General features: G+C 67.3%; 423 protein-coding genes, 1 tRNA gene, 2 pseudogenes and 2 riboswitches (2 of these 428 running past the window's edge). Of the genes and pseudogenes, 200 read left to right on the top strand and 226 right to left on the bottom strand.

Translation table 11 applies throughout. The features are described 5' to 3' along the window. From ACLIVD_RS05925 to ACLIVD_RS05900, 6 genes are all read left to right on the top strand, one after another. Positions 1 to 189 carry the end of a VOC family protein gene (locus tag ACLIVD_RS05925; RefSeq protein ID WP_283330646.1) on the top strand. The gene continues 240 nt to the left of window position 1, outside the view, so the window shows 189 of its 429 coding nt (coding positions 241–429); the start codon falls outside the window, past its left edge; the stop codon is at positions 187 to 189. A 33-nt stretch (positions 190 to 222) separates the two neighbouring features. Further along, positions 223 to 1,767, top strand: coding sequence for a long-chain-fatty-acid--CoA ligase (locus ACLIVD_RS05920; protein WP_283330645.1), 1,545 nt, complete (start codon positions 223 to 225; stop codon positions 1,765 to 1,767). A gap of 32 nt (positions 1,768 to 1,799) precedes the next feature. Further along, positions 1,800 to 3,149, top strand: coding sequence for an MFS transporter (locus ACLIVD_RS05915; protein WP_491932116.1), 1,350 nt, complete (start codon positions 1,800 to 1,802; stop codon positions 3,147 to 3,149). Between the two features lie 39 nt (positions 3,150 to 3,188). Continuing rightward, entirely contained in the window at positions 3,189 to 4,637 is a 1,449-nt protein-coding gene (locus ACLIVD_RS05910) for an aldehyde dehydrogenase family protein (protein ID WP_283330643.1), read from the top strand. A gap of 74 nt (positions 4,638 to 4,711) precedes the next feature. Then, the gene (locus ACLIVD_RS05905; RefSeq protein WP_283330642.1) at positions 4,712 to 5,242 is read left to right on the top strand and encodes a flavin reductase family protein; all 531 of its coding nucleotides are present in this window, start codon (positions 4,712 to 4,714) and stop codon (positions 5,240 to 5,242) included. Beyond that, entirely contained in the window at positions 5,239 to 6,465 is a 1,227-nt protein-coding gene (locus ACLIVD_RS05900) for a bifunctional 3,4-dihydroxy-2-butanone-4-phosphate synthase/GTP cyclohydrolase II (RefSeq protein WP_491932115.1), read from the top strand. Before ACLIVD_RS05905 ends, ACLIVD_RS05900 begins: the two co-directional genes overlap by 4 nt. On the opposite strand, the gene ACLIVD_RS05895 is transcribed toward ACLIVD_RS05900, so the two are convergent. Genes ACLIVD_RS05895 through ACLIVD_RS05885 form a run of 3 tightly spaced genes read right to left on the bottom strand, consistent with a single transcriptional unit; the run spans position 6,370 to position 10,017 of the window. Continuing rightward, the gene (locus tag ACLIVD_RS05895; protein WP_283330640.1) at positions 6,370 to 7,881 is read right to left on the bottom strand and encodes an amidase; all 1,512 of its coding nucleotides are present in this window, start codon (positions 7,879 to 7,881) and stop codon (positions 6,370 to 6,372) included. The genes ACLIVD_RS05900 and ACLIVD_RS05895 overlap by 96 nt on opposite strands. A gap of 28 nt (positions 7,882 to 7,909) precedes the next feature. Next, on the bottom strand, positions 7,910 to 8,704 hold the full coding sequence (locus ACLIVD_RS05890; protein ID WP_283330639.1) for a hypothetical protein: 795 nt from the start codon (positions 8,702 to 8,704) through the stop codon (positions 7,910 to 7,912). Further along, positions 8,701 to 10,017 carry a YlbE family protein gene (locus ACLIVD_RS05885; RefSeq protein ID WP_491932114.1) on the bottom strand — a complete coding sequence of 439 codons (1,317 nt, stop codon included), beginning with the start codon at positions 10,015 to 10,017 and terminating at the stop codon, positions 8,701 to 8,703. Before ACLIVD_RS05885 ends, ACLIVD_RS05890 begins: the two co-directional genes overlap by 4 nt. Positions 10,018 to 10,190: 173 nt before the next feature. Between ACLIVD_RS05885 and ACLIVD_RS05880 the strand changes: the two genes are divergently transcribed. Beyond that, complete coding sequence (locus tag ACLIVD_RS05880) at positions 10,191 to 11,105, top strand: LysR family transcriptional regulator (RefSeq protein WP_283330637.1); 915 nt, start codon at positions 10,191 to 10,193, stop codon at positions 11,103 to 11,105. A gap of 4 nt (positions 11,106 to 11,109) precedes the next feature. Here the strand turns inward: ACLIVD_RS05880 and ACLIVD_RS05875 are convergent, their stop codons facing one another. Next, on the bottom strand, positions 11,110 to 11,784 hold the full coding sequence (locus ACLIVD_RS05875) for a FadR/GntR family transcriptional regulator (RefSeq protein WP_283330636.1): 675 nt from the start codon (positions 11,782 to 11,784) through the stop codon (positions 11,110 to 11,112). Between the two features lie 165 nt (positions 11,785 to 11,949). Between ACLIVD_RS05875 and ACLIVD_RS05870 the strand changes: the two genes are divergently transcribed. Next, on the top strand, positions 11,950 to 12,693 hold the full coding sequence (locus tag ACLIVD_RS05870; protein ID WP_491932113.1) for an IclR family transcriptional regulator: 744 nt from the start codon (positions 11,950 to 11,952) through the stop codon (positions 12,691 to 12,693). Between the two features lie 42 nt (positions 12,694 to 12,735). On the opposite strand, the gene ACLIVD_RS05865 is transcribed toward ACLIVD_RS05870, so the two are convergent. From ACLIVD_RS05865 to ACLIVD_RS05820, 10 genes are all read right to left on the bottom strand, one after another. Further along, entirely contained in the window at positions 12,736 to 13,131 is a 396-nt protein-coding gene (locus tag ACLIVD_RS05865; RefSeq protein WP_283330634.1) for a RidA family protein, read from the bottom strand. A gap of 3 nt (positions 13,132 to 13,134) precedes the next feature. After that, positions 13,135 to 13,902, bottom strand: coding sequence for a cyclase family protein (locus ACLIVD_RS05860; RefSeq protein WP_283330633.1), 768 nt, complete (start codon positions 13,900 to 13,902; stop codon positions 13,135 to 13,137). A gap of 77 nt (positions 13,903 to 13,979) precedes the next feature. Continuing rightward, the gene (locus tag ACLIVD_RS05855) at positions 13,980 to 15,215 is read right to left on the bottom strand and encodes an MFS transporter (RefSeq protein ID WP_283330632.1); all 1,236 of its coding nucleotides are present in this window, start codon (positions 15,213 to 15,215) and stop codon (positions 13,980 to 13,982) included. A gap of 200 nt (positions 15,216 to 15,415) precedes the next feature. Then, positions 15,416 to 16,651 (bottom strand): NAD(P)/FAD-dependent oxidoreductase, encoded by a 1,236-nt coding sequence (locus ACLIVD_RS05850; RefSeq protein ID WP_283330631.1) that lies wholly within the window; start codon positions 16,649 to 16,651, stop codon positions 15,416 to 15,418. Next, on the bottom strand, positions 16,644 to 16,841 hold the full coding sequence (locus ACLIVD_RS05845) for a ferredoxin (protein ID WP_061040642.1): 198 nt from the start codon (positions 16,839 to 16,841) through the stop codon (positions 16,644 to 16,646). Before ACLIVD_RS05845 ends, ACLIVD_RS05850 begins: the two co-directional genes overlap by 8 nt. Before the next feature lie 110 nt (positions 16,842 to 16,951). Further along, a complete protein-coding gene (locus ACLIVD_RS05840) occupies positions 16,952 to 17,740 on the bottom strand; it encodes an SDR family NAD(P)-dependent oxidoreductase (protein ID WP_491932112.1) in 789 nt (262 codons plus the stop codon). Beyond that, complete coding sequence (locus ACLIVD_RS05835; RefSeq protein WP_491932111.1) at positions 17,737 to 18,720, bottom strand: ornithine cyclodeaminase family protein; 984 nt, start codon at positions 18,718 to 18,720, stop codon at positions 17,737 to 17,739. Before ACLIVD_RS05835 ends, ACLIVD_RS05840 begins: the two co-directional genes overlap by 4 nt. After that, positions 18,720 to 19,022: a dihydrodiol dehydrogenase gene (locus tag ACLIVD_RS05830; protein WP_283330628.1), complete on the bottom strand. Its 303-nt coding sequence runs from the start codon at positions 19,020 to 19,022 to the stop codon at positions 18,720 to 18,722. The genes ACLIVD_RS05835 and ACLIVD_RS05830 overlap by 1 nt, the downstream gene beginning before the upstream one ends. Beyond that, positions 19,022 to 19,564: an aromatic-ring-hydroxylating dioxygenase subunit beta gene (locus ACLIVD_RS05825; RefSeq protein ID WP_491932110.1), complete on the bottom strand. Its 543-nt coding sequence runs from the start codon at positions 19,562 to 19,564 to the stop codon at positions 19,022 to 19,024. Before ACLIVD_RS05825 ends, ACLIVD_RS05830 begins: the two co-directional genes overlap by 1 nt. Then, a complete protein-coding gene (locus ACLIVD_RS05820) occupies positions 19,558 to 20,901 on the bottom strand; it encodes an aromatic ring-hydroxylating oxygenase subunit alpha (RefSeq protein ID WP_491932109.1) in 1,344 nt (447 codons plus the stop codon). The genes ACLIVD_RS05825 and ACLIVD_RS05820 overlap by 7 nt, the downstream gene beginning before the upstream one ends. 554 nt (positions 20,902 to 21,455) lie before the next feature. Here ACLIVD_RS05820 and ACLIVD_RS05815 point away from each other — a divergent pair. The 3 genes from ACLIVD_RS05815 (at position 21,456) to ACLIVD_RS05805 (ending at position 24,956) form a co-directional block, all read left to right on the top strand. Continuing rightward, positions 21,456 to 22,472: a dihydrodipicolinate synthase family protein gene (locus ACLIVD_RS05815; protein ID WP_491932108.1), complete on the top strand. Its 1,017-nt coding sequence runs from the start codon at positions 21,456 to 21,458 to the stop codon at positions 22,470 to 22,472. 66 nt (positions 22,473 to 22,538) lie between these two features. Next, on the top strand, positions 22,539 to 23,984 hold the full coding sequence (locus tag ACLIVD_RS05810) for an NAD-dependent succinate-semialdehyde dehydrogenase (protein WP_491932107.1): 1,446 nt from the start codon (positions 22,539 to 22,541) through the stop codon (positions 23,982 to 23,984). A gap of 39 nt (positions 23,985 to 24,023) precedes the next feature. Next, positions 24,024 to 24,956 carry a VOC family protein gene (locus tag ACLIVD_RS05805; protein ID WP_491932106.1) on the top strand — a complete coding sequence of 311 codons (933 nt, stop codon included), beginning with the start codon at positions 24,024 to 24,026 and terminating at the stop codon, positions 24,954 to 24,956. 16 nt (positions 24,957 to 24,972) lie between these two features. Here ACLIVD_RS05805 and ACLIVD_RS05800 read toward each other — a convergent pair whose 3' ends face one another. Beyond that, a complete protein-coding gene (locus ACLIVD_RS05800) occupies positions 24,973 to 28,404 on the bottom strand; it encodes a protein kinase domain-containing protein (protein WP_491932105.1) in 3,432 nt (1,143 codons plus the stop codon). Positions 28,405 to 28,719: 315 nt separating this feature from the next. On the opposite strand from ACLIVD_RS05800, the gene ACLIVD_RS05795 reads away from it, so the two are divergent. Then, positions 28,720 to 30,945, top strand: a complete 2,226-nt coding sequence (locus ACLIVD_RS05795) for an ATP-binding protein (RefSeq protein ID WP_491932104.1) — start codon at positions 28,720 to 28,722, stop codon at positions 30,943 to 30,945. Here the strand turns inward: ACLIVD_RS05795 and ACLIVD_RS05790 are convergent, their stop codons facing one another. From ACLIVD_RS05790 to ACLIVD_RS05775, 4 genes are read right to left on the bottom strand one after another with little or no spacing between them, the layout of a single operon-like run. Further along, entirely contained in the window at positions 30,946 to 33,078 is a 2,133-nt protein-coding gene (locus tag ACLIVD_RS05790; protein ID WP_491932103.1) for a S9 family peptidase, read from the bottom strand. Between the two features lie 3 nt (positions 33,079 to 33,081). Next, the gene (locus tag ACLIVD_RS05785) at positions 33,082 to 33,966 is read right to left on the bottom strand and encodes a phosphoribosylaminoimidazolesuccinocarboxamide synthase (protein ID WP_009477882.1); all 885 of its coding nucleotides are present in this window, start codon (positions 33,964 to 33,966) and stop codon (positions 33,082 to 33,084) included. Between the two features lie 11 nt (positions 33,967 to 33,977). Beyond that, the gene (locus ACLIVD_RS05780) at positions 33,978 to 34,286 is read right to left on the bottom strand and encodes a hypothetical protein (RefSeq protein ID WP_491932102.1); all 309 of its coding nucleotides are present in this window, start codon (positions 34,284 to 34,286) and stop codon (positions 33,978 to 33,980) included. Between the two features lie 11 nt (positions 34,287 to 34,297). Then, on the bottom strand, positions 34,298 to 34,951 hold the full coding sequence (locus tag ACLIVD_RS05775) for a DJ-1/PfpI family protein (RefSeq protein ID WP_283353364.1): 654 nt from the start codon (positions 34,949 to 34,951) through the stop codon (positions 34,298 to 34,300). Positions 34,952 to 35,158: 207 nt separating this feature from the next. Between ACLIVD_RS05775 and ACLIVD_RS05770 the strand changes: the two genes are divergently transcribed. The 5 genes from ACLIVD_RS05770 to ACLIVD_RS05750 all read left to right on the top strand — a co-directional run bounded on the left by ACLIVD_RS05770 (position 35,159) and on the right by ACLIVD_RS05750 (position 40,144). Then, the gene (locus ACLIVD_RS05770) at positions 35,159 to 36,115 is read left to right on the top strand and encodes a GlxA family transcriptional regulator (protein ID WP_280778747.1); all 957 of its coding nucleotides are present in this window, start codon (positions 35,159 to 35,161) and stop codon (positions 36,113 to 36,115) included. Positions 36,116 to 36,212: 97 nt separating this feature from the next. After that, entirely contained in the window at positions 36,213 to 37,670 is a 1,458-nt protein-coding gene (locus ACLIVD_RS05765) for an MDR family MFS transporter (RefSeq protein ID WP_283330618.1), read from the top strand. Continuing rightward, on the top strand, positions 37,667 to 38,707 hold the full coding sequence (locus ACLIVD_RS05760; protein ID WP_491932101.1) for a D-2-hydroxyacid dehydrogenase: 1,041 nt from the start codon (positions 37,667 to 37,669) through the stop codon (positions 38,705 to 38,707). The genes ACLIVD_RS05765 and ACLIVD_RS05760 overlap by 4 nt, the downstream gene beginning before the upstream one ends. 40 nt (positions 38,708 to 38,747) lie before the next feature. Then, complete coding sequence (locus ACLIVD_RS05755; protein WP_283353362.1) at positions 38,748 to 39,491, top strand: hypothetical protein; 744 nt, start codon at positions 38,748 to 38,750, stop codon at positions 39,489 to 39,491. 56 nt (positions 39,492 to 39,547) lie between these two features. Next, positions 39,548 to 40,144: a hypothetical protein gene (locus tag ACLIVD_RS05750; protein ID WP_491932100.1), complete on the top strand. Its 597-nt coding sequence runs from the start codon at positions 39,548 to 39,550 to the stop codon at positions 40,142 to 40,144. A gap of 47 nt (positions 40,145 to 40,191) precedes the next feature. Here ACLIVD_RS05750 and ACLIVD_RS05745 read toward each other — a convergent pair whose 3' ends face one another. Further along, complete coding sequence (locus ACLIVD_RS05745; RefSeq protein ID WP_491932099.1) at positions 40,192 to 41,610, bottom strand: DUF2252 domain-containing protein; 1,419 nt, start codon at positions 41,608 to 41,610, stop codon at positions 40,192 to 40,194. Positions 41,611 to 41,789: 179 nt separating this feature from the next. On the opposite strand from ACLIVD_RS05745, the gene ACLIVD_RS05740 reads away from it, so the two are divergent. Continuing rightward, positions 41,790 to 42,611 carry a class II glutamine amidotransferase gene (locus tag ACLIVD_RS05740; protein WP_491932098.1) on the top strand — a complete coding sequence of 274 codons (822 nt, stop codon included), beginning with the start codon at positions 41,790 to 41,792 and terminating at the stop codon, positions 42,609 to 42,611. Positions 42,612 to 42,622: 11 nt separating this feature from the next. Here ACLIVD_RS05740 and ACLIVD_RS05735 read toward each other — a convergent pair whose 3' ends face one another. After that, on the bottom strand, positions 42,623 to 42,967 hold the full coding sequence (locus tag ACLIVD_RS05735; protein WP_280778754.1) for an amphi-Trp domain-containing protein: 345 nt from the start codon (positions 42,965 to 42,967) through the stop codon (positions 42,623 to 42,625). A 153-nt stretch (positions 42,968 to 43,120) separates the two neighbouring features. On the opposite strand from ACLIVD_RS05735, the gene ACLIVD_RS05730 reads away from it, so the two are divergent. Further along, a complete protein-coding gene (locus ACLIVD_RS05730) occupies positions 43,121 to 44,722 on the top strand; it encodes an MFS transporter (protein ID WP_491932097.1) in 1,602 nt (533 codons plus the stop codon). 46 nt (positions 44,723 to 44,768) lie between these two features. On the opposite strand, the gene ACLIVD_RS05725 is transcribed toward ACLIVD_RS05730, so the two are convergent. Beyond that, positions 44,769 to 45,701, bottom strand: coding sequence for a LysR family transcriptional regulator (locus ACLIVD_RS05725; RefSeq protein WP_491932096.1), 933 nt, complete (start codon positions 45,699 to 45,701; stop codon positions 44,769 to 44,771). Between the two features lie 202 nt (positions 45,702 to 45,903). On the opposite strand from ACLIVD_RS05725, the gene ACLIVD_RS05720 reads away from it, so the two are divergent. From ACLIVD_RS05720 to pyk, 4 genes are all read left to right on the top strand, one after another. After that, positions 45,904 to 46,998: a tartrate dehydrogenase gene (locus ACLIVD_RS05720; protein WP_491932095.1), complete on the top strand. Its 1,095-nt coding sequence runs from the start codon at positions 45,904 to 45,906 to the stop codon at positions 46,996 to 46,998. 129 nt (positions 46,999 to 47,127) lie between these two features. Further along, on the top strand, positions 47,128 to 48,591 hold the full coding sequence (dctA, locus tag ACLIVD_RS05715) for a C4-dicarboxylate transporter DctA (RefSeq protein WP_491932094.1): 1,464 nt from the start codon (positions 47,128 to 47,130) through the stop codon (positions 48,589 to 48,591). Positions 48,592 to 48,626: 35 nt separating this feature from the next. Continuing rightward, positions 48,627 to 49,757 carry a glycerate kinase gene (locus ACLIVD_RS05710; protein WP_491932093.1) on the top strand — a complete coding sequence of 377 codons (1,131 nt, stop codon included), beginning with the start codon at positions 48,627 to 48,629 and terminating at the stop codon, positions 49,755 to 49,757. Further along, on the top strand, positions 49,754 to 51,238 hold the full coding sequence (gene pyk, locus ACLIVD_RS05705; RefSeq protein ID WP_283330609.1) for a pyruvate kinase: 1,485 nt from the start codon (positions 49,754 to 49,756) through the stop codon (positions 51,236 to 51,238). Before ACLIVD_RS05710 ends, pyk begins: the two co-directional genes overlap by 4 nt. Here the strand turns inward: pyk and ACLIVD_RS05700 are convergent. The 4 genes from ACLIVD_RS05700 to ACLIVD_RS05685 form a co-directional block, all read right to left on the bottom strand. After that, positions 51,228 to 52,661 carry an amidase family protein gene (locus ACLIVD_RS05700; RefSeq protein WP_005254857.1) on the bottom strand — a complete coding sequence of 478 codons (1,434 nt, stop codon included), beginning with the start codon at positions 52,659 to 52,661 and terminating at the stop codon, positions 51,228 to 51,230. The genes pyk and ACLIVD_RS05700 overlap by 11 nt on opposite strands. After that, on the bottom strand, positions 52,661 to 54,130 hold the full coding sequence (locus ACLIVD_RS05695; protein WP_491932092.1) for a sodium:solute symporter family protein: 1,470 nt from the start codon (positions 54,128 to 54,130) through the stop codon (positions 52,661 to 52,663). The genes ACLIVD_RS05700 and ACLIVD_RS05695 overlap by 1 nt, the downstream gene beginning before the upstream one ends. Continuing rightward, positions 54,127 to 54,402: a hypothetical protein gene (locus ACLIVD_RS05690; RefSeq protein WP_491932091.1), complete on the bottom strand. Its 276-nt coding sequence runs from the start codon at positions 54,400 to 54,402 to the stop codon at positions 54,127 to 54,129. Before ACLIVD_RS05690 ends, ACLIVD_RS05695 begins: the two co-directional genes overlap by 4 nt. A 151-nt stretch (positions 54,403 to 54,553) precedes the next feature. After that, a complete protein-coding gene (locus tag ACLIVD_RS05685) occupies positions 54,554 to 55,504 on the bottom strand; it encodes an Lrp/AsnC family transcriptional regulator (protein ID WP_280778764.1) in 951 nt (316 codons plus the stop codon). Positions 55,505 to 55,766: 262 nt separating this feature from the next. On the opposite strand from ACLIVD_RS05685, the gene ACLIVD_RS05680 reads away from it, so the two are divergent. The 3 genes from ACLIVD_RS05680 to ACLIVD_RS05670 are packed head-to-tail and all read left to right on the top strand — an operon-like array spanning position 55,767 to position 59,365. Further along, the gene (locus ACLIVD_RS05680; protein WP_477952921.1) at positions 55,767 to 56,909 is read left to right on the top strand and encodes an isochorismate synthase; all 1,143 of its coding nucleotides are present in this window, start codon (positions 55,767 to 55,769) and stop codon (positions 56,907 to 56,909) included. After that, the gene (locus ACLIVD_RS05675; protein WP_280778767.1) at positions 56,906 to 57,676 is read left to right on the top strand and encodes an SDR family oxidoreductase; all 771 of its coding nucleotides are present in this window, start codon (positions 56,906 to 56,908) and stop codon (positions 57,674 to 57,676) included. The genes ACLIVD_RS05680 and ACLIVD_RS05675 overlap by 4 nt, the downstream gene beginning before the upstream one ends. A gap of 36 nt (positions 57,677 to 57,712) precedes the next feature. Further along, entirely contained in the window at positions 57,713 to 59,365 is a 1,653-nt protein-coding gene (locus ACLIVD_RS05670) for a (2,3-dihydroxybenzoyl)adenylate synthase (protein ID WP_491932090.1), read from the top strand. A 10-nt stretch (positions 59,366 to 59,375) separates the two neighbouring features. Here the strand turns inward: ACLIVD_RS05670 and ACLIVD_RS05665 are convergent, their stop codons facing one another. From ACLIVD_RS05665 to ACLIVD_RS05655, 3 genes are read right to left on the bottom strand one after another with little or no spacing between them, the layout of a single operon-like run. Next, positions 59,376 to 60,194, bottom strand: coding sequence for an ABC transporter permease (locus tag ACLIVD_RS05665; RefSeq protein WP_491932089.1), 819 nt, complete (start codon positions 60,192 to 60,194; stop codon positions 59,376 to 59,378). After that, on the bottom strand, positions 60,154 to 60,999 hold the full coding sequence (locus ACLIVD_RS05660) for an ABC transporter ATP-binding protein (protein WP_317569882.1): 846 nt from the start codon (positions 60,997 to 60,999) through the stop codon (positions 60,154 to 60,156). Before ACLIVD_RS05660 ends, ACLIVD_RS05665 begins: the two co-directional genes overlap by 41 nt. Further along, positions 60,996 to 61,475: a MarR family winged helix-turn-helix transcriptional regulator gene (locus ACLIVD_RS05655; protein WP_491932088.1), complete on the bottom strand. Its 480-nt coding sequence runs from the start codon at positions 61,473 to 61,475 to the stop codon at positions 60,996 to 60,998. Before ACLIVD_RS05655 ends, ACLIVD_RS05660 begins: the two co-directional genes overlap by 4 nt. A gap of 99 nt (positions 61,476 to 61,574) precedes the next feature. On the opposite strand from ACLIVD_RS05655, the gene ACLIVD_RS05650 reads away from it, so the two are divergent. Further along, positions 61,575 to 62,339 carry an NRDE family protein gene (locus ACLIVD_RS05650; RefSeq protein WP_283330600.1) on the top strand — a complete coding sequence of 255 codons (765 nt, stop codon included), beginning with the start codon at positions 61,575 to 61,577 and terminating at the stop codon, positions 62,337 to 62,339. Between the two features lie 33 nt (positions 62,340 to 62,372). Here ACLIVD_RS05650 and ACLIVD_RS05645 read toward each other — a convergent pair whose 3' ends face one another. From ACLIVD_RS05645 to ACLIVD_RS05605, 9 genes are all read right to left on the bottom strand, one after another. After that, positions 62,373 to 62,786: an HIT family protein gene (locus tag ACLIVD_RS05645; protein WP_280778775.1), complete on the bottom strand. Its 414-nt coding sequence runs from the start codon at positions 62,784 to 62,786 to the stop codon at positions 62,373 to 62,375. A 74-nt stretch (positions 62,787 to 62,860) separates the two neighbouring features. Further along, entirely contained in the window at positions 62,861 to 64,282 is a 1,422-nt protein-coding gene (gene purB / locus ACLIVD_RS05640) for an adenylosuccinate lyase (protein ID WP_283330598.1), read from the bottom strand. 22 nt (positions 64,283 to 64,304) lie between these two features. Further along, positions 64,305 to 64,934, bottom strand: a complete 630-nt coding sequence (locus tag ACLIVD_RS05635; RefSeq protein ID WP_283330597.1) for a TetR/AcrR family transcriptional regulator — start codon at positions 64,932 to 64,934, stop codon at positions 64,305 to 64,307. A gap of 296 nt (positions 64,935 to 65,230) precedes the next feature. Next, positions 65,231 to 65,911, bottom strand: coding sequence for a DUF998 domain-containing protein (locus tag ACLIVD_RS05630; RefSeq protein WP_491932087.1), 681 nt, complete (start codon positions 65,909 to 65,911; stop codon positions 65,231 to 65,233). Between the two features lie 92 nt (positions 65,912 to 66,003). Beyond that, on the bottom strand, positions 66,004 to 66,600 hold the full coding sequence (locus tag ACLIVD_RS05625; protein ID WP_280778780.1) for a PepSY domain-containing protein: 597 nt from the start codon (positions 66,598 to 66,600) through the stop codon (positions 66,004 to 66,006). 107 nt (positions 66,601 to 66,707) lie between these two features. Continuing rightward, positions 66,708 to 67,121, bottom strand: coding sequence for a DUF1707 SHOCT-like domain-containing protein (locus ACLIVD_RS05620; protein ID WP_280778781.1), 414 nt, complete (start codon positions 67,119 to 67,121; stop codon positions 66,708 to 66,710). A gap of 56 nt (positions 67,122 to 67,177) precedes the next feature. Beyond that, positions 67,178 to 67,465, bottom strand: a complete 288-nt coding sequence (locus ACLIVD_RS05615; protein ID WP_491932086.1) for a PLDc N-terminal domain-containing protein — start codon at positions 67,463 to 67,465, stop codon at positions 67,178 to 67,180. Between the two features lie 101 nt (positions 67,466 to 67,566). After that, on the bottom strand, positions 67,567 to 68,733 hold the full coding sequence (locus ACLIVD_RS05610) for a pyridoxal phosphate-dependent aminotransferase (protein ID WP_491932085.1): 1,167 nt from the start codon (positions 68,731 to 68,733) through the stop codon (positions 67,567 to 67,569). Positions 68,734 to 68,756: 23 nt separating this feature from the next. Continuing rightward, on the bottom strand, positions 68,757 to 69,683 hold the full coding sequence (locus ACLIVD_RS05605) for a LysR family transcriptional regulator (protein ID WP_491932852.1): 927 nt from the start codon (positions 69,681 to 69,683) through the stop codon (positions 68,757 to 68,759). 113 nt (positions 69,684 to 69,796) lie between these two features. On the opposite strand from ACLIVD_RS05605, the gene ACLIVD_RS05600 reads away from it, so the two are divergent. Next, positions 69,797 to 71,185: an MFS transporter gene (locus ACLIVD_RS05600; RefSeq protein WP_477952907.1), complete on the top strand. Its 1,389-nt coding sequence runs from the start codon at positions 69,797 to 69,799 to the stop codon at positions 71,183 to 71,185. Continuing rightward, positions 71,182 to 71,934: a 3-hydroxybutyrate dehydrogenase gene (locus ACLIVD_RS05595; RefSeq protein ID WP_283353352.1), complete on the top strand. Its 753-nt coding sequence runs from the start codon at positions 71,182 to 71,184 to the stop codon at positions 71,932 to 71,934. The genes ACLIVD_RS05600 and ACLIVD_RS05595 overlap by 4 nt, the downstream gene beginning before the upstream one ends. A gap of 71 nt (positions 71,935 to 72,005) precedes the next feature. Here ACLIVD_RS05595 and purD read toward each other — a convergent pair whose 3' ends face one another. Beyond that, on the bottom strand, positions 72,006 to 73,259 hold the full coding sequence (gene purD, locus ACLIVD_RS05590) for a phosphoribosylamine--glycine ligase (protein ID WP_491932084.1): 1,254 nt from the start codon (positions 73,257 to 73,259) through the stop codon (positions 72,006 to 72,008). Between the two features lie 138 nt (positions 73,260 to 73,397). Between purD and ACLIVD_RS05585 the strand changes: the two genes are divergently transcribed. Together ACLIVD_RS05585 and ACLIVD_RS05580 are read left to right on the top strand one after the other, a co-directional pair. Then, on the top strand, positions 73,398 to 73,916 hold the full coding sequence (locus tag ACLIVD_RS05585; protein ID WP_491932083.1) for a serine hydrolase: 519 nt from the start codon (positions 73,398 to 73,400) through the stop codon (positions 73,914 to 73,916). A 35-nt stretch (positions 73,917 to 73,951) separates the two neighbouring features. Continuing rightward, positions 73,952 to 74,425 carry an ArsR/SmtB family transcription factor gene (locus ACLIVD_RS05580; protein WP_283353348.1) on the top strand — a complete coding sequence of 158 codons (474 nt, stop codon included), beginning with the start codon at positions 73,952 to 73,954 and terminating at the stop codon, positions 74,423 to 74,425. A gap of 7 nt (positions 74,426 to 74,432) precedes the next feature. Here ACLIVD_RS05580 and ACLIVD_RS05575 read toward each other — a convergent pair whose 3' ends face one another. Next, positions 74,433 to 76,367, bottom strand: coding sequence for an oxidoreductase (locus tag ACLIVD_RS05575; RefSeq protein WP_491932082.1), 1,935 nt, complete (start codon positions 76,365 to 76,367; stop codon positions 74,433 to 74,435). A gap of 109 nt (positions 76,368 to 76,476) precedes the next feature. On the opposite strand from ACLIVD_RS05575, the gene ACLIVD_RS05570 reads away from it, so the two are divergent. From ACLIVD_RS05570 to ACLIVD_RS05545, 6 genes are all read left to right on the top strand, one after another. Beyond that, positions 76,477 to 77,172, top strand: coding sequence for an alpha/beta fold hydrolase (locus ACLIVD_RS05570; protein WP_283330586.1), 696 nt, complete (start codon positions 76,477 to 76,479; stop codon positions 77,170 to 77,172). A gap of 79 nt (positions 77,173 to 77,251) precedes the next feature. Beyond that, positions 77,252 to 78,289: an ABC transporter substrate-binding protein gene (locus ACLIVD_RS05565; RefSeq protein ID WP_280778796.1), complete on the top strand. Its 1,038-nt coding sequence runs from the start codon at positions 77,252 to 77,254 to the stop codon at positions 78,287 to 78,289. After that, entirely contained in the window at positions 78,286 to 79,065 is a 780-nt protein-coding gene (locus ACLIVD_RS05560) for an SDR family NAD(P)-dependent oxidoreductase (protein ID WP_280778798.1), read from the top strand. Before ACLIVD_RS05565 ends, ACLIVD_RS05560 begins: the two co-directional genes overlap by 4 nt. A gap of 61 nt (positions 79,066 to 79,126) precedes the next feature. Continuing rightward, complete coding sequence (locus ACLIVD_RS05555) at positions 79,127 to 80,290, top strand: ABC transporter ATP-binding protein (RefSeq protein WP_283330585.1); 1,164 nt, start codon at positions 79,127 to 79,129, stop codon at positions 80,288 to 80,290. Next, on the top strand, positions 80,290 to 81,990 hold the full coding sequence (locus ACLIVD_RS05550; protein ID WP_105412882.1) for an ABC transporter permease: 1,701 nt from the start codon (positions 80,290 to 80,292) through the stop codon (positions 81,988 to 81,990). The genes ACLIVD_RS05555 and ACLIVD_RS05550 overlap by 1 nt, the downstream gene beginning before the upstream one ends. Positions 81,991 to 82,035: 45 nt before the next feature. Next, positions 82,036 to 82,800, top strand: a complete 765-nt coding sequence (locus tag ACLIVD_RS05545) for an SDR family NAD(P)-dependent oxidoreductase (protein ID WP_280778801.1) — start codon at positions 82,036 to 82,038, stop codon at positions 82,798 to 82,800. A 67-nt stretch (positions 82,801 to 82,867) separates the two neighbouring features. Here ACLIVD_RS05545 and ACLIVD_RS05540 read toward each other — a convergent pair whose 3' ends face one another. From ACLIVD_RS05540 to ACLIVD_RS05470, 15 genes are all read right to left on the bottom strand, one after another. Next, on the bottom strand, positions 82,868 to 83,899 hold the full coding sequence (locus ACLIVD_RS05540; protein ID WP_283330584.1) for an NADP-dependent oxidoreductase: 1,032 nt from the start codon (positions 83,897 to 83,899) through the stop codon (positions 82,868 to 82,870). Positions 83,900 to 83,915: 16 nt separating this feature from the next. Beyond that, positions 83,916 to 84,917, bottom strand: a complete 1,002-nt coding sequence (locus tag ACLIVD_RS05535) for an MBL fold metallo-hydrolase (RefSeq protein WP_491932851.1) — start codon at positions 84,915 to 84,917, stop codon at positions 83,916 to 83,918. 11 nt (positions 84,918 to 84,928) lie between these two features. Further along, positions 84,929 to 85,264, bottom strand: a complete 336-nt coding sequence (locus ACLIVD_RS05530; RefSeq protein WP_280778804.1) for an EthD family reductase — start codon at positions 85,262 to 85,264, stop codon at positions 84,929 to 84,931. 75 nt (positions 85,265 to 85,339) lie between these two features. After that, a complete protein-coding gene (locus ACLIVD_RS05525) occupies positions 85,340 to 85,948 on the bottom strand; it encodes a TetR/AcrR family transcriptional regulator (RefSeq protein ID WP_280779172.1) in 609 nt (202 codons plus the stop codon). Between the two features lie 83 nt (positions 85,949 to 86,031). Continuing rightward, the gene (locus tag ACLIVD_RS05520; RefSeq protein WP_280778805.1) at positions 86,032 to 87,540 is read right to left on the bottom strand and encodes a class I adenylate-forming enzyme family protein; all 1,509 of its coding nucleotides are present in this window, start codon (positions 87,538 to 87,540) and stop codon (positions 86,032 to 86,034) included. Between the two features lie 74 nt (positions 87,541 to 87,614). Then, positions 87,615 to 88,682 (bottom strand): NAD(P)-dependent alcohol dehydrogenase, encoded by a 1,068-nt coding sequence (locus tag ACLIVD_RS05515; RefSeq protein ID WP_283330583.1) that lies wholly within the window; start codon positions 88,680 to 88,682, stop codon positions 87,615 to 87,617. A 15-nt stretch (positions 88,683 to 88,697) separates the two neighbouring features. Continuing rightward, the gene (locus ACLIVD_RS05510; RefSeq protein ID WP_280778807.1) at positions 88,698 to 89,459 is read right to left on the bottom strand and encodes an SDR family NAD(P)-dependent oxidoreductase; all 762 of its coding nucleotides are present in this window, start codon (positions 89,457 to 89,459) and stop codon (positions 88,698 to 88,700) included. A gap of 37 nt (positions 89,460 to 89,496) precedes the next feature. Beyond that, positions 89,497 to 90,258: an SDR family NAD(P)-dependent oxidoreductase gene (locus ACLIVD_RS05505; protein WP_280778808.1), complete on the bottom strand. Its 762-nt coding sequence runs from the start codon at positions 90,256 to 90,258 to the stop codon at positions 89,497 to 89,499. Further along, the gene (locus ACLIVD_RS05500) at positions 90,255 to 91,457 is read right to left on the bottom strand and encodes an acyl-CoA dehydrogenase family protein (protein ID WP_280778810.1); all 1,203 of its coding nucleotides are present in this window, start codon (positions 91,455 to 91,457) and stop codon (positions 90,255 to 90,257) included. Before ACLIVD_RS05500 ends, ACLIVD_RS05505 begins: the two co-directional genes overlap by 4 nt. 50 nt (positions 91,458 to 91,507) lie before the next feature. Next, positions 91,508 to 92,470 (bottom strand): phosphotransferase family protein, encoded by a 963-nt coding sequence (locus tag ACLIVD_RS05495; RefSeq protein WP_280778811.1) that lies wholly within the window; start codon positions 92,468 to 92,470, stop codon positions 91,508 to 91,510. Then, entirely contained in the window at positions 92,467 to 93,672 is a 1,206-nt protein-coding gene (locus ACLIVD_RS05490) for an acyl-CoA dehydrogenase family protein (protein WP_283330579.1), read from the bottom strand. Before ACLIVD_RS05490 ends, ACLIVD_RS05495 begins: the two co-directional genes overlap by 4 nt. 9 nt (positions 93,673 to 93,681) lie before the next feature. Then, positions 93,682 to 94,830 (bottom strand): thiolase family protein, encoded by a 1,149-nt coding sequence (locus ACLIVD_RS05485; protein ID WP_418339401.1) that lies wholly within the window; start codon positions 94,828 to 94,830, stop codon positions 93,682 to 93,684. After that, positions 94,830 to 95,207 carry a Zn-ribbon domain-containing OB-fold protein gene (locus tag ACLIVD_RS05480; protein WP_280778814.1) on the bottom strand — a complete coding sequence of 126 codons (378 nt, stop codon included), beginning with the start codon at positions 95,205 to 95,207 and terminating at the stop codon, positions 94,830 to 94,832. The genes ACLIVD_RS05485 and ACLIVD_RS05480 overlap by 1 nt, the downstream gene beginning before the upstream one ends. A 37-nt stretch (positions 95,208 to 95,244) precedes the next feature. Beyond that, the gene (locus tag ACLIVD_RS05475; protein ID WP_105412871.1) at positions 95,245 to 96,033 is read right to left on the bottom strand and encodes an enoyl-CoA hydratase/isomerase family protein; all 789 of its coding nucleotides are present in this window, start codon (positions 96,031 to 96,033) and stop codon (positions 95,245 to 95,247) included. Between the two features lie 121 nt (positions 96,034 to 96,154). Then, positions 96,155 to 97,294: an acyl-CoA dehydrogenase family protein gene (locus ACLIVD_RS05470; protein WP_491932081.1), complete on the bottom strand. Its 1,140-nt coding sequence runs from the start codon at positions 97,292 to 97,294 to the stop codon at positions 96,155 to 96,157. Between the two features lie 100 nt (positions 97,295 to 97,394). Here ACLIVD_RS05470 and ACLIVD_RS05465 point away from each other — a divergent pair, with 100 nt between their 5' ends. After that, a complete protein-coding gene (locus ACLIVD_RS05465) occupies positions 97,395 to 97,781 on the top strand; it encodes a hypothetical protein (RefSeq protein WP_280778816.1) in 387 nt (128 codons plus the stop codon). Then, on the top strand, positions 97,765 to 98,163 hold the full coding sequence (locus ACLIVD_RS05460) for a hypothetical protein (protein ID WP_280778817.1): 399 nt from the start codon (positions 97,765 to 97,767) through the stop codon (positions 98,161 to 98,163). The genes ACLIVD_RS05465 and ACLIVD_RS05460 overlap by 17 nt, the downstream gene beginning before the upstream one ends. Before the next feature lie 59 nt (positions 98,164 to 98,222). Here ACLIVD_RS05460 and ACLIVD_RS05455 read toward each other — a convergent pair whose 3' ends face one another. Next, positions 98,223 to 100,313 carry an ArnT family glycosyltransferase gene (locus tag ACLIVD_RS05455; RefSeq protein ID WP_491932080.1) on the bottom strand — a complete coding sequence of 697 codons (2,091 nt, stop codon included), beginning with the start codon at positions 100,311 to 100,313 and terminating at the stop codon, positions 98,223 to 98,225. Further along, the gene (locus tag ACLIVD_RS05450; RefSeq protein ID WP_477952287.1) at positions 100,310 to 101,563 is read right to left on the bottom strand and encodes a bifunctional glycosyltransferase family 2/GtrA family protein; all 1,254 of its coding nucleotides are present in this window, start codon (positions 101,561 to 101,563) and stop codon (positions 100,310 to 100,312) included. Before ACLIVD_RS05450 ends, ACLIVD_RS05455 begins: the two co-directional genes overlap by 4 nt. A gap of 140 nt (positions 101,564 to 101,703) precedes the next feature. Between ACLIVD_RS05450 and ACLIVD_RS05445 the strand changes: the two genes are divergently transcribed. Beyond that, positions 101,704 to 102,129: an HIT family protein gene (locus ACLIVD_RS05445; RefSeq protein ID WP_280778820.1), complete on the top strand. Its 426-nt coding sequence runs from the start codon at positions 101,704 to 101,706 to the stop codon at positions 102,127 to 102,129. Positions 102,130 to 102,132: 3 nt separating this feature from the next. Here ACLIVD_RS05445 and ACLIVD_RS05440 read toward each other — a convergent pair whose 3' ends face one another. Next, complete coding sequence (locus tag ACLIVD_RS05440; protein ID WP_491932850.1) at positions 102,133 to 103,515, bottom strand: sensor histidine kinase; 1,383 nt, start codon at positions 103,513 to 103,515, stop codon at positions 102,133 to 102,135. Positions 103,516 to 103,595: 80 nt separating this feature from the next. After that, on the bottom strand, positions 103,596 to 104,312 hold the full coding sequence (locus ACLIVD_RS05435; protein ID WP_491932079.1) for a response regulator transcription factor: 717 nt from the start codon (positions 104,310 to 104,312) through the stop codon (positions 103,596 to 103,598). A gap of 772 nt (positions 104,313 to 105,084) precedes the next feature. Continuing rightward, positions 105,085 to 105,146: riboswitch (guanidine-III (ykkC-III) riboswitch) on the top strand. A 10-nt stretch (positions 105,147 to 105,156) separates the two neighbouring features. On the opposite strand from ACLIVD_RS05435, the gene ACLIVD_RS05430 reads away from it, so the two are divergent. Genes ACLIVD_RS05430 through ACLIVD_RS05410 form a run of 5 tightly spaced genes read left to right on the top strand, consistent with a single transcriptional unit; the run spans position 105,157 to position 108,810 of the window. After that, positions 105,157 to 105,471, top strand: a complete 315-nt coding sequence (locus tag ACLIVD_RS05430; RefSeq protein WP_280778821.1) for a DMT family transporter — start codon at positions 105,157 to 105,159, stop codon at positions 105,469 to 105,471. A gap of 48 nt (positions 105,472 to 105,519) precedes the next feature. Continuing rightward, entirely contained in the window at positions 105,520 to 106,323 is an 804-nt protein-coding gene (locus tag ACLIVD_RS05425; protein ID WP_280778822.1) for an ABC transporter, read from the top strand. A 40-nt stretch (positions 106,324 to 106,363) separates the two neighbouring features. Next, positions 106,364 to 107,191, top strand: coding sequence for a TIGR03620 family F420-dependent LLM class oxidoreductase (locus tag ACLIVD_RS05420; protein ID WP_491932078.1), 828 nt, complete (start codon positions 106,364 to 106,366; stop codon positions 107,189 to 107,191). Between the two features lie 48 nt (positions 107,192 to 107,239). Beyond that, positions 107,240 to 107,590 carry a hypothetical protein gene (locus tag ACLIVD_RS05415; protein WP_283330573.1) on the top strand — a complete coding sequence of 117 codons (351 nt, stop codon included), beginning with the start codon at positions 107,240 to 107,242 and terminating at the stop codon, positions 107,588 to 107,590. Between the two features lie 56 nt (positions 107,591 to 107,646). Next, on the top strand, positions 107,647 to 108,810 hold the full coding sequence (locus tag ACLIVD_RS05410) for an epoxide hydrolase family protein (protein WP_491932077.1): 1,164 nt from the start codon (positions 107,647 to 107,649) through the stop codon (positions 108,808 to 108,810). Between the two features lie 61 nt (positions 108,811 to 108,871). Here ACLIVD_RS05410 and ACLIVD_RS05405 read toward each other — a convergent pair whose 3' ends face one another. The 3 genes from ACLIVD_RS05405 to ACLIVD_RS05395 form a co-directional block, all read right to left on the bottom strand. Further along, positions 108,872 to 109,828 (bottom strand): DUF8129 domain-containing protein, encoded by a 957-nt coding sequence (locus ACLIVD_RS05405; protein ID WP_283353334.1) that lies wholly within the window; start codon positions 109,826 to 109,828, stop codon positions 108,872 to 108,874. Positions 109,829 to 109,874: 46 nt separating this feature from the next. After that, the gene (locus ACLIVD_RS05400; RefSeq protein ID WP_283330570.1) at positions 109,875 to 110,102 is read right to left on the bottom strand and encodes a hypothetical protein; all 228 of its coding nucleotides are present in this window, start codon (positions 110,100 to 110,102) and stop codon (positions 109,875 to 109,877) included. 444 nt (positions 110,103 to 110,546) lie between these two features. Further along, positions 110,547 to 110,855 carry a MerR family transcriptional regulator gene (locus ACLIVD_RS05395; RefSeq protein ID WP_105412857.1) on the bottom strand — a complete coding sequence of 103 codons (309 nt, stop codon included), beginning with the start codon at positions 110,853 to 110,855 and terminating at the stop codon, positions 110,547 to 110,549. A gap of 240 nt (positions 110,856 to 111,095) precedes the next feature. Between ACLIVD_RS05395 and ACLIVD_RS05390 the strand changes: the two genes are divergently transcribed. Then, the gene (locus tag ACLIVD_RS05390; RefSeq protein WP_283353332.1) at positions 111,096 to 111,479 is read left to right on the top strand and encodes a hypothetical protein; all 384 of its coding nucleotides are present in this window, start codon (positions 111,096 to 111,098) and stop codon (positions 111,477 to 111,479) included. Positions 111,480 to 111,494: 15 nt separating this feature from the next. Here the strand turns inward: ACLIVD_RS05390 and ACLIVD_RS05385 are convergent, their stop codons facing one another. Then, positions 111,495 to 111,848 (bottom strand): MerR family transcriptional regulator, encoded by a 354-nt coding sequence (locus tag ACLIVD_RS05385; RefSeq protein ID WP_016883982.1) that lies wholly within the window; start codon positions 111,846 to 111,848, stop codon positions 111,495 to 111,497. Between the two features lie 285 nt (positions 111,849 to 112,133). On the opposite strand from ACLIVD_RS05385, the gene ACLIVD_RS05380 reads away from it, so the two are divergent. The 3 genes from ACLIVD_RS05380 to ACLIVD_RS05370 are packed head-to-tail and all read left to right on the top strand — an operon-like array spanning position 112,134 to position 113,442. Continuing rightward, positions 112,134 to 112,277, top strand: coding sequence for a hypothetical protein (locus tag ACLIVD_RS05380; protein WP_280778831.1), 144 nt, complete (start codon positions 112,134 to 112,136; stop codon positions 112,275 to 112,277). 60 nt (positions 112,278 to 112,337) lie between these two features. After that, entirely contained in the window at positions 112,338 to 112,484 is a 147-nt protein-coding gene (locus tag ACLIVD_RS05375; protein ID WP_167344068.1) for a hypothetical protein, read from the top strand. Between the two features lie 43 nt (positions 112,485 to 112,527). Continuing rightward, positions 112,528 to 113,442, top strand: a complete 915-nt coding sequence (locus ACLIVD_RS05370) for a SigB/SigF/SigG family RNA polymerase sigma factor (protein WP_317569851.1) — start codon at positions 112,528 to 112,530, stop codon at positions 113,440 to 113,442. Here the strand turns inward: ACLIVD_RS05370 and ACLIVD_RS05365 are convergent. Then, positions 113,427 to 114,191 carry an SDR family oxidoreductase gene (locus ACLIVD_RS05365; protein WP_491932076.1) on the bottom strand — a complete coding sequence of 255 codons (765 nt, stop codon included), beginning with the start codon at positions 114,189 to 114,191 and terminating at the stop codon, positions 113,427 to 113,429. The two genes, ACLIVD_RS05370 and ACLIVD_RS05365, sit on opposite strands and share 16 nt — an antisense overlap. 105 nt (positions 114,192 to 114,296) lie before the next feature. Between ACLIVD_RS05365 and ACLIVD_RS05360 the strand changes: the two genes are divergently transcribed. The 4 genes from ACLIVD_RS05360 (at position 114,297) to ACLIVD_RS05345 (ending at position 119,360) form a co-directional block, all read left to right on the top strand. Continuing rightward, a complete protein-coding gene (locus ACLIVD_RS05360) occupies positions 114,297 to 115,184 on the top strand; it encodes a sigma-70 family RNA polymerase sigma factor (RefSeq protein WP_283353328.1) in 888 nt (295 codons plus the stop codon). A gap of 92 nt (positions 115,185 to 115,276) precedes the next feature. After that, positions 115,277 to 117,169 (top strand): glycoside hydrolase family 15 protein, encoded by a 1,893-nt coding sequence (locus tag ACLIVD_RS05355; RefSeq protein ID WP_280778836.1) that lies wholly within the window; start codon positions 115,277 to 115,279, stop codon positions 117,167 to 117,169. A 42-nt stretch (positions 117,170 to 117,211) separates the two neighbouring features. After that, entirely contained in the window at positions 117,212 to 117,847 is a 636-nt protein-coding gene (locus ACLIVD_RS05350) for a TetR/AcrR family transcriptional regulator (RefSeq protein WP_283330564.1), read from the top strand. 100 nt (positions 117,848 to 117,947) lie between these two features. Continuing rightward, a complete protein-coding gene (locus ACLIVD_RS05345; RefSeq protein ID WP_491932075.1) occupies positions 117,948 to 119,360 on the top strand; it encodes a lipase family protein in 1,413 nt (470 codons plus the stop codon). 111 nt (positions 119,361 to 119,471) lie between these two features. Here the strand turns inward: ACLIVD_RS05345 and ACLIVD_RS05340 are convergent. Beyond that, positions 119,472 to 119,546, bottom strand: a tRNA-Thr gene (locus tag ACLIVD_RS05340). A 72-nt stretch (positions 119,547 to 119,618) separates the two neighbouring features. On the opposite strand from ACLIVD_RS05340, the gene ACLIVD_RS05335 reads away from it, so the two are divergent. Next, positions 119,619 to 119,996 (top strand): nuclear transport factor 2 family protein, encoded by a 378-nt coding sequence (locus ACLIVD_RS05335; RefSeq protein WP_009477786.1) that lies wholly within the window; start codon positions 119,619 to 119,621, stop codon positions 119,994 to 119,996. 1 nt (position 119,997) lies between these two features. Further along, positions 119,998 to 121,437: a threonine/serine exporter family protein gene (locus tag ACLIVD_RS05330; protein ID WP_280778839.1), complete on the top strand. Its 1,440-nt coding sequence runs from the start codon at positions 119,998 to 120,000 to the stop codon at positions 121,435 to 121,437. Between the two features lie 106 nt (positions 121,438 to 121,543). Here the strand turns inward: ACLIVD_RS05330 and ACLIVD_RS05325 are convergent, their stop codons facing one another. From ACLIVD_RS05325 to ACLIVD_RS05305, 5 genes are all read right to left on the bottom strand, one after another. After that, positions 121,544 to 121,795 (bottom strand): MbtH family protein, encoded by a 252-nt coding sequence (locus tag ACLIVD_RS05325; RefSeq protein WP_005244517.1) that lies wholly within the window; start codon positions 121,793 to 121,795, stop codon positions 121,544 to 121,546. Then, positions 121,792 to 123,138: a lysine N(6)-hydroxylase/L-ornithine N(5)-oxygenase family protein gene (locus ACLIVD_RS05320; protein WP_491932074.1), complete on the bottom strand. Its 1,347-nt coding sequence runs from the start codon at positions 123,136 to 123,138 to the stop codon at positions 121,792 to 121,794. Before ACLIVD_RS05320 ends, ACLIVD_RS05325 begins: the two co-directional genes overlap by 4 nt. Positions 123,139 to 123,300: 162 nt before the next feature. Then, complete coding sequence (locus tag ACLIVD_RS05315; RefSeq protein WP_491932073.1) at positions 123,301 to 140,076, bottom strand: amino acid adenylation domain-containing protein; 16,776 nt, start codon at positions 140,074 to 140,076, stop codon at positions 123,301 to 123,303. A 289-nt stretch (positions 140,077 to 140,365) separates the two neighbouring features. Beyond that, positions 140,366 to 141,565 carry a diguanylate cyclase domain-containing protein gene (locus ACLIVD_RS05310; RefSeq protein ID WP_491932072.1) on the bottom strand — a complete coding sequence of 400 codons (1,200 nt, stop codon included), beginning with the start codon at positions 141,563 to 141,565 and terminating at the stop codon, positions 140,366 to 140,368. 44 nt (positions 141,566 to 141,609) lie between these two features. Next, positions 141,610 to 142,413, bottom strand: coding sequence for an alpha/beta fold hydrolase (locus tag ACLIVD_RS05305; protein ID WP_105412845.1), 804 nt, complete (start codon positions 142,411 to 142,413; stop codon positions 141,610 to 141,612). Positions 142,414 to 142,523: 110 nt separating this feature from the next. Between ACLIVD_RS05305 and ACLIVD_RS05300 the strand changes: the two genes are divergently transcribed. Then, positions 142,524 to 143,459, top strand: coding sequence for a methionyl-tRNA formyltransferase (locus ACLIVD_RS05300; RefSeq protein WP_105412844.1), 936 nt, complete (start codon positions 142,524 to 142,526; stop codon positions 143,457 to 143,459). A gap of 58 nt (positions 143,460 to 143,517) precedes the next feature. On the opposite strand, the gene ACLIVD_RS05295 is transcribed toward ACLIVD_RS05300, so the two are convergent. Next, entirely contained in the window at positions 143,518 to 145,266 is a 1,749-nt protein-coding gene (locus tag ACLIVD_RS05295; RefSeq protein WP_491932071.1) for an ABC transporter ATP-binding protein, read from the bottom strand. Beyond that, the gene (locus ACLIVD_RS05290) at positions 145,263 to 146,966 is read right to left on the bottom strand and encodes an ABC transporter ATP-binding protein (protein ID WP_491932070.1); all 1,704 of its coding nucleotides are present in this window, start codon (positions 146,964 to 146,966) and stop codon (positions 145,263 to 145,265) included. Before ACLIVD_RS05290 ends, ACLIVD_RS05295 begins: the two co-directional genes overlap by 4 nt. Positions 146,967 to 147,133: 167 nt before the next feature. On the opposite strand from ACLIVD_RS05290, the gene ACLIVD_RS05285 reads away from it, so the two are divergent. Next, complete coding sequence (locus ACLIVD_RS05285; protein ID WP_005262874.1) at positions 147,134 to 147,307, top strand: hypothetical protein; 174 nt, start codon at positions 147,134 to 147,136, stop codon at positions 147,305 to 147,307. Between the two features lie 33 nt (positions 147,308 to 147,340). Continuing rightward, entirely contained in the window at positions 147,341 to 148,888 is a 1,548-nt protein-coding gene (locus ACLIVD_RS05280) for an alpha,alpha-trehalose-phosphate synthase (UDP-forming) (RefSeq protein ID WP_105412841.1), read from the top strand. Here the strand turns inward: ACLIVD_RS05280 and ACLIVD_RS05275 are convergent. The 14 genes from ACLIVD_RS05275 to ACLIVD_RS05210 form a co-directional block, all read right to left on the bottom strand. Beyond that, a complete protein-coding gene (locus ACLIVD_RS05275) occupies positions 148,858 to 149,868 on the bottom strand; it encodes an NAD-dependent epimerase/dehydratase family protein (protein ID WP_283330558.1) in 1,011 nt (336 codons plus the stop codon). The two genes, ACLIVD_RS05280 and ACLIVD_RS05275, sit on opposite strands and share 31 nt — an antisense overlap. A gap of 88 nt (positions 149,869 to 149,956) precedes the next feature. Beyond that, positions 149,957 to 150,781 carry a nuclear transport factor 2 family protein gene (locus ACLIVD_RS05270; protein ID WP_283330557.1) on the bottom strand — a complete coding sequence of 275 codons (825 nt, stop codon included), beginning with the start codon at positions 150,779 to 150,781 and terminating at the stop codon, positions 149,957 to 149,959. Between the two features lie 2 nt (positions 150,782 to 150,783). Then, positions 150,784 to 151,302, bottom strand: a complete 519-nt coding sequence (locus ACLIVD_RS05265) for an Rv1363c family protein (protein WP_491932069.1) — start codon at positions 151,300 to 151,302, stop codon at positions 150,784 to 150,786. Beyond that, positions 151,299 to 152,042, bottom strand: a complete 744-nt coding sequence (locus tag ACLIVD_RS05260) for an Rv1363c family protein (RefSeq protein WP_283292835.1) — start codon at positions 152,040 to 152,042, stop codon at positions 151,299 to 151,301. The genes ACLIVD_RS05265 and ACLIVD_RS05260 overlap by 4 nt, the downstream gene beginning before the upstream one ends. Beyond that, entirely contained in the window at positions 152,039 to 153,454 is a 1,416-nt protein-coding gene (locus ACLIVD_RS05255; protein WP_418339414.1) for an MCE family protein, read from the bottom strand. Before ACLIVD_RS05255 ends, ACLIVD_RS05260 begins: the two co-directional genes overlap by 4 nt. Further along, positions 153,451 to 154,680: an MCE family protein gene (locus ACLIVD_RS05250; protein WP_491932068.1), complete on the bottom strand. Its 1,230-nt coding sequence runs from the start codon at positions 154,678 to 154,680 to the stop codon at positions 153,451 to 153,453. Before ACLIVD_RS05250 ends, ACLIVD_RS05255 begins: the two co-directional genes overlap by 4 nt. Further along, a complete protein-coding gene (locus tag ACLIVD_RS05245; protein ID WP_280778855.1) occupies positions 154,677 to 155,969 on the bottom strand; it encodes an MCE family protein in 1,293 nt (430 codons plus the stop codon). Before ACLIVD_RS05245 ends, ACLIVD_RS05250 begins: the two co-directional genes overlap by 4 nt. Then, entirely contained in the window at positions 155,966 to 157,021 is a 1,056-nt protein-coding gene (locus tag ACLIVD_RS05240) for an MCE family protein (protein WP_283330553.1), read from the bottom strand. Before ACLIVD_RS05240 ends, ACLIVD_RS05245 begins: the two co-directional genes overlap by 4 nt. A 2-nt stretch (positions 157,022 to 157,023) precedes the next feature. Beyond that, positions 157,024 to 158,040, bottom strand: a complete 1,017-nt coding sequence (locus ACLIVD_RS05235; protein ID WP_491932849.1) for an MCE family protein — start codon at positions 158,038 to 158,040, stop codon at positions 157,024 to 157,026. A gap of 2 nt (positions 158,041 to 158,042) precedes the next feature. Then, positions 158,043 to 159,218, bottom strand: a complete 1,176-nt coding sequence (locus ACLIVD_RS05230) for an MCE family protein (RefSeq protein ID WP_009477765.1) — start codon at positions 159,216 to 159,218, stop codon at positions 158,043 to 158,045. 12 nt (positions 159,219 to 159,230) lie between these two features. Then, complete coding sequence (locus ACLIVD_RS05225; protein WP_005244538.1) at positions 159,231 to 160,082, bottom strand: MlaE family ABC transporter permease; 852 nt, start codon at positions 160,080 to 160,082, stop codon at positions 159,231 to 159,233. A 20-nt stretch (positions 160,083 to 160,102) separates the two neighbouring features. Further along, positions 160,103 to 160,867, bottom strand: coding sequence for an MlaE family ABC transporter permease (locus ACLIVD_RS05220; protein ID WP_016884001.1), 765 nt, complete (start codon positions 160,865 to 160,867; stop codon positions 160,103 to 160,105). 578 nt (positions 160,868 to 161,445) lie between these two features. Then, the gene (locus tag ACLIVD_RS05215) at positions 161,446 to 162,363 is read right to left on the bottom strand and encodes a 3-oxoacyl-ACP reductase (RefSeq protein ID WP_280778860.1); all 918 of its coding nucleotides are present in this window, start codon (positions 162,361 to 162,363) and stop codon (positions 161,446 to 161,448) included. A gap of 104 nt (positions 162,364 to 162,467) precedes the next feature. Continuing rightward, positions 162,468 to 162,659, bottom strand: a complete 192-nt coding sequence (locus tag ACLIVD_RS05210) for a ferredoxin (protein ID WP_005262894.1) — start codon at positions 162,657 to 162,659, stop codon at positions 162,468 to 162,470. A gap of 247 nt (positions 162,660 to 162,906) precedes the next feature. Between ACLIVD_RS05210 and ACLIVD_RS05205 the strand changes: the two genes are divergently transcribed. The 3 genes from ACLIVD_RS05205 to ACLIVD_RS05195 are packed head-to-tail and all read left to right on the top strand — an operon-like array spanning position 162,907 to position 166,788. Further along, entirely contained in the window at positions 162,907 to 164,088 is a 1,182-nt protein-coding gene (locus tag ACLIVD_RS05205; protein ID WP_054245864.1) for an acyl-CoA dehydrogenase family protein, read from the top strand. 10 nt (positions 164,089 to 164,098) lie between these two features. Further along, positions 164,099 to 165,220 carry an acyl-CoA dehydrogenase family protein gene (locus tag ACLIVD_RS05200; RefSeq protein ID WP_283330550.1) on the top strand — a complete coding sequence of 374 codons (1,122 nt, stop codon included), beginning with the start codon at positions 164,099 to 164,101 and terminating at the stop codon, positions 165,218 to 165,220. Continuing rightward, entirely contained in the window at positions 165,217 to 166,788 is a 1,572-nt protein-coding gene (locus ACLIVD_RS05195; RefSeq protein WP_491932067.1) for a long-chain-fatty-acid--CoA ligase, read from the top strand. The genes ACLIVD_RS05200 and ACLIVD_RS05195 overlap by 4 nt, the downstream gene beginning before the upstream one ends. Before the next feature lie 41 nt (positions 166,789 to 166,829). On the opposite strand, the gene ACLIVD_RS05190 is transcribed toward ACLIVD_RS05195, so the two are convergent. Both ACLIVD_RS05190 and ACLIVD_RS05185 read right to left on the bottom strand, forming a co-directional pair. Further along, positions 166,830 to 167,945 (bottom strand): NAD(P)H-dependent flavin oxidoreductase, encoded by a 1,116-nt coding sequence (locus ACLIVD_RS05190; RefSeq protein WP_005262901.1) that lies wholly within the window; start codon positions 167,943 to 167,945, stop codon positions 166,830 to 166,832. Then, positions 167,946 to 169,598, bottom strand: a complete 1,653-nt coding sequence (locus ACLIVD_RS05185; protein WP_280778865.1) for an acyl-CoA synthetase — start codon at positions 169,596 to 169,598, stop codon at positions 167,946 to 167,948. A 79-nt stretch (positions 169,599 to 169,677) separates the two neighbouring features. On the opposite strand from ACLIVD_RS05185, the gene ACLIVD_RS05180 reads away from it, so the two are divergent. After that, positions 169,678 to 170,502: a crotonase/enoyl-CoA hydratase family protein gene (locus ACLIVD_RS05180; RefSeq protein ID WP_009477755.1), complete on the top strand. Its 825-nt coding sequence runs from the start codon at positions 169,678 to 169,680 to the stop codon at positions 170,500 to 170,502. Positions 170,503 to 170,585: 83 nt separating this feature from the next. On the opposite strand, the gene ACLIVD_RS05175 is transcribed toward ACLIVD_RS05180, so the two are convergent. Both ACLIVD_RS05175 and ACLIVD_RS05170 read right to left on the bottom strand, forming a co-directional pair. Beyond that, positions 170,586 to 171,533 (bottom strand): hypothetical protein, encoded by a 948-nt coding sequence (locus ACLIVD_RS05175; protein ID WP_491932066.1) that lies wholly within the window; start codon positions 171,531 to 171,533, stop codon positions 170,586 to 170,588. A 181-nt stretch (positions 171,534 to 171,714) separates the two neighbouring features. Then, positions 171,715 to 172,752, bottom strand: a complete 1,038-nt coding sequence (locus ACLIVD_RS05170) for an LLM class F420-dependent oxidoreductase (RefSeq protein ID WP_280778867.1) — start codon at positions 172,750 to 172,752, stop codon at positions 171,715 to 171,717. 79 nt (positions 172,753 to 172,831) lie between these two features. Here ACLIVD_RS05170 and ACLIVD_RS05165 point away from each other — a divergent pair, with 79 nt between their 5' ends. Genes ACLIVD_RS05165 through ACLIVD_RS05145 form a run of 5 tightly spaced genes read left to right on the top strand, consistent with a single transcriptional unit; the run spans position 172,832 to position 177,367 of the window. Then, complete coding sequence (locus ACLIVD_RS05165) at positions 172,832 to 173,812, top strand: Zn-ribbon domain-containing OB-fold protein (RefSeq protein WP_491932065.1); 981 nt, start codon at positions 172,832 to 172,834, stop codon at positions 173,810 to 173,812. A 12-nt stretch (positions 173,813 to 173,824) separates the two neighbouring features. Continuing rightward, complete coding sequence (locus tag ACLIVD_RS05160; RefSeq protein ID WP_280778869.1) at positions 173,825 to 174,889, top strand: thiolase family protein; 1,065 nt, start codon at positions 173,825 to 173,827, stop codon at positions 174,887 to 174,889. Beyond that, complete coding sequence (locus ACLIVD_RS05155) at positions 174,889 to 176,064, top strand: thiolase family protein (protein WP_009477750.1); 1,176 nt, start codon at positions 174,889 to 174,891, stop codon at positions 176,062 to 176,064. Before ACLIVD_RS05160 ends, ACLIVD_RS05155 begins: the two co-directional genes overlap by 1 nt. A 15-nt stretch (positions 176,065 to 176,079) precedes the next feature. Then, positions 176,080 to 176,943 (top strand): TIGR03619 family F420-dependent LLM class oxidoreductase, encoded by an 864-nt coding sequence (locus tag ACLIVD_RS05150; protein ID WP_283330544.1) that lies wholly within the window; start codon positions 176,080 to 176,082, stop codon positions 176,941 to 176,943. A 10-nt stretch (positions 176,944 to 176,953) separates the two neighbouring features. Continuing rightward, complete coding sequence (locus ACLIVD_RS05145) at positions 176,954 to 177,367, top strand: nuclear transport factor 2 family protein (RefSeq protein WP_283330543.1); 414 nt, start codon at positions 176,954 to 176,956, stop codon at positions 177,365 to 177,367. Between the two features lie 10 nt (positions 177,368 to 177,377). Here the strand turns inward: ACLIVD_RS05145 and ACLIVD_RS05140 are convergent, their stop codons facing one another. Together ACLIVD_RS05140 and ACLIVD_RS05135 are read right to left on the bottom strand one after the other, a co-directional pair. After that, positions 177,378 to 178,634, bottom strand: a complete 1,257-nt coding sequence (locus ACLIVD_RS05140; protein ID WP_491932064.1) for an erythromycin esterase family protein — start codon at positions 178,632 to 178,634, stop codon at positions 177,378 to 177,380. A 96-nt stretch (positions 178,635 to 178,730) separates the two neighbouring features. Next, positions 178,731 to 179,987: a cytochrome P450 gene (locus tag ACLIVD_RS05135; protein WP_105412819.1), complete on the bottom strand. Its 1,257-nt coding sequence runs from the start codon at positions 179,985 to 179,987 to the stop codon at positions 178,731 to 178,733. A 160-nt stretch (positions 179,988 to 180,147) separates the two neighbouring features. On the opposite strand from ACLIVD_RS05135, the gene ACLIVD_RS05130 reads away from it, so the two are divergent. From ACLIVD_RS05130 to ACLIVD_RS05120, 3 genes are all read left to right on the top strand, one after another. Continuing rightward, complete coding sequence (locus tag ACLIVD_RS05130) at positions 180,148 to 181,311, top strand: steroid 3-ketoacyl-CoA thiolase (protein WP_491932063.1); 1,164 nt, start codon at positions 180,148 to 180,150, stop codon at positions 181,309 to 181,311. 9 nt (positions 181,312 to 181,320) lie between these two features. After that, positions 181,321 to 181,806 carry a nitroreductase family deazaflavin-dependent oxidoreductase gene (locus tag ACLIVD_RS05125; RefSeq protein ID WP_491932062.1) on the top strand — a complete coding sequence of 162 codons (486 nt, stop codon included), beginning with the start codon at positions 181,321 to 181,323 and terminating at the stop codon, positions 181,804 to 181,806. A gap of 102 nt (positions 181,807 to 181,908) precedes the next feature. Next, positions 181,909 to 182,574, top strand: a complete 666-nt coding sequence (locus ACLIVD_RS05120; RefSeq protein ID WP_317569827.1) for a GNAT family N-acetyltransferase — start codon at positions 181,909 to 181,911, stop codon at positions 182,572 to 182,574. Between the two features lie 43 nt (positions 182,575 to 182,617). Here the strand turns inward: ACLIVD_RS05120 and ACLIVD_RS05115 are convergent, their stop codons facing one another. The 9 genes from ACLIVD_RS05115 to ACLIVD_RS05075 all read right to left on the bottom strand — a co-directional run bounded on the left by ACLIVD_RS05115 (position 182,618) and on the right by ACLIVD_RS05075 (position 191,486). Continuing rightward, complete coding sequence (locus tag ACLIVD_RS05115) at positions 182,618 to 184,228, bottom strand: acyl-CoA synthetase (protein WP_491932061.1); 1,611 nt, start codon at positions 184,226 to 184,228, stop codon at positions 182,618 to 182,620. Positions 184,229 to 184,242: 14 nt separating this feature from the next. Further along, positions 184,243 to 185,499: a hypothetical protein gene (locus ACLIVD_RS05110; protein WP_491932060.1), complete on the bottom strand. Its 1,257-nt coding sequence runs from the start codon at positions 185,497 to 185,499 to the stop codon at positions 184,243 to 184,245. Next, positions 185,493 to 186,071 (bottom strand): nuclear transport factor 2 family protein, encoded by a 579-nt coding sequence (locus ACLIVD_RS05105; protein WP_280778880.1) that lies wholly within the window; start codon positions 186,069 to 186,071, stop codon positions 185,493 to 185,495. The genes ACLIVD_RS05110 and ACLIVD_RS05105 overlap by 7 nt, the downstream gene beginning before the upstream one ends. Further along, positions 186,071 to 186,286: a ferredoxin gene (locus ACLIVD_RS05100; RefSeq protein ID WP_005244574.1), complete on the bottom strand. Its 216-nt coding sequence runs from the start codon at positions 186,284 to 186,286 to the stop codon at positions 186,071 to 186,073. The genes ACLIVD_RS05105 and ACLIVD_RS05100 overlap by 1 nt, the downstream gene beginning before the upstream one ends. After that, a complete protein-coding gene (locus tag ACLIVD_RS05095; RefSeq protein ID WP_491932059.1) occupies positions 186,286 to 187,638 on the bottom strand; it encodes a cytochrome P450 in 1,353 nt (450 codons plus the stop codon). The genes ACLIVD_RS05100 and ACLIVD_RS05095 overlap by 1 nt, the downstream gene beginning before the upstream one ends. After that, on the bottom strand, positions 187,635 to 188,420 hold the full coding sequence (locus tag ACLIVD_RS05090) for an SDR family oxidoreductase (RefSeq protein ID WP_491932058.1): 786 nt from the start codon (positions 188,418 to 188,420) through the stop codon (positions 187,635 to 187,637). The genes ACLIVD_RS05095 and ACLIVD_RS05090 overlap by 4 nt, the downstream gene beginning before the upstream one ends. Beyond that, a complete protein-coding gene (locus ACLIVD_RS05085; protein WP_491932057.1) occupies positions 188,413 to 189,639 on the bottom strand; it encodes a cytochrome P450 in 1,227 nt (408 codons plus the stop codon). Before ACLIVD_RS05085 ends, ACLIVD_RS05090 begins: the two co-directional genes overlap by 8 nt. 5 nt (positions 189,640 to 189,644) lie before the next feature. Continuing rightward, positions 189,645 to 190,205: a TetR/AcrR family transcriptional regulator gene (locus tag ACLIVD_RS05080; protein ID WP_317569929.1), complete on the bottom strand. Its 561-nt coding sequence runs from the start codon at positions 190,203 to 190,205 to the stop codon at positions 189,645 to 189,647. A 63-nt stretch (positions 190,206 to 190,268) separates the two neighbouring features. After that, on the bottom strand, positions 190,269 to 191,486 hold the full coding sequence (locus ACLIVD_RS05075; RefSeq protein ID WP_491932056.1) for a cytochrome P450: 1,218 nt from the start codon (positions 191,484 to 191,486) through the stop codon (positions 190,269 to 190,271). Between the two features lie 84 nt (positions 191,487 to 191,570). On the opposite strand from ACLIVD_RS05075, the gene ACLIVD_RS05070 reads away from it, so the two are divergent. Beyond that, positions 191,571 to 192,173, top strand: coding sequence for a TetR/AcrR family transcriptional regulator (locus tag ACLIVD_RS05070; RefSeq protein ID WP_283330534.1), 603 nt, complete (start codon positions 191,571 to 191,573; stop codon positions 192,171 to 192,173). Positions 192,174 to 192,201: 28 nt separating this feature from the next. On the opposite strand, the gene ACLIVD_RS05065 is transcribed toward ACLIVD_RS05070, so the two are convergent. From ACLIVD_RS05065 to ACLIVD_RS05055, 3 genes are all read right to left on the bottom strand, one after another. After that, entirely contained in the window at positions 192,202 to 192,612 is a 411-nt protein-coding gene (locus tag ACLIVD_RS05065) for a DUF7144 family membrane protein (protein ID WP_283330533.1), read from the bottom strand. 341 nt (positions 192,613 to 192,953) lie between these two features. Beyond that, complete coding sequence (locus ACLIVD_RS05060) at positions 192,954 to 193,418, bottom strand: PAS domain-containing protein (protein ID WP_283353002.1); 465 nt, start codon at positions 193,416 to 193,418, stop codon at positions 192,954 to 192,956. Positions 193,419 to 193,957: 539 nt separating this feature from the next. Then, complete coding sequence (locus ACLIVD_RS05055; protein WP_491932055.1) at positions 193,958 to 194,854, bottom strand: SDR family NAD(P)-dependent oxidoreductase; 897 nt, start codon at positions 194,852 to 194,854, stop codon at positions 193,958 to 193,960. A 114-nt stretch (positions 194,855 to 194,968) separates the two neighbouring features. Here ACLIVD_RS05055 and ACLIVD_RS05050 point away from each other — a divergent pair, with 114 nt between their 5' ends. From ACLIVD_RS05050 to ACLIVD_RS05030, 5 genes are read left to right on the top strand one after another with little or no spacing between them, the layout of a single operon-like run. Beyond that, positions 194,969 to 196,438: an aldehyde dehydrogenase gene (locus ACLIVD_RS05050; protein WP_491932054.1), complete on the top strand. Its 1,470-nt coding sequence runs from the start codon at positions 194,969 to 194,971 to the stop codon at positions 196,436 to 196,438. Between the two features lie 41 nt (positions 196,439 to 196,479). Beyond that, complete coding sequence (locus tag ACLIVD_RS05045; RefSeq protein WP_283352984.1) at positions 196,480 to 197,232, top strand: SDR family oxidoreductase; 753 nt, start codon at positions 196,480 to 196,482, stop codon at positions 197,230 to 197,232. Then, on the top strand, positions 197,229 to 198,104 hold the full coding sequence (locus ACLIVD_RS05040) for an NAD(P)-dependent oxidoreductase (protein ID WP_005563754.1): 876 nt from the start codon (positions 197,229 to 197,231) through the stop codon (positions 198,102 to 198,104). Before ACLIVD_RS05045 ends, ACLIVD_RS05040 begins: the two co-directional genes overlap by 4 nt. After that, positions 198,101 to 198,493 (top strand): carboxymuconolactone decarboxylase family protein, encoded by a 393-nt coding sequence (locus ACLIVD_RS05035; protein ID WP_005244588.1) that lies wholly within the window; start codon positions 198,101 to 198,103, stop codon positions 198,491 to 198,493. Before ACLIVD_RS05040 ends, ACLIVD_RS05035 begins: the two co-directional genes overlap by 4 nt. After that, complete coding sequence (locus ACLIVD_RS05030; protein ID WP_283352982.1) at positions 198,490 to 199,152, top strand: class I SAM-dependent methyltransferase; 663 nt, start codon at positions 198,490 to 198,492, stop codon at positions 199,150 to 199,152. Before ACLIVD_RS05035 ends, ACLIVD_RS05030 begins: the two co-directional genes overlap by 4 nt. On the opposite strand, the gene ACLIVD_RS05025 is transcribed toward ACLIVD_RS05030, so the two are convergent. The 6 genes from ACLIVD_RS05025 to ACLIVD_RS05000 form a co-directional block, all read right to left on the bottom strand. Beyond that, complete coding sequence (locus tag ACLIVD_RS05025; RefSeq protein WP_283330527.1) at positions 199,128 to 200,216, bottom strand: prenyltransferase; 1,089 nt, start codon at positions 200,214 to 200,216, stop codon at positions 199,128 to 199,130. The genes ACLIVD_RS05030 and ACLIVD_RS05025 overlap by 25 nt on opposite strands. Then, positions 200,213 to 200,953: a class I SAM-dependent methyltransferase gene (locus ACLIVD_RS05020; protein WP_491932053.1), complete on the bottom strand. Its 741-nt coding sequence runs from the start codon at positions 200,951 to 200,953 to the stop codon at positions 200,213 to 200,215. The genes ACLIVD_RS05025 and ACLIVD_RS05020 overlap by 4 nt, the downstream gene beginning before the upstream one ends. Then, positions 200,947 to 202,194 (bottom strand): glycosyltransferase family 4 protein, encoded by a 1,248-nt coding sequence (locus ACLIVD_RS05015; RefSeq protein WP_283330525.1) that lies wholly within the window; start codon positions 202,192 to 202,194, stop codon positions 200,947 to 200,949. The genes ACLIVD_RS05020 and ACLIVD_RS05015 overlap by 7 nt, the downstream gene beginning before the upstream one ends. Positions 202,195 to 202,283: 89 nt before the next feature. Then, on the bottom strand, positions 202,284 to 203,147 hold the full coding sequence (locus ACLIVD_RS05010) for an LLM class F420-dependent oxidoreductase (protein WP_283330524.1): 864 nt from the start codon (positions 203,145 to 203,147) through the stop codon (positions 202,284 to 202,286). A gap of 201 nt (positions 203,148 to 203,348) precedes the next feature. After that, positions 203,349 to 204,263: an SDR family oxidoreductase gene (locus ACLIVD_RS05005; RefSeq protein WP_491932052.1), complete on the bottom strand. Its 915-nt coding sequence runs from the start codon at positions 204,261 to 204,263 to the stop codon at positions 203,349 to 203,351. After that, positions 204,260 to 205,045, bottom strand: coding sequence for an SDR family oxidoreductase (locus tag ACLIVD_RS05000; RefSeq protein ID WP_491931483.1), 786 nt, complete (start codon positions 205,043 to 205,045; stop codon positions 204,260 to 204,262). Before ACLIVD_RS05000 ends, ACLIVD_RS05005 begins: the two co-directional genes overlap by 4 nt. A 79-nt stretch (positions 205,046 to 205,124) precedes the next feature. Here ACLIVD_RS05000 and echA20 point away from each other — a divergent pair, with 79 nt between their 5' ends. From echA20 to ipdC, 4 genes are read left to right on the top strand one after another with little or no spacing between them, the layout of a single operon-like run. Then, positions 205,125 to 205,901, top strand: coding sequence for a (7aS)-7a-methyl-1,5-dioxo-2,3,5,6,7,7a-hexahydro-1H-indene-carboxyl-CoA hydrolase (echA20, locus tag ACLIVD_RS04995; RefSeq protein WP_491931484.1), 777 nt, complete (start codon positions 205,125 to 205,127; stop codon positions 205,899 to 205,901). Positions 205,902 to 205,906: 5 nt separating this feature from the next. Then, entirely contained in the window at positions 205,907 to 206,797 is an 891-nt protein-coding gene (ipdA, locus tag ACLIVD_RS04990; protein ID WP_491932051.1) for a cholesterol ring-cleaving hydrolase subunit IpdA, read from the top strand. Then, the gene (gene ipdB / locus ACLIVD_RS04985; protein WP_491932050.1) at positions 206,794 to 207,555 is read left to right on the top strand and encodes a cholesterol ring-cleaving hydrolase subunit IpdB; all 762 of its coding nucleotides are present in this window, start codon (positions 206,794 to 206,796) and stop codon (positions 207,553 to 207,555) included. The genes ipdA and ipdB overlap by 4 nt, the downstream gene beginning before the upstream one ends. Continuing rightward, complete coding sequence (gene ipdC / locus ACLIVD_RS04980) at positions 207,552 to 208,613, top strand: (3aS,4S,5R,7aS)-5-hydroxy-7a-methyl-1-oxo-octahydro-1H-indene-4-carboxyl-CoA dehydrogenase (protein ID WP_491932049.1); 1,062 nt, start codon at positions 207,552 to 207,554, stop codon at positions 208,611 to 208,613. Before ipdB ends, ipdC begins: the two co-directional genes overlap by 4 nt. Before the next feature lie 77 nt (positions 208,614 to 208,690). On the opposite strand, the gene ACLIVD_RS04975 is transcribed toward ipdC, so the two are convergent. Next, complete coding sequence (locus ACLIVD_RS04975; protein WP_005258716.1) at positions 208,691 to 208,972, bottom strand: DUF2277 domain-containing protein; 282 nt, start codon at positions 208,970 to 208,972, stop codon at positions 208,691 to 208,693. 115 nt (positions 208,973 to 209,087) lie between these two features. Continuing rightward, complete coding sequence (locus ACLIVD_RS04970) at positions 209,088 to 210,314, bottom strand: glycosyltransferase family 87 protein (protein ID WP_283330517.1); 1,227 nt, start codon at positions 210,312 to 210,314, stop codon at positions 209,088 to 209,090. 137 nt (positions 210,315 to 210,451) lie between these two features. Here ACLIVD_RS04970 and ACLIVD_RS04965 point away from each other — a divergent pair, with 137 nt between their 5' ends. Next, positions 210,452 to 211,045: a PadR family transcriptional regulator gene (locus ACLIVD_RS04965; protein WP_283330516.1), complete on the top strand. Its 594-nt coding sequence runs from the start codon at positions 210,452 to 210,454 to the stop codon at positions 211,043 to 211,045. A gap of 25 nt (positions 211,046 to 211,070) precedes the next feature. On the opposite strand, the gene hutC is transcribed toward ACLIVD_RS04965, so the two are convergent. Together hutC and ACLIVD_RS04955 are read right to left on the bottom strand one after the other, a co-directional pair. Further along, complete coding sequence (gene hutC / locus ACLIVD_RS04960; protein WP_283330515.1) at positions 211,071 to 211,835, bottom strand: histidine utilization transcriptional repressor HutC; 765 nt, start codon at positions 211,833 to 211,835, stop codon at positions 211,071 to 211,073. Between the two features lie 105 nt (positions 211,836 to 211,940). Then, the gene (locus ACLIVD_RS04955; protein WP_283330514.1) at positions 211,941 to 216,635 is read right to left on the bottom strand and encodes an NAD-glutamate dehydrogenase; all 4,695 of its coding nucleotides are present in this window, start codon (positions 216,633 to 216,635) and stop codon (positions 211,941 to 211,943) included. A 224-nt stretch (positions 216,636 to 216,859) separates the two neighbouring features. On the opposite strand from ACLIVD_RS04955, the gene ACLIVD_RS04950 reads away from it, so the two are divergent. The 4 genes from ACLIVD_RS04950 to hutG are packed head-to-tail and all read left to right on the top strand — an operon-like array spanning position 216,860 to position 222,262. Continuing rightward, positions 216,860 to 218,296 carry a purine-cytosine permease family protein gene (locus ACLIVD_RS04950; protein ID WP_283330513.1) on the top strand — a complete coding sequence of 479 codons (1,437 nt, stop codon included), beginning with the start codon at positions 216,860 to 216,862 and terminating at the stop codon, positions 218,294 to 218,296. A 59-nt stretch (positions 218,297 to 218,355) separates the two neighbouring features. Next, entirely contained in the window at positions 218,356 to 220,032 is a 1,677-nt protein-coding gene (gene hutU, locus ACLIVD_RS04945; RefSeq protein ID WP_283330512.1) for a urocanate hydratase, read from the top strand. Positions 220,033 to 220,079: 47 nt separating this feature from the next. Continuing rightward, on the top strand, positions 220,080 to 221,303 hold the full coding sequence (gene hutI, locus ACLIVD_RS04940; protein ID WP_283330511.1) for an imidazolonepropionase: 1,224 nt from the start codon (positions 220,080 to 220,082) through the stop codon (positions 221,301 to 221,303). Next, positions 221,300 to 222,262: a formimidoylglutamase gene (gene hutG, locus ACLIVD_RS04935; RefSeq protein WP_280778910.1), complete on the top strand. Its 963-nt coding sequence runs from the start codon at positions 221,300 to 221,302 to the stop codon at positions 222,260 to 222,262. Before hutI ends, hutG begins: the two co-directional genes overlap by 4 nt. Before the next feature lie 20 nt (positions 222,263 to 222,282). On the opposite strand, the gene ACLIVD_RS04930 is transcribed toward hutG, so the two are convergent. Next, positions 222,283 to 223,116, bottom strand: coding sequence for an alpha/beta fold hydrolase (locus tag ACLIVD_RS04930; RefSeq protein ID WP_283330510.1), 834 nt, complete (start codon positions 223,114 to 223,116; stop codon positions 222,283 to 222,285). A gap of 232 nt (positions 223,117 to 223,348) precedes the next feature. Between ACLIVD_RS04930 and cspE the strand changes: the two genes are divergently transcribed. Then, positions 223,349 to 223,552, top strand: a complete 204-nt coding sequence (gene cspE / locus ACLIVD_RS04925; protein ID WP_005244612.1) for a transcription antiterminator/RNA stability regulator CspE — start codon at positions 223,349 to 223,351, stop codon at positions 223,550 to 223,552. Between the two features lie 82 nt (positions 223,553 to 223,634). Here the strand turns inward: cspE and ACLIVD_RS04920 are convergent, their stop codons facing one another. Then, positions 223,635 to 224,009, bottom strand: a complete 375-nt coding sequence (locus ACLIVD_RS04920) for a hypothetical protein (protein ID WP_283330509.1) — start codon at positions 224,007 to 224,009, stop codon at positions 223,635 to 223,637. 184 nt (positions 224,010 to 224,193) lie between these two features. Here ACLIVD_RS04920 and ACLIVD_RS04915 point away from each other — a divergent pair, with 184 nt between their 5' ends. Genes ACLIVD_RS04915 through ACLIVD_RS04905 form a run of 3 tightly spaced genes read left to right on the top strand, consistent with a single transcriptional unit; the run spans position 224,194 to position 227,205 of the window. Continuing rightward, positions 224,194 to 225,345, top strand: coding sequence for an acyl-CoA dehydrogenase family protein (locus ACLIVD_RS04915; protein ID WP_491932048.1), 1,152 nt, complete (start codon positions 224,194 to 224,196; stop codon positions 225,343 to 225,345). A gap of 11 nt (positions 225,346 to 225,356) precedes the next feature. Further along, on the top strand, positions 225,357 to 226,505 hold the full coding sequence (locus ACLIVD_RS04910; RefSeq protein ID WP_491932047.1) for a CaiB/BaiF CoA transferase family protein: 1,149 nt from the start codon (positions 225,357 to 225,359) through the stop codon (positions 226,503 to 226,505). A 37-nt stretch (positions 226,506 to 226,542) separates the two neighbouring features. Then, entirely contained in the window at positions 226,543 to 227,205 is a 663-nt protein-coding gene (locus ACLIVD_RS04905; RefSeq protein ID WP_283330507.1) for an IclR family transcriptional regulator, read from the top strand. 7 nt (positions 227,206 to 227,212) lie between these two features. Here the strand turns inward: ACLIVD_RS04905 and ACLIVD_RS04900 are convergent, their stop codons facing one another. Next, on the bottom strand, positions 227,213 to 228,103 hold the full coding sequence (locus ACLIVD_RS04900; RefSeq protein WP_005244617.1) for a LysR family transcriptional regulator: 891 nt from the start codon (positions 228,101 to 228,103) through the stop codon (positions 227,213 to 227,215). A 205-nt stretch (positions 228,104 to 228,308) separates the two neighbouring features. Between ACLIVD_RS04900 and ACLIVD_RS04895 the strand changes: the two genes are divergently transcribed. The 3 genes from ACLIVD_RS04895 to ACLIVD_RS04885 are packed head-to-tail and all read left to right on the top strand — an operon-like array spanning position 228,309 to position 231,418. Further along, on the top strand, positions 228,309 to 229,784 hold the full coding sequence (locus ACLIVD_RS04895; protein ID WP_491932046.1) for a sodium:solute symporter family protein: 1,476 nt from the start codon (positions 228,309 to 228,311) through the stop codon (positions 229,782 to 229,784). 42 nt (positions 229,785 to 229,826) lie between these two features. Then, positions 229,827 to 230,462: a TetR/AcrR family transcriptional regulator gene (locus ACLIVD_RS04890; protein WP_280778920.1), complete on the top strand. Its 636-nt coding sequence runs from the start codon at positions 229,827 to 229,829 to the stop codon at positions 230,460 to 230,462. Next, complete coding sequence (locus ACLIVD_RS04885; protein ID WP_491932045.1) at positions 230,459 to 231,418, top strand: C-terminal binding protein; 960 nt, start codon at positions 230,459 to 230,461, stop codon at positions 231,416 to 231,418. Before ACLIVD_RS04890 ends, ACLIVD_RS04885 begins: the two co-directional genes overlap by 4 nt. A 28-nt stretch (positions 231,419 to 231,446) precedes the next feature. Here ACLIVD_RS04885 and ACLIVD_RS04880 read toward each other — a convergent pair whose 3' ends face one another. Together ACLIVD_RS04880 and ACLIVD_RS04875 are read right to left on the bottom strand one after the other, a co-directional pair. Further along, positions 231,447 to 232,229 carry a class II aldolase/adducin family protein gene (locus ACLIVD_RS04880; protein ID WP_283352965.1) on the bottom strand — a complete coding sequence of 261 codons (783 nt, stop codon included), beginning with the start codon at positions 232,227 to 232,229 and terminating at the stop codon, positions 231,447 to 231,449. A 75-nt stretch (positions 232,230 to 232,304) separates the two neighbouring features. After that, positions 232,305 to 232,889, bottom strand: coding sequence for a TetR/AcrR family transcriptional regulator (locus tag ACLIVD_RS04875; protein ID WP_283352964.1), 585 nt, complete (start codon positions 232,887 to 232,889; stop codon positions 232,305 to 232,307). Positions 232,890 to 232,986: 97 nt separating this feature from the next. On the opposite strand from ACLIVD_RS04875, the gene ACLIVD_RS04870 reads away from it, so the two are divergent. Beyond that, a complete protein-coding gene (locus ACLIVD_RS04870) occupies positions 232,987 to 234,384 on the top strand; it encodes a cytochrome P450 (protein ID WP_283352963.1) in 1,398 nt (465 codons plus the stop codon). On the opposite strand, the gene lhgO is transcribed toward ACLIVD_RS04870, so the two are convergent. Continuing rightward, a complete protein-coding gene (gene lhgO / locus ACLIVD_RS04865) occupies positions 234,381 to 235,583 on the bottom strand; it encodes an L-2-hydroxyglutarate oxidase (RefSeq protein ID WP_491932044.1) in 1,203 nt (400 codons plus the stop codon). The genes ACLIVD_RS04870 and lhgO overlap by 4 nt on opposite strands. 44 nt (positions 235,584 to 235,627) lie before the next feature. On the opposite strand from lhgO, the gene ACLIVD_RS04860 reads away from it, so the two are divergent. The 12 genes from ACLIVD_RS04860 to ACLIVD_RS04805 all read left to right on the top strand — a co-directional run bounded on the left by ACLIVD_RS04860 (position 235,628) and on the right by ACLIVD_RS04805 (position 246,038). Further along, entirely contained in the window at positions 235,628 to 235,900 is a 273-nt protein-coding gene (locus tag ACLIVD_RS04860; protein WP_061042299.1) for a helix-turn-helix domain-containing protein, read from the top strand. An 80-nt stretch (positions 235,901 to 235,980) separates the two neighbouring features. Then, on the top strand, positions 235,981 to 236,556 hold the full coding sequence (locus ACLIVD_RS04855; protein WP_280779176.1) for an ATP-dependent Clp protease proteolytic subunit: 576 nt from the start codon (positions 235,981 to 235,983) through the stop codon (positions 236,554 to 236,556). A gap of 146 nt (positions 236,557 to 236,702) precedes the next feature. Continuing rightward, positions 236,703 to 239,009 (top strand): carbamoyltransferase HypF, encoded by a 2,307-nt coding sequence (gene hypF, locus ACLIVD_RS04850; RefSeq protein ID WP_491932043.1) that lies wholly within the window; start codon positions 236,703 to 236,705, stop codon positions 239,007 to 239,009. A 44-nt stretch (positions 239,010 to 239,053) separates the two neighbouring features. After that, complete coding sequence (locus ACLIVD_RS04845) at positions 239,054 to 239,803, top strand: HypC/HybG/HupF family hydrogenase formation chaperone (protein WP_016884043.1); 750 nt, start codon at positions 239,054 to 239,056, stop codon at positions 239,801 to 239,803. Next, positions 239,800 to 240,492, top strand: coding sequence for a D-sedoheptulose-7-phosphate isomerase (locus tag ACLIVD_RS04840; RefSeq protein ID WP_005258645.1), 693 nt, complete (start codon positions 239,800 to 239,802; stop codon positions 240,490 to 240,492). Before ACLIVD_RS04845 ends, ACLIVD_RS04840 begins: the two co-directional genes overlap by 4 nt. Further along, positions 240,489 to 241,589, top strand: a complete 1,101-nt coding sequence (hypE, locus tag ACLIVD_RS04835; protein WP_105416728.1) for a hydrogenase expression/formation protein HypE — start codon at positions 240,489 to 240,491, stop codon at positions 241,587 to 241,589. Before ACLIVD_RS04840 ends, hypE begins: the two co-directional genes overlap by 4 nt. Before the next feature lie 26 nt (positions 241,590 to 241,615). Further along, the gene (locus ACLIVD_RS04830; RefSeq protein WP_005244643.1) at positions 241,616 to 241,888 is read left to right on the top strand and encodes a HypC/HybG/HupF family hydrogenase formation chaperone; all 273 of its coding nucleotides are present in this window, start codon (positions 241,616 to 241,618) and stop codon (positions 241,886 to 241,888) included. Positions 241,889 to 241,913: 25 nt separating this feature from the next. Next, a complete protein-coding gene (gene hypD, locus ACLIVD_RS04825) occupies positions 241,914 to 243,041 on the top strand; it encodes a hydrogenase formation protein HypD (protein ID WP_005258643.1) in 1,128 nt (375 codons plus the stop codon). Between the two features lie 24 nt (positions 243,042 to 243,065). Further along, complete coding sequence (locus ACLIVD_RS04820) at positions 243,066 to 243,857, top strand: DUF6390 family protein (protein ID WP_491932848.1); 792 nt, start codon at positions 243,066 to 243,068, stop codon at positions 243,855 to 243,857. Between the two features lie 36 nt (positions 243,858 to 243,893). Then, positions 243,894 to 244,394: a hypothetical protein gene (locus tag ACLIVD_RS04815; protein WP_283330499.1), complete on the top strand. Its 501-nt coding sequence runs from the start codon at positions 243,894 to 243,896 to the stop codon at positions 244,392 to 244,394. 27 nt (positions 244,395 to 244,421) lie between these two features. Continuing rightward, a complete protein-coding gene (locus ACLIVD_RS04810) occupies positions 244,422 to 244,994 on the top strand; it encodes a hemerythrin domain-containing protein (protein ID WP_491932042.1) in 573 nt (190 codons plus the stop codon). A 96-nt stretch (positions 244,995 to 245,090) separates the two neighbouring features. Further along, positions 245,091 to 246,038 carry a ScbA/BarX family gamma-butyrolactone biosynthesis protein gene (locus tag ACLIVD_RS04805; RefSeq protein ID WP_491932041.1) on the top strand — a complete coding sequence of 316 codons (948 nt, stop codon included), beginning with the start codon at positions 245,091 to 245,093 and terminating at the stop codon, positions 246,036 to 246,038. Here the strand turns inward: ACLIVD_RS04805 and ACLIVD_RS04800 are convergent. Continuing rightward, positions 246,035 to 246,682 carry a ScbR family autoregulator-binding transcription factor gene (locus tag ACLIVD_RS04800; RefSeq protein ID WP_005244660.1) on the bottom strand — a complete coding sequence of 216 codons (648 nt, stop codon included), beginning with the start codon at positions 246,680 to 246,682 and terminating at the stop codon, positions 246,035 to 246,037. The genes ACLIVD_RS04805 and ACLIVD_RS04800 overlap by 4 nt on opposite strands. Before the next feature lie 35 nt (positions 246,683 to 246,717). Between ACLIVD_RS04800 and ACLIVD_RS04795 the strand changes: the two genes are divergently transcribed. Continuing rightward, the gene (locus tag ACLIVD_RS04795; protein WP_491932040.1) at positions 246,718 to 247,695 is read left to right on the top strand and encodes an NAD-dependent epimerase/dehydratase family protein; all 978 of its coding nucleotides are present in this window, start codon (positions 246,718 to 246,720) and stop codon (positions 247,693 to 247,695) included. Between the two features lie 107 nt (positions 247,696 to 247,802). Then, entirely contained in the window at positions 247,803 to 248,594 is a 792-nt protein-coding gene (locus tag ACLIVD_RS04790; protein WP_283330483.1) for a hypothetical protein, read from the top strand. A 9-nt stretch (positions 248,595 to 248,603) separates the two neighbouring features. On the opposite strand, the gene ACLIVD_RS04785 is transcribed toward ACLIVD_RS04790, so the two are convergent. From ACLIVD_RS04785 to hypA, 11 genes are all read right to left on the bottom strand, one after another. After that, positions 248,604 to 248,858, bottom strand: coding sequence for a HypC/HybG/HupF family hydrogenase formation chaperone (locus ACLIVD_RS04785; RefSeq protein WP_061697679.1), 255 nt, complete (start codon positions 248,856 to 248,858; stop codon positions 248,604 to 248,606). A 3-nt stretch (positions 248,859 to 248,861) separates the two neighbouring features. After that, entirely contained in the window at positions 248,862 to 249,374 is a 513-nt protein-coding gene (locus ACLIVD_RS04780; RefSeq protein WP_491932039.1) for a hydrogenase maturation protease, read from the bottom strand. 7 nt (positions 249,375 to 249,381) lie between these two features. Beyond that, positions 249,382 to 249,501 (bottom strand): DUF6893 family small protein, encoded by a 120-nt coding sequence (locus ACLIVD_RS04775; RefSeq protein ID WP_397517833.1) that lies wholly within the window; start codon positions 249,499 to 249,501, stop codon positions 249,382 to 249,384. After that, positions 249,498 to 250,910 (bottom strand): hypothetical protein, encoded by a 1,413-nt coding sequence (locus ACLIVD_RS04770; RefSeq protein WP_491932038.1) that lies wholly within the window; start codon positions 250,908 to 250,910, stop codon positions 249,498 to 249,500. Before ACLIVD_RS04770 ends, ACLIVD_RS04775 begins: the two co-directional genes overlap by 4 nt. Further along, positions 250,907 to 251,554 (bottom strand): DUF6084 family protein, encoded by a 648-nt coding sequence (locus tag ACLIVD_RS04765; protein WP_283352946.1) that lies wholly within the window; start codon positions 251,552 to 251,554, stop codon positions 250,907 to 250,909. Before ACLIVD_RS04765 ends, ACLIVD_RS04770 begins: the two co-directional genes overlap by 4 nt. Beyond that, positions 251,551 to 252,195, bottom strand: coding sequence for a DUF5947 family protein (locus ACLIVD_RS04760; RefSeq protein ID WP_280778938.1), 645 nt, complete (start codon positions 252,193 to 252,195; stop codon positions 251,551 to 251,553). The genes ACLIVD_RS04765 and ACLIVD_RS04760 overlap by 4 nt, the downstream gene beginning before the upstream one ends. Continuing rightward, a complete protein-coding gene (locus tag ACLIVD_RS04755) occupies positions 252,195 to 253,151 on the bottom strand; it encodes a NifU-related iron-sulfur-binding protein (RefSeq protein WP_491932037.1) in 957 nt (318 codons plus the stop codon). Before ACLIVD_RS04755 ends, ACLIVD_RS04760 begins: the two co-directional genes overlap by 1 nt. A 10-nt stretch (positions 253,152 to 253,161) precedes the next feature. Beyond that, a complete protein-coding gene (locus ACLIVD_RS04750; RefSeq protein ID WP_005258616.1) occupies positions 253,162 to 254,955 on the bottom strand; it encodes a nickel-dependent hydrogenase large subunit in 1,794 nt (597 codons plus the stop codon). A gap of 57 nt (positions 254,956 to 255,012) precedes the next feature. Further along, positions 255,013 to 256,068 (bottom strand): NADH-quinone oxidoreductase subunit B family protein, encoded by a 1,056-nt coding sequence (locus tag ACLIVD_RS04745; protein WP_005244678.1) that lies wholly within the window; start codon positions 256,066 to 256,068, stop codon positions 255,013 to 255,015. 160 nt (positions 256,069 to 256,228) lie between these two features. After that, positions 256,229 to 257,038, bottom strand: coding sequence for a hydrogenase nickel incorporation protein HypB (gene hypB / locus ACLIVD_RS04740; RefSeq protein ID WP_491932036.1), 810 nt, complete (start codon positions 257,036 to 257,038; stop codon positions 256,229 to 256,231). A 5-nt stretch (positions 257,039 to 257,043) separates the two neighbouring features. Beyond that, on the bottom strand, positions 257,044 to 257,373 hold the full coding sequence (hypA, locus tag ACLIVD_RS04735; RefSeq protein ID WP_005244680.1) for a hydrogenase maturation nickel metallochaperone HypA: 330 nt from the start codon (positions 257,371 to 257,373) through the stop codon (positions 257,044 to 257,046). 140 nt (positions 257,374 to 257,513) lie between these two features. On the opposite strand from hypA, the gene ACLIVD_RS04730 reads away from it, so the two are divergent. Then, positions 257,514 to 258,776, top strand: coding sequence for an ATP-binding protein (locus ACLIVD_RS04730; RefSeq protein ID WP_283330477.1), 1,263 nt, complete (start codon positions 257,514 to 257,516; stop codon positions 258,774 to 258,776). A gap of 39 nt (positions 258,777 to 258,815) precedes the next feature. Here ACLIVD_RS04730 and ACLIVD_RS04725 read toward each other — a convergent pair whose 3' ends face one another. The 4 genes from ACLIVD_RS04725 to ACLIVD_RS04710 all read right to left on the bottom strand — a co-directional run bounded on the left by ACLIVD_RS04725 (position 258,816) and on the right by ACLIVD_RS04710 (position 262,701). Next, complete coding sequence (locus tag ACLIVD_RS04725; RefSeq protein WP_280778942.1) at positions 258,816 to 259,964, bottom strand: acetyl-CoA C-acetyltransferase; 1,149 nt, start codon at positions 259,962 to 259,964, stop codon at positions 258,816 to 258,818. A 13-nt stretch (positions 259,965 to 259,977) separates the two neighbouring features. Then, positions 259,978 to 260,592: a TetR/AcrR family transcriptional regulator gene (locus ACLIVD_RS04720; protein WP_283330476.1), complete on the bottom strand. Its 615-nt coding sequence runs from the start codon at positions 260,590 to 260,592 to the stop codon at positions 259,978 to 259,980. A gap of 91 nt (positions 260,593 to 260,683) precedes the next feature. After that, positions 260,684 to 261,484, bottom strand: a complete 801-nt coding sequence (locus tag ACLIVD_RS04715; RefSeq protein ID WP_283330475.1) for an SDR family oxidoreductase — start codon at positions 261,482 to 261,484, stop codon at positions 260,684 to 260,686. Beyond that, a complete protein-coding gene (locus tag ACLIVD_RS04710; protein WP_317570231.1) occupies positions 261,481 to 262,701 on the bottom strand; it encodes an acyl-CoA dehydrogenase family protein in 1,221 nt (406 codons plus the stop codon). Before ACLIVD_RS04710 ends, ACLIVD_RS04715 begins: the two co-directional genes overlap by 4 nt. A gap of 48 nt (positions 262,702 to 262,749) precedes the next feature. On the opposite strand from ACLIVD_RS04710, the gene fadD3 reads away from it, so the two are divergent. Genes fadD3 through ACLIVD_RS04685 form a run of 5 tightly spaced genes read left to right on the top strand, consistent with a single transcriptional unit; the run spans position 262,750 to position 268,338 of the window. Continuing rightward, on the top strand, positions 262,750 to 264,297 hold the full coding sequence (gene fadD3, locus ACLIVD_RS04705) for a 3-[(3aS,4S,7aS)-7a-methyl-1,5-dioxo-octahydro-1H-inden-4-yl]propanoyl:CoA ligase (protein WP_491932035.1): 1,548 nt from the start codon (positions 262,750 to 262,752) through the stop codon (positions 264,295 to 264,297). After that, positions 264,294 to 265,166 carry an enoyl-CoA hydratase gene (locus ACLIVD_RS04700; protein ID WP_491932034.1) on the top strand — a complete coding sequence of 291 codons (873 nt, stop codon included), beginning with the start codon at positions 264,294 to 264,296 and terminating at the stop codon, positions 265,164 to 265,166. The genes fadD3 and ACLIVD_RS04700 overlap by 4 nt, the downstream gene beginning before the upstream one ends. Next, entirely contained in the window at positions 265,167 to 266,327 is a 1,161-nt protein-coding gene (locus ACLIVD_RS04695) for an acyl-CoA dehydrogenase family protein (RefSeq protein ID WP_491932033.1), read from the top strand. It abuts the gene before it with no gap. Beyond that, positions 266,324 to 267,292 (top strand): acyl-CoA dehydrogenase family protein, encoded by a 969-nt coding sequence (locus ACLIVD_RS04690; RefSeq protein ID WP_491932032.1) that lies wholly within the window; start codon positions 266,324 to 266,326, stop codon positions 267,290 to 267,292. The genes ACLIVD_RS04695 and ACLIVD_RS04690 overlap by 4 nt, the downstream gene beginning before the upstream one ends. Continuing rightward, positions 267,289 to 268,338 carry an acyl-CoA dehydrogenase family protein gene (locus ACLIVD_RS04685; RefSeq protein ID WP_491932031.1) on the top strand — a complete coding sequence of 350 codons (1,050 nt, stop codon included), beginning with the start codon at positions 267,289 to 267,291 and terminating at the stop codon, positions 268,336 to 268,338. Before ACLIVD_RS04690 ends, ACLIVD_RS04685 begins: the two co-directional genes overlap by 4 nt. Before the next feature lie 51 nt (positions 268,339 to 268,389). On the opposite strand, the gene ACLIVD_RS04680 is transcribed toward ACLIVD_RS04685, so the two are convergent. Then, complete coding sequence (locus ACLIVD_RS04680) at positions 268,390 to 269,202, bottom strand: HAD family hydrolase (protein WP_247252249.1); 813 nt, start codon at positions 269,200 to 269,202, stop codon at positions 268,390 to 268,392. 66 nt (positions 269,203 to 269,268) lie between these two features. On the opposite strand from ACLIVD_RS04680, the gene ACLIVD_RS04675 reads away from it, so the two are divergent. Further along, positions 269,269 to 270,150 carry an aldo/keto reductase gene (locus ACLIVD_RS04675; RefSeq protein WP_491932030.1) on the top strand — a complete coding sequence of 294 codons (882 nt, stop codon included), beginning with the start codon at positions 269,269 to 269,271 and terminating at the stop codon, positions 270,148 to 270,150. 68 nt (positions 270,151 to 270,218) lie between these two features. Here ACLIVD_RS04675 and ACLIVD_RS04670 read toward each other — a convergent pair whose 3' ends face one another. Next, positions 270,219 to 271,394, bottom strand: coding sequence for a cytochrome P450 (locus ACLIVD_RS04670; protein WP_283334847.1), 1,176 nt, complete (start codon positions 271,392 to 271,394; stop codon positions 270,219 to 270,221). A gap of 141 nt (positions 271,395 to 271,535) precedes the next feature. On the opposite strand from ACLIVD_RS04670, the gene ACLIVD_RS04665 reads away from it, so the two are divergent. The 5 genes from ACLIVD_RS04665 to ACLIVD_RS04645 all read left to right on the top strand — a co-directional run bounded on the left by ACLIVD_RS04665 (position 271,536) and on the right by ACLIVD_RS04645 (position 277,318). Further along, entirely contained in the window at positions 271,536 to 272,387 is an 852-nt protein-coding gene (locus ACLIVD_RS04665) for an SDR family oxidoreductase (protein WP_491932029.1), read from the top strand. Continuing rightward, a complete protein-coding gene (locus ACLIVD_RS04660; RefSeq protein ID WP_283352936.1) occupies positions 272,384 to 273,112 on the top strand; it encodes an acetoacetate decarboxylase family protein in 729 nt (242 codons plus the stop codon). The genes ACLIVD_RS04665 and ACLIVD_RS04660 overlap by 4 nt, the downstream gene beginning before the upstream one ends. A gap of 155 nt (positions 273,113 to 273,267) precedes the next feature. Next, positions 273,268 to 275,298, top strand: coding sequence for a neutral/alkaline ceramidase (locus ACLIVD_RS04655; RefSeq protein WP_491932028.1), 2,031 nt, complete (start codon positions 273,268 to 273,270; stop codon positions 275,296 to 275,298). Between the two features lie 147 nt (positions 275,299 to 275,445). Continuing rightward, complete coding sequence (locus ACLIVD_RS04650) at positions 275,446 to 276,294, top strand: ACT domain-containing protein (RefSeq protein ID WP_491932027.1); 849 nt, start codon at positions 275,446 to 275,448, stop codon at positions 276,292 to 276,294. Positions 276,295 to 276,346: 52 nt separating this feature from the next. Then, the gene (locus ACLIVD_RS04645) at positions 276,347 to 277,318 is read left to right on the top strand and encodes a YVTN family beta-propeller repeat protein (protein WP_491932026.1); all 972 of its coding nucleotides are present in this window, start codon (positions 276,347 to 276,349) and stop codon (positions 277,316 to 277,318) included. Between the two features lie 2 nt (positions 277,319 to 277,320). Here ACLIVD_RS04645 and ACLIVD_RS04640 read toward each other — a convergent pair whose 3' ends face one another. After that, positions 277,321 to 278,520 (bottom strand): MFS transporter, encoded by a 1,200-nt coding sequence (locus tag ACLIVD_RS04640; protein WP_491932025.1) that lies wholly within the window; start codon positions 278,518 to 278,520, stop codon positions 277,321 to 277,323. Between the two features lie 155 nt (positions 278,521 to 278,675). Between ACLIVD_RS04640 and ACLIVD_RS04635 the strand changes: the two genes are divergently transcribed. Then, positions 278,676 to 279,119 carry a MarR family winged helix-turn-helix transcriptional regulator gene (locus ACLIVD_RS04635; protein ID WP_009477657.1) on the top strand — a complete coding sequence of 148 codons (444 nt, stop codon included), beginning with the start codon at positions 278,676 to 278,678 and terminating at the stop codon, positions 279,117 to 279,119. Between the two features lie 41 nt (positions 279,120 to 279,160). On the opposite strand, the gene thpD is transcribed toward ACLIVD_RS04635, so the two are convergent. From thpD to ACLIVD_RS04615, 4 genes are read right to left on the bottom strand one after another with little or no spacing between them, the layout of a single operon-like run. Further along, positions 279,161 to 280,075, bottom strand: a complete 915-nt coding sequence (thpD, locus tag ACLIVD_RS04630; protein ID WP_491932024.1) for an ectoine hydroxylase — start codon at positions 280,073 to 280,075, stop codon at positions 279,161 to 279,163. Positions 280,076 to 280,111: 36 nt separating this feature from the next. Next, the gene (locus ACLIVD_RS04625) at positions 280,112 to 280,789 is read right to left on the bottom strand and encodes a GntR family transcriptional regulator (protein WP_283334856.1); all 678 of its coding nucleotides are present in this window, start codon (positions 280,787 to 280,789) and stop codon (positions 280,112 to 280,114) included. Further along, positions 280,776 to 281,516: a maleate cis-trans isomerase family protein gene (locus tag ACLIVD_RS04620; protein WP_011596947.1), complete on the bottom strand. Its 741-nt coding sequence runs from the start codon at positions 281,514 to 281,516 to the stop codon at positions 280,776 to 280,778. Before ACLIVD_RS04620 ends, ACLIVD_RS04625 begins: the two co-directional genes overlap by 14 nt. A gap of 34 nt (positions 281,517 to 281,550) precedes the next feature. Beyond that, positions 281,551 to 282,291, bottom strand: coding sequence for a maleate cis-trans isomerase family protein (locus tag ACLIVD_RS04615; protein ID WP_037242482.1), 741 nt, complete (start codon positions 282,289 to 282,291; stop codon positions 281,551 to 281,553). A gap of 83 nt (positions 282,292 to 282,374) precedes the next feature. Here ACLIVD_RS04615 and ACLIVD_RS04610 point away from each other — a divergent pair, with 83 nt between their 5' ends. The 4 genes from ACLIVD_RS04610 to ACLIVD_RS04595 all read left to right on the top strand — a co-directional run bounded on the left by ACLIVD_RS04610 (position 282,375) and on the right by ACLIVD_RS04595 (position 286,732). Continuing rightward, the gene (locus ACLIVD_RS04610; RefSeq protein ID WP_317570238.1) at positions 282,375 to 283,349 is read left to right on the top strand and encodes a D-2-hydroxyacid dehydrogenase; all 975 of its coding nucleotides are present in this window, start codon (positions 282,375 to 282,377) and stop codon (positions 283,347 to 283,349) included. Positions 283,350 to 283,385: 36 nt separating this feature from the next. Continuing rightward, positions 283,386 to 284,756, top strand: coding sequence for an amidase (locus ACLIVD_RS04605; RefSeq protein WP_491932023.1), 1,371 nt, complete (start codon positions 283,386 to 283,388; stop codon positions 284,754 to 284,756). 141 nt (positions 284,757 to 284,897) lie between these two features. Beyond that, the gene (locus ACLIVD_RS04600; RefSeq protein WP_283334858.1) at positions 284,898 to 286,388 is read left to right on the top strand and encodes a protein kinase family protein; all 1,491 of its coding nucleotides are present in this window, start codon (positions 284,898 to 284,900) and stop codon (positions 286,386 to 286,388) included. Beyond that, positions 286,385 to 286,732, top strand: a complete 348-nt coding sequence (locus tag ACLIVD_RS04595; RefSeq protein ID WP_105416798.1) for a YidH family protein — start codon at positions 286,385 to 286,387, stop codon at positions 286,730 to 286,732. Before ACLIVD_RS04600 ends, ACLIVD_RS04595 begins: the two co-directional genes overlap by 4 nt. Here ACLIVD_RS04595 and ACLIVD_RS04590 read toward each other — a convergent pair. From ACLIVD_RS04590 to ACLIVD_RS04565, 6 genes are all read right to left on the bottom strand, one after another. Next, on the bottom strand, positions 286,724 to 287,608 hold the full coding sequence (locus tag ACLIVD_RS04590) for a formylglycine-generating enzyme family protein (protein WP_477951337.1): 885 nt from the start codon (positions 287,606 to 287,608) through the stop codon (positions 286,724 to 286,726). The genes ACLIVD_RS04595 and ACLIVD_RS04590 overlap by 9 nt on opposite strands. 74 nt (positions 287,609 to 287,682) lie before the next feature. Then, a complete protein-coding gene (locus ACLIVD_RS04585) occupies positions 287,683 to 288,624 on the bottom strand; it encodes an HAD family hydrolase (protein ID WP_491932022.1) in 942 nt (313 codons plus the stop codon). A 5-nt stretch (positions 288,625 to 288,629) separates the two neighbouring features. Then, positions 288,630 to 290,168 (bottom strand): arylsulfatase, encoded by a 1,539-nt coding sequence (locus ACLIVD_RS04580; protein WP_283334860.1) that lies wholly within the window; start codon positions 290,166 to 290,168, stop codon positions 288,630 to 288,632. 108 nt (positions 290,169 to 290,276) lie between these two features. Continuing rightward, the gene (locus ACLIVD_RS04575) at positions 290,277 to 290,930 is read right to left on the bottom strand and encodes a hypothetical protein (protein WP_283334861.1); all 654 of its coding nucleotides are present in this window, start codon (positions 290,928 to 290,930) and stop codon (positions 290,277 to 290,279) included. Positions 290,931 to 290,991: 61 nt separating this feature from the next. Then, positions 290,992 to 293,193 carry a maltose alpha-D-glucosyltransferase gene (gene treS, locus ACLIVD_RS04570; RefSeq protein ID WP_491932021.1) on the bottom strand — a complete coding sequence of 734 codons (2,202 nt, stop codon included), beginning with the start codon at positions 293,191 to 293,193 and terminating at the stop codon, positions 290,992 to 290,994. A gap of 396 nt (positions 293,194 to 293,589) precedes the next feature. Next, positions 293,590 to 295,302, bottom strand: coding sequence for a GAF domain-containing sensor histidine kinase (locus tag ACLIVD_RS04565; protein WP_491932020.1), 1,713 nt, complete (start codon positions 295,300 to 295,302; stop codon positions 293,590 to 293,592). A gap of 260 nt (positions 295,303 to 295,562) precedes the next feature. Between ACLIVD_RS04565 and ACLIVD_RS04560 the strand changes: the two genes are divergently transcribed. The 3 genes from ACLIVD_RS04560 to ACLIVD_RS04550 all read left to right on the top strand — a co-directional run bounded on the left by ACLIVD_RS04560 (position 295,563) and on the right by ACLIVD_RS04550 (position 297,161). Further along, positions 295,563 to 295,988, top strand: a complete 426-nt coding sequence (locus tag ACLIVD_RS04560) for a pyridoxamine 5'-phosphate oxidase family protein (protein ID WP_283350978.1) — start codon at positions 295,563 to 295,565, stop codon at positions 295,986 to 295,988. A gap of 166 nt (positions 295,989 to 296,154) precedes the next feature. After that, positions 296,155 to 296,409, top strand: coding sequence for a hypothetical protein (locus ACLIVD_RS04555; RefSeq protein WP_491932019.1), 255 nt, complete (start codon positions 296,155 to 296,157; stop codon positions 296,407 to 296,409). Positions 296,410 to 296,522: 113 nt separating this feature from the next. After that, positions 296,523 to 297,161, top strand: coding sequence for a hypothetical protein (locus ACLIVD_RS04550; RefSeq protein WP_491932018.1), 639 nt, complete (start codon positions 296,523 to 296,525; stop codon positions 297,159 to 297,161). Positions 297,162 to 297,194: 33 nt separating this feature from the next. Here the strand turns inward: ACLIVD_RS04550 and ACLIVD_RS04545 are convergent, their stop codons facing one another. Together ACLIVD_RS04545 and ACLIVD_RS04540 are read right to left on the bottom strand one after the other, a co-directional pair. Then, positions 297,195 to 297,491, bottom strand: a complete 297-nt coding sequence (locus ACLIVD_RS04545) for an LLM class flavin-dependent oxidoreductase (RefSeq protein ID WP_491932017.1) — start codon at positions 297,489 to 297,491, stop codon at positions 297,195 to 297,197. Between the two features lie 46 nt (positions 297,492 to 297,537). After that, the gene (locus ACLIVD_RS04540; protein ID WP_349307430.1) at positions 297,538 to 298,620 is read right to left on the bottom strand and encodes a LacI family DNA-binding transcriptional regulator; all 1,083 of its coding nucleotides are present in this window, start codon (positions 298,618 to 298,620) and stop codon (positions 297,538 to 297,540) included. A gap of 209 nt (positions 298,621 to 298,829) precedes the next feature. Between ACLIVD_RS04540 and ACLIVD_RS04535 the strand changes: the two genes are divergently transcribed. The 3 genes from ACLIVD_RS04535 to ACLIVD_RS04525 are packed head-to-tail and all read left to right on the top strand — an operon-like array spanning position 298,830 to position 302,886. Continuing rightward, the gene (locus ACLIVD_RS04535) at positions 298,830 to 299,495 is read left to right on the top strand and encodes a ThuA domain-containing protein (RefSeq protein WP_005244749.1); all 666 of its coding nucleotides are present in this window, start codon (positions 298,830 to 298,832) and stop codon (positions 299,493 to 299,495) included. A 20-nt stretch (positions 299,496 to 299,515) separates the two neighbouring features. After that, entirely contained in the window at positions 299,516 to 301,303 is a 1,788-nt protein-coding gene (locus tag ACLIVD_RS04530; protein WP_283334878.1) for a thiamine pyrophosphate-binding protein, read from the top strand. Continuing rightward, positions 301,300 to 302,886 (top strand): GMC oxidoreductase, encoded by a 1,587-nt coding sequence (locus tag ACLIVD_RS04525; RefSeq protein ID WP_283352913.1) that lies wholly within the window; start codon positions 301,300 to 301,302, stop codon positions 302,884 to 302,886. Before ACLIVD_RS04530 ends, ACLIVD_RS04525 begins: the two co-directional genes overlap by 4 nt. 72 nt (positions 302,887 to 302,958) lie before the next feature. Here ACLIVD_RS04525 and ACLIVD_RS04520 read toward each other — a convergent pair whose 3' ends face one another. The 3 genes and pseudogenes from ACLIVD_RS04520 to ACLIVD_RS04510 all read right to left on the bottom strand — a co-directional run bounded on the left by ACLIVD_RS04520 (position 302,959) and on the right by ACLIVD_RS04510 (position 307,344). After that, positions 302,959 to 304,182, bottom strand: coding sequence for an MFS transporter (locus tag ACLIVD_RS04520; RefSeq protein WP_491932016.1), 1,224 nt, complete (start codon positions 304,180 to 304,182; stop codon positions 302,959 to 302,961). Positions 304,183 to 304,299: 117 nt separating this feature from the next. Then, a pseudogene (locus ACLIVD_RS04515) lies at positions 304,300 to 305,616 on the bottom strand (MFS transporter); the annotation flags it as partial. Positions 305,617 to 305,802: 186 nt separating this feature from the next. Further along, positions 305,803 to 307,344, bottom strand: a complete 1,542-nt coding sequence (locus ACLIVD_RS04510; protein ID WP_283352911.1) for a PucR family transcriptional regulator — start codon at positions 307,342 to 307,344, stop codon at positions 305,803 to 305,805. A gap of 132 nt (positions 307,345 to 307,476) precedes the next feature. On the opposite strand from ACLIVD_RS04510, the gene hisD reads away from it, so the two are divergent. The 7 genes from hisD to ACLIVD_RS04475 all read left to right on the top strand — a co-directional run bounded on the left by hisD (position 307,477) and on the right by ACLIVD_RS04475 (position 317,329). Next, positions 307,477 to 308,802, top strand: coding sequence for a histidinol dehydrogenase (gene hisD, locus ACLIVD_RS04505; protein ID WP_317570264.1), 1,326 nt, complete (start codon positions 307,477 to 307,479; stop codon positions 308,800 to 308,802). Then, positions 308,799 to 310,193, top strand: coding sequence for an aspartate ammonia-lyase (locus ACLIVD_RS04500; protein ID WP_491932015.1), 1,395 nt, complete (start codon positions 308,799 to 308,801; stop codon positions 310,191 to 310,193). The genes hisD and ACLIVD_RS04500 overlap by 4 nt, the downstream gene beginning before the upstream one ends. Positions 310,194 to 310,363: 170 nt before the next feature. Continuing rightward, positions 310,364 to 311,950, top strand: a complete 1,587-nt coding sequence (locus ACLIVD_RS04495; RefSeq protein WP_491932014.1) for a GMC family oxidoreductase — start codon at positions 310,364 to 310,366, stop codon at positions 311,948 to 311,950. A gap of 35 nt (positions 311,951 to 311,985) precedes the next feature. Then, positions 311,986 to 313,785, top strand: coding sequence for a thiamine pyrophosphate-binding protein (locus ACLIVD_RS04490; protein WP_477951331.1), 1,800 nt, complete (start codon positions 311,986 to 311,988; stop codon positions 313,783 to 313,785). 12 nt (positions 313,786 to 313,797) lie between these two features. Then, on the top strand, positions 313,798 to 314,637 hold the full coding sequence (locus ACLIVD_RS04485; RefSeq protein WP_491932013.1) for a sugar phosphate isomerase/epimerase family protein: 840 nt from the start codon (positions 313,798 to 313,800) through the stop codon (positions 314,635 to 314,637). A 173-nt stretch (positions 314,638 to 314,810) separates the two neighbouring features. Beyond that, positions 314,811 to 316,193 (top strand): NAD(P)/FAD-dependent oxidoreductase, encoded by a 1,383-nt coding sequence (locus ACLIVD_RS04480; protein ID WP_477951333.1) that lies wholly within the window; start codon positions 314,811 to 314,813, stop codon positions 316,191 to 316,193. 71 nt (positions 316,194 to 316,264) lie between these two features. Then, positions 316,265 to 317,329, top strand: coding sequence for a LacI family DNA-binding transcriptional regulator (locus ACLIVD_RS04475; RefSeq protein ID WP_317570270.1), 1,065 nt, complete (start codon positions 316,265 to 316,267; stop codon positions 317,327 to 317,329). Between the two features lies 1 nt (position 317,330). On the opposite strand, the gene ACLIVD_RS04470 is transcribed toward ACLIVD_RS04475, so the two are convergent. Next, positions 317,331 to 318,224 (bottom strand): LysR family transcriptional regulator, encoded by an 894-nt coding sequence (locus ACLIVD_RS04470; RefSeq protein WP_317570271.1) that lies wholly within the window; start codon positions 318,222 to 318,224, stop codon positions 317,331 to 317,333. A 111-nt stretch (positions 318,225 to 318,335) separates the two neighbouring features. Here ACLIVD_RS04470 and ACLIVD_RS04465 point away from each other — a divergent pair, with 111 nt between their 5' ends. Both ACLIVD_RS04465 and ACLIVD_RS04460 read left to right on the top strand, forming a co-directional pair. Next, the gene (locus tag ACLIVD_RS04465) at positions 318,336 to 319,826 is read left to right on the top strand and encodes a CoA-acylating methylmalonate-semialdehyde dehydrogenase (protein ID WP_491932012.1); all 1,491 of its coding nucleotides are present in this window, start codon (positions 318,336 to 318,338) and stop codon (positions 319,824 to 319,826) included. A gap of 12 nt (positions 319,827 to 319,838) precedes the next feature. Then, complete coding sequence (locus tag ACLIVD_RS04460; protein WP_283334890.1) at positions 319,839 to 321,005, top strand: iron-containing alcohol dehydrogenase; 1,167 nt, start codon at positions 319,839 to 319,841, stop codon at positions 321,003 to 321,005. On the opposite strand, the gene ACLIVD_RS04455 is transcribed toward ACLIVD_RS04460, so the two are convergent. The 3 genes from ACLIVD_RS04455 to ACLIVD_RS04445 all read right to left on the bottom strand — a co-directional run bounded on the left by ACLIVD_RS04455 (position 321,002) and on the right by ACLIVD_RS04445 (position 323,705). After that, complete coding sequence (locus ACLIVD_RS04455; protein WP_477951988.1) at positions 321,002 to 321,826, bottom strand: PhzF family phenazine biosynthesis protein; 825 nt, start codon at positions 321,824 to 321,826, stop codon at positions 321,002 to 321,004. The genes ACLIVD_RS04460 and ACLIVD_RS04455 overlap by 4 nt on opposite strands. A gap of 74 nt (positions 321,827 to 321,900) precedes the next feature. Beyond that, a complete protein-coding gene (locus ACLIVD_RS04450; protein WP_009477605.1) occupies positions 321,901 to 322,395 on the bottom strand; it encodes a DUF3830 family protein in 495 nt (164 codons plus the stop codon). A gap of 68 nt (positions 322,396 to 322,463) precedes the next feature. Then, positions 322,464 to 323,705, bottom strand: a complete 1,242-nt coding sequence (locus ACLIVD_RS04445) for an aspartate aminotransferase family protein (RefSeq protein ID WP_491932011.1) — start codon at positions 323,703 to 323,705, stop codon at positions 322,464 to 322,466. A gap of 114 nt (positions 323,706 to 323,819) precedes the next feature. Here ACLIVD_RS04445 and ACLIVD_RS04440 point away from each other — a divergent pair, with 114 nt between their 5' ends. Then, on the top strand, positions 323,820 to 325,268 hold the full coding sequence (locus ACLIVD_RS04440) for an NAD-dependent succinate-semialdehyde dehydrogenase (RefSeq protein ID WP_283334893.1): 1,449 nt from the start codon (positions 323,820 to 323,822) through the stop codon (positions 325,266 to 325,268). A 3-nt stretch (positions 325,269 to 325,271) separates the two neighbouring features. Here ACLIVD_RS04440 and hsaB read toward each other — a convergent pair whose 3' ends face one another. The 4 genes from hsaB to hsaA are packed head-to-tail and all read right to left on the bottom strand — an operon-like array spanning position 325,272 to position 328,820. Beyond that, positions 325,272 to 325,859: a 3-hydroxy-9,10-secoandrosta-1,3,5(10)-triene-9,17-dione monooxygenase reductase subunit gene (gene hsaB, locus ACLIVD_RS04435; RefSeq protein WP_005244804.1), complete on the bottom strand. Its 588-nt coding sequence runs from the start codon at positions 325,857 to 325,859 to the stop codon at positions 325,272 to 325,274. After that, a complete protein-coding gene (gene hsaC / locus ACLIVD_RS04430) occupies positions 325,856 to 326,758 on the bottom strand; it encodes an iron-dependent extradiol dioxygenase HsaC (RefSeq protein ID WP_491932010.1) in 903 nt (300 codons plus the stop codon). The genes hsaB and hsaC overlap by 4 nt, the downstream gene beginning before the upstream one ends. Next, positions 326,758 to 327,636, bottom strand: a complete 879-nt coding sequence (hsaD, locus tag ACLIVD_RS04425) for a 4,5:9,10-diseco-3-hydroxy-5,9,17-trioxoandrosta-1(10),2-diene-4-oate hydrolase (RefSeq protein WP_283354810.1) — start codon at positions 327,634 to 327,636, stop codon at positions 326,758 to 326,760. The genes hsaC and hsaD overlap by 1 nt, the downstream gene beginning before the upstream one ends. Positions 327,637 to 327,644: 8 nt before the next feature. Further along, complete coding sequence (hsaA, locus tag ACLIVD_RS04420; RefSeq protein WP_005244809.1) at positions 327,645 to 328,820, bottom strand: 3-hydroxy-9,10-secoandrosta-1,3,5(10)-triene-9,17-dione monooxygenase oxygenase subunit; 1,176 nt, start codon at positions 328,818 to 328,820, stop codon at positions 327,645 to 327,647. Between the two features lie 190 nt (positions 328,821 to 329,010). On the opposite strand from hsaA, the gene ACLIVD_RS04415 reads away from it, so the two are divergent. The 3 genes from ACLIVD_RS04415 to ACLIVD_RS04405 all read left to right on the top strand — a co-directional run bounded on the left by ACLIVD_RS04415 (position 329,011) and on the right by ACLIVD_RS04405 (position 331,032). Then, the gene (locus tag ACLIVD_RS04415) at positions 329,011 to 330,171 is read left to right on the top strand and encodes a 3-ketosteroid-9-alpha-monooxygenase, oxygenase component (protein ID WP_280779026.1); all 1,161 of its coding nucleotides are present in this window, start codon (positions 329,011 to 329,013) and stop codon (positions 330,169 to 330,171) included. 2 nt (positions 330,172 to 330,173) lie between these two features. Next, on the top strand, positions 330,174 to 330,521 hold the full coding sequence (locus ACLIVD_RS04410) for a hypothetical protein (protein ID WP_037242045.1): 348 nt from the start codon (positions 330,174 to 330,176) through the stop codon (positions 330,519 to 330,521). A gap of 133 nt (positions 330,522 to 330,654) precedes the next feature. Then, the gene (locus ACLIVD_RS04405) at positions 330,655 to 331,032 is read left to right on the top strand and encodes a VOC family protein (RefSeq protein WP_009477597.1); all 378 of its coding nucleotides are present in this window, start codon (positions 330,655 to 330,657) and stop codon (positions 331,030 to 331,032) included. Between the two features lie 28 nt (positions 331,033 to 331,060). Here ACLIVD_RS04405 and dmpG read toward each other — a convergent pair whose 3' ends face one another. Genes dmpG through ACLIVD_RS04390 form a run of 3 tightly spaced genes read right to left on the bottom strand, consistent with a single transcriptional unit; the run spans position 331,061 to position 333,850 of the window. Then, positions 331,061 to 332,107, bottom strand: a complete 1,047-nt coding sequence (gene dmpG, locus ACLIVD_RS04400) for a 4-hydroxy-2-oxovalerate aldolase (RefSeq protein WP_283334966.1) — start codon at positions 332,105 to 332,107, stop codon at positions 331,061 to 331,063. Between the two features lie 44 nt (positions 332,108 to 332,151). Beyond that, a complete protein-coding gene (locus ACLIVD_RS04395; protein ID WP_491932009.1) occupies positions 332,152 to 333,054 on the bottom strand; it encodes an acetaldehyde dehydrogenase (acetylating) in 903 nt (300 codons plus the stop codon). 10 nt (positions 333,055 to 333,064) lie between these two features. Further along, positions 333,065 to 333,850, bottom strand: a complete 786-nt coding sequence (locus tag ACLIVD_RS04390) for a 2-keto-4-pentenoate hydratase (RefSeq protein ID WP_009477594.1) — start codon at positions 333,848 to 333,850, stop codon at positions 333,065 to 333,067. Between the two features lie 147 nt (positions 333,851 to 333,997). Between ACLIVD_RS04390 and kstD the strand changes: the two genes are divergently transcribed. The 3 genes from kstD to ACLIVD_RS04375 all read left to right on the top strand — a co-directional run bounded on the left by kstD (position 333,998) and on the right by ACLIVD_RS04375 (position 337,272). Then, on the top strand, positions 333,998 to 335,716 hold the full coding sequence (kstD, locus tag ACLIVD_RS04385) for a 3-oxosteroid 1-dehydrogenase (RefSeq protein ID WP_491932008.1): 1,719 nt from the start codon (positions 333,998 to 334,000) through the stop codon (positions 335,714 to 335,716). After that, positions 335,706 to 336,572, top strand: a complete 867-nt coding sequence (locus ACLIVD_RS04380; protein ID WP_477951973.1) for a MaoC/PaaZ C-terminal domain-containing protein — start codon at positions 335,706 to 335,708, stop codon at positions 336,570 to 336,572. The genes kstD and ACLIVD_RS04380 overlap by 11 nt, the downstream gene beginning before the upstream one ends. A 172-nt stretch (positions 336,573 to 336,744) precedes the next feature. Next, positions 336,745 to 337,272 (top strand): NlpC/P60 family protein, encoded by a 528-nt coding sequence (locus ACLIVD_RS04375; RefSeq protein ID WP_491932007.1) that lies wholly within the window; start codon positions 336,745 to 336,747, stop codon positions 337,270 to 337,272. Here the strand turns inward: ACLIVD_RS04375 and ACLIVD_RS04370 are convergent. The 5 genes from ACLIVD_RS04370 to ACLIVD_RS04350 are packed head-to-tail and all read right to left on the bottom strand — an operon-like array spanning position 337,251 to position 341,197. Continuing rightward, positions 337,251 to 337,583 (bottom strand): hypothetical protein, encoded by a 333-nt coding sequence (locus ACLIVD_RS04370; RefSeq protein ID WP_491932006.1) that lies wholly within the window; start codon positions 337,581 to 337,583, stop codon positions 337,251 to 337,253. The two genes, ACLIVD_RS04375 and ACLIVD_RS04370, sit on opposite strands and share 22 nt — an antisense overlap. Continuing rightward, positions 337,580 to 338,809 (bottom strand): DUF58 domain-containing protein, encoded by a 1,230-nt coding sequence (locus ACLIVD_RS04365; RefSeq protein WP_491932005.1) that lies wholly within the window; start codon positions 338,807 to 338,809, stop codon positions 337,580 to 337,582. The genes ACLIVD_RS04370 and ACLIVD_RS04365 overlap by 4 nt, the downstream gene beginning before the upstream one ends. Continuing rightward, a complete protein-coding gene (locus tag ACLIVD_RS04360; RefSeq protein ID WP_005263839.1) occupies positions 338,806 to 339,762 on the bottom strand; it encodes an AAA family ATPase in 957 nt (318 codons plus the stop codon). Before ACLIVD_RS04360 ends, ACLIVD_RS04365 begins: the two co-directional genes overlap by 4 nt. Next, entirely contained in the window at positions 339,759 to 340,241 is a 483-nt protein-coding gene (locus ACLIVD_RS04355) for a hypothetical protein (RefSeq protein ID WP_491932004.1), read from the bottom strand. The genes ACLIVD_RS04360 and ACLIVD_RS04355 overlap by 4 nt, the downstream gene beginning before the upstream one ends. After that, the gene (locus ACLIVD_RS04350; RefSeq protein ID WP_491932003.1) at positions 340,223 to 341,197 is read right to left on the bottom strand and encodes a DUF4129 domain-containing protein; all 975 of its coding nucleotides are present in this window, start codon (positions 341,195 to 341,197) and stop codon (positions 340,223 to 340,225) included. Before ACLIVD_RS04350 ends, ACLIVD_RS04355 begins: the two co-directional genes overlap by 19 nt. Before the next feature lie 115 nt (positions 341,198 to 341,312). On the opposite strand from ACLIVD_RS04350, the gene ACLIVD_RS04345 reads away from it, so the two are divergent. Beyond that, on the top strand, positions 341,313 to 342,629 hold the full coding sequence (locus tag ACLIVD_RS04345; RefSeq protein WP_491932002.1) for a TrpB-like pyridoxal phosphate-dependent enzyme: 1,317 nt from the start codon (positions 341,313 to 341,315) through the stop codon (positions 342,627 to 342,629). Positions 342,630 to 342,672: 43 nt separating this feature from the next. On the opposite strand, the gene zapE is transcribed toward ACLIVD_RS04345, so the two are convergent. Next, entirely contained in the window at positions 342,673 to 343,590 is a 918-nt protein-coding gene (gene zapE, locus ACLIVD_RS04340; RefSeq protein ID WP_491932847.1) for a cell division protein ZapE, read from the bottom strand. A 78-nt stretch (positions 343,591 to 343,668) separates the two neighbouring features. Here zapE and ACLIVD_RS04335 point away from each other — a divergent pair, with 78 nt between their 5' ends. From ACLIVD_RS04335 to ACLIVD_RS04310, 6 genes are all read left to right on the top strand, one after another. After that, positions 343,669 to 344,247, top strand: a complete 579-nt coding sequence (locus tag ACLIVD_RS04335) for a TetR/AcrR family transcriptional regulator (protein ID WP_491932001.1) — start codon at positions 343,669 to 343,671, stop codon at positions 344,245 to 344,247. A gap of 61 nt (positions 344,248 to 344,308) precedes the next feature. After that, on the top strand, positions 344,309 to 345,556 hold the full coding sequence (locus ACLIVD_RS04330) for a DUF6986 family protein (RefSeq protein WP_105420938.1): 1,248 nt from the start codon (positions 344,309 to 344,311) through the stop codon (positions 345,554 to 345,556). A gap of 227 nt (positions 345,557 to 345,783) precedes the next feature. After that, positions 345,784 to 346,716, top strand: coding sequence for an allantoinase PuuE (gene puuE / locus ACLIVD_RS04325; protein ID WP_105420936.1), 933 nt, complete (start codon positions 345,784 to 345,786; stop codon positions 346,714 to 346,716). Between the two features lie 10 nt (positions 346,717 to 346,726). Beyond that, the gene (locus tag ACLIVD_RS04320) at positions 346,727 to 347,440 is read left to right on the top strand and encodes a GntR family transcriptional regulator (RefSeq protein WP_283354697.1); all 714 of its coding nucleotides are present in this window, start codon (positions 346,727 to 346,729) and stop codon (positions 347,438 to 347,440) included. A 178-nt stretch (positions 347,441 to 347,618) separates the two neighbouring features. Further along, positions 347,619 to 349,157 carry an NCS1 family nucleobase:cation symporter-1 gene (locus ACLIVD_RS04315; RefSeq protein WP_283334906.1) on the top strand — a complete coding sequence of 513 codons (1,539 nt, stop codon included), beginning with the start codon at positions 347,619 to 347,621 and terminating at the stop codon, positions 349,155 to 349,157. A 10-nt stretch (positions 349,158 to 349,167) separates the two neighbouring features. Further along, positions 349,168 to 349,896, top strand: a complete 729-nt coding sequence (locus tag ACLIVD_RS04310) for an aspartate/glutamate racemase family protein (RefSeq protein WP_105420930.1) — start codon at positions 349,168 to 349,170, stop codon at positions 349,894 to 349,896. Between the two features lie 3 nt (positions 349,897 to 349,899). Here ACLIVD_RS04310 and ACLIVD_RS04305 read toward each other — a convergent pair whose 3' ends face one another. After that, entirely contained in the window at positions 349,900 to 350,463 is a 564-nt protein-coding gene (locus ACLIVD_RS04305; RefSeq protein WP_280779044.1) for a helix-turn-helix domain-containing protein, read from the bottom strand. Positions 350,464 to 350,604: 141 nt separating this feature from the next. On the opposite strand from ACLIVD_RS04305, the pseudogene ACLIVD_RS04300 reads away from it, so the two are divergent. The 10 genes and pseudogenes from ACLIVD_RS04300 to ACLIVD_RS04255 all read left to right on the top strand — a co-directional run bounded on the left by ACLIVD_RS04300 (position 350,605) and on the right by ACLIVD_RS04255 (position 361,925). Next, positions 350,605 to 351,986: pseudogene (locus ACLIVD_RS04300) on the top strand (uracil-xanthine permease family protein). Further along, the gene (locus ACLIVD_RS04295) at positions 351,967 to 353,031 is read left to right on the top strand and encodes an isopenicillin N synthase family dioxygenase (RefSeq protein ID WP_491932000.1); all 1,065 of its coding nucleotides are present in this window, start codon (positions 351,967 to 351,969) and stop codon (positions 353,029 to 353,031) included. The pseudogene ACLIVD_RS04300 and the gene ACLIVD_RS04295 overlap by 20 nt, the downstream one beginning before the upstream one ends. Continuing rightward, positions 353,028 to 353,795 (top strand): alpha/beta fold hydrolase, encoded by a 768-nt coding sequence (locus ACLIVD_RS04290; RefSeq protein ID WP_477951956.1) that lies wholly within the window; start codon positions 353,028 to 353,030, stop codon positions 353,793 to 353,795. Before ACLIVD_RS04295 ends, ACLIVD_RS04290 begins: the two co-directional genes overlap by 4 nt. A gap of 120 nt (positions 353,796 to 353,915) precedes the next feature. Continuing rightward, positions 353,916 to 355,235, top strand: a complete 1,320-nt coding sequence (locus ACLIVD_RS04285) for an amidohydrolase family protein (protein WP_283334910.1) — start codon at positions 353,916 to 353,918, stop codon at positions 355,233 to 355,235. 44 nt (positions 355,236 to 355,279) lie between these two features. After that, positions 355,280 to 355,792, top strand: a complete 513-nt coding sequence (uraD, locus tag ACLIVD_RS04280) for a 2-oxo-4-hydroxy-4-carboxy-5-ureidoimidazoline decarboxylase (RefSeq protein WP_491931999.1) — start codon at positions 355,280 to 355,282, stop codon at positions 355,790 to 355,792. Continuing rightward, positions 355,792 to 356,121 (top strand): hydroxyisourate hydrolase, encoded by a 330-nt coding sequence (gene uraH / locus ACLIVD_RS04275; protein WP_005568751.1) that lies wholly within the window; start codon positions 355,792 to 355,794, stop codon positions 356,119 to 356,121. The genes uraD and uraH overlap by 1 nt, the downstream gene beginning before the upstream one ends. A gap of 3 nt (positions 356,122 to 356,124) precedes the next feature. Continuing rightward, positions 356,125 to 357,036 carry a factor-independent urate hydroxylase gene (pucL, locus tag ACLIVD_RS04270; protein WP_037242142.1) on the top strand — a complete coding sequence of 304 codons (912 nt, stop codon included), beginning with the start codon at positions 356,125 to 356,127 and terminating at the stop codon, positions 357,034 to 357,036. Further along, the gene (locus tag ACLIVD_RS04265; RefSeq protein WP_491932846.1) at positions 357,036 to 358,403 is read left to right on the top strand and encodes an 8-oxoguanine deaminase; all 1,368 of its coding nucleotides are present in this window, start codon (positions 357,036 to 357,038) and stop codon (positions 358,401 to 358,403) included. Before pucL ends, ACLIVD_RS04265 begins: the two co-directional genes overlap by 1 nt. A gap of 4 nt (positions 358,404 to 358,407) precedes the next feature. Beyond that, entirely contained in the window at positions 358,408 to 359,217 is an 810-nt protein-coding gene (locus ACLIVD_RS04260) for an FAD binding domain-containing protein (RefSeq protein ID WP_491931998.1), read from the top strand. After that, the gene (locus tag ACLIVD_RS04255; protein WP_491931997.1) at positions 359,214 to 361,925 is read left to right on the top strand and encodes a molybdopterin-dependent oxidoreductase; all 2,712 of its coding nucleotides are present in this window, start codon (positions 359,214 to 359,216) and stop codon (positions 361,923 to 361,925) included. The genes ACLIVD_RS04260 and ACLIVD_RS04255 overlap by 4 nt, the downstream gene beginning before the upstream one ends. Before the next feature lie 32 nt (positions 361,926 to 361,957). On the opposite strand, the gene ACLIVD_RS04250 is transcribed toward ACLIVD_RS04255, so the two are convergent. Both ACLIVD_RS04250 and ACLIVD_RS04245 read right to left on the bottom strand, forming a co-directional pair. Further along, a complete protein-coding gene (locus tag ACLIVD_RS04250; protein ID WP_317570801.1) occupies positions 361,958 to 362,428 on the bottom strand; it encodes an NUDIX hydrolase in 471 nt (156 codons plus the stop codon). A 9-nt stretch (positions 362,429 to 362,437) separates the two neighbouring features. Then, a complete protein-coding gene (locus tag ACLIVD_RS04245) occupies positions 362,438 to 363,742 on the bottom strand; it encodes an NAD(P)/FAD-dependent oxidoreductase (protein ID WP_283334915.1) in 1,305 nt (434 codons plus the stop codon). 154 nt (positions 363,743 to 363,896) lie between these two features. Here ACLIVD_RS04245 and ACLIVD_RS04240 point away from each other — a divergent pair, with 154 nt between their 5' ends. Further along, the gene (locus tag ACLIVD_RS04240; protein WP_491931996.1) at positions 363,897 to 364,796 is read left to right on the top strand and encodes a LysR family transcriptional regulator; all 900 of its coding nucleotides are present in this window, start codon (positions 363,897 to 363,899) and stop codon (positions 364,794 to 364,796) included. On the opposite strand, the gene ACLIVD_RS04235 is transcribed toward ACLIVD_RS04240, so the two are convergent. Continuing rightward, positions 364,793 to 365,737: an alpha/beta fold hydrolase gene (locus ACLIVD_RS04235; RefSeq protein WP_280779057.1), complete on the bottom strand. Its 945-nt coding sequence runs from the start codon at positions 365,735 to 365,737 to the stop codon at positions 364,793 to 364,795. The genes ACLIVD_RS04240 and ACLIVD_RS04235 overlap by 4 nt on opposite strands. 225 nt (positions 365,738 to 365,962) lie before the next feature. Here ACLIVD_RS04235 and ACLIVD_RS04230 point away from each other — a divergent pair, with 225 nt between their 5' ends. Both ACLIVD_RS04230 and ACLIVD_RS04225 read left to right on the top strand, forming a co-directional pair. Then, positions 365,963 to 366,544: a nucleotidyltransferase family protein gene (locus ACLIVD_RS04230; RefSeq protein WP_491931995.1), complete on the top strand. Its 582-nt coding sequence runs from the start codon at positions 365,963 to 365,965 to the stop codon at positions 366,542 to 366,544. Positions 366,545 to 366,648: 104 nt separating this feature from the next. Then, positions 366,649 to 367,077, top strand: coding sequence for an ester cyclase (locus ACLIVD_RS04225; protein ID WP_280779060.1), 429 nt, complete (start codon positions 366,649 to 366,651; stop codon positions 367,075 to 367,077). 9 nt (positions 367,078 to 367,086) lie between these two features. On the opposite strand, the gene ACLIVD_RS04220 is transcribed toward ACLIVD_RS04225, so the two are convergent. Both ACLIVD_RS04220 and ACLIVD_RS04215 read right to left on the bottom strand, forming a co-directional pair. Beyond that, positions 367,087 to 367,905, bottom strand: a complete 819-nt coding sequence (locus ACLIVD_RS04220) for an ABC transporter permease (RefSeq protein WP_105420896.1) — start codon at positions 367,903 to 367,905, stop codon at positions 367,087 to 367,089. Continuing rightward, positions 367,902 to 368,858 carry an ATP-binding cassette domain-containing protein gene (locus tag ACLIVD_RS04215; RefSeq protein WP_491931994.1) on the bottom strand — a complete coding sequence of 319 codons (957 nt, stop codon included), beginning with the start codon at positions 368,856 to 368,858 and terminating at the stop codon, positions 367,902 to 367,904. The genes ACLIVD_RS04220 and ACLIVD_RS04215 overlap by 4 nt, the downstream gene beginning before the upstream one ends. Before the next feature lie 150 nt (positions 368,859 to 369,008). Here ACLIVD_RS04215 and ACLIVD_RS04210 point away from each other — a divergent pair, with 150 nt between their 5' ends. After that, positions 369,009 to 370,649 carry a helix-turn-helix transcriptional regulator gene (locus tag ACLIVD_RS04210; protein WP_491931993.1) on the top strand — a complete coding sequence of 547 codons (1,641 nt, stop codon included), beginning with the start codon at positions 369,009 to 369,011 and terminating at the stop codon, positions 370,647 to 370,649. Positions 370,650 to 370,758: 109 nt separating this feature from the next. Next, complete coding sequence (locus ACLIVD_RS04205; protein WP_491931992.1) at positions 370,759 to 371,868, top strand: flavin-containing monooxygenase; 1,110 nt, start codon at positions 370,759 to 370,761, stop codon at positions 371,866 to 371,868. Here ACLIVD_RS04205 and ACLIVD_RS04200 read toward each other — a convergent pair. The 6 genes from ACLIVD_RS04200 to ACLIVD_RS04175 all read right to left on the bottom strand — a co-directional run bounded on the left by ACLIVD_RS04200 (position 371,840) and on the right by ACLIVD_RS04175 (position 378,874). Continuing rightward, entirely contained in the window at positions 371,840 to 373,009 is a 1,170-nt protein-coding gene (locus tag ACLIVD_RS04200; protein ID WP_491931991.1) for a lipid-transfer protein, read from the bottom strand. The two genes, ACLIVD_RS04205 and ACLIVD_RS04200, sit on opposite strands and share 29 nt — an antisense overlap. Beyond that, positions 373,006 to 373,428 carry a MaoC family dehydratase gene (locus ACLIVD_RS04195; protein WP_280779064.1) on the bottom strand — a complete coding sequence of 141 codons (423 nt, stop codon included), beginning with the start codon at positions 373,426 to 373,428 and terminating at the stop codon, positions 373,006 to 373,008. The genes ACLIVD_RS04200 and ACLIVD_RS04195 overlap by 4 nt, the downstream gene beginning before the upstream one ends. After that, entirely contained in the window at positions 373,425 to 374,435 is a 1,011-nt protein-coding gene (locus ACLIVD_RS04190) for a bifunctional MaoC family dehydratase N-terminal/OB-fold nucleic acid binding domain-containing protein (protein ID WP_491931990.1), read from the bottom strand. The genes ACLIVD_RS04195 and ACLIVD_RS04190 overlap by 4 nt, the downstream gene beginning before the upstream one ends. Before the next feature lie 14 nt (positions 374,436 to 374,449). After that, a complete protein-coding gene (locus tag ACLIVD_RS04185) occupies positions 374,450 to 375,601 on the bottom strand; it encodes an acyl-CoA dehydrogenase family protein (RefSeq protein WP_280779066.1) in 1,152 nt (383 codons plus the stop codon). Next, positions 375,586 to 376,626, bottom strand: coding sequence for an acyl-CoA dehydrogenase family protein (locus ACLIVD_RS04180; RefSeq protein ID WP_491931989.1), 1,041 nt, complete (start codon positions 376,624 to 376,626; stop codon positions 375,586 to 375,588). Before ACLIVD_RS04180 ends, ACLIVD_RS04185 begins: the two co-directional genes overlap by 16 nt. 82 nt (positions 376,627 to 376,708) lie before the next feature. After that, positions 376,709 to 378,874: an acyl-CoA dehydrogenase family protein gene (locus ACLIVD_RS04175; RefSeq protein ID WP_491931988.1), complete on the bottom strand. Its 2,166-nt coding sequence runs from the start codon at positions 378,872 to 378,874 to the stop codon at positions 376,709 to 376,711. Between the two features lie 94 nt (positions 378,875 to 378,968). Between ACLIVD_RS04175 and kstR the strand changes: the two genes are divergently transcribed. Both kstR and otsB read left to right on the top strand, forming a co-directional pair. Then, positions 378,969 to 379,607, top strand: coding sequence for a cholesterol catabolism transcriptional regulator KstR (gene kstR / locus ACLIVD_RS04170; protein WP_005566090.1), 639 nt, complete (start codon positions 378,969 to 378,971; stop codon positions 379,605 to 379,607). Positions 379,608 to 379,675: 68 nt separating this feature from the next. Next, the gene (otsB, locus tag ACLIVD_RS04165) at positions 379,676 to 382,216 is read left to right on the top strand and encodes a trehalose-phosphatase (RefSeq protein ID WP_317570792.1); all 2,541 of its coding nucleotides are present in this window, start codon (positions 379,676 to 379,678) and stop codon (positions 382,214 to 382,216) included. A 19-nt stretch (positions 382,217 to 382,235) separates the two neighbouring features. On the opposite strand, the gene ACLIVD_RS04160 is transcribed toward otsB, so the two are convergent. Beyond that, positions 382,236 to 383,324: a LacI family DNA-binding transcriptional regulator gene (locus tag ACLIVD_RS04160; protein WP_283334926.1), complete on the bottom strand. Its 1,089-nt coding sequence runs from the start codon at positions 383,322 to 383,324 to the stop codon at positions 382,236 to 382,238. Positions 383,325 to 383,462: 138 nt separating this feature from the next. Between ACLIVD_RS04160 and ACLIVD_RS04155 the strand changes: the two genes are divergently transcribed. Genes ACLIVD_RS04155 through ACLIVD_RS04145 form a run of 3 tightly spaced genes read left to right on the top strand, consistent with a single transcriptional unit; the run spans position 383,463 to position 386,201 of the window. Next, a complete protein-coding gene (locus ACLIVD_RS04155; protein ID WP_491931987.1) occupies positions 383,463 to 384,419 on the top strand; it encodes a metal ABC transporter solute-binding protein, Zn/Mn family in 957 nt (318 codons plus the stop codon). 13 nt (positions 384,420 to 384,432) lie between these two features. After that, positions 384,433 to 385,311, top strand: a complete 879-nt coding sequence (locus ACLIVD_RS04150; protein WP_061043582.1) for a metal ABC transporter ATP-binding protein — start codon at positions 384,433 to 384,435, stop codon at positions 385,309 to 385,311. After that, positions 385,308 to 386,201: a metal ABC transporter permease gene (locus ACLIVD_RS04145; RefSeq protein ID WP_005566094.1), complete on the top strand. Its 894-nt coding sequence runs from the start codon at positions 385,308 to 385,310 to the stop codon at positions 386,199 to 386,201. Before ACLIVD_RS04150 ends, ACLIVD_RS04145 begins: the two co-directional genes overlap by 4 nt. A gap of 6 nt (positions 386,202 to 386,207) precedes the next feature. On the opposite strand, the gene ACLIVD_RS04140 is transcribed toward ACLIVD_RS04145, so the two are convergent. The 4 genes from ACLIVD_RS04140 to ACLIVD_RS04125 form a co-directional block, all read right to left on the bottom strand. Then, positions 386,208 to 386,744, bottom strand: a complete 537-nt coding sequence (locus ACLIVD_RS04140; protein ID WP_317570789.1) for a DUF3558 domain-containing protein — start codon at positions 386,742 to 386,744, stop codon at positions 386,208 to 386,210. Then, positions 386,741 to 387,154, bottom strand: coding sequence for a hypothetical protein (locus ACLIVD_RS04135; protein WP_317570788.1), 414 nt, complete (start codon positions 387,152 to 387,154; stop codon positions 386,741 to 386,743). Before ACLIVD_RS04135 ends, ACLIVD_RS04140 begins: the two co-directional genes overlap by 4 nt. A gap of 63 nt (positions 387,155 to 387,217) precedes the next feature. Next, complete coding sequence (locus tag ACLIVD_RS04130; protein ID WP_491931986.1) at positions 387,218 to 387,979, bottom strand: ESX secretion-associated protein EspG; 762 nt, start codon at positions 387,977 to 387,979, stop codon at positions 387,218 to 387,220. Beyond that, entirely contained in the window at positions 387,976 to 389,133 is a 1,158-nt protein-coding gene (locus tag ACLIVD_RS04125; RefSeq protein ID WP_491931985.1) for a hypothetical protein, read from the bottom strand. The genes ACLIVD_RS04130 and ACLIVD_RS04125 overlap by 4 nt, the downstream gene beginning before the upstream one ends. A 131-nt stretch (positions 389,134 to 389,264) precedes the next feature. Here ACLIVD_RS04125 and ACLIVD_RS04120 point away from each other — a divergent pair, with 131 nt between their 5' ends. Together ACLIVD_RS04120 and pxpB are read left to right on the top strand one after the other, a co-directional pair. Further along, on the top strand, positions 389,265 to 390,023 hold the full coding sequence (locus tag ACLIVD_RS04120) for a LamB/YcsF family protein (RefSeq protein ID WP_491931984.1): 759 nt from the start codon (positions 389,265 to 389,267) through the stop codon (positions 390,021 to 390,023). After that, complete coding sequence (gene pxpB / locus ACLIVD_RS04115) at positions 390,023 to 390,643, top strand: 5-oxoprolinase subunit PxpB (protein WP_491931983.1); 621 nt, start codon at positions 390,023 to 390,025, stop codon at positions 390,641 to 390,643. The genes ACLIVD_RS04120 and pxpB overlap by 1 nt, the downstream gene beginning before the upstream one ends. 95 nt (positions 390,644 to 390,738) lie before the next feature. On the opposite strand, the gene ACLIVD_RS04110 is transcribed toward pxpB, so the two are convergent. From ACLIVD_RS04110 to ACLIVD_RS04095, 4 genes are all read right to left on the bottom strand, one after another. Continuing rightward, on the bottom strand, positions 390,739 to 392,370 hold the full coding sequence (locus ACLIVD_RS04110) for a transposase (RefSeq protein WP_491932845.1): 1,632 nt from the start codon (positions 392,368 to 392,370) through the stop codon (positions 390,739 to 390,741). Further along, on the bottom strand, positions 392,340 to 395,729 hold the full coding sequence (locus ACLIVD_RS04105) for an NAD-glutamate dehydrogenase domain-containing protein (RefSeq protein WP_491931982.1): 3,390 nt from the start codon (positions 395,727 to 395,729) through the stop codon (positions 392,340 to 392,342). The genes ACLIVD_RS04110 and ACLIVD_RS04105 overlap by 31 nt, the downstream gene beginning before the upstream one ends. A 124-nt stretch (positions 395,730 to 395,853) precedes the next feature. Then, complete coding sequence (locus ACLIVD_RS04100) at positions 395,854 to 397,242, bottom strand: aspartate aminotransferase family protein (RefSeq protein WP_491931981.1); 1,389 nt, start codon at positions 397,240 to 397,242, stop codon at positions 395,854 to 395,856. A gap of 20 nt (positions 397,243 to 397,262) precedes the next feature. After that, a complete protein-coding gene (locus tag ACLIVD_RS04095) occupies positions 397,263 to 398,780 on the bottom strand; it encodes a CoA-acylating methylmalonate-semialdehyde dehydrogenase (RefSeq protein ID WP_491931980.1) in 1,518 nt (505 codons plus the stop codon). Between the two features lie 132 nt (positions 398,781 to 398,912). Here ACLIVD_RS04095 and ACLIVD_RS04090 point away from each other — a divergent pair, with 132 nt between their 5' ends. The 3 genes from ACLIVD_RS04090 to ACLIVD_RS04080 all read left to right on the top strand — a co-directional run bounded on the left by ACLIVD_RS04090 (position 398,913) and on the right by ACLIVD_RS04080 (position 402,770). After that, positions 398,913 to 400,520, top strand: coding sequence for a PucR family transcriptional regulator (locus tag ACLIVD_RS04090; RefSeq protein WP_491931979.1), 1,608 nt, complete (start codon positions 398,913 to 398,915; stop codon positions 400,518 to 400,520). A 213-nt stretch (positions 400,521 to 400,733) separates the two neighbouring features. Then, the gene (ald, locus tag ACLIVD_RS04085) at positions 400,734 to 401,831 is read left to right on the top strand and encodes an alanine dehydrogenase (protein WP_491931978.1); all 1,098 of its coding nucleotides are present in this window, start codon (positions 400,734 to 400,736) and stop codon (positions 401,829 to 401,831) included. Positions 401,832 to 401,888: 57 nt separating this feature from the next. Beyond that, positions 401,889 to 402,770, top strand: coding sequence for a 5-oxoprolinase subunit C family protein (locus ACLIVD_RS04080; protein WP_491931977.1), 882 nt, complete (start codon positions 401,889 to 401,891; stop codon positions 402,768 to 402,770). Positions 402,771 to 402,774: 4 nt separating this feature from the next. Here the strand turns inward: ACLIVD_RS04080 and ACLIVD_RS04075 are convergent, their stop codons facing one another. The 6 genes from ACLIVD_RS04075 to carD all read right to left on the bottom strand — a co-directional run bounded on the left by ACLIVD_RS04075 (position 402,775) and on the right by carD (position 408,184). Further along, complete coding sequence (locus ACLIVD_RS04075; protein WP_491931976.1) at positions 402,775 to 403,971, bottom strand: fatty acid desaturase family protein; 1,197 nt, start codon at positions 403,969 to 403,971, stop codon at positions 402,775 to 402,777. A 172-nt stretch (positions 403,972 to 404,143) separates the two neighbouring features. Then, positions 404,144 to 405,112, bottom strand: a complete 969-nt coding sequence (gene rlmB, locus ACLIVD_RS04070) for a 23S rRNA (guanosine(2251)-2'-O)-methyltransferase RlmB (RefSeq protein ID WP_283334941.1) — start codon at positions 405,110 to 405,112, stop codon at positions 404,144 to 404,146. A 2-nt stretch (positions 405,113 to 405,114) separates the two neighbouring features. Further along, the gene (gene cysS, locus ACLIVD_RS04065) at positions 405,115 to 406,509 is read right to left on the bottom strand and encodes a cysteine--tRNA ligase (RefSeq protein WP_280779089.1); all 1,395 of its coding nucleotides are present in this window, start codon (positions 406,507 to 406,509) and stop codon (positions 405,115 to 405,117) included. A gap of 11 nt (positions 406,510 to 406,520) precedes the next feature. Next, entirely contained in the window at positions 406,521 to 406,997 is a 477-nt protein-coding gene (gene ispF / locus ACLIVD_RS04060; protein WP_105419436.1) for a 2-C-methyl-D-erythritol 2,4-cyclodiphosphate synthase, read from the bottom strand. Continuing rightward, a complete protein-coding gene (gene ispD, locus ACLIVD_RS04055) occupies positions 406,997 to 407,677 on the bottom strand; it encodes a 2-C-methyl-D-erythritol 4-phosphate cytidylyltransferase (RefSeq protein ID WP_105419438.1) in 681 nt (226 codons plus the stop codon). The genes ispF and ispD overlap by 1 nt, the downstream gene beginning before the upstream one ends. Positions 407,678 to 407,695: 18 nt before the next feature. Continuing rightward, a complete protein-coding gene (carD, locus tag ACLIVD_RS04050; protein WP_005262216.1) occupies positions 407,696 to 408,184 on the bottom strand; it encodes an RNA polymerase-binding transcription factor CarD in 489 nt (162 codons plus the stop codon). A 263-nt stretch (positions 408,185 to 408,447) separates the two neighbouring features. Between carD and ACLIVD_RS04045 the strand changes: the two genes are divergently transcribed. Continuing rightward, a complete protein-coding gene (locus ACLIVD_RS04045) occupies positions 408,448 to 409,080 on the top strand; it encodes a copper chaperone PCu(A)C domain-containing protein (protein ID WP_247252192.1) in 633 nt (210 codons plus the stop codon). Between the two features lie 46 nt (positions 409,081 to 409,126). Beyond that, positions 409,127 to 410,509, top strand: a complete 1,383-nt coding sequence (radA, locus tag ACLIVD_RS04040; protein ID WP_280779094.1) for a DNA repair protein RadA — start codon at positions 409,127 to 409,129, stop codon at positions 410,507 to 410,509. Positions 410,510 to 410,529: 20 nt separating this feature from the next. Here the strand turns inward: radA and ACLIVD_RS04035 are convergent, their stop codons facing one another. Next, on the bottom strand, positions 410,530 to 411,093 hold the full coding sequence (locus ACLIVD_RS04035) for a PaaI family thioesterase (RefSeq protein WP_283334942.1): 564 nt from the start codon (positions 411,091 to 411,093) through the stop codon (positions 410,530 to 410,532). Positions 411,094 to 411,177: 84 nt separating this feature from the next. Here ACLIVD_RS04035 and disA point away from each other — a divergent pair, with 84 nt between their 5' ends. Next, positions 411,178 to 412,263, top strand: coding sequence for a DNA integrity scanning diadenylate cyclase DisA (disA, locus tag ACLIVD_RS04030; RefSeq protein WP_009477522.1), 1,086 nt, complete (start codon positions 411,178 to 411,180; stop codon positions 412,261 to 412,263). 15 nt (positions 412,264 to 412,278) lie between these two features. Here the strand turns inward: disA and ACLIVD_RS04025 are convergent, their stop codons facing one another. Continuing rightward, the gene (locus ACLIVD_RS04025) at positions 412,279 to 412,995 is read right to left on the bottom strand and encodes a FadR/GntR family transcriptional regulator (protein ID WP_283334943.1); all 717 of its coding nucleotides are present in this window, start codon (positions 412,993 to 412,995) and stop codon (positions 412,279 to 412,281) included. Positions 412,996 to 413,213: 218 nt separating this feature from the next. On the opposite strand from ACLIVD_RS04025, the gene ACLIVD_RS04020 reads away from it, so the two are divergent. From ACLIVD_RS04020 to ACLIVD_RS04010, 3 genes are read left to right on the top strand one after another with little or no spacing between them, the layout of a single operon-like run. Continuing rightward, a complete protein-coding gene (locus ACLIVD_RS04020) occupies positions 413,214 to 414,662 on the top strand; it encodes an aspartate ammonia-lyase (RefSeq protein ID WP_283334944.1) in 1,449 nt (482 codons plus the stop codon). Then, positions 414,659 to 416,104, top strand: a complete 1,446-nt coding sequence (locus tag ACLIVD_RS04015; RefSeq protein WP_280779097.1) for an amino acid permease — start codon at positions 414,659 to 414,661, stop codon at positions 416,102 to 416,104. Before ACLIVD_RS04020 ends, ACLIVD_RS04015 begins: the two co-directional genes overlap by 4 nt. Positions 416,105 to 416,119: 15 nt before the next feature. Continuing rightward, positions 416,120 to 417,082 (top strand): asparaginase, encoded by a 963-nt coding sequence (locus ACLIVD_RS04010; RefSeq protein WP_283334945.1) that lies wholly within the window; start codon positions 416,120 to 416,122, stop codon positions 417,080 to 417,082. Here ACLIVD_RS04010 and ACLIVD_RS04005 read toward each other — a convergent pair. Both ACLIVD_RS04005 and ACLIVD_RS04000 read right to left on the bottom strand, forming a co-directional pair. After that, positions 417,075 to 417,839, bottom strand: a complete 765-nt coding sequence (locus ACLIVD_RS04005) for a hypothetical protein (RefSeq protein ID WP_283334946.1) — start codon at positions 417,837 to 417,839, stop codon at positions 417,075 to 417,077. The genes ACLIVD_RS04010 and ACLIVD_RS04005 overlap by 8 nt on opposite strands. A 59-nt stretch (positions 417,840 to 417,898) precedes the next feature. Further along, positions 417,899 to 418,525 carry a carbonic anhydrase gene (locus tag ACLIVD_RS04000; RefSeq protein WP_005244926.1) on the bottom strand — a complete coding sequence of 209 codons (627 nt, stop codon included), beginning with the start codon at positions 418,523 to 418,525 and terminating at the stop codon, positions 417,899 to 417,901. Between the two features lie 100 nt (positions 418,526 to 418,625). Here ACLIVD_RS04000 and ACLIVD_RS03995 point away from each other — a divergent pair, with 100 nt between their 5' ends. After that, positions 418,626 to 419,504 carry an HhH-GPD family protein gene (locus tag ACLIVD_RS03995; RefSeq protein WP_283354770.1) on the top strand — a complete coding sequence of 293 codons (879 nt, stop codon included), beginning with the start codon at positions 418,626 to 418,628 and terminating at the stop codon, positions 419,502 to 419,504. Between the two features lies 1 nt (position 419,505). On the opposite strand, the gene ACLIVD_RS03990 is transcribed toward ACLIVD_RS03995, so the two are convergent. Continuing rightward, positions 419,506 to 420,501, bottom strand: coding sequence for a methyltransferase (locus ACLIVD_RS03990; protein WP_283354771.1), 996 nt, complete (start codon positions 420,499 to 420,501; stop codon positions 419,506 to 419,508). A gap of 2 nt (positions 420,502 to 420,503) precedes the next feature. Next, entirely contained in the window at positions 420,504 to 421,760 is a 1,257-nt protein-coding gene (locus ACLIVD_RS03985) for a tryptophan 2,3-dioxygenase (RefSeq protein WP_283354772.1), read from the bottom strand. A gap of 217 nt (positions 421,761 to 421,977) precedes the next feature. Here ACLIVD_RS03985 and ACLIVD_RS03980 point away from each other — a divergent pair, with 217 nt between their 5' ends. From ACLIVD_RS03980 to ACLIVD_RS03960, 5 genes are all read left to right on the top strand, one after another. After that, positions 421,978 to 423,030, top strand: coding sequence for a cupin domain-containing protein (locus tag ACLIVD_RS03980; RefSeq protein WP_283354773.1), 1,053 nt, complete (start codon positions 421,978 to 421,980; stop codon positions 423,028 to 423,030). Further along, on the top strand, positions 423,024 to 426,467 hold the full coding sequence (locus ACLIVD_RS03975; protein ID WP_349307433.1) for an ATP-binding cassette domain-containing protein: 3,444 nt from the start codon (positions 423,024 to 423,026) through the stop codon (positions 426,465 to 426,467). The genes ACLIVD_RS03980 and ACLIVD_RS03975 overlap by 7 nt, the downstream gene beginning before the upstream one ends. Next, a complete protein-coding gene (locus ACLIVD_RS03970; protein ID WP_283334952.1) occupies positions 426,433 to 427,359 on the top strand; it encodes a hypothetical protein in 927 nt (308 codons plus the stop codon). Before ACLIVD_RS03975 ends, ACLIVD_RS03970 begins: the two co-directional genes overlap by 35 nt. Positions 427,360 to 427,396: 37 nt before the next feature. Continuing rightward, positions 427,397 to 428,215: an aminotransferase class IV gene (locus ACLIVD_RS03965; protein ID WP_005262186.1), complete on the top strand. Its 819-nt coding sequence runs from the start codon at positions 427,397 to 427,399 to the stop codon at positions 428,213 to 428,215. Between the two features lie 125 nt (positions 428,216 to 428,340). Beyond that, positions 428,341 to 429,600, top strand: a complete 1,260-nt coding sequence (locus ACLIVD_RS03960) for an ATP-grasp domain-containing protein (protein ID WP_283334953.1) — start codon at positions 428,341 to 428,343, stop codon at positions 429,598 to 429,600. A 25-nt stretch (positions 429,601 to 429,625) separates the two neighbouring features. Here the strand turns inward: ACLIVD_RS03960 and ACLIVD_RS03955 are convergent, their stop codons facing one another. The 5 genes from ACLIVD_RS03955 to ACLIVD_RS03935 all read right to left on the bottom strand — a co-directional run bounded on the left by ACLIVD_RS03955 (position 429,626) and on the right by ACLIVD_RS03935 (position 434,010). After that, positions 429,626 to 430,819, bottom strand: coding sequence for an ATP-grasp domain-containing protein (locus ACLIVD_RS03955; RefSeq protein WP_283334954.1), 1,194 nt, complete (start codon positions 430,817 to 430,819; stop codon positions 429,626 to 429,628). A 58-nt stretch (positions 430,820 to 430,877) separates the two neighbouring features. Continuing rightward, positions 430,878 to 431,897 carry a methyltransferase gene (locus ACLIVD_RS03950; RefSeq protein ID WP_280779109.1) on the bottom strand — a complete coding sequence of 340 codons (1,020 nt, stop codon included), beginning with the start codon at positions 431,895 to 431,897 and terminating at the stop codon, positions 430,878 to 430,880. A 145-nt stretch (positions 431,898 to 432,042) separates the two neighbouring features. Continuing rightward, positions 432,043 to 432,639 (bottom strand): hypothetical protein, encoded by a 597-nt coding sequence (locus tag ACLIVD_RS03945; RefSeq protein ID WP_491931975.1) that lies wholly within the window; start codon positions 432,637 to 432,639, stop codon positions 432,043 to 432,045. 24 nt (positions 432,640 to 432,663) lie between these two features. Beyond that, positions 432,664 to 432,921 carry a hypothetical protein gene (locus ACLIVD_RS03940; RefSeq protein WP_491931974.1) on the bottom strand — a complete coding sequence of 86 codons (258 nt, stop codon included), beginning with the start codon at positions 432,919 to 432,921 and terminating at the stop codon, positions 432,664 to 432,666. A 333-nt stretch (positions 432,922 to 433,254) separates the two neighbouring features. Continuing rightward, a complete protein-coding gene (locus ACLIVD_RS03935) occupies positions 433,255 to 434,010 on the bottom strand; it encodes an alpha/beta fold hydrolase (protein WP_491931973.1) in 756 nt (251 codons plus the stop codon). A 32-nt stretch (positions 434,011 to 434,042) separates the two neighbouring features. Here ACLIVD_RS03935 and ACLIVD_RS03930 point away from each other — a divergent pair, with 32 nt between their 5' ends. From ACLIVD_RS03930 to ACLIVD_RS03920, 3 genes are all read left to right on the top strand, one after another. Then, positions 434,043 to 434,357 carry an antibiotic biosynthesis monooxygenase family protein gene (locus tag ACLIVD_RS03930; protein WP_005262175.1) on the top strand — a complete coding sequence of 105 codons (315 nt, stop codon included), beginning with the start codon at positions 434,043 to 434,045 and terminating at the stop codon, positions 434,355 to 434,357. A 51-nt stretch (positions 434,358 to 434,408) separates the two neighbouring features. Further along, positions 434,409 to 434,541: riboswitch (cobalamin riboswitch) on the top strand. 23 nt (positions 434,542 to 434,564) lie between these two features. After that, positions 434,565 to 434,759: a CbtB domain-containing protein gene (locus ACLIVD_RS03925; protein WP_005244930.1), complete on the top strand. Its 195-nt coding sequence runs from the start codon at positions 434,565 to 434,567 to the stop codon at positions 434,757 to 434,759. Further along, positions 434,750 to 435,544 carry a CbtA family protein gene (locus ACLIVD_RS03920; protein WP_280779113.1) on the top strand — a complete coding sequence of 265 codons (795 nt, stop codon included), beginning with the start codon at positions 434,750 to 434,752 and terminating at the stop codon, positions 435,542 to 435,544. The genes ACLIVD_RS03925 and ACLIVD_RS03920 overlap by 10 nt, the downstream gene beginning before the upstream one ends. 11 nt (positions 435,545 to 435,555) lie before the next feature. On the opposite strand, the gene ACLIVD_RS03915 is transcribed toward ACLIVD_RS03920, so the two are convergent. Next, positions 435,556 to 436,497, bottom strand: a complete 942-nt coding sequence (locus ACLIVD_RS03915; RefSeq protein ID WP_283354781.1) for a DUF5996 family protein — start codon at positions 436,495 to 436,497, stop codon at positions 435,556 to 435,558. 142 nt (positions 436,498 to 436,639) lie between these two features. Here ACLIVD_RS03915 and ACLIVD_RS03910 point away from each other — a divergent pair, with 142 nt between their 5' ends. After that, a complete protein-coding gene (locus ACLIVD_RS03910; protein ID WP_491931972.1) occupies positions 436,640 to 437,095 on the top strand; it encodes a hypothetical protein in 456 nt (151 codons plus the stop codon). Here the strand turns inward: ACLIVD_RS03910 and ACLIVD_RS03905 are convergent. Continuing rightward, positions 437,092 to 437,757, bottom strand: a complete 666-nt coding sequence (locus tag ACLIVD_RS03905) for a DsbA family oxidoreductase (RefSeq protein WP_283334961.1) — start codon at positions 437,755 to 437,757, stop codon at positions 437,092 to 437,094. The genes ACLIVD_RS03910 and ACLIVD_RS03905 overlap by 4 nt on opposite strands. Before the next feature lie 252 nt (positions 437,758 to 438,009). Between ACLIVD_RS03905 and ACLIVD_RS03900 the strand changes: the two genes are divergently transcribed. Genes ACLIVD_RS03900 through ACLIVD_RS03880 form a run of 5 tightly spaced genes read left to right on the top strand, consistent with a single transcriptional unit; the run spans position 438,010 to position 439,984 of the window. Continuing rightward, positions 438,010 to 438,204, top strand: a complete 195-nt coding sequence (locus ACLIVD_RS03900; RefSeq protein WP_005244942.1) for a CbtB domain-containing protein — start codon at positions 438,010 to 438,012, stop codon at positions 438,202 to 438,204. 22 nt (positions 438,205 to 438,226) lie between these two features. Further along, positions 438,227 to 438,670, top strand: coding sequence for an SH3-like domain-containing protein (locus ACLIVD_RS03895; RefSeq protein WP_105419464.1), 444 nt, complete (start codon positions 438,227 to 438,229; stop codon positions 438,668 to 438,670). Then, the gene (locus ACLIVD_RS03890) at positions 438,667 to 438,966 is read left to right on the top strand and encodes an SH3-like domain-containing protein (protein ID WP_009477495.1); all 300 of its coding nucleotides are present in this window, start codon (positions 438,667 to 438,669) and stop codon (positions 438,964 to 438,966) included. The genes ACLIVD_RS03895 and ACLIVD_RS03890 overlap by 4 nt, the downstream gene beginning before the upstream one ends. Next, entirely contained in the window at positions 438,963 to 439,652 is a 690-nt protein-coding gene (scnC, locus tag ACLIVD_RS03885) for a thiocyanate hydrolase subunit gamma (RefSeq protein ID WP_005244945.1), read from the top strand. The genes ACLIVD_RS03890 and scnC overlap by 4 nt, the downstream gene beginning before the upstream one ends. Next, a complete protein-coding gene (locus ACLIVD_RS03880) occupies positions 439,649 to 439,984 on the top strand; it encodes an SH3-like domain-containing protein (RefSeq protein ID WP_011596832.1) in 336 nt (111 codons plus the stop codon). The genes scnC and ACLIVD_RS03880 overlap by 4 nt, the downstream gene beginning before the upstream one ends. A 10-nt stretch (positions 439,985 to 439,994) precedes the next feature. On the opposite strand, the gene ACLIVD_RS03875 is transcribed toward ACLIVD_RS03880, so the two are convergent. Together ACLIVD_RS03875 and ACLIVD_RS03870 are read right to left on the bottom strand one after the other, a co-directional pair. Continuing rightward, on the bottom strand, positions 439,995 to 440,432 hold the full coding sequence (locus tag ACLIVD_RS03875; RefSeq protein WP_005244949.1) for an OsmC family protein: 438 nt from the start codon (positions 440,430 to 440,432) through the stop codon (positions 439,995 to 439,997). A 39-nt stretch (positions 440,433 to 440,471) separates the two neighbouring features. Continuing rightward, positions 440,472 to 441,419 (bottom strand): helix-turn-helix transcriptional regulator, encoded by a 948-nt coding sequence (locus tag ACLIVD_RS03870; protein ID WP_491932844.1) that lies wholly within the window; start codon positions 441,417 to 441,419, stop codon positions 440,472 to 440,474. Positions 441,420 to 441,456: 37 nt separating this feature from the next. Between ACLIVD_RS03870 and ACLIVD_RS03865 the strand changes: the two genes are divergently transcribed. Continuing rightward, on the top strand, positions 441,457 to 442,065 hold the full coding sequence (locus tag ACLIVD_RS03865) for a TIGR03086 family metal-binding protein (RefSeq protein ID WP_420228793.1): 609 nt from the start codon (positions 441,457 to 441,459) through the stop codon (positions 442,063 to 442,065). A gap of 68 nt (positions 442,066 to 442,133) precedes the next feature. On the opposite strand, the gene ACLIVD_RS03860 is transcribed toward ACLIVD_RS03865, so the two are convergent. The 13 genes from ACLIVD_RS03860 to folK all read right to left on the bottom strand — a co-directional run. Then, complete coding sequence (locus ACLIVD_RS03860; protein WP_005244954.1) at positions 442,134 to 444,671, bottom strand: ATP-dependent Clp protease ATP-binding subunit; 2,538 nt, start codon at positions 444,669 to 444,671, stop codon at positions 442,134 to 442,136. A gap of 605 nt (positions 444,672 to 445,276) precedes the next feature. Next, positions 445,277 to 446,212: an esterase/lipase family protein gene (locus ACLIVD_RS03855; RefSeq protein ID WP_271209511.1), complete on the bottom strand. Its 936-nt coding sequence runs from the start codon at positions 446,210 to 446,212 to the stop codon at positions 445,277 to 445,279. 101 nt (positions 446,213 to 446,313) lie between these two features. Next, on the bottom strand, positions 446,314 to 446,664 hold the full coding sequence (locus ACLIVD_RS03850; RefSeq protein WP_005244957.1) for a histone-like nucleoid-structuring protein Lsr2: 351 nt from the start codon (positions 446,662 to 446,664) through the stop codon (positions 446,314 to 446,316). A 138-nt stretch (positions 446,665 to 446,802) separates the two neighbouring features. Continuing rightward, the gene (gene lysS, locus ACLIVD_RS03845; RefSeq protein ID WP_283334962.1) at positions 446,803 to 448,314 is read right to left on the bottom strand and encodes a lysine--tRNA ligase; all 1,512 of its coding nucleotides are present in this window, start codon (positions 448,312 to 448,314) and stop codon (positions 446,803 to 446,805) included. Between the two features lie 45 nt (positions 448,315 to 448,359). Then, a complete protein-coding gene (locus ACLIVD_RS03840; RefSeq protein ID WP_005244960.1) occupies positions 448,360 to 448,782 on the bottom strand; it encodes a rhodanese-like domain-containing protein in 423 nt (140 codons plus the stop codon). Continuing rightward, positions 448,779 to 449,312, bottom strand: a complete 534-nt coding sequence (locus ACLIVD_RS03835) for a cysteine dioxygenase (protein WP_280779119.1) — start codon at positions 449,310 to 449,312, stop codon at positions 448,779 to 448,781. Before ACLIVD_RS03835 ends, ACLIVD_RS03840 begins: the two co-directional genes overlap by 4 nt. Positions 449,313 to 449,434: 122 nt before the next feature. After that, complete coding sequence (locus ACLIVD_RS03830) at positions 449,435 to 450,250, bottom strand: type III pantothenate kinase (protein ID WP_009477485.1); 816 nt, start codon at positions 450,248 to 450,250, stop codon at positions 449,435 to 449,437. A 3-nt stretch (positions 450,251 to 450,253) separates the two neighbouring features. Beyond that, on the bottom strand, positions 450,254 to 450,700 hold the full coding sequence (panD, locus tag ACLIVD_RS03825) for an aspartate 1-decarboxylase (RefSeq protein WP_005262154.1): 447 nt from the start codon (positions 450,698 to 450,700) through the stop codon (positions 450,254 to 450,256). A gap of 18 nt (positions 450,701 to 450,718) precedes the next feature. Further along, positions 450,719 to 451,657, bottom strand: coding sequence for a pantoate--beta-alanine ligase (gene panC, locus ACLIVD_RS03820; protein ID WP_477951593.1), 939 nt, complete (start codon positions 451,655 to 451,657; stop codon positions 450,719 to 450,721). A 5-nt stretch (positions 451,658 to 451,662) separates the two neighbouring features. Beyond that, on the bottom strand, positions 451,663 to 452,589 hold the full coding sequence (locus ACLIVD_RS03815; RefSeq protein ID WP_011596825.1) for a Rossmann-like and DUF2520 domain-containing protein: 927 nt from the start codon (positions 452,587 to 452,589) through the stop codon (positions 451,663 to 451,665). A 147-nt stretch (positions 452,590 to 452,736) separates the two neighbouring features. Beyond that, positions 452,737 to 453,711: a DUF6779 domain-containing protein gene (locus tag ACLIVD_RS03810; protein ID WP_491931971.1), complete on the bottom strand. Its 975-nt coding sequence runs from the start codon at positions 453,709 to 453,711 to the stop codon at positions 452,737 to 452,739. Between the two features lie 70 nt (positions 453,712 to 453,781). Next, positions 453,782 to 454,249: a DUF3180 domain-containing protein gene (locus tag ACLIVD_RS03805; RefSeq protein WP_192817860.1), complete on the bottom strand. Its 468-nt coding sequence runs from the start codon at positions 454,247 to 454,249 to the stop codon at positions 453,782 to 453,784. 20 nt (positions 454,250 to 454,269) lie between these two features. Next, positions 454,270 to 454,711 carry the 3' portion of a 2-amino-4-hydroxy-6-hydroxymethyldihydropteridine diphosphokinase gene (folK, locus tag ACLIVD_RS03800; protein WP_317570764.1) on the bottom strand. It continues 71 nt past the right edge of the window, so only the last 442 of its 513 coding nucleotides appear in the window; its start codon lies beyond the right edge, outside the window; the stop codon is at positions 454,270 to 454,272.

The raw sequence follows: 454,711 nt of genomic DNA, 5'->3' as shown, positions 1-454,711 counted from the left end.
CGGGTGGACGGTCAAGACGAACTGACCGCGTGGGGCGACCGACTCACCGAACTCGGTGTGCGGCAGACGGATGCGGCCGATCAGCCGCTCACTCAAGCTCCGATCGCGCACACTGCGTACGGCTCGGTGCTGGTCTTCCGCGACCCCGACAACATCCAACTCGAACTGATCGCACCACCCGCCGCATGACGTCGCGCCACGACACTTCGACGGAGGAATAACATGCTCAACCTCGCTGTTCTGCTGGAGGATTCCGCTCGCGAACACCCCGCGCGTGACGCGGTTGTGTGCGGGGGCATCCGGCTGACGTACAGAGATCTCGACGCCGCGGCGAATCGCGTCGCGAACCTGCTGACCGGCCTCGGCATCGGCCCCGGCGACAAGATCGTCCTCGCCTGCCCGAACGTGCCCAGCTTTCCGGCCGTGTACTACGGCGCCCTCAAAGCCGGCGCGGTTGTGGTACCGATCAACATTCTCCTCAAGTCCGAGGAGATCGCCTACCACCTGGTGGATTCGGAAGCCAAGGCGTTCTTCTGCTTCGAGGGGTCCGAAGAACTGCCGATCGGCGAACACGGTCTCCAGGCGTTCGTGGACGTCGACGAGTGTGCGCACTTCTTCTCTGCAGCCGCAGACCCGATGGCAGCACACTCGGTACTCCCCGGGGTGACATCGCTGGGCGAGGCGCTGCGGGCACAACCGCCGACTTTCGACACCGAGGCAACACGGCCCGGGGATACCGCAGTCATCCTCTACACCAGTGGCACGACCGGCAAACCCAAGGGCGCCGAACTGACCCACGCCAACCTGGTGCTCAACGCCCGCCTGTTCGACGTGATGTACGCCGACCATCCCCACGACGTGCACCTGGTGACGCTGCCGCTGTTCCACACGTTCGCGCAGACCATTCAGATGAATGCCGGCTTCTACAAGCGCGCAACCCTGGTACTCCAGCCGCGGTTCACCGCCGCCGACACGTTGCGACTGATGCAGGCCGAAGACGTCACCTTCTTCGCCGGGGTCCCCACCATGTACTGGGACCTCCTCGGCGCCGACGATTCCGGCGTCGACCTCGACCGGATCCGCAGCACTCTGCGCTACGCGGTCGCCGGAGGTGCTCCGCTGCCGATGGAGGTGCTGACGGGTTTCGAGGCTAAGTACGGTGTGCCCGTCCTCGAGGGGTACGGGTTGTCCGAGACCAGTCCGGTCGTCGCGTTCAACCGCCACGACCGTCCGTCCCGTCCCGGCTCCGTCGGACTCCCGGTCTGGGGTGTGGAGGTACGGATCGTCGACGAGGAGCGGAACGACGTCGGCCCCGGCGATCCGGGTGAATTGCTCGTGCGCGGCCACGGTGTCATGAAGGGCTACTACCGGCGACCCGACGAGACGGCGAGCGCACTTCGCGACGGCTGGCTCCACACCGGCGACATCGCGCGACGCGACGCCGACGGCTACCTCTACATCGTGGACCGCAAGAAGGACCTGATCATCCGTGGCGGCTACAACGTCTATCCCCGTGAGGTCGAGGAGGTGGTCATGGGCCACCCCGACGTCAGTCTCGCAGCGGTCGTCGGCGTACCGCATCCGCGGCACGGGGAGGAAGTCAAGGTCTTCGTCATCCGTGAACCCGGCTCGACACTCGGTGAGCTCGAACTGGTCACCTGGTGCCGAACCCGGCTGGGCAGCCACAAGTATCCACGTCACGTCGAGTTCCGCGACGACCTCCCGCGGAATGCGACCGGCAAGATCCTCAAGCGCGCTCTCACCTGAGTCCGACATGACAATGCGAAGGGAGCACCTCGATGTCCACCGCAGCGCGCAACTCTGACGTCGGCGCCGTCCGACACGCGGCATCGGCACCACCCACACGATCCACCCACTCCACGATCCGCGGCTGGGCCGTCGCCGTGATGCTGAGCGTCATGATGGCGATCAACTTCGCCGACAAGAGCGTCCTCGGCCTGGCGGCCGAGCCCCTGATGAAGGATCTCGGGCTCACACCGAGCCAGTTCGGCCTCGCAGGCAGTGTCTTCTTCCTCCTCTTCGGCGTCGCGGGAGTCGCCGTCGGCTTTCTCGGCAACCGGTTCACCAGCACGCGGTTGCTTCTGCTGCTCGCGCTGGCGTGGTCGGTGTCGATGCTGCCGCTGCTGCTCGTCCCGTCGCTGGCCGGTCTGCTGATCAACCGTCTCCTGCTCGGCGCCGCCGAAGGACCGACCGCACCGCTGGCCGGGCACGCCGTGCAGAAATGGTTTACCGAATCCCGGCGATCGGTGCCGACGTCATTGGTATTTCTCGGCTCCGGGCTCGGTGTCGCTCTCGCGGCTCCGCTCCTGACCTACCTGATCACCAACTTCGGTTGGCAGTCCGCGATCTGGTGCCTGGCCGGTGTCAGTCTCCTGTGGGCCGCCGGATGGAAGCTGATCGGCCGGGAAGGGCCCCTGGAAACCTACGACTCCGCGGCCGACCTCCCGGAGCGCACGTCCGCAACCGAAGTGCGAGTCCCATATCGCCGGCTCTTCGCAGCATCGTCGTGGTGGGCGCCGATCCTCGCACTCGCCCCGGGGTACTGCGCCTTCGCGCTTTTCAGCGTGTGGGGACCGAGCTATCTCGTGAACGGGCTCGGCTTCTCGTCCGGCACAATGGGCTGGCTGATCGCCGTCTACGGGCTCGTCGCGGCGTTCGGACACGTGTTCTTCAGCTGGCTCAGCGGGGTTCTCGTCCGGCGCGGGGTCGCCACCCGCTGGGCGCGTGGCGTCTACACCGGAGCTGTGGTGTGCCTGAGTGGTTCGCTGCTTGTGGTGGCCATGAGCATCGGCACCGGATCGGCGGCCGCGTGGTTGATGCTCGTCGGCTTCGGGCTCGCCAACACCGTGTACACGATCGGCTACCTCCTCGTCGCCGAGGCTTGCCCGGTCGGTCAGCGCAGCGCCATGCTCGCCAGCTTCAACTCGGTGGTCACCGCCGGCGCCGTGATCGCGCCCTTCCTCGCGGGGCTGCTCGTCGACGCCGCCGCAACCCCGACCGACGGCTACCGGACCGCCTTCCTGTGGTCCGGGATTCTCCTGATCGTAGGTGGCCTCGGCGCCGCCGTCTTCACCAGGCCAGACCGGGACACCCGGCGACTCGGCCTGCGCGGCAACGACATCGACTGACCAACTGCCCGAACAACTTCGACAATATTTGGAGCGACAATGACCGTGTCACAACTTCTCATCGGGGACTCATGGGTTCCCTCCGCATCCGGCGCCGAGTTCACAACCCTGGATCCGGCAACGGCCGAGACGATCGGTGTCTGTGCGGACGCCGGCACCGAAGACGTCGCGAGGGCGGTGGTGGCGGCCCGCGCCGCTTTCGACCACGGATCCTGGCGTCACCTACCCGCCACCGAGCGGGCCCGGTTGCTGTGGCGGATCGCCGACCTCATCGAGGAACGCGCGGACAGTCTCGCTCGCCTGGAGACCTTGGATCAGGGCCAGCCACTCAGCTTCTCCGCAGGTATCAGCGTGCCGTTCGCGGTCGAGACCTTCCGCTACTACGCCGGCTGGTGCACGAAGATCGAGGGCAGCGTCAAGCCGGTCTCGGCGCCCGACGTCCTCGCCTACACCACCCGGGGTCCGGTCGGGGTGTGTGCACTGATCACGCCGTGGAACTATCCGCTGCTGCTGGCGTCGTGGAAACTCGCCGCCGCACTCGCCACCGGCAACACGGTGATCCTCAAGCCTGCCGAGGACACCCCGCTGACCACCCTCGAACTGGCCCGGATCTGCGTCGAGGCCGGGGTGCCCGACGGCGTGGTCAACTGCCTCACCGGCGGTCCCGAAGTCGGCCAAGCCCTCGTCCGGCACCCGGACGTCGACAAGGTCTCGTTCACCGGGTCCACACAGGTCGGTAAGGAGATCGTGCGGGCGGTCAGCGGCAACCTCAAGCGAGTGAGCATGGAACTCGGCGGCAAGGCGCCGAGCATCGTCACCGAGTCCGCGGATCTGGAAGCGGCGATCGCGGGGAACCTCGAGGGAGGTCTGGTCAACTGCGGCCAGACCTGTGTTGCGTACACCCGATTCTTCGTTCCGCGGAAGATGGCCGACACCTTCGCCGAGCATCTCGCCGCGGCGGCCGCGACGTTGCCGATCGGCCCCGGACTGCAGGAGCAGACGGTATTGGGACCGTTGGTGTCGAAGACGCATCTTGACCGGGTCGCCGCGTACGTCGAGAAGGGGATCGCCGAAGGCGCCCGCCTGGTCGGTGGCGGCGAACGCCCCGGCGGTGACCTCGCCGGCGGAAACTTCTTCCAGCCCACGGTGTTCACCGACGTCACCGACGAGATGACCATTGCCCGGGAGGAAATCTTCGGCCCGGTCCTGTCAGTGATGCCCTACGACGACATCGACGAAGCGGTCACCCGGGCCAATGACACCCCCTACGGCCTCGGGGCGAGCATCTGGACCCGTGATCTCACCACCGCGCACCGTCTCGCCGCCGACATCCGCAGCGGCATGGTGTGGGTGAACATGTCGCCGCTGTGCGACCCCGCGATGCCGTGGGGCGGCGCCAAGCAGAGCGGCTGGGGTCGCGAGCTCAGCAGTTCCGGACTCGACGAGTTCACCGAAGAGAAGTCGGTCTGGATCGCACTGAGGGACTGACCCCCACCGAGGGTGCGGGCCGGGACTTTCCCGCCCGCACCCTCGGCAACACCCCCGCATCCCAGGAGCAGAAAATGATCACCCAACCCGCCCCCACTGTCGACGACACCACCATGCGCGGCGTTCACCGCACCTTCGTCACTGGCGTCACCGTCGTCACCACCACCGACCAGGACACACCGAAAGGCCTGGCGGTCAACGCCTTCACCAGCATCTCCCTGGACCCACCGCTCGTCATGGTCTGCGTCCAGCGCTCCTCCGCCACTCACGACCCGCTGTTGCACTCCACCCATTTGGGCATCAACATCCTCGCCGCGGATCAACGTTCGACGGCAGCAGTGTTCGCGAGCAAGGGTGCCGACAAGTTCGCGACCATTGCCTGGGAGCAGGCCGAGCACGGGTCACCCGTTCTCACCGGCAGCTGCGCGTGGATGGAGGCGGAAGTCTGTCAGCGACTGGACTTCGGCACCCACACCGCGTTCATCGCCCGGGTCGTGGGCGCCGACTACTCGGATCGACCTGCGCTCGTCTACCGCGCGGGCGAGTTCTTCGACGGCTCCGACCTCTCTTGTGCGCCACACTCCTCGGTCAGGAACGAACAATGACCACCCTGAGGCTCGATACGATCGAGCGGGCGATCGACGACATCGCCGCAGGCCGCCCCGTCGTCGTGCTCGACGCCGACGACCGCGAGAACGAGGGCGACATCGTGTTCGCCGCAAGCATGGCGACGCCGGAGCTGATGGCCTTGACGATCCGCAACAGCAGCGGCATCGTCTGCGCACCTGCCGACGGTGCGGTACTCGACCGACTCGCCCTCCCGTTGATGACCGCGGACAACCACGACCGCATGGGGACCGCGTTCACCGTATCCGTTGATGCGCGCGACGGTGTGAGCACCGGCATCTCGGCGCACGACCGCGCCCACACCGTCCGCATGCTCGCCGATCCGGACAGCGAAGCGGATCAGCTCGTCCGCCCCGGGCACATCTTCCCGCTGCGCGCCCGCGACGGCGGAGTACTGGTGCGGCCCGGCCACACCGAGGCCGCGGTCGACCTGGTCAGGCTCGCCGGGCTGCCCCCGGTCGGCGTGATCAGTGAGTTGGTCGACGACGACGGCACCGTCAAGCGAGGCCCGCGGTGCCGGGAGTTCGCCGACGCACACGGGCTGGCGCTGATCTCGATCGCCGACCTCGTGGCGTACCGCAAGCGCCACGAACCGACGGTGCAGAGGCTGGCCACTGCCCGGATCCCCACCGAGTTCGGGCAGATGACTGCATTCGGTTACCGAGATGTCGTGACCGGCGCCGAGCACCTCGCATTGGTCCACGGAGACCTCGGCAACGGGCAGTCCGTCCTCACCCGGGTCCACTCCGAATGCCTGACCGGTGACGTGTTTCGCTCCTGCCGGTGCGACTGCGGCGACCAACTGAGCGCTGCGCTACGCCTCGTCGCCGAGGAGGGTCGCGGTGTTCTGATCTATCTCCGCGGCCACGAAGGCCGTGGGATCGGACTGGTCGACAAACTCCGGGCCTACGCCCTCCAGGACGGCGGCCTCGACACCGTCGACGCCAACCTCCGCCTCGGCCTCCCCGTCGATGCCCGCGACTACACCGCCGGCGCGCACATCCTCGACGACCTCGGAATCATGAGCACCCGGCTCCTGACGAACAACCCCGACAAGGCCCGCTGCCTCGTCGACTGCGGCATCGACGTGACCGAGCGGGTGCCGCTACACACCACCGCCACCATCCACAACCTGCCCTACCTCGACGCGAAGCGACTGCGCCTGGGACACGACCTCCCGCTGTTCGGCAACCCGGCGTGACCCAGGAAGAGCCGGCCGGTTCCAGGCGTGTTGTGTCCACCGCTCGAAATCCTTGGCCATGCCGAGCAATTGGTCCTCGGCGCGGTGTCGCCCGACGAGCTGGACTCCGAGTGGGGTCCCGGATTCGCCGAAGCCCGCCGGCAGCGCGATGACGGGATGGCCGGTCACCGTGACGTGGCAGGCCGTCTCCATCCATCCGAGGTAGTCCGGCTGCGGTACGCCACACACGGACTCGGGGTACTGAAGCGTGACGTCGAACGCGGGCAGTGGCGCCACCGGGAGAAGCAGTCCGTCGTACGTGTCGAGGAATTCGCGCATGCGATGGAAGAGTCCGGTTCTGAGCAGTGCCGCCCGGCCGACGTCGCGCCCGGCCAACCGCCGGCCCGCGATCATGTTCTCGTACAGGCTGGGCCGGACCAGATCCTTGTTCGCATCGAAGAGTTCACCGAACGCCGCTTCGAACTGCCACGCCCGAAGGATTCGGAAGCACTCTCCGGCCCCGTCGAAGCTCGGGCATGCCTCCTCGACGACCGCTCCGGCCTCGTGGCACGTGCGCGCGGCCTGTTCGACCACTCGACGTACCTCCGGTTCCACCGGGACGCTACCGCCCAGATCCACGGAGAACGCAATTCTTCGACCGCGCAGACCGTCTTCGGCGACGGTGGCGAACCGGGATCCGTCCTCCTCCAGGCTGATGGGTGACCGGCGGTCGGGGCCCGCGAGGACGGACAACAACAACGCGACGTCGTCGACGCAGCGCGCCATCGGCCCTGGAACGGACAGCCCGCACCACCCGTCCGCCGCCGGGTACGTGGGTACACGCCCTGCGCTGGGTCGCAGCCCGACCACATTGCAATATCCGGCGGGCAGACGAAGTGATCCGCCCATGTCGTTGCCGTCCGCGATCGGATGCATCCCGGCGGCGAGTGCCGCTGCGGCGCCGCCGGACGAACCACCCGCGGTAACCTCGAGATCGTACGGATTCCGTGTCGCGCCGAAGAGTTCGTTGAAGGTATGCCCACCGGCGACGAATTCCGGAACATTGGACTTACCCAGTGTCACGACTCCGGCCGCTTTCATCCGTTCGACGACGAGATCGTCACGATCGGGAACATGCTGCGCATGAATGCGCGACCCGAAGGTTGTCCGCACTCCCCTGGTGAGGTGGTTGTCCTTGTGCGCCACTGGAATGCCGTGCAGAGGGCCGTCCCACCCCCCGGCCGCGAAGCGTTCGTCGGCAGCTGCCGCCTGTGCCATCGCTAGGTCGGGAATGTACGTCACGACGGCATTGACGGCAGGGTTGACCTCCTCGATCCGCGCAAGATGCGCTGACACGGTTTCACGGGCGGACAGCTCACCTGCACGCATGAGCCGGGACAGCTCGGTCGCACTGTGGTAGTACAACGGCTCCGACATCAAGGACCTTTCTTCACAGTCTGGGGCATCAACGCGGGCCATCCGAGATGTCCAGGTTCGCGATCAGATCTCGCGCTTCCCGGGACAGCACCCCGGCTTCTCCCGGTTCCGGAAGTTCGAACCACAGTTGCAACAGTCCTTGTTCCACAATCAATCGATAGGTCCGTGGGCGATCCGGAACCGGTGAGCGCTGAGGACAGCGGTCGACGAAGCCGGCGTCCTGCGCGGCGCCGCAGTCGTCGAACAGCCTCGCCGTCCGACGACCGTGCGCCCAGTCGGGCAGATCGACCCGGTCCAGTTCGCGTGCAATCATCTGGCCGATCTTTCCCGCGCCGGGTCGCGGTGGTGCTCCCGCCTGCAGAACGCTGTTCCGGAGATTGTTCGAAGTGACACGCAGGACCCAGGATGCGCCGATCCTCGTAGGAGTGTGGAGCTGAAACCCCGGCCAATCAGCATGCGCGATGGAGTGCAGCACCGTACTGCCGTCGCATCCCAGTTGGGTGACCGACCTTCGCGAATAGGCGATCCCTCGGGCCACCGGATCACTCAGGCCCAACTCGCCGAGCAGTGTGAACGCCCGGCTCGGCGCCGCTCCTCCGTATCCGACGTCCACTTCGTCGACCGCAATGACGTCTCCACTGTCCACTTCCCACAGCATGTGCGGAACGATCAGAGATCCCGATGTATTGGTGAGGAACCGCCCCGGGTCACAACCGGACGACCAGAAGACGTCGCTTGCCGCGAAGCCGGCAACGATGCGAGTGACTCGTGCCTCGAGCTTCTCGACGTGGCGCAGGGCGTTCGTAGGCCGCGCCCAGATCATTCACCCCACCGCCTTCCCGCTGAAGCCATCCAGTCGCCCGCACCCAGATCCAGCAGGGCGTTGTGCGCGGCGACGAAGGGTTCGATGGGAAGTCTCGTGATTCCCGCACCGACCTGCCCGATTCCTGCGGACCGGTGCGCAAATCCGTTGTTCACGACCGGAGCGATTCCTGTTCGCGCGACAGCTTCGACGTCGATTCCCATCGGCGTGCCCCGAAACTCCTCGTCCGGGATGAGGAAGCGACTACTGCCGCCCCGGGTGATCTGCCGCATCTCCGCCACATAGTCCTTCAGCGCGCTGGGATTGCCTCCGATGTAGGAGCTGATTGCCGGCGCGGCGGACAATGCGAAGGCACCGAGACCGATCACCTCGGTCACGAGGGAATCACCCATCATCGGACAGGCATCATCAAAGGTGAATCCATCGAACAACTTCGGATCTCCCACCGGCGCGGGCGCCGTGATCCACGAGTCGAGACCGCTCACGCGAATCCCCATCCGTCGCCCGTTCCCTGCGATCGCGGTCACCAATCCCCTTGTTCCACAGCGGTGGGCGGCATCGGCGACGAGTTTCGCGCCCGCCATGGAGAACGACAGGAAGGAGTGCGGATTGCCGCCGAGGAACTCGATGATCGCCGCCGCGGTCTTCGAGTCCGGGGCATGTTCGATCACCCCGGGTGCAAGCCTGATCGTCAGCGCTGCCGTGGACGCGACGTTTCGATTGTGGCATTCATCGCCCCGCCGAAGCCCCTCCGCCTGCAGCGCAGTGATGTCGATACCGCCCATCGACCTCAGAGCGTCGTCGAGTACCGGTGCCAGAACGACACTCATCCACCGAAGGCGCTCGATGACCCCGGCGTCGTTGGCACCGAATCGAAGAGCCCGACCGAGTCCTTCGTTGAGCGGTGCGAATGCCTTGTGACCGTTCTCCGCTTCGACAACCACCACCGGGGTGCTCGGAGAGACGACACCGGCCATCGCCCCCACGGCGGACGCCGAATGACACGGCCGCAGATCAACCTTCCCGGCGTCGAATAATTGGGCTGCCGCGTCGAGATCGGGAACCTCACCCTCGAGCACCAACGCCCCGAGGATCGCGCCCCTCATCGGACCGACGACTTCGCCGGGCTCCACCTGCGGACCGGCGTGCAGATACGAGCGCCGACCTACCGCATCGATGACGTCCCCCGCCCGTCTCACGCCGACGGCATTCGCCGTCGCGGTGTCGAGCACCGCCCAACCATCCCTTACAGTCATGACAACTCCATTGAAAGTCGCGAACGACGCGTCCGGCCGGTTGGATGACCGGTCCACGGACGGCGTCTACAGATCGTGGTGATCCGGCCTGCGAATCAGCTCACCTGATTGACCCAAAGATACCGAGACACAGCCCATTCAGCGAGATCAGGCTGGCCACATCTTTCCGATGGCAGGTATCATTTCGAATGATGATCGACTGCCGGCGACGGCGGGAGAGGTGACGAGAGTTGCAGACGAAACTGAACCGAATCGACTTGAACCTTCTCGTCGGCCTGGACGCCCTCCTCTCGGAGCGGAGCGTCTCTCGCGCTGCGAAGCAACTCTCGGTCGGGCAACCGGCGATGAGTGGCACACTGTCGCGATTGCGAAAACTCTTCGACGATCCCCTACTCGTGCGCGACGGGTCGTCGATGACGCTGACACCTCTCGCAGAGTCCCTCACGTACCTGGTCCACGACATACTCGGATCGATCGAGACACTGGTGACCGTGCGTGCACCGTTCGACGCGGCCACGGATACCCGCACCTTCACGATCCACGCAAGCGATTATGTCACTCTCGTGCTACTCCGTTCGTTCGTCAGAACGGCCGCCGACCAAGCGCCGAACGTACGGATCAATATCGCTCCCCCGCAGGCGAATTACTTCGATCCACTGCGTGAGGCGCAGGCCGATGTGGTGATCATCCCGCGAGAGATCGTCGGTCACGGGGGAACCACCTACGCCGGCACTCCCCTCTTCACCGACCGGCACGTCTGTGTCGTCGCCGCGGACCATCCCGTTGTGGGTGAGACGATGTCGCGGGAGCAGTTCAGCGCGTTTCCCCACCTGTCCGCCACCGGTGGCATCCCTCCGTCCTTCGCCGAGACCCAGCTCGACGCCATCTCATTGCCCTTACGTATCGAAGCGTCGACGACCAGTTACGTCGCCGCACCGTTCCTACTGGAAGGAACGGAGATGGTCGCGGTGCTGTACGAGCGTCTGGCGCGAGCGCTCCGCGACAGTGCCGGCATTCGACTGCTCGAGCCGCCGGTCCCGCTGGCCCCGATCACCGAGATGATGTACTGGCATCCACGCCATTCCGACGATCCCGGGCACCGATGGCTTCGCCGCGAAGTTCGCCGACTGGCCGAGCAACTGTGAGCAGTCACCGAAGCCACGGACGGTCGGCGGGGTGCGGCCCGGGGGTCGCGATGCGGACCGTCAACGACGCACCTTCCAACGCCACCCCGATCCGGTCCCCGGAGAACAAGGCCTTCAGCATTCCTCGGAATGCGCGCTCGATATCCCCATTCGTGTTCCACAGTTTCCTATCGGAGATATACGGCAATGCATCGAATAACTTTTCGGCCGCCCGGTTCCGGGTACTGACAATAATTGTCCGGGAAAGTATGTCGACGGCGTCCGGATCCGAATATGCGGTTTCCGCGGACGCCGCCCATTCGATGTGCTTTTTCCGGATGGACTCGATATCCTCCGCGTCACCGCGCACCGCGACCGCCATACACGCCGAGGACACGAGGAGACGTTTCAATTCCTGGACGTCCTCCGGAGGCACCGCACTCGGTCCGGTCGTGGTTACCGGCAGGCACCGCCGGGACGACAACACGTAGGTGCCCGAACCCTGCCGTCGCTCGAGCATCCCCGAATGCGCCAGGACTTGTACTGCCTCCCGCACGGTGTTTCGGCCGACTCCCACCATCTCGGCCAACATCGACTCGGGTGGGATCCGGCTTCCGACAGCCCACCGTCCCGAGACGATCTCGTCCTCGAACCCATCGACAACCTGGGCGACCAACCCCGTGCGGCGTACCGTTTTCAATTCTTTTTCCTTTTCTCGTATATAGCGCCGCGGTCCATGGGAATAATTCACGACGTCGAATAATCCCTGCCTGGTTGAACCGGAATCCATTTCGAAACCGGGACATGGTATATTTTGGGCGTGAGCAGCGCGCACGAGCCCGAGAAAAAGTCCGAGAATTCCACGATGCAGAGCATGGATCGTGGAATGCACATGCTCGAATTGCTCGCGGAACAGCCGATGCGGGCGAAAGAACTGGCCGAAGCCACCGGAGCGAAATGGGCAACTGCGCACCGCACACTGACCTATCTTCGCGACAAGGGCTTCGTCAGGCGCGACGACACAACCGGTCTGCACTACGTCGGTCGTCGGATGTTCGCCATCGGCTCCGCCTACCTCGGCGATCATCCCCTGTTCACAACGAGCGAACCGCTGATGCGAACGGCCGCCGATCGGATCAACGGTTTCGTTCAGATCGCCGAGCGTGACGGGCATTCGTCGGTTGCCATTGCCAGCGTCGAACCTCGCATTCCCGTTCCCACCCTGTCCTACGCGAATACGTATCGTGCCTATCCACTCCACACGGGAGCCCGCGGATTGGTTCTGCTCGCGTACTGCCCCGACGAGTTCATCGACTCCTATGTCCAGGGGCCGCTGCGTTCATTCACCGAGTACACGATCACAGATCCCGCCGAGTTGCGTGCCAAGCTGAAGCAGATCGTGGCCGATGGCTATGCCTCCAGCGACCGGGATGTCACCGCTGCCACGTGTGGGATTGCGGCCCCGATCCGGAATGCGGCGGGCGAGGTGACGGCGTCGGTGTCGATCGCCAATTACCGCGAGCAGATGCCGCCGCGGGATCTCGTGCTTCACGAGGTTCTCGGGCTCGCCCAGTCCCTGTCTCAGCTGATGGGCTGGCGGAACCGGTAGGCCTTCTCCGTGTCGCCGAAGAGAAAGACCTACCGGCATCGTCTAGCTCTTGACCGCGATCGCTTCGAACTCGATCAGCATCCGCGGATCCACCAGGCCGGCGACGTAGACGAACGTCGACGGCGGACGGTTCGGGATCCATTTGTCGCGGATCGTACGAATCTCCGGCAGAGACTCCGGGTCGGTGAGGTAGCCGGTGATCTTGACGATGCGGTCCATCGAACTGCCCGCAGCCTGCAGGGCACGCTCGAGGTTCGCGAACGCCCGGTCCGCCTGAGCCGCGGCCGAGAGGTCCTCGCCGATGTCACCGGACTCGTCGTGGGGAACCGCTCCCGAGGTGAAGACGAGATTCCCGGCTTCCGCCGCCCAATGCCACGCAGCATCTGCTTGTAGCCCGGGCACGGTCACGTACTTCATGTCGTCGCTCACTGTGGTCATCGGTCAGTCCTCGTCGACGATGGCGACAGCGCGAACGAATCCCGCCGTGCCGCCGGCGATCTTGATGGGCAGCGCGATGACCTTGAACCCGTGTGGGGGCAACTGGTCGAGATTGGCGAGCTTCTCGATGTGCGCGTACTCGATCTCGAGGCCGAGGAGGTGGCAGGGCCACAGGTACTTCGGGTCCTTGCCGTGCTTGTGGTAATCGGCGGCCCATGCGGCGTACGGACGGTCGTAACTCCACGCATCCGTTCCGACGACCGTGACGCCCTGCTCGAGGATCCATTTGAGCGCCTCACGGCTGGGTCCGCCACCACGGGTGGTGTACTCCGGCTTTCCCCAGTACTTGTCGTTTCCGGTCATCGTGAGGACGATGTCGCCCGGCTTGATCGTGTAGTCCATGTCCTTCAGCTTCTGCTGAATTTCCGCGAGGGACACCTCCGAGCCATCTTCGGCATCACTGATGTCGATGACGACCCCGTCACCCATGCACCGTTCGAGGGGCCACTCCTCGATGGTCTTCGGCTTCGACCCATCCGCCATCACCGGGCCGAAGTGCCACGGTGCGTCCATGTGTGTGCCGGTGTGCGAGTTCATGTCGATATGTTCGACCGCGAACGCGGCACCAGGGGTGGGCCAATGATTCGGATCGATGTCGTAGTGCTCTTCGTTGTACTGCGCCCCGAGGACGTGGGGCTCGAACACCACTCCCTTGCCCTCCAGGGTGGGGTCACCGTCGGTGACCATGGAGATGTCGATGATTCTGCTCATCTGCTTACTTCCTCATTTCTCTCGATTGGTCGCACTCTGGATCTCACAGTGCGACAGTGGAGGTGGTAGGTGCACAGTCAGCTGACTGTGAGTTTCCGGTCTTCCTCGACCGGCTCGGCGGCGCGCTTCATGCCCAGCAGGCCCACGAGGGCAGTGAGCACCGAGATCGCTCCGACCGCAATCCAGCCGGCCGCGAAACCGTGAGCGGGGACGATGTTCCCGAACACCACGGGGACGACGAACCCGCCGACCGCGGCGAGGGTGAGCATCACGCCGACCGCAGTGCCGACCTGTTCGGGATCGATCCTCGACAGGTCCGCGGGCACACCCAGCCAGGCCGGATAGCTGAAGACGAAGAGGAACCCGATCGCGAAGGAGATGAACCACAGCAGGGCATCGGGGGCGACGGGGATCGTGGCGATCAGTGCCCCCATCAGAAGGAGGGGAACGACGATGACGGTTCGGTAGTTGCGGATGAGGTCCGCGACCTTGCCGCCGACCAGACTTCCGGGGATTCCCGCCAGGGCCAGGATCGCGGCGAGCAGACCGCCCTGGCCGGGGGTGAAGCCGCGTTGCGCGACCGCGTATTCGCTGAACAGCTGCGATGCTGTGAAGTAGGCGCCGTACACGCCGAGCATCGCGATGCCGTAGATCCACAGCTGCTTGTCGACCAGCGCCCGAACCAGGCCGGCGCGGCTGATCCGGCCGCCGTGGAGTCCATCGACGCCGCGCGGGGTGTAGAACCACAGGGCAACCGCCGCCGCCAGGACGATATTGACGATGCCGCAGATCGCAAGCATGCCGCGCCATCCCGCGAGGTCGGTCAGGTAAATGCACGCGTAGAGACCCAGGGCGACACCGGTACTGAACGCCGCACCGCACGCGATGCCCAGTGCGAGGTTGATCTCGTGGCCGCGGAACCACACACTGACCGCGGCGACAGCGACGGCGATGAAGATGGACGCGCCGACACCGGCGATCACCCGGTACAGGGCGAGATCGAGAAAACCGACCGCGACACCCGACAGCGCCGCACCGGCCCCCTGCAGCACCATTCCGAGGACCAGCGTGCGTTTCATCCCGAGCCGGGCCGCGATGATGCCGCCCGGGACGTGGGCGACCCCGTAGCCGAGGACGAACAGCGCGATCAGCAGGGCGAGCTGCTCGAAGCTCACGCCGAGGTCCTCACTGATGGGTGTGAAGGCCGACGCGATGTTGAACCAGTTCAACGTCAGGCTGATGTAGCCGAGGACGAGCAGGGCGAGCATTCGCCATCGGGCCTGGTAGACGTCGCTACCGTCAATTGTCGCCAAGGGGGTTCCTTCCATCGGTGCCCATGCCTGCCGGATAGCCAGCTGAGCGGGAGATTGCGAGATCCGACAGGACACACCTGAGGGTCTGTGATCCGACGGTCATCACGGCCGCACACCACACTGTGATTCAGGTCTCTGCCGGTTGGTCCGAATCTATCTCTCCCCAACGGAATTGGGGAGATGCAAGGACCCGACCGCCGTCAATGGCCGCTATCAGTTGAAATGATGTTCTCGAGCGCAGTGGACGCGGACCACGACGCTCCTTCGGCGACCAGGTGCTGGTATTTGATCAACCCACGTGGGGAGTTGAACGAAACGACGCCGGTGACACGGTCGTCGCGACCGTAGAGGGCGACGAATCGTTCGTCGCCCGGTCCGCCGCTGACGAAACACACCTCGTCCGTGGGTCGGGGACACCCAACCATCTGGGTGCGTTTGCGGTATTGGTCCGACCAGAAGCTGGGCACGGCGCACAACGTCGATTTCTTCTCGGCTGCAATGATGTTCTCGGCCACCACCGTCGCCTGGAGGGTCGCGTTGTTCCAGTGCTCGCTGCGTACCTGTGCCCCGAAGTAGTCGGAGTACCAGCGGGCGGCGTCGCCGACGGCATAGATACCGGGCACATTGGTGTGCCCGCCATCGTCGCAGAGGACGCCGTTGTTCACCTCGACGCCGGAGCCGTCGAGCCATTCGGTCACTGGGGAACCGCCCACTCCGACGACGACCAGATCAGCGGGGAGAAGTCGTCCGTCAGTCAGCCTGACCCCGGTCACGCGCCGGTCACCTACCAGTTCTTGGACGCCCACACCGAGTTCGAGTTTGGTCCCGTGGCTGGTGTGCAGGTCCGCGAAGTGGGAGCCCACGATGGGGCCGAGGACGGTGCCCAAGGGGGTCGGTTGCGGATCGACGAGAGTCACCGACTGCCCGCGAGCGCGCACGCTCGCCGCCACCTCGGCGCCGATGAACCCGGCACCGACGACGACAATGTCTCGGGCACTGTCCAATTCGGATCTGAGTGCGAGAGCATCCGGCAGCGTCCGGAGAACGTGGACACCCGCGAGGTCACCCATGAAAGCTGGGCGCCGCGCCCTCGAACCCGTGGCCACGACGAGCGCGTCGAATTCGAGAACCGTGCCGTCGTCGAGGGTGAGTGTGTGCCGCGAAGGGTCGGGCGAGAGCGCTGTGGCCCGGCGTCCGAGGCGAAGATCGAGGTCGAGTTCGCCTATCTCCTCCTCGGTCAGCAGGAAGAGATCGTCCGGATCTCTTGTGCCCGTGAGTAACTTCTTCGACAGTTCGGTGCGGTCGTAGGGCGATCGCACGTCCTCTTCGCCGACGAGGGTGATGGCGCCGAGGTATCCCAGGCGCCGCAGTTCCTGGATCACGTTCATGCCGGCGAGGGAGCCGCCGACCACAACGATGCGCTGAAACCTACTCATCGCGGGTTCCCAACGCCTTGGCGGGACAGGACCGAATCGCCCTGTCGGTCTTCGTGTGCAAAGATTCGGGCGGGTTTTCCTGCAGCAGGATCACCTTGTTCTCGTCTTCGTCCAGGTCGAAGACCTCGGGGGCTTCGAGCATGCAGCTACCGTAACCACGGCACTTGCCGGCATCGGCGGTGACGTGCATGGCTACACCTCGCTGTTGCGGTCGGCCGCGATTGCCCGCGGGTGGGAGTGGGGTTGTGACATTGTTCGTTCCTTCTCGAGTGGTGCCGTGTGGCACGGCACAAGGGGCAGTCAGCCGACGAGGTATCCGCCGTCGATCGGCAGGACGACACCGGTGATGTAGCCGGCCTCGGCGGAGGCGAGGAACGACACTCCGGCCGCTACCTCGCGTACATCTCCGGGTCGGTTCATCGGGATGTTGCCTCCGACGGGTGAGGGTTCGTCGGGGACTGATCCCCCGGCTCGCCGGAGTGCGGCCGCGCTGGTGGTGAACAGGTCGGTGGGAATCCACCCGGGGGCGACGGCATTCACGCGCACACCTCGACCGGCGTACTCCGCAGCGATTTTCAGGGTCAGGCCCACGACCGCGTATTTCGAGGCGATGTAGGCGGACCCGCCGCCGCGGGGCACCAGCCCGGCCGACGACGCGATGTTGACGATCGCGCCGCGGCCGCGTTCGACCATGAGCGTTCCGACCGCGCGCATCACATTCGCGGTACCCAGGACGTTGACCCGCAGGACCCTTTCCCAGGTGCCGGCGGTGAGCTCGTCGAAGGTCAGGTTCTGGTCGAAGATTCCGGCGGCGTTGACCAGGACGTCGATCTCGCCCAGGTCACCGGTGATCTCGCCGATCACCGAACGGACGAGGTCCTCGTCGGTGATGTCCGCGGCGTAGGCGATGCTGCGGCCGCCCGTCCCGGAGACGATCTCGGCGGTACGCTTCGCGGCCACGTCGTTGGCATCGATCACCGCGACCGCGTATCCGTCGTCGGCCAGGCGGGTGGCGACAGCGCGTCCGATTCCGCTGCCGCCGCCGGTCACCACGGCCACGCGTTCGGCCCAATTCGCCATGGCGCTCATGCTCCCGCGGGCTTCTTGGTGCGCAGCAGATCCACCGACGTCCCGATTCCGTTCTGCACGGCTCGGTCGTAGACGACCTTGGCCGCGACCAGGTCCTGCAAGGCGGTGCCGACCGACTTGAACACGGTGATCGCGCCGGCGTCGAGGGCAGGCACGTTGCCCCCGGCTAGATCCGCCAGTGCCACGAGTTTGCCGTCGAGGAGCCCCTTCTCGTCGGCGGCGAGCAGGTCTCCGGACTCGGTGCGGGCCTGGTCGGGGGCGTCGCTGACCACGAGTGCGGCGCGGTCGACGACGTCGGTGTCGATCTCCCGTAGCGAGGGCATGGTGGATCCGATGGAGAGGACCGTGGTCCCGGGCGTGAGCCACTTGCCCTCGAGGGCGACGCGTCCGGTTCCGGCGCCGGTGTTGGTGGCGACCACGACGACCGGTGCGGCGGCCGCCTCGGCCGGATCGGACACCGCGACGACGTCCACGTCGAGGCGTTCGGCCATTCGGTTGACGAATGCTGTGCGCCGCTGTGGGTTCGGACTGTAGACGCGGACCCGTTTGACGTCGAGGGCGGCGCAGACTCCCTCGAGGTTCGTCTCGGCCTCCAGGCCGGATCCGATGACCCCGATCTCGACACCGGTCTGCGGTGCCAGGAACCCCGCTGCCACTCCGGTGGTCGCTCCGGTGCGGGCAGCGGTGAGGTATGCGCCGTCCAACTGAGCGAGCAACTCACCGGTCCGCTCGTCGAACAGGCCGATCAGGTATTGGACCCCACCTTCGGAGACTTGGTTGAACACCTTGAAGCCCATCAAGCCCGCGCCGTCCGACACACCGGGCATCAGCCGGAAGAATCCCGGTGTGGACTCCAGGTTGATGCGGTCGGGCAGTTGTGTACCGCCGCGGGCCTGCGTGCGGTATCCCTCGCGGATGGCGCTGACGAGGTCGGGCATCTGGGTGAGGGCTTGCACGTGCTCGTCGGTCAGTAGCAGCATCAGTTGTTCTCTTTTCCGATTTCGGTGGTCGGGGGATCCTCGGGGCCGAACGGCTGGTCGAGGTAGGCGGAGATGGTGTCCTCGTTCTGCCAGCTCAGTGCCTCGAGGGCGAGGGCGTCGAGACGGATCTGGTGGTCGAGCCGGAGTGAGGTGATCTCGAGCCGTTGCCCGTTGCGGGTCAGGATCTTCCGCACCCGCACGGCGGTGAACTCGTTGACGACGGTGAATTCGACGGCGACGGTTCCGTCACCGGCGTTCGGCGCGGCCGAGTCGTCCTTCGTGTGTGTCCGGGGAGCCGACATCAGATCACCATTCGCAGGTGCGGCAGCCGGACCACGCTCTCGTCGAGCTGGACCGTCCGCTGCACCAGGCCCCATCCGTCGCCGCGGCGACGCAGGACGTCCTGTCGTCCGGCCGGGGTTATCACCACCGGATCCGATTGGTGGACAACGGTTATGAGAACATTCGACGCGACCGACACTTCGTTCGCGCGCTCAGTGTCGGTGACCGAGAGGATTGACACGAATCGCCGCACCCGCTGGAGCGGGACCTCCCCCCAGGAGAAGTCGATGTGTTCGGGTTCGAGGCGCCTCGCCCAGAGGTTGGCCAGGGAGTCGCGGGACTCGTCGAGCAGGTACGCGCCGGCCACGAAAGGTGGCTGTGACGGGTCGTCGCGGGTGATGGTGACGGGAATCCGGTAGACGAATTCGGGTTCGAGCAGCGGAATCCACCGCGGGTAGTCGTGTGCGTCGAGCAGCGCGGTCTCCCGGCCGTAGAACCTGCTTACGCTGGTAAAGGTGGCGTCGTCCGCATCCGCGGCGTCGATACGTTCGTCGCTCAGCATCGGTCTGCCTTTCCCGCCGTGCGTGTGCAGGTGCTGTCGTCGCCGAGCAGTTCGGACCACCTGCGGAACAGCTCGCGCTGGTTGACCTCCGAGTGATCGGCCTCGTAGACGGCGCCGGGCCAGTCGACATCGTCGGCCGGTTTGATACCGACTCCGCCGGCGTAGACGAAATCGGTGGACTGCGATACCCGGCCGCGGCTCATGTCGGCGATGGATGTCCAGTTCTGGAAGTCGTCGGTGTCGAAGATCCCGGCGAGACCGACCATGCGGAGGTTCGCGCGTTGCGAGTGCTCGCGCTGCTGCTCGTCGTACCACTTCGGGACCAACGCGAACATGATCAGCTCGCAGTGCATCTCGTCGACCGGCTGCCACTGGCGGAATTGCACGTAGGACACCGCCGGGGTGTCGTCACCGGAGGAAAGGGCTGCTGCGTCGATGAAGGACAGGTTGGGGAACACATTGCCGTGCAGCACAGACATTCTCGACATCAGATCGGCCTGCCTGGGGTCGAGTCCGGCCGCGATGTCGGACCAGCGGTTCTCCGGGTAGCCGAGAAACACCGGGGCATCGGACTCCAGTCCGTAGTGCTGGACCCGGAGCGTATGCCCGTTGCCGGCGACGATGCATCGCCCACGCATCGCGTCCATCGAGACGTCGTCGAGCTGCGGAAAAGCCTCGGTGTTCAGATAGGTGCCCAGATCGATCGGGCTCTTGTGCGTCGTGCCCAGGTGATAGCCGTCGCCGGCGAAGTTTTCCGCGCCGAGCTTCCAGTTGGTTCGCACCAGGGCGCGCGCCGGGGGGCCGACGACCTGCAGGTCACCGGCCTTGTCGAGCACGGCCTCGAGATACCAGGCCATGTCTCCGAGTTCGTCGAGCAACGAGGGTGCGTCCGGGTCCCAGCTGGCGAAGATCAGCCCGTGGAAGACGTCGACGTTCGGCGGTCCGACCAGGCTGTACTCGCTCTTGTCGAAATCCGCGTCGAAGACCTGCTTGCGCTCGGGCACTCCGCGTAGCGTGCCCTTGTTGGAGAAAGTCCAGCCGTGGTAACTGCACCGAAAGTGCGATGAGTTGCCCATGTCGGCACGACACAATTGATTGCCCCGGTGTGTGCACGAATTCAGGAAGACCCGGACGTCGCCGGTCTCGTCTCGGACAACGATGACGTCCTCGCCTCCCAGCTTTCGGGTGACGTAATCGCCGGGGGAGGGAATCTCGCTCTCGTGGGCGACGAACAGCCAGCACCGTCCGAAGATTCGTTCCATCTCGGACTCGAATTCGTCTCGGCCCCAGTAGGAACGGCGGCTCACGCGAGTGATGTCCGCGGTAACACGTGTCATCTGGTTGACCCCTATCAGGAGTGGATTGAAACACCTCGAGACGGCGTATCCATATAGTGGATATAAAGTCCGTTAGGTGGATGTGATGACGCTAACAACGCCACACGGAAACTGTCAACACGCGCCGTGGCCGCCGATGCGACGCCGGGCCCAATGCGAAGTTCGCCGCTGCGCGGTCGAGGGGCGGGCACGTGATGGGTGTTCGATGTTGCCGAGCGGGACGACATACGCGCCACGCGAATCCCAGCTAGGCGCGTTCCGCATGGACGGTCGCAGAGGGTCGGCCCGTCGCGAATGGACCGGTGTCGCAATGACCGCGACCTGGACCCGGTCGCGAGCCGGCCACGGGGAGCGCCGAAACGACCGTTGACGGGCCACGGGGTCAGTGTTACCGTCGCCATATCCACTAATCGGTTCCAATATCCACTTATTGGACATGGTTGAGGGTGAGACATCTTCTGCCTGCCGCATTCGCGCCCGAACGATCGGGGCGGTCTCAGGGCAATTGCCCCAGCCGCGCAGGAATTCGTTGCCCCCACAAACGAAGGACATCCATGAGCTACTCCCGAACCGACGCGCGCTCCTGGGCCCGCGCGAACATGAAGGGCATCTGCGGATGCTTGCTGCCCACCTTCACCAGTGATCTGAAGGGAATCAACGAGCGCGCCATCCGACACGACATCGCGCGTGAGAGGGAGCTGGGTATCTCGGGCGCACTGCTGGTGGCCGAGTGCGGCACGACCTTCGACGAGTTGCTGCAGGTGACGGAAATCGCCGTCGACGAGGCTGCCGGCGGTCTCCAGACGGTCGTACACGCGGTCCTGCCCACCCTCGAAGACAACATCGCCCTCGTGCGCGAGTCCGAGCGTCTGGGCGCGGACATCGTCCTGGTCTCCTACCCGCTCACCTTCTACCCGAAGTCCGAAGAGGAAGTCTTCGAATACACCCGCGCGATCGCCGAGAGCACCAACCTCGGAATCATCTTGTTCGCGATGCACCTGTGGAACTTCCGCCGCTTCCACCCGAGCCACTTCTCCCCGGACCTGATCGGCCGGATGATCAACGAAATTCCGAACGTCGTGGCCGTCAAGACCGAAGTCGGCGGTCCGGGGGTCGGCGGCATCGCGCAGATCTTCGAGCGCTACCGCAACGACGTGATCGTGATGGACCCGATCGAGTCGAACTCGCCCGCCTGGCACGCCGCGTACGGCATGCAGTGGATGGGCACGTCGAACTACGAGGCCTACGGGCCGTGGGTCGCCCGCTACTTCGACCTGATGCGCGACGGCAAGTTCGAGGACGCGATGGAGATCTACTGGAAGCTCCACCCGATCCGGGAATCCGACGCGGCCGTGGTCGGTCCGGCACTCACGGGCACCGCGATGGTGCCGCGGTACCTGTGGAAGTACCAGGGGTGGCTCAACGGATTCAACGGTGGACCGCTGCGAGCGCCTCAGGCCCGCATCAACGACGGGCAGATGAAGCAGTTGCGTGCCGGGGCGGTCGCGGCCGGCCTCGACGTCACCACCTCACTCGACGAGGAATTCCTGGTGGGCCGCAACCCGGCCTAACCCTCGTCGATCCATCCCACGACAGCCACCGGACCCTGGCCGGACTCAGAAAAGAAGGAACTTCTCATGTCGCTCAACTCCGCCACCCTGCCCCGGGAGTTGGTCATCGGCGCACACCCGATCGAACGCACCCGGGAGTCGATCGACGTCCTGAATCCGTCCACGGGCGCGCTGATCGCCACGGTCCCGGACGGCACCATCGAGGACGGACTGGACGCGGTCGGCGCCGCGGCGGCCGCCCTGCCCGCCTGGCGTGCCACCAGTCCGCGCGAACGCGCGGAAATCCTCCGCCGATGCTGGGAACTGATGACCGACCGCGCGGAGTCCATCGCCGAACTGATCTCCACCGAGAACGGGAAGACGCTCGCCGATTCGCGGGCCGAAACCGCATACGCCGCCGAATTTTTCCGGTGGTACTCCGAGGAAGCGGTCCGCGCGGTCGGTCAGCTCAGCACCTCCCCGAACGGCGCCAACCGCATACTCGTCGAGTACGAGCCGATCGGCGTAGCAGTGCTCGTCACCCCGTGGAACTTCCCGGCCGCGATGGCGACACGCAAGATCGCGCCCGCCCTGGCCGCCGGTTGCACTGTGGTACTCAAACCCGCGACCGAGACCCCACTCACCAGCCTGCTCATCGCGACGATCTGCCGTGAAGCCGGCGTCCCGGACGGCGTCATCAACGTCGTGACGACTTCACGGGCGGGACAGGTCGTCTCCGCGATGCTCCATGACTCACGCGTACGGGCGTTGTCGTTCACCGGCTCCACCGAAGTCGGCCGCACACTGCTACGCGAGTCGTCGGATTCGATCCTCAAGACGGCAATGGAACTCGGGGGCAACGCGCCGTTCCTCATCCTCGAGGACGCCGACATCGACGAGGCGGTCGACGGACTGATGCTCGCGAAAATGCGCAATGGTGGCCAGGCGTGCACCGCGGCCAACCGCATCTACGTGCACCGGTCGCTCATCGACGAGGTGGCCGGTCGCCTCGGACAACGCATGGGCACACTGCGCGTCGGCGCCGGTACCAGCGAGCGTTCGGAGTGCGGACCACTGATCAACGACAAGGCCGTCGACAAGGTGGAGCAACTCGTCGACGCCGCCGTCGCCGACGGTGCGTCGGTGCTGACCGGCGGCCAGCGGCCGATCTCGAGTGGCTCCTTCTACTCTCCCACCGTCCTGGTGGGTGTCGACCCGCAATCGGCGATCGTGCGCGAGGAGATCTTCGGACCGGTCGCGTCGTTGATCGCCTTCGATACCGACGACGAGGCGGTCGCCGCGGCCAACAGCACCGACCTCGGGCTCGCGGCCTATGTCTACAGCGGAAATCTGCAGCGCGCCCTGTCAGTCGCGAGCCGATTGGAAGCCGGCATGGTCGCCGTCAATCGTGGTTTGGTGTCCGACCCCGCGGCACCGTTCGGCGGCGTCAAGCAGAGCGGACTCGGTCGCGAGGGCGCGCACGAAGGCCTGCTCGAGTTCATGGAAGCGAAGTACATCGCCACCAACTGGTGACGACACCACTCATTTCCCAGTTCAGCTCCAGGAGAAGACATGTCCTTTCCCCCAGTCCATCCCATCACGCACGTCCGCTCGGTCACCATCGCCGTCGAAGAACTCACCACCGCATCAAACTTCTACCGCGACCTCTGGCAACTCGACCTAGTCACGAAAGATGACGGCAAGGCCTACTTCGGAACCGGATGCGCCGACAACTACGCCATCAAACTCCGCGAAAACGATGTCGCCGGAATCGAACTGACCACGTTCAATGTGACCGACCGCGCCGGCGTCGACTTCCTCGCCAAGCGGGTCGCCGACAGCGGAGCCCAGATCATCCGCGAACCCGGTGACCGCGGCGACTTCGGCGGCGGCTACTCATGCATCTTCTTCGACTGCGACGGGCGCGCCATCGAACTCGCCGCCGAGGTCGACCAGCGAATCTTCCGCGAAGTCGAAGCCGGCGAGTCCCGACCGAAGTTCATCAGCCACGTCGTGTTCAACACCGCAAACCTGCAGAAGACGATCACATGGTACGGCGACATCCTCGGCTTCAAGATCTCCGACTGGCTCCAGGACTTCTTCTGCTTCATGCGCACCGGTCGCTGGCACCACATCATCGCCTTCGCCCAGTCGAAGAACACCAGCCTGAACCACGTCTCGTTCGAACTGTACGGAATCGACGAGTTCATGCGCGGCACCGGCCGCATGATGCGGGCCGGACACCAGCCGCTGTGGGGCCCCGGCCGCCACGGCGCCGGTGACAACACCTACTCGTACTTCCAGGAGCCGTCGAGCGGCTTCGTCATGGAGTACACCACCGCCCTCCAGGTCATCGACGAAGAGCACGGCTGGACTCCGAAGGTGTGGGGCACCAGCCTCGAGGAACAGGATCAGTGGGGTACCGCCAACGTCTTCGACGAGGTGATCCTCGCGAAGATGGCACCATCGGACGATCCCGTGCTGTGGACGCCTCCGAAACTGTAGCTCGCACCGGCCTGCATCACGTAGCGGTGACGACGGTGTTCAAGAAGCCGGGCGGAACAGCAGGCCATTCCGCCCGCCATCGGCCAGCGAGTTGTTCCTCGAGAAGTCGGGAGGCAACCGCAACCACCAGCGGTCCGGCATCACACACCAGGCGAAGGAGATTCAACTCAGCGCATTTCGCAGCAAGTGGGACAAGCTCTTCCATGGCTTCGGCCTCTCTGCCCGACGCAGACAGGCAGGCGGTCAGCAGAAGTCTCGCCTGCAATAACGCCCGCGGCCGATTCTGAGCCGCAACTACGTGCACCAGGCCGTAAGCCCTGGTGCACGCAGCGTCGGCCTGACCCGGCGACCGTTCGGCGAGCAATCGCCGGATGGCGCCGGACTCCTTCAGGTGCACCGTGATCGTTTCGATGCTGTCGGCAGGTGCCTGACGCATCTCTACCGGCGAAGGCGCTGCGCCCGTTTTCGGGCCTCGTCGCGGTTCTCCAACTTCGGATGCCACGGCGAGTCCGAACCGGATCCTCTCGTCATCGATCCGTGCCGCCAATCGCGGCAGTGACATTTGCCGCGCAATCCTGTCGCCCTCGTTCAACAGTGTTGTCGCAGATTCCCTGTCTCCCGCCAGGACCTTGACTCGCGCCCCGGTGGCATAGATCGCGATCATGAAGTCGACCAAACCGATCTCCGAACCGAGCGAGCGACTCTCATCGAGAAGCCGTTCGGCTTCGTCGAGTTTGTTCTGCTCGTACATCATGTCGCCGAGTAAGGCACCGGCCATGCGTGCAGCGTGGGAGTGGGTCCCCATCGATTCACAGGCAACCTGGAAAGCCTTTCGATAGGTTTTCTCGGCAGCCACGACATCCAACTGCTCATTGGCGGCCAATCCCGCGTAACAGTATCCGTACACCGCGCTGAACGGGCCGCTGGACTGTTCGTGATACACGGCGGCCCAATCCTGGAGATTTCGAGCCGCATCGAATTCGAACCGGCAAATCCTCGCGAAAGATTCCAGATTCGCCGCCACCGATACGGACCACGGACTCACTGTGTCCGGCTCGGCCAGACACCCCGACACGAGTTCGCCCACCCTGTCGACGCGATCAGCGGTGACGTCGAGGACCGCACGGACGAGATCGGATTCCAGCACCGGGTCGTCGTCAGGCATGGGAAGCGATTTCTGTGTGTGGCAGTACTCGGCACGAGTCAATGCCGACTGCGCTGCGTCAGAGTGGTGCAGTGAAACGTTGGCCCACGCGACGGCAATCTGCAATCGCGGGCGTGCCAGGACCGCGTTCTGTGGAAGCTTCGCGACCAGGCCGAGGAGTGTGGCCAGCTGTCCGTGCGAGACCAGAAACATTCCGTGGGTCTCCACGAGTTCGACCGCTTCGTCGATCTCGGAGGCGGCGAGGGCGTGATCAACCGCCTCGCTGAGCAGTTCGTGATCGGCGAACCACCGGAATGCGGTCCGGTGAAGATCTTTCACCCGTTCGGGTTGGTCCCGTTCGAGCCGGGCACGGAGAAACTCCGCGAAGACACTACTGAACCGATACCAGTCCCCCTCGTCGTCGACTCGGCACAGGAACAGGTCCCTGTCCTCGACCTCCTCCAGCATCGCGCGACCATTTTCGCTGTGGACGAGCGACGACGCGAGATCGCCGCACATTCGTTCGGGCACACAGATCGACAGTAGGAAGTTCAAGGTCTTCGACTCGAGCGAATCCAGGACATTCTCCACGAGATATTCCCCGAGCGCGCGATGCCGCCCCGACAACTTCTCGATGAACGTAGCAGGGTCGCCATGACCGCGGAGCGAGAGCGATACCAGTTGAAGCGCGGCCACCCATCCATCGGTCGATCCCACAATCGAGGCGACCTGTGCGTGACCGAGCGCCAGTCCACTCAACTCCACGAGAAACTCGGTCGATTCCTCGACATCGAATCGCAAATCACTGGAGTCTATTTCGACCAACTCGTCACGAACTCGGGTCCGACTCATCGGGAGCCCGGATTTGTTTCTGCTCGTCACGATGAGCTGTAGATGATGGCAGCCGTTGTCGACGAGGTATTCCACTGCGGCGACGGCGGCGGTGTCCGTCACTCGATGCCAGTCATCGATCACGATCGCCAGACGCTCTCCCCCCTCGTGTATCTCGTCGATCAACGACGCGAGGACGAATCGTTCGACATCGTCGCCGTGTTCTTCCAGTACTCGCACCAATTCTTCGGCGAGGGTCGACCGGACCTGTCTGATCGCTTCGATCAGGTGGGCGAGGAACCAGACCACGTTGTTGTCGTCGTGGTCGACGGCGAGCCACGCGACCGAAATTCCGTCCTCCTTCAACCGGTTTCGCCATTGCGCGGCCAGTGTGCTCTTGCCGAATCCCGCGGGACCGTGGATCACCGTCAGTCGCCGTCCCTGGCCAGCGCGAAGAATCCCGATCAACCGGTTGCGGTCGACCAGCGGGCGGATGGCGGTCGGCGGCCGGTACCTTGTGCGAGGGGTGGGTGGAGTCGACCGTGGCCGGCGCTCCGCCCTTCTCCCCCGCTCACCCGGCAGGGCCATATCGTCGATGGTGAGCGAGTGTCGACGCTGGACGAGACGGAGTTCGTCGCCGAATTCGACAGCGGATCTCGGGCGGTCGGCCGGATCCTGTTCCATCGCGTGCTCGATGGCGGCGCACAGATCATCCGGAACATCTTCGCACCGCAGGTCCGGGACCGGCTGGCGCACAATGCGAAGAAACTGGGCGACCACACTTTCGCCGGATCGGCGCTCGAATGCCGCATGGCCGGTGAGGAGGCAGAACAGTGTCGCTCCGAGCGAGTAGACGTCCGATGCTGCTGTAGGAGCCTGCCCGTGGAGCACCTCGGGAGCGGTGAAGGCAGGAGAGCCTGTGATCATGCTTTCGGACGTTTCGAATCCACCCGCGATCCGTGCGATCCCGAAATCGGTCAGCGCCGGCTCTCCGTAATCGGTGAGCAGGACATTCGACGGTTTGATGTCACGGTGGAGAATGCCGGACCGGTGGGCAACTTCGAGAGCACCCGCCAGTCTGACTCCGATGCTGACCACTTCCGACCAGTCGAGGGGCCCGTCATCGCGCATCCGCGCATCGAGCGAACCGCTCGCGTGGTACGGCATCACAAGGTAGGGATGCCCGGACGCTGTGACCCCGCTGTGGAGGATGGCGACGATGTTCGGATGCCCGGACAAAGCACCCATGGCCCGCTGCTCGCGAAGGAAGCGCTCACGGTTGTCGCGATCGACATCCGACTGAAGAACCTTGATCGCGACGATCCGGTTCAGGTTGCGCTGGTCGAGCCGATACACCGTGCCGAAGCCACCTCGTCCCACTACCCGGGCATTCTCGAACCCCTCGGCTTCCAAGTCGGTCGCGATATCGACGCCCGCATCCCGCTGAGTCGCTAGCGGATCGAACTCGGCCATCGCCGGCCTCGACTTCCGGATCGGCTGATCGCACCACTAGCGCGGAATCTGTCGGACCACTCGCTGGGTCTCCCGGACATGCGATCACCTCTTGACGCGGCACGATCAGCATAGTGCCTGGTGAGCGGCAAAACTACTCGCATCTTCTCCCCTGAGCAGATCTCGGCGAGCGAGTACGGTTATTCGAGGGCCCACGAGAGGAAAGCGACAGTTGTCATGTCCGCCGCACAACGCAAGTTGGGAAATGTGCCGTGTGAGCTGACCAGCTTCGTCGGTCGTCGCCGTGAGGCGGCGGAGACGAAACGATTGCTGTCCGTGTCGAGACTGGTAACGCTGACCGGCATCGGCGGTGTGGGTAAGACCCGGCTCGCGCTACGGGTCGCCGACGATGCTCGCCGCGCGTTCGCCGACGGAGTATGGCTCGTCGGGCTCGGTGAGCTGCAAGCTCCGGAACTGGTCGAAGAAGCCGTTGCCACCGCGCTCGGCGTGCGGGAACAGTCGGCACTGGGAACGTCGGTGGTCCTGCAGAGGCATCTTCTCGATCAACAGTTGCTCTTGGTCCTGGACAACTGCGAACACCTGGTGGATGCCGTCGCGGCGCTGGCCGAGACACTGCTGAAGACATGCCCGAAACTCCGGATCCTCGCAACGAGCCGCGAGTCCCTCGGCGTCGATGGCGAGGCGGCCCTCCGTGTCCCGCCGCTGCCGGTTCCGGATTCGAGCCGGCCGTCCCCTCCCGCGGGGCTCGCCCGCTACGACTCCGTCGTCCTGTTCGCTGAACGGGCTTCCAGGGCTGTACCCGGCTTCGCGATCACAGAAGACAACGGCTCGACGGTGGGCAGAATTTGTGAGCGTCTGGACGGACTGCCGCTGCCGATCGAATTGGCGACTGCGCGGTTGCGGGCGATGACTGAACAACAGATCCTCGACCGACTCACCGACCGATACACGTTGCTCACGTTGAGCACCCGAGGCGCTCCCTCTCGCCAGCAGACACTGCGTCTGTGTGTCGACTGGAGTTATGACCTGTGTACCTCGGACGAACGTGACCTGTGGGGTCGGCTGGCGGTCTTCGCCGGTGGGTTCGAGCTGGACTCGGCCGAAGGACTGTGTGCAGGTGAATACGCCCCAGATGCGGTGGTCGACGTGATCGCGTCGCTCGTGGACAAATCGATCCTGATCCGTGAAGAGGCCGGTGCCGTCGTCCGCTTTCGATTACTCGACACCCTTCGCGAGTACGGCCTGGAAAGACTGCGCGAATCAGGTGAATACGACAGCGTGAGGCGAAAGCACCGCGACTGGTTCGAGCGTCTCGCGTCGGACGCTCGGTCCGGGTGGATCGGCCCCCGGCAGCTGGAATGGGTCGCCCGCCTGAATCGTGAACAACCGAACCTTCGTGATGCACTCGAATTCTCCGTGACACAGACCGCCGAGAACGGGTCCGCACTCCGTATCGCCAACGCCATGTACCTGTTCTGGCGCTCGTTCGGGCTGCTGAACGAAGGCAGGCACTGGTTCGATCGTGTACTGACTCCGACGGCTACCACAGACTTTGATGAGAGGATCGCCGCCTTGCACGCCGCCGGCATGCTGGCTGGGGCTCAGGGAGATCTGGAGGCTGCACAGGCGCTCGTGGAGGAAGGGCGAGTCCTCGCCGACAGGTCCGGGAACACCTCGATGCGGGCGCTCGTCACGTCTGCCGAAGGATTCATATCCCTCTTCCGTGGCGACGACCTCTCCCACGCGCTCGCGTGCTTCGAGAACGCCCGAGACGCCTTCCACGCCGAAGGCGATTCCCTCCAGGAGATTTGGGCACTCCTCGGACTCGGCCTGGCGAGCGCACACCTCGGAGACGTCACACGAGCTGTCGATTGCCAGCGGAAGATCCAGGAGATCACCGAAGCACACGGCGAGTCGGTGTACCGCGGATGGTCACTGTGGACCGCGGCGCTGGCGATGTGGCAACGCGGGGACCGCGAACGCGCCAACGACTTCCTGCAGGACGGATTGCGCCAGACGCGTCGGGCGGACGACCACGTCAACTCTGCGTGGTGCATGCAGATCCTGGCCTGGATCGCCGCTGACGAGCATCTACCGGAACGCGCCGCGACCCTCATGGGTGCGGCCGAAGCACTGTGGCAGGGTGTGGGCAGCCCGGCAGAGGTCTTTCCCCAGCTCGCCGGCCATCACGACGAGTGCGAACGTCGAACCCGCCGTGACCTGGGCGGAAAGGCATTCGACACCGCGTTCCGGCATGGCTCGGGCCTCGGCTTCGGGGACGCCGTCGCGTTCGCCTTGAACGAGCAGCCACGAGCGATCGCGCAGTCACGCAACGACCATCCTGCCCTGAGCCGACGCGAGCGGCAGGTCGCCGAACTCGTCGCAGAGGGACTCACCAACAAGGCGATCGCGACCACGCTGGTCATCTCGCAACGCACCGCCCAGGGCCACGTCGAACACATACTCGTCAAGCTCGGGTTCACGTCTCGCGCCCAGATTGCTGCCTGGGTCGTCGAGCAGGGTCAGAGCGACCCGACCTGATCAGACCTCGCCGATCGTGTCGAGTACCCAGGCGAATTCGAACGCTACTTCCTTCCACTTCTCGTAGCGTCCGCTGACGCCGCCGTGCCCGGCGCTCATCTCCGTCTTGAGGAGGAGCGGCGAGTCGCCGGTCTTGGTGGCGCGCAGTTTGGCGACCCACTTCGCCGGTTCGACGTAGAGCACCCTGGTGTCGTTGATGCTGGTGATCGCGAGGATCGCCGGGTAGTCCTTGGCCTCGACGTTCTCGTACGGACTGTACGAGCGCATGTATTCGTAGACCTCGGGGTTTTCGAGCGGGTTGCCCCACTCGTCCCATTCGATGACGGTCAGCGGCAGTGAGGGGTCGAGGATCGACGTCAGCGGGTCCACGAAGGGAACGTTGGCGAGGATTCCGGCGAACAGTTCGGGTGCCAGGTTGGCCACCGCACCCATCAGCAGGCCGCCTGCGCTGCCGCCGTCGGCGATCATCTGCTGCGGCGTGGTGCGTCCGGTGTCGATCAAATGCTGTGCGCTCGAGACGAAGTCGGTGAAGGTGTTCTTCTTGGTGAGCGTCTTGCCGGTCTCGTACCAGTGCCGGCCCATCTCGCCGCCGCCGCGCACGTGCGCGACCACGAACACCACTCCGCGGTCGAGCAGGGACAGCCGCGCGACGGAGAACGCGGGATCCATGCTGGCCTCGTACGATCCGTACCCGTAGAGGAGGGTGGGGGCGGGGTCGTCGACGCCGTTCGTCTTGCGCCGGACGATCGAGAGCGGGATGCGCGTCCCGTCCTCGGCGACGGCCCAGTCGCGTTGCTGCTCGTAGTTGCCGGCATCGAATTCGCCGAGCACGGGTTGCGACTTGCGCAGGGCGAGTTCGCCCGTCGACAGCACGTAGTCGTAGACCTGGCCGGGCGTGATGAACGAGGTGAACGCCATCCGCAGTGTCGGCTGCCGCCATTCCGGATTGGCCCCGAGCCCGACGCTGAAGAGTTCCTCGTCGAATTCGATCTCCGTGAACTCGCCGTAGCCGTCCTCACCGAGCGGCCAGATCGCCAGCCGGGTCAACGCCTCCCGGCGGTAGCCGAGCACGAGGTGGTCGGCGAACGCGTCTACCTCCTCCAACCGCACGTCGGAGCGGTGCGGAATGAGGATGGTCTGCGACGTCGGGTCGGACACCGGCGCGTCGGCGAGCACGAAGTTCTCGGCCTTCTCACCGTCGACGACGTCGTTGTGCATGATCAGGAAGCGGTCTTCCCCCGCGACCACCGCGTGCTCCACGCCGTATTCGACGCCCTCGCGTCGCGGCAGCACCACCCGGAACTCGCCCTCGGGGTTCTCCGATTCGAGCACCCAGCCTTCGCTGGTGATCTTCGACCCCACCCAGATCATGAGGTACTTCTCGCTCCGGGTGGACCCGACCGACACCCAGAACCGCTCGTCCGGCTCGTGGAACACGGTGACGTCCTGCGCGCGGTCGGTGCCGAGCTTGTGCCGCCACACGGTGTCGGGGCGCCAGGACTCGTCGACGGTGAGATAGAAGACGTGACTGTGGTCGATGGCCCAGGTGGCGCCGGGTGCGGTCTCGGGGATTTCGTCGGGCAGCAGTTCGCCGGTCACGAGGTTCTTGAAGCGCAGCGTGTAGCGCTCGTCGCCGACCACGTCGACCGAGTACGCGAGGAGCGTGCCGTCGTGGCTGAGGGAGAAGGCGCCGATGGAGAAGAAGTCGTGTCCCTCGGCCTCGGCGTTGCCGTCGAGCAGCACCTGCTCACCGGGCAGTTCGACACCGGGAGCCAGTTCCGGCGGGGTCCAGTCGTCGGGTCCGGCGATCGGTGCCCGGCACTGGACGCCGTACTGCTTGCCCTCGATGGTGCGGGCGTAGTACCACCAGTCGCCCATCCGGGTGGGAACCGACATGTCGGTCTCCTGCGTGCGCGACTTGATCTCCTGGAAGATCTGGTCCCGCAGCGGCGCGAGATGCGCGGTCTCCTGCTCGGTGTACGCGTTCTCGGCCTCGAGATACGCGACGACTTCGGCGTCTTCCTTGTCGCGCAGCCACTCGTACTCGTCGACGAACGTGTGACCGTGGTGGACGCGTTCGGTGGGCACCGTCTTCGCGACCGGCGGGGTCAGTTTCGCGCTTTCGGAGGTCATGTCTCAGCCCACCCAGTCCGCGAACGACAGACCCGAGATCCGCTCGTACGCTTCGATGTACCGCTCGCGGGTCGCTTCCACGATCTCGGCGGGCAGCGGCGGCGGCGGAGTGTCGGACGCGCGGTCCCAGCCGGATTCGGGGCCGGTGAGCCAGTTGCGGACGAACTGCTTGTCGAAGCTCGGCTGCACCTTCCCGGCCTCGTACCCGTCGGCCGGCCAGTACCGGGACGAGTCGGGGGTGAGGACCTCGTCGGCGAGAACCAGGTTGCCCTGCGGGTCCAGTCCGAACTCGAGCTTGGTGTCCGCGAGGATGATGCCCCGGTCCGCGGCGAAGTTGGACGCCCGGCCGTAGATGTCGAGGGTGTCGTCGCGCAGCTTCACGGCCAGGTCCTGGCCCACCTTCTCGACCACGGCCTCGAAACTGATGTTCTCGTCGTGCTCGCCCAGCTCGGCCTTGCTGGCGGGCGTGAAGATCGGGTCGGGAAGCTGGCTCGCCTCCACCAGGCCCTCGGGCAGTGCGACGCCGCACACCGCGCCGGTCTCGTTGTAATCGAGCAGTCCCGACCCCGTGAGGTAGCCGCGTGCCACGCACTCGACGGGGACCATGTCCAGCTTCCGGACCACCAGCGCGCGGCCGAGGACCTCTTCGGGGATCCGGCTGTCGTCGGGTTCACCGGCCAGATGGTTGTTGCCGCCGAGGACGCCGAAGAAGAAGACGCTCATCGCGGTGAGCACCCGCCCCTTGTCCGGGATCGGGGTGCTCAGGACGTGGTCGTAGGCGGAGATCCGGTCGCTCGCGACCAACAGAAGGTGCTCGTCGTCGATCGTGTAGAGGTCGCGGACCTTGCCACCGGCCAGATGGGCGTATGAATCGAGTGAGGGGCGCACGGTGACCCAGCCTATCGGTCGGGCACCGACCGGCGGCCGCTGACCTTCGAGCTGGGCAGACGTCCCGCCGTCGACTTCCCCGTCATCTCATCGCCCTCGACGAGGACATCGAACTGCAAGTGGAGGCGCAGCGGCTTGGTGATGGACTGAGACCAGGTGAGCCGGTTCCCGTCGAGTGTCGGGTCGGTGAGCGGGACTTCCTCGGTGGCTCCGCGAGCGATGCCGCGGAGTTCCCCGTCCTGCGTGACGAAGGTCAGTTCGACTCGTTGCTTCCCGATGGGCGTGGCGATCACGACGTTCCAGGTGCCGTCGACAGACATGGCTCTGCTCCTCAGATGGTGGTGGGTTCGAGCCCACGGGCACGCCAGACGGTGCCGCGGCGCTCGTAGGCGAACAATGTCTCGACCGCGTGCGCGATGCGCGGTCCCAGTTCCCGTTCGAGTAAATACAGTCCGAGGTCCAGACCTGAGGTGACGCCGGCCGCGGTGACGAGGTCACCGTCGTCGACGACGCGGGCGTCCACGGCGACCACCCCGGTGGCGTCGAGCAGATCCATCCCCAGGTGATGGGTGACGGCGTGGCGGCCTTCGACGAGTCCTGCCATCGCGAGCACGAGCGACCCACCGCAGACGGTGGCGACGATCAGGTCCGGGTCGGCACAGGCCTCCCGCAGTACTTCGGGGAGCCGCGTCTCGAGGGTCCGTCCGAGAATTCTCGGGATGGTGTCGTCGCCCTCGGTGCGCTCCTCCACGCGCCCCGACGCACCCGGCACGACGATCACATCGGCCCGGCCCGCGTCGAGCGTGGCGGCGGCCCGCAGACTCAGCGGCGCCGTTCCGCTCGGGACCTCACGCACGCCCTCGGCGGAGGCCAATTCGACGGTCAGCGCGCCGTCGGCGTACAGGCCACCCGCGTGCAGTACCTCGAAGGGAGCGATGACGTCGAGCGGATCGAATCCGTCGAACAGCGCGATCTGGACATGCATCCGTGGTGCCTTTCCCTGTCTGCCTCGTGCCGAGTACACGGGCCGCTAGTGACGTTAGCCAGCCGATCGAGACCGGAGAACTGGCATTTTCGCCACATACCAACAGATTGTCGCCACGGCATCCCCGCAGATTTCTGCATTTCGCATCGCCATTTACCGCCGTTATTCGCCCTTGGCGGAAATCGATCGACTGCGTAGGTTGTAGCCATGCACACCGTGGCAGTCCTGGCACTCGACGGTGTCATCGCGTTCGATCTCGCCACCCCGATCGAGGTCTTCGGCCGCACCAGGTTGCCGGACGGGCGCGCGGCCTACCGGGTGAAGGTGTGTGCCCTCGGCGGTGACGTGGATGCCGGCGCATTCACACTCCGCGCGCCGTGGGATCTGAGCATTCTGGACGCGGCCGACACGATCATTCTGCCGGGGCTCGCCGACCCCACCGCTCCGCTTGCACCCGAAATTCTCGAGGCGCTGCGCCGGGCCGCCGACAGTGGCACCCGAATCGCGTCGATCTGCGTGGGGGCGTTCACCTTGGCCGCCACCGGACTACTCGACGGCAAACGGGCGACGACGCATTGGGCGGCCGCCGAACTCCTCGCCGCGCGTCACCCACTGGTGGACGTGGATCCGGCCGTGCTCTACGTCGACAACGGCCAGTTCCTGACCTCGGCCGGTGCCGCGGCAGGCCTCGATCTGTGTCTGCACATGATCCGCTCGGATCACGGGTCGGCGGTCGCCGCCGACGCTGCCCGGTTGTCGGTCATGCCGTTGGAACGCGAAGGCGGACAGGCGCAGTTCATCGTTCACGAACGACCACCGTCCGCGGAAATGACGAGCCTCGACCCGCTGCTGAGGTGGATGCACGAGAACAGCCGCGACGATCTGACGCTCGACGACCTCGCCCGGCGAGCCGGGACGAGCACCCGCACCCTCAATCGGAGATTCCGCGAGCAGACCGGCACCACACCGTTGCAGTGGCTTCACCGCGTCCGGATTCATCAGGCGCAGTACCTCCTGGAGACCACCACGCACTCCGTCGACCGTATCGCCGCGCAGGTGGGCTTCGGGTCGCCGACGGCGTTCCGCGACCGGTTCAAGCGCGTAGTCGGCACCAGCCCCCATTCGTACCGCGCGGCGTTCCGGGGATCCTCGGCGACCGCGTAACGGCGTCGGGGGGCACAGCCGCGGAACACTTCGTCTCCCGTTGTCGTTACCGTTGGTCAGGAACTCTTGTGATCGCGGTAACCGGAGAAGGTGGGTAATGGCGACGGACACGACCCCGGTCGACGTCGGGTTCCGTTCGGAACGCGGACCGATTCTCGTGTCACTGATGCTCACGACGTCACTGGTCGCGCTCGATGCGACCATCATCTCCACCGCCGTCTTCACCATCGTCGGGGACCTCGGCGGCTTCTCGCAGTTCCCGTGGCTGTTCTCGATCTACCTGCTCACCCAGGCCGTGTCGGTGCCGATCTACGGCAAGCTGGCCGACATCTTCGGCCGCAGGCCCGTGATGCTCCTGGGCATCGCCCTGTTCGGCGTCGGCTCGGTGCTGTGCGGGATCGCGTGGAGCATGCCCGCGCTGATCGCGTTCCGCGCGGTACAGGGTCTCGGCGCCGGGGCCGTCCAGCCGATGAGCATGACCATCGCCGGAGACATCTACACCCTCGCCGAACGCGCCAAGGCCCAGGGCTATCTGGCCAGCGTGTGGGGCATGTCGGCGGTGATCGGCCCGACCCTCGGCGGGGTGTTCTCCGAGTACCTGTCGTGGCGGTGGATCTTCTTCGTCAACATTCCCCTCTGCCTGCTCGCGGCCGTGATGCTGATCCGCAACTTCGACGAGAAGCGGGCGCGCACCCAGCGGTCCATCGACTACGCCGGCGCCGGAATCCTGGCGGTCGGGGCGACACTGCTCATCCTCGGACTCCTCGAAGGCGGGCAGGCCTGGGCGTGGAGATCCCCGATCAGCCTCGGCATCTTCGCGGCAGGATTCGTGTTCCTGATCGTCTTCGTCCTCGTGGAACGCCGCGCCGCCGAACCGGTGCTGCCGCTGTGGGTGTTCACCCGGCGGGTTCTCGCGGCGAGCAGCCTCGTGTCACTGCTGGTCGGGGCGATCGTCCTGGGCCTGACCACCTACGTGCCTACCTTCACCCAGGGCGTCCTCGGGACGGGCGCACTGGTGGCCGGGTTCGCGCTGGCCACCCTGACCATCGGCTGGCCGATCGCCGCGTCGCAGTCCGGGCGCGTGTACCTGCGCTTCGGCTTCCGTGTCACCGCCACCGCGGGGAGTCTGCTGGTCGTGGCGGGCACCGCTCTCACGTTGAGCCTGTCCATCGACTCGGCGGTGTGGCAGGTGGCGATCTGCTGCTTCGTCATCGGCGGCGGCATGGGTCTCGTCGCGAGCCCCACCCTCATAGCGGCGCAGTCGAGCGTCGACTGGTCGGAGCGCGGCGTCGTCACCTCGACCAACATGTTCGCCCGGTCCATCGGCAGCGCCGTGGGGGTCGCCCTGTTCGGCGCCCTCGTCAACGCGCGACTGGGCGGCGCCGACAACCCCGCCCCCGGCGACCTGGCCGGCGCCCTGCATCTGGTGTTCGTGGCCGCCCTCGGCGCGGCCGTCGTACTCGTCGTCGCCGCGGCGGCGATGCCGAAGTCCGCCTCCGCGCCGGAGGTCGAGCCGAGCGCACCGACGTCCGAACCGCCGGCTGTGAAGGAGTGACCGTGCCCGACCCGTGCGTCGACGTGCTGATCGCCTCGTATCTCGAGCAGGACCTGGTCGACAGGATCGCAGCCTGCGACCCTCGGGTACGGGTGTCGTACGCACCCGAACTGCTCCCCCGGCCTCGATGGCACAGCGACCACGTCGGGGTGCCGCGTGATCTGACGGCCGGCGAGCACGACCGGTGGTCGTCGATGTTGCGGACCGCCGACGTGATGTTCGACTTCGACTGGCGGCACCCCGAACGCACCCTCGAACAGTCGCCGAATCTGCGTTGGATTCAGGCGACGTCCGCGGGCGCCGGGCAGCTGATCGAGAAATTCGGGCTGTCGCGCGTGCCGCTCACGGTGACGACCGCCGCGGGAGTCCACGCCGATCCGCTGGCGGAGTTCGCGCTCGCCGGCATTCTGCATTTCACGCGCGGCCTCCCCCGGCTGATCGCCGACCGGCAGACCCGGACCTGGCGCAAGCAGGAAACGACCGAGCTCGCAGGACGCCACGCGCTGATCGTGGGCGCCGGCAAGATCGGCTCGCGCACAGCGGAACTCCTCCGGTGTTTCTCCGTCACCGCAAGCGGGGTCGCCCGCACCCCCCGCCCCGCAGGCGCGCCTTTCGACAGCATGACCACCACCGACCGGATCGCCGAGCACCTGCCCGCCGCGGACATCCTCGTGATCTCCTGCGCCCTCACCGACGACACTCGCGGACTGATCGGACGCCGCGAACTCGCCGCCCTCCCCGACGGCGCACTGGTCGTCAACCTCGGCCGGGGACCGATCATCGACGAAGACGCTCTCGCAGAAGCACTGTCGACTGGCAGGCTGGGCGGGGCGGTTCTGGACGTCACCTCCACCGAACCGCTCCGCGAGGACTCGCCGTTGTGGACGGCCGACAACGTCATCCTCAGCCCGCACAGCGCCGCCAACGTGCCGTCCGAGAACGGGAAGATCGTGGATCTGTTCGTCGAGAATCTCGGACGCTACCTGTCGGGTGACGCTGCGCTGATCAACGAGTTCGACTTCGACGCGGGATACTGACCGCACAGAGCGGCCGCCGCCGCTACCGTGGGTATCCACCATGACCGACCGTGACCTCGTCGACCGGATCGACCGGCTCGTACACGACCAACTCGCGAACCACGACAACCGATCCGGGCACGACTCGAATGTGAACCAGGACCCTTGCCCGCACTGTGGACGCGAATGGCACGGGCTCGCGATCACCGAGCGCATGCAGCAGATGCGGCACGCCCGGGCACTCGACCCGAAATACAGCCACGCCCGCGATCACAGCCGGGTGCTGTGCGCGGGCTCGGCGTTCATCGGCCCGATGCCCGAAGAGGTGCTGATGCTCGGGGGTTTCGACGTGCACGCCGCCTGGCGGGACATGGTTGCGGCGGCACGGCAGGCGCCCGATCGGATCGAGCAGCCCGACCCGTTCGACGCGTATCGCACCGCCGGTCCGCCCGGAGACGAACCACCGGCTGTCGGCCTCGCCGGCGGATGCGACCGCGCGTCGTGGCACTGCCCGCAGTGCGGCGACCGAGCGCACTTCCTCGACGCCGGCCGCGAACCCAACGCCTTCGCGGTCGCGCTGCGCGCCTACGCCGCGCACATCGCCGCGGCGCACGACCCGTCCACGGACGACGAGGACGACGCGTCCACCTTCTCGACCCGCTGGGCACTTCCCACCCGCGGGGTGCTCTGGGACAGCCGGCACACCGTGATCGGACGATTCGGGCCCGGCGGCAGCACATTCGAACCCGGTGCCACCGCCCGCGACCTCCGCGGCTTCGGCGGCCCACCGCCCATGCGAGCCTGACCGGAGGTTACCGACCTGACCACCTCTCGGAGAGCGCCGGGCGAACGGAGACCCTGATGGACGGCCGCGACGCACAGTCAGCCCAGCACGGGCCCCGCCGCCGGACGGACACGCCGCGGTGGTGGCGGTTGGCGACCGGAATCGTCCTCACCGCCCTCGTCGCGTTCGCCTGCGCTGCGACGCTGGTGATCACGATTCCGATCGATCCGGTCTTCCCGTACGTCGTGCTCGCCGGTTTCGCCCTGCTCATTCTCGGTGCCGTGTGGCTGATCCTCGCCGGCGTGCAGCTCTGGCGGTTCCGGTGGGATCGACGCATCTGCCTTGCGCCTGCCATGGTGGCGCTGACGGCGGCCCTCGTATTCTTCGGTGTGCCGTCCGACCTCGGGTGGCGGCTGTCGGTCGGCGCACTGACCGCGTACGCGCAGGCGTGCACACCATCGTCCGAGGACCAGCGGATAGGCCTGTACGACACCTGGCGCGTCGAGCCGCTGGACACCGGCTGCCACTTCTTCCTCGAAGGCGGCCTGGTCAACCTTGTCGGAGTCGCTCGTCTGCCGGACGGGACCGACAAGATCGGGCGCCCCCAGCGTGATGGTGAGATCGGATATCAGCACATCGAATCCGACTGGTACCGCTTCATGCAGATCTTCTGAGCCGCGCCAACTGTCGAAGCCGAATCCAGTCGACCGGCGTCGCTGCTTCAGAAACCGGTGGCTGCGACGATGCGGCCCCCGGCGACGGCCTCGAGCAACGCCGCATGGTCTCGGGTGTTCTGCTCTGCGTACGTTTCGGCGAATTCTGCTATCGCATGATCGAATTCGGTGTCGTCCCCGAGATAGGCGGCGATCGCGATCCGGTCGCCGGCCCGCGCGTGCGCATAGGCGAGGACCCGTGCACACAATCGCCCGTACAGCATCATGGTGGCGGGTGTCTGGGATTCGACCACCGCCGAGCCCTTGCCGTCCCTCAGTTGGCGCACGTAGAAGTCCCGCTCGACGCCGTCGGGGCCCGCGCCACGTTCCCAGCCCAGGAAGATGTCGCTCGCGGCCTGCATCAGCCGCTGTCCGCTGACCACTCGCTCGCCCTCCGCAGCGAACGACGGGCCGTCGACGTAACTCGACAGGACGGACGGACCCGCCTCCTTCACCTGCAGAAACAGCGGATCGTCGTCGTCTGCTCCCAGCATCAGAATGATCCAGGTGCGGGTGCCCACACTGCCGACCCCGACCACCTTGCGGGCAATCTGCACCATCCGGAACTGGTCGTAGAGGACGCGGTGGTCCCACCGCAGAGACTGCACATACGCGTTCAGGCGATGCCGTAGGTCTCGGTACAGCGATTCGAGGTCTTCGCCCGCGTACAACTCCTCGACCGGGACCAGCAGAGGCGGGTTGCTGATGATCCGCCTCTCCCCGTCGACGACGGCGGTCAGCTTGGAGAGCGCTTGGACGCTGTCCCGGCGCCGCGCCTTCTCCAGAGCTGTGCTGGCGCGTTTCCTCTGCGACTTGTCCAGCTCGTCTCGAAGTCCCACGAGTTCCGCTGTGGGCTCGATGTGGGAGTACCAGACGCCCAGGTTTCCCAGTTGCGCCTGTCTGGCGATGGTTTCGCGGTATTCGGCGGCGCACGCGCGGGTGATCTTCCTGGTCTTCTTGCCGCTGAATCCGTTCTCCTGCGCCGCGATCGCGAGGCTCGAGACCAGGCGTTTGACATCCCATTCGAAGGGACCGGGATGTGTCTCGTCGAAGTCGTTGACGTCGAATGCCAGCCGACGTTCCGGGGTGGCGAAGATTCCGAAGTTACTCAGGTGCGCGTCGCCGCAGAGCTGCGTGCGCAGGCCGGTGGTGGGTGAGTGGGACAGGTCGTCGGCCATGATCGCGGCGCCGCCGCGGTAGAAGGCGAAGGCCGTCGCCGCCATGCGTCCGTACCGGATCGGAACGAGTTCCGCGACTCTCTCCGTCGCCTGCTTCTCGAGGAGGCCCACCGGGTCGCGCCGATCGGCCACACCGTGCTCGGCCAGCGCGGACGGCGGAGTGTCTCGGCGGGCGGCCGTCCCTCGTTGTGCGCGCTCGGCCCGGCTCGGATGGGTCACCCGGTCGTCGTGTTCCGCGGAGTTCGTCATCGGGCCGCCGTAGATTCCTCGGACATGGCTGTCTGCCTTCCTCGAGCGACGCGATATGGCTTGTCGGTTGCCCATTCTCCTCCGCCCGGAGGGCGTTGGCGGCAAATACCAGCAGGTTCATCGGCAAAGGGGTGGGCTCGGCGGTGCCGTTCTGCTTGAATTGATGTATGTGCCGGTGGATGGCGTACTCGGGTGAGCCGATCCTCGCCGAGGAGCTGTTGTTCCGACCGGTTCATTCGCTGATCGATCAGAGTCTGCACTCGCGGCTCGGGGCGACCACAACGAATGGTGACGGCTTCGGTATCGGCTGGTACGGCGAAGGCAGTGAGCCGGCGGTGTACAAGAGCATCGAACCGGCCTGGAACGACAGCAATCTGCGGGAGATCGCCGGTCAGGTGCGAACACCGATGTTGCTCGCGCACGTGCGGGCCTCGACCGGGACGCCGGTGCAGCGCAGCAATTGTCATCCCTTCCGGCACGGCCGGTGGTTGTGGGTGCACAACGGCGCACTCCGCGGTTTCCACGAGATCAGACGCGACCTGGTGATGGCCGTCGACCCGACGCTGTTCTCCGACATCGAGGGGTCCACGGACTCCGAGGCCCTGTTCTTCCTCGCACTGACGTTCGGCCTCGCCGACGACCCCTTCGGCGCTGTCGCCCGGGCGGTCGGCTTCGTCGAAGACGTCGGCCGGACGTACGGGGTCGAGCATCCGGTGCAGATGACCGTCGCGACCACCGACGGCGAATCGCTGTGGATCTTCCGCTATTCGAGTGAGCGGCAGTCGAGGTCGCTGTTCTTCTCCACCGAGGTCGCGAAGCTGCGCGCACTCCACCCGGAGGTCGAGGTCCTGCGCGAATTGAGCGGGGAGACCCGCTTCGTGGTCTCCGAACCCCTCCGCGCCCTCGAAGGCGCGTGGAACGAAGTGCCGGAATCCTCCGCCGGCGTGGTCCGTCCGGGCGACGACGAAATCCGGCCCTTCGAACCGATCTCACCGGCCTGACTTCGAACAGCTCACTTGGCGGTGCTCTTGCGGGGCCGCCCACGACGCGCGGTGGTCTTGGCCGGAGGCGCAGTCTTGACCGGCGGGTTCTCCGATTCCGGTTCCGCGTCGGCGGTGGATTCTTCGGACGGATCGTCGCGCCAACTGATTTCGATCTCGATCTCGGTCTCGTCGCCGTCGACCTCGATCTCGAGCTCCCACTGGACACGGTCGCCGACGACGACGGAAATCGAGTCGCCACCGGAGCCCAGTTCCACCTCGGAGCCGCTCGCGAGTGCCTGTCCGAGCGCGATGAGCCGGTCGGACACCTCTTTCCGGGAGAGCTCGGACTTCCTCTTGATCTCCAGTTTGGGCACGGCGACTCCTCACCTCGGTGCAGTGTCTCATCACCGTAACTGTCGCGAGACCGGTGGCCGGATCGAACCGAGAACAAAGTGAAGATGTAGCTTCGTCGTCCCCACACATGGGACACTCGGTGCAGCGCGCGATGGACGGACGGTGGGCCTCCGATGACCGAAGAACCGACTTCCAGTGATTCGAAGCGGGTAGCGGGCCCTCAACGCCTGCTCGGACTGCTGCTGGCGATGGCGATGTTCGTGCTCGTCGTCGACACATCACTGATGAACGTGTCGATCTCGTCGGTGGTTCGCGACCTCGACACGACCGTCAGCGGCGTCCAGGCGGCGATCGCACTCGAGGCGCTGGTATCCGCCGCGTTCATCCTGATCGGTGGCAAGGTCGGCGATCTCATCGGGCGCAAACGGGCGTATGTGCTGGGCCTGCTCGGCTACGCAGTCGGTGCGTCGGCGATGGCACTCGCACAGAGCCTGACCGCGATCATCATCTTCTGGGCCGTACTCGGTGGAATCGGCGCGTCACTCCTCTTGCCCGCCATGCAGTCCCTCATCCACGGCAACTTCGAAGGCGCCGCTCAGAAGAAGGTCTACGCCCTGGTCGGGGCGGCGGCCGCGATCGCCGCCGCCGTCGGACCGCTGCTCGGCGGTTTCATCACCACCTACCTCTCGTGGCGCGTCGGGTTCGTGCTCGAAGTCGTCATCATCGCGGTCGTCCTGTCCGGCATCAAACTGGTCCGCGATGTGCCGTACACGGGGCCTCGGGTGATCGATCTGGTGGGCGCGGTCCTCTCCGTTCTGGGGATGGGCGGGATCGTGCTGGGAATCCTGGTGTGGCAGGAGGGTGGCGAGTCGGTTGGTGCGCTCCTGGTGATCGGTGCGATTGCGATGGCCGTGCTGGCGTACTGGCTCGTGCGGCGCAAACGTCAAGGAAAGCCGGCACTGCTGGACCCGGACCTGTTCCGCTCCAAGGTCTTCCGACTGGGAATCTCGGGGCAGATGCTCCAGCAGATCGCCCTGGGTGGCACGATGATCGCGCTGCCGATCTACCTGCAGATGGTGCTCGAGTACAACGCGATGCAGGCTGGCTTGTCCCTCGCACCTCTCTCGCTCAGCATGTTCGCAGTGGCGGTGCTCGCGGGCAAGAAGGCGGGCGACCGGCGCCCGAGCAGCATCATCCGGTGGGGATTCGTGCTTCTGACGATCGGGATCGCGGCGCTGATCCCGATCGTGCCGCGCGCCGAGTTCGGCTGGGGCCTGGTGATCCCGTTGGTGATCGCCGGATCCGGGTTGGGATTGCTGGTATCCCAGCTCAACAACTACACACTCGCCCCGATCGAGGAGGAGCGGATCAGCGAGGCCGCCAGCGTCAATTCCGCAGCGGGATCGTTCGGGCTCTCGTTCGGGCTGGCGTTCGCCGGCGCCATCATGCTGGCAACGCTGTCCCTCACCTTCACCTCGATGGCGGAGTCGAGCACCGTGCTCCCGCCGGCAGAGCAGCAACAGGTCGCGCAGGTGCTCGAGGACGACGCCGAAGTCATGAGCAACACCCAGCTCGAACAACTGCTCGTCGACCAACCCCCGGAGATTCAGGACGAGATCGTCCGCATCAACACCGACGCACGACCCCTCGCCCTTCAAATCGCTCTACTCATCCCCATCCTCGCCGGCCTCATCGGGGTGTTCAACTCGTTCCGCATGAGGCGGATCCCGGACCCGACACCACAGAACTCCGGCGAAGGGACAAGCCTGGGCTGAAACCCCAACACCTCGACACCGCACGGGTCGTGGGCACGACTGTCGTTCACAGGTTTTGCGGGTTTACCGCTGCGGGCGCTTCCCAGGCGGCCGGTGTGCGTCCGGCGTACTGTCGTGCCTCGTCCATGAGCGCCCGCGCGGGTGGTGTGAGGTGGGTTTGCCGGCAGACGGCGGCGACGTGCAGGTAGGACTCGGGGACGATGCGGTGCACGGTGGCGCCTGCCTGACGGGCCGACGGTGCCCACGACGACGGCATGACGGCCTGCCCGAATCCGCTGAGCACCATCGGCAGGATCGACGTTCGGTGGGCGACCTCGGCGACGATGGTGGCGGCGACGCCACTGGCGAGGACCTCGTCGACGAGTGTTCGCATCAACGACCCCCGCTGCGAGACGATCAGGCGGAAGCCCGACAGTTCCGATCTCCGAATCTCCGGGCGGGCCGGTGTTTCGGCGCCCGGGCCGGAGAGGAGGATCAGCGGCTGGCTTTCGAGCGCGACGACGTCGAGTTCGGGAGCACGCACCGCGGCGGGTGAACCCAGGATCCCGATCTCGCAGACGCCGGTGCGCACGGCGTGCAGCACCTCTTCGGGAGTGAACGCCGCCTCGGCATTGACGGTGACCGAAGGATAGGTACGGCTGAAGCTGGTGAGGATCGTGGTGAGGGGCTCGATCCCGGGTGACGGCATCGTGATCAGGTCCACGCGCCCGGCGCGCAACCCTTTCAGCGCATCGACGGACGCCTTCGCATCCTCGAGATCGCGCAACACCACGCGGGCCGGGCCGACGAGCGTTTCGCCGGCGTCACTGAGCACCAGCCGGCGTCCGACGCGGTGAAAGAGCGGTACCCCGAGTTCACGCTCCAGCGCGGATATCGACTGGGACAGCGAGGGCTGCGCGATCAGCAGTGTTTCCGCCGCACGGTTGATGCCTCCCTGATCGACCACAGCCAGGAAGTACCTCAACTGACGCGCGTCCATCCGAACCCCTCATTCCCGTCGAGCCGCGCCGAACCCTGGAGTGCGACCGCGGCGTGGACACTCACTCTACCTGCGAAAACACGGCTCGATTAGGTCAAACCTATAAGCCGGATCGACTCTTGGTCATGGACGCTGCGCGATTGTGACGGGTTAATGAATGCATCACACACTGTGACGAGCACAACACGATGGAGGCAACGACATGGCACCGCAGACGTTCAAGATTGCATCGATCCCCGCCGACGGCGTCGGCAAGGAGGTCGTCGCTGTCGGACGGCGCGTGCTCGACGTCCTCGCAGAACAGTCCGGTGGGCGTTTCGCCTTCGAGTGGGAAGAATTTCCCTGGGGATGCGGGTACTACGAGCAGACCGGGAAGATGATGGCCGACGACGGCCTCGACACCCTGAAGGCATTCGACGCCATCTACTTCGGCGCGGTCGGCTGGGAGAACGTCCCCGACCACATCAGCCTCTGGGGGCTGCGGCTCAACATCACCCAGAACTTCGACCAGTGGGCCAACGTGCGACCCGTGAAGTTCCTCCCCGGCGTGCAGTCCCCGCTGCGCAAGGCCGACGACACCGAACTCGACTGGGTCGTCGTCCGGGAGAACAGCGAGGGCGAGTACGCGGGCCTCGGCGGACGTAACCTCAGCGGCCGCGGACCGGGCAACGAGGTCGCACTGCAGACCGCGCTGTTCACCGAGAAGGGCTGCGAGCGCATCATGCGGTTCGCGTTCGACCTGGCTCGCACCCGCACCGTGAAGAAGGTGTCCAGCGTCACCAAGTCCAACGCCCAGCAGTACGGCATGGTCCTGTGGGACGAGGTCTTCAACCGCGTCGCCCTCGACTACCCCGACGTCGCGACCGAAAGCGTTCTCGTCGACGCCATGAGCGCCAAGTTCATCCTGCACCCGGAGGACCTGTCGGTGGTGGTGGCGTCGAATCTCAACGCCGACATCCTCTCCGACCTCGGCTCCGCGCTGGCGGGAAGCCTCGGTGTCGCGGCGAGCGCGAACCTCAACCCGGAACGCCGCTTCCCGAGCATGTTCGAACCCGTGCACGGTTCCGCACCCGACATCGCGGGCCAGGGCATCAGCAACCCGATCGGCGCGATCGCCAGCGCCGCCCTGATGCTCGACCACTTCGGACTGCACGACGAGGCACGCCGCGTCGAAGCCGCCATCGAGGCCGCCACCGCGAGCGGAGCACTGACCCGCGACATCGGCGGCTCGTCGGACACCGACGCCGTCACCGAGGCGATCGTGCACGCCCTGCAGACTGCGCTGACCCCGGCCTGACCGCCTTCCATCTGCACAGCCGGCCCGGCTCGGCAGGATCTGCCGAGCCGGGCCCTCACCCCTCGAACGGTCGGTAACTCTCGGCCACCCCGTCTTCACACCCGAACACTCTCACCCGAGGTGAACGTCATGGAAATACCCAGCAGCGCAGCGACTTACCAACCGGCGACTGTGAAGAAACCGTGGTACAGGCAACTGTACTTCTGGGTTCTCATCGCGATCGTGCTCGGCATCCTGGTCGGGTGGCTCTGGCCGGACACCGGCGAGGCGATGGAGCCGATCGGCACCACCTTCATCACCGCGATGAAGATGCTGATCTGCCCGATCGTGTTCCTGACGATCGTCGGCGGCATCGCGAGTGTCGCGGACCTGAAGAAGGTCGGGCTGACCGGAATCAAGGCGCTGACCTACTTCCAGGTCGGAACGATCCTTGCGCTGCTCACCGGCCTCGTCGCGATCAACATCTTCCGCCTCGGGGACGGGGTGAACGCCGACGCCGCCTCGCTGGAAACGACCGACTCCGCCAACAAGCTGATTCAGACCGGTGAAGAGAAACAGTGGTGGGAGTTCATCACCCACCTGGTCCCGGACAGTGTGTTCGGCCCGTTCGTCGAGGGCGACATCCTCCAGGTCATCTTCCTCGCCGTCATCTTCGGTGTCGCCATCAACGCGGTAGGACAGATCGCCGCACCGATCCGGGACGCCGTCGAACGCCTCACCGCGGTGGTCTTCAAGGTCCTGAGCTTCATCATGAAACTCGCACCCCTCGGTGCGTTCGGCGCCATGGCCTTCGCCATCGGCAAGTACGGTGTCTCCACCCTCACCAGCCTCGGCAGCCTGATCCTGCTGTTCTACGTCACGTCCGCGTTCTTCGTCTTCGTGGTCCTCGGATCGGTCATGGCGTACCTGCGGCTCAACATCTTCCGGATGCTCGGCTTCTTCAAGGAAGAACTCCTGCTCATTCTCGGAACCTCCACCGCCGAGCCCGCGCTGCCCGGCCTGATGCGGAAGCTGGAGTACGCCGGCGTCAAGAAGCCCACGGTGGGACTCGTGGTGCCCACCGGCTACAGTTTCAACCTCGACGGGGCCGCCATCTACCTCTCTCTCGCGGCGCTGTACATCGCGCAGGCCACCAACACCGACCTGTCGATTCCGCAGCAGCTCGGCCTCCTCGGCGTCATGTTGTTGACGTCCAAGGGCGCCGCAGGCGTCGCCGGAGGCGGATTCATCGCGCTGACAGCAACATTGAGCACACTCGGCACCATCCCCGCAGCCGGCATCATGCTCATCTTCGGTATCGACAAGTTCATGTCCGAATGCCGCGCCCTGGTGAACTTCATCGGCAACGCCGTCGCCACCCTGTTCGTCGCCAAATGGAACCACGAACTCGACGTCGACCGCGCCCGCCGCGTCTTCTCCGGCGAAGTACTTCCCCCGCCCGACGGTGACGTCGAGAACGACTTCGACATGGAGATCCTGGAACAGGAACCACGGGACAAGCATCACCACATGATCAAGGAACCGGACGCGGTCCGCGTCGACCACGAAAGGCTCGACCCCGCGACGGCGCCCACGCACTGCGCACAGCGATGACCGCACTCCGCACCGCACGCGAGAAAGGAAGGCCGATGAGGGTTCTGGTTGCCCCGGACAAGTTCAAGGGCTCGCTCTCCGCAGCCGATGTCGCCGAACACCTCTCTGCCGGACTCGCCTCGGCGGGAATCGAGAGCACACAGCTTCCCCTCGCCGACGGCGGCGACGGCAGCGTCGACGCGGCGGTGGCCGTCGGGTTCACTCCACACCCGGTCACCGTCGCAGGCGCCACCGGAACACCCCAGCGCGGTCGTATCGCAGTCAACGGCACCACAGCGGTGATCGAAGTCGCCAACACCTGCGGTCTGGCCACCCTCCCAGGCGGCCGCCGCGCTCCGCTCGACGCCTCCAGCCTCGGTATGGGACAAGCGATCTCGAAGGCGTTGCGGTTTCGACCCCGCCGGTTGGTCCTCGCCCTGGGCGGGTCCGCCGGCACCGACGGCGGAATGGGCATGCTCGCCGCGTTGGGATTCACGTTCGCCGACGCCGACGGCCGGCAACTGCGGGCCTGCGGCCGGACCCTGCACCAGGTCCACACGGTCGATTCCTCCCGCGCAGTGAATCTCTCCGGAATCGAGATCGTGATCGCCGGCGACGTCACCAACCCACTGACCGGACCGAACGGCGCCGCCGCCGTGTACGGCCCCCAGAAGGGCGCCGACCCCGCAACCGTGCGCGAACTCGACGCCGGCCTCGACAACCTCGTCGACGCGTTCACCCGCAGCGGCCACCCGCAGGCGCGTACGGTCGCGAACTCCCCCGGCGCCGGCAGCGCCGGCGGCATCGGATTCGCCGCCATGATGCTCGGAGCACGCATGGTCTCGGGTGCCGAGTACTTCCTCGACCTGCTCGATTTCGACGGCTACCTCGCAGGAATGGACCTGGTGATCACCGGCGAGGGCAGCATCGACGAGCAGACCGAACACGGCAAACTCCTCGCCGTCCTCGCCCGCCGCGCCCACCCGGTCCCGGTGATCGCCGTCGCCGGCCGCAACACGCTCTCCCGGAACCGTTGGGCACCCACCGGTTTCGAATACATCCATGCCCTCGGCGACTACACCGACCGGAACACGGCCACCGACCCGGAGCTGACCGGCGAACTCCTCACCCGTATCGGGTGCGACATCGGCCGCAGCTCACTTCTCCACAACGAAGGACCACGATGACTCTCACCGACATCCCCTCGCCACTCGCCGCCGATGTCGGCGCGGCGTCGCTGCTGTCGCCGCGGAGGGCGAAGATCGTCTGCACGCTCGGGCCGGCCACCGCCACGGACGAGCGCACCCGCAGTCTCGTCGAAACCGGGATGGACATCGCCCGACTGAATTTCAGTCACGGCGACCACACCGACCACGAAGCCAACTACCGCCGCGTCCGCGCCGCAGCCGACAACACCGGCCGAGCCGTCGGAATCCTCGCGGACCTACAGGGACCGAAGATCCGCCTCGGCCGCTTCGCCGACGGCGGGGCGGTATGGGCGACCGGCGAACAGGTCCGGATCACCGTCGAGGACTGCGCGGGCACCCACCACCGGGTCTCGACCACCTACACCCACCTCACCCAGGACGCGCGGCCCGGTGACCGACTGCTGGTCGACGACGGCAAGATCGCGCTGACCGTCCTCGACGTCGACGGCAACGACGTCGTGTGCCGGGTGACCGAGGGCGGCCCGATCAGCAACAACAAGGGCGTCTCCCTCCCCGGAATGGACGTCTCCGTCCCGGCGCTGTCGGACAAGGACATCGACGACCTCGAATTCGCCCTGCGGCTCGGCGTCGACCTGATCGCCCTGTCGTTCGTGCGCGCCCCCACCGACATCGACCGGGTCCACGACGTGATGGACCGGATCGGCCGTCGGGTGCCGGTCATCGCGAAGATCGAGAAACCCGAGGCCGTCGACGACATCGAGGCGATCGTGCGCGCCTTCGACGCCGTCATGGTCGCGCGCGGCGACCTCGGGGTGGAACTCCCCCTCGAACAGGTGCCGCTGGTGCAGAAACGCATCGTGCAGATCGCCCGGGAGAACGCCCGACCGGTGATCGTCGCCACCCAGATGCTCGAGTCGATGATCGACAACTCCCGCCCCACCCGGGCCGAGGCGTCGGATGTCGCCAACGCGGTCCTCGACGGCGCCGACGCGGTGATGCTGTCCGGTGAAACCTCCGTCGGCGCCTACCCGACCGAGACGGTCGCGACGATGGCGCGGATCCTCTCCGCCGTCGAACACCAGTCCACCACCGTCCCCGCCCTCACCCACACTCCCCGCACCCACGGCGGGGTGATCTCGTTCGCCGCCCGCGACATCGGCGAACGCCTGGACGCCGCAGCGCTGGTGGCGTTCACCCAGTCCGGGGACACCGTGCGACGACTCGCCCGGCTCCACACCCCGCTGCCGCTGCTGGCATTCACCCCGGTACCCCAGGTGCGCAACGAACTCGCCCTCACCTGGGGCACCGAAACCTTCCTCGTCGACCCGGTCGAATCGACCGACGAGATGATCCGCCAGGTCGACACCGCCCTCCTCCGACTGGGCCGCTACCGGCGCGGCGACCTCGTCGTCATCGTCGCCGGCTCACCCCCACACACCGTCGGATCCACCAACCTCATCCACGTCCACCGGGTCGGCGAGGACGACTTCACGAAGTAGACGCTGCCGCCCTCTGGAGAAGGTGCGGACGCGTGGCCCCGACGGGGTTGAGCTGCTCGTAGGCCCGTGCCACGTCGAGCAGGAACAGGTCGTTGCCCGGGGCGGCGACGATCTGCACGCCGACGGGCAGACCGTCGGCGCTGAAGCCGGCGGGAACCGAGATCGCGGGGCAACCCAGCACCGTCACGGTCAACGCGGACGTCATCCAGTCGAGGTAGTCGTCGCAGCGACGGCCGTCGACCGCCGCCGGGTACTCGAGCTCGGCGTCGAACGGGAGCACCTGCGACACGGGCATCACCAGGATGTCGTGGTGGGTGAAGAACTCGACGGCGCGCTGCTGGATCTCCGCCTGCGCCACCATGGCTTTCGCGACGTCGTCGGCGGAGAGCCGGTCTGCCTGCCGGATGTTGTCGAGCAGCGACGGCTTCAGCAGTTCGGGGGTGGCGTCGGCGCGGTCACCGAGGTCGATCTTGAACCGCCATGCCCGCAGTGTGCGGAACACCCACTCGGCGTCGGGAATCGACGGCGCGTCCTCGGCCACCACGGCACCCGCGGCGGCGAAGATCGACGACTGCCGGTCGTGAATCTCGCGGACCGGCGCGTCCACGGGGAAGATGCCGTTCAGATCCGCGGACACCGCGACGCGCAGACCCTGCAGGCCGGCGACACCGAGACGCGGCGCGACGGCGTCGGCGCTGAGAGAACTGCGGATCCGCGCGTCGGGTCCGGAGATCACCGACAGCAACAGTTCCAGGTCGTCGACGTTCCGGGCCATCGGCCCCTGCGTCACGAGTGAGTCCCAGGGCGCGCTGTTGGGCCAGCACGGAACACGGCCGGGGGTGGGGCGCAATCCGACGACGTTGCAGAACGACGCCGGGTTTCGCAGCGAACCGCCCATGTCGCTGCCGTCGGCCAGCGGGACGAGTCCCGCACCGAGCGCCGCCGCGGCGCCGCCGCTCGAGCCACCCGCGCTCTTGGTGGGGTCGTACGGGTTGGTGGTGGTCCCGAAGACGGGGTTGAACGTGTGCGAGCCTGCGGCGAATTCGGGGACGTTGGTCTTGCCGATCGTGACGGCCCCGGCCGCGATGACGCGTTCGGCGATCAGCTCACTGGTCTCTGGCACGTTGTCGACGAGGAGCGGTGAGCCCGCCACCGTCGGGAATCCGGCGACGTCGTGAGTGTCCTTGAACGCGAACGGCAGTCCGTGCAGCGGCCCCACCGGGGTCCCGGCCGCAGTCTGCGCGTCCGCGGCGGCGGCGGTGGCGTGCGCGCGGTCGAGGTCGAGACTGACGAGCGCGTTGACCGTCGGATTCACCTGCGTGATCCGGTCCGTGTGCAGGTGGAGCAGCTCGCGGGCCGAGATGTCCTTGCTACGCAGTGCGGCGAGCATCTCTCGCGCGGTCGAGTAGTGATCGATGGTCATTACGTGGTCTCCAGGATCGGGGTGGCGGCCGGAAGGTCTTCCGACGACGCGGAGGTCGGGGTGCGGGGACGGGTGGCGCGGACGACGGCCTCCACGACGGCGATTACCGCGAGGTTGAGGACCAGGCCGCAGATGCCGGCGTCGATGTTGGCGAGGTTCAGTTCGAAGACGGTCATCACGATGACGGTGAGCATGCCCACGACGAGTCCGGCGAACACGGATTGCTTGGCGAGCAATGGCTTCTCGGGCAGAGCCAGCGCCAGACCGGGAGCGAGCTGGCTGAGACCGCCGAACGTGAGCAGCAACAGGTTGGCCAGCAGATCGGGGCGCGTCAGGCCGAGTACGAGAGCCGTGGTGGCAGCCGCGATCACGACCAGGTGGTTGAACCGGAGCTTCGTGCGCTCGCTTTCGATCTTCACCAGGTTGTGCGACGCCAGCGTCGAGATGCCGATGCAGATGGCGCCGGCAGGCAGCATCGCGGCGGAGGCCGCGGCGATCGCGATCAGTCCGAGCGCCCAGTTCGGCAGGGCTCCCCCGGCCAGCGTGAGCAGGACGGCGTTGCTGCTGGTGTTGGGATTCAGCGCGAGGATCCCGACGAAGCCCAGCATGATCGGGAGAATCATGACCACCTGGTACATCGGCAGAAAAGTGTTGTTGGAGCGGATCACTCGACCGTTCTTCGCGGCCAGCAGTGGCGGCCAGAGGTGCGGGGTGGTGAGGAATCCGCAGCCGATCGCGGAGATCAGCAGGCTCGTGGTCCACCAGACCTTGTCGTAGTCGCCGGGGTTCACGGTCAGCATCTCGCTGTGGGTCTGGGCGATCTGGCCGAACACGTCGCCGATGCCACCGGCGAAATGCAACGGGATCACGATGGACAGCACCACGACGGCGAGCAGGATCAGGACGTCCTTGACGTAGGCGGTGCGCGCGAGGCCGTGAATGCCGGCCCACAGCACGAATCCGACGACGAGGACGGTCGCGACGATCATGCTCAGCGTGCCCGAACTCGCGCTGCCCGTGACGAGACGGACGATCAGACCGAGGCCGGTGATCTGCAGCTGCAGGTACGGCAGCAGGAAGATGATGCCGCACAGGGCGACGAGCCGGCCGAGGAGCGGGCTGCGGTACCGGTCCGCGAAGAAGTCGGCCTGGGTGATGTATCCGCGGTCCTTGCTGAGTTTCCAGATTCGCGGTCCGATGAAATACAGGGCCACGTAGCCGAGTGGGATGTACGGGATGGCGTAGGTGGCGCCGATGCCCGCGGTGAACGCGATACCGGCGACACCGAGGAACGTGAACGTGGTGAACGATTCACCGGCCTGCAGGAAGAAACTGGTGACCACACCGAAGTTCCGCGTGCCGACCGTCCACTCGCTCAGGTTCTGAGCGCGTTTCCGGCGTCCACCGACCGCGATCACGGCCAATCCGATCATGCCGGCCAGGGTGATCCACAGAGCTGAGTTCGTCATAGCGTCGCCTCCTCGAACTGGCGGTCGTCGCGCCGCTCCTCGTGCGGCCGGACGAGGCCGAACTCCACCGCCGCCAGGGCGGGCAGCAGCAGGAGCACCCAGGCCGAGCACCAGACGAGCAGCCGGGGCATCCCCAGCCACAGGTCGGCGGTGTTCACAAACGGCAGCCACACGGCGGTGACGAGTGCGAGCACCGGGGCGACCGGGACGAGCAGCAGCCAGCGGCGCTGCGGCGAATCCTCGATCGCCCCGAGAATGGCGTCTCGTTGCATGCTGTTCCTTCTTCCATCCGGGGAGTAGAGGAAGCATGCGTGGTGCGGATCACAGCACTCAACAGCTGGACGAGGTTCGGCGAAATCGGCCACCAGCCTGTCGGAGATCGCAATCAGGTGTGCCGGAGGGGCCGCCAGATGTCGAAATCCGTCACATTGCCCGCCCGCTGCGTTTGACCGCCTGCACCACCATGTTGGTTTCCAGGGCCGCCGCGTCCGCCACCCACGGCGCGGTGGTGATGTAGTCGTAGAGCACCGACTCGTCGGGCGCGGCGATGTTGGCGACCACCTGGTACTCGCCCGCCGTGCCGGCGGCGTACCGCACGTACGGCATCTCGAGCATCCCCCGCACAAGCGGTTCGATCCGGTTGCGCTGAGTCTTGATGAACAGCATCGCCTCGGCACGCAGCCCGAACAGGGCCGGATCCACCACCACCCGGAGGCTGATCGCACCCTCGGCGAGCAGCGACTGGACGCGTCGCCGGGCCGTCGCCTCGGACACGCCCGCGGTCCGGGCGAGCGCCGTGGTGCCCACCCGCCCGTTCTGCATCAGCTCGCGGATGATCGTCCGGTCGACGGGATCCCGGGTGCCGCGTTCCAGGTCCGTGAGGAAGGTCGCCGGAGGCGACACCCCGCCGATCGCTTCCTTCTCGGCGGGGGTCAGCACCCCGGCCTCCCACTCGCGGACCGTGCGGAAGTATCGCAGCACGGGGTCGGTCCAGCTTCGGACCACGCCCATCGTCGCGGGCAGTTCGTCCATGACGAGCTTCGGGAGGCGGTCCCGGGACACGTGGATCTCGGCCACACAGTCGGCGGTGCCGGTGAGGATGTACACGAAGATGCAGTCGCTGCGCTGGGCGAGGGCGCTCGCCGCCACCCGAACCGTTCCCGGGGAGCACTGGAGGCGGACGATCGCGGTGCCGCCGCTGTTCGCGACGGCGGTGACGGCCACCCGGCCGGACTCGAGGAGCGCGATGCCGTGCCGGGTGACGTTCCGTTCGGGTTCGCCGAGCGCCTGGGCGATGCGGCTCCAGGAGCACCGCCCGTCGACCTGGAGGGCGGCGACGATCCGCTGATCGAGCGAAAACCTGCGTTCGGTCATTGCAGCCGCCTGCCCTCCATGCAACGTGTGCATGCGATGTTAGGCCAGTCGGGGGTGGCGAGAATCCAGATGCTGTTTGCGGCTGATATCGCGCCCCACGTCGTGACTCGAAATCGCTGGTCTGCAACGGAATACGTGTCGAAACGGGACCGCAGACGGACAAGCTGAACCACCAAAGGTTAGGCTAACCGTATATGGTCGTGACGTGACGGTGCGCATCGCCACGCGCACCGCAGTTGTCCGCTACGAAAGGTGATCGCATATGCAGTCGACGGCCGTTGCCGAGTCCGCAGAGACTTCGGCGGACCTCCCGCCGGGCGCGCCGTTCATTCTCTCCCGACCGCACGGCACCGTGATCGCCGACGGCATCCGCACCGGTTACGACTCCGCCCACGACGCCGCGGCGGCCCTGCGGAGCGGCACCGCGACGTCGGTGGTCGGCGCGCTCGCCTTCGACCCGTCACATCCCGCCGCGCTGATCGCACCACAGACGCTGCGTCATCACCCGGGAAGCTGGTCCCCTCGACTGCAGGCCCTTCCGCGCGTGCGCGCCGGTGCGTCGATTCCCGCGGAGGACGAGCACATTTCCCGGGTCGCCGCCGCCATTCACGTGCTGCGGGAACCCGAGGCCGCACTGCACAAGGTGGTGCTCGCCCGATCGGTCGTCCTGCACGCCGACGAACCGCTGCATCCGCACGCACTGCTCGCGCAACTTGTGGCGAACGACCTCGGCGGCAACGGCTTCAGCGTCGATCTGAGCGCCGCAGGCACAGGCTGGTCGGGACGGCACCTCGTCGGCTCGAGTCCCGAGGTGCTCATCCGTCGCCACGGCGACACCGTGACCTGCCATCCTCTCGCCGGATCCGCTCCCCGGCACACCGATCCCGAGATCGACCGGCTGACCGCGGAAAACCTCGCGTCGTCGGAGAAGAATCTGCGCGAACACGCCCTCGTCGTCGAGGCGCTGCGTGCGAGCCTCGAACCGTTCTGCACCGAGCTCGACATCCCCGACCGGCCCACCCTCACCAGCACACCGCAACTGTGGCATCTCGGCACGCCCGTGTCGGGACGGCTGCGGGACCGCTCGGTGACCGCACTGGACCTCGCCGTCGCCGTGCACCCGACCCCGGCCGTGTGCGGCACCCCCACCGACGCCGCGCGTGCGCTGATCGGCGAACTCGAGGGCGACCGCGGCTTCTACGCCGGCGCCGTGGGCTGGGCCGACGCCGACGGTGACGGCGAATGGATGGTCACCATCCGGTGCGCGCAGATCGACGCCGACCGCACCACCGTCACGGCGTACGCCGGCGGCGGCATCGTCGCCGCCTCCGAACCGGACGACGAACTCGCCGAGACCACAACCAAACTGGGCACAGTCCTCGCCGCACTGGGACTTCCCCGATGAGCGGCACGACACTGGTCGTCGGGGCGGCACAGGGCATCGGGCGGGCCACGGCCGTCACACTGTCGCGGTCCGGCCACCGCCTGGTACTGCTCGATCGTGATGCCGACGGCCTCGCCGCCACCGCGGCACTACTCGACACCCCGCCGCTCGGCACCGCCGTCACCGACATCCGCGACACCGCCGCCGTCACCGACACCGTCCGCCGGATCGAGGACGAGCACGGACCCATCACCGCACTCGCGCACGTGGCGGGTGTGCTCGAGACCGGATCGGTGCTCGATACCGACCCCGAGAGCTGGCAGCGGGTGTTCGACGTCAACGTCACCGGCCTCGTCAACGTGCTGCGGGCGGTCGGCACCGGAATGCGCGAGCGTGCAGCCGGTTCCATCGTCGTGGTCGGCTCCAACGCCGCGGGCGTCCCCCGCACCGGCATGGGCGCGTACGGCGCGTCCAAGGCCGCCGTCTCGATGATCGTCCGGGTACTCGGTCTCGAGCTGGCCGAATACGGGATCCGCGCCAACATCGTCGCCCCCGGCTCGACGGACACCGCGATGCAGCGATCGCTGTGGTCGGACCCCGCCGACGACACCGGAGCGCGCGGGGCGATCGACGGAGACCTGGGCACGTTCAAGGTCGGTATCCCGCTGGGCCGTATCGCCGACGCCGCCGACATCGCGGACTCCGTCGAGTTCCTGCTGTCGGAGCGGGCACGTCACATCACCATGCAGGCGCTCTACGTCGACGGCGGCGCTACCCTCCGAGCCTGACGACCCCGAACAGCCATGCCCGTGAAAGGACTTTCGATGACCACGAGCGTTCGCGCTCCCCTGGAGACCACCGTCGGCTACCCCGCCGACCTCGCCGCGCGCTACCGTGACGCCGGGTACTGGACGGACGAGACGTTCCAGCAGTTCCTGGGCGCCCGCGCCGAGCAATTCGGGGACGCGATCGCCGTGACCGGGCCGGACGCGTCCGGGGTCGACCGTGCCCTCACCTACCGGCAACTGTCCGACCGCGCCGACCGGCTCGCCGCCGGGCTGCAGTCGTCGGGGGTGCAGCCCGGCGACCGGGTGGTGGTGCAGTTGCCGAATGTCGTCGAGTACGTCGAGGTGATCTTCGCGGTCTTCCGGCTCGGCGCACTGCCGGTGTTCGCGCTTCCCGCGCACCGCGCCCAGGAGATCTCCTACTTCTGCAGCTTCACCGACGCCGCGGCCTACGTCGTCACCGATACGCACGCAGGATTCGACTACCGCACCCTTGCCCGCGACGTGGTGGCCTCGGCCGAGAATCCGCCCCGAATCATCGTGGCCGGGGACGCGGAGGAGTTCACGTCACTCGACGAACTGCGGGCGGCGGAACCGATCTCGGACGGGCCGGCGGTGGGTCCGGAATCCGTGGCATTCCTGCAGCTCTCGGGCGGAACCACCGGGGTGTCGAAGCTGATCCCGCGCACGCACACCGACTACCTGTACTCGGTGCGCGAGTCGGACCGCATCTGCGGTGTCGACGAGAGCACCCGCATGCTCGTCGTTCTGCCTGCGGCGCACAATTTTCCGATGAGCTCACCGGGCATCCTCGGTGTGCTGCACGCCGGTGGTCGCGTGGTGCTCGCGCCGGATCCGAGTCCCGACACCGCGTTCGCGCTCATCGAGAAGGAGGGCGTCACGATCGCGTCGCTGGTGCCGCCGCTCGCGTTGGCGTGGCTCGCCGCCAGTGGTCGCACGGAACGCGACCTCTCGAGCCTCGAGGCGCTGCAGGTGGGCGGTGCCAAATTCAGCGCCGAGGCCGCGAAGCGGGTCCGTCCCGAACTCGGGTGCACGCTGCAGCAGGTCTTCGGGATGGCGGAGGGCCTGGTCAACTACACGCGGCTCGACGACCCGGAAGACACGATCGTCACCACCCAGGGCAGACCGATCAGCCCCGACGACGAGGTCCGGGTCGTCGACGACCGGGGCGAGCCCGTCCCGAACGGCACGTCCGGTCATCTGCTCACCCGCGGCCCGTACACCATCCGCGGGTATTACCGGGCTCCCGAACACAATTCGACGGCGTTCACCGAGGACGGCTTCTACCGCACCGGCGACATCGTCCGGCTCACGGACGACGGCTACCTCGTCGTCGAGGGCCGCGCGAAGGACCAGATCAACCGCGGCGGCGAGAAGGTGGCCGCGGAAGAGGTCGAGAACCATCTGCTCGCACACCCCGCCGTCGCCGACGTCGCGGTGGTGTCGATGCCCGACCCGTATCTCGGTGAACGGAGTTGCGCGTTCGTCGTGGTCCAGGGCGAGCAGCCGAAGGCCGTCGAACTCAAGAAGTTCGTCCGCGGCCGCGGACTCGCCGAATACAAGGTGCCGGACAAGGTCGTGTTCGTCGACGAGTTCCCGGTCACCGGCGTCGGCAAGATCAGCAAGTCCGACCTGCGGCGGGCACTGGAGAAGACGTTCGTGACTTCGTGACCCCACCCGGCTATCGGGACAGTCTCCCCAGCAGCGCGGACGCGACGGCGATCCCGAGCACCGCGGCCGCCACGAGCACCCCGAAGTCCAGCCAGTAGTTCGTCGGCTGGCCGATCAGCAGCCCCCTGAGTGCGGACACCTCGTAACTCAGGGGGTTGACGCGGCTGATCGCCTGGACCCACCCCGGCATCAATTCCACCGGGTACAGCGCGTTCGACGCGAAGAACAGCGGCATCGTGATCGCCTGCCCGATCCCCATCAGCCGGTCGCGTTTGAGCACCACCCCGGCGATGGCCACCGACAGGCACGAGAAGAACGCCGCTCCCAGCACCACGACCGCGACGACACCCAGAAGTCGCACCGGATTCCACGTCATTCCGACGCCGAGCAGCGCCGCCACGACCACGACGACCACGGCCTGGGCCACCGCGCGAACACCGGCCGCGAACGCCTTACCCGTGACGAGAGCCGCACGCGGAGTGGGTGTCACGAGCAGTTTGGTCAGGACCCCGGCGTCGCGTTCCCAGATGATCTGGATGCCGTAGAAGATCGCCACGAAGAGCGCCGACTGGGCGATGATGCCCGGCGCCAGATAGTCCAGGTAGGGGACGCCGCCGGTCGGGATCGCACGGATGCGGCTGAACGTCTCCCCGAAGATGACGAGCCACAGAATCGGCTGGATCGCGCGGGTCACCAACTCCGTCCGGTCGTGGCGGAGCTTCTGCAGCTCGACCAGACAGAACGTGACGATCCGCGACAACAACCGGAGCACACCCCGGGTCGGCGGTTCAGCCCAGACGGCGGGCAGTGCGGCGGGCGCTACGGACATCCCGGAGCCCTCCCTTCTCGTCGGCGGTGAGACTGTCACCGGTGAAGTGGCGGAAGACGTCGTCGAGCGTCGCGTCGGGCCCCAGTTCGGCGACGAGCCCCGATGGGGAACCGACCGCCCGCAGTTCGCCGCGGTGCATCAACGCGACCCGATCACACAGCGCCTCGGCCTCTTCCATGTAGTGGGTGGTGAGCAGGACCGTCATCCCGTACTGCTTCTGCATCTCGGTGACGCGGGTCCACACCGAATCCCGCGCAACCGGATCCAGCCCAACCGTCGGCTCGTCGAGCACCAGCAACGACGGCCGGTTGACCAACGCCTGCGCGAGTTCGAGGCGCCGGACCATGCCGCCCGAGAAACTCGACGCCACCCGGTCTGCGACGTCGGCGAGATCCACCATCTCCAGCACCTCGTCCACCCGGCGCCGGCGTTCGGACCGGGGCACATCGTAGAGGCGGGCGAACCAGGACACGTTCTCACGGGCGGTGAGCGCGCCTTCGATCGACAACTGTTGCGGCACATACCCGAGCAGCCGTCGAACGGCCATGGCCTGGGTGCGCACGTCGTACCCGAAGATGCTCACGTCGCCGTCCTGCAGCGGAAGCAGCGTGTTGAGCAGTCGGATCGTGGTGGTCTTCCCCGCCCCGTTGGGGCCGAGAAGGCCGAAGCACTCCCCCGCCTCGATCACGAGGCTCAGGTCCTTCACCGCGGTGTAGTCCCCGAACGAGTAGGTCACGTGCGACAGTGCCAGCGCGTCGTGGGACGGCCGCTGTCGTGCGGCGGTCCGCGCCCTGCGAAACATCATCTGGCAACCTCCTGATCGCTCGGCCCGGCCTGATCCGGGTGGAGCGCTCCGGCGAGGCGGGTGATGGCGGGTACGGCGGATTCGATGGCCTTCCGGTCCTCGGCACTCAGTCCGTCGAATGCGGCGGCGACCTCGATGTTGCGGCGGTCGCGCCACCGTTCGACCTGGGCCCGTGCGTCGTCGGTGAGCGCCAGGCGGGCGACGCGGCGGTCGGACTCGTCCCGCACCCGTTCGACCAGCCCGGCGTCGGTCAGTTGCCGCACGAGGGTGGAGACCGTGTTCGCGGCGAGGCCCAGGGCCGCCGCGGCCTCCGCGACGGACGTGCCGGGCCTGCGACGGAGCAGACGCACCAACTCCACCTGTGACCCCGTCAACGGGGTCTCCGGCCACGGCCGCCCGACTCGACGGCGCGTGTGCCGGCGCAGCAATCCGATTGCGGCGAAGAGCTGTTCGGCAGGCGACTCGTTCTGTGCCATGACATCAATATAGCTCTGTTTCAGAGGTATTACGAGGGCGGCTACGCTCGGGCATGCACAAGCGAGTTCGGATGATCGAGGTGACGAGGAGACGTCTGCATGTGCCTGGTCCTGTTCGCCTGGCATACCCGCCCCGACCTCCCCCTCGTCGTCGCGGCCAACCGCGACGAGTTCTACGCCCGGCCCACCGAACCGCTGAGCAGGTGGGACGACGGGTTCCTCGCGGGCCGCGATCTGCTCGCCGGCGGCACCTGGATGGGAATTGCCGACTCCCAGCGATTCGCGGCCGTCACCAACGTCCGCAACGGCGCCCCCTCGACCGGGGCGCGGTCCCGCGGCGCCCTGCCCGTCGACTACCTCCGCGGCGGGCTGTCACCCGCCGACTACGCCGAACAGGTGGCCGCGACCGGCGCCGAGTACGGCAGTTTCAACCTGCTCGTCGGCGACCCCACGGAACTGTGGTGGGCCACCAACCGGCCCCACGGCAGGCGGCAGCGGGTGGAACCCGGCGTCCACGGCCTGTCCAACGCCGAACTCGACACGCCGTGGCCGAAGGTGACCGGCGGCAAGCAGGCATTCGCCGCCGCCCTCGCAGCCGACGACGGCAGCCCCGAGGCCGACCCAGGGGCATACTTCGACGTGCTCGCCGACAGCGACCCCGCACCGTGGGACTCACTGCCCGACACGGGCATCGAACCCGAACTCGAGCGCGCCCTGTCGTCCCGCTTCATTCACTACGGCGACTACGGGACGCGGGCGTCGACACTGCTGCGGGTCCGGCCGGACGGCACCTTCGACATCACCGAACGACGGTTCGACGAGAACGGCCCCACCGGCGAGGTCCGCTTCCCCGCACGTGAGTGACAAAGTGTGCTCCCGCACGCTTTGCCACTCACGTCAGGTGAGGGAGGAACGGATGACGCCCGCCGTCTGATCGAGCGCGATCCTGCTCGGCGACTTCGGCATTCCGCGCAGCCCGAACCCGTCACCGGCCGTCCGGGGAACGACGTGCAGGTGGACGTGGAAGACCTCCTGGCCGGCGGCGATCCCGTCGGCGAGGAACAAGTTGACGCCCTGGGCACGCATCGGCCCGTGACGCAGCGCGGTCGCGATGCGCTGTCCCACCGCGAACACCGCCGCGCCGTCGCCCGGGTCGAGGTCGGCGAGCCCGCTCGCGTGCCGCTTCGGGACCACCAGCAGGTGTCCGGAGGTCCACGGCCGGATGTCCATGAACGCCATCACGTCGTCGTCCTCGTGCACGACGCTGGCGTCGGATCGGCCCGACACGATCTCGCAGAAAATGCAGTTCACGGGTAGGCACCTCCGGTGCTTGTGCGCCTTTTCGGTAGTCCCCGCTACCAAAAAGGCGCACGGGCGCTACGCGCCTACAGGATCGGGGACGGCTGGTAGGCGGCTGCCTCAGGGTTGGCGTCGACGAGCTTCTGCACCTGCGCGACGACCGTGGCGACCTGCGACTCGGCGGCACCGATGAACGCCTTCTTGTCGGCGAGGGCCTCGTCGAGGGCGGCCCGGTCGAGGGGCAGGCGGTCGTCGGCGGCCAGACGGTCGAGGAGGTCGGGTTCCCTGCCCTCCTCGCGCATCGCCAGCGCGACGGCGACGGCGTGTTCCTTGATGACCTCGTGCGCCGTCTCCCGGCCCACTCCGGCCCGCACCAGGGCCATCAGGACCTTGGTGGTGGCGAGGAACGGCAGGTACCGGGTGAGTTCCTTCTCGATGACGGCGGGGTAGGCGCCGAATTCGGCGAGCACGGTCAGGAACGTCTCGATCAGTCCGTCGATCGCGAAGAACGCGTCCGGCAGCGCGACGCGGCGCACCACCGAGCAGAACACGTCGCCCTCGTTCCACTGCGCGCCCGCGAGCTCGGCGGCCATGGTCGCGTACCCGCGCAGCACGACCTGCAGTCCGTTGACGCGCTCGCAGGAGCGGGTGTTCATCTTGTGCGGCATCGCGGACGAGCCGACCTGGCCGGGCTGGAAGCCCTCGGTGACCAGTTCGTGGCCGGCCATCAGGCGGATGGTGTGCGCGAACGACGACGGCCCGGCCGCCACCTGCACCAGCGCCGACAGCACGTCGTGGTCCAGCGACCGCGGGTACACCTGGCCGACGCTCGTGAACACGTGGGAGAAGCCGAGGTGCTCGGCGACCTTCTGCTCCAGCGCCTCCAGCTTGGACGCGTCGCCGTCGAGGAGGTCGAGCATGTCCTGCGCGGTGCCCATGGGCCCCTTGATGCCGCGCAGCGGGTAGCGGTCGATCAACTCGCGCAGCCGGGTGAGCGCGACGAGCAGTTCGTCGGCGGCGGACGCGAACCGCTTGCCCAGTGTGGTGGCCTGCGCCGCGACGTTGTGCGACCGGCCTGCCATGACGAGGCTGCCGTACTCGGCGGCCCGCTCGGCCAGCCGGGCGGCGACCGCGACACCGTGCGCGTGGACGTGCTCGAGCGACCGCAGGATCTGCAGCTGCTCGACGTTCTCGGTGAGGTCGCGGCTGGTCAGACCCTTGTGAACCTGCTCGTGCCCGGCGAGTGCGTTGAATTCCTCGATGCGGGCCTTCACGTCGTGGCGCGTGACGCGCTCGCGGTCGGCGATGGAGTCGAGGTCCACCTGCTCGAGCACCCGCTCGTAGTCGGCGAGCGCCTCGGCCGGCACGTCGATCCCGAGTTCCGCCTGGGCACGCAGCACGGCGAGCCACAGCTGACGCTCGAGGACGATCTTGTGCTCGGGCGACCACAACTCGACGAGTTCGGGGCTGGCGTAACGGTTGGCAAGGACGTTCGGGATGCGGCTCACGAGTCCTCAGTTTACGGCGGTGCTACAGCTCGACGTGGTCCGGCCGGTCGAGGGCCGGCGCGACGACGTCGACGACGTCGAGCAGCATGGCCCGGGCTAGGGCACGCAGGTCGGGGTCGTGTTCGCCGAGCGCGGTCACCAGAGCTCCGTCGACGACGGCGACGAGCCGCCGGAGCTGCTCCTGCCGGACGTCGCGGTCGGAGCGTCGCAGGGCCTCGGTGAGTATGTCGTCGAGTTGCGCGCGCAACCGCAACTGCACCTCGCGCAGTTCGGGGCGACGCGCGCAGGCCGTGAACCGCTCGTACCGGGAGATCAGCCTCTCGCGGCAGTCCTCACTGATCAGTGCCGGTCCGACGAGTAGCTCGAGGAGGAGGTCGACGGTGGATTCGCGGCCGCGGCGCCGGTGCGTGACGTCGTCGACGCGGCTGCGCATGACCGCGAGATCGCGGTTGCCGTTGCATTCGACGGCCTTCGCGATCAGGTCGTCCAGCGACTCGAAATAGTAGGTGGTCGACGCGAGCGGAAGGTCGGCCCGGGTGGCCACCGAGCGGTGCCGGACAGCATCGAATCCGCCCTCGAGCAGCAGATCGGCGGCAGCCTCGACCAGCGCCTGTCGGCGCCGTTCGCCCTTCGGAGTTGCCGCAGATGACACCAATTCATCCTGCCAGCCGCGGGTGCCGCACCAGGGCAAATTGGACGACAGACCGCGAAGTATGTGGGCGGTGGAGCCCGCCCGCGTAGCGTCGGGACCATGCGGGTGTCGGTGCGGATCGCAGGCGCGGACCGCGGCCGAAACCCTGTCGCGGTCCGAGGTCCTCGAGTTCCCCGGGCTCGGTCACGACGTACTGCAGTCCTCGGATTGTGCCCCGGCCGTCACGGTCGGCTTCCTCGAGAACCCGGCCGGCGGCTACCACACGAGTTGCCTCGCGCGAGTACAGATGCCGGCCTTCACGACCGGATGAGATCCGGGGGCCGGCAGGCGAGGCGACGGAGCCGCAGGGCGATCGTCACCAGCGCGGGGAACGTCACCGCGAGAAGCGTGAACCGCTGGAGAAGTCCGGCGACGTCGTGCAGCGGGGCACCCTCCGGCATCGCGAACCGGCCCAGCATCACGAAGCATCCCAGTCCGAGGACCCCGGCGACCGCGGTGTACCGCGCCAGGCCGCGCCACCGCGGATCGGCGGCGAACCGGCGCGACAGCACCAGCAGCGACAGCGCGCTGCAGGAGAAGAATGTGATCCCCGCGATCACATGGTGGCCGGGGTCGTAGGCGTTCCCGGTCGCGTCCTCACGCAACGGGAACCCGGCGGCGAGGGTCAGCCCCACCGCTGCCGCGCCGAGCAGGGCCGGTCCCGCCCAGCCGAAGCGTGTCGCCGCGATGCCGCGGTGCAGTCCGGCCGCGAAGATCAGCAGTAGCACGGCGAACGCCAGGAAGTTCAGCTGCTGGATCCACCCACTCGGGTCCGCCTCGAGAGCGCTGATCGGGTCGGCGATCGGGCTGTAGTCGTCCCGGAGGACTGCCTCCTGGGCGACGAACCCCGCGGTGAACACCAGCGGTCCCGCTGCGCCCGCACGGGCGGCCCACCGCTGGAAGTCGGAGCGCGACACGAGAACTGACGTGTTGACCATGCCTTCGACGCTAGAGCGACGTCACCACCCGGGCATCGGGAAATTCACCCATCCCGCCCCGGGCGGAACATGGGTCGTTCCACCCACTGCGGTCAGTTGTCGGGAAGGACGGCTCCGGTCGCCGCGTCGACGTTCACGTCGTAATCCCAGCCCTTGGCGTCGCGGATGTGAATGTGCCACACCGCCGTACCATCCCGCTGCTGCTGCTCGGCGTTCGCGACCGTGCCACCCGGGACCGTCGCGACCGCGATCTGCTCCGCCTGCTGCTGGGTGACCACCCCGCCGGCGGGGGGCGCGGGTGCGGGCGTCGCGGTGGTCTCCCTGTTCTGACTGTCGGGCACCACCGCGCCGGTCGCCGCATCGACATTCACGTCGTAGTCGTAGCCCCGTGTGTCGCGGATGTGGACGTGCCACACCGTCTTACCGTCCCGCTGTTGTTCCTCGGAGTTAACGACCGTGCCACCCGGGACCGTCGCGACGGCGATCTGCTCCGCCTGCTGCTTGGTGACCGCGGATGCCACCGCCGTGCCCGTCGTTGTGGGCGCCGTCGTCGTGGCCGTGGCCGACGCCGTGGCACTGGCAGAGGTCGACGAGGTGTCACTGCTGTCGGAACCGCACCCACCCAGCAGCAGCGCGGAGGCCGCAACAACCGGGATCAGGCTCGCACATCGCACAATTCTGGTGGTCATCGTGGCTCCTCGATCGCTCGACGGCGTGGACCTGCCTGTCAGAGTACGGGAGCGACAACCGACCTCGCGGTAGTTTTCCGCAGTTCTCGCCGGTCCGGGTCAGCCCGTCACCACGCCCGGCACGACCGCCTGCCGAAGCCGCGCCGGGCCAGCACGAGCCAGACGATGGGCAGGAAGACGAGCGGGGGGACGCGGACCAGGGCGACCCACAGGATCGCGGCGAGCACGGCCACCACGAACACGAGTGTCCGCAGCGCCGCGGCCTCCCGTCCCGGATCGCGGCGCACGCGATCGGGTTCGGGCACGAAGCGCTGTTTGTCCGGGAGGTCCGCGAAGAGCGGCGTGAGGTCGGCGGCGGTCTTGGCGAGGTACGCCTGGCGGACCCTCGCGTCGAACTCGTCGGTCTCGAGCCGTCCGGCTGCGAAATGTTCGGCGAGTGCCGCCGCGGCTTGCTCCCGTTCCACGGTCCCGATGCGGACTCCGCCGGGAACGGGTGGCTGTGGATGACTGATGTCGCTCATGTCGTCGCCTCAGGGCCGGTGTGTAACACTGTAATCCTAGCCACAGTGTAGGCCTTCTACTCCTGGTCGCGCCCGTGGAAACCTTCCCGGCGCTGCTCCTCCGCCCGTTCCCGGCACCGCCGCACGAACTCGGCTTCCTCCGGGTCGGCGGGCAGCTGACCTCCCTGGTCCCTCTGCGGCCGTCCGACGAGGAGCCACAACACCGAGCCGACGAGCGGAAGCAGCAGCACGATCACCAGCCAGCCCTCCTTCGAGAGGTTCCGGAACTGGTCGTCGTCGGTGGTGATGGCGTCGGCGAAGCACAGGACCCACAACACGAATGCGAACAACGCGATGTACAGCATCGCCGTTCTCCTTGCCTGGCACGCCCGAACACGCAGTGCGCCCAAGTCCATCGAACAACTGCTGCGGCGGCGCCGCAAGAGGCGTGGCCGGGAAACTCCGGCTACAGCCAGCGACCCAGTCGCACCAGCGATTCCCGGACCTCGGCTGTGGATCCGGCGAACGACAGCCGGACCGTCCGGTCGCCGTGGACGGTGTCGAAATCGATGCCCGGGGCCAGCGCCAGACCGGTGTCCTGCAGCAGTCGCGAGCACCATTCCGTCGACGTCGCGCCGTGGGACCCGCCGAGCAGGTGCCCGATGTCGGCGTACACGTAGAACGCGCCGTCGGCGGGCGCCAGGTCGGTGATACCCAGTTCCGGGAGTCCGGTGAGCAGCAGCTCCCGGTTGACGGCGTAGCGCTGGACGTGGCCGTCGAGCTCGGCCCTCGATTCCTCGGTGAACGCGGCGATCGCCGCGTACTGGGAGATGGCGGGCGGGCATACCGTCATGTTCGACGCGAGCCGCTGCAACGGGCGACGCAGCCCCTCGGGCACCAGCATCCAGCCCAGCCGCCAGCCCGTCATCGAGAAGTACTTCGACACCGATCCGACGACGACGGATTCGCGCGACGTCTCCCACGAGCTGGTCATCGCCTGCTCGCCGTATCCGATGCCGTGATAGATCTCGTCGGAGATCAGCAGCGTCCCGTGCTCGTCGCACCAGCGGGCGAGGGCGGCCAATTCGCCGGGGTCGATGACGGTGCCCGTGGGGTTGGCGGGGCTGGCGACGATCAGTCCGGCAGGCGGCTCGGGCAGGGCGTCGAGCATCGCGACCGTCGGCTGGAACCGGGTGTCTGCTCCGCAGTCGATCTCGATGACGGTGCAGCCGAGCGCGGCGAGCGTGTTCCGGTAGGCCGGGTAGCCGGGGCGGGCCACCACGACGGTGTCGCCGACGTCGAACGCGGCGAGGAACAGCAGCGTGAACGCACCCGAGGATCCGGTGGTCACGACGACGTCCTCGGCGTCGACGTCGATACCGGACCTGGCGGAGTGGTATCCGGCGATCGCCTCCCGCAGCGGCAGAATGCCGAACGTCTCGGTGTAGCCGAGCAGGTGTCCGTCGAGCACTTCCCGCGTCGCGCGGAGAACCGGCTGCGGAGCGGGAGTGGACGGCTGTCCCGCTGCGAGCGTCAGCACGTCACCGTGGGTGCGCTGACGTTCGGTGGCGGCCTTCCACACGTCCATCACGTGGAAGGTCTGGATGTTGGACCGCTGGGATTCGGGACGCACCCCTTGACGCTAGCGTGACGCGCTCACTGCCCGGCCAACGCGTCCCGCTGCGCCTCCACCGTCTCCCGGATCGCGCCCACCACCGCCGCGACCTCCGGTCGGCGCAACGACTCGGGTCGCGCCACGAGCCAGTACGCCAGCGTGGCCTCGACCTGCCCGGGCAGCACCCGCACGAGGTCGTCGTGGCGGTCGGCCATGAAGCACGGCAGCAATCCGATGCCCGCCGACGCCCGGGTGGCCTCGACGTGCACGAACACGTTGGTCGACGTCACCGATTCGCGCATCGAGACGGTGAGGCGGCGCGCGAGGTCGAGTTCGTCGACCTGCAGCATCGAGTCGATGAAGTAGACGAGTGAGTGATCGGCCAGATCACCCACCTGCCTCGGGGTGCCGTGTTCGGACAGGTACGCCTTCGCGCCGTACAGGCCGAGGGTGTAGTCGGCCAGCCACAGCGCCTCCGCCCTGTGCACCTGCGGCTTGCCCACGACGATCTCGATGTCGAGCCCCGAGCGATGCTGTGAGGCCCGGCGGGTGATCGCGACGATCTCCACGGACACCTCGGGGTGCCTGCTGCGGATCAGCGCGCCGGCGGGTGCCGCGATGTAGGCGCTGAACCCGTCGGTCGCCGACACCCGGACCACGCCCTGCAGGTGGTCGGCGCGGCCGGGTTCGGCGACGAGTCCGTGGACGGCGGCCTCCACGCGTTCGGCCGCGGTCAGCGCCTGCCGCCCGAGGTCGGTGAGTTCCCACCCGCCCGCGGCCTTCACGAGTACCCGGCCGCCGAGGCTTTTCTCCAGACTCGCGATCCTGCGCGAGATGGTCGTGTGGTTGACGCCCAGGTCGTCGGCGGCGGTGTTGAAGCGGCCGGTCCGCCCCACTGCCAGCAGTACGAGCAGGTCGTCGGCGCTGGGCAGGGCTGTTCCGGAGGTCACTTCTGCATATTTGCACATGCCGCCTGCAGGTTGCGTCATTGTGTGCGCACAAATATGCATCAATACTCGGCAGGACCAATGAACTGTGTCCCCAGTCACAACGGGGTGCGGAGTGTAACGAGGAGCGACAGATGAGCGTCGACGAAACAGCGCACGCGAAGGAAGCCCCGCCGTCCGGGCTGAAGAAGGTGGTCGGCGCGTCCATGGCCGGCACCGTCGTCGAGTGGTACGAGTTCTTCCTCTACGGGACCGCGGCGACGCTCGTGTTCAGCAAGGTCTTCTTCGCGGCCGGCGGCAACGAACTCGACGCGATCATCGCGGCGTTCGTCACGTACGCCGTCGGCTTCGTCGCCCGGCCTCTCGGCGGCATCGTCTTCGGTCACTTCGGCGACAAGTTCGGCCGCAAGCAACTGCTCCAGTTCAGCCTCCTCCTCGTCGGCGCGGCCACGTTCCTGATGGGCTGCCTGCCCACGTACGGCCAGATCGGGTACTGGGCCCCGGCCCTGCTCGTCACTCTCCGCTTCATCCAGGGATTCGCCGTCGGCGGCGAGTGGGGTGGCGCGGTGCTGCTGGTGGCCGAGCACAGCCCGAACAAGTCCCGCGGCTTCTGGTCGTCGTGGCCGCAGGCCGGCGTGCCTGCGGGCAACCTCGTCGCGACCGTCGTCCTGCTGATCCTGACGACGACGCTGTCCGATGCGGCGTTCCTCAGCTGGGGCTGGCGCGTGGCGTTCTGGCTGTCGGCCGTGATCGTCCTCGTCGGCTACTACATCCGCACGAAGGTCACGGACGCCCCGATCTTCATCCAGGCGCAGAAGGAAGCGGAGCACATCAAGGAGACGTCGTTCAGCGTCTTCGAGGTGCTCAGGCGCTACCCCCGCGGCGTGCTGACGGCGATGGGCCTGCGTTTCGGTGAGAACGTCATGTACTACCTGGTGGTCACGTTCTCGATCACCTACCTCAAGGTGGTCGTCCACACGGACACCGCGCAGATCCTCTGGTGGATGCTGATCGCGCATGCGGTGCACTTCGCGGTGATCCCGCTCGTCGGGCGGCTCTCCGACACCATCGGCCGGCGCCCCGTCTACATGATCGGCGCGGTGACCGCGGGCACGTGGGGCTTCTTCGCCTTCCCGATGATGAACAGTGGGCACAACGCCGTCATCCTCGGAGCGATCATCATCGGCCTGGTGTTCCACGCCTTCATGTACGCCGGTCAGCCGGCGATCATGGCCGAGATGTTCCCGACGCGCATGCGGTATTCGGGTGTCTCCCTCGGCTACCAGGTGACGTCGATCGTGGCCGGTTCGCTGGCGCCGATCATCGCGGCCAGCCTGCTCAGCAAGTACGACTCGTCCGTTCCGATTGCGATCTACCTGGCGATCGCGTGCCTCGTCACCGTCGTCGCCGTGATCGTCGCCCGGGAGACCAAGGGCATCTCGCTCGAATCGATCGACGAGGCGGACGCCCAGATCCTGGCGGACGAGAAGGCTGCCGGCGCGAAGAACGGGGTCCCCGCATGACCGAGCAGAACCTGACCGGACGCACCGCCCTCGTCACCGGCGGCGCCAGCGGAATCGGCGCAGCCTGCGCCCGGACGCTCGCCGCACGCGGAGCCCACGTCACGGTCGCCGACCTCGACGACGTGGCCGCCAAGAGCCTCGCCGACGAGATCGACGGAACCGCGTGGCACGTCGACCTCCTCGACGCCGATCCGCTCACCGAGCTGCGACTCGAGACCGACATCCTCGTCAACAACGCCGGGATCCAAACCATCAGCCCCATCGAGGAATTCCGCCCCGAGGACTTCCGGCGCATCCAGACGCTGATGGTCGAGGCGCCGTTCCTGCTGATCCGTGCCGCCCTGCCGCACATGTATTCCACGGGATTCGGGCGCATTATCAACGTGTCGTCCGTGCACGGGCTCCGCGCATCGGCGTTCAAGGCCGCATACGTCACCGCCAAGCACGGACTCGAGGGACTGTCGAAGGTGACGGCGCTCGAGGGCGGCCCGCACGGCGTCACCAGCAACTGCGTCAACCCCGGTTACGTGCTGACACCGTTGGTGCAGAAGCAGATCGCGGATCAGGCACAGGTGCACGGCATCAGCGAGTCCGACGTGATCGAGAAGGTGATGCTCACCGAGAGCGCGATCAAGCGACTGGTCGAACCGGCGGAGGTGGCGTCCCTCGTCGCGTGGCTCGCGTCCGCCGACGCAGGCATGGTCACCGGCGCCTCCTACACGATCGACGGAGGATGGACCGCCCGGTGACGTGACGAAAAAGGCGTGCACCCCCGGTTGTTCCGGGGGTGCACGCCTCTCAGCCGTGGGAGGCCTCGACCTCAGGGAATGGCGATGCGTCCCTCGACAGCGGCCAGTCCGATGTCCTTGCGGAAGTGGCTTCCCGGCAGCTTGATCGCGGAGATCTTGGAGTACGCATCCGCGCGCGCCGCGTCGAGGTCCGCTCCGACTCCGACCACGCTGAGCACGCGTCCGCCGGCGGAGATCACCTGATCGTCGACGAGCTTCGTGCCTGCGTGCAGGACGCCGTCACCGTCGGCGCCGGTGATCACGTCGCCGGTGCGCGGGGTGGCCGGGTAGTGCTCGGCCGCGACCACCACGGTCACCGCCGACCCGTCCTGCCATTCGAGTGGCGCGACCTGATCGAGCGTTCCGGTGGCCGCCGCGTTCAGCAGTTCGCCGAGCGGACTCTTCAGCAGCGCGAGGACCGCCTGCGTCTCGGGGTCGCCGAAGCGGCAGTTGAACTCGACCACGGCGGGGCCGTCCTTGCCGATCGCCAGCCCGGCATACAGTAGGCCGCTGAAGGCGCTGCCCCGGGCGACGAGCTCGGCCGCGACCGGCTTCACGACGTCGTCGACGATCTGCGTCACGGTCTGCTCGGGCAGCCACGGCAGCGGCGTGTAGGCGCCCATGCCGCCGGTGTTGGGTCCGGTGTCGCCGTCGCCGACGCGCTTGTGGTCCTGGGCAGGCAGCAGCGGCACGACGGTCTCGCCGTCGACGACGCAGAACAGCGACACCTCGGGACCGTCGAGGAAGGATTCGAGGAGAACGGGGTGACCGTTCTCGAGCAGTTCGGCCGCGTGATCGCGGGCGGCGTCCCGATCGGTGGTGACCACGACACCCTTGCCTGCCGCGAGGCCGTCGTCCTTGACCACCCAGTTGGGCCCGAAGCGGTCGAGTGCCTCGTCCAGCTTGGCGGGCGAGTCGACGATCTCGCTGTGCGCGGTCTTCACACCGGCGGCGGCCATGACGTCCTTGGCGAACGCCTTGGAACCCTCAATGCGCGCGGCGTCGGCCGACGGGCCGAAGCAGGCGATGCCTGCCGCGCGGACGGCGTCCGCGACACCCAGCACCAGCGGGACCTCGGGGCCGACCACGACGAGGTCGGCGTCGAGCTTCTTCGCGAGGGCGGCCACCGCCTCCCCGGACGCGATGTCGACGGGGTGCTGCTCGGCGATCTTGCCGATCCCGGCGTTGCCGGGCGCGCACATCAGGGCACTGACACCCGGATCGCGAGCGAGGGCGAGAAGGAGGGCATGTTCACGGGCTCCGGAGCCGATAACGAGTACGCGCACGGGTGTCAGCCTACGGGCCGCTCCGAACGGGACGTTCGGAGCGTGCGGTCTCGACAGTCCTACCGGTTCGCGTTACCATACTTCTAGAATTCCGTAATTCCGAATTATCGAATTTCCACAGGTAAAGGGATCTTCTCGATGACCAGCAAACTGGGCGCGCTCACAGCAGCAGCAGTCGTCGGCTCCCACCCCGACGACGTCGCCTTCGTCGTCGACGACGGTCGCGGCCGAACGGTCGAGCACCGCGCCGGCGACACCGTTCCGCTGGCGTCCACGATCAAGGTGGTGCACCTGGCCACCTACGCCCGGGCCGTCGCGTCGGGTGAACTCGACCCGGCCGAGCCGGTACCGCTGTCCGAGTGGGAACGCTGGTACCTCCCGAACACCGACGGCGGCGCCCACCCGAAGGCTCTGCAGCGGCTCGGTGTCACCGAACCCGACGACACCGTCACGCTCGAGCAGATGGTGACCGCGATGATCCAGGAGAGCGACAACGCCGTCCCCGACTATCTACGCGACCGACTCGGCGACGCCGCCGCGCAGGCCGGCTGGGACGACCTCGAGGTCCCCACCCTGAATGGCAGCCCGCCCCGCCCGGGCTGGACGGGCTGGGTTTCAAGGGCGGCAACCTTCCCGGTGTGGTCACCGAGGCGATGACCGATCCCGCTAATGTCGCAGCTAAGTTGTGCCGTGTGAACGACGAGTACGACGCCCGGCTCGCCGACGTCGAGGCGCGCGTCCACGCCCTCGAATCGGCCCGGCCCGCCGAATCCCCGACACCCGACGTCGGCGAGAGCATCGGGCAGATCGGATATCAGGGCACCGTCGACCTGGGCGGCGAGATCCAGTGGACGATCCGCTACGACGCCGGCGCCACCCTCGACCTGTCCCCCACCGCCGTGTCGAACGTGCTCGCCGCGCTGGGACATCCGACCCGCCTCGAGATCGTCCGCACCCTGCTGCGCGGTCCCGCCGGCGCGGCCGAGTTGCAGACCGCGGTCGGGCTGTCCTCGCCCGGTCAGCTCTACCACCACCTGCGCGTCCTCGGCGGGGCACGCATCGTCGAGCAGGAGTCGAGGAACCACTACCGCATCGCGGCGGCGAAGGTGGTGCCGTTGCTGGTCATCACCCTCGCCGCCGCGGATGTCGGGGAACACCCCCTGTGAGTACTTGTTAACCGCCCGCGGTTAATAAGTACTCACGGGCGACAGCACGGGCTTCGGAGACGGCGTGCGCGACTTTGCGCGGTACGAGCGCGTCGCCGATGATGTGCACGCGTGCGCTTTCCGGTGCGAGTTGCGACCAGTCGCGCGGGCGCCGCTCACCGGCCACGACCACCCGGTCGACGTCGAGGCGCGTCCTCTCCCCCGACAGCGTGTTCTCGAACTCGACCGAGCCGTCGGAGACCGCGACGAGCGACGACAGCACGCGCACGTCGACCGGTTCCCCCGACAGCCGACGCAGGTACTGCACCCGGCCCTCCGCGGGAAGACCCGACGCGAAGGCCGCGGCGGGCGTCAGGACCGTGACGTGGTCGGCACCCGCGGCGAGCGCCGCTTCGACCGTGCTCGCTGCGGGCCAGAGCCCGAATCCGTCGTCGACCACCACGACGTGGCCGGCGCCGCGAAGAGCTCCTCCCCCATCGAGCAACGCCTGAGAGGTGAGCATGGACGACGTTCCCGCCAATTCCTGGGGAAGTTCTTCCACGGCACCGACGGCCAGGACTACGTCATCGAAGTCCGCCAGGTCGTCGGCATTGACGTGGTGCGCCAGACGGATTGCCACCTTCGGCATGTTGTCGGAGTAGTAGTCGAGGAGGCGACGCCAGCCGCTGCGATGCGGCGCGTCTGCCGCTGTCGCAAGCTGGCCTCCGATTCGCTCTCGTTGTTCGAAGAGTGTGACGTCGTGGTCGGGTCCGAGCCGCATCGCGCACTCGAGCCCGGCGGGGCCTGCACCGACGACGGCGATCCGTCTCCGCACTCTCGACCCGCGCGTGGGCCCCAGCGTCAGCGGGTACGCGGGACGTGCGGAATGACCCGGCGGCGCGAGGTCGGGATTGACCGAGCACAGTAGGACGGGGTCGAACGCTCGGCAGTCCTCGTTGCAGGACACGCACGGGCGGATCGACGCCTCGCGGCCGGTCAGTATCTTCCGCGGGAAGTTCGGGTCGGCGATCAGCGGTCGTGCCACACCGACGAGGTCGGCTCCCGATTGCAATGCAGTGTCGATGGACGCACCGGTCCGGAACGACTGCGACACCAGCAGCGGGGTCACTGCGGCGGCGCGTAATTGTCCGACCGAACCGAGCAGCGGCGGGTCGGTTACGGCCATGTCCCGGACGTAGGTGGTGCGTACGCCGACCGTGACGTTGACGTAGTCGAAATCGGAGAGGTGCGGTAGTAGGTCGCAGAGACCGTCCATGCTCAGACCTGCCTCGTCGCCGCCGTCGGAAGAGACGCGGACTCCGAGTACGACACCGGGGCAGGCGTCGCGGACCGCGGAGGCGATGCGGTCGAGGATCCGCACACGCTGAGCACCCGTCGCAGCGTCTCGGCCGAGGTTAGTGTTCGGCGAGAGGAATTGCGAAAGTAGATATCCGTGGGCTGCATGCAGTTCGACGACCGGGAAGCCGGCCGACCACGCGTGGACCGCGGATGTGCGGAATGCGTCGACGACCGCGTCGACGTCGGCGCCCGAGAGGGCGCGCGGTCGCGTCGGTTCGCGGGGCGAGCGGACAGCGGACGGCGCGACGGGGTGACTCCACATCTCGGCGCCCAGAGTTTCGCGTCCGAGGTGCACCAGCTGGCAGGCCGCGATGGCTCCTTCCTCGGTGATCGCCCGCGCCCGAGCCTCCAGGCCCGCGAGGACTTCAGGACGCCAGGCCTCGGTGATGTTGCCGTTGCGGTTGGTCGAACCGGGCGACACCACCGTGCCGCCGACGATGAGCATTGCGGCACCGCCGGCCGCGCAGCGTCGCCAGTAGTCGTCGTCGCCGCGTGAGGGGAGGCCGCCGGCGACGGCACCCGACGCGTGCGGCGTACCGACGAGCCGGTTTGCCAACCGAAGTGAACCGAGCTGCAGCGGCCGCGCTGCACGTGGAGTCGTCACACGGACCTCCTAAGTGAACTGGATTCACTTCACATTATCAGGTGATTGACATCATAAGGCGACTTCCTTAGATTCAAACTGATATCAGTTCAATTTAGCGAGGAGCAACATGTCGTTCGTTCTCGTCCACGGCGCAGGAATGGGCGCCTCGTGCTGGGCGCCTCTCCTCCCCTTGCTCGAAGGTGACACTCTCGCAGTCGATCTCCCGGGACGGGGACGGCGGCACTCCGTCGACCCGCGGTCCGTCACCCTCGACGACTGCGCCGCCGCAGTCATCGGCGACGTGGAGGCGGCGAACCTCGAGGACGTCGTCCTCGTCGCACACTCTTTCGCGGGAGTGACGGCCCCTCGGGTCATGCAGGCACTCGCACACCGACTACGGCACGTGGTCTTCCTGTCCGCCGTCGTCCCGCCCGACGGGACGCGAGTGATCGATCAGATCGATCCGGACGTCCGCGCCGCGGTGGAAGCCTCGATAGAAGATGGTGTGTACCGCCAGGATCCGATGGGCGCCGCCGCGATGCTCTGCAACGACATGGACGCGGAACAGACCGACTGGATGATCGCCCAGTTGGTCGACGATTGCGGCGCGCTACTCACGGAGTCCGTCGACCTGTCCGGTCTCCGCGCCGATATACCCCGTACATACGTACGTTTGACCAAGGACACCTGCTATCCACCCGAACTCCAGGAAAGATCTGCTGCCCTCGTCGGCGGCGACACCGCGTTCCTCGAATCCGGCCACATGGCCATGGTCACGATTCCCGATCGCGTTGCCGCGCTGCTCAACGGTCTCGCGCCGTAGGCCTCATCCGACTCCTCCATCCGTCACCGAATACACGGGTTCGCATTCGGCGAACCGATACCGGAAGGGCTTTCATGCCATGAGAAGTATGCCGATAAAGCTGATGGCCGTCGCAGTGGTCGCCGCTTTCGCCTCCGCCGCTTGTGGATCCGGCGGTTCCGGTTCCACCGGTCCCGTGTCCGGCACGTGGGACGACGTCGTCGCCGCAGCCAAGGGCGAAGGCAGTGTCCTGCTGTACTCGAGCCAGAACCCCGCCAATCTCGAAGCTCTCAAAGTGGCGTTCGAGCAGGAGTATCCCGAGATCTCCCTCGAATACGTCCGGGGCACCGACGCCGACATCAACCCGAAGGTCGAGGTCGAGAATCAGACGAAACGGGGAACGGCTGATGTGCACATGATGACCGACGCCGCCTGGATCGAGACTGCCGCCGAGTCGGGCACCTACTCGACCGATCTCGTCGGCCCGGCATTCGATGCGCCGGAGTACGAACCGCAGAAGAGCATCATTTCCGACAAGTTCTTCCTGACCAGCGCGGCGGTGTTCGCTCTCGGCTGGAACACGACAGCACTTCCGGGAGGTCTGCAGAAGCCGGCAGACCTCCTCGACCCGGCGTTGAAGGGCAAGATCGGAATCGTCAACCCGTCCGGTATCGCCTCGTACGTCGACTTCTACCGATTCTTCGAGAAGAACTTCGGCGCCGACTACCTCCAGAAGCTCGCGGAGCTGAAGCCGCGGATCTACCCGAGTTCACTGGGGGTCGCGCAGGCCTTGACCTCGGGCGAGATCGTCGCAACCCCGGTAGTGCAACCGCTTGTGCGAGAGAAGGAATCGGGAGCACCGGTGGACTGGGCACTGCCCTCGCCCCCGTGGGGAACCCCGTGGTTCACGCACGCACTGTCCGCGGCGCCGCACCCGAATGCCGCACAGGTGCTGGCGAACTTCATGGTCACCCCCGCCGGCCAGAAGGCGTTGTCACTCGGTTACGCGAGCGCACTCCCCGGCATCGAAGGAAGCGTCGCACAGGCGCAGGACATCGCGCTGCCCAACCCGTCCGACCTGACACCCGAATCGCTCACCGAGTACCAGTCCGATTGGGAAAAGAGATTCATCCAGTGACGACCGACGACGCGCGACTGCGCGACACCTGCGCTCTCGTCACCGGTGCTGCACGAGGGATAGGTGCCGCGACCGCAGAACTCTTCCACGCCCACGGCGCCACGGTCTACCTGGGCGACGTCGACGACGAGGTGGGTGAACGTGTCGCGGCGAAAATCGGTGCGCGAGCGCACTACCGGCACCTCGACGTCACCGACGAATCTCAGTGGACGCGCGTCACCACCGAGATGGCGGATCGCGGGCATCCGATGCGTGTTCTCGTCAACTCCGCGGGCGCCGCATCCAAAGCGTCCATCATGCAGACGTCGCTCGCCGACCTACGACGCATGATCGACCTCAACCTTGTGGGGACTTTCCTCGGCCTGCAGGCCGCAGGCGCCGCCATGACCACGGGCGGATCCGTCGTCAACCTGTCCTCGCTGCGTGGCGTCCTCGCGACGGCCGAGCTCGGTGCATACGGCGCGTCGAAGTTCGGCGTTCGCGCCCTGACCCGAGTCGCGGCGTTGGAGTTCGCGGAATCGAATATCCGGGTCAACGCCGTGTGCCCGGGCAGCATTGAAACGGCAATTACCGCCGGCGCCGACTTCGCCGACGACGACATGGACGCGTATGTGAAAAGCATTCCGCTGCAACGCCGAGGTCTACCGCTCGAGGTGGCGAAGGCCATCCTGTTCCTCGCGTGCGAGGACAGCAGTTACATCACGGGCTCCGATCTCATGATCGACGGCGGAACCTCCGCGGGCGCCAGGACTCCGAAGCGCCCGACGCAGTCATGAGATGAACTGACTTCACTTTATTTTTCCTCGACAAACCACTCGCAACCAAGCAGGTGCCAAGGTGACATCACAATTCAGGGTTTCCAACCTGACCAAGACCTTCGGGTCCAACACCATCGTCGATCAACTCGACCTCGACATTCAGGACGGTGAATTTCTCGTCCTACTCGGCCCCAGCGGTTGCGGGAAGACGACGACCCTACGATGCATCGCCGGTCTCGAGACACCCGAGGGCGGGTCGATCACGTTCAAGGACCACACCGTCTTCGATGCGCCGACCCGCATCAACGTTCCGGCCTACAAGCGCAACATCGGCATGGTCTTCCAGTCCTACGCGCTGTGGCCCAACATGACAGTGCGAGAAAACATCCGGTACCCCTTGAAGGTTCGACGGATGAAGAGCGCCATCGCCGCCGGACAGGTCGAGACCGCCGCAGACATGGTCGATTGCGGAGCCCTGCTCGACCGGTATCCGTCCCAGCTCAGCGGTGGACAGCAACAGCGAGTCGCCGTGGCCCGCGGCCTGGTCGCCCAACCCGACCTGGTGCTGTTCGACGAGCCCCTGAGCAATCTCGACGCACGGCTGCGCGATCAGGTGCGGTCCCAGATTCATCAACTACACCAACGACTGGGCTTCACTGCCGTATTCGTCACCCACGATCAGGCCGAGGCATTTGCGCTCGGTGACCGACTCGCCATCATGAAGGCGGGCAAGATCGAACAGTACGACACCCCGGAGCGGGTCTACCAGACCCCGTCCTCCGACTATGTCGCCGCGTTCATCGGGATGGCGAACCGGCTCGAACTCGTCCGCCGGCACGAGGGGTGGACCACGCGAGCGGGGGCTCCCGTCGATCTCGACGCGGCGGGCGTCCAGGGCGACTACATCAGCGGCGATACGGCTGTGGGACGACTCCGGCCCGAAGACCTCGCACTTCATCATTCACTCGACGAGGTCCGTGCGGGTGACGTCGGCTTCGTCGGCGAACTCGTCACCTCCGAGTACGGAGGCCGCTATTTCGACGTGACGGTCGATGCCGGAGGCGAGCAGTTGTTCGTCCGCGCGGACGCGGAACGACACGGACGCTGGTTGCGTGCTGCCACCATCGGATCTCCTCTGGTGGTGAGCTTCTCGCCCACCAAGCTGCGAGTGTTTCCGCACCCGGACGGTCACGTGGATCTCCAGGTTCCCGTGCTCGCCCAGGCCGCCCGATCGGAGGCGTGATGGCTACGGTTGCGGTGAGTCGCGGCGCACGTCCGTTCGTCGTCAGTACGGTGTGGCGTACCCGACTCGGGTACGGCGCACTGCTGGCGGTTCTGGCGTATCTCGTCGTGCTCCCGCTCTTCCGCTTGCAGTCGCTGGCGTTCGAGGACGGCGGTCGCGGATATCAAGCCCAGTACGGCCGATACGACATCGGTCAGACCATCCGGACCACGATCGCCCTCGCTGTCTCGTCGCTCGCCATCGCCATGGTCCTCGGAACGATCCTTGCGTTCGCGGCGACCAGGCTGCCACGCCGGCTGAGCTTCCTCAGGATCGTCCCCATCCTCCCCATCGTGATGCCCGCGGTGGCCAACGTGGTCGGGTGGGCGTTCCTCCTCTCCCCCGGCCCCGGGTACCTGAACGCGCTCCTGCGGAAACTCCCCTGGTGGAACCACGTCGACTCCGGACCCATCGATGTCTACAGCACACCGTGGATCATCATTCTCACGGGCTTCGGACTCACGTCCTTCGTCTACCTCTTCGTCAGCGCGGGAATGCAGAACATCAGTTCCGAGCACCTCGAGGCAGCACAGATCAGCGGTTCGTCGACGCTCGGCGTGTTCTTTCGTGTAGTGCTCCCGCTGCTTCGCCCCTCCCTGGTTTACGGCGGTGGCATCGCGCTGCTTCTCGGATTGGGCCAGTTCACCGGACCACTCCTGTTGGGACAGAACACCGGCGTGAAGGTTCTCACCACCGAAATGTATCGGCGGGTGTCCGAGTCACCGGCGGACTTCGCCGCTGCAGCCGCGGCGGGCTCGCCGCTCGTCATCTTCGGCGTCGTCGTCGTGCTGGCGCAGAAGATGCTTCTCGGCAATCAGTCACGCTTCGTCACGCACGGCGGAAAGGCATTCGCACCGAACACCGGACGCTCGGCGTGGGCCGCCGTGTGCATCTCCGCGTATGCGATGCTCGCACTCGTCGTTCCGCTGATCGGACTCGCCATCGTGGCCGTGTCTCCCTATTGGTCGGAGACACTGTCCTGGAATCTCTTCACACTCGACAACTTCCGGGCGCTGTTCCGGACGGCGAGCATCGTCGACTCGGTGTACACGAGTCTCCTCACCTCCGTGGTGGCGGTCGCCGTCTGCGTGCCGATCGGTTACCTCACCGCCACGCTGCTCGTACGAGGCCGCAAACACAGAGTCCTGGGAACCATCGGTGACATCATCACCGCTCTCCCCCTGGGTATTCCAGCGGTGATCTTCGGCGTCGGGTTCCTGCTCACGTACACCCAGCCTCCGCTGATCCTCTACGGGACCAAAGCGGTCATCATCCTCGTCTACATCGTGCTGATGGTGCCCTTCTCCACCCGGATGCAAATGACGGCGATGCTGTCGCTCGGAGAGACCTACGCCGAGGCGTCGGCAACGAGCGGCGCGAGCCCGTTCGTCACCAATGTGCGGGTGATTCTGCCGCTGATGAGACCGACCGTGCTCAGTTCCGTCGCCTTGATGTTCATCCTGCTGACCCACGAGTTCGCCGCCTCACTGCTCGTCCGTGCCGCCACGACACAGGTGATGGGGACGCTGCTGTTCGACCTGTGGGAGAACGGCTCCTACCCGCTGGTGGCCGCGATGGCTCTTCTCATGACCGCGGTAACCAGCATCGGTGTCGTGGTCGCGATGCTCGTCGGTGGCCGAAACGTGTTGAGCAACCTCTGATATCGACCTTCCCTGCCCGAGCCGAACAAGTGACAAGGAGTCCAGATGACTGTCGGCCCTGACCGACTTCGCGACAAGGTCGTCCTACTGACGGGTGCGACCGGTGGTATCGGCGCGGAGATCGTCCGAAGGCTCGCCGAAGAGGGCGCTCACGTCGTCCTGACCGATCTCGGGAAATCGGTCTGCCAGGACTTGCTCGATACCCTCACCCAGCCCGAGCGACATGCGGCGCTCGCCCTCGACGTCTCCTCCGAGGAACAGTGGGAAGACGTCGTGGCAGCAACCGAGAGCACGTTCGGCGCGCTGCACGCCTTGGTCAACAACGCTGCCATCGGCAGCGTCGCCACAGTCGACGAGGAAACCCGATCACAATGGGACCGGGTGATCGGGGTCGGCCAGACCGGCACGTGGCTGGGTATGAAACACGCCGGGCCGCTGATCGAGCGGAGCGGCGGCGGTTCCATCGTGAACATGTGCTCGATACTGGGAACGGTGGGCGGCCTGGGCAACAGCGTTGCCTACGCAGCCGCCAAAGGCGCAGTCCGCACGATGACCAAGAACGCTGCCCTGCACTGGGCGAAAGCGGGGGTGCGCGTCAACTCTCTGCACCCGGGATTCATCGGTACGCCCCCACTACTCGAGCGCTGGGAGGGCAGCGAGCGTCACCGCGAGATGCTGGCCGGCACCCCGATGGGTCGTCTCGGGCGGGGTGAGGAGATTGCGGCCGTCGTCGCCTTCCTGGCCGGTGACGACTCCACCTTCGTCACCGGCTCGGAGATCTACGCCGACGGTGGGTGGACGGCGGCCTGAGCTGCGCAGACGAACATGGCCTCCGCGTGATGCGGAGGCCATGTTCGTCGGTGTAGCCGTCGGAGCATCAGCGTAGGCGGCACAGCGTCTTTCCCACGGTGCGGCCGTGCAGCATCGCGACGATGGCGTCCGGCGCCGACCCGAGGCCGTCGAACACGGTCTCCTCGACTACGAGGCGACCGTCGCGGAGGTAGCTCCCGACCTCGGCCCGCATGTCGCCGAGCAGATGGTCGTACGCTCCAGCCCGGAAACCCTGCACCGTCAGGTTCTTCGCGACGATCTGAAAGAGATTGCCCGGACTCGGTGCCGCCGTGTCCGCGTCATAGGAGGCGACGGCGCCCGCCATGGCCACCCGGCCGCCTGGCCGGAGGTGATACAGGGCGGCCTCGAGGTGCGCTCCTCCCACGTTGTCGAAATACAGGTCGATGCCGTCGGGTGCCGCGCTTGCGAGCGCTCCGGCCAGGTCCGGGCTGTGGTAGTCGAATGCGGCATCGAGTTTCAGTTCGTCCAGCAGGAACCTGACCTTCTCGCCGGAACCGGTACTGCCGACCACGTAGTGACCTCTGAGTTTTGCAATCTGCGCGGCGAGGCTGCCGACCGCACCCGCGGCCGACGAAATCCACACGGCGTCTCCGCTCGTGAGTCCACCGATGCACTGCAATCCCACGTACGCCGTGAGCCCGGAACTGCCCAGCGCTCCGAGATAGGATTGCGGCGGGTGCACGCTCGTGTCGAGGCGTGTCACGCCGCCTGCCCCGGCCAAGGTTTCGCTGCCCTGCCGGACCACCGCGAACTCGCGAAAACCCTTGATGTGCAGAACCGTGTCGCCCTTCTCGAAGCCGGGGTCACGGGACTCGAGTACCTCGCCGACAGCCAACCCGGTCAGTGTCTCCCCGATGCGGAACGGTGGGAGGTAGCCCGCGGGGCCGGTGGGGCCGAGACGCATCCTGACAGACGGGTCGATCGACGACCACGAGTTGCGCACGAGAATGTCACCGGGCGCCAGTTCTTCCGGAACCGTCACCACGTCGAGGTGGAAATCCGACGGCCGGACCTTCCCCCGGGGATGGTGCGCCAGTTTCAGCTCATGACTCTGCATGGGAATCCTTCCGCACTCAGACGATGGAGAAGACGTCGCGGTCGTCTCGTCTTCGGACTGTGAGCCGGCCGCGATCGACCAACGTGTCGAGGTGGGCGAGGGTCTCACAGGTCGCGATCATTTGATTGAACGGGTCGAGGGTGGAGAACGGCCTCTCGCGACGGGTCCACGTGACCGCGCCTGCGACGGCAATCGCGGTCGCGGGCCCGAGCGAGACCAGCGCATCGCGCATGGCTATGAAGCGCCGGTCGTGATGCGCGAGAAGTTCCTCGACGCGCAGGTGCACGCTCGGTGTCGGATCTCCGTGCGCCGGGAGCAGTTGCGAGTCGGGGCGTTCGAGCATACGGGTCAGCGACTCGAGGTAGCGCCCCAACGGCAGATCCCAGTCGCCGAGTTCGAAGCCGATCGACGGTGTGATCGTGGGCAGGACGTGGTCGCCACTGAAGAGCACCCCTTGCTCTTCGTCGTGAAAGACCATGTGCCCCTTTGTGTGGCCGGGCGTGTGCACCACGTCGAGTGTGCGCCGTCCGATCCGGACCGGACCTGCGGTGAGCCAGTGGTCGGGCTGTTCCCAGTCCGAGGGGTGGAACGGCTCCGCGGCGGTCAGAACCTCGACCGTGTCCGCAAGGAGGGTGGCACCGGCGCGGCGGAGTTCGTGCAGCGAATCCGTCGGCACGTTACTGCCGAGTGCACTGACGGCTGCCAATCCGTCAGCCTCGGCGATCCCGAGGTGGACGCGGGAGCCGTGACGGCGGCGGAGTTCGATCGCGAACGTGTAGTGATCGCGGTGCACGTGGGTGACATAGATGTCGTGAATCTGCTCGGTGCTGTGCCCGATCCGAAGCAGTGCGCGCTCCATCTCGTCGAAGGTCGTGTCGACTCGCCAGCCACCGTCGATGAGGGCCAGTCCCTCCTCGGTCTCGAGGGCGTAGACGTTCACTGCTCCGAGGCCGTCGCCAGGCATCTGGAGGGGCACTCGGTGCACACCGGGCGCCACCTCGAAGCAGCCCGGTTCCATCCAGTGCGCCCTCATGATTCACCGCTGCCCACTTCGACCATCGTTTTCTCCTCCCCCATGACGAGGATGCGCTTTCCACGCATCTGGCCGACGTTGTCCACTGCGGCTTGCCATTCCGGGCTGGCGAGTGCGGCATCGAGGTCCTCGCGGGAGTCGAAGCTCAGAATCGAGACGCCGTCCCATTCCCGGGACCGGTCGTCCATGGCGTCGAGCACCTCGGTGTGCTGCCAGCGCCGCAGGCCCGGCAGCGGGTAGGTCACGTCGGCATGTTCACCGCGCCACCACTCGATGAACTGCTCATGGCTCCAGTCGTGCGGACGAGCGGCCAAGACGATCAAGTTGTACATCATCACTCCATAACTGACCTGAATTTAGTTCAAATATCGAGAGTAAGAAAAACCACCCCTCCGCACACGCCCGCGTCACGCGCGGACGATGCGCAGGGTGGCGTCGCGAACGTGCTGGTTGAGCTGGTCGAGGGTCATGTCCCCGCCCGGTCGATACCACCGCCACACACTGACGACGAGACCGAGAATCAGCCGGGCCATCAATCGTGGATCACTGTCGGCGAATACGCCCGCACCCATCCCCCGCGCAATGAGAAGAGACCACTCTTCTTCGATCGAGTTCACCAGCGCGCGCGAGGTCTGACGCTCGGCCTCTTCCTTCTCCGATTGGCGGGGAGTGGCGAGCAGATCCATGTGGCTTTGGAGGATGCGCCGCTGAAGGGCGTCCCGCGGGGTCGCTTCCAGAGCGCTGGTGACGGCGGCACTCAACGCCTCGACCGGGTCGTCGATGCCCTCGATCGCGGCGGTGAATCGCTCGAGCGACTGCGCCAGTTCGAGACGCATGATGGTCAGCAGGCAGTGACCCTTCGACTCGAAATAGTGATAGAGCGCCGTCTGGCCGATGCCCACCTCGTCGGCAATCGACGCCCACTTCGTGTGCTCGAAGCCGACCTCCCCGAAGCGTTCGATCGCGGCCGTCAGAATGAGCCCGCGCTTCGAACGCGGACCATCGCGGAGCGTCATGGCTTCTACGGACACGGGTCCCCCATCCATCTGTTTGTTCGGGTCGGTACCTCAGAGACTACCTGAACTGAGGTGAAGTCGGGTCAATATGAGTGGCTGTCGGTACCCGCGAGCAGGCGTGTTGCAAGATCTACCGCATCCGGTCGAGACAGCTTCCCCACCCGATTCTGCGGCAGATCGTCGATCGTGAAGACGAACTCCGGCCACTTGAACTTCGGGAACTCGATGTCTCCGAGATATGCGACGACCTCGTCGAGGGTGATCGGATCGCCGGTACTCACGACCAGGGCCGCGGCACGTTCACCGAGTAGCTCGTCCGGAACGGGGACCACACACACCTGGGACACGGTCGGGATGCGTGCGATCGCGGCCTCGACCTCGTTGATGTCGATGTTGCGGCCCCCGCGAATGATGATCTGCTTCTGGCGCCCCATGACCCGGATGCTGCCGTCTTCGGCGACTTCGACGAGGTCGCCGGTGGGCAGGAATCCGTCCGCGGTGAGTTCCGGGGGTGCGGGAACCCCTGCCCGTGCATAGCCGACGAAGAGGGAAGGCCCCTTGACCTGGGCATCGCCCACGCGGCCCGGTGGCAGAGTAGCGCCGTGTGCGTCGACCGCCCGGACGACGGTCCCGGGGAAGGGACGACCGTCCCGCCCCAGGCGAACGTCCGGTTCGTCCGCGGGCAGCGGGGTCGTGTGCCCGAGACACTCGGACATACCGAACACACGCAGGAATGTGGTGCCGAGGGTCTGCTCGGCGCGGCCGAGCGCGCCGGCATCCATGGGACCGCCGCCGACGGTCATTGCGCGCAGCGACGTCAGCGCTCCCGCAGCGTCCGGCGCGACGGCCAGCTGAAGCGCCATGGTCGGGACGAGCATCGTCCACGCGACCCGGTGTTCCCGGACGATCTGGAGGGCGGTCGCAGGCTTCCAGCCGTCCATGCAGACCATCGGCGCGGCCAGCACGGCGGGGAGATAGAGCCCGAAGCAGAATGCCGCTACCGACGACAGTGGCACGAACGCCGCGACAGGATCTCCGGGTTCGAGGCCGACCGCCTCGATCGTGCACCGGCAGGCGTACCGGATTGCAGATTCGGACTGCACCACGCACTTGGGATGTCCGGTCGACCCGGACGTCATCGCGATCGCGATCCCGCCGTTCCACCGCTCGATGTCGCTGACCGGTGATCGCGACCAGCGCATCACCCAGCCTGCCGTCGCGACCGCCTCCTCGCAGAACCGGTCCTCCGGTACACCCCAGTGCGAGAGCGACTGCCGGTCGGCGATCACCACGTCGGGTGCGATGTCGTTCAGGGCCACGGCGAACTCCGACGGGGTGGCATGTCGGCTGAACACCGCGATCAGGCCGCCGCGCAGTCCGACGGCGATGGCCGCGGCGAGTGTGCGCCACGTGTTGTCAGCCTGCACCAGCACCGTCGGTGAGCCACCCGTCGCGGCGTCCAGCTGGGCGGCGAGCCCGGTTGCCGCCGCGACAACCTCCGCCACCGTGTGCTCCCCCGTTGCATCGACGACTGCGATGTCATCCGGAGAATTCGCTGCGCGAGCAACGAATTCGCGTGCCAGCTCCCACATTCCGCCGACCTTTCATTGAAGTGAACTAGTTTCATTATTGACTACAACGCGCACCGCACCCAGCTTTTCGTCCGTTACGGGATCACGACGGCCCTCCCGGTGATCTCGCCGCGTCGCAACTTCGAATACACGTCGAGAACGTCGTCCAACGGGTACGCGGTCGCTTCGACGGCCAGCAGGCCTCGGTTCGCGAGGTCGACCACGGCCTCGAGGTCTGCTCGCGTTCCCCAGAACGGCGCAGTCACCTGCCACCCCGTCGCGAGTCCCACGTCTTTGCCCACCGTGAGCCGACCGCCGGCGCTGCCGACGGTGACCAGTCGGCCGCCGGGGGCGAGCAACTGCGCCGCCGATTCCATCGTGTCCGGCGCTCCCACGAAATCGAAGACCACATCAGCGCAGTGACGCCGGGCGACACCGGACCGAGAGGCCGCAACCTCCGCGATGTCCGACACCGCCACGTCCGCCCCCAGTCGACGCGCGAGGTCGCGCGAACTCTCACGCGGATCGACCGCGATGATCGTTCCCGCGCCCAGTGCGCGAAGAACCTGGATCGCGATGTGGCCCAGTCCCCCGACACCGACCACCACGGAAACGGAGTCGGCGTCGACGAGATCACGGTTGGTACGGATTGCGTGATAGGCCGTCAGGGCGGCGTCGGCGAGTGGGGCGGCGCTCTCGGGGGCGAGTCCGTGGGTACGGACCAGGCACCGCTCCGATGGAACGATCATGGTGTCGGCCAGACCGCCGTCATGGCCGATGCCGTTGCCGATCGCGGTGAGACGGCCGTCCTCGCGTGCGCTCAGTTCGAAGCAATAGTTCTCACGGTTTCGGCGGCAGTTGCGGCATTGCCCGCACGACCAGACACCATGGACGACGACGGACTCGCCGATCCAGGACGTGTCCGCCGACGGGCCCGCACCGACGACGGTTCCCGCTACCTCGTGCCCGAGCGTGAACGGGAGGGGATAGTCGAATACTCCCGCGGGTGCGTCCATCACGTGCAGATCGGATCTGCACAGCCCGGCGGCCTCGACTCGGAGGAGCAGCTGATGCCCCTGTGGTTCGGGAACCGGGATGCGCACAACTCGTGCACCGTCGCCCCAGCCGGTCAGGCGTACTGCGCGCATTGTCGGAACTGCCATGAGTGTCACCTTTGCCTACCGGGCGGTCCAGCCGCCATCGACCACCAGAGTCTGGCCTGTGACGTAGGACGACGCGTCCGACGCCAGAAAGAGCACGGCGCCGTCCACTTCGCCGGGACGTCCACCGCGGGCGAGCATCGTGTTGCGGCGCACCCAGTCCGCCGAACGCTGGTTGCTGAACAATCCATCGGTCATTTCCGTGTCGAACCAGCCCGGCACGATGGCGTTCACGCGGATCCCACGTCTGCCCCACTGCCCGGCCAGCTCACGGGTCAGCCCGAGCACGCCGGCTTTCGATGCCGCGTAGCTCGCCCCGCCGATAGGTGCCGTCGACACGAGCCCGACGACCGAGGAGATATTGATGATCGACGCGGCCTCGCCTGCCGGTGTGGTCGAGGCTACGGACGTGGCGAGATGAAATCCCGCGGCCAGATTGACGTCGAGAATCGAGGAGAATTCCTCCGGGCTCTCGTCCTCGGCGTTCGGCCTGCCGGGTCTGCCCGCGTTGTTGACGAGGACGTCGATCCGCCCGGCCTGCGCGAGTGCCCGATCCACGAGCGAGCGCCGGTCCGCGTCCACGGTGATGTCGCACTCGACGGGGACGACGCCGTCGACCTCGCCTGCCAGCGCCGCGAGCCGCTCGACACGGCGGGCGGCCGCGAAGACCGTCGCGCCCGCCGACGCCAGTGTCCGCGCGAATCCCATTCCCAGTCCGGACGACGCACCCGTGACGACGGCGACGCGACCGCTCAACTGGAACAGCTCGGGTACCTGCATGTGGTTGGCTCCTACTCGTGTTCGTGGCACGCGCGCGTCAGTAGACGGCGGTGCGTCCGCCGTCGACCGGGATGACGGCACCCGTGGTGTAACCGGCACGGTCCCCCGCCAGATGCACGACGAGACCGGCGATTTCGTCCGGATTCCCCAGGCGCCCGGCAGGGAGTCGGTCGATGATCTTGCCGACGAACTCGTCGTCCCAGTCCGCCGCCATGTCTGTCGCGAATCCGCCCGGCATGATGCAGTTCACCCGAACCCGGGGCGCGTATTCCTGAGCGAAGGCCATCGTCAGCGCGTTGAGGCCGTTCTTCGATGCCGCGTACATCGCCTCCGGCGGGCTGGGCCGCAGTGCGCCGATGCTCGAGATGTTGATGATCGAACCGCCTCCGGCCGCGCTCATCCTGGCGCCGGCCACCGCCATGAGCCGGAACGGGCCCTTGAGGTTGACCTCGATCGTCTTGTCGAAGAGCGACTCGGAGACCGACTCGAGGCTCGGCGACAGCGGCGCGATGCCGGCGTTGTTGACTACGATGTCGAGGCTCCCGAACTGCGCGAGAATGTGGTCGACGGCGAGTTCGATCGCGTCCCACTTCCCGACGTGCAGTGCGAGCGGTTCGGCGATGCCACCGGTGTCCCTCGTGATCGCGAGGGCCGCGGAGATGCATGCGTCCTCCTTGCGACTCGACACGATCACGGTGGCTCCCGCGGCGGCCAGCCCGCTGGCGATGGCGTATCCGAGCCCTCGGGTGGCCCCCGTGACGAGTGCGACCTTGCCTGTCAGTTCTCGCGGTGCGTTCATGCGTACTTCTTCAGTTCGAGGCGCGCGATGGTGCGCAGATGGACTTCGTTCGGACCGTCGGCGATCTGCAGTGCCCGGGTGATCGCATACAGCCGGGCCAGGATCGTGTCGTCACTCACCCCTGCCGCGCCGTAGGTCTGGACGGCATGGTCGACCACCCGATGAGCGACCTCCATGGCCGCGACCTTGATCGCGGCGACTTCCGAGCGGGCCGCGGCGTTGCCCCGGGTGTCCATCAGCCACGACGACTGGAGAACCAGCAGCCGGATCTGGTCGATCTCCATCCGGCTGCGCGCGATCCACTCCCGTACCACACCGCGGTCGGCGAGCGGCGCACCGAAGGCATTGCGCTGCAGAGCTCGTCGGCACATCAGCTCGAGGGCGCGCTCGGCCATGCCGATCGCGCGCATCGCGTAGTGCATGCGCCCCGGCCCCAGCCTGCCCTGCGCTATCGCGAAACCGTCGCCCTCGGCGCCGAGCATGTGATCGGCAGGCACCCGGACGTCCGTGAACTGGACCTCGCCGTGACCGAGCCGGTCGCGGTACCCGAACATGGGCAGATCGCGTAGGACCTCGATACCGGGAGAATCCGCGGGCACCAGGATCATGCTCTGCTGCCGGTAGGTCGGAGCGTCGGGATCGGACTTTCCCATGAAGATGATGAGCTTGCAGTCGGGGTCGAGAATGCCTGAGGTGTACCACTTCCGGCCGTTCAGGACGTATTCGTCGCCGTCCCGGCGGATGGTCGACGTGATATTGGTGGCGTCCGAGCTCGCCACATCCGGTTCCGTCATGGCGAACGCCGACCGGATCGTGCAGTCGAGGAGCGGCGCGAGCCACCGGGACTGCTGTTGCTCGGTGCCGTACATGGCGAGGATCTCCATGTTGCCGGTGTCGGGTGCCGAACAGTTGATGGCTTCGTTGCCGATCACCGAGCGTCCGACCAGCTCGGCGAGCGGGGCGTACTCGAGGTTGGTGAGACCGGCGCCCCACTCGCCGTGCGTCATGAAGAGATTCCACAGTCCGAGCTCGCGCGCCTTCGCCTGCAGGTCCAGCATGACCTTGGGCTGCTCGTGTGGGTTGTCGTTCGACTTGATCTGCTCGTCGTACACGGCCTCGGCCGGATAGACGTGCTCTTCCATGAAGTTCCGCAGCTGCTCGAGCAGTCGCTCGGTGCGCGCGGAGTATTCGAAGTCCACGTGAGGTCCTCTCTGTTCCGTCATCGCGTCACGCGGTGATCGGAGGTTGATCAGGCAAGTAGCGCGGTTCCGCTGCGGATGAGCTGCGAGATGGTGTCGGGCAGCCGTTCCTGGTCGGGGTCGTGGTGGCGGCCCTCACGGTGCCGGCGCAGGTTGTGGCCCATGATCGCCGCCATCTTCAGACGGCCGAGCGCGTTGAACCAGTTCATGTCCGGCAGCGCCGGGTGGTCCCCGGTGTAGAGGTCGATCAGTTCGTCCGCGGACGGCAGGTCCGGCACGGCGCGTCCCACCCCGGGAAAGTTCGCACCGTCGGCGAATACGAGGAACCAGCCCAATTCGACCCGCGGATCGCCCAGGCTCCAGATCTCCCAGTCGATCAACGCCGCCGGCTCGGTGTCACGCGCGATGATGTTGCCGAGCCGGTAGTCCCCGTGCACCAACGTCGGTGGCAGCGCGTCGGGGAGATCGGCGGCGAGGAGGCGCAGGAGTTCGTCACCGCCGCTGACGAGGTCGGGGGGAACGGCGTCCAGGGTTCGTTTCCACCGCGCCAGCTCCGCAGCGGGTGACAACGGCTCCCCGGCAGCCGGGATCGTGTCGACCGGCACCGCGTGCAGCCGCGGCAGCACCGCGGCCGCACGGCGCATCCGCGCCGCCGCGACGGCCGGTTCGACCGGAGGGGAATCGAGCACCGGCTCGAGTGATTCCCCGGCCACGCACTCCATCGCGAACCACGCCGGCCCGTCCTCGTCGACGGCGACGATCCGAGGAACGGGAACCTCTGTCGCACCGAGTGTTTCCATGATCCGCGCCTGACGCACCATGTCGTGCCGCCCGATGGGGCGTTGCCCCTCGGGAACCGCCTTGACCACGAGGTCGCCGTCGCTGGTCGGCACTTTGTACGTCAGCCCGGAATGCCCACCGAGGAGCGGCTCGAGTGCGCCGACATCGAGGCCGGGGCTCTGCTCGCGCAGGCGCTGGGCCACCCGGACGCCGAGCGCGCTGTTCGTGGTCATCGGCGCGGCTCCCTCGGCAGACCGAGAACACGCTCGGCGAGGATGTTGCGCTGGATCTCGTCGGTGCCGCCCGCGATCCGGTACCCGGGTGCGCCGAGCACATGCTCCGTCCACGCGAACGTTCCCCACTCGCCCGAGTCGGCAATCAGATCGCGTCCCAGCAACAGCCGGACCACCTCCGACGTGCGCGCCATGGTGTCCGTGGCAAGCAACTTGCCCACCGAAGCCTCGGGGCCGGGGTCCTTGTCGGCGACCACTGCCGCGGCCACCCGCATTCCGGTCACGCGCTGGACATAGCTGCGGGTCACCAGGTCCGCGACCTTGTCACGCTCGATCTCGGTGAGCGGCCGGTCGAGGTGACGGGCGAGTTCGACGGCGTGATCGGCGTTGGCCAGACCCAGGTTCCCGGCGTCGAGTCGTTCGGCCGCCAGCACGGTCAAGGCGACCGGCCACCCCTGCCCCACGGGCCCCAACCGGTGGTCGTCCGACAGTTCGACACCGTCCAGATAGACCTCATTGAAGGAACTGCCCCCGGTCATCTGGCGGATCGGGCGGACGGTGACCCCGGGAGCATCCATCGGGACCAGGAACACCGTGAGGCCTGCGTGTTTGGGCGCGTCGGGGTCGGTGCGGCACACCGCCACCCCCACGTCGGCGACGCGGGCGCCGGACGTCCAGACCTTGTGCCCGGTGATCGTCCAGCGGCCATTCCGTTCGACTGCCCTCGTCCGGACGGCGGCAAGGTCGGATCCGGCTTCGGTCTCCGAAAAAAGCTGACAGGCAATGATATCGGTCCGGAGCATCGCGCGCACATACCGCTCGCACTGTTCCGGTGTTCCCCACTGGGCGATCGCCGGGGCTACCAGTTGCTGAGTCACCGAGAACATTTCGGTCCGGCGCGGCACGTCGAATGCGTTCTCCTCCCGCCGGAACGCGAGGACGTAGGACATCGGCAGGCCGCGGCCACCGTACTCGGCCGGCCAGTTCATCGAGCCCCAGCCGGCGTCGAACTTCGTCTGCTCGTACGCGCGGATATGGTCGGTCTCGTCGCGCTCCTGCTCCGCTGTCCAATTCTCGAAGACGGCGACCGAGTCGGATCCCACTCCCCATTTGATCTGGGTGCGCGGTTCGGCGACAGTTCTCAACCATGCCCGCGCTTCATCCACGAACTGGTCCAGGTCGGGCATCGTTGCTTGATTCATGGCTCTTCCTCAGACGGACAGGACGGTGCAGGCGCTGATTCCGGGCGCACCGTAGACATGGGTGAATCCGATGCGCGGGTGTCCGGGAACCTGTCGGGCACCGGCCTCCCCGCGTAACTGCGTGACGATCTCGTGTATCTGCCGGAGGCCGGAGGCGCCGATCGGTTCCCCGTTGGCGATGCATCCGCCGTCGGTGTTGATCGGGATCCGGCCGCCGATCTCCGTCTCGCCGGTCGCGATCAGTTTCTCCTGTTCGCCGTGCTCACAGAATCCGCACTCGGCCATGTGCATGATCTCGGCACCGCTCTCCGTGTCCTGGAGTTGCGCGACGTCCACATCCGAGGGACCGAGTCCGGCCTGCTCGAATGCGGCGGCGGCGGTGGACGTGCTCACGCTGGGTGGGGTTCCCCGGCCCTGTATCGACGGACCGAACACCTCGAAGGAACCGAACCGGCGGGTGCCCGCCGAGATTCCGCGCAAGTGCACCGGCCTTCCGCCGAGGCGCCGGGCGGCGGCTTCACTCGCCACGACGACGGCGGCACCGCCCTCACCGGGAGAGCAGAACATGTATCGCGTCAGCGGGTCGTTGACCATGTCCGCTGCGGCGATTGCCTCGGCGGACATCGGTTCGCGGCGCCAGGCATTCGGGTTCAGCGAGCCGTTGCGGTACGCCTTCTCCGCCACGGCGGCCAGAGTCGGTGCACTGATTGCGTGCTCGCGCATGTACCGCGCGATCTTGATGCCGAAGAACTGGGTGGTGACCATCAGGCCCGCCTCGCCGTAGCCGACGGGCAGACCCCAATCCTCCGGTGCCGGGTCGAAGGCGCCGCGCGGATGTTTGTCGAATCCGACCGCGAGTGCGATGTCGGCGGCACCCGCACGAATCGCGTTGACGGCCGACACCAGCGCGCTACCGCCGGTCGCGCAACCGTTCTTGACGTTGGTGAAGGGTATTCCCGTGAGCCCGAGTTCGGCGACGAGGGTGTCGGCGAGCCCGGAACCGTCACTGCCACCGAATGCGACCTGAACATCGGTCCACCCGATGCCGGCGTCCGTCAACGCGGACGCGATCGCATCCAGCGCCAGCCGGCGACCACTCCTGCCCGGCTGACGTCCGAACTTCGACAGTCCGGCCCCGATGATCGACACGGTGGACATCAGCGGATCTCCTTCAGATAGGCATCGGTGGCGAACCGGGGCACCGGCGCCGTGGCGATCAAGGTCACCGGCGCCCCGTCGTCCAACTCGTCGAAGTCGTGGCATTCGAGCACGGCTTCGATCTTGATTCCCTCGGGGAGTTCGACGTATCCGACGGCGAACGGCGCGAAACCGTTCGGCGGCGGCACGTACGGCGGGGATTTCGGGGCGAACCGCTGGACCGTGTACGCCCAGACCGTTCCGCGTGCGCTCAGGGTGAACGGCGACATCGCCGGTCGTGAGCACTGCGAGCACAGGCCGGTGGCCGGGAACGCGACAGTCGAGCAGTGGGAGCACCGGCTCGCGCCGAGCGCAGGCGCGGTATGTGTCTCGCCCATCCTCATTCTCTCCTCGGGATTCGTCGTCGGCGTCGGATCAGCGACCGACCCAGACCGGCTCACGCTTTTCGAGGAAGGCGTTCACGCCTTCTCGTGCGTCCTCGGACTGCAGCGCGTTGCCGACGGCGAGGTGCTCCATCACCATCAGCGACTGGATGTCTGCGTCGAGACCGCGGTCGATGCACATCTTGGTGAGCTTCATCATGAACGGGCTCTTGTCGACGATCGGGGCGATGAACTCGGCGAGAAGCTTGTCGAGGTCTTCGGCCGGCGCCGACGCGTTGATCAGGTCGAAGGCCTCCGCCTCCTTGCCGGTCAGGAGTTTGCCGGTCAGCATGAGCTCCTTGGTCTTTCGAATTCCGATCATCCGCGGGAGCCGGTAGATCGGGCCTGCCCCACCGAACAGCGCGCGACGGATGTGGAAGTCGCCGATCCGGGCGTCCTCGGCGGCGATGGCGAAGTCGCAGGAGATCATGAGCTCGAAACCGCCTGCGGTGACGAAGCCTTCGAGAACCGCGACGGACGGTGTGTTCATCGAGTACAGGCGGTCGCAGACCTTGGCGGACAGCACGGCGACGTCCATCGCGGTGGTGGAGCCGACGTACTTCTCCCGCAGTTCGTCGAGATCGAAGCCCGAGCAGAAGGTGCCGTCACGTCCACGCAGGACGAGCACCTTGAGGCTGGGGTCGTTGTCGACCTCCACGATGATCTCGTCGAGGCGATGCAGCAGCTCGACGGTGACCGCGTTCTTCTTGTGCGGGCGGTTGAGCCACACACGGGCGACGTCGCCGTCCTTCTCGAGCACGATGTGGTCGGTGTCCACCATGTCGGTGTCCTTTCGAGGGGAGAAACTGAACTGGATTCACTTCAGTTCTACTGGGTGGGAGATGGTCCGTCAATAGGCCGGGGCAAGAGGTTTCGATTCAGCCGCGGGCAGGCGCCAGGATTCAGAGCCCGACGAGATCCGCGACGCGACTGCGGTGTGCCCGTGAATCACCGAGAAGCGGTTCGTCGCCGAGCGCGCGGCGAACGTAGGAATGCGCCGCATGTTCCCAGGTGAAACCGACACCGCCATGCAATTGCACGGCCTCGAGGGCGGTACCGATCGCCGCCTCGGTGCAGATCGCCCCCGCGACCGCGGCCGGGAGCGCCGCGGATTCCGGGTCTTCCGAGAACACGGCGGCGGCATACCGCGCCGCCGATCGAGCCTTCTCCAACTCGACCAAAGTGTTCGCCAATCGATGCTTGACGGCCTGGAAGGAGCCGATCGCTCGCCCGAACTGGTGGCGCTGCGTCGTGTATTCCGTTGTGCTTTCGAGTAAACGATCGACGATTCCCACATGTTCGCAGGCCAGCCCGATCACTCCCAGGCTGTGCAGTGATGCGGCCGTCCGCAGTGCGTCGCCGGGTCCGACGAGACGCACCGCGGCCGCGTCGTCGAAGAGCAGATTCGCCTGCCGCCGACTGGGATCTATGACCGGAAGCTCCGTGCGCCGCACCGGGGCGGTACGCAGATCGACCGCATAGAGGCCGGGCCCCTCGTCACCGCGTCCGAGTAGCACGACGATATCGGCCGCGCCGCCCTGCACGACATTGGTCGAGCGGCCGGACACCGACCAGCGGTCTCCGGTTCGGGTGGCGTCGACGAAATCGGTCTCCGCGCTCAGAGCTGTCACGGTTGCGACGAGTTCGCCCTGGACGACTCGCCCCAGCAGTTCGTCGACCTGCGGGCACCTGTCGGCGGCGAGCAGGGCGTGCACTCCCAGCATCGCCGACGTGAGTACGGGTTCGCTGACCAGCGCGCGCCCGCATTCTTCGAGAACGATCCCGAGTTCGACCACGCCGTAACCCAGGCCGCCACGATCCTCCGGCACCGTCAGGGCGGCGACGTTCATCTCCTTGACGAGAAGCGACCACAACTCGGGGGAATATCCGATTTCCGACTCGGCGGCGAGTCTGCCGGCCTCGAGCGTCGAGTGCCGATCCAGCAATTGGCGGACCACCGCCCGGATGTCGTCGTGCTCGGCGACAGGCGTCATCGCCGGGGGTTCGGTCTCGGGCCAGGGATGGGAATGGGGGGTCGGCATGGAACTCTCCTCAAATTGACGTGAGTTCAGTTTAGTTTCGCCGAAGCCGTCGCGGCAAGCACTCTCGACAAGCGGCGTTGGGTTGAACTAAGTTCATTTCATGACCGATGCACTCGTGATCGAGCGGTACTACGCGATCCTCGACAGCGGCCGGATCGACGATGCAGTTGCCCTGCTCGACGAATCGATCGAGTTCGCCATAGTCCTCCCGGGTACCGTCCGCAGGGGGTACAGCCGCTCCGACATGCTCGACTACCTGAGGGGACGGCCCTCGGTCGATCGACGACACGTGCTTCTCCGAACGAGCAGCGCCGGCGACGTCCAGTTCGCCTACGGCTCCGTCGTCGAGAACGACGTGAAGACAACCGGCTACTTCCTCGCCGCGATGCACCTCGACAGCGATGGCGCCATCGACGCGTACGAGGTGTCCTTCGACACGGAATTCAGCATTCTCACAAAGGAGTTGGCCCATGGGAAGCGTGACTGACCTGACCGAGACGGCCTCTCCGACTCCCGTGCTGATCGCGTGGTTCGCGATCATGGATTCGGACGATCCCGATCGCGTCCTGAACATGATCACCGACGATTTCCGGATGTCGGTTCAATTCTCCACCGGCGGTGGGAATGCCGCCGAATTCGTCGGGGATCGCGCCGGACTCGTCGAGTACCTGCAGCAACGCGAGAAGAGTGTGCTCGTACACGAAATCCTCGCGGGATCTCGTGTGGGAGAGGTCGAGCTGGCGCTGGGACGCACCACACGGAACGGCGATTTCGAGGCCTCGTTCAACACGTCGGCACAGCTCGACGGTTCGGGCCGCGTACGGAGGTTGCTGATCTGCCGCACACCCGAGATCTCGTTCCCCCTCTGAAACAGCTGTGAGTACTTGTTAACCGTGGGCGGTTAACAAGTACTCACAGCCGGTGTCGGTCAGGACGTGAGGTCGTACAGGGTCACGCCGTCGACGGTGGCGGCGGTGAAGTTCTCCTGCACCCAGGTGGAGATCTCCGATGCCGTTCCGTCTCCACCCATTCCGCCTCGACCGCCGGCGATGAAGTAGTGGATCTTGCCGTCCGCCACGTACTGCTGGAACTGCTCCAGCGTGGGTGACGGATCGCTGCCGTTGAATCCGCCGATCGGCATGACCGGGTCCTCGGTGGCCAGCTGGTAGCCGGATGCACTGTTGGATCCGATGGCCGCCGCGACCCAGGTGTAGTTGCCGGAATCCTGTTCGAGCAATGCCACCAGTTCCGCGCCCGGATCGCTACCGGAGAGCAGTCCCCCGGCGGCGCCGCCGCCCATGGCACCCATACCGCCCATGCCGTCGGTGGCTCCTGCCGCCGCGCCGTCCGTTGCGCCGGCAACGGCACCGCCCGGCAAGGTGGGCGCCGCGGCACCGTCGGTGCGGCCGCCCATGCGTCCCGCACCGTCCACGCCGGCGGGGCCACCCATTGCGCCGGGGCCTCCGCGGGCGCCTTCGACGTTGGGTCCGGCCGAGACGATCGAACCGGTGTGCGGCGTCGCGATGGTGTCGACGGCGTAGGCCGTCGGACCGGCGAGCCCGGTGAACAGCGCGGCCAGCGTGACCACGGCAGCGATCCGGCCGCGGGTCAGCGCCGGGATCAGCACGGCAACCGCGGCGACGACGCCGAAAACGACCACGGCCCACTTCAGCCACGGCACGAACGACGCGCTGCGTCCGAGCAGAACCCAGGACATGGCAGCGGTGGCCAGCAGTGTCACCGCGAGAACCGCCCGCACCCACAGCGTGTCCCGTCGACGCCACAGCGTCACCGAGCCGATCGCCACCAGCGCGGCCACGGCCGGTGCGAGTGCCACGGTGTAGTACGCGTGGAAGATGCCCGCCATGAAGCTGAACGTCAGTCCGGTCACGAGCAGCCACAGACCCCACACGAGGAACGACGCACGCTGGGTGTCGACGCGAGGTGCCCTGCCGCGCAGTGCGAGACCGGCGGCCAGCAGGATCAGTGCGGCCGGGATGAGCCAGGCGATCTGACCGCCCTGTGCCGCCTCGAACATCCGCATGATGCCGGTGCTACCCCACATACCGCCACCGCCGGGGGCGCCTCCTCCGGGGAAGCCGCCGCCCGCCATGGCCTCGCCGGCACCGCCCATGGCCGCTGCGGCGTCCCCACGACCACCGCCGCCGGGCGTGACACTGCCGGTCTCCTCACCGTTCAACCGGCCGAGACCGTTGTAGCCCAGCGTGAGTTCGAGGATCGAATTGTTCTGCGAACCGCCGATCCAGGGCCGCGACGACGCCGGCCACAGTTCGACGATCAGCAACCACCAGCCCGCGGAGACGATCATCGCGCCGAGCGCCGCGAAGCACTGGGCGAGGCGTTTGCCGAACTTCGGCGGTCCCGCGACGAGATAGGTCAGAGCGAGCGGCGGGACGACGAGCATCACCTGAAGCTGCTTGGTCAGGAACCCCAGACCGACGAACACGCCGGTCAGCACCATCCACCGGGTGCGTCCGTCCTCCACGGCCCGCAGCATCGCCCACACGGAGGCGATCATCAGCAGCACCAGCAGGGCGTCGGGGTTGTTGAACCGGAACATCAGCACCGCGATCGGCGTCAGCGACAGCACGAGACCCGCGAGCAGACCCGCCGGGGCGCCGAACCACCGCTTCACCGTGGCGTACAGCAGCGCGACGGAACCGACCCCGAGCAGAGCCTGCGGTACCAGCATCGCCCATGAGCTGAGCCCGAAGACCCGGACCGACAACGCCATCAGCCACAGCGACATCGGAGGCTTGTCGACGGTGATGGAGTTGGCGGCGTCGGAGGATCCGAAGAAGAACGCCTTCCACGACTCCGACCCCGCCTGGACCGCGGCTGCGTAGAACGAGTTGGCCCAGCCGGAGGCGCCGAGCCCCCAGATGTACGCGACCGCGGTCCCGACCAGGAGTGCGGCGAGCGCCCACGGCTCCCACCGCCTGCGGGCGGGAGGTGGTTCGGCCGCGTCGACCTTCGGTTGTTCGAGGGTCGTCGTCATGCGTGAGCTCCTTCGGGGCGTGCGTTCCTGAACACCCAGCGAAGGGCTATGAAACGACTGATGGTGGCAACGAGATTGGCGAGGACGAGGACGGCGAGTTCGACGTGCTTGGACACGTCCGGGGCCGCCGAGTGGAGGACGTACAGCGAACCGCTGGTGAGCAGCAGCCCGAAGGCGAACACGAGCAGGCCCTGCATCTGATGCCGGGCGGCACCCTCGGACCCGCGGACACCGAAGGTGAACGCGCGGTTCGCGGCCGTGTTGAGCACGGCGGTGACGAGCAGTGAGACGGCGTTGGCCCACTGCGCGCCCATGATCGGATGCAGGATCAGGTAGAGCAGCGCGTACGCGACGGTCGACGCGACGCCGATCACGGCGAACCGGGCCAGCTGCCCGACCATGCCGCGGGGAACTCCGGGCACCAGCGGCTCGCGGCCGAAACTGTCACGGAGGCTGCCGATCGGCAGCGATCCGGTGGACAGGGCCCGGCCCACCCGCCACACGCCCTCGAGGTCGGCGACGGCGGTCGCGACGATGTCGACGCGACTGTCCGGGTCGTCGACCCAGTCGACGGGGACCTCGTGGATGCGGAGGCCTGCGCGTTCCGCGAGCACCAGCAACTCGGTGTCGAAGAACCACCCGGTGTCCTCGACCAGCGGCAGCAGGCGCTGCGCGACGTCCGCCCGCATCGCCTTGAACCCGCACTGCGCGTCGGAGAACCGCGCGTGCAGTGCGCTGCGGAGGATGAGGTTGTAGCTGCGGGAGATGAACTCGCGCTTCGGTCCCCGGACCACCCGCGACGAGCGGGCGAGGCGGGAGCCGATCGCGAGGTCCGAGTGTCCCGACAGCAAGGGCGCGATGAGCGGCATCAGGGCGTTGAGGTCCGTCGACAGGTCGACGTCCATGTACGCCACCACCTCGGCGTCGGAGGCACTCCACACCGCACGCAGAGCGCGGCCTCGCCCCTTCTCGTCGAGGTGCACGACGTGGACGCCGTCGATCTCGGCGGCCAGCCGGTGCGCCACTGCGAGGGTGGCGTCGACGCTGGCATTGTCGGCGATGGTGATCCGGGCGGAGTAGGGAACGTTCTCGTCGAGGTGCCGCCGCAGCCGGCGCACGCAACGTTCGAGTCCGGCTTCCTCGTTGTAGACCGGCACGACAACGTCGAGCACGGGCGCGGTCTCGGCGGTTTCGGGGGTCTCGAGTCGTCCCATGGCGCCCGGTGCGCGGGAGAGGGAATTCGTCGTCATGCGTCTTAGATTCGGCCCGTACGCTCCGATGACTCTGGACGGAGGCTGGGAGTTTCCTGTGCGCTTCGCCCCCGTGAGTACTTATTAACCGCGGGAGGTTAATAAGTACTCACGGGGGGCGAAGCCGCATAATGGCGGCCATGGGATCTGTATTCAGCGCCATCATCAACGGAGATCTGCCCGGACGTTTCGTGTGGGAGGACGAGGACGTCGTCGCGTTCCTCACCATCGCCCCGGTCACCCAGGGCCATGCGCTCGTCGTACCCCGCAAGGAGGTGGACCAGTGGCAGGACGTCGACGGTGAGATCTGGGCGAAGGTCATGGACGTCGCCCGCACGATCGGGCAGGCCGTCCGCCCCGCTTTCGACGCACCGCGGGCAGGACTGCTGATCGCGGGCCTCGAGGTGCCGCACCTGCACGTGCATGTCTTCCCGGCCTACGACCTCGGCGATTTCAACATCAGTAACGCCGAGCAGAACCCGTCCCAGGAATCGCTCGACGAGGCGCAGGCGAAGCTCAAGGCTGCGCTGCGCGAACTCGGTCACGGGGAGAACGTCCCCGACTGACGGTCAGTTCGACCGCGGCAGTTCCACCCGGAACGTGGCGCCCTCGCCGGGCCGGCTGTCGACGGTCACCGACCCGCGGTGGGCGGCGACCAAGGCCGCCACGATCGACAGGCCGAGGCCGCTGCCACCACTCTCCCGGGTGCGGGACGCGTCGGTGCGGTAGAACCTCTCGAACACCCGGGCCGCGTCCTCCTCACTGAGTCCCGGTCCGGTATCGGCCACCTCGAGCACGACGCTGTGTTCGGTGGTGCTCAGCCGCACCGTCACGTCCGCGGTGGCGGGGGTGTGTTTGACGGCGTTGGCGAGCAGGTTGCCGAGGACCTGCCGCAGCCGGGCCTCGTCACCGATCACCTCGGGCGTCCCGGGTCCGGGGCGGACGTCGAGTGCGATGGACCGATCGGGGGCGACGGCGCGTGCCCCGTGCACGGCGTCCGACGCCACCGACAGCAGGTCGACGGGCCGGGTCTCGAGGGGACGCTGGGCATCGAGCCGGGCGAGCATGAGGAGATCCTCGACGAGGAGCCCCATCCGCGACGCCTCGCCTTCGATGCGACTCATCAGGGTTTCCGTGTCGGTCATCGCGCCTTGTCGATACAGCTCGGCGAAGCCGCGAATCGTGGTGAGCGGGGTGCGTAACTCGTGGCTCGCGTCGGCGACGAATCGCCGCATCTTCTCCTCGGAGCGGCGCGCCGATTCCTCCGATGCCTCGGTGGCGGCGAACGCGTGCTGGATCTGGGCGAGCATTCCGTTGAGCGCCACGGACAGTCGACCGATCTCGGTACGCTCGTCCCGTTCCGGGACACGCCGGTGCAAGTCACCCGACGCGATCGCCGCGGCGGTCTCCTCCACTTCGACGAGGGGACGCAGACTGCGCCGGACCACGAAGTACGCGACCACCCCCAGCGCGATCAACACCACCACACCGATGATGAGTTGCAGCACGATCAGCCGGTTCACCGTTTCGTCGTTCTCGGTGAGTGTCATCGCGACGGTGGTCTCGGTTCCGTCCGGCGCGGTCGTCGTCAGCACCCGCCACCGCACGTCGGAGTTGTCGGTCGAGCCGACCGTCTCGGGTCCCGACGCGGGGTCCTCGGGCAGTGCGGGGGAGGCGGATTCGTCGTTGATCTCACGCAGGACCGTTCCGTTCGGCAGCGTCGTGCGGACGTAGAACGGGCTCGGTGGGCGGCCGAGGTTCGGTTCGACCGGCGGCGGCAGCGGGCGCAATTTGCCGGGCTTCGCCCACCCCTGAGCCGCGTCGTGCAGCTGGTGATCGACACGGTTGGTCAGCGAATTCTCCAGCGCCGACGTCACCGCGACACCGGACGCGAGGAGTCCGAGCGAAGAGAGCAGAAGCACGGCGCCGACGAGGGTGATGCGCAGCGGCATCGCGCGAATCCACCGTCGCGCAGGCCCGTTCGGGACAGCGGCGACCGCCTCGGCCGGCTCCCGCGGAGCCGCAGGCGCGGTCATCGCCGCGGTTCTCGCATCACGTAGCCGACTCCGCGGAGGGTGTGGATCAGCGGCGTCTCGCCCGTGTCGACCTTCCGGCGGAGGTAGGACACGTACGACTCGACCACCCCGACCTCACCGCCGAAGTCGTAGTTCCAGACGTGGTCGAGGATCCGCGGCTTGCTCAGCACGGTGCCGGCGTTGACCATGAAGTACCGCAGCAGGGTGAACTCCGTCGGCGACAGCGACACCAGGTCGCCCGCCTTCCAGACCTCCCGCGTGTCGTCGTCGAGTTCGATGTCGGCGAACTTGATGCGGGCGGACTGCTCGTCCACCGACACCTTGCCTGCCCGCCGCAGGATGACGCGCAGCCGGGTCACCACTTCTTCGAGGCTGAACGGCTTGGTGACGTAGTCGTCCGCACCGAGGGTGAGGCCGCTGATCTTGTCCTCCACCGCATCCTTCGCGGTGAGGAACAGCACCGGAACGTCCACACCGTCGGCGCGCAGCCGCTTGAGCAGGCCGAACCCGTCCATTCCCGGCATCATGACGTCGAGAATGACGGCGTCGGGGCGGAACGTGCGCGCCGTGTCGAGTCCCTCGGCCCCGGTCGACGCCGTCGCCACCTCGAATCCCTGAAAACGCAGGCTCACGGAGAGCAACTCGACGATGTTCGGTTCGTCGTCGACGACGAGGACGCGGGCTTCGACAGGCTTCTCATTCACGCAACCCATCATCACTCGTGACGCTGGATCGTCGCTGTACGTTTCCTGGGAGATTGCTGTGAGCCGGTACCGCCTGCTTGTGCGGGTGGGATTCCGGTCGTCAGTTCACCACGATGTTGAGGTTGAGTACTACTCCGCCGAACGTCAGGATCGTGTTGGCCAATCCGAGGGTGACACCGCTGTTGAGTGCCCCGAGCAGTCCGAGCATCATGACCTCCATCGTCGCCCCTGGGGAAGGGGTAGTTGCGCGCTGTCCGTGCGCGTTGCGGATGACACTAGGTCAACTCGGAAGAATTCGCGGCGACACACGCAAGCAAACTCGCTGAATAAAATCACCCATTCTTCTTTACCGAAAAAAGGGGGAAATTCTCGGTACATGAGCAAGGATGGGAAAGTTGCGCTCCGCGTGCCGGCGCCTCCGGCCGTCGCACACGAGACAACCCCGCCGTCGATCCGACAGCGGGGTTGCGGGAGCGGAGTTGTCTTGACAGGCAGGAAGTTCAGGCTACGACGTTCAGGTTGAAAACCACTCCACCGAACGTCCCGATCGTGTTGGCGAGTCCGAGGGTGAAAGCGCTGTTGATTGCGGCGAGCAGTCCGAGCATCATGATGTGCCTCGTTATCTTCCGTGGTATATGCACAGAATTCACTGTTTCGCTCGACAATAAATGAGACGACCTCGATCTGCGAGATAATCGGCGCATTCGCGACCCGTGCGCGTTCGAGGAGTGTGTACTCGCTCACCACTCACAGGCGCGGAGCGCCCCGTTGGGTACCGTGGAAATCGTCGACACGACATCCGGACGAGCGCACCGTACCCGGCCAGCGACAAGACGGTGCCCGGAGGTTTGTCATGGCGTGGATCGTGCTTGTGCTGTCGGGAATCCTGGAGGCCGTCTGGGCCACCGCCCTCGGCCGATCGGAAGGGTTCACCAAACTCGGACCCAGTGTCGTATTCGGCGTCGCGTTGATTCTCAGCATGGCGGGTCTGGCGTTCGCGATGCGCAGTCTCCCCATCGGAACGTCGTACGCGGTCTGGGTCGGCATCGGCGCAGCCCTCACGGTCGGGTTCGCGATGGTGACCGGCTCCGAGAGTTCCTCACTGGTGAAGATCCTGCTGATCCTGGGCATCGTGGGATGCGTCGTCGGGCTGAAGGTCCTCCACTGACCGGATCGTGACACTCGATGCTTGTGTGTCGCGGGTTACAGTAATTCCATGAACCTGGTGTCGTTGATGACCCTCCCGGTGCGCGTCGGCCTCGCGGCGGCCGATGTCGGTCTCGGAATCGCCGAAGCCAGCCTGATGACCGTCCGGACGGCGGTCGCCGGGACCGGTGTCGTCACGGGGATGGGCACCCAGGGCAGCCCGTTGCAGGTGATCAGCCAGCTGTCGTCGCTCGCGGCCAACGACCGCCCGCTCGGGCAGGCCCTCCAGCCGGGTGGTCCGCTCGACCGCCTCCTCGCTCCGGGCGGTCCCGTCGACCGTCTCACGTCGGAGGGCGGCACCCTCGAACGCCTGCTCGAGCCGGGCGGCCCGCTCGAGCGGGTGCTCGCCAAGGACGGCCCGCTCGACCGGGTGCTCGCCGAGGACGGCACCCTGGAACGGCTTCTCGCGAAGGACGGTCTGCTCGACCGCCTCACCGCGGAGCAGGGGCCACTCGAACGGCTGACCGCGCGGGACGGTGCTGTCGAGCGGCTCACGGCGCCGGGCGGAATCGTGGACCGGGCGCTCGCCGAGAACGGCATCCTCGAGACCCTGCTGTCGGAGGGCGGCGCGTTCGAACGGCTCATCGCCGAGGGTGGCCCGCTCGACCAGATCGTGGCGCTGTCCGAGACGTTGACGGCCCTGGCGCCCAACCTCGAGCGGATGAGCGCCAGCATCGACTTGTTGCAGGAAACGGTGGGCATTCTCAGCGCCGCGGTCGGGCCGCTCGGCGACCTCGCCGGCAAGTTGCCGGGACGCTGGCTCAAGGGCAAGGGCGACCGCCCGGGCGTCGACTACACACTCGGGCCCGCCTGACACTTGACCTGAACGCAACTCGAGGTTTTACGGTCGGGTCATGACTCGCATCGAAGGCCTCGGACCTGTCGGCATCACCCTGAACATCTCACCGGACGAGACGTACCTCGACGACGCGGCCCGGCTGGAATCCCTCGGCTATTCGGCGATCTGGCTGCGGGGCGGTCAGATCGACAGCCTGGACCGGATCTCGGCCGTCGTCCGGGCGACCGACTCGATCCCCGTCGCGACCGGCATCATCCCGGTCGGCGTGTACGACTCGGACGCCGTCGCTCAGCTCTTTGCGGATCTGCAGACCACGGCGCCGGACCGGTTCGTCGTCGGGCTGGGCGGCCCGCAGGTCCCCCGGCCGCTCCGGGCGTTGAACGAGTATCTCGACAGGCTCGACCGGTCCGATCCGCCGGTGCCTGCGGAGCGACGGATTCTGGCCGCGCTGGGCCCACGCAAGCTGGAACTCGCGCGGGACAGGACCGCGGGGGCCGTCGTGCTCCTCGTCACCCCCGACTACACCGCCGAGGCGCGGCGCATCCTCGGCCCGGACGCCACGCTGGTCGTCTCGCTGATGACGGTGCTCGGCACCGACGCCGCGCGGGCCCGCGCCACCGCCCGCGCTCCGCTCCGATTCCTGTCCGGGGTGGGCGGCTATGCCACGAATTTCGAGCGGATGGGTTTCGGCGCCGACGACATCTCGGGGCTGAGCGACCGGCTCGTCGACGACCTGGTCGCCTGGGGTGACGCGCACGCGATCGTCGCGCGGGTACACAGCCACCTCGCGGCCGGCGCCGATCATGTCGTCGTGAGCGAACTGGGTGAGCGGCCGGGCGAGGTGGCCCGGCAGCTCGCGACACGGTTGCCACTTCGCGCATAGGACGACCGGCCGACAGCCCCCGACCCGTGCCTCTGGTATGTATTTCGCATGACACGAACCATCGTTGCGCTGTTGATCCCTGCCGCCCTGCTGCTCGGGGCGTGCAGTTCCGAATCGACCACCACCGAGGCCGAGTCCCCGGCGAGCGCAACGACCGAGGCCACCGAGGCATCCTCCGCAGACCTGCCCGCTGTCGCGGACCTGTGCAAGGGCCTGCTCCAGTACACGAACGGAGCGGAGGCTCGCGCGCAGCAGAGCGGCGAGACGTTCGACCGTACGAAGGCCCTCGACGACCTCTTCACCCAGTCGGCCGAGACGCCGGAGTGGAAGGATGCTCCGCAGGAGCGCAAGGATCAGATGATCCAGGCCTACGACGCCGCCAAGACCGGGGCCTGCTGACCCGGATTCGCAATCGAGGACCGAAACTGTCCTCAATTCTTCGTAGCGTGCCCGGTATGACCGACACGACGAAGTCCATCCGTCCGTTTCGCCTCGACATCGCGCAGGAGCAACTCGACGATCTTGCCGATCGTCTCGCACGCACCCGGTTCGGCACACCCCTTCCGGGTGACGACTGGGCGAGCGGTGTGCCCACGTCCTACCTGGTCGAACTCGTCACGTACTGGCGCGACGAGTTCGACTGGCGGGCGCAGGAGAAATCGCTCAACACCATCCCGCAGTTCGTCACCGAGATCGACGGGCAGAACATCCACTTCCTCCACGTGCGCTCCCCCGAACCGAACGCACTGCCCCTCGTCCTCACCCATGGCTGGCCGGGTTCGTTCGTCGAGTTCCTCGACGTGATCGGCCCGCTCACCGACCCCGCAGCGCACGGGGGCGACCCCGCCGACGCGTTCGATGTGGTCGTGCCGTCGCTGCCCGGATTCGGATTCTCCGGACCGGTCCGCGAATCGGGCTGGGACACTACCCGTATCGCCGCGGCGTGGGCAGAGCTGATGACCCGGCTCGGCTACCACCGCTACGGGGTCCAGGGCGGGGACATCGGTGCGGACGTCTCACCCGAGGTCGCCCGCATCGCCCCGGACGCGGTGGTCGGGGTGCATCTCAACGGCAACGTCGGGGTTCCGTTCCACGAGCTGGACGAGGCGGAGCAGGCGAGCCTGTCACCGCTGGAACAGGACCGACGCGACCGGGTGTCACGGTTCATGTCCGAGGAGTTCGGCTACATCGCCATCCAGTCCACCAGGCCCGCGACTCTCGGAGCCGCCCTTGCCGATTCGCCGGTGGGCCAGCTCGCGTGGATCGTCGACAAGTTCCGCGAGTGGACACATCCCCGCGAGGCGCTCCCCCACGACGTCGTCGGCATCGACCGACTTCTCACCAACGTCATGCTGTACTGGCTCACCGGGACCGCTTCTTCGTCCGCGTATGTCGGCTACACGCAGGAATCATCCTGGGGTGCCGCCAAATCCGCGTCCGGAGTTCCGACCGCGGTCATCGTCTTCGCCCATGACGTCGGCATCCGCCGCTACGCCGAACAGGAACACGCGATCACGCGGTGGACCGACGTCGAGGACAGTGGCGGTCACTTCGCCGCACTCGAAGAGCCCGAGACCCTGACCGCGGACATCCGGGAGTTCTTCGCCGGACTCCGCTGAGCGCGATACGACGAACCACCGGCCCGGGCGGGGGGTCCGGCGGTTCGTCGACGGCGTTGCGTCAGTTGCCGATACCGGCAACCTCCTGGGCGATACCGGCCAGTCGCGTCTGGGCCGCGGAGACCACGCCCTGGCGATCCTTGTGGGCTTCCTCGTAGGCGACGACGGTGCGCACGTCGGAGGGATCGGTCAGTTCCTTGACCGCGGCGACCGCCTGGGACACGTTGAGGTCGTCGTAGTCGGCGATCGGGAGTTCGTCCGCCTCCAGGACGCCACCGGCGGCGCGTGCGGAATGGATCGCGTCGGCGATTCCGTCGGCGCCTTCGTTGCGAGTGACCTGCTCCGCCGTTTCGAGGGCGGCATCACGCGAGGCGGCAAGCGTCTTCACGGCGACATCGCCCGCGTGGGCGCCTCGACCGAGCAACGCGCTCAGCATCGGCGGGGTGGTGCGGGCCGTGTCGAGAGCACGGTCGATGCCACGCGCGGACCACGAGACCGGGACGTTGATCAGCCGGATCGTGGCACCGGTCGCCGCCTGGAACGGGGTGCGTCGCAGGGCCGCCGGCCCACCGAGCGCCTCCTCCGCGAGCACCGTGGTCAACCAGTCGACGGTCGCGGCGTGCGCGGTGACCAGTCGATCGGCCAACCGGACGACGTCCTGCTTCCCGGCCGCGGTCGCGAGGGCCTTCACGTACCGCGCCCGGTCGAGCAACTGGTGTTCGAGGGCGAGGTCGCCGAGCAGGGCCTCGTCGAACGGCTGCGCCTGCTCCGCCATCGCCTTCAGCGCCGCTGCCAGCCTGCTGAACAGCGGGCCGACGATCTCGGGCACTCCCCCGAGATCGCGGATGGCGCGTTCGACCGCCTCTGCGCGGAGGCGTCCGTTCTCGGCGTTCTCGGTGAGCTCTCGGCGCACGGCCTCGGTGCGCGCTTGCGCGACGCGGGTTTCGGCGACCTGGATCTCGGTGTTGGTCAGATCGAGTACGGCGTGCAGCTGGGTGATCAGTGTGGGGACGGTCATGTTGTGTCCTTTCCCGTTCTTGGGTGCGGTCAGATCAGGCGTGCGGTCAGATCAGGCTGGAGATGAGATACGCCGCGAGTAGGACGCCGGCGAGAACGGCCGCGGCGGTGACGGCCGCGAGGACCGCCGATCCGGTCACGGACATCGCGGGCACGGCGGCGACGAGCGCAGCGACGAGAGCGGTCCCGAGCGAGAAACGACGGTCGGGCTCGTCTTGCTGGTTCTTCGCGTGCCGGGGTGTGCTTGCGCGGAGTGCATTGTGGGCAAGGGTCATGGTTCGATTTCCCGTCTGGAGTCGAATGCGGACCAGAGTCGGGACCACACGAGGGGGCGTTCGCCGGACGACGCTGTCGGCGCCTTCATGCAGATCCCGGGTTTCGCGATTTACAGCGTCAGTTCGCTGACGACATCGACTGCACGGGCAGTGTCGGGTTCGGCCATTGCGTGTTCTCTCCCTACCGCAACGTCACATGCTCGAATGCGTGCGGCTCGTTCGGATCGTCAACTTATCTGCTCTGGCTGATACAGATTTCATCTTATCTACTTGGCAGTAAAGTTCAACCCATCCGAGCAAGAGAATCGGCCGAACCCGGGATGGCGGCACCAAAAACCGCCGGGACCAGCACAGATGACACACACACAGAATCTTCAGTGCGCGAGAAGACCGGGGGCGGACACCGCCCTCAACCCGACGATCGGTCGAATCCTGGCAACCCGATCACCCTCCGGCTGCGCCACTTTCTGACCCTTCCAACCGTGACGCCAGATCCGCGTTCTCGGATTCGAGCGCGAGGATCCTCTGAATGCCCGGGACGTTCACTCCGTCGTCCATGAGCTGCGCTATGCGCGCCAACCTGACCAGATCGTCGTCGCTGTATCTACGGGTGCCGCCGCTTGTCCGTGCAGGGGTCAGCAATCCGCGACGCTCGTACAACCGCAGGGTCTGCGGGCCGATGCCCGTCAACTCCGACGTCACCGCAATTCCGTAGACCCCGCGACACGAGCGGGGTAAGGCGTCGATGGTCACAACAGGCTCCCTTCTGCTTAAGGAACACCCGATGTTAACAAACCGATGAAATCAATCTGCAACACCAGATATAGATTTTGCATATTCCACTCAGCATGCACCCTCGGCTGCGGCGAGAGCCAGGGCAGGGTGACGTAATCTCGGAGCCGAACCGAACGCGAACCGAGGCCGCCCGGGCAGGGTTCGCGGAGGTGTCGTGGCCGCGAGTGCCACGGCCGCTGCGCCAGAGACGAGAAGACGGTGCCCCGCACTCAGGAACACGCAGATCGTTACCGCGACGCCCTCACTGCGCTCGCGGCGGCTACCCAGCGACCGGCAAATGTGGTCAACACCGGGGCGGGCTATGCGATCCGGGTCGATTTCGAGTACAACCGCTACCTTCTCGCGTCCAACGCTGCCGACGGACTGACCGACGCCGCCGAGGACACGTCCGAATGGCGGGTGAGCCTCTATCAGGGAGTCACCGACGGAACTTCGGACGAACTGCTGGCAGCCGCCGAGCACGCATGGCTCGTCGACGCGTTCGACCTCGCGTTCGCCGATATCCGTGCCGAGGGCAAATGGCAGTCGGCCGACGCCTCGTTCGACGCGTTCAACTCCACTAACGACCAGTCCACCAGCTGAGCCGGTAGGCGCGACTCAGGCCCGACCCGGGACCTCGGACTTCACGAGCTGCTCCAGCTCGGCGTTGCGGGCCGCCAGGATCGCGTTCTCGGCTTCGAGCTGAAGAATCTGACCGATTCCAATCAGATTGACACCGGCCGCGACGAGTTCGGTGATCTTCTGGAGGCGCGCGACATCGTCCTCGCTGTACCGGCGTGTTCCACCGCCCGTGCGAGTCGGTGTGATCAACCCTCGCCGCTCGTACAAGCGCAGCGTCTGCGGGCCGATACCCGTCAGCTCCGACGTTACCGAGATCCCGTACACACCCCGCTGCGATCGAAGCGGCACATGAGAGGACGTCACCGGATCTCCCTTCTTCTCAGGGCGCATCAATCCTATCAAGGTCCGGAAGACACAATGTGCCGCAGGGGGTGCAGGTTCGCTCTGACCTTCGCGGACCGCGCTTCCGCGCTCCTGCATCGCAGTTCCCGGTAGCCCCGCGGTCCACCCTGCCTCATCTGATTCCTTCCCGGTTCGGTTCTCCGTCCGCGCTCGCCCTCTCGAGCAGCAATCTTGCTCATTCCGCTTGAACTTCCTGCCCCATGACTGTAGAACAAATCTATATTCTTGAACGCAGATAAGTTCTCACCACGAGGTGGGCACCAAGGAGAACCGATGACCACACACAACCCGCAGAACGCTCCCCACGACGGAGATGTCCTCGTTCTCGGCGCAGGCAGCGGCGGAGCGATCGCCGGCGGCCTGATCGCCACGCTGGCCCTCAGCGCGCTCACTCTCCTCTCCTCCCTGCCGACCTGACGGCCTGGCCGCCCCACCCTTTCCACACCGACCCTTCACACCCGACAGGACACAGCGCTCATGCCCGCCAGCTCCACATCCCACGCTTCCGCCACCACTACTGCCTCGCGAGGCGGAGCAACGATGAGCACCGAGGAAATCAAGGCCCGGATCGAGGCGATGTTCGCCGACGAGGCCACCGACACCTCCCCCGCACTCGTCGAATAGTGACGCCATCGCCGATGCCGGCAGGTCAGAGAAGGGCAGAGCCATGAACGTGTCCACCCAGCTCGTCGCACCATCCTGCGAAATCCGTCGCATCCCCTCCAGGACGACGCCGACGCATCGCACGAAGCCTGCGGCAGAGGTCGCAACAGACGACCGACGGCGGGAACGCCCGGAGCCCGCGCGACGCGAGCGCGACCAGTACCGCGACGTGCCCGCGCAGTGCGAGGCCATCGGCCGGCTCGCCGCCTCCGACCCCCGCCGCGAAGTGTTGCGCCAACGGCTGATCGAACGTTGCCTGCCGCTCGCCGAACACATCGCCCGGCGTTTCCACGGTCGCGGAGAACCACTCGACGACCTGATCCAGGTCGCCCGCCTCGGACTGGTCAAGGCCGTCGACCGCTTCGACGCCCGCTGCGGAGCGAACTTCGTGTCCTACGCCGTCCCGACCATCACCGGCGAAGTCCGCAGGCACTTCCGTGACACGGGGTGGGCCATGCGCGTCCCGCGCAGCATGCAGGAACTGCACCTCTCCCTCACCAACGCGACGACCGAACTGACCACCACACTCGGACGCGCCCCGACGGCGAGCGAACTGGCCGAGGCCGTCGGGATCGACAAGGACGAAGTAGTGCAGGGGCTCCGGGTCGCCGACGCATACAGCACCCTCTCCACCGATTTCCCGCTCGGCGAGAACGAACGCCCGCTGTCGGAGACGATCGGCGACGTCGACCCGGCCCTCGCCCACGTCGAGGACCACGTGGTCCTCGCACCACTGCTGGAATCACTTCCCGACCTCGAACGCACCGTGCTGGTCCTGCGCTTCTTCGGCAACATGACCCAGTCGCAGATCGCCGCGCGGGTGGGTGTCTCGCAGATGCAGGTGTCCCGGCTCCTGACCAAGACGCTGGCGGACCTGCGCGGGAAACTCACCGACGTGGGCGGTCAGATGCTCTCGTAGGCGGCGAGGAAGTCCTCCCACGTCCGCTTGCCCGTCGCTGCGACGTCGAGTGACAGGTTCGCGCCCTCCCGGTACGCGCGGCCGGCCTTTCCCGGCATCCGCACCGGCATCATCAGCCGATGCCTTCCGGTCGCCTTCAGGTATCCGCGCATCAGCTCGGCCATCCCGTACACGGTCGGTCCGGGCAGGTCGGGCACCAGGCCGGCCGGCGCCCCGAGGGTCAGTTCCACCAGACGCGCCGCGACCTCCGCCGAGTCGACCGGCTGGAACCGCAGTCCGCCCGGAACCGGAATCACCGGCAGTTTCACCATCTTCTGCAGCATGGTCAGCACCAGGTCGTGGAACTGGGCCGCGCGCAGCGTCGTCCACGGCACACCCGAGTCGGCCACCGCTCGTTCCGCGGCCAGCTTGGATCCGAACCAGCCGAGCGGAACTCCGTCGGCGCCGATCACCGAGATGTACACCAGGTGCTGCACCCTGGCGCGCGAGGCGGCCTCCACCAGGTTCCGCGTCGCGACCTCGTCACCCTTGGGTCCGCCCGCCAGGTGCAGAACGGTCTCGACCCGCTCCAGCGCGGGCTCTATTCCCTTGCCCTCGAACAGGTCACCGGCCAGATACTCGACGCCGTCGACCGGCTCGCGGCCGTGCCGGCTGAGAACGCGCACGTCCCGTCCCGCCGCCCGCAGCAGTGGGACGACCTGACGTCCGAGCGTGCCCGTGCCGCCGGTGATCAGAATGGGTGATGTCATGATCTCTCCAGATTCGTTGGGTGCGGGACTCGGTTTCCCGGTCTCGACAGCTGGTTTTCGGTGGATCTACTGCTAAGACACGCGGCGAGGAAGGAATGTGACACGGTGGACGACCGCGATCGGCTGACGGAGCGTTTCGAGGAACACCGGCCCCGGCTGCGGGCTGTCGCGTACCGGATGCTGGGCTCGGTGAGCGAGGCCGACGACGCCGTCCAGGAGGCGTGGCTGCGCATGAGCCGCGCCGACACCGACGACGTGGACAATCTCGAGGCGTGGCTGATCACGGTGGTGTCGCGGGTGTGCCTGAACGTGCTGCGCTCACGCGAGCAGCGGCGCGAGGAACCTCTCGACGTCCAGGCACACGACCCGGTCATCGCTCACGAAGACGGCGGCGACCCCGAACACGAAGCGATGCTGGCGGACTCGGTCGGCCTGGCACTGCTCGTGGTGCTCGACACGCTGACCCCGGCCGAGCGGCTCGCGTTCGTCCTGCACGACATGTTCGACGTGCCCTTCGACGACGTCGCCCCCATCGTGGGCCGCTCCTCCCCAGCGGTGCGGCAACTCGCCAGCCGCGCCCGCCGACGGGTGAAAGGAGCCTCCCCGGCGCCGGACACTGCGGATCTGGACCGCCAGCGCCGTGTCGTCGACGCCTATCTGGCCGCGACCCGCGGCGGCGACTTCGACGCTCTGGTCGCCCTGCTCGATCCGGACGTGGTGCTCCGGGCGGATCCGGCGGTCGGACCCACCCCGGCACCTCTCCTGATCCGGGGCGCCCGGGTCGTGGCCAGGGGCGCGCTCGCCTCCTCGGAACGGGCCCGGTCCACGCAGGTCGCCCTGGTGAACGGGGCAGCCGGGCTCGTGATGGCTCTCCACGGTCGGCTGCACCTGGTGTTGGCGTTCACGATCGCGGACGGCAGGATCACCGAGATCGACGTCATCGCAGAACCCGATCGGGTCCGCCGACTCGATCTCGCGGTTCTCGATGACTGACGGGACGCCGGTCACCCGTACAGGGTGATGACCCTGCGCGCCCCGACCCCCAGCATGGAGGTGGTCGACACTGCCGGGAGAGGGGCGCGAACGTGACTACTGCCTCGGACGACGATGCCCCACCCCAGAGCGCGGCCGCGCCGTCCCCGTTCCCGCCGATCGCCGACTACGCCTTCCTCTCGAACTGCCACACGGGGGCGCTGATCGCGCCGGACGGTTCCGTCGACTGGCTGTGCGTGCCCCGGTTCGACTCACCCAGCGTGTTCGGGTCCCTCCTCGACCGCGAAGCGGGGATGTTCCGGATCGGCCCGTTCGGGCTCAACGTTCCGGCGTCCCGGCAGTACGAGCCGGGAAGCAACACCATCTCGGCGGTGTGGAACACGCCGACCGGCTGGGTGACCGTGCGCAGCGCGCTGACGATGGGTCCGAGCCGCGGCGAGGACACCGTCACGCCCCACACACGGCCGCCGGCAGACGAGGACGCCGATCACATGCTGGTCCGCACGGTCACCTGCCTCGACGGCAGTGTGGAGGTGGAGTTGGTGTGCGAGCCCGTGTTCGACTACGGGCGCACACCGGCGGAGTGGGTTCTGGTGGACGGCGATCGGCACACCGCCGACGCGAGCGGCGCGGGTCGGACCCTCCGACTGCGGACGGACATGGCGCTCGGCATCGAGGGTGGGCGGGTTCGCGCCCGCCACGTGCTGGAGAAGGGTGAAACCCTCTACTGCGCACTGTCCTGGGCGGCGGAGCTCGCCGCACCGGAAACGGCGGAAGAGGCCGTCGCGCAACTCGATGCAACCTCGACGTTCTGGCGGCGCTGGTTCAGCCACGCACGGTTTCCCGACCACCGGTGGCGGGAGGCGATCCAGCGGTCCGCCCTGACCATCAAGGGACTCACGTACATGCCGACCGGCGCCACCGTCGCAGCCCTCACCACATCGCTGCCGGAAACTCCCGGCGGCGAACGTAATTGGGACTACCGGTACACCTGGATGCGGGACTCCACGTTCACCCTGCAGGCTCTGCACTATCTGAACCTGGACTGGGAGGCCGACGAGTTCATGCAGTTCATCGCCGATCTCGAGTCGAACGGCGATGGCGCACTGCAGATCATGTACGGAATCGACGGCACCCGCGACCTGACGGAGTCGACCCGCGACGACCTGTCCGGCTACGCGGGCGCGCGACCGGTGCGCATCGGCAACGGAGCGTTCGACCAGCGGCAGAACGACGTGTTCGGCGCCGTCCTCGACTCGATCCTGTTGCACACCGTGCGCAGCAAGCGCCTCCCCCGCCGGCTGTGGCCGCTCGTGCAGCAGCAGGCGACGTGCGCGTCCGCGGTGTGGCGCAACCCCGATCAGGGGATCTGGGAGGCCCGCGGCGCACCGCAGCACTACGTGTCGTCGAAGCTGATGTGCTGGGTGGCACTCGACCGGGCGTCGAAGATCGCGGGTATCCGCGGCGATCGCTCGGCCGAGGAAACCTGGCGTGCCACAGCCGAAGAGATCCGCGCCGACATCCTCGAGCACGGGGTGAAGAACGGGGTGCTGCGCCAGCACTACGACACCGAGGCGCTGGACGCGTCGACCCTGCTCGCCGCGGTCTTCGGATTCCTTCCCCGCGGGGACCAGCTCCTGCGTGCCACGGTCGACGCCATCGCAACCGATCTCACCGAAGACGGATTCGTCCTGCGCTACCGCACCGGCGAAACCGACGACGGACTGTCGGGGAAGGAGGGCAGTTTCCTGATCTGCTCCTTCTGGCTGGTGTCGGCACTGACCGTGGTCGAACAGGTACAGGAGGCAACCGATTTGATGGAGCGGTTGCTCAGCGTGTCCTCGCCCCTGGGGTTGTACGCCGAGGAGTTCGACACGAGCACCGGCCGTCATCTCGGCAATTTCCCGCAGGCGTTCTCCCACCTCGCACTGATCGAGGCCGCGGGGCGCATCATCCTGCACGAGCGGATGCGGGAACTGATGTGAGCCCCGGCGGGCCCCGACCTCCCGTCACCGTAGGCTGAGATCGTGTCCCGAGCAGAGTCGAATCGGACGTACAGCGGCCAACCGGTTGCGGAACGTCGCGTAGCCCGCCGGGCGCGGTTCCTCGACTCCGCCCTGTCGGTCTTCGCGGAGAAGACGTACGCCCACAGTTCGATCAGCGACATCTGTGCCCACGCCGGACTGTCACGTCGCCAGTTCTACGAGGAGTTCGGCAGCCGCGAGGACATCCTCCTCGCGCTCTACGACACGATTCAGGACGAGGCCCGGGACGCGGTGCTCGCCGCGAACGACCGGGCTCCCTCGCGGGATCCCCGGACTGTCGCCGGCACCGTCATGACGGCGTACATCGAATCGGTCGGCACGGACGAGCGGCGGGCCAGGATCATCTTCGTGGAGGTGGTCGGGGCGGGCCCCCGGGTCGAGCAGTATCGCCTCGCGCGCCGCACGCAGTGGGCGCAACTCTTCGAAACCGTCACCCGCACGATCGACGGCGGCATCGTCGACCCGCCCGAGCGGTTCGCGATGGTGTCGATCGCCTTCATCGGGGCGGTCAACGATCTCGCCCACCACTGGAGCACCGCCTCCCCCCGGCCGTCCGCGTCGGTGCTGGTGGACGTCCTGAGCACGATGCTCATCGCGCTGGTCACCGATCAGACCTGAACCGAACTTACTCGCGAGTATTGCGATACCCGTCACACCTGTTCTAAGGTCTGCTCACAAAGTGAGACATAGACGTCTCACTTCGGCCGGGGAGGACCACATGATCGGACCGAGAGCACGACGACGCCGAATGCTGCTGGTGGGAGCGATGGTGGTGGGCGCACAGCTCGCCGTCGCCGCGCCGTCCATCGGGGCTCCCGCCGACGACGGAACGCCGGTCGACGTGCAGCCGGCCCCTACCGTCCCCGCCTGGCCCGAGGCCGACCGGGGCTTCTACGAACCACCGGCCTCCGTGGTCGCGGCGGCCGAGCCGGGCGAGATCATCGCCGCCCGCGAAGTACACCTGGCGAACCTGTCGGTGCTTCCGGTGAACGTCGACGCGTGGCAGCTGTCGTATCGCTCCACCAACTCGCGGGACGAGCCGATCCCGGCGGTCGCGACTGTCGTCAAGCCCCGGGGCACGATCGACGGCGTCCGCAATCTGCTCTCGCTCCAGCCGGCGGAAGACTCCCTCGGCAAGTACTGCGCCGCCTCGTACGCACTGCAGCAGTGGTCCGTCCCCGCGCCGCTGACCGGTCAGGTCGTCGCGCCGCTGCAGTTCCTCGAGGCGCAGGCCGCCCTCGCCCAGGGATGGGCCGTCGTGATACCGGATCACCAGGGTCCGAACGCCGCGTATGCGGCCGGGCCCCTCGCGGGCCGCATCACCCTGGACGGGATCCGGGCGGCGGAGAACTTCGAACCCCTGGGCCTGACAGGCAGGCAGACCCCTGTCGGGTTGATGGGCTATTCCGGAGGCGCGATCGCGACGGGTCACGCCGCCGAACTCCATGCGAGCTACGCACCGGACCTGAACATCGTCGGTGCTGCCGAGGGCGGCATCCCGGCCGATCTCGGCGCCCTCGTCGATCTGGCCGACAACAACCTGGGCGCCGGAATCGTGCTGGGCGGCGTGTTCGGCGTGAGCCGTGACTATCCCGAACTCGCGGAGTATCTCGACACGCACCTGAATCCACTCGGCAAACAGCTCCTGGCCGCCAAGAGCAACCTCTGCGTCAGCTACCAGTCGGCGCTGCTGCCGTTCGCGAACCTGAGGGGCCTGTTCGACAGCCCGAGCGGCGACCCACTCCGCGATCCGGTGGTCGAGTCGGTACTCGACCGGACGAAGATGGGTCACCGGGTCCCGGACGTCCCGATGTTCATGTACCAGGCGAACCCGGACTGGCTGGTGCCGGTCGGGCCCGTCGACGCACTGGTGGACACCTACTGTCAGGACCCGAACGCCCGGGTGACGTACACCCGCGACCACGCCAGCGAGCACTTGTCCCTCGAACCGGTCGCGGCGGCGAGCGCCCTGATGTGGCTGCGGGACCGGTTCGCCGGGGTCCCGGCCGAGACCGGATGCAGCACCCACGACGTGGGATCGATGGCCCTCGACCAGGCGACGTGGCCGGTGTGGTCGTCGATCGTCGGCGACACGATCGCGAGCCTGCTCGGTCAGCCGATCGGCACGTGAGGACGCGGTCCGATCAGAGGCCGCCGACCTGCACGAATTCACGTGCATGAAAGTCCGAGGGCCACCTTCCCGGGGGAAGGTGGCCCTCGGTGTGCGGAGGTAATTCCGCGGTGGAGCCTCCTGTCAGGATTGAACTGACGACCGCTCGCTTACAAGGCGAGTGCTCTACCACTGAGCTAAGGAGGCGGACACGCGCGCCCATCATATCCATTGCAGGAACGTCGGCCACTTCCGCCCACATTGGATAGCGTTGGAGCCATGAGTACCTCGGAGATCGCCACTGTCCTCGCTTGGCACGACGCCCTCAACTCCGGCGACATCGACACTCTGCTGTCGCTGTCGAGCGACGACATCGAGATGGGTGGGCCGAAAGGCGCCACCCAGGGCCTGGCGGCGCTGCGGGAATGGGCGTCTACCGCGGGCATCACGCTGATTCCGCAGCGAATGTATTACTACGACGGGGTGCTGGTGGTCGAACAGCAGGCCACGTGGGCGGACCCCGAGGAGACGCGTATCCTGGCCTCTGCATTCCGTGTCGTCCACGATCAGGTCATCTCCACGTTCCGCCACGAGACACTCGAGTCTGCACTCTCCGCTACCGATTTGACCGAGAAAGACCTTGTCTCCGACACGTAGTATGGCCAAGCTCACAGAAACCCTCCAACGTCTCACAGGCGACCGTCGCGCAACGGTCGATGCGGTCACCGCTGCACCCACACCGCTGCAGCCGATCGACCTCACCGACGATGCGGTGGTCGCCGAAGTACTCGACCTCGCCGTGCGTGTCGGTGAAGTGCTCCTCGCGTCGGGCACCGGTGCGATGGACACCGCCGAGCAGGTGCAGTTCATCGCCGCCACGTACGGCCTCGCCCAGTGCGATGTGGATGTCACGTACAACTCCATCGTGCTGTCCGCGTACCGCGGGCCGACCCTCCCGCCGGCGAGCACGATGCGGATAGTGCACTACCGCTCGATGGACTTCACCCGTCTCGCGGCGGTGGACCGGCTCACGCGGCGGATCCGCCGTGAGGCCGTCACCCCCAGCGAGGCGCACGAGGCCCTGACCGCGGTCACCACGGCGCCGCACCCGTACAACCGCTGGATCGCGACGCTCGCCTGGGCGTCCATGGCCGCGTCGGTCTCCGTGTTGATGGGCGGTGGGGTGCTGGTCGCATCGGTCGCCTTCCTGACGACGATGGTGATCTACCGGGTCAACCGCGTCCTCAACCGCATCGGCCTGCCGTTCTTCTTCCAGCAGGTGGCCGGTGGTCTGGTGGCCGCGACCCCGGCGGCGACGCTCTACACGTTCCAGGATCAGCTGGGTGTCGAGATCAGACCCTCGCAGATCATTTCGGCCGGTGTGGTGGTGCTGTTGTCCGGGCTGTCGCTGGTCGGTTCGGTGCAGGACGCCATCACGGGGGCACCGATCACGGCGGCGGCGCGATTCTTCGAAGTGGTCATGATGACCGGCGGCATCATCGCCGGTGTGGCCATCTCGTTGCGTCTGACCGGCGTGCTGGGTTCGACGCTGCCACCCGTCAACGTCGAGATCACGGAACTCGTGCAACTACCCGTGCTGGTGATGTCGGGCGCGTTCGCGTCGATGTTCTATGCGCTGGCCTGTTACGCCGAGCAGCGCGCGCTCACGGCCGCGTGGTTCGGTGGCGCGGCCGGCGCCCTGGTCTACATGGTGGCGCACCAGTTCGGCATCGGCCCCATCATCGGTTCGGCACTCGCGGCCACCGTGGTCGGGTTCGCCGGTGGTCTGATGGCCCGCCGCGCGCTCACGCCGCCGCTGGTCGTCGTGGTGGCGGGTATCACGCCACTGCTGCCGGGTCTGTCTCTGTACCGGGGTCTGTACGCCCTGCTCAACAACGAAGTGGTGATCGGACTGAGCTCGCTGCTGGCGGCGTTCGGTATCGGTTGCGCGCTCGCGGCGGGCGTCACGCTCGGCGAATGGATCGCCCGGACCATGCGGAGGCCGCGCATCCTGCGTCGCACAGACGACATCCGCCGCCCCGTCTTCAAGACGAGGCGGCGGAAGCCGGTCGAAACACACACACAGAAGGCGGCCTGAGGCAGTTTCAGGTGACGGCCTCTCGGCCGTCTGCCGGGCACGACCGCCGCTGTCTCACCGGACGGTCGTCCCGGCACATCGTCGCCGAAACGCGGCGCCGGGGAGGTCAGCTCTTGTCGACGCTGTGCCGTCCGCCCGACTTCTCGTCGGCCTCCATGGCCTCACGCAGGCTCTTCGGCCGCATGTCGGTCCAGTTCTTCTCCACGTACTCGAGGCACGCGGCCCGGCTTTCCTCGCCGAAAACTACGCGCCAGCCTGCCGGCACCTCAGAGAACGTGGGCCACAGTGAGTGCTGGTCCTCATCGTTCACCAGCACGTAGAAGCGGCCTTCTTCGTCATCGAATGGATTGGTGCTCATCTCGCCTCGCTTGTCGCATACGTGTCCTGTGCGTTCACACTAGCAAGCGTGCCGTTGCGGCCACGCCTTGTTACGACAGATGTAACGATCTCTCCCGCCCGCACGGCAACATTCGACAGGAGCGACGACGTGATTCCGTGCGTTTTCTCCGTGCCGCCCTGCAGATAGATTCCCGCTGCGACGTCCGGTGAAACCGCCAATCTGTAATCTCGGCCCACTTCGCGCGGCGGGTGGGTTTTCGGCGCGAGATCGCCGAGCAGAGGCTCGAGGGGTGCGGGGGTGAAACCGGTGGCCAGAATCAGTGCGTCGCAAGCGAGGGTGTCGGTGAGGCCGTCCACCCCGCTGCGGACAGCCACCTCGATTCCGTCCGAAGTCTCGTCGACGGCAATGATCTCCGACGCGCGGCGCATGAACAGGCGGCGACGTCCACGCACGCGTTCCTGGTATTCGGTCGCGTAGAGCTCGTTGATGAGCTCGATGTCGACCACCGAATAGTTAGTACTCCTATGGACATCCAGCAATCGCAGACGCTCCGCCTCCGGGGCACCGTGCAGATCGTCCACTGCCTCCGGATCGAAGATGCGGTTGGCGTACGGACTGTCGTCGGCCGGGCTGTACCCGTACCGCGAGAAGACGCTGTGGACTTCGGCTTCGGGGTAGTTTCCGTGCAGGTACTGCACGATCTCGGCGGCGCTCTGGCCTGCCCCGAGGACGACGAACCGATGGTGGACCGGGGCCGGCATCTCGCCGAGCCGGAACAGGAACTGGTGGTTGTGGAAGCACCGCGCAGAGGGGTTGGCCCACTCCGGGATTCGCTCCCGCAGACCGGCGCCCATCACGACGTTGCGCGCGATGACCGTGCTGCCGTCGGCGGTGCGGACCTCGAAACGGTCGATCACCCCGTCGTCGCCGCGGATTCCGCGTACGGTCTCCACTGCGGTGCCGTATCGCACGGCGGCGTCCACTCGGCGTGCGGCCCACTGCAGGTAGTCGTGAAACTCGTGGCGAGTGGGAAAGAAGGTCTGGTGATTGACGAAGTCGACGAGGCGACCCTGATCGAAGAGGTAATTGAAGAAGGTGAATGCGCTACGCGGATTCCGGAACGTCACCAGGTCCTTCGGAAACGCGATCTGCATCGTCGCGCCGTCGAGAAGCATCCCGGGATGCCAGCCGAATCGATCCTGCTTCTCGAAGAACTGCGCGCTGATCCGCTCACGCGGGGGGCACTCCGCATTGTGTTCCTCGATGGCAATGGCCAGGGCGAGGTTAGCGGGACCGAATCCGACACCCACGACATCTCGCACTGGGAGATCTGTACCGACCGTTTCCGGCGATTCACTCATAGCTCGTTGTCCGTCCTCGACGCCACGCCGCACCCGACCCAGCCGCCGTCTGCCTTCCGAAAAGATAGTGAAGCCTATCCTTATTTCCAGCACAGTACCAAGTACTTCCGGCCCTCGCGGCGGCGAACTCCGCCCCGGAACTGCGATCTAGATCACTCTTGATCATCGGGCTCCTTCCGCCCATGCGGTGACCAGCGACGACAACTCCGACGCCCAGCCACGGACCTCCTCGGCGCCCAGCACATCCGAGGAGAACGAGAAATACGCGTGGACAGGTCCGTCACCGATCGGCTCGTAGAAGCTCAGCGTCAGGTCCGAATCCGGAACCCCCACCGGCACCGGCATCAACCCACCCAGCGCGTCGAGATGACCGAGCCTGGCCTGCTCGTGATGAACGAGCATGACCTGCGGACGGAGCACCGGCGTCTCGCCGACCGCCTCCACGACGTCGGCGAACGCCACGTCCTGGTTGTCCAGCGCGTCGAGATTCGCGGTGCGGATACGCCGCAGCAACTCCACGGGACCGGGATCACCGCTCGTATCCGTTCGCAACAGAACGATATTGAAGAAGCAGCCGACCAGTGCGTCCAGCGCCTCCTCCGTGCGTCCCGCGACGAGCGACCCCAGCGGAATGTCCGTGCCGGCGCCGTGCCGTGTCAACACGGTGGCGAGTGCGGCCTGCAACACCATGAACAGGCTGGTGCCCGTCTCGCTCGCGAACTTCCGGGCCGCGCTGTGGAGTTCCGCGTCGATCTCGACCGGCACGATCTCCGCCGTCCGCGGTCCGCGCACGGCCGGGGCGGGCAGTTCGAGCCGGGACGGCATGCCGTCCAGCGTCTCCCGCCAGTAGTCGAGCTGACGCGACCGACGGCTGTCCGGGTCCGCGGGATCGCCGACGAGCGCCTGCGACCACACGACGTAGTCGGCGTATCCGACGGGCAGCGGTTCCCATGCGGGTTCCTCGCCGTGCGCGCGCGCGGCGTATGCGCCCATCAGATCACCGAGCAACGGCACCACGGACCACTCGTCGACGGCGATGTAGTGCATCGCGAGAAGCAGTGCCTGGGTGCCGTCGCCGCCGGTCACGAGATGCACCCGGAGCGGTGCGTGCTCGGTGAGATCGAGGGGCTCCTGCGCCAATTCGAAGACCGTGCGGTGGACGTCTCCGTCCCCGACGTCGACGAGTTCGAGGGCGGGCCGCACCGCTTCCTGCGCGACGACGCCGTCCCCGGCCTCCACGTACACGGTCCGCAACGGTTCGTGCCGGGACGTGACGTCGTCGAGGGCCTGCGCCAGGATCTCGGGGTCGACGGCGTCGCGAAGCTGCAGCGACAGTGCGTGACTGGCCCGCGCCTCGGCGCCTGCCGCCCGGAACTGCTTCCAGAACCGGCGTTGCGGCCCGGACAGCGGCAGCACCCCCGGTCTCGGGTCCGCCGCCGTCAGCACCGGCCTGCCGATGGACGAGGCCCCCGCGACCATCGCGGCGAGTTCGGCCACCGTGGAACTGTCGAACACGTCCCGGATACCGATGTCGACGGCGAACCGCCCGCGGATCCGTCCCACCAACCGCATCGATGCCATGGAGTTGCCGCCGAGGTCGAAGAAGTTGTCGTGGATGCCCACCGACGGCAGATGCAGGATGTCGGCGAACGCTGCGGCGATCTCCTTCTGCTCCGGCGTCTGCGGCGTGCCGTCCCCGGTCAGGGCCGACCAATCCGGCAGTGGCAGCGCCTTGCGGTCGAGTTTGCCGTTGGGTGTCAACGGGAGATCCCCGTCCAGCACGACCACGCGAGTCGGCACCATGTAGTCGGGCAGCCGCGCGGCGGCGTGTTCCCGCACGGCCTGCGGATCGATCCGCCCGGCTGCGTGACCGTCGGCCGGTGTCACATAGCCCACGAGCCGGACGATGTCGCCGGACCGGTCCGCGACGACCGCCGACTGCTTCACCGCAGGATGACTTCCAAGGGCCGCGATGATCTCGCCGAGTTCGATGCGGAATCCACGGATCTTCACCTGGTCGTCGACGCGTCCGAGGAAGTCGATGTTGCCGTCTTCCCGCCAGCGCGCCCGGTCACCGGTCCGGTACATCCGGGAGCCCGCGTCGCCGAAGGGGCTGGGCACGAACCGGGCTGACGTGAGGTCGGGCCGGCCGAGGTATCCGCGGGCCAGTCCGCGTCCGGCGATGTACAACTCGCCCGCCACCCCCGGCGGCACCGGCTGCAGGCGGTCGTCGAGGACGTACGCCTGCTCGTTGGGATCGGGGATGCCGATCGGCACAGCCGAGTTCCATCCGGGCTGTGCCTGCCACAGCGTGTTGTTGACGGTGGCCTCGGTGAGACCGTACGCGGCCAGCAGGTTGAGCCGTTCCGCCCAGCGTCCGATCAGTTCCGGCGGCACGGTCTCGGTGCCCACCAGCACGGTGCAGCCCTCGGGGACGTCGCAACCCGACGGCAGCGCCGCCAGCAGGGACGGCGGAATGATCGCGTGCGTCACGGCGTGTGCGGCCATGAAATCGGTGAGTTCCGGTCCGGCGACGCGGGACTCGTCGGGCACGATGACCAGGCGGGACCCCGTGCACAGTGCCATCGACAACTCGAAGACCGCGACGTCGAATCCGATCGACGCGAACTGCATCACCACCGAACCGGGGACGAGCTTCATCCGCTGTTCGGCGGTCGCGACGAGGCTGGGAATCCCGTCGTGAGTGAGGATCGCGCCCTTGGGTTTACCGGTGGAGCCTGACGTGTAGATGACGTACGCGGCGTGGTCCAGGCCCTGCGGGGGCCGCGGCACCTGCAGGGCGGGGCCGGTCTCGAGTTCCGTGACGACGGACTCGTCGTCGAGGAGAACGCGAGTGAGGCCGTCGACGTCCGCGATGCGCGGGCTCTCCCCCACCGTGGTCACCAGCACCCGCGCGGCGGAGTCGGCGAGCATGTAGGAGATGCGGTCGGACGGGTGGTTCAGGTCGAGCGGAAGGTATGCCGCCCCGAGCTTCAGCACCCCGAGCACGACCACGACCATCTGCGCCGATCTCGGTACCGCCAGTCCCACAACGTCTTCGACGGAGACGCCGCGACGATGCAGCAGTGCGGCGACTCGGTCGGCGCGCACACTCAGGTCCGCGTACGTCACCTCGCCGTGGCCGTCGACGACGGCCACGGCGTCGGGGGTCGCCGCCACGTGGCGCGCGAACGCCTCGTAGAACGTCTCCTCCGCCACCGGCTGTGACGTGTCGTTGAACCCGTGCACCACGAGTTCGCGTTCGTCGCCGAGGAACACGTCGAGGTCGCCGACCGCGCGGCCCGAGTCGGATGCGAGGGCGTCCAGCACCACGACCTGCCTGCGCGCGATCTTCTCCGCGGTGGCCCGGTCGAACAGGTCGGAGCCGTACTCGAGGCGCAGGTCGACCCGGTCGTCGTCGAGGTACTCCGTGAAGTTGAACACCAGGTCGAACTTGGCGGTGCGTTCCTCGAACGCCACCGGGGTGAGGGCCGAGCCGGGTGCGAGCGCCGAATCGGACGTCCGGCTGTGATAGCCGACCATCACCTGGAACAGCGGGTTCCGGGCCAGGGTTCGCGCCGGATTCACCTTCTCCACAACGGTTTCGAACGGAACGTCCGCATGCGAGAAGGCCGCCAGGTCGGTGTCACGGACCCGTGCCAGCAGCTGGTCGAACGTGGGGTTGCCCGACACGTCCGTCCGCAGCACCACGGTGTTGACGAAGAACCCGATCAGGTCGTCGAGACCCTGTTCGCTGCGGCCGGCGACCGGCGCGCCGATCGGCAGGTCGTCGCCCGCACCGAGACGGTGCAGCAACGCCGCCGACGCCGCGTGCAGCACCATGAACATGCTGGTTCCCGACGTCCGGGCGAGCGCACGCAGGGCCCGCGTCGTCGCGGCGTCGAGCGTCGTCTCGATCGCACCGCCGGCGAAGCTGGGCCGCGCGGGACGGGTGCGGTCGGTGGGGAGCACCAGCTCCTCCGGCGCCCCGTCGAGAGTCTTCGCCCAGTAGTCGAGTTGACGGCTGACGAGGCTGGACGGGTCCTGTGGATCACCAAGGACGTCGCGCTGCCACAGCGTGTAGTCGGCGTACTGCACGTCGAGCGGTTCCCACGCCGGCGCCGAGCCCTGGACGCGAGCGGCGTACGCCGTCATCAGGTCCCGCAGGAACGGGCGGTCCGACCATTCGTCGGTGGCGATGTGGTGCAGCACGATGGCCAGCACCTGCTGGTCCGCGACCCGGATGAGGCTCGCGCGCACCGGGATCTCCGTCGCCAGGTCGAACGGGCGGCCGACGGTCTCGGTGACGAGCCGCACCAGATCGGCCTCGGTGCCGTCCAGCACCGCGACGTCGGGCCGGGCGTCTTCGAGGATCACCTGCACCGGTTCGCCGTCGTGCTCCCCGAACACCGTTCGCAGCGATTCGTGCCGCGACACGACGTCGGTCAGCGCCTGCTCGAACACCCCGGGGTCCAGTGCACCCTGCAGTCGGAGGACGATCGGGAAGTTGTAGGCGACGGCGGGGCCCGCCCCATCCCGAACCGAGGTGCCTTCCATCTGCTGCAGGAGCCACAGACGTTGCTGCGCAGCGGAGAGCGGCAGATGCTCGGGCCGCGGCCTGGCAACCAGCACCGGACGGGTCGAACCGGTGTCGTCGCCGATCCGGGCGGCGAGTTCGGCGACCGTCGGTGCTTCGAACAGGTCGCGCAGGGTGAGGTCGGTGTCGAGCGCGGCCCGCGCCCGGCTGATCAGCCTGGTGGCCAGCAGCGAGTGACCGCCGAGGTCGAAGAAGTCGTCGTCGACCCCGGGGGCGGGGACGCCGAGGATCTCCCCGAACAAGGCGGACAGCACCCGTTCGGTGTCGGTGCGGGGTTCCGTGCGCGCGCCGCCGCTGCGGCCGAGCACGTCGTCCGCCGACGGCAGCGCCTTGACGTCGAGTTTGCCGTTGACCGTCATCGGCAGGCTGTCGACCTCGATGACCGCGGCGGGCACCATGTAGTCCGGCAACGTTGCGCGCAGCGCCTGTGAGTACTTGTTAACGTCCCGCGGTTGATAAGTACTCACGGGTACGGCGTAGCCGACGAGCCGCTTGAACCCACCCGGGCCCGAATCGACGACGACGGCGGCCTGACGGACGTCGTCCAGAGCTTCGAGCGCGGACGCGATTTCGCCGAGTTCCACCCGGTGACCGCGGATCTTCACCTGATCGTCGGTCCGGCCGAGGAAGTCGAGGTTCCCGTCCTCACGTCTCCGGACGAGATCGCCCGTCCGATACATACGTACGGATTCATCGAACGGGTCGGCGACGAAACGTTCCGCCGTCAGCGCGAACCGGTCGAGGTAGCCGCGCGCCAACCCGACCCCGGAGATGTACAGCTCGCCGGGAACGCCGTCCGGAACCGGACGCAACCACGCGTCCAGCACGTAGGCGGACGTGTTCCAGATCGGGGTGCCGACGGTGGGTGTCACGCTGTCGGCAGTACCGGCGCCGAGGGTGTTGATCGTGTACTCGGTGGGACCGTACAGGTTGTACCCGACCGTTCCGTCCTTATCGCGCAACCGGTTCCATACCGAATCCGACACTGCCTCGCCGCCGAGGAGTACGAGTGGCGGCCGGTGCCGCCCCGGACCGTCGTCGAGCAGACCCTCTTCGACGAGGTGCTGCGCGTACGTCGGCGTCACGTTGACGACGTCGATCGCGTGGGCGTCGCAGTAGGCCACGAGCGCCTCGGCATCACGCCGCAGGTTCTCGTCGCAGATGTGGACCTCGTGGCCTTCCACCAGCCACAGCAGTTCCTCCCACGACATGTCGAACGCGAAGGACACGGTGTGCGCGATGCGCAGCCGCCGACCGCCCGCGGCGGTCACGACGGGTTCGAAGATCGCCTCACGATGGTTGAACTGCATGTTGGTCAGACCGCGGTACGGGGTGACGACGCCCTTCGGCTTGCCCGTGGACCCGGACGTGTAGATGACGTACGCCGGATGGTCCAGGCGCCCGGGGGTTCCGGGCGCGAATCCGCCGAGTTCGGCCTCCGACAGCGGTCCGGACGCGACCGCGCCGAAGTCCACGGTGTCGACGACCAGCGTGTCGACCATCGCAGCGGCGAGCGTTCCGGCGACCTCCGACATGGTGACCAGGACCGTCGGACGCGCGTCGTCGAGCATCGCGACGAGTCGCTCGGCGGGGTGGTCCAGTTCGAGCGGCAGGTACGCGGATCCGGTGCGCAGCACGGCGAACAGCGCGACCACCATCTCCACCGTCCGCGGCAGTGCGAGCGCGACGATCCGCTCCGGGCCCGCGCCCTGGCCGAGCAGGACCCGGGCCATCCGGTTCACGTCGGCGTCGAGTTCGGCGTAGCTCACGGTGCGGTCGCCGAACACCAGGGCCGTGTCTTCGGGCCGGCCGCGGGCCGCGTCGGCGAACAGATCGGCGATGGTTCTGTCGGGCAGGGCCTTCCGCTCGACCGGCACGGGCATTGCGGCACCGGCGATTCCCCCGACCACACCGGACAGGTCGGTGGACCACTCCTCGAGCACGGTCAGGTACCGCGACAGCATGCGTTCGACCCGCGACTTCGAGATCTTCTCGGGGTGGAACTCGAACTTCACCTTCACGCTCGCGCCCGGGGTCACGACGACCGTGACCGGGTAGTGCGTGTGATCGATGCTGTCGCCGCCGCTGATGTCGTGCGCCGCATTGAGCGCCGACACCTGCTTCTCGTCGACGAAGTTCTGCAGCACGTACAGCACGTCGAACAGCTGCCGGTGCTCGGACACCCGCTGGATGGAGGCGAGCCCGAGGTAGTCGTACGGGGTCAGCGCCAGCCGCTCCGACTGGATTCGCCGGAGCAGGTCGGTGACGGTCTCATCGGCCCGCAGCGTCGTCCGGACGGGGACGGTGTTGAGGAACATTCCGGCCACCGCGTCGATGCCCGGGACTTCCGGTGGGCGTCCGGCCACGGTGGTGCCGAACACGAGGTCCCGGCGCCCGGTCTCGATTCCGAGTACGACGGCCAGCGCGGCGTTGAGCACCGCGTTGAACGTGACACCGGCGCCGCGGGCACCTGCACGGAGCCGTTCGCTCAGTTCCTCGGACAGCACCGCGTCCCGGCGCTGCGGCGGCTGCGGCTCCCCCGCGACCGTCGCGGCGAGCAGGGTCGGTTCGTCGAGCCCGCCGAGCGCGTCGGTCCACGCCGACTGCGCGGCATCCGCGTCCCGCGTGGCCAGCCACTGTAGGTAGTCCTCGAAAGATCCTTCCGGGGCGGCGAATCCGGAGTCGTCGCCACCCGTTTCGTAGAGGGCGAGCAGCTGGCTGACGACGAGGCCGTTGGACCATCCGTCCCACAGCAGGAACTGCCGGTTGATCACCAGTCGGTCGTGGGAGTCGCCGAGCCGCAACACCATTGCCCGCCACAGCGGCGGGGAGGTGAGGTCGAACGGTGTCAGCCGGTCCTGCGCGGTCAGCTGTTCGGCGTAGGCCGCGCGTTCGGGCTCGTCGAGTTCCCTGAGGTCGAACTCGGCGATGGGCACGTCCAGTCCGGCGCCGAAGAACTGCACCGGCGCGGGCAGGCCTGCACTGACGAATCCCGCTCGCAGCGTGGGATTGCGTCGCTGCAGGGTGCGGAGCGCGGCGGCGAGCCTGTCGGTGTCGAGGCGGTGCGCGAAGTCGAGTGAGAACTGTGCCGTGTAGATGTCGGCGCCGGAGTCGAACCCGGCCTGGAAGTAGAGGCCCTCCTGCAGCGGCGACAGCGGCAGCACTGTGTCGACCCCGCTCGGGCTCGCCTCGACGATCCGGTCGATCTCCTCCTGCGTCAACGCCACGAGGGGAAGGTCGGACGGGGTGATCATCGCCGGTCCGTCGTGCTCTCCTGCGGCGTCGGCCAGTTCACGCAGTGCGGCCACCCAGCCGTCGCTCAACGCGAGGACGTCGGCCTCGCTCAGGTCGGCGTCCGACCAGGCGAAGACGGCCTGCAGTTCGGTGCCCCGCTCGGACTCCTCGCACAGGGCGTTGATCACCAGCCGGTACGGGCCACCGAGATCGGCATCGGGATCGGTTGCCAGCGAGTCGGATTCGACGGCGGGTGTCCAGGGTCCGGGCACCGCGTGCGGCATGCGCCCCAGGTAGTTGAACAGCACCTGCGATTCCGCCCGTGCCGCCAGAAGACCCGCGGTGCGCGCATTGACGTACCGCAGCATGCCGTAGCCGATGCCGCCGTCGGGGGCGCCGCGCAGCTGCTCCTTGACGTCCTTGAGCGTCTCGAGTGCGCCCGTCCGGCTGCGCAACCGGACGGGGGTGACGTTGGTGATCCAGCCGACGGTCCGGGACAGATCCACACCCTCGGCGAGTTCTTCGCGGCCGTGCCGCTCGAGGTCCACCAGCAGGTCGTTCTCGCGCCCACGGCCGGCGAGCCACCGATCGGCCGACAGCCGCAGGGCCGCCAGCAGCACATCGGTGACGTCGGCGCCGACCACGGCGGGAACGGTGGTCAGCAGCGCCGTCGTGAGTTGCGGGTCCAGCAGCACCGTCCGTCGTGCGCCGCTGCTCACGACCGCGTGCCCGTCGGTGCCGGGCACCAGATCGGCACCGGGTTCGGTGACGCGCAACCAGTGGTCGAGTTCGGCGAGCCGGGCAGGGGCCTGCGCCTGCTCGGTGACGATGCGGGCGAATCCGCGCAGCGACGTGGGCACCGGGTCGAGCGCCGCGTCCTGGCCGCTGTCGGCCGCCACCCACGCCATGGCCAGATCTTCGATCAGCGTCCGCCACGACACCCCGTCGATCACCAGATGATGCGCGACGAGGAGGAGCCTGCCCAGCTCCTGCGGGCCGGCGTCGAACCACACCGCCGACAGCATGGCGCCGTCGTCGGGGTCGAGCCGGTCGGTCGCGGCGTCGGATTCTGCTGCCACGATTTCGCGCAGCGCGGCGGCGTCGAGTCCGGTGACGTCGACGCGACGCAGTTCCAGGTCTGCGGATTCGGTGATCTCGAGCGACCACACACCCGGCGCGTGCCGGGTGAGCTTCTGCCGCAGGCCGTCGTGGTGACCGATCACCGAGTGCAGGGCGGCCGTCAGGACGGTGGCGCTGGTGCCCGCCGGTGTGTGGAGCAGAACGGCCTGGTTGAAGCGATTCTTTCCGCCACTCCATTCGGACAGCCGATGGACCACCGGCAGGGGCGACAGGACGCCGGTGCCCGACTCCTCCACGCGCGGGGCCGGCGCGACGACGGTGGCCGCGACGAGTCGCGCGAGCGCGGCCGGCGTCCGCTGTTCGAAGATCTGCCGCGGGGTGACGGTGATCCCCTCCCGGCGAGCGAGATTCACCAGGCGGATGGCGAGGATGCTGTCGCCACCGAGCGCGAAGAAGTCGTCGTCCACCCCGACGGTCCCGACACCGAGAACCTCGGCGTAGTGGGCGGCCAGCACCGCTGCCGGTCCGCTCTCGAGGACCGGCGCTGACGTCGCCTGCCCCGAACTCGTGTGCGCGGAGAAGTCCGGCGCGGGAAGCGCTGTGCGGTCCAGCTTCCCGCTGGGGCCGACCGGGAACTCGGGCACGGTCACGAACGCGACGGGCACCATGAACTCCGGCAGGGCCGCAGTCAGGCGCGCACGGACGTCGTCGACGTCGGCGTCCCCGACGACGTACCCGACCAGTTGTTGCCGACCGGGCCGGTCCGTGCGCACGACGGCGGCGGCCTGCCGCACTCCGGGGCACGCCGCCATCTGCGCTTCGATCTCGCCCAGTTCGATGCGGAAACCGCGCAACTTCACCTGATCGTCGACCCGGCCGAGATACTCGACAGCACCGTCGGTGTTGACGCGAGCGACGTCACCGGTGCGGTACATGCGGGATCCGCTGTGGGAGAACGGATCGGCGACGAACCGCTCTGCGCTCAACCCGGGCCTGCCCAGGTAGCCGCGGGCCAGCTGTGGTCCCGACAAATACAGCTCACCGGCAGCGCCCGCGGGCACCGGCTGCAGGTACCGATCGAGCACGTAGAGGCCGGTATTGGACGTCGGCAGGCCGATCGGCACGGACGGCGCGGACAGTTCGATCCCCTGCACCGACGCGGCGTAGCTGACGTCGACCGACGCCTCGGTCGGACCGTAGAGGTTGTCGAGTTCCACTCCCGGCAGGAGTTCGGCGACGCGCCGGGCGGAGGCCACGGGAAGCGCCTCACCACTGCACGAGATGATCCGGAGTCCGGTGCACCGGGCGGCGGCGGGCTCGGCGAGGAACACCTCGAGCATCGAGGGCACGAAATGCACGCGGGTGATCGACCGCCGGACGATGACGTCGGCGAGGTACGCCGGGTCCTTGTGTCCGTCCGGCCGCGCCAGCACGAGGGTCGCCCCGGCGAGGAGCGGTCCGAAGAACTCCAGCACCGACACGTCGAAGCTGGACGGAGTCTTCTGGAATACGTTGTCCGTAGGGGTGATCGGCCGGAACCACTGAACCCACAGCAGTCGGTTGACGATGCCGGCGTGCGGCACCACGACCCCCTTGGGCCGTCCCGTCGAGCCCGACGTGTAGATCACGTATGCAGGGTGTTGCGGCGCGAGCGCGACACCGGTCAGCGGCTCGGGCGAGAACGCGTCGGCGTCGGATACCCGGACCTGCGGAACGCCGGACCCGGCGAACGGCACGGTGCCGTCGGTGAGAACGCACACCGGTTCCGCGTCCTCCAGCATGTACGCCAGCCGGTCTGCGGGGTAACCGGTGTCGAGCGGAACGTAGGCGCCGCCCGCCTTCCCGACCGCGAGGAGCGCCACCATCAGGTCCAGCGAACGGGGCAGTGCCACCGCCACCTTCGACTCGGGTGCCACCCCGCGGTCGACGAGCAGTCGGGCGAGGCGGTTCGCGCGCGCATGCAATTCGGCGTAGGTGAGGTGTTCGTCCTCGAACACGACGGCCACCGTGTCGGGTGTCCGCGCGGCCTGCTCCTCGAGCAGCGCCGTCACCGTCGTCTCGGGGAACTCCACCTCGACGTCGCGCAGTGCCGCGTCGATCGGCTCGCGCGACGCCAGCGCGACGGAAGACACGTTCTGGTCGACGTCCCGGGTCAGCTCCGCGAGATACGCCACCGTCGACTCCGCGAATCGGGTCGCGGTCGCCGCATCGATGCGGGCGGCGTCGTATTTCAGCTCGAGTGTCAGCGCGTCACCGGGCACGACGATCAGCGTCATCGGGTACGGCGGGTGCTCGTCGAACCTGATGTCGGTCAACTGCACCGCACCGGTGGGATCCGCCACCGCGCCGTCGCCGAGCGGATAATTCTCGAACACGACGAGCGTCTCGAACAGGTTCTGCAGTCCCGCTTCCCGGCGCAGCTCGGGCAGGCCGAGATACTGGTGGTCGAGCAGCGTCGACTGCTCGTGCTGCCACCGGGCGAGGGTCTCGGCCACCGTGTCGGTGGGCCGGTACCGCAGCCGGGTGGGCACGGTGTTGATGAACAGGCCCACCATGGTCTCGATTCCGGGCAGGTCGCCGCCGCGGCCCGACACCGTCGAACCGAACACCACGTCCTCCCGGCCGGTGAGTCGGCCGAGGACCAGACCCCACGTGCCGTGCACGAGCGTGCTGAGCGTCAATCCGCGGGACCGGCCGACCGCGGACAGCGCGACGGTGGCGTCCGACGGCAGTGTCGCCCGGACACTGCGGATCCCGGACTCCCCCGTCGACGACGGCGTCGGCAGGTCCACCGGCTCGGGGCTATCGGCGAGCGCCTCCCGCCACACGGCGAGCGACGCCTGACGGTCGCGCGCCCCCAGCCATTCGAGGTAGCTCCGGTACGACGTGGGCGTCGGCAGCGCCAGCGGCTTCCCCTCGACGCTGTACAGGTTCATCAATTCCCGCAACATCACCGGCACCGACCACCCGTCGGCGACGATGTGGTGAATCGACTGCAGCAGAAGAAACTTTTGGTGTTTCACCCGCGCGAGCGTGTAGCGCAGCAGGGGGCCACGCTCGAAATCGAAGCCCCGGGCCCGATCTGCCGCCAGCACCTGTTCCACGCGCTGCTCCGGATCCGCGACACCGGTGAGATCGAGCACCTCCATCGGCACCTGGACGTTTTCGCCGACCACCTGCACGACCCGGCCGTCCGATACCGCCCGCACTCCGACGCGGAGGGCCGCGTGCCGGTCGACGACCGCCTGCAGCCCGCGGTGCAACGCCGCCGCGTCGACGGGCCCGGTCAGTTCCATCACCTGCTGCACCACGTACGGGTCCGTGCCGGTGTCCTCGAATGCCGACTGGAAGTAGATGCCTTCCTGCAGCGGTGTCAACGGAAGCACGTCGGCCGCCCCCGCCAGCGCGTCCACGTCCGGCTGTGTCAGCGACACAAGTGGGAAGTCCGACGGCGTGTGACCGCCGAGACGGTCGATTCCGGCCAGCACCCGCAGCACCGCGGTCCACTCGTCGGCGAGCGCCACGACGGCGTCACGGGTGAGCACACCGGGCGCCCACGTCAGCGTCGTGCGCAGGACGGGGCCGTCCGCGCCGTCCTCGGCGATCACGTCGAACGCCAGGGCGTGTCCGAGCGGCATCCGCGGGTCGTCCGCGCCGCCCATGGCGCGGGGCAGCCAGTCGACGCCCTCCGCGGACGTCACCCGTCCGAGGTAGTTGAACAGCACCTGCGGGGTCGGCGCGAGCGCGAGTTCCGGCTTCGGGACACCGAGGTAGCGCAACGCGCCGTAGCCGAACCCGGAACCCGGGATGCGGCGCAGCTGGTCCTTCACCGCCTTCAGCGCGTCGGCGATTCCCGCCTCGTCCGCCGCTGCGCCGGGGTCGAGCACCACCGGATAGACGGTGGTGAACCAGCCGACGGTCCGGGAGAGGTCGAGGGCGGGTCCGTCGCTGCGGCGCACGAGGTCTTCCTCGCGTCCGTGCCCCTCGAGGTCGAGGAGCACCGGGCCCGGCCCTCCGTCTCGCCACCTCTGCAACGCCACCGCGACACCGGTGAGGAGCGCGTCGTTGACGTGTCCGTGGAACGCCGCGGGCACGGTGGAGAGCAGCGGTCGGGTGAACTCCGTAGGCAATGTCACCGTGAGGGTTTCGGCGTCGCCAGCGAGGTCGAGGGCCGGATCGAGCGCACGCGAACCGAGGAGCGGGTCTTCTGTGGTCGCCGCGTCCACCCAGAAGGACAGTTCGTGGTCGAAGGCACCCGACCGCGTCTGCTCGTCGAGCAGCTCGGACCAGCGGCGCAGCGACGTCCCGACCGGAGCGAGTTCGGGGACGCCCCCGGCCGCCACGGCTGTGCCCGCGCGGGCGAGGTCTTCGAGGATGATGCGCCAGGACACCCCGTCGACCACCAAGTGGTGTCCGATCAGCAGCAACCGGCCGGGACCCTCGGCCGCGGAGAAGAGGACGGCCTGCACCATGGTGCCCGCATCCGGGTCGAGCCTTCCGACGGCCGCCCGTGCCTCGATGTCGAGTTGCTCGGCGCTGCCGTCGAATTCGACGACCCGCAGGATTCCGTCGAGCGTCGCCGGGGACGGTTCCGGCACGGACAGCGTCCAGCGGTCGCCCCCGCGGCGGAGGCCGCTTCCGTTACCACGGACGAGCGTCGCGCGCAGGGCGTCGTGCCGCTCGAGCACCGCGGCGAGTGCCGCCTTCGCGGCATGCTCGTCGAGGGCGGCCGGAGTCTGCACGAGCACCGACTGGTGGAACGCGGCGATCTCACCACCCCGCTCCGCGATGCGGGCGACGATCGGGGTGCTGCGGACCTCACCGACGGCGACGTCGTCGGAGTCCACGGCGGCCGCGGTCCGGCCGTCCTGGACCCGGGCGAGCGCCTCGGCGGTGCGGAGCTGGAAGATCTCCCGCGGGCTGATCGAAAGACCCTCCCGCCGAGCATGGTTGACCAGCTGGATCGCGACGATACTGTCGCCACCCAACGCGAAGAAGTCGTCGGTGACGCCCACCGACTCCACCCCGAGGACACCCGCCATCAGCGCACACAGGGTTTCCTCGGCAGCGGTGCGGGGCGCGACGTTCTCGCCGGCCGCGCCGAGGTCCGGCTCGGGCAGCGCACGCCTATCCAACTTTCCGTTGGGGGTGAGCGGGAACCGATCGAGGACGACGAACGACGACGGCACCATGTACTCCGGCAGCTTCGACGACGCCCAGACCCGCAGTTCGGCGACGTCCGGAACCGAATCTTGCTTCGCCACGACGTAGGCCGCGAGATACTTTGCCCCCGACGGCGTCTCCCGAACGACGACGGCACTGTGCCGAACGTCGGGATGCGACACGATGCCCGCCTCGACGTCCTCGAGTTCGAGTCGCATGCCCCGGATCTTCACCTGATTGTCGGCGCGGCCGAGGAAGTCGAGGGACCCGTCCGGCGCCCACCGCGCGAGGTCACCGGTTCGATACAACCGGGAGCCGTCGTTCGCGAACGGGTTGGCGACGAAACGGGACGCCGTCAGCCCTGGAGCGTCCACGTAACCGCGGCCGAGGAGGAATCCGCCGGCGTACAGCTCACCGCCGGTGCCGAGCGGCACCGGGTTCAGGTGTTCGTCCAGCACGTACAGCTGGGTGTTGGGGTTCGGGCGACCGATCGACGTCGCGATCCGCGCCGCATCCTCCCGATAGATCACGTGCGACACCCCGATCGTCGCCTCCGCCGGGCCGTAGCCGTGGTACAGCGTGATGGCGAGCTGCGACCGGAACCTCTCGAACAGGCGCGGCGTGAGAACCTCACCGCCACACCACACGTGCTTCAGCGCCGCCAGCCGATCCGTGCCCCGCGACAGGTCGAGCAGCACGTCCAGCATCGACGACACGAGGTAGACGAACGTCACCGACTCGCCGGCGATCAGGTCCAGCAGGTACTGCGGGTCCCGCTCCCCGCCGGGCTCGGCCACCACCAGCCGGCCACCCGCCACCAGAGGCAGCAGAATCTCGTTCACGGAGATGTCGAACGACAGCGGCGCCTTGAACAGCGACGCGTCCGCGGGCCCGAAGCCCAGGATCTCGTCGCGCTGCCACAGCAGTCGCGCGCAGACGGCCTCGTGACGGATCATGGCGCCCTTGGGCCTGCCCGTGGAACCCGACGTGAAGATGACATACGCCAGCCGCGAACCCTGCACGGTCACCGCGGGCGGCTCGGTGGGCTCCTCGGCGTACGCCCACGCCGCGAGGTCGACCGGCACGGCCCGCTCCCCCGCGTCGGCAACTCCACCGGGCCCGGTGAGCACGAGCGCGGCCCCGGCGTCGGCGAGGACCGACGTCCGGCGGTCCTCCGGCCACGACGGGTCGAGGGGCACGAACGCCCCACCCGCACACATGACGGCGAGCAGGCCGATGACCATGTCCGCCGATCGCGGAAGACCGACCGCCACAACTGTTTCCGCCTCGACACCGCGGGCGCGCAGGTGATGGGACAGCTGCGCCACGCGTTCCCCGAGTTCGCGGTAGGTGAGCCGGGTGTCGCCGGCGATCAGGGCCTCGGCATCCGGCGTCCGCGAGACCTGAGCGTGGAAGAGGTCGGGAACCGTCACCGATTCCTGCGGGGACGCCGTGTCGTTGAACTCCACCAGCAACTGCCTGCGCTCGGCCTCGGTCATCGGATCGAGCGAGGCGATGGGCTGCGACGGGTCGGCGACGAACTGCCCGACGAAGTGCTCGAGCCTGCGACGATGTTCCTCGAGCTCGGCGCCGAGACCGGCCGGGGCCCGGAGATCGATCTGGATGGGCTCCGAATCCTGCCCACCGCGGATGGAGAAATCGAGGTCGCGGACCGGTCCGGTGGCCGAACCCCGCACCCACGCCGGGAACCCGCCGAACGTCAGCGAATGCTCGAACATCATGGAATTGATTCCGGGACCGAAGATCTGACGGTCCGGATCGATCGACCGCAGGTCGCGGGCGAGGTCCTCGCCGCGGTAACGCCCGTGCCGCAGCACCGAGATCAGCGCCGTGTCGATGCGGGTGGCGAGCTCACCCACCGTCATCTCGGGATCCACCTGCACCCGGAGCGGCAGGATCGTCGAGCACATTCCGGGGATGCGGCGCAGTTCGCGTCCGACCCGCGCCGTCATCGGCAGCGACAACGTGAGGTCGCGGCGGCCGGTGAACCGGTGGATGTACGCCACGATCGCGGCGAGCGGCAGCCGGGTGCGCCTGATCCCGGCGTCGGAGGCGAAGGTGTAGATCGCGTCGGCGTCGTCCCCGTCGATCTCGACGACGGCGGAGATCGGCGCCCCGGTGTGGTCGACGACCTGCGGGAGCAGCCGAGGCGGCTCCGGCGCATCGATCACCTGCTCGATCCAGAAGTCGCGGTCGGACGCGAAGCGCGTCGACGCACGGTAGTCGCGGTCGGACGCCACGAGCGTGTCGAGGGGCCACGGTGCCGTGGACGTCTCGAGTTCCGGGTGTTCGTATCGATCGACGACGTCGGCCACGAGCAGAGTGATGCCGTATCCGTCGATGAGGCTGTGGTGGTAGCGCTGGTACCAGATCACCGACTCGTCCCCGATGCGCAGCAGGGCGTGCCGGAACAGCGGTTCGTCGCCCTCGACGTCGACCACGGTCTCCATGTCGCGGTCCATCCACACGCGCGCACGTGCTTCGGGATCCTCGTCGCCGCGCAGGTCCACGACCGCAAGGGTCCACCCGTCGGGGGCTGTCGGCACCTGCAGCAGTTCGTTGCCGTCGCCTCGCTCGAAACGCACGTGCAGGGCTTCGGCCCGTTCGACGGTCTTCCGGATCGTCTCGGCGGCACGGTCCAGGTCGATCCGGCCGGCGACCTCGACGACGAGCGAGAGGTTGTAGACCGGGCTGCCCGGGTTCAACTGCTGCCCGACCCACACCTCGGACTGCGCGGCCGTCACCGGCAACGCGACAGGCGCCGAACCGACGCGAGCCGAGGAAGAAGTGCGCTCAGCCGAAGTGCGCTGGGGGCGAGCAGCCGCCGAGTGGTCCGGAGACATGGTGATCCGATCGTCCGTCGAGAGCGCCCGTCCAACGACGGGCACCCGAGGGAGTTTAGGTTAGGCTACCCACCAGCAACAAGCCGGTTGCCGGCAAGTTCACAGGTGCCAGTTATCACAGCGGCAATTCGAGTTCAATCACCACGAACGCGTGTCCCCCGCACCGCCGCCGGCATTCACCCCGCCGAAGCGGTCCCGACGTCGCCTTCGACCGCGTAAACATACCGCGCGTTCGCGGGTTCGGCACGCTGGTGGTGGCGGCGACCGCCGGGGGCAGCCGGCCAGCAACCTAGTGGTGCCAGACCGCCGTGTTCCCACCGCGACGCTTGGCGGCGTAGAGGGCGATGTCCGCATGATGGAGCAGTTCGTCGACCGTGCGCGCCGACGTGCTGCGCGCCATCCCCACGCTGAGGGTCACGACGAGGAGTTCGTCGCCGACGTCGATCGGTGTCGTGATCGACGCGAGCATCCGGGTCACCACGTCGTCGACGTCGTATTCGTCGACGTCGGGAAGGATGGCGACGAACTCGTCGCCGCCGAGCCTGCCGACCGCGGCCGGCGCGCGCATCGCGAGGCGCAAATGCTCTGACACCCCCTGCAGGATGCGATCTCCGACGCGATGCCCACGGGTGTCGTTGACGTCCTTGAAACCGTCGACGTCGAGGAACAACGCGACAGCAGGTCCCGCGCCACGCTCGAACAGACGCTGCAGATGCTCCGTGATAGCGGCACGATTGAGCAGTCCGGTGAGACTGTCGTACGTGGCAGCGTGCAGAAGAAGCGCGTGCGCCTCCTCCGCCTGCTGCTGAGCGGTGACCTCCGCGGTGACGTCCCGGAAATGCACGACCAGCGCGCCGGAATCGGCTGCGGCGGTCACCTCGATCGTCATCCCCGGCGAGTACAGCGAGTCCACCCGGGTCTGCTGCTCGCGACCCGTGGCGAGAACCTTGCGGCACAGTGCGTCGAAGTAGCTGCCCTGCGTTTCGGGAAGAACCTCGGTGACGACACGGCCGAGCAGTTCGTCCCGTGACCGCCGCACGTGCCGCAGGCAGCCGGAATTGACGTAGATGATCCGCAGGTCCTCGTCGAGCGCCATGAACCCCAGGCCCACCCGGTCGAGCAACGACGAGAGCTGCACGTCCCGGCCGGCCACGTGTCCGAGTTCGATGACCACTCCCGTCAGCTCGACAGGGGCACCGGACGCGTCGGTGGTGACGTCGATGCTGCGGGTGAGGATGTACCGGGTCGACCGATCCGCCAGCACGATGCGGAACACGCATTCCGCGCCGACGGACCCGGCGGTGTCACCGAACATGCGACGCACCGCGCCGATGTCTTCGGAATGGACCCGCTCCCGCCACAATTCGAGCGGTGGCCGGGAACCGTCGTCCTCGAAGATGGCGGCGGCCTTTTCATCCCACCACAAGGCCCCGTTCACGACGTCGTACCGGACGATGCCCACCCCGAGGCGCGGAATACCCAACGCCATCAGAACCTCGCCGTCACCGTGATCGCCCCAGCCGCTCGGAATTGTCAGTTGGCGAGGAACTCGAGCAGCACCTTGTTCACCACTTCGGGCTGTTCGAGGTAGCCGTAATGCCCCACGTCGGGGATCTCGTAGTACCGGGCCGACGGGATCGCCTCGGCCACCTCACGCGAGAGATACGGCGGGATCATCCTGTCGTCGGCGAACCCGATGGACAGGCACGGTGTCGTGATTGCCCGGTAGGCCTGCCTGCGATCGAAGCTGCGGTCCATCTCCATCTGCGCGCGCACGCCGTCCGACGTCCGGCCGCCGCTGAACTCGAACAGGTCGAGCCAGTCGCGGGCCGTGTGCGGGTCGACGAGCGACGCGGGCGACAGATTCATCACGGCAGTCACCGCGGCCCGGTACTTGGCCGGGAGTTCGACACCACTGTCGTGGAGGGCGCGCTCGCCCTCGGTGAGGGTTTGCTGGAAGTAGTCCATGCGGGCGTGACCGGCGAGGAACGCCGCCTTGTGCACGAGGTCGGGCCGGGTCAGGGCCAGTTCCTGCGCGACGCGGGCACCCATCGAGGTGCCGACGACACGGGCCGGTCCGCCGCCGAGGTGCTCGATCAGTCCCGCAGTGTCGGCGACGAGGTCGTCCATGGTGATCCCGTCGACGCTCTCACCGGACGGCGCGATGCCTCGGTTGTCGAACGTGCAGACGCGGTAGCCGGCGTCGATGAGCGCAGGGGTCTGATGCAGATCCCACACCCGTCCCGGGCTGCCGGTTCCCATGATGAGCACCACTAAATCGCCGGATCCCTTGACCTGGTAATTCAGGGGGATCCCGTTGATCGTGGCGATCGTCATGTTGCCTTCCTTCCATGGGCGGTCTCACCGTTTTAGATTGGATAGCCTAAGCTGGCTTGGCGGCCGCTTGCATGCGGCACTGACCGACAAGCTCGTCCAGGAGGACCGCGTTGAGAGTCGCCACACTCGGATATCAAACCTGGGGTCACCGTACCCTGCAGGCCCTGCTCCAGTCCGACCATGAGGTCGTCCTCGCGATCACCCACCCCAAGAGCGACCACGTCTACGAACAGATGTGGGCGGACTCCGTCGCCGACCTGGCCACCGAGCACGGGGTGCCCGTGCACATCGCCACCAAGCCGGACGAAAACTTCAAGTCCGCGCTGAAGCAGGCCGACCCCGACATCGTCGTCGCCAACAACTGGCGCACCTGGCTGCCACGGGACGTCTTCGACTCTCCCCGCTACGGCACCCTCAATATTCACGACTCGCTCCTGCCCAAGTACACAGGATTCTCCCCGCTCATCTGGGCGCTCATCAACGGTGAAGAAGAAGTAGGCCTCACCGCGCACCTGATGGACGAGGAACTCGACGCCGGCGACATCGTTTTGCAGAGGTCGACGCCCGTCGGGCCGACGGACACCGTCACCGATCTGTTCCACCGCACCGTCGACATGATCGGCCCGATCACCCTCGACGCACTCGAGCTGATCGCGTCCGGTCGCACGGACTGGACGCCGCAGGACCGCTCGCAGGCCACGTTCTTCCACAAGCGTGCCCCCGAGGACAGCCTCATCGACTGGACGTGGCCCGCCGACGCGATCGAACGACTCGTCCGCGCGCAGTCCGACCCGTACCCGAACGCCTTCACCCATTACAAGGGACAGCGTGTCCGGGTTCTGAAGGCCGCCGTGTCCGAAGGAAATTACGGTGGAACGCCCGGGCGTGTCTTCATCCACGAAGGCGACGGAATGGTCATCGTCGCCGGGCCCGACGCTCGCACGGGTCAGAACAAGGGCCTCAAGATCCAGCGCGTCCGGCTCGACGACGGCACCGAACTCGCCGGCACCGAATTCTTCCCCCACGGCGGCGGCTACCTCAGCTGACGCCCGTGCGCCTTTCTGGTAGCGGGAGCTACCAGAAAGGCGCACGGGGCGGAACGCCCTACCGCCCCTCCCACGCCGACCAGAGTTCGGCGTAGCGCCCACCCGCGGCGACGAGATCGGCATGTGGACCCTGCTCGACGATCCGGCCGTGTTCGAGGACGACGACCCGATCGGCGGCAGCCGCCTGCGTCAACCGGTGGGCCACCACCAGCGTCGTGCGACCACGGGTCGCGGCCTCGGCCGACGCCTCGAGTTCCCGCGCACCCGCGCTGCCTGCTTCGGCGGTCGCCTCGTCCAGGATCGCGACCGACGGGTTCGCGAGGACGAGTCGCGCCAGAGCCAATTGCTGTGCCTGGGCGGCGGTCAGCTCGTGGCCGCCCTCCCCGACCACGGTCTGGACGCCGTCGTCCAGTGCGTTCACCCAGCCGTCGGCGCCGACGGCCTTCAGTGCCATCGCCGCGTCTTCCTCGGAGGCGTCGGGTGCGGCGAGCCGAAGGTCGTCGATCAGCGGTCCGGCGAACACGTGGACTTCCTGGCTGACGATGGCGACCCGGCGGCGGAGACCACCCGGCTCCAGATCGGGCAGCGCGGTGCCGCCGATGCGCACCGACCCGGACGTCGGGACGATCGAACCGGCCGCGATCGCCGCGACCGTCGTCTTGCCCGCTCCGGTCGAGCCGACGAGGGCGACACGTTCACCGGACTTCACGTGCAGGCTGATGCCGTGCACCACTTCGTGGGTGCCGTCGTAGGTGTGCCGGACGTCGGCGAGTTCGAGCGTCGAATCGGCGGCCTCCCGGACGGCGGCGGTCCCGGTGCCCGACTCGTCGTCGAGGTCGACGACGCCGACGAGCCGGGCCAGGCTCGCACCCGCCGACTGCACCTCGTCGAACGTGTACATCAGCATGCCGATCGGATTGAACAACCGGTGGAAGAGCAGTGCCGCGGTTGTGGTTTGGCCGACGGTGACGATGTCCGCGTTCACCAGGGCGAATCCGGCGGCGAGGATGGTGGCGAGCCCCACGAACTCGGCCCGGTTGCCGCGCCCAGCGAACCGGGTGAACAGTGCGAAGACGCCGACGGACAGGTCGCGGGCCTGTTCCGACGCACCGTTGATCTGCGCCAGATGGCTGTCTTCCAGACCGTAGGCGCGCACCGTCCGGGCACCCTGCATGCTGCTGATCAGGGCCTGCGAACGCTCTCCCATCGCCACGCGTTCGGCGGCGTACACCGGTGCGGACCGCGGCAGGTACCAGCGCATCGCCAGCGCGTACATCGGCAGCGCGACCATGCCTGCGAGCCCGAGCCGCCAGTCGATGCCGAGCATCGTGACCATACTCAGCACCACCAGCAGGACAGCCGTGACGAGGTTGGGGACCACGTCGGTGACGGCCTTGCCGATCACCGCGACGTCGTCGCCGACCCGCGACAGCAGGTCGCCCTTGCCGACGCGTTCGACCGTCTGGATCGGCAGCCGGAGCGCCCGGTCGACGGTGCGTTCGCGCAGATCCGCCAGGATTCCCTCGCCGAGGCTGCGGATCAGGAACGACGCGAACCCGGCGCACACGCCGCCGATCACGGCGGCGGACGCGATCACCGCAACCACCCACCCGATGGTGGACGGCGGCGCACCGTCCTGCACCCGGTCGACGAGGACGCCGAAGACGTAGACGGGAACCAGCGCCATACCGGCCGCGACGGCGGCGACCAGCAGGGTAAAGACGCTCCGGCCGCGGCGGCGTCCCAGTTCGGACTTCAGCCACGCCCACGTGTCGCGTGCGTTCGCGATGGGCAGAAGTTCACTCATCGCAGGACCGCCTGACGGTAGTTCGCGTTCTCGGTCGCCAATTGCGAGTGCGTGCCCTCGCCGACCACCGTTCCGTCGTCGAGTACGACGACGCGGTCGGTCACGGACAGCAGCGCGGGGCTGCTCGTGATGAGGATCGTCGTCTGCCGGTCCTCGGAGTCGCGATGCCGCAGGTCCGCGATGCCGCCCGCGATCGTGTGTTCGGTGACCGCGTCCACCGCGGTCGTCGGATCGTGCAGCACCATCACCGGCGACTGCGCCACCAGTGCACGCGCGAGGGCGACCCGCTGCCGCTGACCACCGGACAGCGAGGACCCACGGTCGGCGACCTCGTGGTCGAGGCCCTCGGGGTGTGCTTCGACGACGTCCACCGCCGCGGACGCGGAGAGCGCCGCCTGCACCTCGGACGCCGTGGCGCCGGGCCTGCCCGCGGTCACGTTCGACGCGACGGTTCCGGAGAACAGGTCGCCGTTGTGCGGCTCGACGAGCAGCGCCCGGCGGGCCTGCGCGAGATCCGCGTCCGACAACTGCACTCCGCCCACCGTCAGTTCGCCGTCGTACCGATCGGGCGGAACCTGCCCGGACAGCAGCGCGGCCAGCGCCTCCGCGTCCTGCGGGCGGTACGCGACGACGCCGAGCAGTTCGCCGGGGGTGACCCGGAGATCCAGCGCGCTCAGGGACCGGTAGGACACGCCGCTCAGGCTGAGTTCGCTGCCGTCGAGTGTCCGGCCGGACCCGGCGGGCAGCAGGGGTTCCGCGTCCAGGACCAGGGCGAGACGGTCCGCCGACGCGCGGGCGAGGGCGAGGAACCCGGGCAGGCCGGCCAGAACGCCGAGCGGTTCGATGAAGAACTGGGACAGTCCGACGACGGTGATCAGTTCGCCGATGGTGATGCGTCCCTCGAGGGCGAACCAGCCGGCGACACCCGCGACACCGACGGCGAGGAGGGCGCTGACGGTCATCGACACCCCGGCGAACACGGCGGAACTCTTCGCCGTGTGCAGGGTGGCGCCGAGCGCGTCGCGGCTGGCCGTCCGGTATCGCCGCGACGCCGACACCTCGGCGCCGATCCCGCGCAGGGGCCGGAGCCCGCTCACGAGGTCGGTGGCCATGGCGGACGCCCGCGCGACGGCGGCCTGCTGATCGGTGGCCCGGCGGGTGATCAGCGGCGCCGCGAGTTGGAGGAGACCGAGGATGACGGGGGTGCCGATCAGAACGGCGAGTCCGAGGGGAACGTCGATCAGCAGCAGTGCGACGGCGGACCCGATCGCCGCGGTAAGGGCCGCCGCGGCCCGCGGTGTGATGTCCGCGATCCAGGCCGCGCGGTCGGCGTCCGACGTCGACACGGACAGCAGCTCACCGGCCCGCAGGTCGGTGCGCGCTCCCCGCGGGTCGAGGATGCGGTGCGCGACCTCCATCCGCAGCTGGTGGGCCTCGTTCTGCATCGCCACGACGATGAACCGCGCACCGAACCGCCACGCCGCGGTGAGCACCAGGAACAGCAGCGCCAGGGCGCACAGCCACACCGCGAGAGCGAACACGTCTCCGGTCGCGACGGCCCGATCCACGATCACGCCGATCGAGATCGGGACCAGTGTCTCCGCCACCTGATGCAGGCAGACGAGCACGGTGCCGATCCCCAGCCGAACACGATTCCGCACCAGCGTGCGAAGCAGAATTGCGGTGCCACCAGTCTTCACGCGCGTAACTCCCAACGCCGACGCTTCCCCACCCACCAACGAAGTAAGCAGACCCTAACTAGATGAACCCTAATCGATGGGCAACTAGCGTTGACATGCCCGGTTCTCATAGAGTCGCCGATACGAACTACTGCGCGTGACGCAGCAGCAAGCCCGAGAGGACAAAGATGGCCGCGAAGACGACCGCCGAAAACGACATCGCGGACGAGGATCTCGAACCCCTAGCCGACGAGACCGCCCGCCAGGCGCAGCGCGTTGTCGCTGCATACGCCGAAGATGCCGACGAGTGCAGGATGCTGCTCTCCATGCTCGGAATCGGACCCACCAGCAAGCTCGACTGAGAATTTCATCCACTTCGACTGCGAAGGAAGCCCGTGGCTGCCAGTTCGGAATCGTCAGCATCGTCATCACGCTCGACTTCTGATCCTGTTTCCGGGCAAGCCGACTTCGTCGTCGTCGCGAACCGACTCCCCGTCGACCTCGAACGCCTTCCGGACGGCACCACACGCTGGAAGCGCAGCCCCGGTGGCCTCGTCACCGCGCTCGAGCCGATCCTGCGCCGCAACAAGGGCGCATGGGTCGGCTGGGCGGGGGTCGCGGACGCCGAGCTCGATCCCGTCGTCGAGGACGACCTGGAGCTCTACCCGGTTCCGCTGAGCGCCGCGGAGATCGCCGACTACTACGAGGGCTTCTCCAACGCCACCCTCTGGCCGCTGTACCACGACGTCATCGTCAAGCCCGAGTACAACCGCGACTGGTGGAACGCGTACGTCGAGGTCAACCGGCGCTTCGCGGAGGCCACGTCGAAGGCGGCCGCGCACGGCGCCACGGTATGGATCCAGGACTATCAGCTGCAGCTCGTTCCGAAGATGCTGCGCATGCTTCGCCCCGACCTCACCATCGGATTCTTCCTGCACATTCCGTTCCCGCCGGTGGAACTGTTCATGCAGATGCCGTGGCGCACCGAGATCATCGAGGGCCTGCTCGGCGCCGACCTGATCGGGTTCCACCTCCCGGGCGGTGCCCAGAACTTCCTCTACCTGGCCCGCAAACTCGCCGGTCAGCAGACGTCCCGCGGCAACGTGGGCGTGCGCTCCAAGCTCGGCGTCGTGCAGGTGGGATTCCGCACGGTGCGCGTCGGCGCGTTTCCGATCTCCATCGATTCGGGGCAGCTGGACGAACAGTCCCGATCCAAGTCGATCCGGGACCGCGCCAAGAAGATCCGCAAGGAACTGGGCAATCCCAAACACATCATGCTCGGCGTCGACCGCCTCGATTACACGAAGGGCATCGACGTCCGCCTCGCCGCGCTGCACGAGTTGCTCGACGAGCAGCGCATCGACCCGGCCGACACGGTGATGGTGCAGCTGGCCACGCCGAGCCGCGAGCGGGTCGACAGCTACGTGCAGATGCGCGACGACATCGAACGCAAGGTGTCGCGGATCAACGGCGAGTACAGCGAGGTCGGCAGGCCGGTGGTGCACTACCTGCACCGGCCGATCCCCCGCGAGGAGCTGATCGCGTTCTTCGTCGCCGCCGACGTGATGCTGGTGACTCCGCTGCGTGACGGCATGAACCTCGTCGCCAAGGAGTACGTGGCGTGCCGCAGTGATCTCGGCGGCGCACTGCTGCTCAGCGAGTTCACCGGCGCGGCCGCCGAACTGCGTCAGGCGTTCCTGTGCAATCCGCACGATCTCGACAGTGTCAAGGACGCGATGGAGCAGGCCCTGGGCCAGCCGAAGGAGGACGGCCGACGCCACATGCGGGCCCTGCGCAGGCAGGTCCTCGCACACGACGTCGACCGGTGGGCCAGGTCCTTCCTCGACGCCCTCGCTCACGGCGGCGCCGCCGGCCCCGCGCTGATCGCGCCCGCCGAGGCTTCCGAGTCCGACTACAACGAGGACGCGACCGGGGAGAACTGACCTCCCCGGCTCAGCTGACCGGACGTCACCAGGAAGCCGACGAAGTCGCGGATCGTCTCGTCGGCGGGACGCGGAACGTAGCCGAGTTCGGACCGCGCCTTGGAGCCGTCGATGACGGGCGCCGCGAGCAGCGCCGACATCGCCGACCGTGACAGAACGTCGGATCCGAACCGGGCCCCGATCGGTTCGGCGATCGGCAGCACGCGTTCGATGACGCTGAGTGGGAACGAGTACAGCGGCCCCCGACGACCCGCCGCACGCGCAGCCCTCCTCACGGCATCGTGCATGCCGAGCATGTGCCCCGAGATCAGGTAGTTCTCACCGGTCCGGCCCTTTTCCCCGGCGGCGATCAGTCCGGCGGCGACGTCGCGGACGTCGACGAAGTCGAAACCGCCCTGCACCGCCGCGGGAACCCGGCCGCGAGCGGCGTTGCGCAGCAATGCGTTCACCCGCGACAGTCCGTAGTCGACGGGCCCGTACACCCCGGTGGGATTGCAGATCACCGCATCGAGCCCGGCCTCGACCACCTCACTGAGTTCGATCTCGCCCGCCCATTTGGACCTGTCGTACACCGGGATCGACGCGTCGACGGACCGGGGTGAGTTCTCGTCGAGCGTTCCGCCGCAATTGCTCTGATCGAAGGAGTGCACCGAACTGCAATGCACCATCCGCCGAACACCCACTGCGAGAGCGGCTTCGGCGACGGTACGCACGCCCTTGGTGTTGACGGTCCAGGCCAGGTCGTCCTTCTGGGCGAGGGTGATCATCGCGACCAGGTGGTAGACCACCTCGGCGCCGTCCAGCGCCCGTTTCATGGATTCGACGTCGAGTACATCGGCATTCACCCACGTGACCCCGTATTCGGGTGCGTACCGGGAACGCACGCGGTCGATTGCGGTCACCTCGTGCCCCGCCTCGACCAGCAGATTCAGCAGATTGTTGCCCACGAATCCCGCGGCGCCGGTTACTGCAACCTTCATCGACGACTCCCCGTTCGGTTGTGGCCAGGCAACGCAGCGTCGTGCGTCGGCAATCGGCCAGGAGACCCCGACAGTACTAGAACTTGTTTCATTTTGTGAAGGGGGTGACTGCCTCGACGAACATCCGCACTCGTGCGATCTCGTGGGATCGGTGTGCGAACTCCAGCAGGGCCACACCCTCCCACCCGGCAGCGCGCACGGATGCGGTCACGGCACGCCCCGCCACGATCATCTTGCTCCACTGCAGGTCACGGAGACTGTCCGCGAAGTGAGTGGGCGAGAGCGGGGCATCCGGTGACAGTTCGAGAACCGCACCGGGAGCAAGTCTCTCCGACATTGCGGCCGCGTCCTGACGGCGGACGGCGACCAGAAATCCGATGGCGGCATTCCTGCCCGGACGCCCGACGGTCCGCAGGCCTCGCATGAAACCTGTTACACCGAGAACGCCCTGATTCGCGAGAAGTTGCGGCGCCAGCTTCACCGACGCCGCCGCGCCCCGCCACCCCGCCGCGGCCAACTGGGCGATCATCACGGACAGTTCCCAGTGCGCATACAACCCGTCGACGGCCACGACACCCGACTCCGCCACCAGGTCGTAGCGCAGGTGCATCGGCACCGTCAGCACCACTCCCGTCGACATCCGGGTCTCGAGGTCGAGGTCGCGGACCACGGTCATTCCGCACACCACGTCCCGCTTCACATGGAATGTGATCGAATTGGGGGCGATGAACGTGTCGTAGAACCGTTCGATCGCCTTCGTGCCGACGTGTGGCCGCGAGCCCACCGGGTCGTTGACCCGAGCGCCGTCCGAGAACAGCCCGACCCACGCGGCGCGGTCGTGCACCGCGACCGCGGACGGTGAACGCCCCACGACAGCAAGGAGTTCCGCCACGGTCGGCGTGGAGTCCGGCACCGCTACACCGGGGTCAGCTGATCGACGAGCCAGTCGTCGTCGACCTTCTGCAGCGACACCCGCACGCGGCTGCCCGACGTCCGGGCGTCGGGAGCGTCGGCGCTCGTCGTCGTCTGGTTGAGGTACAGCAGAACCACCGCCTCGTCGGGTGTGGTCGACACGGGCGCCGCGGCCTGCACCGACACCTGCACGGTGAGTTGCTTCTCCTTGGCGCCCGGCGCGATCGTTTCCTGCACGAGCGTGGTGTAGTCGTCGCGGAAAGAACCGGTGAGTCCGTCTGCGGCAGCCGCCAACTGGTTGTCGACGTCGGCGAAGTCGTACGCCAGCATCGCGACGGCCTGCTTGCCCGCGGCGTCGACGGCCTCGGTGCGCGCCTGCTCCGCGAGTTGGTCCTGCCGGTGGTCGTACCAGAGGAAACCCGCCACCACCGCGAGGGCGACCACCACGACCGCGGCCGCGATCTTCAGCGCTGTCTGCTTGGTGACGGCGAACTTTCGCTTGTCTTCGTTGTTGTCGGTCATGGGACGAACTCCACCTTCGATGCGGTCAACTTTCCGTCGACGTCGCTGACGGTCACTCGCATTCGGAAGTCGCGCGGTGAGGGTTCGGGCTGTTCCTTGCTGCTGACCATCGTCCGCGCGGCCACCAGAACGTTCGCCGAGATCGAGGTCTCGCTCCCGTTCTCGACACCGGCCTCGACAACCTGGCCCTCGGTAGTCACATTCGCATCCCGCACGACGCCGACGAACGGATCCTCACGGCCCTGGAACTCTTCGAGGAACTGACCCGACGCGCCGGCGATGATCCGGTCGACGTCTTCCTTCGCGGTCTCGGGATGGATGGTTGTCAGGTTGAGCACCGTCTGCCGGGCCGTGTCGACGAAGGCCTGACGGCGGTCGTCCCGTTCCCGTGCGGACTGTTGGTCGAGCAGCAGGACCACCGCCGCGACGACCAGTGCGACGACGACCACCGCGGTAACACCCCACGCGAGCAACGACTTCAGGGGACGACGCTGCTTCGGCGCGTCGGGCGCCGGAGCGTCCGGGGACGCGACCTTCGCCGTCGACACCTTTTCCGCCTCGGGCGCGGCGTTCGCGTCTGTCGGCTTGGCCAGGACCACCGGCTTCGGGGCCTCGGTCTCCCCCACCGGCGGGCCGGCGTGCCGGACCGCCCTGCGCCTGCTCCGGTCCTTCGCCGCGGAGCTCTGCTCGGTCGCCTGCTCCGCGGAGTCGGTTGCGCGCTCGTCTGTGCTGGAACTCAAATCTGCTGACCTGTCATCATCGTCTGCCACGTCGAGTCCTTTCCCTGCACCGCCAGATCCGGTTGGGTGTACGTCTTTCCATCCGAACCAATGAAGCTACCGGTGGCCGGGTCGTAGGGCACGGCCGCGACCGGTGCACCCGCGGCGCCTTCGTAGGAACTCGGAACGGCTGTGTACGAGGGTACATCCGGCGGCATGATCGGCCCGTACGGCGGGTTGTTGCCCGACGCCTCCCAGCCCTCGCGGCACGCCTCGACCGTCGGCGCGCGACGTCCCGGGAACTCCATGCACGGCAGGTTCCGCGCGCCGCGCACCACGGCCGGATCGTCCGGAGCGGCCTTGCAGTACAGGTCGTTCGGTGTCGCGATCGGGTCGGTCTGATCTCCCGACCGGCGTTGCTCCGGGGGCAGGAATCCGGTCGTGCAGGCCGGCGGGTCGTGCAGTTGCAGGGCGAAGTCGACGATCGCGCCGTCCTCCACCGGCCCGCCGGTCGCGGCCGTCACGAGCGCCGCGGTCAGGGGTGGGTAGATGACCAGCACCTGTTCGATGCTCTTGTTGTAGATCACCCCGACCTGGCCGACGCTCACCAGATTCCGCAGCAGAATCGGCAGTGTCGGCTGCAGGTCCTGGAACAGCCGGGTGGCTTCCTGCGCCGTTCCCGGGCCCTTCTCCAGCACCGACCGCAGGCTCGGGTCGCTCGCCCGCAACTGGTCGGTGAACGTCACCAGGTCCTGGGTCCACGACCGGATGGCGTCGCTGCTGACCACCTGGGTGTCGAGCAGTGGGCCGACCTGGTCGATCAGGGCCTTCGTCGCGTCGCTGTTCGCATCGGCCTCCTCGACGAACAACCGGGCCGAGTCGATGAGCCGCTGCAGGTCGGGGCCCGATCCGTTGAACGCCGTGAACGCCTCGTCGATCACCGTCTGCAGCCTGGTGTCCGAAATGCTGGCGAGCAGTTCGTCGGCCTGGTCGAGCATTTCGCCGACGTCCTGCGGAATGGTGGCCCGGTCCAACGGGATCACGTCGCCGTTCGCGAGGTACGGGCCGTCGGCCTCGGCGGCGCCGTCCCGGGGAATCAGATCGACGTACTGCTCGCCGACCGCCGACACGCTCTTGACTGCCGCGTCGACGTCGGCCGGAATCTTGTAGTCGCTGTCGAGTGACATCTTCGCTTCCACACCGTCGCCGGTGAGCGTCACGTTCTCGACGACACCGATGTTGGTGCCGCGGTAAGCGACATTGGCGTGCGAGTAGAGCCCACCGGTGGACGGCAGTCGGACGCTGACTTCGTAGCGCCCGACGCCGAACAGCACCGGCACCTTCACGTACTGGATCGACATCACCACGAGCCCGATGACGGTGAGAATCGAGAAGATGATCAGCTGAATGCGAACGAATCTCGTCATTCTCATGGTGTCGGCGCCCCTCCCAATTGCGGCGGAAGGCCCGGGATCTGCGGCAGTCCGGGTATCTGTGGAAGACCCGGAATCATCGGCGGTGCGGGTGCCGGCTTCGGAGCCGGCTGCAGGGGTGCCTGCAGGGGATCGCCCGACTGCCCGGCAACCCCGGCGAGCGATCCCACGGCGCCCTCGACGCCGCCGAGCGATCCGCCGAGGCCGGTTCCGGTCAGGAAGTTGCTGTCGACGCGTTCGTTGGTCATGTCGATCGTCATCATGAGGTTCGCGTAATCACCCTGAATCGCCTTGTCCATCGTCTTCATCGGGAACGGGTACGTGAGCATCAGGGTCAGCACCTCGGTCAGCGCGCTACCCGAGTTGGCGAGTTCACGCAGCACCGGTGTCAGGTTTGCCAGGTTCGCTTTCAGTTCCTCGCCGCTGTTCTCCACGAGACGGGAAGCGGTGTCGCTGAGCTTGCCCACCTCGACCAGCGCGGTGGTGAGGTTCTGCCGTTGGGTGACGAGCACTTCCAGCGCGGGCGGGATGCCGTCCAGCGCCGCGTCCAGGGTGGCCTTCTGCTCGTTGACGGTGCCCGCCAACCGGTCGAGTCCCTCCATCGCGCCGATGATGTCGCCGCGCTGCTGATCCAGGCTCGTGACGAGCTGGTCGAGCTGCGGGAGAAGATCCCGGATCGAGTCCTCCCGGCCACCCAGTGCGGCGTTGAGTTCCTGGGTGATGTCGTGGATCTGGGCGATGCCGCCACCGTTGAGCACCACCGACAGTGACGACAACGTCTGCTCGGTGGTCGGGTAGGCGCCCGCCCGCTCGATGGGGATCACGTCGCCGTTCTCGAGCCGGCCTTCGGGCTCGGCGTCGGTCGGCGGAGCCAGTTCGAGGTGCTGCGAGCCGAGGAGGCTGGTCTGGCCGATCTTGGCCGTCGCATTGGCAGGCAGTTGGACGTCGCCGTTGATCGAGACGGTGACCAGTGCATGCCAGTCCTGCACGTCGATGCCCGTCACCGAACCCACCGTCACGTCGTTCACGCGGACCGGCGAGTTCTGCGACAGCGTCGTGACATTGGGCATCTGGATCTCGACCGTGTACGCGTCGTCGCCCTGTCCCTCGGTGCCCGGCAGGGGAAGCGAGTTCAGCCCTTCCCACTCGCACCCGGTCAGGGTGAGGGACAACGTGATCGCCACAGCCGCGATGGCGCCGCGACGCACCCGTGTGCGCTTCGTCATCGCCCACCTCCCGGCTGCAGCAGATCGTTGAGGTCCTTGGGCACGGCGACGGTCGGCATCCCGGCGAGGGCCCCGGTCATCGGCGGCGCGGACCGCGGGGGTACGGAGGCCCCGAGGCTCGGCGGCGTGAATTCGATCTGGTCGGGGAATGCGTTCACCCCCGTCGTCGGGTTGGTGAGGATGGGCAGGTAGTTCGCCGTCAGCGAGTTCAGGACCGGCGACAGGTACTGCGTGCACAGGTCCGCGCTGCGGTTCGCCTCATTGGCCTGCAGGCTCTGGATGGCACCGCACATGAAGTTCACGGGGTTCCCGAAGTTCGCCATCGCGACCGCACCGACCAGTGATCCCTGCGCCGGCTTGTAGATGTTGCTGAAGTTGGCCAGCGCCGTGGGCGCGACGTGGAGCACCTGCTCGATCTGCGGCCTCTTGTCGGCGAGCACCTGGGTGGCGTCGGCCAGGCGGCCGACCTGCTCGCTGAGGCTTGCCCGGTTCTCCACGACGAACCGGTTGACGTCGCCGAGCGCGAGGTCGAGATCGTTCAGCGCGGTTCCGAGTTCGTCGGAGTTGGTGGCGAGCATGTTCGACACCGACGCAAGCCTGCCCTCGAACTGGACGATCTGCTCGTTGCTCGACGACAGTGCGGCCACGAACGTCTGCAGGTTGCGGATGGTGGAGAACAGGTCGGTCCGGCCGTCGGACAGGGTCCGCATGGTCTCCGACAGTTCCCGCAGCGTGTTCCGCAACGACTCTCCGTTGCCGTCGAGATTGTCGGCGGCGGTGTCGATGAACGTGCCGAGCGAGCCCTGCGGGTCGGCGCCCTGCGGTCCGAGCGCCTCCGACAGCTTGTTCAGCTCGGTCTTGATCTCGTCCCACTCCACCGGGACGGCGGTGCGCTCCACGGGGATGCTCGCGCCGTCGCCCATCGTCGGCCCACCCGCGTAGACGGGTGTCAGCTGCACGAACCGTCCCGACACCAGGCTGGGTGCGACGATGACGGCCTTCGCGTCCGCCGGGATGTCGACGCTCTTCTGCACGTTCATCGTGACCCGTGCGAAATCGGCACCGGGCTCGATCGAGTCGATCGTCCCCACCTTCACACCGAGGACGCGGACGTCGTCGCCCGAATACAGCCCGGTGGTCGTCGGGAAGTACGCGGTGATCGTGTTCTGGAAGAGCTTGGGCACGAACATCACTGCGGCGCCCACGATCAGCACCACGACGACCGCGGCGACGCCGCCGCGGATCAGCCACTTCTTCCGCGTGTTGGTGATTTCCGGGTTCGTCGTCATCGCGGCGGTTCCCTCAGCTCGATGGACGGACCTGTCTGCAGGTAGGCCTGGAGGTCGTTGGGGAGGTGCTCCGGCCACGTCACCGCGTCGCTGAGCCCCTGGAACAGGTTGCCGATGCCGATGTTGTAGACGTACGCCATGAAGAACGGCCCGCTACCGACCGATTCCCCGAGCTGAGTGGCGTACGGCGCGAGGCCGTCGAGAGCCTGCGAGATGTTGTCCTTGTTCCGCTGCAGGACGTCGACCACCGAGTTCAGTTTGTCGAGCGTCGGTTTCATCTGCTCCTCGTTGTCCTGGACCAATCCCGTGAGCTGCCGGGACACCGCGGAAATGTTCACGATCAGCTGGCTGATCGCCGTGCGGCGACGGTCGAGCTCGCCGAACAGCTGGTTCCCGTCGACGATCAGCGAGTTGATCTGCCCGCTGCGCTCGGCGAGGATTCCGGTCACGTTCTCGGCACGCGAGAGCAGCTGTCGCAGCGTCTCGTCCCGCGAATTGATGCTCTCCGACAACCGGGTCAGGCCGTCCAGTGCGGTGCGCAGCTCGGGCGGTGTGTTCTCGAGAGCGCCGGACATCGCGTTCAACGCGTTGTTGACCTCGTCGGTGTCGAGCTCGGACACGGTGTTCGACAGGTCGCCGAGCGCGTCGTTGAGGGAGTACGGAGAGTTGGTGCGTTCCAACGGAATCGTCGACCCCACCGGCATCGTCTCGTACCCGAGCGGGGTGACGGCCAGCGACTTGCGCCCGAGAACGGTGTTGGTCTTGATGTTCGCCTCGGTGGCGTCGCCCAGGACGATGCCGTCCTCGATCGTGAACCTGACGAGCACGTGCTGCTCATCGAGTTCGACGTCGGCGACCTTCCCGACGTCGACGCCGGCGAGCGTCACCGCGTCGCCGGTCATCAGCCCACCCGCGTCCTCGAAGTAGGCGGAGTACTGCGTTCCGCCCGAAAGGAATTGCAGCTGATCGTATTGCAGGGTCGCGATCACGATCATGCTCGCGATGGCGACACCGATGATTCCCACCTGTACGGGATTACGTTCGCGTTTCATGGCTACGGTGCACACCTCCCTGCCGTCTGACCGCCCGGCATGTTGAGGAGCAGATCCGATCCGTCCGGGCCGGAGAACTTGAACTTGACCGTGCAGACGTACATCTGGAAGAAGCTGCCGTACGTGCCGATGCGGATGAGCCGCCGGTAGGCGTCGGGCAGATTCTGGAGCACCCAGTCGAGGTCGTCCTCCCCCGCCTGGAGCTGAGTTGCGGTGCGATTGGCCTCGGCGATCGTGCTCTGCAACGGTGGCCGCACACCTTCGAGCAGATTCGCGAGATCCCCCGTCGCCCCGGCGATGCGGGGAATGGCGTCACCGATCTGATCGCGGTCCTGGGACAGCCCGCTGACCAGCTGCTGCAACTGGTCGAGCGTCGACCGGAACTGATCGCCGCGGTCGTTGATGGTGCCGAGCACCTGGTTGAGGTTCGTGATCACCTCACCGATCAACTGGTCCCGGTCGGCGAGGGTGTTCGTGAACGAACTCGTGCTGCCGAGGAGCGAGACGAGCGTTCCGCCCTGCCCCTGGAACACCTGGACCAGCGCCTGGGACAGATCGTTGACCTGCTGAGGGTCCAGTGCCCGCAGCAACGGTTTGAACCCACCCAGCAGAAGGTCGAGATCGAGTGCGGGAGAGGTGTTCTCAACGGGGATGGATCCACCGTCCGGCAGGGGTTCCACCGATCCGGCGCCTTCGAGAAGTTCCATGTACCGGTCGCCGACGAGATTCTCGTACCGCACCGTGGCCTTGGTCCCGTCGAACAGCGAGTACTTGGTGTCGACGGTGAAATCGACGTCGGCGAGATTGTCGTCGTCGATGCTCACCTTCTCGACGGCTCCGACCGGAACGCCGGCGATGCGCACCTTGTCGCCGGGCTTGAGGCCGGACACGTCCGTGAACGTGGCGTGGTAGCCGTCGGAGCTGCTGAACCGATACTGGCTGAACACCAGGGCGAGTCCGGCGAAGATCACCGACATCACCGTCGCGAAGATCATCAGCTTGACCGTGGTCGCTCGCACTGTCACTGCCCACCCTGCCCGGGGTACACACCCGCGAACAGCAGCTGGAACACCTTGGGCAGGTGCACCTGGACTTCCGTCGACGGCACGAACGGCACCGTTCCGGTGTCGGCCACGACGAAGTTCGCATGCTTGCTGAGATCAGGATTGGGAAGGCCGTGGCAGTTCGGCCCACCTGTCGCATTCACTTTCGGCAGGTCCTTCGGATAGGTGTACGGCTCCTGCCCGTACATGAAGCTGGCGCTCAGCGCGATGCCCGGCTGATTGCCACCGATGAGCTGTTCGGCGAGGGGGATCACATTGTTCAGGCCGACGATGAAGCAGGAGATCTCGGGCGAGTACTCGGCCAGCAGATCCGTCGTCGGGAGCAACAGGTCGAGGGAGGAGTTCAGGTTCTGCTCGTTCTCGGTCAGTACGGTGTTGGCCGTGTCGGCCAGCCCGGTGACGTTGAGCAGCACGGCATCCAGGTTGTCCTGTTCGTCGACGACCGTGCCGCTGGTGGCCGTCGCGTTGTCGAGCACTCGCAGCAGATCCGGTGCGGTGTCGGCGTACACGTCGGTGACCTGCGCGGCCTTTGCGAAATCTTCCTGCAGCTGAGGCAGACTCGGATTCATCTTCGCCAGGTAGCTGTCGCTCTGCTCGAGCAGGGCGCCGAGTTCCTCGCCGCGTCCGCGCAGCGCCGACGAGATGGCCCCGAGGGTGGCGTTGAGCTTCTCCGGCTGTACCTGGGCCAGCACGTCGGACAGGTGCTGGAAGACCGTGTTGAACTCGACGGTGACGTTGTCGGACGCGATCACGTCCCCTGCCTGCAGAGGGGTGGACGACGGGTTGTCCGGCATCACGAAGTTGACGTACTTGGCGCCGAACACGGTGGTGGACTTGATCTCCACGGTGGCGTTGGAGGGAATCAGCGACATCATGTCGGGATACATCGCCAGTTTCAGCTCGGCGCCGTCCGTCACGTGTTCGATGGAGCCGACGCGGCCGACCTCGACACCGAGGAGCTTGACCTTGGCGTCGGGTTCCATCACCAGCCCGGAGCGATCCGACGTGACGGTGACGGGCGTGGTCTCGCTGAAGGTTCCGTTGAACATGGCCAGTGACACACCGATGATCGCGAGAAGACTCACCACGAGGACGAGTGCCGCGAGCTTCTTCTTCCCACCCGAATCAGTCATCTACCGGCACTCCTATCCCGAAAGGTTGAAGTTGCCGGACCCGCCGTAGATGGCGAGCGAGATGAGCAGGGTGACGGTGACGACGGCGATCAGCGAGGAGCGCACCGCGTTGCCGACGGCCACACCGACGCCGACCGGACCGCCCGAGGCGTTGAAACCGTAGTAGGTGTGGATGAGCATGATCGCGATCGCCATGACGATGGCCTGCGCGAACGACCACAGGATGTCCGTGGGTATCAAGAACGTCGAGAAGTAGTGGTCGTACACGCCGGACGACTGGTCGTACAGCACCACCGTCGCGAACCGGCTGGCCATGAACGACGCGATCACCGCCAGGGCGTACAGCGGGATGATGGCGATCATCCCCGCCATCACACGTGTGCTGACCAGGTACGGGATCGACGGGATCGCCATCGTCTCCAGCGCGTCGATCTCCTCCGAGACGCGCATGGCGCCGAGCTGGGCGGTGGAGCCGGCGCCGATGGTGGCCGCCAGCCCGATGCCCGCGATGACCGGCGCCGCGATACGCACGTTGATGAAGGCCGCGAAGAAGCCGGTGAGGGCCTCGACGCCGATGTTGCCGAGCGAGCTGTAGCCCTGTACCGCGATGGTGCCGCCGGTGAACAGGGTCAGGAAGCCGACGATGACGACCGTTCCGCCGATTACCGCGAGCGCACCCGTGCCCATGCTGATCTCGGCGATGAGCCGCAGCGTCTCCTTCGGGTAGTGCATCAGGGCGCGGGGAGCCCATCCGATGGCACGCGCGAAGAACAGCGCCTGCTCACCGAGCCGGTCGATCGAGCGGGACGCCGACGCGAACCGTTTGCGAGTTCGGGGAAAGCGCCCGGCCGCCGCTAGTGCCATCTACTCCACCACCATGTCGATCACCCTGCCGTCAGCTTGATGCCGACGGCGGTGACGAGAACGTTGACCACGAACAGGGCCATGAACGAGAACACGACGGTCTGGTTGACGGCGTCACCGACGCTCTTCGCGCCACCCCTGACGTTCAGGCCGAGGTAGGCGGCGACGAGACCGGCGATCATGCCGAACAGACCGGCTTTGACTTCCGAGATCACGAGCTCCCCGAATCCGGTGAGCAGGGTGATGCCGTTGACGAACGCACCCGGGTTGACGTCCTGGATGTAGACCGAGAAGACGAAGCCGCCGAGGATGCCGATGGTGCAGACCAGCCCGTTGAGCAGGAGCGCCACGGCGGTCGACGCCAGCACTCGTGGCACGACCAGGCGGTGGATCGGATTGATGCCCAGCACCCGCATCGCGTCGATCTCTTCGCGGATGGTGCGGGCGGAGAGGTCTGCGCAGATGGCGGTGGCGCCTGCACCCGCCACGATGAGCACGGTGACGATGGGGCCGACCTGGGTGACGGTGCCGAGAGCGGCGCCGGCGCCACTGAGGTCGGCGGCGCCGATCTCGCGGAGGAGGATGTTGATCGTGAAGCTCACCAGGACGGTGAACGGGATGGCCACCAGCACGGTGGGCACCATCGAGACCCGGGCGACGAACCACGCCTGGTCCACGAACTCGCGACGCTGGAAGGGCCTCGAAAAGACTGCCCTCAACGTTTCGCCCGACATCGTGAAGAACCCGCCGACCGCACGCAACGGCACCTCGAGGAGGTCTACCATCCGTCCTCCTCGTCCATGATCTCGCCCAGCACCGACTGTCAGTTCGAGCCCAGCCCCCCAGCGGTCTGTGACTCAGGTCATATTAACTAGAACGTGTTCACCTGTCAAAGGTGGTCGCTCATCAGCATGAATCGTCCCACATTCAGCACGTCCCGAGGGCCGAATTCGACCGAAACGCCGGGCGTGTCTCCGCCCGATCGGATCCGACGATTCGCGCCGAGCGAGAAGGCCGAGGCGTGGACTTAAGAGGTTATAGCACAAGAACTTTGAGCGAATTTCGTCACGTACCGACGACCGTCGAAATCGTCGCCGGCCTCGGTTCCGGGCGACCGCGTGAGGGGGCCGGCCCAGGGAGTCGCCGGACCAGCTGGGCACGCTCGATCGAACTGCTCGACGACAGCAGAACTAGAACACGATCTAGTCATATCCGGCACACCACTCGAACACCCTCCACGGTCACCCGGCCCCCCGTTCCGCCGCTCTTCAGTTGCCTTCAGTATCGCCCATCGCGGAGGCATTACCTGCGGAAACGATACGGAAACAACCTTCGTGTCGGTTCTTCGGCCCCAGGACGCAGATCAGCCCAGTTCGCGTAGCGCCGCGGAGGCCGAGAACATCGCGGCAGGATCCCGATCCCCGAAGTAGTTCCCGAGCTCCGCCGCGAGCGCGCCGGGTGTCCACCGACCGTCCGCGGCGTCGAAACGCCGCTCCACGACCGGTGCCGCCATCAACGCAACCATCGGGCCGTAGACGACGAAGACCTGGCCGTTCACGGAGTCGGCGGCGGGCGATGCGAGGTACGCGACGAGCGCGGCCACATGCTCGGGCGACAACGGGTCGACCCCCTCGGCCGGCGCCTCTCCGAAGACGTTCTCCGTCATCGACGTGCGGGCGCGGGGGCAGATCGCGTTGGCTCGGACGCCGTACCGGGACAGCCCACGGGCCGCCGACAGCGTGAGCGCCGTGATGCCTGCTTTGGCGGCGCCGTAGTTCGCCTGCCCCTCGGGGCCGAGCAGTCCCGCCTCGGACGAGGTGTTGACGATGCGCCCGTATACCGGCGCACCGGCCTCCTTGGACTTGCCCCGCCAGTACGACGCGGCTGCGCGGCACAGCAGGAAGTGGCCGCGCAGATGAACCTTCAGCACCAGGTCCCAGTCCTCGTCGGACATGTTGAACAGCATGCGATCCCGCGTGATGCCCGCATTGTTCACCAGGATGTCGAGGCTGCCGAGCCGGCTCTGCGCCGCCTCCATGATCGCGTCGGCGGTGGACCGTTCCCCGATGTCGCCGGCCACGAACTCGACCTTCGCGCCCAGGCCCCGGATCTCCTCGAGCGTGGCCTCCACGGCGTCGTTCGCAACCAGGTCGTTGACGACGACGGACGCACCCGCGCGGGCCAGTGCGATCGCCTCGTACTTCCCGAGGCCGGATCCGGCGCCGGTCACGACGGCGACCTTGCCGTCCACGTTCACATCGCGGTCAGCCACAGCATTCATGAACACGCTCTCCTGGTTCTGTGCACTCGCCGCAGGTCGCGAACCACGACACGGCGGTAGGTCGACGTCACTGTAGAACGTGTTCTCATTCCGGGCAACAATCCTCAGGGGTGCTCGGTGAGCGCGGCCCTCGGACACTGGGCGATCGCCGTACGCACGTCTTCCTCCCGGTCAGCGGGAGGAACGGCACTCGAAATGTGCAGCTGATCGTCGTCGTCGAGCTCGAAGATGTCGGGTGCGATCCCCACGCACACACCATTGGCCTCGCAACGGTCGAAATCGACTCTGACCTCCATGGCAACCCTCACTTCTCCTCGTCTCGTCACTCGCGGATCCGGGTGCCGCCGGGCTGCGGCGCACTCCGTTCCTGCGATAACACTAGAACCTGTTCCAGTCGTGTGCAATGATTCGTTCCACGACTGCGAGCACGCCTACCGGGCACGCTCCGGGGCCGGCCGGGGCCGACTCCGCGAATGCACCGCAGAGACTGGAACCTGTGCCAGATTTCAGCTGCTTCCGCTCTCGGACTGGAGAGGTATTTCGATGCACATCACCTACACACCGCAGCAGCAGCAGCTGCGGGAAGAGCTGCGCGCGTACTTCGCGAAGCTGATGACGCCGGAGCGTCGAGAGGCACTGGCCGCCACCACCGGCGAATACGGCGAGGGCAACGTCTACCGCGACGTCGTCGCTCAGATGGGCAAGGACGGCTGGCTGACGCTCGGGTGGCCCAAGGAGTACGGCGGCCAGGAACGGTCGGCCATGGAGCAGCTGATCTTCACGGACGAGGCCGCCATCGCCGGCGCCCCGGTCCCCTTCCTCACCATCAACTCGGTGGCGCCGACGATCATGCACTTCGGCACCCCCGAGCAGAAGGCGTTCTTCCTGCCCAAGATCTCGGCCGGCGAACTGCACTTCTCCATCGGCTACTCCGAGCCCGAAGCGGGCACCGACCTCGCCAGCCTCCGGACCACCGCCGTCAAGGACGGCGACGACTACGTCATCAACGGCCAGAAGATGTGGACGAGCCTGATCGCCTACGCCGATTACGTGTGGCTGGCGTGCCGCACCGATCCCGAAGCCAAGAAGCACAAGGGCATCAGCATGCTGATCGTCCCGACCACCGCCGACGGCTTCTCGTACACCCCGGTCCACACGATGGCGGGTCCGGACACGAGCGCCACCTACTACCAGGACGTTCGGGTTCCGTCGTCCGCGCTGGTCGGCCCCGAACACGGCGGCTGGGCACTGATCACCAATCAGCTCAACCACGAGCGCGTCGCCCTGACCTCCGCCGGGCCGGTCCTCACCGCCCAGCGTGAAGTGCGCGAATGGGCGCAGAACACCAAGTTGCCGGACGGGCGCCGCGTCATCGACCAGGAATGGGTGCAGATCAATCTGGCCCGGGTCCACGCCAAGGCCGAGTACCTCAAGTTGATGAACTGGGAGATCGCCTCGTCCACCGACCACGCGCCGGGCCCGGAGGCGGCGTCGGCCAACAAGGTCTACGGCACGGAGTTCGCCACGGAGGCGTACCGGCTGCTGATGGAGATCCTCGGACCTTCGGCCACGCTGCGGCAGAACTCCCCCGGGGTCCTGCTCCGCGGGCGACTCGAACGGATGCACCGGTCGTCGCTGATCCTCACGTTCGGCGGCGGAACAAACGAGGTGCAGCGCGACATCATCGCCATGACCGCCCTCGGCCTGCCCCCCGCGAAGCGTTAGGACTACGACAATGGACTTCACCCCCACCGAGGCCCAGCAGGACCTGGCCGGCCTCACCCGAGGAATCGTCTCGGACCTCGTCACCAACGACCGGCTGCGCGAACTCGACAACGCGGAGGACCGCCTCGATCGCCGCCTGTGGTCCGCGCTCGCGTCGTCCGGTGTCCTGAGCGCCGCGCTGCCGGAGTCGGTGGGCGGCGACGGTTTCGGCGTCCTCGAGCAGTGCAGCATCCTCGTCGAACTGGGCCGCGCCGTCGCGCCGGTGCCCTATCTGTCGTCGATCGTGATGGCGGCAGGGGCGATCGCGAAGTTCGGAACCGAACGGCAGCGTTCCGACTGGGGTACTCCGGCAGCGCGTGGAGAGAAGATCCTCACCGTCGCCCTCGACGAGGAACTCAACGACACTCCGGGTGCGCCCGTCACGCGTGCCGAACGCGGCGCGGACGGCTGGACCCTCGACGGCACCAAGATCGTCGTCGACGCGGCGCCGTCCGCCGACCTCTTCCTGGTCCCGGCAACTACCCCGGACGGTGTAGCCGTCTTCCTCGTCCGCCCCGACGACGCCGGAGTGACCGTCACCCGCCAGCAGACCGTCGACCTGGCCAGCACCGGTGAGGTGACCCTCCACGGAGTGTCGCTGGCCGAGGACCGCGTGCTCGGCGCCGCCGACCAGGGCGGCGAGATCGTGGACTGGCTCGTCGAGCGCGGCTCGCTCGGCGCCTGCGCGTACCAGTACGGCGTCCTCGACGAAGCCCTCAAACTCACTGCGGCCTACGCCCGCGAGCGGGTGCAGTTCGGTCGGCCCATCGGCAGTTTCCAGGCCGTGGCCCAGCGACTCGCCGACGGCTACATCGACGTGAAGGGCGTCCGGCTCACGCTGTGGCAGGCGGCGTGGCGGCTCAGCGAGGGCCTGCCCAGCGAAGGCGACATCCAGACCGCCAACTTCTGGGCGTCCGACGCCGGACACCGGGTGGCCCATACCCTCGTCCACGTCCACGGTGGCGTCGGACTCGACGAGGACCACCCCGTGCATCGGTACTTCCTCGCGGCCAAGGCACTCGAATTCCGGCTCGGTTCGGCCACGCAGCAGTTGCGGATCCTCGGCGCCGAACTGGCCACCGTCCCGGCATGACCGCCACGCTTGCGCGCACGGTATCGGACCTGCTCCTGGGCGTCTCGAAGTCCGACGCCCAGGGCCTGTACTTCGAGGACCGGTTCCTGTCGTGGTCCGAACACGTACGCGCGAGCCTGCGGCGCGCGGCTGTCCTCGACGACCTGCTCGATGCACAGCGGCCCCGGCACTTCGGTGTGCTGATGGACAACGTCCCCGAGTTCTCGCTCCTCGCCGGAGCGGCGGCGCTGTCCGGCGCCGTCCTCGTGGGGCTCAACACCACTCGACGCGGGGCGGCACTGGCCCGCGACATCGCGCTGGCCGACTGCCAGGTGGTCTTCACCGAATCCGGGCGGTCCGCGCTGCTGGACGGTCTCGACCCCTGCGTTCCCGTCGTCAACGTGGATTCACCGGACTGGTATGCCCTGCTCGCCGGCGAGCGCCCCGAATTCACGCCGAGGGCCGCCGCGGCCGAAGACCTGTTCATGCTCATCTTCACGTCGGGCACGAGCGGCGATCCGAAGGCGGTGCGCTGCACCCACGCGAAGATCACCGGCCCCGGCATCATGCTCGCCGAACGCTTCGGCCTGACCCCGGACGACGTCGTTTACATGTCGATGCCCATGTTCCATTCCAACGCCATGATGGCGGCGTGGTCCGTGGCGCTCGCGGGACACAGCTCGATTGCATTGCGGCGCAAGTTCTCCGCGTCGAACTTCCTGTCCGACGTGCGGAAATTCGGCGTCACGTACGCCAACTACGTCGGAAAGCCGCTGTCGTATGTGCTGGCTACCCCGGAAATGTCCGACGACGCCGACAACACCCTTCGGGTGATGTACGGCAACGAGGGGTCCGCGCCCGCGGTCGCGGCGTTCTCGCGCCGCTTCGGCACCGCGGTGGTCGACGGATTCGGCTCCACCGAGGGCGGTGTCGCCATCTCCGGCAGCCCCGAGGCGCCGGCAGGTTCTCTGGGCAAGCTCCCCGAGGGCATCGCGATCCTCGACCCCGAGACCGGCAGCCCCTGTCCCCCGGCCGAATTCGATTCCGCCGGCCGGGTGCTCAATGCCGAGGCCGCGACCGGCGAACTCGTCAACGTCGCGGGATCGGGGGCGTTCGCGGGCTACTACAACAATCCCGAGGCCGACGCCGAGCGGATCCGCGACGGCAAGTACTGGAGCGGCGACCTCGCGTACCGGGACGCCGACGGGTTCGGGTACTTCGCGGGACGTAGTTCCGGATGGTTGCGCGTCGACGGCGAGAACATCGGTTCGGCGCCCATCGAACGCATCCTGATGCGGTACGACGGCTTCGCCCAGGTGTCGGTGTACGCGGTGCCCGATCCCGACGTCGGGGACCGGGTGATGGCGGCCGTCGTCCCGACGCGTGACTTCGATCCCGTGGCCTTCACACGCTTCCTCGACGCGCAGTCCGATCTGGGTCCGAAGCAGCGCCCGAGTCTGATCCGGGTGTGTGCCGAGTTCCCGCGGACCGCCACATTCAAGGTCCTCACCCGCGTATTGAGCGTCGAGGCCGCCGAGTGCACCGATCCGGTGTGGGTCCGCGACGGAACCGGCTACTCCCCCAGGTGAGTGGCAAAGTGTGCTGACGCATACTTTGCCACTCACATCGGCTACCGGAAGCTGTCGAGGCGGGACACCGCCGAGTCGAAGCCCTTGACGAGTTCGTCCATCACCTCGGCCACCGGACGGATCTCGTTCATCCGGCCGACGATCTGTCCCACCGGCATCGCGACGACATCCGGGTTCTCCGACGCGGCGATCCGCTGATGTGCCTCGCTGACCAGCAGATTCTGCAGCGGCATCGGCAGCGGCGCCGGTGCATCCGGCTTCGACCAGGCGTCGGTCCACTTGGTCTTGAGCAGGCGCGCGGGCTTGCCCGAGTAGATCCGGGACCGCACCGTGTCGGCGGACGTCGCACCGAGCAGGGCGCGCTGGATCGCCGACGGCCCCTCGGACGACGCGCTGCCGAGTTTGTACTCGGAGGTGGTGAGCCAGTACGACCCCATCCACACCCCCGCCGCCCCCAGCGACAGCGCAGCGGCGACCTGACGTCCGCTGCCGATACCACCGGCCGCGAGGACCGCGGCGGAATCACCGATGGCATCGACGATCTCGGGAACCAGCACCATCGACGCGATCTCACCGGTGTGCCCACCGGCCTCGTACCCCTGCGCGATGACGATGTCGACACCGTTCGCGACGTGCCTGCGCGCGTGCTCCACGGCGCCGGCCAGCGCGGCCACCGGAACGCCCTTCTCGTGGGCCTGGTCGATGACATCCTTCGGCGGCGAACCGAGAGCGTTGGCGATCAACGCAATTCGATGGTTCAGCGCGACGTCCACATGCGAGCGCGCCACCGAGTGCAGCCACCCGAGCACACCGGTCGCGTGTTCGGCGCCCGAATCCAGTGGCGGCACCCCCAGCTCGGCCAGGGTCCGGTCGACGAACGCGCGGTGTTCCGCGGGGATCAGCGACTCGAGGTCCACCGATGTGCCCTCGGTGGGAACCTTCGCAGGCATCACGATGTCGACACCGTACGGCTTGCCGTCGGTGTTCTCGTCCATCCACGACAGGACGGCCTCGAGTTCCTCGGGGTCGTTGAACCGGACGCAACCGAGCACACCCAGACCGCCGGCCCGGGAGATCGCCGCGGCCACGTGCTCGGAGGGAGTGAACCCGAAGACCGGGTACTCGATGCCGAACTTCTCGCTCAAACTGGTGTGCATTTACGCGCCTTTGCTTTCGGGCGAGCCGTTGCCGTTGTGGTCGTCGGCCGGTCGGGTCTCGGTCTGTTCCTTGGCCCAGCGGTAGTCGGGCTTACCCGCCGGCGAGCGCTTGATCTCGTCGACGAACCAGAGGCTGCGCGGAACCTTGTATCCGGCAATCTCCTTGCGTGCCGCGTCGGCGATCTCGTGCAGGCTCGGGCGCGCCCCACCTCGGGCCTGGATGACGGCGGCGACCCGCTGGCCGAACCGTTCGTCGGGGATGCCGACCACGATGGCGTCGAAAACGTCCGGATGCGACTTGAGCGCGCCCTCGACCTCCTCGGGGAAGATCTTCTCGCCGCCGCTGTTGATGGACACCGACCCGCGGCCGAGCATCGTCACCGTGCCGTCCGCCTCCACCTGCGCGAAGTCGCCGGGGATGGAGTAGCGGATGCCGTTGATCTCCTTGAACGTGGCTTTGGTCTTCTCTTCGTCCTTGTAGTAGCCGATGGGGATGTGCCCCTTGCGCGCCAGGATGCCGATCACGCCGGAGCCGGGTTCGACCGGGTTGCCGTCCTCGCCGAGGACGGAGGTGGACGCGTCGATCTTCACCGTCGGGCCGCCGCCGTGCGAGTCACCCTTCGCGACCACGCTGAGGCCGCCGAAACCGGTCTCGGACGAACCGATGGAGTCGGTGATCATCCGGTTGGGCAGCAGTTCGAGGTACTTCTCCTTGATGCTGGGCGAGAACAGCGCCGCCGAACTCGCCATCAAGAACAGCGACGACAGGTCGTAGGGCTCGCCGCTCGCCTTGTCGCCCTCCACCAGCGCGTCGAGCATCGGTCGTGCCATCGCGTCGCCGGTGATGAAGATGAGGTTGACCTTGTGCTGATCGACGATCCGCCACACGTCGTGGCCGTCGAATTCGGGGTGCATCACGCACTTTCCGCCGCCGAACAGACTCTGGAACACCGCCCACTGGCTGCCGCCGTGGATCATCGGCGGGATCGGGAAGCGGGTCATGCCGGGGCTCTCGGCGCCCAGCTTCGCGAGGTCCCACTCGTCCTCGACGTATTCACCGGTCATGAAGTTGATGCCGCCGCCGAGCACCCGCCAGACGTCCTCGTGACGCCACATGACGCCCTTGGGTTTGCCGGTGGTGCCACCGGTGTAGAGCATGTACAGGTCGTCGCCAGTGCGCTCGCCGAAGTCGCGGTCGGGGGAACCCTGCGCCAGTGCGGCCTCGTATTCGATGCCCTCGTAGTCGAGATCGGTGCCGTCCTCGACCACGACGGTGGTCTTCAGGAGCGGCGTCTCGGGGAGCACGTTCGCCACCTTGTCGGAGTAGCGGCGCTCGTGAACGAGCGCGACCATGTCCGAATTGTCGAAGATGTATTGCAACTCGTTCTCGATGTACCGGTAGTTGACGTTCACCATCACGGCACGGATCTTGAAGACCGCCACCATGGCCTCGATCGCCTCGATCGTGTTCCGGCAGTAGATGCCCACTTTGTCGCCGGGCTGGACACCCTGTTCGCGCAGGTAGTGGCCGAGGCGATTGGCCCTCTCCTCCATCTGCGCGTACGTCACTTCCCGGTCGTCGGACACCAACGCGACGCGGTCCGGAACGAGGTCGATTGCGTGCTCTACGAGGTCTGCGATATTAAGGGCCACGTCAACAAAGTAGAACGTGTTACCGTTTCTGGCAAGACCCAATTTGAGAGCCAGCTCACACACCCTTCGGGAGACTTCAGTGTCCTCTACAACGACCGAGAAATCCGACATTTCGGCACAGTCGCCGCACTGCCTCGTGGAGAAGCGCGGGCACGTCCTGATCGTCACGATGAACCGCCCCGAGGCGAAGAACGCGCTGTCCGGCGAAATGATGGCGATCATGCGGGACGCGTGGGATCAGGTCGACTCCGACCCGGACATCCGGGTCGCCATCCTCACCGGCGCAGGCGGCGCGTTCTGCGCGGGCGCCGACCTCAAGGCCATGACGTCACAGCACCCCGGCGACTCGTTCTCGGGCGGCGGCTGGGACCTGTCGAAGATCGAGGCGCTCCTCAAGGGACGGCGCCTCACCAAGCCCCTCATCGCCGCAGTCGAGGGTCCCGCCATCGCCGGCGGCACCGAAATCCTGCAGGGCACCGACATCCGGGTCGCCGGGGAGAGCGCCAAATTCGGTGTCTCCGAAGCCAAATGGGGACTCTTCCCCCTCGGCGGCTCCGCCGTGCGCCTCGTCCGGCAGATCCCGTACACCGTCGCCGCGGACATCCTGCTGACCGGACGTCACATCAAGGCCCCCGAGGCCAAGGAGATCGGCCTCATCGGACACGTCGTCCCCGACGGTCAGGCCCTCGACAAGGCCCTCGAACTCGCCGACCTCATCTCCGCCAACGGACCCCTCGCCGTCCAGGCGATCCTGAAGACCATCCGCGACACCGAAGGCATGCACGAGGAGGAGGCATTTCAAGTCGACGCCGCCCTCGGCACCGAGGTCTTCAAGAGCGCCGACGCGAAGGAAGGCCCCCGCGCCTTCTCCGAAAAGCGCGCGCCGAAATTCGAGGGCCGCTGACCCCGGCGGTCCCCTCCCCTTTCCGGACGAACGGGACGCTCGTTGCGTCAGATCGAACGAGCGTCCCGTTCGTCCAGGCACGGCTAGAGCAGCATCCGAACATTCGGCCTCGGACGCGACGCGGCGAGCTCGAAGTGGGCCCGGAGGTCGGCGATCACCCGCTCCGGCTGATCACGAACAGCGCTCGGCAGTGTCGGCAGCACGATGATGCCGGCGTTCTGCATCCGCGTCCGACGCTCCACCGTGTGCTTGTACTGCTGAGGCGCAAGGTGCCAATCGAGCGAGTCGATGTCCCAGGCGAACGCGACCTCGTCGATCCAACCGTCCGGCATCGCGATGAACCGTCCGCCGACATCGGCGATCTTCCTGTTGAACATCATCTCGGGAAGCCCACTGCGCAGCCACAACCGACGCGCATGCGCCTCGGAGACGGAGTGGACGTTGGCCGTCATTTCCCGCAGCACGATCCGGGGGATCGCGGATCCGCGACCACTGCCCGCCTCGAGTTCGACGACGAGTTCTTCCGCGGTGACCGCTCCGCGCTGGACGACTTCCGCGATCGTTGCCCGCGCCGCGTCGACGGTCGTGCACCTGCGCGCCGCGTCGAGCAGTGCCCTCGGCAACGGTGCGCACGCGACATCTCCGCGCACGTCGGCGTCGGGCATGCGCGACGTGCGCTCGACCTTGACGAAGCCCGTCGACTGCACGCGGCGATCGACTGCGACGAGCACGTCCACGTCACCGGAGTAGCTCCCGAAGCCGTGGCACCGCAGTGCCGAGCGTCCTGTGACGAGCGAGTCGCGACCGCAGAACAGACGAGCTGCGAGCACTCGGTGCTGGAACGACGGCTGCCCGTTCTGGAGTAGAACGATTCCCGGCAGAAGCCGCTGCCACGGCCCACCGGACCGGCATCGCGCAGAGATCGTCGATCGAGCCAGACCGAGACGTTCCAGGTCCGACGCCCGGACGACGCCGGCCACTCCCACCTGATCGAGCAACTCCGGCCGCTGTCCCCAAATCCCCCGTCGCATCAGCTCATGCTGCCAGCGGTCCGCCCGTCACGACAGGCCGAATCTGCGCGCCTGTGGATAACTCACCTTCCCCCCTCGAACGAACGGGACGCTCGTTCGATCTGACGCAACGAGCGTCCCGTTCGTCCGGAAGGGAGCGGCGGGAGGAGGAAAGGGAGCGGCGGGAGGAGGAAGGGGGAGGTCAGCCGAGGACCGCCGCGGACAGTTCGCGGACGTGGTCGGCGTCGCGGCAGGAGACGAGGAGCATGGTGACGCCGGCGTCGGCCCAGCGTTTGACGTCGGCGCGGACTTCGTCGACGTTGCCGATGATCATGGTCTCGGTGACCATCTCGTCGGGGACGACGGCGGCCGCTTCGTCTTTGCGGCCGGCGCGGAAGAGGCGCCCGATTTCCTCGACCTGCTCGCCGTAGCCCATGCGGGTGTAGACCTGGGCGTGGAAGTTGAGTTCGGGGGCACCCATGCCGCCGACGTACAGGGCGGTGATCGGTTTGAGGCCGGCGATGGCGGCGGCGCGGTCGTCGGTGACGATCACCTGACAGGTGGCCGCGACTTCGAAGTCTTCGCGGCTGCGACGGGCGCCGGGGCGGGCGAAACCCTCGTCGAGCCATTCGTTGTACATGGGTGCGAGGCGCGGCGAGTAGTAGATGGCGAGCCAGCCGTCGGCGATCTCGGCGGTGAGCGCGACGTTCTTCGGACCTTCGGCGCCGAGCCAGATGGGGATGTCGGAACGCAACGGGTGGGTGATCGGCTTGAGCGGTTTCCCGAGGCCGGTACTGCCGGGCCCGGTGTAGGGCAGCGGGAAGTGCGGGCCGTCGCTGGTGACGTGTTCCTCCCGCGACAGGACTTTCCGGATGATGGAGACGTATTCGCGGGTGCGGGCGAGCGGCTTCGTGAACGGCTGCCCGTACCACCCTTCGACGACCTGCGGCCCGGACACGCCGAGCCCGAGGATCGCCCGGCCGCCGCTGAGGTGGTCGAGGGTGAGTGCGTGCATGGCGGTGCTGGTGGGTGTGCGGGCGGAGATCTGGACGACGGACGTGCCCAGGCGGACGCGTTCGGTGCTCGAACCCCACCAGGCGAGGGGGGTGAAGGCGTCGGATCCCCACGATTCGGCAGCGAAGACGGCGTCGAATCCCTCGGCTTCGGCCGCGGCGATCAACTCCGGGACATTCGCCGGCGGCTGTGCGCCCCAGTATCCCAGTTGCAACCCGAGCTTCATCGTGTGCCTCCACATCGACCGTCGTCAGAAGTGACCCTTGCCACAAACACTAGAACCTGTTCTACTCGAAGTTGTGAGCATGGGAAAGAGCGCGGTGGCCGAAAAATTCTCGAACGAACCGTTGAGCGCCCCGCTGAAACTTCAATTCGACTACACCCGATCGGTGGGTCCGACCATCGGAGCCTTCGTGACCGCGCTGCGCGACCGCAAGGTCATCGGCGCCCGCGGTTCGGACGGACGCGTCTACGTGCCACCGCCCGAATTCGATCCGAACACCGCCGAACCTCTCACCGACTTCGTCGGGGTTTCCGACGCCGGGACCGTGGTGAGCTGGACGTGGATGCCGGAACCGATTGCCGGACAGCCACTCAGCACCCCCTTCGCGTGGGCGCTGATCAAGCTGGACGGCGCCGACACGTCCCTGGTGCACGCCGTGGACGTCGGCTCCCCCGCCGCAATGAGCACGGGTATGCGGGTCCGGGCACGGTGGGCGCAGGAGCGGGTCGGGCGCATCCAGGACATCGTGTGCTTCGAGCCCGGGGAGTCGACGGGCGAGCCCGGCCCGTCCGCGGAGTCGGAACCGGTCACGATGGTCACGACGCCGATCGATCTCGACTACATGCACTCCGCCTCCGCAGAGGAGAGCTACTACCTCCGAGGGTTGAAGGCGGGCAAGCTGATCGGTGGCCGCACCGGACCGGACGGCAAGGTGTACATCCCGCCGCGCAGCGCCAACCCCACCGACGGCATCCCGACGAAGGAGCAGGTGGAACTGCCGGACAGGGGCACCGTCACCACGTTCTGCATCGTGAACGTCCCCTTCCTCGGACAGCGGATCAAGCCGCCGTACGTCGCTGCCTACGTGCTGCTCGACGGCGCGGACATCGCGTTCCTGCACCTGATCCTCGACTGCGACGCCGCCGACGTGCGGATGGGCATGCGCGTGGAGGCCAAGTGGAAGCCGCGCGAGGAGTGGGGTTACACCCTCGAGAACATCGAGTACTTCAGGCCGACGGGCGAGCCCGACGCCGAGTACGACACCTACAAACACCACCTGTAAGGGCGCGGCACAATGACAGATATCGCAGTCGTCGGGTTCGCGCACGCACCACACGTGCGCGAGACCACCGGCACCACCAACGGCGTCGAGATGCTGGTTCCCTGCTTCCAGCAGCTGTACGAGGACCTCGGAATCACCAAGTCCGACATCGGTTTCTGGTGTTCCGGATCGTCGGACTACCTGGCCGGCCGTTCGTTCTCCTTCATCTCCGCCGTCGACTCGATCGGTGCGGTGCCGCCGATCAACGAGTCGCACGTCGAGATGGATGCGGCGTGGGCGTTCTACGAGGCCTGGATCAAGATCATGACCGGCGAGGTCGACACCGCCCTCGTCTACGGCTTCGGGAAGTCGTCGGCGGGCAACCTCCGCAAGATCCTGTCGATGCAACTCGACCCCTACCTGGTCACCCCGCTCGCGCTCGACTCCGTGTCGCTGGCCGGACTGCAGGCCCGCCTCGGACTCGATGCCGGGAAGTGGACGGCCGAGGAGATGGCGGCCGTGGCCGCGCGCAGCCGGGCCGCCGCCGAGAGCAATCCGAACACCCAGCTGTCGGGGCACGTCGACATCAACGCGCTGCTCGCCAGCCCGTTCGTCGCGGACCCGTTGCGCGCCCACGACTGCGCACCGATCACGGACGGCGCCGCCGCTGTCGTGCTCGCCGCGGGCGATCGTGCCCGTGAGCTGTGCGAGCGGCCTGCGTGGATCACCGGGATCGAGCATCGGATCGATTCCCCGAACTTCGGCGCCCGCGACCTGACGGTCTCACCGTCGACGACGGCGTCCGCCCGCGCCGCCACCGGAGGGGACGTCGGCGGAATCGACGTGGCCGAACTGCACGGACCGTTCACCCATCAGGAACTGATCCTCCGCGAGGCCATCGGACTGTCCGATGCGACGGCGATCAACCCGTCGGGCGGCCCGCTGAGCGGGAACCCGATGTTCTCCGCGGGTCTGGAACGCATAGGTTACGCAGCCAAGGCCATCATGGACGGCAACGCCGGACGCACGCTGGCGCACGCTACGAGTGGTGCTGTGCTGCAACAGAATCTGGTCGCAGTCTTGGAGGGACGCAACTGATGGCGAATCAATTGGCCGCGGTGCTCGGCACCGGTCAGACGCATTACGTCGCGAAACGGCACGACGTGTCCATGGCGGGGCTGGTTCGCGAGGCGATCGACCGCGCGATGGAAGACGCCCGGGTGGGCTGGGACGACATCGACGCGGTCGTGATCGGGAAGGCCCCCGACCTCTTCGAGGGGTCGATGATGCCGGAGCTCGCGATGTCGGACGCGCTGGGCGCCAACGGCAAACCACTCCTGCGTGTGCACACCGCAGGCTCGGTCGGCGGTTCGACCGCGGTGGTGGCGTCGAGCCTCGTGAAGTCCGGCGTGCACAAGCGGGTACTGACGGTGGCGTGGGAGAAGCAGTCCGAGTCGAACGCCATGTGGGCGCTGTCCACCCCCATTCCGTTCCACATGCCGGTCGGCGCTGGCGCGGGCGGCTACTTCGCCCCGCACGTCCGCTCGTACATCCGGCGGTCGGGCGCACCCGATCACATCGGCGCGATGGTGGCGGTGAAGGACCGGCTGAACGGCAGCCTCAACCCGTACGCCCACCTCAAGCAACCCGACATCACGCTCGAATCCGTACAGGCCTCGCAGATGCTGTGGGATCCCATCCGCTACGACGAGACGTGTCCGTCCTCGGACGGCGCCTGCGCGATGGTGATCGGCAACGAGGAGGCGGCCGAGCAGGTCACGGCGGACGGTCGTGAGGTGGCCTGGATCCACGCCACCGCGATGCGCACCGAGCCCACCACGTTCGCGGGACGAGACCAGGTGAATCCGCAGGCCGGCCGGGACGCCGCGGCCGCGCTGTGGAAGGCCGCGGGCATCAAGGACCCGCTCGACGAGATCGACGTGGCCGAAATCTACGTCCCCTTCTCCTGGTTCGAACCGATGTGGCTCGAGAATCTGGGCTTCGTCTCCGAGGGTGAGGGCTGGAAACTCACCGAGGCGGGCGAGACCGCGATCGGCGGCCGGCTTCCGCTCAACGCGTCCGGCGGCGTCCTGTCGTCCAACCCCATCGGCGCCTCGGGCATGATCCGGTTCGCCGAGTCGGCGATGCAGGTCATGCACCGCGCCGGCGATCATCAGGTGAAGGACGCGCGCAAGGCACTCGGCCACGCCTACGGCGGCGGTTCGCAGTACTTCTCGATGTGGGTGGTCGGTTCCGACCGGCCGAACAATTAGGAGCGGGACATCACCATGAAGTTCACCGTCGGCATCGCCATGAATCCCCTCGACCAACTGCCTGCTCTGGCGAAAACAGCCGAGGAGTGCGGGTTCTCGTCCATCGCCCTCCCTGACTCACTGTTCTTCATGGAGAAGCAGAGCGCCGACTACCCGTACACACCGGACGGCTCGCGGATGTGGAACGAGGAAACCCCGTGGGTGGATCCGCTGATCGCGGCGGCCGCCATGGGCGCGGTGACGTCGAAGATCGAGTTCTACACCCAGGTCCTCAAACTGGGATCCCGCAACCCGGTCCTCCTCGCCCGCCAGGTGGGTTCCGTCGCCAACCTCATCGGCAACCGTTTCGGGTTCGGCGTCGGGATCGGCTGGGCACCGGAGGAGTTCGAATGGTGCGGCGTGCCGTACAAGAAGCGCGGTGCGCGCGTCGACGAGATGATCGACGTCATCAAGCTGATCCTCGGCGGCGGCATGGTCGAGTACCACGGCGAATTCTTCGACTTCGACCGGCTACAGATGAGCCCGGCGCCGACGAAGCCGGTGCCGTTCTACGTCGGCGGACACACCGACGTCGCGCTGCGACGCGCCGCCCGGGTGGGCGACGGCTGGACGTCCGCGATGATCAAGTTCGACGATCTCGTTCAGGTCATCGCGCGATTGCGGGAACTCCGGGAGGAGTATGGCCGAGCCGATCTGCCCTACGAGATCCAGACCGTGTGCATCGACCGATTCGGCAAGGACGGCTACGCCGAATTGGCGGACGCCGGAGTGACCGACACGATCGTCGTCCCGTGGGTTTTCGACGGCATCGGCTTCGACGGACCGCTCGAGGCCAAGCAGGACTCGTTGCGCAAGTTCGCCGACCAGTACATCGGATAGGGGTGTGGACATGACGACGACGGACCATCCCGCCCGCCTCGCCGGGCAGGCGTCCCGCGAGGCGGCCAGCGGCAGGCGCAAGGACGAGTGGCTGGCCCTGTTCGCCGAGGAAGCGGTTGTCGAAGACCCGGTCGGCCCTTCGGGTTTCGACCCGGAAGGCAAGGGTCACCGCGGCCTCGACGCGATCTCGCGGTTCTACGACATGACGATCGCGACCACCGAATCGCTCGAGTTCCTCATCACCGACTCACTGGTGTGCGGGAATGAGAACGTGAACATCGGGACCATCCGGTCCACGGTGGCGGGATCGCAGATCGACGCCGAGGGCGTGTTCATCTACCGCGTGAACGAGGACGGCAAGATCACGTCCCTGCGGGCCTTCTGGGAGGTCGAGCGGGCGATGAAGACACTGCGCAAGACCTGAACGCCCCCAATCACGTGCCGGCGTCGTCGATGTGCCGGACGAAGAGGATCGCGTCGAGTTCGCCGAGGCCCGCGGGGTCCAGCGGGAAGTACGTGGAGTTGCCCGACGGGTCGGCACGCTTCTCCACGTCTCCGATCCTGCGGGCCACCGGCGCGGCCGGCACGAGACAGCTCTCCCCCACGGCGAACAGCCGGCCCTCGACGGTGTCGGGTGGCGGCGTCCCGATGCCGTGGCCGGGCGCCTCCCCGACGGCCCCACCGATGACCGTGTAGGCATCGCCGAGCCGCAGGCCCAGGTGGGCACCGGCGCACCACCAGTGCAGATGCAGTCCGGCGAGATCCCAGTGGGTTTGCCCTTTCGACAGATGGCCGTTGTGAGCGAAGACGAATGTCGGGCCTCGGTCGGCCTCCCGCTGCACCAGCGCGGACAGGTTGTCCGCCATGAGGGTGTCGCGGATTCCCAGGAGCCTTGTGATGCGGCGTGGAGAGTTCTCCGCCATTCCTGCGTGATAGCTGAGCAGGCGGGTGGCGACGCGACCGTGAAGCTCGGCCTCCCACAATTCGTCCCGCGTGCCTTCGGCGACGAGGTGAGGCGCCTGCGACGCGAGTAGCGTCATCAGGTCGTCGGCGATGAGACGCAACTCGGCGGCCTCGGGGGTGGCGCCGACGGCCTGGGTCGGGTCCATGGCGACGGCCGGGTTGCTCCAGCGGTCGTCGTCGCCGATCAGTGCGGAGATCCGGTCCGGAGCGCAGGGCAGATCCTGCTCGTCGAGGTGGGTCCGCAGGTAGGTGTCGAGGAAGGTCAGGGCCTGCCTCGGGCTGTCCGCGGACGTCATCTCGATGGGGCCGTCGAATCCGAAGAACCTTAGTTGCTCGCCCGGATCGTGCCGACGGTTGTATTCGGCCATCCATCCGACCAGGTCGCGGTTCGCCCTGGACTCACCGAAGCCGTGACTGAAACCGTGCTCCATGACGTCGTCGAGCGGCAGGTGGTCCGCACCCCGCACGAACGAGTCGACGAGTATCCCTTTCAAGCAACTGCTTTCGATCGCGATGGAGCGATAGCCCTCGTGTTCGACGAGGAACCGGAACATCTGATTGCGGAGCAACAGAAAACTCTCCTCCCCGTGCATGGGCTCGCCGAACCCGAGGAGGCGGGGTGCGGAGTCCAGGCGACGGAGGAATGCGCCGAGGGCAGCGGTGACGGTCGGGTCTCCCGGCTCCGAGAAGACGGCGCCCGCCTCTTCGACGACGGACCGCACAGTCATGGTGGCTCCCGCTTTCCCTCGGACACCACGCCGGCGAAAGAGAACAGCGGCGTCGGAGAGGATGAGGGTGCCCTCCGACGCCGCTGAATCAGGGGGTCAGTGTCTGACCGGGCAACCGCCTGACGCAGTCTTGTAATCGACCTGAAACTCCTTGATACCGTTGAGCCAGCCCGAGCGCAACCGCCGCGGATCTCCCAGCTTACTGATATCGGGCAGGTGATCCGCAATCGCATTGAAGATCAGATCGATCTCGAGTCGCGCCAGGTTGGCGCCGAGGCAGAAGTGGGCGCCAGTCCCGCCGAATCCGACGTGCGGGTTGTTCTCCCGCATGATGTCGAACTTCTCCGGGTTCTCGAACGCATCCTCGTCGAAGTTCGCGGAGCCGTACAGCATTACGACTCGCTGGCCCTTCTTGATCTGCACTCCGCCGAGTTCGGTGTCTTCCAGTGCGGTGCGCTGGAACGAGTTGACCGGGGTCGCCCACCGGACGATCTCGTCCGCCGTCGTCTTGGGGCGCTCCTTCTTGTAGAGCTCCCACTGATCGGGATGGTCCAGGAACGCCATCATGCCGTGTGTGATGGCATTGCGGGTGGTCTCGTTGCCGGCGACCGCCAGCAGGATCACGAAGAAACCGAATTCCTCGGGAGACAGCTCATTTCCATCGATGTCCGCTTCGATCAGCGTCGTGACGATGTCGTCGGCGGGGCACTTCTTGCGCTCGTCCGCCATCTGGTACGCGTAGCCGAGGATCTCCATCGACGCGGCCTGCGGGTCGATGTCCAGTTCGGGGTCGTCGTAGCCCGTCATCTGGTTGGACCAGTCGAAGACCTTCAGGCGATCCTCCTGCGGCACACCGAGCAGTTCGGCGATCGCCTGCAGCGGAAGTTCACACGCCACCTGGGTGACGAAGTCGCCGGCCCCCGATTCGGCGGCCTCCTTCACGATCTTCTCGGCGCGTTCGGTGAGTTCTTCGCGCAGGCTGTTGATCGCGCGGGGCGTGAAGCCGCGGGAGACGAGTTTGCGGAGCTTGGTGTGCTCGGGAGCGTCCTTGTTGATGAGGATGAAGCGCTGCATCTCGATGTTCTCGCGCGGAATGTCGTCGGCGAAGCGCACGATCGCGGTGTTCTCGTGTGTGGAGAAGACGTCGCTGCGCCGCGACACCTCCTTGACGTCCTCGAGCTTGCTGACGACCCAGTAGCCGTCGTCGTGGAAGCCACCGATCTCCGGCGGCTGCGGGTTCCACCAGATCGGGGCAGTCTTCCGCAGTTCGGCGAATTCCTGATAGGGGATGCGCTCTGCGTAGATGTCCGGGTCGGTGAAGTCGAAACCCTCTGGAAGATTGGGCTGCGCCACTGCTGTCTCCTGCCCTAAGCCATACACCACTCCGTGATGTGGAACACGTTCTACTAGCATTGAAGCACAAGCCGGGCGACTAGCAAAGGAAAGCTCATTCAGACCTTGCCCGGATAGCAGAACCTGTTCTATTTTCTGAGGACAAGGAAAGGAGCCCACCGTGGGCACACCAGTAATCGTCGAGGCAGTACGCACCCCGATCGGAAAGCGCGGTGGCTGGCTGTCCGGATTGCACGCCGCCGAGATCCTCGGCACCGCTCAGCGGGGCATCCTCGACCGCTCCGGCATCGACCCCGAACTGGTGGAGCAGGTGATCGGTGGTTGCGTCACCCAGGCCGGTGCGCAGTCGAACAACATCACCCGGACCGCGTGGCTGCACGCCGGACTGCCCTGGCAGGTCGGCGCCACCACGATCGACTGCCAGTGCGGCTCCGCCCAGCAGGCCAACCACCTCATCGCCGGTCTGATCGCCACGGACGCGATCGATGTCGGAATCGCCTGCGGTATCGAAGCGATGAGCCAGGTGCCGCTCGGCGCGAACGTCGGCGAGAACGCCGGACCACGCAGGCCCGCCGACTGGGACATCGACATGCCCAACCAGTTCGAGGCCGCCGAGCGCATCGCCCGTCGCCGCGGAATCACCCGCGCCGACGTCGAGGCGCTCGGAGTCCGCTCGCAGGCACGCGCCAAGCAGGCCTGGGACGAAGGGCGTTTCGACCGGGAAGTGCTGCAGGTGACCGCACCCGTCGTCGACAAGGACGGTAACCTCACCGGTGAGACCCGGGTGGTGACGCGCGATCAGGGTCTGCGCGACACCACCGCCGAGTCGCTCGCCAAGCTGAAGCCCGTACTCGAGGGCGGCATCCACACGGCGGGCACGTCCTCGCAGATCTCCGACGGCGCCGCCGCCGTCATGCTGATGGACGAATCCAGGGCGCGCGCCCTCGGCCTGAAGCCCCGGGCCCGCATCATCTCCCAGGCGCTCGTCGGCTCCGAACCCGAATTCCACCTCGACGGACCCGTCCAGGCCACGGCGCGCGTCCTCGAACGCAGCGGCATGAAGATCGGCGACCTCGACCTGTTCGAGGTGAACGAGGCGTTCGCCTCGGTGCTGCTGTCGTGGGCGTCGGTGCACGAGCCCGACATGGACAGGGTCAACGTCAACGGCGGTGCGCTCGCACTCGGACATCCCGTGGGCAGCACCGGCTCTCGACTCATCACCACCGCGCTGCACGAACTCGAGCGCACCGACGGGTCGACGGCACTGATCACGATGTGTGCCGGCGGCGCGCTCGCCACCGGCACCATCATCGAGCGGATCTAGGATCTGCCGATGAACGCACCCGCCCCCGCCCGACCGCCCGGCCTCGACTCGAAGTGGACGGTCTCCTTCATCAAGTGGATGTCGAAGATCAACGTCGTGCTGTACCGGCGGACGGGCGGGCGACTGGGCAGCAAGTGGCGGGTGGGCAGCGCCTTCCCCCGCGGGTTGCCCGTCTGCCTGCTCACCACCACCGGACGGAAGAGCGGCGAGCCGCGGATCAGCCCGCTGCTGTTCCTCGAGGACGGCGACCGCATCATCCTCGTCGCCTCGCAGGGCGGCCTCCCGAAGCACCCGATGTGGTACCTCAACCTGCGCGCGGACCCCGACGTGACCGTCCAGGTGAAGTCGCGGGTCCGGCCGATGTCCGCCCACGTGGCGGACCCCGAGGAACGCGCGCGCCTGTGGCCGCGGCTCGTCGCCATGTATCCGGATTTCGACAACTACCAGGCCTGGACCGACCGCACGATCCCCGTCGTGGTCTGCACACCTCGATAGCGTTTGTATGTACCGCCGAGTAACGGGTGCCATGTCGGGGGACTTCTTGCAGTATTGACGCGTACGGACTTGTACGACGGCCGAGGGCGAGGAATTGCAGACATGAGTACACAGGTTCAAGATCGGATACACGACCGTCGAGAGCTCACCGCGGTCCTGCTGCGTGCGCTCGAACAGCGCCACGAGGTGCTCGACGCCATCGTCGACAGCGAGGATCACGCCGAGGCCCTCACCACCGTCGCCGGGCTCCTCGACACCTCCGAGGCGTACGCGGAAGCCGTCCTCAACCTGACGTTCCGCCGCCTCACCAAGGTCGAACGGCTCCGCATCCAGACGGAACTGAAGGACCTCGACGCCACCCTCGAATGGACGTCGACGGACCGGCCGGCGAGCACCGGGCGAAACTTCCGCCTCCGGCCATTCACCGAAACCGAGGAAGACGCCGAACTGTTCCGGCGCCGCTGCGGCGAGCAGGTCGACGACGCGGGCACGCAGTGGTCCGCGGAGCGGGTCGAGAAGGAACGCACGGAAGGCCTGAGCCGTGTCGACGACGAGTCCGCCGCATGGTTCGTGTGTGAGGACACCGCGGAGAACACGGCCGTCGGCATGGTGTTCGGTGAACTGTCGGGACGCGAGGTCGACGTCGCCATCTGGATCGCCCCCGACGCCCGGAAGAAGGGCTACGGCACCGCGGCCGTGAAGCACAGCCGTCAGGAGCTTGCCGCGGAGTTCCCGGGAACGGTCCTGGTCGTCCGCGCTCCTGCCTGACCCGCACGTGAGTGGCGAAGCGTGCGGGAGCACACTTCGCCACTCACGTGCGGTGGTCGGGGTCGCGCTGTTTGGTGACGCCCTGAGCCCAGCGGTAGTCGGGCTTGCCGCTCGGTGTGCGCTGGACGGTGTCTTCCACCCACACCAGACGCGGGATCTTGTAGCCGGCCAGGCTCTGCCGCACGTGTTCCTCGAGTCCGGCGAAGTCGACGCCCCGACCGTCGCGCGCCTGCACGACCGCGGAGACCCGGTGCCCCCACCGTTCGTCGGGGACGCCGACCACGATGGCGTCGTAGACGTCTCGGTACGCCTTCACCGTGCTCTCGACCTCTTCGGCGAACACCTTCTCGCCGCCGGTGTTGATCACCATGTTGCCGCGGCCGAGCAGGGTGATCGATCCGTCGGCCTCGATCCGCGCGCGGTCGCCGGTGACGACGACGGGTCGCCCGTCGACCTCCCGGAAGATCTCCCGGGTCTTCTCCGGGTCGTTGTAGTAACCCAGCGGGACGTATCCGCCCTTCGCGAACCAGCCGTCCTTCCCGGACCCCGGCTCGACGGGAACGTCGTCCTCGTCGATCACCAGGGCGTACCGGCCAGGGGGCACCCGGGGTCCACCCACCTGCTTCTCCCCCTTGGTCGCGAAACCGATTCCGCCGAAGCCTGTTTCCGACGCGCCGATCGAATCGGACACCAGCAGTCCCGGGAATGCGTCGAGGAAGGCGTCCTTGATCACCGGTGAGAACAGCGCGGCCCCGGATGCCACGACACCCAGGCTCGACGTGTCGGTGCGCGACGGCTGATGCGCCTCGATCAGCGGCCGTCCCATCGCGTCGCCGGTGATGATGAGGATCTGCACCTTGTGCCGCTCGACGAGCTCCCACGTCCGGTGGGCGTCGAACTTCGATTCCAGCAGAACGGTGTTTCCGCTGAACAGCGCGGTGAACGTCGGCATCATCGCGGCCGCGTGGATCAGCGGCGGCAACGCGAACCACAGGGTCGGCTCACCCTGCGATCCCACCCGCGACTGCTGGTACTCGTCCTCGATCGCGTCACCGGTGTAGAAGTCGAGACCGCCCGCGAGGACGCGCCAGATCGCCTCGTGCGTCCACACGACCCCCTTGGGACGTCCGGTGGTGCCGCCGGTGTACATGATGAACAGGTCTTCGGAGCTGCGTTCACCGAAGTCCCGGTCGCCACTGCCGGACAGCGCCTCCTCGTACGGCACCGAGTCGCTGGGCACACCGGCGCCGCCGAGATCGTCCTCGACGACAACGGTGTGCCGGATCCTCGGCAGCGAGGGCAGGACCTCCGCGATGCGCGGCGAGTAGATCCGATGATGGACCACGGCGTCGAGTTCCGCGTTGCCGTAGACGTAGGCGAGTTCGTCGCTGGTGTAGCGGTAGTTGATGTTGACCGGGACCGCACGAATCTTGTACGCCGCCAGCAACGTCTCCATGGTCTCGATGGAGTTGTGCAGGTGCACGCCGATGTGCGAGCCGGCGGTCAGCCCGACCTCCAGGAAGTGGTGGGCCAGCCTGTTGGCGCGGTCCTCCAGTTCGCGGTAGGTGACGCGACGGGCGCCGCAGATCAGCGCCACCCGTTCCGGCATCGCGTCGACGGAATGCTCGAAGAGGTCTGCAAGGTTGTAGGCCACGGGGGCGTCCTCTCTCAGACGACTGTGAGTGGTAGGGGTATTCCTCGATCGGTGAACGCGAAGTCGGCTCCCGTGCTGAACCGGGTGAGCGCCACCTCGGGTGCCTCCTTGGCGGGCGGCTCTCCGATCACGATCTCCACGGTCAGCGCCGCATCCGTCTCCTCGACCACCTGCACCGCGAACCGCGGCGACACCCCGCGCACGAGCGCAGTCAACGGCCCGAGGTGCTCACCGTCGATCATGGACGGCCACGCCCCGTCCTCCCCGGCTCCGCAGTCCCGGCCGAGGGTCAGCAGCATGCGGTCGCCGAGGGTGATCGTGACGTCCACGTACTGACGGGGATTGAACGCCGGATGCACGGCGAGGACGACGGCGAGACCCTCGAGATCGGCAGGCAGCCCGAGCGCGTTCCGGATCCGTTCCGACGTGAGGCCGGCGATGCCGGTGAGTTGCTTGCGCGCGATGTCGAGTGCGGCTTCGGCATCGGTGCGGGCCCGCACCGCGAGCAGGAAACCGAGGGTCAGCAGGTGCTGCTGCAGGCACACCTCCTCCGAGATCCGGGTCAGAGCCGAATGGGAGAAGTCCGGGAACCGCAGATCGTCGAGGAGCGCGCCCGCGTAGTCGTGCTGTCCCGGCCCGCCGGTGTCGATCGGCGACAACTCGACCGTCGCCGCACGCGACTTCCCCACCGTCACCAGCCCTTCCGGAATCGGAGGTGGCACGTTTGTGTCGTCGATGGTGACCGTCCAGAGGCAGTGCGGTGTCCGGTCCGCCGGCCTGCGGGGCGGACGGTGCACCGGACGCACCTGCGCGTGCGGGTTGGTGGCCAATGCGGTGGCGTCGAACGTCGGGTCCTCGATGTCGTGGCACATCGCCGTGACGTACTCGTCGCCCATCGGTTCGACGTCCATCAACGCCCCGCAGTGATCCAGCCAGAATTCGCCGTGATCGTGATCGGTGACGCGGTACCGGAAGTCCATGAACTGGGGCGGCGCACCGATGTCGAGTTGCAGACCCTTGAAGATCGTCACGACCCCGTCGCCCTCGAATCCCAGCGCGCGTTGCATCCGCCGCGTGTAGAGGGGGCTCGACGCCATCCACTCCTCGATCGCGACCTGCGTCATGCCCTCGCGACCGAACGCCCCGATCAGGTGCGGCATACCGGAGCGATCGATGAGATGACCGCACAGGAGCAGTTCCGGAACGAGAATCGCGAGATCCTCGCGGGACAGATCGGCGAACGACGACGGAACCTTCACCGTACTCACCACAGCGGGACCGGGGCCTTGCCGACCGGATACCACCCCGGCAGCCGACCGGACGTCGCGCGCTGGATCCGCGCGTTCATGCCGTCGGACATCGCGTTGTTCGTGATCATCTCGAGGAACAGGCTCGAGACGTTGCCGAAGTCGAAGAAGTCACGCTGCCAGGACCATTGGAAGTTTCCGCCGTACCGGAACCAGCTGCCGCCGATTCCGGTGACCTGATAGTGCGTGCCGTCGTCGCGGGTGCGTTCGGACACCTGCTTCCAGAATCCGATGACGTCGCCGCTGCGATCGTCGATGACGAACTGCTGGTACGGGTACTCCCAGCCCTCGAGCCCGTCCATTTCCTGGCCGAGCGCCAGGTCGCGGATCTCGTCCCGGCCGACGGCCATGAAGTCGTCCTTCGGCCCGTAGTTCCATCCGTACGTGGCGTCCTCGGTGTACATCTCGGCCAGCGGCTTCCAGTCGCCGAGCGATTCGCACCGCTTGTTCTCGTCCACCCAGCGCTGCACCATCTCGTCGAGCTCCGCACGATCGAACTGCACCGCCGGGCCGATCCTTCGATCGAACTGCACCATCAGCTATCTCCTTCAGAGTCGTCGTCCGCGAGGATCCGCAGGGCCTGGGTCGGGCAGAAACGCACGGCGCTCTCGACTTCGGCGCGCAGGTTCTCGGGTGGGTCGGTGTCGAGGATCTCGACCTTGCCGTGCTTCGGGACGACGAAGACATCGGGTGCCTCCATCTCGCACACGGCATGACCCTGACACAGGTCGAGATCGGCTTCGACTTTCATCACATGCTTCGCTTCCGGTACCTCACGGTGCACGGCTGCTGCAGCTGCACCACCATCTTGCTGTGATCGTTGCGGTACGTCTCGGAGGGTTGCGCCATCTCGAACTCCCAGTCCTGCAGGAGAATCGAGAAGATCGCCTTCAACTGCATCAGCGCGAACGCGGCCCCGACGCAGCGGTGCCTGCCGGCGCCGAACGGAATCCACGTCCAGCGGTTGACGATGTCTTCCTGGTTGGGGTCGAGGTAGCGTTCGGGATCGAACGTGTCCGGGTTCGGGAAGTCCTCCGCGATGCGGTTGGAGATCGCCGGTGTGGCCGCCACGAGGTCGTTCTCGGCGATCCGGTAGCCCCCGACTTCGAACTCGGCCCGCGCGACGCGCAACAGGATGATCAGCGGCGGGTGCATCCGGAGCGTCTCCTTCAGCACCGCTTCCAGTTTCGGGATCTGCCTGAGTGCCCCGAAGCTGATGTCGGAGCCGTCCGAATAGAGGTCGTCGAGTTCGGCGACCACCTGCTTGGCGTAGTCCGGGTGCCGCAGCAGCTCGATCAGGGTCCAGGCCGCGGTGCCGGACGTGGTGTGGTGCCCGGCGAACATCATCGAGATGAACATGCCGGTGATCTCGTCCGCCGTGAAGCGCTCGTTGCCGTCCTCGTCCTTGATCGAGACGAGCACGTCGAGCATGTCCCGATCCTCCTTGCCCTGAGGAGGGTTCTCGATGCGCCCGTTCATGATCTCCTGGACGAGTGCCACCAACTGCACCCTCGCCTCGTCCCGCCGGCGGAAGCTCTCGATCGGGGCGTAGGCGTCGACGTACGCGATGGGGTCGGTGCCCTGCTCGAGCTCGTGGTACAGGTGCGCGAACCGGCCGTCGAGCTGCTCCCGGAACTTCTTACCGATCAGACAGGCCGAGGACGTGTAGATGGTCAGCTCCGCGAAGAATTCGAGGAGGTCGATCTCCCCCTCGTCGCCCCACTGCGCCACCATGCGGTCGACCTCGTGGGCGATCGTCGCGGCGTGCCCCTTCATCTGCTCGCCGCGCAACGCCTGGTTGTGCAGCATCTCCTTGCGGCGCTCGGGGCTCGCGTCGAACACGACTCCCTCGCCGAAGATCGGCTTCATGAACGGGTAGGCGGCCTGCTGGTCGAGATCCTCGTCGGTGGAGCGGAAGAAGAATTCGTTGGCCTCGGCGCCGGACAGCAGCACCACCTTCTTGTCGGCGAGCTGGAACACACCGACGTTGCCGCACTCCTCCCGGACACGGCGCATCAGCGCGATCGGGTCGGTGCGCAATTCTTCGAGATGTCCGTGCTCGTGCTCACCGCCGGACACACGTTGCGGGGTAGCCGGGTTCATTCTCCATCCTTTCGCAGGGGCGCCTCGGGCTGCACCTCGATCAGCACCATGTGTGCGCCGCGGGGCGCACTGACGGCGGCGACGACGGCGTCCGCGATCGCGGAGGCGCGCAGGAAGTACGAGTGCCGGGCGAATCCCCATTTCGCCCAGTCTTCGAGGACGGGTCCGATGACCTCCTCGGTGGTGTTCATCCCCATGGACGTCTGCGTGGGTCCCGGACGCACGACCGACGCCCGGACGCCGGTGCCTTCCAGTTCCATTCGCATCTGCCGGCCCATCATCTCGACGCCGGCCTTCGCGGCGTTGTAGGCGCCCATCCGGGGCCGGGGGCTGTCGGCGCAATCGGATCCGATCAGGACGAAGTCTCCGCGCCTGCGTTCGATCATGCCGGGAAGGAGGCGGTGCGCGAGACGCTGCGCACCGACCAGGTGGACGTTGACCTGTCCCAGGAACTGGTCGGGGTCCATCTCGTGGGCGACGGAGAACTCCAGGTCGCCGGCCCCCGACAACGCGATCTCGGTGGGGCCGAGCGCCTTCTCCGCCGCGGTGACGAATTCGTCGACGGATGCGGTGTCGGTGACGTCGAGGTAGTGCGCGAACGCTTCTCCGCCGTTGCTGCGGATCTTCTCCGCGATCTCCTCGCATTCGGCCACCCGGCGGGCACCGAGCGCGACGGGGTGACCGGCCTCGGCCAGCGCATAGGCCGTCGCCGTGCCGATTCCCGACGAGGCCCCGGCGACGATCGACGGGCGACGCTGCGGGTTGGGCTCGAACCTAGGCATCGCGGACCTGCACTTTCATGGGAAGGGTGGCGAAACCGCGCACGTTGGTCGAGTGGACGCGCACACTGTTCGCCTCGTCGATGTCGTAGTCGTCGATGCGGGAGACGAGTTCGGTGAGTGCGATCCGCGCTTCGAGCCGCGCCATGTGGGCGCCCAGGCAGAAGTGGGTGCCGCCGCCGAAGCTCGCGAGCTTGTTGGACGTGTCCCTGCCGATCCGGTATTCGTCGGCGTTCTCGAACACCGCCGAGTCGCGGTTCGCGGAGCCGATGAGGATCAGCACCTTGTCGCCGGCGGGAATCGTCCGGTCGTGGAAGTCCAGGTCGACGGACGCCGTTCGCGCGACCATCTGACTGGACGTGTCGAAGCGCAGGGTCTCCTCCACCCACTCCGGCACCCGGCTTGCATCCTCGAACACGTGCCTGGCCTCGCCCGGATAGCGAAAACCCCAGTACAGTGCGTTGCCGAGGAGTTTGGTGGTGGTCTCGTTGCCCGCCACCACCATCAGGAACATGAACGCGATGATCTCGTCGTCGGTGAGCCGGTCGCCGTCGATCTCCGCTTCGAGCAGGGCAGACGTGAGGTCCTCGGTCGGCTTCCTGCGGCGCTCGGCCAGCATGTCGGCGTAGTAGCCGACGAGGTAGAGCGACGCCTCCATCGCGGCGTGGGGCACGTCGAGGACGCCCTCCTCGCGGTGCACCACCAGGTCGGCGAGCCGCCGGAGTTCGACGCGGTCGGCCTCCGGAACCCCCATCAGCTCCGAGATCACGTCCATCGGAAGCTTGCCGGCGAACTCGCCGATCCAGTCGAACTCACTCGCCGCGAGCGCCGGGTCGAGGTATTGCCGGGTCAGATCCAGGATCCGCCCCTCGAGTTCGTTCACCCGCCTCGGGGTGAAACCGCGGGACACCAGCTGCCGCATCCGCATGTGCCGCGGATCGTCCAGCGCGAGAAAGGACATCGTCTTGTGGGCGTGCGGGCCGTAGGCCGCCGGGTCGAGCGACACCCCGTTCGCGCTCGACAGGCGCTGGTTGTCGCGGAACGCCGCGACGACGTCCTCGTGCCGGGACAACGCCCAGAAGTCGAGTTCCTCGTTGTAGTAGAGGGGTGCTTCTTCCCGCAGTCTTCGATACGTGACGTACGGATCTTCGTGGAAGCCATAGTCGTACGGGTTGAACGTCACCGGATTGTGTGACACCCCGGGCATCGAGGCTGCGGTCATGGCATCTACTCCAGAATCAGCTTGGCGGAAGTTTCGAGTCGATCGGCGAATTGGGCGTAGGACCCGTATCCCATTCCGGCGCGGACCAGGCCGCCGGCGTACAGCAGCTCCAGCGCCTCGAGGACGTCGGGATCGTGGCCCTCGCCCAGTGCGGTGGCGAGGCGGTCGCGGATCTCCAGCCCGATGCGGGCGCGGAGGTGTTCCACGTCGGGGTCGCGGCCGAGCAGCGCGTTGGTGACGGCTCCGGCGAGTTCGGGTTCGTCCGCCACCAGGAGAGCGATGTGGCGGAGCACGGCGACCACACGTCCGGTGCGATCGAGTCCCTTGTCCACCGGCTGCGGTGAGGCGGCGAGGCGCCGCCAGAAGACCTCGGCGACGAGGTGCTCCTTGGACGAGAAGTACGTGTAGGCCGTCGCGGGCGCGACCCCGGCGATGCCGGCCACCGAGCGGACCGTGAGTCCCGCGAATCCCTCTTCGCGCAGTACTTCGACTGCCGCTTTGGTGAGGCGGTCGACGGTGTCGGCCTGCTTCTCGGTCAGACGGCGGCGGGTGGACTCGAAATTCATACTACTGGACACGTGTCTGGACGCTACTACAGTTACCGTCGGCTGGCAACGAAAATCGGACTCTCACACGGGACTGCGCGGGTGAATTCGCACGGGCATCGTCTTGATGCCGCTGATGAAATTCGACCGCAGCCGGACGACCGGCCCGGTGGGTTCCACGCGGTCGATCCGCGCGGCGAGGGTCTCGAACAGGATCTTCAATTCGAGCCGCGCCAGGTGGGCGCCGAGGCAGAAGTGCACCCCGCTACCGCCGAACGCGATCTGCGGGTTGGGGCTCCGGCCGATGTCGAACCGATACGGCTCGTCGAAGACGTCCTCGTCCCGGTTGGCGCTCGGGTAGTAGATCACCACCTTGTCGCCGGCCCTGACCAACCGATCGCCGATGTAGGCGTCCCGGGTGGCGGTGCGGCGGAAGTCCATCACCGGGGTCACCCACCGCAGGATCTCCTCCACCGCGCTCGCAGCCAGTTCCGGTTCGGACTGCAGTCGTCGCCACTGGTCGGGATGGTCGATGAAGGCCTGCATCCCACCGGCGGTCGCGTTGCGCGTCGTTTCGTTCCCCGCCACCACGAGCAGGACGAAGAACATGTTGAATTCCATCTCGGTGAGCGTGTCGCCGTTCTCGTCCGGCTGCACGAGCTTGGTGACGATGTCGTCGCGAGGCTCGATGCGGCGTTGCGCCGCAAGCTCGTTGGCGTACAGGAAGATCTCGGCCGCGGCCATCTCGCCGTCCGCCTGGGTGGTGCCGTACTCGGGATCGTCGAAGCCGATCATCCGGTTGGACCAGTCGTAGAGCTTGTCCACGTCCCCGGCGGGCGCACCCAGCAGCGCCGCGATGACCTCGAGCGGCAACGGCGCCGCTGCCTGGGGAACGAAGTCGACGTCGCGTGCGTCGAGCAGCCGATCGACGATCCGGGCACAGATGTCACGGATGTGACCCTCGAGCACTTTGACTGTGCGCGGGGTGAATCCGCGGCTGACGAGCTGCCGCAGCCGGGTGTGATCGGGCGGGTCGAGGTTGACGAGCATGGCGGCCTGCTTCGCGCGGGTCTGCTCGTCGAAATCGTCGATCTGAGTGGTGCCCACCGCCGACGAGAACGTCGCGCTGTCGCGGGACACGGCGACGACGTCGGCGTGCTTCGTCACCGCCCAGAACCCGGTGCCGTTCTCCTCGGGCTGCCAATAGACGGGTTCGCTCGCCCGCAGGTGGTCGAAGAACGCGTAGGGGACCCCTTCCGCGTAGACGTCGGGGGACTTGAGATCAATCCGAGACGCGGTCATACACTGCTCCTCGATCGATAAACGAATGGGATGCGTCTTAAACTACACACTTTCATTTATAATGGAAGCCCTTATGCTGGGCCCATGGTGAAAGGGCAGAACGGACCGATCCGACGTCGCACACTCACGCGAGACAAGGTCGTGGATGCCGCGATCGAGATCATCGACGAACTCGGCTGGGAGTCACTGTCGATGACGAGTCTCTCCGCCCGGCTGAACGTCGTCACCGCGTCGCTCTACAACCACGTCCGCAACCTCGAAGACATCCGCGGTGCGGTTCAGGTGCGCACCATGGCGGAGCTGGGTGCTCACCTGCGCGAGATCGCGATGGGCCGAAGCGGACCCGACGGCCTCCGCGCGCTCGTCGACGCGCACCGCGTCTGGGCGACCGAGCATCCGCATCGGTATCAGACGCTGACCACCAGCCCGGTGGACCGGGACGCTTTCATCTCCGCCGCACTGGACGCCAACACGGCGCTGCGCACGATGCTGGCATCGTGCGGACTGCCGCCCGAGGACACCCTCGACGCGGCCGTGAGCATCTTCGCCGCCATGCACGGTTTCGTCATGCTCGTGAACACCGACTTCCTCGGCGACGAGCTGGACCTGGACTCGATCTACGAATCCGTGCTGCGGGGAGCACTGTCCAGCGTCGGGTGGCCGGAGCGAACGCACACCCCGTCCTGAAAGGCCACCACCCCTATTGTTGCCGTTCTCAGGCCCAGGCGTCAGAAGGGTTCGGCCGCCACGCCGAGATCGCCCAGATCACCACCACGTCGAGCGCGATGATGAGCACCGACCACCACGGGTAGTGCGGCAGCCATAGGAAATTGGCCACGATCGAGATCGCGGCGATCACGATCGCCGACACCCGGGCCCACGCGGCGCCGGTGAACAACGCGAGGCCGGTCACCGCGACCAACGCACCCAGCACGAGATGGATCCAGCCCCAGACCGTGAAGTCGAACTTGTAGAGGTACTCCACCCCCACCACGAACTCCTCGTTCTCATAGACCGCGGCGAGCCCTTGGAAGAACTGCAGGAGTCCGACGGTGACCATGATGACCGCTGCACCCATCGCGGTCCCCGCCGCGACGCCCTGTTTGACCGACGAACCTTCGGACATGACGCCCCTTCCTCGCCGCAACCCACTGCCGGGTGCATTCATTGTCCGCCGATCCGATGTGCGTTCGCGTCGAAACCGCGGGGTTTCCGACCCACCTGGAATCGGATTGCTCCGGCCGAGGAGGCCACCCGACACAGCCGGCGAGACCGTTCGGTTGCCGCGAATCCCTCGCGCGCCCCGGCCGCTCCGCTCGGTCCACAACTGCGCACCGAAAGTAAACGAACCGAATCGAGGCGATGTTCGCCAATTCCGGCTCGGACGGCACCGACTCGGAGTCGCCGCCCACCTGAACTGGCCACGCATGCTCACCCTCGGTACTGCGAGGAAACCGGGCGACGACATCACTCGAATTCGGGGGCCCGCCCACCGCCCCACAACTGCTCTGTGAGGTCCTGGAAGCACACGAACGTGACGGGGTCATCCTTCCTGCGCAACACCGACCTGCTCACCGCTGCACGCACAACGAAACCTTCACGATGGGCGAGTTCGATTACCTTTCCCGCACAGTCCCGCAGCAACGCCACCGATGCGGGGCCGCCCGGCGACGACGCCGGAACGACCACGTCCGCGACCGAGCACCCGGCGAACCAGTGCTCGGGGTACCCCAGCATCCGCTCGAGTGCCGGGTTGGCATGCACAATCACCCCCTCTTCATCGACAGCGAGGGCGGGAACCGGAAGCCGCTCGAGCAACCTCAGCGCCGGAAGCTGCTCCAAATAGCCCAGCGCGGTGTTCGGGTCCGACCGTCGCCTGTCCCTACCCGGCCCTGCCGACGCCCACCTCCGTCTCACCCAGCGGACCAACACATCGAACCGTGCCAGACCGAACGGTGGAGGCAACGTCGATCGTCGGCCAGATCGTCGAATTATTGTTGCCCGCGATCGTCCGTCACCAGCACATTCACCGGGAGGACACTGTCGAACAATTTTGGTGCAAAACAACATACATTCTCTCCGTGCGTAATTCCGACACAAAGTGCTCGGTTATCCGCGGGCCTCTGCGTCAGCTTCATTGGGCCGCTTTCGCCCAGGCACAAGTCGATTCCACGAGCCGCTATCCGCCGCCAGGGCGAAGTGATTACCGAAAATCATTGCGCTCGTGTTATTTTCGACCTTGATTCGTACGCGGTGTCGCCCGCCGCGTACGGCGGGACGATTTCACTCGCCCGTGCGGGACGCGGGTTCTGCCGATGTAGGCGTCGAGTTCCCGCGGCGTGATGCATTCCATAGTAGCGGCACGGAATCCGAAAGACTTATCCCTACGGGACGTAGGGATGATCATTCCGGGACACGTCGCCGGCCGCCTACGACGAAGTCGTGGGCCCCTGTGATGCCGGACAATTCACTCACCGCTCACCGTGAGCGGAACCCACCAACGCCGCCAGCTCGTCGAGCGACCACGGCGGCTCGGTCTCGTGGTCGCGGTAGGCCAGGACCGTCGGAGCCGGCCGGTCGAATCTGCCGACGAAGCACCCTGATCCGGCGAAGATCCCGCCGGTGATGCCGGCGGCGAGATCGCTGGCCAGGAACGCGTACAGCTGGGCGACGTAGTCGGCGGGTGCCGGATGCAGCGAGCCGTAGCGCGTTGCGTCGTCGAGCATCCCGCGCCCGTGCAGTTCCTCGATGTGCTGCTCGTACTCCGCTCCCCCGGACAACCGGGTCTTCGCACCGGGGCACACGACGTTGGCCCGGACGCCGGACTCGGCCAGTTCGGCCGCGATCGCGAGGGTCAGGCTGTTGACCGCCCCCTTGCCGGCGGGATATCCGGTTCCGCCGTAGTCGCCGAGGAACGCGAACGAACTCGTGTTCACGATCGCTCCGCGCCCCCGTTCGGCCATCAGGGGCGCCACGGCCCGGCACGTGCGGAACGTCGCCGTCAGGTGCGCATCGACGAGTTCGCGCCACTGCTCGTCGGTGACGGTGAGGATGGACGACCCGGCAGGCTCCGCGACGCCGGCGCAGTTGATCAGCACGTCCACCTGGCCGAATGCACATTCCGCGGCGTCGACCAGCGCCTCCGCGACGCCGTCGGCGGCGGCCGAACCAGCCACCGCGATCGCCCGGTCACCGCCGAGCACGATCTCGCCGGCCACCTTCTCCGCCGCATCGGGATCACGGCCGTTGACCACCACGCCGGCTCCCTCCGCCGCGAGCGCGTGCGCGACGGCCCGGCCGATCCCCCGGCTCGAGCCGGTGACGACGGCGCCTCGCCCGTCCAGCCGTCTCTCCTCGCGTGAATTCATCGCGCCTCCGTCGAACTCGTCATTGCGGCATCCAGTTGTTCAAACTATAGTCCAGACACATGTCCAGTTTTCGGAGATCGCTGTGACACTCACCCGATTCGGAAGCGAAAATCCATGACTCTGCGCCCCACCGACAGCTCTGCTCTCCTGATCGACGGCAAACTGATTCCCGGTTCCGGCGGCACGTTCGAGGTGATCAACCCGGCCACCGAGGAGGTACTCGGGAGGGCCGCCGACGCCACCGCGTCCGACATGGACGCCGCGATCGCCGCGGCCCGGCGAGCCTTCGACGACACCACGTGGTCCCGCGACCACGCCTTCCGCGCCCGCTGCCTGCGGCAGCTGCGCGACGTACTGCAGTCCCACATCGAGGAACTGCGCGACATCACCATCGCCGAGGTCGGCGCCCCCGCCTTCCTCACCAGCGGACCGCAACTCGAAGGCCCGGTCGCCGACCTCGGGTATTTTGCAGACCTCGCCGAAAGCTATTCCTGGGAACAGGATCTGGGCATCGCCGAGCCGATGGGCATCAAGACCCGCCGACGCGTCCTCAAGGAGGCCGTCGGCGTGGTCGGGGCCATCACGCCGTGGAACTTCCCGCACCAGATCAACTTCGCCAAGATCGGCCCCGCACTCGCGGCCGGCAACACGGTGGTCCTCAAGCCCGCGCCCGACACTCCCTGGTGCGCCGCCCTCGTCGGGCACCTGATCGCCGAGGAGACCGACCTCCCGGCCGGCGTGGTCAACATCGTCACGTCGAGCGACCATTCCCTCGGCGCTCAGCTCTCCACCGACCCCCGCGTCGACCTCGTGTCGTTCACCGGTTCGACTGCCACGGGCAAGGCCGTCATGGCAGCGGCGTCCGAGTCGCTGAAGAAGGTCTTCCTCGAACTCGGCGGCAAATCGGCGTTCATCGTGCTCGACGACGCCGACCTCGCGGGTGCGTGCGGGGTCGCCGCGTTCACAGTGTCCACCCACGCGGGCCAGGGCTGCGCCATCACCACCCGGCTGCTCGTTCCCCGCGACAAGTACGACGAGGCGGTCGAGGCCACGGCCCGGACCCTGGGCGGATTGCAGGCGGGCGATCCCAGGAAGCCCGGCACCATCTGCGGTCCCCTCATCTCCGCGCGGCAACGCGCCCGCGTCGAGGACTACCTGCGGCTCGCGCGGGAGGAAGGCGGCACGATCGTGGTCGGTGGCGGCCGACCGGCCGATCAGGACCGTGGATTCTTCGTCGAACCCACCCTGATCACCGGCCTCGACAACACCGCCCGGGTGGCTCGGGAAGAGATCTTCGGACCCGTGCTGGTGATCATTCCCCACGACGGCGACGAGGACGCGATCAGCATCGCCAACGACTCGCCGTACGGGCTGTCCGGGTCGGTGTGGGGCACGGACCCCGCACGCGTGAAGCGAGTGGTCGACGGCGTGCGCACCGGAACACTCAGCGTCAACGGCGGCGTCTGGTATTCCGCCGACGCCCCGTTCGGCGGTTACAAGCAGTCCGGAATCGGCCGCGAGATGGGTGTGGCCGGATTCGAGGAATACCTGGAAACCAAGCTGGTCGCGGAACCGGCCCAATAGTACGCCGGCGAGCCGGCCCGACAACACAGGAGTCAATCGATATGGGACGTTTCGACGGGAAGACCGCCATCGTCACTGGCGCCGCGCAGGGCATCGGCGAGGGCTACGCGCGCGCCCTCGCCCGCGAGGGCGCGAACGTGGTGGTGGCCGATCTCAATGCGGAGCTCGGCCAGACGGTGGCCAAGCAGATCAGCGCGGACGGCGGGACTGCGGTGTTCAAGGATGTCGACGTCGCCGACGAGGACTCGGCGAAGCAACTCGCCGAGTTCACGGTCGAGAAGTTCGGCGGCATCGACCATCTCGTGAACAATGCCGCGATCTACGGCGGCATGAAGCTCGATCTCCTCATCACCGTGCCGTGGGACTACTACAAGAAGTTCATGGCCGTGAACTTCGACGGCGCCCTCAACGTGACCCGCGCGGTGTGGCCGCACATGAACAGCGGCGGTGGCGGGTCGATCGTCAACCAGTCGTCCACGGCCGCCTGGCTGTACTCGGGTTTCTACGGACTCGCGAAGGTCGGGATCAACGGCCTCACCCAACAACTCGCCCACGAGGTGGGTGGCATGAACATCCGGGTCAACGCCATCGCGCCCGGACCGATCGACACCGAAGCCACCCGCACCGTCACGCCGGGAAATATGGTGGCAGACATGGTCAAGACGTTGCCGCTGAAGCGAATGGGCACCCCCGACGACCTCGTCGGTGCCTGCCTGTTCCTGCTCTCCGACGAGGCGAGCTGGATCACCGGGCAGATCTTCAACGTCGACGGCGGACAGATCTTCCGCGCATGACCACGACCGAGCAGGTATCCGTCGGCTACATCGGCCTCGGGAACATGGGTGCGCCCATGGCCAAGCGGCTGCTGGACCGCCCCGGCGGGCTCATCGTGTGCGACACCCGGCCGGAGGCACTGGAACCGTTCGGCAAGGCGGGCGCGAAGGTGACGTCGAGTCCGCGGGAGGTGGCGGAGAACGCGGACGTCATCTCCGTGACCGTGCTGAACGACGAGCAGGTGCGCGCGGTCGTCACACAGCTCCTCGACACCGCGCGGCCGGGCACCGTCGTGGCAGTGCATTCCACCATCAGCGACGTCACCGCCGTCGAACTCGCCGACCGTTGCCGTGCGCACGGCGTCGACCTGATCGACGCGCCCGTGAGTGGCGGCGCACCCGGCGCCCACAAGGGGAAGCTCGCAGTGATGGTCGGGGCGAGCGACGACGCGTTCGAGAAAGTGCGGGAGCCGTTCGGGCACTGGGCCGAACTCGTCGTGCACGCCGGAGACGTGGGCGCGGGAACGCGGATGAAGCTGGCCCGCAACCTGCTGCACTTCGTCTCGTTCACGGCCGCCGCCGAGGCGCAGCGGCTCGCCGAGGCCGCCGGTCTCGACATCACCGAACTCGGGAAGGTCGTCCGGCACACCGACGCGATCACCGGTGGCGCCGGAGCGATCATGCTCCGCGACACCACCGACGCGCTCGACGAGACCGACAACTGGTACCCGATCATGACCCACGTCCGCGATCTCGGGGAGAAGGACCTGTCGCTGGCGATCGGGCTCGGCGAACGACTCGACGTCGCGCTGCCGCTCGCCCGGCTCGCGCTCACGGGCCTGGGTCCTGGACTCGGCGTCGACAGCACCGTGGACAAGAAGGAGCAACCATGACCGACGACACCCGCACCCGTGGCCTGGCCATGATGGAGAAGGTCTACGGATTCGAGATGCAGGACGGGCCCGGCGCGCATTTCGCCGTCACCGCCGACCACCTGTTCGCCGACATCTGGTCGCGGCCCGGGCTGAGCATCCGCGACCGCCGGCTTCTCCTCCTCGGTGCGCTCACCGCGCAGGGGCTCGTCGACGTCGCCGAGATCCAGGTGGGGGCGGCCCTGCACAACGAGGAACTGGACGAGGACCAACTCCGGGAGATCGCGCTGTTCCTGTGCCACTACGTGGGCTGGCCGTTGGGAACGAAACTCGACTCGATGATCGGCGGGGTGCTACACAAGCGGAAGAAAGCGGCCAGAGCGGCCGCCCCGGACGCAGAGGCCACATGAGCACCGAATACCTGACACCAGAGCTTCTCCGACTCGCCGACTCGACCCCCGGCTTCATGCCGGAGGACGAGGGGACGGCCCTGCACGAGGCCGCGATGCAGTACCTGTCTCCCGGCGGGGTGGGCGTCGAGATCGGCACGTACTGTGGTCGTTCGACGATCTATCTCGGGGCGGCGGCGAGGGCACGGGCCGCCCGCATCGTCACGATCGATCACCACCACGGTTCCGAGGAGCATCAGCCCGGCTGGGAATATCACGAACCGGCGTTCATCGACCCACATACCGGTCTGCTCGACACGGTCGGCCGGTTCCGGCACACGATGGCCGACTCGGGGCTCGAGGACTACGTCGTGGGTGTGCTGGGCCGGTCGTCGACGGTGGCGACGTTCTGGCGCACTCCCGTGAACTTCGTGTTCATCGACGGCGGCCACACGTCGGAGGCGGCGTCGGCGGATCTCGAGGGGTGGGCGCCGTGGGTGAACGTCGGCGGCGCCCTGGTGATCCACGACGTGTTCCCGGACCCGGCGGACGGCGGACGCCCGCCGTTCGAGATCTACGAACGTGCCCTGGCGACAGGACAATTCAAGGAGACGTCCGTCACCGGTTCGCTGCGCGTTCTCGAGCGGGTGGGCGGTCAGACAGGCGAACCGCTGGCGTGACAGTAGTCGCCGCAGCGGTCGAGGCCGATCGGTAGTCCCACGGGCAGCGCCGCGTCCCGGAAGATCCCGTGTCCGGGCGTGGTGCGGGACAACGCGTCCGCGGCGAGGATCATCGCCCCGCCCGTCCACGTGGTCTGCTCGACCGGCCACCGCTTGCCGTCGCTGTAGACGAGCCCCGTCCAGTACGAGCCGTCCGGATCCCGCAGGTGCTGCATGGCGGTGAACTGCGCGAGCGCGCGGCTGTGTTCCCCCATCGCGTCGAGCGCCAGCACCAGTTCACACGTTTCGGCGCCGGTCACCCACGGCCGGTGGTCCACGCAGCGGATGCCGAGCCCCTCGACCACGAAGTCGTCCCACCGCGACGCGATGCGGTCCGACGCGACCTCACCGCGGACTGCACCCCCGAGGATCGGGTAGTACCAGTCCATCGAGTATTCGTCCTTGATCGCGAACGACTCCGGGTGCTGCCTGATCGCGTGACCCAGGGTGTATTTCGCGAACTCCCATTCCGGCTGCGGGTCGTCGACCAGCCGCGCGAGGAGCAGCCCGCAGTGCAGGCTGTGGTGAATGCTGGAGTTCCCGGTCAGCAGCGCCTCGGGGCAGTCCTGTCCGTTCTCGCCGCGGGCCCACCAGATTTCGCCGCTCGACGACTGCATGTCGACGACGAAATCGAGACCGCCCTGCACGGACGGCCACAGGGCGTCGACGAAATTCCGGTCACCGGTGACGAGGTAGTGGTGCCACACCCCCACCGCGAGGTAGGCGCAGAAGTTGCTGTCGGAATCGTGATTCTCCACAGCCCCGTCGCGGAACTTCATCGGCCACGAACCGTCCGGTCGTTGCGTGCGCCGCGACCACTCGTACGCGCCCTCCGCCTCGTCGGTCAGGCCGGCGACGGTGAGTGCCATGGCGGATTCGACGTGATCCCACGGGTCGGTGTGCCCACCGGGAAACCACGGCAGCGCCCCCGACGACTCCTGCGCTGCCGCGATCGACCGTGCCGTCTGCCTGACCTGGCTCTCCGACAACACGTTCGGAACCGACGGGACGCCGGCGGCTCTCACCGCGGCGCCTTCACCACGCTCGGTTCCCTCGGCTTCTCGAGGTAGAACACGACGCTCTTGCCGACCACAGGGTTGAGGACCTTCTCGGCGGTGCGCGTGAGCCAGGGGGCTTTCATCATGTCCCACACCAGAACCTGGTGGTACGCCTTCGCGAAGGGGTTGTCGTTGTTCTCCACCCCCACCGCGCACTTGAGCCACCAGTACGGTGAATGCAGGGCGTGGGCGTGATCCCGTCCCCGGACCTGCAGGCCGGCGGCCGTCAGCTTCTCCGCCAGCTCGTCGGCGCGATAGATGCGGACGTGGCCACCCTCCACCTCGTGGTACGCGTCGGACAGCGCCCAGCAGATCTTCTCCGGCAGCCACCGCGGAACCGTCACCGCCGCAACACCACCCGGCTTGAGAATGCGGGCCAGCTCGGCGATGGCCCGGCCGTCGCGGGGCACGTGTTCGAGGACCTCGGAGATGAGGACCACGTCGAACGTCGCATCCTCGTACGGCAGGTTCAGCGCGTCGCCGACCTCCACCCGAGCCGCGGCTCCCGCCGGGACCTCACCGACCTCGGCCATCGCCACGAACATCTTCTCGACGTCCGCGAGTTCGTCGGCGTTCTGGTCGAAGGCGATGACGTCGGCGCCGCGTCGATACAGCTCGAACGAGTGCCGTCCGGCGCCCGCCCCGATGTCGATCACCTTGTCGCCGGGCTTCACACCCAGCCGGTCGAAGTCCACGGTCAGCACGGTCGGCCTCCTTGACGGGTCTGCGCTATCGCATCGGCATAGGTCTGCGCGGTTTTCGCGGCCACGGCGGCCCAGCTGTAGCGCTCGAGCACGCGTCGACGGCCACCGTCACCGAGCCGGGCCCGGCGCTGCGGATCATCGAGTAACGCGCCCAGCACGTCCGCGAGTTCCTGGGGGTCGCCGGGCGTCACGAGCACACACGCCTCCTCGTCCGTTCCCACCACCTCGGGAATGGCGCCGGCGCGGCTCGCCACCAGCGGGGTGCCACACGCCATCGCCTCGACGGCAGGCAGCGAGAAGCCCTCGTACAGCGACGGAACGCACGCGACGTCGGCCGATGCCAGCAGCGACGCCAGTTCGGCGTCGTCGATACCCGACACCGTCCGCACGACGTCGCCGATGGCCAGCTCCTCGATGAGCTTCTCCGTCACTCCCCCGGGTGCGAGCTTGGTGACCAGCACCAGTTCGACGGTGCGCTCGGTGTGCACCTTCGCGACCGCCTCGAGGAGCGTCGACACCCCCTTGAGGGGCATGTCGGCGCTGGCGACGCACACGACGCGGCCCGGAACCCGGGCGGCGGCCGGGGGTCGGAAGACCTCGGTGTCCACACCCAGCGGGATGGTCTGCAGGTTGTCGGCGGGAACGTCGAAGGCCGCGCTGATGTCGTCGGCGGAGGACTGCGACACCGTCAGCAGTGCGGGGATGGCACGCGCCACCCGCTTCTGCATCCGCAGAAATCCGTACCAGCGCCGGACCGTCACCTGGCGCCACCACTTCGCCGACGCCAGGTCCAGCTCGCGGTCGCGGGTGATCGGATGATGGATGGTGGCGACGACGGGGAGTCCGGCCTTCTGGAGTTGCAGCAGCCCGTAGCCGAGGCACTGGTTGTCGTGCACCACGTCGAACTCGTCGGCGCGCTCCTTCAGCAGTCGCGCAGCGCGGAGGCTGAACGTGAGCGGCTCCGGGAACCCGGCCGTCCACATGGTCGCGACCTCGAGCACGTCGACGGCGTCGCGGAACTCGCGCGGGTGCGGCGTTCTGAACGGATCCGGCTCGCGATACAGGTCGAGGCTGGGGACCTTCGTCAGCGTCACCCGCGGGTCGACGTCCGGGTACGGCTGCCCCGAGAACACCTCGACCTGATGGCCGAGTTCGACCAGCTCACGGCTGAGATGGCGTACGTACACACCCTGCCCACCACAGTGGGGCTTGCTTCGATACGACAAGAGTGCGATGCGCACGGACTTCGGCCTCTCCTCGAGCAGTTGGCAAGCAATACTAGAACACGTTCCTACTCGGGTGTGCCCTCATCCCATCCAACCGCACTCACTCACCCCACCGCGGTCGACTCGCGCAATCCCTCGAGTTTTCCGGCCAGGCGCCCCAAGTACGCCAGGACGTCTTCCTCGCTCCGGTCGGGCAGTCCGTACACGACCTCGGTGACGCCGAGGTCCTTCCACCGCCGCAGTTTGTCCATGTCCGGCTTGCCGTCGAGCACGACGATCCGCGGTTCGCCGTCCCGGCCGGCCTCCCGCCACATCCGCTGTAGCGTGGCGACGCGGTCGTCGATGTCCTGCTCGATCGGAGTGGTCATCCACCCGTCGGCCGATTTCACGATCCATCGGAAGTTCTTGTCGTTGCCGGCGGCGCCGACGATCACCGGAGGCACCCGGGACGGCTTGGGCCACGCCCAGCTCGGACCGAAGCTCACGAACTCGCCGTCGTAGGACGCCTCGTCCTGCGTCCACAGCGCACGCATCGCCTCGAGGTACTCGCGCAGCATCGTCCGGCGTCGTCCGGGCGGAACGTTGTGATCGGTGAGCTCGTCGAGATTCCACCCGTACCCCACGCCGAGGATGACCCGTCCGCCGCTGAGGTGGTCGAGGGAGGCGATCGTCTTGGCCAGCGTGATCGGGTCGTGCTCGACCGGCAGCGCCACCGACGTCCCCAGTTCGATCCGCTCCGTGACCGCCGACGCCGACGCCAGCGCCACCCACGGGTCGAGGGTGCGCATGTAGCGGTCGTCGGGCAGCGACGCGTCGCCTGTCTGAGGATGCGCCGCATCGCGTTTCACCGGAATGTGCGTGTGCTCGGGCACGTAGAACGAGTCGAATCCGTTTGCCTCTGCACCCCTCGCAGCCGAGGCCGGCCCGATCCCGCGGTCACTCGTAAACAACGTAATGCCGAATTTCACGAATTCTCCTTGGCCGTGATCCTTTTCCTTCTTGCACACTAACTTCTGGACACCTGTTTATCAATGTGTCCAAACAACTCTCCAGTTCTCCACGCAGCCGGACGAACGGGACGCTCGTTCGACCTGAGGCGACGGGCGTCCCGTTCGTCCGGTGCAGGTGAGTGGCAATGCGTGCCCCAGCACACTTCGCCACTCACCTGCTCAGGCGCCGTAGACCGGGAGCGGGGTTTCGGCCTTGGCGAGGAGGTCGGCGACGACGGGCCCGATCTCCTTCGGTTCCCAGCGCGCACCCTTGTCCTGGGTGGGGCCGTGCCGCCAGCCCTCGGCGACGGTGATCTTGCCTCCCTCCACCTCGAACACGCGTCCGGTGACGTCCTTCGACTCCGTGCTGCCCAGCCACACGACGAGCGGGGAGATGTTCTCCGGCGCCATCGCGTCGAACCCCCCCTCGGGCGCGGCCATCGCCTCCGCCATCGCGCCGCCCGCGCCGACGGTCATCCGGGTGCGTGCGGCCGGGGCGATCGCGTTGACGGTGACGCCGTAGTTGTTCAGTTCCGCGGCCGCCTGAATGGTCATCTCCGCGATCCCCGCCTTCGCGGCGGCGTAATTGCCCTGCCCGATCGAACCCTGCAGTCCGGCACCGGAACTGGTGTTGACGATCCGGGCGTCGACCGGGTTGCCCGCCTTCGCCTCGGCCCGCCAGTACGCGGCGGCGTGGCGCAGCGTCGCGAAATGCCCCTTCAGATGCACGCGCACGACGGCGTCCCACTCCTGCTCGCTCATCCCGACGAGCATGCGGTCGCGCAGGAACCCGGCATTGTTCACCAGCACGTCCAGGCGTCCGTACGTGCCGATGGCGGTGTTGATCAGGTTCTCGGCGCCGGCCCAGTCCGCGACGTCGTCACCGTTGACGACGGCCTCGCCGCCCGCGGCGACGATCTCCGCGACCACCCGTTCGGCCGGACTCTCCCCGGTCGCGGAACCGTCGATGCCGGCTCCGATGTCGTTGACCACCACCTTGGCGCCCTCGGCGGCGAACGCCAGCGCGTGGGCGCGTCCGATTCCGCGTCCGGCGCCCGTCACGATGACGACGCGACCGTCGACCACTCCACTCATGCCTTCTCCTCTGTAGATGCTGTCGCTGTAGATGCTGTCGCTGCCGCCAGGAAGGCGGGACGTTCTCCGCCGCCGTGGACGGTCAGTGTCGAACCGCTGACGTACGCCGCCAGCGGTGAAGCCAGGAACACCGCGCAGTTGCCGATGTCCTCGGGGCAGGCCATCCGGCCCAGCGGGACCGTGTCCCCGACCGCCGCGATCCCCGCCTCGTCGCCGTAGTGCAGATGCGCGAGTTCGGTGCGGACCAGGCCGACGACCACCGAGTTGACCCGCACCTTGGGCGCCCACTCGACCGCGAGACTGCCGGTGAGACTGTCGACCCCCGCCTTCGCCGCACCGTATGCCGCGGTGCCGGGCGACGGTCGCGAGCCGCTGACGCTGGAGATGTTCACGATCGCACCACCGGAATCCTGCTTCTGCATCACCGCATTCGCGACCTGCGACACCAGCAGCGGGGCGAGCAGATTCAGCTCGACGATCTTGGAGTGGAACTTCGGACTCGCCTCCGCCGCGAGCGCGAACGGTGCGCCGCCGGCATTGTTGACCAGGACATCGAGCCGGCCGTGCCGCTCGACGATCCGGTCGACGAGACCCTGCACCTGCCCCGGATCACGGATGTCGCACGGCAGGAATTCGACCACCCGGCCGTCCACCTCCACCGGCGCCTCCCCCGGCCGGCGGGCGCAGGCCACCACCGTCGCGCCCGCCCGCAGGAACGTGCGGCTGATGCCGGCGCCCACCCCGCGAACACCGCCGGTCACCAGCACGACACTTCCGGTCATGTTAGAACCTGTTTCCATCGTGCTACCCTACCAAGCAATTGCTTGGTGAGTGAAGTCGCGGCGTGGAGGAGAAAAGAAAATGGGGATCCGGACTGAAAATGAGACCGGGGGCATCACCACGGTCACCGTCGACTACCCGCCCGTGAACGCCATCCCGTCCCGGGGCTGGTTCGAGTTGGCCGACGCCGTACTCGACGCGGGCCGGAATCCGGACACCCACGTGGTGATCCTGCGAGCGGAGGGACGCGGGTTCAACGCCGGCGTCGACATCAAGGAAATGCAGGCCACCGACGGTTACGGCGCGCTGGTCGACGCCAACCGCGGCTGCGCGGCCGCGTTCGCCGCCGTCTACGACTGCGCCGTGCCCGTCGTGGTCGCGGTCAACGGATTCTGCGTCGGCGGCGGCATCGGCCTGGTCGGGAACGCCGACGTGATCGTCGCGTCCGACGACGCCGTCTTCGGACTACCCGAGGTCGACCGCGGCGCACTCGGCGCCGCCACCCACCTCGCCCGACTCGTCCCCCAGCACATGATGCGCACGCTGTACTACACGGCGCAGAACGTCACCGCCCAGCAACTCCAGCACTTCGGATCGGTGTACGAGGTGGTGCCGCGCGAAAAACTCGACGACACCGCCCGCGACATCGCCGCCACGATCGCGGCCAAGGACACCCGGGTCATCCGCTGCGCCAAGGAAGCCATCAACGGCATCGACCCCGTCGACGTGAAGACCAGTTACCGCCTCGAGCAGGGCTACACCTTCGAACTCAACCTGGCCGGCGTCTCCGACGAGCACCGCGACGAGTTCGTCGAAACCGGCAAGCCCCGCTCGAACTCGAACACCAGGAAAGGCTGACATCGATGGCGAGCAAACGCGACAAGAGGATCTCGCTCGACGACGCGGTCGGGCAACTGCGCAGCGGAATGACCATCGGCATCGGCGGCTGGGGTTCGCGCCGCAAACCGATGGCACTGATCCGGGCGCTGCTGCGCTCGGATCTCACCGACCTCACCGTCGTCACCTACGGCGGCCCCGACCTGGGGTTGCTGTGCTCGGCGGGCAAAGTCAGGAAGGCGTACTACGGTTTCGTGTCCCTCGATTCGGCCCCGTTCTACGACCCGTGGTTCGCGAAGGCCCGCACCGCGGGTGCGATCGAGGTCCGCGAAATGGACGAGGGCATGGTCAAGTGCGGCCTCGAGGCCGCCGCCGCCCGGCTGCCGTTCCTGCCGATCCGCGCCGGGCTCGGCTCCGACGTCCGGGCTTTCTGGGGCGAGGAACTGCGCACCGTCACCTCCCCCTACCCCGACGCGTCCGGCACGCCCGAGACGCTGATCGCGATGCCCGCCCTCAATCTCGATGCGGCCCTGGTCCACCTGAACCTCGGCGACAAGCACGGCAACGCCGCCTACACCGGAGTCGACCCCTACTTCGACGACCTGTACTGCGCGGCCGCCGAGAAGCGATTCGTCTCCGTCGAACGGGTGGTGGAAACCGAGGAACTGGTGAAAACCGTTCCACTGCAAAACCTCATCCTCAACCGCATGATGGTCGACGGCGTGATCGAGGCCCCGCACGGCGCCCACTTCACCCTCGCCGGCGACAGCTACGGCCGCGACGAGAAATTCCAGCGCCACTACGCCGAATCGGCGAAGACCCCGAAGGCGTGGCAGCAGTTCGTCGACACCTACCTGTCCGGCAGCGAAGACCACTACCAGGCCGCCGTGAAAAAATTTGCCGAGGAGCAGGCATGAGCGAGACGACCACCGACGTCACCCGCGCCGAGTACTGCGCGATCGCGTGCGCCGACATCTTCTCCGGGGCAGGCGAGATCATGGCCAGCCCGATGGCAACCCTGCCCCTGATCGGCGCCCGCCTCGCGCGACTGACCACCGAACCCGACCTGCTGATCACCGACGGCGAGGCCCTGATCTTCGCCGACACCCCCGCCGTCGGCGCGAAGGCCCCCATCGAGGGCTGGATGCCGTTCCGGAAGGTCTTCGACGTCGTCGCCTCCGGCCGCCGCCACGTGGTGATGGGCGCCAACCAGATCGACCGACACGGCAACCAGAACCTGTCGGCGTTCGGTCCGCTGCAGCAGCCGACACGGCAGATGTTCGGCGTCCGCGGCGCCCCCGGCAACACGATCAACCACCCCACCAGCTACTGGGTGGGCAAACACACCCCGCGGGTGTTCTGCGACAAGGTCGACATCGTCTCGGGCGTCGGCTACGACCAGATCGACCCGGAAAACCCCGCCTACCGCTTCCACCACCTGCACCGGGTGGTGAGCAACCTCGGGGTGTTCGACTTCGGCGGACCCGACCACACCTTCCGGGCGCTGTCGCTGCACCCCGGCGTCACCGCCGACCAGGTCACCGAGAACACCTCGTTCGAGGTGGCAGGACTCGCCGACGCCGGCACCACCCGCGCACCCACCGACGACGAACTACAGCTGATCCGCGAGGTCCTCGACCCCCGCAACCTGCGCGACCGGGAGGTATCGGCATGAGCACCCTCCGCACCGCGCTGACCGAGCTGGTCGGCGTGCAACACCCGGTGGTCCAGACCGGGATGGGCTGGGTGGCCGGACCACGACTCGTCGCCGGCACCGCCAACGCCGGCGGCCTCGGCATCCTGGCATCGGCGACGATGACCTACACCGAACTCGCATCGGCGATCACGAAGACCAAGACCCTCACCGACCAACCGTTCGGGGTCAACATCCGCGCCGACGCCACCGACGCCCCGCAACGCATCGACCTGCTCATCCGGGAGAACGTGCGCGTCGCGTCGTTCGCGCTGGCACCGAAACAGGAACTGATCGCGAAGCTCAAAACCGCCGGCGTGGTCGTCATCCCGTCGATCGGCGCCGCCAAACACGCCACGAAGGTCGCCTCGTGGGGCGCCGACGCCGTGATCGTGCAAGGCGGCGAGGGCGGCGGGCACACCGGCCCCGTGGCCACCACCCTGCTGCTGCCCTCGGTGCTCGACGCCGTCGACATCCCCGTCATCGCCGCCGGCGGCTTCTACGACGGACGCGGACTCGCCGCCGCCCTCGCCTACGGCGCCGCCGGCATCGCGATGGGCACCCGCTTCCTACTCACCCAGGAATCCACGGTCCCCGACTCCGTCAAACAGCAATACCTCGCCCGGGGACTGCAGGACACCACCGTCTCCCGCAAGGTCGACGGCATGCCCCACCGGGTCCTCAACACCGACCTCGTCAACAGCCTCGAACACTCCGGCAACATCCGCGGCCTCGCCGCCGCCGCCCGCAACGCATCCAAATTCAAGACCATGACCGGCATGACATGGTCGACACTCGTCAAAGACGGCCTCGCCATGAAAAAGTCCAGCGACCGCACCTGGCAGCAGATCATCATGGCCGCCAACACCCCGATGCTGCTCAAAGCCGGGCTCGTCGACGGCAACACCCACGCCGGCGTCCTCGCCTCCGGACAGGTCGTCGGACTACTCGACGACCTACCCACCTGCAAGGACCTCATCGACGGCATAATCGCCGACGCCATCAAACGCATCGACACACTCGGCGCCCTCCGCGCCTGAACCAACGGGACGCTCGTTCGATCTGACACAACGAGCGTCCCGGTCGTCCGGCTAAGAGGCGGCGGCCTTTGCCGCGCTCAGCTGGATGACGCGGCCTTCGCCGCGATGCGCGCCCGGACCTCCGGCCGGCGCAGCGGGGGCACCGTCTGCGGCGGCTGCTTCCGCGGCGGCAGTGCCGCGAGCAGCTTCGTGGTGGCCTCGGTGACGACGGCTACCGCCTCCTCGAAGGGCTCACGGTTGGCGTCCGACAGCTTCTGTATCCCGCTGACCTTCCGGACGTACTGCCGCGCCGCCGCCTCGATCTCCTCCGCGGTGGCCGCCGGTTCGAGTCCGCGCAGCTCGGTGATGTTTCGGCACATGACTCGACGATAGCGCCGCCCGGCCGTCTCCGCGGCTCCTCGGCGCTGGGCGAATGTACCTTTGGGCGCACCTGAGGCGCCGGAAGGTACATTCGCCCGCCGGGGTGGCGCTGCCTCAGCTGCGGGCGGGCTCCAGCGCGTCTTCGTCCGCGGGCACGACGTCCGTCTCGACGTCCGGGAGCGGGGTGCGGGACCGTGCGGCCACGACGGCCGCGCCGAGCAGGACCAGCGCGATGAGGCACTGCGAGCTTCCGATCACCTCACGCACGGCCGCCTCCACCCAGCCCGACGACGAGGACTGCAGGACGAAGTTCGGGCCGATCAGGAAGATCAGGGTCGCGGCGCCGATCAGGGGTCGCCAGCTGCGGTACTGCGGTGCGATCAGGATCGGGATCAGCAGGATGCTGTACGCCCAGTGGTGGGTGACGGCGAACGGCGCGGCGAGCAGCGATGCCAGGGCGACGATCGCCAGCGCGATCAGGTGCTCACCGGAACGGGTGAAGCGGTACGCCGACCACGCCGCGGCGGACACGATGACGGCCGCGCTGAGCACCCAGAGAATGCTGGCCAGCCGGCCTTCCGCCCCGAGCCGCGCGATGACGCCGGTGACGGCCTGGTTGCGGAAGAAGTCGGGCGCGCCCGCACGGCCGGTGGCGAAGAATTCGGTGGTCCAGAACCACACCGACGACTGCGGTAGCAGCCAGAAGCCGAGGCCGACGGTGACCAGGATCGTGGCGAGGGATCGTCCGATCGCGCGGAAGTCGCGGCGGACGAGCAGGACCAGGAGAAAGGCCGCCGGAGTGATCTTGACGGCCGCGGCGAGACCGATCGCGACTCCGCGGAACCTCTTCGGGATCGCACCGGTGCAGTCGGCGACCACCAGTGCCATCAGGATGATGTTGATCTGACCGAAGTCGAAGTTCGAGCGCATCGGTTCGAGGAGAAGTACCGGGCCCATCGACAGCAGAGCGAGAAGTTCGGGGCGTGCGACGTCGAGCTTCGACAGCGCCGCCTTGACCATCCACCACACGAGCCCGAGGTTGAGGGCGCACCACAGCGCCTGCAGGACCGCTGGGTCGATCTCCGCCATCGGCGCGAAGAGGATCGCCGCGAAGGGTGCGTAGATGAACCTGAACCCGGAGCTGCTCGGGAAGTCCGCGGAGTAGAGCGGCAGGCCGCTGACGAAGGCGTAGCCGGCGTCGCGGAACACGGAGAGGTCCATCAGGTAGCCCGTCGCCGCATCGAACTCTCGGTAGGCCACCGCCCCCAAGGAGAGGACGCCCACGAGGAGCGTGACGGCGTGGAGACGATAAGCCCTGAACTTCGATTCACTCTGTAACAAGAATTTGTTCTTTCATGATCGGCGTCGTGGTCAACGATCCACCGTAGCGGGCCGTGACCCAATCGTGACAAAGGCGAGGTCGCGGTGCCCGAACCGCGCGCCTTGTCATAGTTTATTTAGACTGATATATTTCAACCATGCCTGCACGCGTCCTCGACAATCCCCTCGTCCTGCCGGTGCTCGGCCTGCTCCTCGAATCGCCGATGCACCCGTACCAGTTGGAGGTCACGCTGCGCGAGCGCAGCGAGGAGGGCCAGTGGCCGCTCAATCGCGGCTCGCTGAACAATGTGGTCGCGGCCCTCGCCTCGGCGGGCTGGATCGAGGAACACGAACGTGCGCAACGGGAAGGTCGGCCCGCCCGCACCGTCTACGCCCTCACCGAGGCCGGGCACGCGGAACTCGTGAGCCGGCTCGACCTCCAGATCCGCAGTGCCGCACGAGAGTTCTCCCCGTTCTTCGCGGCGATCAGCTACCTCGGCGCGCTGGGACGCGAGGGCGCCGTCGACGCGCTCACCGAACGCGCCGAACGACTCACCGCGAGAATCGAATCCGACGAGGCAGGGCTCACCCGAGCGCTCGATGGCGGAGTGCCCGCGCTGTTCGTCGTCGAAGCGGACTACACACTCCACGCGGCGCGGGGCGAACTCGCCTGGATCGCGTCGACGATCTCCGACATCCACGCGGGCCATCTCACCTGGCCCGCATCGCAGACGAAGGACACGCGGCCGTGAGCCCCCGATTCGGCATCTACCCCGGTCAGCCGGTCCCGAACGTCCCTTCGAGCCGGTTCCGCGATCCGGGATGGACGAGACGCGCGGCGCTGACGAGCCCCCGCGAGGACCACGTGCGGCGCCGGATCATCAGGCACGGTTCGGCGCGCTCGATGTGGAGGAGCCGGCATTCCTCGGGCGACGCGAGGATCGCTTCGACGACGTGCTCGCCCCTCGTCAGGGGAGCCTCCACGCTCAGATAGTGATTGGGCGTTTGCTGGGTGAAGTCCTGATCGAGATACCCGGGAGCCTCGGCGGGATTGACGAACCGGTCTTCGAGCTGGATCGGTGTGTCGTCCTCGTAGTGGATCATCAGCGAGTGGAACACCTTGCCGCGGATCGAATCCCGGATGAAGGCGTTCGCCGGATCGGCGTCTTCCTCACGCACGTACACCACTTCGGTTCGATGGCGGTGTCCGCGTTGCTGGATCTCGTCCGCGATGTTCTTGACCTCGAACAGCGGCGACGCCGTCTTCGTGGCCGCCACGAACGTCCCCACACCCATCAGGCGCACCACGAGCCCCTCGGCGCTGAGTTCGCGCAGCGCGCGGTTGATGGTCATGCGGGAGAGGCCGAGAGCGCCGACGAGCTGATTCTCCGAGGGCAGCTGATCGCCCTCCTGCCAGCGGCCGGCATTGATCTGCGACACGATCAGCTGCTTGACGCGTTCGTACGCCGGGGCCGACTCCGTCCCCGGTCCGTTGTACAACGCAGCAAGCTCCGCGTCGACTACTGCGATCTCCACCACCACTGACACCCATCCCTCTGCAACACCGATGAACTTCCCGTGCAGTCGGCCGTTGCAGTCTATCGGCCGACTGCACGGGTAAACCCTCATCGCGCGGTGCGCCTCGTGTCACCTCACCATGCTGCGCAGTTGCCTGGTTGCGACGGAGAGGGCCGCCAGGTCGTGCTCCCCCGATTCCGTGACGGCATCGAGCGTGTGGCGGGCGCGCGCCAGCCGGGCGGCGTTGCGGTCCTCCCACTCCCCGATCTTCTGTTCCGCCGTGTCCACGGCTTCACTGCCCGAGATCACATCGAGGCACAGTGCCCGGACCGTGTCGTACAACTCGTCGCGCAACGACAACCGGGCCAGCGCGTTCCACCGGGTTCCCCGTCCCAGCTGCGAGACCCCCACCAGGAGGTGCACCAACCCGAGGCACTCCCCGAGCCGGTAGTACACCTCGGCCACTTCGCGGGGATCGCGTTGGGTGATGTCGGCGATCTCGACGATGTCCAGCAGCGCGAACCGGTCCAGGAGCAGTTGCACCCGCCCGGCCAGGTCCGCGGGGACACCGCGGGCCACCAGCGCGGCCGTGCGACTCCGGAGGTTCTCCGCGTCCTCACCGCAGAGCCAGCCCGCGACGTGCGGTGTCAGGTCCGCGACGCGGTCACGGAATCGGGCGATCTCCGCCCCGACCGCGAGCGGCTGGGGTCTGCGGGTGAGCATCCATCGCGACGCCCGGTCGAGCAGCCGCCGGGTGAACAGCGTGAGGTCGTCCGAGAGCGCGGCGTCGAGGTCGGCGTCCCGGATGTCGCGCCGGAGGGACGGCAGGTCGAACACGGCCGACACCACCGCGAAGGCCCGCACGGCGTCGGCGCTGCTCGCCCCGGCCTCCTCCCCCAGCCGGAAGGCGTAGGTGATACCGCCGTTGTCGACGACGTCGTTGGTGAGGACCGTCGCGACGATCTCCCGGCGCAGCGGATGGTCGCCGATGGCGTCGCCGAAGGATTCCCGGAGCCTGCGCGGGAAGTACCCGGCGAGTGCGTCCGCGAATGCCGGGCTGTCGGGCAGGTCGCCGGCCAGCAGGTCCGACTTCAGCGCCAGCTTCACGTGCGCCATGAGGGTCGCGAGTTCGGGCGAGGTGAGTCCCGCCTCCGCGCGCTCCCGGGCGGCGATCTCCTTCCTGGACGGCAGCACCTCGATGGCGCGGTCCAGGCCGTAGCGGCCTTCCAGATGGCCGATGAGCCGTCCGTGCACCGTGAGGGACGCGGCGGCGTCGGCCCGGCACGTGCCCAGCACGTCGTTCTGGGCGACGTTGTCGGAGAGCACGAGACGCGACACCTCCCCGGACATGTCGGCGAGCAGACCGGCGCGGTCGTCGGCGGCGAGACGGCCGCCGCTGACCAGGGCGTCGAGCAGGACCTTGATGTTGACCTCGTGGTCGGAGCAGTCGACGCCCGCCGAGTTGTCGAGAGCGTCCGTGTTGATCCGCCCTCCGGAGCGGGAGAATTCGATGCGTCCCAGCTGGGTGAAGCCGAGGTTGCCGCCCTCACCGACCACCCGGGCCCGGACGTCGGCACCGTCGACGCGGACGCCGTCGTTACCCTTGTCCCCCACGTCGAGATGGGTTTCGGTGCCCGACTTCACGTATGTTCCGATGCCGCCGTTCCACAGCAGGTCCACCGGTGCCCGCAGGATCGCGCGGACGAGGTCGGGTGGGGACAGTTCGGTGGTCCCGGGGCTCAGTCCGAGTGCGCGCCGCGCCTCCTCGCTGATCGGAACACTCTTCCTCGACCGTTCCCACACACCGCCGCCTGCGCTGATCAGACCGGGCGCATAGTCCGCCCACGACGACCTCGGCAGCGCGAAGAGTCGTTCCCGCTCCGCGAAGGATGTGTCCGCGTCGGGGTTCGGGTCGAGGAACACGTGCCGGTGGTCGAATGCGGCGACGAGCCGGATGTGCGGGCTCGCGAGCATTCCGTTGCCGAACACGTCGCCGCTCATGTCGCCGATCCCGACGGCCGTGAACTCCTGCGACTGGGTGTCGACACCCATTTCGCGGAAGTGCCGCTTCACGCTCTCCCACGCACCCCGGGCGGTGATGCCGAGCGCCTTGTGGTCGTAGCCGACGGATCCGCCCGATGCGAATGCGTCACCCAGCCAGAACCCGTACTGTGCTGCAACGTCGTTGGCGATGTCGGAGAACGTCGCGGTGCCCTTGTCCGCGGCGACGACAAGGTACGTGTCGTCGCCGTCGTGCCGCACCACCCGCGGCGCCGGGATCACGGCACCGGTCGCGAGGTCCACGTTGTCGGTGACGTCCAGCAGTCCGCTGATGAAGCTGCGGTAGCAGCGAACCCCCTCCGCGCGCTGGGCGTCGCGATCGCGCAGCGGGTCGCCGGTGGGAGCGGGCGGGCGCGCGACGACGAACCCGCCCTTCGCGCCGACGGGCACGATCACCGAGTTCTTGACCGCCTGCGCCTTCACCAGGCCGAGCACCTCGGTGCGGAAGTCCTCCTTGCGGTCGGACCATCGCAGGCCTCCCCGTGCCACGGCGCCGAACCGCATGTGCACGCCCTCGACCCACGGCGAGTAGACGTAGATCTCGAAGCGGGGCCGCGGCTGCGGCAGTTCCGGGATGCGCTGCGGATCGAACTTGAACGACAGGACCTGACGTTCCCGGCCCGAGGGGGCGTAGCGGTTGGTGCGCAGCGTCGCCAGGACCACGTTCAGGTAGGCGCGCAGGATGCGGTCGGCGTCCAGGCCGAGGACGTCGCCGATCGCCGTTTCCAGCGACGCGATCAGTTCACCGCACTCCTCAGCGCCGTCCGGATCAGTGCCGTCCGGATCGAACCTCGCGGCGAACAGCCGGATCAGTGCCTGGGAGATCTCCGGATGATCACCGAGGACCGTGGCGATGTGGTTCTGGCTGTACGGGAATCCACCCTGACGGAGGTACCGCGCGTATGCCCGCAGCACCTCCACTTCACGCCAGTCCAGGCCCGCGCGGAGTACGAGTTCGTTGAAGCTGTCCGTCTCGGCGCGAGATGCCCAGGCCGCGGCGAACGTCTCCGTGAAGCGGCGCGGCAGCGCGTCGTCCACCGGCCCCGGTGACGCGTAGCGGATCCCGAACTCGTACATCCAGCACACCGTTCCGCGACTGTTCGCGACCGTGTACGGGCGCTCGTCGAGGACCGCGACGCCCATGCTCTGCAGGATCGGGAGAACATCGCTGAGGGAGGCGGATGCACCGCCGACGAAGAAGGTGAAGCGCCAGTCCGCCGCGTTCGCGTCGAGCCGGGTATCGATCGCGCCGTCCGTCAGTCTCTCGAACACCACCAGATCGGCGTGGGCGCGCCGGGCGTCGAAATCGTGCTTGTACACCTCCGGGAAATGCTCCGAATAATGGGCGAGGAGTTCGCGTTCGGCTGTGTCGAGTTCGTCGCGGAACCGGTCGTCCCAGGTCCGGCAGGACCGGGAGATTCGACGCTGAATCTCCAGTCGCCGGGTGTCCGTCACCTCGGTGTCCGCCGGGACCCGCATCGTGAAGTGCACCATCGCGAGCGGGTACTCGGACACGTTCGTGGTGTATTCGACTGCGGTGCCGTCCAGTTCGTCCAGCAGGACGCGCTGGGCCGCCAGGCGCGTCCGCGTGTTGTACCGATCGCGGGGAATGAACACCAGCGCCGACATGCTCTCGCCCGGGACGTCCGTGCGCAGGAAGAGGTGAATGTGCTCGCGCGCGGTGATGCCGGCGACCTCGGTGAGGGCCGAATGCAGCGAATCCGGGCTCGCCGCGAACAACTCGGTCAGCGGCAGCGCCTGCACGACCTGCAGGACGGCCTGCCCGGAGAAGGAGTCGATGTCGAAACCGGCACGGTCGAGCAGGGCCCGCACCCGGCGTCCCGCACCCGGGATGTCCAGGACGTTCTCGTGCCTGCCCGCGGGGGTGAACGCGCCGACGAAGCGGTGCTCCACTCCTCCGGCCCTAACTCCGACCACCGACGGGTACGACGACCGGTGCACGGACACCGGAAGCGCCGCCTGCCCGATCGCCAGGACGGGGCCGGGTTCCGCGGCCGGCGCCCGATCGCCCTCCCGGTCGTGGAGCACGCCGAGACTCTCCTCGGGTGCACCGTCGTCGCCGTACCGCGCGTATCCGAGGACGGTGAAGTTGCCCGCCTCGCACCAGCGCAGGAAGTCGGCGGCCTCGCGGAGTTCTTCGGACAGCGAGTCCTGCCCGGTCTGCGAGTCGAGTTGGTCGGAGACCTGGATCTGCAGTTCGCGCATGCGCGCCAGATCCCGGTCCACCCGGCGCACGTCGGCGAGAACGGTGTGCAGCGCCGCGACAAGTGCGGCGACGACGGAGTTCGCGGTGTCGGAGCGCAGACCCACGTGAATCCACGACTCCGCCGTCCCGGAGTCGGAGATCGGCAGAAGGTCGGTGAGGGTGCCCGACTCCGAGCGGCGGGCGACGAGGACCGGATGCAGAACCTCCTCGATCGGGGCGCCGACCCTGGCCGCGGTCAGCAGTACCGATTCGACGAGCAGGGCCATGTCGTCGGTGACGATCTGCACCGCGGGCCCGATCCCGCTGGGGTCTGCGGCGTCGATTCCGCGCACCACCGCGGTCCCGGGGTTCCGGTTCCACCCGGTCTCGAGATGCGTGTTCGCGATGCGATCACGCGCCTGCGGATCTGCGCCGTCGGCGGAGGGATGACCGGCGGTGCGGAGGTAGAGGTCGCGGAAACGCTCGGGCGCTTCCGGAGCGGAAAACTGCTGTTCATCGCGGTCGAGCGAATGTGAGGACGTCGAAATTACTCTCATGTCAGTACCTTCCGTCGGAAGCATCGACACTCCCGACTGGTGCAGTGGTGGGCCGGCACGCCTCTCGGCTGGGTCCTTGGAGAACGCTTGACAGGGGGTTGTCTATACAGGACTATACATCTAAGGCGATAAAAAACGTGAGTCAGAGCACACTGGATTCAGGACATGGGACAGAGCACCCGGGACCGACCAGCTGCCGGACTCGTCACAGAGAGACAAGGCCTATGACACACGAGGGACCTCCCGAGATCAGCCTCGCGCCGGAGCGTCGCACCATCGACGTCGTCCCGGACGACGAGCGCCACGGATCTCCGCGCAGCCAGTTCACACTCTGGTTCGGCGCCAACATGCAGATCACCGCGATCGTCGACGGCGCCCTCGCGGTCGTCTTCGGCGCCGACGCGCTGTGGGCCATCGTGGGCCTGCTGATCGGCAATCTCTTCGGCGGCGCCGTGATGGCGCTGCACTCCGCTCAGGGACCGCGCCTCGGACTGCCGCAGATGATCTCGAGCCGAGCGCAGTTCGGTGTTCTGGGTGCCGTGCTCCCGTTGGTCCTCGTCGTCCTGATGTACCTCGGTTTCGCCGCGACCGGCAGCGTCCTCGCAGGTCAGGCCGTGAACGAGATCCTCCACATCGACAACCCCACCGTCGGAATCCTGATCTTCGGCGCGATGACCGCATTCGTCGCGGTGACCGGATACAAACTCATCCACGTCGTCGGCAAGATCGCGACCGTTGTCGGCATCCTCGGCTTCACCTACCTCGCGATCCGGTTGTTCGCCGAGTACGACGTGGCCTCGTTCGTCGGGATCAAGGGCTTCGACATCGTCACGTTCCTCCTCGCGATCTCGCTCGGCGCCGGCTGGCAGCTCACGTTCGGCCCGTACGTCGCGGACTACTCCCGCTATCTGCCGCGCTCGACGAGCGAGCGGACGACCTTCTGGTCGACGTTCGCGGGCAGCGTGATCGGCTCGCAGTGGTCGATGACGTTCGGTGCACTCGTCGCCGCCGTCGCCGGCGACGCGTTCCTCAGCGACCAGGTCGGGTGGATCGGAGGCCTCGCCGGACCGGCTGTGATCGCCCTGATGATCTACCTGGTGATCCTGGTCGGGAAGCTCACGATCAACTGCCTCAACGCCTACGGCGGATTCATGTCGATCCTCACCACGGTGACGGCGTTCAACGGGCAGTCCCGCATCTCGTCGCGGGCCCGCACCCTGTACATCATCGGGTTCGTCGCCGTGTCGATGCTGATCGCGATCGGTGCCAGCGCCGACTTCCTCAACAACTTCAAGAACTTCGTCCTCGTCCTGCTGATGGTGTTCACCCCGTGGAGTGCCATCAACCTGATCGACTACTACCTCATCTCCAAGGAGCGCGTGGACATCCCGGCGCTGTACGACCCGGAGGCCCGCTACGGCCGCTGGAACAAGACGGCGATGATCTGTTACACCGTCGGCGTTCTCGCGCAGATCCCGTTCCTCGCCCAGAAGCTCTACACGGGACCGGTCACGGACATGCTGGGCGGCGCGGACATCTCGTGGATCGTCGGCATCGTCTTCACCGGCGCCATCTACTACCCGCTCGCGCGGCGCAACAGCAACCCACCCGCGGCCATGATCTACCCCGCACACACCGCCATGGCGGATTCGCGACTGTGAATCACGCTGACACCCAGACTTTTCCCTCTTCCTCGTTCGACCATCAAGGAGTACACGACATGACCACCACGACGCCTCCGGTTTCCGGACCCCGCCACGTGTCGGCGCCCCGCGGCACCGAACTGACGACACTCGGCTGGCAGCAAGAAGGCGCCCTGCGCATGCTGATGAACAACCTCGACCCCGAGGTCGCCGAGCATCCCGACTCCCTCGTCGTCTACGGCGGCACCGGCAAGGCCGCGCGCAGCTGGGAGGCGTTCGACGCGATGGTCCGGACGTTGAAGACCCTGAAGTCGGACGAGACGATGCTGGTGCAGTCCGGCAAGCCGGTCGGCGTGTTCCGCACCAGCGAGTGGGCGCCCCGCGTCCTCCTCGCGAACTCGAACCTGGTGGGTGACTGGGCCAACTGGGAGGAGTTCCGCAAGCTCGACGCCCTCGGCCTGATCATGTACGGGCAGATGACGGCCGGGTCGTGGATCTACATCGGCACGCAGGGCATCCTGCAGGGCACGTACGAGACGTTCGGCGCCGTGGGCCGGAAGCGCTTCGGCGGTTCGCTCGCCGGCACCATCACGCTGACGGCCGGACTCGGCGGCATGGGCGGCGCCCAGCCCCTCGCCGTGACGATGAACGACGGCGTCGCGATCTGCGTCGACTGCGACGTCACCCGCATCGACCGCCGGATCGCGCACAAGTACCTCGACACCAAGGCCACCGACATCCACGACGCCCTGCGTCTCGCGATCGAGGCCCGCGACGCGAAGCGCCCGCTGTCGATCGGCCTCGAAGGCAACGCCGCGGAGATCTTCCCCGAACTGCTCGCCATGAACGCCCCCATCGACATCGTCACCGACCAGACGTCGGCACACGACCCGCTGTCGTACCTGCCGCTCGGGATCGAATTCGCCGACATGAAGGCGATGGCCGACAAGGACCCGGTGAAGTTCACCGAGGACTCCCGCGCGTCGATGGCACGGCACGTCGCCGCGATGGTCGGCTTCCTCGACAAGGGCGCCGAGGTGTTCGACTACGGCAACTCCATCCGTGACGAGGCCCGCAAGGCCGGCTACTACCGCGCGTTCGACTTCCCCGGATTCGTGCCCGCCTACATCCGTCCGCTGTTCGAGGAGGGCCTCGGCCCGTTCCGCTGGGCCGCGCTGTCGGGTGACCCGAAGGACATCGCCGCCACCGACAAGGCGATCCTCGAACTGTTCCCCGAGAACGAGCACCTCAAGCGCTGGATCACGATGGCCGGCGAGAAGGTGGCGTTCGAGGGTCTCCCCGCCCGGATCTGCTGGCTCGGCTACGGCGAACGGCACAAGGCCGGCCTGAAGTTCAACGAGATGGTGGCGTCCGGCGAACTGTCCGCGCCCGTCGCCATCGGCCGCGACCACCTCGATTCCGGCTCCGTCGCCTCCCCGTACCGCGAGACCGAGTCGATGCTCGACGGCTCCGACGCGATCGCCGACTGGCCGCTGCTCAACGCACTCGTCAACACCGCGTCGGGGGCGTCGTGGGTGTCCATCCACCAGGGCGGCGGCGTCGGCATGGGACGGTCCATCCACGCCGGTCAGGTGTGCATCGCGGACGGCACCGACCTGGCCGCCGAGAAGCTGGAGCGGGTCCTGACCAACGATCCCGGCATGGGCGTCATCCGGCACGTCGACGCCGGATACGACCACGCGATCGACGTCGCCAAGGAGCGCGGCGTCCGCGTGCCGATGTCCGAAGGATGACCGCAGGCCCGAGCGACCGCATTTTCGAACCACTGGAAGGAACAGCAGTGACAGCGAACACCTCCCGCTCCACAGTGCTGACCGGCATCGGCACCCTGGTGACCAACGACCCGACAGTGGGGGAAGGTCCGCTCGGGCTGATCCGCGACGCCGCCGTCGTCTTCGACGGCGGCGTGGTGGCCTGGGTCGGCCGCGCCGACTCGGCGCCGGCCGGGGACGTCGGGCACGATCTCGACGGCCGGGCGGTGCTGCCGGGCTTCGTGGAGAGCCACTCGCACCTGGTGTTCGGTGGGGAACGGGCGGAGGAATTCGCGGCGCGCATGGCGGGACAGCCGTACGCGGCGGGTGGCATCCGCAACACGATCGAGGCGACACGGAACGCGACCGACGAACAACTGCAGGCGAACACGCGGCGACTGCTGGACGAGTCCCTGCGGTCGGGCAGCACCACCGTGGAGTGCAAGACCGGGTACGGGCAGACGGTCGCGCACGAACTGCGCAGCACGAGGATCGCGGCGTCCCTCACCGACGAGGTGACGCTGCTCGCCGCTCACGTTCCGCCGCCGGAATACGCGGGGCGGGCCGACGACTACGTCGCCATGGTGTGCTCCGAGATGATCGACGCCTGTGCACCGCAAGCGAAGTGGATCGACGTGTTCTGTGAGACCGGCGCGTTCGACCGCGATCAGGCACATGCCGTTCTCACCGCCGGGATGGCGAAGGGGCTGATCCCCCGCGTCCACGGCAACCAACTCCGCGAGGGACCCGGAGTCCAGCTCGCCGTCGAACTGGGGGCCGCGTCCGTCGACCACGTCTGCTACACCACGCAGGCCGACATCGATGCGCTGGCGCAGAGTTCGACGGTGGCCACGCTCCTGCCCGGCGCGGACTTCTCGACCCGGAACAAGTACCCGGACGCCCGGGCCCTGCTCGACGCAGGTGTCACGGTGGCGCTCGGTGCGGATTGCAACCCCGGCACCAGCTACACCACCAGCCTGCCGTTCTGCATCGCGATCGCGGTGCGGGACATGCACATGACCCCGGACGAAGCCATCTGGGCGGCCACGGCGGGCGGTGCCCGCGCGCTGCAACGTGCCGACGTCGGGGTCCTGCGTCCCGGCGCGCGGGCCGATGCCCTCGCGCTGGACGCGCCGTCGTACCTACACTTGGCCTACCGGCCCGGCGTCCCCCTGGTCAGCGATGTGTGGCGGGGCGGCGAACTCGCCTGGTCCGCGCACACCGGTCACGAGAAAGCGAGGGCCCTGCGATGATGGAGAACCTGTTGATTCCCCCGCCCCCCTGGGTCGGCAGGGTGGACGGCACGTCGAGTCACCACCTCCGCTGGCACCAGGCCGTGACGCCTCTGCACGACGGCGCCGAGCCCGGCGCCTGCGTGCTGATCGGCTTCTCGAGCGACGAGGGCGTGGAGCGGAACAAGGGCCGCCGCGGGGCGGCGCGCGGCCCGGACGCGCTGCGGGGCGCGCTGTCGTCGATGGCGCTCGCCGAGCCGCTCCGCGTCTACGACGCCGGCACCGTCGCGGTCACCGACAATCGTCTCGAGGCCGGGCAGATGGCGCTCGGCTCCGTGGTCGCCGCGACGCTCGACGCCGGCCAGTTCCCGGTGGTCCTCGGCGGCGGCCACGAGGTGGCCTACGGGACGTACCTCGGTCTGGCACAGGCAGCCGTCCGCACACCCAGGCGTCGGATCGGGATCCTGAACCTGGACGCCCACTTCGACCTGCGGTCCGATCCGGTCCCGAGTTCGGGCACACCGTTCCGGCAGATCCTCGAACAGGAGCATGCGTCAGGCACCGCCTTGCAGTACTCCGTGCTCGGCATCAGCCAGCCGAGCAACACCACCGCACTGTTCGACACCGCACGCGGATACGACGTCCGCTACCTCCTGGACGACGACTGCTCGGTCTCCGACCGGCACCGGGTGGCCGTCTTCGTCAGCGAGTTCCTGTCGGACGTCGATCTCGTGTACCTCACCATCGACCTCGACGTCCTTCCCGCCGCGGTCGCGCCGGGAGTGAGCGCTCCCGCCGCGTACGGCGTTCCGGCGGAGACGATCCAATTCGTGTGCGACGCCGTCGCCGCCAGCGGAAAACTCGCGGTGTGCGATGTGGCCGAGCTCAATCCGTCGTTCGACATCGACAACCGCACGGCCCGCACCGCCGCCCGGTTGATCCATCGGATCGTCACGAAACGCATCCCGATCGCGGTGTGAGGTCAGTCGGGAGCGTCCGCTCAGACCTCCCGCAGCACTGCGCGCAGCCGGGTGACGAACGCGGCGGGGTCGTGGGCGAAGCCGATGTGGTCGCCGGGGAACATAGTGGGCTCGACGCCCAGTTCGGCGGCGAGCGCCCGCGACGTACGGTCGCAGAGTTGCCCACCCGACTCCTCGCCGATCCCGACCACGACGCGGCTGGGCGCCGAGCGCAGGGCGGTGACGTCCGGGCACCAGCGGGTGGTCGGGCGCAGCATGTGCGCGTGCTGGAAGTAGTCGTCCGCCTCGGTCTGCGCATCCCGTTCGCCCGCGAACATCTGCTGGAACGCTTCCTCGGGCAGGTGGATGTTCGCCAGGGCCAGGAACTTCCTCCACGCCCCCACGACATCCCCGGTCAGGTGGGTGTCGATGATCTCGTCGGTCTTCACGCGCAGTTGCTCGCGGTCGTCGAGTAACTCGTCCAGCGGCGGCTCGTGAGCGATCACGGTGTGGACCAGCTCGGGGTGCGCCTGCACCAGCGCGAGCGCACTGACGGCGCCGCCGCTGGAGCCGAACACCACGGCAGGGCCCGCGTCGAGGTGCATCAGGAGCCGGGCGAGGTCGTCGGCGCGCATCTCCGGGGTCGAATCGCGATCCCGGTCGTCGACCGGACTGCGGTGGATGCCCCGCGGGTCCGTCGTGAGCACGGTGTAGTCGGACGAGAGCAGATCCGCCGCCGGCGCGAAGGAGTCGGCGTCCATGGGGGCGCCGACGAGCACCACGACGGGACCCGCGCCCTGCACCTCGTAGTACAGCCTGGCACCGGGAACGTCGAGGATCCGGGCGTCGGCGGTGGCGGTCGATGTGGAATTCATCGGTTCTCCTCGTTCGAGGTGGTAATTCTCGGTCGCAGGTAGGACCGCGCCCGAGGGGCAGAATCATCGGTCGAGGGGGGAAATTTCTTCCGCAGACCTGGTACAGCGCCCAGGATTCGCAGGAATCGTGGGCGTACCACTGGAAGGACGCGCGCCTTGATGACAGGATGATATCCACGCGAACGGGATCTCGATGTGAGGTCCCGGGCGGCAACTGCAGGGAGTGAACGGTATGGCGCAGGGTGTTGTGAAGTGGTTCAACAGCGAGAAGGGCTTCGGATTCATAGCGCCGGACGACGGCAGCGCGGACGTGTTCGTTCACTACTCCGAGATCTCGGGCAGCGGCTACAAGTCGCTGGAGGAGAACCAGCGGGTGGAATTCGAGGTCGGACAGGGCCAGAAGGGCCCGCAGGCCCAGAATGTCCGGGCCGTCTGACCGACGCCCCGATGACACTGTGACGACGAGGTCGCACCCGAGCGGTGCGGCCTCGTCATCGTCGTAGTAGGCCCCGGGACAGCTATCTCGCGAGGCCGAAGCTTCCCACCTGGTTGCCGCCCACGTACACGGCCCCGGTGTAGGTCCCGTCTGCGTTGGGGGTCATCCTGTCGGTCAGGAACCCCAGACCCGATGGGCTGTAGTCGATGACGGTGTTTCCGTTCCCGTCCTGCGAGGTCGTGCCCGCGAGCCCGGTCAGACCGAACGCGAAGTTGTTGACGACCGTGCCGCCCTGGAACGTCTTGCCCTTCCAGATCAACTCACCCGCCGGCGCGGTGGTCGTTCCCTGATAGGTGCCGGACGGCACGGCGGGTTCCGCCACGCCCGTCCCCGCGCCGGCGAGAACCGCGCCGATCATCGTTCCCGCGGTGACGATCCCTCGTGTGATCGTGCGCATGAAGCCTCCCTCTGCAATGCCGCACGGAGTGTGCGCTGTGCGTCCGTGGTCGAGTACCCGCTCCCGTGTCCGTGGACACCGGCACCCCTGGACAAATTCGCCGGTCTCCTTCATAGTCGATATGCCACCAAGTGGCATTGTCATTTCACTAGGTGGCAATTTCGATCTTCCGACAGGAGTTTCCGTGACCGATCAGCTGCTCGATGCCGCCGAGTTCCGCGGCGCAGTGCGTGCATTCGCCAACCGTGAGATCCACCCCGGCGCGGCGTTCCGTGACGAGACGCGGGAGTTCCCGGCGGAGTTGGTGAAGCGACTGGGCGAACAGGACCTGATGGGCATCTCGGTGCCCGAGGAGTTCGGCGGACTGGGCCTGTCCACCAGGACACAGCTGATCGCGATCGAGGAGGTGGCCCGCACCGACGCCGCCCTCGCCTCGATCTATACCGCGCACTACCTGGGGCTCGAGCCGATCCTCGTCGGCGGAACCGAGGAGCAGAAGCGCCGGTGGCTGCCCCGGCTCGCGTCCGGTGAACTGCTCGCCGGGTTCGCCCTCACCGAACCGGACGCCGGCTCCGACATCGCCTCGATGCGCACGACGGCGCGGCGCGAGGACGACGGGTGGCACCTGTCCGGTTCGAAGACGTACATCTCCAACGCCAAGGAGGCCGACCTGGTCGTCGCCTTCGCCAAGACCGATCCGTCCGCAGGCTTCCGCGGCATCACCGCGTTCGTCCTCCCCCAGGGCACTCCCGGCGTGAGTTACTCGGAGCCCCAGGACAAGCTGGGCATCCGGTCCGCGCCCACCTACACCGTGTACCTCGACGACGTGGTGCTTCCCCACGACGCCGTGGTGGGAACGGAGGGCCGCGGCGGCAACATCGCGCTCACCGCCCTCAACCGCGCCCGCGTCGACGTGGCGGCGATGGCCAACGGAATCGCCCTGCGCGCGTGGGAACTGGGACGCTCCTACGCGGCCGAGCGCAAACAGTTCGGACACCCCATCGCCGAATTCCAGGCGATTCAGCTGCTGCTGGGCGCGTGCGACGCGCAGCTCGTAGCCTCCCGCGTCACCGCGGACTGGGCGGCGGACGTGAAGGATGCCGGGGTCGACCTGCGCCGCGCCGCGTCCGTGTCGAAGTACGTGGCCACGGAGGCCTGCTTCTCGATCGTCGACCAGACCGTGCAGATTCACGGCGGCGCCGGTTTCATGCGCGAATCCGAGATCGAACGCCTCTACCGCGACTGCCGGATCCTCCGGATCTTCGAGGGCACCTCGCAGATCCAGCTGCTCACCATCGCCTCCAACGCCCCGTCCCCGCACTCGACCGAATTCTGAGAGGGCCCGTCATGCCTACCCTTCCTCCCCTGGACGGCATCCGCGTCGTCGATCTCTCGCGCGTCCTGGCCGGACCGTATTGCACGGCGCTGCTCGCAGACGCCGGCGCCGACGTCGTCAAGATCGAGCCCGCTGCCGGCGAGGATTCGCGGCACCTGGGCCCGTTCCGCGACGGCGAGAGCATCTATTTCAACGTGCTGAACCGCGGAAAACGCTCGCTGGCACTGAATCTCAAGGACGACGCGGACCGGAAGGTGCTGTTCGACCTGCTCGACACGGCGGATGTTCTCGTCGAGAATTTTCGGCCCGGCGTGACCGCCCGCCTCGGCATCGACTACGACACCGTCCACGCCCGCAATCCCCGGCTCGTCTACGCGTCCATCTCCGGTTTCGGGCAGGACGGGCCGCTCGCGGGTTCGGCCGCCTACGACCTCGTCGTGCAGGCGCTGTCGGGGATCATGAGCATCACCGGTTTCCCCGAATCCGGGCCGACCCGGCTCGGCGAATCGTTCGGCGACCTCGTCGCGGGACTGTTCGCGGCGTGGGGCATCAGCTCCGCCCTGGTCGGCACCCGGGAATCGGGTGTGGGACAACACCTCGACGTCGCCATGTTCGACAGCATGCTGGCCATGCTCCCCACCGCGCACAGCCAGTTGCAGGCATCGGGGGTCGCGCCGGCGGGAGTGGGCAATCGCCATCCCGTCTCGACCCCGTTCGACACGTACCGGGCGTCGGACGGCCTGTTCGTCCTGGCCGTCGCCAGCCAGTCCGGATTCGAGAAGCTCGCCCACACCATGGATCGCGCAGACCTTCTCGGCGACAACCGTTTCGCCGACGACACGTCCCGCACCGATCACGAACCGGCGCTGCGCGCGGAGATCGAGATCTGGGCGAAGGACAAGACGGTCGCCGAGGTGGTCGCGGTCCTCGGCGCGGCCGGACTGGCGAGCTCCGAGATCTGGAACGTGGAACAGGCGTTGTCGTCCGAGCAGAGCAGGCACCGGGGACTCGTGGAGTCGTTCGATCATCCGGTCGCGGGAACGATCGACTACGTCCGGCAGCCGGTCGTGTTCGGCGACAGCGCGCGCCCCGGGGTTCGCCGCAGCCCGCTGCTCGACGAACACCGGCAGCCCCTGCTGTCCGAGATCGCGTCGCGGTAGATTCACGCCGACACCCGCGACCGTCAGGAGAGAACCCATGGCCCCCGGAGATGTGACCCGCAGCGCGAGCCGCACCTTCGAACTGCTCGGCGCGATCACCGAGCAGGGCGGGTTGACGCTCGGCGATGCCGCGAAAGCCGCAGGCCTCGCCACGAGTACCGCGCTGCGCCTGATCCGCAGCATGGAGCAGAGCGAGTTCCTGGTCCGCGGCGACGACAACGTCTACCGGGCCGGGCCGCGACTTCTCCAGATCGGCGCCCGGGCGATCAGCGACAACCAGCTGCTGTCCCGGGCCCGGCCCGCGATGGTCGCGATCGCGGAGGGAACCCGCGAATCCACGTACCTGTCGACCCACGGCCCGAAGGGCACCGCCCTGTATCTCGCGCAGATCGAGGGCACCCACGCGATCCGGCACATGGGATGGGTGGGGCAGACGGTGCCGCTCGAGGGCACGGCCGTCGGCGCCGCGCTGCGGGGTGACCTGCAGAGTGAGGGATACGCGATCGCCCACGACACCATCGAGGACCAGTCGACGGGTGTGGCGGCCCCGATCTACGACGCGGTGGGGCGGATCGTGGGCGCGCTCAGCATCATCGGGCCGACGTTCCGTCTCGACGACGCACTCTGCGCGCAGCACGGTCTCGTTCTCGTCGAGCGTTGCCGTGCGCTGTCGACCGAACTGGGCTCCCCGACCCGGTGAGCGGCGGTCAGCTGCCCATGCTGGTCCGGACGAATTCGCGGAACGTGAGGACCATCGGTTCGCGGGCCCGGCCCCGCCGGTAGATCAGCGAGAACGGCGCCTGATAACCGAACGACGCCGGCAGGATCGGACGGAGCCGGTTCCGGTCCACCCAGTACTCCGCGTAGTGCTCGGGTAGGTATCCGATGTACGCGCCGGACAGCACGAGGATGAGCTGCGCTTCCATGTTCTCCACCGTCGCCGAGGGTTGCGGGAACCCCTGGCGGGCGAGTTCCTGCTCGGACCAGTAGCCGCGGGTCACCATCCGCTGTTGCGTGATGACCTCCGGCGGCACCCGCTTCCTGCCGAACAGCGGGTGCTTGTCGCTGCAGTACAGCCAGTGCTGCTCCCGGTGCAGCGCCTGGGAGACGAGGCCGTTCATCGGTGAGGCGAACGCGCCGACCGCGACGTCGATCCGGTCGTCGAGCACGCCGACCTGCAGTTCGTGCGGGGTCTGGATCTTCAGGTCGAGGTAGACGGCGGGGTGGTCCTTGCTGAACACGCCGATCACGTCGGCGAGCGGCAGCGTGGCGTCGGTGACGGTGGAATCGAGAACCCCGATGGTGAGGGTTCCCCGGAGCTCCCCCTGCAGCGCGGCGCCGTAGCGTTCGAACCCCTCGAGTTCGCCGAGGATGCGCAGGCATTCCTTGTGGTAGAGCTCGCCCTTGCTGGTGAGACCGAATCCGCCCCGCCCGCGGTGACACAGGACGATGCCGAGGTGCCGTTCGAGCTGGCTCATGTAGGTGCTGATCGCGGAGGCGGACAGTCCGAGTTCCTGCTGCGCGGGCGCGAACCCCTGGTGACGGACGACGGCCGCGAAGATCTGGAGGAGCTTCAGATCGGGCAGCGAGCTGCGCATCGCACTCCTCCGGCGGGGTCGAAAACAGGGTGTGAGCTGGCTCGCACCATTACTTCACGATTTTCTGAAGTGATTATTTGTATCAACTGATTTATTTCACGTCAATGTTCTCCTACCGTCTAGGGCAACGGTCTGACGAGACCGGCACCGACGGGACCACCACGCCCGTCATCACCGATCCGCTAGGACACGTGAAGGACGCACCATGGACATCACCATCATCCTGATCTATCTGGGCGCGATGCTCGCGTTCGGCTGGTGGGGCAAACGCCGGGCGAGCAACTCCAGCGAATACCTCGTCGCCGGCCGCCGACTCGGCGGATTCCTCTACACCAGCACGATGGCGGCGGTCGTCATCGGCGGCGCCTCCACCGTCGGCGGCGTCGGCCTCGGCTACAAGTACGGCATCTCCGGAATGTGGCTGGTCGTATCGATCGCCGCCGGTGTCCTCCTGCTCAGCCTGCTCTTCGCCGCACGGATCCAGCGCCTCAAGGTCTACACCGTCTCCGGGATGCTCAAACTCCGGTACGGCATCGACGCCACCGGGGCGTCCGGTCTCGTGATGATGGCCTACACCCTCATGCTCACCGTCACCTCCACGATCGCCTACGCCACCATCTTCAACGTGCTGTTCGGCTTCGACCGGACCCTGTCGGTGGTCCTCGGCGGCCTCATCGTCGTGGCCTACTCGGCGATGGGCGGCATGTGGTCGATCACGCTCACCGACGTCGTCCAGTTCGTCATCAAGACCATCGGCGTCTTCGCCCTGCTCCTCCCGTTCACGTGGAGCAAGGCGGGCGGGTACGCCGGCATCAAGGAGCGCGTCGGCGAACAGGCACTCGGGCTCGGCACCATCGGCACCGGCACCATCGTCACGTTCTTCGTCGTCTACACCCTCGGCATCCTCATCGGACAGGACATCTGGCAGCGGGTGTTCACCGCGAAGTCGCCGGAGGTCGCACGATGGGGCGGCGTCACCGCCGGCATTTACTGCCTGCTGTACGGCGTCGCGGGCGCACTGATCGGTCTGGCCGCGTCGGCCCTCATGCCCGACATCGGGTCGTCCGACGACGTGTACGCCGACGTCGCCGTCCACGTCCTGCCCGTCGGTCTCAGCGGCATCGTCCTCGCCGCCGCGGTGGCCGCGATGATGTCGACCGCGTCCGGCGCGCTGATCGCCACCGCCACCGTCGCCCGGCAGGACGTCCTTCCGCTGGTCGCCCAGATCTTCGGCCGCACACGACCCGAACTGGACACGTCCGATCCGGAAGCCGACGTGCGCGGCAACCGCCTCTACGTGATCGTGATCGGCCTCGTCAGCATCGTGATCGCCGCGCTCATCAACGACATCGTCTCCGCGCTCACGATCGCCTACGACATCCTGGTCGGCGGGCTCCTCGTCCCGATCCTCGGTGGACTGGTCTGGAGGCGCGCCACCGGAACCGCGGCCATGGCGGCCATGGCGGTGGGCACCGTGGCGACCATCGCGACGATGTTCGTCGTCGGCGACGTCCTGGCGAACGAGCCGGTGTACGTCGGACTCGTCAGCGCTCTGGTCGTGTTCGTGGCCACCAGCCTATTCACCGAACCCACCCCGGCGAACGTGATGTCCGTGTGGAACGCGCGAGTGTCGGGAAAGCCCGAGGAAGACCCGGTTCCGGTCCCGGCACCGATAGCCTGAGTGGCATCAGCGCACGAAAGTGAGTGCGCACGAGCGGGAGGAATGATCGTGCCGAAGATCGTCGACCACGACGAGCGGAGACTGGCGCTCGCCGACGCCGTTCTCGCGTTGATCGCCAGGGAGGGGATCTCCGCCGTCACCACGCGAGCGGTGGCGGAGGAGAGCGGGTGGTCGACCGGAGTGTTGAACCACTACTTCGGGTCCCGGCACGAATTGCTCCTCGCGGCGCTGCGCCGGGCCGGCGACATCCAGGGCGACCGGTACCGCACGATCCTCGACGAGGAGGGCGCAGGCCCGATCGAGAAGCTGCGGAACATCACCGCCAGCATCCTGCCGCTCGACGAACGGCGGCTGGCGATGACCCGTGTGTTCCTGTTCTTCTACGCGGAGGGTGCGGCCGAGGAAACGGCGCGCGGTGAGATCGCGGCCTTCCTCGCCCGCTGGCGGGGCGTCGTGCGCGAGTCGGTCGTCGCCGCACAGCGGGAGGGCACCGTCTCCACCGACCTCGACGCGGACGCCGTCACCGTCGCGCTGGTGGCGCTGACCGACGGTCTTGCATTGCAGGCCATCCTGGATCCCGTTGTCATGGAGGCGATCAGCGCGGAGGACGCAGCCGCCCGCTGCGTGGACGCCGCCGTACGACGGACCACCGAAGAAGCGGGAGCAGTAGGCAGATGACCGACCGCGTCGTCGTCCTCGACGACTTCATTCCGGCCGAAGAACTGTCCGATTCGCTTGCCGCCGCAGGTATTTCCGCGGACGTCGTGCACCAGTCCGAGTTCCCGTCCGGCCCTGGCGTCATCGCCCTGCTCGTGGGTCCGGAGAACACCGGCCTTCAGCCCCGTCACCTGTCGGATCTTCCGGACCTGCGACTGCTGTCGGCGACGTCCGCCGGGTACGACCACCTGCCGGTGTCGGCGGCCCACGAACGCGGCCTCTGGGTCACGCGCGCGGTGGACTACTGCACCGAGGAGGTCGCAGACCACGCGCTCGCGCTCACCCTCGGACTGCTCCGATCCACCCACGCCCTCGACCGCTCCGTGCGTGCGGGCGGGTGGGACGTCACCGCCGCACCGCCGCGGCGGATCGCGGGAACCGTGCTGGGCCTCTACGGTTTCGGCCGGATCGCCGCCGCTTTCGCACTGCGCGCCCGAGCCCTCGGGATGACCGTCCTCGTCAGCGGCCGCGGGCTGGGCGACCGCGCCGGGGAACTGGCGGCCGCGGGCATCGAGGTGGTCGGGTTCGAGGAACTGCTGCGCCGCTCCGACGTGCTGAGCCTGCACGTCCCCCTGACTTCCGAGACGCGGGGTCTGATCGACGAGCGTGCGCTGTCGACGATGAAGCGCGGCGGGTATCTGGTGAACGTCTCCCGCGGCGGACTCGTCGACCACGACGCACTTGGCGCAGCACTACGCAGTGGACACCTCGCGGGTGCGGCCGTCGATGTCCTTCCGAACGAACCTCCCGCACAGGACGATCCGATCCTGCATATCCCGAACCTCGTGATCACCCCGCACGCCGCGTGGTACTCACCGCAGGTCGCGCGCACCCTGGCGCAGCAGTCGGCCCGCAATGTCGCGGCGGTCCTGACGGGCACATCCCCGGTGGGCGTCGTCGCCGCACCGGGGATGTGATCGCCCTGCCAGTCTCGGCAGGCCGCTGTCAGTCCTTGTAATCGGGGGCGGTCCGGTCCAGCATCCGCAGCAGCGCCGCCCACGCCATCTCGTAGGCCTGATCGTCGGTGTAGTCGTCCGTGGCCTCGCCGGCGAACTGTCGCGCGGTGTGCTCGGCGATCTCGGGCGACGGAACGCGCAGTTCACCCGACGCCTGAGCGGCGATCTGGATGTCACACGCCTTCTCCAGATAGAACATTCGCAGAAACGCCTCGGCAGCGGATTCGCCCACGGTGAGCAGTCCGTGATTGCGCAGGATCATCGCGGGATGATCGCGGAGGTCCTCGACCAACCGCACGCGTTCGGCCGTGTTGAGGGCGATGCCCTCGTAGTCGTGGTAGCCGACCCGGTTGTAAAACTCCATCGAGATCTGGTTCAGCGGCAGCAGTCCATGCTCCTGCGCGGCCACCGCACACCCGGCCTTCGTGTGGGTGTGCAGCACGCACTGCGCGTCCGGCCGGGCCTCGTGAATCGCGCCGTGGATCACGAATCCCGCAGGGTTGACCTGATATTCGGACGGTTCGACGAGTTCGCCGTCGAGTCCGATCTTCACCAGGTTGGAGGCGGTGATCTCCTCGAAGAGCAGGCCGTACGGGTTGATGAGGAAATGATGTTCGGGCCCGGGAATCCGGACCGAGACGTGCGTGAAGATGAGGTCGGTCATCTTGAAATGCGCGAGCAGGCGGTACACCGCCGCGAGTTCACGACGCAGTTCCGCCTCGGTCTTCGCCGGGCCCGTTCGGCCCTGCGACGTAACGGTGGGTGCACTCATGCGGGATCTCCTTGATCACCGAAGGGATTTCGGCTTAAATATATCAACTGATTTATTTAAGTGCCAGCCCTCGGCTCAGTCGAGCCGCCCGCCCAGCATGCCCCGCAGGGAGCGCAGGCAGAGTTCACGTAGCTCGCCCTCGGCGATCGACGGGTGGTCGAGCCAGTCCATGCAGACGGCACGGACGAAGGCGATCCATCCGCGCACCGCGACGCCGACGAGTTCCCTCTCACTGGCGGGGGGATCGAGCGCGTCGACGATGCGGCGCTGCTGGGCATCGAGTTCCCGCTCGACGATGGCCCGGATGTCGGCGTCGGCCGACAGCGCGCCGTGGTTGATGGCCCGGACTCCGTGCCGGTGGCTCGCAACATGCTCGAAGTACGCGTCGAGGCCGGCCGCGACCTGTTCCTCGACGGGGAGGGTGGAGTCGGGGGCCGTCACGTCGAGCAGTCGTTCGGATTCGCGTTCGACGATTGCGGCGAAGAAATCCCGCTTCGTCGGGAAGTAGTGGTACATCAATCCGCGCGACACCTCGGCGAGTTCCGCGACCTCCTCGATCCACACATCCTCGTAGGGGCGGTCCGCGAACAGCCGCGCGCCGATGTCGAGCAACTGCGCCCGGCGCTGCTCCGGGGCGAGTCGTCGACGGGCGCTGGTCATGCCAGTCACCGTACTGCTTGACACCGGTTCAGTAAGGCGTACCTTGCGTACTAGACATCAATTCAGTAACGCAGGCCACATCGACACGGGGGTCGACATGAGCGTCGAATCACTGCACACCACGGCGGAGGCGACCATCCCGCATCCTCGATGGCGGCTTCCCGTCGTCGGCGACGTCTTCGGGATCAGCATCCGCACTCCGGTGCAGAATTCGATGGAGATCGGCAGAAAACTCGGGCCCATCTTCGAGCGCAACGTCCTCGGCAATCGGTTCGTGTTCGCCTCCGGTGCCGACATGGTCGCGGAACTCTCCGACGAATCCCGGTTCGCGAAACACCTGGCACCCGGCGTCGCGTCGCTGCGCGAGGTCGGCGGCGACGGGTTGTTCACCGCCTACAACCATGAGCCGAACTGGAGCAAAGCGCACAACCTCCTCGCCCCGGCGTTCACGAAATCCGCGATGCGGTCGTATCACCGCACGATGCTGGATGTCGCAGGCGAACTGACGGAGCACTGGGACGAGCGGGTGAACGGCTCCCCCGTCGACGTGTCCTCCGACATGACGAAGCTGACGCTCGAGACCATCGGCCGCACCGGTTTCAGCTATTCCTTCGACTCCTTCAGACGGGACCGGCCGCACCCGTTCGTGCAGGCGATGGTCGGTGCGCTGAGCCATTCGCAGCGCACCACGTTCGTGAAGTCCAGCGCGCTCGGACGCCTGCTGACGCGACGGTCGGATCGACGCAACGTCGCCAACCTGGAACACATGGCCGAGGTCGTCGACGAGGTGATTCGTGCCCGCCGCGACAGCACCGAGGACGGCCCCGAGGACCTGCTCGAACTCATGCTGCGGGCCGCCCGGGAGAATGACCCCCATCGGATCGACGAGTTGAACATCCGGCACCAGGTGGTGACGTTCCTGGTCGCGGGACACGAGACCACCTCCGGGGCACTGTCGTTCGCCCTGTACTACCTGTCGCGTCATCCCGACGTCCTCGCAAAGGCGCAGGCGGAGGTCGATGCGGTCTGGGGCGACGAAGAGCCCGCGTTCGAGCAGATCGCGAAGCTCCGCTACGTGCGCCGGGTGCTCGACGAATCGTTGCGGCTGTGGCCGACGGCCCCCGCGTACGGCAGGGAGGCGACCGTCGACACGACCCTCGTCGGCAAGTACCCGATGAAGGTCGGCGACTGGGTGCTCGTCCTCATCCCCGCCCTGCACCGCGACCCCGTGTGGGGTGACGATCCCGAGGCGTTCGACCCCGACCATTTCCTCCCCGAGCGCATCCGGTCCCGGCCCGCGCACGTGTACAAGCCGTTCGGGACCGGCGAGCGCGCCTGCATCGGACGACAGTTCGCCCTCCACGAGGCGGTCCTGGTTCTCGGCACGATCCTGCGGCGCTACGACATCGTGGGCGACCCGGACTATCGACTGAAGGTCGCCGAGCGCCTCACCCTCATGCCCGAGGGCTTCACGCTCCAGCTCCGCAGGCGCTAGACCCGGCGGGCCAGAACTTCCGTCACGACGTGTTCGGCGATGGCGAGGGACGACGTCGCACCCGGTGAGGGCGCGTTCCGGACGTGAACGACGCGTTCCGACCCGGTGATGACGAAGTCGTCCTCGAGGCTGCCGTCGGCGTTCATCGCCTGAGCGCGGATGCCCCGGGGTCCGCGGGTGACGTCGGAGCGGCACACGTCGGGCACGTACTTCTGCGCCTCCTTCACGAACTGGCCCGTGCTGAGGACGGTGCGGGCCTCGCGGACCGCCGCCGCGGTGTTGTGCACGGCGAACCGCCAGAACCCGGGAAACCCGACCGCCGACACCACGTCCGCCGCCGACCACCCCCGACGGTCGTACGCCTCCCGCCCGAAGGCGAGAAAGGCGTTCGGTCCGAGCATGATTCGCCCGTCGATCCGCTTGGTGAGGTGGACCCCGAGGAACGGGTACCGCGGATCCGGAACCGGGTAGATCAGCCCCTTCACGAGCGAGGACCGCTCGGGCTCGAGCAGGAAGTAGTCGCCGAAGAAGGGCACCACGCGAGGCGATCGCGGTTCACCCGACATCAGTGCCACCCGGTCGGACTGCAGTCCCGCGCATGTGACCACCAGGTCGAAGGCCTCGCTGCCGTTCCGGGTGGTGACCACCGTTTCCGCGGTCCGGCTGTCCAGGCCCACGACCTCCCGGCCGAGGAGCACGCGTCCACCCGCGGCGGCGATGTCCGCGGCGAGAGCCTCCGCGACCGCCACGTAATCGATGATCGCGGTGTGCGGCGAGTGCACGGCGGCGACTCCCCGTGCGTGCGGTTCGATCTCGGGGATCTCCTCCCCCGCGACCTTGCGGATGCCGGGGACCCCGTTGGCGACCGCTCTGTCGAAGATGGCGTCCATCCGCGCCACTTCGGACGAGTCGTGGGCGACCACCACTTTGCCGCATTCCTCGTAGGCCACACCCTTGTCCTCCGCGTACTGCTGCAGGAGGGTGACACCACGGCGGCACAGGCGCGCTTTGAGGCTGCCCGGCGGGTAGTACAGGCCGGCGTGGACGACGCCGCTGTTGTGTCCGGTCTGGTGGGCCGCGACCCGGGTCTCCTTTTCGAACAGCGTCGCCTCGACGGCGTCCATGCGGTGCAGAAGTTCCCGGGCGACCGCCAGACCGATGATGCCGCCGCCGATGACGGCGGCACGAACCTTCGCCATGAGCACCCCTCCGTATATACCATTTTCGAGATACCATCGATGGTATGTCGACCACCCCTCGACGCACGTCTTTTCCCGGACTGGAGCACCTGTCCGATCGGCGTCGAGCGCTGCTGGACGAGCTCGTCACCACTCGCCGCGAGCGCGGCCTGACGCAGACGGAGATCGCCGCCCACATGGGCACGTCGCAATCGGCCGTGGCACGGCTCGAACGCGGCGACGTCGACCCCCGCCTGTCGACGCTCGAACGGTATGCGGAGGCCGTGGGCCGGACGGTCGACTGGACGATCTCAGCGCACCGGGAGTCATCACCATGATCTGGCCACCACCCACCCCACCACAGGTCCCGCCGTTTCACACCCCCTGGCAGCCGGACCCCCGGCAGCCGCCCGCCCCGATGCCCGTCACGTCCGTGCCCGCTCCCGCTCCCGGTCCCGACTGGCTGGCCGAGCGCCTGTTCGACAAACGGATCGTGTCGCTGACCGGCAGGCTCGACGCCGAGGCCACCAACCGCGCGGCGGCGTCGCTGGCACTGCTCGACGCCTCGGACGACGGGGAGGTCCAGCTGTGGCTGCACGGCGTCGACGCCGACATCGACGCGGCCGCGGTCCTCCTCGACACCCTCGATCTGATGGGCGTCCCGCTGCACGTCCACTGCCGCGGCGACGTCCGGGGAATGGCGATCGCCCTCCTCGCGCCCGCCGACCGCCGGACGTCGGCGTCGCACGCCACGTTCCATCTCCGGGAACCGCAGACGTCCTGCACCGGTCCGGCGTCGGACGTCGCCATCGCCGCCGAACACCACGAGCAGCAGCTCCGGAGGCTGCAGCAGCGGATCGCCGACTCCTGCGGGCGTCCCGTCGACACGGTGATCGGCGACATGCGGGACCACCGGATCCTCACCGCCGACGAGGCGCGCGACTACGGGCTGATCGACGCCGTCACCGGCGCACGCTCCGCCGACGGCGAGTAATCCGGCAGCCGCACTCCTTTTCGGCTCCCGCGCACGAATTCAGGCGCAATTTCGAGTGCGCGAACCGAGAAAGGGTGCGTCTGTGCCGCCGGACGTGCACGGGCAGGCTCTTGCGCCCCGCACCTCGACGGGGGAATCATCCGAGGATGACGGTCGAACGATCGCGCATCACGGTCCACGGGGTCGTGCAGGGGGTCGGCTTCCGCCCGTTCGTCGCGCGACTGGCCGACGACCTGGGACTGCACGGCCACTGCGGCAACGACGACGTCAGCGTGTTCATCGAGATAGAGGGCAAGTCCGCGTCGGTGTCCGAGTTCGTGCGCCGGCTCCGCACGGACGCGCCGCCGATGGCCGTGATCGTCGACGCGACCACTCAGCCCGTTCCGGTGCGCGGCGACGAGTCGTTCCGGATCATCGACAGCCGGCACGTCCCCGGCGCGCGGACGCTGGTGTCGCCGGACGTGGCGACGTGCGCGGATTGTCTTCGCGAACTGGCCGATCCGCACGATCGGCGGTTTCGCCATCCGTTCGTCAACTGCACCAACTGCGGGCCCCGGTTCACGGTGATCACCGACCTGCCCTACGACCGGCCCAACACCACGATGGCCGAGTTTCCGCTGTGCGCCGCGTGCCTCGCCGAGTACCGCGACCCCGCGGATCGACGGTTCCACGCCCAGCCGGTGTGCTGCCCCGACTGCGGTCCGCACCTGTTCGCCGAGGTCGACGGGCACCGGATCGACGGGGACGACGCCGTCCTCACCGCGGTGCAGGGGGCGTTGCGGGACGGCCGGATCGTGGCGGTCAAGGGCCTCGGCGGATTCCACCTCGTCTGCGATGCCGCCGACCCCACCGCCGTCGAGACTCTGCGGGCGCGCAAGCACCGCCCGGACAAGCCGTTCGCGGTGATGACCGCGGACCTGTCCGCCGCCGCCGAGTTGTGCGAGATCTCCGAGCCCGAGAGCGCACTGCTGCGACACGCGGCCCGGCCGATCCTGTTGCTGCACAAGAAGAACACAGCGTCGGTTGCCGACGGCATCGCGCCCGGGATCGACGACCTCGGCGTGATGCTCCCCTACACCCCGCTGCACCATCTCCTGTTCACCCGAACCCCCGGCAGCGACGTCGACCCACCACGGGTGCTGGTCATGACGTCCGGCAACCTGAGCGGCGAACCCCTCTGTTTCGACAACGACGACGCCCGCACTCGACTGGCCGACATCGCCGACGTGTTCCTGATGCACGACCGCCGCATCGCGGTGCCCTGCGAGGATTCCGTGCTCGCGGTCGAGGCCGGGGCGGTGCTGCCGATCCGCCGCTCGCGCGGATTCGCACCGCTGCCCGTCGTGCTCCCCGCGCACGGCCCGGAGATCCTCGCGGTGGGCGCGGAGATCAAGAACACCTTCTGCCTGACCCGGCAGGACTACGCGTTCTGCTCGGCGCACCTCGGCGACATGGGCAGCCTGGAAAGTCAGCGCGCCTTCGAGACGTCGGTGCGGCAGTTGACGCATCTGCACGGCATCACCCCGGAGGCGGTGGTCGCCGACCGGCACCCCGGCTACTCGACGCACCACTGGGCCCGGCGCTACAGCGACAGGACCGGCGTCCCCCTGCTCACCGTGCAGCACCACCACGCGCACGTCGCGTCGCTGATGGCCGAACACGGACTGGTCGGGACGACGGTGCTCGGTGTCGCGTTCGACGGGACCGGGTACGGCTGCGACACCACCGTGTGGGGCGGCGAACTCCTCCTCGTCGGCCCGAACATCCTCGACACGAGGCGGGTGGGGCACATCCAGCCCGTCTCGTTGCCGGGCGGTGACGCCGCCGTCCGGAATCCGGTGCGGGTGGCGCTGGCTCTGCTGCACGAGTGCGGGATCACCGACGTCGACGGGTTGCCGTGCGTGGAGGCGATCCCCACCGCGGAACGCGCGGCCGTGGAGTCGCAACTGGGGTCGGGTCTCGGTTGTGTCAGGACGACCAGCGCGGGCCGCCTGTTCGACGGCGTCGCGTCGCTGCTCGGGGTCCGGCACCGGGTCACCTACGAGGCGCAGGCGGCCATCGAACTCGAGGCCCTCGCCCGGACCGCCCTCCACCCGGCTCCCCTGGCCATGGACGTGGAGAACGACCAGCTCAGGCTGCCTCTTCTGGTGTCCGGACTGGTCGCCGGACTCCGCGACGGGACCCCGCCCGCTGCGCTCGCACTGGGCTTCCACCATGCCCTCGCCGCCGCCACCGCCGGCCTCGTCGACCGGGCCGCCACCGCGACCGGCGCGTCGACGATCGGACTCACCGGAGGAGTCTTTCAAAACCGTTTATTCCTCGCACTGGTGAGAGCACACTGGGAGAGCAGCGGTTATCGAGTCCTCACCCACCACCGGGTGCCTCCCAACGACGGAGGACTCTCCCTCGGCCAGGCGGTGATCGGTGCCGCGGCAACCATGCGCGGACCGTGACGTCGGCAGCCCCCGACCGGCCGGTCCGGGACGGGAGCTAGTGAATGACCACCACCGCAGAGGCGGGCGGGCACCTTGTCGACACGGACCTGTCTGCGGATCTCGCCGCCGCAGCATTGTCACTCGCCCGCAGATTCCATGACGGCGCGACGCTCTGGGTGATCTCACCCCAGTGGGAACCGCACGCCCATCACGTCGCCGTCGAATTCGTGCATCCCGTGATCATGGGCAAACGGGCGCTGCCGTCGGTGGCACTCGTCGAACCCGATCCGGTGGCGCAGGCCCGGGTGGCGAGCAGGCCCGGCGACATCCTGCTGGCCGTGGCGTCGGCGAACGAACCCGCCGTCGTCGACGCGATGCGCCGCGCACCGGCGTGGGGCGCGATGACGCTGTGGATCGGGGCAGGCCCCCGACCTCCGGCCGGTGCGGCGAACCACATCCTCTGGGTCGACTCGGAGGATCCGATGGTGCCGGCCACCGGGCGGTTCGTCCTCATGTACCACCTGCTGTGGGAACTCACCCACGTCTGCTTCGAGCACTCGGGACTGCTGAAGCCCGACGCCGAGGAGTGCGACGAGACGGTCTGCGTCACGTGCAGCGACGAGGGGCGTCTCGGTGAGGTGGTGATCGAGCCGGCCGAACCGCTCGGACCCGCCCTGGTCCGCACCGCCGCGGGTGAGGAGTGGGTGGACGTCAGCGTCCTCGGCGACGTCCAGCCCAACGACCTCGTCCTGGTGCACGCGGGTGCTGCGATCACGCGACTCGACGACGCCGGTCAGGAGGCGAACCGATGACGACACACGACTCGGAGAGCACCAGCTTCCTCTACCCGTTCATCGACTCGGAGGAAACCGACGCCCAGAGCCTCCTCGACGACCTCGCCGCCTCCGCGCGGGGGAAGGCCGCCGAGAGCGCTCGCCTGCAGAAGGAGTCCCTCGACGAGTACGGCGACGGCCTGATCGCTGCCGGCATCGACATGGCCGACAGGTTCCGTCGCGGCGGCCGGCTCTACACGTTCGGCAACGGTGGCAGCTCCACCGACGCCGCCACCCTGGCATCGCTGTTCAGCCGTCCCGCCCGCGGACGCCCGGTGGCGGCGTGGTCGCTCGCCGCCGATCAGGCCGTGGTGACGGCGCTCGGCAACGACGTCGGTTTCGATCTGATCTTCAAGCGGCAGATCATCGCGCACGCCCGCGACCGGGACGTCGCGATCGCACTGTCGACGTCGGGCAATTCCGACGACCTGATGACCGCGCTCACCGAGGCGAAACAGCGGGGGCTGCTGACCATCGGGTTCGCCGGGCACGAGGGCGGCCGGATGGCGGCGATGGCGTCCGCCGGCGAACTCGACTTCTGCTACACCGTCCACTCGCAGAGCATCCACCGGATCCAGGAGAGCCACGCGATGCTCGGGTACCGGCTGTGGTCGGTGGCCCAGGAACACATGACGCGGCCCGCTCCCAACTCCGTGGAGGCTTCATGAGCACCACCGAACCGGCCACCTCGGCGGAACGCGAAGACCGGGTCCTCGAGCGGATCGACAAGTTCCGGCAACGCCGGCCGCGGCTGCTGGACGAGGTGGTGACCCTCGCTCACGGTGCGGGCGGGAAGTCGTCGGCGGCCCTCGTCGACGCGGTGTTCGTCGAGGCGTTCCGCAACGAGGAACTCGAGCAACTCGGTGACGCGGCCGCGCTCACCATGCCCTCGGGTGAGCGGCTCGCGTTCTCCACCGACTCGTACGTGGTTCAGCCACTGCGTTTTCCCGGCGGTTCCATCGGGCATCTCGCGGTGCACGGGACCGTCAACGATCTCGCCGTGTCCGGTGCGCGCCCGCAGTGGTTGTCCGCGGCGTTCGTCATCGAGGAGGGTTTCCCGATCGCAGAACTACGGGAGATCGTCGCCGACATGAGCGAGGCGGCCGTCCTGTCCGGCGTGCAGATCGTCACCGGCGACACCAAGGTCGTCGGCAAGGGCGCCGCCGACGGCGTCTACATCTCCACCGCCGGTGTCGGTGTCATCCCGGAGGGCAGGCGGCTGTCGGCCGATCTCGTGCGCGCCGGCGACAAGGTTCTGTTGTCGGGAACCATCGGCGCCCACGGCATGGCGGTCATGCTCGCCCGCGGTGACCTCGCCATCGAGGCCGACATCGCCTCCGACACCGCCCCGGTGAACGCGCTGGTGGAGACGCTTCTGAAGGCGGCCCCGTCGACGCGGTGGATGCGGGACGCCACCCGTGGCGGCGTCGGCACCGTGTGCAACGAACTCGCTCACGCCTGCCAGCTCGCCGTGATCGTGGACGAGCAGTCCCTGCCCATCGAGCCGCAGGTGCTGGGCGCCTGCGACATGCTCGGCATCGACCCGCTGTACGTCGCGAACGAGGGGAAGTTCGTCGCCGTCGTCGCGGCGGACGAGGCGGATGCGGCCGTCGCGGCGATGCGAGCCCACCCGCGGGGAGCCGATGCCACCGTGGTCGGCGAGATCCTGGCCGAACCGCCCGGCATCGTCGCACTGCGAACCTCGTTCGGCGGCAGCCGGATCGTCGACATGCTCGTCGGTGACCCGCTCCCCCGAATCTGCTGAAGAACAGCCCGAGAAGGAGAACCACGATGTGTCTGGGGATACCCGGTCAGGTGGTCGACATCGTCGACGCCGAACAGCATCTGGCCAAGGTGGACGTGAACGGCGTCCAGAGAACGATCAGTGTGCGACTGCTCGCCGAAGAAGGTCTCGTCGTCGGTGACTGGGTGCTCGTGCACGTCGGTTTCGCGATGGCGAAGATCGACGAGATCGAGGCGCAGCTGACGCTGGATCAGGTGCAGAAGATGGGCGCCGACTACGTGAACGAGATCGACGCGTTCAACTCGTCCGAAATCGCGTGACTACAGCAAGAACGAGGTAACAGGGATGAAGTTCGTCGACGAATTCCGGGACCCGGCGGCAGCTCGCGCCCTGGTCAAATCCATCACCGAACTGGCCCGTGGCGACGAGTTCAAGTTCATGGAGGTGTGCGGCGGGCACACCCACACCATCTACCGTCACGGCATCGAGCATCTCCTGCCGGAATCGGTTGAACTGGTGCACGGACCGGGATGTCCGGTCTGCGTCATCCCCATGGGCCGTGTCGACGACGCCATGTGGCTGGCCGAACAGCCCGGCGTCATCTTCACCACGTTCGGCGACATGATGCGGGTGCCCGGATCCAAGGGCAATCTCATCGAGGCCAAGGCCCGCGGCGCGGACGTCCGCTTCGTGTACTCGCCGCTGGACGCGCTGAAGGTGGCGCTCGACAATCCCGACCACCAGGTGGTGTTCTTCGCCGTCGGGTTCGAGACGACGGCGCCGTCCACCGCGGTGACGTTGGTGCGCGCGCGGGCGCTGGGCGTGAAGAACTTCAGTGTGTTCTGCAATCACGTCACGATCGTGCCGCCGATCAAGGCCATCCTCGAGTCCCCCGACCTGCGGTTGTCGGGCTTCCTCGGCCCGGGCCACGTGTCCACCGTGGTGGGACTGCGGCCGTACCGGTTCGTGTCCGAGGTGTACGGCAAACCGATGGTGGTCGCGGGCTTCGAGCCACTCGACATCCTCGCGTCGGTGCACATGCTGCTCCAGCAGATCCGGGAGGGCCGCTGCGAGATCGAGAACCAGTACAAGAGGGTGGTGCGCGCGGAGGGCAACGTGCAGGCACTGAAACTGATGGCCGAGACGTTCGAACTGCGGCCGCACTTCGAATGGCGTGGGCTCGGTTTCATTTCGCAGAGCGCGCTCAAGGTCCACCGCAACTACGCCGAGTTCGACGCCGAGGAGAAGTTCTCGATGCCGGGTGTGCGGGTGGCGGATCCGAAGGCGTGCCAGTGCGGTGAGGTCCTCAAGGGCGTCATCAAACCGTGGGAATGCAAGGTGTTCGGGACGGCGTGCACTCCGGAGACGCCGATCGGCACGTGCATGGTGTCCCCCGAGGGCGCGTGCGCCGCGTACTACAACTTCGGCCGGCTCCACCGCGAGACGGCGCAATTGCTGGGTCAGCGAGGCTGACCGGTGATGCCGCGCGAACACACGATGCCGTCCGGGCACCGTGTGTTCGCGCAATACGCGCACGCCCCGAATGCCCTGGGCTACTGCGGCCCTCCCGGCTCTGAGCGACTACAGGCGGTCGCGTGCGGTGGGGCGCCGGACACCGACGTGGTGGCGCTGGCGAAGCAGTTCAGCGGTGCCTGGCCGTACCAGGAGGTGATCGCCAAGCTCGCCGGAATCCCGGACCCCTTGGACGAGAGGGTTGTTCGAGCCTACTGGACCTCGGACGAACTCTCGGGCCGCATCGATCGCGCGGAGTTCGGCGCGGCACTGCTCGCCCGCCTCGCGTCGCAGGCCGGCCACTACTGGAAGCACCTCACCGAGGACCTGCTCGGGGAGGCGGCCCCCACCCACAACTTTCACGTGTTCGGCGTGTACCCGTGGTCGCGACTACTGGACACCGGGATGCCGCAGCCGCTGCAGGTTCTCGACTCGTGCCGCATCCGCTGGGGTGAGGTGGTCGGTCTCGATCACGATCGTGCCGTCGTCCGGTCGCGCCGCCTGTCGTGGGACGGCACCCGGCTGTCGCTCGGGGCCGAGCAGGACGACCCGGCCGACTACCGCGTGCCCGAGGGGGCTTTCGTGAACGACCTCACCGTGGGCGACCAGGTGGCGGTGCACTGGGATTTCGTGTGCGACCGTCTCGCCCCCGATCGGGTGGACCGGTTGCGCGAGCAGACGGAATGGCAACTTGCACAGACCAATCAGCGTCTGCTTCGGCAGGCGACCCCGTCCTCGCGGAAACGGACCGACACGAACGTTTCCCAGCTACCATGACTGGAACCCACGGCCTGTGGCCGGATCGGAGCCGACATGAAGAAGATTCTGAACTCGCTGTCCGAAGAAGAGTTCGTCCTGATCCGCGAGACCAAGAAGGCTCAGATGGCCGACTTGGACGAGGACAAGCTGATCAAATTGCACACCCGCGTCCGCCGTGCCCGCAACAAGCATGTGAAGCTGTACCGCCAGGAAGGCGCGGCGAAGGTCGCGGACAAGGGCGCGCGCGGAGCCGGTAAGGCGGCCAACAAGCGCAATGCCGACAAGGTGGAAGTCTTCGAGGCAGCGCTGAGCAGGGTGAGCGGCCAGTTGGCGACGGCTGCCCGTGCAAGCGCACGCGACCTGAAGGACGCGCGACTCGCCCGCGCCCGGAGCGACGCCCCGTCCTTCAGCGGGCTCGGCGACAGCGACGGCAAGGTCGGCTCGTCCGGCAAGGCGCGCGTCGACGCCACCCGGAAATCCTCCGGCCGCAAGAAGTTCGAAGCATCCACCATCGCCGCAGGCGCTCGGCGGCAAGCGAAGAAGGACAAGCGGTAAGTCCGATGTGCGACGATGGATCGCATCATGCCTGACATCATCGAGTTGATTTTCGACGACCACGAGTGGTTCCGACGACAGTTCGCCGCACTGGACGAACTGAAGGCTCGACGCCGGGTGGACATCACTGCCGTCGAGGCGGTGTGGACCCCGTTGGCGAAACGCCTGGATCTGCACGCTGCAGCCGAAGAGGAAATCTTCTATCCCCAGCTTCTCCGCATCGGCGAGGAGGACGCCGAGGAAGAAACCCTCGACGCGATCGGGGACCACAACGACATCCGCGACGGTGTCCGAGCCGCGGCGGGATACCCCATCCTCTCCGAGGAGTGGTGGGCGGAAGTCGGCCGAACGCGCCGGGCCAACGACGAGCACATGGCCGAGGAGGAACGCGAGGGCCTCGCTGACTTCCGGAGCGCATCGGGGGATCTTCGCGAGTCGCTCGGGCGGCGCTTCGCCGAATACTTCCTCGTTCACCGTTCCACGAAGGATGTGGACACCTCGGACAAAGATCCGCAGGAGTACGTCCGGGAGGTCGAGGAGGAACTCGACGAGGACAGCAGCGCGGGGTCGCTTCGGATCGGAAGCTTGAAGGGCCGGTAACGACGCACTCCCCACATCACAGACCGCGCGGTCTGTGTTCTATAGTTCGGCGGGTCCGCGGCATCGGGCCGACCGGTTCTGTGGGGAGATGGGGTTGTGGCGCGAGTTTCCCGTCCGGTGCCCGATGCGCTTCCCCCGATGTCGTTCGAGCGGACCGTGCCGCGCAGGTACGTCCATCGCCAGTCCGTGGCCGAGGTCTTCCTCACCGACTGTGTGTCGCTACCGGGACCGGATCGGTTCGTGGTCGCCGCGCAGTGGCCCCGCCTGCACGGCTTCTACCGCGCCCGGGGTGGGCGCTACGACACGATGCTGCTGGCGGAAACGCTCCGGCAGACCGCGATCTACCTGGGACATACCCGCTTCTCCGTTCCGCTGCCGAACCGGTTCGTCATGCAGCACCTCCGGGTGCAGGCGGTGCCCGGCGCGCTCGAGGTGGGCGCCGCGGCCGCCGACGTGATCGTCGAGGTCGCTGTGTCCGAGCACGTCTACCGCGGTGGGGCGCTGTCCGCCTTCCGCGTGGACATGCGGTTCCGGCTCGGCGGACAGGACGCCGGCACTGCAACGGGTCACGCGGCAGTGTTTCCGCCGGCCGCGTACTCGCGGGCCCGGTGGGGTGAGCACGGACCGCGGTCGATCGGGGCGCCGTGGAGTCCCGCACCCGCCCCGGCGGGGCTGGTCGGTCACGTCGACGACGCGCACGTCGTCCTGGGTCCCCGGTGTTCCGAGAACGAGTGGGAGTTGCGGATCGACGACGCGCACCCCGTGCTGTTCGACCATCCGTGTGATCACATTCCCGGGATGCTGATGCTCGAGGTATTCCGGCAGGCCGCCTGCGCCCGGCTCGACGTCCCGGAAGCACACCTCGTTTCGCTGGGCGCCACGTTCCACCGTTTCGCCGAACTCGACGAGCGGGCCACGATCCGGCTGGACGTGGTGGACGACGGCGCGCTGTCGATCCGCGGATCGTTGGTACAGGGCGGAGTGGCGGTCGTGCGAGGGACCGCGGCGCTGGCGCCTACCGCGGTGAGCGCATGCGCGCGCTAGTCGGCGTCGTCGGGTGTCCAGCGGGCCCGGCGGATCCGGGCGATGTCCTGATGCCGGGTCGCGGGCATGATCCCGGGGAGCAGGAAACCCCACATGTCGTCGACACGTTGTTCGAGATCCGTGCGCTGCGTCAACACCTGGGACACGGTCTGGACGCCGGTGAAGGCGCCGATGACGAACCGCGCCAGCCTCGGCGGGTCGATGTCCGGGAGGAGATCTCCCTGCTCGACGGCCCGCGTGGCGAGCATCTCGCAACTGTTGATCCAGTCGAGATAGGGGTCGGCGGGGCCCTGGTCGTCGGCGCTGAGTTCGAGGGTGATCCGGATACCGGCCCGCACGATCGGATCGTTCACGATCTGCCGGGCCATCTCGTGACAGAGCATCACGATCTGCTCGATCGCCGACACCTGCTCGCGGCCGATCGCCTCGACGGAGGCGATGGAGATCCGGTGTTGCTCGCCGATGATGAACCGCGCCAGGTCCTCTTTGGAGCGGAAATGGAAGTACAAGGCCCCCTTCGTGATTCCGGCGTTCTCGACGATGTTGCCGAGTCTGGCTCCTTCGAACCCCGACTTCTCGAACATCTCCGCCGCCCCGCGGACGATCTGCTGTCGGGTCGCCGCAGCACGCGCCTGCTGAACCACGTTCACACCTTTCCCTGCCGCACGAGAGAAGAACGATGACGATGAAAGCACGGACTACGCGCCCAGCGCCCGGAGAGACGGTACCAGCGTCGACCGCGACCGCCCGCGGTCGAACACGTTCCACGCCGGTCCGTGTCGCGGTGGTGGGGGCCACGGGCTTCGTCGGATCGGCCACCGTGACGGCACTGGAGTCGGCCGGAATCCACTGCACCGCGGTGGCGCGCACACCTCCACACACCGACATTCCGGGCGTCGTGTCGGCCCGGACGGATCTGACCGATCCGGCGAGCCTCGAAACAGCGCTCACCGGCGCCGATGTCGTGATCCATGCCGCCTCCTATACTGGGAACGACCCGGCGCACTGCGTCGCCGTCAACGTCGCGGGCACCGAGAATCTGCTTGCCGCCGCGGCCCGGAACGGCATCAGCCGGGTGATCTACGTCAGCACCATCGGCGTGTACGGGTCCGGGCCGCACAGCGGAATCGGCGAGTACGAGGCCACGCCCGCACCCGTCTCGGCGCTGAGCGCGAGCAGGCTGGCCGCCGAATACCGCGTCCTCGAACGGGGTGGTTGCGTCGTCCGGCCCGGCTTCGTCCACGGCCCCGGCGACCGCTGGTTCGTCCCCGGCTTCATCCGGATCGTTGAGACGTTGGGGGCCTGGGTCGACGAGGGACGATCCCGGATCTCGATCATCGCGGTGAACGACCTCGCCCGACTCCTCGCCGCCCTCGCCGCGCAGTACCCCGCACGCAACGGCGAGGTGTTCCACGCCTGCCACCGCGACCCGGTGACCGTCCGCAAACTCGGGCAGGCACTCGCGGACTCGGGCCGCCTCCGTTTGCCCGCCACGAGTCTCACCTTCGACGACGCGGTGACCGTCGGCGCCCGGCACGGTCTCACCGAACGACATCTCGACCTGATCGGCCGCGACCACTGGTACGACCCCACCCGCCTGTGGACCGCCACGGCTGCGACCGTCGGTCACGGTCCTTTGGACCACTTCCCGGCGTGACGTCCGTCGACGAGTCCAGGGACGAACACCCAGTCTTCGTCCGCCGTCCGCGAGCGGGGTGTATACCCGGATAGAGGATGATTTCCCCCACCTGACGGAGTGTCGAGATGGCCCTTCTCGCCGAGATCGTCGTGGACACCGAAGGCGACAGCCGGGTAGTGGTCCTGTTTCCCATGATGTGGTTGTTCTTCGCGGTCCTGGTCACGTTCGTCGTCACCCGGACCATCACCCGCCGTATCCGGTCGCGGTCGGGAGCGGCGCCCACGGACGACGGCGCGGAGTCGGGGGGCGGGCTGATCAACGACATCACCGTCGGCGGCGTGCACCTGCACCACCAGGTTTTCGGGATCCTGTTCATGACGCTGGCCGGGCTGGCACTGATCGCCACCACCCCGGAGGGCACCGCGCTCAACGTGTTCGCCGCCCTCTTCGGAGTGGGCCTCGCGCTCACCTTCGACGAGTTCGCGCTGTGGGTGCACCTCGACGACGTGTACTGGAGCACGTCCGGCCGGAAGTCGGTGGACGCGATCTTCTGTGCGCTCATGATCACCGGTCTGATGATCGGAGGCGCCGAACTCGTAACCGGCCGGATCGGCACCCCGGAGTGGTGGTCGTCGATCGGCTATCTGGCCATCTCTCTCGCCATCTCGGTGATCTGCATGCTCAAGGGCAAGTTTGTCACCGGGATCGTGGGGATCGTGTTCCAGCCGGTGGCGATCATCGGCGCCATCCGCCTCGCCAAACCCGACTCCTGGTGGGCGATGCGCCGCTACCCGAACAAACCGCGCCGGATGGCCCGTGCCCGGTCACGATTCGGCGAGCGCTACCACGCCCGCTGGAACCGGGCACGCGACTTCGTCGCCGGACCACCGGACGTCCGTGAGGCCGGGATGCGGTGATCTGGGCCGTCAGTCGTCGTCGGCCGTCCGCGACCGCCCCATCATCTCCAGCCCGGCCATCGCCTTCTCGGCGCCCGCCTGGTCCACCTTCTCCATGGCGAAGCCCATGTGGATGACGATCCAGTCGCCCGGTTCCAGGCGGACGTCCTCGGGCAGCATGCCGACGTTCACCTTGCGCTGTTCGCCGACGACGTCGACGAGCGCGAGTTGGTTGCCGTAGCCCTCCAGCATGCGCACCACCTGACCGGGAATACCGAGACACATGATTCAGCCCTCCGTCCCGTCCGGTTGCAGCGTTGCCGCGGAGTCGGACTCCAGCAGTTGACCCACGATTTCGAACACCATGTCGACGGCCGGTCCTACGGCGGCCTCGACCCGCGGTGAGAGCCCGATTCCCTCGCCGGTGTTCGCCACCTGGCAGCCGAGGACCACGGTCCGCGGCAGGGTTCCGCCGAGCGCGCGCAGACTCCCGAACACCGCCCCCGGATCCATGCTGTGCGCGTCCAGCGGCGCAACCGGGACGGAATCGGGTCCCACCTCGAACGCCCTCAGCGCACCGGGCTCTCCGCGGCCGGGCACCGCATCCACCAGCAGCAGGGCGCCCCACCCGTCGAGCAACTCGTAGGCCAGATGCGTTCCACGAATGCCGAAGTCGACGGCGCGGACGCCCGGCGGCAGCGACCTCGTCGCGACCCCGCGCAGCACCTCGGGTCCGAAACCGTCGTCGCCGAAGAAGATGTTGCCCACACCGGCAACCAGAACCCGCCTGCCCACCGTCACGTGCGTCTCACATTTTCCGGATACGCAGATATCGCCTGATGTCGGGTATCGCGATGACGGCGATCGCGACACCCGCGACCGCAACCAACGCCAGAGCCGCGGTGGTCATCTCTCCGAGAATCTTCATGGCTGTCCATCCTTTCCGGTGTCTGCCGAGACCGGCTCCACCTCGTCCGGGGCGAAGTACAGATACCGTCCGTACCACTCGTGCAACTCCGACGCAGGGTCGTCCTCCAGCACGACGCCGACGTGGGTGCCACCGTCGACGTCGGCGTGCACGGTCACCACGCGAGCCAGCTGTCCCGCGAAGAACAGGTCCTGGGCGTCGGCGCGCCGCGACGGGTGGATCCGCACGACAGTGCCCTTCGCCACCCGGACGCCGTTCACGATCACGCCGTCGACGTCGGGCCGAACGGCTGTGTCGGCGTCCGGATCCCACCACGGCGTGTCGTCGGTCAGTTCCGGGACGAGACCCATGTCGGGGAGGCCCGGGTCCGGGAGGTGCGGGTCCGGGAGGTGCGGATCTCGGAGGATGCCGTGCATCTGGGCGAGCGTCGCCGGCGACATCTGGTCGCACCGGTCGATGATCTGGGCGGCCAGCGGGTCGGTGGCGCGGGCCTGCCGCTTCTCCTCCTCGGTGAGGGTCATGACGCGCAGTGTGAGGATCTCGTCGATCTCGGTGGCGTCGAACAGTGCCCCGTCGCTCTGCTCGGCCACCTCGGGGTGGTCGTACAGGATGATCGGCGACACCAGGACGAGGTCCGTCTCCCCCGGCAGCCCGGCCAGCACCGGGTAGCACCGTTCGTGCGCGCACGTGCCCGCGAGTTGCTCCGCCTCCGCGGGAGGTTCGAGGAGTGAGACGAACTCGGTGTTCTCGGCCGCCAGGATCAGATGGGCGCCGATCAGCGACTGTCGGATCGCCCAGTCCTTGTCCCAGCCGGCGGCGTCTTGCGCGGTGGTCACGTTCTCGACCGACACCCGCACCCGGTTCAGCCCGTCGACGCCGTCGCTGCCCACCGTCACGACCGCGTGTGCGGGCCACCGGGTGCGCACCACGCGGCCGGCGAGGGATCCGTCCTCGCCCCGCAGTTCCTCCACGTCCGTGCCGCCGTCGATGTGGACGTCGAGGTTGCGTTCGCCCGGCCACTCCGCGGGGCGCAGGGTGCCGAGATCGAATTCGCGCTCCACCGCCTCGTCCCAGCTGAGCCAGCTCGCGCCCGCGACGGTCAGCTCGTCGACGGGAACGAACTCCGCCGAGTCCGCCACCGCGCGTTCGATGCTTCGCACCTGGAGTTGCAGGAAGCGGAGGGTGACGTTCACCCCCGCTCCGTCGCCTGCCTGCATCAGGGTCTGACAGGACATGCGCGGTTCCTCGCCGACCCCCGACTCCGCCGCACCCGACGGTCCGAGGACGCCGAACTGCCACCGCGACTGATTCTTCGACGAACTCGCACGATACGGATACAGCAGGTAGCCCTCGTACAGGACCGCGTCGGCCACGGCACGTACTCGCTGCAGGGACGCCGGGGAGATCATGCGATCACCTCCCCGGCTCCCTGCAGCAGGTCCGAAATGGCGACGTCCAGTCCGATCAGACCGTGCGCCGCCTTGTAGCGCGCCAGCGCGGCGAGCGTGTCGTGGTCGAGGCGCACCCACCCCGTGTTCGGGTAGTGCGCCCGAACCAGTTCGCGCCACACGCCGACCGGCAGGTCGTAGGTCGACTCGCGGTCCCACGGGATCCGTTCCACCCCGAAACCGGCGACCCCGCGGGTGAAGACCGTCCCGCTGAACAGGAACACCAGCGGCACCGTCGACCCGGCCTCGTCCAGGGCGTGCAGATACTTCGATGCCGTCACCTCGAAGTCGTACGTGCACGGCAGCGGCAACTCCACCACACTCGACCCGGTGAACCCCTGGGCCACGGTGCTGGTCTGCATCCATTGGAAGGGTTTGAGCGTGGCCGTCCACCGCTCACGGGGCCCGAACAGATCGAGGAGGCCCTCCGCCTCACCGTCCGTGTAGCGGCGGCGTTGCGGGTCGATGCGGACCTGGCACCGGACGGCCATCGCGTGCACGGCGGCACCGCTGGACTCCGTCACCTCTACTCGCGCGGTGAGATTCGGCGCAACCGCGAACGGTTCCGGGAACACGTCCTCCACGTGGAACGACAATTCGGTCACGTCGGCTCCTTCGCGACGCGACTGCGTGCACGCACCGTCTCGAAGAACGTGTCGATGACCCGGCGGGCGTCCTGGCCGCCGTCGAATCCCCTCCACACCTGCCGCAATTCGCCCACCAGCTGGTAGCAGGCGTCGATGGGGACGAGGTAGCACTCGGGGTCGCCGCCACCGTGCTCGGGGACCCGCAGCAGCAACGCTTCCGTGTCGGCGGACAGCCGGCCGAGGGCCGGGTTGGCGGCGAGGACGCCGTCCCAGGCGTCGAGGGGCAACTCCGATTCGGTGGCGCCTGCCGGACCGGGATAGAAGGCGACGGTCTTGGCCAGCAGCGAGTTCCGGAACACGAAGGCGAGCCCGACGGGGATCTCCAGTTCGTCCCAGCGGCCCGGTGCGAGTTCGAAGTCGGGAAACGACAGGTAGCGTTCCGGGACGGCCCGGAAGCGCAGTTCGGCGCTCTCGTCGGTGAACAGCAGGTAGCACCCACGGCACACGCACATCAGTTGCCGATCCTGAACGTTCACGACGTGCTGATGCGCGTCCGCGATCGGCACGGCGCACATGTCGCACCGTTCCCCGACCACCGGTGCGGGCCGCTCGGACGCGATGCGCTGCAGGATGCGCAGCCCGTTCCCCGACGGGCTCATCACGCCACCTCCGCGGCGGGCACCGCGACGGACACGACCCCGTCACGCACGAGGACCGGCAGCGGCGACAGCGGTTCGGCATCGGCGTCACCGTCCAGGCGGAGGCCCGCCCGGCGCGGGTCGAAGTGTGCCCGGCACGACGGACAGCGCAGCACCGCGTCACCCACCTGCCCACCCGCCTTCCGTTGCAGCGTGGCCCCGGCCAGCGAGTTGGTGCAGGCGGCGCAGCGGTCGCGGTAGGCGAACAACTGCTCCCCGATCCGGCACACCAGAATCGGGAGCCCGGCCACGGAGAATCCGGCCACCTCACCGGGCGCGAGGTCCTCGAGTTCGGGCACCGACACCCACGTCCCGGTGCCACTCGATCCGTCAGACCCGTCCGGATGAACATGGGAGAACAGCGATTCCGCGGCAATCAGCCCGGACCCGGCCGCGGGGGTGGCACCCACCACCTCGATGTCCACGGTCTCCGGTGCGGCGGCCAGCACGGCGTCCTTGACGGCGAGTTCCAATGTCACCGCCGAGGACGGACAGCTCTGACAACTGCCGGTCAGCCGAAGCCGCACCACACCCGCCACCACGCCGAGCAGTTCGACGTCGCCGCCGTGGGAGCCCAGATAGGGGCGCACACTGTCGAGTGCTGTCGCGACCCTCGTCTCGACGTCGTGCGGATGGAGTCCGTTCACCAGCAGCAGACTGGCCACGAGTTCGTCGCCGGCGAGTCGTTCGACGAGATCGTCGTCGCGGTCGCCGATGATCTCGAGGACACGCTGCAGCCCGGCGCCGTAGAGTTCGACCACCTCGCGGACCAGTTGCTCGGCGCGCTCACGTGCCACCGAGCCACCTGTCGAACTCGCGTCCAACAGGCTGTCGATCCTCTCGCCGGCTGTCCGCCACCGATCGGGGTCGTCTCCTACTTCGTCACTCCCCCACGTCTCCGATCCGCCACTCTCCATGCGTACCTCGTCACTCGCCGGTCACGGACTGGGTGGGCGAATGCAGCTTCTCCAGCGTCTTTCCCTCGCCGAGATACATGTGCACGCCACAGGGCAGGCAGGGATCGAAACTGCGGACGGTCCGCATGATGTCGATGCCCTTGAAGTGCTCCCGATCGTTCTCCTCGAAGATCGGCTGACCCTGCACCGCGTCCTCGTACGGCCCCGGCGTACCGAAGCTGTCGCGGGGATTGGCGTTCCATGGGGTCGGCGGATACGGGTGGTAGTTCGCGATCTTGCCATCGCGAATGACCATGTGGTGCGACAGGACTCCGCGCACCGCCTCCGTGAAGCCGCAGCCGATGCCCTCGTCGGGGACCTCGAACTTCTCCCACGTCTTCGTGTGCCCGGCCCGGATCTCGGCGAGCGCCTTCTCCGCGAAGTGCAGCGCACACGCCGCCGCGTACGCTTGGAAGTAGGTCCGCGCCCGGTCACGCTCGATCGTGTTGCTGCCGTACTGCGGGATCTTCCATTCGAACTCGACCGGGCCCTTCAGCGCGGTCTTCGGCAGGTTGATCTTCACGCTGTGACCGGTCGACTGCACGTACCCGATGTCGACGAGGCCCGCGAGGGCGGTACTCCAGAGTCGGGCCAGCGGCCCGCCGCCGGTGTCCAGCGCGAGATGGTCGGTGCCGTCGAACCACCGCGGCGACATCACCCAGCTGTACTTGTCTTCCATGTCGCGTTTCTGCGGGTGCGGGTTGGTGTGCTGGTTCCACGGATGCCTGCGGTCGACCGGGTTCCCGAGCGGATCGTTCTTCACGAACATCTCCTGGTCGGTCCAGTCGTCGTAATACGAACTGCCCAGCAGGATTCGGATACCCAGATTGATGTCGACGAGGGACGTCGTGATCAGTTTGCCGTCCACCACGATGCCGGGCGTGACGAACATGGCCCGTCCCCACTTCTCCATGTCCTTGTAGGAGAAGTTGCACACCGCGGGATCCTGGAACGACCCCCAGCAGCCGAGGAGCGTCCGGCGCAGGCCGACCTTCTCGTAGCCGGGCATCGCCTCGTAGAAGAAGTCGAACAGGTCGTCGTGCATGGGGACGACCTTCTTCATGAACTCCACGTAGCGCATCAGACGCGTCGTGTAATCGGTCATCAACTGGATCGTCGCGACCGTGCCCACGCCACCCGGATACAGGGTGGACGGATGGACGTGCCGACCTTCCATGAGGCAGAACATCTCTCGCGTCCACCGGCTGACCTGCAACGCCTCCCGATAGAACTCGCCGGTGAACGGGTTGAGCGAACGCATGATGTCGGCGATGGTCTTGTAGCCGTGCTCGCCGGCGTGCGGCGCCTCCGTCTTCTCGGCCTGCGCGAGCACCCCCGGATTGGTCTCGGAGACCATCTTCTCGCAGAAGTCCACACCGACGAGGTTCTCCTGGAAGATGTTGTGGTCGAACATGTATTCCGCGGCCTCGCCGAGGTTGACGATCCACTCGCCGATGTGCGGGGGCTGCACGCCGTAGGCCATGTTCTGGGTGTAACACGAACACGTCGCATGGTTGTCACCACAGATGCCGCAGATGCGGCTGGTGATGAAGTGGGCGTCGCGCGGGTCCTTACCCTTCATGAAGATCGAATAGCCGCGGAAGATCGACGAGGTGCTGTGGCACTCCACGACTTCCTTCTGCTTGAAATCGATCTTCGTGTAGATGCCCAGGCTGCCCACGATGCGCGTGATCGGATCCCACGCCATCTCGACCAGGCCGTCGGATTCCGACTTGTGCGAAGGTTCCGGAATGATCGTTGTCATCGACGTACCTCTCAGTGTTCGAGGCCGTCGGACTACCGCCCGAGACCCCGAGCGGGACTACCAGGTGCGTGTGGCGCCCGTGGTCAGTTTCGTACCGCGACTGCGCCAGTGCGGCTCTTTGTCCAAGGTGGTCTTGGTGATCTTGCGGAGACTCCGAATGGCGGATCCGTACAGTCCGGACGCCGCAGTGGAGATCTTGCCGCCCGGCGGTTCGTCCATGAACGGCATGAACTTGTCCGGGAATCCCGGCATCGTGCACCCGATGCAGATACCGCCCACATTCGGGCACCCACCGACACCGTTGATCCAGCCCCGCTTCGGGACGTTGCACTTGACGACCGGACCCCAGCACCCCAGCTTCACGATGCACTTGGGCGAGCCGTACTCGGTGGCGAAATCACCCTGCTCGTAGTAGCCGGCGCGGTCGCAGCCCTCGTGCACCGTGGCCCCGAACAGCCACTGCGGACGCAGAGCGTCGTCGAGCGGAATCATGGGCGCCTGCTCGGTGGCCATGTAGAGGAGATACGTCAGCGTCTCCGACAGATTGTCCGGTTGGATCGGGCAGCCGGGTACACAGACGATCGGGATGCCCGCCTTCGACTTCCAATCCCAGCCGAGATAGTCGGGAACGCCCATCGCACCGGTCGGATTCCCCGCCATCGCGTGGATACCGCCGTATGTGGCGCACGTCCCGGCCGCGACGATCGCCGTCGCCTTCGGAGCGAGACGATCGAGCCATTCACTCGTCGTCACCGGCTGACCGGTCTCGGGATTGTTGCCGAAACCGCACCAGTAGCCCTCGTCGTGAAGTTGCTCGTTCGGGATGGAACCCTCCACCACCAGGACGAACGGTTCGAGTTCGCCGCGATCCGCCTTCCAGAACCACTCCAGGAAGTCGTCGGCGCCGCCCTCGGGGCCGTTCTCGAAGTCGATCAGCGGCCAGTGAACGGCCACTTTGGGCAGGCCCGGCAGGGCTCCCAGAGCAATCTCCTCGACACTGGGCTGCGTCGCAGCCGTCAAGGCCACCGAATCGCCGTCGCAACTGAGTCCCGCATTGATCCACAGCACGTGAATCAGGGTGTCCTCGGCGTTGATTGCTTCCTGTGTCGGCATATCAGGTCGCTTTCCGGAGTGAACACAACTCCTGTCGCCACCGGAGTCGACCGTCGGCCCACCTGTGTGGCGCTGATATTTATTTAGCTCCGCCGCCGAGCGGATGTCAACGGTCCTCGGCGCGTCGCACCGGGCAGTTCGACCCCGTCGTGTAGGGGCGTCATTGCTTCGCAATCCAGTCGTACCACTGCGCAATGCCCCGGCCCGTCGTCGCCGACAACGTGATCACCTGCAGGTCGGGGTTCACCGACCGGGCGTATTTCGTGCAGAGATCGACGTCGAAGTCCACGTACGGCAACAGGTCCGCCTTGTTCACGATCACCAGGTTCGCCGCCGCGAACATGTGCGGATACTTGAGCGGCTTGTCCGTCCCCTCGGTCACCGAGATCACCACCACCCGGCTCTTCTCACCGAGATCGAACAGTGCCGGACAGACGAGGTTCCCCACGTTCTCGATGAACAGCAGCGAGTTCGGCTCGGGGTCGAGGGCGGTCAGCGCGTCCCGCATCATCTCGGCGTCGAGATGACACCCGGCGCCCGTGTTCACCTGCACCACAGCACATCCCGTCGCCTTGATGCGGTTGGCATCGAGCATCGTCTCCTGGTCACCCTCCACCACCGAGACGCGTCGCTGCCCACCAATGTCGGCGATGGTGCGTTCGAGCAGCGTCGTCTTCCCCGATCCCGGCGAGCTCATCACGTTCAGCGCGAGCACCCCGCGTCCGGCCAGCCAGCCCCGGTTGCGCTCCGCAGTGAGGTCGTTCTTCGCCAGCACCTTCTGCTCGAGGGTCACCGTCTCGGTTGCCTGCTCGTGGGGGTGTTCGTGAGTATGCGGGTGCTCGTGGTCATGCGGGTGATCGTGGTCGTGCGGGTGGTCGTGGTCGTGCGGGTGGTCGTGGTCGTGCGGGTGCTCGTGGGGCACCGTGATCCTGGTTCCGGTCTCGTCTCCGCATCCACAGGTGGCACACATTTGCGTCAGCTCACTTCCATAGAGAGGATTCGTAGTTCCCGACCCGACGTGACCTCCACGTCCGCACTTCCGCACGGGCACAGCAACACCAGGTCCGTGAGCGCGAAATCCTCGCCGCACTCACGGCAGTGCGCACCGCCCGGAGTGTGGTCGATGTCGAGGCGGGCACCGTGCGCGACGGTCCCTTCGGTGACCAGTTCGAAACAGAACTGCATCGAATCGGCGACCACGGCCGTCAACGCCCCCACCTGTACGCGCACACTGTGGACCGTCCGTCCCGCGGCGGTCTCGCAGACGGCGTCGACGACGCTCTGGGTGATTGCCAACTCGTGCATCACGGCCCCGTTCAGGACTCGTCACCTGTGGATTCGAGCGTAGCGCTTCGCGCCCGTGAGTACTTATTAACCGCCCGCGGTTAATAAGTACTCACGGCAGACGTAGTCTGAGGATCCGCCATCCACTTCAGGGAGGGCGCATGGACGCCTGGACCATCCGAGACTTCGAACCGGAGGATCTCGAGGCTGTCGTGCGCATGGACAGCAGTTCCACCACCACGGACCAACTGCCCCTGTTCGCACTCTCGGACGTGGTGGGGAGTCTGTTGAACCGTCACCCCGCGGTCGTCGCGACGAGGGACGGGCACATCATCGGGACGGCGGTCGCTCGCGTCGATGAGGACCGCGCCTGGGTCATGCGGATCTCCCTCGATCCCGAATGGCGTGGGCAAGGGCTCGGCAGCGCCCTGTTGTCGCAGCTCGAGCACCGGCTCCTCGCCAGAGGAGTGCGACGGGTGGCCGCCCTCCTCCCCGAAGGGGAGACCGGTGCCACCGCGCTGAGCAATTCCGGATTCACCGCCCGCAGCGGAGTCACGTACTACGAGAAACTCGGGACGGTGTCGCCCCGCACGGCCGGGGTCCTGGCGACGCTCGGCGGCGCGGTACCGCCCGCCGGACTGTGGAAACAGGTCGCCGGCATGACGCGGGAGAAATCGCTGATCGAACGCAAGATCGTGCTCCCGCTGTCGCGGCCCGCGCTGGCCGCCGACCACGGCGTGGCACCGCCGCGCGCCGTGGTCCTGTTCGGACCACCGGGAACCGGGAAGACGACGTTCGCGCGTGCCATCGCCAGCCGGCTCGGCTGGCCGTTCGTCGAGCTGTTCCCGTCGCGGCTCGCGGCCGGCGAGAATGGTCTCGCCGCCGGTCTCGGGGAGGCGTTCACGTCGATGGGCGAACTCGAGCACGTCGTCGTCTTCATCGACGAGGTGGAGGAGGTGGCGGCGCGGCGCAGGCCCGGATCGCAGTCCGTAGGGGTGGTGAACGAACTGCTGAAGTCGATCGTCCACTTCCGTGAACGCGGCGGACGGTTGCTGGTGTGCGCCACCAATTCCGTTCGCGCACTGGATGATGCGTTCCTACGTCACGGACGTTTCGACTACGTGCTGCCGATCGGCGCGCCCGACGCGGAGGCCCGGCACGCCCTGTGGGAGCGCTACCTCGGCAACGAGCAGGTCGACGTGTCCGCCCTCGTTGCCGCGACCGAGGGCTACACGCCCGCCGACGTCGCGCACGCGGCACGGACCGTTGCGCAGGCGACGTTCGAGTGCAGCGTCGACTCGGGTGGACGCTGCCATGCCGGCACCCAGGACTACCTGGACGTGATCGGCACGGTGCGTCCCACCCTCACCGCCGAGATGATGCAGGCGTTCACGGAGGACATCGCCGGTCACGCCCGCACCTGACCTGTGAGTACTTGTTAACCGCCCGCGGTTAACAAGTACTCACAGGCGTTCGATGATGGTGGCGTTGGCAGTGCCGCCGCCTTCGCAGATGGTCTGCAGACCGTAGCGGCCTCCGGTGCGCTCGAGTTCGTTGAGGAGGGTGGCCATCAGCTTCGTGCCGGTCGCGCCGAGTGGGTGGCCGAGGGCGATCGCGCCGCCGTTGACGTTGACCTTCGCCGGGTCGGCACCGATCTCCTTGATCCATGCGAGGACGACCGGCGCGAAGGCCTCGTTGATCTCGATCAGGTCGATGTCGTCGATGCTCAGGCCCGTCTTTTCCAGCGCGTAACGCGTGGCCGGGATCGGGGCGCTGAGCATGAAGATCGGGTCGGCGCCCCGGGCGCTGAGATGGTGGATGCGGGCACGGGGAGTCAGGCCGTACCTCTCGACCGCTTCCGGTGAGGCCAGCAGCACCGCACTCGCACCGTCGGAGATCTGGCTCGCGACTGCGGCCGTGAGACGTCCCCCGTCGGTGAGGGTCTTCAGCGCCGCCATCTTCTCGAGGCTGGTCTCGCGGGGACCCTCGTCCGTCGTCACGTCACCGAACGGGACGATCTCGCGGTCGAAGCGACCTTCGGCGATGGCCGTCCGCGCCCGCTCGTGGCTCTGCAACGCCCAGCGCTCGAGTTCCTCGCGGCTGATGTCCCACTTGTCCGCGATCAGTTCGGCGCCGTTGAACTGCGACACTTCCTGGTCGCCGTAGCGTTCCGTCCAGCCCGTCGATCCGCCGAACGGGGTGTCGAATCCGTACTGCTGACCGACCATCATCGCCGAGGCGATCGGGATCTGGCTCATGTTCTGCACACCGCCTGCGACGATCAGGTCGGCGGTGCCGCTCAGGATCGCCTGCGCACCGAAGTGCACGGCCTGCTGACTCGACCCGCACTGCCGGTCCACCGTGACGCCCGGGACCTCTTCCGGGTAGCCGGCAGCCAGCCACGCGGTGCGGGCGATGTTGCCCGCCTGCCCGCCGATCGCGTCGACGCAACCGAAGACGACGTCGTCGACACCGGCCGGGTCGATGCCCGTGCGCTCGACGAGGGCCTTGATGACGTGCGCACCCAGGTCGGCGGGATGCACGCCGGACAGGCCGCCGTTCTTCTTGCCGATCGGTGTGCGGACGGCGTCGACGATGTAGGCCTCGGTCATGTGAAACTCCTAGTCAGTGGTGGGGACTCGCAAGTCCGTCGAGGACGATCGAAAGGTATTGCTTGGCCACGGTGTCGACCGTGACGGAGCCACCGGGCCGGTACCAGCGGACGGCGACCCAGGCGGTGTCGCGGAGGAATCGAAAGGCGAGCTCGACGTCGATGTCGGACCGGAAGCTGCCGTCCTTCACACCCGCCTCGAGCACACCCATCCACAGCTCGCGGAATTCGGTGTTCAGTTCGGACAGGTACCCGAAACGCTCGTTGGCGACGAGGTGCTTCACCTCGTCCTGGTAGATCGCGACCGCGGAATGCGACGCGTCGATCGCCTCGTACGACGTGGTGACCAGTGCTTCGAGGGTCGCGCGACTGTCGAGTCCGGACGCGACGATCTCGCGGTACTTGCCGAACAGGTCGTCGAGGAAGCCCCGTAGAATCTCGTCGACCATCGACTCCTTCGAGTCGAAGTGGTGGTACAGGCTGCCCGACAGGATGCCCGCGGCGTCGGCGATGTCGCGCACGGTGGTGGCCCGCAGGCCGCGTTCGGCGAACAGGGTGGCCGCGATGTCGAGGAGTTCGGTCCGGCGTCCGGACTTGCCGGACGTGTCGTCGGCGGGGGGTGGCGTCATCGTCACATCCTATCAACCAAGCGCTTGTTAGGGCCTTCGGCCCCGTGCGCCTTTCTGGTTGCTGGAGCTACCAAAAAGGCGCACAGAGCGGCTACGCCCTCTGCGACGAGATCGACACGACCTCGCCGGTGAGGTAGGTGGTGTAGTCGCTGGCGAGCATGGCGATGGTGGCGGCGATTTCCCACACCTCGGCGGCACGACCGAACGCCTCGTCGGACGCCAGCTTGTCGAGGAGTTCCTCGCTGGTCACCTTCGCGAGAAACGCGTGCCTCGCGATGGACGGCGCGACGGCGTTGATCCGGACGCCGTACTCGGCGGCCTCGATCGCGCTGCACCGGGTCAGCGCCATGACTCCGGCCTTCGCCGCCGCGTAGTGCGCCTGCGAGTGCTGCGCCCGCCACCCGAGGACGGACGCGTTGTTGACCAGTACGCCGTTGTGCGGGGCCTCCTTGAAGTAGCGCAGTGCGGCGCGGGTGGCCCGGAACGTTCCGTTCAGCGTGATGTCGAGGACGCGGTCCCACTCCTCGTCCGTCATGTCGACGAGCGGGGTCTCGCCGCCGAGTCCGGCGTTGTTGACGAGCACGTCGATCCTGCCGAGTCGTTCGGCGGCGCCGGCGATCAAGGCGTCCACCTGTTCCGTACTGGACACGTCACACGTCAGCGCCTCGACCGCCTGCCCAGGGAACTCGGCGGCGAGTTTCTCCTTGGTCTCGAGGAGGCGACGCTCGTGCCAGTCGGACACCAGCACGTCGGCGCCCTCGAGCAGGGCGCGTCGCGCGGACGCGAATCCGATGCCGGTGCCCGCCGCGGCGGTGACGACGACCTTCTTGCCTTTCAGCAGGTCGTGGCCCGGAGTCTCGACGGGCGCGGTGGCGAGCGGAGCAGTAGTCATGAACGGGCCTCTCGGGGAAGTCCGAGCACGCGCTCGGAGATGATGTTGCGCTGGATCTCGTTGGATCCGCCGTAGATCGTGTCGGCGCGGGTGAAGAGGAAGAGCCTCTGCCAGTCGCCCAGTTCCAGATGTTCGGGGTCCGTGACGACGGACGACGGATCGGCCGGGGCGAGCAGCGACGCCGGGCCCTGCACTTCCATGGCCAGCTGTCCGAGGTCGCGGTGCCAGTTGGCCCAGAGCAGCTTCGCGACGGACGCCTCCGCGCCGGAGGTCCCGGCGTCGACCGCTTCCAGGGTGCGCAGGGCGTGTGCCCGCATCACCCGCAGCCCGACCCACGCGCGGGCGATCTTCTCGCGGATGCTGGGGTCGGTCGCCGCACCGTTGGCCTTCGCGAGGTCGACGACGCCCTGCAGTTCGCGGGCGAAACCGATCTGCTGCCCGAGCGTGGACACGCCGCGCTCGAAGGTGAGCAGACCCATCGCGACCCGCCAGCCGTCGCCGGGCTCCCCGACCACCAGATCCGCGTCGGTGACGGCGTCGTCGAAGAACACCTCGTTGAACTCGGACGTGCCGGTCAACTGCTGGATGGGCCGGACCGTGACGCCGGGCTGGTCGAGCGGGACGAGCAGGAAGCTCAGGCCCTGGTGCCGCTTGGATCCCGGTTCGGTGCGGCAGAGGACGAACGCCCACTGGGCGACGTGCGCGAGGGACGTCCAGACCTTCTGCCCGTTGATCACCCACTTGTCGCCGTCGCGGCGCGCGGTGGTGGCGACGTTGGCGAGGTCGGAACCGGCGCCCGGTTCGGAGTAGCCCTGCGCCCACAGTTCGGTCACGGTGTTGATGCCGGGAAGGAAGCGACGCTTCTGTTCCTCGGTGCCGAACGCGATGAGCGTCGGGCCGAGCAGTTCCTCGCCGACGTGGCTGACCCGCGCCGGCGCCCCCGACTTCGCGTACTCCTGATGGAACACCACCTGCTGCGCCAGGGTGGCTCCGCGCCCGCCGTGCTCCTTCGGCCAGCCGAGGCAGGTCCATCCCGCCGCGGCGAGATGACGGTCCCACGCGAGCCGTTCCTCGAAGAACTCGTGCTCGCTGCCGGGGCCGCCCTTGCCTTTCAGCCGGGCGAACTCGCCGGTGAGGTTGTCGTTCAGCCACGTCCTGACGGTCTGCGCAAAGTCGTCGTCGGTGATCAGCCCGTCCGGGCTCTCGCTCTGGTCCACGTCTGTAAGATAACCTACCAAGCACTTGCTAGGTAGGTAGGGAGCCCAGTGACCGAACAACCGACAACCACCCCGTCCGCCCTGAATCGGGCCGCACGCGAATTCGGCGAGCTCACAGCCGTGGCGGACGGCGACGTCCGTCTGACCTTCACACAACTGCACGACCGTGTCCGCGATTTCGCCGCCGCACTCAGCTCACAGGACGTGCGGCCCGGCGATCACGTCGCGGTGTGGTCGCCCAACACGTATCACTGGGTGGTCGCGGCGCTCGGCATCCACTACGCCGGCGCGACTCTCGTCCCGATCAACACCCGGTACACGGCCACCGAGGCCCTCGACATTCTCGAGCGCACCAAGACCACCGCGCTGGTGGTCGCGGGCAAATTCCTCGGCACCGACCGGTACGCGGCGCTGCGCGACGAGTCGAGCACCCTCGACCTGCCGACCGTCGTCCGGGTTCCGGTCGACGGCGGCGACGCCGAGGTTCCCGGAGTCTTCGACTTCGACGACTTCCTCGCCCTCGCCGACGAGGACACGCGCGCCGAGGCCGACGCCCGCGCGGCCGCCGTCTCCCCCAACGACGTCTCCGACGTCATGTTCACGTCGGGCACGACGGGCCGCAGCAAGGGCGTGATGAGTGCGCACCGGCAGTCGGTGGGCATCGCGCAGGCGTGGGGCGAGTGCGCCGAGGTGACCTCCGACGACAACTACCTGATCATCAATCCGTTCTTCCACACCTTCGGGTACAAGGCGGGGTTCCTGGTGTGCCTGCTGAACGGGGCGACGGTGGTCCCGATGGCGGTGTTCGACGTGCCGAAGGTGATGGCGACCGTGCACGACGAGCAGATCACCGTGCTCCCCGGCGCCCCCACGATCTTCCAGTCGATCCTCGACCACCCCGACCGCCCGAAGTACGACCTGTCCAGCCTGCGGGTCGCGATCACGGGCGCGGCCGCGGTTCCGGTCGCACTGGTCGAACGGATGCAGTCGGAGCTGAGCTTCGACGCCGTCCTCACCGCCTACGGCCAGACGGAGGCGGTGGTGGTCACGATGTGCCGGACCGACGACGACCCGGTGACCGTGTCGACGACGTCGGGTCGCGCCATCCCCGGGATGGAGGTCCGGATCGGCGACCAGGGCGAGATCCTGGTGCGCGGCGAGAACGTGATGCTCGGCTACCTCGACGACCCCGAATCGACCGCCAAGACCATCGATGCGGACGGCTGGCTGCACACCGGCGACGTCGGCACCCTGGACGACCGCGGTTACGTCGACATCACCGACCGCCTCAAGGACATGTACATTTCCGGCGGTTTCAACGTGTATCCCGCTGAGGTGGAGAACGCTCTTGCCCGACTCGACGGCGTCGCGGAGTCTGCCGTCATCGGCGTACCCGACCAGCGGATGGGCGAGGTCGGGCGGGCCTACGTGGTCGCCAAGCCGGGCGTCACGCTCGCCGAGGACGACGTGGTCGCGTTCTGCAAGGAGCGACTCGCCAACTTCAAGGTGCCCCGATCGGTGCGCTTCGTCGACTCCCTCCCCCGGAACCCCTCCGGGAAGGTCATGAAAAACGTTCTGCGTGAGGAGAAGAAATGACGGTTCCGGACGAGGGTGACGTCGTCACCTACGAGGTACGTGACGGTGTCGCAGTCGTGACGCTCAACCGCCCCGACTACCGTAACGCCCAGAACTCGGTGATGACGTACGCCCTCGACGCCGCGTTCGAGCGCGCGGTCGAGGACGACGACGTGAAGGTGATCGTCCTCGCAGGCAACGGGAAGCACTTCAGCGCCGGGCACGACATCGGGACCCCGGGCCGGGACCATCACGTGCGCTACGACAACAAGGCCGTCATGTGGTGGGACCACGTCGACAAGCCGGGTGGCGACCAGCGGTTCGCCCGCGAGATGGAGGTCTACCTCGGGATGTGCCGTCGCTGGCGCGAGATCCCGAAGCCGACCATCGCGATGATCCAGGGCGCGTGCATCGCCGGCGGCCTGATGCTGGCGTGGGTGTGCGACCTCATCGTGGCGTCGGACGACGCGTTCTTCTCCGATCCGGTCGTACGTATGGGCATTCCGGGGGTCGAGTACTTCGCGCACCCGTGGATGCTCGGACCGCGGTTCGCGAAGGAAATCCTCTTCACCGGCGACCGGTTCACCGCGCAGCGCGCGTACGAGGTGGGCATGGTCAACCGCGTCGTGCCCCGCGAGGACCTGGAGCAGGAGACCCTCGCCATCGCCGGACGCATCGCCGCCATGCCCCGGTTCGGGCTCGCGCTCACCAAGAAGGCCGTCAACCAGTGCGAGGACCAGATGGGCATGCGGAACGGCATGGACTCCGTCTTCGGCCTCCACCACTTCGCGCACGCGCACAACGCCGAGATCGACACCGATCCGCTCGGCGGCATGGATGCCAAGTCGATGGCGGCCAGTGCGCGCAACTCGAACGAAGGGGCGAAGTAAGTGGATCTCGAGTTCGACGACGCCACCGTCGCCTTCCGCGAGGAGGTGCGAACCTTCCTGCGCGACAACGTTCCCGCCGAACCGCTGCCGTCGATGGACACCGCGGAGGGTTTCGAAGCGCACCGCGAGTGGGAACGCACTCTCGCCGACGCCCGGCTGTCGGTGGTGTCGTGGCCGGAGGAACTGGGCGGACGGGACGCGTCGCTGCTGGAATGGGTGGTGTTCGAGGAGGAGTACTACCGATCGGGTGCGCCCGGACGCGTCAGCCAGAACGGCATCTTCCTGCTCGCCCCGACACTGTTCGAGCACGCGAACGCCGAGCAGTTGGCCCGCATCATGCCGCGGATGGCCCGCGCCGACGACATCTGGGCGCAGGCCTGGTCGGAGCCGGAGTCGGGTAGCGACCTCGCGTCGCTCCGTTCCACCGCCCGGCGCGTCGACGGCGGCTGGGTGCTGAACGGGCAGAAGACGTGGAGTTCGCGGGCGAGCTTCGCGGACTGGGGCTTCGGACTGTTCCGGTCCGACCCGGACGCCCAGCGACACAAGGGCATCACCTACTTCATGTTCGACCTGCGCTCGAAGGGTGTCACCGTGCGCCCGATCGATCAGCTGGACGGTGAACCCGGTTTCGCGGAAATCTTCCTCGAGGACGTCTTCGTCCCGGACGACCCCGCGAACCCCGGCGAGTCCGGAGTGATCGGCGGCGTGAACGAGGGCTGGCGCGTGGCGATGAGCACCGCGTCCAACGAACGCGGACTGTCGCTGCGCAGCCCGGGCCGTTTCCTCGCGACCGTCGACCGGCTGGTCGAACTGTTCCGGGACAGCGGCCACACCGACGACACGGCCCTGCGGAACAAGGTCGCCGACGCCTGGATCGGTGCCCGCGCCTACCAGCTGAACACGTTCGGCACCGTCACCCGGCTCACCGATGGCGGGCAGCTGGGCGCCGAATCGTCGATCAACAAGGTGTTCTGGTCGGAATGGGACATCGTCACCCACGAGACCGCACTCGAACTGCAGGGCGCCTCGGCGGAGCTCGCGGACAACTGGATGGACGGTTACCTGTTCTCCCTGTCCGGCCCGATCTATGCCGGCACCAACGAGATTCAGAAGAACGTGATCGCCGAGCGGCTGCTCGGCCTACCGAAGGCGGATCGATGAGATTCACACTCGACTCCTCCCATCAGGACTTCGCGTCCAGCATCGACGCGCTGCTGTCGAAGGCGGACATGCCGGCGGTGATCCGGTCGTGGAACACCGGCGACACGGGTCCGGGCATGAAGGTGTGGCAGCGCCTCGCCGAGACCGGCGTCACCGGACTGCTCATCGCGGATGAGCACGACGGCCTGGGCGCCGACGCCGTCGACCTCGTCGTGGCCGTCGAACAACTCGGACGCCATGCCGTTCCCGGTCCGGTGGCCGAAACCGTCGCGGTCGCACCCGCCCTACTCGCGCAGGTGACCCCGGACCGGTTGGCCGCGTTGGCTTCCGGTTCACTCGCCACGGTCGCGGCCGCACCGCACGTCCCGTTCGCCGTCGATGCCGACTCGGCCGACCTCGTCCTGCTCGTCGACGGCGCCACGGTGAGCCTCGGAAACGCCGGGGCGGTGCAGACCTCGGTGGATCAGTCGCGACGGCTGTTCCCACTGACCGCCGGCGACGCCCTCGGCGACGCCGACTTCGCGCCCGCGTTCGATCTCGGCGCCCTGGCCACCGCCGCCCAACTGCAGGGACTCGGACAGACCCTGCTGGACGTGACCACCGACTACGCCAAGCAGCGCAAGCAGTTCGGCAAGGTGATCGGACAGTTCCAGGCCATCAAACATCACCTGGCCGAGGTCGCGGTCGGGCTGGAGATGTCGCGGCCGCTGCTGCACGGTGCAGCACTGTCCGTGCGGGACGGGTCCGCCGACAGTTCCCGGGACGTCTCGGCGGCGAAGGTCGCGTGCGGGGATGCCGCGTACCGGGCGGCGCGGGTGGCGCTGCAGGTGCACGGCGCCATCGGCTACACCCAGGAACACGACCTGTCGCTGTGGCTCACCAAGGTCCGGGCACTGGTCACCGCCTGGGGCACGCCGGCGTTCCACCGCGGCCGCGTCGTCGACTCGCTCGTGGAGGCGTCATGAGTTTCGACAACGAGGAGCGGGCGGCGCTCCGGTCGTCGGTCCGGGATCTGCTGGGTAAGCATTCCGACTCGGCCGCCGTCCGCCGGGCGATCACCACCGACCACGGCTACGACGACGCCCTGTGGTCGAAGCTATGCGAGCAGATCGGCGTCGCCGCGTTGGCCGTTCCGGAGAAATACGACGGAGTGGGGGCCTCGCTGCTGGAAGTGCATGTGGTGCAAGAAGAACTGGGCCGCACGCTGACGCCGTCACCTATGCTGGGCAGCGCCGTGCTGGCCGCGCAGGCGCTGGTGCTGTCGGGGGACGACGACGCGTGCGCCCGACTGCTGCCCGGCATCGCGGCGGGTTCGGTGGCCGCGCTGTGCTGGGCAGGTGCGGGCGGCTGGTCCGGATTCGGGGTCACCGCGTCGGGCGAGACGCTGTCGGGGACGGCGTCGTACGTGCTCGGCGGTGACGTCGCGGACGTGCTGCTGGTTCTCACGTCCGAAGGCCTGTTCGAGGTGGACCCGTCGGCGGACGGCGTGACGCGTCGTCGCGTCCCGGCGATGGACCCGACGCGTCCGCTGTCGGAGGTCGTGTTCGACGGGGTCGCGGCGCGGAGGCTCGTCTCCCCCACCGACCTCGTCGACCAGGTGCGCACGGTCGCACTGGTCGCGTTGTCGGCGGAACAGGTGGGTGCGGCGTCCGCGGCGCTGGAGCAGACGGTCGAGTACGCGAAGTCGCGAAAGCAGTTCGGCCGGGCAATCGGGTCGTTCCAGGCGCTCAAACACCGCATGGCCGACATGTACGCCCTCGTCGAGACGGCCCGCTCCATGTCGTACGCCGCGGCGCTGTCGGGGACGCACGAGGACGCCGTCATCGCGAAGGTGTACTGCTCGGAGGCACTGCAGCACGTCGCGGCGGAGGCCATCCAGTTGCACGGCGGCATCGCGATCACGTGGGAACACGACGCGCAGCTGTACTTCAAACGTGCACACGGGAGTGCACAGCTGTTCGGGCAGCCGCGGGAGTACCTGCCGCAACTGGCTACCGCCGCCGGACTGTAGGCGGCTTCGCCGCCCGTGCGCCTTTCTGGTAGCTGGAACAACCAAAAAGGCTCACGGGCGCAGCCCCTCCAGGTAGCTGGCGACCCCGTCTTCGTCGTTGCTGGGCAGGACGTGGTCGGCGAGGGCGAGGACTTCCGGCAGCGCGTTGGACGGGCAGAGAGCCGTGCCTGCCCATGTCAGCATCGGGACGTCGTTGATGGCGTCCCCGGCCACGGCGACCTCCTCCGTCGAGATCCCGTCGACCGCGCACAGCTCGGCGAGCGCGCTCGCCTTGGACACGCCGGACGCCGCCATCTCGACGTACGGCGCGCCGGAGTGCGTCAGTTCGACGCCGTCGACGCCGGCCGCCACCGCCGCCCGGTACAGCTCCGCGCTGGGAACCTCGGGGTGCCGGGCGACGATCTTCACCATCGGCTCGTCGATGTCCGGCAGCAGTTCCGACAGCATCATCTCGTGCGGGTGCCGGTGGTGGTCGGCGAACTCGCACAAGGCCGCGTACGCCGGTTCGGCGACGAAGCGCGTCGGGCCGATGTTCGCGAACACGACACCGGGCATCAACGTCCGCACTCGGTCCATCGCCGCCGCAGCCGACGCCATCGCGATGGTCGTCGTCGCCGTGATCACCGGGGTTCCGTCGGCCAGGTCGAGGACCACCGCCCCGTTCGCGCAGATCGCCTTGCCCCGGAATCCGCACGACTGCGCCAGCTCGTGCACCGAGTGCCGGGCGCGGGCCGTTGCCCACACCACCTCGACCCCCGACAGTCGCGCATCTTCCATGGCCTGCGCGGTGCGAGGGGAGATCGTGCGGTCCGACCGCAGCAGGGTGCCGTCGAGGTCCGTCGCCAACAGCCGAATTTGCGTCACCTCCGCATGATGCCAGGCAGCGCATGTACCCCTCACGACCCCACCACAGTCGATAGCCTGGACAGCATGAGTCCTCGAGTACCCAGCATCGTGCTGAATTCCGGAACCATCCTCCCGCAGCTCGGCCTGGGAGTCTGGCAGGCGGACAACGACGAGACCGAACACGCCGTCGGGTTCGCCCTGGACGAGGCGGGCTACCGGCACATCGACACCGCCGCCGCATACGGCAATGAGGAAGGGGTGGGCCGTGGCATCGCGAACTCGGGTGTCGCCCGCGAAGACATTTTTCTCACCACCAAGTTGTGGAACGCCGATCAGGGTTACGAGCCGGCGTTGAAGGCGTTCGACGCCAGCCTCGGACGTCTCGGCGTCGACTATGTCGACCTGTACCTGATCCATTGGCCGCTGCAGGACGACGACCGCATCCTCCGCACGTGGGATGCGCTGGAGAAGATCGCCGAGTCGGGTCGCGCGAAGGCGATCGGTGTGTGCAATTTCGAACCGCGTCACCTGCAGTTGCTGATCGACCGGGGCGGCGTCGTTCCGGCGGTCGATCAGGTGGAGTTGCATCCGCATCTGGCGCAGCAGGAGATCCGGACGTTCGCCGTCGACCACGGCATCGCCGTCGAATCGTGGAGCCCGCTCGGCGGCACCAGCAATTCGGGGTGGGGCGACAACTCGAAGCCGAACACGCTGCTCACCGACCCGATCATCACCCGCATCGGCGACCGGCACAGCAAGAGCCCGGCCCAGGTGCTGATCCGCTGGCATCTGCAGAGCGGACTGATCGTCATCCCCAAGTCGGTCCACGAGTCGCGGATCCGCGAGAACATCGACGTGTTCGATTTCGAGCTCAGCGAGCAGGACCTCAGCGAGATCGAGACGATGGACGACGGCACCCGTGTCGGAGCCCACCCGGACGAGTTGAACATCGGCGCCCCGGAGTAGGCGGCTCCGCCACCCGTGCGCCTTTTTGGTTGCTGGAACAGCCAAAAAGGCGCACGGGCGCGGAGCGCCTAGAGCTTCACCGGCATCTCCTCGAGCCCGGACACGAAGTTGGCGGGACGACGCCGCAGTGGGCCGTCGTCGACGAGCACCATGTCCGGCAGCCGCGACAGCAGTTGCTCGAACATGATCTTCGCTTCGAGCCGGGCGAGTTGGTTACCGAGGCAGAAGTGGGTGCCGAAACCGAATGCGACGTGCGGGTTCGGCGACCGTTCGATGTCGAACACCTCGGGATGCTCGAACACGGCCTCGTCGAAGTTGGCGGATTCGAAGAGCAGCATCATCTTCTCGCCCTCGCGCAGGTCGGTTCCGAAGAATTCGACGTCGCGGGTGACGGTGCGGCACATGTTCTTGATCGGCGACGACCAGCGCAGCATCTCCTCGACCGCCGCCGGGATGCCGTCCGGGTCGTTCACGAGCCGCTGTTGCTGGTCGGGGTGCCGCAGCAGTTGTTCCATGCCGCCGCTGAGAACGTGCCGGGTGGTCTCGTCGCCGCCGATCAGGATCAGCAGGGTTTCGCCGACGATGTCCGGGTCGCTGAGCCGGTGACCGTCGATCTCGCTGTGCACGAGGATGCTGGTGAGGTCGTCCGTCGGATTCTGCCGCCGCTCCGCGATGGTGCGGAGCGTGAATTCGTTGAATGCCAGGTACGCGTTGGCCTGGGCCTGGAGTTCCTCCGGGGTGGCGTTGCTGCCGAGTGCGTTCATCAGGTCGTCGGACCAGTGCAGGAACGTGTCGCGTTCCTCGGGCCGCACGCCGAGCATGTCACCGACGACGGCCATGGGGAGCGGCGCCGCCAGATCGCGCACGAAGTCCACTTCGTCCTTGTCACACGCGGCGTCGATGAGGTGATCGCAGATCTCCCGGATCCGGTCGGTCTTCGCTTCCACCTGTTTACGGGTGAAGCCGGCGTTGACGAGGCGACGGTGTTGCAGGTGCTGCGGGTCATCCATGTCGATCATCTGCGGCAGCGGGCCCACCCCGGGGCGGATTCCGCCCGCGTTCGAGAACAACTCCGGGTCGCGTTCGGCCGCCAGGACGGCCTCGTACGACGCGGCGCCGAGAATTCCGTCCGCGCGATACACCGGTTCGTGGGCGCGCATCCATGCGTAGGCCTCCCGCGGGTCGCCGAGTTCGCCCGAGTAGAACCGTCCGTCGATCAGATCGAAATCCGGCCTGTTCGTCATCGAGGTACTCCTCCGCATTGAATCCCGCCGATCGTGCCCCGATAATAGAACGTGTTCCTACTATGACGCAGTGGTATAGCGGCAAGTTTCACAGATCCTCGGCTCGATAATTGACACGAGTTCTATTACCTGGAGGTGTACGTGGTTACCAACGACGGCAGCAGCGGGCTCGCGAAGACGTCCGTACTCGTCACCGGCGGCAGCAGTGGCATCGGACTGGGCGTCGCCACCGCCCTCGCGGCCGACGGCGTCCACGTCACGATCTGCGGTCGCAACGAGGAGAAACTGGTACGCGCAGCGGAGCAGATCACCGCCGGTGATCCCGCGGGGACCGTCGACACGGTCACCGCCGACGTCACGAACGAGGACGACATCATCCGCGCGGTCGCCACAGCGGCCGGGCGCACCGGGCAGCTCGACGGCGTCGTCACGTGCGCAGGCGGGAACGAAACGGTGGGACCCGTGACCCAACTCGACGTGGACGCGTGGCGGCGGACCGTGGACCTGAACGTCACCGGCACCATGCTGACGATCAAGCATTCCGCGCGGGCGCTCGTCGCCGGGGGCGGCGGTTCCATCGTCACAATCTCCTCGATCGCGAGCAGCAACACGCACCGCTGGTTCGGCGCATACGGTCCGTCCAAGGCAGGTGTCGACAACCTGACGCAACTCGCCGCCGACGAACTCGGGGCGAGCAACGTCCGCGTCAACTGCATCCGCCCCGGACTGACCCGCACCGACCTCGTCGCGCTCATCACCGACGGCGGACCCGTCCTGGACGACTACCTGGCCAACACCCCGATCGCACGGGTCGGCGAGGTCACCGACATCGCCGCGCTCGCCAAGTTCCTCCTCGGCCCCGACTCCACCTGGATCACGGGGCAGATCATCAACGTCGACGGCGGCCAGATGTTGCGTCGCGGACCCGACTTCACGTCGATGTTCGAGCCCATGTTCGGCGCCGACGGTCTGCGCGGGGTGGTCGCGCTGTGACGTCGCATCAGATTCTCGGTAAGCAGGTCGACATGCCCGTGGAGATCCGGGCCGCGTCGGCGTTCATGGCGATGTATTCGGTGCCGACCGCCGCCGCCCAGTCGCTGATCGACTACACCGGCCTCGAGATCCTGCAGTTCCGGCCGGGACGTGGCATCTGCGTCCTCGTGTTCGTCGACTACGTGGACGGCGATCTCGGCCCGTATAACGAATTCGGGGTGGCGTTCCTCGTCCGCGACCACCGGGCCGACAGCACCTCGGTCCCCCAGGACCTGAAGGCGCTGGCCCGGGGCCGGGCGGGTGCGCTGATTCATCAGCTGCCCGTCGACGGCGACTTCACTCTGGCCGCCGGCCGCGGCATCTGGGGCTTCCCGAAGTTCCTGGCCGATTTCGATGTCGACCACACCGGTTCCGTCAGGCGCGGTTCGGTGAGCGAGGGCGGCCGGCTGATCGCCCAGTTGAGCGTCAAACCGGGTATTGCGGTGCCGGGTTCGGGCGCAGGCACGTCGCTGGCCGCCTATTCGCACCTCGACGGGCTCACCCGGTTCACCACTTGGGACATGAACCCGACCGGGATCCGCTCCCGGCCCGGAGGCGCGGAGCTGAAACTGGGCAGCCACCCGATCGCGGACGAACTGCGGTCGCTGGGACTTCCGAAACGGGCGCTCGTCACGTCCTCGATCCCCGAATTGAAGATGACGTTCGGGGACGCGCAGCCGATCTGACCGCACGTGAGTGGCGAAGTGTGCGCGGGCACACTTCGCCACTCACGTGGGGGTTGCGCCGATTACCGAACTGGGGTCCAATACCGGCGACGCTTCTGGACGCTTGACCAATTCGTGGCGCCCCAGAGGGACGACCGCCGAAAGGACGATCGATAGTGCAGATCAGACGACGCAGCGTGCTCGCGGGGGCGGCCCTGACTCCGGCGCTCGCCGCGCTCGGCTCCGGGACGGCGGCCGCTAATCCCGACCAGAACTCCGAATTCCTCGTCGGCGTCGGCATTTCCGACGCCACCGGGCCGGTCGCCGACGTCGGGATGATGGGGTACTCCAGCTTCGAGCAGCGCGCCGAGGGACTGCATCAGCGGACCCGTGCGCGGGCGTTCGTGTTCGCCGAGTCCGGCCGGCAGCGCGTGGTCTACGTGTGCGTCGACGTGTGCATGATCTTCCAGTCCGTGCACGACGCAGTGCTGGCCCGGCTCGCGGAACTCCACGGCGACCTGTACACGGAGCGGAACGTCATGCTCACGGCGGTGCACTCCCACGCGGCGTGCGGCGGCGCGTCCCACGACTACGCCTACAACCTCGCCGTGCTCGGCCACAATCGTCAGGTGTTCGACGCCGAGGTCGGTGGCATCGTCGAGGCGATCACCGCCGCGCACGATTCCCTCGCCCCCGGTTCGGTGTCGTACGGCCGCAGCGAACTCACCGATGCCAGCGTCAACCGTTCGCGGATCGCCTTCGACCGCAACCCCGCCGAGGACCGGGACTACTACCCCCTTGGCATCGACACCTCGATGCGGGTTCTGCGAATCACGCAGGGCGGCAGAGACGTCGGGGCGATCAACTGGTTCCCGACCCACGGTGCTTCGCTCACCAACACGAACCATCTGATCTCCGGTGACAACAAGGGCGCGGCCGCCTACTTCTGGGAACACGACCACGAGGGTGTCCGTTACCTCGACGACCAGAAGCCGAACTTCGTCGCCGCGTTCCCGCAGACGAACACCGGCGACATGTCTCCCAACCTCGACCTCCGGCCCGGCCACGGTCCCACCGACGACGAGTTCGAGAACACACGCATCATCGGGCAGCGGCAGGTCGCGGCCGCACGCACGGCGTGGGAGTCGGCGTCGGAGACCCTCACCGGCGGTGTGGACAGCCGAATCATGTACCTCGACATGGCGAATCAGGAGGTCGGCGGCGAATTCACCCCCGACGGCCGCACCTACCGGACGTCCCCCGCGTGTGTCGGGGCCGCCATGAGCGCGGGCAGCACCGAGGACGGTCCGGCCATCCCGATCTTCCCGGAAGGCACCACCAACCCGCTCGTCGACGCACTCGGCGGGATGGACGCGCCGATCCCGCAGTGGCTGCAGGACGCGCAAGCACCGAAACTCGTGCTCGTGGCCGTCGGTCTGCTCCCACCCGACGGGTGGGTTCCGCACGTGCTGAAGATTCAGATCCTCCGCATCGGCGACGTGTATGTCGTGGGCGGCCCGGCGGAATTCACGATCGTGTCCGGGCTGCGGATCCGCCGCACCGTCGCCGACAGACTCGGTGTGCCGCTGGAGAACGTGATCTTCCAGGGCTACGCGAACTCGTACGCGAGTTACTGCACCACCCCGCAGGAGTACGACGCGCAGCAGTACGAGGGCGGCTCGACCCTCTTCGGCCGCTACACGCTGCCCGCGTACCGGCAGGGATTCGCGGCGCTCGCCGACGCTGTGCGCACCGGCAACGACATTCCCCGCGGCCCGGCGCCCCGTGACCTGTCGCAGTTCCAGCCGTACGTCGGTCCGGGCGTCGACCGCGACGAACCACCGGCAGGCCGCGTCTTCGGCGACGTACTGACCCAACCTGCCGCGAAAGTGTCGGCGGGCGAACAGATCGCGGTCGAGTTCGTCACCGGCCACCCCCGGAACGACCCGCGCCGGCGTGGCACGTTCCTCGAGATCCAGCGCCGGGGCGGCGACGGCTGGGTGCGTCACGCCGACGACGGCGACTGGTCGACCAAGTACCGCTGGACGCGCACCGGGGCGAACCGGTCTGTCGCGCAGATCACGTGGGACGTCCCGGCCGGAACTCCCGCCGGGCGCTACCGTGTGCAGCACTTCGGCAACAGCCGCGACGCGGCAGGCACGATCACCGCGTTCGCCGGGACGTCGAACGAATTCGAGGTCGGATAGCTCTCGACGTGCCCCCGATCACACGCGGCGACGCGGTGTCTCGCCCACCACATCGGCGTTGCACCCCAACGTATTTCACGACCATCCGTCACACCACCGACCGTGCGATGAAACTGCCCGGCAATACTTCCGGACGACAGTGGGTGCATGAACGATGCCGAGAGAGAACCCGGAGTTCATGTCAACGCGTGCGAGGCGTGCGGTCGGCTTCCGCACCCCCGCCGTCTCCGTCTGGCGCTTGCGAAACTGTGCGCCGTCTTTCCCGTCGAACTAGGGCTTCATGCCTTGGTCATTCATTTCCACGTCTCCTATCTGATGACCGTCACGGTCCTGACCGTCAGCACCACGGTGCTGGTGATCTGGGTGGTGGAGCCGTCGGCGATGAGACTGCTCGGCGGCTGGCTGCACGGTCCGCCCGACGGCAGGCACGGCCATCTCTCGACCGGACAGTCACTCTGGCGTATCCGTGTCCGGGTGAACGACCAACCGGGACAGCTCGAGTCGCTGGCCCGCAACCTCGCGAAGCTGGATGCCAACATCCTGACCGTGCACGTCCATCACCTGGACGGCGGTTCGCTCGACGAGTTGATCGTCGGCGCGGGCCGCGAGACGTCGCAAGAGGCGCTCGCCCATGCCGTCCGGGCCGGAGGCGGCCGCAGTGTGGGCATCTGGCCGGCTTCGGCGCTCGCGCTCATCGACGGCCAGACGAAGGCGCTGACGTTGGCGTCGCGGGTGGCGGCCGATCCGTCCGAACTGCCCCTGTCGATCGCGGAGCTGCTCGGCGCCCAGTATGTCGATTCGCTCGTGAGCGACCATCCGGCCACGGCGGCGTCGGTCGCGATCCCGTCGGGCGAGGGTGAGCCGCTCGTCTTCGTGCGGCCGGTGGACGAGCCGTTCACGCCGGCCGAGATCGCCCGCGCTCGCCGCCTCAGCGAGCTGGCCCAGCGAACCCGCGAGACCGCGAACTCGGGGGGACTCGCCGACCCTGCCACGTGATCTTGCGGACATCCCCGACTACAGCCTGGGTGCGGGAGACACTACGACGGTGATGTTCGCCCGCACTTCGACTGTCCTGACAATAGGCGTCGCCACGCTCGGCCTCCTGGCCACCACCGCCGGTGCGGCGCCGACGTACGCCGTCATCGCCACCGTTCCCGTCGGGTTGACGCCGATGCAGGTGGCGGTCGCACCCAGCGGCGCCGTCACATACGCCACGAACTCCGGGGCCAATAGCGTGTCCGTCATCGACACCGCAACGAACGCCGTCACCGCCACCGTCCCGGTGGGCGGCGGACCCACCGGGATCGCCGTCACCCCGAACGGTGCGCGGGTGTTCGTCGTGAACACCGCCGACCGGACGGTGTCCGTGATCGACACCGCCACCAATACGGTGGCGGCCACGATCCCGGTCGGCGAGTTCGCCTTGGCGGTTGCGGTTTCCGCCGACGGCGCCCACGCCTATGTCACGAACGGCGTCGAGAGCACTGTCTCCGTGATCGACACCGCCACGAACACGGTGACCGCCACGGTTCCGGTCGGCGCCTTCCCCATCCAGATCGCGGCCAACGGCACGCACGTGTACGTCACCAACTCCTCCGACAACACGGTGACGGTGATCGACACGGCCACGACGAGTGTCGTCGACACGATTCCCGTCGCCTCCCACCCCAGTGCCGTGACGGCCACGAACGACCGGGCCTACGTGCGGAGCGGCGCGGAAATGTCGGTGATCGACGCGACCACCAACACGGTGACCGCCACGTTCGGCGTCGACGGGACGATGGGCGGCGCCGCGGTGACCGGGGACGGACACACGCTGTACGTCGTCGACTCCGAGGGCGGCGCCGTCACGGTGTTCGATCCGGGCACCAACGCCGAGGTGACGTCGCTCGCCGTCGGCGACAGTGCCGGTGGCGTCGCGGTCTCCGCCGACGGCGCGAAGGCCTACGCCACCAGCCAGAACGACAACACGATCGCCACCCTCACGCGCGCACCGGGCGACGCGACGCCGCCGCGCTGACACTAGACCGACACCACCGCCGGATCCTCCTCCACCGACTGATCTTTCGACCGCCGGTCGACTGCGGTGGCGAGGACGAGAACGGCGAGCGCACCGACGGTCAGCGCGGCACCCATCCAGATCGGGGACGTGAAGCCGAGTCCCGCGGCGATGGTGATGCCGCCGAGCCAGGCCCCGAGTGCATTGCCCACGTTGAAGGCGGCGATGTTCGCGCCGGACGCCATCGTCGGCGCCTGTGCCGCGTAGTTCATGATCCGCATCTGCAGCCCGGGGACGGTCGCGAAACCGAAGGCGCCCATGAAGAACAGGGCCACGATCGTCATCGGCTTGCTCCCCGCGGTGAGCGCGAACACGACGAGCACGACGGTGAGCACGGCGAGGACCGTGATCAGCGTGCGGGTGAGTGCCTTGTCGGCGGCACGTCCACCGAGAACGTTGCCGACGAACAGACCGCCGCCGAAGAGCACGAGGAGCCAGGGGACGCTGGTCGACGCGAATCCGCCGACCTCGGTGAGGGTGAATGCGATGTACGTGAACGCACCGAACATGCCGCCGAATCCGAGGATGGTGACGGCGATCGAGAACCACACCTGCGGAGACCGGAACGCCCGCAGTTCGGTACGCAGACCGCCGGATTCCGGTGCGTCCGCCGGACGGGACACGGACGGCACCAGCGTTGCGATGCCGATCAACGCCACGACGCCGATGACGGTGATGGCCCAGAACGTGGAACGCCAGCCGAACTGCTGGCCGAGGAACGTGCCGAACGGGACGCCGAGAACGTTGGCGATGGTCAGTCCAGCGAACATCGTCGCGATCGCGCCTGCCCGCTTGCTCGCGGGCACGAGGTCGGCGGCGAGGACCGAGCCGATGCCGAAGAACGCGCCGTGGCACAGGGCTGCGAGGACGCGTCCGCCCATCATGACCTCGTACGTCGGGGCCAGCGCCGACAGCAGATTGCCGCCGATGAACAGCACCATCAGCGCCTGGAGCACACGTTTGCGGTCGAAGCGGGTGACGGCTGCGGTGATGACGATCGCCCCGATGGCGACGGAGAGGGCGTAGCCGGAGATGAGGTAGCCGGCCACCGACTCGCTTACCTGGAAATCGGCCGACACCTCCGGCAGCAACCCCATGATGACGAATTCGGTGAGACCGATCCCGAAGCCGCCCATTGCGAGGGCGAGCAGACCCAGTGGCATCGCAGCCACTCCTTTCGTACAGACTGGGAGATAAGAGCGCTAGCTCGAATACCGCGTCTGCATTAGCTGCAGGCGCGCCATAAATAGTTGCACACGCCTGATATGTGCGCAAGCTGGTATTCTGGCCTGGCAGTCGTATCCACAGGAGGTGGGCAATGGCAGTCGCCGACGACGCCGTCGAGATCCGGTCGCAGGGATGGCGCACGCTCGCGGCCCTGCACGGGCTGCTCGAGGCGGAGCTCGAGCGCGCCCTACAGCGCGGGCACGATCTCTCGGTGGTCGAGTACACGGTGCTCGACGCCCTCAGCCGTCAGGACGGCTGGCACATGCGCATGGCGCAACTCGCCCGCGCGGCAGCGCTGAGCAGCAGCGCCACCACCAGGCTGGTGAACCGTCTGGAGAACCGCGGACTGCTCACCCGCATTCTGTGCGACGACGACCGCCGCGGCATCTACACCGAGCTCACACCGGCCGGGCGGGCGGCGCTGGACGAGGCCCGTCCCACCCACGACGCCACACTGGAAGCGGCGCTCGACCGGGCCGCCGACATTCCCGAGCTCGCCCACCTCGCCCGAGCCCTGCACGAGGTCCCCGCATAGGTGAGTGGCAAGGCGTGCCGGAGCACTCCTTGCCACTCACGTCAGGACAGCGGAGTGAAGTCGCGTGACGCGATGTACTCCGGCCGCGGACGCGCCGCGGCGAACGGCTCGACGAGGGTGTTCTCGACACTGTTGAACACGAGGAACAGGTTCGACCGCGGGTAGGGCGTGATGTTGTTCCCCGACCCGTGCATGAGGTTCGAGTCGAACCACAGCGCGGTGCCTGCGGCACCGGTGAACTGGTCGATCCCGAACTCCGCCGCCATCCGCGTCACGTCCTCCCGACGCGGAACCCCGACCTCTTGCGAGACGAGGGACGACGTGTAGTTGTCGTCGGGGGTGGCGCCGACGCACTGGACGAATCGCTTGTGCGAACCGGGCATCACCATCAGCGACCCGTTGAACGGGTAGTTCTCGGTGAGCGTGATCGAGCAGCTGACGGCCCGTGGGACGGGAAGACCGTCCTCGGCGTGCCAGGTCTCGAAGTCCGAGTGCCAGTAGAAACCGGTGCCCTTGAAACCGGGCATCGAGTTGATCCGGCTCTGATGGATGTAGACGTCGGAGCCGAGGAGTTGTCGCGCGCGGTCGAGGATCCTGCCGTCGCGGATCAGCTCGGCAACCACGTCACCGCGCCGGTGCACGTCGAAGACGGAACGAACCTCGTCGGTGCCGCGTTCGCAGATGACGCGCCCACTGTCACGCATCGCGGGGTCCCGGGACAGCCGGTCGAGTTCCTCCCGGCACGACATCACTTCGCTCGCGTTCAGGACCTTGTCGATGATGGTGAAGCCGCGTGACTCGTGTCCGGCGAGGGCCGACGAATCGAACGGCCCGTGGGCGGGTCTGCCCCACACGGCGGGTTCGCTTCGTTGGAGCATCGACGGCTCGGCGGCGATCCGGGTGGGGTAGCGATCGTGGCGGTTGGTGTGTCCATGAACCTCAGCTACCTGAGTCATTGTCCCTCCTCGGCACTTACCTCTGCTTCTCCGTCGCTACGACGACAGAGTCTTCTGGTCGGCGCGGAGCCGCTGGACGGCGTCGTCCAGGTGTTCGGCGAGCAGTTTCTGCACCTCTCCAGCTGTACCCGACCGGATCGCCTCGCGCAGGGTGGCATGTTCCTGCGCCTGCTCGCGGATGTCGTCGTAGGTGGTCTGCAACGCACCCAGGCACATCCTGGTCTCGATCAGCAGCGTCCTCGCCGCCCGAATGAGCCGCGGGCTCTGCGAACTCTCCACCAGGATCTGATGGAACTGCTGGTCGGCGTCCGAGACGGCGGCGGCGTCGCCGCGTTCGGCCGCGGCCTGCATCACGAGCACGGTGGGTTCGAGCGCCAGGTAGGTGGCTTCCCGGCGGCCGTCGTCGAGAATCATTTCGAGCGCCCCGCGCTCGATGACCGAGCGGCTGCGGTACACGTCGACGACGTCGTCGAGGGTCAGTTCCGTCACGAAGATCCCGCGATGACGGATGCTGTGCAGTATGCCCTCGGACACGAGCCTCTGCATGGCTTCGCGCAGGGGCCCGCGCGAGACCTGGAAATGCGCGGCCAGTTCCGCCTCGCCCAGCTGTGCACCCGGTTCGAGCGCACCCTTCATGATGGCGACCCGCAGGCGGTCCGCGATGAATTCGGCAGTCGATTGACGACTGACGGGTTCCAGGTCAGTCAGAGCCATGACTGTGGCCTTTCTCGAACAAGGTTCCTAACGACGGGTGCACCGCCGTGTGGCCCGCAAGACGCAGGCCTTCCCAGATGGTCACCTGGTTTGCCGTGAGGACCGGCTTGCCGAGGCGCTGCTCGAGAGTACTCAGCGCACCCAGCGTCCTCATGGCCGTGTCGGGGATGAGCAGGGCTTCGGCGTCCGGGTGGTCGTTCTCCACCGCGAGTTCCACCACGGATTCCGGGCTGAGGAGACCGACCTCGGCCGCGGTGTCGATTCCCGCACTCGACATCGACAGCACCTCGATACCGGCGGCGGCGAGGAACTCGACGAACAGCTTCGCGACGTCCTCCGGGTAGCTGGCGGCCACCGCGACGCGGGTGATTCCCAGCGCGTGCAGGGCGTGGACGAACGCGAAGCTGGTGCTGGACGTGGGTACACCGGTGGCCGCGGCGAGCGTCTCGGCCTGCTGCTTCGCCCCGTCGGGGCCGTAGACGAAGCTGCCCGAGGTGCACGCCCACACGACGGCGTCCGGCTTCTCCTCGGCGAGGAGTGCGGCCCCGCCTGCGAGCTTCTCGGGGCTCCCCAGGTCGAGCAGTTCGGGCACGGCGTGCAAGTCGGTGCCGTAGATGTGCACGACCGGCAGATCCACTCCGAGCATCTCCGCGGCGAAGGGGTAGTCGTCCTCGGCGGCGTGATCGGGGTAGATGAATCCCACAGTGGGGGTCGGCGTGCTCGTCATACGTTCTCCTCTTTTCCGTGTCGTGAGGGTGATGTCAGAAGACATTGCGGAGCCACTTGCCGGGGCCCGTCATGGGGAGTTTCATCCGGCCGAGACATGCCCAGATCGTGAGCTGGTTGGCGGTGAGGACCGGTTTCCCGAGCTCCTGCTCGAGCGGGGCGATGACGTCGTAGGTCGGCAGATTCGTACAGCTGACGAAGATCGCCTCCGACCTGGGGTCGTCCGCGGCAATGATCCGCTCGGCGATCGTGCGGTAGTTGACCTTCCAGATGCCACCGCCGAGCCCGAGATGATCGGAGCGCACCACCTCGGTGCCCGCCTCGTTCAGGAACGCGTGCAGCCGTTCGGTCAGCGGGGCGTCGTACGGCGTGATCACCGACAGCCTGCTCAGCTCGAGGTGTTCGATCGCCTCGACCAGCGCACCGGACGTGGTGATCGCGTGCTGGGCGCCGGCCTCGCAGATCGCGTCGCACAGGGTTCGCTCGTATTCGAGGCCCTTGATGAAACTTCCCGACGTGCACAGATAGGCCACGACCTCGGGCTCGACGTGCAGGACGTCGCGCGTCGCCGCCATGAGGTGTCTTCGCTCGGACACGAGTTCGGCCATCTCCAGGCTGACGGGCACGGGTTCGTACGGCGTGCGCGCCAGATGGAGGCTCACCTCGAGGGGAGCCCATCGCCACAGTTCTCGTTCGAGCGCCAGGTCGAACGGGGCGATGATGCCGATTCCCCGTTGCGCGATAGGCCCCTCGAATTCGGGAATGTTCAGTTCCAACACCAGGCCTCACCTTCGTTTCGGCCGCGCCCGAGCATTATCAGATTGTTGACAATCATACGAGTTACTCATACGGTGTCAACGTGAGTCGGAACCCGATCGTCGCGGTGCTACATGCCCACGTCCTGCCGAGCGACGAACTCATGGCACCCGTCGCGACCCGTGCCGAAGTTCGCTACACCGGCAAGGCGGGGCTGAGCGAGGCCCTCGACGGCGCGGACGTGCTGTTCCTCTACGACTTCCTCACCGACGCGGTGCCGGGAGCCTGGCACGCCGCCGGTTCCCTGCAGTGGCTGCACATCGCCGCGGCGGGCGTCGACCCCGTGATGTTCCCCGAGGCCCGTGACAGCGACGTCACGATCACCAACTCACGGGGCGTGTTCGACGGGGCGATCGCCGAGTACGTGCTCGCCCAGATCCTCTCGTTCGCGAAGGATCTGCCGGGCTCGCTGCGCCTGCAGCAGTCCCACACGTGGCAGCACCGCGAATCCGAGCGGATCGCGGGCCGCACCGCCCTGATCGTCGGCACCGGTCCCATCGGCCGCGCGATTGCACGGCTTCTCCGCGCAGCGGGCATGAAGGTCAGCGGGTCGGGCCGCACCGCACGCAACGCCGACCCCGACTTCGGAACGGTTTCCGCAACGGAGGATCTCCCGGAGCAGCTCGCCGTCGCCGATTACGTGATCGCGGTGGCACCGCTCACCGAGCAGACCCGCCACCTGTTCCGCGACTCGACGTTCGCCGCGATGAAGCCGGGAGCCCGGTTCGTGAACGTCGGACGCGGTGAGCTCGTCCGCACCGACGACCTCGTCGCCGCGCTCCGGGCGGGGACGATCGCGGGCGCCGCGCTCGACGTGTTCGACACGGAACCGCTCCCCGCAGGCCATCCACTCTGGGACATGCCGAACGTCTCGATCACGCCCCACAATTCGGGCGACTTCGCCGGCTGGCGAGATGACCTCGTAACCGTGTTCACCGACAATTTCGAACGCTGGGTTGCGGGGTACCCGCTCGAGAACGTAGTTGACAAGCACCTCGGGTACGTACCGAGCCGATGAAGACAGGGCCCGAACGTCCAGGCTGAAGGAGTTCTCATGAATCCCACCGACATGACCGCCGTCGAACTGGTCACGGCCTACTCGTCCGGAGAACTTTCGCCGGTGGAAGCGACGCAGGCGATGCTCGACGCCATCACCGAGCGTGACCGCACCATCAATTCCTACTGCCTCGTCGACGAGGAGCGGGCGCTCGCGCAGGCCCGGAAGTCCGAGGAGCGCTGGACCACCGGTTACTCCAAGGGGCTGCTCGACGGCGTTCCGATCTCGATCAAGGACATCTTCCTCACCGACGGCTGGCCGACACTCCGGGGTTCACAGGCCGTCGACGAGGACCAGCCGTGGAACGTCGACAGTCCCGTGGCCGCCCGGCTTCGCGAGGACGGGATGGTGTTCCTCGGCAAGACCACGACGCCCGAGATCGCGTGGAAGGCCGTGACCGACAGTGCCCTGTGCGGGATCACCCGCAACCCGGCGGACCCGACCAAGACGGCCGGTGGATCTTCGGGCGGCAGCGCCGCCGCGGTCGCGGCGGGTCTCGGTCCCTGCTCCGTCGGCACGGACGGCGGCGGCAGTGTGCGCATCCCCGCCTCGTTCTGCGGCGTCGTCGGGTTCAAACCCACCCACGGTCGCATCCCGCTGTTCCCGGCGAGCCCGTTCGGACCGCTGGCGCATGCCGGCCCCCTCACCCGCACGGTCGAGGATGCGGCACTGCTGATGGACATCCTGTCGCTGCCGGACCCGCGCGACCCGACCTCGCTCGCCCCGTTCCCGACCACGTTCCGCGGCGAGATCGGCCGAGATGTGGTCGGACTCGGCGTCGCGTACTCCCCCACGCTCGGCTATGTGACCGTCGATCCGGAGGTCCGGGCGATCGTCGATCGAGCCGTGCAGGCCCTCGACGCCGCGGGTCTACCGGTCACCACCGCCGACCCCGGCTTCAGCGATCCGATCGAGGCCTTCGAGCTGCTGTGGGCGTCCGGGGCCGCGGCCATGCTGAAGAACTTCCCGGAGGGTGCGCGCGACAAGGTCGACCCGGGGCTCGGCAAGATCTGGGAGCGGGGCGAGAAGTTCAGCGCCGTCGACTATCTCGATGCTCGCGCGGTCGCCGCGGACATCGGCATCAGGATGGGCAAATTCCACCTGACGCACAACGTCCTGCTCACACCCACCGTCCCGATTCCGGCTTTCGAGGCCGGTTACGACGTGCCGCCGGGCAGCGATCTCACGAGCTGGCCGCAGTGGACCCCGTTCACCTACCCGTTCAACCTGACGCAGCAGCCGGCGATCAGCATCCCCGTCGGCCGCACCGCAGCGGGTCTGCCGGTGGGTCTGCAGATCATCGGCCCCCGCCACTCGGACGACCTGGTACTCGCGGTCGCGCGATACGCGGAGCACGTCCTCGGCTAGGTCGGCCGAAAAGCACACGGTTCGCTCGTCATCCGAGGATGATCAGCAGTAGGCCCGGTGCTGTGCGAACGTCTGCGCTGCTGCCCGGGTGACAGTTGCCTGACAGGGATTTTCGGGGTCGGGGAGAGCCCGGGAGAGTAGATGACAGCGACGCCGGTGTTCGGGGGCCTGCCGCATTCGCCGCAGGGCCGGGATCCGCTCGCCCCGGGCATGCTCGTCGCCACCCGATACCGGCTCCTGGGACGGTTCGCCGGACCCGACTGGGTGCAGTGGTGGCACGCACACGACACCGAACTGTGCCGGGACGTCTCGCTCAGCCTCGTCGACTCGGCGCACGTCCGCGCCACCGACACGCGTCCGGATCCGGTGGCGCGCTTCTGCCGGAACACCACCGGAACCAGCTTCAGCCACGAGGGCCGGATCGCGCAGGTCTACGACATCGCGGCAGTCGGCGACCGGATCGCCGTGGTCGCGGAATGGACGCCGGGGTGGCGTGTCGCGGATGTCGCGCACACGGTCCCACGGCCGTTGGATGCCGCTCGCACCGTGCGGCACCTGGCCGCCGCGACCGCAGACGCACACCATTTCGGTGCCCGCATCTCACTTGATCATCCCAACCGGGTGCGGATCTCCCACGACGGACTCGCGGTCCTCGCCTTCCCCGCCACCCTTGCCGACGGCAGCGCGGCCGACGACGTCGCAGGACTCGGTGCGCTGCTGTACGCCCTGTTGCTCGGCACGTGGCCGTTGTCCTCGTCCGGCGCGACCCGGGCAGCCGGGCTGCCCCCGGCCGGCAGGCGCGGTGACGGTTCCGTCGTCCCGCCACATCGTGTGCGGCCCGCGATTCCACGACGCCTGTCCGACGTGGCCATGAACGCCCTTGCTCGGCGACCCGGGATGTCCACCGCGCAGGCGGTCGTCGACGCCCTCGACCGCATCCTGGCGGACGCGCGGGCCCGCTCGGCATCCGCATTCGCTCCGACCACGAAGAGGGCCCGCCCGGCACCCGCCAACCGGGTACCCCGGCCGAACGCGCCGCTTCCCGCGTTGAGCGGCGCACTCGCCCTTATCGTCGCGCTCGGCGCCGCCGGGTGGGCGGCGGGCGCCACATTCAGCTCGTCGGACGCTCCCCCGGCCGCCGTCGCAGACAACATGCTCAGCCAGATCGCGCCGGTACCGGACCCCCGTCAGGCGCCGCTCACCCCGTCGTCCGCGGCCGCCTACTCCCCGCTGCGCTTCCCCGACAACGGTGCCACTGCCTCCCTCGCCGTCGACGCGAACCCCGCGACGTCCTGGGCGACCGACCGTTACCCGCAGCAACTGTCGGCGACGAAGCAGGGAATGGGTCTGATCGTGTCGTTTCCCGGGCCCGTCGATCTGCGGACCGTCTGGATCGACTCCCCGACACCGGGCACCACGGTCGAGATCCGGACCGCGCCCGTCGCGTGGGCGAGCATCGATCGCACCCAGCTGATCGGCAGCGCCACGCTCGGCGACGGGGTCACCCAGATCGTGGCCCGGACGCCCGCACCCACCGACCGGGTCCTCGTCTGGATATCGGGACTGTCCGGCGGCGAGTCCGGGTTCCAGTCGCGCCTGTCGGAGATCGGCTTCCTGGGTCGCGGCGCATGAGCCGCAACATCTTCGGCCCCACGCAGCCGAACGAGGGAAGCACCGCGCGCGACCATCTCGCCAACGAGCGGACCTACCTCGCCTGGCATCGCACCGGCATCAGCGTCGCCGCGCTCGGTGTGGCGGTCGCGAAGTTCGCGCCGCACCGCGGCGGCCACGCCGTGGCAGCCGGATTGATCCTGATCGGCGCGGGACTACTGGTCTCCGCGTACGGCACCCTCCGCTATCGGGTCATCAGCCGGCAGATCGAATCCGGGGAATTCGCGCCGGCGACGTTCACCGCCGTGGTCACCTCCAGCATCGTCACACTGCTCGCGCTCCTCGCCGTGGTGGTCCTACTCTGACCCGGGCAGGGCCGTGACGCAGCGGAATCCGATGTGGCTCATCCCGGTGTCGACCATCTGCGGCCGCCGGGCCGCGGGCCGATACCGCCGGCAGTAACTGTCCGCACACAGGAACGACCCACCCTTGATCACCCGCCGGGGCACCCGGAATTGGGGCTGCCGGGCGTCGAAGCTCTCCGACATGCCGGGCCCACGCGGATTGCGTGGCGCGCAGCACGACTCCGCCGTGTCGGCGTGCCGATCCGAGTACCAGTCGGCGGTCCATTCCCACACGTTGCCTGCCATGTCGAACAGACCGTAGTCGTTGGGCGGATAGCTACCGACGGCGGTCGTGGTGCCGTACCCGGTGGCCGCGCGCCACGGAAACTCCCCGTGCCAGTAATTCGCCAGCGGAGGGGATTCACTCTCGGCGGTGTCACCCCAGGTGAATTCGGCGTGGTCGAGTCCGCCGCGCGCCGCGGCCTCCCATTGCGCCTCGGTGGGGAGGGACCGCCCTGCCCACTCCGCGTACGCTGCCGCATCCTCGTGGGCGACGTGAACGACGGGATGCCGTTCGCGGCCGGTGATCGTCGATGCCGGCCCCGTGGGGTGCCGCCAGGACGCGCCGACGGTCCAGGTCCACCACTGACTGAGGTGACGGAGATCGACCGGGCCCCGAGTGGGGGTGAACACCATCGATCCCGGTTGCAGATTCTCGGCGGGAGCACCGGGGAAGTCGGCGGGGTCCAGCGGCCGCTCGGCGACGGTCACATAACCGGTGTCCCGGACGAACGCGGCGTACTGCGCGGTGGTGACCTGGTGGGCCTCGATGGCGAAGGCGTCGACCGCGACCCGATGCGCCGGACCTTCTTCCGGGTAGTGCCGATCCGAGCCCATCGTGAAGGTCTGAGCGGGGATGTGCCGGACTTCGGAGACGGTCTGGGTATCCACACGCCTTCCCTTCTACCTGATCAGGTGACGGCCGGCGAGAAGACGCTCGTCCAATCGTTCCTCATGCTTACCACGGTCCAGTTCTCTTCTCGTGCGTGTTCGAGAGCCTGCTCCGCGCCCGCGACGTAGTCGAATTCGCGATCGGCGTCGTCGTGCAGGATCAGCACCCGAAGCGACGGGCGGTCGGGTAGCCCGGAGAACGCGAGCATCGGCAGGTCGCCGTTGGAGTTGCCGACCGACAGGATCGGCCGTCGCCCGATCCGACTCCAGATTCGGACCGGTTTCTCCGGCCCGTCGTCGAAAAAGTCCATCGCGGCCTTGTAGAGCAGGTCGCTCGTCTCCGCCCCTTCACGGTACGAGAGTCCGAGGGCACTGCCGATGACGCGTTCCGGCGGAATCCCGTAGAGCCGTCCGGCGACCGGGCGCATGAAGTCCCGGTCACCGCCGGACGCGATGTAGATCGTGAATTCGTTCGCCTCGAGATAGCGCAGCAACTCGACCATCGGCGCGTATCCGCAGCCGGCGTACGGGCGGCCGAGCGTCGGGTGATCCGCGTCGTCGAAGAAGGCCCGCACCCTTGCGTCGTAATTCTCGACGGTGATCGAATCGAATGCCTCGGTGACTGCGCCCATCAACAGTTTCAGGTCGCCGTCGTCGCCCTGGTAGTGCTTGACCATCGCCGCACCGAGCCACTGAAGGTCGTGCTCGTGGGCCGCCTTCCACGGTTGCGTCTGCTGGAGGCCGGGATCCTTCGCGGCCATCTCGGCGAAGCGCCGGATGGTGAAGTCGAGCTGGATGGGCATCGGCTTCTCGCACCAAAGTGTGCCGTCGTTGTCGAATACGGCCACCCGGTCGGCGGGCTCGACGAAGTCCGGTCCCCGTGTCGTCACCCGCCCGACGAAGTCCTCGATCGCGGACCGCGTCGATCCGTCCGCCCAGGAACCACCCAGCCCGGCCCCCACGTCGGTCAGTCCTTCGCCAGGAAGGCGTGCAGCTTCGCCACCGCGTGGTCGATCGTGAAGCTCGCCGGCTCCTGCCTCGGGGGGAACTCCTTGAACGTCTCGAGGAATTGGGTCGTGATGAATGTTCCGTAGATGGCGATGTAGTCGTGGTCGAGGAACCAATCCCAATAGGTGTTCGACGTGATGTCGGCCCGCTCGAACGGATCGGTGCGCAGGTTGAACAGTTTCGGCAACCGCAGTTGGGTGAACGGCTCCGCCCACAGGCCGAGGGTGCCCTGCGCCCGCTGCTCCATGAACACGATCTTCCAATTGTCGAAACGGATGCCCAGCACGTCGCAGTCGTCGGAGAAGTACACCATTCCCCGGCGCGGCGACGTCTCTACCTCACCGGTGAGGTACGGGAGCAGGTTGTAGCCGTCGATGTGCACCTTGAACGTCTTCTCGCCGATCGTGTGCCCGGTCTTCAGTTGCTCCACCACGTCCGGTGCACCCGCGGCGGCGAGGAAGGTGGGAAGCCAGTCGTGGTGCTGCACGATCTCGTTGGACACGCTGCCCGCGGGGATCCTGCCCGGCCAGCGGATCACCTCGGGGACGCGGAACGCACCCTCCCAGTTGGTGTCCTTCTCACTGCGGAACGGGGTGGTCGCGCCGTCCGGCCAGGTGTTCGCGTGGGGACCGTTGTCGGTGCTGTAGATGACGATGGTGTTCTCGGCGAGACCCAGCTCGTCGACCGCGTCGAGCAGTTGGCCGACGTGCTTGTCGTGATCGATCATGGTGTCGTGGTACGGCGACTGCCAGTGCCCGGCTTGGCCGACGCTTTCCGGCTTCGTGTGGGTCCGCAGGTGCATGTGCGTCGTGTTCATCCACACGAAGAACGGTGTCTCCGCTTCCTTCTGCCGCGTGATGAAGTCGATTGCCGCGGAGACCGTCTCGTCGTCGATGGTCTCCATCCGCTTCTTGCTCAGCGGACCGGTGTCCTCGATGCGTTGCTTCCCGAGCGGCCCGTACCGCTCATCGACCTCGCCGGCGTCCTCCTCGGTGGCCCAGCAATGAAGAACACCGCGCGGCAGCATCACCTCGTGCAGTTTCGGGTAGTCCTCTGCGCTCGGGTAGTCGGGAAGCTCCGGTTCTTCCTCGGCGTTGAGGTGATAAAGGTTGCCGAAGAACTCGTCGAACCCGTGAGCGGTCGGCAGATACTTGTTCAGGTCGCCGAGATGGTTCTTCCCGAACTGCCCGGTGGCGTATCCGAGGGGCTTGAGCAGTTCGGCGATGGTGGGGTCTTCGGGCGACAATCCGACGTCGACTCCCGGGATTCCGACCTTGCTCATGCCGGTGCGATACACGCTCTGCCCCGTGATGAACGACGCGCGACCGGCAGTGCAACTCTGCTCACCGTAGGAGTCGGTGAACTTCATGCCCTCCTCGGCCAGACGGTCGATGTTCGGTGTCCGGTACCCCATCAGTCCGTCGCTGTAGCAGCTGAGATTGGTGATACCGATGTCGTCGCCCCAAATGACCAGGATGTTGGGTTTCGCGTCCGTCATCTGTCTCTCCTCGCATCATCGGGGGAATCGCAGTCCTGACGTTGCTCGCGGTGCGCCCGCGCCACATCACCCGTACCGGGTGAGAACCTCGTGTCCGAGTACCGGCGGTCAGTCCGGGGGGATCGACGGCGGTCGATCCACGGCGAGGATGTACACGCTGATCACCGTCACCCACGCCGGGAAGACCAGCGTCACCCAGAGACTGAAACTCACGACCACCAGCAGGGTGAGTGACAGCAGGTAGGTTGTGACAGCCAGCCATCGCGGCATCAGTCCGGTGCGCAGCCAGATGGTTCCCAGCGAGATCATGAACACCCCGGCCATGCGAACCCCGTAGACGTTGTTCACATGCAACATCACCTCGCGCCCGAAGAAGACGAGGTCGGTCTGCGGAACGCCGGAGAGCCGGGACACGGCGAGGAGCCCGCCGGCGATTGCCGTCGACACGAACGTCATGGCGAGAAACAGCAGCCCACTGCCGAGGAAGACGGTCGAGAAGAATCGGTCTTCGAGGTTCCCGAGCCGGTCGCGGATGACACCGATGAACCACAGGAACGCGATGCCCGCGAAGGGTGCGAGTATAAGGGCTGCCGTGATCTGCCGTTGGTGGTGTAACCACGGGGTCGCGGCTGCGCCGGGCAGCGCGCTACGCAGCAGAACGATGCTGGAGGCGAACAGGACACCGAAGACGACACCGGCGACGGCCGCGGCCCGTGGAGTCCGTAGCTGGTGGAACTCGGCGTCGCTCTGTGTGCGGGCCATGAGATCAGTCTTCGCCGAGGTCGAGGTCCGGGGCAACAGGGAGCCCGAATCGTGCCCCTTTTCAGCCCGCGTCGTCGGTCCTGCCCGGTCGCACGACAACCGGAACTCCCTCATAGGGCGCGAGGGAGATCGGGAAGCTGTGGAGTTCGTCGACGGTGCCGATCTGTTCGTCGGTGAACAGGTTGACGGCGGGCGATCCGGCCGGCAGGAACTGGGACTGCACGGTCGCGGCGATCTCCTCGGACGTGAAGTTGAGAACGGTGACTTCGAGACTCGAGTCCGCCAGTTCGTGGACCATGACGAGCAGCCCCTTGTGCGACACGGTGGGCACGTCGAGCTGGACCGCGGTGGCGATGCCGAACCGGTTTCGGATGTCGATGATGCGGGCGAGACCGCGAGCGAAGGACGCCGGATCCTGCAGTTGCACCGGCAGACTTCCGTACAGGCTGGTGCCCCGGGGAATGCCCGACTCCGACCGGGCGGCTTCGGGATTGACCCCCATCAGGTCGTGCGCACCGCGGTTGATCCACCGGGTGTCGCCTTCGGCGAGAAGGTCGGCGACGTCCTCGGACGGCACGGGCAGCAGCCCGCACAGATCCCAGCCCGACAGGGCGAAGACGCCGGGCTGGAGCGCGTTGAACATCGCCAGGAGCAGATGCGCCTGCTTGACGGTGTCGATGTCCGCGGCATCCATCCTGTCGAGGTCACGGATGCCGAGCGCCGCGGTGATGACGCTGGCGGTCGTGCAGGCGATCCCGTTCGTCGTGAACGTGCGGTTGTACGGGGCCCAGCGTCCGGTGAGCCGCTCGCACAAGTCCTTACGGATACGGTCACCGAGATCCGACCCCTTGATCGACTCGCCGCCGTAGGCGAACTCGTCGTCCTTGTGCAGCGTCGCGAAGTGGACCAGTTCGAATGTCAGCTCGTCGTGGTTCTGCAGGGCATGGACGAGCGACGCGGCGTCGACACCATGATCGCGGGCGAGGTTCATGGTGAGCCGGAGAAATTCGGTGTTCCCCATGACGAGGGCGTGATGGTAGGCGGGGCGATTGATGAAGTCGTAGGACAGGTCGGCTCCGGTCGTGCCCATCGCCTTGATGTCGTCGATGGTGAGGTTCAGTTCCTGGAACGTGAATCCCCCCATCTTCCGAACGATGCTGGCGATCAGGTGATTCGCCGCCTCCGACAGTGGATGCCCCTCCGACCAGCCGGGCAGTCCCTCGGTCCGGCGTTCGACCCCGAGGAATCCGTTGGCATCCAGTCGAAGTGCACCCGCACCGAGGTCCGCGATGGAGTGGCAGGCATCCCCGATGACGAGGCGCATGCCCGCGAACGACGGATCCAGCCAGTTGATGGAGGGCTGCCCGGCCTTGAAATAGTGCAGGTACACCCACCTCCGCTCGATGCCGTCCACCCCCTTCACCACGGGGGTGACACTCCAGTTGGTTTCCTTGACACCGAGTTCGTAGAAGATGACGCGCTGGAGTTGACCGATGATGTACCCGGCCCGGGCGAGTTGCGCCTCGGTGTCGGCGTCGATGTTGACCGAGTCCCGGCCTTCCGGCACGCGGGGAAGCAAGTGCCAATCCTGTTGTTCGATCTCCACCATGTGATAGATGCCGGGGTAGTCGGCGTACGCCATCTCGGCGAGCCGGAAGTCTGCACCCTTGCCGGTGTGACCGGGGACGATGTCGTCGATGACGATGCCGTCGTACGCGGCGGCGACGACGCAGAGCTTGCGGAACTCCTCCTCGGTCCCGAAGGCCGAGTCGATCTGCATACTGATGCGATCGAAATGGCCGTCCACCGACGGCGTGGCCCGCCACCCGTTGATCCCGCCCGCCTGCTTCACCGGCCCGGTGTGGACGGCCGTCACCCCGATCTCGGAGAACGCCTGCCACAGGGACTCGTCGCCGAGCGAACTCAGGAAACTCGCGCCCGGAGCCGTGATGATCGAAATCGGGTACGCCGTGAACCACACCGATCCCCGCTCAACCGCGGCGCGCGGATTCGGGTCGGCATACGGGTTCTGCCACATGCTGCCCTTGCCGGACAACTGCTCCGCGATCAACTTCGCATCGTGCAGGATCGACTGATTGATCAGCCACTCCACATAGTTCGGGTTGTCCGGCACGGGCTCGCCCGACTGCGCATCGACCCTGGTCGCACGGCGGACCGACGGTTTCAACGGCCGAGGGCGCGCCGGGTAGAACTGCTCGTCGTAGCTGATCTCGCTGGGCTCGTGATGGATCTCGGGGTTCATGGTCCTCCGTCGTCATCTCGTCTGCTCCGCCGCACGGTCGGCTACCCGTCCACCGTCCCACGGAAACGACCGCCCGGCATGGGGAGTTGGACGACTGTCAGCGGACCGCGGAACTGTCGGGTGCGACGATTATGTGGACGACCTCGACCAGTCAACCTGAGTGGCTCTCACTCCGGGGAACGGGCCATCTGGACCGGCCTCGCGCGCGTCCTCGAAGCCGGGATCGACGCCGTCCGTCCGCGCCCGCCGCCGGCGCGAGTGTGGCTGTGAACGCGAGGTCGTAGGTGGTGCCGACGTGGCCTCTGGCGGCGAATCCGTAATCGTCGGAGCAGCCGCGCTTCTGGGATGATCTCGGGTCACTTGTCAGGCGGTGTAACTGAAATTGACCACTGAAAATTAGCCTGCTCCTGAGACTTCCGGCAGTGGTGCGGTCCAGGTCAGGCGGGTTCCGCCGGTGGTAGGGGTGGCAAGGGTGCAGGTGCCGCCGGCCTCCTCGGCGCGGGCGGTGAGGTTGTGCAGGCCGCTGCGCGTGACGGCCGGGGCGATGCCGATGCCGTCGTCGGTGACACAGATGGTGAGGTCGTCGCCGACGGAGACGGTGACATCCACCTGGTGGGCGTGGGCGTGGTGTACGACGTTGCTCAGTGCTTCCCGCAGCACTGCTTCGGCATGGTCGGCGAGGGGTCCGGTGACCACACTCAGCGGTCCGGTCAGGCGCATCGTGGTGTGTAATCCGCTCTCACCGGTTTGTTCGGTGATGATCGCGGTCAGCGCCGGGCGCAGCGCGAACCCGTCGTTCCCTCCGCCGTGCAGGTCGAAGATGGCGGTGCGGACGTCGGTGATGATGTCTTGAACGTCGTCGATCATCTCCGACAACCGTTGCCGGGCCTCGGGGACGCGGCTGCGGGCCTGGGCGCTTTGCAGGTGCAGTCCGTGCGCGAACAACCGTTGGATGACGTGGTCGTGCAGATCCCGGGCAATCCGGTCCCGCTCGGCGATCAGCGACAGGGCGGTCAGTTGGCGTTGATCATCGGCCAGTTTCAACGCGAGGGCGGCCTGGTCGGCGAACGCCGCGGCCAGGGGCAGTTGGCGGTCGTCGAACGGTTCCCTGCCGCGGCTGCGGATAAGGGCGAGGACCCCGGTCACCGAGTCCGCGGACACCCGCAACGGCAGCAGCAAAGCCGGACCGTGCGGGCCGGTGTCGCTGATCTCCGGCTCCCGGATCAGGTTCCCGGTGCGGTAGACCCGCCCGGTAGCGGTGTCGTCGACACCGATCCGCATGCCGGGCACGCTCGGATCGCTTCCGGCGTACGCGGTGACGGTGAGGGCGGTGACGTCGGCGGAAACTTGGTCGAGGTCGTCCGGTCGGGCGATCAGGACGTGGTCGGCGCCGGCCAGGTGGCGGGCCCGGCGAGCGATCAGGTCGAGCACCTCGCTGGGGTCGATGGCGGCGAGCAGTTCGCCGCGGATCTCGCTGGTGGCCTGCTGCCACTGCTGGCGCTGACGGGCTTGTTCGAACAAACGGGCGTTGTCGATGGCGATCCCGGCCGCGGCCGCGAGGGCCTGGATGAGGTCTTCGTCGTCCTCGGTGAAGGACTGGCCTGCGGCTTTGTCGGTGAGGTAGAGGTTGCCGTAGACCTGCCCGCGGACGCGGACCGGCACACCGAGGAAGGTGCGCATCGGCGGGTGACGTGCGGGAAACCCCGCAGACGCGGGGTGCCCGGTGATGTCGTCCAGGCGTAGCGGTGCGGGACGGTCGATGAGCAGGCCGAGAAGGCCATGCCCGGTCGGCAACTTCCCGATCAGGTGGCGAGTCTCGTCGTCGACGCCCGCGTAGACGAATTCCTGCAATCGGTCTCCGCTGTGGTTGAGCACGCCGAGGGCTCCGTATCGGCAGTCGACCAGCCTGATGGCCGCGTCGACGATCCGCCGCAGGGTCGCAGCGAGGTCGAGGCCGGACGAGACGGTGAGCATCGCCTCGAGTAGGCCGTCGAAGTGTTCCCGGGAGGCGGTCATCTGCTCGATGCGGTCCTGCCGTTCGGTCAGCATTTGCCGTAGCCGTAACTGCGAGAGAGTGTCGAGCAGGAGCGATTCGTCGTCTCCTGGCATCGTCTACCAGCTTTCTGCGCCGCTTCCCGACTCGCCCGCCGTACAGGCGCGGGCGACGTAGCCGACGGCGACGCGTACACCCCGAGGATATCCCCTTGTCGTCGACGTCAAACCCCGCGACGGGTGGGCGATCCTCCTGGTGGGTTCCCGGCCGCGGCAGGCGAACGACTTAGGACTCTAACCACGAGGGGAACAAACGCTCATGCTGGAGAAGGTAGAGGCACGCACCCGACCGTCGCGCCTGGAAAGAAGACCACGCGATGCGTACCTCCGGCCGTGACGGCACCCTGACCCCGACCGAATGCGTCCACGCGTTGCGGTCGGTGCCCACGGGTCGTCTGCTCTACACCGAGGACGCCCTGCCCGCGGTCCGGCTGGTGACCTTCGCCGCCCCCCGCGCCGAGATCATCATCGCGACCTGCAACGAGTCCTGGTTCGGCCGCTTCGATCGGACGTTCGTCGCGTTCGAGGCCGGGCATGTCGAGTCGGGAACCCGCGACGGGTGGAGTGTGGTCGTTCTCGGCCATGCCCGTACCGCCACGGGCTCGGAGTATCTGTCCGGGTTCGACCACTCCGGTCCCTCCCCGTGGACGATCCGGTCCTCGGACTGCTACCTCGTCCTCGACATCGAGCACGTCACCGGGCGACGAATGACCCTGCCCCGGCTGGCAGGCGACCAGCGATAGGGCTCCCCTGCTGGTGACCGTGATGGGACATTGCGTTCGGTGGCGGCGACGCGATCACCACCGCCCTCCCCCGCACGCTCCAGAGAAAGCACATGACCAGATCGGCTACTGGCGCACTGGGCAAGCCCGCAACTTCGTTGCGGCACACCATGCAAAGGACGAGACGATGAAGATACTCGACGGGCACGCGCGCGCGATGGGTTCGGCACGAGGGATCGCCGAACGCATCGCGGCGGGGCTCGACTCGGCCGGTCATGATGTGGGTCTGCACTCCTGCGCCGACATGGCCGAAGTGAATGACCACGAGGTTGTGCCCGGTAGTGCTATTCACAACGGACAATGCGACGCCCGCGACTGGCCCGATATCGACCGATGGGCCGGCGCCATCCGCGCGGATGCTCCCCGAGGTGAGCGACGATGACGGCATTTGGGTGGGGTCGACAGCGAACCGACCGCACACCGTTAGAAGGTTGTGCCCGTGGGTTGTCGGGAAGGCGCTGGATTGCGTTGTGCGCGAGTGCCGAGGCCGTCGGCATGACCGCTGCCGCCGTTGCAGCGAAGCTGTCCCAGTATGTTCTCGGCGGTCAGCCGAGGGGTTGGGATGCGACGCTCGCGCTACTTCTGGTGGTGGCAGGTGGGCTGGTCGAAGGGGTGGCGCTCGGTGCGTTTCAGGCGAGTGGATTGCAGCGGCTGATCCCACGGCTGAATCGGCGCCGATGGCTCGTGGTCACGGCGGCGGTGGCGGGGTTGGGCTGGGCAGCCGCCTCGGCTCCGGGGGTGTTCTCCGGTGACAGTGGCGGTGATGCGGAGCCGGCACTTCTCGTCGTGGTGGCCGGCGCGCTCGGTCTGGGTGCGGTGATGGGTGCGGTCCTCGGTGCCGCTCAAGCGATGACGGTGCGCCGTCTCGTTCCTCGTCCGACGCGCTGGGTGCTAGCCAACACCATTGCCTGGCCACCCACGATGGCCGTGATCTTCATCGGTGCGACGACTCCGGAAAGTGGCTGGCCCACAGTGGCGGTCGCCGCGCTCGCCGCGATCACGGGGATCGCCGCCGGTACAGTGCTCGGAATCGTCACGGGATGGTTCCTGCCCACCCTCGATGGTGCAGGGGACGAGAACGTCGAACTCACCGGTCACCGGACAGGGTCAGGCAATGGCAGCGAGTTACCGTGACCCCGCTGGCGGGTGCAATGGGCGGGCCTCCTCTCATCTGATCGCCGGGAACTGCGCAAATCCCGGGGAATGGGAGGGCAAGCTCGCCCACCAACGGCAGACGACACCCGCTGTCGTGTTATCAGAGGCGGCGACAGAGCCGACGTGGATTCGCTCCGTCCACGCGAGTGCCGCGGCCGCCGCAGCCACGCCGCTCTCCTTGAAACAGTCTTCCCACAACCAGATCTCGTCGAGGCCACTGTCCTCGGCCACCCGCGCGAAGTCCTTCAACTTCTCGGGTTCGATCGTCGGGATGAACGTCACGCCCAGTCGCGGCACCGCAGTCGTCATCGATCCATCATGGAGGATGACACCCGGCCGTCGCGGAGCATCGCCATCATTCGCGTGGCGGCGCGGTGCTGGATTCGCGCGGCGGCGCGGTGCTCGCGCGGACGACCAGCGACGTCTTCATCAACGATCGTGTGCGGGTGCCGCCGCCCAGCCGATCGAGCAGGATCGTCGCGGCCGCGCGGCCCTTCTCGACGATCGGTTGATGAATTGTGCTGAGACCGAGAAGCTCTGCGACGGGTGCGTCGTCGAAGCCGATGACGGACATGTCGTCGGGCACCGTCAGGCCGCGCTCGCGTAACACCTGCCACGCCGCCACCGCGTGCACGTCGGACGTCGCCACCAGAGCGGTCGGCCGAGCCGCGTCGAGCAGGATCCGGGTGGCCTCGTCGCCCGCGGCGCGATCGATGTTGCCCGCCACGACGATCGACAGTTCCTCCACCGGGAGGTGGTGGTCGCGGGCCGCGGCGAAGTAGCCGGCGAGCCGCTCCCGCGCGTTGCGTTCGGTCGCCGCGCCGACGTCGTCCGCCGTGACCATCCGGCAGTCGGAATCCTGACCGAGCTTGTCGACGATGATCCCGATGCGTCGATGGCCCAGGCTCAGGATGTGGTCCATCTGCAGGTAGGCGCCGTGGCGGTCGTCGATGGCCACGAACGGCAGTCCCGCGCTTCTGGGCGAATCGACGACGACGGCCGGGATACCGCGCGCGATGATCGCCTCGACCAGGGGATGACCGTCGGGGACGTTGTGGATGACCACGCCGTCCACGAGTCCACGGAGAACCAGCGAGTTCGGTGGTGAATCCGGGGAGCCACCACGTGAGGCCGGAAACAGGGTGAGGGCGATGTCGGCCGAGTTCCCGATCTCCGCGATGCCCTTCATCAGCAGGGTCACGGACGGATCCTCGAGCGCTTGAACCGGGGAATCGGGCACGATCACCCCGACCGCGCCGATCCGTCCCGACCGCAGACTGCTCCCGGCGATGTTCGGCCCGGCGTAGCCGAGTTCCGCGGCGACGGAATAGATGCGTTCCCGTTGTGTCGCAGAGACCTTCGACGATTTGCTGAAAGCGTAGGAGACGGTGGCGACCGATACTCCGGCCGCTCGGGCGACGTCTTTCATCGTGACCAAATGGTGCTCCCTCGTCGGCGATCATCGGCCGCAACCGGCCGTTGCGCACCGGAGCGCACAAATGGCAAAGCCCGATCCTAGTCCGCGTCCGGACGCGTCCCACGTTCCCCTCGGCATCAGCCATTGACAGCTCTCCAGCCGGTGATACGATTCACCACCATAAGTTAATCGTTTCACCATTTCCGGTTTCACCATCCATGGGAGCACTCATGACCAAGGTCCTCTACCTCTACGGCGGCTGGCCCGGCCACCATCCGTACGACATCGCCGCATGGGCACGCGAACTGTTTTCCGAGCTGAACTACCAGGTCGAGGAGTCGCAGGACATCTTCACCCTCGATCGCGACCTGACCGGATACGACCTGATCGTGCTCGGCTGGAACAACGCGCTCACCACCGAAGACCTGAGCGATTCGCAGGAGAAGAACCTGCTCGACGCCGTCGCGGCCGGAACCGGGGTCGCGGCGTGGCACGGCGCCGCCGCCGCGTTCCGGGCGAGCCTGAAGTACCACTTCCTCCTCGGCGGCGACTTCGTCGAACATCCTGCGGGAGAGGCCTTCCCGCAGCCGTACAAGGTGAGCATCACCGACCGCGAGCACGAGGTGACCGCCGGTGTCGAGGACTTCGCGGTGGCGTCCGAGCAGTACTACATGCACGTCGACCCGAACAACCGGGTGCTCGCGGAGACCGAGTTCAGCGGCGAGCACCTGCCCTGGCTGGAGGGCCTGCGCAGCCCGGTGGCGTGGGTGCGCCAGTGGGGCGCCGGCCGGGTCTTCTACCACTCGATCGGCCACACGCCGGCAGACCTGTCGGAGCCGAACGTGCGCCGACTGACCAAGCAGGGACTGCGCTACGCCGCCCGCGTAGCGAACTGACACAGCAAGGAGAAACGATCATGGCGAAATTGACCGGCGGGCAGGTGGTCGCCCAGGTCCTGAAGCAGTACGGCGTCGAGTACGTGACCGGGATTCCCGGCCACGGGATCTGGTCGCTCACCGATGCGTTCCTGGAGAAGGGGTCCGAGATCCCGTTCATCCAGGTCTACCACGAGCAGAGCGCCACGCACCTCGCGGACGGGTACTACCGGGTGTCCGGGAAGCCGATGGCCGCGGTGGCGTCGATCGGGGCGGGCGCGGCGAACACCGTGCTCGGTCTCGCGACCGCGTACAGCGACTCGACGAGTCTGCTGTGCATCACCGGCGGGCCGCCCACTCACATGCGCGGGCGTGGTCTACTCCAGGAACTGGAGCGGCACACCGACAACGGCTTTCCGCAGGTCACCGACGCAGTGTCGAAGCGCAGCTGGGTCGCCACCCGCGTGGAGGAACTGCCGTTCATCATGCACCGTGCGTTCAGCACCATGCTGACCGGTCGCCCGGGGCCCGCGCACATCGAGGTGCCGATGGACGTGCAGGCCGAGGCCGCCGACGTCTCCCTTCACGACCTCGCACGGCGGCTGCCGGTCGGGCTCCAGCAGCCCGACCCGTTGGCGATCGACAAGGCCGTCGACGTGCTCCGTGACTCACGCCGGCCGGTGATCGTCGTCGGCGGCGGCGCCATCACGTCCGACTCGGCCGACGAGGTGCTCGCCCTCGCCGAGGCGTGGCAGATCCCCGTGGTCACCACGTGGAACGGCAAGGGCGCGTTCCCCGAGGACCACGCCCTGTTCGCGGGCAGCGTCGGCCAAACAGGAACGATCGTGGGCAACGCCGTCGCCTCTCGCGCCGACGTGGTGATCTCCATCGGATGCCGGTTCACCGACTGGTCTTCCTCCAGCTACGCGCAGGGAGTCACGTTCTCGATTCCGCCTGCCAAGCTCATCCACATCGACATCGATCCGCACGAGATCGGCAAGAACTACCCGGCCGAGGTCGGCATAGTCGCCGACGCCAAGCCAACCGTCGCCGCGATCGTCGCCTCCCTCCCCCGCAGCAGCGCCGACCGGTCCGAATACCTCGCCGAACTCGAGCAGCTGAAGGCCGAGTGGGAGACCAAGCTCGCAGGCCGGCGCGATTCCGACCGGTTCCCGTTCACCTCCCAGCGCCCCCTCGGCGGTCTGCGGTCGGTGATGGAACGGGACGGCATCATCGTCGCCGGCTCCGGCAACACCCAGGGCGCCGTGAAGCAGACGTTCCCGGTGTATCACCCGCGCACCCACCTGACGTCCGGCGGATTCTCGTCAATGGGCTGGGCCGTGCCCGCCGCGATCGGCGCCAAGCTCGCCGCCCCTGACCGGCAGGTGGCGTGCGTGCTCGGTGACGGCGACTTCCTCATGACGTCGCAGGAGATCGGTGTCTGCGTGCAGCACGACATTCCGGTGGTCTTCGTGGTCCAGGACAACGCGGGCTTCATGTCCATCCGCGGTGGGCAGCGCAAGCAGACCAGCCGGCACATCGGCACCGAGTTCAATCGCCCCGACGGCACCCCGTACAGCCCCGACTTCAAGGCACTCGGCCAGTCGTTCGGACTCGAATCGTTCCGGGTGGACGACCCGGCCGACCTCGAGAGCACCTACCGGAAGGCCTTCGACTCGAAAGCGCCTGCGCTGATCGAAATCCCGACCGATCGTGATGCGGCGGGACCGTGGGTTCCCGGTTGGTGGGACTTCCCCGTTCCCGCGTACATCGAGGACGAGCGTCAGGACGAGTACTGGGCGACCCGAGCCAAGGAACAGCACCTGTGAGAACGTCCGGACACGATCAGATCGACGCGTATTCACCGCTGCGCGAAGGCGCGGTGGTCGATGTGGGCGACTCCGACACGGTCACCGCCGATGTCGTGGTCGTCGGATCCGGGATGGGTGGTTCGACGCTGGCGTGGGCGCTCCGCGATCGGGACGTCGACGTCCTGGTCGTCGAGCGCGGGCGGTTCCTCCCCCGCGAGGTGGAGAACTCGCAGGCCGCGGAAATGTTCCTCGAGGGCCGGTACAAGACCGCGGAACCGTGGTTCGACGGCAGCAACGGTGAACCGTTCCAGCCCGGCGTGTACTACTGGGTGGGCGGTAACACCAAGTTCTACGGCGGCAGCCTCCCCCGCTTCCGCGTCACGGATTTCGAGGAGACGCAGCACTACGACGGCATCTCACCGAAGTGGCCGTTCGGCTACGCCGATCTCGAACCGTTCTACGCCGCGGCGGAGCGTCTCTACCAGGTGCACGGCATCGACGGCGAGGATCCGACTGAACCGCCGCGGTCGTCTCCGTACCCGTTGCCACCGCTGCCGCACGAGCCGACGATCGAGCGTTTCGCGTCCTCGCTTCGTCAGCAGGGCCTGCACCCGTTCCACACACCGAACGGCATGAACCTGACCACGCAGGAGCATCGCAGGCAGTCGACGGCGTCGGACGGCACCCCGTCGCAGACCGATCACAAGAGTGAGGCGGAGAACCGCGCGCTGCGGCCCGCTCTCGAGTCGGACCGGGTGCGCCTGCTCACCGAAGCCAAGGTGACGCGTCTGCTCACCGATGCGAAGGGCACGCGAATCGTCGCCGCGGAGGCCGAGTTCCGTGGTCGCACGATCCGGATCACGGCCAACCAGTTCGTGGTCTCGGCAGGGGCGGTCAACACCGCGGCACTGCTGCTCCGATCGGCCGACGAACGGAATCCGGACGGCCTCGGCAACTCGTCAGGGCTGCTGGGCCGGAACTACATGGTGCACAACAGCACGTTCTTCATGGGCGTCAACCCCTTCCGGACGAACACGACTGCGTGGCAGAAGACGCTGGGAATCAACGACTGGTACGTCGCGGGCCCGAACAACGAGTACCCGCTCGGCAATCTGCAGATGCTCGGCAAACTGCAGGCCGCGCACGTGAAGGGGGCGCGGCCCTGGGCTCCGATGTGGGCGCTGAAGGCGGTGGTGGATCGCAGCCTCGACATCTACCTCACCACCGAGGATCTGCCGACGCGGAACAACCGGGTCCGGATCGACGGCGACCGGATCATCGTCGACTGGACTCCCAACAACACGGCACCGCACAGTGAACTGGTTCGCCGCGTCTCCGCGGCGGTCCGCAAGGCGGGGTATCCGATCATCCTCACCGAGCGGATGGGGATCGCGACGAACTCGCACATGTGCGGAACCGCGGTCGCGGGTACCGATCCGGCGGCGAGTGTCCTCGACCCCCACTGTCGCAGTCACGACGTCGACAATCTGTGGGTCGTGGACGGCTCGTTCTTCCCGTCGTCGGCGGCGCTCAATCCCGCGTTGACCATCGCGGCCAACGCGCTGCGCGTGGCGCCGGAGATCGCTTCTGCCGCAGTGTGATGTGATCCGACCACGGTTCGCCCGGCCTCGTTCTCAGAGGCCGGGCGATCGCGTGCTCACCTCGAGCCGCTCTCACCTCACGCGGGCGAGCGGAGACTCCTCGGTCTCACGGGTTTCCCCGGCCGCGCTCGCCACGAGCCCGGCGAGGACGGCGCCGGCCAGGACGACGTAGAAGGCCTGCAGGAGTCCGAACTGTTCCCCGAGCAGCCCGAGGAGCGGCGGACCGACCAGAAATGCCATGTACCCGAGCGTCGACACCGCGCTGACGCGTCGCGCGGCGTCGGCCCGCGAGTCGGCCGCCGCGGACAGCGCGAGCGGAAATCCGAGAGCGACACCGACACCCCACAACGCACAGCCGAACGCGGGGAGTACCAGGTTCCCCGCCAGGATCACGATCAGGACCCCCGCCACCGCGAGCGCCGCGGACCAGCGGACGGTCGCAGCGCGGCCGTACCGGTCGACGACGCGCCCGCCGAGCAGGCGGGCCGACGTCATCGCGGCCACGAACACGACGTAGAACGCGGCGCCGGTGGCCGATCCGACGCCGTACCCGTCGACGATTCCCAGTGGCAGCCAGTCGTTGGCACTACCTTCGGCGAATGCCATGCCCAGTGCGATCAGGCCGAGGAGAACGATCCGGGTGTCCCGCCAGATGGTCGGACCGCCGGACGTGCCGGATCGACGGCGGGTGCGCCCGGCCTCTCGTCCGGTGGCCGGAGGGAGTAGCGCCACGACGCTCACGCTCGACCCGAGGACCACGACGGCCAGCACCCCGAGATGCACCGGCACCGGAACGTCGAACAGTTCGGCGATCGCCCCGAGGCCGGCGCCGGCGAGCGTTCCGAGACTGAACGCACCGTGCAGCGACGGAAGGAAGCTGCGTCCCATGCGCTTCTCGATCGCTGCACCCTCGACGTTGAGGGCCACCTCGCACATGCCGAATCCCGCACCGGTGAACGCGAGTCCCAGACCGACCAGGGCCGCGATCGCGACACCCGAACCGAGCCCCACCGTGAACAGGCCGAGGCTCGCGACCGTGGCCGCGGCCGTGATGACGTGACGGGCGCCGATCCGGGCGACGACGGGACCGGCGAGCAGCAGCCCCGCCATCGATCCGATCGACAGACCGAGAATGATCAGCCCCATGTCGCCCGTGCCGACTCCGAGGGACGAGCGAATGGCCGGGGTGCGGGTCACCCAGGACGCATAGGTGATCCCCGTTCCGACGAAGATGACGAAAGTTGCTGCTTTCCAGCCGCGCTCACCGCGCTTCAACGGCGGACTCTGGGTAGGCACAGCTGTCTCCTGTTCGTCTCGGGGGATGGTTAATCGTATCACCGGGTAACGACACGAAAGGCGGTCCGGCACCTCGGAAGAGGTACCGGACCGCAGGAACCGGAAGTGCCGGACGACCTACCCGGTCGCGACCTCGTGCCTGCTCGTCTCCGATGCCGGCTTGTGGTAGCGCGGCACCAGGCGCATCAGCGCGGGACCGCCGATCGCGATCAGCGCGAGGAGGATGGCCGGCAGCAGCGGCATCCATTCGATACCGAGGTTGTCGACGACGACGGTGATCGCGGCAGGCCCGACGAGCATGCCCACGTAGCCGATCGCGTTGACCAGACCGATGTTCCGTCCCGCGTTCTCGGGATCTCGTCGCCCGGCCGCCGACAGCATGAGCGGTGCCATGCACGCCAGGCCGAGTCCCAGCAGCACGAAACCGGTGAGGGCGAGCGGCGCCGAGCCACCCAGCATCGCGAGCAGCGCACCGGCGGCGCCGATGACACCGCTCGCACCGACGATGAGTCGAGCGCCGAAGTACTCGGCCAGCTTGTCGCCGAACAACCGGCCGACGAACTGCGCTCCCGAGTAGAGCGTGACAGCCGTCGCTGCCAGGCCTGCCGTGGTGCCGACTGCGCGGCGCACGAATTCCTGACCCCAGTCCAGGACCGCGCCCTCGCTCAACATCGATCCGAGCAGGAGCACACCGAATCCGATCATCACGAGAAGTGTCGCCGTGGTGGCCGAACGCTTCCCCGGGTGCGCGGGGTCGGCGGCGCCCGGAATCTCGTCCTGGTCCGGAGGCAGCAACTCGTCAAGGGAGAGAAGCCACTTACCGAAGACGACACCGAGTACCGACAGGACCACGCCGATCGAGATGTAGGCGACGGCCGGGCTGTCGGTGAAGTGCCGGGCCAGAGCGCTGCCGACAAGTCCGAGAACGAAGCCACCCGCCGGGTAGGCGGCGTGGAACGCAGACATGATGGGCCGCCCGTAGTACCGCTCGACCTGCACACCGTGAGTGTTGAACGCCGTGTCGAAGGCACCGCGAAGCAGTCCGATGAGCACGCCGATCACCATCGCTCCGACCAGTCCGTCGAGGAACGCGAGGGGGATGTAACAGAGGGGGTAGACGACCATCGTGGGCATGGCCGTGTTTCTCGGACCGTACCGATCGATGAAGGGGCCGATGGCGAAACAGCCGACAGCGGCGCCGATACCGATCGACAGCGCGAGGAGGCCGAACTGGGAGTCGCCGCCGTCGCCTTCCCACCCGAGGTGACTACGCAACGAGGTGGTGCTCGTCGACCACATCAACATCACGGCGCCCAGCTGGAAGAAGCCGAAGAATGTCGCGATTCGCGCCTTACGCACGCGTGTATGGTCGAGCACGGGAGCGGTGCCTGCTCCATGTGTTGCCATGATTTCGTCCTTGCGGTAGGTCTCGGACCGCCGCGGGCGCCTACGGGGGTAGGCGTCCGTTCAGCGAGTAGCGAGTGCGTGAACTTTCGATCAACGCCGACTGGATGGCCGGAATCTTGGTGAAAACACTACGAAGGTGACGCGCCGCACAACAGGTACAGACCGTGTACCTCCTGCGTGCAGACTGCACAGAATGAGAAGCCGACGACAGCGTCATTGCCGTCCGCCCCGTCGAGCCACGATGGACGACCCCTCGAGCAGATCCAGCCCCTTCACCGCGAGCAGCAGACTTTGGCGGGTGGCGGCGTCGTCCAGGGATTTGCCCAGGATCGCGGCGATGCGGTCGAGCCGGTTGTACAAGGTCCGGCGCTGGATGAAGAGTTTCTCCGCCGCTTCGGTCTTGCGGCCGTCGACGGCGAGGAATGCTCGCAGTGTCGGCAACAACGGGGTCGTGGACTGCGCATCCTTCGTGAGCAATGGGCCGAGCTCGTCCTCGACGAAGCTGGCGAGCTCGGGCCCCTGCGCCAACGTCACGAGCAGACGTTCGACGCCGAGGTCGTCGAAATGCAGCATGGGTGAGGCAGGCAGGGAGCGCGACACCGCGGCGGCACTCTTCGCCTGTGTGACCGCAACCTGCAGCATCGATGCGGGCACTGCGCGGCTCATGCCGCCGCCGTGCTCCATTTTCCCGAGCAGACCCGCGAGCTCGGCGCGGGTCCGGCCGGACTCCGCCGCCACAGCCACGACGTAGTCGCCCATGTCGGCGCTGATCGCACCCGTGTCGATCTGACGGCCGGCGCGCGGACCGGACGACTCGTCGCGGGCATCCTTGTTCGCGATGACGACGACGATCTGTCCCGACCCCAGCTGGTACCCGAGTCTGCCTGCCTGGTCGACGAATTCGGCCCCGGAGAGATCGCCGATCAGCAGTCGCGTGATCAGCGCCGTGCTCCGCTGATCGTCCCTCGCTTCGCGGCTCCGGTCGGTCAGCAACGAGATCGCGACGGCCGCGGCGGCACGTTCGGTCGCGAAGGCCGCGGTGGACCGTTCGGTCGCGGGCCGGTCGGTGAAGACGTGAATCCAGCCCCACGGCTGACCACGCATCAGGACCGGTCTGCGGACGCATCCGCTGTCGTCGCTGTGGAGGCCTCGCGCGTGCCGGTCCCAGTCCTCGATGCCGGCTTCCTCGTCGAATTCGCCGACGTACGCCATCACGCGATGTGCGATGTTCTCGAGTACCACCGTGCCGTCGGTGAGTTCGGCCAGCGTCTGCACGATCGAGAGGTAGTCGGCGCCGTCCAGGAGGAGGTTCGAGAACGTGGACTCGACTTCCCGTTCGTGGGTGAGCGCCTGCAGGCGCTTGTCGGTCAGGATCTCGTGCACCTGCGACGAGACACCGGCGAACGACACCTCGCGGGCAAGGGCGATGATCGGCAGGCCGCAGGCCTGCCCTTCGGCGACCACTGCATCCGGTACGCGGTCGAACATCCGTCCCGACTCCTCGATGACGAGAGCGGCGGCCCCGGCACGAGCGGCTGCGCGGACGAACACCTGTTGAAGGGCGCCCGTGCTGCCCATTCCGAGCCCGGCGGTCAGGAGTAATTCTCCACCCCGCAGGAAGCGGGCGATATCCGAGATCTCCGACGAATGCACCCAGCGGACCTCACGGTCGAGGCTGTCCGATCCGGTCAGGACACGGGCTCCCGCGTCTTTCAGGAGATCGATGTCGAGAGCGTCGGCGACGGTGAAGACCATGCTCAATGGTACACAGAACGTGCATGAACCGACGCAAATAGTTCCCACAATGCAACTGTCGAAAACGTGTGCGGCACCGCGATGCTGAGTGGCAACAGATCCAGCCCCTCGCTCATCCGAAGGAAGCATCCCATGTCATTCGTTCTCAAGGCCGCCGTCGGTGAACCAGCGCAGCGGGCGAGCAACCCCGCCGTGGTCGACACCGTCGCCGCCGTCATCGCCGATGTCCGCGCGAACGGCGACGAGGCCGTCCGGAAGTACTCCGAGAAGTTCGACGGCTGGTCCCCCGAATCGTTCCGGCTGAGCGAGGACCGGGTGGCGGAGATCGTGAAGTCCGTTCCCGAGACCGTCCTCGACGATCTGCGATTCGCGCAGCGCCAGATTCGCGACTTCGCGCAGGCGCAGCGGGACTCCATCCAGGACCTCGAGGTCGAGACCCTGCCGGGCGTGTTCCTCGGGCACCGCAACGTCCCGATCGACGCGGCTGCCGCCTACGTCCCCGGCGGGCGCTACCCGCTGACCGCGTCCGCGCACATGACGGTGCTCACCGCGAAGGTCGCGGGTGTCGAACGCGTCGCCGCGACGACGCCCCCGAATGCCGGCGAGCCGCCGCAGATCAGTGTCGCGGCGATGCACCTTGCCGGCGCCGACGAGATCTTCGTTCTCGGCGGAGTACAGGCGGTCGCCGCACTCGCACTGGGCACCGAGACCATCGACCCGGTGTCCATCCTCACCGGCCCCGGCAACGCCTACGTGGCCGAGGCGAAGCGCCAGCTGTTCGGCGAGGTCGGGATCGACCTCTTCGCCGGGCCGACCGAAACGCTCATCGTCGCGGACGATCTGGCCGACCCGTTCACCATCGCCGTCGACCTGCTGAGCCAGGCCGAGCACGGCCCCGATTCGCCGTGCGTGCTCATCACCACGTCGGAGTCCGTGGGACGGGCGGTGATCGACCATATCGACGCCTTGCTCCCCGGCTTGGTCACCAACGCCATCGCCGGCCCCGCGTGGCGTGATCACGGTCAGATCCACGTGGTGGACACGCTCGACGAGGCGTACCGGCTCGCCGACGTCTTCGCGTCGGAGCACGTCCAGATCCTCACCGAGGACCCCCGCCAGGCCCTGACCTCCATGCGGAACTACGGCGCCCTGTTCCTCGGCGAAGGCACGTGTGTTCCCTACGGCGACAAGCTGATCGGCACCAACCACGTTCTCCCGACGCTCGGTGCGGCCCGCTACACGGGCGGTCTGTGGGTGGGCAAGTTCCTCAAGACGCTCACCTACCAGGAGGTGCGCGACCTCGGCAGCAGCGCGAAGCTCGGCGAGGTGTGCGGCCGCCTGTCGCGGCTGGAGAAGTTCGAGGGGCACGCCCGCTCCGGCGACCTTCGCGCCGCCAAGTTCGGCAGCGCCCCGCTCCCGTGGGGCGACCTCCCGACCCGGGTGACGTCCGAACGATGACCCGCACCGAACACGACCTCCTCGGCGACCGCGAGGTCCCCGACGACGCCTACTACGGCATCCACACTTTGCGGGCGACGGAGAACTTCCCGATCACCGGCATTCCGCTGGCCAGCCATCCCGACCTCGTGTCGGCGCTGGCGTCCGTCAAGCAGGCTGCGGCGCAGACCAATGCGAGCCTCGGCCTGCTGCCGCGGCCCGAAGCGGACGCCATCGTGGCGGCCTGCGAGGAGATCCGGGCCGGTGCCCTGCGCGACCAGTTCGTCGTGGACGTCATCCAGGGCGGCGCCGGCACGTCGACGAACATGAACGCGAACGAGGTGGTGGCCAACCGGGCTCTGGAATTGCTCGGTCACCGGCGCGGCAGCTACGAGTATCTCCATCCGCTCGAGCACGTGAACATGAGCCAGAGCACGAACGACGTCTACCCCACCGCAATCAAGGCCGGCCTGCAAACCGCCCTGACCAGGCTGCGGGCGGCCATGCGGGACTTGGCGGCGGAGTTCGCGGTGAAGTCGACGGAGTTCTCCGACGTCCTCAAGGTCGGCCGCACCCAGTTGCAGGATGCGGTTCCGATGACTCTGGGCCAGGAGATCGCGACGTTCGCTCTCATGATCGACGAGGATTCCCAGCGGCTCAGGGAGGCGGCGACGCTCATCTCCGAGATCAATCTGGGTGGAACGGCTATCGGGACCGGTCTCAACGCGCACCACGAGTACGCATGGCGGGTGCGCGAACATCTTGCCGCGATCACCGGAATCGAGGTGACGACGGCGTCCGACCTGATCGAAGCCACGCAGGACGTCGGGGCATTCGTCCAGCTGTCCGGGGTGCTCAAACGCACCGCGGTGAAGCTGTCCAAGATCTGCAACGACCTTCGGCTCCTGTCGTCGGGGCCGCGTGCCGGTTTCGGTGAGATCACGTTGCCGCCCGTGCAGGCAGGATCGTCGATCATGCCGGGCAAGGTGAACCCGGTGATCCCGGAGGTGGTGAACCAGATCGCCTTCCGGGTGGTCGGCAACGACCTGACGGTGACGATGGCGGCCGAGGGTGGGCAGCTTCAGCTCAATGCCTTCGAGCCGGTGATCGCGCACAGCCTGTTCGAGACGATCGAACTGCTCACGCGCGGATGCACCGTCCTGCGGGAACGCTGCGTGGTCGGCATCGGCGCGAACATCGACCATCTGAAGAACATGGTGGACGCGTCCATCGGCGTGGTCACGGCCCTCAACCCGCACATCGGGTACACCGCGGCCACCGCGATCGCCGCCGACGCACTCGCGACCGGGCGCACCGTCGCCGCGCTCGTGCTCGAGCGGGGTCTGCTCAGTCGCGAGCAACTCGACGACGTGCTGCGGCCGGAGAACCTCACTCGACCGCTCGTGCCCTGACCGCCGCGAGCAGCTCATCCCGCCGGGATGAGCTGCTCGTGCGGGGTTGACATCCCCGACACTGCCGCTAACCTTTAGTTATACGTATAACCATTTCACCGACTGTCGGTTCACGTCGACCCGCCCGGCAGATCCGTGACACCACTCTCTACGACCGAGGAGCAGGACCCATGAGAGACGCATCCGTGGGGGAGCCCACAGGCCCGAGCAAACACAGCTACGACGTCGTCATCGTCGGCAGCGGAATGGGCGGCGGAACGCTCGCCTACGCGCTCGCCGACTCGGGAGTCGATGTGCTTCTGATCGAGCGCGGCGACTTCCTGCCGCAGGAGAAGCAGAACTGGGACCCGCAAGAAGTCTTCGAAGGTCACCGGTACGCGAACGCCGAGCAGTGGTACGACACCGAGGGCAGGCCGTTCAGCCCCGGCACGTACTACTACGTCGGCGGGAACACGAAGCTGTACGGCTCGTCGCTGGTGCGGTTCCGGCGTGAAGACTTCCAGTCGACGCAACACGAGGCCGGCGTATCTCCCGAGTGGCCCTTCTCGTACGACGACTTCGCCTCGTATTACGCACGGGCAGAACAGGTGTACCGGGTCCACGGCGATCACACCGACGACCCGACGCTCCCCCGCGACGAACCCTTCCCCTACCCGGCGATCGGACACGAGCCACCGGTACAGGAGGCGGCCGACGCACTGCGGCGCCTCGGGTACACGCCGTCGAACATCCCACTGGGCATCGACCTGCGCGACGGCGGAGGATGTATCCGATGCCGGACCTGCGACGGGTTCCCCTGCCGGGTGCTGGCGAAGTCGGACGCGGATGTGTGCTGCGTCCGGCCTGCCATCGCGTCCGGCTCGGTGGAACTGCTGACCAACGCGTACGCCGAGCGCGTGCTCACCGACGAGACCGGGCACCTGGCCACCGGCGTGCAGATCCGGCACCGCGGCACCGAACTCGTCGTCGATGCACGCACCGTGGTGGTGTCCTGTGGCGCCGTCAACTCCGCGGCACTGCTGCTCCGGTCGGCGAACGCCGCACACCCGGACGGTCTCGCCAACTCCTCCGGCATGGTCGGACGAAACTACATGGTGCACAACAACTCCATCATGGTCGGCGTCAACCCGCTGAAGAAGAACACGTCCGAGTTCCAGAAGACGTTGTACATCAACGATTTCTACACTCACGGCACCGCCGACCACCCCTACCCGCTGGGACACGTGCAACTCATCGGCAAGTTGCAGGGTGAGATGATCAAGGGCCAACGGCCGCTGATCCCCAAGTGGGCACTGAGCCACGCCACCGCCCGCAGCATGGACTGGTGGCTGTTCACCGAGGATCTGCCCGATCCGGACAACCGCGTCACCCTCACCGACGACGGCAACATCCAGATCGCGTGGACCCCCAACAACACTCGCGCCCACGAGGTACTCGTCAGCGAGGTGCGGAAGATCCTCCGGAAGATCGGCTATCCGTTCGTCTTCAGCCAGGGCACCGGCATCGAGGTCAACTCCCACCAGGCCGGCACCGTGCGGGCCGGAACCGACCCCGCGACCTCCGTGCTCGACGCCGACTGCCGCGCCCACGACGTCGGCAACCTGTACGTCGTCGACTCGTCGTTCTTCCCGTCCCTGCCCGTGATGAACCCTGCCCTGTCCATCGCGGCCAACGCCTTCCGCGTCGCCGAGAGCATCGCCGACCGAATCGGCAAGACCCGTTCCCACGACACCCCGGCCCAGTCCGCGTCCCTGTGACGCTTCGCCCCCACCACACCCAGAAAGCCTCTTCGATGACAACACAGAAATTCACCGGCGGACAGATGGTCGTCGACTTCCTCATCCGCGAGGGAGTCGAGAAGGTCTTCGCGATCCCCGGACACGGCAACACCGCCCTCCTCGACGCGTTCGTCGACCGAGCCGACGAGATCGAACTGGTGCCGGCCATGCACGAACAGGGCGCCGCCCACATGGCCGACGGCTACTACCGGGCCTCCGGCAAGATCGCCGCGATCTGTACCTCCATCGGACCGGGTGCGACCAACACCCTCACCGGGCTCGCGACGGCCTTCGCCGACTCGATGCCGATGCTGCTGATCACCGGTGCCGTGCACACCTACATGGAGAACCGCGGGGTGCTTCAGGAGATCGACCGCCCGCACGGCAACAACTTTCCCCGCATGGTGGAGCCGGTGGTCAAGCGCTGGTGGCAGCCCGGCCGCCTCGAACAGCTGCCGGTGGCGCTCGCCCAGGCGTTCAACACCATGCACGAGGGCAGGCGCGGACCCGTGCTCGTCGACATCCCGCAGGACCTGCAGGCCGAGTACGGCGACTACACCCCCGACACCGGTGCCCGCCGTCCCGCCACCCGCGCGACCGGCGACCCGGCCGTGATCGCCGAGGCCGCCCGCCTGCTCGCCGGTGCGAAACGTCCCGTCATCGTGGCCGGTGGCGGCGTCATCCACGCCGAGGCCGCCGCCGAACTGATGGCCGTCGCCGAGCACCTCGGCGCACCCGTGACCCATTCGTTCCAGGGCAAGGGCGCGTTCCCCGCCGACCACGACCTCTACGCGTGGCCGTGCGGCGACATGGGTTCGATCCCCGGCAACGGCGTGACCCGCACCGCCGACGTGATCCTCGCCGTCGGCTGCCGGTTCAGCGACCGCATCACGTCGTCGTACCGCCCCGGCGTCACGTTCGACATCCCGAACACCAAACTCGTGCAGATCGACATCGACGGCTTCGAGATCGGCCGCAACTACCCGGTCGAGGTCGGCGTCGTCGGCGACGCGAAAACGTCCCTCGCCGCGCTGCGCGACGTGCTCGCCGACCTCGGGCCTGCCCTCGACTACCGCAGCACCGACTACTTCGCCGAACTGCAGGATCTCAAGGCGCAGTGGGAAGAGCACCTGCGGCCGATGCGGACCACCGACTACCTCCCGATGACCAACTCGCGGGCGATGGTCGAGATCCGCAAGGCCCTTCCGCGCGAGGGCATTCTGGTCACCGACTCGTCCAACCCCGCGAACCAGGCGTTCAACGAGTTCCCGATCTACGGCCCGAAGACCAACATCGTGGCCGGCGGCTTCTCCGGCATCGGATTCGGTGTGCCCGCCGCGATCGGCGCGCAGATCGGCGCCCCGGACACCCCGGTCCTGGCGATGGTCGGCGACGGCAGTTTCCTCCAGACCGGCACCGAGATCGCGACCGCCGCGATGCTCGGAGTGCCGCTAGTGATCGTCGTGCTCAACAACGGCGGCTGGGAGGCGATCAAGGACCTCCAGATCAGCCTGTTCGGTGAGGAACGCGAAATCATCTCCGGGTGGAAAAACCTCGACGGGACACCGTATTTCGCCGACATCACCCGGTTCGCTCAGTCACTCGGCTGCAGCGCCGAGCGCGTCGAGGACCCGGAGAAGCTGGCCGACGCCATCGAGCGCGCCTTCGCGACACCCGGCCCGGTGATCATCGAGGCGATGAGCGCCCACGAGCTGCCGTGGACCGAGATGCACCCGACCGGCTGGTGGGACATCACCGTTCCCGCCTACCACGGCGAGGTCCGCGACGACTACGTCGCGCAACGCGGATTCTGATCGGAGACCGGCATGGGAGAGATCAAGCTCGGCCTGAACCTGGAGTTCGCCCGATTCGAGAACGGGTCGTTCGACTGGGCCATGGACCAGGCCGCGGAGATCGGCTACAAGTACGTGGAGCCGATGGTCTACTGGGGCCGCGAGTTGCTGAGCACGGCCGGGTACTTCCACACCCGGTCGATGCTCGACGACCCGCTCATCATGCGGGACGCCGCCGAATCACGCGGGCTGAGCATCTCCTCGCTGTCCAGTCATGCGCCGCTGGCCAAGCCGGACGTGAGCGTCGACTATCTGAAGCAGTCGATCCGCTACGCGGCCGAGGTCGGTTCGCCGATGATCATGGTCGACGACGGGCCGCTGCCGACGTGGACCACCGAGGCGGAGAACTACACGCTGATGCGGTACACACTGCAGGAGGCGGCGAAGGTGGCCGAACCGCGCGGCATCAAGATTGCGATCGAGACGCACGGCGAGTACACAGCGACCCCGGAGCGGCTCGAGAAGATCATGACGCTGATCGACAGCCCGGCGCTGACGATCAACCTCGACACCGGCAACAGCTACCTCAGTGAGAACGACCCGCACGAGTGGCTGGAGCAGATCGTCGGCGGCGTCACGCACCTGCACGCCAAGGACATCGGTATCGAGGACGCGAAACGGCTGCGCGGCAAGGTCCGCGGCATGCTCGGCTGCGCCTGCGGCGACGGCGTCATCGACTGGGAACGCATCGTGAAGACCCTGCACGACGCCGACCACGACGTCGTCCTGTCGGTCGAATGCGGTGGCCTCGACGCCGCGAAGAAGAGCTACACCTACCTCACAGATCTGATCACCCGCATCCAGGGCAGCTGACAACGGCGTCGCCGGTCCTGCAGGTGATCTCGCGACACGCCGGATCCTGAACCGACATTCGAGTCTCCGGTGCGTCGTGTCCACTGTGCCGCCCGACACCCCGTGTCGGGCGGCACGCTTCACCCCTACCAGTACTGCGGATGGCGATAGACGCGATCCGGGAAGAGCGTGTCATGAATACTCCTGCCCGCACCGAGGCACGTCATCGCGTGGTGATCATCGGTTCCGGATTCGGCGGCCTGTTCGCCGCGAAGGCGTTACGCCGCGCCGACGTCGACGTGCTCGTCGTCGACCGCACCAGCCACCACCTGTTCCAGCCGCTGCTGTACCAGGTGGCGACCGGAATCCTGTCCGAGGGAGAAATCGCACCGTCGACGCGGATGGTGCTGAGGAAACAGTCGAACGCCTCGGTGATACTGGGAGACGTCACCGACATCGACCTGACCGCGCGCAGGATCACCTCGACCCACCAGGGCGGAACCACCACCACCGAGTACGACAGTCTGATCGTCTCGGCCGGGGCCCGGCAGTCGTACTTCGGTAACGACCACTTCGCCGAACACGCCCCCGGCATGAAGACCATCGACGACGCACTCGAACTCCGCGGCCGGATCCTGGGCGCGTTCGAACGCGCCGAGCTGTCCACCGACCCCGAGGAGCGGGCCCGCCTCCTGACGTTCGTGGTGGTCGGCGCGGGACCCACCGGGGTGGAGATGGCCGGTCAGATAGCAGAACTGGCCCACCGAACCCTCGTCGGCGCGTACCGGAACATCGACACCCGCGACGCCCGGATCGTCCTGCTCGACGCCGCGTCCGCAGTGTTGCCGCCGTTCGGTGACCGGCTCGGGTCCACCGCCGCCGAGCGTCTCGAGAAGATCGGTGTCGAGGTGCGGCTCGGGGCAGCCGTCACCGACGTCGACGCGGACGGCGTGACGATCAAGGACGGGCGAGGCGAGACCGTCCGCATCGAATCCGCGTGCAAGGTGTGGTCGGCGGGTGTCGAAGCCAGCCCGCTGGCCAGGCAGCTGGCCGAGCAGTCGGACGCCGAACTCGACCGCGCCGGGCGGATCGCCGTCCGCGAGGACCTGACGGTGCCGGGACACCCCGAGGTGTTCGTGATCGGAGACATGATGGCGCGCGACCGCCTTCCCGGGGTGGCGCAGGTCGCGATCCAGGGTGGCCGCTACGCGGCGCGGCAAATCTCGGCCGGCGCCCGAGGACGTGACTCGTCACCCGACCGCGTTCCCTTCCGGTACCGGGACAAGGGGTCGATGGCCACGATCTCGAGGTTCAACGCGGTCGTGAAGGTCGGGGGTATCGAACTCGCGGGCCTGTTGGCGTGGATCCTGTGGCTGGCCGTCCACGTCGTCTACGTCGTCGGGTTCCGGAGCCGGCTGTCCACGCTCATGTCGTGGACGTGGACCTTCCTCGGGTCGTGGCGGGGACAGATGACGGTCACCGACCAACAGGTGGTGGCACGCAACGTCATGGGCACACTCGTTCTCCTCGACCGGGGTGAGGACGACGATGACACCGTTGTCGCCAGAGCGAGCTGACACCCGGGGGACGCGCACGGTCCGGCCGATAAGCTGGGCTCGGTAACGTGCGACGGAGAGGATCGGCATTCGTGACCACGATGCACGACGTCGCCCGAGCGGCAGGCGTGTCCCAGGCCGCGGTCTCGTACGCGTACAACCAGCCCCACAAGCTGTCGGCAGCCCGGCGCGCCCACATCTTCCAGGTGGCCGCGGAACTCGGCTACGCCGGCCCCAACCCCGCGGGACGCAATCTCCGCACCGGGCAGGTCGGTGCGCTGGGGCTGATGATCACCGACTCGTTGCGCTACGCCTTCGACGACCCGGCCACCGCGCAGTTGCTGAAAGGCATATCGGAGGTTGGTGAACTCGCCGAGGTCGCGCTGACCCTGCTGCCCTGCCCACTCGAGTCGACCCGGGTGGCCGAGGGTTCCGGCGTGCTCGTGCGGGGCGCTGTGGACGGCTTCCTCGCGTACGCGATGCCGGACGGCCACCCCGGAATGCAGACGGCGATGAGCCGCCGGCTGCCGATAGTCGTGATCGACGGTCCCAATCCTGGCGGACTCCCGCGGGTCGGAATCCGGGATCGGCAGGCCGCCAAGGAGATCGCGGAGCACGTGCTGTCGCTCGGGCACCGCCGTGTCGGGTTTCTCGTCGACCGGCTCGTCCCCGACGGCAAGGGTGGGCCCGTCGACGCCGCCCGCACCCGGGCCGCACGAGATCACGTGATGAAGGAACGCCTCGCCGGATACGCGTCCGCCTGCCGCAAATACACGGTGCCGTGGTCGTCCACCGTGGTCGTCGAAGCAGGCGGGTTCGACTACGAACTGTCGCGCACCGCCGTCGAGACGTTGCTCGATGCCGGTCCCGTGACCGCCGTCATCGCCGCCTCCGACCTGCTGGCGCTCGCGGCCATCGACGTCGCACACGAACGTGGTCTCCGGGTGCCGCAGGATCTGTCGGTGGTCGGTTTCGACGACATTCCCGCGGCCCGGGCCGCCGGACTGACGACGGTCCGGCAACCACTCGTCGACAAGGGCCGCGAGGCCGCGCAGCTGCTGCTCGACATCATCGGCGGCGGAGCGGGACGGGAAATCACACTCCCCACCGAGCTCGTCGTCCGCGCGAGCGCCGGACCCGTCCCCGCGGACCGGTAAGTTACCCTGCTGCGCCACGCAGTTCGGGATTGCCGTCGACGATGGAGTAGAGCGCCTCGGTGATCGCCTTCACCCGCGCGAGTCGCGTCAGTTCCCGCGGTACCACCAGCCAGTAGGTGCGGTGGGCGATGAAGTCGTCGCGGAGAACCGGCACCAGATCCTCGTCCAGCGCGCCGATGTAACTCGGCAGCGGAGCGATCCCGACTCCGTGCTTCACGGCCTGGTAGTGGCCCGCGATGTTGTTGGTCTGGATCTGGGCCTGGAAGTCCGGAATCAGCGCGTCGAGGATCCGCAGCGGCTCGACGTCCAGGAACGCATCCACGTACCAGATGAGCGTGTGGTGCCGGAGATCCTCGAGTGACGTGATGGGGTCGTGTGTGTCCAGGTAGCGCCGCGACGCGTACAGACGAAGGTCGTACTCGGCCAGTTTGCGGACCACGACGGACCGCGGCGACGGACGCTCGAGGGTGACCGCGATGTCGAAGTCGCGCCCGGTCAGCAGGTCGTGGGTGGTCGACGTGACCAGTTCGGTGAACAGGTCGGGGTGCTCGGACCGCAGAGCGGCCAACCCCGGCACCAGCACGAACGACCCGAAACCGTCGGGAGTGATGATGCGGACGGTGCCCGTCAGCCCGCCCAGGGACGACGTTTCGTCGAGAGCGGCGAGCACCGCGGATTCCACCGCCTCCGCGTGGGGAACCAGTCGCCGGCCCGCCTCGGTGAGCTGCCACCCCGACACGCCACGATCGAAAAGTCTCGTGCCCGTGTCTTTCTCGAGCCGGGTGATTCTCCGCGAGACGGTCGTGTGATCGACACCGAGCCGCTTCGCCGCATCGGCGAGGCGGCCGGTTCTCGACAACTCGAGGAGGTAACGCATGTTGTCTGCGGTGAACATCGCCCTCATCCCTCGTGCAAAAGTGCAGTCCGAAGTGCCATTTTACTCGTTGACGCAGGCATTGTTGCCCAGCAGACTCGTGTGCACCCCACCTTTCCCAGGAGTGAACCCATGGCCGTCATCTCGCATTGGCTCAACAACAAGTCCTACCCCGGAACGCGCGTCGATACCGCTCCGGTGACGAATCCGGCCACCGGTGCCGTCACCGGTCAGGTCGCCCTCGCCAGCGTCGAGGACGCCCGCGCCGTCATCGACGCCGCCGCCGCCGCGTTCCCCGCCTGGCGCGACACCTCCCTCGCCAAGCGCACCCAGGTGATCTTCACATTCCGGGAACTGCTCAACGCCCGCAAGCGCGAACTCGCCGAAATCATCACCGCCGAGCACGGCAAGGTCGTCTCCGACGCCCTCGGCGAAGTCTCCCGCGGCCAGGAAGTCGTCGAATTCGCCTGCGGCATCGCCCACCTGCTCAAAGGCGGCATGACCGAAAACGCCTCCACCAACATCGACGTCTCCTCCATCCGCCAACCCGTCGGCCCGGTCGCGATCATCTCCCCGTTCAACTTCCCCGCCATGGTCCCGATGTGGTTCTTCCCCATCGCCATCGCCGCCGGCAACACCGTCGTCCTCAAACCGTCCGAGAAGGACCCCACCGCCGCGATCTGGATGGCCGAACTCTGGGCCGAAGCCGGACTCCCGGCCGGGGTCTTCAACGTCCTGCAGGGCGACAAGACCGCCGTCGACGAACTGCTCACCCACCCCGCGATCAAGGCCATCAGTTTCGTCGGCTCCACCCCCATCGCCCAGTACGTCTACGCCACCGGCACCGCCCACGGCAAACGCGTCCAAGCATTGGGTGGGGCGAAGAACCACGCCATCGTCCTGCCGGACGCCGACCTCGACCTCGCCGCCGACGCCATGGTCAACGCCGGCTTCGGCTCCGCCGGGGAACGCTGCATGGCCATCAGCGCCCTGGTCGCGGTCGGCGACATCGCCGACGAACTGGTCGCCAAGATCAAGGACCGCACCGACACGTTGAAGATCGGCGACGGCACCCAGGATTCCGACATGGGACCGCTGGTGACCAAGGTGCACCGCGACAAGGTCGCCTCCTACATCGACGCCGGCGAAAAGGACGGGGCCACCATCGTCGTCGACGGGCGCACCGTGCAGGCAAACGGCGGCAAGGACGGGTTCTGGCTCGGACCGACCCTGATCGACCACGTCACCACCGACATGAGCGTGTACACCGACGAAATCTTCGGGCCCGTCCTGTCCGTCATCCGGGTCGACTCCTACGACGAGGCCCTGGAACTGGTGAACTCGAGCCAGTTCGGGAACGGCACCGCCATCTTCACCAACGACGGCGGCGCCGCCCGACGGTTCCAGAACGAGGTCGAGGTCGGCATGGTCGGCATCAACGTCCCCATCCCCGTCCCGATGGCGTACTACTCCTTCGGGGGCTGGAAGAGCTCCCTGTTCGGCGACAGCCACGCCCACGGCACCGAAGGCGTGCACTTCTTCACCCGCGGCAAGGTCGTCACCACCCGCTGGCTCGACCCCAGCCACGGCGGACTCAACCTCGGCTTCCCCCAGAACAACTAAGGAACCTCTCCCATGACCGCACATCTCTCACTCCCCCGTTTCGCCAGGATCGGGGCCGGAGCAGTCGACGAGATCGGCTCGGTTGTCGACCAACTGGGCTTGCAGAGGCCGGTTCTCGTCACCGACTCCTATCTGACCGGCACCGGCGCGGCCGACCGGATCATGAGCCTCCTCAGGTCCGCGGGCAAGGAGCCGGCACTGTTCTCCGGCACCGTGCCCGACCCCACCACCGATTCCCTGGAGGAGGGGCTGAGGATCGTCGCCGAGCACAACGCGGATTCGGTGATCGGGTTCGGCGGCGGTAGTCCGATGGACACCGCGAAGGCATTGGCCGTGCTGTCCGCGAACGGCGGCGAGATGCGGTCGTACAAGGCGCCTCACGTGTACACCGGGAAGGCGCTGCCGATCATCGCGGTACCGACCACCGCCGGAAGCGGCTCGGAGGCGACGCAATTCACCGTCATCAGCGACAGCGCTTCCGACGAGAAGATGCTGTGCCCGGGACTCTCCTTCCTGCCGATCGCCGCGATCGTGGATTTCGAACTCACGATGTCGATGCCGCCGCGGTTGACCGCCGACACCGGAATCGATGCGCTCACCCACGCCATCGAGGCGTACGTCAGCAAGAAGGCCCAGCCGTTCACCGATGGACTCGCGCTCTCCGCGATCCGCACGATTGGTAAGCACATCGGCACGGCGTACGCGGACGGTGAAGACCGCACCGCGAGAGAAGCGATGATGGTCGCGTCCATGCAGGCCGGTATGGCGTTCTCCAACTCGAGCGTGGCGTTGGTGCACGGGATGAGCAGGCCGATCGGTGCGCATTTCCATGTCGCACACGGACTGTCGAATGCCATGCTACTTCCGGCGATCACGGCGTTCTCTGTGAAGGGAGCGGAGAGCCGCTACGCCGACTGCGCGCGTGCGTTCGGCGCGGCACCGGAATCGGCGGGCGATTCCGTCGCCGCGCAGTTCCTCGTCGAAACCCTGAGCACGCTGTGTCACGACCTGAAGGTTCCGACGCCGCTCGCCTACGGGATCGACCGCGACGCCTGGGACGGCCTCATTCCGTTGATGGCAGAGCAGGCGCTGGCGTCCGGATCGCCCGGCAACAATCCGGTCGTGCCCACCGCCGGCCAGATCGAGACGCTGTATTCGGAGGTCTTCAGCCAGCGCTAGAACTCGACGGTACCCCTGAGGTACCGCCGGTAAGCCCCGGACAGGTGGACGCGGTCGCCGCGCACCTCGCAGTGCACCGTTCCTCCCCGCGCCGACAGTTGTCGTCCGACAAGGCTGTCTCGGCCCAGGACGTCAGCCCAGTACGGCGCGATCTGCGAGTGCGCGGACCCCGTCACCGGATCCTCCTGAACGCCGGCCGCGGCGCCGAACCATCGCGACACGAAATCAAGTCCCTCGACGTCGGATGCTGCGGTGACGACGATTCCCCGCACCTCCAGCGGGCTGATCACGGCGAAGTCGGGTGCCATCGACGCGATGTCGCGTTCGGATTCCGCGACGAACACGAGGTCGGTGGCCTTCAGGCACTCCCGCACCGGAATCCCGAGTGCGGCGACGATCCGGGGATCGGCCGCGGTCGGTGCCGGCGGCTCCGCCGGGAAATCCATCACCAGCGTCGCGTCCGGTCCACGGTCGACATGCAGCCAGCCGCTGCGCGTCCAGAATTGGATGCGGTCGGCGTCTGGGTGCACGTCCTCGAAGATCTGTGCGGCGGTGGCGAGGGTGGCATGGCCGCACAGGTCCACCTCGACGGCAGGGGTGAACCACCGCAGGTGATACGCCGGGTGTTCCGGGTCGTGGGGCCCCGCATCCACGGGAAGCTGAGCGGTGTAGAACGCCGTCTCGGACAGGTTGTTCTCTTCGGCGAGTTGCTGAAGCACCGAATCGTCCAGCCAGTCGGCGGTCAGCGGCATAACCGCCGCCGGGTTGCCCTCGAAGGGCCCGGCGGCGAATGCGTCGATCTGATAGATGTCCAGCTTCATAGCGTCCGATGGTGGTGGACGGTCCGGCGCCCGTCGAGGGCCATCGCACACACTCTGGACCGGTCCAGCCTGCGTCAGGCCCGCGCGAAGCTCATCGTCTCGCCTTCGACGCCGCGCATCCACAGGTCGTTGCACGCGGCCGCCAATTCCGGCAGCCCCTCCTCGATGGCGGCGAACACGTTGCCCGGCACCCAGCCGACGTCGCCGTTGAGCAGGAGGTTGTTGCGGCCGTAGAAGATCGCGAGGTCGGTGGCGCCCTGCGCGGCGTGCGCCTCCGAGCCCGGCTCGTACCCGTAGGCGGAGTTGCCGATCTCCCAGGGCTCGAAGTCGAACAGGCACACGTCACCGGGAATCGGTGTGACGGTGGGATTTTCCCGCCGCGGCGCCGCGGTGATCCGCGGGATCAGCGTGTACACCTCGTTGCGCGCGTACTTGGCGTGGTACGCGTCGCCGCTCTGCGGAAGCACGTTCCACACCGCGTCGCACGTGAGTGGTGCATCCTCGTCGAGAAGCCGGGCACGGCAGGTCACGCCGCGCTTGTCCAGGCTGATAGTGATGTAGCGAGCCACAGGTCCTCCTTCGGAGCCCGTGAGTACTTGTTAACCGCGGGCGGTTAACAAGTACTCACGGGTGCTTGTCACACTTCGTCGAGTACTTCGGACCAGATCTTCAGGGCGTCCTCGATCTGTTCCGCCGTCACGATGAGCGGTGGAATCATCCGTACCACGTTCATGTAGGCGCCGCAGGTCAGGAGCAGCAGCCCCTTCTTCGCGGCCAGCTGCTGCGCCGCAGCCGCTTTCGCACGGTCCGCACTGCCGTCGGCGGCCGTGAACTCGCTACCCACGAGCAGTCCGAGACCACGGACGTCACCGATCCCGTCGATGGCGCGGGCGCGCGCACCGTCGAGCAACTGGACGCCCCGCGCGGCGGCGTTGGCCACGAGATCTTCCTTCTCGATCACCTCGAGCGTCGCGACCGCGGCCGCGCAGGACACGGCGTTGCCGCCGTACGTTCCACCCTGCGACCCCGGCCAGCCCTTGGCCATGAGCTCCTCGGACGCCGCGATGCCCGACAACGGGAAACCACTGGCCAGACCCTTGGCGATGGTGATGATGTCGGGCCGGACGTCGAAATGCTGGTGCCCGAAGAACTTGCCGGTGCGACCGAAACCGGTCTGGATCTCGTCGATGACGAGCAGGATGCCGTACCGGTCGGCGCGCTCGCGGAGCCCCTGGAAGAACGCGGTGTTGCCGGGCACGTATCCGCCCTCGCCGAGGACGGGCTCGACGACGAACGCCGCCGTCTCGTTCGGCGCAGTGAGCGTCGCGAAGATGTAGTCGAGTTCCTTCAGCGCGAACGCGGTCGCCTCCTCCTCGGACCAGCCGTAGCGGTAGGCGTTGGGGAACGGTGCCACGTGCACCCCGCCCATCAGCGGGCTGAAGCCGGCCGAGAACCGGGTGCCGGACGTGGTCATCGTCGCCGTCGCGACCGTGCGCCCGTGGAATCCGCCGTGGAAGACGATCACGTTGGGGCGGCCGGTCGCCTGCCGCGACAGTCGCAGCGACGCCTCGACGGCCTCACTCCCCGAGTTCGCGAAGAACAGCGAGTCGAGCCCCGGGGGCAGCACCGACCCCAGCCGATCGACCAAGTCGAGCATCGGCTGGTGCATGACCGTCGTGTACTGGCCGTGGATCAGGGAGCCGACCTGCCTGCGCGCGGCTTCCACGACGTGCGGGTGGCAGTGCCCGGTGCTGGTGACGCCGATGCCCGCGGTGAAGTCGAGATAGCGCCTGCCGTCGGTGCCGTAGAGGTAGCACCCTTCACCGTGATCGACCGTCACGGGTGTGGCCTGTGCGAGCAGTGGAGATAGCCGAGTCACGAGAACCCTCCCACGCGTAGATGCCGGCGAATGTCGGCAAGTGCATTGTCAGATTGTTGACAATCTGTATAACATGGGGAGCGTCCCTTCGGCAATGGAGAATGGGGAAAAATCATGCTCGAGGAAGCAGCAATCGCATCGGTGCAGACCGGCCTGTTCATCGGCGGCAAGTGGCGCGACAGCGCCCGCACCATGCCGGTCCACGACCCGTCCACCGGACAGATCCTGTGCACGGTCGCCGACGCCGACGCCGCGGAGGCCCGCGAGGCGCTCGACGCGGCGGTGGCGGCGCAACCGTCGTGGGCGGCCACGACACCCCGCGAACGCAGCACCATCCTCATGAACGCACACCGACTCCTGCTCGAGAACGTCGACCGGCTGGCGCTGGTCATGACGCTCGAGATGGGCAAGCCACTCACCGAGGCGCGGGGTGAAATCGCCTACGCCGCGGAGTTCTTCCGCTGGTTCGCGGAGGAGGCCGTCCGCATCGACGGCGGCTACATGACGGCGCCCGGCGGCGGGTCGCGGTTCCTCGTGACCCGTCAGCCCGTGGGGACGAGCCTGCTCATCACCCCGTGGAACTTCCCGATGGCGATGGGTACCCGGAAGATCGGGCCCGCGATCGCCGCCGGGTGCACGTCCGTCATCAAGCCGGCGGCCCAGACGCCGCTGTCGATTCTGGCGCTCGCCGATATCCTCACCGAGGCCGGGCTGCCGGACGGCGTCGTCAACGTCGTCACCACGTCCAGCCCCGACGAGGTCATCACTCCCCTCATCCTCGACGGCAGGGCCCGCAAGCTGTCGTTCACCGGTTCGACCAAGGTCGGGAAGCATCTGCTCGAACTGTGCGCGCGCACGGTGATGCGCACATCCATGGAATTGGGCGGCAACGCGCCGTTCCTCGTCTTCGACGACGCGAATCTCGACGACGCCGTCGACGGGGCCATGGCGGCGAAGATGCGCAACATCGGCCAGGCCTGCACGGCTGCCAACCGGATTCTCGTGCACAGTTCGGTCGCCGAGGAATTCACGCGCAAACTCACGCAGCGGATGGAGGCCCTGCCCGTCGGGCGCGGCACGGAGGACGGCGTCGTGGTCGGACCGCTGATCGACGAGGCGGCCGTCGCGAAGGTGAGCAGTCTCGTCGCGGACGCGGTCGACCGCGGCGCCTCGGTGCTCACCGGCGGCGAGGCACTCGACCGCCCGGGCAACTTCTACCCGGCGACGGTCCTGACGGGTGTGCCCGACGACGCCGAGATGTGCCACAACGAGATCTTCGGCCCGGTGGCCGCGATCAGCACGTTCGAGACCGAGGCCGAGGCCGTCGAGCGGGCCAACGACACCCCGTACGGGCTGGTGGCCTACGTGTACACCGAGAGCCTCAAGCGCGGCATCCGCGTGTGCGAGGCGCTGGAGTCGGGCATGGTCGGCCTCAACCAGGGTGTGGTGTCGAATCCGGCCGCGCCGTTCGGCGGCGTGAAGGAATCCGGGCTCGGGCGCGAAGGCGGAACCACCGGCATCGACGAATTCCTCGAGACCAAGTACATCGGCGTCGCCGTCTAGGAACTAGAGCCAGGTGTCTTCCGACGACGTCGTGAGGAACGCCTCGAGGTCGTCGCGCCACGGCGCAGGCACCGTCTTGTCCGGCTCGATGCCGGTGTACTGCCCGCGGTAGAACAGCAACGGTCGCTCCTCCCTGATCTCGCTCAGGGAGGAGACCCGGCCGAACGCGACCCAGTGGTCGCCGCCGTCGTGCACGCTCTCGAGCGAGCAGTCGATGTGGGCGAGCGAGCCGGTGAGGATCGGCGAGCCCAGCGGCGACTCCGTCCAGTCGATCCCGGCGAATTTGTCCGGGTCGCGGGAACCGAAGCGGGCGCACGTCGACTGTTGTTCCTCGGCGAGCACGTTGACGCAGAAGATGCCGCTGCGCTCGATCGCCGCCCACGACCGCGACGTCTTGGTCGGGCAGAACAGCACGAGCGGGGGTTCGAGCGACAGCGCGGCGAACGACTGGCATGCGAACCCCACGGGCACGCCGTCGTCGATCGTCGTGATGATGGTGACGCCGGTGCAGAACTGGCCGAGCACCGTCCGGAACCGTCGCGGATCGATCGCCTCGGCCGCGACGGCCCCGTCCCCGGTCACCTCGCTCACGGCTGCATCCCGACGCTGAAGTCGTGACCCCACAGGCTGACGGCCGTGCTCTCCCTCGCGATCCAGCTCTCGTCCTCCACCTGACGTCCCTCGCAACCGAGTTCGATGTCGAAGCCGCCGGGGGTCTTCATGTAGAACGACAGCATCAGGTCGTTGACGTGGCGGCCGAGCGTGGCCGACATCTTGACCTTCTTGCGGAGCGCGCGGTCGAGGCACAATCCGACGTCGTCGGAGTTCTCGACCTCGATCATCAGGTGCACGATGCCGCTCGGCGTCGGCATCGGCAGGAACGCGAGACTGTGATGCCGCGGGTTGCAGCCGAAGAACCGCAACCACGCCGGCTTGCCGTCCGCCGGCCGCCCGACCATTTGCGGGGGCAACCGCATCGAATCGCGCAGGCGGAAACCGAGGACGTCGCGGTAGAAGCGCAGCGACGCCTCGTCGTCCGTGGTCGAGAGCACGACGTGCCCGAGGCCCTGCTCACCGGTGACGAACTTGTGCCCGTACGGGCTGACCACACGCCGGTGCTCCAGGGCCGCGCCGTGAAACGCCTCGAGCGTGTTACCCGACGGGTCCTCGAACGTGATCAGCTCGTCGACCCTGCGGTCCTGCAGCTGCTCGGCCGTCCCCTCCTTGAACGCGACGCCGGCCGCCGACAGGTTGTCCCGGACCTCCTGCAACTCCGCGGCATTGGCCGTCTCCCAGCCCGACACCGACAGCCGGTCCTGCTCCCCCGGGAAGATCACGAGGCGAGCCGGGAAGTCGTCCATCCGCAGATACAGGGCGTCCGGGTCGGAGCCCTTGCCCTCGACCATGCCGAGCACCTTGAGACCGTATTCGCGCCACGCGGCCATGTCGGTGGCCTCGATGCGCATGTATGCCAGTGAACGAATACTCATCACTTACCCCCGTCCAGAAGGAAATCGGTGGCCAGGCGGTTGAACTCGTCGAACTTCTCCAGCTGCGCCCAGTGTCCGCACCCGCCGAAGACGTGCAACTGCGCCCGCGGAATCATCTTCAGCGCCACCAGCGCACCGTCGAGCGGGTTGACCCGGTCTTCGCGACCCCAGATCAGCAGCACCCGCTGGCGCAGCTTGTACGCGTCGCGCCACAGCATTCCCAGCTCGAAATCGGCCGAGGAGAACGACTTTCCCATCGCCTTGGCGGCCGCGAGCGACTCGGGTGTGCTCGCCGCGGCGAAACGTTCGTCGATCAGTTCGTCGGTGATCAACTTCTGGTCGAACACCATGATGCGCAGGAACGCCTCGAGATTCTCCCGGGTGGGCTGGTAGCCGAACTTGCCGAGGTTCTTGACGCCCTCGGTCGGGTCCGGGGCGAACAGGTTGACGCTCAGCCCGCCCGGGCCCATGAGCACCAGCCGGCCCGCGCGGTCGGGGTAGTCCAGCGCAAAACGCACCGCGGCACCGCCACCGAGCGAGTTGCCGAGCAGGTGGACACGTCCGCCGACGCCGAGGGTGTCGAGCAGGTCCTTCAGCGCGGACGCGCTGTGCACGAAGTACTGCGGGTGCTCGGTCGGCTTGTCCGACAACCCGTATCCCGGCTGATCGACGGCGAGCACGTGGAACTTCTCGGCGAGAACCGGGATGTTCCTGGCGAAGTTCGACCACGACGAAGCGCCCGGTCCGCCGCCGTGCAGCAGCACGATCGTGGTGTCGTTGCCGACCCCGGCCTCGTGGTAGTGCAACTTCAGGTCGGGCCGGACCTGCGCGAACTTCGAGGTGGACTCGAACGTGAGGGCCTCTTCGGTAGTCGTCACGTGTTCTCCTAGACCATCGTGTCGGTGATGGGCAGACCAAATTCGCCTGTGCCGTACATGACGTAGGCGCGCTCGGGATCGTTGGCCGCGTGGACGCGTCCGGCGTGCGCGTCCCGCCAGAAACGCTGCAGCGGCGTGCCATTGGCCAGCGCGGTGGCCCCCGAGCTCTCGAACAGTTTGTCGATGGACGAAATGGCGCGGCCCGTGGCGCGCACCTGGTCGCGGCGAGCCCGCAGCCGCAGCTCGAACGGGACTTCCTCACCGGCGACGAGCAGTGCGTATTCGTCGGCGACGTTCCCGGACAGCTGGCGCCAGGCGGCGTCGATGTCACTCGAGGCCTCGGCGATGCGAACCTTGGCGAACGGGTCGTCCTTCGCCTTCTCGCCGGCGAACGCCGCGCGGACGCGCTTTCCCTGATGTTCGACGTGCGCGTCGTAGGCGCCGTAGGCCATCCCGACGATCGGCGCGGAGATGGTGGTGGGATGGATTGTTCCCCAGGGCATCTTGTAGACGGGTGCGGTGTTGCGCTCGAGCCCGGGTGCGGTGAGGTTGCTCATCGCCTTGAAGCTGAGAACGCGGTGCGTCGGGACGAAGACGTCCTCCACCACCACGGTGTTACTGCCGGTTCCGCGGAGTCCCACCACATTCCACACGTCGTCGATCCGGTAGTCCTCGCGCGGGATGAGGAAACTGACGAAGTCGACCGGGCGACCGTCCTTGATGACGGGCCCACCGAGCACCGCCCAGCTGGCGTGATCACAGCCGGAAGACCAGGCCCAGGCACCGTTGACCGTGTATCCGCCGTCGACGACCTGCCCGGCACCCATCGGCGCGTACGACGACGAGATCCGGACGTCGGTGTCGTTGCCCCACACGTCTTCCTGAGCCTGCTGCGAGAACAGGGCGAGGTGCCAGTTGTGGACACCGATGATCGACGAGACCCAGCCGGTGGAACCGCAGGCGCTCGCGATCTTCCGCACCGCGGAGTAGAACAACACCGGATCCGCCTGGTAACCACCCCACTGTTCGGGCTGGAGCAACCGAAAGAATCCGGTCTCCTGGAGCGCCTTCATGGAATCGTCGGGGATACGACGTAGATCCTCGGTCTCCTGCGCACGCTCTCGCAGCGTCGGCAGTAGTGCGTCGAGCCGCTGCATCACCTCGTGACTGTCATGGTCACCCACAGGACGCTCCTGTCTCGTTCGATGGTTCACTTATCTTCTGAGACTAGAACACGTTCCCATTTATGTCGAGATACCGGCAAAGGCGCTGTTTGACGGCCCGGGTCTGGAAGAAAGCCCCCGGAAATCTGGCGGATCGTGCCGAAGTTCTATAACGTGTTCTACTAACAGCATGAAGGGATGTGAGGGCACAATGGCGCAGATTCGCGAGATCGATGTGGGCACGGTCCAGACCCGCTTCGCGCGTGGTTGGCACTGCCTCGGTTTGACCAAGACGTTCAAGGACGGCAAACCGCATTCGATCGAGGCATTCGGCACCAAACTCGTCGTCTTCGCCGACAGCAAGGGCGAACTGAAGGTTCTGGACGCGTATTGCCGGCACATGGGCGGCGACCTGTCTCAGGGCACCGTGAAGGGCGACTCCGTGGCCTGCCCGTTCCACGACTGGCGCTGGGGTGGCAACGGCAAGTGCACCAGCATTCCCTACGCACGCCGGGTTCCCCCGATCGCCCGCACCCGGGCATGGCTCACCCTCGAGCAGAACGGTCAGCTGTTCGTCTGGAACGACCCGGAGGGCAATCCCCCGCCGGAGAACGTGACCATCCCCCGCATCGAAGGCGCCTACAGCGACGAGTGGACCGACTGGACCTGGAACTCGATGCTGATCGAAGGGTCCAACTGCCGCGAGATCATCGACAACGTCGTCGACATGGCGCACTTCTTCTACATCCACTACGCATTCCCGACGTACTTCAAGAACGTCTTCGAAGGCCACATCGCAACGCAGTACCTCAACACGAAGGGTCGCCCCGACGTCGGGATGGCGACGCAGTACGGCATGGAATCGCTGCTGCGCTCCGAGGCCGCGTACTACGGGCCGTCCTACATGATCAATCCGCTGTGGAACAGCTACGGCGGGTACGAGGTCGAGAGCGTCCTCATCAACTGCCACTATCCGGTGACCAACAATTCGTTCATGCTCCAGTACGGCGTCACCGTCAAGAAGCCGACCGGCATCGACGACGAAACAGCCGACAAACTGGCCGCGAAGTTCACCGAGGGCATCGCCGAGGGATTCCTGCAGGACGTCGAGATCTGGAAGAACAAGACCAAGATCGACAACCCCCTGCTCTGCGACGAGGATGGTCCGGTCTACCAGCTGCGACGCTGGTACGACCAGTTCTACGTCGACGTCGCCGACGTCACCGACAAGATGACGCAGCGTTTCGAGTTCGAAGTCGACACCACCAAGGCCAACGAGGCCTGGCAACACGAGGTCGAGGAGAACCTGGCCCGTCAGAAGGCCGAACGCGAGGCGGCGGAGCGGTCCGAGAGCAAGGAAGCGCAGGTCTGATCATGAGTGCCTCGATCGAATGGGCCAAAGCTCCCGACTTCGCCGGGCAGCCTGCTCGGCTCGAGGCCATTCATGCGCAGACGTTGGCCGACAAGGCCAATTACCTCGACGACGGCATGAACGAAGTCGAGTGCCGTACGTGCGGAACCTGTGTGCTGGTGCGCAAGAACAGCCTCAAGCACACGAGCGTCCAGTGGACGGACGACCCTGCGAAGACGTGCCCGACGTTCCGGGACGCCGTCGGCGAGGGACAGTCCACCGCGCTCCGCGAGGGGTGCCCGCGACTGTGGGACAGCATCAACCACGCGGTGATGGAGGGGTTCATCGACGTGCGAGATCGCGTCGAATAGTCGTCGGTACCGCTGCGGCGGATGCGTCGCCCGATGTGACATTCGTGCAGTCAGGCTGCACGAATGTCACATTGGGCGCTTAGGCTGGATGTGCCGTCGGATTCGGCGGTTCCAGCCGAACCGGAGGCGTGCCATGACAGGCCGAATCGTGCACTTCGAGATCCCCTTCGACGACGGTGACCGCGCACGAGCGTTCTATCGGGACGCATTCGGGTGGGCCATCGCCGAGATCCCCGACATGGACTACAGCATGGTCACCACCGGACCCGTCGGTGAGAGCGGCATGCCCGACGAACCCGGTTACATCAACGGCGGCATGATGCAGCGCGGGGAGGTGACCACTCCCGTGGTCACCGTCGACGTCGAGAGCATCGAATCCGCCCTCGAAAGGATCGAATCCCTCGGTGGCAAGACCGTCACCGGCAGGACCCCCGTCGGGAACATGGGATTCGCCGCGTACTTCACCGACTCCGAGGGCAACGTCGTCGGGCTGTGGGAGACCGCCCGCTGACCCGTGAGTACTTATCAACCGCCCGACGTTAAGAAGTACTCACGGGCGGCGCAGCCGCAGCCCGCTCGCGCTGCAGTTCGAGGGCGATGTCGATGAGCTGGTCTTCCTGGCCGCCGACGAGCTTGCGCTTGCCGGCGCGGACGAGGAGTTCGGCGGACGAGACGCCGTACCGCTCGGCCTGACGTTCCGCGTGCTTGAGGAAGCTCGAGTAGACGCCGGCGTACCCCATCATCAGCGCCTGGCGGTCGAGGAGGCATTCGGCGGGCATCGCCGGACGCACCACGTCCTCGGCGGCGTCGGCAATCGCGAAGAAGTCGATCCCTGTCTTGACGCCGATCTTGTCGCACACGCCGACGAACGCCTCGACCGGCGCGTTACCGGCACCGGCGCCGAATCGTCTTGTGCTGCCGTCGATCTGCTTGGCACCCGCCCGGACGGCGGCGATCGAGTTGGCCACACCGAGTCCGAGGTTCTCGTGACCGTGGAAACCCACCTGGGCGTCCGAGCCGAGTTCCTGCACCAGCGCCTCGACGCGGTCCGACACCTGCTCGAGCACGAGCGCACCTGCGGAGTCGACGACGTACACGCACTGGCAGCCCGCGTCGGCCATGATGCGGGCCTGCTTGGCGAGCTTTTCCGGTGCGATCGAATGCGCCATCATCAGAAAACCGACGGTCTCGAGACCGCGGTCGCGGGCCAGCCCGAAGTGCTGGATGGACACGTCCGCCTCGGTGCAGTGCGTCGCGATGCGGCAGATCGAGGCGCCGTTGTCCTGGGCGACGATGATGTCGTCCTTGATGCCGAGCCCCGGCAGCATGAGGAAGGCGATCTTCGCGTTCTTCGCCGTGTCGACGGCGATCGAGATGAGTTCCTGCTCCGGGACCTTGGAGAACCCGTAGTTGAACGAGGACCCACCCAGTCCGTCGCCGTGCGTCACCTCGATGACCGGGACCCCGGCGTTGTCGAGCGCACCGACGATGGCCCGGACCTCCTCACCGGTGAACTGGTGCCGCTTGTGGTGCGAACCGTCCCGCAGGGAAGTGTCGGTGACACGGATGTCCCAGCTGCTGCTCATATTTCCCGTCGCTCCGCTCGCCCCGTCGAAATCGACCATAGTTCTCATGCCTCCACACTCAGGAGCTTCTGGGCGATCTCCTCGCCCACCTTGGTTGCCGCTGCGGTCATGATGTCGAGGTTGCCCGCGTACGGCGGCAGGAAGTCGCCTGCGCCCTCGACCTCGACGAACGTGGTGACCGTCGCCTGCCCGCCGGACACGACGCTCGGGTCGTCGAACTGCGGTTCGTTGAGCAGCCGGTAGCCGGGGACGTACTGCTGGATGTCCGCGACGACGCGGTGGATGGAATCGGTGATGGCGGCGCGGTCGGCGTCCTCGGGGACCGCGCAGAAGATCGTGTCGCGCATGATCATCGGCGGGTCGGCCGGGTTGAGGATGATGATGGCCTTGCCGCGCTGCGCTCCGCCGATGGTCTCGATGCCGCGGCTGGTGGTCTTGGTGAACTCGTCGATGTTGGCGCGGGTGCCCGGGCCTGCGGAGACGGACGCCACCGACGCGACGATCTCGGCGTACGGCACGTCGACGACGCGGGAGACGGCGTACACGATCGGGATCGTGGCCTGCCCTCCGCACGTGATCATGTTGACGTTGGGGGCGCCGAGGTGTTCGCGCAGGTTCGCCGGCGGGACCACGGCGGGTCCGACGGCGGCGGGTGTCAGGTCGACGGCGCGGATGCCGGCGGCCTCGTACCGCGGTGCTGCCTCCCGATGCACGTACGCGGACGTGGCCTCGAAGACGAGATCGGGTTTCTCCGGCTGGTTCAGCAACCAGTCGACACCCTCGGCAGACGTTTCCAGTCCCAACTTGCGGGCCCGCGCCAGGCCTTCGCTCTCGGGGTCGATCCCGATCATCCACCGGGGTTCGAGCCACTCGGATCGCTGCAGCTTGTAGAGCAGGTCGGTGCTGATGTTGCCCGAACCGACGATCGCCACACTTGCCTTGGTCATGAACAAACTCCTACTTGAACTGCAGGGATACGGAGCCGAGCCCACTGAACTCGGCGCGGAAGTGATCGCCCGGGTGCGCGTCGATGGCGCGGGTGCACGAGCCGGGCAGCACGATGTCGCCGGCCTTCAACCGGACGCCGAAGCTCTCGACCTTCTGCGCGAGCCAGGCGACGGCCGTCACCGGGTTGCCGAGCACGGCGTCGCTGCGTCCCTCGGCCTTGGTCTCGCCGTTACTGGTCAGAACGGCGTCGATGGACTTGATGTCGATGTCCTCGGGCCGCACCCGGTTCTTGCCGAGCACGAACCCGGCGGACGAGGCGTTGTCCGCGATCGTGTCGGGCAGCGTGATCTTCCAGTCGGTGATCCGGCTGTCGATCAGCTCGATGGACGGTGCGAACGCCACGGTGGCGTCCAGGACGTCCTGCTCGGTGCAGCCTGCGCCGGGGAGGTCGGCGCCCAGCACGAATGCGACCTCGACCTCGACGCGCGGGAAGCAGAACCGCGCCGTGTCGACGGGCTGGTCCTCGAAGACCTCCATGTCGGCGAGCAGGTGGCCGTAGTCGGGTTCGTCGACGCCCATCATCTGCTGCATGGCGAGGGACGACAGGCCGACCTTGTGCCCGACGACCTTCGCGCCGTCCTGCAACCGGCGGCGGATGTTGATCAGCTGGATCTCGTAGGCGTCGACGACGTCGATGTCGGGATGGTCCGCGGTCAGGGGGCCGATGGGAGCGCGGCCACGTTCCGCGGCGTCGAGCTGATTCGCCAACTCGGTGCGTAGTTGCGTCGAGAGCATGGTTGAGGACCTTCCCTGAAGTTCGTTTGCGTGCGCACGCCCACCGGTTTCCACTGCAACGTGTTTCGTTCTTGTTTGTTGGCGTCAGTAATACTTCCTGGCAGAAAGGATGGACTGACAACCCCATCATTCTATAACGTGTTCTACATGAGCAAGCACGAATACGACATCGTGGTCGTCGGTAGCGGTGCCGGTGGAATGACCGCGGCCCTCACCGCGGCCCACAACGGACTCAGCGTCGTCATCCTCGAAAAGGCGCCGCACTTCGGCGGCTCCACCGCGCGCTCCGGCGGTGGCGTGTGGATCCCGAACAACGAGGCACTGATCGCCGCGGGGGTCGAGGACACCACGGACGCCGCGCGGACCTACCTGCACAGCATCATCGGCGACGTCGTCCCGAAGGACCGGATCGACGCCTACATCGACCGCGGCCCCGAGATGCTGTCGTTCGTGCTGAAGAACAGCCCACTGAAACTGCAGTGGGTGCCCGAATACTCCGACTACTACCCCGAGGCCCCCGGCGGACGGCTCGGCGGACGGTCCGTCGAGCCGACACCGTTCGACGGCAGGAAACTCGGCGCCGACCTCGCCAAGCTCGAACCCGATTACGTCAAGGCGCCGTCGAATTTCGTGATCACCCAGGCCGATTACCGCTGGCTGAACCTGCTGATGCGCAACCCGCGCGGTCCGCTGCGCGCAGCCCGGGTCGGCCTCCGCTTCCTCGGCGCCAAGCTCACCGGGAAGCGGCTGCTCGTCCGCGGTCAGGCGCTCGTCGCGGGACTGCAGGCCGGGCTGAAGGCCGCCGGCGTCCCGATCCTGCTCGACACCCCGCTCACCGACCTGTATGTGGAGGACGGCGTGGTCAAGGGCGTCAACGCCACGGTCGACGGACAGCCGCAGGTGTTCCGGGCACGCCGCGGCGTGGTGATCGCGTCGGGCGGTTTCGAGCACAACGACGAGGCCCGCAAGAAGTACCAGCGAGCACCGATCGGCACCGAATGGACCGTCGGCGCGAAGGCCAACACCGGCGACGGGATCTGGGCGGGCGAAAAGCTCGGTGCCGCGCTCGATCTGATGGAAGACGCCTGGTGGGGACCGTCCATCCCGCTCACCGGCGGCCCGTGGTTCGCGCTGTCCGAGCGGAGCCTGCCGGGCTGCATCATGATCAACGAATCCGGCAAACGCTTCGTCAACGAATCCGCGCCGTACGTCGAGGCGACGCACGCGATGTACGGCGGCACGCACGGCCAGGGCGACGGACCGGGCGAGAACGTTCCGTGCTGGCTCGTCCTCGACCAGCGTTACCGCGACCGGTACGCGTTCGCCGGAGTCACCCCGCGGTCCCCGTTCCCCGGTCGCTGGCTGAAGGCCGGTGTCATCGTCAAGGCGGGCACCGTCGCCGAGCTGGCCGGGAAGATCGGCGTGCCGGTCGACGCGCTCACCGAAACGGTCTCACGTTTCAACACTTTCGCCCGCAACGGCAAGGACGAGGACTTCGGCCGTGGTGAGAGCGGGTACGACCACTACTACGGGGATCCCCGCAACAAGCCCAACCCGAGCCTCGGGGCGCTCGAGAAGGCGCCGTTCTTCGCCGTCAAGATGGTCCCGGGCGACCTCGGCACCAAGGGCGGTCTCCGCACCGACCGCAACGCCCGCGTGCTGCGGGAGGACGGCAGCACCATCGAGAACCTCTACGCGGTGGGCAATGCCAGCGGCCCGGTGATGGGCCACACCTACGCCGGACCCGGCGCAACCATCGGCCCGGCGATGACGTTCGGCTATCTCGCGGTACTCGATATCCTCGACAAGACCTCGCAGGCCGATTCCCCGACGTCACTCACCGGAGACACCACCAATGCCCATTGATCCGAACATCGCCATCGGAGCCGAACTGCCCGTTCAGGAGTTCTCCTGGACCAGTTCCGACGTGCAGCACTACCACCTCGCTCTCGGTGCCGGATCCCGTCCGCTGGACGAGAGGGAGTTGCGGTACCTGACCGACGGTAAGCCGCAGGTGCTCCCCACGTTCGCCACGGTGGCCGCGACTTTCCACGCCACCGAAGCCCCGCGAGTGTCGTTCCCGGGCGTCGAGATCGACCTCGCCAAGGTGGTCCACGGCAGCCAGGAAGTGACCGTGCACCAGCCGATTCCCCCGGAGGGCAAGGCCCGCACCACCACCCGCATCGCCGAGGTGTGGGACAAGGGCAAGGCCGCCGTCATCGTGCAGGAGTCGACGACCACCGACCTCGACGGCACCCCCCTGTGGACCGGGCGGTCGTCCATCTTCGCCCGCGGTGAAGGCGGTTTCGGCGGTGAGCGCGGGCCGTCCCAGTCCGTCGAACTACCCGACCGGCCTGCCGACGTCGAGGTCGACACGCCCGTCCTTCCGCAGCAGGCGCTGATATACCGGATGTGCGGCGACCGCAACCCCCTGCATTCCGACCCGAAGTTCGCTTCCGCCGCAGGGTTTCCCGCCCCGATCCTGCACGGCCTGTGCACCTACGGAATGGTGTGCAAAGCGGCCGTCGACGCAGTGCTCGACTCGGACGCGTCGCAGGTCGCGGGCTTCCGAGGGCGGTTCGCGGGCGTAGTTTTTCCCGGCGAGACGCTGCACACGCGGATCTGGCGGGACGAGGGCAGGCTCCTCATCTCGGCCACGGTTCCCGAGCGTGATCATGCTCCGGCCCTGGCCGACGTGGTGCTGACCCTGGCCCAGGGGTGACAGTTACCGACATTTGACCGAATGTGCCCAGTTCGGACGGATATTCGCGAATATCAGGCACGATGCCGCAACACTTTGTACGCTTTCCGTGACCTCATCGAGGCGTGTCAACCGATGGTCGGGGCGGTTCCACGGCTCTCCACGAGCAGTAGCGAACAAAGGGGGGGACCTCGTGTCCCAGCGCAGACATCTCCGTCCCGTGCGGCGCGCTGCCGTTGCCGGTGCTCTCGCGTTCTGCGCGACCGCCCTCGTCGCTTTCCCCGCGAACGCCGCGCCTGTGGCGGGCAGTTCCGACAGCGGCAGCACCGGCGGCAGTTCGATGGGTTCGTCCGTTCTCCCGACACCCATTCCCACCCCGACCGGGCTGGCCGCGCTCGCGGCCGCGACGACCCAGACGGGCAAGCCCTATCTGTGGGGTGGGACGGGTCCGGACGCGTGGGACTGCTCGGGGCTGGTGCAGTGGGCATTCCGGCAGACGGGGGTGAATCTGCCACGCACCACGTGGGAGCAGGCCGAGGTCGGCGCACCCATTCCGCTGTGGGCGCTGGCTCCCGGCGACATCGTGGTGCTCAACCCGGACGCGTCGCACATCGGTATCTACGCGGGCTTCGGTCAGGTCTTCAATGCGTACGGACGCGGCGTCCCGGTAGGTCTGGCGCCGCTGTCGCAGTTCCACATCTACAGCATCCGCCGGTTCTGACCCTCGGTCGTGGGCGTGCGTCTGCCGACGTACGGCCACACCGCGACGAGGAACAGCACCACCACCGCAACCGGCCCGAGCAGAGACGCCCACGCCGGGCCGTCCGGCAGTGTCGCTGCCAGACCGGCGGCGGCCGCCGTGACGACCGCGCCCAGCAGTAGCGTCGAGATTCCCGGTGCGAGGCCGGTGTACGCGACGAGCAGCAGTGCCGTCGCGGCGACCCCCGCGGCGGCGGCCGCGAGCGCCGACGCGTCGCCCAGGACGAGCGCGATCAACGCTGCCTGCACCGCGACCACCGCAATCCATCTCATCGGAGTGCCCCCGACGGCCGGCGGGCACGATCGGCGAGGGCCAGCGCCAGATCCAGTGCGGAATCGTCGTCCCACGCCACCACCGGAACACCGAGAACACCCATGTTCCGGTACATGTTCCGCCGCTCGAGCCGCCACATCCTGCCGGTCATCGCGTCGAGTTCGTACTCGAACGGCGGGCCGCGCAGCACGTCGACTGCCACGACGACGTGACCGCGACGCCTCAACTCCAGCAACGACAGCGCGAAGTTGGTGTCCAGCATGGTGGAGAACGCGATGACCACCGCCCGCGGCGGCAACGCGACCCGCGGGACGAGTGTGCCTTCGGCGGCGCCGGCGTCGGAGTCGGAGTCGAGGACGGTGTCGAGGATTCGGTAGAACTGCCTGCGTCCGATGTCGGCGCCGAGCCATCGCAGCCGGAGCCCATGGGCGACGACCCCGGCGCGGTCGCCGCGCTGCAGGGCCGTCTGCACCACCTGCGTGGCCCCGCGCACGGTCCGGTGCAGGCTCTGCGACGCCGGGCCCGGTGCCTGCGGGGTGGTGTCGAGTACAGCGACGACGTCCGCGGCGCGGTCCATGATCCGTTCGGTCACGTGGAGCCGGCCGCGCCGGGCACTCACCGGCCAGTTGACGCTGCGCAACGGATCCCCCGGCGCGTGCGGCCGGATGTCCCCGAACTCGACGCCCGAACCGAATCGGCGGGTGCGGTGCGCGCCGATCCGGTCCGGAAGTGTGGCGTGGGGCAACGGAGTCGGCATCGGCGGCGCCAACGGGAACACTCGCAGTTCCGCGACGGGAACCGGCAGCGACGCCGTGAGCAGGCCGCCGCCTGCACGTGCCGTGACCGTCAGTGCGGGTTCGTACCGGCCCCACCGGTCCGCCGATACCACGTAGTCGCCGTCGTCGATCTGCTCGACCGTGTAGCCGTCGGACGGCGTAGGTGCCACCTCGAGTTCCGCCGCACCACCGCAGACCGTCACGTCCACCGAGAAGTGCACGGACTCGGATTCGAAACACCGCAGCATGCGAGCCGACGCCTCGACGCGGATGCCGGTGGCCGGGCGGGGCAACCACGTCACCGTGCCGAGCGCTCCCAGCATCGGGGCGGCGAACACGATCAGTTCCCACCACCGCCCCACGACACCCGCCGTCAGCGCCACGGCCGCGCAGGTCGTCAGTGCGAGGGCTGCCGGCGACGCCCGCCACGTCAACTGGTGCTCCGTCATCGTGCCCTCGGCGCGGGGAGACGGCGCAGCAGTTCCGCGAGGACGTCGTCGCTGCGGATGCGGCGCACCCACATCTCCGGGCGCAGGCTGATGCGGTGCGCGACAGCGGGAACGGCGAGGGCTTTGATGTCCTCGGGTATGACGAAGTCGCGGCCCGAGAGCAGGGCGCGCGCCCGTGCCAGCTGTACGAGGTCGAGTTCCGCGCGGGGGCTGGCCCCGACCTCGACCTGCGGGTGATGCCGGGTGGCATTCGCGAGCGCGACGACATACCCGAGGACGTCGTGATGAACACTGACCTGCTCGAGCGATTCGCGCATCGCCAGGAGGTCGGCCGCATCGACCACCTGCTCGACGACGACGGCGGCGGATCCCCGGTCGAGGCGCCGGCGCAGCATCTCGTGCTCATCGGTCTCGGTGAGGTACCCCAGTCGCAGGCGGAGCGCGAACCGGTCCAGCTGCGCCTCGGGTAGCGGGTAGGTGCCCTCGTACTCGATGGGGTTGTCGGTGGCGAGCACGATGAAGGGACGCGGCAGGATCCGGGTGGTGCCGTCGACGCTGACCTGCCCCTCCGCCATCGCCTCGAGCAGTGCGGCCTGGGTCTTGGGCGGGGTGCGGTTGATCTCGTCGGCGAGGAGCAGGTTGGTGAAGATCGGGCCCGGACGAAACTCGAAGCGACCCGACGGCATGTCGTAGATGGTGGCGCCGAGCAGGTCGGCGGGCAGCAGGTCGGGGGTGAACTGGACCCGCGTGAAGTCCAGTCCGAGCGCGGCAGCGAACGATCGTGCCACCAAAGTCTTTCCGAGCCCGGGCAAGTCCTCGATGAGCACGTGCCCGCCGGCGAGTACCGCGAGCAGGATCGACGTGAGTTCGTCGTGCTTGCCGACCACCGCCCGTTCGACCTCCGCCAGCACCGCGTGGGCGCGCGCGGTGGTGACCTCGGCGGGCATCGTCACAGCTGCTCCAGCCGTTGCAGGATCCGGTCGAGCACGTCCCGGCCCGGACCGGGTGCGGCCCTGTCGGAGCGCTGCACGCATTCGGGATCGACCCACTGCCACAAGTCGCCGAAGAACACCTCACCCGCGGCCGCGGTGTCGGCGGGGTCGAGTCCCTGCCGGTGTCCGGTGGACTGCTGGAACTCGCGCGCCAGGAGCGGACGCAGATGGTGATCCCAGTCGCCGCGCGTGCCGTCCGCCCAGCTGATCAGTGATTCCGTCCGCGCCATCCAGCGGGCCGTCGCCTCGGCCCGTTCGGCCTCCAGGCCCGGCGGCTGGTCGTCGACGTCCCCGGGTGCCATGCGTCGTCGAATCTCGAAGAGCACCAGCGCGGTCACCGCTCCCGCGACCAGCACGGCCGCGCTGTACCGGCCGGCGGCCACCAGCGGCACCTCCACGGCCAGCACGGCCCCGACACCGGCTACGGCGACGGCGAGCACGCGTCGCTCCCCAGGTCGTCGAGCACGTGCCGGAGCAGATCGGCGGCCTCGTCACGGTGCTGTTCGCCCATCGGATGCAGGCTGAACCGCGCCTCGGAGAACAGCCGCACCAGCGGCGCCGCCGCCTCGAAGCGCAGCGCTCCGAGTTGCACTGCGCGAGCCAGCACTTCGGACGGGGTGTCCGACTCCCGCGGTTCGGCGCCCGGCGCCTCGCGCAGCGCATCCTCCATGGCGGCGTAACTGGCGATGATGGCCTCCCGCGGCGGCAGGCTCGGGGCCACGACCACGGCGAGACCTTCCTCCGCCGCCCGGGCCAGCGACTGCGAGGCAGCCGGACCGTCGGGGGAACTCGCCGCGGTCCAGCCGCCGACCCGGGCCCGGAGGGGGCGCCGGGCCACGGCGCCGAGGATCAGCACGGTCACCAGTAGCGGACCGACAATCGCTGCCGCGGTCCACAATTCCGTCAGGTCCTCGCGGGCCTCGTCCACCATGTCGGGCGGTGGGCGTGTGTCGGCGGGCACGGACGCGTCGGTTCGGTCGGCCCCGTCGTCGGTGATCGGGCTCGCCGTCGACCGCTGACGGTCGAGCGGCTCGTCACCGCCGACGGACCCGAGGAGGAACGTCGCGGTCACGAGAAGCGTGGCGAACGCCGCCCATCCGAGAATGTGCCGGCGCGAGACCGAGGACCCGGTGTTTCCGGTGAGCCCTGCCGGCGGCGGGTCGGGGGCGACCCGCGGCCGGCCGCTGCGAAAGGCGGACGCCAGCGCCACCGCGGCGACGACGACGGCGATCGCCGAGAGGATGATGAGAGCGCGCGTCGCACCTGCGCCCGGCTCCGACGGTGTCGCGGGGGTGTCAGGCGCGGGGACCACCCGGACGGCAAGGGTGACCGTCACGACGGCCGCCAGCAGGGCGACCGTGTGGACGACCCTGCTTCGCACGCGACGGTCCGGCATCCTCACTCCCGAGTTGCCCCTCCATCGTGACACGCGGGGACCGGGAAAATCACCCGTTCACGGCGGCGGACAGCGCAGCATGTTCGGGACGTATCCATCCACGAAGGAGTTTTACTTGACCACGTCCCCGGTAACCGGAGCCGACCTGGCGCGATCGCTGGAACCTTTGGGGGTTGCGGTCCCCTCGGCCGTACCCACGCACTGGTACAACCTTGCTGCCGATCTTCCGGAACCCGTTCCGCCGCATCTGCATCCCGGCACACGTGAGCCGCTCGGACCGGAAGACCTGGCACCACTGTTCCCCGCGAGCCTGATCGAGCAGGAGGTCGCGACGGAACGGTACATCGAGATCCCCGAGACGGTCCGCGAGATCTACGGCATGTGGCGGCCGTCGCCGCTGGTGCGCGCACGCCGCCTCGAGCGGGTGCTCGGCACACCGGCACGGATCTACTACAAGTACGAGGGTGTCAGCCCGGTCGGATCGCACAAGCCGAACACGGCTGTGGCACAGGCCTATTACAACGCACTCGAGGGCACCACCAAGCTCACCACCGAGACCGGCGCGGGTCAGTGGGGCGCGTCGCTGTCGTTCGCCGGCGCCCTGCTCGGCCTCGAGGTGGAGGTCTGGCAGGTTCGCGCCTCGTTCGACGCCAAGCCGTACCGTCGACTCCAGATGGAGGCCTACGGCGGCATCTGTCATCCGTCGCCGTCCGACCTCACCGAAGCCGGCCGGGCCATCCTGGCCGAGCATCCCGACACCACGGGTTCGCTGGGCATGGCGATCAGCGAGGCCGTCGAGGTGGCCGCCAACGATCCCGGCGCGCACTACTCGCTGGGCAGCGTCCTCAACCACGTCATGCTCCACCAGACCGTGATCGGCCAGGAAGCGATGGTCCAGCTGGAGGAGGCGGGTGAGCCTGTCGCGCACACGGTATTCGGTTGCGCCGGCGGCGGTTCCAATCTCGCGGGCCTGACCTTCCCGTTCCTGGGTCGCAATCTGCGCGAGGGCACCACCACCCGCCTCGTCGCCTGCGAGCCTGCGGCGTGCCCGTCGCTGACGCAGGGCGAATACCGCTACGACTTCGGCGACGTCGCCGGTCTGACGCCGCTGTTGAAGATGTACACGCTGGGCAACGACTTCGTTCCGCCCGCCATCCACGCGGGTGGCCTGCGGTACCACGGCATGTCGCCGATGGTCTCGCACGCCGTCGCCCTCGGGCTGATGGAGGCGACCGCGATCGAACAGGACGACGCACTCGCCGCGGGCCTGCTCTTCGCCCGCGCGGAAGGCATCATCCCGGCGCCGGAATCCACGCACGCCGTGGCCGCGGCCATCGAGCACGCCCGCACGGTCACCGAGCCGGAGGTCGTGGTCATCGGACTGTCCGGCAACGGCCAGCTGGACCTCCCCGCGTACAGCCGGTACGTCTGATCGATTCACCGAGGCAGACCCACGTACGGGTCTGCCTCGGTGGTCACCGGCTCAGCGTCGACAGCCTGCTCACCAGCCGGTCGAAGTCGAGGGTGTCGTCGAGCCCGGCGAACACGTCGTCCCACGAGGCTTCGGCCACCAGGGTCAGCGCGGTTCCCCGGTCGTACAGCACGTCGACGACGTTCGCGAACCGCCGCACGGTCTCCACGCCTGCCTCCCGCAATCGGGGCACACCGGTGACCACCCAGCATCCGAACCGCTCGGACAGGTCGAGGTAGTCGGCGGGTGCGGTCGGGGTGCCGCACAGCACCACGAACTCGAACCAGACCGTGCGGTCCCGCACCGCGGAGGCCGTCACCGTGCGGGTCCCGACGGTCAAGGCGACGCGCTCGGACAGTGCCGGAGGCTCGGTGTCGGAGGCACGGACGAAACGTCCGGAAGCGAACCCGGCGTCCGCCGTGGCCACGGTGCGGTAGTCGACGGGACCGGCCACCCGCACGACGGTCAGATTCTGTTCCAGCACGGCGATCGACGGCGCGAACAGGTGATGGAACAGCGGATTCGGCAACAGCCCGTCCGGTGGATAGTTCGATGTGGCGACCAGCGTGATCCCGCGGGTGAACAGGACCTTCAGCAGTCGCGCGACCAGCATCGCGTCCCCGACGTCGTGCAGGTGGAACTCGTCGAAGCACAGCAGCCGGACATCCCCGAGTGCCGCGTCGATCGCGAGGTCGATGGACCTCAGCGCGTGCGCGTCGGCGTGGAGTCGGCGGAAGAACGAGTGAAAGTGCACGCGCCGCTTCGGGACCGCGGCCGACCCGTAGAAACGGTCCATCAACCACGTCTTGCCACGTCCGACGGGCCCCCACAGGTACACGCCGCGAACTCCGGGCTTCCCCTGCCCCAGGCCCTCGGCGGTCTCGTGCAGGACGGCCGCGGCCGCGCGCTGCGCGTCGTCCAACAGAACCTCTACATCCACAGAGGAAACACTACGAATGTAGAGTCTCGGGCGACAAGCCGATGTGAGGAGGAAGACACCGTGCCCGAGCGGCGTGAGCAGATAGCCGACGCGGCGATCACGATCATCGCGCGCGAGGGCATCCGCGCGCTGACGCATCGGGCCGTCGACCGCGCACTGGATCTGCCGGGCGGGTCCACGTCCTACTACTTCCGCACCCGGCGAGCCCTGATCGAATCCGCCGTGCGCCGGCTCGCCGAACGCTCGCGGCAGGAATTCGCGACCACGACGGCCCCACCACTCGACCTCGCATCCGTCGCCGAGGGCGTGGCCCGGTCGCTGGACCGGCTGCTGCACACCCGCCACGACGACGTCGTCGCGCGGCACGCGCTGACCGTCGAACTGTCCGGCGACGCCGAACTGCACGCACTCCTCGCGACGTGCCTGTTCTCCCGTGCCCGCGCCACCGAATTGTTCGACGCCCTCGGCGTCGCCGACCCCGAGAACGCGGGCGCGGACTTCGTCAGCGTCGTCGAAGGCCTGGTCTTCGACCGTTTCGCAGGAGCCCGGTCACTCGACGGCATCGAGCCCGGCACCGAACGCAGCGTGCGACAGCTGGCCCACGCCGTCGAATCGTATCTGCGTGGTGTGACGTCCTGAAGGAATGCCACCCGGCACGGTGCGGACGACGAGGATCCCGCGTTTCTGCCAAGATCGTGGCGTGAACCCCCAGTACCTCAGCCGTCTCCCCGACAGCGGTTTCGACCGCGTCGACGCACTCCTCGATCCCGTCGACACCGACCTCGCGGACGCCTTTCCGGGTGATCGGCAGCAACCGCAGCCAGTCCACACCGTCTACGTGAGTGCGGCGGACGCCGGACCGGACACCCCGAGGGTGTGGGGTGAGCAGGCTGTCGAACTGCTGGACAGGCACTCGAATGCGCTGTCCGAAATCGGAACGACCGGTGCGCTTCCCGACGTCCGCACGATGCTCGAGCACCGTCCGATCATGGATCTGCGGATCGATTTCGAGGACGGCTACGGCTGGCGGAGCGACGACGTCGAGGACGCGGCCGCACTGGAGGCAGGGCGCACGCTGCGACTGCTCTCGTCCGACCCGTCCGGCCCGCGGTCGCTGGGCATCCGCGCGAAGGGTCTGGCCCCGCACGAGCGCCGCCGCGGGATCCGGACGCTCGAACTCGTCCTCGAAGGCGCGGGTGGGGTTCCCGACGGTTTCGTGTTCACGGTGCCGAAACTGCGTGCGGCCCAGCAGGTCACCGCCGTCGTCGCGTTGTGCGAGGAACTCGAGCGCGCGTACGGGCTCCCTGACAGGTCGCTGCTCTTCGAGTTGCAGATCGAGAGCCCGCAGGCCGTGCTCGGACCCGACGGCACCGTGACCGTCGCGAAGGCCATACACCTCGCGGACGGGCGCTGCACCGGATTGCACTACGGCACTTACGACTACAGCGCGGCCTGCGGAATCGCGTCCCGGTTCCAGTCGCTCGAGCACCCGGTGGCCGACCACGCCAAGTCCGTGATGCTGGTGGCGGCGGCCCAGACCGGGGTGTGGGTGTGCGACGGATCCACCCAGGTCATCCCGCAGGGCAGCGACGAGGAGATCCGCGCCGCGCTGGCCCGGCACTACCGACTCGTCACCCGCTCGCTCGAACGCGGGTACTACCAGGGATGGGACATGCATCCCGGGCACCTGATCACCCGCTGGCTCGCGACGTTCGACTTCTACCGCGCCGCGCTGCCCGCCGCGGCCACCCGCGTGCAGGCGTACCTCGACCGCCAGGGTGGCGGGGTGATGGACGAACCGGCGACCGCACAGGCCCTCGCGACGGTGATCCTGCGGGGACTGGCGTGCGGCGCGTTCGACGAGGACGCCGTCCGCGCGCAGGCCCCCGGATGCACGGTGGACACCCTGCGCGACCTCCTCACCCGGGCGGTGGTTCCGCGGAGCTGAGCACCTCGCCGCGCACGAGGACCGCCCGCAGCACCCACTCCGACGCCCTACACTTGCCCCCACGCCGATCAGGAGGTAGCCGCACCCGTGAGCCCGAACACCTTGACCGCGCCCAGGTTCCACAGTCCGCCCCCGGGCGAGGCGAGCGTCCGCGAACGGGACGGCGGCACGGCGCGGTTACGCCTGTGGGGTTCCCTGACCGAGGCCGGTCGGGCAGGCTTGGCATCATGACCCACGGTTTCGACTCCAGCTACCCACGCGACCTGGTCGGATACGGGCAGCACCCGCCCGATCCGCAGTGGCCGGGCGGCGCGAAGATCGCCGTCCAGTTCGTCCTCAACTACGAGGAGGGCGCCGAGAACAACGTGCTCCACGGCGACGAGGCGTCGGAGACGTTCCTGTCCGAGATGGTCGGGGCCCAGCCGTTCCCGAACCGGCACATGAGCATGGAATCGATCTACGAATACGGGTCCCGCGCCGGACTGTGGCGCGTGCTCCGGGCGTTCGAGCGACGAGGGCTTCCACTCACGATCTTCGCGGTGGCGAAGGCGATGCAGCGGAACCCCGAGGCCGTCAGTGCCTTTCGCGAACTCGGACACGAGATCGCCTGCCACGGTCTGTGGTGGAAGTCGTACCAACTCTCCGACGAGGACGCCGAGCGCAAGGACCTGGCCGAGGCCGTGGAGATCCTGCGCGACCTCACCGGCGAGGCACCGCTGGGCTGGTACACCGGCCGCGACTCCCCGCTCACCCGGCAGCTGGTCGTCGAGCACGGCGGCTTCGAGTACGACTCCGATTCTTACGCCGACGACCTCCCGTACTGGGTAAAGGTCGATGCCCCCGGGAAGGGCCTCGTCGACCACCTGGTGGTGCCGTACACCCTCGACACCAACGACATGCGGTTCGCGTCGCCCGGCGGTTTCCCGAGCGGCGAGCAGTTCTTCGCGCACCTGCGGGACGCCTTCGACGTCCTGTACGCGGAGGGAACGGCCGGGGCGCCGAAGATGCTGTCCGTGGGTCTGCACTGCCGCATCGTCGGCAGGCCCGCCCGCACCGCGGCGCTGGAGCGTTTCCTCGATCACGTGCAGTCCCACGACGACGTGTGGGTCGCCCGGCGCATCGAGATCGCCCGCCACTGGCGCGCCGTACACCCCGCCTGAGGACGGACCGATGCCCCCGCGACGACCGTCGATGCTGGTCACGAACCTGGCCAACCGAGATCCCGGCAGCTCTCAGACCGTGATCCTGGAGGAGTTGCGCCGGGTGATCCTCAGCGGCGGCGCCCCGCCCGGCACCCCGATCCCGGTGGACGAGGTGGCCGAGCACTTCGGCGTCAGCCGTATCCCGATCCGGGAGTCGCTGAAGACGCTGATCGGCGAGGGGCTCGTCGACCACCGGGCCAACGCCGGGTACACGGTCGCCCGGCTGACCGTCGACGAACTCGAGGAGCTCTACCTGGTGCGGGGCGTCCTCGAGTCGGCGGCGCACTCCGTGGCGATCACCCTCGCCGACGAGGCCGACGACGCCCGGGCCCGGGAGACGTACGCGGCACTCGACCGCTCGGTTCTCGAGGACGATCTGACCGCGTACCACCGGGAGAGCCGCAACTTCCACCTGGCCCTGGCGTCGCCCTGCCGGATGCAGCGACTGCTGCACATGTTCGAATCGGCGTGGAACATCACCGAGCCGGTGCAGCCGATGTCGCAGGTCGGGACGCCGGCGCGGCTGCAGCTCCACCTCGGGCACCGGGACATGCTGGCGGCGTTCCTCGCCCGCGACGCCGCCGCGTTGAAGGCGGCCACCGACCGGCACAACGAACAACTCGACACGGTGATCGCCGCCCTCCCCACGGACACCGGAATCTTCCGGGACACGCCCGGGTAAGCCGTCCGGCAAGATATATTCTCAGCTCGCACCGGCGCCGGCGAGAATATATCTTCGCCGTCACAGGCAGGAAATATCCGAAAACTACTTTTGCTCCCAGCACTTCGGTGGTGTGCTTTTCACCGAGGCACCCTTACGTCGACGCAGTCGTGTCCGTACTGCACCAGGGAGCAAAACGATGACTCAGACAGCGCCCTCCAACGAGGGGGAAACCGTCCCCGGTGCACACCTGGCCGGCGCCGGGCTGATCAAGCCCGGCTATCACCCGAGACTCACCAACGACGATCTCGCGCCGCTGAAGACGCAGTCGTGGTCGTCCTACAACATCTTCGCGTTCTGGATGTCCGACGTGCACAGCGTCGGCGGCTACGTCACCGCGGGCAGCCTGTTCGCGCTCGGGCTGACCAGCTGGCAGGTCCTCGTCGCGCTGGTGGTCGGCATCGCGATCGTCAACGTGTTCGCGAACCTGGTGGCCAAGCCCAGCCAGGTCACCGGTGTCCCCTACCCGGTCATGTGCCGCAGCGCCTTCGGCGTTCTCGGCGCCAACGTCCCGGCCATCATCCGCGGCCTCATCGCGGTGGCCTGGTACGGAATCCAGACGTACCTGGCGTCGCATGCGTTCGTGATCCTCGGCCTGAAGATCTGGCCGGGTCTGGCGCCCTGGGCGGACGTGCACGAGCACGGATTCCTGGGACTGTCGGCGCTCGGCTGGGCCGGGTTCATGACGATGTGGGTGCTGCAGGCGCTGGTCTTCTGGCGCGGCATGGAGAGCATCCGCAAGTTCATCGACTTCTGCGGTCCCGCGGTCTACGTGGTGATGCTGATGCTCGCGATCTATCTGATCAGCGAGGCCGGATGGTCGAACATCAGCCTGAACCTCGGCGAGGTGAACTACACCGGCTGGTCCGCTGTGCCTGTGGTGCTGGGCGCGATCGCCCTTGTCGTGTCGTACTTCTCGGGCCCGATGCTCAACTTCGGCGACTTCTCCCGGTACGGCAAGACGTTCGGCGCGGTCAAGCGCGGCAACTTCCTCGGCCTCCCGGTGAACTTCCTGTTCTTCTCGATCCTCACCGTCGTCACCGCCTCCGCGACCCTGCCCGTGTACGGCCGTCTGATCACCGATCCCGTCGAGACGGTCGCGCAGATGGACAACCTGTTCGCCGTCGTCCTCGGCCTCCTCACCTTCATCGTCGCCACCATCGGGATCAACATCGTCGCCAACTTCGTCTCCCCGGCCTTCGACTTCTCCCACGTCAGCCCGCAGCGCATCAGCTGGCGTACGGGCGGAATGATCGCCGCCGTCGGATCCGTCCTGATCACACCGTGGAACCTGTACAACAACCCCGAGGTGATCCACTACACGCTCGAGACGCTGGGGGCATTCATCGGACCGCTGTTCGGAATCCTCATCGCGGACTACTACCTGGTGCGCAGGCAGCGGGTGATCCTGGACGACATGTTCACCATGTCCGAGAGCGGAACATACTGGTACAAGAAGGGTTACAACCCGGCGGCGATCATCTCCACCGTCATCGGAGCCCTGGTCGCGATGATTCCCGTGATCCTCAAGGCCCAGCCGTTCGGACTCGACGTCTGGGGCATGGCGGGTGCGGCCCAGTACTCGTGGTTCCTCGGCATGGGTGTCGGATTCGTCTGCTACCTCGGGTTGTCCGCCGGCGCCCGCCGTGCGAATCGCACGGCCCCGATCGAAGCGTAGGTCGACGAACGTGCACATCAAGATCATCAATCCCAATACCACCCAGTCGATGACCGACAAGATCGGCGACTGCGCGCGCTCCGTCGCGGGGCCGGGGACGCTCGTCGAGGCGGTGAGCCCGCAGATGGGTCCCGCGTCGATCGAGAGCCATTACGACGAAGCACTCAGCGTCCCCGGGCTTCTCGAGGAGATCGCACGTGGCGAGGCGGCCGGCGTGGACGGCTACGTGATCGCCTGCTTCGGCGACCCCGGCCTCGACGCCGCCCGTGAGCTGGCCTCCGGGCCCGTCCTCGGGATCGCCGAGGCGGCCATGCACGCCGCGAGCTTCCTCGGCCGCGGGTTCAGCGTCGTCACGACGCTGGGACGAACCCGGGGCCGGGCCTGGGAACTGGCCGAACGGTATGGGATGCAACGCTTCTGCCTCGGTGTGCACGCGTGCGAGATCGCCGTCCTCGACCTCGACCGCGATCCGGACGCGGTGAAGGTGATCACCGAGGCCTGCCGCGTCGCCCTCGACCGGGACGGTTCGGACGGGATCGTGCTGGGGTGCGCAGGCATGGCGGACCTGTGCGCCGTCATCTCAGCGGAACTCGGGGTGCCGGTCGTCGACGGCGTGGCGGCGGCCACCCTCATGGTGCAGTCCCTCGTGACGCTCGGTTTGCGAACCGGCGCGGGCGGAGAGTTCGCGGCTCCCCTGCCCAAGAAGTACACCGGACTGCTCGAGGGTTTCGGCCGCTGACGGTCAGAAGGACGGCGGGGTGCTCGTGATGAGGAACCGTGCCGGTTCCGCGGCGTCGTTGAACCACCGGTGCGGCACGGTGGCCGGGTAGTACAGAGTGTCTCCCTTGTCGAGCACGTAACTCTCCTCGACGCCCACTTCCACGCGCACGCTGCCGTCGATGACGTAGATGAACTCCTCGCCGGCGTGTTCGGTGTGCTCGCCGGCCTGCGAACCCGGTTGCGCTGTCACCTCGTTCGGTTCCATCGCGCGCACGCCCGTGGAGCAGAAGCGGAGCACGGCGCCGTCCGACAGCGCGAAGCGTCTGCCCTCGCGGCTGCGCACGAGGCTGGTCGGCGTCCGCGCGCCCTGTTCGAGCAGGGCGTGTGCCGTGGTTCCCAGCACCTGGGCCACCCGGTGCAGATTCATGACGCTCGGCACCGAGTGGCCGTTCTCGGCCTGACTCAGGAACGGCTGCGACAGTCCCGTTTTGGCCGCCACATCGCGCAGGGTCAGTCCCGCGTCTCGCCGGGCCGATCTGATCGCGGTGCCGATGGCGACGGCCAGTAGGTGTTGATCCTCGTCCATGAGGCGAACGCTAGCACCGTGTTTCGCGGAATCCGCGACTGATAACACGGACGAAACGAAATTGACCCTGCTTAGTAAAGATTGGCGTGCTCAATAGAACGTGAACTCGAACGCTCCCTTCACTCGGACGGAGATCGACCCATGTCCTTCCACGCAGTCGACCAGCGCCTGCCCTTGGTGCGGCAGGCGGCCTTCGGTCTGCAGCACGTGCTCATCATGTACACCGGCTGCATCACCGTTCCGCTGGTCTTCGGTGCCGCAGTAGGACTCGACAAGTCCACCGTCGCGTTGCTGATCAGCGCCGACCTTCTGATCGCCGGCATCATCACGATCATCCAGAGCCTCGGAGTGGGGAAGCTGGCGGGCGCACGGCTGCCGATCGTCTGCGGCGCCACGTTCGCCGGGCTGACTCCGATGATCCTCATCGCCGAGGAATACGGACTGCAGGCGGTGTACGGCTCGATGCTCGCAGGCGGCCTCGTCGGACTCGCCCTCGCCGTACCCTTCGCGCGGCTGATCCGGTTCTTCCCACCGCTGGTCACCGGTGTCGTCCTGACCGTCGTCGGCATCTCCCTGATCGGCGTCGCCGCCGGCCTGATCGTCGGAAACGATCCGACGGCAGACACTTTCGCAGATCCCGGCAACATCATGCTCGCCGGTGTCGTCGTGCTCGTCGCGATCGCCTTCCTCTGCCTCGGCCGCGGGATCTGGACCCAACTCGGCGTGCTCCTCGCCCTCGTGATCGGCACGCTCGTCGCGATTCCGATGGGCCTGATCGACTTGGGCGGCGTCTCCGGCAGCCCCTGGTTCGGCATCACCGCCCCGTTCCACTTCGGGCACCGGAGTTCCCGATCACGGCGGTGGTGGCGATGAGCATCGTGATGGCCGTGGTGTTCGCGGAGTCGACGGCGAGCATGCTGGCCCTCGGCGAGATCACCGGAAAGCCGCTCACCAAGGGCGACGTGGCCCGCGGCCTCGTCGGCGATGCGCTGTCCGGCGTACTCGGCGGCATCTTCAACGCGTTCGTCGACACGATCTTCACGCAGAACGTCGGAGCCGTCGCCACCACCCGCGTCCACAGCCGGTACGTGACGGCCACCAGCGGTGCGATCCTGATCGTCCTCGGACTGATCCCGAAGATGGGCACCGTCGTCGCGGCCCTGCCCGCGCCGGTCGTCGGCGGTGTCGGCATCATCCTGTTCTCGACGGTCGCGGTGGTGGGGATGAACACCCTCCGCAAGGTGGATCTCAGCGACCGGATCAACACCACCATCGTCGCGGTGTCGGTGGGCATCGGCCTGCTCCCCGAGTTCGCCGAGGGCATGTTCGAGCACTTCAACTCGTCCGCCCAGATCCTGCTCGGCAGCGGCATCACACTCGCCGCCATCTCCGCGTTCTCCCTGAACCTGCTGTTCAACCACACCCGGATCGGCGCCGCCGCGCGCGCCGCCTCCGCACCCGTCATTGCGGCCGACCCCGTTCCCCCGACCTCCGAGGAGCCGCATGTTGCCGCCCGTGCCTGAGCCGTTCGACGTCCCCGTCATCGACATCACCCCGTACGTGACCGGCGGGTCCGACACGGAACGCGCCCGGGTGGCGCGCGAAATCGACTCGGCCTGCGCCACCGTCGGATTCATCCAGATCCTCGGTCACGGCATCCCCGAACCGGTGATCGCGGGACTCGCCGGCGCCGTCGACGACTTCTTCGCGCTGCCCCTGGAGACGAAGAAGACGTATCGCGTGGAGGGCGCCAACCGCGGGTACAGCCCGCCGAAGAGCGAGTCGCTCAGCCTGAGTCTGGGCGTCGAATCGGCCACCCGGATGAACGACTTCTTCGAGGCCTACAACGTCGGAACGGAGGCCCGGTCGTTCCCGGACCTGGACCTGTCCGAGGCCGACTACGGACTGAACGTGTGGCCCGAGGTGCCCTCCTTCACCGACTCCGTCCAGGAGTACTACGCGCACGGCGAACGCGTCGCCCGCACCCTGACGCGGATCTTCGCCGACGCCCTTGGGCTCGATCCGGGTTTCTTCACCGCCCTGACCGACCATTCCATCGACGTCCTCCGCATGAACAACTACGCGCTGCCGGAAGGCAGTGTCACCCTGGACGGCGAACTGACCGGCATGGGTGAGCACACCGACTTCGGACTGGTCACGGTGCTGTGGGCCGACCGGGTGGCCGGGCTGCAGGTCCTCGGACGCGACGAGCGCTGGCACGATGTGAGCCCCGCGGAAGGCGCACTGCTCGTCAACCTCGGCGACCTCACCGCCCGGCTCACGAACGACCGGTGGATGTCGACGCTGCACCGGGTTACTCCGCCCGTCGTCGACGGAACGATCACGCGCCGCCGATCGGCGGCGTTCTTCCACGACGGCAACGTCGACGCGGTGATCGCGACCCTGCCGGGACTGTGCGAAAACGCCGACGACGGGTACGCGCCGGTGACGGTCCGTGAGCACATCAAGGCGAAACTGGCGGGTTCCCGTCACGGCAAGAAGAACACCGCAGCGGGGCGGGAGACCGAGCGGGTTCTCGCCGCCGCAGAACGGGCGGCCGCCCGGTGAACCGTGGGCACGTCGTATTGATTCACGGCGCGTGGGCGGGCAGCTGGGTGTGGGACACACTTCTGGAGCCGTTGCGCGACACCGGGTACGAGCCGCACCCGCTCACCCTTCCCGGCGTGGGGAGCTGGCCGGACGGCGCGCGAACCGATCTGGATGACGTCACGGATGTGGCGGTGGCACACATCGATTCGCTGGACGGGCCCGTGTTCGTGGTCGGCCACTCCGGAGGAGGCATCGTGGCCACCCAGGTGGCCGAGCGCCTTCCGCACCGGATCGCGGGTGTGGCGTACGTCGCCGGAATGATGCTGCCCTCGGGAATCAACTTCGGCGACCTCTGCGCAGACCTGCGTCTGCCGGAACCGGTCGGGATCTCGGCCTGGCTGGAGTCCACCCCCGACGGATCCGGGACCATTGTGCCGCCGGAAGCCGCGGCCGCCGTGTTCTTTCACGAAGCGTCGGCCGGTGATGCGATCACTGCTGCCCGAAAGCTGCTGCCGCAACTCGAGACTGCACGTCTCATGGCCCCGACGTGGACGCCGGAGCGGTTCGGCTCCGTCCCCCGCCTGTACGTGGAGGCGACGCTCGACCGTTCGGTGCCGCTCGTGACGCAGCGTGCGATGCAGGACCGGGTGCCGGGCGCGCGGGTGGTGACGCTGGACAGCGATCACGCCCCGCAACTGTCGGCGCGCGGGGCCCTGGTCACGGCACTCGTCGACTTCTGCGCCTCGGTTGTCGCGAGACCTGTTTCTGCACAGGAAATCTGATGGAAACACGATTCCGCTATATTTCGGGGCACATTGCCCATGGCTGAAACGAGCAATGTGCGAACCCGTGTCCGGCGGGCGCGAACCAGCCGCACTCCCGAGAACCCATGGAGGATGCGGATGCATGCCGATCTGATTTCCGATGTCACCGTCTACTCCAACGGCAGCTGGCTGCCGCACCGCGACGTCCTGATCGCCGACGGTCTGATCACCGAGATCCGCCCGACCGCTCCGGCACCGTCGGGGGCCACGGCCGTCGACGGTGCGGGGGCATATCTGATGCCCGGATTCGTCAACACCCACACCCACCTGCAGCAGTCGTTGATGCGCGGCATCGGCGAGGGGCAGCCGCTGCTCAGCTGGCTACTGACCGTCGGTGAGGAATCCGCGATCATCACCCCCGAGCGGGCGTATCTGGCCGCGGTCGCCGCGAGCCTCGACGCCCTGCGCAGCGGCACCACGGCGCTGGTCGAGCACATGTGGCCACATCCGTCTGCGGACGTGCACGACGCGGTGCTGCGCGCCCTGGAGGACACCGGGGTGCGGGCGCTCCTCGGTCGCGGAGTCGCGGACCGGGCGGACGTAACGCGCAAGTGGGGCGTCGACCCGCGCCTGCTGCAGCCGCTGGCCGGGGTGCTCGAGCACACCGACCAGCTGGTCAAGCAGGCCGACGGCACACGCGTCGCGGTCGGTCTGGCCGTCCCGAATCCCCGATCGCTGACCCCGGAGGGGATGGCAGCGGTGCGGCAATTCGCCGGCGAACGCGATATGACGGTGTCGATCCACCTGCTGGAGACGCCCACCGACGACGTGATGTGCCGTGAGCATGCCGGCGCAGGCGCGGTCGACTATCTCGACACGAACGGGTTCCTGTGGGACCGATTGCTCGCCGTGCACTGCTGCGAACTCGATGCCCACGGGCACGCGGTGCTGGCCCGCCGCGGTGTGGCCGTCTCGTACAACCCGATGAGCAACATGCGTCTCGGCAGCGGCGTCGCCCCCGTCCCGGAGATGCTCGAGGCGGGCATCGCGGTCGGGCTCGGCGTCGACGGCGCCGCCAGCAACGACACCCAGGACATGCTCGAAACGCTGCGCATGGGCGCCTACGTGCAGCGGGCCCACCGCAAGACGGCCGACCTGTTCGGATTCGACGCCATGATGGACCTCGCGACGAACGGCGCGAACGGGAATCTCGGTTTCGCGTCCCGCCCGGACGGTGTGGCCGTCGGCGGCGCAGCCGACCTGACCCTGATCCGCTTCGAGCGCGACTTCGGTTGCCTGCCGGTCCGCGACCCGGGGGCAACACTGTTGACCACCGGGAGCCGGCAGATCGTCGACACCGTCCTGGTCGACGGCGAAGTACTGATCCGGGACGGACACAGCACCAGGGTCGACGAAGCGGGGCTTATCGCCGAATTGACCGCCACCGGTGCGCCATAGTGGTAGCCAGAGGTACCGAAAAGGCGCACGAGCGAGGAGCCCTCATGACCGAACCGCCCGGCCTGATCGCGTTCAACGCACTGAGCGACGCGCGGGCCGCCGATCTGCTCGTGCAGTGCTGCTCGTCGACGGTGTGGGCGCAGCGGATGGCCGCCGGCCGCCCGTTCCCGTCCGCCGACTCGCTGTACACCGCCGCCGACAACGTTCTCTACGACCTGACGGAGTCCGAGATCGACGCGGCTCTGGCCGGCCACCCGAGGATCGGGGACCGGGCCGACAACCCGTCGTCTGCTCGCGAACAGTCGGCGGTCGCGTCCGCCGACGACGAGGTCCGCGCGCGCCTGCGGACCGGTAACGAGGAGTACGAGCAGAAGTTCGGGCACGTCTACCTGGTATGCGCGTCCGGCCGGTCGGCGCAGGAACTACTGGACGTGCTGCGCGACCGCCTCGGCAACGACAGGGCCACGGAGCGCAAGATCCTGCGGACCGAGCTGGCCGCCATCAACCGGATACGCCTCGAACGCCTTCTCGGCGAGATCGGAGACACGGCACCCTGATGTCCAAGATCCTCAGCACCCACGTGCTCGACGCCACCGACGGCACACCCGCGGCCGGGATGTTCGTTCACCTGCTGTCACCTGAACGCGACGTCATCGCGAGCGCGTCGACCGATGCGGACGGCCGGATCGCCGAAATCGCGCCCGAGGGTCTGATCGCGGCCACCTATTCGCTGGTCTTCGAGACCGGCGAGTACTTCGCCGCCCGCGGCCAGGAGACGTTCTACCCGGAGGTGTGCGTCACGTTCGTCCTCGACGACCCGCAGCGCGGTTACCACGTCCCGTTGCTGTTGTCCCCCTTCGCCTATTCCACCTACCGCGGGAGCTGAAGAATGACCGACCTCACCGGCGCTATCGTCCTGGGCGACAACCAGTACGGCAAAGCCGAGAACCGCATCGTGCGGATCTACCGCGACACCCCCCGGCACGAGATCCGGGACGTGAGTGTGTCGACCTGCCTACGAGGCGACTTCTCGGCGGCGCATCTCGCCGGCGACCAGAGTTCGGTGCTGCCCACCGACACCCAGAAGCAGACGGCGTACTCCTACGCGAAGGAGAAGGGACTCGACTCCATCGAGGAGTACGGGCTGACGCTGGCACGGCACTTCGTGGACGACGTGGCCCCGGTCGAGGGCGCCCGCATCGAGATCGAGGAATACGCCTGGCAGCGCGCGGTGGTCGACGGAGCGGAGCACGACCACACCTGGGTGCGCAAGGGTGAAGAGGTGCGCACCGCGGCGATCACCGTCGACGCCGACGGCACGTGGGTGGTCGGCGGGCTGAAGGATCTGGTGATCCTCAAGTCCACTGGCAGCGAGTTCTTCGGATTCCTGAAGGACGAGTACACGATCCTCGAGGAGACCCACGATCGGGTGATGGCGACTTCGCTTGTCGTGCAATGGCGGTTCGTCACCACCGACGTGGACTGGAACGGTGTCTACGCCGGCATCAAGGAGCAGATCGTCGCGACGTTCGCAACCGTCCACTCGCTCGCCCTCCAGCAGACGCTGTACGAGATCGGCAAGGCGATCCTCGAGCGCTACCCTGTGCTCGCGGAAGTGCGCCTGTCCGCGCCCAACAAGCATCACTTCGCCCACGACCTCGCCCGCTTCGGTGTGGAGAACGACAACGAGGTCTTCCACGCCGCCGACCGCCCCTACGGCCTGATCCAGGCGACGGTGCAGCGGTCCGATGCCCCGGACGCCGGGCCCGCATGGTCGGCGTACGCGGGCTGGCTCAGCTGATGAATGCCGGCTCGGGCACCGTCGTCGTCTCCGGCGCGTACGTCGCCACTGTCGACGCGGCGGGCACGGAGTACCCGGACGGATATGTCGTCGTGCGGGGCAATCGCATCGTCGACATCGGTGCCGGTCCCGCGCCCGTGATCGACGGTGCGCGGGTGGTCGACGGACGGGGTTGCCTGCTCACCCCCGGGCTGGTGAACACGCACCATCACCTGTACCAGTGGATCACCCGTGGGCTCGCCGCCGACGACACCCTGTTCGGCTGGCTGACCACCCTCTACCCAGTCTGGGCGGGCATCGACGCCGACGCCGTCCGGACCGCGGCCACCGGCGGTCTCGCCTGGCTGGCGAAGCACGGCTGCACGACCACGACGGACCACCACTACGTCGTGCCACGCGACGGCGGCGACGTGTTCGGCGCCGAGATCGAGGCCGCGCAGATCGTCGGGCTCCGTTTCCACCCCAGCCGAGGGTCGATGGACCTCGGCCACAGCCAGGGCGGACTGCCACCGGATTCGGTGGTGGAGCGTCTCGAGGACGTCCTGAAGGGCACCCAGGACGTCATCGACCGCTGGCACGACCCGGCTCCCGACTCGATGCTGAGAATCGCGGTGGCCCCCTGCTCGCCGTTCTCCGTCACCGCCGACCTCCTGACCGAGGCCGCGGCCCTCGCCCGTTCGGCAGGCGTGCGGCTGCATACCCATCTCGCGGAAACCCTTGACGAGCAATACTTCTGCCACGAGCGGTTCGGCTGCACCCCGGTGCAGTACATGGAGCAACTCGGCTGGGTGGGCCCCGACGTCTGGTACGCGCATGCCGTCCACCTGGACGACGTCGCGATCGCCGCGATGGCAGGCACCGGCACCGGGGCAGCCCACTGCCCCACGTCCAATGCCCGCCTCGGCGCCGGGATCGCCCGCGCCAAGGACCTCCACGCGGCGGGAGTTCCTCTGGGGCTCGGCGTCGACGGCGCCGCCAGCAACGAGGCGTGCAACATGCTCGAGGAGGCCCGGCACGCCGTGCTGTTCGCACGAGCCCGCGGCGGCCCCGGAGAAATGACGGTGCGCACCGCCCTCGAACTCGCCACGCGCGGCGGGGCCCGGGTACTCGGCAGGGAGGACGAACTCGGCACTCTCGAGCCCGGCAAACTGGCCGACCTCGCATTGTGGCGGGTCGACACCCTCGCACATTCCGGCATCACCGATCCGGTGGCGGCGCTCGTACTCGGAGTCACACCGCCGCTGGAGTTGCTTCTGGTGAACGGGCGAGCCGTCGTCGAGCGTGGGAGAGTGATCACCGTGAACGAGGAGAACGTCGCCGCGGAGGTCGAGCAGGCCCACCGGGCCCTGGTGCGTAAGGCGGGGTGAGTCGATGGATCTGTCGTTCGTGACGGAACTCTCGGCCCCGCGCAGCCGTGACGACCTACCCGCCCCGGAACCCGGAACGGCATTCCTGGCGGGCGGCACCTGGCTGTACTCGGAACCGCAGCCGACGGTCACCCGGCTGGTGGACCTGACCACCCTCGACTGGCCTGCGATCACCGTCCACGACGACGGACTCGAGCTCGCCGCGACGTGCACCATCGAGACCCTCTGCAACGCACCGCTTCCCGCGGAGTGGACGGCGGCGAGCCTGTTCCGGCCGTGCGCCGAGTCCCTGGTCGCGTCGTGGAAGATCTGGCACACCGCGACCGTCGGCGGCAACCTGGCGCTGGCGCTCCCGGCCGGGGCGATGATCACCCTGTGTTGCGCCCTCGACGCCGAACTCCTGATCTGGACCGCCGACGGGGGTGAACGCCGGGTTCCGGTCGACCGGTTCGTCACCGATGCCGGTCACACGGTGCTCGGAGCCGGTGACCTGATCCGCAGCATCCACCTCCCCGCCGCCGCGTTGCGGGGCCGCACGTCGCTGCGCAAGATCGCGTACTCGCCGCTCGGACGGTCCGGCGCCCTGCTGGCCGGACGGGTCGACGTGGACGGTTTCGCGTTGACCGTCACCGCGTCGACCGTCCGCCCGTTCGTCCTCCGCTTCCCCACCGTTCCCGGTCCCGACGTGTTGAGCGAGTCTCTGTCGGAACGGATCTCCCCCGACGACTACCTGACCGACGCGCACGGCGCCGCAGACTGGCGTCGGCACGTCACGGGAGTCCTCGCCGAGGAGATCAGGAGGGAGCTGGAATGAAGTTGACGGTCGACGGACAGTCGGTGGATGCAGACCCACGGCCTGGTCAGTGCCTGCGCACCTTCCTGCGGGAGCAGCAGCGGTTCGCGGTCAAGAAGGGCTGCGACGCCGGCGATTGCGGCGCCTGTTCCGTACTGCTCGACGGCGCCCCGGTGCACTCGTGTGTGGTGCCGGCGCACCGCGCCGAGAACCGCGAGGTGACGACCGCGGCCGGTCTCGGCAGTCCCGATCGACTCCACCCCGTGCAGCAGCGGTTCGTCGACGCGGCCGGCTTCCAGTGCGGGTTCTGCACCCCCGGGATGGTGGTGACCGCGTCCGCGCTGGACTCCAGCCAACGCGCCGACCTGCCGCGCTCACTGAAGGGGAATCTGTGCCGCTGCACCGGCTATCGCGCCATTCGCGACGCCGTCGGCGGCGTGTGCACCACCGAATCGGACAGTGCCGGTGAGTCGTTCGGCCGCTCCATTCCCGCGCCCGCCGCCGCCCGGGTGGTGTGCGGCGCCGAGCCCTTCACACTGGATCTGGCCGTCGAGGGCCTGACGCACATCCAGATCCTCGGCAGCCCGCATGCGCACGCCCGCATCACCCGACTCGACACGTCCGCCGCGGAGAGGCTGCCCGGCGTCCACGCGGTGCTCACCCACCGCGACAGTCCCGACGTCGCCTTCTCCACGGCCCGCCACGAGTTCCGCACCGACGACCCCGACGACACCTACGTGTTCGACACCATCCTCCGGTTCCGGGGGCAACGGGTCGCGGCCGTCGTCGCCGACTCCGTCGACATCGCCCGGCGCGCAGTGGAATTGATCGACGTGGAGTACGAAGTATTGGAACCGGTCTTCGATCCCGACCTGGCACGCCGCCCCGGCGCCCCCGTGCTGCACGGCGACAAGGGCGCCGATGCCCGGATCGCGGACCCGGCCCGGAACCTGGTGGCCGAGGTCCACGGCGAAGTCGGCGACCTCGCCGCCGGGCTCGCGGCGGCGCGGGACACGGGCGCCGTGGTGGAGGGCACGTGGCAGACGCAACGCGTGCAGCACGCGCATCTCGAAACCCACTCGGCCATCGGCTGGCTCGACTCCGACGGGCGGCTCACCCTCCGCAGCAGCACCCAGGTGCCCTTCCTCGTCCGCGACGAACTCGCCCACCTGTTCTCGCTCGACCGCTCACAGGTCCGGGTGTTCACCGCCCGCATCGGGGGCGGCTTCGGCGCCAAACAGGAAATGCTGGTCGAGGATCTCGTCGCCCTCGCCGTTCTGCGCACCGGCAGACCGGTGCAGTACGAGTTCACCCGCTCCGACCAGTTCACTATCGCCCCGTGCCGGCATCCCATGCGCGTGTCGGTGAAGGTCGGGGCCGACGGCGACGGAAAGCTGACGGCGCTCGCCGTCGACGTGCTCTCGGACGCCGGTGCGTACGGCAATCATTCGGTGGGCGTGATGTTCCACGGCTGCAGCGAATCCGTTGCGCTGTATCGATCGCCGAACAAGCGGGTGGACGCCCAGGCCGTCTACACCAACAACCTGCCGTCCGGGGCGTTCCGCGGCTACGGTCTGGGCCAGGTCATCTTCGCGGTGGAGTCCGCGCTCGATCAGCTGGCGACGCAGCTGGGCGTCGATCCGTTCGAACTGCGCCGCCGCAACGTGGTCGTCCCGGGTGACGACTTCGTCGATGCCGAGGTGGAGCGCGGCGACCTCACGTACGGCAGTTACGGACTCGACCAATGCCTCGACCTGGCGGAGGCCGCACTGCGCCGCGGCAACGACGTGCCCCCGCCGGACGGCCCGCAGTGGCGGGTCGGTGAGGGCATGGCGGCGTCGATGATCGCGACCATTCCGCCGCGGGGGCACTTCGCGGACGTGTCCTGCACCCTCGTCGAGGGCGGCCGGTACGAACTTCGGGTGGGCACCGCGGAGTTCGGCAACGGCACCACCACCGTCCACGCCCAGCTCGCCGCGTCCGCGTTGGGCACCACCGCCGACCGGATCACCGTGCTGCAATCCGACACCGACGTCGCCGGGCACGACACCGGCGCGTTCGGTTCGGCGGGCACGGTGGTCGCCGGGAAGGCGGTGCATCTTGCGGGAACCCGGTTGCGGGAACAGCTGTTCGAGGTCGCTCGCCGCGTGGCGGGTGCCGCCGAGGACGCCGACTGCGCGCTGACACCCGACGCGGTCGAGGTCGCCGGGCGGGTCGTCGAACTCGACAAGCTGGTGCCCGAGGGACCGATCCGCGCCGAGGGCAGGCACGACGGCACCCCCCGTTCGGTGGTGTTCAACGTGCACGCGTTCCGGGTGGCGGTCGACACCGTCACCGGGGAGGTCCGGCTCCTGCAGTCCGTCCAGGCGGCGGATGCCGGCACGGTCATCAACCCGCAGCAGTGCCGCGGGCAGGTCGAGGGCGGTGTCGCGCAGGCGATCGGCAGCGCACTGTACGAGGAGATCCTGCTCGACGGCGCCGGGACCGTGCTCAACCCGCAGCTCCGGAATTATCACCTTCCGCAGCTCGTGGACGTGCCGGACACCGAGGTCTACTTCGCGGACACCTACGACGAACTGGGCCCGCACGGCGCCAAGTCGATGAGCGAGTCACCGTACAACCCGGTCGCCCCCGCCCTGGCCAATGCGATCGCGGACGCCACCGGCGCCCGGCTTCGGCGGATCCCGATGACCCCCGCCGCCGTCTGGCGTGCGCTCCCGCGCCCGTGAGTACTTATTAACGTCCCGCGGTTAATAAGTACTCACGGGCGGCGAAGCCGCATATGCAGCGCTCCAATGAGCGGACGCTGCCCCTTGACCAGTTTCGTCTCGGCGACGCTCGCCGGGAACCAGCGGGCGTCGTCGACCTCGGGGAACTGTTGACGCTTCCCCGACCGCGGCGGCCACTCCAGTTCGAACGTGTTGCTCTTCACGAACGTGACGTCCTCGCTCACCTCGGCCGCGTAGACGGTGATCAGCTTGCGTGAGGGCTGCCGGAATTCGCCGAGCAGCTCGTACTCGACGGCCGGCGGCGGCGCGCCGATCTCTTCCTCGAACTCACGCAGCGCGGCCTTGTAGGGGTCCTCGCCCTCGACGTACTCACCCTTGGGGATCGACCACGCGGCCTCGTCCTTACGCGCCCAGAACGGGCCACCCATGTGCACGATCCACAACTGGAGCACCCCCGCATCGTCGGTGCGATACAGGAGCACTCCAGCGCTGGTGACGGTCATGGACCCAGGTTAGGCTGCGGCATCCTCTCGCTGGTCGCGCAGCTCGGCAGGTTCGATTTCCTGGGCGTAGTGGAAGTGCGGGCGGCGGTGTCCGAGGAACGAACCGCACCACGACATCACCGCGACGTACCGGTTGCGGAATCCGACCAGGTAGACGAGGTGCACGGCGAGCCACAGGAACCAGGCGAGCACACCGGTCAGCTCGATCTTGCCGACGCGGGTGATCGCACGGAACCGGTTGATGATCGCCATGCTGCCCTTGTCGCGGTACGTGAACGGCGTTCCGAGGGCGCGTTTCCCGGTGATGATGGCCGCGACGTGCCGTCCACCCTGCATCGCGAACGGCGACTGTGCGGGCAGATTGTTCAGCGACGCCATGTCGCCGATCGCGTAGATGTCGTCGTAGCGACCCACCGTGAGGTCCTCGTCGACCAGGAGACGGCCGCCGCGGCCGGTCTCGCAGCCGGTTCGGTCCGCGAGCACCGCTGCGAAGTCGTTGGCCTGGATGCCTGCCGACCAGATGATGGTGTCCGCCGTGAGGCGCTTCTCGAAGCCGGTGCTCGGCGACGACAGGGTGGCGCCGTGTTCGTCGATGTCGGTCACCATCGTGCCCAGCACCACCTCGACTCCGGCCCGTTCGAGCGAATCCTGGGTGTACTTGCTGAGCTTGCCGCCGAACACGGGCAGCGTCTCCCCCGCACCCTCGACGAGGGTGACGGTGACGTCTTCGGACGTGATGTCGCGGAGCGACTTCTCGAAGTAGCGGCCCGCCAGTTCCTTGATCTGACCTGCCAGTTCGACACCGGTCGGACCGGCACCGATCACGATGAAGTGCAGCAGGTCGCGGCGACGCTCCGGGTCCGAGGTAGTGTGCGCCTCCTCGAAGCAGCGGACGATCTGCCTGCGCAGCCGGTCGGCGTCGGCGACGGTCTTGAGCGCGTACGTGACCTCGGCGAACTCGTCGTGGCCGAAGTAGGCCTGCCGGGCGCCGGTCGCGGCGATCAGGCTGTCGTAACCGATCGTGTGGCTCACCCCGCCGGCCTCGTAGACGACCTGCTTCTTGTCCGGGTCGACGTCGACGACGCGGCCGAGCCGGACGTCACCGCTGGGGTACTTCGCGAGGATCGCGCGGATGGACGGGGCGATCTCGCCGGGCGAGATGACACCGGTGGCCACCTGGTACAGAAGGGGCTGGAACAGATGCTCGGTGGTCTCGGAAATCAGCACGAAAGGCGTGCCTGCCTTGCCGAGCTTCTTCGCCGCCGCGAGGGCGCCGAACCCCGATCCCACGATGACGACCTGTGTGCGATCCACCGAAAACCTCCTACTGCTTCTGGCGTCTACTTAGCGCCGCGTATGAGCTCCACATTAGGGATCGACCATTGTTAATCGCCAGTAAGCTGGGGAAATCGAAATTGTGTTATCTCGATTGCTCATAAGTCTTCACGGAAGGACGTAACCTCAGGTCATGGAGTTCAGACAGCTTCGCTACTTCCTCGCGGTCGGCGAGGAGGGCAGTTTCTCGCGCGCGGCGCAACGCTGCTTCATCTCCCAGTCCGCGATCAGCCACCAGATCGCGAAGCTCGAACACGAGTTGGGCACCACCCTCCTGGAGCGGTCGACGCGCGCCACGCGGCTGACCGCGGCCGGCGAACGGCTGATGCCCATCGCGGCCGAGATGATGGGCCTCGAGGCCCGCGCGCTGTCGGTGGGACTCGATCCCCGCAACCGGCTCCGCATCAGCGCGAGCATGAGCTTCGCGACACAGAGCCTCGAGGCGATATCAGCTGTCCGCGAGGACTTCCCACAGCTCGACATCGAATTCGTCATCAAGGACTTCACCGACCGGATGACCGCCGTCGCGTCGGGGGACGCCGATCTCGCGCTCATTCGCGGCGGCGTCGACCGGCCGGGGCTCGAAACCGTGGAATTCGGGCTCGAAGACCTGGTGATCGTCACATCGAGCAAACACCCGTTGGCGGGGGTCTCGACCGTCGACCTGAGCGAACTGGCGCCGTACCCCCTACTGCTACCGCCACGCAGCAGTCAGATCCTGATCCACACCGTGGTCGAGGACGCGTTCCGGCAGGTCGGGCAGCGGGTCATGCTCGGACCGTCGATCCCCAGCGACCACACCGCCACCCTCGACGTGCTGACGACCCCGCGGTCGTGGACGGTGCTGTACGCGGACACCGCCGATGCGACTCCCCGCCGCGGGCTGAGCTTCCTGCGCGAGGCGGACGACCGACTGCGCATCCCGGTGTGCGGGGTCGTCCGGAGCGGAACGGCGACGAGACCCGAACTCACTCACCTGTTCCGCGCGCTCGCCCAGTCGATCGCCGGGTCCCGTGGATCGGCCGAAACCTAGGCGTCGATCAGTCCGTGCCGGTCCACCCACGTGAGCACGTGGTCGAGCATCGTGTCGGGAACCTCGAGCTGCGGGGTGTGCCCCACGTTGCCGAGAATCACGCTGTCCCACCGCGGGTTTGCCGTTGCCACCTTGCGGGCGGCCGCGACCGGGACCAGTCGGTCGCGGTCGCCGTGGAGCAGGAGAACGGGTTGTGCGATCGACCGCATGGTGTCGAGGTATCGGCGCGGGCGAGCCAGGACCCGCATGAGGGACCGGCTGGCCTGAAGGAACGCCGCATCCTCGGACGGCAGCCCGCGCCGGTATCCCGCGAGAGCCGCTGCGGCGTCGAGGGAATCTTCCGATGCCCGGCTCGGCTCGGCGAAGCACAGGTCGATCATCCGCTGGACCAACTGCCGGTCCGTCAACTTCCTGCTCGAGTACTGCAGGAACCGCTCCCCCACGAACGGCGTGAAGTACATCGCGAACTGCGCGGCGATCCGCGGGTCCGGGATCCGTTGCGCGACAGGCAGTGCGGGATCGACGAGAACCAGCGCCGAGACCATCTCGGGGTGCGCCGCCGTCTCGAACAGCGAGATCATGCCGCCCATCGAGTTGCCCATCAGGATCACGGGACCGCCGACGACGTCACGGAGGAAGCGATGCAGCACCTTCGCATTGGCGCCCACCCCCGTCCGGCGGCGCCCGGACGGACTGAGCCCGAAGCCGGGGAGATCCACGGTCAGCACCCGGGTGCGCTCCGCAAGGACCGGTGCGATCCGGACCCAGTTGAGATGCGAGCCGCCGAGTCCGTGAACCATCACCACGGGAGGAGATCCGGTGTCGGCACCGTATTCGACCCAGTGGACGGGACCGTCGAGGTCGACGACGCTGCCGGAGCCGCCCCACTGCTGCGCGAACTCCTGCCGGGAAGGTTCGCCGACTCTGTTCGGATCCACCATGTGTCCGTCCGTTCCGACTGTTGGCGTGTCGAGGCCACCGGCCAGTCTACGGTGCAGTTCGCGACGTGGGAGCGAAGCATGGATCGACCGCGACGTCGTCATCGCCGGGCCGGCGGGCAAGTACCCCGGCATCACCGCCGAGGACTACCTCTACCAGCGCGTCGACGCGAACTTCGCCGAGGAAAAGTATGTTGAACGCATGCAGCGCGGACCGGTGAGACCACGATGACGATCGGGGGCGTGCTGCTCGCCGCCGGGGCCGGTTCGCGCATGGGCATGCCCAAGGCTCTCGTCGTCGGCGCGGACGGAGAACCGTGGCTCGCGCGCGGAGTGCGAGTGCTGTCGGAGGCGGGATGTGAGCCCACCGTCGTGGTGCTCGGTGCCCGCGCCGAGGAGGCCGAGGACCTACTGCCGGGCGGTGTCCCCGTCACCGTCGGGATCGCGGAGGACTGGCAGTCGGGGCTGTCCGCCTCCCTGCGCCGGGGGCTGGAGGTCGCGGCAACGTTCGACGACGTCGATGCCGTCGTCATCACCCTCGTCGACCTCCCCGACCTCGGCGCCGACGCAATCCGGCGGGTGGCGTCGGTGCCGCCCGGCGACGCCCGAGCGTCGCTGCGTCAGGCTCACTACGCCGGCCGTCCGGGCCACCCCGTGCTGATCGGCCGGGACCACTGGCTCCCGTTGCGGCGCAGCCTCACCGGCGACTCCGGTGCACGCACGTACCTCGGGGCACACGGCGCCGAGACGGTCGACTGCTCCGACCTGGGGTCGGGATGCGACGTCGATTCACCGCGCGAACTCCCCTAGCCCTCTGGACGAACGGGACGCTCGTTCGATCTGACGCAACGAGCGTCCCGTTGGCCCGGCGGAGGTGGGTATACGCCGCGACGTGATCGGCAGACAATGGAGTCATGTCACTGGAAACGAACAAGGAATTGATCCGGCGTTTCTACACCGAGATCGACGCAGGCAACATCGACGCACTGGACGAACTCGTCGACGAGAATTACCTCGACCATTCACCGCCGCCGTTTCCCGGCCTCGAAGCACCGGGGCGCGAGGGACTGAAACAGGTGTTCCGGTTGTTCTGGGAGGCCACACCGGGGACGCACCTGATCGAGGATCAGGTGGCCGAGGGCGACAAGGTCGTCACCCGGCTGCTGTGCGCCGGAACGCAGACGGGTGATCTGCCCGGAATTCCCGCGACGGGGAACCGCATGGAAATGACCGCCACCGTCATCCACCGCATCGAAAACGGGCGGATTGCGGAGAAGTGGTCGGACAAGGACGTCCTCGCCATGCTCCAGCAGTTGGGGGTGATCCCTGCCGCGGGGCGGTGACCGTCGCCCTCAGCGGCTGACGGCCTTCTTGTAGCGCCGGATCGCGAACGGCACGAAGATCACCAGCAGCACCGCCGACCATGCCAGTGAGGCGATGATCGGGTGCTGCAACGGCCACGCGTCGGGAACGGTCATGTCCGGGTTGGTGTTTCCGAACAGTTCCCGCACGGCCTGCGTCACCGCGGACACCGGATTCCACTCCGCGATCACCTTCAGCGGACCGGGCAGGTTGGTGGTCTCGACGAACGTGTTCGCGATGAACGAGAGCGGAAAGATGACGATGAAGCTGGCGTTGTTGAACACCTCCGGTGTCCGGATCCACAGGCCGACCACCGCCATCACCCACGACAGCGCGTAGGCGAACAACAGCAGGAGCAGGTAGCCGAGCAGCGCTTCGCCGAGACTCGAGTGGATGCGCCACCCGATGATCAGACCCGTCAGTGACATCACGATGAGGCTGACGATGTTGATCAGGACGTCGGTGGAGGTGCGGCCGAGGAGGACGGCGGACGGGGCCATCGGCAGCGACCGGAACCGGTCGATGATCCCCTTCTGCAGATCCTCGACCATCCCGAGACCCGTCCACGTGGCCCCGAAGATGACTGTTTGCGTGAAGATCCCGGCGATCAGGAACTCCCGGTAGGACATCCCGGGAACCTGAATGGCACTACCGAACACGTACGCGAACAGCAGCACGAACATGATCGGCGACAACGTGGTGAACACGATGAGGTCGGGGACGCGCTTGATCTTGATCATGTTGCGCTTGGCGATCGTGAGCCCGTCCGCGAGCGCGGTGTGTACGGACGCCGTCTGTGGGGCGCTCATGAGACGTGCTCCTCTTCGGCTTCGTGTCCGGTCAGGGTGAGGAAGACGTCGTCCAGGGTCGGTCTGCGCAGGCCTACGTCGAACACCTTCACTCCTCGATTGGAAAGGCGGCCCAGCGCCTCGACGAGGGCGTCCGCACCGCCGGTCACCGGCACCGTCACCCGGCGGACGTTTTCTTCGACCAGAATGTCGCCTGCGGCGAGCGGGGCCAGTTCGTCGCGCACGACGGAGAGCTCGAAGCCCTCCCGGACGCTCAGCTCGATGCGCTCACCGCCCACACGGTCCTTCAATTCGTCGGCGGTTCCGCGGGCGATGACCGAACCGTGGTCGATCACCGCGATCTGGTCGGCGAGGCGCTCGGCCTCTTCCATGTACTGGGTGGTCAGGAGCAGCGTGGTGCCCCTGGCGACGAGATTGTCGATGACGTCCCAGAGAGCCAGCCGGGCGCGGGGGTCGAGCCCGGTGGTCGGTTCGTCCAGGAACAACACTTCCGGCTCGGCCACGAGCGCTCCCGCGAGATCGAGACGCCGGCGCATGCCACCCGAGTAGCCCTTCACGGGACGATCTCCCGCCTCGACCAGATCGAACTGTTCGAGCAGTTCACGGGCGCGCGCCTTACTGCGTTTGCCCCCGAGGTGGTAGAGCCGCCCGACCATCTCGAGGTTCTCGAAACCGGTGAGGTACTCGTCGACCGCCGCATACTGCCCCGACGCGCCGATCCGGGATCGGAGCACCCGCGCATCGTGGACGACGTCGAGACCGGCCACCTCCGCCCGGCCTGCGTCCGGGACGAGAAGCGTGGTGAAGACCCGGACCGCCGTCGTCTTGCCGGCGCCGTTCGGGCCGAGCAGCGCCATCACCGTTCCCGACGGGACCGCGAGGTCGACCCCGTCCAGTGCCGTGACCTTGCCGTACTTCTTGACCAGACCCTCTGCCGTTATCGCATCGACCATCAGAAGTTCCCATCCGTTGGCGTGTGGACCCAGTGTGACTCGAGGCACCGACAGGTTGCGAGGAATATTCGACGTTCCCGGCAGGCCCGGTGCGGCGGTAGTCTGAAAATTCGAGCAGGTCAGCGCGCAGATCTTCGGCAGGAGACAGTGATGTCCGACGCGACGTCGGAACTCCGGACGGGCCGTGCGGCCTTCGAACGACGAGACTGGCGCGCTACCTACGCACGACTGTCGGGCGCCGACCGGCAGACCCCGCTGTCCGGTGACGACCTCGAACTGGTCGCCACCGCCGCCTACCTTCTCGGTGACGACGACGCCAGCACCGAATGGTGGGAACGGGCGGTGCACGAGTGGGCCCGCGCGGGTCGGCCGGTGCGCTCCGCGCGGTGCGCGTTCTGGCTCTCGTTCGTCCTGATCATGCGGGGCGAGCAGGCGCGCGGTGGCGGCTGGCTGAGCAAGGCCCAGCGACTGCTGGACACCGCGGGCGTCGATTGCGCCGAGCGGGGCTACCTGCTGGTGCCGCAGGGACTGCAACGGATCGACGCCGGTGACGGCAAGGCCGCCCACGACATCTTCCGTGCGATCACGGAGGCAGGCACCCGGTTCGCCGACCCGGATCTGACGACGCTCGGGGTGCTGGGCACCGGCCATTCGCTCGTCCTGCTGGGGGACGTTGCCAACGCGGTGTCGGCGTTCGACGAGGCGATGGTCGGGGTGACGTCCGACGAGGTGTCCCCGGTGGTGGCGGGGATCGTGTACTGCGCCGTGATCGAGCAGTGCCAGAACATGTGCGATCTCCGCCGGTCCCGGGAATGGACTGTGGCGCTGGAGGAGTGGTGCTCTTCGCAACCCGACCTCGTCCCCTACCGCGGTCAGTGCCTCGTCCACCGCGCCGAGATCCTGCAACTGCAGGGCGAGTGGCCCACGGCGATGGATTCGGCGCGGCGGGCGTACGAGCGGCTCGCCTCGCATGCCGCGGCCGGGTCCGCCGCCTACGTGATGGCCGACCTCCACCGCCTGCGCGGCGAGGTCGCCCAGGCCGAGAAGTTGTTTCTGGAGGCGAACCGCTGGGGCAGGCGGCCGCAGCCCGGACTCGCGCTGCTGCGGATGGCGCAGGGGCGGGTCGGCAGCGCGGTCGCCTCGATCCGCTGCGCGGTGGACGAGTCCACCGGCGCAGTGGAACGCGCCCGGCTGCTGCCCGCCTGCGTGGACATCCTGCTCGCCGCCGGCGACGTCCCGGCGGCTCGCACCGCAGCCGACGAACTCGACTCGATCGCAACACGATTCGCGATCCCCTACCTGTGTGCTCTGTCCGCTCAGGCGTCGGGGTCGGTGCTGCACGCCGAAGGACGGGGTAGCGACGCGCTGACCGTTCTGCGCGACGCGTGGCGGCGCTGGCAGGACATCGGCGCGCCCTACGAGTGTGCGCGGGTCCGGGAGTCGGTCGCGCTGGTGTGCCGCGACCTGGGTGACGACGACACCGCGCAGATGGAGCACGACCTCGCGTCCGCCACCTACCGGCAACTGGGTGCGGTCCCGGACCTCGAGCGACTGCGGGCGGAGTTCCGCCCCGACCCGACGGTCAGCACTCCCCTGACTCCGCGTGAAGTGTGCGTGCTCCGCCTCGTGGCGGCAGGCAAGAGCAACCGGGCGGTGGCGACGGAACTGTTCCTCAGCGAGAAGACGGTCGCGCGGCACCTGAGCAACATCTTCCTCAAGCTGGGGATCTCGTCGCGGTCCGCGGCCACGGCCTATGCCTACGAGCATCGCCTCGTCGGGCCACCTACATGAAAGTACCCATACGGTCGTACGTATCTGCGCCATTCTCCCGACGCGCCGAGATCGGCCCGGTCATAGCGTTGAGCACGACCACCGATCACCCGAGGGAAGAAGACAGACGATGTCCACAGAACGCTTCGACACGATCGTGATCGGCGCCGGACAGGCCGGCCTCGCCACCGGATACCACCTCACACGATGCGGGCAGCGATTCGTGATCCTCGACGCCCACGACCGCGTCGGGGACGTGTGGCGGGAGCGATTCGACTCGCTTCGGCTCTACAGTCCCGCCCGGTACGACGGCCTGCCAGGCTGGGGAATTCCCGCCCCGGCTTGGTCCTGGCCCGGGAAGGACGAGGTCGCCGACTACTTCGAGGCGTACGCGCAGCGATTCGCACTGCCGATCCGGACCGGCACCACCGTCGACGACCTGTCCCGTGCCGGCGACCGTTACGTCGTCACGGCCGGGACGGACCGATTCGAGGCCGACAACGTCGTCGTCGCCTCCGGAACGTGGCAGTCCCCGGTCATCCCGGACCTCGCCGAGCGCCTCGACCCCCGGATCCGGCAACTGCATTCGAGCGACTACCGCAATCCGTCCCAACTGCAGGACGGGCCGGTGCTGGTGGTCGGGTGCAGCCACTCCGGCGCGGACATCGCACTGGAAGTCTCCCGTTCGCATCGCACCACGATCTGCGGGCCCGTCCGCGGGGAGGTGCCGTTCGACCTCGAGGGGCGCCTCGCCCACATCGCGATCCCGATCATGTGGTTCATGGCCAATCACGTTCTGACGGAACGCACACCCGTCGGCCGAAAGATGCGCACCCACGTCCGTTCGGGTGGCGGACCACTCCTGCGGGTCAAACGGGCCGACCTGGCCGCCGCCGGGGTGGAGCACTTCCCCGCGAAGGTCACCGGTGTCCACGACGGCAGACCGGTCCTCGACGACGGCACCGCACTCGACGTCCGCAACGTCATCTGGTGCACCGGGTTCCGCAAGGACACGTCGTGGATCCAGATCCCCGTCACCGGATCGGACGGGTGGCCCGAGCAGTCCCGCGGAGTGTCGCCGGACCATCCGGGACTGTATTTCGTGGGGCTGCCGTTCCTGCAGGCGTTCGCCTCGATGCTCACCGGCGGGGTGGGTAGGGATGCCGGGTATGTCGCGAAACACATTGCGCGCAGACAGACTCGGGTCGGACTCAGGCCGTCAGCACCAACCCTGACGTAGGCACACCGGTCCCGGCGGTGACGAGGACGTTCTGCACGCCGGAGACCTGATTCACGGACGTGCCGCGGATCTGACGCACACCCTCGGCGATGCCGTTCATCCCGTGGATGTAGGCCTCGCCGAGCTGGCCTCCGTGGGTGTTGAGCGGCAGACTGCCGTCGAGGTCGATGGCACCGTCGGCGATGAAGTCCTTGGCCTCGCCGCGGCCGCAGAAGCCGAGTTCTTCGAGCTGCATCAATACGTATGGGGTGAAGTGGTCGTAGAGGACGGCCAGATCCATGTCCTGCGGTCCGAGCCCGGCCTGATCCCACAGCTGCCTGCCGACCAGCTCCATCTCGGGCAGTCCCGCGAGCTCCGGGCGGTAGTAGCTGGTCATGATGTACTGGTCGCTGCCGCTCCCCTGGGCCGCCGCGGCGATCACGGCCGGTTTCTGCTTCAGATCCTTCGCCCGCTCCGGTGACGTGACCACGATCGCGATGCCGCCGTCGGACTCCTGGCAGCAGTCGAGCAGGTGCAGGGGCTCGGCGATGAATCGGGAGTTCTGGTGGTCCTCGAGGGTGATCGGCTTGCCGTAGAAGAAGGCGTTCGGATTGGTGGCGGCGTGCTTGCGGTCGGTGACCGCGACCCGTCCGAAATCCTTGCTCGTGGCGCCGTATTCGTGCATGTACCGCTGGGCGACCATCGCGACGAACGCCGCGGGCGTCGACAGGCCGTGCGGGTAGGAGAACGCGTTGTCGGTACCCGACGAGTTCACCTGCTGCACCAGACCGGAGTTCACCTGCCCGAACCGCATCCCCGACCGCTCGTTGAACGCCCGGTACGCCACCACCACGTCGGCGACACCGGTGGCCACGGCCATCGCCGCCTGCTGCACGGTCGCGCACGCCGCGCCCCCGCCGTAGTGGATGCGGCTGAAGAACTTCAGGTCCGGAATGCCGACCGAACGGGCCACGGCCGCTTCGGTGTTGGTGTCCATCGTGAAGGACGTCAGGCCGTCGACGTCCGCGGGGGTCAGCCCGGCATCGTCGAGCGCCGCCGTGACCGCCTCTGCCGCCAGCCGCAATTCGCTGCGGCGCGAATTCTTCGAGAAGTCCGTGGCGCCGATACCGGCGATGGCAGCCTTGCCCGACAGCCCGCTCATGCACCCGCTCCGTTCGTGCGTCCGTCCAGGACGAGGGTCACCTTCGACGTGATGTGGTCGCCGAGACCGTTCTTCCCGACGACGTCCAGCGTGACGACGCCGTCGTCCATCGCCGCCACCGTGCCGCTCAGGGTGAGGGTGTCGTATGCGTACCACGGAACGCCGAGGCGCAACGCGATCGACTTGATCACCGCGTTCGGCCCCGCCCAGTCGGTGACGAACCGCTGCACCAGACCCGTGTCGGTGAGGATGTTGACGAAGATGTCCTTCGACCCGCGTTGCTGCGCCAGGTCGCGGTCGTGGTGGACGTCCTGGAAGTCGCGTGTCGCCAATGCGGCCGAGACGACGAACGTCGGGTCGCCGGTCACGGTCAATTCCGGAAGCGTCGTTCCCACCGCGACATCGAGTGTGGACGTCATGACTGCTCCTTCGCTCCGCGCTGCCACGCGTACAGGGTCCACGGCGTGCCGCCCGTCTCGTCGTCGCCCGGGAAGTCGAGGTAGATCGCCTCCACCGGCATCCCGACCGTCACCTCGGCGGGGTCGACGCCGCGCAGCTCACCGAGCATGCGGACGCCTTCATCCAGTTCGACCAGCGCCACCACGAACGGCAGCGAGCGTCCCGGCACCTTCGGCGCGTGGTGGACCACGTAACTGAACACGGTGCCGCGGCCCGACGCGACGACGTAGTCCGTCGTCTCCGTCTTGTCCTTCCACAGCGCGGGCACCGGTGGGTGCTGCAGCGATCCGTCCTCACGCTGCTGGATCCGCAACTCGTGCGCGGCCACCCCGTCCCAGAAGAACTGGGTGTCCTGCGAGGCGCTGGGCCGCATCAGCTTCGTGGGGTCCAGATCGTCGAAAGATGCCCCCTGACCGTTCGCCGACTGTGACGCCGGTTCAGCGGATTTGGGCGCGAACTTCAGGATGCGGAACAGCATCTCGGCGACAACCTCGCCGGTGCCGTCGTCGCCGGCGACCCGCCACAGGCTGCGGGTGGTGAAGAACCACCCCTCACCGAGGCCCGTCTTCTTCGGACCCACGAGATCCTCGAGGGTCGTGGTGATGGTGACCTCCTCACCGACCCTCAGGTAGCGGTGGTAGATCTGATCGCAGTTGGTGGCGACGACGGACGTGAACCCGGCCTCGTCGAGGATCGTCGTCATGCGGCCGAGTGGGTCGTCGGGTTGCCGAACGGCGTTCAGCCCCTGCATCGTCCACACCTGCGCCATCGCGGGCGGGGCCACGATGCCGTCGTGTCCCGCTGCCCGCGCCGCCGCCTCGTCGACGTAGATCGGATTCCGGTCGCCGATCGCCTCCACCCAGTTGCGGATCATCGGCAGATTGATCGGGTCACGCCCGGGGCGGGGAGCGCTCGGGCCCGCCGACCGGACCTCGTCCGCGGCAGCGAGAATCTGTTCGGAACTCATTTCGCGCGGCGCTCCTATCGCGGGACTCGGGGAAGTTTCAGACCGGCTGTCGCGATCAGCTCACGCATCACCTCGTTGACACCGCCACCGAACGTGATGACGAGGTTGCGCTTCACCTGCATGTCGAGCCACCTCATGAGGTCGGCGGTCTCCGGCTCGGACGGGTCGCCGTAGCGTCCGACGATCTCCTCGACGAGCCTGCCGATGCGCTGAATACGTTCGGTGGCGAACACTTTCGTCGCGGACGCGTCGGCGATGTCGACGGCGTCCGCCTCACTCGACGCCACCTGCCAGTTGAGTAGTTCGTTGAGCCGGAACGTCGCGTGGATCTCGCCGAGCGCGCGCCGCACGTCCGGCTCGTCGAGCAGGTCGTGCGCGACGGCCCAGTTGCGGATGCGGTCGTAGAGACCGCCCACCCGGCCGGCCGGTCCGAGCATGACGCGTTCGTGGTTGAGCTGGGTGGTGATCAGTCGCCAGCCCTGATTCTCCTCACCGACCAGCATGTCCGCGGGAACCCGGACGTCGGAGTAGTAGGTGGCGTTCACGTGATGCGCACCGTCGCACGTGATGATCGGCGTCCAGCTGTAGCCCGGGTCCTTGGTGTCCATGATCAGGATGGAGATTCCGCGGTGACGCGAATCCGCCGAGCCCGTCCGGACGGCGAGCCACAGGTAGTCGGCGTCGTGACCGCCGGTGGTGAAGATCTTCTGCCCGTTGACGACGTACTCGTCACCCACGCGCACGGCCGTGGTCCGCAGCGCCGCGAGGTCGGTGCCCGCTTCCGGTTCGGTGTATCCGATCGCGAAGTGCACCTCGCCGGCCAGGATCGCGGGAAGGAACTTGCGCTTCTGCTCCTCGGTCCCGTACTTCTGCAGCGTCGGACCCACCGTCTGCAACGTGACCGCGGGCAGCGGAACGTCGGCGCGGGTCGCCTCGTTGACGAAGATCTGCTGCTCGATCTCACCGAAGCCGCGGCCCCCGAACTCCACCGGCCAGCCCACTCCGAGCCAGCCGTCCTTGCCCATCCGGCGGATGACCTCGCGGTAGGTGCTGCCGTGGCGCTCCGTGCGCATCACCTCGGCCTCGGCCGGCGAGATCAGCCCGGAGAAGTAGCGCCGGAGTTCCGCTTGCAGCTCACGCTGCTCGTCGGTCAGATCGATGAACACCGGGCCCCCACGAGGTCGAGTCGGTACGAGGCGCCGCCCACGAGGCGGGCCAGGTCTTTGGCGGTCGAGTAATAACGGTGCAGCGGGTACGTGACGTCGACGCCGATCCCGCCGTGCAAGTGGTGCAGAACCTGCATGGCGGCAGGCACTTCGGCGGCGATCCAGTACGCCATCACGTCCAGATCGTCCTGGGCGTCCAGGCCTTCGGACACCCGCCACGACGCCGCGAGCGCCGACACGTGGAGCGTGCGGGACGTGACGTAGACGTCGGCGATCTGCTGCGACACGGCCTGGAACGTGGCGAGCGGCTTACCGAACTGGTGGCGCGTCGCGAGGTGCTCCCCTGCGAGAACCGTTGCGCCCGAAAGCAGTCCGTCCGCGACCGCCCCGATCGACGCCAGGGCGATGCGGTACAGCGTCTGCACCGCATCGTCGCCGGCGGCGAGCAGTTCACCCCGCGCGCCGTCGAACGTGATCGCGAATTCGGGGCTCCCCGACGCCGAGGGTGTCGGCGTGAGCGTGACGCCGTCCGCGCCCGGATCCACCAGCACCACCCCGGTGTCCGTGGGCACGAGAATCCGATGTGCCCGCTCAGCGAACGGAACCGCGAGCACGCGCCCGTTGACGGAGTAGCCGTCCCCGTCCGCGACCGCGGTCACCGAGGGCCGTGCCGGGAACTGCGCCCCGGGTTCGGCGAGCGCCGCGGTGAACGTGCGGCCGTCGGCGAGGCCGGTGAGCAGTGCGTCCTGTTGGGCGTCGTCGCCCAGCGCGACGATGGGCAGCACACCGAATCCGAGCGTTGCGAGGGCCGGGACCCGCGCCGCCTTCCGCCCGACCTCGGTGAGCAGCGCACCGACGTCGGTGACCGAGAGCCCTTCACCGCCGAGGCGTTCCGGCAGTGCGAGGGTCAGCAGGTCGGCGTCGGCGAACGCGGCCCAGAGGGCGTCGTCGTCGAGGTCGCGGGCCAGCAGTCCGGCCGCGACCTGGGCCACGGCCTCCTGGGTTTCGTCTCGAGTGAAGTCCACGCTGACAATCCCACTTTCAATTTAGAACGTGTTCTAGTTGTATCACCATCCCGGACCTCGCGAAAGTCCATCGCGACGCGGCTCAGCCCCGCGGCAGCCCGAGAATCCGCTCGGCCGCGACCGTCAGCAGGATCTGCGTCGTTCCGCCCGCAATCGACAGGCAACGTGTGTTGAGGAACTCCCGCGCCAGCGGACCCTCCACCCATCCGTCCACGCCACCGAGTTCCATCGCGAATTCCGCGACCGCCTGCCGCTGGCGGACACCGACCAGCTTGCGGACACTCGATTCCGGTCCGGGGTCCTGACCGTCCAGCTGCCGGAGGGTGGTGCGCAGTTCGAGCTGCGAGCCGACGAGCGCATTGCCGATGAGATGCCCGAGCCTGTCCTCGGTCACGGGGTCGCCGTCCCCCGCGAGCGCGAGCAGTTCCTCCATCGCCGCACCGAGCGAGGAGCCTCCGCCCATCGCGACCCGCTCGTTCGCCAACGTGGTTCGGGCCAGCTTCCAGCCGTCGCCGAGATTCCCGACCACCAGCTCGTCCGGTACGAACACGTCCTCGATATACACCTCGTTGAACAGGGCGTCGCCGGTGATCTCGCGCAGCGGCGAGATGGTGATGCCGGGGCTCGTCATGTCGACGAGGAAGTAGCTGATGCCCTTGTGTTTGGGCGCGTCCCGGTCGGTGCGGGCCAGGCAGATTGCCCAGTCCGCTTCCTGCGCCCTCGACGTCCAGACCTTCTGACCGTTCAGCCGCCACCCGCCGTCCACCTTCTCCGCGGACGTCCGCAGCGCCGCCAGGTCGGAGCCGGCGCCGGGTTCGCTGAACAGCTGGCACCAGATGATCTCGCCGCGCAACGTCGGGGTGGCGAAGCGCTCGATCTGCTCGGCGCTGCCGTGCTCGAGGATCGTGGGCACGGCCCACCAGCCGATCACGAGGTCGGGCCTGCCGATCCCGGCGGCCGCCAGCTCCTCCTCGATCAGGATCTGTTCCGCGGCCCGCGCACCCCGCCCGTAGGGTGCGGGCCAGTGCGGGGCCAGGTAGCCCGATTCCGCGAGGGCCGCGCGTCGCTCCGACTCCGGCCGCGCCACCAGCTCGGCGATTTCGGCGCGGATCCGCGCCCGTTCGTCGTCGAGCCCAGACAGGTCGATCGACAGGTGCCTGCGAGCACCGGCGCGCGTCAGTTCGGTGACCCGCGCCCGCCAGCGGGCGGAGCCGCCGAGCAGCTGCCGCAGCGACGTCGCCCGGCGCAGGTAGAAGTGCGCGTCGTGTTCCCAGGTGAAGCCGATCCCGCCGAGCACCTGGATGCAGTCCTTGGCGGTCTCGACGGCGGCGTCGAGCGTGAGCGACGCCGCGACCGCGGCCGCGATCGGCAGCTCCCCGCCGTCCGCGTCCCACGCGTCCTCCGCCGCCACGGCCGCATCCCACGCCGCCGCACCGGCTTGTTCGACGCGGCACAGCATCTCCGCGCACAGATGCTTGATCGCCTGGAACGATCCGATCGGTTTGCCGAACTGCTCGCGAATCTTGGCGTACTCCACCGCCGTTCGCAGACACCAGGCCGCGATCCCGGATGCCTCCGCGGCGGCGAGAGTCGCCGCGAGGTCGGGCACGAGCCCGTCCCGCACGCCGGTGACCACGCGGTCGGCCGCCACCGCCACACCCTCGCAGCGCACCCGCGCGAGAGGTCGGCTCTTGTCGATCGTGTCGGCGACCGTGATGTCCAGGCCGTCGGCTTCGCTGTCGATCAGACACCACACGACGCCGTCGCCCGCGTCGGCGGGAAGCAGCACGGACACACCCGTGTCACCGCCGATCACGAAGCCCGCGTCGCCGGTGACCGTCAGCCCGCCGTCGGCCCCGAGCGTCGCGTTCACCGGGGAGTTGCTGCCGAGAGCCACCGCGCACGGCATCGCGCCGTCCGCGAGTTCCTCGGACCACCGTTTCGCGGCGGCGCCGGAGCTTCGGCCGACGATGAGAGCGGCGAGAGCGGTCGAGAGAACAGGACCCGGGACGAGTTCGGTCGCGGCCTGTTCGAGCATCGCGGCGAGATCGACGATCTCCGCTCCCGACCCACCGACCTCGTCGGGCACGGCGACCGAGAAAATTCCGAGCGAGGCGAAGGACGGCCACGACGTCCGCCACGAATCTGCTGGTCCTTGCCGTACTGTGACCAGCGGGTCCGTGGACCGCGCCCAAGCCTGGATCGAACCCGCTGCAGCCTTCTGTTCTTCGGTGGTGGCGATTGTCACAACGGGTATCCGCCTCTCCTGAATGACACATTCGTCTAGAACGTGTTCTAATATGACACCTGGCCATGAGTCAAGGCGCGAAGGAAAACAGGTAATGACGACCAGCTCTCGATCACGGTCCACGACGGTCGCTGCGGCGACGCTGGGCGAGGACGATCTCAGTTCCAACGCGCAGAAGGAACGGCGCAAGCGGATCCTCGACGCGACCCTGGCCCTGGCCTCCAAGGGCGGATACGAAGCCGTGCAGATGCGGGCCGTCGCCGAACGCGCCGACGTCGCCGTGGGGACGCTGTACCGCTACTTCCCGTCCAAGGTGCACCTGCTGGTGTCGGCGCTCGCCCGCGAGTTCGAGCGGATCGACTCGCGGGGAAAGAACCCGCCGGGCCGGAACCCGCTCGAGCGGATGCAGCTGATCCTCAGCCAGATCACCCGGGCCATGCAGCGCGACCCACTGCTGACCGAGGCCATGACGCGTGCCTTCATGTTCGCCGACGCGTCTGCCGCCGCCGAGGTCGATCAGGTGGGCAAGCTGATGGACCGCCTGTTCGCCCGCGCGATGACGGACACCGAGCCCACCGAAGACCAGTTGGCGGTCGCCCGCGTCATCTCCGACGTGTGGCTGTCGAACCTGGTGGCCTGGCTCACCCGCCGCTCGTCCGCGACCGATGTCGCGAATCGCCTCGAACTCACCGTCGAACTGCTGCTCGGTGACGGAAGCCGCAGACCCGAGTAGGACGCGATCGGGGCACAGCCCCGGCCGACAACGCGCTCACAGCCGTCACATCCCCTAGATTTGAACATGTGAGCGCCCATGATCTGCCCATCGAACTTCGTCGTGCCCTCTCGAGGGTTGCGCGGACCCCTCGCCTGCTCGTCGCTTCCGATTACGACGGCACGATGGCCCCCATCGTCTCCGACCCCGAGAAGGCGTTCCCCCACGCCGAATCGGTGCGCGCTCTCCGCGCCCTGGCCAGCCTCGCCGGAACGACGGCGGCCGTGATCTCGGGCCGCGCACTCAAGGACCTCGCCGCGCTGTCGCGGCTGCCCGCCGAGGTGCAACTGGTCGGCAGCCACGGCTCGGAATTCGACATCGGATTCATCCATGCGATCGACGCCGACGCCAAGAAACTTCTCGGTGAGATCACCGAGGAACTCACCCGGATCGCCACGCTGCACGCCGGTACGTCGGTGGAGGCGAAACCGGCGAGCGTCGCCCTCCACGTCCGCAACGCCGACGCCGAGGAAGGCGCCCTGGCCCTGGCCGCGGTGCGCGCCGATGCCGGACAGCGCGTGGGCGTGCAAATCACCGAGGGCAAGTCCGTCATCGAACTGGCCGTCGTCGCCACCGACAAGGGCCACGCGCTCGACCTGATCCGCCACCAGGACGGTGCGACGGCAGCCGTCTTCGTCGGCGACGACGTCACCGACGAGAAGGCATTCGCGCGTCTCCAAGGCCCCGACCTCGGCGTGAAGGTGGGCCCCGGCGACAGCCTCGCCGAGTTCCGGGTGTCGACCACCGAAGACGTGGCCGCGGCCCTCGCGTTCCTGCTCGAGGAGCGCCGCACCTGGCTGTCCGGGGCACACGCCCCGCCGATCGAGCGCCTCACCATGCTCGCCAGCCCGCGGACCGTCGCCCTCGTCACCCCCGACGCGACCCTCACGTGGCTGTGTCATCCCGAACCCGACTCGGCGTCCGTGTTCGCGCATCTGCTCGGCGGACCGGAAGCCGGCCACTTCAGCGTCGGCCCGCACCGCAGCGCACTGCCGCTGAGCCAGCGGTACATCGACAGCACCATGACCGTGCAGACACGGTGGGCCAGCCTCTCCGTCACCGACTACCTGCCGCACGACGTCCGCCAGGGCCGCACCGACCTGACCCGGGTGATCAGCGGGCAGGCCGCCGCCGTCGTGACGTTCGCACCGCGGCCCGAATTCGGGCAGGGCCAGGTCATCCTGGAGGCGGTCTCCGAGGGACTGCGGGTGCACGGCACCAACGAGCCGATCGTGCTGCGCTCCCCCGGCGTGCAGTGGAACGTCACGTCCGACGGCAACCAGCAGACCGCGCATGCCGTCGTCGACCCGTCCGGCGGCGACGTCGTCCTGGAATTGCGGTGCGGCACCGAAGAACTCGGACCGTCGGAGACTCCCGAGGAGGAGCGTCGCGCGCTGGCCGAATCGTATTGGTCGGACTGGGCGAAGAGCCTCACCCTGCCCACGCTCAAACCTGACCTGATGAAGCGCTCCGCCCTCACCCTCCGCGGTCTGGTGCACGTCGACTCCGGAGCGATCATGGCGGCCGCCACCACCTCGCTGCCCGAGGAGATCGGCGGCGTCCGCAACTGGGACTACCGCTACTGCTGGCTGCGCGACGCGGCGCTCACCGCGTCCGCGCTCGTCAGCCTCGGCTCGCTGAGCGAGGCCGAGGGCTACCTCGACTGGGTGCACGACGTCCTCGAGACGCTGCCCGGCCCCGAACGCCTGCACCCCCTCTACACGCTGCACGGTGGCGGTCTGCCGCCCGAGGCCGTCATCGACTCGCTGCCCGGCTACGCGGGCTCGCGGCCGGTCCGCATCGGCAACGCGGCCAACCAGCAGGTGCAACTCGACGTGTTCGGACCCATCGTCGAACTCATCCACGACCTGTCCCACGCCCGCGAGAAGCAGGGCGTCGAGGTGGCGCTCAACGACCGCGACTGGGAACTGGTCTGCGCCATGGTCGAGGCCGTCGAACGCCGCTGGTTCGAACCCGACCACGGCATCTGGGAGATCCGCGACAACCCGCGTCACCACGTGTACTCCAAGGTGATGGGCTGGGTCACCGTCGACCGTGCAGTGGCGCTGGCCGAGCACTTCGGCCGCGACGTCGAGCCCGGCTGGACGTCGTTGCGCGACAAGATCGCCGAGGAGGTGCGCGAGAAGGGCTGGAAGGACGAGGTCCGCTCGTACACCGCCGCCTACGACGGCACCGACCTCGACGCCGCCACCCTGTACATCGGACTGTCCGGGCTGATCGACCCGTCGGACGAGAAGTTCGCCGCCACCGTCACGGCCACCGAGGCGGAACTGCGCAGCGGCTCGACCGTGTACCGGTACCACCACGACGACGGGCTGCCCGGCACCGAGGGCGGGTTCCACCTCTGCGCTGCGTGGCTGGTCGAGGCGTACCTGCTGATCGGTCAGCGGTCGCAAGCGGAGGCGTTGTTCGCGCAACTGGTCGACGCCGCCGGCCCGACCGGACTGCTCAGCGAGGAGTACGACCCCGTCGCCGAGCGGTCGCTGGGCAACCACCCCCAGGCGTACAGCCACCTGGGACTGCTGCGCTGCGCTCAGCTCCTGGCCTAGCGCGTATGGGATGGCCGGGTCAGCGCTTGGCGGGCCCGGCCGTCGAACCCCGCAGCAGTTCGGTCTCGAGCATCTCGACGGTCGCGACACCGGAGTGCGACGGGGACATGAGCAGGGCACCTGCCCGGCGACCCTTCTCCTCCTGCGGTTGCCGCACGGTGGTCAGGCCCTCACGCAGTGCGTCGTCGACTCCGTCGAATCCGGTGATCGACAGCCGGCCGGGCACGTCGATGCCCTGCCAGCGCGCCCAGTCCAGCGCGCCGAGCGCGAGGACGTCGGTGGTGCACACGAGTGCGGTGATCCGCGGATTCACGCCGAGCGCCTGCGCGGCAGCGGCGTGCCCCGACTTCCCGGTGTGCTCGAACCGCTCGACGACGGTCAGCGTCCGAGGGTCCAGGCCGGCGTCGGACATGGCGTCGCGCACTCCCTCGATGCGTTCGCGCTGGACGTGGAAGTTCGGTGAGCGCAGACGCTCGGCGTCGGCGACCCCGTCCGAGCGGTCGCGCCCCAGCCTCATACTCAGCACGCCGATGTCGCGGTGGCCGAGCCCGATCAGATAGTCGGCGAGGCCCCGCATCGCGCCGCGGTCGTCGATCCCGACGAGCGACGCCCCCGGGATTTCCCGCGGCTGATCGCACACGACCATCGGCAGGTGACGCTCGCACACCGCCGCGAGGTAGGGGTCGTCGTCCGCCACCGAGTACACGACGAACCCGTCGACGCCCGCCTGCTGCACGACCGCGGCGGCGTCCGCCTCCTCGCGACCCGGGCCCGCCGGAATCAGCAACAGACCCTGCCCGGCCGCCTCGCACGACTCGGCCAATCCGGACAGAAAGCTCATCGCGGCGGGGTCGCGGAAGGAATAGCTGAGAGCCTCGGTGAGCAGCAGTCCCACGGCACCGGCCTTGCGGGTGCGCAGGGATCGTGCCACCGGGTCCGGGCCGGGATAGCCGCGGCGCTTGGCCGCCTGCAGCACCCGCTCGCGGAGTTCCGCGGAGAGTTGATCCGGCCGGTTGTACGCGTTGGACACCGTCGTTCGCGAAATATTGAGCTCGGCCGCGAGCGACGCCAGCGTGGCTTGGCGACGAGGCTGTCGAGACCTGGGCATAGGGGGACGTTAGTACCTGGCCCGCGTTCGGGCGCGTCGGGGCTGCACCGAAAGTGCACTACCAGGACCTATCCGCTAAAGTGCAACGGTAACGGTTTCCAATAGCGTTTAGCGTTCGTCTTCGGTCAGGAGTTTTCTGTGCGCGCTTCCTCAGGTTTTCGTGCCGCCACGGCGGCCGTCGGGCTGTCGTTCGCCGCGGCCCTCACCCTCACCGCGTGCGGCTCCGACACGACCGGTGACGGCACGCTGACCGTCGTCGCGTCGACGAACGTGTGGGGCAGCGTCGCGCAGGCCGTCGCCGGCGACAAGGTGGACGTCACCTCGATCATCACCGAACCGTCGTCCGACCCGCACTCGTTCGAGGCGAGCCCCACCGACGCCGCCAAGCTCACCGACGCCTCCCTGATCGTCTACAACGGCGGCGGGTACGACCACTTCGTCGACGACATCATCGGCACCGGCAACAGCGACCAGCTCACCGTCAACGCGTTCGACCTCCTCGAGGGCGGCGCGCACGCAGGCGAGGACGAACATTCCGAGGGCGGCGACTCGCACGAGGGCCACGACCACGGCAACGTGAACGAGCACGTCTGGTTCGACGTCGACACCGTCGACGCCACCGCGCAGTCCATCGCGGACAAGCTCGGCCAACTCGACCCCGACAACGCCGACGCCTACAAGGCCAACGCCGCCACCTTCCACGGTCAGCTCGAGCAGATCTCCGCGATCACCGACGGCATCGCGGCAGCGCACAAGGACGCACCCGTCGCCCAGACCGAACCGATCGCCTACTACCTGCTGCAGTCCGCGGGCCTGAAGGACGTCACCCCGCCCGACTTCACGAGCGCCATCGAGAACGGCAACGACCCCGCACCCGCCGCCATCGCCGCGACACGACAGCTGCTCACCGACAAGCAGGTGCAGGCCCTCGTCTACAACGTGCAGACGCAGGACCGGGTCACCCAGGACGTGCGGGCCACGGCCGAGTCTGCGGGCATCCCCGTCGTCGAGGTGACCGAAACCCTGCCCGAAGGCCTGGACTACATTCAGTGGCAGACCAACACCGCCGAGTCGCTTGCTGCGGCTCTGCAATAGAACTGATCGGCTTGTGACAGAACCCACTTCGAAGAACGCCGGCAACGGTCGCGTCCCCGCACTGGAATTGACGGGGGCGCGACTGTCCTTCGGCGAACGCACACTCTGGCAGGACCTCGACCTCACCGTGGAACCCGGCGAATTCGTCGCCGTCCTCGGACCCAACGGGTCGGGCAAGACGTCGCTGCTGAAGGTGCTGCTCGGCCAGCTCGCCCTCAGCTCCGGTACCGCGCGCATCGCCGGATCCCCGGCGCGGAAGGGCAATTCGCACGTCGGGTACATCCCCCAGCAGAAGTCGCTCGACGACGGGCTGCCGCTGCGGGGCCGCGACCTCGTCGGCCTCGGCGTCGACGGCCACCAGTGGGGAACCGGCATCCTCCGGCGAGGCCGGCGCCGGGCGATCGTCGACGCGGCCATCAGCGAAGTCGGCGCCCAGAACTACGCGGACGCCCCGATCGGTTCCATGTCCGGCGGTGAGCAGCAACGACTGCGTATCGCGCAGGCCCTCGTCGGCAACCCCCAGATCCTGCTGTGCGACGAACCGCTGCTCAGCCTCGACCTGGCCAACCAGAATCTCGTGTCGGGACTCATCGACCGGCGGCGCCGCACCCACGACACCGCGGTGCTGTTCGTCACCCACGAGATCAACCCGATCCTCCCCCTCGTCGACCGCGTGCTCTACCTCGTCGACGGACAGTTCCGCATCGGCAAACCCGAAGAGGTCATGACGTCGGAGGTGCTGTCCGAGCTGTACCGCACCGACGTCGAGGTGCTGCACGTACGCGGCCGCCTCGTCGTCATCGGCACCGGCGACGCCATCGACGCGCTCGGCAGCGCGGGCGGCCTCCGCCCCGGTGAGGGTGTGCACCACACGGACGAGGGACACGCATGAGCAACAAGTTCACCGACGCGATGTCGCACATGTTCGACGTCTCGGCCACCGTCGACCTCCTGCAGTACGACTTCGTCCAGCAAGCGCTGATCGCAGGTGCCATCCTCGGCCTGTTGGCAGGAGCCATCGGCCCGCTGATCGTCAGCAGGCAGATGTCGTTCGCCGTGCACGGCACGAGCGAGCTGTCGCTGACCGGCGCGTCGGCGGCCCTGCTCATCGGAGTCAGCGTCGGGGCCGGCGCTATCGCCGGGTCGGTGGTCGCGGCGGTCCTGTTCGGGTTGCTCGGCGCGAAGGCCCGCGACCGTGACTCGGTTATCGGCGTGATCATGGCCTTCGGGCTCGGTCTGTCGGTGCTGTTCATCTGGTCGTACCAAGGGCGCACCGGCACCAGCTTCTCCCTGCTGATCGGTCAGATCGTGGCGCCCGGAGACAGCGGCCTCCAGCTACTGCTGCTCTGCGCCGTCCTGGTCATCGGGGTCCTCGGCCTCATCTACCGCCCCCTCCTGTTCGCGAGCACCGACCCCGACGTCGCCGAAGCCCGCGGCGTCCCCGTCCGTGCGCTGTCGATCGTGTTCGCCGTCCTCGTCGGCATCACGGCCGCCCTCGGCGTCCAGATCGTCGGGGCACTGCTGGTGATGGCGCTGCTCATCACCCCGGCCGCGGCCGCCGCCTACGTCACCGCCAGCCCACTCAAGGCGACGATCCTGTCGATCGTGTTCGCCGAACTCGCCGCCGTCGGCGGCATCCTGCTGTCCCTCGCACCCGGAGTGCCCGTATCGAGCTTCGTCACCACGATCTCGTTCGTCATCTACCTCGTGTGCCGGCTCAGCGGATCCTCACGACGCAAGAACGCGGGACGCATCACCCCCACCCACGCACACACGCACTGAGCCGCCCTACAGGTGGTCGGGGAAATACGGCGCCAACGCCGTAGCCACCTTCGTCGCCTGATCGCACGCCGCGTCGACGGTCGTGAAATCCTCCAACTCGCTGTACCCGATCATGAACTCCAGAATCCCCGGCTCGATCGCCACCGACACCGTGCACGCACTACCGCCGCGGAAATCCGACACCAGAGCACGCCGCCCGCCGATCTCGGTCTCACTCAGGACGTCGAAGCGGTCGTCGCTCTTCACGCTGGCGGGCCCTTCACCAATTGCCGAAACGACGACCCCTGAATACGAATCTTGCGACTGAAATCCGCAGCCGAAGTTCTGTGGATTGTCGCGATCCGGCATGCGGTCGGGTGGCCGGGCATCCAGGCGGACAGCCGCGAGGGCTTCCGAAGAGAATCCGTCGCACGGATGGAATGTGATCTCAGGAACTGGCGTCTCGTCCGCCTGTCCGCCGACCGGCTCCGCACAGCCACCAGCGACCAATACGCCCATGGCAATTACGAACGGCCATGCGAAGCGCCGTACGCGAGTATTCACAGCTCAGATCCTGCGGTTCCGAGGCTTGCAGCGATGGCATCATCCTGCGCGGTATAGCTGGCGAGAACTGCTTCGAACATCGATTTCATATCCTTCACGTACGACTGATGCGCGGTGAGCAATCCGACCGCAGTGTTCGCTGTGCCGATGCCGCCTCCCCCGATTGCTTTCTCGTCGAATTTGCGCGCCAACTCCCGCGCGGACTCGATGTCTTTCTCACCGATACCCAAGTCCGTTGCGCGCAGTTCGTGGCGCGCCCGGTTTGCGAGTTCCCCCATGCGCCGCGCGTGGTCATCGCACAGCTTGATGCACTGCTCTATGCCTGCGGGGTCGAGTTCTAGCCTGCCTCCCCCGGTGATGTTCTCGGTGAAAGCCTTCCATCCGGCTTCCGGTGCTTCTGGCCCCGCCATGTCGGTGCCCCCTCCGTGTGTCGTGCTGTGTCCCCACCTGTGCAATCGCCGGCGCGTGGCAATCTACCAACCGCGGGCACCGACCGACCCCGCTCGAGGAGTGGTACCGACCCTGATCAGGGTGTCGAGCGAGGATACGAATTGTTCGGGGCCTGCCGGGTGCGCAGCGGATGGGTCGTGCGGGCCGATCGCGTAGCGTCCGTCGCCGGCGATGTCGATCCAGTGAATGACGCCGACGTCCCTGCCGGTGCCGTAGCGGGGGCCGCGGAAGACGCGGATCTTCCCGCGTCCCGCGTATCCCTTCTGTACGGCGGATTCGAGTCGCGGGGCGGGGGCCGCCCGATTGACCTCCTGCAGGATTCCCTGAGAGAAGTGGGTGTCCTGTTCGTCGCGCCGCTGGAACCGGTGGCGGCCGGCGGCGTTCTGCGGGATCAGCCCGATCAGTTGGGCGCCCAGCCGCCCGGCCGCACCGGCGCCGATCACCACGTCGCCACCGATCTGCGGTGCCCGGCCGGGGAGTTGCGACGCGATCACCACCCACTGCCGGTGCTGCGCACCGATGATGCGGATCGGGATCTCGTCGGCGGCCGAACCGGAGATCTCGACATACACGTCGGGGTCGGCGAGCACACCCAACGCCGACCTCACATCGTCGTGCTCGGCTCCCGCGAACGCTTCGCGTATCCGGTTCTGCTCGGCGACATACGCATTGAGCCCGGGGTGCGCGCTCACGATCCGGAACGGGTACGGGATGCGATCCTGCCCGGTGCCGGCCCACAGGGCGTCGAACAGTTCGGGACGCAGCCGCCAATTGCGCATGTTCATGCGCCGATCACCGGCGGCGAGACGAGGGGCAGTTTGCCGATCAATTCGTTGCCGTTGTCGAGGGTGATCAGGTAGTCGGGCGTCTTGTGTTCCTTGTCCTCGCCGCCGCCCTTGGCAGCTCCTCCGCCGCCCATCATTCCCCCGCCCATCGGGCCGGTGCCCCGCATCCCGGCACCCGCGCGACCTCCGGCGTTGGCCCCCGGAACCCCGGGTGCGGTGCCGGGCCGGGCCACGGCCCCCGGCTGATTCCCGGCACCGACGCCACCGCCGAGTCCGCCGACTCCCAGTCCGCCGCCACCGGAAGCCCCACCCACACCTGCGGATCGCGAGCCGGCACCCGAGGACGAATCGGCGGTGGAAGGCATGCCCGTCCGGCTCTGCGCCTGATCCCCCGACGCCGAGGCAGGGGCCGTCGTCGCCGGTGTGGTGGCAGCCGACGGCGCGGTGGCCGCATTCTGCTGCGTGCCGTCCGCAGCGGGCGCGCCGTCCACTCCGGGCTCGGCGGAAGGGTCGCTCACGGGCACGTCGCCAAGAGAGGGCTGCCCGGCGCTCGGTCCGCCGAGCCGGTCGCTCGAACTCGGGGCGCCGCTCGGGTAGTCGCCACCGGGCCCGGCCGGACCCGAGGGAACGTCGACGATGCTCTCCGGTTTCGTGAACGACGGGACGTTGCCGTCCGACGTCGCGAGTCCGGGGTTGTAGATCGTGGCCATCTTCTCGCGCGCTTCGCCCTCGCGCCGGTAGTACTCGTCTTCGGTGTCCGTGTCCCAGGGCGTCAACTTGTCCCACAGTCCGGTGCCGATGGTTTCGGGAACCTGCGACCGAAGCGACGCGACCGTCTCCGCCAGCGGCGTCAGCGCGTCCGCCACGCCGTGAAGTTGCTGCTGCGCCTGCGGCGCGGAGGTCGAGTACCGTTCGGTCTCGCCGTAGGCCGCCGACGCGGCAGCACCGTGCCAGCTCCCGCTGATCGTCTTCTTGATCGCGTCGCTGAACTCGACGATCGCATCGTGGGCCGTCGTCCCCAGTTCGGCCCAGGCTCGTGCGATGCCGCTGACGTTCTCGACATTCATGCCGGCGACGGCGCTCGCGATCCTCGCATGATCCCACTGATCCGAGTGAAAGTTCTCGGGATCCTTGATGTATGCCGGGTCGGTCACGTTTCCCCCTCCGATGGCGCGCAGTCCACCACGCACGGTCAATTGTACTGACGCAGCAGGACCCTCACCGGTTCCGCCCTCCCCCGCGAGAGAATCTACAAGACGGCACTCGGAACCCTAGTATCGAATATGTGCCGGCAATCGATCTGAACAGCGACCTCGGCGAGAGCTACGGCGCCTGGACCCTCGGCGACGACCTGGCGATGCTGAAGCTCGTGACCAGCGCCAACGTGGCCTGCGGTTTTCATGCGGGCGATCCGACGACCCTGTCGGCCACCTGTTCGGCGGCGTCCGAGCTGACGGTCCGGATCGGCGCGCAGGTCGGCTACCACGATCTCGCCGGGTTCGGGCGCCGGTTCATCGACGTCGCGCCGCGTGACCTGACGGCCGACATCGTCTATCAGATCGGCGCCCTCGACGGTCTCGCCCAGGTTTCCGGCTCCGCGGTGGCGTACGTGAAACCGCACGGCGCGCTGTACAACGCGATCGTCCACCACCGCGAGCAAGCCCGCGCGGTGGTCGCGGCGGTCCACTCATACGACCCGACGCTGCCCGTCCTCGGTCTGCCCGGTTCCGTGTTCCTCGAGGAGGCCGAGAAGGCCGGACTGCGGACGGTCACCGAGGCGTTCGCCGACCGCGCGTACACGCCCGAGGGGACGCTGGTGCCACGCACGACGGACGGGGCCGTCCTGCACGATCCCGCGGTGGTGGCCGAACGGGTCCGCAGACTCGTCGTCGATCACACCCTCGAAGCGGTCGACGGCACGGTCCTCGCGGTCACCGCCGAATCCGTCTGCGTCCACGGCGATACGCCCGCAGCCGTCGAGATGGCCACCGCCATCCGGTCGTTGCTCGACACCGAGGGCATCACGGTGGAGCCGTTCGTGTGATGCGCATGCTCGACGTCGGAGAAAGCGCGGTCCTCGCCGAATTCGAGGACCTCGGCACCGTGCTCGCGTATTTTCGTGCGCTGGACGACTCCCGGCCACCCGGGGTCGTCGAGGTGATCCCGGCGGCGCGCACCATCCTGGTGCGGTTCGACCACGGCGCGACCAGCCGCGACCGCGTCGCCAAGTGGGTGCGGACCACGGAACCGGAGGAGACGGTCGCCGAGGATCCCCCGGACGAGATCCGGATAGCGGTGCGCTACGACGGTCCCGACCTCGAGGACGTGGCCGAGCTGACCGGTCTCGGTGTCGACGGCGTCGTCGCCGCACACACCGGAACACCCTGGACGGTGGCGTTCTGCGGCTTCGCCCCGGGTTTCGGTTACCTCACCGGCGGCGCACCCGAGCTGCACGTGCCGCGCCGCTCGACGCCTCGGACCTCCGTCCCCGCCGGGACCGTGGCTCTGGGCGGGGAGTTCACGGGAATCTATCCCCGCAGCTCGCCCGGCGGCTGGCAACTCATCGGCACCACCGACGAACCGATCTGGGATGCCGAACGCACTCCCCCCGCCCTCCTGCGCCCCGGCGTCGTCGTGCGCTTCGCGCCCGTGAGTACTTGTTAACCGCCCGGGGGCTGTTGCGGAATTGAGTGAGGGCGGTCCGGGTGCGGGTGTCTCGTGCCGAGGTGGGTGCCGGTGCGGGGGTGGCCCCCGCCGGGTCAGGGGGTGGCCGGGAGCGGGGTGCCGCCGGTCAGGTGGGTGAGGATCTTGCCGAGGTTGTGCACGGCGGCGTGGAACGCCCATTCGCTGCGGGCGCGGTCGAGTCCGCGGCTGGTGAAGCGGCGGAATCCGAGGTTGTGTTTGGCGTGCCCGAACACGGTTTCGGCGATGGGTGAGCGTTTGCGGTAGGTGGCGATACCGGCCTCGGTGCGCAGCCGGTGGGTCATGGCCTGGATCGGATCCGCTTGCGGCGGTCGCGGTCCGGTAACCGGATCAGCGGTGGCGGCGGCCTCGAGGTGACGGGATTTGCCGGTGGCGATCAACCGGTCCGGGCCCGGCGCGGTGAGGTTCTCGCGGGAGCAGTAGCCGGCGTCGAAGAGCATCACCCCGATCAGCTCCTCCGGGCTCGTGCCGGTCGGTTCCTTCCCACGTCGGGTGGTGTCGATCAGGTGCGCGGCCGCCCCGGCCTTGTCGACCATCTCGGGGAAATAGTCGTAGTCCGCCGGGCCGGTCCCGACCCCGGTGGCCAGGATCAACCCGTCCTCGCTGGTGAAGGCCTGACAGTTGTAGCCCTGCACCCAGCCGCCGCCGCGCAGCGGCTGCAACCGCGAATCGGGATCGGTGGTGTTGCGGCGCCGCTGCCCGGCGGCGGCGGCGCGCTCACCCTGTTTGCGGAGGGCGGTGTCGAGTTCGGTGCGCCGGCGCCGGACCAGGTGGTGCTTCTCGACCGGCTTCGGTGCGAACCGGGTGCCCCCGCCCCCGGCCTCGGTGCCACCCTGGAACCGCTCGATCACCGCGTGCTGGGCGGCGACCGCCTCGGCCAGACGCCGCTCGGCGGCGGCGACCTCGGCCCCGACCGGCACCCGGCCCATCACCGTCTGGCCCGCGTCGAGCCGGGCCAGATAGTCCTGCGCCTTCTGGTCCCGCTCGCACCGTTCGGCGTCCTTCTCCGCGTCGAGCTGGGCCAATGCCTCGGCGATCCGGGCCGAGCGGGTGCTGGGATCGGCCAACTCCGCCGGCACCTGTCCCGGGCCCGGATCGTCCTCGCCGTAGAGGTCGTCATCGGCGTCATCGGTGGCGGCGTGCGCGGCCACCGCGGCGGCGGCGATCCGCGCGGCCTCGGCCTCGGCTGCCCGGCGCAGCCCGTCCTCGGTGCGGTTGGCGTCCTTCGATGCGTTCGAGGCGATCTTCACCCCGTCCAACGCGATCGTCTCGAGTCGGCCCAGACCCAACCGTGCGGCCAGGATCAGGACCTGCGTGAACAGGGCCTCGCAGGCGGTGTGGTTGTCCTTGCGGAACCGTGAGATCGTCACGTGATCGGGGGTGTCGCCGGCGCAGATCACCCGGTAGGACACCACCTCCGAGCAGGCCCGCTCGATCTGCCGCGACGACCGCACCCCCCGCGACCACGCCCAGATCAGCAGGGTCACCAGCATGTCCGGGTCGTACCCGGCGCGCCCGGCACCCCCGGTGCGGCGAGAGCCGTGAAAAGCGCTGGTGTCGAGATGGGTGTCGACGATCTCGATCACCGTCCACACCGGATGCGTGGGCGGCACCCACTCCCGCATGTCCGGTGGCAACAAAAACTGCTGATCACGATTCACCGGTCGATACCCCTTGGCCACCAACACATTATCCAAGAAACATCAGGTCGGGGCGCCGCGGCACGCGGACACCCCGACCCGGAAATTTGAAACAGCCCCCCCGACGTTAATAAGTACTCACAGGCGCGAAGCGCATTGGCCGCGACCGACAGTGACGCGAGATCGTGGGTGGACGCGGCGTCGATCTCCGACAGCGTCCGGCGAGCACGCTCGATTCTCGCCCGGTTCGTACTCTCCCACAGCAGAATCCGGGAGTCCGGTTCGTCACCGGGCGCCCCCGACGACAGTACGTCCCGGGTCAGGAGGCGGACGGAGCGGTACAGGTCGTCCCGCAGCGCCACCCGGGCGAGGGTGTGCCACCGCCCGCCCCGCGGAAGCGCCGACACCTTGATGAGCCATCGATCCACGCCGAGGTGATCGGAGAGGGCGAAGTAGAGCGGCGCCACCTCGGGGACGTCGTGCTCCAGTTCGCGGGCGACGTCCACTATGTCGAGCAGGCTGAACCGGTAGAGGCCGTCCGCGATACGACGGGCGATGGACGTCTCGACGCCCGCCTCGTCGTAGGAGCGACGCGTGTCCTCCATCGCCAGCACCTCCGCGCCGCGGAGCCATCCGCCGACGTCGCCGGAATGCGTGTGGACGTGGCGCCGGAAATTGTCGATCTCGGCGTCCACCGACAGCGGCTGCCGACGGTTGGCGAGGAACCACCGCGACGCCCGGTCGAGCAGCCGGCGGGCCTCGACGACCAGTTCGTACTCCGTCGCCGGTGGTAGTTTCGCCGCGGCGATGTCGGACCAGAGTTGCGCAAGCCCGAACACTTCCGACGTGATGGCGAACGCGCGCACCACATCCGCGGGCCCGGCCCCAGTCTCCTCACGCAGCCGGTACGCGTACGTGAGTCCGCCGCGGGCGAAGATGTCGTTCACGATCTCGGTGGCGAGGATCTCCTGGCGGAGGGGGTGCGCGTCGACGGGAAGGACGGTGCGCAGCGCGGCCGGGAAGTACGCGCCGAGCCGCTCGGAGAAGTACCCGTCGGAGAAGACGTCCGTATCCTCGAGTTCCGCTTTCAGATCCAGCTTGGCGTGGGCGAGGAGGGTCGCCAGTTCCGGCGAGCTCAGCCCGAGGCCTGCCTCCGACAGTTCGGCGAAACCCTCGGGGTTCGGAAGCGCCTCCAGGTCGCAGTCCAGACCGCGCTTGTCGACCAGGTCGTTCACCATCCTCGAGTGCACGTCCACCATCCGGTGGGCGTTCGACCGGGCGTCGCCGAGTACCCGGTTCTGCGCACGGTTGTTGGCGAGTACGAGTTCGGACACGTCGTCGGTGAGCGCCCCGAGCAGGTCCGAGCGCCGCACCGGGTCCAGCCGCCGGTCGACGGGCAGCGAGTCGAGCAGGATCTTGATGTTCACCTCGTGATCGGAGCAGTCCACTCCGGCCGAGTTGTCCAGTGCATCCGTGTTGACGAGCCCACCCGTCCGGGCGAACTCGATGCGGGCGAGCGGCGTCATGCCCAGGTTGCCGCCCTCGGCGACAGCGCGTGCACGCAGCCGGCGTGCATCGATCCGGACGGTGTCGTTCGCTTTGTCGCCCGCGTCCGTGTGCGACTCCGACGAGGCCTTGACGTACGTCCCGACGCCGCCGTTGAACAGGAGATCCACCGGGGCGGCGAGGATGGCGCGGATCATCTCCGGCGGCGTCAACGTCGTCACCGACGAGGCGAGACCGAGCGCCGTCCGCATCTGGCTGCTCACCGGAATCGATTTGCTCTCACGCGACCAGACGCCGCCGCCTTCACTGATGAGGGTCCGGTCGTAGTCGGCCCACGACGACCGCGGCAGCTCGAACAGCCGGCGGCGTTCCTGCCAGGCCTGCTCCCTGCCGGGGGTGGGGTCGACGAAGATGTGGCGGTGGTCGAACGCGGCGACCAGCCCGATGCCGGCACTCGCCAGCATGGCGTTCCCGAAGACGTCGCCGCTCATGTCGCCGATCCCCGTGACCGTGAAACTGTCACGGTCGACATCGATTCCGAGTTCGGCCAAATGCCGGGTGACGCTCACCCACGCACCCTTCGCGGTGATGCCCATCTTCTTGTGGTCGTAGCCGACCGAACCGCCGGACGCGAAGGCGTCACCGAGCCAGAAGTCGTACGTCCGGGCCACGTCGTTGGCGGCGTCGGAGAACGTGGCAGTGCCCTTGTCCGCCGCCACCACGAGGTAGGGGTCGTCGCCGTCCCGGCAGACGACCCGGTCAGGATGTACCGATTCGTCTGTGCCCAAACGGTTGTCGGTGACGTCGAGCAGCCCGGAGATGAACTGGCGGTAGCAGTCCTGGCCGGTGGACGACGGGTTGCGCACGACGAATCCGCCCTTGGCGCCCGCGGGCACGATGACGGCGTTCTTCACTGCCTGCGCCTTGACGAGTCCGAGGATCTCGGTGCGGTAGTCGTCGAGGCGGTCGGACCAGCGGAGCCCGCCGCGCGCGACGGGTCCGTATCGCAGGTGCACGCCCTCCATGTCCGGTGAATACACGAAGACCTCGTAGAACGGCCGTGGCCGCGGAAGTTCGTCGATCTCGCCGGAGCGGAACTTCAGCGACAACTGAGGACGAGCGGGGCCGAGCGCTCCGTCCCGATAGAAGTTGGTGCGGGCCGTCGCCGCGACGAGGCCCGAGTAGGCGCGCAGGATACGGTCGGCGTCGAGGCCCTCCACGTCTGCGAGCAGCAATTCGACCCGGCGCGCACACTGTTCGACGTCGTCGTCGCGAGACGTGCCGCCACCGGGACGGGATGGATCGAAATGCGCGTGGAACAGCTCCACGAGCGCGGACGCGAACTCGGGACGCGACAGCAGGACCGCCTCGATCCGGCCCTGGTCGTAGGGCAGAGCACTCTGCCGCAGGAAGCGTGCGTACGCGCGCAGGAGCACGACCTCCCGCCAGTCCAGGCCGGCAGCGAGCACCAGCACGTTGAACCGATCCGCCTCCGCGCAACCCGACCACATCGCGCGAAACGTCTCCAGGACGGCCTCGGGTTCGACGGATCCCGACGCCACCGCGGACGTGACGAGCGGTCCCGCGGACACCCGGAAGTCGTAGAGCCGGCACACCAGTCCGTCGGCGCGGCGGAACACCGACGTCCGCTGACCCTCGACCTCGAGGTCGAGGCTCCCGAGAAGCCGCAGCACCCGTTCGAGCGACACGGTCGAGCCTCCGCTGTAGAGCGTGACCCGCAGTTGCCGGTTCTCGTTCGGTCCGACGGTGTGGACGTGCAGGTCGAATGCGTCGGTGGTCAAGCGGTCGAGGATGGCGACGTCGGGAACTGGCGGCCGATCCCGTTCTTCGACATAGCCTTCCGGCAGGGACAGTGCGAGCGTGGACGTGGTCGAGCTCATAGATTCTCTCCGTTGAGATCCGGGCGCCGTGTGTTGTCGTGGAAACGAGAAAGATCCGTCCCGCGGGCGCCATTGACCGCGGGACGGATCGAGTGTCAGGACACGGATGTGTGGCAGACGGGTGTCAGGAGTTGCGGTGTGCGTCCGCGATGTCGAGAACCGTGTCGAGGATCGCGAGTCCTTCGCGGGCCTCGGCCTCGGTGACGGTGCACGGCGGCACAGCGTGAACGCGATTGAAGTTGGCGAACGGCAGCAATCCTCCGGCCTTGCACGCCGCAATCACCTCGTTCATCGCCGGACTGGAGGCCCCGTACGGAGCGAGCGGTTCCTTCGTGGCACGGTCGGCGACGAGTTCGATCGCCCAGAACACGCCGAGTCCGCGGACTTCACCGATCGACGGGTGCCGGTCTGCGAGGCCACGCAGTCCGGGACCGAGGATCTCGCTGCCGATCCGGGCCGCGTTCTCGACGATCCGCTCGTCCTCCATCGCGTTGATCGTCGCGACGGCGGCTGCGGTGGCGAGCGGGTGCCCCGAGTAGGTGAGTCCGCCGGGGTACGGCCGGTTGGCGAACGTCGCCGCGATCTTCTCGCTGATCGCGACACCACCGAGCGGGACGTATCCGGAGTTGACCCCCTTCGCGAACGTGATCAGGTCGGGGACGACACCGAAATGGTCGATCGCGAACCACTTTCCGGTCCGGCCGAACCCGGACATCACCTCGTCGGCGATGAACACGATGCCGTAGCGGTCGCAGATCTCGCGCACACCTGCCATGTAACCGGGCGGGGGCACCATGATTCCCGCGGTCCCGGGAACCGATTCGAGCACGATCGCTGCGATCGAGTTCGGCCCCTCGAGGCGGATCAGCTGGTCGAGGTGCTCGAGCGCGCGCTCGGTTTCCTGCTGCTCGTTCTCCGAGTGGAACTGCGACCGGTACCGGAACGGTCCGTGGAAGTGGACGACTCCGCTGTTGCCGTAGTCGTTGGGCCACCGGCGCGGGTCGCCGGTGAGGTTGATCGCGGTGTCCGTGCCCCCGTGGTACGAGCGGTACCGCGACAGCACCTTGTAACGGCCGGTGTGCAACCGAGCCATCCGCACAGCGTGCTCGTTGGCGTCGGCGCCGCCGTTGGTGAAGAACACCTTGTTCAGGTCACCCGGGGTCCGCTCGGCGATCAGCCGGGCGGCCTCGGAGCGGGCGTCGTTCGCGTACTGCGGTGCGATGGTGCACAGCTTCGCGGCCTGGTCCTGGATGGCGGCAACGACTTTGGGGTGCTGGTGCCCGATGTTCGTGTTGACGAGCTGGGACGAGAAGTCGAGCATGCGGTTCCCGGCACCGTCCCACACATACGAACCCTCGGACGCGAGGATCGTCATCGGGGTGATCTGCTCCTGCGCGGACCACGAGTGGAACACGTGCGCCCGGTCGAGGGCATACGCGCGCTCCCCTTCGACACGGGCCGCGTCGAGGGACTGACCGGTAGGCAAAAGTTCCTGGGAGACTGTCGTCGTCATGACCGTAGGTCCTTTCCGGCTCAGTTGTTCTGGGGGAAGCCGAGGTTGATGCCGCCGTGGCTGGGGTCGAGCCAGCGGGTGGTGACGACCTTGCCGCGGGTGAAGAAGTGGACGCCTTCGGTGCCGTGGGCGTGGGTGTCGCCGAAGAGGGAGTTCTTCCAGCCCCCGAAGGAGTAGTACGCCATGGGGACGGGGATGGGGACGTTGATGCCGACCATGCCGACCTCGACCTCGTTCTGGAACCGTCGGGCGGCGCCGCCGTCGTTGGTGAAGATGGCGGTGCCGTTGCCGAACTGGCTCGAGTTCACCAGTTCCAGGGCCTCGTCGTAGGAGTCGACGCGGATGACGGAGAGGACGGGTCCGAAGATTTCGTCGGTGTACACGGACATGTCGGTGGTGACGTGGTCGATCAGGGTGGGTCCGAGCCAGAACCCGTCCTTGCCGCCATTCGCCTGCACGGTGCGCCCGTCGACGACGATGGTGGCCCCGTCGTTTTCGCCGGCGTCGATGTAGGAGGCGACCTTGTCGCGGTGCACCTTGGTCACCAGCGGGCCCATGTCGGAATCTTTGGTGCCGTCGCCGATCTTCAACGTGTCGGTGCGCTCTTTGATCTTGGCGACGAGTTCGTCGGCGATGTCGCCGACCGCGACCAGGGCACTGATGGCCATGCAGCGTTCCCCGGCGGACCCGAAGCCGGCGTTGACCATGGCGTCGGCGGCGAGGTCGAGGTCGGCGTCGGGCAGGACGATGGCGTGGTTCTTCGCCCCACCCAACGCTTGGACGCGTTTGCCGTGGGCGGTGCCGGTGGCGTAGACGTACTGGGCGATGGGGGTGGAGCCGACGAAGCTGATGGCCTTGATGGCGGGGTGGGTGAGGAGTTCGTCGACGGCGGTCTTGTCGCCCTGCAGGACGTTGAACACCCCGGCCGGGAGTCCGGCTTCGGCCCAGAGTTCGGCCATCCAGATCGCGGCGGTGGGGTCCTTCTCGGACGGCTTCAACACCACGGTGTTGCCGGCGGCGATGGCGATGGGGAAGAACCACATCGGGACCATGGCGGGGAAGTTGAACGGGGAGATGATCCCGACCGGGCCGACGGGTTGGCGGAGGGAGGAGACGTCGATGTTGGTGGAGGCGTTTTCGGTCATGCCGCCTTTGAGCAGGTGGGCGATGCCGCAGGCGAATTCGACGACTTCCTGGCCGCGGGACACTTCGCCGAGGGCGTCGGAGACGACCTTGCCGTGCTCGGCGGTGATGATTTCGGCGAGTTCGCCCTTGCGGGCGTTGAGCAGTTCCCGGAATGTGAAGATCACCTGGGTGCGCTTGGCGAGGGAGGTGTCGCGCCAGGCGGGGAACGCGGCGGCGGCGGCGTCGATGACGGCGCGGGCGTCCTCGACGCTGGCGAGGGCGACCTGACCGGTCACGGCACCGGTCGCCGGGTTCGTCACCGGGGCGGTGTTGCCGCTCGTGCCCGTGAAACTCTTGTTGTCGAACCAGTGCTGGATGGTCCGGGCCTGCGCTGCGCCGTCGCTGTGTGTCATGGGTGTCCTTACCGAGAGAGCCGATACGCGGAAACTCCGCGCGAAGTGCGATGTCTTCACTCTGGTCCGTCAACCAGGCACTGGAGCCCGACGATCTGTAAGGAATCCCGACTTCTGATTTACACTGCGTAAATGCAGCCCACCATCGTCGACATCCTGGCGCTCCCGGTCGTGCAGGCGGGAACACCCGAGGTGATCGGCGGCGGACCGCTCAACAGACCGGTCCGATGGGTGCACGTCAGCGATCTACCCGATCTGTCGAACCTCCTCCAGGGTGGAGAACTCGTCCTCACCACCGGCCAGCCGCTCGCGGACGACTCGTCGAGCGTGGCGTACCTGGAGGGACTGGCCGCGGCGGGCGCAGCCGGACTCGTCGTCGAACTCGGCGTTCACGTCGACACCGTGCCGGACGGGGTTGCGCGCGCCGCCGACAGACTGTCGTTTCCGGTCATCGCACTGCACCGTCAGATCCGGTTCGTCGAGGTCACCGAGGAAGTACACCGCTCGATCGTCGCGGAGCAGTACGACGAGGTCGCCTTCGCACGGCACGCGCACGAAGTCTTCACCGACCTGAGCATGAAGCGGGCGTCACTCGGTGAGATCGTCGACGCCGCAGCCGGCATGCTCGGCGCCCCGATCGTCCTCGAGGACCTCAACCGGCAGGTACTGGCGTTCGCGGCGCAGGGAACCACGGCGGCGGACCTCCTCGCCGAGTGGGAACGTCGGTCGCGGCTGACGCCCGTGTCGCACCAGACCGCGATCGACGGCCCGGAGTCGTGGACGACGACGCCCGTCGGCGCACATCGGCAGGAGTGGGGACGACTCGTCGCCCCTCGCCCCGTCGCCGCCGAAGGTCGGGCGCGGATGACCCTCGAGCGTGCCGCGCAGGCGCTCGCACTGAACCGCATGGTCGAGCAGGACCGGACCGCACTCGAGCAGCAGGCCCAGAGCGGGCTCGTCGACGAACTCCGCCGCGGACGCATCCAGGACGAGGCCGAGGCGACCGCGCGCGCCCATGCGCTCGGCCTCCGGCCGGCACTAACATACCTGCCGATGACCGTCCGGGTCAGCGAAACCCTCAGCGCCGACCAGGTTCTCGCGCAGCGACGCCGAGTGAACATGCTGGACGCCGTCCGCCACGCGGTCCGGACGTCGCGGCAAACCGCACTCACCGCGAACACCCGCGCCGGACAGATCGACGTGCTCCTGTCCCATCCACCGGCGTCCACACCCGACGCGCTGCCCGAACTCTGCGCGGCGATCCGTGCCGCGCTCGCCCGGCTCGACGGCGTCCTGCAGTGCACGATCGGCGTCGGTCCCGAGTCGACCCGGCTCCTGGACGCCGCGGGCGGCCTGACGGAATCCGCTCACATCGCCGAGGTCGCGCTGTCGTTGCCACCGGGCGACAAGGTCTTTCACCGTGCAGCCGACATCCGGTTGCGCGGTCTCCTCGCCCTCATCCGGACCGATCCGCGGGTGCAGGCCTTCGCCGAGACCGAACTCCGCGGCCTGCTGGAGCATCAGGCGCGGCACGGCGGCGACAGCGTCGACGTCCTGCGCAGCTTCCTCGAACTCGGTGGCAACAAGACGGAACTCGCGAAACAGCTTCACCTCTCTCGCCCCACGCTGTACGCGAAACTGGCCACGATCCAGCGACTGCTCGGTGTCGACCTCGACGACGCCGAGTCCCGGACGTCGCTGCACACGGCCATGCTGATCCTGCGGCTCCGCCACCCGTGAGTACTTCTTAACGTCGGGCGGTTGATAAGTACTCACGGGGCGGAGCCACACTCCGAACATCGTTCGACGAGGACCGGCTCAGGGTGCCCGCATTCGAATAGTCAAGAATCAGTACCCCGATGTTGAGAATTATCTTCACAACTCTTGGCATGAATGGTCGTTTTCTTCACTATTGGCACCTACCAATCGAATTTTCGACAGCACGGAGCTCTCATGAAGATCGGCATCCCCCGCGAAATCAAGAACCACGAATACCGCGTGGCCATCAGCCCCGCCGGTGTCCACGAACTCAGCGAACGCGGCCACGAAGTCGTCATCGAATCCGGCGCAGGCATCGGCTCGTCCTTCGCCGACGAAGACTTCAAAGCCGCAGGCGCCCAGATCCTCCAGGCCGCCGACCAGGTATGGGACACCGCCGACCTCCTCCTGAAGGTCAAGGAACCCATCGCCGAGGAATACGCCCGCCTGCGCCAGGACAAGGTGCTGTTCACCTACCTGCACCTGGCCGCCTCGAAGGACTGCACCGACGCCCTGCTCGCGTCGAAGACCACCTCCATCGCCTACGAAACCGTCGTCGGCGCCGACGGCTCCCTCCCACTGCTCGCCCCGATGAGCGAGGTCGCCGGACGCCTCGCCCCACAGGCCGGCGCCTACCACCTCATGCGCCACGGCGGCGGCCGCGGCGTCCTGATGGGCGGCGTCCCCGGTGTGCGCCCCGCCAAGGTCGTCGTCATCGGCGCCGGCGTCTCCGGCAAGAACGCGATCGCGATCGCCTACGGCATGCAGGCCGACGTCACCGTCCTGGACTTGTCCATCGCCCGCCTCCGCGAGATCGACGCGCTCTACCAGGGCCAGGTCAAGACCATCACGTCCAACAGCCTCGAACTCGAGCAGGCCGTCCTCGACGCCGACCTGGTCATCGGCGCCGTCCTCGTCCCCGGTGCCAAGGCCCCCACCCTCGTCTCCAACAACCTCGTCTCGCGGATGAAGCCCGGCTCGGTGCTCGTCGACATCGCCATCGACCAGGGCGGCTGCTTCGAGGACTCACGACCCACCACCCACGCCGAACCCACCTACCAGGTCCACGACTCCGTCTTCTACTGCGTCGCCAACATGCCCGGCGCCGTCCCCCGCACCTCCACCTACGCCCTCACCAACGCCACCCTCCCCTACGTCGTCGCGCTCGCCGACAAGGGCTGGAAGGAAGCCACCGCGACCGTCCCCGGACTCGCCGCAGGACTGTCCACCCACGACGGACAGCTGCTGTCCACCGAAGTCGCTGCCGCGCACGGCTACACCGCAGTCTCCTGAGCGACTGATCCGACGAGAGCGTATCCAGCAGACCTGCGGATGCGGGACAATCGAACGATGGCTTGGCTCGAGGTCGTGCGCACCGGACCCTTCACCACCGTGCAGGATCGGGGCCGCCCCGGTTACGCGTCGATTGGGGTCGGCGAGTCGGGTGCCGCCGACCGAGACGCACACGACAGCGCAAACAGGTTGGTGGGCAACCACTCCGGCGCAGCCACGCTGGAGGTCACACTGGGCGGGCTCGCGGTGCGTGCGGCCGGGACCGTCTCCGTCGCCGTCACGGGCGCCCGCAGCCCCGTCACCGTCAACTCCGAACCCCGGCCCGACTACACGATGCTGCACCTGGCTACCGGCGACCTGCTGGAGATCGCGTTCGCGTCGGAGGGACTTCGCAGCTACGTGGCGGTGCGCGGAGGTTTCGACGTGCCCGCGGTGATGGGGAGCCGGTCCACCGACACTCTGTCGGGGATCGGCCCCGATCCCGTCGCCGAGGGTGATCGGCTGCTGGTCGGTGCGGATGCCGGCGACTGGCCTGCGGACGAGATCATCCCCCCACCCGTCGCTCCCGAGGATCCCCTGATGATGCGTGTCCGGCTCGGACCGCGGGACGACTGGTTCACACAAGCGTCCGTCGCGGCCCTTCTCCGCGAGACGTGGACGGTCAGCTCCGACACCAATCGTGTGGGAGCGCGGCTCGAGGGTCCGGGACCGCTACACCGCGCCGTGACGGAAGAGATGCCGAGCGAGGCGATGGTGGCGGGGGCGTTGCAGGTGCCGCCCAACGGTCGGCCCATCCTGTTCCTGGCCGATCATCCGGTGACCGGCGGCTATCCGGTGATCGCCGTGGTGGCCGAGGCCGATCTGCCGGTGGCCGCGCAGTTGCGGCCCGGGCACCGGGTCCGCTTCCACCGAACGGTGGCGTCGACTATTCCGCGGTGACGGTCTATCTCGCGGCCAGGGCGGTCCGGAGCCCGCGAAGGCGTCCGGTCACGGGATCGGCGCCGAGCGTTGACCGCCCACGGAACTTCACTTCCGAGGCCGTCTCCGGCGCGTCGTCGGACGTCGCCCGGAGGAACCGGTTGGGCAGCGCCAGTTTGTGAATGGTGCGCAGCGTCAGAAGGTACTGCCGCGCAAGCGAACCAGTGGTGTACGGCAAGTCGTACTTCTCGCACAGGCCGCGCACCGCGGTCGAGATCTCGGCGTACCGATTGCTGGGAAGGTCGGGGAAGAGGTGGTGCTCGATCTGATAGCACAGGTTGCCGCTCATGAAGGCCATGACGGCGCCGGCCCGGAAGTTCGCGGTGCCGAGCATCTGGCGGAGATACCACTCGGCCCGGCTTTCGTGCTCGAGTTCCGCGAGCGTGAACTTCTCCGCTCCGTCGGGGAAGTGCCCGCAGAAGATCACGACGTACGACCACACGTTCCGCAGGAGGTTGGCGACGAGATTCGCCTTCAGCGTTCGTCGCCACCGCCGCCCACTGAGAACGGGGAACAGCACGTAGTCCTTGCCCATCTGCCGCGCGATCTTGCCGAGCAGATCTCGCACCGGTGGACGCAGACGCCGACTCGCCCTGTCTTCGGCACTGGGCGGAAGCAGATCGTGGAGCGCGATGCCCCATTCGAACGACGCCGCGAGCAGGAGATTCTGAATCGGCTGCAGCAGGTGGATCGGACGCCACTCCTGATCACGAGTGACCCGCATGACGCCGAAACCGACGTCCTCGTCCATTCCGAGCACGTTGGTGTACTTGTGATGACGGAAGTTGTGCGCATACTTCCACTGCGACGACGGCCCCACCTGATCCCACTCCCAGGTGCTCGAGTGGATCTCGGGATCGTTCATCCAGTCCCACTGGCCGTGCGAGACGTTGTGGCTGATCTCCATGTTCTCGATGCTCTTGGCCGTACCCAGTGCCGTCGTACCGAGAACCACGCCCGTGGTCGTCCGGCTTCCGTGGATGACCAGTCGCGCGAGTCCGTCGAGCACGCGCTGGAACGCGATGGTGCGGCGGATGTACGTCGCGTCTTTCTCCCCGAGGGACTCCGCGACGTCGCGGCGAAGTGCGTCGAGTTCGAATCCGAGCGCCTCGACGTCCTGCTGGGTGAGGTGCGCGTACTCCTTGATATCGGTGATTGCCATGACCGGCCTCCAACCTCGCGGCCACTGATGATCTCAGTGAACGCCGCTGGTACCAGCCTGTCAACACTGTAGGTCTACGGTAGGTGCCAACAGCGTCGACAGCGACGCTCTCGGACCAGTACCGGTTGTGCGGGCTTCCCCGAGGACGCCGTGCTGTTCGCGGTTCCGCAGCCTAGCCGCGGCGACGGCGGGCGATGTCGGCGAGCACGACACCCGCGGCGACGGACGCGTTGAGCGATTCGACGGGGCCTGCCATCGGGATGCTGAGGATGGCGTCGCAATTCTCGCGGACGAGACGCGACAACCCCTTGCCCTCGGAGCCGACCACGACTACCACGGGGCCGCTGCCGTCGAACTCGTCGAGTGTGGTGTCGCCACCCGCATCGAGACCGACCACCTGAACGCCCTTGGACGCCCAATCCTTCAGCGTGCGAGTGAGATTGGTGGCGCGGGCGATCGGCAGACGGGCTGCCGCACCGGCGCTCGTCCGCCACGCGACCGCGGTGACCGACGCACTACGACGCTCCGGGATCACCACACCGTGACCGCCGAACGCGGCCACCGAGCGCACGACGGCACCGAGGTTGCGGGGATCGGTGATGTTGTCGAGGGCCACGAGCAGCGGCGCCTCCTGGTGCTTGCGCGCTTCCGCGATCAGGTCGTCGGGATGCGCGTAGCGGTACGGCGGCACCTGCAACGCGATGCCCTGGTGCATGCCGTTGGCGCTGAGCCGGTCGAGATCGGTCCGGGGAACCTCGAGGATGGAGATGCCCGCGTCGGCCGCCCGCTGAACGGATTCCTTCAGGCGATCGTCGCTCTCGGTCCCGACCGCGACGTACAGCGCGGTCGCGGGGACGCCGGCGCGCAGGCACTCGACGACGGGGTTGCGGCCCAGCACGTTCTCCGGGCCGTCGAGCACCTTGCGCCCGGCGGTCTGACGACCGCGGCCGGGCTGCTTGTCGGCGTCCCTGGCTGCGCGGGCGGCGCGCTTGGCGGCGGGATGCTTGGTGCGGGCCTCCGCGGGCGGGGTGGCGCCGCGACCTTCCAGCCCCTTGCGGCGCTGGCCACCGGAACCGGCGACCTGCCCCTTCTTGGTACCGGCCTTGCGGATGGCTCCGCGCCTACTCGAATTTCCAGCCATTACTACTGTCCTGCCTTGAGAGACCACTCGGGCCCGTTGGGGGTATCGGTGACCTCGATGCCCGCCCGGATGAGACGGTCACGCACCTCGTCGGCCACAGCCCAGTTCTTCTCGGCGCGGGCACTCTGCCTGCGCTCGAGTTCGGCCCGGACCAGAACGTCCAGGGCATCGGTTGCCGCGGACGCGTCCGCGGTCTCCTGAGTCCAGTGCTCGTCCAGCGGGTCGACGCCGAGGATTCCGAGCATGGCCCGGACCTGCGACGCGATCTCGCGCGCACCCTCGAGGTCTCCACCATCGAGCGCGATGTTGCCCTCGCGGACCTTGCCGTGCACCTCGGCGAGCGCGGCGGGGACGGCGAGGTCGTCGTCGAGCGCGCGAGCGAACGCCTCGGTCCACAGGCCGACCGGAACCTCCCCGGCACGCTCCTGCGTACGCAGGACGAACGACTCGATCCGACGGAACGCCGCGGCCCCCTCGTCGAGCGCGGTGTCGGAGTATTCGAGCATCGACCGGTAGTGGGCACTGCCCAGGTAGTAGCGAAGCTCTTGCGGGCGAACCTTTTTCAGCACGTTCGGCACCGAGAGAACGTTGCCGAGCGACTTCGACATCTTCTCGCCACCCATGGTGACCCAGCCGTTGTGCAGCCAGTACTGCGCGAAGTCGTCGCCGGCGCACTTGGCCTGCGCGATCTCGTTCTCGTGGTGCGGGAACACCAGGTCCAGACCACCGCAGTGGATGTCGAACGCGGCGCCGAGGTAGAACTCGGCCATCGCGGAGCATTCGAGGTGCCAACCCGGACGGCCCCGGCCCCACGGCGTCGGCCACGACGGCTCGCCCGGCTTCTCCGCCTTCCACAGCGTGAAGTCGCGGGGATCGCGCTTGCATTCGCCTGCGCTCTCGCCCTGGTGGACGTCGTCGAGCTTGTGCCCCGACAGGCTGCCGTACCGGGGGTAGCTGCGGACGTCGAAGTAGACGTCCCCGCCCGCCGCGTACGCGTGGCCGTTGTCGATGAGGCGCTGCATCATCTCGACCATCTGCGTGACGTGCCCGGTGGCCCGCGGCTCGATGGACGGCGGCAGCACGCCCAGCTGCTGATAAGCCCAGGTGAAGGACCGCTCGAACGTGGCGGCCCACTCCCACCACGGCCTGCCCGCCTCCGCAGCCTTGTTCAGGATCTTGTCTTCGATGTCCGTGACGTTGCGGACGAACGCCACGTCGTAGTCGTGGGCGAGCAGCCACCGCCGCAGCACGTCGAATGCGACGCCGCTGCGTACGTGGCCGATATGGGGGTCGCCCTGCACCGTGGCGCCACACAGGTACACCGATGCGTGTCCAGGGGCCAGCGGAACGAAGTCACGCAAGGCCCGCGTCTCGGTGTCGAATAGGCGCAGGGTCACGACCAGCGATCCTACCTGGCGCTTCGACCGGGAATGACCAACGCGGTGGCCATGGCGGCGATCCCCTCGCCGCGCCCGGTGAGCCCGAGCCCGTCCGTGGTGGTCGCGGACACCGAAACCGGCGCGCCCAGAATGTCGCTCAGCACCTTCTGCGCCTCGTTTCGGCGTGGGCCGATCTTCGGCCGGTTCCCGATCACCTGGACCGCGGCGTTGGCGACGTCGAAGTCGTCCTCGTCGAGGAGACGGCGTACCTCGGCGAGCATCGCGGCACCGCTCACCCCGGACCACTCGGGCCGCCCGGTTCCGAAGACGGAGCCGAGATCGCCGAGTCCGGCGGCGGAGAGCAGAGCGTCGCAGAGTGCGTGAACGGCCACGTCGCCGTCGGAGTGACCCGCGCAGCCGTTCTCGTCCTCGAACAGCAGGCCGGCCATCCAGCACGGCCGTCCCTGCTCGATCGGGTGGACGTCCGTCCCGATTCCGACTCGCACTAGTGCGCTCCCTCTTCCACCAGCGCGCGGGCCAGCACGAGGTCCAGCGGCGTGGTGATCTTGAATGCTGTGGGTTCTCCGACGATGCTGCGCACCCGTTCCCCGAGGCGCTCCACCAGGCCGGCGTCGTCGGTGGCGATGCCGTCGGCGGCGGCGTAGGCGCGCCGGAGCAGTTCCGCGGTGAAACCCTGCGGCGTCTGCACGGCCCGCAGTTCGGACCGTTCGGGGGTGCCGGTGACCGCGCCGAGAACGTCGACGGTCTTGATGGTGTCCGTCACCGGCAGGACGGGGATGACCGCGTTGCGGCCGCACCGCAGCTCCGCGACCACCCGCGCGATGAGCGACGGTGGCGTGAGCGCGCGGGCGGCGTCGTGGACGAGCACATATTCTGCGTCGTCCGCGACGGCGAGTCCGGCGCGAACCGAATCGGTCCGCTCACTGCCGCCGGCCACGACGGTGACCTCACCGGGAAGGAGGGTTCGCGTCGACTCGACGAGCTCCTCCGGAACGATCACGACGACGCGGTCGACAGCCCCCGACTGCAGGAGCCCGTCGACCGCGCGTGTCAGCATGGTCGTCCCACCCAGATCAACGAATGCCTTGGGCTTGTTCTCGCCCAAACGCACTCCCTGACCTGCGGCGGGAACCAGCGCGACTACAGGACCTTTTCCCTCGGCCACTGTGGGTATCGCGACTGTCTAGGACGCGGCCGCGAGGACCTCGTCGAGGATGGTCTCGGCCTTGTCGCTGTCGGTGCCTTCGGCCAGTGCAAGCTCGCCGACAAGAATCTGCCGCGCCTTCGCGAGCATGCGCTTCTCTCCTGCGGACAGGCCGCGATCCTGCTCACGACGCCACAGGTCCCGAACGACCTCGGCGACCTTGTTGACGTCACCTGACGCGAGCTTTTCGAGATTCGCCTTGTAGCGGCGTGACCAGTTGGTGGGTTCTTCGGTGTGCGGTGCCCGCAGTACCTGGAAGACCTTGTCGAGACCTTCCTGGCCGACGACGTCGCGTACGCCCACGTACTCTGCGTTGTCTGCGGGAACCCGTACGGTGAGATCGCCCTGAGCAACCTTGAGAACGAGATATTCCTTCTGCTCACCCTTGATGGTGCGGGTTTCAATTGCTTCGATCAGCGCCGCACCGTGATGGGGGTATACGACGGTGTCTCCGACCTTAAAAATCATCTGTCCCGTGCCCCTTTCGATCATTCGAGTTTAACACGTGTCCGGAAGCTGGTCGCATCAACGGTGCAGGTCAGGGGCATCATGGCCTGACCGTAGGGGTTGACAGGGTCCCCGATACGTGCATTCCGGACACCCCGATCGGGCGGTTCTCCAGCGCCGAAACCGCACGCAGACAACCATTGTGAGTACCCAGCGAGCAGGCCACGCGGACGAACTACTACTCTGCCTAGTTGAAGTGCGAACCTGACACCGGAGGACAACTCGTGACTGCTCTCGACAAGTCGACTCGCCGAGTCGCTACCGCCGTCGCTCTCGCTGCCGGCGCAGCACTCGTGCTGTCCGCCTGCAGCGCGGGCCAGATCACTCAGACGTCGAGTCAGGTCGCCGCGGTCAACGGCAACAGCGCGGACGTCGGGTCGATCGCCCTGCGGAACGTGCACGTGGTCTACCCCAACTCCGCCGAGTACAGCCTCGAGCCGGGCGGCAATGCCGTCCTCGCGTTCACCGCGATCAACAACAACGAGGACACCCCGGACAAGCTGACCCGGATCAGCACCGACTTCGCGCAGTCCGTCACCCTCGGCGACAAGGCGGGCGGCCTGGAGATCGCTCCGCAGACCGCGCTCGTCGCCGGACTGCCGGGCGAGGAAGCCGCTGAGGGCGCCGAGGCCGCGGGCCAGAAGGACGCCAGTGCCGACGCACCGGCCGACGTCGTCCTCGTCACCCTGGACGGTCTGAAGGAGGGCGTCCGCCCGGGCCTCACCTTCCCCGTCACGTTCGCGTTCGAGAAGGCCGGCGACGTCACCGTGTCCGTTCCCGTCGACGCGGGCCACGAGACCGAGCGCCACGTCTCCGACACGTCGCCCGGATCCGAAGCCGAGGGCGGCGGACACTAGCAGCCGGATCGGGTCCGCTGTCGGACCCGATACCTAGGCTGGCCCGGTGGCCAAACTCAAAACCAGCTTCCGCTGCTCGTCGTGCCAGTGCACGGTTCCCAAATGGGTCGGCCGGTGCCCCGAGTGCGGTAGCTGGGGATCGATGGACGAGGCCCCGATCGTCGCGTCCGTCGCGAGCCGCCCCGGCGCCTCGCTCGCGAAAGCCGGGGCCGGAGCGGTACTTCCGTCCACCCCGGCCACTCCGATCACGCGGATCGACAGCACGTCCACCCGCGCCAAGCCCACGGGCATCGACGAACTGGACCGTGTTCTCGGCGGCGGCGTGGTGCCCGGTTCCGTCGTTCTCCTCGCCGGCGAACCCGGCGTCGGCAAGTCCACCCTCCTCCTCGAGGTGGTCCATCAGTGGGCCCGCCGCGGCCCGGACGACCGTTCCCTCTACGTCACCGGTGAGGAATCCGCCGGGCAGGTGCGACTGCGCGCCGACCGCACCGGCGCCGTCCACGAGCGGGTCTACCTCGCCGCCGAATCCGACCTCGCGACCATCCTCGGCCACGTCGAGCAGGTGCGTCCCACCCTGCTGATCGTCGACTCGGTGCAGACCATGCTGGCCGCGGACGTCGACGGCGTGGTCGGCGGAGTCACCCAGGTGAAGGCGGTCACCAGCGCCCTCACCTCCCTCGCGAAGGCAAGCGGCGTGCCGGTGCTCCTCATCGGCCACGTCACCAAGGACGGCGCGGTCGCCGGACCACGGTCGCTCGAGCATCTCGTCGACGTGGTGCTGCACTTCGAGGGCGACAAGCACTCCACGCTGCGGATGGTGCGCGGCGTCAAGAACCGTTTCGGCGCCGCCGACGAGGTCGGTTGCTTCGAACTGCGGGAAGACGGCATCGCCGGCATCAGCGACCCGTCCGGACTGTTCCTCCACCACCGTGCCGAGGCCGTTCCCGGAACCGCCGTCACCGTCATGATGGACGGCAAACGTCCCCTCCTCGGCGAGGTGCAGGCCCTCGTGGCCGCCACGTCCATGCCCGCACCCCGGCGTGCCGTGAGCGGGCTCGACAGCGCCCGCGTGGCCATGGTCCTGGCCGTGCTCGACCGCCGGTGCGGGGTGCCGATCGCGAAGAACGACGTCTACGCGGCCACCGTCGGCGGAATGCGGATGACCGAGCCGTCCGCCGATCTCGCGCTGGCCCTCGCCGTCGCGTCCGCGGTGAAGGACAAGCCCGTTCCGGATGGACTGGTGATCCTCGGCGAAGTGGGACTGGCCGGCGAGGTCCGCCGGGTACCCGGCGTCGGGCGCAGGCTCGCGGAGGCATTCCGCCTCGGATTCACCCGCGCCATCGTTCCCCTCGACTCCGGGGCGGCCCCGAAGGGCATGAAGGTCACCGAGGTCGGGAACCTGGGGGCCGCCATCGCGTCACTGCGGTGACGGTCGGATCGAGGTGTCGTTCAGATCGACGACGTGCCGAACGGGCGCTCCGGCACGCCGTCCACGAAATCCTTGGTCTTCTCGAAGTGCTCGGCGGTGACGGTGAGGAACAGCCCCCGCGACGTCGCCACCACCACGTCGGGGTCGGCCGTCGGCCCCTCGACGATGCGCGCCTCGGCGCTCGCATACACCTTGCGGCGGATCGATCCGTCGATGTTCGCGTGGAATTCGAGGACCGAACCCAGCGGGATGGGCCTGGCGAAGTCGATCTCGAGATGACCCGTGACCACCGGACCGTCGACGATCGATCGGCACACCATGCCCAGCGCCTCGTCGAATGCGGTCGAGAGGATGCCCCCGTGGATCACTCCCGGACCGCCCTGGTAGCGGGGTGCCACCTCGAGCCGGCCCCACACGTCGAGCCCCTCCCCGGCTGTGAAGCTCATCGACATCCCGGCAGGCGACTGGTCGCCGCACCCGAAGCACCGTGACCAGTGCTGCGGCACGGGCTGACCTGCGGCGGGGAAGCTGCCGACCGGTGCGGGCAGGGTCAGGTCGTCGGGCAAAGTCCAGGTACTACTCATGGATAGGTAATCTAAACGCGGGTCCGGACGTGTTTCCGCGGCGGTCCCCGACAATGACGTCTACCTCAGCGGGAGTATTGCGCGATGAACGATGCCGAGTCGTCGTCTGCGCTGCGCGAAACGATAGCCCGGCTGGCTCCCGGAACGGCACTTCGCGACGGCCTGGAGCGCATTCTGCGCGGTCGCACGGGCGCACTGATCGTCCTCGGCTACGACGAGCAGATGGAAGAGATCTGCGACGGCGGCTTCGAGCTCGACGTGGAGTTCGCGCCGACCCGCCTGCGTGAGCTGTCGAAGATGGACGGCGCCGTGGTCCTGTCCACCGACGGGTCCCGCATCGTGCGCGCCAACGTCCAGCTGGTCCCCGACCACAAGATCCCGACCGTCGAGTCCGGCACGCGTCACCGCGCCGCCGAGCGGACTGCCATGCAGACCGGGTACCCCGTGGTGTCGGTCAGCCAGTCGATGAGCATCGTCAGCGTGTACGTCGGTGGCATCCGGCACGTCATCGACGGGTCCGCCACGATCCTGTCCCGTGCCAATCAGGCGGTGGCCACCCTCGAGCGGTACAAGGCGCGGCTCGACGAGGTGACCCGCCAGCTGTCGGTGGTCGAGATCGAGGATTTCGTCACGCTCCGCGACGCCCTGACCGTGGTGCAGCGACTGGAGATGGTGCGGCGGGTGTCCGTCGAGATCGAGCAGGACGTGCTCGAACTCGGCACGGACGGGCGTCAGCTCGCCCTGCAACTCGAGGAACTCGTCGGCGACAACGACGTGGCGAGGGAACTCATCGTGCGCGACTACCTGGCCGGCACCGGCCCGGCGCCCGCCGAGGATGTCGCGAAGTCGCTCTCCGCGCTCGACAGGATCACGGACGCAGACCTTCTCGACCTCACGACGCTGGCCCGGGCGTTCGGCTATCCGGGCACCATCGAAGCGCTCGAGGCGCCGATGAGTCCTCGCGGCTACCGCGTCCTCACCCGCGTTCCCCGACTGCAGTTCAACCAGATTCACCGGCTCGTCGGCTCGTTCGGGACGCTGCAGTCACTGCTCGCCGCAACCGCCGCCGACCTGCAGTCGGTGGAGGGGATCGGCGGGCTGTGGGCCCGGCACATCCGCGAGGGCCTGTCCCGGCTCGCCGAGACGTCGATCTCGGGGCCGTACGACTAGGGCTTGTCTCCGTCCTTACCGGCGGTCCGGGCCTGCTTCTCCGACCACGGATTCCAGTGCGACCCGGACGGCGTCCAGGTGTTCGGCCATGGCGCGGGCGGCCTTGTCGTAGCTTCCGGAGGCGATGCCCTCCACGATCCGGTCGTGCTCGTCGTTCGACTTCTGCTGCCGCCCCGCAACGAGATTCAGCGTCTCGGACTGCCGGGTGAGGGCCTCGCGGATGTCGACGATCACGGATTCGAACACGCGGTTCCGGCTCGTCCTGGCGATGAACGCGTGGAACTGCGCATCCAGGGACACCCACACGAGGGGATCGTCCTCGTCCCGCATCTGCTCCACGAGGCCGCGCAGGGCGGCCAGGTCTTCGGCGGTGTGCCGCTGCGCCGCCCATCCGGCGGCGGGAATCTCCACGTGCGGGCGCGCCTCGACGAGTTCGTTGGCCGCGTAGTTCCCGAAGTCGAGGTCGCGGGCGATCGAATCGCTGACGACGAACGTCCCGAGGCCCGACTTCGTCTCCGTGAGCCCGAGCGCATGGCACGACCGCAACGCCTCCCGGATCACCGACCGGCTGACCCCGTGCCGCGCCGCGAGGGATGCCTCGGACGGAAGTCGTTCACCGACCGACAGCTCACCCGACGTGATCGCGTCACGAAGATCCGCGAGCACCGCCTCCGCGGCGCTGACCCGCGCCGTCACAGGACGCCTGGCTGCCCAGCTGTCTGACAGGTTCATGGGGATATTCTGCTCACGCCCCACCCGCAGCGTCAATACGGGACACCCCGGGGTTGACGCCTGCAAGTGAGCGAGGTAACAATTACACCTGTCTGACAGCCTGGCAGGTGGATAGCCGGGTGGCTCGACCGAGAAATCTACCTCTTCGAGCAGCAGACTCCGTCCACCGCATCCGTGCAGAGCAACGGCTCGCGCGAATCCCCGTGAGGAATGATCAAGTGCTCGAAACGCGAACAGAACACGATCTGCTCGGCGACCGCCAAGTGCCTGCGGATTCCTACTGGGGAATCCACACGCTGCGGGCCGTGGAGAACTTCCCCATCACCGGCCGGCCGATCTCCACCAACCCGTATCTGATCCGCGGGCTCGCCTACGTCAAATGGGCCGCGGCAACCGCGAACGAGAAGCTCGGGATCCTCGACCACCGCCGGGCCGACGCGATCGGGCAGGCGTGCCGGGAGATCGTCGACGGCCGCTGGCACGAGCAGTTCGTCGTCGACGTCATCCAGGGCGGCGCCGGGACGTCGACCAACATGAACGCCAACGAGGTGATCGCCAACCGGGCACTCGAGATCCTCGGCCACGGGCGCGGGGAGTACGCGGAGCTCCATCCCAACGAGCACGTGAACCTCAGCCAGTCGACCAACGACGTCTACCCCACCGCGGTCAACATCGCGACGATCTTCGCGATCGACGACCTGCTCGACGCGATGCGCGTCCTGCAGGAGGCCTTCGCGACCAAGGCGGTCGAGTTCACCGACACCGTGAAGATGGGGCGCACCCAACTCCAGGACGCGGTGCCGATGACGCTCGGCCAGGAGTTCGCCACCTACTCGGTGATGATCGACGAGGACCGCACCCGCCTCGACGAGGCCGCTCTCCTCGTCCACGAGATCAACCTCGGCGCCACCGCGATCGGCACAGGCCTGAACGCACCCGCCGGCTACGCCGAGGCAGCGTGCGACACGCTGCGGGAACTCACCGGATTCCCCCTCGTCCTGGCCACGGACCTGGTCGAGGCAACCCAGGACGTCGGTCAGTTCGTCCACCTCTCGGGGGTACTCAAGCGGATCGCGGTCAAGTTGTCGAAGGTGTGCAACGACCTCCGCCTGCTGTCGTCGGGGCCGCGCGCGGGCCTGAACGAGATCAATCTTCCACCGGTACAGGCCGGTTCGTCGATCATGCCCGGCAAGGTCAATCCGGTGATCCCGGAAGTCCTCAACCAGGTGGCCTACGAGGTCATCGGCAACGACGTCACCATCACGATGGCCGCCGAATCCGGGCAGCTCCAGCTCAATGCGTTCGAACCGATCATCGTGCACTCCCTGTCCGAGGGGATGCGCCACCTCGGCGCCGCCTGCCGGATCCTGGCCGACCGCTGCGTTCTCGGCATCACGGCCAACACCGATCTGCTGCGTGCCCGGGTCGAGGACTCCATCGGACTCGTCACCGCGCTCAACCCGTACATCGGCTACACCGCCTCGACCCGGATCGCGCAGGAAGCGCTGGTCTCCGGCCGCCGGGTCGCCGACCTCGTGATCGAGGCCGGTCTGCTCGACCGTGAAGAACTCGACCGCCTCCTCAGCCCCGAGCATCTCGCCAACCTGAGAGCGACCGGTTCGCCACGGCAGACATCCGTCGCCGCTGCCGCGGAGGTGGTCTCGTGACGATCGAGAAGGACGACACCTCCGGCGCCGACATCTTCGTCGAGGAAGACCTCGGCTACCGGAAAGCGCTCGGCCCCAGACAAATCCAGATGATCGCGATCGGCGGAGCGATCGGTACCGGCCTGTTCATGGGCGCGGGCGGACGCCTCCAGCAAGCCGGCCCCGCACTCGTGCTCGTCTACGCCCTCTGCGGCTTCTTCGCCTTCCTGATCCTGCGGGCGCTGGGCGAACTCGTCATGCACCGCCCCACCTCCGGGTCGTTCGTGTCGTACTCGCGCGAATTCTTCGGCGAGAAGATGGCCTTCGCCGCAGGCTGGCTGTACTGGATGAACTGGGCGATGACGGCAGTCGTCGACGTCACCGCCGTCGCGCTGTACATGAACTTCTTCAAGAAGTACTGGGCACCGCTCGGGAACGTCGACCAATGGGTCTTCGCCCTCGCCGCAGTCGTACTGGTCCTCGGGCTGAATCTCGTCTCCGTCAAGGTGTTCGGTGAACTGGAGTTCTGGTTCGCCCTCATCAAGGTCGTCGCCCTCGCCGCGTTCCTCGGCTTCGGCATCTACTTCGTACTGTTCGGAACGCCGCTCGAAGGACATTCGTCGGGCTTCAGCATGATCACCGACAACGGAGGACTCTTCCCCAACGGAATCCTGCCCGCCGTCGTGGTGATCCAGGGCGTCGTCTTCGCCTATGCCTCGATCGAACTCGTGGGAACCACTGCGGGCGAGACGAAGAACCCACAGAAGGTCATCCCCAAGGCGATCAACACGGTCATCATCCGGATCCTGGTCTTCTACGTCGGGTCCGTCCTGCTGCTGTCGCTGCTGCTCCCCTATACCGAGTACCACGCCGGCGAGAGCCCGTTCGTCACGTTCTTCGGCTCCATCAACGTGCAGGGCGCCGACGCGATCATGAACCTCGTGGTGCTCACGGCCGCGCTGTCCTCGCTCAACGCGGGCCTGTATTCCACCGGCCGAATTCTGCACTCGATGGCCATGGCCGGATCGGCGCCCTCGTTCGCCGCCCGGATGAACAAGGCAGGAGTGCCGTACGGCGGCATCGCCCTCACCGGATTCGTCATCCTGCTCGGCGTCGGACTCAACGCCGTCGTCCCCGCGCAGGCGTTCGAGATCGTGCTGAACCTCGCCGCGCTCGGAATCATCAGCGCCTGGGCCGTGATCGTGCTGTGCCAGTTGAAACTGTGGAAATTCGCCAAGGAAGGGAAACTCACCCGGCCCGGTTTCCGGATGTTCGGCGCCCCCTACACCGGGCTCCTGACGCTGGCCTTCCTCGCGTGCGTCGTCATACTGATGGCGTTCGATCACCCCGTCGGAACCTGGACCGTCGGGTCCATCGCGATCATCGCTCCACTGTTGGTGATCGGCTGGTTCGGCGCGCGGAACCGCATCCGCACCCTGGCCTCGGACCGCCCGACCGGATAGCGAGAGAGGACAACAGTGCCGAAAGTCGCCATCGTCACCACCGGAGGCACCATCGCCAGCAGGCGGGACGGGCAGGGTGTCAGCAGGCCGGTGGTCACCGGCCCGGACCTGCTGGGCAGTGCGTGGACCGGGACGGAACTCCGTGTCGTCGACGTGATGTCGAAGGACAGTTCGAGCATCACGTTCGCCGATATGGACCGGGTGCGCGACGCCGTCACCGCGGAATTGCGCGATCCCGATCTCGACGCGGTGGTCGTGCTCCACGGAACCGACACCATGGAGGAGACCGCTTTCCTGGTCGACCTTCACCACGCCGACCCGCGGCCGGTGGTGTTCACGGGTGCGCAACGCACGTTCGACCACCCGGAATCCGATGCCCAGGCCAATCTGGCCGACGCGGTCGCCGCGGGATCGGACCCCGCTCTGCGCGGAGCGGGTGTGATCATCGCGTTCGGAGGCGCCCTGCACCGGGCGTCGGGTACGCGGAAGGTCGACACGACATCCCTCGACGCGTTTCGATCCGTCCACCCCGCCGGTGCCACCCCGCGGCGAAGTCTCGATCCACTGCCGTGGCATCCGATCTCCGGAACCCGCGTCGACATCGTCGCCGCCTATCCAGGGGCCGACCGCGTCCAGATCGACGCGTGCCGAGCCGCCGGGGCCCAGGGGCTGGTGCTCGACGGGCTCGGATCCGGAAACGCGAACCCGGCGATCGTCGAGGCGGTGCGGGACTGCGCGTCCGCCGGGATCCCGGTCGTGGTCACCACCCGCGTGCCGAACGGCCCGACCTCCGCCACATACGGCGGTGGGGGCGGCGGGCACGACCTCGTCTCGGCGGGTGCACTGTTCTCCACCGACCTCAGAGCAGGTCAGGCCCGCATCCTCCTCGCGGCGCTGCTCACCGACCCCGAGCACACCGACCTCGACAAGGAATTCGATCGACGCTCACGCATCGACCCCGCACCGAGGATCAGCTGAGGTTGAACGGCTCCGGCGCGCTGCGGAGCTGACCGAGCTGGCCGACCACGGTGTACGCACCGGGCCCCACCGGATCGCGCTGGGGTTCCGGTTGCGTCAGGCAGTCGGGAGCGGACGTCTTGGCCGACCACTTCACGGTGAACTGAGCTTGCTCGCCGGGCGCGAGGGTCCGAACGTCGGCCGCGGACTGCGGGAAGCAATCGATGTTGGACCACAGCCGCACGGCACCGTCGATCGTGTAGACGAGCACCTGCTGGAGGCTGCTGCCCAGATCACGTTCGCACGGTGTGGTGCCGATGTTGGTGACGACCGTCGTGAAGCTCGGCTCCTCACCCGCCAGGTACGTCGGCTTGTCGGCGGCCACCTTGATGGCCAGCGACTGGTCCGGGCACTGTCCCGCAGCGACCGGCTGACCGCTCGGAGCAGCGCTGCTCGAGGCACCGCTGCTCGACGCCCCGGACGAACCGGACGTGCCCGAGGAGGCCTCCCCGCCGGCGGCAGCGGCGCCACCGCCGCCGCCACCGGAACCGCCTGATCCGCCACTGGACGTGGACGAACCCGAGGCTGTCGGGGAAATCGACACAGGAGTGGTCAACGAGGAACTCGCTGCCGCCGGATCCGTCTCGGAGTCACTGCCACCACGAAGTGAGTTGATCAACCACACCACGAGCAGCAACACGACGATGGCGCCGCCGATCGCCAGCGCCCTGCGGCGCCAGTAAATCTCGGGGGGCAACGGTCCATTCGGTTCCAGCACGACGTCAACGGTAGTTCGGCGTCGCGCGGCAACGGCTCAGCGGGTGCGGCGTGTCGCGGTCAGTCCGTGAGCTCACCGATGTCACCGACGGCGCCCTGCAGGTGGGTGCGACCGTCGGACAGCTTGTACGTGACACCCGCGATGGCGCACGCGCCGCTCTCCACCTTCTCCGCGATGATGCGCGACCGCTGCATGAGCAGGGCCCCGGTCTCCACCACGTGGCGGCCCTCGAGTTCGTCGACGGTGCTGAGTCCCTCTCGGCGTCCCATGAGGATCGACGGCGCGACCCGTTCCACGATGCTGCGGATGAATCCGGGCGGCACGTTGCCGTCGTCGAGGGCGTCGAGCGTCGCCTTGACGGCACCGCAGCTGTCGTGACCGAGCACGACGATGAGCGGCACGTTCAGCACGCCGACGGCGTACTCGATGGACCCGAGCACGGCGTCGTCGATCACGTGACCGGCGGTGCGGACGACGAACATGTCGCCCAGACCCTGGTCGAAGATGATCTCGGCGGCGACGCGGGAGTCTCCGCATCCGAACAGGACGGCCGTGGGGTGCTGGCCGCCCACGAGCTTCGCGCGATCGGCGATGCCCTGGCTGGGATGGAGCGAGGTACCGCTCACGAATCTGTCGTTACCCTGACGCAGGGCCTTCCACGCGGACACGGGGTTGGAATTAGGCATGGGATCATTGTGCACCGGGCGTGTCGCACCGTCGCGGCGGGAGTGTGACGACCGCGGAAAATCTGTTTCCCCCGTGAACGAAGGGACTTGTGAGGACGAAGTGGCCGTTGACTCCTCCGCGCTGATCAACTGGTACGACGTACAGGCCCGGGATCTGCCGTGGCGCCGCGACGGCGTCACCGCCTGGCACATCCTGATGAGCGAAATCATGCTGCAGCAGACGCCCGTCGTCCGAGTGGCCCCGATCTGGGAGGAATGGGTGCGGCGCTGGCCCGTCCCGTCCCGCATGGCCGCGTCGAGCCAGGCCGACGTACTGCGCGCATGGGGCAAACTCGGCTACCCGCGTCGCGCGCTGAGGCTCCACGAGTGCGCAGGCGTGCTGGCCGCCGAACACGGCGACGTGGTTCCCGGCGACGTCGACACTCTCCTCGGCCTGCCGGGTATCGGCGCCTACACAGCGCGCGCCGTCGCCTGCTTCGCCTACGGACAGCGGGTCCCCGTCGTCGACACGAACGTCCGGCGAGTGGTCGCCAGGGCAGTGCACGGACGCGCCGAGCCGGGAAATCCCTCGACGACGCGTGACCTCGCCGACGTGTCCGCGCTGCTCCCCCGCACCCGCGCGCGGGCCGCCACGTTCTCCGCGGCCCTGATGGAACTCGGGGCCACCGTGTGCACCGCACGCTCCCCCGAATGCGCCCGCTGCCCGCTCCCCAGCTGCGCCTGGGTGGATGCCGGACGTCCCGCGCACACCGGTGAGCGCCGGAAGGTCCAGAAATTCGCCGGCACCGACCGTCAGGTGCGCGGCAAGCTCATGGCCGTGCTCCGTGAAAGCTCCGCCCCGGTCGAACGCGTGCGGCTCGACCAGGTGTGGCCGGGCGATCCGGGCCAACGCGACCGCGCCCTCCACTCCCTGCTGATCGACGGACTGGTCGAGCAGACCGACGACGGACTCTTCGCCCTCGCGGGCGAGGGCAGCTAGCTCACACCGGAACCGCTTCGATAACGGATGACCGGGGACCTTGCGTGATCAAATCCAGCGTGAATCCGTGGTCGGTCAACAGTCGGCGCCATTCGGTGATCGTGCGCTCGCGACCTCCCAGGAGAACCAGCATGTGGAGATCCAGCAGAGCCATAGGGTGGGTTGTCGCCGATTCCGGCAGGACCTGCTCGACAATCATCAATCGTCCACCTGGCGGGATCGCTTGCCGGCAACTGCTGAGGATCTTGCCGGCGGACGCGTCATCCCAGTCGTGGAGAATCTGAGACAGCACGTACACGTCACCATTGCCTGGGACGTCGTCGAAGAAGCTTCCGCCCACGACTGTCGTTCGTTCACCGATGCCCGCCGAACCAAACGTCGACGGCGCTTCCGCGACCACATGAGGCAGATCGAACAAGACTCCGCGTAGATGCGCGTGCCGATCGAGCAACCGGGTGATCAGCGCGCCGGTCCCGCCACCGACGTCGACGACCGTTCCCACGTCAGACCAGTCGTGGTCGAGCAAAGGCAGCAAACGCAACTCGACCAGCCCTGCTTGGCCCCGTGCGAACTCATCGGCTGCCGACGGATTCTCGGACAACCATTCGAAGTACGGCTTTCCGAACGCCGTTGAAAACGATTCCTTCCCCGTCCGGATCGAATGCGCTGCGTGCCCCCACACGAGGTAGGCCTCGTTCGACATCAAGCCGACCAAGTGACGTAGCGAGCCCGGAGCGTCTGCCCGCAGAAGCTCACCGGCCTCCGTCAACGCAAATCGCCCTCCACCGACTTCCGCAAACAAGCCTTCCGCGACGAGGACCCGCAGGAATCGACCGAGTGCGTCGGCGTCGGCGCCCACACTCGCCGCGAGATCGCCGAGCAAGCACGCACCGTCCGCCAATCGGTCGGGCACACCCAGTTCACAGACGGCTGAAATAGATTGGGAAACGATGTATCCCATGATTTGTTTTCTCACTCGGTGGTTGACATCGCTCATGTTCACGCCACCTCGGACAGCCGCGGGAAGAGTGACATCATCGCAGCATTTTTCAAATACGACGCGCCTGCCGTACCGCCGGTGCCAGGTACCGTTCCGATGACTTTCAGGGTGATGCCCCAGTGGCCGCGCTTCATCGCAACCCACGCACGGTCCAGGCGCCGCATCGCCTCCTCGAGAACGAGTGCATCCGGATGCGTCTTCCGCATCGAGAGATACACGTCCTGCAACGTAGTGTCCCCGACATCGACCTTCCCAACATGCTCGAAGTCACGGGGATCGAGTGGAGCGCAGGCGAACTCGACCTCACGAAACGCGCGCGACTGCACCGCGCTCCGCCCATGGGTGAAGCCGCGAATAATCGAGAAGGCGTCAACCGGCATCGTCGTGAGAACCCGGAAGAGCGCAGGCACCGCTTCGAGGCGGATCGACGCCCGGTCGAGGCGACTCTTTGCCGCTGCAGCCAGACCGTGGCGCAGGTCACGGATCGCCATCGAAATCGCTGTCGCGACTTGCCGATACAGACCTTCGAAGATCTGGATGCAGCGGATGAACATCTGCTCGTCGTGCAGGCGCGTCGTCGGCAACAACGTCAGCCGAACTGCACTTCCGATCTCTTCGGGGACGCCGTTCAGCGCCGGCGCGGCGTGTGAAGCAAACGAACTGTAGTCGGCGCCCGGCTGAGCCAGCGCCGCAAGACCGGCCGCAACGACGGAAGGATCGAGCGAGAAATCGGGTGCGAGCCTGTCGAGTTGGGTCACGACCCGTGTCACTGCGCGCGTCCGGACCACCTGGGGGGCGTGTGCCGACCTCCCGAGTGCTCGCGCCTCCAGCAACGCGAGGTCCATGGCCGCGGCAGCAACGAAGGCGTCCACGCGCTGCGCGTCATCGGACCGGACGACCTGGTCGAAATAGTCGAGCCCGACATATGACAGATAGTCGCCATTCTGAGCATCGAATGTCATCGGTAGCCAGGCACCGAGAACATGATGCGCACGGTTGTTGTCATGGAAGTTTTGCAGCATGGCGACCAGGTGGGGCCGGACCCCGTTACGCCCGACCGTCTGATAATGGGCCGCGACAGCCGCATGGGGAAACTCCGCGTGTCCCGCCTCCCATTGTCGGAGCGCATTCTCGATATTGCGTCCAGACAATTCATCGGTCGTCGCTTCAGCAGCCTGAAGGCACGCGCCTCCGACGCCGATCACGCCGGAACGAACAAATTTCTGCTCGGCTTCGAGCATCGTTTCGGAAATCAATGCGAAACTCGCCTCTCATCCGTACTGCGGTGTTCAGCTAGCTTCAACGACGCGTGGCGAATGCGGATAGACACCCTAGGGAGACTTCTCGACACCCTTTCCGCTGGGGGGGTGACGTTTTCAACCCTGGGGTGCCTGTTCCGCCCGCAGGCACGTGCCCAGGATTGGGAGCGATACAGAACTCGAGGCAGGTCGATCCCACAGAAGGAAGAAATCTATGCACATAATCGCCAGAAGCGCACTCGAGACGATCAACGAAGCCGTTGTCGGCGGGAGCGTCCACAACCTGGGTGTCGTCAAGATATTCAGCCAACACCCTCAGTTGGCGCAATTCGTTCCTGCTTCCAGCAATTTGGCGATCAGCTGGGTCAGGTTGGAGTGCGGTGAGGTGCTGGCGGTGCACAAGCACCCGGAGCCCAGTCTGATCCTGATCTGCGAGGGTTCCGGACGAACGATGGGCAGTGCTGAGCAGGAGGTCGGTGCGGGAGACATGATCCTCGTCCCCGGCGACTCCTGGCACGGCTTCGAAGGAACCCGGGACGGTTTCTGGGCGCTCTCGATCCAGTTCAACGGCAAGGCACTCTACGAGGACGCCGCGAAGCCCAACGCGGTGTTTGCAGGCGAGGTACCGAATCGGGCGGCTGTGCTCCTGGCGGACAACGAGAAGTACCTGCAGCAATTTGGTACCAGCAGCCTGTTGCGGCTGATCGATGACCCCTCGTTCGACGACCCCCACGTTCGGGAACGGCTGCTCGACTGCCAGCAGACCTGGTCGGACGTGTTTCAGGACCTGCTGCACCTGCGTGTCGCGATGACTACCGATACGGCGCACAAGCAGGTGGCGCTCGACCATCTGGTCGAGGAACTGGGCCATAACGACAACCTGCGCAACCAACGGGGATCAGCGCACGTGCCGGTCACCGATGAGACGTTCGTATCGACAATGGAGTGGTTCAGGCATCAAATGCTGTACCGGAGCGACATGGTGCGCACTCTGCTGATGCATGTGGTGCTTGAAGGTAGTGGCGAAATCTGGCACCGGGAAGCGGCGCGAGTGTTTCCGGCAATTCCGCACTTCCAAGAACACGGAGAAGACGACGGCCAGCACGTGAGTATGGGGATCGATCTGCTCGATCGCGCAACGCCGGCCGAGATTCGAGAACTCCGCGAAGCACTCGCCGAGGGATGGAAGATGATCACGCAATTGTGCGACAGAATCGCGTCGCTCGCCCTGGCCGACACGGCGGTCCCCACGTACTCCACATGCTGAGCGTCCTCAGGAAAGTCGTCTGGTTCGAGGTTCCCAAACCCCGAACTCGACTCGACCCTGTGCCCAACGCCTCGCACCTTGCCAGATGGCAGCGGTGGTGTGACGCGGCGCAGCGGGACAGCGTTAACGCGCTCCGAGGCGAGCGACTGAGCAGATCCGTCTTCGGCGGACTTCGTCGTGACATCATGCTCGGGCTCGTGGCCATCGCGGTCAATGCAGGATGCGCCTTTGGTGCTGCGATCACGCTGAAATCGCTGATCCAGCACCTCGTCACCGGCGATTCAGCACTCACGACGAACCTCACGCTTGGTATCACCTGCATCGTGCTGACCTACTTGGCGTGGCTTGCATTGAATCACACCTTCATGCAAGCCGACGTGGTAGGCATCGGAGCCCGGACATACATCGAACAAAGGCTGCTGCACAAGAAACGCAGCATTGCCCCTTCCGACCAACCGGCCGACCTGGTCACGCTTCTGGACCGGGAGGCAGCACGCGTCGAAAATGCGTGGTCGGGACTCATTTTCATCATTCTGGCACTCGCAACTATCACCTTTACCTCCGCGTACTTCTTCGTGGCGTTGGGACTGAGCGCTCTGGCGGCACTGTCGGTGATTCTCGTCAGTTCCGCGGTGATCTACTGGAACGCCAAACAATTGAATGCCGCGCACGCTGCACTGACGGTGACGGCGGCAGATCGCATCGAAGTCGGCCTGTTTTCGCTGAACAATCGCCTGCTCGCGTGGCTCAAGAACTGGAACGACGAACTGTTTCGGCGCTATGCCGACAAGCGAGATGGCGAGGAGCGCGCGCTCCTGAAAGCGGCGCGTCTCATCGCGCGGATCAACCTCATATCGACACTCACTCCGATCGTTGCCATGCTTGCCGCGGTGTTCACCCAGCTGGCCCACGTTGGTTACGTCGATCCAGCAGGCCTGCTGTCCACAATGGCGCTGGTCGGAGGCTTGAAATCCGTCGCCAACAATATCCCCTTCATTGTTCAGAGTCTGTCCCAGGGCATTGTCGGGCACACCAACGTTGCGAAGTACCTATCCAGTCCGCACTCGCTGGACACCGATACGACCGCAACGCGCCTACCGGCAACAACGGCGAAGCACATCGCCGTCGTCGGCGCCGCAGGCAGTGGCAAGACATCCGTTCTGAAAATCGGTGCACGCCACAGCAGCCAGGTGAACAGCAAAACGTTCTTCGTACCGGATGAACCGTGGATATTCCCTGGCGGGCTCTACGAGAATTTGTGTCTCTATCGAAGCGAATTTACCGACGACGAGGCCCGTCGAGCCTTGACACTGTCCCGACTTCCCGGAACCTTCTACGGCGACTACCTCTCGAGCAAGTCACGCGACCGGAACGAGGGCTGGAACGTGTCCCGCGGGCAGGGGAAGCGGCTGGAACTGGCACGGGCAATATTGGCCGAACCGAAGTTCGTTTACCTGGATCAGCCCACAGCAGGGCTGGACGACGACCTGGCGAATGGGCTGTTGGCCTCCCTTCTGCGCGGGCCGTGGCACGACACCACGGTCATTTATGCAACGGACAAGCCCGATGAAAAAGATGCTGCAGACGAGATATGGGTAGTGGCCGGAGGCGAAGTCGTGGAGGTGATGCGAAACCTCACACCACGTGCGGCAAATCCTGCTCGAGAACGCAAAAGGTATCTCGCTCAGGAGGATCGTTCGGTCGCTGGCTCTTCCCAGGGCGTGGACCGAGCGGAGTTCTCGACTTCGTCACGCCGCAGTCTGATGAGCCTGGGCGTCGCGAAGGTCGCGGTTGTCGCGTGCGTCCTGTTTGCGTGCCGCGACGTTCTGACGATTGTCGGTGACTACACAGCTGCCAGCGGAATTTCGACCACGAATGCGCGGACAGCAGCGACAACCCTCATCGCCGCACTGTCCGCCGGGGCCCTCCTGTCGATTTTCACCTCCCTGTTCATAGTCAAACGCAGCATCGTGGCGGCATCCCGAAACTGTCGGAATTACTTCTCGACCGTCATGAGTCCAAAGCCCTCCAGGCCGGCCTTCGACGAGGTCGATCAGGACTATCAGAGCAAACTGACTTGGGATCAACGACGTATCGACGAACTTCTGCCAGAAGTACTTCTGAATACGCTGGGTGCGGTTACATTGCTGCTCACGACCGCCGCCTTCGTTTTGAGCAAGAACATTTTCGTCCTGCTGCCCCTTGTCGGGATGTGCTTCGCCTACTGGCACAGTTCGAAGCGATCGGGAAGGCGACTGCAGGACTTCAACGATAGAGAGATCGGGACGACGTCGACCGTGTTGGAGCGGGTCGAGGCCATTACCTGGAGCTCAGCGAGATTCGACTTGGCACGCGACAATTCGGCCCTCGTCAATTGGCTGAACAAGAGTTTGATGAATCGCGCCTTCGCTTCGATGGACAATGCGGGCGCGCGCCGCTGGTTCAATTACAAGCTCGATTTGATGGGTGTGCTCTTCCTGTCGGTCGTCGTCGGTTCAAGCGTGTTTGTCCAGGCCGGCGGCGGACCCGGCCTCAGCGGTGTTCTCGCGCTCAGTCTCTCGTACAGCCTCATCGCTGTTTTCGCCCGAGTGGGCCGTTGCCTGGTGGACCTCAGACAGGTTCTCGACAGCGCGGATCGTCTCCTCACGCCTCCGACCTGCCCGGCGCCGTGCTGGACCGGCTCAGCAGTTGAAGACGCAGCGCTCGTATCATTTTCGGAGGTAACGTACGTCGCGCCGCACACCGGGGCGGTGCTACTGGAAGAGCTTTCCGAGTCCTTTGCCAGCCGAGACGTCGTGGTCGTCATGGGCCCGAGCGGGGTCGGTAAGTCGACATTTGCGAAGCTGGTTGTGGGCAGACTGCAGCCGACAACAGGCGTCCTCTCTACATTGGGCCGGACGACGGGATACGTCTCGAATTCCCACGCCGAAGACATCCTCCTCCTGACGTCGAGTCCGATCTTCAAGCCAGGCAGATTGATCGAACACTTCAACAGCCCGTTACCGCTCGAATTGGCTCGCGTCGTCGACTATCTCGACGTGGCAGACGTCGTCGGGCGACTACCGTCCGGATTCGACGAGCCCGTCCCTGCCACCGGTCAGTTGAATCTGAGCAAGACGGAACTGCAGCGGCTGGCGCTCCTCGACCTGTTGATCAATCGCCCGGCGGTCGCAATTCTCGACGAAGCGACTTCCGAGTTGAGTACAACAGCGGAGATCTCGATATTGCAGGCCGTGATCTCTGCCTTGCCGGACACGCTCTTCTTCATCATCACGCACAATCCCGGGCTGACCGAACTTGCCAACCGAGTCTTCCACTTCAACGGCGAGCGACGCCTCCTCGAGAATTCTGGCCAGTCGCACACGACAGCCGATCGGAACTGGAATGGAAAGGAGGAAGACCATGGAATGGCTGCCCCAACGCGATGCGTTCTGTAACAGTCACAACGTTCCACGGCCACAACTTCCGCTGCGGAACATCGCGCACTGGAACGCGGTACTCCAGGGCAGCGTGAGCAGCAATGACACCCTGCATCACGAGCGAGCGTACGTCGCACCCGGATACTTCTACATGCCCGTGTGTGACGAGCCCGACGATCGGACATTGGCGGAGTTGTCGAGCCTGGCGTCAACCGCCGACTGGTTGTTGGTCCCTTCCCTTCGCAGATCCGATCGCCGTCGGCGCGCCGACGTCATTGCAGTTCCATTCATGAAGGCTGCATTCTTCCGGTCTTCGCGAAGTGTGGACCTCGCCCTGCGAACCGCGGTAGGACCCAGCCAATACAAATCAATCGTCAGGATCACGAGGAAGGCCGAAGCGGCGTGCACAACCGAGATACACCGTCTCTCGGACGTGGCAGAAGACAATCGGGTCCTGCGCGATTTCGCCTGCCTTCAGGCCATGAATGTGGCCAAGTACGGACACGCCAAGAACCTCTATACGAGCGATGTGCTGCGTATGCTGGCACGCTCGTCCGAAGGTGAGAAATACTTCGTGAAGCTGGACTACGACAAGTATTCGAATACTCCGTTGGCCGGATCACTGAGCTACGCCGACGATCACCGTGGCGTGTTTACGAAACTCGTTCGGGGACTGGATCATGACCGAATTCCGCGTGGGTTGAATCTGTATATCGCCGACTACTACCAAATGTATCATTTCGCGGACCGGCTGGGTTTCGCGGACGTCTGTCTCGGCCGAGGCGCCATCGACGCGAAGGTCCGGGTGGGCGCAATTCACATTGTCAACCTGGACAACTGGCTGATTCCGGTCAACACACAGCGTACACAGGCGATGCAGAACTACGCGAGATCGCGACATGGAGACTGAGATGATCAGCGAAATAGCCTGGGCAGATGGAAGATGCGTGCGATTCGACGAGGTGATCCTGTCACCTGCCACCCATGGGTTGTCGTATGCCACGTCGGTGTTCGACGGTATCCGCACGTACGGCGGCAGCATCTTCAAATGCGACGACCACATAGCGAGGTTGCGGCGGTCCGCCGAGTTGTTCGGGCACACCGTGCACTATTCGAATGCGGACTTGGCCGACGCCTGCCACGAATTGGTGAGGGCCAACGATCTGGCCGATGCGTACATCAAGTGCTTGGTCTTCTATGACGACACCGATGTGAGTTTCAAGGCGCAGGGCTCTTCCAGCAAGGTGGTCCTGTTTGCCCTGCCCTTTCCTTCGAATTCGGCCGCGGAGCAATATCGGCTCTCGACGGCAACGTGGCGGCGTGCACCCGCCTCGTGCCACCCGTATCAGGCGAAAACGTCGTCTACCTACGCGTTGAGCTACTTGAGCCACCGCGGGCGGGCCGACGGCTACGATGATGTGCTCTTCCTCTCGACAGCCGACGCTGTGTGCGAGTCGAGCGGCTCGAACGTGTTCTTCGTCAAGGGAAACGCATTGTTCACGCCGACTGCCGAATTGGCCCTCGACGGGATTACCCGAAGGGTGATAATCGATGAGCTGTGTCCGCGACTGAAGCTCTCGGTAACGGAACGCGACATCGCCTACGGCGAGATCGGATCGTTCGACGCCGCATTTCTGTGCGGGACTGCGATCGAAATCATGGAGGTTTCCGGCATCGACGAGATCCGGTATGCGAAGTCCGCAGTGGTCGATGCGATTGCAACCGAGTATCGGCACTTGACCAACGGCCGGTCCGCGATCCGATGACGACCAAGCAAGGTGGGTCATCCTTCCCCCCAGGGTTCCTAGCTTCACGGCCGTCGGCCCGGGATAGTACTGGAAGGTGAAAGTCCATTTCGCCGAACGATATTCCATCCAGCGGGGTCTTCTGAATGAAACTGCTCATTCTCCATCGCGTTCCGTATTCCTTCATCGAATACCATCGTGTAATCGACCATGGAATTCACGATGTCGTCTACGTGGGCTCGAGCGCGCAACTTGCGACCGTGCCGCCCGACCTTCCTTGCACGAGGGTTGAACGCCCGGGTCGAGCAGGTCTGGCCGAGGAAGTTCGCACCCTGTTCTCCCCCGACGATGTCTTCGACCGAGTCATCAGCGTCTCCCAGTACGAGATGATGGAGGCAGCGCAGATAAGACGGAGCCTCGGAATAGAAGGAGTATCACCGGAGCAGGTCCACATCGTGAACGACAAGGTAGCGATGAAAGCCGCAGTCGCAGGATGCGGACTTCGCGTGCCCAGATTTGTTCGCTGCGATGAAGCGCTCACCGCTTCGTCCGCCGATGTCACTCCCTGGGCTGGGAAGACGGTGCTCAAACCACTCGATGGAACCGCCAGCAAGGATGTTTTCGTTTTCGCCACCTACGCTGACGCCGGCACTGCGATTCTCAACCACCCTACAGGTCTGGAGGACTGGGATCCGGAACGCTTCCAGCTCGAAGAATATGTGGAGGGGCCGATCTTCCACTTCGATGGCGTGATGCTTGCCGGTGCGCCGGTGGCGATCGTCGCCAGCAGATATCTGGGCACTTGCCTCGAGTTTGCCCAGGGAGTTCCGCAGGGATCGATTCAAGTCGACGACGACGGTGGGCGTTGCAAGGTAGCGGTCGAGTACCTTCGGGCCGTGGGTATCGACAATGGCCCATTCCATCTCGAAATGATCGAGGCCGCAGATGGAATGGTTTTCCTGGAGGTCGGCGCCCGCCCTGGCGGCGGACATATCAAGGAGACATTCCGGCTTGCCACAGGCATCGACTTGGTCGCGGCCGGTTTGGCCTGCAACCTCGATTGGTCACCTCTCGAAATCAATCCACTGAAACGGTGGTTCGAAAGTACGGCGAGCAGTACGGTCTACGGGGATTTCATGTTCCCGGGTCACCTGCTTCCGTCGCGGTATTGCGCGATATCGGGTGGAGAACGGTTTCAGGCCCACCCAGACGTTGTCCGATGGAAGGAGCTGGACGCGGGCGCTTCTCTTCCGGAGACCGTGAGCTATTTCGATTTCGAATTGCCCGTCAGCGGCATCGTCGCCGGCCGGTCGAGCTCTGAAGTGACTTCACTCATTCGCGAAATCCTGACGACCGTGCAAGTCGTACCGATTGAGCAGCCCACGCAATGCCCCACACCTGGCTGACCGGGCAGAACGTGAATCTGCCCGGTCAGTGCGGGAGCGCGCTCGTCTCCACCCGAATCCGATCCTGTGCCTCAGCCAACCGGCGCTCGGCGTCCACGAGATCAGTGCCGACCGCGACTATGACACCTTGACGATCCGCAGAGGACCGGAGCGGACCGAGGTGTTGCCCTGGTTCGAGAGAACACTGCAACCGGATGACCCCCTCGGCCTGACGCGCGGCTTCGATGCCCTGCACGCGTTCGATCACCACATTCTCGTAACCAAAGAATGCGACGCAGCCTGCACCGCGCCCGGGTGCTCGCGATTGCGGCGGCAGCCCGGCAAGATGACAGATCGACTCCCGGACCAGATCGCGACCCATCGCACGGTGCACCAGCTCCCAAATGAAATCGCCTCCAGGACGGGTATTGCCCTCGATGATCCGTGGCCCGGCCGAACCGATACGCACTTCGGTATGGGCCGGCCCAAAGGAATGACCGATCGAACTGAGGAAATCGGTGACGAGACCGCGGAGCTCGGCAAGGGCCGATGCCGCGAGCACGGCCGGCATCAGATGACCGGTTTCGATATACCGTGGCGGGCCGGTGGTGGTTTTTGCGGTCACCGCGATGATGTCGTGCCGGCCATCCGTGGTGAAGGATTCGACGCTGTATTCGGGGCCGTCGATGAACTCTTCGACCAGGGTCGGCCCGGGGTACTCGCCGCGAGAGCAGGCGAATGCGGATTCGACCTGGTCAAGGCTGGAGACGCGAAGAACACCGGAGCTGCCGGCACCTTCAGCCGGCTTGACGATGATCGGGCCGCCAACTGACTGAAGAAAGCTCCGTACCTCGGAGGCCGAATCGCAGCTTCGGGTCAGCACAGCTCCGAGATCACGGCCGGCCAGGTGCTCGCGCATGGCGATCTTGTCGCGGGTCAACCGGACGGCTTCCCGCGCATTGCCCTTGATGCCCAATGCCTCTTTGATCACGGCGGCCGGCATGAGGCCGTGCTCGGTGAATGACACGACGGCATCGACGGGTTCAACCTCGTGCAGCTCCTGCGCCATGCTGAGCGCCTCTGCCTGGTTGCGGTAGTCGAATACGCACAGCCGGTGGGCGCGCCTGGCCTGCCGCGCGGTGACCGATTCGGAATTCTGAAACACAGTCAGCTCGACCGGTAGATCTTCGATCATTCGGAAAGTCTCGTCATGTCCGCCGACGATCAAAATGTGAGCCATGCCGACCCAGCTCCTCGAGGTCCGCTGATTCCCGGAGGTCTCGCTCGTCCGGCCGGTCTCACTTCCGGCCCTCGATTACGCTGAAGCCGCAGGGCAGGAGCGTACTGCCGGTGAGTCCGAGGCCTGCGCGCTCGTATAGGCGCGCGTAGTCCTGAATCGTGCGCTCCCGGCCGCCCGTCATGACCAGCATGGCGACGTCCACCACATTTCCCCAGACGTATTCGCCGTCCCCGCTGATCACCCGCTCCAGGACCAGGATCCTGCCGCCGGGCGCGAGTGCGTTCGCGCAATTGGTGAGGACGCGTACCGAGTCGTCGTCGTTCATCGTGTGGAGAACGCTCTTGAGCAGGTGGACATCGCCCCCGCCAGGCACCTCTGTGAAACCGTCGCCGGGCACAATGCCACACCGCTCATCGACGCCATATTCCCGCAAGGTGTGACCGGCCCTGGCCAGCGAGAACTCCAGGTCGTAAATCGTGCCCCGCAGATGATCGTGTTTGCGCAACAGCTGGGCGGTCACGATGCCGTAGCCACCGCCGACATCGACGACGTGCCGATTGTCCGTGAAATCGATCGCTTCCGCGGTCTCGAGACCGGCGCGGACCGAGATCTCGTGCCAGCCCAGATGGAAGCGCTGGGCGGAGTCGGGGTGCTCGGCCAGGTACTCGAAGAGGGATTTGCCGAAGAACTGGCCGAATCCTGTCTGTCCCGTACGTGCGCATTGGAGCAGCTCGCTCCAGGCCAGGTACGTTTCTGCGCCGGCAAAGAGCTCCACCTCGCTTGCGATCGATTCCGGATTATCCCTGCGCAAGAATTCGGCTCGCGGGGTGAGTGCGCATCTGTCCTGCTCGTCCACGGAGAAGATCCCCGCGCTCATGAGTAGGCGGAGGATCCGCTTCAGCGCATCGGGATCAGTGCCGCTTCGTTGTGCGAGGTCGGCAAGCGCCATTGGGCCCCCCGCCAGCAGATCGGCGAGCTCCAGCTCGACGGCTACGAACAAGCAGCTGGATATGTTGTAGCCATGAACCATTTCTTTGACACAGAGACGGTCGGGCTTGTCACGGAAGTCGAAATACATGTGCGCCTTCGAATAGGTCGTGGAGTACAGCAAGTACGTGGAACTCCCGGACTCCCGGGAGTTCAACCAGCGTGAGGTTTCACCGCGTCGCGCGATAGATACCCAGGGGCTGGCAACCATCCACCCCCGCCCGCACCACGTAGGTTCAGGTGGTAATCGCAGGGTCCGATTCCGACCCCAGATTTCGCACCAGCCAACGCCTGTCGACGAGATGCATGAGGACCGGGCACACGTACCGGGGATCGTGCGGCTGCCACAGACCGCCCTCCAGCGCCGAGGCTTCGAGTACGTAGAGCGCCTCGACTCCCGGGGCGACCACCCTGGTGGCTGAACCGATTCCCCACGTCGCCGGATCTGGCAGCATCGCCCGAAACGACCGCACATGCACGCGCTCGAGATGCACCCACAGCGGATGATCCGGCGGCCCGGCGAGGGCCGCCTCAACCGCCTCACCATTCCAACCGTCAACAGTCATCTGATAGTGGTTGTCACGCACCCACTTCTGCGCGAGTACCGCCTGGAAGTCGGGATCCACGTTCGGCCATACCGACAGCAGATCCCGGTCCACATACACCGGCATCAGGAATGCCCACGCCGCATTCACCAGATCTGTATGCCCGAGGAACCGCACCAGTTCGGCCGGATCCACCGCACGAGGCTGCCGGTACGTCTGCCGCACCTCGGGCGGCAACGAGTCGATCTGCTCGTCGGTCAGCTCCGGAAGGGCGGAACAACTCGGCATCGGCCAGCGTCAGCAGCAGGTTGTTCAGGGTCTGGGGAAGCCAGACGCACGCGTCGAGAACCACCCGACAGGCAGCCACCGGTTGCCCTGCCCCTCGATCCGCGGGTCGAGGGGCAGGGTGTCAGACGCGTCGCCGGGGTCTGGGGTTTCCTCGTGCGCCATCTCCTCGAACACCTGACCGCGTCGCGCGCGCTCGTGTTGTCGAAAGGCCAGCACGTCCGCCAACTCCACCCGCTGGTGCCTGCTCGGCGACGAGTAGGAAATCTTCCCGGCCTCCAGCAACCGCACCAACGTCGGGGGGTAATGCCCAGCAGTTCCGCGGCCTCCTGCGTCGTCAACACCGTCCGATGCGGCTCCACCGTCACCACCTGCCCCCGATCCAGAGCCGTGACCGCGTCGACGAGCAGCCTCCGGACACTGTCCGGCAACGGCGCCGAACCCTCCGGAGTCGAGATCGTCACATCATCCTGACCAGCGATAACATACTTTAACGCGGTGAGTAGGTCCCATCGTCGGCGCCCGGCGGCAACACCGTGTGGTTCATCAGAGCGGCCATACCCCAACCATAAAGCGAAAAAACGAACACACTCTCCTGCGCAGCGGACGAGGTGTCTCTCAGCCCAGCCCGTCGAGGAACTCCTCGACCACTTTCCGGTACTGCTCCGGCTGGTCGTCGTGGACGAGGTGCCCGGCCTGCTCGATGCGGACGTACTCGGCGCCGGGATGCCGCTCCGCCATGGTCCGCATCTGACCGTCGGGGGTGATCGTGAACTCCCCTTCGATCAGCAGGGCCGGAACGGTGATCGACGCCCACTGGTCCCAGAAGTGCCTGCCACCCCACTCCTCGGAGATGTCACGGAACGTGTCGACGTCCCCGTGCAGATACCAGCCATCGGCGCGTTTCTCGAACGAGTCCAGGAAGTACTGTCCGGCAACCGGACCGAAGAACTCGAACAGGTCCTCCCGGGTCGCGAACGGCTGCGGCCAGTTCGAGATCATCGCCGCCCAGTCCGCGGCGGTCCGGCCCCGGAAGTCGGGGGCCATGTCTTCGAGCACGAGCGCCGATACCTTCTCGGGGTGTTCGGCCGCAAGGCACCACGCGTGCAGGGCGCCCATCGAATGGCCGATCACCACCCACGGCTCGGCGAAGGGCGCGAGTGCGGCGGCCAGGTCTTCCACGAACGCTTCCGTCGTCAACCGCGACGGTGCGGGCCTGCCGTGACCTGCGGCGTCGAACGTGAAGACGTGGCCGTGCTCACGCAACCACGGCACGTGCCGCCCCCAGGTCCGCGCGCTGCCCATCAGCCCGTGCAGTAGCAGAATCGGCTGTCCCGTTCCACCCTCGTCGTGCAACGCACTCTCACCTGCCACCCCTCCGACGCTAGCGGAGTAATCTCGCCCGCATGGCAGTGGTGAAGATCAACGCAATCGAAATCCCCGAGGGTGCAGGCCCCGAACTCGAGAAGCGCTTCGCAGCGCGCGCGCACGCCGTGGAGAACTCCCCCGGCTTCCTCGGATTCCAGCTTCTGCGCCCCGTCAAGGGCGAGAACCGCTACTTCGTCGTCACCCAGTGGGAGAGCGAAGAGGCATTCGCGGCGTGGCGCGACGGTCCGGCCAGAGAAGCGCACGCGGGTGAGCAGAAGAAGCCGGTGGCGTCCGGAGCTTCGCTGCTCGAGTTCGAGGTCGTTCTCGACGTCGCGGCAGCGAACAAGGGCTGAGAGACGGGGCCGAGCGGGAGGATTGACACGACGGCCCGCCGGGTGCAAAAGTTCGCAGGACAAAGCGATGGTTCGGCAGGAATCCGGTGCAATCCCGGAGCGGTCGCGCCACTGTAAATCGGAGTAGTCCTTCACGGGAGCCACCTCGACAGCCAGATACTGCGGCCATCGCCTGGACCTAGGGGACGCGAAATCCCAGGAGGAACTATGGCACTCGCCTACGCACCCGGCTCGTCGGTCGACACGACCCGTCTCGCCGTCATCTCTTTCGCGATCGTTCTGTTCGCGATGCTCGCTCTTTACCTCGTTGGTTTCGACCAGGGCGCGATTTCGCGCAGTGGCATGTACATGCATGAACTGATGCACGACGGCCGCCACCTCCTGGGTCTGCCATGCCACTGACCGATTCCTTCGCGAAACTCCTCATCCGCGGTCTGCTGGCCGGCCTGATCGCAGGCATCCTGGCCGGTGGCGTCGCGTTCGTCCTCGGTGAGTCGCACATCGATGCGGCCATCGCGATCGAAGAGTCGAACAGCGCTGCCGAAGCCGAAGTCCACTCGCACGACGCCACTCAGGCAGCCGAGCCGGCCGGGCACTCGCACGACGAGGAAGACGCACTGGTCAGCCGTGACGGACAGCGCTTCGGGCTGTTCCTCGCCACGTCCCTCGCGGGCCTGGCTCTGGGAGCGATCTTCGCCGTCGTCGCGAATTACGCACGTCGAGTGACGACGCTGTCCGGACCGCTGCTCGGTCTGACATTGGCCACATTGGGCTGGTTGGCAATCGAGGCGGTGCCGTTCTTCAAGTACCCCGCCAACCCGCCGGCTGTCGGAGACCCCGAAACGATCACTCAGCGCACCTGGCTGTGGCTCGCCGCCGTCGTCCTGGGTCTGCTCGCGGTGGTGGCCTCCGTCTTCGCGGCGAAGGCCGTCGCAGCGCAGGAATTCCTGTCGGTGCGAATCGCGGCGCCGGTTCTCGCCTTCCTCGTGGTGGTGACCATCGGCTACCTCGTGCTGCCCACCGTCAACGAAGTGGGCGACGACTTCCCCGCAGTGCTGCTGTGGCAGTTCCGGCTGTCGTCCCTCGCGACGCAGGCCACGTTGTGGCTGGTTCTCGGACTGGCATTCGCGTTCCTCACGGAGCGCGCCACCCGGGCCACGGCGCCCGCGCCGGCGAACGCCGCCTGACCCACAGGGCGTCAGCGGGATTTGTCCCATCGGGCCGGGTCCGCCTCCAGGGCGGCCCGGTCCCAGGCACCCCGCTCGGCGGCCGCGTCGTACGTGCTGTGCAGGAACTTCAGCAGTGCGGCATCGGGATCGTCTGCGGTGCGGACAGTCTCGTACGGCAGCAGGAACTGCCCGTTCTCCTTGCTGTAGAAGGCTCCGTCGGGCCCGACCGGGTAGTCGGCGAACCCGTCCGGCTCCGGGTAGGCGTACGCGTAGAACGCACCTTCGACCCCACCGCCGGGCCAGAAACCGCAACTGCTCAGCTCGTGCGAGTACCCCTCGACCATCACCCAGTCTCCGCAGTTCGGCGCTCCCCCAGGGTGAGTCGGTGCTGTTCGTCCGGAGAACCGCGTACAGGCCAGGTCGAGCGCACCCCAGAAGAAGTGCACGGGACTGACCTTCCCGATGAAATGGGAACGGAACTCGTGCAGGACGCGGTCGGCCTGCACAAGCTGCCGCCAGAACTGGTGCACCGACTCACCGTCGTACGAACAGTGCTGCGTGTCCTCCGCGAACGGGACGGCGGGGTCCACCTCGTTGGGCCGGGCCAGAATGGTCGTCGCCACACCCAGCTCGGCCAGCGTGTCCATCGTCTCCGCATAGAATTCGGCCACCGACTTCGGTTCGAGGGCAACCGTCCCGGTACCGCCCGTGCTGGTGCGGATCACCAGTCGATGATCGGCGAAGTCGAATTCGATGTCGAAACAGTCGGTGCCGTACGGAATCGTCGACGTCGTGAGACCGCGGGGGCTCACGTACAGCGGGACCTGCCACCAGTGGTTGATCAGCGGTGCGTGGGCCAAGCGGATCTTCCCGACGATCTGCGTCCACATGTGCAGGGTGTTCCGCGTCGACGTCCAGTCGTCCACCTTCAACGCCGGCCACGCATCTCCTGATCGTGTCTGCTCACGCACAGTGCCTCCCTGCCGACGACGTGCATTTCAATGTGCCCCTGGTGCGGGGTGATGGCAAGCGTGTCGCACCGATACCCGGGTAGGGGTGGACTCCACTCTCCGGGGTGATGTGCCGCGACGTCGCCGATACCAGCATGGGGACATGACCACTCGTACTGCACCCTCGGTCCCGCAGCCGGTCGAGCACGCGTACTGGCTGCTCGGCCTCGCCCTGTCCGCCGGCGTGGTCGAGGCCATCGCACACACGTCGACGGCATTGGAGGGCCCCGACGCCGACGTCGGCAGCCTCGCCCGACAACTCGTGGTCCGCGTCGTCGTCTACGGCGCGGTGCTGTTCGTCATGACCCGATTCCGCAGTGGCCGGGCGTGGGCGCGGAACACCCTCGCGATCGGTCTCGGCGTGTTCGGTGTCGCTTCGCTCGTGATGGAACCGATCGCCTGGATGTGGGCCGGCAACGACTCGATGTCCGCCGTCTCCGGCCTGACCCTCGACGTCGCGGTGATCGCGACCGCCCGGCTCACCCATCTCGTGGCGGTGATCGCGGCGGTGGCACTCATGTTCCGGCCCGACGCCAACCCGTACTTCACGCGCCGCTAGTTCACCGGCGCCGCGCTCGCCTGCGTCAGAAGCTGCAGGAACACGTCCTTCGGTTGCGCGCCGGACACGGCGACGCGGCGGTTGGCGACGAAGAACGGCACCGCCGACACCTGCAGGCGACGGGCGACCTCGAGGTCGGCGCGGACCGCGTCCGCACCAGCATCGGACTCGAGTTCGGCGCGCACGGTGTGGGCGTCGAGCCCGGCACGCGACCCGATGTCGACGAGCACCTCACGGTCGTCGATCACGGCCCCCTCACCGAAGTGGGCGCGGAACAGTGCCTCCACCACGGTATCTCGCTGATCTCCCGCCAAGTGGATCAACCGGTGGGCGTCGAAGGTATTGGCGGCGATCACGGTGTCGAAGTCGAGACTCAGGCCTTCGTCGGCCGCCGTGCGCGCAACGTGACCGAACATCTGACGGACCTGCTCGGCAGGCATACCCTTGCTCTCCACCAGGGCGTCGAGTTCACTGCGCCGTTCCCCCACCGGCGTCTCCGGCGACAGCTGATACGACCGCCACACCACGTTCACCCGGTCGCGCCCCTCGAACTCCGCGAGGGCCGACAGGAAACGGTGCTTGCCGATGTAGCACCAGGGGCAGGCGACGTCGGACCAGATCTCGATCTCGATGTCGCCGTCGGTGTTCTGCTGTGTCGTCACAGTTCAGTGGAACGAATCGCTGGCGCATTCTGTTCCGCCAGGTTCGACAGGTGTTTGTCTTGGTTCGCCGCGCTGCATTTCCGCACGCCGGATTCGACCGAACGGTACGGTGATGGGATCGACACGGCGGGAGTAACGTCGTATCGATCGTGCCGCTGAGCAAGGGGCGCTCGTCGCGATGCCCGGACAATCGGCGGTTCGATGATCGTAAAACCCGAAGATCGTGGAACCCGAACTCCTCCAGGAGTAGCCATGGTTTACGTCTCCTCACCGAGCAAGTCCGTCGAGTCACTCGGAATCGTGCTGATCGCCGTCGGAGTCGTCCTGCTCGCTCTGCTCACCCTCTACCTGGTCGGATTCGACCAGGGTGCGATCTCCCGAAGTGGCATGTACCTGCACGAATTGATGCACGACGGCCGCCACCTCCTGGGAGTTCCCTGTCACTAGTTCCACCACGACGGAGCACGCGATGAACTCTCCAGCAGATTTCGAAGCACAGGCGAACAGGGTCGCGGAGTACGGCCCGGTCCATCACGTCGAGATGGATTCGCCGTATTACCTGTCCAATTCCGCGTTCGACGCGTTGCGGCACGTTCTCCACGACGTCGGCGGCCAGAACGCCCTTCCCGTCAAGTACGAGGAGAAGGTCGAAGAAGACTGGGAGATGAGCACATACGTCACGTGCGAATGCCTCGGGTGGCGCGGTGTGTGGAACTCCGAGGAGCGCCGCCGCGCCGAGAACGACCTGGGCGCCACGCTCTACTTCGGGTTGCCGTACTACGCGCGGTGGATCACGGTGGCCGCCAAGACGCTCATCAACAAGGGCCTGATCACGCCCGACGAACTGTCCGCCAAAATCGACGAAGTCCGGGCCCGTTCGGGTGGCGGGAACGCGACTGGAGGCCAGTCATGACGAAGTTCGAGATCGGCGACCGGGTCACCGTCAAGGACGCGACGTCGATGTTCCACACCCGAACCCAGGCATTCATCCGCGGGCACACCGGCGTGGTCGTCGAACACCGCCCGGAGTGGGTGATTCCCGAGGACGAGGCGTGGGGACGCGTGGAAGACGGCCGGACCGAGCCGTTCTACGTCGTCCGCTTCCGGCAGACCGACCTGTGGCCCCGCTACACCGGATTCGAGATCGACACGTTGGAAACCGAGTGCTCCGAGCGCTGGCTCGAGCCGGCAGGAGAGGCGGACACATGACGCATTCGCACGACGATCACGCCCCGATCCAGGCCTCGGAGGAGGTCAGCGAGTTCGAGATCCTGGAGACCGCCATTCGGGAACTGTCCATCGAGCACGGCCTGTTCTCCCGCGAGGATCACCGCCGCTTCTCCGAATGGGCCGAATCGGTAGGGCCGTCGGGTGGTTCGAAATTGGTCGCGAAGGCGTGGGTCGACCCGGAGTTCAAGAAGCGACTGCTGGCCGACGGCACCGAAACCTGCAAGGAAGTGGGGATCGACTGGCGCGATCCGACCGGATCGGGCACCCCGAGCGACTACACGTACTTCTACGTGCTGGAGAACACCCCGAAAGTCCACAACGTCATCGTCTGCACATTGTGTTCGTGCTATCCGCGGCCCGTTCTCGGTATGTCTCCGGACTGGTACCGCACCCCCAACTATCGCCGCCGGTTGGTGCGCTGGCCCCGCGAGGTGATCGCCGAATTCGGCTTGCACTTCCCGTCGGATGTCGAAGTGCGCGTGCATGATTCGAACCAGAAATCACGATTCATGGTGATGCCGATGCGCCCGGAGGGCACCGAGGGGTGGAGTGAGGAACAACTGGCGTCGATCGTCACCCGCGACACGATGATCGGTGTCGCCGTACCGCAGGTCGACTGGACCGCGACCACACCACCCTCGGACAACGGAGGAACCGCGCGATGATGACGGACAAGGCCTACGACGTCATCCTGAACACGCTGACGCCGGAGACGACCCGCGACGACGTCACGCTACCGGACCTCGACCGCAAACCCGACCCGTGGGAATCGAGCATGCAGGCCACCGCGGAATGCCTGTCCTGGCGTGGCGCCTGGGACAATCTCGACAGGCGCCACACCGAGGACCAACTGGGCGAAACCATCTACCGCGACTTCCCCGTCCGCTCCCGGTCCGTCGTCGCCACCGCTCACGCGTTGATGGACAAGGGCGTCATCAGCCCGGACGAACTCGAGGCGAAGATGGAGGAAGTGCGGGCACGGTTCAACCGTCAGTAGCCGGCTGCACTCAGGATTCGAGTGCCGCGTCCAGCGTGATCTCGACTCCGGTGAGCGCCTTGCTCACGGGGCACGACTCCTTGGCGGCCTGAGCTGCCTTCGCGAACCCGTCGGCGTCGAGACCGTCCACCTCGCCGCGGACCGTCAGCTTGATGCCGGTGAGCTTGAACCCCGGGTTGTCCGGTCCGAGTGAGACATCCGCCTTCACCTCGAGGCTCTGCGGGGTGCCGCCTGCCTCCGCGATGAGCGCGGACAGCTGCATCGCATAGCAGGAGGAATGCGCCGCGGCGATCAGCTCCTCCGGGCTGGTGGTTCCACCAGCCTCTTCGGCCGCCCGCTTCGGGAACGAGACGTCGAAGGTCGCGACACCGGAACTGGTGAGTTCCACCTGGCCGCTTCCCTGTTCGAGCGATCCGTTCCAAGCGGTCCGTGCGGTACGTGTCGGCATGCCACATCCTCTCGTGGTTCTTCGGTTTACGTGTCGAACCTACTCGTACCGGGCGGCCATCCGCAGCGCGCGGGAACGCAGGGCCGCCCGCAGAGCGTCCGGTGCCAGCACTTCCGCGTCCTCACCGAACGCCCACAGAACCCCGCGTGCGTGGGAGTCGTCGCCGAACACCACTTCCAGGCGCACCCGGTCGTCGTCGACCGACTGCTCGGAGCGGACGGCGTAGGCACGCTCCACCAGGTCGTCGCGTCGCTCACGGCGCACGAGAACGTCGGCGACCACCGGCGTCCCGCGCGCCCGGAACTCAGAACGGCGACGCTCCCAGATCGCGGCGAGGTCGATGTCGGCCGATCGCTGCGCCGGCTCGTCGAGTTCGCGGACGTCCTCGATGCGCTCGAGCCGGTACGTCCGATCGCGGCCGGCGTCCGTCGCCACCAGATACCACCGTCCCGCCGCATGGATGAGCCCCTGTGGGTCGATGACGCGCCACACCGCATCGTTGCCCCGCGACGGGTACAGGATGCTCAGCCGCCGGCCCACGAACACCGCCTGCTGGATCAGCCCGAGATGATCGTCCACCGGTTCCGGATCGGTCAGCCACGATCCCTGGGTGACGAACACCCGCTCCGCCACCTTGGTCGCCGCCGCCCGGTGCGCGTCCGGCATCGCCGCCACCACCTTGCGCATCGCCGACGCGAACGCCGCCATGCCCAGCGATTCCGACGTCATCGCCGACCCTGCCGCCAGCAGAGCCTTGGCCTCGTCGACGGTCAGGCCTGTGAGGTCGGTGGTGAAGCCCGGCAGCAACTCGAAGCCGCCGTCACGACCGCGTTCGGCATACACCGGTATCCCCGCCGTCGACAGTGCGTCGATGTCCCGCAGCACGGTGCGCGGGGACACCTCGAGTTCGCGGGCCAGCGCCGACGCCGACATACGCCCGCGGTTACGAAGCAGGAGGACGAGCGAGAGCAGGCGGTCGGCGCGCATGCGGAAAGTCTGGCAGAAATACATGACAGGAGATGTCATGTTTCACGGCGATAGTTGCCTCATGACACACAACACGACCGACCCCCGGCCCCTGTACCGCGAAGCCCTCTCCTGGACCACCGCCCTCATCGAGAAGGTCCGCGACGACCAGCTGACGGCATCCACTCCTTGCGCCGACTTCGACGTCCGCACCCTGCTCGGCCACCTCGTCGCCACCGTGGAGCGTGCCCGCGTGATCGGTGAGGGCGGCGACCCGGGCACCGTTCCGCTCGTCGTCACCGACACCCCCGACGATGGCTACGCACACGCCTACCGCTCCGCCGCGGACCGCATGTGGCCCGTCTGGACCGACGACAGCCGGCTCGACGCGACGGTGACCGCGCCGTGGGGCACCGTCCCCGGCCGCGCCGCGATCTGGGGCTACATCAACGAGACCCTCGTGCACGGGTGGGACCTGGCCGTCGCCACCGGCCAACCCTCCGAAACCCGCCCGGAAATCGCCGAGGCCATGCTCGCCGTCGCACGGCACGCGATCCCGGCGGAGACGCGCGGCGGCCACGTGCCGTTCGCGGACGTAGTCGAACCGCACCCCACCGCCGGACCCACCGAGCGCCTCGCCAACTGGTCGGGACGCAAGAGCATCTGACCCGCACACACGAACGGGCCGCCGGTGGAAAACCACCGGCGGCCCGTTGTCGTTCGGTTACTGCCTGTCTACTCCGAGTCGGCTGCGCCGGACTTCGCCAGGTCGACCGGAACCTCGTCGGGCACCGTGACCGGCTTCGTCTCGCCACGGAACGTGAACTTCGCGTCCTCGCCCGCGCCTTCGCCGTCCCAGTTCTCGACGTCGACGTACACGATCTGACCGGGGCCGACCTCGCCGAAGAGGATCTTCTCCGACAGCTGGTCCTCGATCTCGCGCTGGATGGTGCGACGCAGCGGCCGCGCACCCAGGACCGGATCGAAGCCACGCTTGGCCAGCAGCGACTTGGCCTTGTCGGTGACCTCCATCGTCATGTCCTTGTTCTTCAAGGCCACCTCGACGCGTGCCACCATCAGGTCCACCATCTGAACGATCTGCTCGGTGGTGAGCTGGTGGAACACGACGATGTCGTCGATGCGGTTGAGGAACTCGGGACGGAAGTGCTTCTTCAGCTCGTCGTGCACCTTGAGCTTCATCCGCTCGTAGTTCGACTCGTCGCCCTTACCGGACGTGAAGCCGAGACCCACAGCCTTGGAGATGTCCGAGGTACCGAGGTTCGAGGTGAAGATGAGCACCGTGTTCTTGAAGTCCACGGTCCGGCCCTGACCGTCGGTGAGACGGCCGTCTTCCAGCACCTGCAGGAGGGTGTTGTAGATCTCCTGGTGTGCCTTCTCGATCTCGTCGAACAGCACCACGCTGAACGGCTTGCGGCGCACCTTCTCGGTGAGCTGGCCGCCCTCTTCGTAGCCGACGTAGCCGGGAGGGGCACCGAACAGCCGCGACGCGGTGAAGCGGTCGTGGAACTCACCCATGTCGATCTGGATGAGAGCGTCGTCCTCACCGAACAGGAAGTTGGCGAGCGACTTGGCCAGCTCGGTCTTACCGACACCGGACGGGCCGGCGAAGATGAACGAACCGGACGGACGCTTCGGGTCCTTCAGGCCGGCACGGGTACGACGGATGGCCTTGGCGACAGCCTTGACCGCGTCTTCCTGACCGATGATCCGCTTGTGCAGCTCCTCCTCCATGCGGAGCAGACGCGTGGTCTCCTCCTCGGTGAGCTTGAACACGGGGATGCCGGTCCAGTTACCCAGGACCTCGGCGATCTGCTCGTCGTCGACCTCGGCGATGACGTCCAGGTCACCGGAACGCCACTGCTTCTCCCGCTCCGCACGCTGAGCGACGAGGGTCTTCTCCTTGTCGCGCAGGTTCGCGGCCTTCTCGAAGTCCTGCGCGTCGATCGCGGACTCCTTCTCGCGGCGGGCGTCGGCGATCTTGTCGTCGAACTCCCGGAGGTCCGGCGGTGCGGTCATCCGGCGGATGCGCATCCGGGCTCCGGCCTCGTCGATGAGGTCGATGGCCTTGTCCGGCAGGAAGCGGTCGTTGATGTAGCGATCGGCCAGGGTGGCCGCGGCGACGAGTGCACCGTCTGTGATGGACACGCGGTGGTGCGCCTCGTAACGGTCGCGAAGACCCTTGAGGATCTCGATGGTGTGTTCCACCGTCGGCTCGCCGACCTGCACCGGCTGGAAGCGGCGCTCGAGTGCGGCGTCCTTCTCGATGTACTTGCGGTACTCGTCGAGGGTGGTGGCACCGATGGTCTGCAGCTCACCGCGGGCGAGCTTCGGCTTGAGGATCGAGGCCGCGTCGATGGCGCCCTCGGCCGCGCCTGCACCCACGAGGGTGTGCAGCTCGTCGATGAACAGGATGATGTCGCCGCGGGTGTTGATCTCCTTGAGGACCTTCTTCAGGCGCTCTTCGAAGTCACCGCGGTAGCGGCTGCCTGCCACGAGCGACCCGAGGTCAAGCGTGTACAGCTGCTTGTCCTTGAGCGTCTCGGGGACCTCGCCGTTGACGATGGCCTGAGCGAGACCCTCGACGACGGCGGTCTTACCGACACCGGGCTCGCCGATCAGCACCGGGTTGTTCTTGGTACGGCGCGACAGCACCTGCATGACGCGCTCGATTTCCTTCGAGCGGCCGATGACGGGGTCGAGCTTGCCTTCGAGGGCGGCCTGGGTGAGGTTGCGACCGAACTGGTCGAGCACCAGCGACGTGGACGGAGTGCCCGCCTCGCCGCGAGTGCCGCCGGCCTCGGCCGGCTCCTTGCCCTGGTAGCCGGAGAGCAGCTGGATGACCTGCTGACGCACCCGGTTGAGGTCGGCACCGAGCTTGACCAGCACCTGCGCTGCGACGCCTTCACCCTCGCGGATGAGGCCGAGCAGGATGTGCTCCGTGCCGATGTAGTTGTGTCCGAGCTGCAGTGCCTCGCGCAGGCTGAGCTCCAGGACTTTTTTGGCACGCGGGGTGAAGGGGATGTGGCCGGACGGGGCCTGCTGGCCCTGGCCGATGATCTCCTCGACCTGGCTGCGCACTCCTTCGAGGGAGATGCCCAACGACTCCAGCGACTTGGCAGCGACACCTTCGCCCTCATGAATGAGGCCGAGCAGGATGTGCTCCGTACCGATGTAGTTGTGGTTGAGCATCCTGGCTTCTTCTTGAGCCAGGACAACAACGCGCCGTGCGCGATCGGTGAACCTCTCGAACATCGCTCTCCCTCACACTTTCCGACGTGCAGTCACGAGACCGGGTGTCTCGTCCCTGTTCGCCGCGTTTCGCTCCGGCACTACAAGCAGATCGCCAGCGCCTGCTCGGAGGGCAGAAGCCCCGAACCGACGAAGGTTCCACGACCCCAGCTATTACTCTAGTTGGCTGCCGATCGACCTGCTGCCCCTCCACCCCTTTAGGTGGAAGAGCAGGCCTGCTTACCCGTATTTAACGCCCCAGCTCCGGCAATCGTTTCCCCTTCGCTGTACGCCTGGAGCGAACAGGTTCCGCGATGCCGATGTGGACCACCATTTCGTAGCCACCGGGACTGGCTCGAATGGACACTTCTTTCCAGTTGTTCACCATCCAGACGTTCCTGGACGGGACCCTGCGGGCACGTCGTGACCGCGGTGTCGCAGAAATGCGACAACCTCTTGCCCGCGTAGTTCGCGACCCGTTCCCCGAAGGAAGCGAGACCTGCGTGTCCGGACAGGGTATGTCGATGAGCTGTGAGTTCGCCACCCATACCTTTCCGCCGGCGTCGGCGGCGATACCCAGCGGGTTGCTCAGGACTCCCCCCGGTAACCGGCGACGAGGCGAGAAAGGGCTACCCCGCGACGGGGGCGACGAAACGGCACGGCACGTCTCGCGGGTGGGCGGGATCGAGCGCGTTGAGCACGAATCCGGCAGCCCGTGCCGAACCGGCGACGGCGACGTGGTCGGAGTAGTCCTGCTCGCAACCGTCCTGGACGACGATGTTCGTGGTGTTCGGGCCCGGCTCGATGCCGCTCGTGTACGGGACGACCAGTTCGTCGTAGCGGGTGGCGATGTTCGTGTACTCGATGCCGGGAACGTAGACCCCGTCCGCCCGCATGCGGTCGATGAACGCGGACCCCTGGAACATCTCGGGACAGGCCCCACAGACGGGGAAACCTGCCGCCACCTCGTCGTCGATACCGAGCGCCCGCATGGACCGCCCGACGCTGATCTGATCGGTGCCGTACGTGCCGTGCCACGGCGGTGCCAGTGACACGATCTTCGAGACCTTGTCTGCGCCGCCGAAGAACTTCACGTAGTTGTTCGCCTGCAGGGTGCCCTGGGAATGTCCGACGAGATCGACTTTCGAGGCCCCCGTGCTCGACAGCACCTGATCGACGAACGTGGCGATCTGAGCGGTGCCGGTGTCGATGGGAGTCATCCCGCCGATAGCATCGAGCGGCCACGGCAGTTCGGGGAAGTTACCGTAGGTGAGGGAATACACGCAGTAGCCCTCGTTGGCGAGGAGCGGTGCGTACACCGCCCAGTTGGTCTGGCGTGCGCCTCCCGTGCCGTGGACGAGGACCACCGGTTCGGGATGCGCGTCACTCGGCACGCAGGACCAGTCGTTCGAACCCGGGGCCGAACCGCCCGGATTTCCCAATTCGAGGGGCACTCCGGCGAGGAAGGAATCCGGCACCGGATAGGTCGGCGCTGCGGACGCCACCCCGGACCACATCACGAACGCCAGGAACAGAATCCCTGAAACGGTCACGCAGCGCCGCACAGCTACCCCCCCGAACTTCCCGATTAACGGATCAGTGCGGGACGGTAACAGTCCAGGTCACGTCGCGGAGCGAATCAGCGAATTCTGTCCCCAGCTAACTTTCAGTTCGCCTTGTTGTAGGCGTCGATAATTTCCGCGGAGATACGTCCGCGCGCAGAAACCTTTTTGTTGTTCTTGCGCGCCCATTCCCGGATAGCGGCGCTCTGTTCCCGATCGACCGAAACTCGGGACTTGGTGGCGGCCGGAGCCGCCACGGCCTTGCCGCGCTTGCGCGAGCTCACCTTGCGCGCGTGGGAAACCCACACGTCGAGCTGCTCGCGCAATTTCGCCGCATTCTCCGAGGAAAGGTCGATCTCGTACTGAACACCGTCGAGTCCGAACTCGACCGTCTCGTCGGCAGACGCCTCTTGATCGACATCGTCGATCAGGGTGACAGTGACCTTCTTAGCCATGGGATGAAATTCCTCTCGAATGAAGCGACGTCTCATCGTCAACGTGAGCTACGACCCGGAGGTAACCATACCCCTGTTCTTCCGATTCGGAATACGAGGAATGGATCGAATTTATCCGCGCGAATTCACCCTGGTGAATCAGCGAGAAGAAGGCCGAACAATGGGAAAGAGGATTGTTTCGCGGATTCCCAATCCCGTCAAAGCCATGAGCAGACGGTCGATTCCCATTCCGGTGCCGGTGGTCGGCGGCATTCCCTGCTCCATTGCGGCGAGGAATTCTTCGTCGAGGGCCATCGCCTCGTCGTCACCGGCCGACGCGAGACGCGCCTGATCGACGAACCGCTCACGCTGGATGACCGGATCGACCAATTCCGAATAGCCCGTAGCCAACTCGAAGCCGCGGATGTAGAGGTCCCACTTCTCGGTCACCCCGGCCTTGCTGCGGTGGTCACGAGTCAGCGGTGACGTCTCGACCGGGAAATCACGGACGAACGTCGGCTCGAACAACTGGTCGCCGCACTGGTGCTCCCACAGTTCCTCGACGAGCTTCCCGTGCCCGTAACCCTTGTCCTTGGGGACCTCCAGGCCCACCTTCTCGGCGAGCGCCAGTAATTCCTCGACGGTGGTATCCGGAGTGACCTCGACACCGATCGCCTGCGACAGCGACGGGTACATCTCGAGGGTCTTCCATTCACCACTGAGGTCGTATTCGGTGCCGTCGGCGAGAGTGACGACCTGCGAACCGAAAGCGGCCTGCGCCACTTCCTGGACGAGTTCGCGGATCATCACGGCGGAATCGTCGTACGTGCCGTACGCCTCATATGTCTCGAGCATCGCGAATTCCGGCGAGTGCGTCGAATCGACACCCTCGTTGCGGAAATTCCGGTTGATCTCGAAGACCTTCTCGATACCGCCGACGACGCACCGCTTCAGGAACAGTTCGGGCGCGATACGGAGATAGAGGTCGATATCGAGGGCATTGGAATGAGTGATGAACGGGCGGGCCGCGGCGCCACCCGCCACCGTCTGCAGCATCGGCGTCTCGACCTCGAGGAACCCGCGACGCTCGAGCGCGTTCCGGAGCTCACGGACGACAGCCACCCGCTTACGCGCGTTCTCCCGTGCCTCGGAGCGCACGATCAGATCGGCGTAGCGCTGCCGGACCCGCGACTCCTCGTTCATCTCCTTGTGCGCAACGGGCAGGGGCCGGAGCGACTTGGACGCGATCTGCCACGAATCGGCCATCACACTCAGCTCACCGCGGCGGGAACTGATCACCTCGCCGTGCACGAACACGAAGTCACCGAGGTCGACATCGGCCTTCCACAACGCGAGAGCATCCTCGCCGACAGCGGCGAGACTGATCATCGCCTGCAGCTGGGTGCCGTCGCCTTCCTGCAGCGTCGCGAAGCACAACTTGCCCGTGTTGCGCACGAAGATCACCCGGCCGACGACACCGACCTGGTCACCGGTGGCCGTGTCGGGCTCGAGTTCCGGGTACTTGGCCCGGATCTCCGCCAGCGAGTGGGTGCGCGCCACCGACACCGGGTACGCCTCGCGTCCCTCCGCGAGGATGCGCTCACGCTTCTCCTGGCGGATGCGAAGCTGCTCGGGGGTGTCGTCGACTGGCTGGGCTGCTACTTCACTCACGGGTCACCAGCCTAATCGACGCCCGCGCGTGCCCCTATTCAGAGGTCAGTGAGCCGAGACGGTGGCCAGCTCCCGCACGCAGTGCTGCGTGGCGATGAGCGAGCCCAGCAAACCCGCAGCCTTGATCGCCTTGTACCCGCCGACGAGATCGGTCGCCTTGTGCAGACCCAGCTGCTGCAGCGCCGCCGCGGCGAGGCTCGACGTGTAGCCCTCGGAGCAGACGATGATCCACTCGACGTCGTGGTCCACCGCGAGTGCCAGGTGCGCCGAGCTGGTGGGATCGCAACGCCACTCGAGGACGTTGCGTTCGATGGCGAGTGCGCCGGGCAGCGTTCCCTCGATTGCCCGCTGCGCCTGCGGGCGGATGTCCACGACGATCGCGCCACGCGCCACGGCCTCGGGCAGCTCGAATGCGTACATGCGGTCGATCTGGGTGCGGGCCTCTTCGAGCATCTGGTCGATGTTCACTTCGAACCACCCTCGGGGAGATCGGTGAGCTCGGTCCGGGTACGGCGCAGAGTGCCGTGGTCGGTGACCTCGTAATAGGACATGGCCGATAGTGGCGGTGAGTAGGCGTGCACGCTCAGCGTCGGCGTCACCACCTCCGCCCCGGGTGCGTCCGGCGCCCGCGCGACGTCGTGGACCCAGCCGAGCGGGAACGAGGCCTGATCGCCGGCGTCGAGGATGCGGTGACGCAGTCGGTCACCCGCCCAACGGAACTCGGACAGTGCGCCGCTGAGAACAGTGAGCGCGCCGAAAGAGCCTGCGTGGTCGTGCAATTCGGTGTTCCGGTCGGGAACCCAGCTGATCAGCCAGACGTCGACGTCGTCGTCCGAGTAGAGCCGGGTCGACCAGCGCTCGTCGGTGGGCCAGCTCTGCGGGAGCAGGACGTCGTGGCGGCCGTCGAGTACCTCGGATGCACCCTGATCGGTGATGCGCAGCAGGTCAGCCGGGCGAAGACGGGTAGGTACAGATGCAGAAGAATACGTTGCGAGCACGAGAGAGACTCCCAGAAGTGTGAATTGGTCAAGGCAGCGTTCAGCCTCGACAACACTCCTGAGCACTCGTGCAGAGATTCACGGGGACCATTCTGACATAACTTCCGCGAAGAGGGAACCCGTCACTCGAGCGGGCTGCGACGCGCACCCCGGCGAGCCTGATTCCGCTCGTAGACCAGGCGCAGCCCTTCGAGCGTGAGATCCGGTTCGTGCTCGTCGACGGTTTCCGTCTCGGGCATGATCAGCGGCGCGCGGTCACCGGTCGCGATCACCACCACGTCGGAACCGGAGAAGGCGGGCAGTTCCTTGCGCACGCGGCGGACCAGCCCGTCGACGAGGCCGGCGAAACCGAACACCGCACCCGACTGCATGCACTCGACGGTGTTCTTGCCGACGACGGAGCGGGGCCGCACCAGTTCGACCTTGCGCAGCGCCGCCGACTGCGACGCGAGTGCGTCCGAGGAGATCTCGAGGCCGGGCGCGATGGCGCCGCCGAGAAACTCGCCCTTGGCGGACACGACGTCGACACACGTGGACGTCCCGAAGTCGACCACGATGCACGGTGCGTCGTAGAGGTGATGCGCCGCAAGACTGTTCACGATCCGGTCGGCGCCCACCTCCTTGGGGTTGTCGACGAGCAGCGGAACACCGGTTCGCACCCCGGGTTCCACCAGCACGTGCGGGACGTGCCCCCAGTACCGCGTCAGCATCACGCGGATCTCCCGCAGCACCGACGGCACCGTCGACAGCGCGGACACACCGGTGATCTGATCGGTGTGCGTGCCGAGGAGCCCCCGGAAGATGAGGGCCAGTTCGTCCGCCGTCATCCTCGCATCGGTGCGCATCCGCCAGTCCTGCACCAACTTCGAGTGTTCACCGGAACCGGTGAACAGTCCGAGAACGATGTTCGTGTTCCGGACGTCGACGGTGAGGAGCATGGGTTACACCAAACTGGATTCGCGCTCGGCGTCGAGCGTCGACAGCATGCGCGGGGTGATGAGACCGGAGCCCTCCGGCGCGTGCGCCGGGTCGGCGCCGAGCTCGATCGGCGAGTTGGCGGCGTCGACGAACACGACACGCGGCTCGTAGTCGCGCACCTCCTGCTCGTTCATGACGCCGTACGCGATGAGGATGACGAGGTCACCGGGCTTGACCAGATGTGCTGCCGCACCGTTGATCCCGATGACGCCACTTCCCCGCTCGCCTGCGATCACATAGGTTTCGAGCCGCGCGCCGTTGTCGATGTCGACGATGCACACCTGCTCGCCCTCGAGAAGGTCGGCGGCGTCCATCAGATCCTGGTCGACCGTCACCGAGCCCACGTAGTGCAGGTCGGCGTGCGTGACGGTGGCGCGATGGATCTTCGACTTCATCATGGTGCGAAACATGTTGTGGTCCTTACTCTTCTAGCGGGAAAGAAGTTCGTCTGCGGCCGACGCGTCCGACGGTGGTTCGGCGTCGCGTTCGAGGAAACCGGTGCCGACGGCGACACCGACGTTGTCGATCAGGCGGGTGGTCCCGAGCTTGGCGGCGACGAGCAGCCTGCCGTCGCCGCGCTCGGGGGCGGGGCCGAGATCGACGCCTCGCACTTCGAGGTAGTCGACCTCGACCTCCGGGACGGACGCCAGCACCTCGCGCGCAGTGGCGAGGATCGCCTCGGCGCCACCGGCGGCGGCGTGGGCGCCGGCGATCAGAGCCGCGGACAGTGCCGTCGCCGCGCCGCGCTGCGCCTCGTCGAGGTAGCGGTTGCGCGAAGACAGTGCCAGTCCGTCGTGCTCACGCACCGTGGGCACGCCGAAGATCCGGACGTCGAAATTCAGGTCGGTCACCATCTGCCGGATCAACGTCAGCTGCTGGTAGTCCTTCTCACCGAAATACGCGACGTTGGGCGCCGCGATCTGCAGCAGCTTGGCGACGACGGTGAGCATGCCCGCGAAGTGCGTCGGCCTGGACGCGCCCTCCAGCTCGGCGCCCAGCGGTCCGGGATGGATCGTGGTCCGCGGTCCTGCCGGGTACATGGTGGCTGCGGTGGGCACGAACGCCAGCTCGACTCCGGCCTCGCGCAGCAGTTCGAGATCGGCGTCGAGGGTGCGCGGGTAGGCGTCGAGGTCTTCGCCGGCGCCGAACTGCAGCGGGTTGACGAAGATCGAGACGATCACCACCGCGCCGGTGAGCTTGGCCTGCCGCACCAGCTCCAGGTGACCCGTGTGGAGGGCCCCCATCGTCGGCACGAGCGCGACCTGGCGGCCGACACCGCGCAGCGCCTTCGAGACCCGGGTCAGCACGCTCGGGTCGTGGTGCACGGTCAGTTCGCCGCGCTTGTATCCGCCCTGCAGATCGCTCACGGAACTCACCTCCGGTCTTCCAGGATTTCCAGCAGTTCAGGTGTCGCACCGGCGCGTTGCGCCGACCTCAGGGACAGGGCGCGGTAGCCGGCCGCGATCCGCGGATCGACCTCTTCGAGTACCCGCAGATGCGTGGCGACCGCTTCCGAATCGCCCCGCGCGACCGGCCCGGTCAGCGCCGACGGCCCGCGCCGCAGGGCGTTGTCGAGCGCCGCGGACAGCAGCGGCTGGAGTACCCGTTCGGCCAGGCCGTTCGGATCGTCGCCGATCAACTCCTGGCCGAGCAGTTCCTGGCCTTCGAGGGCGACGCGCAGCGCGGCCACGGCGTCGACGACGAGCGTCACCAGGTGGTTGCTGCCGTGGGCGAGAGCGGCGTGGTACAGCGGTCGCATGTCCTCGCGGACCCGGACGGGCTCGCCGCCGATCTCGAGGACCAGCGACTGCGCGATGGCGTAACCGATGTCGTCGGCGGCGGTGATGCCGAAACAGGCGGACGCGAGACGGACGGTGTCCTCGTCGTGCCCGGTGAACGTCATCGCGGGGTGAATCGCGAGCGGTACGACGCCCTGCTCGGTGAGGGGGTCGAGGATCCCGATGCCGTTCGCGCCGGACGTGTGGGCCACGATCGCGCGACTCGGCACCGCACGGGTGGAGGCCAGCCCCGCGATCAGCGACGGCAGTTCGGCGTCGGGGACGGCGAGAACGAGCAGTTCGGAGCGGGCCGCGACCTCTGCCACCGGCAGAATCTCGGTCTCGGGAAGCCGGGTCCGTGCCCGGTGACGTGACGCGTCGGAAACGGCCGAGCAGGCGACGACGACGTGACCTGCCCGCTCCAACGCGGCACCGATTGCTGTACCGACCCGGCCGGCGGAAACGATTCCTACCGTCAACCTCGCAGGCGCAGGGCCATTAGTGATCCCGAAAGAGGTCACCTTCGTCCTCTCGTTCGTTCCAGTCCCGCTCGGCGGGTACCAGACGTTCCAGGGTGAGGATAGCCCGGCTCGAACACACCCCGCCATGCGCTGGCAGAGTGATATATGCCTCACACGATGCGGGTTGATCCTCGGGCGCGTCCGGCCTTATTCGGCCCGGCGGCGCCTGCCTCCGGTGCTCTGGGCGGCCCCGGATGCCGACTGCATGTTGGCCATGATCTCGGCGACGGACCGCCCGTTGGAGTGTGCACCAGACGGTTCGTCGTCCTCGGGCGCCCGTCGGCGGCCCGGCCGCGCTTCGGGCTCAGCCTCGGCCTCTGCCTCTGCCTCTGCCTCGGAGTCGGGCTCGGGCTCGGGCTTCGCGACAGGTTCGGGCTCGACCTCCGCGACCGGCTCCGGCTCGGGTGCCTGCCGGGTCTCGGCACCCTGCTCGGGCTCCGGTTCCGGCTCGACCTCGATCTCGGGTTCGGTGGATCCGGCATAGGCGGGCTCGACGATGGACGTCTCGGCGGTGACCGGGTCGTCGTCCGGATTCGCGAAATGGTGCGACGACTGGGCGGAACCGCTCTGATGCCCCGCCCCGGCGGCATGTCCCGCTCCCGGGATGTACAGGCCCGACGCAGCAGGCTGGTAGCTGCTGTACGACCCGCCGGCAAGTTCCTGCACACGCGTCGAATCCGCCCGCAGCGCGATCCGTTCGGTCGGCATCGCGCCGTCGAACAGGGCCTCGAGATTCTTGCGGAGCGACGAGAGTTCGGCACGCAGCGCGGCGAGTTCTTCGGCGTCGGCGCGCACCTCGCTGCGTACCCGCTTCTCGACGGTGAGCTCGTATTCGCGCCGTGCCGAGATCTCCCGCTCGAGCTGCAACTCGTAGACGGTCTGCAAGTCGTTGACCTTCGCCTTGTCGAGCGCCGACTCGCGCCGGTACTTCGTCATGGCGATGGCACCGACAGTGGCGGCCCACAGTGCGGCCACCAGGCCCACCCGCAGGAGTTGGACGCTGTCGCTGAAGATCAGGAAGAGGGACGCGATCACCGCGAGGGCGAGCAACCCCGCAACGATCATCTGGCTCGCGCTGCGCCTGTTGCGGCGCGCAGACTTGAGGCGACCAGGATTCGTCATGGTGCCAGGGTACTTGGCCGTGAAGGGTGCGCCGCGCATTCCATCGGACCTGCGGCGATCCCCCATGCCCCTAATGCGCCGGCTCGTCCGAGGGGTCGTCGGGGGTGCGGCAGCAGTGTTCCAACCACAGCGCCGCGCCGACGAGGGCGAGCGCAGCGACGAGACCCACCCACGCGCCGGGGGTGTCCGAGACCGCGGCCCGGAGCACCGACCGCTGCGGAAGCAGGTACAGCAGGAAGCCGCCCCACACTCCCGCCGTCGCGGCACCTACGAGCGCGGACGCCTTGGCGAGCGCCGCCACTCGGGCGGCGGTGATCGGGTGAAGCTGACGCGGTCCGTCGCCCACCTGATGATTGCTGACCCGGGATCGCACCATGAACGCGAGCACGACCTCGATCAGCGCGACCGGGTACAGCGACGCCCCGGCGTATACGGGAATCGGCGGAAACGAGCCGTAGAACACGCGGACCAGGATCCAGGTGGCGGCGACGGCGAGAGCGGCCAGGAACAGCAGATCCCAGATCCGGGTGGGTTTCATCGTGCCCGTCGGTTCCGGCTTCATCGCGACCGCCGGTCCAGAACGAACTGCGTCCGGTGCACACCGGCCCGTTCCTCGTCGTCCAGCAGTGGCAGCAGCGCGTCCACTCGGGTCGTCCTCCCGTCGACCGGCAACACGGCGTCGGGTTCGACGTCCAGCCACGGAATCAGCACGAACGCACGCTCGTGTGCTCTCGGGTGCGGCAACGTCAGTTCGGGGTCGTCGCTGCGGACGTCGTCGCACGTGACGACGTCGACGTCGAGCGTGCGCGGGCCCCACCGTTCGATCCGTACCCGGTCGGCGGCGGCCTCGAGTTCCTGCCCGCGCCGCAACCAGCCGTAACCGTCGAGGGCGGGATCGTCGACGACGAGAACCGCGTTGAGGAAGTCCTGCTGCTCCACACCGCCCCACGGCGCCGTCGAATACACCGGAGAGACCGCCACGACCGCGTCACCCAGCCCG

This window comes from Rhodococcus sp. G6(2025), assembly GCF_058628105.1.
This window is presented reverse-complemented; position numbering and strand designations above follow the sequence as displayed.

Excerpts from the sequence above, each read along its gene's own strand:
- ACLIVD_RS04410 (WP_037242045.1), top strand. The coding sequence starts at position 330,174 with ATGAGTGCCTCGATCGAATGGGCCAAAGCTCCCGACTTCGCCGGGCAG.
- ACLIVD_RS05330 (WP_280778839.1), top strand. The coding sequence starts at position 119,998 with ATGGCCAAGCTCACAGAAACCCTCCAACGTCTCACAGGCGACCGTCGC.
- ACLIVD_RS05145 (WP_283330543.1), top strand. The coding sequence starts at position 176,954 with ATGACGACGACGGACCATCCCGCCCGCCTCGCCGGGCAGGCGTCCCGC.
- ACLIVD_RS05725 (WP_491932096.1), bottom strand. The coding sequence starts at position 45,701 with ATGGACGCGCGTCAGTTGAGGTACTTCCTGGCTGTGGTCGATCAGGGA.
- ACLIVD_RS04390 (WP_009477594.1), bottom strand. The coding sequence starts at position 333,850 with ATGCTCTCGACGCAACTACGCACCGAGTTGGCGAATCAGCTCGACGCC.
- kstR (WP_005566090.1), top strand. The coding sequence starts at position 378,969 with ATGACGACCAGCTCTCGATCACGGTCCACGACGGTCGCTGCGGCGACG.
- ACLIVD_RS04700 (WP_491932034.1), top strand. The coding sequence starts at position 264,294 with ATGACGGTTCCGGACGAGGGTGACGTCGTCACCTACGAGGTACGTGAC.
- ACLIVD_RS05740 (WP_491932098.1), top strand. The coding sequence starts at position 41,790 with ATGGCGTACTCGGGTGAGCCGATCCTCGCCGAGGAGCTGTTGTTCCGA.
- ACLIVD_RS04755 (WP_491932037.1), bottom strand. The coding sequence starts at position 253,151 with ATGGAGAGTGGCGGATCGGAGACGTGGGGGAGTGACGAAGTAGGAGAC.
- ACLIVD_RS03870 (WP_491932844.1), bottom strand. The coding sequence starts at position 441,419 with ATGCGCGCCGACCGCCTGCTCTCGCTCGTCCTCCTGCTTCGTAACCGC.
- ACLIVD_RS05080 (WP_317569929.1), bottom strand. The coding sequence starts at position 190,205 with ATGAATTTCGAGTCCACCCGCCGCCGTCTGACCGAGAAGCAGGCCGAC.
- ACLIVD_RS05665 (WP_491932089.1), bottom strand. The coding sequence starts at position 60,194 with ATGTCCGTAGCGCCCGCCGCACTGCCCGCCGTCTGGGCTGAACCGCCG.
- ACLIVD_RS04640 (WP_491932025.1), bottom strand. The coding sequence starts at position 278,520 with ATGCCACTGGGTCTGCTCGCCCTCGCAATGGGCGGCTTCGGGATCGGT.
- ACLIVD_RS04645 (WP_491932026.1), top strand. The coding sequence starts at position 276,347 with ATGTTCGCCCGCACTTCGACTGTCCTGACAATAGGCGTCGCCACGCTC.
- ACLIVD_RS05155 (WP_009477750.1), top strand. The coding sequence starts at position 174,889 with ATGGCGAATCAATTGGCCGCGGTGCTCGGCACCGGTCAGACGCATTAC.
- ACLIVD_RS04160 (WP_283334926.1), bottom strand. The coding sequence starts at position 383,324 with ATGCCCAGGTCTCGACAGCCTCGTCGCCAAGCCACGCTGGCGTCGCTC.
- ACLIVD_RS04465 (WP_491932012.1), top strand. The coding sequence starts at position 318,336 with ATGGCCGTCATCTCGCATTGGCTCAACAACAAGTCCTACCCCGGAACG.
- ACLIVD_RS04875 (WP_283352964.1), bottom strand. The coding sequence starts at position 232,889 with ATGACCAGCGCCCGTCGACGACTCGCCCCGGAGCAGCGCCGGGCGCAG.
- ACLIVD_RS04480 (WP_477951333.1), top strand. The coding sequence starts at position 314,811 with ATGAATACTCCTGCCCGCACCGAGGCACGTCATCGCGTGGTGATCATC.
- ACLIVD_RS04745 (WP_005244678.1), bottom strand. The coding sequence starts at position 256,068 with ATGCCGACACAGGAAGCAATCAACGCCGAGGACACCCTGATTCACGTG.
- ACLIVD_RS03970 (WP_283334952.1), top strand. The coding sequence starts at position 426,433 with ATGGAATGGCTGCCCCAACGCGATGCGTTCTGTAACAGTCACAACGTT.
- dctA (WP_491932094.1), top strand. The coding sequence starts at position 47,128 with ATGGAAATACCCAGCAGCGCAGCGACTTACCAACCGGCGACTGTGAAG.
- ACLIVD_RS05720 (WP_491932095.1), top strand. The coding sequence starts at position 45,904 with ATGGCACCGCAGACGTTCAAGATTGCATCGATCCCCGCCGACGGCGTC.
- ACLIVD_RS05240 (WP_283330553.1), bottom strand. The coding sequence starts at position 157,021 with ATGAAACGCGAACGTAATCCCGTACAGGTGGGAATCATCGGTGTCGCC.
- ACLIVD_RS04135 (WP_317570788.1), bottom strand. The coding sequence starts at position 387,154 with ATGGCGGGGCCAGAAGCACCGGAAGCCGGATGGAAGGCTTTCACCGAG.
- ACLIVD_RS03805 (WP_192817860.1), bottom strand. The coding sequence starts at position 454,249 with ATGAAACCCACCCGGATCTGGGATCTGCTGTTCCTGGCCGCTCTCGCC.
- ACLIVD_RS04770 (WP_491932038.1), bottom strand. The coding sequence starts at position 250,910 with ATGATCTCCCCGGCGTCCCTGCAGCGAGTACGTGCCGTGGCCGACGCG.
- ACLIVD_RS05220 (WP_016884001.1), bottom strand. The coding sequence starts at position 160,867 with ATGGTAGACCTCCTCGAGGTGCCGTTGCGTGCGGTCGGCGGGTTCTTC.
- ACLIVD_RS04365 (WP_491932005.1), bottom strand. The coding sequence starts at position 338,809 with ATGACGGAGCACCAGTTGACGTGGCGGGCGTCGCCGGCAGCCCTCGCA.
- ACLIVD_RS04775 (WP_397517833.1), bottom strand. The coding sequence starts at position 249,501 with ATGAAGATTCTCGGAGAGATGACCACCGCGGCTCTGGCGTTGGTTGCG.
- ACLIVD_RS05225 (WP_005244538.1), bottom strand. The coding sequence starts at position 160,082 with ATGGCACTAGCGGCGGCCGGGCGCTTTCCCCGAACTCGCAAACGGTTC.
- ACLIVD_RS05175 (WP_491932066.1), bottom strand. The coding sequence starts at position 171,533 with ATGCGACGGGGGATTTGGGGACAGCGGCCGGAGTTGCTCGATCAGGTG.
- hypB (WP_491932036.1), bottom strand. The coding sequence starts at position 257,038 with ATGTGTGCCACCTGTGGATGCGGAGACGAGACCGGAACCAGGATCACG.
- ACLIVD_RS04730 (WP_283330477.1), top strand. The coding sequence starts at position 257,514 with ATGGACGCCTGGACCATCCGAGACTTCGAACCGGAGGATCTCGAGGCT.
- ACLIVD_RS05380 (WP_280778831.1), top strand. The coding sequence starts at position 112,134 with ATGACCACACACAACCCGCAGAACGCTCCCCACGACGGAGATGTCCTC.
- ACLIVD_RS04415 (WP_280779026.1), top strand. The coding sequence starts at position 329,011 with ATGGCGCAGATTCGCGAGATCGATGTGGGCACGGTCCAGACCCGCTTC.
- ACLIVD_RS05040 (WP_005563754.1), top strand. The coding sequence starts at position 197,229 with ATGACCACGACCGAGCAGGTATCCGTCGGCTACATCGGCCTCGGGAAC.
- ACLIVD_RS04725 (WP_280778942.1), bottom strand. The coding sequence starts at position 259,964 with ATGACCGAGGCCTACATCGTCGACGCCGTCCGCACACCGATCGGCAAG.
- ACLIVD_RS05120 (WP_317569827.1), top strand. The coding sequence starts at position 181,909 with ATGAGTACACAGGTTCAAGATCGGATACACGACCGTCGAGAGCTCACC.
- ACLIVD_RS05035 (WP_005244588.1), top strand. The coding sequence starts at position 198,101 with ATGACCGACGACACCCGCACCCGTGGCCTGGCCATGATGGAGAAGGTC.
- ACLIVD_RS04145 (WP_005566094.1), top strand. The coding sequence starts at position 385,308 with ATGAGCAACAAGTTCACCGACGCGATGTCGCACATGTTCGACGTCTCG.
- disA (WP_009477522.1), top strand. The coding sequence starts at position 411,178 with ATGAACGATGCCGAGTCGTCGTCTGCGCTGCGCGAAACGATAGCCCGG.
- ACLIVD_RS04470 (WP_317570271.1), bottom strand. The coding sequence starts at position 318,224 with ATGTTCACCGCAGACAACATGCGTTACCTCCTCGAGTTGTCGAGAACC.
- ACLIVD_RS05835 (WP_491932111.1), bottom strand. The coding sequence starts at position 18,720 with ATGCTGCTACTGACCGACGAGCACGTGCAAGCCCTCACCCAGATGCCC.
- ACLIVD_RS05375 (WP_167344068.1), top strand. The coding sequence starts at position 112,338 with ATGCCCGCCAGCTCCACATCCCACGCTTCCGCCACCACTACTGCCTCG.
- kstD (WP_491932008.1), top strand. The coding sequence starts at position 333,998 with ATGAGCAAGCACGAATACGACATCGTGGTCGTCGGTAGCGGTGCCGGT.
- ACLIVD_RS05370 (WP_317569851.1), top strand. The coding sequence starts at position 112,528 with ATGAACGTGTCCACCCAGCTCGTCGCACCATCCTGCGAAATCCGTCGC.
- ACLIVD_RS05620 (WP_280778781.1), bottom strand. The coding sequence starts at position 67,121 with ATGAGCGACATCAGTCATCCACAGCCACCCGTTCCCGGCGGAGTCCGC.
- ACLIVD_RS05425 (WP_280778822.1), top strand. The coding sequence starts at position 105,520 with ATGAACCTGGTGTCGTTGATGACCCTCCCGGTGCGCGTCGGCCTCGCG.
- ACLIVD_RS04220 (WP_105420896.1), bottom strand. The coding sequence starts at position 367,905 with ATGAGCGCCCCACAGACGGCGTCCGTACACACCGCGCTCGCGGACGGG.
- ACLIVD_RS05770 (WP_280778747.1), top strand. The coding sequence starts at position 35,159 with ATGCACACCGTGGCAGTCCTGGCACTCGACGGTGTCATCGCGTTCGAT.
- ACLIVD_RS05190 (WP_005262901.1), bottom strand. The coding sequence starts at position 167,945 with ATGCACACCAGTTTGAGCGAGAAGTTCGGCATCGAGTACCCGGTCTTC.
- ACLIVD_RS04840 (WP_005258645.1), top strand. The coding sequence starts at position 239,800 with ATGACGACACACGACTCGGAGAGCACCAGCTTCCTCTACCCGTTCATC.
- ACLIVD_RS05050 (WP_491932054.1), top strand. The coding sequence starts at position 194,969 with ATGACTCTGCGCCCCACCGACAGCTCTGCTCTCCTGATCGACGGCAAA.
- ACLIVD_RS05810 (WP_491932107.1), top strand. The coding sequence starts at position 22,539 with ATGTCGCTCAACTCCGCCACCCTGCCCCGGGAGTTGGTCATCGGCGCA.
- ACLIVD_RS04600 (WP_283334858.1), top strand. The coding sequence starts at position 284,898 with ATGACAGCGACGCCGGTGTTCGGGGGCCTGCCGCATTCGCCGCAGGGC.
- ACLIVD_RS04100 (WP_491931981.1), bottom strand. The coding sequence starts at position 397,242 with ATGACGACGACAGTCTCCCAGGAACTTTTGCCTACCGGTCAGTCCCTC.
- ACLIVD_RS05690 (WP_491932091.1), bottom strand. The coding sequence starts at position 54,402 with ATGCAACGAGACGCCATTCTCGGGGCGATCGAGGATTCGCCGCAGCGC.
- ACLIVD_RS04905 (WP_283330507.1), top strand. The coding sequence starts at position 226,543 with ATGGCCCCCGGAGATGTGACCCGCAGCGCGAGCCGCACCTTCGAACTG.
- ACLIVD_RS03955 (WP_283334954.1), bottom strand. The coding sequence starts at position 430,819 with ATGGCTCACATTTTGATCGTCGGCGGACATGACGAGACTTTCCGAATG.
- ACLIVD_RS04930 (WP_283330510.1), bottom strand. The coding sequence starts at position 223,116 with ATGAATTCCACATCGACCGCCACCGCCGACGCCCGGATCCTCGACGTT.
- ACLIVD_RS05305 (WP_105412845.1), bottom strand. The coding sequence starts at position 142,413 with ATGACGATCGCCACGATCAACGGGATCCCCCTGAATTACCAGGTCAAG.
- ACLIVD_RS05800 (WP_491932105.1), bottom strand. The coding sequence starts at position 28,404 with ATGGCCGAGTTCGATCCGCTAGCGACTCAGCGGGATGCGGGCGTCGAT.
- ACLIVD_RS04130 (WP_491931986.1), bottom strand. The coding sequence starts at position 387,979 with ATGAACATGCGCAATTGGCGGCTGCGTCCCGAACTGTTCGACGCCCTG.
- ACLIVD_RS04795 (WP_491932040.1), top strand. The coding sequence starts at position 246,718 with ATGACGATGAAAGCACGGACTACGCGCCCAGCGCCCGGAGAGACGGTA.
- ACLIVD_RS03945 (WP_491931975.1), bottom strand. The coding sequence starts at position 432,639 with ATGCCGAGTTGTTCCGCCCTTCCGGAGCTGACCGACGAGCAGATCGAC.
- ACLIVD_RS05865 (WP_283330634.1), bottom strand. The coding sequence starts at position 13,131 with ATGACCACAGTGAGCGACGACATGAAGTACGTGACCGTGCCCGGGCTA.
- ACLIVD_RS04025 (WP_283334943.1), bottom strand. The coding sequence starts at position 412,995 with ATGAACCTGTCAGACAGCTGGGCAGCCAGGCGTCCTGTGACGGCGCGG.
- ACLIVD_RS05685 (WP_280778764.1), bottom strand. The coding sequence starts at position 55,504 with ATGACCGAACGCAGGTTTTCGCTCGATCAGCGGATCGTCGCCGCCCTC.
- ACLIVD_RS05775 (WP_283353364.1), bottom strand. The coding sequence starts at position 34,951 with ATGCATGTCCAGATCGCGCTGTTCGACGGATTCGATCCGCTCGACGTC.
- ACLIVD_RS04395 (WP_491932009.1), bottom strand. The coding sequence starts at position 333,054 with ATGACCAAGGCAAGTGTGGCGATCGTCGGTTCGGGCAACATCAGCACC.
- ACLIVD_RS05765 (WP_283330618.1), top strand. The coding sequence starts at position 36,213 with ATGGCGACGGACACGACCCCGGTCGACGTCGGGTTCCGTTCGGAACGC.
- ACLIVD_RS05335 (WP_009477786.1), top strand. The coding sequence starts at position 119,619 with ATGAGTACCTCGGAGATCGCCACTGTCCTCGCTTGGCACGACGCCCTC.
- ACLIVD_RS05210 (WP_005262894.1), bottom strand. The coding sequence starts at position 162,659 with ATGGAGGTCAGAGTCGATTTCGACCGTTGCGAGGCCAATGGTGTGTGC.
- ACLIVD_RS05125 (WP_491932062.1), top strand. The coding sequence starts at position 181,321 with ATGAACGCACCCGCCCCCGCCCGACCGCCCGGCCTCGACTCGAAGTGG.
- ACLIVD_RS05550 (WP_105412882.1), top strand. The coding sequence starts at position 80,290 with ATGGCTACGGTTGCGGTGAGTCGCGGCGCACGTCCGTTCGTCGTCAGT.
- ACLIVD_RS05310 (WP_491932072.1), bottom strand. The coding sequence starts at position 141,565 with ATGGCGTTGGGTATTCCGCGCCTCGGGGTGGGCATCGTCCGGTACGAC.
- ACLIVD_RS04785 (WP_061697679.1), bottom strand. The coding sequence starts at position 248,858 with ATGTGTCTCGGTATTCCCGGTCAGGTGGTGCGCATGCTGGAGGGCTAC.
- treS (WP_491932021.1), bottom strand. The coding sequence starts at position 293,193 with ATGAACCCCGAGATCCATCACGAGCCCAGCGAGATCAGCTACGACGAG.
- ACLIVD_RS04750 (WP_005258616.1), bottom strand. The coding sequence starts at position 254,955 with ATGACAACGATCATTCCGGAACCTTCGCACAAGTCGGAATCCGACGGC.
- ipdC (WP_491932049.1), top strand. The coding sequence starts at position 207,552 with ATGAGCACCCTCCGCACCGCGCTGACCGAGCTGGTCGGCGTGCAACAC.
- ACLIVD_RS05285 (WP_005262874.1), top strand. The coding sequence starts at position 147,134 with ATGGCCGCGAAGACGACCGCCGAAAACGACATCGCGGACGAGGATCTC.
- uraH (WP_005568751.1), top strand. The coding sequence starts at position 355,792 with ATGTCCAAGATCCTCAGCACCCACGTGCTCGACGCCACCGACGGCACA.
- ACLIVD_RS05625 (WP_280778780.1), bottom strand. The coding sequence starts at position 66,600 with ATGACCACCAGAATTGTGCGATGTGCGAGCCTGATCCCGGTTGTTGCG.
- ACLIVD_RS05005 (WP_491932052.1), bottom strand. The coding sequence starts at position 204,263 with ATGAGTGGAGTGGTCGACGGTCGCGTCGTCATCGTGACGGGCGCCGGA.
- ACLIVD_RS04510 (WP_283352911.1), bottom strand. The coding sequence starts at position 307,344 with ATGGTCTTCACCGTCGCCGACGCTCTCGACATCGATCTCCTGAAAGAC.
- ACLIVD_RS04240 (WP_491931996.1), top strand. The coding sequence starts at position 363,897 with ATGGAGTTCAGACAGCTTCGCTACTTCCTCGCGGTCGGCGAGGAGGGC.
- ald (WP_491931978.1), top strand. The coding sequence starts at position 400,734 with ATGAAGATCGGCATCCCCCGCGAAATCAAGAACCACGAATACCGCGTG.
- ACLIVD_RS04555 (WP_491932019.1), top strand. The coding sequence starts at position 296,155 with ATGAAGATACTCGACGGGCACGCGCGCGCGATGGGTTCGGCACGAGGG.
- ACLIVD_RS04095 (WP_491931980.1), bottom strand. The coding sequence starts at position 398,780 with ATGACACACAGCGACGGCGCAGCGCAGGCCCGGACCATCCAGCACTGG.
- ACLIVD_RS04790 (WP_283330483.1), top strand. The coding sequence starts at position 247,803 with ATGGCCCTTCTCGCCGAGATCGTCGTGGACACCGAAGGCGACAGCCGG.
- ACLIVD_RS04720 (WP_283330476.1), bottom strand. The coding sequence starts at position 260,592 with ATGACGCCACCCCCCGCCGACGACACGTCCGGCAAGTCCGGACGCCGG.
- ACLIVD_RS05475 (WP_105412871.1), bottom strand. The coding sequence starts at position 96,033 with ATGGTGGACACCGACCACATCGTGCTCGAGAAGGACGGCGACGTCGCC.
- ACLIVD_RS04370 (WP_491932006.1), bottom strand. The coding sequence starts at position 337,583 with ATGAGATGGATTGCGGTGGTCGCGGTGCAGGCAGCGTTGATCGCGCTC.
- ACLIVD_RS04295 (WP_491932000.1), top strand. The coding sequence starts at position 351,967 with ATGTTGCCGCCCGTGCCTGAGCCGTTCGACGTCCCCGTCATCGACATC.
- ACLIVD_RS05910 (WP_283330643.1), top strand. The coding sequence starts at position 3,189 with ATGACCGTGTCACAACTTCTCATCGGGGACTCATGGGTTCCCTCCGCA.
- ACLIVD_RS04870 (WP_283352963.1), top strand. The coding sequence starts at position 232,987 with ATGAGCGTCGAATCACTGCACACCACGGCGGAGGCGACCATCCCGCAT.
- ACLIVD_RS05325 (WP_005244517.1), bottom strand. The coding sequence starts at position 121,795 with ATGAGCACCAATCCATTCGATGACGAAGAAGGCCGCTTCTACGTGCTG.
- ACLIVD_RS05385 (WP_016883982.1), bottom strand. The coding sequence starts at position 111,848 with ATGCGCCCTGAGAAGAAGGGAGATCCGGTGACGTCCTCTCATGTGCCG.
- ACLIVD_RS04845 (WP_016884043.1), top strand. The coding sequence starts at position 239,054 with ATGACCACCACCGCAGAGGCGGGCGGGCACCTTGTCGACACGGACCTG.
- ACLIVD_RS04250 (WP_317570801.1), bottom strand. The coding sequence starts at position 362,428 with ATGACCGTCACCAGCGCTGGAGTGCTCCTGTATCGCACCGACGATGCG.
- ACLIVD_RS03960 (WP_283334953.1), top strand. The coding sequence starts at position 428,341 with ATGAAACTGCTCATTCTCCATCGCGTTCCGTATTCCTTCATCGAATAC.
- ACLIVD_RS05085 (WP_491932057.1), bottom strand. The coding sequence starts at position 189,639 with ATGACCGCAGCCTCGATGCCCGGGGTGTCACACAATCCGGTGACGTTC.
- ACLIVD_RS04860 (WP_061042299.1), top strand. The coding sequence starts at position 235,628 with ATGTCGACCACCCCTCGACGCACGTCTTTTCCCGGACTGGAGCACCTG.
- ACLIVD_RS05815 (WP_491932108.1), top strand. The coding sequence starts at position 21,456 with ATGAGCTACTCCCGAACCGACGCGCGCTCCTGGGCCCGCGCGAACATG.
- ACLIVD_RS05585 (WP_491932083.1), top strand. The coding sequence starts at position 73,398 with ATGACCAGCAAACTGGGCGCGCTCACAGCAGCAGCAGTCGTCGGCTCC.
- ACLIVD_RS05850 (WP_283330631.1), bottom strand. The coding sequence starts at position 16,651 with ATGAGTAGGTTTCAGCGCATCGTTGTGGTCGGCGGCTCCCTCGCCGGC.
- ACLIVD_RS05170 (WP_280778867.1), bottom strand. The coding sequence starts at position 172,752 with ATGAAGCTCGGGTTGCAACTGGGATACTGGGGCGCACAGCCGCCGGCG.
- ACLIVD_RS05405 (WP_283353334.1), bottom strand. The coding sequence starts at position 109,828 with ATGACCGTCCCCACACTGATCACCCAGCTGCACGCCGTACTCGATCTG.
- ACLIVD_RS05895 (WP_283330640.1), bottom strand. The coding sequence starts at position 7,881 with ATGTCGGAGCCGTTGTACTACCACAGTGCGACCGAGCTGTCCCGGCTC.
- ACLIVD_RS04810 (WP_491932042.1), top strand. The coding sequence starts at position 244,422 with ATGCCTGACATCATCGAGTTGATTTTCGACGACCACGAGTGGTTCCGA.
- ACLIVD_RS05150 (WP_283330544.1), top strand. The coding sequence starts at position 176,080 with ATGAAGTTCACCGTCGGCATCGCCATGAATCCCCTCGACCAACTGCCT.
- ACLIVD_RS04900 (WP_005244617.1), bottom strand. The coding sequence starts at position 228,103 with ATGCGCAGCTCGCTGCCCGATCTGAAGCTCCTCCAGATCTTCGCGGCC.
- ACLIVD_RS05680 (WP_477952921.1), top strand. The coding sequence starts at position 55,767 with ATGCAGTCGACGGCCGTTGCCGAGTCCGCAGAGACTTCGGCGGACCTC.
- ACLIVD_RS04950 (WP_283330513.1), top strand. The coding sequence starts at position 216,860 with ATGACACACGAGGGACCTCCCGAGATCAGCCTCGCGCCGGAGCGTCGC.
- ACLIVD_RS05275 (WP_283330558.1), bottom strand. The coding sequence starts at position 149,868 with ATGAAGGTTGCAGTAACCGGCGCCGCGGGATTCGTGGGCAACAATCTG.
- ACLIVD_RS05365 (WP_491932076.1), bottom strand. The coding sequence starts at position 114,191 with ATGACATCACCCATTCTGATCACCGGCGGCACGGGCACGCTCGGACGT.
- ACLIVD_RS05805 (WP_491932106.1), top strand. The coding sequence starts at position 24,024 with ATGTCCTTTCCCCCAGTCCATCCCATCACGCACGTCCGCTCGGTCACC.
- ACLIVD_RS05830 (WP_283330628.1), bottom strand. The coding sequence starts at position 19,022 with ATGTCGGCTCCCCGGACACACACGAAGGACGACTCGGCCGCGCCGAAC.
- ACLIVD_RS04195 (WP_280779064.1), bottom strand. The coding sequence starts at position 373,428 with ATGACGTCCACACTCGATGTCGCGGTGGGAACGACGCTTCCGGAATTG.
- ACLIVD_RS05100 (WP_005244574.1), bottom strand. The coding sequence starts at position 186,286 with ATGAAAGTCGAAGCCGATCTCGACCTGTGTCAGGGTCATGCCGTGTGC.
- ACLIVD_RS04675 (WP_491932030.1), top strand. The coding sequence starts at position 269,269 with ATGAGTCCTCGAGTACCCAGCATCGTGCTGAATTCCGGAACCATCCTC.
- ACLIVD_RS05820 (WP_491932109.1), bottom strand. The coding sequence starts at position 20,901 with ATGACACGTGTTACCGCGGACATCACTCGCGTGAGCCGCCGTTCCTAC.
- ACLIVD_RS04650 (WP_491932027.1), top strand. The coding sequence starts at position 275,446 with ATGAACGATGCCGAGAGAGAACCCGGAGTTCATGTCAACGCGTGCGAG.
- ACLIVD_RS05090 (WP_491932058.1), bottom strand. The coding sequence starts at position 188,420 with ATGCCTAGGTTCGAGCCCAACCCGCAGCGTCGCCCGTCGATCGTCGCC.
- ACLIVD_RS04560 (WP_283350978.1), top strand. The coding sequence starts at position 295,563 with ATGCGTACCTCCGGCCGTGACGGCACCCTGACCCCGACCGAATGCGTC.
- ACLIVD_RS05505 (WP_280778808.1), bottom strand. The coding sequence starts at position 90,258 with ATGAACGCACCGCGAGAACTGACAGGCAAGGTCGCACTCGTCACGGGG.
- ACLIVD_RS05245 (WP_280778855.1), bottom strand. The coding sequence starts at position 155,969 with ATGACGACGAACCCGGAAATCACCAACACGCGGAAGAAGTGGCTGATC.
- ACLIVD_RS05900 (WP_491932115.1), top strand. The coding sequence starts at position 5,239 with ATGACCACCCTGAGGCTCGATACGATCGAGCGGGCGATCGACGACATC.
- ACLIVD_RS05490 (WP_283330579.1), bottom strand. The coding sequence starts at position 93,672 with ATGAATCAAGCAACGATGCCCGACCTGGACCAGTTCGTGGATGAAGCG.
- ACLIVD_RS03920 (WP_280779113.1), top strand. The coding sequence starts at position 434,750 with ATGCCACTGACCGATTCCTTCGCGAAACTCCTCATCCGCGGTCTGCTG.
- ACLIVD_RS03980 (WP_283354773.1), top strand. The coding sequence starts at position 421,978 with ATGCACATAATCGCCAGAAGCGCACTCGAGACGATCAACGAAGCCGTT.
- ACLIVD_RS04690 (WP_491932032.1), top strand. The coding sequence starts at position 266,324 with ATGAGATTCACACTCGACTCCTCCCATCAGGACTTCGCGTCCAGCATC.
- ipdB (WP_491932050.1), top strand. The coding sequence starts at position 206,794 with ATGAGCGAGACGACCACCGACGTCACCCGCGCCGAGTACTGCGCGATC.
- ACLIVD_RS04575 (WP_283334861.1), bottom strand. The coding sequence starts at position 290,930 with ATGGCCCGCACACAGAGCGACGCCGAGTTCCACCAGCTACGGACTCCA.
- ACLIVD_RS05660 (WP_317569882.1), bottom strand. The coding sequence starts at position 60,999 with ATGATGTTTCGCAGGGCGCGGACCGCCGCACGACAGCGGCCGTCCCAC.
- ACLIVD_RS05860 (WP_283330633.1), bottom strand. The coding sequence starts at position 13,902 with ATGAGCAGAATCATCGACATCTCCATGGTCACCGACGGTGACCCCACC.
- ACLIVD_RS05565 (WP_280778796.1), top strand. The coding sequence starts at position 77,252 with ATGAGAAGTATGCCGATAAAGCTGATGGCCGTCGCAGTGGTCGCCGCT.
- ACLIVD_RS05400 (WP_283330570.1), bottom strand. The coding sequence starts at position 110,102 with ATGACCCTTGCCCACAATGCACTCCGCGCAAGCACACCCCGGCACGCG.
- ACLIVD_RS05030 (WP_283352982.1), top strand. The coding sequence starts at position 198,490 with ATGAGCACCGAATACCTGACACCAGAGCTTCTCCGACTCGCCGACTCG.
- ACLIVD_RS04305 (WP_280779044.1), bottom strand. The coding sequence starts at position 350,463 with ATGGACGAGGATCAACACCTACTGGCCGTCGCCATCGGCACCGCGATC.
- ACLIVD_RS05750 (WP_491932100.1), top strand. The coding sequence starts at position 39,548 with ATGGACGGCCGCGACGCACAGTCAGCCCAGCACGGGCCCCGCCGCCGG.
- ACLIVD_RS04485 (WP_491932013.1), top strand. The coding sequence starts at position 313,798 with ATGGGAGAGATCAAGCTCGGCCTGAACCTGGAGTTCGCCCGATTCGAG.
- ACLIVD_RS03890 (WP_009477495.1), top strand. The coding sequence starts at position 438,667 with ATGACGAAGTTCGAGATCGGCGACCGGGTCACCGTCAAGGACGCGACG.
- ACLIVD_RS05670 (WP_491932090.1), top strand. The coding sequence starts at position 57,713 with ATGACCACGAGCGTTCGCGCTCCCCTGGAGACCACCGTCGGCTACCCC.
- ACLIVD_RS04880 (WP_283352965.1), bottom strand. The coding sequence starts at position 232,229 with ATGAGTGCACCCACCGTTACGTCGCAGGGCCGAACGGGCCCGGCGAAG.
- ACLIVD_RS05165 (WP_491932065.1), top strand. The coding sequence starts at position 172,832 with ATGGGAAAGAGCGCGGTGGCCGAAAAATTCTCGAACGAACCGTTGAGC.
- ACLIVD_RS05415 (WP_283330573.1), top strand. The coding sequence starts at position 107,240 with ATGACACGAACCATCGTTGCGCTGTTGATCCCTGCCGCCCTGCTGCTC.
- ACLIVD_RS03930 (WP_005262175.1), top strand. The coding sequence starts at position 434,043 with ATGGCAGTGGTGAAGATCAACGCAATCGAAATCCCCGAGGGTGCAGGC.
- ACLIVD_RS04890 (WP_280778920.1), top strand. The coding sequence starts at position 229,827 with ATGATCGTGCCGAAGATCGTCGACCACGACGAGCGGAGACTGGCGCTC.
- ACLIVD_RS05605 (WP_491932852.1), bottom strand. The coding sequence starts at position 69,683 with ATGTGCAAATATGCAGAAGTGACCTCCGGAACAGCCCTGCCCAGCGCC.
- ACLIVD_RS04500 (WP_491932015.1), top strand. The coding sequence starts at position 308,799 with ATGACCCGCACCGAACACGACCTCCTCGGCGACCGCGAGGTCCCCGAC.
- ACLIVD_RS05510 (WP_280778807.1), bottom strand. The coding sequence starts at position 89,459 with ATGCAGGTACCCGAGCTGTTCCAGTTGAGCGGTCGCGTCGCCGTCGTC.
- ACLIVD_RS05410 (WP_491932077.1), top strand. The coding sequence starts at position 107,647 with ATGACCGACACGACGAAGTCCATCCGTCCGTTTCGCCTCGACATCGCG.
- panD (WP_005262154.1), bottom strand. The coding sequence starts at position 450,700 with ATGTTTCGCACCATGATGAAGTCGAAGATCCATCGCGCCACCGTCACG.
- ACLIVD_RS04205 (WP_491931992.1), top strand. The coding sequence starts at position 370,759 with ATGTCCACAGAACGCTTCGACACGATCGTGATCGGCGCCGGACAGGCC.
- ACLIVD_RS04595 (WP_105416798.1), top strand. The coding sequence starts at position 286,385 with ATGAGCCGCAACATCTTCGGCCCCACGCAGCCGAACGAGGGAAGCACC.
- ACLIVD_RS05215 (WP_280778860.1), bottom strand. The coding sequence starts at position 162,363 with ATGAATGCTGTGGCTGACCGCGATGTGAACGTGGACGGCAAGGTCGCC.
- ACLIVD_RS03875 (WP_005244949.1), bottom strand. The coding sequence starts at position 440,432 with ATGCCGACACGTACCGCACGGACCGCTTGGAACGGATCGCTCGAACAG.
- ACLIVD_RS04635 (WP_009477657.1), top strand. The coding sequence starts at position 278,676 with ATGGCAGTCGCCGACGACGCCGTCGAGATCCGGTCGCAGGGATGGCGC.
- ACLIVD_RS03880 (WP_011596832.1), top strand. The coding sequence starts at position 439,649 with ATGATGACGGACAAGGCCTACGACGTCATCCTGAACACGCTGACGCCG.
- ACLIVD_RS04210 (WP_491931993.1), top strand. The coding sequence starts at position 369,009 with ATGTCCGACGCGACGTCGGAACTCCGGACGGGCCGTGCGGCCTTCGAA.
- ACLIVD_RS05535 (WP_491932851.1), bottom strand. The coding sequence starts at position 84,917 with ATGGAACCGGGCTGCTTCGAGGTGGCGCCCGGTGTGCACCGAGTGCCC.
- ACLIVD_RS04855 (WP_280779176.1), top strand. The coding sequence starts at position 235,981 with ATGCCCGTCACGTCCGTGCCCGCTCCCGCTCCCGGTCCCGACTGGCTG.
- echA20 (WP_491931484.1), top strand. The coding sequence starts at position 205,125 with ATGGGGATCCGGACTGAAAATGAGACCGGGGGCATCACCACGGTCACC.
- ACLIVD_RS05520 (WP_280778805.1), bottom strand. The coding sequence starts at position 87,540 with ATGTGGGAGCTGGCACGCGAATTCGTTGCTCGCGCAGCGAATTCTCCG.
- ACLIVD_RS05790 (WP_491932103.1), bottom strand. The coding sequence starts at position 33,078 with ATGACCTCCGAAAGCGCGAAACTGACCCCGCCGGTCGCGAAGACGGTG.
- ACLIVD_RS04910 (WP_491932047.1), top strand. The coding sequence starts at position 225,357 with ATGCCTACCCTTCCTCCCCTGGACGGCATCCGCGTCGTCGATCTCTCG.
- ACLIVD_RS05710 (WP_491932093.1), top strand. The coding sequence starts at position 48,627 with ATGAGGGTTCTGGTTGCCCCGGACAAGTTCAAGGGCTCGCTCTCCGCA.
- ACLIVD_RS05255 (WP_418339414.1), bottom strand. The coding sequence starts at position 153,454 with ATGAGAATGACGAGATTCGTTCGCATTCAGCTGATCATCTTCTCGATT.
- ACLIVD_RS05000 (WP_491931483.1), bottom strand. The coding sequence starts at position 205,045 with ATGACCGGAAGTGTCGTGCTGGTGACCGGCGGTGTTCGCGGGGTGGGC.
- ACLIVD_RS05545 (WP_280778801.1), top strand. The coding sequence starts at position 82,036 with ATGACTGTCGGCCCTGACCGACTTCGCGACAAGGTCGTCCTACTGACG.
- ACLIVD_RS04590 (WP_477951337.1), bottom strand. The coding sequence starts at position 287,608 with ATGGGCTCGGATCGGCACTACCCGGAAGAAGGTCCGGCGCATCGGGTC.
- ACLIVD_RS05780 (WP_491932102.1), bottom strand. The coding sequence starts at position 34,286 with ATGTCTGTCGACGGCACCTGGAACGTCGTGATCGCCACGCCCATCGGG.
- pxpB (WP_491931983.1), top strand. The coding sequence starts at position 390,023 with ATGCGCATGCTCGACGTCGGAGAAAGCGCGGTCCTCGCCGAATTCGAG.
- ACLIVD_RS05655 (WP_491932088.1), bottom strand. The coding sequence starts at position 61,475 with ATGGCACAGAACGAGTCGCCTGCCGAACAGCTCTTCGCCGCAATCGGA.
- carD (WP_005262216.1), bottom strand. The coding sequence starts at position 408,184 with ATGATTTTTAAGGTCGGAGACACCGTCGTATACCCCCATCACGGTGCG.
- ACLIVD_RS04955 (WP_283330514.1), bottom strand. The coding sequence starts at position 216,635 with ATGAGAGTAATTTCGACGTCCTCACATTCGCTCGACCGCGATGAACAG.
- ACLIVD_RS05515 (WP_283330583.1), bottom strand. The coding sequence starts at position 88,682 with ATGGCAGTTCCGACAATGCGCGCAGTACGCCTGACCGGCTGGGGCGAC.
- ACLIVD_RS05890 (WP_283330639.1), bottom strand. The coding sequence starts at position 8,704 with ATGATCTGGGCGCGGCCTACGAACGCCCTGCGCCACGTCGAGAAGCTC.
- ACLIVD_RS04580 (WP_283334860.1), bottom strand. The coding sequence starts at position 290,168 with ATGACGGACGCGAAACCCAACATCCTGGTCATTTGGGGCGACGACATC.
- ACLIVD_RS04255 (WP_491931997.1), top strand. The coding sequence starts at position 359,214 with ATGAAGTTGACGGTCGACGGACAGTCGGTGGATGCAGACCCACGGCCT.
- lhgO (WP_491932044.1), bottom strand. The coding sequence starts at position 235,583 with ATGGCGAAGGTTCGTGCCGCCGTCATCGGCGGCGGCATCATCGGTCTG.
- ACLIVD_RS04550 (WP_491932018.1), top strand. The coding sequence starts at position 296,523 with ATGACCGCTGCCGCCGTTGCAGCGAAGCTGTCCCAGTATGTTCTCGGC.
- ACLIVD_RS04830 (WP_005244643.1), top strand. The coding sequence starts at position 241,616 with ATGTGTCTGGGGATACCCGGTCAGGTGGTCGACATCGTCGACGCCGAA.
- ACLIVD_RS03990 (WP_283354771.1), bottom strand. The coding sequence starts at position 420,501 with ATGAGCGATGTCAACCACCGAGTGAGAAAACAAATCATGGGATACATC.
- ACLIVD_RS05630 (WP_491932087.1), bottom strand. The coding sequence starts at position 65,911 with ATGGTCAACACGTCAGTTCTCGTGTCGCGCTCCGACTTCCAGCGGTGG.
- ACLIVD_RS05045 (WP_283352984.1), top strand. The coding sequence starts at position 196,480 with ATGGGACGTTTCGACGGGAAGACCGCCATCGTCACTGGCGCCGCGCAG.
- ACLIVD_RS04545 (WP_491932017.1), bottom strand. The coding sequence starts at position 297,491 with ATGACGACTGCGGTGCCGCGACTGGGCGTGACGTTCATCCCGACGATC.
- hsaC (WP_491932010.1), bottom strand. The coding sequence starts at position 326,758 with ATGAGTATTCGTTCACTGGCATACATGCGCATCGAGGCCACCGACATG.
- ACLIVD_RS05470 (WP_491932081.1), bottom strand. The coding sequence starts at position 97,294 with ATGCCGACCCCCCATTCCCATCCCTGGCCCGAGACCGAACCCCCGGCG.
- ACLIVD_RS05675 (WP_280778767.1), top strand. The coding sequence starts at position 56,906 with ATGAGCGGCACGACACTGGTCGTCGGGGCGGCACAGGGCATCGGGCGG.
- hypD (WP_005258643.1), top strand. The coding sequence starts at position 241,914 with ATGAAGTTCGTCGACGAATTCCGGGACCCGGCGGCAGCTCGCGCCCTG.
- ACLIVD_RS05420 (WP_491932078.1), top strand. The coding sequence starts at position 106,364 with ATGACTCGCATCGAAGGCCTCGGACCTGTCGGCATCACCCTGAACATC.
- ACLIVD_RS05825 (WP_491932110.1), bottom strand. The coding sequence starts at position 19,564 with ATGCTGAGCGACGAACGTATCGACGCCGCGGATGCGGACGACGCCACC.
- ACLIVD_RS04670 (WP_283334847.1), bottom strand. The coding sequence starts at position 271,394 with ATGACGAACAGGCCGGATTTCGATCTGATCGACGGACGGTTCTACTCG.
- ACLIVD_RS04455 (WP_477951988.1), bottom strand. The coding sequence starts at position 321,826 with ATGAAGCTGGACATCTATCAGATCGACGCATTCGCCGCCGGGCCCTTC.
- ACLIVD_RS04225 (WP_280779060.1), top strand. The coding sequence starts at position 366,649 with ATGTCACTGGAAACGAACAAGGAATTGATCCGGCGTTTCTACACCGAG.
- ACLIVD_RS05845 (WP_061040642.1), bottom strand. The coding sequence starts at position 16,841 with ATGCACGTCACCGCCGATGCCGGCAAGTGCCGTGGTTACGGTAGCTGC.
- ACLIVD_RS04035 (WP_283334942.1), bottom strand. The coding sequence starts at position 411,093 with ATGAGTAGTACCTGGACTTTGCCCGACGACCTGACCCTGCCCGCACCG.
- ACLIVD_RS03865 (WP_420228793.1), top strand. The coding sequence starts at position 441,457 with ATGTTTCACGGCGATAGTTGCCTCATGACACACAACACGACCGACCCC.
- ACLIVD_RS05615 (WP_491932086.1), bottom strand. The coding sequence starts at position 67,465 with ATGCTGTACATCGCGTTGTTCGCATTCGTGTTGTGGGTCCTGTGCTTC.
- ACLIVD_RS05525 (WP_280779172.1), bottom strand. The coding sequence starts at position 85,948 with ATGACGCTCCGCGATGGTCCGCGTTCGAAGCGCGGGCTCATTCTGACG.
- ACLIVD_RS05345 (WP_491932075.1), top strand. The coding sequence starts at position 117,948 with ATGATCGGACCGAGAGCACGACGACGCCGAATGCTGCTGGTGGGAGCG.
- ACLIVD_RS04605 (WP_491932023.1), top strand. The coding sequence starts at position 283,386 with ATGAATCCCACCGACATGACCGCCGTCGAACTGGTCACGGCCTACTCG.
- hypE (WP_105416728.1), top strand. The coding sequence starts at position 240,489 with ATGAGCACCACCGAACCGGCCACCTCGGCGGAACGCGAAGACCGGGTC.
- ACLIVD_RS04380 (WP_477951973.1), top strand. The coding sequence starts at position 335,706 with ATGCCCATTGATCCGAACATCGCCATCGGAGCCGAACTGCCCGTTCAG.
- ACLIVD_RS05440 (WP_491932850.1), bottom strand. The coding sequence starts at position 103,515 with ATGCCGCTGCGCATCACCCTCGTCGGCGCCGTGCTTCTGCTCTCTTCG.
- ACLIVD_RS03950 (WP_280779109.1), bottom strand. The coding sequence starts at position 431,897 with ATGTATTTCGACTTCCGTGACAAGCCCGACCGTCTCTGTGTCAAAGAA.
- ACLIVD_RS05540 (WP_283330584.1), bottom strand. The coding sequence starts at position 83,899 with ATGCAGAGTCATGAGCTGAAACTGGCGCACCATCCCCGGGGGAAGGTC.
- ACLIVD_RS05745 (WP_491932099.1), bottom strand. The coding sequence starts at position 41,610 with ATGACGAACTCCGCGGAACACGACGACCGGGTGACCCATCCGAGCCGG.
- ACLIVD_RS03975 (WP_349307433.1), top strand. The coding sequence starts at position 423,024 with ATGCTGAGCGTCCTCAGGAAAGTCGTCTGGTTCGAGGTTCCCAAACCC.
- ACLIVD_RS05430 (WP_280778821.1), top strand. The coding sequence starts at position 105,157 with ATGGCGTGGATCGTGCTTGTGCTGTCGGGAATCCTGGAGGCCGTCTGG.
- ACLIVD_RS04200 (WP_491931991.1), bottom strand. The coding sequence starts at position 373,009 with ATGAGCGGGCTGTCGGGCAAGGCTGCCATCGCCGGTATCGGCGCCACG.
- ACLIVD_RS04315 (WP_283334906.1), top strand. The coding sequence starts at position 347,619 with ATGACTCAGACAGCGCCCTCCAACGAGGGGGAAACCGTCCCCGGTGCA.
- hypF (WP_491932043.1), top strand. The coding sequence starts at position 236,703 with ATGACGGTCGAACGATCGCGCATCACGGTCCACGGGGTCGTGCAGGGG.
- ACLIVD_RS05730 (WP_491932097.1), top strand. The coding sequence starts at position 43,121 with ATGACCGAAGAACCGACTTCCAGTGATTCGAAGCGGGTAGCGGGCCCT.
- ACLIVD_RS04000 (WP_005244926.1), bottom strand. The coding sequence starts at position 418,525 with ATGCCTAATTCCAACCCCGTGTCCGCGTGGAAGGCCCTGCGTCAGGGT.
- ACLIVD_RS05600 (WP_477952907.1), top strand. The coding sequence starts at position 69,797 with ATGAGCGTCGACGAAACAGCGCACGCGAAGGAAGCCCCGCCGTCCGGG.
- ACLIVD_RS05450 (WP_477952287.1), bottom strand. The coding sequence starts at position 101,563 with ATGACGACGAATTCCCTCTCCCGCGCACCGGGCGCCATGGGACGACTC.
- ACLIVD_RS04920 (WP_283330509.1), bottom strand. The coding sequence starts at position 224,009 with ATGCGCACGATCACACGAGGGATCGTCACCGCGGGAACGATGATCGGC.
- dmpG (WP_283334966.1), bottom strand. The coding sequence starts at position 332,107 with ATGAGCAGCAGCTGGGACATCCGTGTCACCGACACTTCCCTGCGGGAC.
- ACLIVD_RS05595 (WP_283353352.1), top strand. The coding sequence starts at position 71,182 with ATGACCGAGCAGAACCTGACCGGACGCACCGCCCTCGTCACCGGCGGC.
- ACLIVD_RS05205 (WP_054245864.1), top strand. The coding sequence starts at position 162,907 with ATGCACATCACCTACACACCGCAGCAGCAGCAGCTGCGGGAAGAGCTG.
- ACLIVD_RS04565 (WP_491932020.1), bottom strand. The coding sequence starts at position 295,302 with ATGCCAGGAGACGACGAATCGCTCCTGCTCGACACTCTCTCGCAGTTA.
- ACLIVD_RS04625 (WP_283334856.1), bottom strand. The coding sequence starts at position 280,789 with ATGGCTCTGACTGACCTGGAACCCGTCAGTCGTCAATCGACTGCCGAA.
- ACLIVD_RS03900 (WP_005244942.1), top strand. The coding sequence starts at position 438,010 with ATGGTTTACGTCTCCTCACCGAGCAAGTCCGTCGAGTCACTCGGAATC.
- ACLIVD_RS04490 (WP_477951331.1), top strand. The coding sequence starts at position 311,986 with ATGACAACACAGAAATTCACCGGCGGACAGATGGTCGTCGACTTCCTC.
- ACLIVD_RS04265 (WP_491932846.1), top strand. The coding sequence starts at position 357,036 with ATGAATGCCGGCTCGGGCACCGTCGTCGTCTCCGGCGCGTACGTCGCC.
- ACLIVD_RS05695 (WP_491932092.1), bottom strand. The coding sequence starts at position 54,130 with ATGACGAACTCAGCTCTGTGGATCACCCTGGCCGGCATGATCGGATTG.
- ACLIVD_RS04230 (WP_491931995.1), top strand. The coding sequence starts at position 365,963 with ATGACGATCGGGGGCGTGCTGCTCGCCGCCGGGGCCGGTTCGCGCATG.
- hutU (WP_283330512.1), top strand. The coding sequence starts at position 218,356 with ATGACCACCACGACGCCTCCGGTTTCCGGACCCCGCCACGTGTCGGCG.
- pucL (WP_037242142.1), top strand. The coding sequence starts at position 356,125 with ATGACCGACCTCACCGGCGCTATCGTCCTGGGCGACAACCAGTACGGC.
- ACLIVD_RS05320 (WP_491932074.1), bottom strand. The coding sequence starts at position 123,138 with ATGAGTGAATCGCCGGAAACGGTCGGTACAGATCTCCCAGTGCGAGAT.
- ACLIVD_RS05465 (WP_280778816.1), top strand. The coding sequence starts at position 97,395 with ATGACCGATGCACTCGTGATCGAGCGGTACTACGCGATCCTCGACAGC.
- ACLIVD_RS04320 (WP_283354697.1), top strand. The coding sequence starts at position 346,727 with ATGCCCCCGCGACGACCGTCGATGCTGGTCACGAACCTGGCCAACCGA.
- ACLIVD_RS05295 (WP_491932071.1), bottom strand. The coding sequence starts at position 145,266 with ATGAGTGAACTTCTGCCCATCGCGAACGCACGCGACACGTGGGCGTGG.
- ACLIVD_RS05460 (WP_280778817.1), top strand. The coding sequence starts at position 97,765 with ATGGGAAGCGTGACTGACCTGACCGAGACGGCCTCTCCGACTCCCGTG.
- thpD (WP_491932024.1), bottom strand. The coding sequence starts at position 280,075 with ATGACTCAGGTAGCTGAGGTTCATGGACACACCAACCGCCACGATCGC.
- ACLIVD_RS03895 (WP_105419464.1), top strand. The coding sequence starts at position 438,227 with ATGAACTCTCCAGCAGATTTCGAAGCACAGGCGAACAGGGTCGCGGAG.
- ACLIVD_RS04495 (WP_491932014.1), top strand. The coding sequence starts at position 310,364 with ATGAGAGACGCATCCGTGGGGGAGCCCACAGGCCCGAGCAAACACAGC.
- rlmB (WP_283334941.1), bottom strand. The coding sequence starts at position 405,112 with ATGGCTGGAAATTCGAGTAGGCGCGGAGCCATCCGCAAGGCCGGTACC.
- ACLIVD_RS05140 (WP_491932064.1), bottom strand. The coding sequence starts at position 178,634 with ATGACTGTGCGGTCCGTCGTCGAAGAGGCGGGCGCCGTCTTCTCGGAG.
- ACLIVD_RS05065 (WP_283330533.1), bottom strand. The coding sequence starts at position 192,612 with ATGTCCGAAGGTTCGTCGGTCAAACAGGGCGTCGCGGCGGGGACCGCG.
- ACLIVD_RS04975 (WP_005258716.1), bottom strand. The coding sequence starts at position 208,972 with ATGTGCCGAAACATCACCGAGCTGCGCGGACTCGAACCGGCGGCCACC.
- ACLIVD_RS04440 (WP_283334893.1), top strand. The coding sequence starts at position 323,820 with ATGCTCGAGGAAGCAGCAATCGCATCGGTGCAGACCGGCCTGTTCATC.
- ACLIVD_RS03910 (WP_491931972.1), top strand. The coding sequence starts at position 436,640 with ATGACCACTCGTACTGCACCCTCGGTCCCGCAGCCGGTCGAGCACGCG.
- ACLIVD_RS04105 (WP_491931982.1), bottom strand. The coding sequence starts at position 395,729 with ATGAGCTCGACCACGTCCACGCTCGCACTGTCCCTGCCGGAAGGCTAT.
- ACLIVD_RS05870 (WP_491932113.1), top strand. The coding sequence starts at position 11,950 with ATGCAGAGCATGGATCGTGGAATGCACATGCTCGAATTGCTCGCGGAA.
- ACLIVD_RS04535 (WP_005244749.1), top strand. The coding sequence starts at position 298,830 with ATGACCAAGGTCCTCTACCTCTACGGCGGCTGGCCCGGCCACCATCCG.
- ACLIVD_RS04215 (WP_491931994.1), bottom strand. The coding sequence starts at position 368,858 with ATGGTCGATGCGATAACGGCAGAGGGTCTGGTCAAGAAGTACGGCAAG.
- ACLIVD_RS05055 (WP_491932055.1), bottom strand. The coding sequence starts at position 194,854 with ATGAATTCACGCGAGGAGAGACGGCTGGACGGGCGAGGCGCCGTCGTC.
- ACLIVD_RS05920 (WP_283330645.1), top strand. The coding sequence starts at position 223 with ATGCTCAACCTCGCTGTTCTGCTGGAGGATTCCGCTCGCGAACACCCC.
- ACLIVD_RS04285 (WP_283334910.1), top strand. The coding sequence starts at position 353,916 with ATGCATGCCGATCTGATTTCCGATGTCACCGTCTACTCCAACGGCAGC.
- ACLIVD_RS04715 (WP_283330475.1), bottom strand. The coding sequence starts at position 261,484 with ATGACTACTGCTCCGCTCGCCACCGCGCCCGTCGAGACTCCGGGCCAC.
- uraD (WP_491931999.1), top strand. The coding sequence starts at position 355,280 with ATGACCGAACCGCCCGGCCTGATCGCGTTCAACGCACTGAGCGACGCG.
- ACLIVD_RS05455 (WP_491932080.1), bottom strand. The coding sequence starts at position 100,313 with ATGACGACGACCCTCGAACAACCGAAGGTCGACGCGGCCGAACCACCT.
- ACLIVD_RS04885 (WP_491932045.1), top strand. The coding sequence starts at position 230,459 with ATGACCGACCGCGTCGTCGTCCTCGACGACTTCATTCCGGCCGAAGAA.
- ACLIVD_RS04815 (WP_283330499.1), top strand. The coding sequence starts at position 243,894 with ATGAAGAAGATTCTGAACTCGCTGTCCGAAGAAGAGTTCGTCCTGATC.
- puuE (WP_105420936.1), top strand. The coding sequence starts at position 345,784 with ATGACCCACGGTTTCGACTCCAGCTACCCACGCGACCTGGTCGGATAC.
- ACLIVD_RS04760 (WP_280778938.1), bottom strand. The coding sequence starts at position 252,195 with ATGAGCCCGTCGGGGAACGGGCTGCGCATCCTGCAGCGCATCGCGTCC.
- ipdA (WP_491932051.1), top strand. The coding sequence starts at position 205,907 with ATGGCGAGCAAACGCGACAAGAGGATCTCGCTCGACGACGCGGTCGGG.
- ACLIVD_RS05755 (WP_283353362.1), top strand. The coding sequence starts at position 38,748 with ATGACCGACCGTGACCTCGTCGACCGGATCGACCGGCTCGTACACGAC.
- hypA (WP_005244680.1), bottom strand. The coding sequence starts at position 257,373 with ATGCACGAGTTGGCAATCACCCAGAGCGTCGTCGACGCCGTCTGCGAG.
- scnC (WP_005244945.1), top strand. The coding sequence starts at position 438,963 with ATGACGCATTCGCACGACGATCACGCCCCGATCCAGGCCTCGGAGGAG.
- ACLIVD_RS05160 (WP_280778869.1), top strand. The coding sequence starts at position 173,825 with ATGACAGATATCGCAGTCGTCGGGTTCGCGCACGCACCACACGTGCGC.
- ACLIVD_RS05530 (WP_280778804.1), bottom strand. The coding sequence starts at position 85,264 with ATGTACAACTTGATCGTCTTGGCCGCTCGTCCGCACGACTGGAGCCAT.
- ACLIVD_RS05915 (WP_491932116.1), top strand. The coding sequence starts at position 1,800 with ATGTCCACCGCAGCGCGCAACTCTGACGTCGGCGCCGTCCGACACGCG.
- cspE (WP_005244612.1), top strand. The coding sequence starts at position 223,349 with ATGGCGCAGGGTGTTGTGAAGTGGTTCAACAGCGAGAAGGGCTTCGGA.
- hisD (WP_317570264.1), top strand. The coding sequence starts at position 307,477 with ATGTCATTCGTTCTCAAGGCCGCCGTCGGTGAACCAGCGCAGCGGGCG.
- ACLIVD_RS04620 (WP_011596947.1), bottom strand. The coding sequence starts at position 281,516 with ATGACGAGCACGCCGACCCCCACTGTGGGATTCATCTACCCCGATCAC.
- ACLIVD_RS04190 (WP_491931990.1), bottom strand. The coding sequence starts at position 374,435 with ATGAGTTCCGAACAGATTCTCGCTGCCGCGGACGAGGTCCGGTCGGCG.
- ACLIVD_RS04460 (WP_283334890.1), top strand. The coding sequence starts at position 319,839 with ATGACCGCACATCTCTCACTCCCCCGTTTCGCCAGGATCGGGGCCGGA.
- ACLIVD_RS04090 (WP_491931979.1), top strand. The coding sequence starts at position 398,913 with ATGCAGCCCACCATCGTCGACATCCTGGCGCTCCCGGTCGTGCAGGCG.
- ACLIVD_RS05070 (WP_283330534.1), top strand. The coding sequence starts at position 191,571 with ATGGTGAAAGGGCAGAACGGACCGATCCGACGTCGCACACTCACGCGA.
- ACLIVD_RS03860 (WP_005244954.1), bottom strand. The coding sequence starts at position 444,671 with ATGTTCGAGAGGTTCACCGATCGCGCACGGCGCGTTGTTGTCCTGGCT.
- ACLIVD_RS05315 (WP_491932073.1), bottom strand. The coding sequence starts at position 140,076 with ATGTCTCCGGACCACTCGGCGGCTGCTCGCCCCCAGCGCACTTCGGCT.
- ACLIVD_RS05265 (WP_491932069.1), bottom strand. The coding sequence starts at position 151,302 with ATGACCGACAACAACGAAGACAAGCGAAAGTTCGCCGTCACCAAGCAG.
- ACLIVD_RS04820 (WP_491932848.1), top strand. The coding sequence starts at position 243,066 with ATGCCGTCCGGGCACCGTGTGTTCGCGCAATACGCGCACGCCCCGAAT.
- ACLIVD_RS05495 (WP_280778811.1), bottom strand. The coding sequence starts at position 92,470 with ATGACCACGAACAGCGCGCTCGGCGTCCGGGTGGCCCAGCGCCTGCGC.
- ACLIVD_RS05075 (WP_491932056.1), bottom strand. The coding sequence starts at position 191,486 with ATGACCGCGTCTCGGATTGATCTCAAGTCCCCCGACGTCTACGCGGAA.
- ACLIVD_RS04235 (WP_280779057.1), bottom strand. The coding sequence starts at position 365,737 with ATGGTGGATCCGAACAGAGTCGGCGAACCTTCCCGGCAGGAGTTCGCG.
- ACLIVD_RS04260 (WP_491931998.1), top strand. The coding sequence starts at position 358,408 with ATGGATCTGTCGTTCGTGACGGAACTCTCGGCCCCGCGCAGCCGTGAC.
- ACLIVD_RS03810 (WP_491931971.1), bottom strand. The coding sequence starts at position 453,711 with ATGACGAATCCTGGTCGCCTCAAGTCTGCGCGCCGCAACAGGCGCAGC.
- ACLIVD_RS05435 (WP_491932079.1), bottom strand. The coding sequence starts at position 104,312 with ATGGGTTGCGTGAATGAGAAGCCTGTCGAAGCCCGCGTCCTCGTCGTC.
- ACLIVD_RS05650 (WP_283330600.1), top strand. The coding sequence starts at position 61,575 with ATGTGCCTGGTCCTGTTCGCCTGGCATACCCGCCCCGACCTCCCCCTC.
- ACLIVD_RS05230 (WP_009477765.1), bottom strand. The coding sequence starts at position 159,218 with ATGACTGATTCGGGTGGGAAGAAGAAGCTCGCGGCACTCGTCCTCGTG.
- ACLIVD_RS04350 (WP_491932003.1), bottom strand. The coding sequence starts at position 341,197 with ATGCCGGACCGTCGCGTGCGAAGCAGGGTCGTCCACACGGTCGCCCTG.
- hutG (WP_280778910.1), top strand. The coding sequence starts at position 221,300 with ATGATGGAGAACCTGTTGATTCCCCCGCCCCCCTGGGTCGGCAGGGTG.
- ACLIVD_RS05700 (WP_005254857.1), bottom strand. The coding sequence starts at position 52,661 with ATGACCATCGATCACTACTCGACCGCGCGAGAGATGCTCGCCGCACTG.
- ACLIVD_RS05200 (WP_283330550.1), top strand. The coding sequence starts at position 164,099 with ATGGACTTCACCCCCACCGAGGCCCAGCAGGACCTGGCCGGCCTCACC.
- ACLIVD_RS04075 (WP_491931976.1), bottom strand. The coding sequence starts at position 403,971 with ATGGCAATCACCGATATCAAGGAGTACGCGCACCTCACCCAGCAGGAC.
- ACLIVD_RS04895 (WP_491932046.1), top strand. The coding sequence starts at position 228,309 with ATGGACATCACCATCATCCTGATCTATCTGGGCGCGATGCTCGCGTTC.
- ACLIVD_RS05905 (WP_283330642.1), top strand. The coding sequence starts at position 4,712 with ATGATCACCCAACCCGCCCCCACTGTCGACGACACCACCATGCGCGGC.
- ACLIVD_RS05485 (WP_418339401.1), bottom strand. The coding sequence starts at position 94,830 with ATGTCCACCGTGTCGATCATCGGGGCCGGACTGTCGAAGTTCGGACGT.
- ACLIVD_RS04080 (WP_491931977.1), top strand. The coding sequence starts at position 401,889 with ATGGCTTGGCTCGAGGTCGTGCGCACCGGACCCTTCACCACCGTGCAG.
- ACLIVD_RS05840 (WP_491932112.1), bottom strand. The coding sequence starts at position 17,740 with ATGAGCGCCATGGCGAATTGGGCCGAACGCGTGGCCGTGGTGACCGGC.
- ACLIVD_RS05095 (WP_491932059.1), bottom strand. The coding sequence starts at position 187,638 with ATGAACCCGGCTACCCCGCAACGTGTGTCCGGCGGTGAGCACGAGCAC.
- ACLIVD_RS05570 (WP_283330586.1), top strand. The coding sequence starts at position 76,477 with ATGTCGTTCGTTCTCGTCCACGGCGCAGGAATGGGCGCCTCGTGCTGG.
- ACLIVD_RS05480 (WP_280778814.1), bottom strand. The coding sequence starts at position 95,207 with ATGGGCGAGACACATACCGCGCCTGCGCTCGGCGCGAGCCGGTGCTCC.
- ACLIVD_RS03850 (WP_005244957.1), bottom strand. The coding sequence starts at position 446,664 with ATGGCTAAGAAGGTCACTGTCACCCTGATCGACGATGTCGATCAAGAG.
- ACLIVD_RS05105 (WP_280778880.1), bottom strand. The coding sequence starts at position 186,071 with ATGGTGCAGTTCGATCGAAGGATCGGCCCGGCGGTGCAGTTCGATCGT.
- ACLIVD_RS03830 (WP_009477485.1), bottom strand. The coding sequence starts at position 450,250 with ATGCTCCTCACCGTCGACGTCCGGAACACGAACATCGTTCTCGGACTG.
- ACLIVD_RS05195 (WP_491932067.1), top strand. The coding sequence starts at position 165,217 with ATGACCGCCACGCTTGCGCGCACGGTATCGGACCTGCTCCTGGGCGTC.
- pyk (WP_283330609.1), top strand. The coding sequence starts at position 49,754 with ATGACTCTCACCGACATCCCCTCGCCACTCGCCGCCGATGTCGGCGCG.
- ACLIVD_RS03925 (WP_005244930.1), top strand. The coding sequence starts at position 434,565 with ATGGCACTCGCCTACGCACCCGGCTCGTCGGTCGACACGACCCGTCTC.
- ACLIVD_RS04405 (WP_009477597.1), top strand. The coding sequence starts at position 330,655 with ATGACAGGCCGAATCGTGCACTTCGAGATCCCCTTCGACGACGGTGAC.
- ACLIVD_RS04530 (WP_283334878.1), top strand. The coding sequence starts at position 299,516 with ATGGCGAAATTGACCGGCGGGCAGGTGGTCGCCCAGGTCCTGAAGCAG.
- ACLIVD_RS05445 (WP_280778820.1), top strand. The coding sequence starts at position 101,704 with ATGGGATCTGTATTCAGCGCCATCATCAACGGAGATCTGCCCGGACGT.
- ACLIVD_RS04685 (WP_491932031.1), top strand. The coding sequence starts at position 267,289 with ATGAGTTTCGACAACGAGGAGCGGGCGGCGCTCCGGTCGTCGGTCCGG.
- ACLIVD_RS04965 (WP_283330516.1), top strand. The coding sequence starts at position 210,452 with ATGCCTGCACGCGTCCTCGACAATCCCCTCGTCCTGCCGGTGCTCGGC.
- ACLIVD_RS05250 (WP_491932068.1), bottom strand. The coding sequence starts at position 154,680 with ATGACGAAGCGCACACGGGTGCGTCGCGGCGCCATCGCGGCTGTGGCG.